We start from the raw sequence: 461,373 nt of genomic DNA on the forward strand, positions 1-461,373 counted from the left end.
ACCAACTAAATACCATTCTGTAAATTTGTAATCTACTTTTCCGGTATAAGGCGTTACACTAATTGTGATTAGTGTTTTAGAAACCTGCGGAACTCCGCCTGAAACACTTGACGCTATTTTGACATCAAATAAAGAGGCTACTTCTGTTTGAGCTCCAAGATCAATCGCTGCCTGGTTCAAATCTTTTGCAAGCACTGCAACCTCGGCTATATTTGTGGTTCTTTCCAGCGTAACTGCTTTCGAAAAATCACCTCCTTTTTTATCAATCAACAACGTATAACTTACTACTACAGGAGCAGAATAGGTTGCTTTAGACCATGTAAATTTGGCCACTTCCTGTGAAGGTTTATCCACATCTAAAACAAATGCTTTTCCTGTTGCAGGTGCCGTAATTTCCGGCGTTACAACAGCTTCAACAATTTGTCTGTTCTCTACATCATCGGCATTACATGAAACAGCTAAAACACCAATAAATGCGATTAAAATTTTATATATATTTTTCATTTTAATGTTTTATAAAGTTAATACCCAGGATTTTGTTTCAATGTTGGATTGGCTTGGATATTTCTTGCAGGAATTGGCATTAAATCTCTGAAAGATGCAGTTGCTGCTCCCGCCATAATTCCGCCTTTCCATTGCCAGATTTTAGATCCTCCGCTAAACTTACCAAAACGAATTAAATCAGTTCTTCTGTGACATTCCCAAAACAATTCTCTTCCTCTTTCATCTAAGATAAAATCAAGTGTTAACTGTGGAAGTGTAATTGCCGGTGCACCCGCTCTGCCTCTAATTTGGTTTACGTATCCTAAAGCTGTATTAAGATTACCGCTGGTAGCTCCTCTAAGAGTAGCCTCAGCATACATTAAATAAGCATCTGTTAATCTGAACATTGGAAAATCAATATCCGGAATATCATTTCTTTGTGCTGCAGAACCATCAGCATTTTTATTGATGTATTTTGTTACTGCATAACCATCCGTAAAGGTCGATACATTATTAATGTCTAATGATTGTCCATTTGTATAGAATGTTCCTCTTTTATCCCCTGTTGCAGTTGCATCAGGAAAAAGAGCTACAAACTCTTTACGAGTTCTAATCCCTTGCCATCCACCATCCATTCCTCTGGATGCCGCATCCATGCTACCTCCAATAGAAGCGTGCATGATAAAACTCATTCCTCCACCAGTTGCTCTAATGGCATTACCATCACTAACAATTGGGAAAATAACTTCAGACTGAGCGCCATTTCTGTTATTATCTGCAGAGAATAAGTATCTGTACGGAACATTTGCGAAAGTATAACCTGAACTCGTAATAATTTCATTACACAATGTTGCAGCTTCATTGTTCTTGTCTACACCAATGTATACTTTAGCGTTCAAATAAACTTGCGCCAATAAAAATTTGGCAGCCGTTTTATCCACTCTTCCATATTCATTTGCTTTTGAAGCTACTAAGCTATTGTCTAAGTCCTTCAATTCAGATTCAACAAAAGCAAAAACTTCCGCTCTTGTTTTTTGCTCCGGGTAAAAGAATCCAACAGGGTCTTTTTCTGTTGTAATTGGCACATTCCCGAACAAATCCATTAAGTTGTAATAAGAGAAAGCTCTTAAGAAACGAGCCTCAGCTCTAAAGTTAGCGATATCAGCTTTCAGCTTGGCATCAACATTTCTTGACGCTAATTTCTCTTCTGTTGTTTGTCTTAAAAACTCATTCGCAACACTGATGTGGTAAAACGCTCTGGAGAAAGTCCCTTCCAAAAACTCATTTGCAGGAGACCATGTTTGCGCATTCAAAGTTGGTAAAGTACCATCAGCCCAGGCAATAATCGCTTCATCTGTGGTAAATTCCTGTGTCACAAAAAGTAATCTTAAGTAACTGCTAAAGTCACCACCAAGTCCAGCGATATCAGGGTTTTTTCCAGGTATAGCCGCATCACCATCACCATCATTACCTCCAACATACAAACCTGCATATAATTTAGCTAAAACTTGTTTGTACGATGCCGGATCTTTAAAAAAGGTTTCTGATAAAAATTCATCATCATCCTTTGGCGTCACGTTTAAGTCGTCCGTACACGAAGTAAGCGTCATACTTAATCCTAAAACGAATAGGAAAAAATAAGATATATATTTAAATGATATTTTCATTTTGTTTGTTTTTAAATTTTTGATTTTCAGTCTACTATTAGAAATTCGCATTTACACCAAACAAGAATGTTCTTGCTCTTGGATAAACGTTATTATCAATTCCGTTGAATTTCTCAGGATCTAAACCATTGTATTTTGTTAGAATGAAAACATTCTGAACTCCAGCTGTAAATCTTAAAGAAGCACCTTTAATGATCGTTTTATCAAAAGTATATCCAAGTGTAACGTTGTCTAATTTGATAAAAGAAGCATCTTTCACAAAATAGTCAGACAAGTAACGTGATGTACCATTGTCTTCAAAAGTGAAACCAGTATTGTAGTAATCTGAACTTACGTTAGACAAATCTGTTTGTCTTCTTAATCCTGCATCAGAATACCCTAAATTAGAACTTACGTTATCAAAAATCTTATTACCTACACTTGCTCTCCAGTTCATTGTAAAGTCAAACTTTTTGTAGTTTAAGGTAGAAAACAATCCAAAAGTATAATCAGGTGCAGCTTTTCCAGCTCTGTAACGGTCAGCCGTATCAATTTTTCCGTCTCCGTTACTGTCTACATAAGCCCCGGCAATTGGTCTTTTGTTTGCATCGTATAATTGCTCGTATACAAAAAATGAGTTTGGTGCATAACCTACTGAGTTAATCAGGATTTTATTTCCGTTACCTCCGGCGATATTATCTCCCGTTAAATACCCCTGAAAACCAGGAACTGTAATTCCTAATTCCGAAATATTCTGATCAATATAAGTCGTGTTAAAAGCTACATTCCAAGTCAGATTATCGCTTTTAATAATATCAGAAGCAATACTAAATTCAACCCCTTTTGTTCTTACACTTCCAATATTAAAGAAACCTTGATTTCTAATATTAGCACCATCAGGAACTGCTATATCCGCTAACAAATCAGATGATTTTTTATCAAAATAGTTGATAGATCCTGTAATTCTGTCATTGAAGAATCCGTAATCGATACCAATGTTAGATTCTGCCAATTCTTCCCATTTGATATTTTCGTTATATCCTTCTGGTCTTGCAGTTGGATAAATGGTATTACCAAAAATGTATTGTGAGTTAATTGTTCCTAAAGTTACCCTTTGTAAATAATCGTACTGAGCAGAGATATCCTGTTGTCCTGTCGTTCCGTACCCCACTCTTAATTTCAAACTGGAAACCGTTGAATTCCCTTTTAAGAAAGCTTCTTCAGCAACATTCCATGCAAAAGCACCTCCTGCGAAATTTCCCCATCTGTTGTCTTTAGAAAAACGGGAAGTTCCGTCTCTTCTGTAATTTAAAGTCAGTAAATATCTGCTGTCGTACCCTAAATTCAAACGTCCGAAGAACGATTGTAAGTTCACATCCGGATCTGTAGCTACGTCCTCATTAGGATTTGGCTGTCTTGTTTCTCCAGATGAATATTTTTCTTTTTGAAACAATTGGTAGTTATAACCTGCCGTTGCATCAATTTTAATTTTTCCTAAATCTTTAGTATAATTAAAATAAGCATTTAAGTTTTTATTTTGAAGTGCATCCGTATATCTCGAATAGTTTCCAAGATTTACATAACCCGGATCGCTGAATGCTTTTGGCTGAAATCCTAAAATACTTTGTGTACTTACTTCAGTAAATCCGCTGCTGTCAAATCTGTCGATACCTGCTTCAGCAACAACTCTTAAATCTTCAAAAAAGTGAAGTTTATAATCTACTCTAACATTCCCCCATTTTCTGGTTGAAGTTGCTCTTCTGTTATCCTGATTTAATCTTGCTACAGGATTTCTTGCTGGTAATAACGGTAAATTTCCGTTTGGCTCCAACCATTCAAAGTATCCTCCATAACGAGAACCTGTCTTATAAACCGGTTGCGTAGGATCAAATCCGATAGCGCTTCCGATAACTCCACCCTCATCCTGAAATTGATTTTTACCGAAAGCTAAATTTCCGCTAATATCGATTTTTAAATGATTGTCAAACAATACCGGATTTAACGATATCGATGTCGTAGTTCTTTCAAAAGAAGTGTTTCTTAAGATTCCAGGATTATCAATATTACCAACAGATAAACGTACTGGCAATTTATCAAATAAAGAACCGCTTACAGAAATATTATTGTTGGTTGTCAAGGCTGTATGAAAAATTTCATCCTGCCAGTTTGTATTTGCATTCCCTAGTAAAGCCTGTTGTGCAGGAGTACCTTTGGTTTTTACTAATTCTCTGTATTGATCAGCACTCATTACATCCACTGTATTGGCTACTGTATTGATCCCAACCTGAGAACTGAAGTTCACTTTAACCCCACCTTTTGATCCTTTTTTAGTTGTAATTACGATTACACCATTTGCAGCTCTTGATCCGTAGATTGCAGCAGCAGATGCATCTTTAAGTACTGTAAAAGATTCAATATCATTAGGGTCAATGGTAGATAAAATACTGGTAGAACCGCTTGGTACCGCATTGCTTAACGGAAGTCCGTCTAAAACAATTAATGGCTCGTTTGAAGCATTTAAAGAAGATCCTCCACGAATTCTGATATCTGCTTTAGCTCCCGGGGCACCACCTCCTGTAACATTCACACCTGAGATACGACCGCTAATTAAACTCTCCGGTGTCACGTTAATTCCTTTGTTGAAGTCTTTTGCAGCGATTTGAGATACAGAACCTGTCGCATCCTTTTTCTTAACCGTACCGTAACCTACTTGCACGACAACTTCTTTAAGCTGATTGGTATCTTCTTCCAAAGAAACGTTTAGTGTTTTTTGACCATTATAAGCTACAGTTGACGTTTTATATCCAATAAATGAAACCAAAATTTTGTCCCCATTTTTTACATTAGATAACTGAAATTTACCGTCAAAATCTGTTGATGCTCCACCGGGAGCACCCTGTACATTTACATTTACTCCCGGGATTGGCTGTCCCGTTGCCAAATCGACAACTGTTCCGGTTAAAGTGCTTTGAGCTAGCACAGTAAACGGCAACAAGAGGAATAAAAATAACAACTTTTTGTAAATTGTTTTCATACTTTTTGTTTAAATTTAGTTTGAGTTTTTGATTGTTAGTTAAGTTTTTAATTTTACTTCGAATTTCAAAATTAGGAATTAATTAACATGACCAACCGGTTGGCTTTTTTATTGGTTTACGAAAACGTGGTAGTGTTGAAAACTTTCTTTTTTTTGTAATCTTTTAAGTCAAAAATTGTCGATTTTAGAAATAAAAGATACCTTTATTAACAATTAGATTTTTTTCAAATAACAACTATGAAACGTAAAATAACCCTAAAGCAGATCGCAAAGGAACTTGACGTCTCTATTTCAACGGTCTCAAAATCATTAAGAGACAGTCAGGAAATAGGAGAAGAAACGCGCGCAAAAGTGCAGGCATTTGCAAAGTTTTACAACTACAAGCCCAACAATATTGCCCTTAGTTTAAAAAATCGAAAAACCAAAAGTATTGGTATTATCATTCCGGAAATTGTACATCATTTTTTCTCTACTGTGATCAACGGAATTGAACAGGTTGCTAATGAAAATGGCTACAGCGTTGTGATCTGTTTGTCTGACGATTCGTTTGATAAAGAAGTCTTAAATATGGAAATGTTAGCCAACGGAAGTATCGATGGTTTTATCATGTCACTCTCTAAAGAAACACAATACAAAGGTGATTTTCACCACATTACTGAGGTTATCAATCAGGGAATGCCGGTGGTCATGTTCGACCGTGTCACCAATGATATTTTATGCGACAAAGTCATTATTGATGACAAAGCAGCTGCTTATGAAGCCGTTCAGAGTCTGATTGACAACGGCCGCAAAAAAATCGCTCTGGTCACTACCGTAGATTATGTAAGTGTGGGAAAACTCAGAACCGACGGTTACGAAAAAGCACTTCTCGATAATGGATTGCCTTTTAATGAAGATTTAATCATAAAAATCGAAGATGTAGACACTTGCGAAATCACCATCAGTCAGTTATTGCATGACCGTGCATTTGATGCTGTTTTCGCCGTAAATGAGCTTTTTGCGGTAACCATTATCAAAACCGCAAGCAAAATGGGCCTCAAAGTTCCCGAAGATATCGCTGTAATTGCCTTTACTGACGGAATTATTTCTAAATACTCTACTCCAAGCATCACAACCGTAAGCCAGAGTGGTGAAAAAATGGGGAATAAAGCCGCTAAAATGCTGATCGAAAGACTCGAAGCGGAACATGAGGACGATGAAGAAGAGAACGAAAATTACACTACAGAAGTTATTGAAACCCATCTGATAAAAAGAGAATCTACTGACTAAAAACCTAAAAATCAAGATTTTCTAAAGTCACAAACAACATTTATGACTTTTTTGTTAGCGTATTTAAAAAAATAATTAATACTTTTACGCCTGCTCAAAGCTTTTACTTTTACTTCGAAAATAATAAGTAAGTTTTGATAAGCAAAGCGCTTATCGTCTAATTAATTCTTTAATTACGATAATGGAAAAGCGTAAATTAAGTTTCTGGGAAATTTGGAACATGAGTTTCGGTTTCTTGGGAATACAGTTTGGTTTTGCACTGCAAAATGCAAATACTTCAAGAATTTTTGAAACTCTGGGTGCCAAAATTGACGAAATTCCAATTTTATGGATTGCGGCTCCGGTTTCAGGATTAATTATCCAACCCGTAATTGGTTATTTTAGCGATAGAACCTGGACTCGTCTGGGCCGACGCCGCCCCTATTTTCTAATTGGAGCCATCTTGTCGTCTGTTGCCTTATTCATCATGCCCAACTCTCCAACTTTATGGATCGCTGCCGGTACTCTATGGATTATGGACGCTTCGATAAATGTTTCAATGGAGCCTTTCCGCGCTTTTGTTGGAGACAATTTACCTGAAAAGCAGCGTACTTTAGGTTTTGCCATGCAAAGTTTCTTTATCGGAACCGGTGCGGTTGTAGGTTCGGTTTTACCCTATCTTTTTACTAATGTTTTTGACGTAAGTAATACGGCTCCGGAAGGAATTATACCGGACTCTGTTAAATGGTCCTTTTATATTGGCGGAATTGTTTTCCTGCTTTCTGTTTTATGGACTGTTTTTAAAACAACAGAATACACTCCTGAGGAACTTCATGCTTTTGAACTTCAAAGCAAAAAAGACAAGGAAGATCTTATCCTCAATCCGGAAACAGAATCTCAAGGTAACATCAAAAGACAATTCTTTTTAGGATTACTATTGGCGGTAGTTGGAGCTCTGGTTTCCTTTTTAATTTTCGAGAACAGTCTGGCTAAAGAACTATACATTCTGTTTATCGGATTGGTTTTCATGGGTGTTCTATTCATGATTGCTTCACAATTAAGAACTTCTAAAGTTCACAATGGTTTTACGATCATCATGACCGATCTATTGAACATGCCTGTCACGATGAAAAAACTGGCCTGGGTGCAGTTCTTCTCCTGGTTTGCCTTATTCTCAATGTGGATTTATACGACACAAGCGGTTACACAACATATTTTTGGTACTACAGACACTACTTCTAAAATTTACAATGATGCCGCCGACTGGGTTTCAGTTTTGTTCACAGTTTACAACGGAGTGGCTGCAGCAGTTGCTTTTTTATTGCCGGTTATTGCAAAAAAAGTAGGCGTTAGAGCAACACATTTATTGGCCTTATGTGCCGGAGGTGTTGGTTTAATCTCCATTTATTTTATTGGCGACAAACAAATGCTGATCCTACCAATGTTAGGAGTGGGTATCGCGTGGGCAAGTATACTTTCAATGCCTTATGCCATGCTATCCGGAGCTTTACCGGCAGCAAAAATGGGATACTATATGGGAGTTTTCAACTTCTTTGTAGTCATACCACAAATTGTAGCTGCCACAATCTTAGGATTTGTCATTAAACAATTCTTTCACAACGAACCTATCTACGCCTTAATTATTGGAGGTGTATCTATGATATTTGCCGGATTACTTACCCTTAGAGTAAATAGCAGAACTAAAATTGAAATTCATGAATAATAAAAAAGCATTCATCTTCGATCTTGATGGAGTGATCGTTGATACCGCTAAATACCACTTTTTAGCCTGGCAAAAAATTGCAAAGGCCTTAAATATAAATTTTACACACGAACACAACGAATTACTTAAAGGAGTAAGCCGCGTGCGTTCATTAGACATAATCCTCGAATTAGGAAACGTTCCCGCTTCTCAGGAAGACAAAGACAAATGGCTCATTCAAAAAAACGAAGACTACTTGTCTTATTTGGTTGACATGAATGAAAGCGAAATTCTTCCCGGAGTTTTTAAAATTCTTCAATTTTTAAAAGAACAAAATCAGGGAATTGCATTGGGTTCTGCCAGTAAAAATGCACGCCCGATTCTGGAGAAAACCGGAATACTTTCGTACTTCGATGTTATTGTTGACGGAAACGACGTTACCAATGCCAAACCGGACCCTGAAGTTTTCCTAAAAGCAGCTCAATTGTTACAGATTAGCCCTGAAAACTCTTTTGTTTTTGAAGATTCAGTTGCCGGAGTTCAGGCCGCCAATATTGGAAAAATGACCAGTATCGGAATCGGTTCCAAAACAATTCTACACGAAGCACACTATGTCTTTGAGGATTTTACCTCAATGGATATTCAATTCATCAAATCATTAATCGCAAAATAAATCAATCAATCGCAAAAATGAATCAAGATTACATTAAACCAGACAATTGGTCCATCATCGAAGAAGGCTTTGACGCTGAAAGAGTAAAATCATCAGAAAGTCTTTTTAGCATCGGAAATGGTGCTATGGGACAACGTGCCAATTTTGAAGAAACCTATTCGGGTGAGACTTTTCAGGGAAGCTACATCGCGGGAATCTATTATCCGGACAAAACAAAAGTAGGCTGGTGGAAAAACGGATACCCTAAATACTTCGCCAAAGTATTAAACGCTCCAAACTGGATTGGAATTGACATTCAAATCAACGAAGAAAACCTGGATTTGCACCATTGTACTGCTGTGAAAAATTTTCGCAGAGAATTGAATATGAAAGAAGGCTGGTACAATCGTTCTTTTGAAGCTACTTTAAAAAACGGAACCGAAATTGCCGTAAACATTCGTCGTTTTCTTTCTTTAGATCTGGATGAAACCGGAATCATTAAGTACGAAATCACTCCTTTGAACAAGGATGCCAAAATTGTTTACAAACCTTATATTGATGCAGGAGTTACCAATGAAGATGCCAACTGGGACGAAAAATTCTGGGAACCTCTTGAAGTTAAAAAAGCAGCAAATGAAGCTTTTGTAACAGCGCAGACTTTTAAAACGCATTTTAAAGTAACCACTTTTATGCACAATACGATTTTTGCAAACGGAGAAAATGTAAACATTTCGCCTTCAACAATCGATTCAACTGCAGATAAAATTCAGTTTACTTACGGTACCATTATCGCAAAAGGGCAAACCTCATCGATCCAAAAAATTGGTGGATATACGGTTTCTTTAAATCATGAGAATACTTTAACTGCAGCCGAAAAATGCATTAAAACTGCCGTTACTCTTGGTTATGACACTTTACTTCAGAATCAAATCAATGCCTGGAGTAAAATCTGGGAAATGTCAGACATTACCATTGACGGAGACGTAAAAGCACAACAAGGAATCCGTTTTAATATTTTTCAGTTAAATCAGACTTACTTAGGGAAAGACAGCCGTTTGAATATCGGACCTAAAGGTTTCACCGGAGAAAAATATGGCGGATCTACCTATTGGGACACTGAGGCTTATTGCATTCCGTTTTACATGGCCACTAAAGATCAGCAGGTTGCGCGCAATTTACTGACCTACCGTTTCAATCAATTGGACAAGGCAATTGAAAACGCCAAAGACAATTTAGGCTTTAAAAACGGTGCCGCTTTGTATCCAATGGTAACCATGAACGGTGAAGAATGCCACAACGAATGGGAAATCACACACGAGGAAATCCACAGAAACGGAGCTATCGCTTTTGCGATTTACAACTACCACCGTTTTACCGGAGACTACTCTTATATTCCCGAAAAAGGTTTAGAAGTACTCATCGGGATTGCACGTTTCTGGCACCAAAGGGCTTCTTTCTCTAAAGCCAAAAATCAATATGTGATTCTGGGCGTTACAGGTCCGAATGAATACGAAAACAATATCAACAATAATTTCTATACCAATTATACTGCAAAATGGTGTATTAATTATGCCGAAGAACAAATTAACAAAGTGGCTGCCGAATATCCTGCAGATCATCAGCGAATTATGGAAAAAGTAGCTCTTTCTCCTGCTGAAATTCTGGAATGGAAAAAAGTTGCCGATAACATGTATTTCCCAACTTCGGAAGAATTAGGCATCTACCTGCAGCAAGACGGGTTCTTAGACAAAGAATTGATTCCTGTAAAAGACTTAGACCGTTCTCAGCGTCCTATCAATCAAAAGTGGTCCTGGGATCGTGTATTGCGTTCCCCTTACATCAAACAAGCCGATGTTTTACAATGTTTCTATTTCTTTGAAGATCATTTTTCTAAAGAAGAATTAAAACGTAATTTTGAGTTTTACGAATCCTTTACGGTTCACGAAAGCTCGCTGTCGCCTTGTGTTCACTCTATTCAGGCTGCTGTTTTAGATAAAATGGATATGGCTTATACTTTCTATTTAAGAACCTCCCGTTTGGATCTCGATGATTATAACAAAGAAGTTGAAGAAGGCTGTCATATTACCTCAATGGCCGGAACGTGGATGAGTATCGTAGAAGGTTTTGGAGGAATGCGTGTGAAAAACGATCAGCTTCATTTTTCTCCAAAAATCCCAAAAGAATGGAACGGTTATTCTTTTAAAATTAATTTCAGAAATCAAATTTTAAAGGTAGCTGTAAATCATAACGAAACAACTTTTACGGTAGACAGTGATCAGGATTTAACCCTTGTAGTGAATGGAAATCCGGTAACCGCAGAAAAATTGTTTCAAACCAATTAATACAACACACTTAAAAACTTAACAACATGAAAAACTTATTTTTCGCAAGTTTAATCCTGTTTGCTTTCAGCTCCATAGCAAAAGCACAACAATTAAAATCACCCGAAGGAAAGTTCGTAATGGAGTTTTCGCTTCAAAACGACGGAACTCCGGTTTACAATCTGAAATACAAAAATAAAGACGTTGTAAAAACCAGTAAATTAGGTCTTGAACTTAAAGATGATAAAAAATCTTTACTGAATGACTTTACAGTTGTTGACAGCAAAACAAGCACTTTTGACGAAAACTGGAAGCCGGTTTGGGGAGAAGTAGATCAGATCAGAAACCATTACAATGAACTGGCTGTAACTTTAAACCAAAAAGGAACGGATCGTCAAATTGTAATTCGTTTCCGTTTATTTGATGACGGATTAGGATTCCGATATGAATTCCCAACACAAAAAAATCTTACCTATTTTGTAATCAAAGAAGAGAGAACACAATTTGCAATGGCGGGTGACCACACTGCATTCTGGATTCCGGGAGATTACGACACTCAGGAATACGATTATACCAAATCGAAATTATCTGAAATCAGAGGTTTGTCTCAAAAAGCATATACTGCCAACGTATCTCAGAAATCTTTTTCTCCAACAGGAGTTCAAACTTCTTTGATGCTAAAAACGGCTGATGGAATTTACATCAACTTACACGAAGCAGCTTTGATCAACTATTCTTGTATGCACCTGAATCTAGATGATAAAAACATGATTTTTGAGTCTTGGTTAACTCCGGATGCAAAAGGTGATAAAGGATACATGCAGGCCCCAAGTCATTCGCCTTGGAGAACCATTATGGTAAGTGATGATGCGAGAGAGATCTTGGCTTCAAAAATGACTTTAAACTTAAACGATCCGTCAAAAATTGATGATACTTCGTGGATTAAACCTGTAAAATATATTGGGGTTTGGTGGGAAATGATCACAGGAAAAAGTTCTTGGTCGTACACCAACGACTTTCCAACCGTACAATTGGGTGTTTCTGATTTCTCCAAAGCAAAACCAAACGGAACACACGGAGCGAATAATGCTAATGTAAAAAAATACATTGATTTTGCTGCTGCAAATGGTTTTGACGCTGTTTTGGTTGAAGGATGGAACGAAGGCTGGGAAGACTGGTTTGGACACTCTAAAGATTATGTATTTGATTTCGTAACGCCTTACCCGGATTTTGACGTGAAAGGTTTACATGCCTATGCAAAATCTAAAGGTGTAAAAATTATCATGCACCATGAAACGTCAGGTTCAGTTCGTAACTACGAGCGCCATATCGACAAAGCGTATCAGTTCATGAAAGACAACGGATATGATGCCGTGAAAAGCGGTTATGTTGGAGACATTTTACCTCGTGGTGAAAATCATTACGATCAGTGGATTGTAAACCACTATCAATACGCTATCGAAAAAGCAGCCGATTATAAAATTATGGTGAACGCTCACGAAGCAGTTCGTCCAACCGGAATTTGCAGAACGTATCCGAACTTAATTGGAAACGAAGCGGCAAGAGGAACAGAATACCAGGCTTTTGGAGGTTCTAAACCAAACCACGTAACGGTTTTACCATTCACACGTTTGATTGGAGGTCCAATGGATTACACTCCGGGAATCTTTGAAATGGATATCAGCAAAATGAATCCGGACAACAAATCACACGTAAACAGTACATTGGCAAACCAACTGGCATTATACGTTACGATGTACAGCCCGTTGCAAATGGCGGCTGATACTCCTGAAAACTACAACCGTTTTCCGGATGCTTTTCAATTCATTAAAGATGTTGCTGTAGACTGGTCTGAAAGTAAATACATCGAGGCTGAGCCAGGCGATTTTATCACGGTTGCCCGTAAAGCAAAAGGAACCAACAACTGGTTCGTTGGAAACGTAAACGGAGAAACTGCCCGTACCTCAAACATTGATTTCAGTTTCCTTGAAAAAGGCAAAAAATACACGGCTACCATCTACGCTGATGCAAAAGATGCCCATTACAAAACAAACCCACAAGCTTACACCATCAAAAAAATAGCGGTGACCAATAAATCAAAATTATCTCAGTTGTCTGCTCCCGGCGGCGGTTATGCGATCAGCATTATCGAAACGAAGTAATTTTTAAAGACAAGTGATTTCCCCCAGAATTACTTGTCTTTTTTTTAATCAACATCTTTTTGTTACATCGAGCTAGTTGTCTCATCTCGACTCCGCTCGATGTGACATCGAGCTAGCTGTCACATCGAGCGAATTGTCACATCGAGCGAAGTCGAGATGTGGCCAAAGTTCTCGACTCCGCTCGAACTGACACCGAAAATCACTCGAACTGACATTGAAAATTGTTCGACTAACACTGAGAATAACTACCTATTACCATGAAAAACAAAAAAACATCACTTATCTATAAATTAGTTCTAATAATTTTGCTGTTTTCCGCTTCCGCGAAAGCGCAAATCCAAAAAACCGAGCCCCCATTTTGGTATGCCGGCATGAAAAATCCGGAATTGCAGATTATGTTCTACGGAAAAGACATTTCACAATACGAGGCTTCTGTTTCAAACAATGTGGTGATTAAAAGTGTTGAAAAAACAGAAAATCCAAACTACCTTTTTGTTACCATCGACACTAAAGATGTAAAAGCTTCTGACTTGGTTTTCTCCTTCAAAAACAAAAACAAAGTCGCTTTTACTCAAAAATATACGCTCAAAGAAAGAAGAGCCAACTCGGCAGACCGAAAAAGCTATGACGCATCAGATGTAATGTACCTCATCATGCCGGATCGTTTTGCCAACGGAAATCCGAAGAACGACAGTAATACCGCTTTAACCGAAAAAGGGAACCGTCAGGATCCAAGTGGCCGTCACGGTGGAGACATCGAAGGAATCATTAAAAATCTGGATTATATTTCATCTCTTGGTGCAACCACTATTTGGAATACGCCCCTTTGTGAAGACAACGACAAACAGCACTCGTACCATACTTATGCACAATCAGACGTGTACAAAATAGATCCGCGTTACGGAACGAATGAAGATTATGTTCGTCTGTCTGCAGAAATGCATAAAAAAAACATGAAACTGGTTATGGATTATGTGACCAATCACTGGGGAATTACCCATTGGATGATGAAAGATATTCCGACCAAAACATGGTTCAATCAATTTGAAACTTTTACACAAACGCACCACCGTCGTGAAGTGATTACAGATATTCACGCTTCAAAAATAGATCAGGAAGTTTGTATTGACGGCTGGTTTGTCCCTTCAATGCCGGACTTGAACTTAAGAAATCCTCTTGTTGCCAAATACCTGACTCAAAATGCGATCTGGTGGGTTGAATATGCCAATCTTGACGGATTCAGAGTTGACACTTACAATTACTCTGATCAAACGGCTATGGCCAATTGGGCAAAAGCAGTTACGAACGAATATCCTAATTTCAATATCGTTGGAGAAATATGGATGCACAATCAGGCGAATTTAGCCTATTGGCAAAAAGACAGTAAAATTGGTGCGATCGAAAATTACAATTCCAATCTGCCTAGTGTGATGGATTTTACACTTCAAAGCCAGATTAGTTCAGCTTTCAACGAAAATGAACCAAGTTGGGATAACGGATTGATTAAATTCTACAACAATTTTGCAATGGATTATTTGTATCCCAACACCAATAATATTTTAGTTTTTGCCGAAAATCATGACACTGACCGTATCAATCATAATTTTAAATATGATTTAGCAAAATATAAACTAACAATGACTTTATTGGCTACAATACGTGGAATTCCACAATTGTATTACGGTTCAGAAATTGGAATGGGCGGTGACAAAAGCAAAGGAGATGCCGACATTCGTCAGGATTTCCCTGGCGGATGGGCCGGTGATAAAAACAATGCTTTCACCAAAGAAGGCAGAACAGCTGAGCAGGCTGCTTACTTTGATTTTACCTCTAAACTATTCAACTGGAGAAAATCAAACGAAGCTGTTCATTTCGGAAAGATGACACATTACATTCCGGAAAACAACACTTATGTTTATTTCAGATATACGGATGCTAAAACTGTAATGGTTGTTTTCAATAACAATACAAAAGAGCAAGTTGTAAAAACAAATCGTTTTAAAGAAAACATCAAAAATTTTAAAACAGGTAAAGATGTGATCACCGGAAAAACATTCGATTTAACATCTGAAATTACTTTGGAGCCAAAATCCGCTTTGGTTTTAGAATTGGAATAGAATTTTATTAGTCACGAATTCACAAATTATTTTTTGACAATCTTTGAGAAACAAAATTCGTGAATTCGTGGCTATTTAATTTTTAATAAATTCCTTGTCCACCTTGCCTAAAACTTTGCGCCCTTTGCGGTTAGAAAAAACACTGCATTTACCGCAAAGATTCACAAAGTTTTTTAGCCACAGATTAAAGGATTATCACAGATTTTTTAAAATCATTCTAATCCTTTAATCTGTGGCTATTATTTTTCCTTTGCACCTTTGTACCTTTGCACCTCTGAACCTTCACGAAATGTACAAAATGCTAAAAATAGCTCATAGAGGTGCAAAAGCATACGAACCTGAAAATACGTTACAAGCTTTTCAGAAAGCCTTAGACCTAAATTCAGACGGAATTGAACTCGACGTTCACTTGAGCGCTGACGGGCACTTAATCGTAATTCACGATGAAACGATAGACAGAACAACTAACGGAAAAGGTTTCGTAAATACTTTTTCTATAGCTGCTTTAAAATTGTTTCTTATTGAGGAGAAATATCAAATCCCTACTTTAAACGAGGTTTTTGATTTGGTTGACAAAAAATGTCTGATCAATATCGAATTAAAAGGTTTAGCAACTCCTGCTAAAGTTGTCGCGTTAATTGAACACTATATCTCAGAAAAAAACTGGAATTACAATCATTTTATAGTTTCAGGTTTCGATTGGAATATGCTACAGGAAACATCCGATTTAAATCCAAAAATTCCAATTGGTGTTTTAACAGAAGAAAACATTGATACTGCTCTGGCTTTCGCCAAAACTATAAAAGCAAAAGCAATTCATCCTGATTTTCAATTATTAAACACAAATAATGTAAAAGAGATTCAGAAAAAAGGATTCTTAGTTTTACCCTGGACGGTAAACGAGGAGGATGACATTCAAAAAATAAAAAGTTATGCTGTAGATGGAATAATCTCTGATTGTCCGGACAAAATATAAATTTAAAATTTTAGCCACAGATTAGAAGATTTACATAGATTTTAAAATTCTTTTAATTCTTATAATCTGTAGCAAATAAAAAAATATGACTCAAAATTTCGACATAATTATCGTTGGCGGAGGTGCAGCAGGTTTTTTTACAGCGATTAATATTGCAGAGAAAAATCCTAAACTAAAAATTGCCATTTTAGAACGAGGAAAAGAAGTACTTTCTAAAGTTCGTGTTTCAGGTGGAGGAAGATGTAACGTAACGCATGCCTGCTTTGAACCCAATGAATTGGTTAAATTTTATCCGCGTGGCGAAAAAGAACTTCGCGGTCCTTTTCATCAGTTTTGTTCGGGAGATACCATCGAATGGTTCGAAAAACATGGGGTTGAGTTAAAAATCGAAGAAGATGGCAGAATGTTTCCCGTTTCCAATTCCTCCCAAACCATTATCGATTGTTTCTTAAGAGCAACCGAAAAACTAGGCATAAAGGTACTCACAGGGCAAAGCGTACAATCGATTTTTAAAAAAGAAGATTGTTGGAAAATTGATACTCAAAATGAAAATTTCGCTGCCGAAAAATTAGTAATGGCCACCGGAAGCAATCCTAAAATCTGGGAAATGCTGCAAACACAAGGACATGCAATTGTAAGTCCGGTTCCCTCCTTATTTACTTTCAACATCAAAGATCCCCGAATAAAAGAATTATCTGGTGTTGCAGCACAAGTCACTGTAACCGTAAAAGATACCAAACTCGAGTCGACGGGACCTTTGTTAATCACACATTGGGGAATGAGCGGTCCCGCAGTTCTGAAACTGTCTGCCTGGGGTGCCAGAATCCTGCACGACAAAAACTATCAGTTTACCATTTTTGTCAATTGGCTGAATGATGTTGATAGCGAAGATGCTGAAAAAATCTTAAAAGACTTAAAACAGGAGCATGCCAAAAAAGCCGTCTCTAAAAAATCTCCTTTCGATTTTCCAAATCGTTTGTGGGAAAGTTTAGTTTTAGCTTCGGAAATTCAGGCAGAAACCAAATGGGCTGATTTATCCAAAATTCAATTGCAAAATCTGGCTGTTCAGCTTACCAAAGCAAAATTTCAGGTCAACGGAAAAAGCACTTTTAAAGAAGAATTTGTAACTGCCGGAGGGATTGATTTAAAAGAAATCAACTTTAAAACCATGGAAAGCAAATTGCATGAAAATCTCTATTTTGCTGGCGAAATTGTCAATATTGATGCCATTACTGGCGGATTTAATTTTCAAAATGCCTGGACAAGCGGATTTATTTTGGCGAGCTCAATTTAATTAGGGAACAGTCTCGGTTTTCAGTCACAGTTAATCCGAGACTGAAAACTGCGATTTATCAATTAACAAGACTTTACATCTTCACTAAGATTTCATTAAGACTATTCTAATAATTTTACGTTCAGCTAAATACCATTAGATGAAAGTAAAATTACTTACCACCATTTCTTTTTTCACTTATCAGCTTTCTATTTCACAATCAGAAAAATTACTTCACGGAAAAGTTATCTGCAATTATACCCCACTTAACAAAGTCGAAGTCATAAACAAAACAGCCAAAACAAGCACAACAACTAATAATTTAGGAGAGTTTTCTATTCTCGTTAAAAGTAAGGATAGCTTATTGTTTTTTTCAAAAGATTATTTTTTCACCAGACTAAAAATAACGCAGGAAAACATCGATCAGAACAACATCATAGTTAATATGGTTATAAAACCGGAAGAATTAAATGAGGTCGTGATTACCAATATAAAATTTGATCGGGTAAAAACCTCTCAGCAAAATATAGACGATATAAAATTAGCAAAAGATGCAGGATCTTTAGAAAAATATACCGGTGTTTACAACGGAACTATTACCAATGGTATCAATTTTGTACGCATTGGAAAAGGTTTATCTAATTTGTTCAGTAACAAAGAAGATGAGCCTGCGAAAAATAAAATCTCGAAAACTGATTTCAAAAAACTCGTAGCAGCATCAATTCCAGATGATTTTTTCATCAAAAATTTAAACTTAAAACCAGAAGAGAAAGAGCTGTTTATTGAATTTTGTGATGCTGATCCCAGATCTAAAAGTCTTTTAGAAAACAGCAACATTCTAATTACAATGGATTTTATGTATGCCAAAAATGAAGAATTTAAAACCCTGAAAACGAATATCAAGAACTAGATCAGATTACTTAGTTTTAGTTTTACTACAATCATTTAGTGCAAACAAATCTTTTAACTAAACCTGAAACTATACACTATCAATTCAACCACCAGATACTGGCATTTAAAACTGCGGCAAATGCTACCCAAATCATATACGGAATCAATAAATATCCGGAAATTTTATTGATTTTAACGAATTTCAAATAAGTTTCATAAATCATCAACCATAAAAGTACAATTTCAATTAGGGCTAGCATTGGGTTCTTTAATTCGAAGAACAAGTAAGACCAGATCGCGTTTAACGTCAGCTGAATTATGAAGAATCCTAAAGCCATTTTCACCGTCTCTTTCTGCTCTTTTATTTTATCCCAAACCAGTCCCGCTGCAACCGCCATAAAAATATAAAGCAGTGTCCAAACCGGCATAAAAATCCAATTAGGTGGATTAAAAGGAGGTTTTATAAGAGTAGGATACCATGTTTCAACACTTGGTCTTGTCACTATACTTGCAGAATATCCTACCATTAAACAAATAACTAATGCAATTGCAATTTTGACTGCCTTGTTCATTTTACTATGATTTTTTTCCAAAAATAATCAAAAAGAAGGCGTAAATCCTATAACTCCCCTTTAGTTTGTTATTAGTTGGCACTTGACTTACATTTTCCAACAGAACTTATATGACGCAATATTTTAAAAACTATCTTTGCCAAAATTTTATAGTTCATGTTTACAGCAGCTGATTTTATTCCTAATACCTATACTTCATCCATCGAAAACGGAAATTTTGAATGGAGCGCACCCAGCAACATCGCGTTAGTAAAATACTGGGGAAAAAAAGACAATCAGATTCCGGCAAATCCTTCAGTAAGTTTTACCCTTAAAAATTGTAAAACGATTACTAAACTTGCTTATACGAAAAGAGAAACTTCTCCCGCAAGTAATTTCTCCTTTGATTTACTTTTTGAAGGGAAACCAAAAGAAGACTTCAAACCAAAAATTCAAAAGTTTCTGGAACGAATTGAAATCTATTTACCTTTTCTGAAAAAGTATCATTTTACTATCGATACTCAAAATACTTTTCCACACAGTTCAGGAATTGCTTCGTCGGCTTCCGGAATGGCAGCTTTAGCAATGAACTTTATGAGTTTAGAGAAAGTATTAAATCCTGAAATGACAGAAGACTATTTTTACCAAAAAGCTTCTTTTTTAGCCCGTTTGGGATCCGGAAGTGCCTGCAGAAGTGTAAAAGGAAATCTGGTAGCCTGGGGAAATCAGGCAAATATTAAAGGAAGTTCGGATTTGTATGGCGTTGAATTCCCTTATACCGTTCACGAAAATTTCAACAACTATCAGGATACCATTTTACTGGTTGATAAAGGTGAAAAACAAGTTTCCAGTACTGTTGGACATGATTTAATGCACAATCATCCCTATGCTGAAAGACGTTTTGCTCAGGCACATGAAAATCTGGATCAGTTAATTACCATTTTTGAAAGCGGTAATCTGAACGAATTTATAAAAGTAGTTGAAAGTGAAGCATTGACATTACATGCCATGATGATGACTTCTATGCCCTACTATATTTTAATGAAACCGAACACCTTGCAAATCATTAATGCCATCTGGAAGTTCCGAAATGAGACTCAGATTCCGGTTTGCTTTACACTTGATGCCGGAGCAAATGTTCATGTTCTCTATCCCGAAAACGTTAGCGATAAAGTGCTACAATTTATTCAGGACGAATTAGTTGTATTTTGTCAGAATGGTCAGTACATTTGCGACGAAATTGGAGATGGTGCAATTGCATTGTAATTTTGCGTATCTTTAATTAAAATTTTGATTATGGACATTCAATTAGAAAAACTTGAGTTAATAAAACTATTAGCAGAGACAGAAGATCCATCTATCTTGAAATCAATTCGAAAAATCTTTAAGAAGGAGCAGAAAGACTGGTGGGATGATTTGACAGAAGAACAAAAAGCAAACGTAGCTCAAAGTGAATTAGAGTTTGAACGAGGTGAATTCATTAGTTTTGAAGATGTTATGAAAAAATACAGATAGTGAATCTTAAAGTAAATTTTTCAAAAACTGCTGAACGAAATTTAGATGATATTTTAAAATTCATCGAAGCCAGATGGTCGGAAAAATCGAAAAAGTTGTTTATTATTAAATTTGAAAAAGCAATTTCGATAGTAAGTATGAATCCTGAGATTTCCCCAAAATCATCCGTAAATAAAAAATATCGAAAATGTGTTATAACCAAACAATCGAGTTTATTATATAGTTATAGCGCTAATGAGATTAGGGTTCACACTATTTTCGACACCAGACAAGACCCAAATAAAATAAAAAAAGACATACAATAAACATGAAAGGACCCTTATTTTACTCAAAAATATTACTCTTTGGAGAATACGGAATCATCCGCGACTCTAAAGGACTTTCTATTCCTTATAATTTTTACAACGGTGCTTTGAAAAAAACCGAAGAACCTTCGGCAGAAGCAATGGCATCCAACGCAAGCTTAAAACGTTTTGCAGCTTATCTTGAAACTTTACAAACAGAACAGCCGGATTTGGTTGCTTTTGATTTGACGGCTTTAAAGAATGATGTAGAAACCGGAATGTATTTCGATTCCAGTATTCCACAAGGATACGGAGTGGGAAGCAGTGGTGCACTTGTTGCCGCAATTTATGATAAATATGCTACTCATAAGATCACCGTTTTAGAAAATCTGACTCGCGAAAAACTATTACAATTAAAGAATATTTTCGCTCAAATGGAAAGTTTCTTCCACGGAAAGAGCTCTGGTTTAGATCCTTTAAACAGTTATTTAAGCATTCCTATTTTAATCAATTCGAAAGATAACATTGAAGCAACCGGAATTCCAACTCAGAGTTTTGATGGAAAAGGGGCTGTATTTTTGTTAGATTCAGGAATTGTAGGCGAAACTGCTCCGATGGTTAACATTTTCATGGAAAGCCTGAAAGACAAAGGCTTCCGTACTATGCTTAAAAATCAGTTTGTAAAATATACCGATGCTTGTGTAGAAAACTTTTTACATGGTGACATGAAATCGTTGTTTACTAATACTAAAAAGCTGTCAAAAGTCGTTTTAAACAACTTCAAACCAATGATTCCGGAACAATTTCATGGGATCTGGCAAAACGGAATTGACACGAATGACTACTATCTGAAACTTTGCGGTTCAGGAGGTGGCGGTTATATTCTGGGCTTTACCGAGGATTTGGAACGTGCCAAAGCATCTTTAAAAGGTTATAAATTAGAAGTCGTTTATCAATTCTAAATCCTGTCTTTTAAAACTCGCTTTCTTTAAATAGACCTTAAAAGTTTAAACTTATGAATAGTGTTTTAAAGATTATCAAAGCGATTTTTTCAGGAGGAATTCTATTTTTAGCACCTTTAATTTTATTAGCGGTACTTTTAGAAAAAAGATTTAGTATTGTTCAAAAAATCACTGTTCACTACACGAAAGTAAAGTTTTTAGCATTGGTTATTGAAGAGGTTGCTGTCATTGTCTTTATCTGCTCTGCAACCGGATCACAACTTTTCCTTTTCGACTCCTGATGCTTCAAATTCACTGGGAGTCTATCTTTGTTTTGCAGAAGGAGAACCTAAAAACAAGTCTAGAATTAAAACCTGAAACCAAACTCAAAAAATGTTAAGCAGACAGCACAAACTTTTAGTAATGAAAATTGTTAGTTTGTTCTCCGTGGTGAGAGGCTATAACATCCCGATTATTGTTTTGGCTCAATACTTATCCTCTATTTTTATACTGGCACCGGAAAAAAGAGCACTGGATATTTTGCTGGATTTCAATTTATTTTTAATCGTTTTTGCTTCCGCAATCACTATTGCTTCAGGTTATATTATCAATAATTTCTACGACAGCCAAAAAGATTTAATCAACAGACCTAACAAATCAATGTTAGACAGATTAGTCAGTCAAAAAACAAAATTATCCGTTTATTTTACACTCAACTTCATTGCAGCCTTAATGGCGCTAATTGTTTCCTGGCGTGCTTTTCTATTCTTTTCGGTATACATTTTCCTCATTTGGTTCTACTCTCATAAAATAAAAAAATACCCTATTGTTGGCAATCTTTGTGCGGCATTCCTGGCAGTAGTTCCATTCTTTGCTATTCTGTTATATTTCTACAATAAAATTTCATTTGAAGAAATCGAGAATCACATGAGTCATTTCATGGTTATTTCATCTCATGCGGTTTTCTTGTTTTTATTGTTGCTCATTCGAGAAATGATAAAAGATCTGGAGAATCTTAAAGGTGATTTAGCTAACAATTACAGGACAATCCCAATACTTTACAACGAAACAGTTTCCAAACAAATCATTACAGTTTTAACGATCCTGACAGTGGTTCCGGTTTATATTTTAATCAACATTTACGATGTGGGTTATATGGACATTTACTTTTATGTCTGTTTTGGCATATTGCTGTTTTTCCTGATTTATTTATGGAAATCAAACTCTAAGGAACAATTTTTACTATTACACAATATCTTAAAATTCCTGATTGTTTCGGGAGTATTTTGCATTGTATTAATTAATCCAGCTGTCTTATGGCATGGAAAAAATTTATTACTAAAATCTTAACGGTTTAACAACTCATTTTTGCCCTTTGTTTTGCTTTCACAGTGCAAAATCTCCATAGTGTAACTTTCAAAACGCTTAAAAAAAGACAATTGTAACACTCTTATAACTCTAAAAAACAACAGCTATCAATCTAAGAACAATGAACTTAGGATTATTTAGCAAGAATAAACTATCTTTGCACAAATTACAGAATTTATGAACAATAAGGAAGGCAATAATAAAAGAGGCGGTTCGAGACCAAATAGCTCAAGACCAAACTCTAACAAGCCAAAACCTCCTATGGCAAAACGTGCTCAAGGGCCGAAAAAGGTGAAACCTGCTGTGAAGGCTGCCGAAGAAGAAAAGGCGCAGAAAATTAAAAAACAGAATCAGGCTCCAAAAAGACAAAAAGCTTCAGACGAAATTCGTTTAAACAAATACATCTCAAATTCAGGTGTTTGTTCTCGTCGTGATGCCGATATATACATTCAGTCCGGAAATGTTAAAGTAAATGGAGTTCCGGTAACTGAAATGGGTTATTTAGTAAAATTAAATGATGTTGTAAATTTCGATGGCGTTACTTTGACTCCTGAAAAGAAAGAATACATCTTATTAAACAAACCTAAAAACTTTACCACTGCTCTTGACGAAGGTCAGGAATATCGTAATGTTTTAGAGTTAGTTCGCGGTTCTACAACGGCAAAAATTGCTCCGATTGGAAGAATGGACAAAAACACAACCGGTTTATTGCTGTTTACTAACGACACGGACATGATTCGTAAATTTACTTTACCAAATCAAAAATCATCTAAAATTTATCAGGTTTCTTTAGATAAAAACTTGAAATTTGAAGATTTAGAAAAAATAAGTAAAGGCTTAGTTCTTGACGGACACCGTGTTTTCGTGGAAGAAATCAGTTATATTGAAAAAGAAGCAAAAAGTGAAGTAGGTCTTAAATTACGTTCTTCGAATGTAAAAGTAGTACGTGCTATTTTCGAAAACTTTGACTATGATGTATTACGTATTGACCGTGTATCGTTTGCAGGTTTAACTAAAAAGAATTTACCGAGAGGTAACTGGCGTTTTTTAACTGACCAAGAAGTTATCAACTTGAAAAACGTATAAGAAACTACTCAAATTGATTTAAATATAAATCCTGTTTTACGCTGTAAGACGGGATTTTTTTATTTAGAAGCTGAAAAAGTTATGACCGAATAAAGTAAAAATAGATCTTCCTATAGATTGGTTTTTTTCTTCTACTGTTTCGTAACAGGAAAAACCGAGGATAATTTTGATTCCGGGAGGAATACTGTTTAAAATATCTCTTTTTTGATCTTCTAAAAGCAATTTTAAACTCTCTAATATTTGGATATTATTCTTAAGATAAGAGACGACTAATAAAGCAGAAAAGTTTAGAATCTCTCGGGCTGTTTCACTTTTGATTCCAACTTCATTAGAAATCATTTCAGAAATCCTGCCTTTTTTATTGGTAAATATTTCTTTCAGCAAACTATTCCCTTCTAATCGATAACAATCATCAACTGATAAAATACGTCCTGATGTAAAATCGACTTCCTGATAGAAAGTGGAATCATCCTGCATCATTGAAGTAATTCCTTTGTAAAAATCCGACTCCTCCGCCCTGTTATACAACCCCATTAAAACCGTACCTATCGAAACATCAATTCCTTTAATTAAAAGTGCATCATTTTCAAAATAAAACTTGTTCAACTTTGAAACAACATTAGAAGAAATAAAACGTCTAAGTTCAATTTGTAGGTTAGGAGTCATATTTAACTTGTTTGAAATTATTTAAATCCGTTAAAAATAATCGACGAAGTGAGGCTTTTTATCGTTTATCAGGATAAAAATATAAAATATTCTAACATTTCCAAAAAATAAGTTAAATGGTGAATTATTGCTTAAACAGTTGTTAAACATAAAAATCCCGAACCTCCAGCAAACATAACCCATTCGTTATCAAAACAAAGAAAAATCCTCTCAAAAAAAAATCACATTTTTTTGATAAAAAATTAAAAAATAAGAAAAAGCTTAAGGATAAATACGCGATTTAAAACAGTAATAAGCGATTTTGCCAGACAATGCTAATAAAAATACCCAGGAAAATAATGCAGCATAAAAAATTTACAAAACTCGAAGCCAAAAAACCTAAAACGGATCCTGTTGCCGCTTTCAGTGCTCTTTGATGATTAGTCGAATCATAAATCAACTCTCCAACGAAAGCCCCTACAAAAGGCCCAATAATAACCCCAAAAGGAATAGGAGCAATAATACCAACAATTAAACCAATGTTAGTTCCCCACACGCCATACGAACTCCCTCCAAATTTTTTAGTCCCTTTTGCCGGAATGATATAATCAAGAATCGTAATTACAATCGTTAGCAAAAATGTAATGCCTAAAACCCAATAATTGTTTTCAACTGCTTTGGTCAGGTACAGCAGTAACAACCCCACCCAGCAAGATGACAATCCGGGTAATACAGGCAGAAAACTGCCAAAAATCCCAACAATCATGCATATAAATCCAAGCAACAACAATAGTAAATCCATGTCAATTTTTTTGTAAATTTGATCTACAAACTTTCTAAAGGAACAAATTAATGCGTCAATTTTTGCAATTTATCTCCTGTAGTTTTCTGATCCTTGTCATCAATAGCAATTTGTATGCCCAAACTAAAAAACTCTCAATAGACGACAGACTTCTGCAAGACAGCATTTATAAAAGTAATAAGAAAAAAGTGCTCAACTTTTCGATGAAAGATTTTAACACTTTATTCTTCGAATATTTTAATCGAAAAAATGATCCAAATATTGTATTAAGCAAAACAGAGTACTACAATTACACCGTTCGTATTGCTGCTTTCTCTGACCGACTAGCTTCTTTATATCCTGAAGAAAAAGAAGTTGCCGCAAAAAACAAAGCAAAATGGCTGTCGGAAAATTATGAAGATTATTTGCAATTCAAAGCTTCTCAAAAAAAATAATTGTATTTTTATATTCTAATTTATTTATTCAATCCAACATCAAAGTCTTGAAGAAGTTTTTCCTTTTATTCGTAATTCTATTTTTTCATTCTTGTCAATATTTTGAGAAGAAGGTTCCGTCTGAAAAAGAATTACTTCAAAAAGAACTAAAATCGATTAACTGGAAAGAAGTTGATGAATTTCCATCTGTTGCCAATTGCGAAAAAATTACCGATAAAAAGCAACGTCAACAATGCTTTTTTGAGGTAATGGCACAACTTATTCAGGAAAAACTGGATATTGACACCCTTTCCATACTCTATCCCGAACTTGACACCATCGAAGTGAAAGTGACCGTTTTTCCAAACTCAACAATGAAATTTGAACCTCAATTCCCTAAAGATTCTGTTGCCTACGACACTATTAAAATCGATAGTATTCTACATGCCCGCCTGGTTAATTTCCCTAAAGTAAATCCGGCACTTAAACGTGGAATTCCGGTAAAAACACAATTTATCTTACCTGTTATTCTCAAGGCAAAAGAAAAAAAATAGTTGTTTTCTCGTTTATATAAGAGAGATTCTATTTCGTAAACTTTCTTCCCTTCCATTCATAAGAGCCAAACAAGCTGTATAAAGCCACAGCCGAACTAAAAAAAGGATACAACAAACTACTTAAGAACAAACTTTTTATTTTGTCTTTCACTAAAAAACGATTCGTAGCATAGAGTAAAATACAATCGATTGCGAATTTTGAAAAAGCCAACAAAACAAAGAAATAATAAGGCAAAATCCAAAAAACAACACTACAAAACCCTACTACAAAACTCAAATTTCCTAAAAAAACAATAAGCCCTAATAGCTTTCCAAAACTGCTTTGATACGAACTTGTTTTGGCTGCCCAACGAACCCTTTGATAAAATAAGGTCTTCCAGTCCTCCGTTGGTTTTGTGCTTACAATTGCGTCTGCCGCTTTTAAATAGTGAACTTCATCAGGAAATATACCAACCGCTTTTTGCAGTAAAAACACATCATCTCCACTGGCAATTTTGCTATTCCCTTCAAATCCATTTAAATCTTCAAACAGCGATTTAGTGTACGCAAAATTGGCTCCGTTGCACATAAAAGCGCTTTGAAGTCCAAAACTTCCAATAGTAGCACCTTGCAGACTCGTTAAATCCAATTGCTGAAAATGATGCAAAAAAGAGTTCTCACATTCGTACGTTACCGCTCCTGCCAGCATCGAAACCTTATTTTGCTGAATGTAATTATCGAAGGTCAACAACCAATTCTCAGGCACCAGACAATCGGCATCTGTAGTAACAACCCAATCTGTTTTCACCAATTGCATAGCAGTAGAGATAGCATCTTTTTTGGGAGAATTCGAAATTCGGACATTGTCAATTTGCGAAATTTGAAATGTGAAATGTGAGATTTGAAATTTCTCCTTAGAATTATCATCTACCAAAATAACTTCAAACAAATCATTAGGGTAATTCAGTTTTGAAAAACTTTCTAAAAGGTTAGGTAAGTTCTCTTCTTCATCCCGAAACGGAACTATAATCGTAAAGCTTGTTTGAGGTTTCAAATCTATATTTTGGTACTTTTTTACTTTAAAAAAACCATAAATAAGCAAACCAATGGTAATCAAATAAATGCCTAATATGGCAGACAAACCCCAAATCATTCTGCTGTTTTGGTCTTAAAATTTAGTACATAATAAGCTCCTATAACAACCGGTAAAACCACATTAAGAAACCACATCAAAGTGCTGATAAAAACTACAATCCACTCGTTTACCCCTAAAATTCCAAAGAAATAAATTGCAACACTTCCTTTTACCGCAAAATCCAGAAACTGAAAAGTAGGCAGTGACGAAGCCAAAAAGTAAACTACAGCAATAGTAGCAATTAGTGTAAAATAAGGCAAATCAACATCAAAAGCCAAGAACAAAAAGTAATACTGATGTGAAAAGACCAAATACCGCAAAATTCCTAAAACAATATTCTTACGGTGAACTGATTTTGGGATTTCATTAATCTTATGTATCAATTTCTCGATTGAATATCCCTTAATTTTTATTTTCTTTAGGGAAAACAAAACAACAAAAAGCAACACAAAACCCCCAAATAAAACGGCAACTGTTTGCGTTGTAATAATCTCATATTTGGCATTGAAATACAATAACCCAAAAATCCCGAAAATCACCGTTAAGATCATCTGGATTCCGTTGCAGATCAGGTTTAAGAAAATTACTTTCTTTGCCTCTGATTTCGGATAATACAAGGCTTTTCCGGCGTACTCTCCCACTCCGTTTGGCGTAAAAATTCCGGCTGTTAAAGCTGCCAGCACTTGTTTTGTGGCTTCTCCCAAAGAAATTTCATGAATTACCTTAGCCAGATTTTGCCATTTCAGGATTTCGAAATAACGGTTCAAAACACTTAAAAGCAATATGAACCCAATTCCTAATACGGACTGATTTTTACGAAACAGCACGATGAATTTTTGCCAGTCCAATTGATCATTATGCGCCAACTGATCATAAATAAAGTAAAATGCACCTCCTACAATCAAAAGTTTGATTAGAAGAACAAGGAATTGCTTAGCTTTGTGAGGAATTGAAATCATGTCGCAAAAGTAATCAATTTGAAAATGTGGCAATTTGAAAATTGGAAAATGAAATGTTAGAATCAGGAAATAAAAAGCGAAATTTAATTAGCTCGCTGGTAAATCATCATTTTTGCATAGAAAACGTAACAAAAAGTTCAATATTAGAGGTTTTAAAAGCATCCAGTACCAAGGTTGTAGAATTTGATGAAAAATTCGATTGGTCATTTTTATCTGATGAAAGTTCAAGCAAAACCACAAAACCATTTATGTTATTTGACCAAATTAATGAATGGAGTTATCTAATATGGAATGTTTGGGATTTTGAAGAAACAAAGCAAATGACATTATTTCTTTCGAAAGAGCTTAATACAAAAGTTTATTATTTTTTCGTTGATCCCTGGATTGCCACTTGCAGATGGGTTTTAGCAGATAACGGAACTCTTTTGACATCCTATTATGAAAGTCATGGTACAATTTTAAATAACGAAGACAATTCTGAAACCGAAAATATATTAAAACAAGAAGATGATTTCGAAGATAAGTTTTGGAATTTATACAACAGTATCTGTCAATCAATAGAAATACTGAATAAAGAACAAAATGTAATATTAACAAAAGGGCATCTAAGCTGATAAACTTTGAACGTGAAACATCAAACCTGAAACAAAAAAACTTGACAAAAGAACGCATCATATTAGGTATTGACCCCGGAACGACAATTATGGGTTTCGGATTAATTAAAGTCACCAATAAAAAAATGGAATTTCTGCAGCTTAACGAACTGCAATTATCCAAATACGACAATCATTACCAAAAATTAAAAATCATATTTGAGCGTACCATCGAACTAATAGAAACACACCATCCGGACGAAATTGCGATTGAAGCTCCTTTCTTTGGCAAAAACGTTCAATCGATGCTGAAATTGGGGCGTGCACAGGGTGTCGCAATGGCAGCGGGACTCTCGAGAGGGATTCCTATCACTGAGTACGAACCTAAAAAGATTAAAATGGCGATTACCGGAAACGGAAATGCCAGTAAAGAACAGGTCGCAAAAATGCTCCAGCAGCTTCTTGGGCTAAAAGAATTACCCAAAAACCTCGACTCAACAGATGGTCTTGCGGCTGCCGTTTGTCATCATTTTAATTCCGGTAAAGTTATTGCCGGTAAAAGTTATTCGGGTTGGGATGCTTTTGTGAAACAAAATGAAGAACGAGTTAAAAAATAAGTGATCAGTGATCAACTTTTTAGTGTTCAGTTTTTTAAACAATAAATAATACCGGATGACATTTCAAGATTTATTAGCTTATAAAAAATCTTTTTCTTTAGCAATGAAAATATTTGAAATTTCAAAATCATTTCCAAAAGAAGAGATATACTCATTGACCGATCAAATTAGACGCTCTTCACGAAGTGTTCCTGTAACTATTGCTGAGGCATATCGAAAGAGGATTTATCCTAAGCACTTTTACAGCAAGTTAACTGACTCTGATGGAGAAAATTCAGAAACACAAGTTTGGTTGGAATTTGCTTTTGCCTGTAAATATATTTCTAGCGATCTATACAAAGAACTCCTCTCTGAGAGTACTGAAATAGGAAAACTAATTAACTATATGCTTCTAAATCCTGAAAAATTTGGAGTTAAAAAAGAGTAAGCAGTATTCATCTGCTTAATACTCATCTTTTAAAGTTAAAAACCTGAACACTGAAAATCTGAACACTGAATACTATAAATGAGCGGCATCTACATCCATATCCCTTTTTGCAAGCAGGCTTGTCACTATTGCGACTTTCATTTTTCGACTTCAATGAAAAAGAAAGACGAGATGGTTTTGGCTTTAGCCAAAGAAATTATCCTTCGAAAAAATGAATTGAACCTTACTGACTCCGCTCGAAGCGACAATCAAATAGAGACCATTTATTTTGGCGGCGGGACCCCGTCCGTTTTGAGTAATGATGAGATCAACTTTTTAATCGAGACCGTTTACAAGAATTACAATGTTGCAGAAAATCCGGAGATCACGCTCGAAGCCAATCCCGACGATTTATCTCCCGAGCGTATTCTGGAATTATCAAAAAGCCCTATAAACCGTTTAAGCATTGGAATTCAGTCTTTTTATGAAGACGATTTAAAGATGATGAACCGCGCTCATAATTCGGTGGAAGCCAAAAAATGTTTAGAAGAAGCAACAAAATATTTCGATAATATTTCGCTCGATCTGATTTACGGAATTCCGGGAATGACTGACGAAATGTGGAAACAAAATATTGAAACCGCTTTAAGCTTCGGGATTCCTCATATTTCAAGTTATGCTTTGACAGTGGAACCCAAAACGGCTTTAAAAAAACTAATTGACACCGGTAAAATTGCAGAACCACAAGACGAAGCAGCTTCCAATCATTTTATGATTCTGGTTGATATACTTCAGAAAAATGGTTTTATTCACTACGAATTATCCAATTTTGGAAAGGAAGGTTACTTCTCCAAAAACAATTCGGCATATTGGCTTGGCAAAAAATACATTGGAATCGGACCTTCGGCTCATAGTTTTGACGGCCACAAAAGAGGGTGGAATATTGCAAATAACGCTTTGTATCTAAAAGCAATTCAGCATGATGAGCTTCCTATTGAAACGGAAATTCTAACTGTTTCAGATCGTTATAATGAATATATTATGACAGGGCTACGAACCATTTGGGGCGTTTCTCTGGAAAGAATTGAAAACGAATTCGGATCGGAATATTTGAATTATTTACTAAAACAATCTCAAAAATTCTTAACAGATGATTTACTTTCAATTGAAAACAATATTCTTAGGCCAACTTTAAAAGGAAAATTTTTAACGGATGGAATAGCTTCAGATTTATTTTATTTAAATTTGGAAGAATAAAAATTGAACGCTGATAAAACGGATGCAAGCAACGCTGATAAAAATCCGCAAAAATCCGCGTTAGAATATCTGTAAAATCCGTGTTCCATTATGCTAGCACTTATTGAAGGCAAATATCAAATCGACTTATCAAAACCCATTGATATTTCAATTCCGTTAACCAATACTGATGAAAACCCGATTGCCTGGTACATCGAAAAACCAGTCATTGAACCGGTCGTTTTTGGTGACTGGATTGGAAAGGTGTCTAAAGGGAAATCATCTACTAATTTCAATAATATTTTCTTCAACCCTCATGGCCATGGAACGCATACAGAGTGTTTGGGACATATTACGAATGATTTTTTCAGTATCAATCAGTGCTTAAAGCAATTTTTCTTTACTGCCCAACTGATTACAGTCGAACCCGAAAAAATGGGTGATGATTTGGTAATTACAAAAGAACACATTTCGACTTCGCTCAATGGGACAAATACCTCGACTTCGCCCACCAGAACAATTGAAGCTTTAATTATTAGAACGCTTCCAAATCAGATTTCAAAAAAATCAACAAAATATTCCAATACCAATCCGCCCTATTTATCAGAAGAAGCGGCAATTTTCATCCGTGAAAGCGAAATTCAGCATTTATTGATTGACTTACCAAGTGTTGACAGAGAACATGATGAGGGAAAATTACTGGCACACAAGGCGTTTTGGAATGTAAAAGACACCCACAATCTAAATTCCGACGCACGATTAAACGCAACTATTACCGAAATGATTTTTGTTTCGGATGAAATCGAAGATGGAGCCTATATACTAAATCTCCAGATTGCTTCGTTTGAAAATGATGCGAGTCCAAGCAAACCAATATTATTTAAGATTTCAAATCTTACAACGTAAAGGCTTAAATATAAAATCGATCCTCTAAAATGATAACAGTTTCAACAGATAAGAGCAAACTTGATGTTCCGTTTATTCGAAATTTCCTGAAAGACATTTACTGGGCCGCCGGAAGAACTATCGAAGAGGTGCAAACAACGATAGATGCTTCAGTTTGTTTTGGCATTTACCTTAATGACAAACAAATCGGTTTTGCAAGAGTCATTACAGATTATGTTGTTTTTGGCTATGTAATGGATGTTTTTATTACTGAAGAACAACGTGGCAAAGGATATTCGTCTGTTTTGATAGAACACATGATGAACGACCCACAGCTCAAAAACATTCAGATTTGGAGATTAGCCACCACTGACGCTCACTTTTTATACGAGAAATTTGGCTTTACAGCCTTACAGCATCCCGAAAAAATGATGGAAAAGAAAATATCATGAAAACAATACTCAAACTTGAAGAACTGGGAATGTTTATTCTCGGAATCTATTTGTTTAGCCTTTTAAACTATCAATGGTGGTGGTTTTTAGTCTTCATTCTGGCCCCTGATTTTTCTATGATTGGTTATGCATTTAATTCCAAAATTGGTGCTTTATCCTACAACCTGTTCCACCATAAAGGAATTGCAATAATAATTTATATCTTAGGTTGTTATTTAAAAATAGAATACATTCAACTTATCGGAATCATTCTGTTCTCCCATGCTGCAATGGATCGTTTTTTCGGTTATGGTATGAAATATCAAAAAGGTTTTAAGTATACACATTTAGGTGAAATTGGTAAATAAAAAATAATATGAATCTGGAAACGTACTACGAATATTGTCTTTCAAAAAAAGGAGTTAGCGAGCACTTCCCTTTTGACGAGGACACTTTGGTTTTTAAAGTTGGCGGAAAAATGTTCGCATTATCCTCCTTATCACAATGGGAAAAAAACGAACCCTCGGTTAACTTAAAATGTGATCCCGAACGTGCTCAGGAACTAAGAGCCGAATATGAAGAAATCAAACCCGGATTTCATATGAGCAAAGTGCACTGGAATACTATCGCTCTCAACGGAAGTTTACCAACCGCTTTCCTTAAAGAATTAATCGATCATTCGTATGAATTGGTTTTCAAAAGTTTGACAAAGAAAATTCAGAATGAAATTATCGAATTAGAAAATTAGGCATTACATTTGCAGCATAAGACCAAAAAACTAGCAACTCAGTTACCATGTAACTTAGCAACTTATCAATCATGAAAGAACAATTTAAAAAATTTCTGAACGAAGAACAAGACCCTAAAGCGATTGAAAAAATCACTTCGAAGCTCAATGATTTATTGATGAAAAACGAAGAAATCGGGTATATTGCGGTTCAAAAAAAACCTGCAATAACTGTTTTTCCGGATAGCATAATCTTAACCAACAAACGTATTATTATCTGCAAACCTAAAAACTTAGGTTTATCAATGGATTTTACAGATTATACCTGGGATGATATTGCGAGCACTTTTGTAAAAGAAAATATTTTAGGTTCTGAATTTTCATTTGGCACCAAAACTGATCTGACGATCTCAATCGATTATATTCCGAAAACTCAGGCCAGAAAAATTTATACTTATGCTAAAGAGCAATTGGATTTGTTAAAAAATCCTGCTGCTTCTGAGACTCCAATAACTGAGGCAACACCAATCGTTGAAGATAATTTTGAAGACGACGTAGAAGAAGTTGAAACAGAAGAGGTGACCAGTTTTGCCGAAATTTTGCCTGCTGCCGCTACTCCTTATGAAACTTTTGAACCTATTCAACCCGCTCCAACTTCTACAGGAGAACGTAAATTAAGCGACTTATCCAAAGAAGAACTTTTTGATAAACTGCAGAATTATAAAAAACTACTTGACAATGGTTTAATCATGCAAGGGGAATATGATACCTATAAAAAAGAGATTTTAAGCTATATGTAATTTAGTCTTAAAGTCTAAAGTCATAAAGTCTTAATGCTTTTGTGTGTATAATACAAAAAAGCCGGAATAGAAATTCTATTCCGGCTTTTTTACTTTATGACTTTCGACCTGCGACTTTACGACTTACAAAGTAGCTTTCTGCTTCTCCACAAAACTATTCGATTGCAGCTCCAGTAACTCTTTTGCATTTTTACGCTGTAAATCAAAAAGACCTCTGTCTCCCGCAATATCAGCATACACCTTATCATGCATTTGGGCACTGGTTTTCACTAATAGTTCACGCTGGTATTTATTTTGTTCCAAAGTCGCTTTCATAGCTGTTTCGGCCTCTTCCTGTTTAAAATCAAACTCCCCTTTTGGAGCTAATAATTTTGCTATAATTGGAGAAGTTTCAATTGCCAAAAACAACAGCATGATAAAAAATGAAGGAAGCCAAGGCAACTTATTCAAGGCATTAATGCGCGCCATTAATCCGTCAAAACCTTCAATGATTGGCTGTGTCTGTGTGACTTTTTTATCTAAGTCAGCCTGTAATTGTTTTCCCGTTTTTTCTTTCTCGGCAATTTTTGCTTCGTTAGTAGTCTTTAAAGTTGCAAGCTCTTTTAAAGCTGCATCATGTTTATCACGTTTTTCTTTATAAACCGGTCCTTTCCCCAGTTTCTTCGTTCCCGAAGTCCCTTCAGCTTCTGTAATATAAGTAGAGTATAAAGCATTTACTTCTTTTTCTTTTGTCAGAATATCATTTTTCAAAGCGGCAATCTCAGCCTTGTTTTTATCTAAATCTGATTTGAAATAATTGCCTACCTGTTTTTTGTTTGCCAATTCCATCTCATTTTTTTCCTTCAATAAAACGGTATTGATTTCTTTCTCGAAAATTTTAATTTCCAGAGGTTTCGAAATTACAATTGCTATAATAATGGCCAATATAATTCTGGGAGTCGCCTGAATAAATTCATCCATAAAACGATCTCTTTTTTTAATCGTCGAAACAATAAATCGATCCAGATTAAAGATGAGCAAGCCCCAGACAAATCCAAAGGCTAAAGCCGGATAAAGAGAGTCAAAAACGGTAAAAAGCGCATAAGCACTGGCCAGAAAAGCCATAACGGCAGTAAAAAAAACGGTGGCGCCAATACCAACATATTTGGTTTGTTCGCCATTTGAACAGCCTTCGAGCAGATCCCGATCGGCTCCGGAGCAAAGGATAAAAAATTGTTTTAACATGATTGATGATTTTTGATTGATGATTATTTCGTCCGTTCGCCCTTTGGGCTCAATTGACAGGGCAAATTTAGCGCCAAAAAATTAAATTCTAAGTTAAATAGTTCATTTCTTTTAAGTTGGGTTCTTAAAAAACATTTCTCATTTAAATGTTATTTCAACATTAATCTATTTTTAATGTAAACGAAGAATCATAACACTATGTTAATTTTTTTCAAGTCCTTTAATAACATTCAGGTTCTAGTTTCGCAGCAAATCAAACTAAAACACAAATGAAAAAAATTTATTTAGTAATTACACTTCTGTTTTTAGCCTTGTCAGGTTATGCTCAAAAGGCTATAATCTCAGGAAAAGTGCTGGATACAGATGACAAACTTCCTTTACCGGGAGCAATGATTCAAATTGTAGGTGAGAACAAATACACTGTTACAGATTACAATGGTCATTTTGAATTGCTTAGCATAAATGCAGGAACTTACCAGCTACAAGTAAAATATATTGGATACACGGCTCTCACAAAAGAAATTACAGTGGAACAGGGTAAAAACAACGTAATTGATTTTGCACTTAAAACTTCGGGAACTGAATTGAACGAAGTTGTGGTGGGAGATATCTTAAAAGGTCAGGCAAAAGCCCTGAACCAACAAAAAAACAACAAAAACATTGGAAACGTAATCTCTTCTGACCAAATGGGACGTTTTCCGGATGCCAACGTTGGGGATGCCTTAAAACGTGTTCCGGGAATCACGATGCAAAACGATCAGGGTGAAGCCCGTAATATTATTATCCGTGGACTTGCTCCGTCATTGAACTCTGTTACCTTAAATGGAGATCGAATTCCATCAGCAGAAGGAGATAATAGAAATGTACAAATGGATTTGATTCCATCTGATATGATTTCGACAATTGAAGTCAACAAAACCTTAACTTCCGATATGGATGCAGATGCTATTGGAGGTTCTGTAAACCTGATCACAAGAGCTACACCAAATGGAGAGAGAATTTCTGCAACACTGGCCGGAGGTTATCTGCCAATTCGCGAACACGCCTCTTATACAGCCGGATTGGTTTATGGAAATCGTTTTCTCGACAATAAACTGGGGGCCGTGTTCAGCGGATCTTATAACAATGTGAATTACGGATCTGATAATATTGAGAACGAATGGGTAAAAGATAAATTCGGAAATGAATACTTACAGGCATCTGAGATTAGAAAATACGATGTACAGCGTATTCGTCGCAGTGGATCTGTGGCATTAGATTACAAATTTGATGAAAATAACACCATTTTTGCCAATGCCATTTACAACTGGAGAGACGATAGAGAAAATCGTTTCAGAACTACTTACGATGATATTCAGCCCATTTATAATGGTGGACAAATTACAGCTTTTAAAGGCCGTGTAAAACGTCAAACCAAAGGCGGATCTGACAATAATCGTAATAAAAACAGCCGTTTAGAAGACCAACGTGTTCAGAATTATTCGATTCGTGGAGAACATTTAATCCACTCTAAACTAGATTTGGACTGGTCGGCTAACTATGCAAAAGCCAGAGAATACCGTCCGGAAGAACGTTATATCGAATACCGTCAAAAAGGTTTGGACTTAACTCAGAATCTATCTGATATCGAATTTCCGTTAATCGCAACCACCGGAGAGTCTCTGGACAAATTCAAGTTCCAAACGGCTACCGAAAATACAAATGAAACCAGCGAAAGTGAATTTGGAGCAAAAATTAATATCCGTTTCCCATTTACTATTATACCATCTCAAAAAGGTAGATTAAGAACCGGACTCCGACTTCGATTGAAAGAAAAAGAAAGAAACAACAATTTCTTTGCCTACACACCAATCAATACTGATATGGCCTTGCTGTCGCAGATTCCTAACAGTCTCTATGACGGTCAAAACTTTAATCCGGGAAGTAAATATGTTCCGGGTAGTTTTGCTTCGGCTAACTTTTTAGGAAGTTTAGATTTAAACAACGCGGCGTTATTCAACAAAAAAGCAGATCCATCAGAATTCTTAGCCGTAAATTTTAATGCTAAAGAAAACATTTATGCCGCTTATGTAAGATGGGATCAGGATTTTAACGATAAACTCTCTATGGTTTTAGGTTTTCGAGTAGAAAACACTCATATTGATTATACCGGAAACCGTGTTTTGGATGAAGAAAAATTAGAAAGTCAAATCAACACGACCAACTCTTACACTAATTTATTGCCAAGTATTTCATTCCAATACAACGCGACCAAAGATTTAGTTTTAAGAGCTGCCGCTACAACAGCTTTGGCCAGACCGGACTACTATGCTCTGGCTCCGTATGTAAACAATATTGCTGCCGAAAAAGAAATTACAGCCGGAAATCCAGATCTTGACGCCACTTACTCGTACAATTATGATTTCATGGCCGAAAACTATTTCAAATCTGTCGGATTAATTTCTGGAGGTGTTTTCTATAAAAAACTGGAAAATTTCATTTACAATTATAGCGACAACCAGTACACCGCTGCAAAATTTGCTGCTGATTTCCCAAACCAGGCAAATCCAATTCCGGCAGGTGAAAACTGGTCATTTTTACAATCAAGAAACGGAGATACTGTTGATGTTTATGGCTTTGAAGTTGCTTTTCAGCGTCAGTTGGATTTCCTTCCTGGGAAATTCCTTAAAGGATTTGGTATTTATCTGAACTACACCTACACCAAATCTAAAGCAAAAGGAATCGCTGATGAAGATGGAAACGAAAGAAACAATATTAGCCTTCCGGGAACCACACCGCATATGTTTAACGGCTCATTATCGTGGGAAAACAAACGTTTTTCTGCCAGAGTTTCAACCAATTTCACTTCAGATTATTTAGATGAATTGGGTTCAGAATCTTATAAAGACAGTTATTACGACAAACAATTTTTCTTAGACGCAAACGCTTCATTCAAAATTACATCAAAGCTTCGTCTTTTTGCTGAAGCCAACAACTTGACCAATCAGCCTTTGCGCTACTATCAGGGAGTTAAGACACATACCAAACAAGCAGAGTACTATCAGGCCCGATACAATTTCGGCTTGAAACTTGACTTATAATAATTTACACCTAAAATCCTTACATTAGACAGAACCTAACAGTTCTGTCTAATGGTATTAAAAATCGAATCAATAATGAAAAATAAAACGATACTCGCCTTTATACTTTTAAGCACTTTATTCATCGCTTGTAAAGAAGACAAACTGGCACCCGTAGCTGCAAATGCTGTAAAACCAACCGTTGTTACTGAAGCCTTGCCTCACGATACAGATGATCCTGCGATCTGGATTCACCCAACTGATTCTTCGAAAAGCATTATTATAGGAACAGATAAAGATACAGACGGTGCTTTGTACGCTTTTGATTTAAAGGGAAAAATCATTGCAAAATCTGAAGTGCTAAAACGCCCGAACAATGTTGATATCGCTTATGGCTTAATCGTAGATGGAAAAAAAGTTGATGTTGCTGTTACTACAGAACGTGAATCAAACAAAATAAGAATCTTTAGTTTACCTGATTTAAAAGCAATTGACAATGGTGGAATCGCTGTTTTCGAGGGTGAAGAATTACGTGATCCAATGGGAATTGCTTTGTATACCCGAAAAACTGATGGCAAAATCTTTGCTATTGTAGGCAGAAAATCTGGACCATCGGGAAGCTATTTATGGCAATACGAACTTTCAGGAAATGGAAAATTTGCTACAGCAAAAGTCGTTCGAAAGTTTGGTGCCTACAGCGGGAAGAAAGAAATCGAAGCTATTGCAGTAGATAATGAATTAGGAACTATCCTCTATTGCGACGAACAATTCGGAATCAGAAAATACAAAGCCGATCCTGCCTTAAACGACAACAAAGAACTCGCGATTTTTGGAAAAACTGGTTTTAAAGGAGATAACGAAGGAATCGCGATTTACAAGAAAACAGATTCTACCGGATACATTCTGGTTTCCAACCAGCAAGCAAACACTTTTATGGTGTACCCGAGAGAAGGAGCAAATGGCAATCCGAATAGCTACCCGCTTTTAGCAGAAATTCCAACATCGACTATTGAATGTGATGGTGCCGATGTTACCAGCATCAATCTAGGCGGAAGCTTTAAAAATGGCCTTTTCGTAGCGATGAGCAACGGGATGACTTTTCACTACTATGCCTGGGATTTGATCCAGAAACGTATTGATGAAGGAAGGAAATAGCTTTTTGCTTCATGTTTCATGTTTCATGTTTCATGTTTTTGCTAAACCATAAAACCCGGAATTTTATAAGTCTTGTCACATTTCACAACTTACATTTCACAAACTTAAAGAAACAAAAAAGCTGTTCATAACGAACAGCTTTTTTTAGTTTGAATTAGTAATCTTCCTTATTCTATGATCGGTGCGCCAGCCAAAATTTCGGCATTAGCAAATTCTTCAAATTTCGCGAAATTAGCTTTAAATTTCTGAGCCAATTCAACTGCTTTTTTGTCGTACAACTCAGGATCTTCCCAAGTATTTCTAGGATCTAAAATTTCATTTGGAACATTTGGACAGGTTTCAGGTTGTGCAATTCCAAATACTTTATGATTTTTAAAGTTTACGTTATCCAATTCTCCGTTTAAGGCAGCGGTAATCATGGCACGAGTGTATTTCAACTTCATACGGCTTCCTGTTCCGTAAGGACCACCTGTCCAACCTGTATTGATCAACCAAACTGTTACGTTAGCTTCTTCCATTTTTTTAGTTAGCATTTCTGCGTAACGTGTTGGGTGTAACGGCATGAATGGTGCTCCAAAACAAGCTGAGAAATTAGGCTGAGGCTCTGTAACCCCTGCTTCTGTTCCGGCAACTTTAGCTGTATATCCTGAGATAAAATAGTAAGCAGCCTGTCCAGGAGTCAGTTTTGAGATTGGAGGCAAAATTCCGAAAGAATCTGCCGTTAAGAAAAATATATTCTTAGGATTATGTCCAATAGAACCTGGCTGAATATTGTCGATATGAGTAATTGGGTAACTTACACGTGTATTTTGAGTGATGGAAACATCATCATAATCTACCTCGTTTGTTCCCGGTTTGAAAACCACATTTTCTAAAAGCGCTCCTTTTTTGATCGCTCTAAAAATGTCCGGTTCATTTTCTTCTGTAAGGTTAATTACTTTTGCATAACATCCCCCTTCAAAGTTGAAAACTGTATTTTCTGCAGTCCAGCCGTGTTCATCGTCTCCGATTAACTTACGTTGCGGATCTGCTGATAAAGTAGTTTTTCCTGTTCCTGATAATCCGAAGAAAATTGCAGTATCTCCTTTTTCACCAACATTCGCACTACAGTGCATTGGTAAAGTATTTTTGAAAACCGGTAAGATGAAGTTTAATGCAGAGAAAATCCCTTTTTTCATTTCTCCTGTATACCCTGTTCCTCCAATAAGTGCGATCTTTTTAGTAAAATCTAAAATAGCAAAATTAGACTGACGCGTTCCGTCTACAGCAGGATCTGCCATAAAACCCGGAGCACAAACTACAGTCCATTCCGGAGTAAAATTAGTCAATTCTGACTCTTCCGGTCTTAAAAACATATTGTAACAAAACAAATTAGACCATGCTGTTTCAGTAACAACACGAACATTTAATCTGTAATTAGCATCAGAACAAACATAAGAATCGCGAACAAAAACTTCTTTATTTGATAAATACTGTGTTACCTTATTGTATAATCTTTCAAAAGCATCCGGTTCAAAAGAAATGTTAACATTTCCCCACCAAACCTGATCTCCGGTAATACTATCTTTTACAATATAACGATCCTGAGGAGAACGTCCTGTAAATTCGCCTGTATTAATTGCCAATGCTCCCGTGGAGTTCTCAACACCTTGACCTGATTGCAAAGTGATCGCATGTAATTCATCTGCAGATAGTTGATATCGAACCTTTGCATTTTCAATTCCTAATTCTTTCAGCGAAATCGATTGCGTGAAAACTGTGTGACTGTCCATAAATTTTTAGTTGTGTGTGATGTTTAAGAGAATGCAAAATTATATAATTTATTATTAAACCTTTAAAAAAATTTAAATTTCACTTTTATTTATGCTAATTAGTTAAAATTTAAACTCCTAAAATGAATAAAACAAAAAATAAATGCCTCTAATTCATTTTTCTATAACCCTCTAAATGAATTTGTTATATTATTTATGCATTAAAGCAAAAAACAATAGAAACTCACATAAACAAGATTATATGTTATTTATGAGACAAAATTAAAGATTAATTTTTAGATAGAATTTTTTATTCGGTATTTTATGATTTTCTCCTCAAAATCGTAACAAATAATAACGCCCAGGCAATAATTAATAAAAAACCACCTACTGGAGTTGCGAATACGATAATTTTAAAATCAAAAACCGTGAGGCTTTTAGTGGCTAACATATAGATAGATCCGCTAAAAAGCAATACCCCGGCAACAACCAAATTGTAGATTGTTTTCACCATTTTCTCGGCGATATCTTTTCGGGTCGAAAGAAAAAGTAAAAATAAGGCATGATACATTTGGTAACGAACACCAACTTCAAAAGTGTTTAATTCTTCTATAGACAAGTATTTCTTCAGTAAATGTGCACCAAAAGCGCCTAAAATGATCGCTAACATTCCCATAAAAGCACCTGCCAAAACAATTCTTCTTTTCATATTTTCTATAACTTTCGATTTTCATACAAAAATACTTCAATAGTCCTTAAAAAGCATTTTAGTTTTGAAAAATATTTATCATTAAAAATAATTTCCATTTTTTTGGCATTAAAAAAAAATATCCAATATTTTTCCGAAATTAAAATTGTTATATATTTAACATTTTAATATATTTGTGTTATAAATATAAAATATGAGAAGCATTTTAATCATTGGAGCCGGCAGATCTGCATCGTCCTTAATTCGTTATTTATTGGCAAAATCAGAAAGCGAAAACCTACACCTCGTTGTAGCAGATCTTTCTTTGGCCTTAGCCGAAAAGAAAACACAGAAACACCCTAATGCCACTCCAATTGCTTTAAATATTTTTGATACTGAAGAAAGAAAAGCGGCCATCGAAAAAGCCTCTATAGTAATCTCGATGCTGCCAGCTCATTTACATATCGAAATCGCAAAAGATTGTCTTGAATTTAAAAAACACCTGGTTACCGCTTCTTATATTAGTGACGCCATGCAGGCACTTGACGAGGAGGCAAAGAAAAACAATCTGGTTTTCATGAATGAAATTGGTCTCGATCCCGGGATCGATCACATGAGCGCCATGAAAGTCATTGATGAAATCAGAGCCAAAGGTGGAAAAATGCTGCTTTTTGAATCGTTCTGCGGCGGCTTAGTTGCTCCCGAATCCGACAATAATTTATGGAATTACAAATTTACCTGGGCTCCACGAAATGTAGTTCTGGCCGGACAGGGCGGTGCCGCAAAATTCATTCAGGAAGGCACTTATAAATACATACCCTACAGCGCTTTATTTCGACGCACCGAATTTCTGGAAGTCGAAGGCTACGGGAAATTTGAAGCTTATTCCAATCGCGATTCTCTTAAATATAAATCGGTTTACGGCCTAGACAATGTCCTGACTCTGTACCGCGGAACCATTAGAAGAGTTGGTTTTTCGAAAGCATGGAATATGTTTGTACAATTGGGCATGACAGACGATAGTTATATCATGGAAGATTCTGAGAACATGAGTTACCGTCAATTCGTGAATTCCTTTTTACCGTATCACCCAACCGATTCGGCAGAAATCAAAACCCGTCTGATTCTAAAAATTGATCAGGACGATATTATGTGGGACAAACTTTTAGAGCTGGATCTTTTTAATCCAAACAAAAAAGTAAACCTGCCTAATGCCACTCCGGCACAGATATTAGAGAAAATATTATCCGACAGCTGGTCTTTAGAACCAGATGATAAAGATATGATTGTCATGTACCATAAATTTGGTTACGAGCTTAATGGGGAGAAAAAACAAATTGACTCCAAAATGGTTTGCATTGGCGACGACCAAACTTATACCGCCATGGCAAAAACTGTGGGGTTACCGGTTGCAATGGCAACGCTGTTAATTTTAAATGGAAAAATCACAACTCCGGGTGTACAGCTTCCGATAAAAAAAGAAGTATACCTGCCTATTTTAAACGAGTTAGAAGAATACGGGGTTATTTTTAACGAACAAAAAATGCCCTATTTTGGATATAATCCGGATTTGTTCTAAGATCTGGATTGTTTGTTTTTTAGAATTTTTTTTTTAGTTTTTTATTTTATCCGCTTCTGGAAACCAGAAGCGGATTTTTTTTTCTACTTAGGCACAAAGAAGCAAAGGTGCAAAAAGTCAAAGTTTTTTTTTAGAACAAACAGCTTTGTAACCCAATGACTCTAACCCTTTGCATCTTTGAACCTCTGTACCTTTGAACCTTTAAAAAACCTATTTCTCGGACTGTATCGTGATTGGCAGACGATATTGCACCCTAACTGCTTTACCTTGTTGAGTTGCTGCTGTCCATTTTGGTGAAAGCTTCAAGACTCTGGTCACCTCATTCCCTATTCCGTAGCCAACATCTTTAATTGTTTTAATATCCGAAAGACTACCATCTTTTTCAATAGTGAATTCCATATATGTTTTTCCTTCGATTTTATTCTTCCCAACTGCCGCCGGCATTTTGAAATTCTTCCCTATAAACTTATAAAATGCTGTCATGCCCCCTGGATATTCAGGTAATTTCTCGACATCTTCCAAAACATAAAGGTCTTTCTCTTTGATATCGCCTTTGATTGGCGGTTTTTGAGCCATTGTTTTAGTACTAAAAACAAACAATAACAAGGCATAAATTGCACCTACAGTAAATACGTTAAACACAATTTTAATCGGAGATTCTTTTTTGGTCATCATAAGTAAACGTTTTTTAGTTATTAAATAATTGATGTTGCTCGCCAAAGCAACCGTATTTTTATTAGAAGCAAAATCAAGCAATAAATATTGATAGCTTTTAACCTCACCAAATCGAACATTTACAGCCTCATCAGCCAGAAATTCATGATTCAGTTTAATCGCTTTTTTATACAGAAAAAGCAATGGATTAAACCAAAAAACAATCTGCAGCAGCTCAATAAAAAGAACATCCAAAGTATGCCTTTGTCTTAAATGCGCATTCTCGTGTGCTATTAATTCTGATGGAATCTTACCGTTTTCGAATTCTGCCTTATTAATAAAAATAGACTCCCAAAAAGAGTATGGCAAGCCCGGTTCCTGAACCAGTACCATTTTTTGTCCATTTACAAACTGTATCTCATTGCTTTGCATCTTCTTAAAAAATGAAATAAGATTCCATACAAAGCGAGCCATCAAAATAAAAAACACAGTACCATAAAGCACTACGATCAAAACCAACAGAAAGTCATTGGCCGAGATTGTATTAAGCCGTTCAGTACTTCTCTCGAGTACCAATTCATTCAATTGAACCAACCCAATTCTATCTGTAACAAAAGATCCAATTGAGATAATTTGCAGTGGAATTACAAAGCTAAAAACCAAACTCACCAGCAAATACGCACGATTAAAACGAAACATTTTTTCGTTTTCCAATACCATTTTATACACTGCATAAAAAATCAAAAGCAGCATTCCTGATTTTAAAAGATAGCTTATCATTTTTTCTTTTTTTGAATCTGTGAATCAATTATTTTTCTGAGTTCTTCTAATTCCGATGTTGACAAATCGGTTTCCGTTGTAAAAAACGAAGCAAATTGAGAAGCCGAATTATTAAAAAAATTACTAATTAACCCGTTGACATGTTTAGAGAAATAAGCTGTTTTTTTCACTAACGGATAGTATTCTCTTGAATTTCCGAATTCATTATAAGCTACGAATTTTTTATCGATCATTCGTTTCAAAAGCGTTGCAACAGTTGTTGTTGCCGGTTTTGGCTCCGGATACGCTTCAAGCAAATCTTTCATAAAAGCCTTTTCAAGCTTCCAGAGATGCTCCATTAATTGTTCTTCTGAGTTTGATAATTGCATTTTTTTCTTTTTAAGGTTCTGAGTTGCTAAGATTCTAAGTTGCTGAGTTTTTTTTTGCCACAGATTAAAATGATTTTAATGATTCCCACTGCATGCCACACTAATTCTATACTCTTTCTTCTTTATTCTATTCTCTTTACTCTATTCTCTTGATTCTATTCTCTTGATTCTCCACCATCCGTTCCGAAACCAATTCACCGTTATCGTATTTTTTAACTTCGACTAATTTCCCTTTATCCGAATAAAACTTCCAATCACCGAAATAAAACCAGTGCGTTTCTACCGAATTGACTTCGATTTTTGTTTTTCCCTTCGATTGTACTTTTCCGTTTTCGTAATAATACTTTACAAGGCAGATTCCATTTTTATATTTCTCTGTTTTATAAATTTTTCCATTGATATATGATTTCCACTTTTTTATTGGCTGATCGTGTTTGTAATATTCAAACGATTTATAAACTGTACTGTCCTGCTTGTAATTGTCAATCCAGGTACCTTCCCTTTTCTTATCCACAATCTGATTGATTGGTTTACTTTTGCATCCAAAAAGCATTACTCCACAAAATAACAAGATTACCAGTTGCTTCATTTGACTATTTTAACTCTACAATTATAGATGTTACTCTACAAATGTAGAGTTATTTTTTTAATATGCAAGGGTTTTTTTTGAAAGGTGCTGAGATTCTAAGATACTAAGGTTCTGAGGATTTACTTTTTGGAGGTTCAAAGTGGCAAAGGCACATAGCCACAGAGAGACAAAATTTGAATTGCCTCCAGCTTTAGCTGGAGCTTTGAACCTTTACCACCTCTCTTATGCGTTAGGAATAGAGGCGGTATCTCCCCATTTAGCCGAAAACCCATCCGCCACGGCGGAAACACCCATAAAAAAATCCGCTCATTTCTGAACGGATTTTGCATCTTAAGATTTATTTTTTTACATCTTAGCGAACCAAAAAACAGCGAGCTTAGCGTAAATCGTTGCGTTCTTTGCGGTTAAATTACTTCGAAAGCTCTACAAAATATTTGTAAAACAACGGAATAGTTTCGATTCCTTTTAAGTAATTAAAGATTCCGAAATGCTCGTTTGGCGAGTGAATGGCATCACTGTCTAAACCGAAGCCCATTAAAATAGTTTTACTTTTTAGTTCTTTTTCAAACAAAGCCACAATCGGAATACTACCTCCTGAACGAACCGGAATTGCAGGCACTCCAAAAGTTTCTGTATAGGCTTTGTTGGCCGCCTGGTATCCAATACTGTCAATTGGCGTTACATAACCCTGACCTCCGTGGTGCGGCGTTACTTTTACCGTAACTCCGGCCGGAGCAATGTTTGTAAAATGCTTCGTGAAAAGTTCTGTGATTTCTTCCCAGTCCTGACCCGGAACCAAACGCATCGAGATTTTAGCAAAAGCCTTACTCGCGATAACCGTTTTAGCACCTTCACCGGTATATCCGCCCCAGATTCCGTTTACATCTAAAGTTGGACGAATAGAGTTGCGCTCGTTCGTTACATATCCTTTTTCACCGTAAACATCGTTTAAATTTAAGGCTTTTTTATATTTTTCTAAGCTAAAAGGCGCTTTTGCCATTTCGGCTCTTTCTTCAAGAGATAATTCCTGTACTTTATCGTAGAACCCAGGAATCGTAATATGATTGTCTTCGTCGTGAAGCGCAGCAATCATTTTAGCCAAAATATTAATTGGATTCGCTACAGCTCCACCATATAGACCGGAATGTAAATCACGGTTTGGTCCTGTAACTTCAACCTCAACATAACTCAAACCTCTTAAACCTGTCGTGATCGATGGCTGTTGGTTCGAAATCATTCCCGTATCAGAAATTAAGATCACGTCGTTTTTCAGTTTTTCCTGATTGCGTTCTACAAACCACGCTAAACTTGCTGAACCTACTTCTTCTTCCCCTTCGATCATGAATTTTACGTTACAAGGCAATACATTGTTCTGAACCATGTATTCCAACGCTTTTACGTGCATGTACATCTGACCTTTGTCGTCACAGGCACCACGAGCGAAGATCGCACCCTCAGGATGAATCTCTGTTGTTTTGATTACAGGCTCAAAAGGTGGCGAAGTCCATAATTCTAATGGATCTGGTGGTTGAACATCATAATGTCCGTAAACCAAAACCGTTGGTAAATTTGGGTCGATTATTTTCTCTCCATAAATAATTGGGTACCCCGGAGTGTCACAAGTTTCGACAAAATCGCAGCCTGCTTTCGATAAACTTTCTTTTACTGCTTCGGCAGTATCAATAACATCTTGGGAGTATGCAGTGTCGGCACTTACCGACGGAATCTTTAATAATTCGATCAATTCATTGATAAACCGATCTTTATGTTGTTGAACGTAGGACTTAATATTTTCCATTTAAATTATTTTTATAGAAATCCAAAAGTACAAAAAAGAGAATTAATATTTTTTTCGAAATTTTTCATTTTTTTTCTTTGAATATTCGAAAGTATGTCTATCTTTGCACCCACAATAGCCGCGGATATGGTGAAATTGGTAGACATGCCAGACTTAGGATCTGGTGCCGCAAGGCGTGTAGGTTCGAGTCCTATTATCCGCACCGAAAAAAAGCTTCTGAGAAATCAGAAGCTTTTTTGTTTTAGTAAATATCTTCCTTCTAAAAGCGATCAGGTGCAAAAATACCTATCAATAACAAAGTAATTTCTATCTGAAAACCTTACGACTTTACTTTATCAAAATAAATATCAAGCTTCCTATTTTAATATACAAACCGATATAAAACACACAAACACATCATTATCTTTGTTTTAACATTTTTTAATTAGAAAAAAACTTACTTTTACATGTGTTTATCAACCTTGACTTTAAGCCTTTTTTTTATGAATAAAAATCCAAACCGAATAAGATTATTCCTGAGAATAATCGGCACATTATCAATAATGATCTTTTTTGTTTCAAAAGCACTTGAAATAAACAACAAATTCACTGACTACCTATTGATTTTAAGCGTACTATGCTTTTCAATAATTATACTATACGCCTTAATAAAGTATTTAAAAAACAATTACTTTGTTAAATAAATCAGATCATAATACTCTCTATGTCATTCTAAATTTACGCCCCAAATTAATCTCAATGACAAAGAATCTTGGAGCAGGAAAGAATTCTTAAATACTCTCAAAAATGCGAAAGTCTCTACATTATGAGATTTCCGCATTTTTTTTAGTTTATCTCTTCATAAAAAATGAAGACACTTAAAGCATAACTTTCTTTTCACTCCACATCCAAATAAGGATCTAAAATCTCCGCCAATTTATTCAGCCAATAAAAATTATCATCGATATAAGGTAATTCAGATTCCATGGTTTCGCACCCTCGCATGGAAGAAACCGAAAGCGCATAATTTACCTGTCGTAACATTCTTGCCATATCTTTAGGCTCGATAAAATCCTTAAAAAAATCCTTTAGTCTAGTTTCAACATCATTTGAAATATTTATTGTAGCCATAATCTTATTTTTTTTCAAATATAATACATTTAAACACATATATGTATTTAAAAAAAGAAATAAATCTTGTGATTTTTGAAATATGAGCATTTCAGAAGAAACTTTTATTACAAATCTCGGCTTTCACATCAGACAACTTCGTGAAAAAAAAGGTTTATCCCAGCAAGAATTAGCTGATTATTGTAACATACCTCAAAACCAGATTGGCAGAGTAGAAAGAGCTGAAATCAATACCACAGTAAAAACTCTTATAAAAATTGCCAATGCTTTAGATGTCGAACCTAAAGAATTACTTGATTTTCCTTTAAAATAGAGATCATTCGACTAAAGCCTTTTTCTTCAAATCATAAAAAAAACCTCCAGCTAAAGCAGGAGGCTATTTGTATCATTTATTTATTTTCACGTACAGTTTGTCATTTCGACGTAAGGAGAAATCACACTAGAGACTCCGTTCCAATTGTCGTCAATCTTTGTCGAATTACGAGTGCGATTCCTCCTCCGTCGGAATGACAAGATGATGTAGAAACTTTGCGCAAAAAAAACTCACATTTCACAATTCACAACTCAAAACCCTCAGCCTATCCAGATTTTACTTTTCACCAAAGTCATCGTTTGTCTTAAATGCTGATTGCAGGCAATGAGGAAGATCAAAACCAAAAGACTATAGCCCATAATGGTATAAATCTCCATATCGGCCAGTAAAGTAGCTTGTTTGGTAACGGTTCCGAAGATCTTTTTCATGGCTAAAACATTGGCATTGTCTGCCGAATATCCTTTGGCGATAAAACTTTGTGTTGTTGCGGCAATCGTTTGCTGCGCTTCGGGGTTATCACCTGTTACAAACTGACTTAGTTTTAAAAAGTGTTTTTTGTTTAAAAATACGGTCGCATTCTGCATCACGCAAAAGCCAATGGTACTTCCCCAAAAACGTCCCGAAACCCCTACAATTCCAGATGAAGCCGCCATTTTTGAAGGAACCGAAGAAGTCGTAAACAAGATTAACGGAACAAATAAAAATCCCACTCCAATGCCTTGTAAAACATACGGAATGATAATATCCGACAACGCCACATCGGGTACAAAAAGAAACGTAAACCAAAAATGAAACAACGCAATAAGCGAAAAGCCAATGATAAAAATGATTTTGGTCGAAACGGATCTCATCAGAAAAAAAGCCGCCAAAACAAGTCCGATTACATTTCCTAGTCCGTTAATGTATTGCACGCCTGCTACACGCGACGGATCCCAATTCCAAATTGAATACATCGCCGAATGGCACAGACTCAGCGTTGCCCTGCTGATGTAAAAAAGAAAAAACAGCAAAAATCCGATGCGCAGATTGGCATATTTAAAGACTTCAAAATTAAAAGTGGGTCTTTTTACCAAAAGCTCCTTAAAGATAAACAGCCCTCCCGAAATCAGTGCAACGATAAGCGTTAGCACCATCTGAGAAGAATCGAACCAATATTTTTTCTCGGCATAGACAAAAAAGTAAGCACCGCAAAGAATTGCAGTTAAAACCAAAAAATAACTCATCCAGTCGATTTGATACAACGGAATTTTCTTTGTGATTCGGTGCCCACGAAAAGTAACCAAGATTAAAAAAACGTTCAAAACCTGTAATCCGCCCGAGACATACAGCATGTATTTCCAGTCGTAATGGTCCAGAAACCAAACCGCAATATTCATTATAAAAGGTGTCGACAACAACAACGCTCCATAATAAAACGAAAAACCTATGATGATGGCACTTTTAGAATTGAACTGTTCGATCAACAATTGCCTGATCGTAATTACCGGAAGCGCCATCAGGATTCCTTCGGCAATTCTCATAATTAAAAAAAGCGAAAAATTGGTAATATAAGCCGAAGAAACAATCGTAATTCCAATCAAGGAATACACTGCCATGAGGTAATTTTTAGCAGGGAAAAAGCTCGAAAACCTCGCTTCGATTAAAATGGTCGCGAGCAGCGTTCCATAAGTAACACACATAGCAAACTGCAGGTCTTCGGGTTCAATATCGAGAAAACTTGCCGCATAGGTCACATTTGACGTATAAACTCCCAATAAAATCATAGAATGCAGAAGACAGACAAACAAAATAATAATGATTGCCCACTTTGGAACCCAGGATTTAAAAATACTTTTATCTTCCATTTTAGTGTGCTGCAATCACAGTAATATTCATTCCCGCTCTTAAAAAATCGATTTGTTTGTCGTTATCCTTTAACTGAATTCGAACCGGAATTCTTTGTTCGATTTTCACGAAGTTTCCGGTTGCATTATCCGGAGGAAGCAATGAAAATCTTGCTCCACTCGCAGGCGATAATGACGCAATTGTTCCTATAAATGTTTTATCACTTACCGCATCGGCTTTGATTTCGACATTCTGCCCAACGGTTAAATACTGCAATTGCGTTTCTTTAAAATTGGCCGTAATCCATTTTTCCTTACTTACAATCGAAAGCAGGGACTGGCCTTCTTTTACCAATTGTCCGGGCTGCAAAGTTCGTTTCCCGATCCAACCATCGTAAGGCGCTGTAATTATGGTATACGAAAGAAATAAAGCCGCATTATCTGCCGTGGCTTGTCTCGAAGCGATATTGGTTTGCGTGGTTGGCACATTTGCTTCAGCCACCGAAGTACTTAAAGCCGAAGCATGAATTCTGTTTTTCATCTCCTGAAAATGCGCTTGTGCCGACTCGTAATCTGCCTTCACTTTTTCTAATTGCTGAGAAGTTGCCGCTTCTTCACTTACCAAAGCTTTGTACCTTTCGTACTCTAATTTGGTTTTCCAAAGATTCGATTTTGCAGCCTCTAATTGCGCTTCATTAATAGCTGTCGCACTTGCCGTGTTAACCGCATTTTTCTCGGCAACCAGGCTGTTTTGCCTTGCGCTCTGAACATCGGCAAGAGCCACATTCAATTTCGATTGATATTCTCTGTTATCAATAACAACCAAAGTATCTCCCTTGTGCACAAACTGATTTTCATTAAAACGAACTTCCTGCACATAACCCGTAATTCTCGACATAATTGGTGTCACATATTGCTCGACCTGAGCGTCATTAGTTTCCTCATGATTCCTGTTGAAAACATAAAACCAAATTCCCAAAACAATACCGCTTACCACCAATACACTTGCGATAATTGTTATTAACACATGAAACGTTCTGTTTCTTCTAGTCTCATTTTTAATCTTAACCATATTTTCGTCTATTCTCTATATTCTATTTTCTATTTTCCAACATCTAACATTTAACATCTAACCCTACGGAAGCATTCCCGCCGTACGCAGCAGTTCGTAATGTTTTAAAATCGCATCCAGTCGTGTGGCAACTTTATTGTATTTTGCCTGAAGCAAAGCATTATCAGCATCGACCATTTCGGTTATTAAAACCAATTGATTCATATATTTCAATTTTACAATACGGTAATTTTCATCGGCCAAATCCAAAGCTTTATCCACTACAACAAACTTTTCAAGGATCTCCTGATACTGTGTATGCTCTCTAAAAAGTTTGTCCTGAATTTCGTCTTTCAGAATCTCAGATTGCATTTCCTGCCATTTGATTTTGGTATTTGCCTGATCCATTTTGGTCTTGTTTTTATACAAAGAAGAAAGATCGAAAGCAGCTTCAACACCTACTTGCCCCAGTGTGTACAAATATGGATTAGGCGGAAAGAATTTGTAGTTCGGATAATAAAAACCATAGTTCCCAAAAAAATGAACCGTTGGCAGATAATTTCCTTTAACCAGTTTCAATTCTGTTTTGCTAATATTCAGTTCCTGACTGGCAATTCGCATCTCCTCATTATTCAAAGCCTTATTCAGATAAAAATCATACGGATCTAAACCGTTCATTTCATCCAAATTGGCCGCCGTATCGATTGCTATTTCTTCGTTTTCCGGAAGTTGAATTAGAGTTTTCAGATCGTGAAGCGCAATTTTTATGTTTTTGGAATTTGTAAGCGCATTTAATTCACGATCCGAAAGCTGTAATTCGGCCCTGATAACTTCATTTTTAGTCACTGCCCCATGTTTTCGGAGCGACTGTACTTCTTTCAATCGGCTTTTCTCTTCTTTGATGTTTTCTTCAAAAATCTTTTGCAGCTCCATCATCTTATAAATCGCCAGATAATTTGCCACAACTTCGAGTTCGACATCATTTTCGACCTTTTCTGTTTTTATCTTAGCAATTTCACTCTCCTGATTGGCAATTTTGATGGCGTTATTTATTTTATTTCCGGCGTAGATTGGCATTTTAAAAGTCGAACTCACCTCATAGAGTTCCGGAATCGCCTTTGTAACTTCTTTTCCGTTTAAAAACCCGTTTCCTTTGAATTCGGTAATATTAGTAATTCTGGAATACATACCGCTTAGTTGTACATCAGGCAATCGGAGTTCTTTTCTTTCTTTAATGTTTTGCTCTGAGAGCGTAATCTCAAGTTGAGATCTGAGGATTTTTTTGTTGTTTTCTTTGGCCAGCTTCAAAGCTTCTTTCAGCGAAACCGAATGAACTTCCTGCGCTTTTATGCCGTTAAATGCTAATACAAGTAAAAATAAGAGCAGGATTTTAGGAAAACAATCGTTCGTAGAATTTGTTGTTTTAAGGAACATGAATACATAAATAATTTAAGCTGCAAAGTTCCTTCATTTTTCTCATTGACTGATAATTCTAAAAAGTCAAAAACATATTCATTTCGGACAAATGTTAAAATCGGATTTTTCGAAAACGTTATATTAAAACACTGGAAAACAATTTATTACAAAATAGATTTGGATTGTGATTTTTCACGCAGATTTTAAAGGATTTAAGCTGATGAAGCTGATTTTTATTTTTTCCCTCTTGCAGATTCCGCAGATTGAGCAGATTATTAAAGAGTTAAAAAAACTGGGGAATCTGCGAGAGAAAATTTTTAGCGTGAAATAATGGAATCTGTCAAATCAGCCTAAATCTGGATAAATCAGCGTGAAACAAAATTTTTACTTTTGCTCCAAAATCTCTTCACCGTTTAAGTAATCGGAAGGTCTTTGTCCTAAAATCTTAAAAAAAGTATTACTAAAAGTTGGAACACTATTATATCCAACTTCTTCGGCTACCTCTTTCACCGAAAGCTTTCTTTCTAATAACAACTCGATTGCTTTTAAAATTCTTCGAATAGTATAATATTGAATAAAGGACATTCCAAGATCTTTTTGAAACAAGCGATACAAAGAGCGTTCGCTATATCCGAATTCATGTGCAACATCAGCAAATAAAATCGTTTCTCCCAGATTATTCTCGATATGACGTAAAATCTTTCCAAGTCGTTTGTCTTTTGGCTGCGGTAATCCCAAAGGCAAATTCGTAGTACATATTTGGGGCAGAATCGCTTTTATAGCTTTGGCGATGGTAAAGTTTGGAGTTCCTTTCTCAAGATCGCCATTCCATCGATTCGTAAAAAGCATCATTTGAAGCAGTAAATTATTCACCGGATAAATTCCCTCGTTCTTATAAAACTCATTTTCGTCTTTTTCAACCGGAAAATACAGGTTTCGCATCGTAACATTTTCCGATTTCGGTTCAATGCTGTGCTCCACTCCACTCGGAATCCATATAAAATGACGTGCCGGTAAAAAATAGGTTTTAGTTTCGGTCGTTACAAAAACAACATCACCTTCGGCATACAACAACTGTGCTTTGTCGTGTTTATGTGTAGGCACAAACAACTCCCCCATCAAATCGTGGTGACAGTAAATGCTTTTTTTATCGGCATCTACTTTTTTGATGTAATACTTATCTAATTTCTGACCTGAATATTCCATTGGAGTTTATACAATGTTTTTGCAACTTTAAATATAAGAAATTTAAATTCCAATTGTTTGAAATACCAAATTCCAAAGCTGAACCATTAAGACTTAACCGCAAAGTCCTCAAAGAAAAAAACGCAAAGTTCGCAAAGCTAAATTAAAACTTTGCGAACCTTGCGTAAATCTTAGCGCTCTTTGCGGTTAAATACAAAAAACAAAAAAGCCTTTCCGTTAAGAAAGGCTTTTTCCAATATTGCGGTCTGGACGGGACTCGAACCCGCGACCCCATGCGTGACAGGCATGTATTCTAACCAACTGAACTACCAAACCGTGCGTTATTGCGAGTGCAAAAATACAACAGAATTTCGTTTCTGCAAGCATTTTTTACGAATAAATTTCAATTAATTTTTAATCAATTAGATTCCAATATTTTAAAATTTGACCATAAAATCAAAAAAGAAGAATTTACTTTCTTTTTAACCTCAAAGACTACGAACCTCAAAGTACAAAGTCTGCAAAACTTATAAAAAACTTTGCAAACTTCGCGTAAATCTTAGCACACCTTACGACTAAACCAAACAAATAAAACCAAAAAATCCACAAAGCTTATAAAAAACTTTGCGGACTTTGCGTAAACCTTAGCGAACCTTGCGGTTAAACCAAACAAGTAAAAACAAAAAAGCCCACAAAGCTTATAAAAAACTTTGCGGACTTTGCGTAAACCTTAGCGAACCTTGCGGTTAAAATCAGAATAGCCTTAAATCAAAAAAGCCATCCACAAAAGTGGAAAGCTTTTCATTGGTCTAACTACTAAACCAGCTACGAGTTACAAAGTCGTAGCAAAACAACACAACTAATCTTAGATACCGTATTTGGGCAAAAAAGCCTTTCCGTTAAGAAAGGCTTTTCCCAATATTGCGGTCTGGACGGGACTCGAACCCGCGACCCCATGCGTGACAGGCATGTATTCTAACCAACTGAACTACCAAACCTCTGCGTTATTGCGGTTGCAAAGATAGTACAGAATTTCGTTTCTGCAAGTGTTTTTGTAAAAAAAATTAAATAAATTTTAAATTATTTAGCCAAAGTTTTGTTTTTCAACTAAATATGTCGTCAATATTTTTTCAAAATTGTCGCCTACATTTACCGGAACGTACTTAATATGGTTCTTTGCACAAGTTAAAGCCAGATTTTTAAAATAGCCTTCTACCCTTTTTTCATATTCCGCTTTTACATTATCCGCAAAAATCGATACTTCTTCACCTGATTCCAGGTCAATAAATTTGCGCGGCGTGTTATCAAAGTCAAATTTCAATTCGGTTTGATCGTCAACTACGTGAAACAGTACTACTTTATGTTTGTTGTGTTTCAGATGCTGTAAGGCGTTAAAAAGCTTCTCATCCTCTTCGGCCTGAAACATATCTGTAAAAAGAATAATCATCGAACGACGATGCATTTTCTCTGCAATCTGATGCAAATACGTAATTGTATCTGTACTTTTTTTGCTTTTTGGCTGTTCCAGTAACTGTTCTAATTTATTGAGCAGCATTCTGTGATGGCGATCACTTCCTTTCTCGGGAGCATAATATTCATAACTGTCCGAGAACACGCTCAAACCAACAGCATCACGTTGTTTTTTAAGGATATTCATCAATACAGCAGACGCCAGAACAGAAAACCCAATTTTCTTTTCGTAAAAGGGCTGATTTGATTTTAGTTCAGGATAATGCATAGACGATGAATTATCGACAATAATATGACACCTCAAATTAGTCTCTTCCTCAAAACGTTTGGTGTACAAACGATCTGTTTTGGCAAACAGCTTCCAGTCGATATGTTTGGTGCTTTCTCCGGCATTATACACTTTATGCTCCGCAAATTCGGCCGAAAACCCATGAAACGGACTTTTGTGCATCCCCGAAATAAACCCTTCTACCACCTGATTCGCCAACATTTCGAGATGTTGAAAACTGGAGACTTTTTCTATTTCCGATTCAATTTTCATTCGGTTTCTTTTTTAATATTTTGTGCGCGGTACAAACCGTCGGTTGCCTGCATTAATTTTCTTTTCAGAATGGGACTAAAATTAGGATTCTCTTTTAAAAATCGCTGTACCTCATCAAAAGCATATTTCGACGAATATTTCCCAATGGTATTGTTCAGCCAGTCTTTTGGAAAGAAGATATCTCCCGTTCTCTGAATTTCATCAACCAAATCTAGTGAAAATCTAATATACCTCTGAGCACTTTCCTGACGTAATGGATGATTTATATTTGCCAAACCGACAGAAACCCATGCTTCTTTTTCTCTGTTGGCATCGTCTTTTAAAGATTGCACAAAAGCATCGCGCCCCCCTTCGTCTTTAGATAATGAAGGAAGCAGAAATTCAAATCGTTTTTGCTTGTCGGGATTACTAATTGAAGTTTTGGTTTTATTCAAAATCTCATCTGCTTTTTCATGCTTAAAAATTGCCAGATTCATGGCCATGTTCGTATAATCGTCTTCGTTTAATTTCAAACCTGAAATTACCGTTTCTTTACTCCAAATCGCATATAGTTTTACCTTTCCTGAATCTGAATAAGCAATCGAACTGAACAAATTAAACAATGTTTTCTTGATATTGCTAGGCAAATTGGTCTTCAAACGATCGAAAACTACTTCTTCAAGCTGTTTTTGTGCTCTATTTTGCTGTTTTTGCGTGAGATATTTCCAAAAAACAGCACTGGTTTGATTAGTAATTATTTTCAGCACCAATTCGTTTTGCTCCTGCTGAATTCCTTTCACAAAACAATCAAAAGCTTTTGTTGGAGCAATATTTCCCGTTAAGGTATTTTCATAAATATTAATGTAAGTCGAAGCCCTTGCCACCTCATCCTTTAAACTCAAAACAGACTCTAAATTATTTCCGTCAAGCGGAAAAACACCATATCCAAAACCATTATAATTGTAAATAACAGCTATTGGTTTTTCAAGTCCAATTGCTTCTTTCAGCGACAGACTTTTGTCTTTTATAGTAGCACTGATCACTTTTACGTTGTTGGGATAAACCAAACCAATATCAAAAATCTGAGGCCATACATTAGTCGAACGATCTTCTGCCTGCTGTGTAATTTCAAAGCTCGAAATTCGGTTTTGAGCATCGTAGGCAATCTTATCCGTAAAAATGGCTCTTCCAGATTTATTTACCCAGACTTCGCTCCATTTTTTCATATCCAAAGGTGTTTCGGCATCCAGAATTTCTACCAGATTGTTCCAGTCAGCATTGTCGTTGGCGTACTTTTTAATATACTTTTCGATTCCTTTCTGAAAAGCTGTTTTTCCCATTGAAGCTTCTAACTGACGCATCATAATAGGTGCTTTGTTGTAAATAATGGCTCCGTAAAGTGATCCTGCATTTTTAAGATTGGCAAGATTTTGCTTGATTGGATGCGTACCCAACGAACGATCCTCGCCATATGCATTAGGATAGTGTGCCGTTAAAAATTGTAAATTATGATTGACTTTAGGAAAAATCGGATTCATTATTTTGTCGGCCATGAAATTGGCAAAAACCTCTTTCATCCAGACATCGTCAAACCATTTCATGGTAACCAAATCTCCAAACCACATGTGTGAAGTTTCATGTGCAATCAATTTGGCACGATCGAGTTTCTCGCTATCTGTAGCACTATTATCCAGAAACAAAGTTGATTCTTTATATTGTATCGCTCCAACATGCTCCATTCCGCCATACTGAAAAACAGGAATCGAAGCAAAATCTAACTTCTGAAACGGAAATTTATAATGCGTATATTTTTCTAAAAAATCTAAGGATTGCTGGTGCAGTTTAAAGATAGTATCAGTGCTGCTTTTTAGTTTTTCTGCATTGTTTTCGCGGTACAACATGGTCATTTCTAAACCTGGTTTCTCCGTGATGCTTTTAAACTTTCCTGCTACAAAAGAGAACAAATAAGTACTCATTTTATCGGATTCTCCAAAGGTGTAACTTGTAAAATCATCTTTTTCAAACTTCTCCTCTACATATGCCCCAGCCAGAACCGACCAGTCTTTTGGAACCGTTAGCTTCAATTTATAAGTTGCTTTAATATCCGGCTGATCCAAACACGGGAATAAAGTGCTGGCACGATCGGGAACCAGTAAAGTATACAAGAAATCATCGTTTCGGTTTAAAGACAAGTCACCTGCAATAAAAGAAATTGCAATCGTATTTTTTCCTTTTACCAAACCTTCTGCAGGAATTATAATATGCCCTTTTTGATGCACAATTGGGATATTTTTCCCGTTTGCTGTAACTGATTTAATATTTTGAGTCTTCTCTTTAAAATCGAGATACAAAGACTCGCTACCGTCAGCAATAACAAGATCCAACACCAATTCCGCATTAATGGATTGCGCTTTTTTCTCCGGAATTTCAAAAGACAAGCCATAAGTGAGTTTAGAAATCTGCTTTTTTCGAAAATGTGCTAACTGTTCTGAAACACCGTCCTCTAAAGTTAATTTTTCTTTTTGTTTCGACTGGGAAAAACCAATTGTAGTAAACACAAAAAAGCAGAGTAAGCTATAGGAAATTTTCATTTTTAAAGGAATATAAGATTCGTTAAAAATAAAAAAAGTTTGCCACTAATCTCACGAATTAGCATGAATTAAAATTCTTTTGCCACAGATTACATAGATTAAAATGATTTTCCAATCTGTGAGAATCATTCTAATCTGTGGCAACCTTTTATAAACACTATTAAAATAAATAATTCGTGCTAATTCGTGAAATTACTTCGCCAGTTCGCTATCGCTCGGGTCGTGGCAAAAAACCAAATAAAAAAGGTCCGACTTTCGTCGAACCTTCTTTATATAAATTATAATCTTTCGATTACAACAAAGCGTCTAAACTATCTGCGTAGGTTTGTTTAGGAGCAACTCCTACTTGTTTTCCTACTACTTCACCGTTATGAAAAACCAAAACAGTTGGTATATTACGAACACCGTATTTTGCAGCAAATTCCTGGTTAGCATCTACATCTACTTTACCTACTACAACTTTACCTGCGTATTCGTCGCTTAATTGGTCAATGATTGGACCAACCATTCTACAAGGACCGCACCATGCTGCCCAAAAATCTACCATTACCGGTTTATCTGACTTCAAAACTACTTCATCAAAAGTAGCATCTGTAATTGCTAATGCCATAATTTTTTGTCTTTTAAAATTATTGTCTGAATTGTTTCGTTTCAAACTAGACCACAAATTTAAAAATTAAATACAAATGAAACACCATAACCAAATTAGTTTTCATTATAAATGTATTGTCATTAATTATATTCATTCAAAAAACAAAAATTATAAGTTTTAACCTACTCAAGTCTGAATTGTATCTTTTTAAAGAAACCTCCATATTTTACCTTATCTTTAAGGATTCAGAAAATTCTTCCCGATGAAAGCCGCTTTACTCCACATCAAAAACTTTTTTCAATCGCTTCATTTAAAAAAATATGTCAGACGTTTTGGCTTTTTCATATTAGGAATCATTGCTTTACTCCTTCTTACTTGTGGTGGATTATCGATTTATTTCAATCAAAATAAAGCCGAAATCATTACCAAGATCAACACTAAAATCAATGAAAACATCAACGGGAAATTTCATATTGGAGATTTTCATTATAAGTTTCTGACTGGTTTTCCCAACTTTACCCTGGCTTTAAAAGAAGTTGAAGTCAAAGACAATCAATGGGCCACGCACCAACACACTTTACTGAAAGCACAGGAAATAGAAGTACGCCTGAACGTTTGGAGTTTAATTCAAAACGAAATCAATATTCACAAAATCCTCATCAACGACGCGGCTATCTATGTGTATAAAGCGCCGAACGGTTATTCGAATGCCAATATTTTTAAACCAAAAAAGAAAAAAGCACCGGAAGAAAAATCAGATACCGAAACTACAATTGACCAGATTGAACTAAACGGAGTTCACTTTACTTTAAACAATTTGCTTGGTCATAAATTGTTTGATTTTGATGTTGATCGCTTACAATCGAAAGTAGAGCATGACGGCGACAACTGGCAAACCGATGTTTATCTAAACACCCAAATTAAAAGTCTTGCCTTTAATACGGTACACGGAAGTTTTGCAAAACAAAAAGAACTCAAAGGCACTTTTGCAGTAGCTTATTCCGCTCCAAAAGAAAGAATTGACGTGGTGACTAAGGACCTAAAAATTGGAACAGACTCTTTTGACATCATCGCTTTTTTTAATCTGGCTAAAGGAAATGCACTTTTCGGAATCAATATCAGTACGTCTATTTTATGGCAAAATGCGTCGAATTTATTATCGGCAAACATCAGTTCTAAGCTTAACCGATTTAATCTGAAAAAAGAGATTGAGGTAAATTGCGACATCAAAGGCGATTTTAATGCCGAAGGTGATCCTAGAATTGTCGTTCAGGCGATCGCCAAAAATAACGAACTTTCTATACCGGATGGATTGATTAAAGACTGCAACTTTAAAGGCATTTTTACCAATAATTTCAAACCAACGGCCGGTTATAACGATGCCAATTCGGCTATTATTTTAACGAAATTTACAGGCGAATACGAAAACATTCCGCTTACCATTCCGCAATTGTCGATCAATAATCTCGAGAAACCACTTGCCACCGGAAATCTAAGTTCTGATTTCGACATTGAAAGACTCAACCAAATAAGCAACGACAAGTGGATTCAGTTTACAAGCGGTCATGCCAAAGCCAACCTGGCGTTTCAGTTTGACATTGTTGATCTGTACATTAACAAACCGCGTTTTATTGGTAAAATAGATGTTGACGACGCCTCGTTTCATTATATTCCGAAGAATGTTCGAGCTGTAAAAACCAACATTCATCTTGACTTTACCGAGAAAGCTTTACTCATCAAACAAATTGCTTACAAACACAATAAGAATACGATTTTCATCGAAGGGGAAATTGACAATTTCCTGAACCTCTATTATGATGCTCCCGAAAAAATGATTGTAAACTGGAAAATCTATTGCCCGAATATCGATCTCAAACAATTTCTGGGCGTTCTGGCCAGTTCACAAAAAGTAAAAGGCCCGGCCAAGACTGCCAAAAGACCCACAATTTCGAATCATCTGAGAAGTGTAATCGACAAATGCTCAGTGGTGATCGATATCAAAGCCGACAAAATCAATTACAACAAACTCGTTGCCACCAATACCACAGCCCGAATTCAGATGCTGGACTCGAAACTGGTCATCAAAAACGGTTCGCTGCAAACGTCCGGAGGCACTATTACTTTTGACAGTGAAGTGGTGCCAAACGGAAAAAACTATGCTTTCAGTTCGAATGCTCAGGTAAACAGGGTCGAAATTGCAAGCTTTTTAAAATCGTTTAACAATTTCGGGATTCAGTCTTTTAGCCCCAACAACATCAAAGGAAAACTAACGAGTACAGCCAGCGTAAACGGTTTTATCAATAGCCGTGGCGAATTAATTAGCAACTCGATACGCGGAAAACTGGGGTTTAAAGTCAATCAGGGCGCTTTGGTTAACTTTGAGCCTATTGTAAAAATCGGCAAGTTTGCCTTTCCGTTTCGCGATGTCGAGAACATCACCTTTAGCGATTTGTCCGGTCAGCTCAATATGCGTGGAGAGCAGATCGACATTAACAATCTCACTATAAGTTCCAACGTGTTAAACATCGATGTCAACGGAATTTACTCTTTTGGCCGAGGCACCAATCTCGCCCTCACCATTCCCCTTCGAAACTCTAAAAACGATGCCAAACTCGCCACCCAAGCCGAACGCGATGCCGTCCGTGAACGCGGGATCGTCCTGCATCTACTTGCTGTTGACGATAACGGAAAAATGAAAATTAAATGGGGAAAGAGGGATAAGTAATTTTTTATCTATCCTTTCAATACAATCTTGTCATTCCGAGGAACGAGGAATCACACACGTAACTCGCCAAAGATTTTCCACTTTGAGCGAAGTCGAAAAATCGTTTGCAACTTTGGAATTTGGAATTTAAAAATATTGGAATTTCAATTTCAAGGAGCCATTTCCTGCTGTACACTTTATCTTTTGTGGCGAACCCCACCACAAAAGGATGCCGTTCTCATCAGGGCTAGGGGTTTTGGTTTCATGAGAAAATTTAATATGAGAGATTAAAATAAAAAGGTCTCATAATTTCAAAAAGTTACTATGTTAAACTATATTTACATCTCTAAAATTAATTATAATATCACATTGACACATATTGAGCTGTTTGCAGGATGCGGAGGAATGAGTCTAGGATTAGATTCCGCTGGATTCGAGTTGTTTTTTGCTAATGAATTATCTCCTATGGCGGGAGAAACTTTTGCATATAATATTTTAAATGAAAACTTACAATCTCTTTCACAAAAGAAAGAAAGCGCCATTAAATCACTTTGGATTAAAAGTAATTATCCAAAAAACGATTTAGAGAATAGATTGCGCGAGAATCCCTTTTCTACTTCAAATGGAAATTTCTCTGATCTACAAGAAGATATCAACCTAAAAGAAAAACTACTGATAGGAAATATTGATCATTTATTAGATTTTCTTAATGAAAATCCAGCAATCATACAAGAACTAAAAGAAGAAAACATTGATCTAATTTCTGGTGGCCCTCCTTGCCAAAGCTTTAGTCTAGCAGGAAGAAGGGAAAAAGATAATCACAAAAACCAACTACCTCTTTCTTTTGCAAAATTTGCGGGACTAGTACAACCTAAAACAGTTTTGTTAGAAAATGTTAAAGGAATAACATCCCCTTTTACCGAAGGAGAGGATGAAAACAAGCAAAAATATTACGCTTGGTTGGAAGTTTCAAAAGCATTTGTTTTAGAAGGTTTTGTCCCTATTTGTATGATGTTGAATTCAAAATATTTTGGGGTTCCTCAAAATAGACCAAGATTTATTTTACAAGCATATAGAAAAGACATATTTGATAATTTAAAGCAATTGCATTTAAATAATGAAATTCTTTTAATTTCTGAGAGATTCTATAACTTAGTTATTGCTAACAATAATAATCTAGAAAAGATTTCGATAAAAGATTTTAAATATTATGATATCGAAAACAATCCAGAATTATTCAATGGAATAATTTTACCCAAAATATCTCATTTAAATGATGACTTTATTACTACTTATGATGCCATTGAAGATATAAAGAATGCATCCATTAAATATGAATTAAACAAAACCAACGGTCAATATCCTAATTTAATCAACAGCATATTTTCTTTTGATTTAGATAATTCAAATAAAATTAGAAATCATGAAGAAAGAAATCACAACTTTTTGGTCAAATCGAGATTTCGATTCTATCAAGTAGTAGATCAATTTCAAAATGGATTAAAAAAAGATGCCATCGATTTATTAACTGGTAAAACCATTTCAAAAAATCAACTAGAAAAATTAAACGTTGAATTTTCTAAACATAAATTATTGTTTATTGAAAATAATATAGAGGTTTATAAAGCCCCTAAAGATATCGAAACAATAGAAGCTTTAATTAAATCTATACCAACACGTAAGCACTCACAAAGAGCTTTAAGAAAATTTGAGCCCGCCCCTGCACAATTAACTATTCCGGATGACTTATGTCATTATGATCCCGACGAACCTCGTACTCTAACTGTTCGTGAAATGGCTAGATTTCAATCTTTTCCAGACTGGTATGAATTTAGATCTAAAGTAACAACAGGTGGTAAAATGAGAAAATTTGAAGTCCCACAATATACTCAAGTGGGAAATGCGGTACCACCCCTCTTAGCACTTGCGTTAGGTGAATTAATTAAAATACAAATACAATCTTTACAATAAATAAAGAATATTTAATAAATTGCTTTGATTCTAAAAACAATACAATAATGATCGTAGATGATTTCAAAAACCACTGTATAAATAATAAGTGTGATATTGTTGTTCAAAAGTGTCTTATAGAAGATACTTCTTATTTTTTTAATGAAATAGCAATAGGTGAAGAATTTAATTTCAAAAAGGACATTGCTAATATACTTAATGTACATATACGTGATATCGTCATTGTAGGATCTGGAAAACTAGGATTTAGCTTAAAACCTGATAACTCTAATACTGGGCTATATTTATTTAAAGAATTTGATCACAATTTTAATTATTCAAAAAAAGGAAAAAAATCTGATCTTGATGTAGCAATTATTTCTTCTCACTTATTTGATTCAGAAATAAAAAATCTATATGATCACACTAATCATTATGACACAGATAATTTATGGGCAGACAGAAATAGCTTCGCCAAATATGTTTTAAAAGGAAAATTAGCCATAAGATTTCTGCCAATTGAGTTTCCATTAACAAAAGGAGTTTTACAAGTTCAGGAAAAATACAAAATGAATTATGGCCGAGAAGTAAATCTAGAGATCTATAAGTCTTGGCATTTTTTCGAAACATACCATCAAGAAAACATCAAAAAGATACAAGTTAACCTAATTAGCTAAATACCACAAACATGAAATTAAAAGCAAGTATAACGTCAAACAGCATGAAACTGATTGATGTGTTTAATAAAATAACTTCTGGAGCACTAATAACAGGTCCCGATTTTCAAAGAAAATTAGTTTGGAAAAAACAACATAAATATGCTTTTATCAAAACCATTTTATTAAACTTTCCTTTTCCAGAGGTTTACATTGCTAGTTCTGAAGTAGATGTCGTAACCCTACAAGCTAAAGAAATTGTTGTAGATGGACAACAAAGATTAACTACAATTGTAGATTATATAAAAGGCTCTGGAGACTTTGCTAACCAGAATCAAGTAACTCCTTTTGATGAATTAAGCATAGATGATAAAAAAGATTTTCTAAATTATTCTGTAACCGTAAAAGACTTAAAGGACATCGGTATAGATAATATTAAAGAGGTATTTAAAAGAATAAATAGTACTGATTATTCGCTAAACTCAAATGAAATTCTTAATGCACAATTTGGCGACGGTGAATTTTCAATATTTTGCAAGCAGATTGTTTATAAAGATTTTGAACCTTCAGAAGAAATTACAGATGTTATTTTAGATAGTAATACCAAAACAAAACTTAATTCTTTTTTCGAGGATAAAAAAATATTTAGCGATAATGATGTAAGAAGAATGTTTGACATACAATATATAATGTTACTAACATCAACAATTTTAGAAGGCAAATACTTTGGAAGAAGCACTAGGATTAATCATTACTTAGAAAAATATAATGGAAGTTTTGATGTTCATCAATCCATTTTAGACAAAGTAATTAAATCTATTAATTTAATTGACAGCCTTAAACTTTCATCAAGTAGTTATTGGTTTAACAAAGCAAATCTATTTACTCTAATAATTGAATTTAGTAAAGTAGATGAAAATCTTATAGATTTGGATATTTTAGAATCAAAACTATTAGAATTAGAAAAAAAAGTTGATGTATATTTTACTGATGAAGACATAAGCATGATCTCTGACGAGGAAAGAAAGTATTTCGAATTCGCAAGACAAGGAAGCCATGAATTGGCTGCAAGAGAACATCGCGCAAAAGTAATAAGAGATTTAATAACAGAATCTACAGCTAAAGCCGAAGGCGAAGCTAAAGCCGAAATTGAAATTGAAATTGAAATTGAAAATAAAAATCTGGAAATGTTAGTCAATCATAATATTGACTTTTCTATTCTTATTCCAACAGAAACAGGCCTAAAAAAAAGTATAATGGATGCTGTATCTGGAGTTAGAGAATTTTTAAAAACAAATGACCTTCATAATTATGAAACTCAAGAATCTGGGCCAGATCACAAAAAAAAACTAGAAGGTTATTTTATTACTGATACAGATAAAATTAAAACTGAAATCTCATTATACCGGTCAAATGGAAGGGGGGATTTTAGAATATGGTTCAGTGACTTAAAATCTTTTGTAAGCGAAAAAGAGGAATTAGCTTTATTAAACATCGAAAAAACTATCTATATATTAAACGTATCAAGGTATAATTATGAAGACAATCCTAATTTAATTACGAAAGCATAATAATAAATTTAATATTTTAACTACGGATTATGGCGCTCCTTACTCCTTAACAACGTTCCAAACTAATGAGTGCTACACACAGCACCAACACAAATGACAAAGTTCGTTTGACAAAAGCTTTATAGTCTTTAGTATAACGTTATCACAGAAATAATAAAACTGTATTTGGAAGACCTGATTTTATCTTCAAGAAAATCAAATTAGTCATATTTGTTGATGGAGAATTTTTTCATGGTAAAAACTGGGATATTGACAGAAATCGTATCAAAACAAATAGCGAATTCTGGATCAAAAAAATTGAACGGAATATTCAGAGAGATGTTGAAGTCAATATGCATTTAGAAGCCCAAAACTGGAAGGTTTTGCGTTTTTTGGAGTAATGATATCAAAAAGAATTTAGATACTTGCATTCTTGAAATTCAAAGCGCGATTACAGAAAGGCAAGTTTGATAATTGGTGCGGGGCTTCGACTTCGCTCAGTCTAACAACATTGTGTGATTTCTCATTCTTCGAAATGACAAACCAAGCGGAACAAAAGGAACCAAAATAAAAAAGCCACTTTCACAGTGGCTTTTCAAGTTTATTCAACATCCAGATACGGATTTAAGATTTCGGCTAATTGATTGAGCCAGTAAAAACCATTCTGGAGATTGGTTTTCTCGGATTGTAGGGATTCGTGTTCCTGCATCACGCTTAAGGCAAGTGCATAGTTTACCTGGCGAATAGTTTTAGCCATTGTTGCAGGATCAATTGAATTACTGAAAAAATCAGTTAACCTTAATTCGGTTTCTTTGGAAAGGGTGTTTGTACTCATAATCTTTGTGTTTAGGGAATATAAAACCCGAATGGGTTAGGTGTCCTACGCCACAAAGAGCGTTGCAGTTGTTTCCAATACCGCCACCGTACCACGCGGGCAAAAGTTTTTCTGAGTTCATGATCTTTGTGTTTAGGACTGCGAAGATATGAAAACCAAAAAAGTTATGGAGGATTTTCTTAGTTTTTAACTTAATGACTGGGGCTTCGACTTCGCTCAGCCTGACACTGGGTGTGACACTCTACATGTCGCTCAGCCTGACATTTCTAAATTTAATAGCCACAGATTGCACAGATTTTTGTAATCATTTTAATCTTATAATCTGTGGCATTTTTTCTAAATTGAGAGTGAGGGCTTCGACTTCGCTCAGCCTGACGCTTGGTGTGACACTCTGCATGCTGCTCAGCTTGACGCTCAACTTGATATTCGGTATTACAAACTAGGCGGAGTTTCTGGTGTGATTCCTCGTGCCTCGGAATGACAAACTGAGCGTAAAAAAAGCATAATTTATTTCTTAATGTTTTATTAACCTACTTGTGTTTTTGTCTAAAAAAAGATAGCTTTGAGAGACAATCATTAAATACAAACCAATTATGAAAATTCAGATCAATACCGACAAGAACATCGAAGGACACGAAAGATTAGAAGCTTATTTCTCTGGTGAATTAGAAAAAGGCTTGAAGCGTTTTGAAGATAAAATTACCCGCGTTGAAGTTCATTTTGGAGACGAAAACGGGGAGAAATTTAGCCTGCACGACAAAAAATGTGTGATTGAAGTTCGTACTGCAAAATTACAACCAGTAACCGTTACAGACCATGCCGATACGCTTGAAAAAGCTTTTATTGGTGCATTGGCGAAGGCAAAAAAATCTTTAACTACTACTTTCGAAAAAATGAAAGCGTATTAATTTATATCCCATCCATAAAAAGGACCTTATCTCTAATCCGGATAAGGTCCTTTTTTATTTTAACAACGTCGTCATTTCTTCCCAATGCAGTATTTTTACTTTCTGATCTAATCGTTCTGCACTTTTTACCATTGCTTTGGCGATATCTTCGGCCTCTATTCCTTTGTATTTGCTTAGGCTCCCCATAAATATTGGGTTGATCCATTTGAATATTCCAATGAATACTTTTTCCATTGGTCGGCTTTCTTTTCGGTCTCCTAAAATCATCGAAGGACGAAAGATATAAGTATGCTCTAAATTCAGACTGATGATACCCTGCTCGGTTTCTCCTTTTAATTTGGTATAAAATATCGACGATTTCGCATTTGCACCAAGTGCCGAAACCAGAAAAACAGCTTTTGCACCGTTTTCTTTCGCCAGTTTTGCTGCCAGAATCGGGTAATCATGATCTATTTGATAATATAACTTTTTGTCCGGTGTTTTCTTCTGTGTGGTACCAAGAGCTATAAAAACTTCATCAACCTGAATGCCTTCTATTACTTTGGATAAGGTGTTAAAATCACCTATCAGCATTTTTAGTTTTGAATGCTGGATGTTTAAATCTCTCCTTACTACAATTATTACTTGCTCATAATTAGCGTTGTTCAACAAATTTTCGAGAATATAGGAGCCTACTAATCCGCTTGCTCCATACACAATTGCTTTTTTCATAAATAAGGCGATTTGTTTCCTCGAAGTTAATTTTTTTTGCTACAGATTTCACAGATTAGAATGATTACTTTTTTTCCCGCAGATTTCTTTGTTTTTTTTTGATTTAAAGCTCCAACGGAGCAATATATCTATAGACTAATTTTAGTATGCGTTGTTACAATCCAGCTCCAGCGGAGCGACATATAATTTTAGCCCAATTTGGTAGGTCACCCCGATGGGGTTCTGTTGATGTGCATTTTTAATTTCCTATAAATTTATTGCTCCTCCGGAGCTCTAAATATATTATTCTTGATTTTTTTTATAAATATATTCGCCCTGATGGATCCTAAAATAAATTACATCCAAAAACCTTAATTAAGATAATAATAACGCTTTTTGATATTGTAAGAAGTAATTTTGCAATCCCAAAAGAGAAACTTGGTTGTCAAAATAGAACAAATTTCTTAATTGAGATTATCCATTACAAATTATTAAAAATTACCCTCATGAAAAAGCAACTACTCGTATTATTAATCGCAGTATTTATAAGCTTTGGCGTAAATGCGCAAGTAAAATCATCTGAAACAAATGTGCTGGTTTTGATCTATTCTCAAAACGGCGGAACTTATAAAATGGCCAAATCTATTGCCGAAGGAATTCAGGAATATCCCAATGCAAAAGCAATCATAAAACGTATTCCTTCGATCAATCCAAAAGAAAAATTGAATGCTGATGTAGAAAAATTACCGATTGCAACTATCGAAGAGCTCGCAAATTATGACGGAATCGCATTTGGAAGTCCTGTTCATTTTGCAAATATTAGTGCCGATATGAGTTCCTTCTTCAGCCAGAGTATTCCGCTTTGGACTTCAAGAACTCTGGAAGGAAAACCGGCTACTGTGTTTATGTCGGCAGGATCTGGAGCCGGAAAAGAAGCTGCGATTTTATCGTTCTGGAATATTCTTGCTTCTCACGGAATGGTAATCGTTCCAACGGGAATCATGGGAACGGCCACTTTGGACAAAACAGTTCCACAAGGAAATACTCCGTTTGGAGCTACTTCATTGGCAGGATCTGTCGGAACACGTCCGTCACAAAGCGAATTGAATTTAGCCAAAGAACAAGGAAAAGCGTTGGCAAGAGTGGCTTCGGGATTGAAAAATACCGAAACGATTAAAGCTGCAAAAACGACTTCGATTGAGGCTAAAAGCGATATCAACAAAACCTTAAAAGACAATAACATTACGCTTCCTGAAGCGCCTAAACCGGTTGGAAATTATGTTCCGTTTACGATTTCTGATCATAAAGTGTACATTAATCAGGTGGCTTTAAAAGACGGAAAGATTCTAAATCCCGGAAAAGTTGGCGCAACAGTTACCGATGATCAGGCCAAAGAAGCAACGTATCAAACGATGTTAAATGTAATTGCAGTTTTGAAAGAGGCTTGCGGAGGAGATTTGAACAAAGTAAAACAATGCGTACAGTTAACAGGGTATTTCAATACTACACCGGAATATACGCAACATGCGGCACTTATGAATTCGGCTTCAAATTTAACGGCTTTGGTTTTTGGAGAAAAAGGAAAACACGCCAGAGCAACCATCGGAGCGGCTTCGTTACCGATAAATTCGGCTGTCGAAATTCAGGCGATTTTTGAAATTGAATAAAGGAAAATTTTACCGCAAAGTTCGCAAAGAATTACGCAAAGACCACAAAGTTTCGTGAATTACGCTTTGCTTTGAAATCGCAAAGGGATTGTGTTTAAAAAAACTTAGCTTAATGACATCGCTCATAAGGACTACCCATATTTTATAATACAACCTAGTTTTTCGTGTGAGGGATAGAGCTAAGCTACCGAAGTAGCAGCGAAAGCCCGACAGCAATATAAAAAGGGGCGACTAAGCGATTGCAATAGTCAGCCCCTTTTTATATTGGTGGCACGCCCAAATTATTATTTATACAATTCTCGACTTCCTTATGATTTTGGTAATGGCGCACCCACTGCAATATCGCAACGATGTCCTGGTTTTCCGTGTGCGGGATTTTTTCCATCGGCTACAGTTGCTGTTTCTGTACTTAACAAAGCCGGAACAGCATTGTCTGTCGCCGGAGGTGTTACGGTAAAGGTTTGCGAAGTAGTTCCGCTTTGTGCTGTATTGGCGGCAACAGGTTGTTTGGCAGCAGCCGGAGAATTTAAAGGTGCTCCCACCGGAATATCGCAGCGGTGTCCGGGTTGTCCGTGGGCAGGATTCATGCCTTTAGCCACTTTTGTTGGCGTAACAGTTGTTGTGGTCACTACATTTTGCTGACCCGGTTTGACCTGAACGGTTTGTGCAGGCTGTGTCGTTGTGGTTTGTCCTTGTGTAGGAGCCGAATTTAAAGGCGCCCCAACAGCAATATCGCAACGATGTCCAGGTTGTCCGTGTGCAGGATTCATTCCGCCATTCGCACTCAAAACTGTATTTGGATTTGCTGCAGTAGGAGCCTGAACAACAGGGGCTGCTTTTGTCGTATCTTTTGCCAATCCCAGTTTTACCAATTCAGAATTTGGTGTGTTTTCCTGAGGTTCTAATTCCTTTTTGCAGGAAGTTAAAAAGATAGAGGAAAGTACTAATGAGGTGATGAGTATTTTTGGATTCATGATGTATCGATTTTAAAGCTATCAAATATACTAAATCCTATTATACCATATAAGTGATGTAAGATAATTTAAGTTTTACTTGGCTATTTGGGTTTGCAAAGACGCAGAATCACAAAGTTAATGTTTCATGCAGGTTTTAAAATAAGAACATGGCGGAGTTACTTGCAAAGATTTGCTTCACCTGTTCGCTATCGCTCGGGTCTCCTTCGTCGAAATGACAAACGGTATGTTTAATCATCAAAAAAACTATCCCATTGTGCCTTTGCATCTTTGAACCTTTGTACCTCAGAACCCCTCAGTACCTTTTGAGCCTTTCAAAAAATATTTGCTACCTTTAAATCCAAAACAAACCACTTATGAAAAAACCAATCTTACTTTTATTATTTGTTACCTTTTTTGCAAACGCACAGACTTCTGAAAAAGACAAAGTCAACCAAACTATCGATGCCTGGCACAAAGCAGCCGGCGAAGTAAAATTTGATGCTTATTTTGATTTAATGGCCGAAGATGCTATTTTCATCGGAACTGATGCCACCGAAAACTGGATCAAAAAAGATTTTAAAGTTTGGGCCAAACCCTATTTTGACAAAGGAACTGCCTGGAATTTCACAGCTTTAGAACGTCACATCTTTTTTGACAAAACCGGAAAAATTGCTTGGTTTGACGAACTGTTAAATACACAAATGAAAATTTGCCGCGGATCGGGGGTTTTGATTAAAATAGGGAAAGAATGGAAAATTCAACATTATGTGTTATCTATGACGGTTCCTAATGAGGAAGTAAATGCAGCGATCAAAATTAAGGCTCCTATCGAAGACGTTTTGATTGCAAAGCTTCAAAAAAAATAAACATTTTTGGACTTTCTTTTTACAATCCTAACTTTTTGCGCCCTTTACAGTACCCTTTGCCAATTTTATTATAATACAATTGGCAATTTTGTCTCTTTTTTAGAAGTGCAAAATAAAATACCCTCAAAAAAACAGGGTGTATTTTATAAAATCCACTAAAATAAAAATCACACCTCTGTTTTCACACCCCTAAAAACCATAATATTCATTTTTTCATAACTTTAACCCTAAAAAAATAGGGACACACAAAGTATTTGAAAAATGAAAATAGAAAAACGCTGGATCATTTCCTTTATTATCATCAGTATTGTTTGCGTTACTGGTGCTTTTTGGCCAACTATCACCGAAAATAGTTACGTATTATCTGAATTTGGCACAACCGATCATATCGTTCCTGCCGATGTCGCCTGGATGTTAACGTCCTGCTGTCTGGTTTTAATCATGACTCCGGGACTGTCTTTTTTTTACGGCGGAATGGTTGGCAAGAAAAATGTAATTTCGACCATGTTGCAGAGCTTTATCTGTTTAGGGGTTGTCACGCTTTTATGGGTTGTAGTGGCCTTTAGTCTGGCTTTTGGCGATCCTGTAGGTCTAAATTTAGGAGGTCACTTTTATAGTTTCTTTGGTGATCCAACCACTTTTGCTTTTATGGATTATGTGGGAGTTCTGCCTCACAAACAATTGGCCAGCACGATTCCGTTTATGCTTTTTGCATTGTTTCAAATGAAATTTGCGATTATTGCTCCGGCCATTATTACTGGTTCTTTTGCAGAGCGCGTTCGTTTTATATCGTATTTACTTTTTATCAGTTTGTTTACTCTGTTTATTTATGCACCATTGTGCCATTCTGTTTGGTATCCAACAGGTATTTTAGGCAGTTATTTTGGCGTAAAAGATTTCGCCGGAGGAACGGTTGTACACATGAGTTCAGGATTTGCAGCTTTGGCGGGAGTACTGGTTTTGGGAAAAAGAAAAAACAATCAGCACATTCCAACCAATATTCCGTTTGTACTATTAGGAACCGGAATGTTATGGTTTGGATGGTTTGGCTTCAATGCCGGCTCGGCTCTTGCAGCCAATGGAACCGCCGCAATGGCTTTTGCTACAACTACAACCTCATCGGCGGCAGCCATGTTAACCTGGGTTTTCTTTGACCGAATGAACGGCCGAAAAGTTTCTGCTCTTGGTGCTTGTATTGGAGCTGTGGTAGGCTTGGTTGCCATTACTCCGGCTGCAGGTTATGTATCGGTTCCTGAAAGTATGTTTTTTGGATTTATAACGGCTTTGGTTTCCAACTCAGTTGTAAATTGTCACTTATCAAAAAAATTCGATGATACTCTTGACGTTTTTGCCTGTCACGGGGTAGGCGGAATTATGGGAATGATTCTAACTGCTATTTTTGCTCATGGTGAAGATGCGAGTTTGTTACACGGAGGCTGGAATGTATTTGCACATCACATGATGGCATTGGTATTGGTTTCTATTTTTACTTTTTTCGGAGCGTACTTTTTATTTAAGGTAACCAATTTCATTATTCCGTTGCGTGTTTCTGAGGAGAACGAACATATCGGATTGGATTTATCCCAACACGATGAAACACTTGACCCTAAATTAAAAGCTATTACTGAAGTCCATTACGGTTAATTCTTTTGCCACAGATTTTATGGATTAAAATGATTTTTCAATCTGTGCTAATCCATAAAATCTGCGGCTAAAAAAAGGTTGCCACGAATTCCACTAATTTACACTAATTTTTTCCGACCAAACCGCTTAAATTAATTCGTGAATTCGTGGCGAAAAAAAATATCCTTGATGAAAATTCGTAGCGGAAAACTTTTAAAGCTAATTGTGCTATTTTCATTCGTTTATATTCCTTAATTTTGCTGAAAATTTTTGTAAAAGTGGGAAGTAAAAATAAACTAAAAAGATTCAGAGAAAACGAAACATTTCAAAACGTTTTTCAACCAACCAGAGAAGAAGTTGTAGGCGATTTAATGCCTTTGAAAGGAAAATGGAATTCTGATTTCTTTAAAAATGATAATCCATTAGTTTTAGAATTGGGATGTGGAAAAGGAGAATATTCTGTTGGATTAGCGGAAAGATATCCGAACAAAAATTTTATCGGAATTGATATTAAAGGAGCCCGTTTCTGGAGAGGTGCCAAAACTGCTGTTGAAAACGGATTACACAACGTTGCATTTGTTCGAACTCAAATCGAACTAATCAATCATATTTTTGCCGACAATGAAGTGGATGAAATCTGGATTACTTTTCCGGATCCGCAAATCAAATACAAGAGAACCAAACACCGTATGACCAATTCGGAGTTCTTGAAATTGTATAAAAGAATCCTTAAAAAAGACGGTGTCGTAAACTTAAAAACCGACAGTGAATTCATGCACGGTTACACTTTGGGATTACTTCACGGTGAAGGTCACGAGGTTTTATACGCCAATCATAATGTATATAAAAATGAAGGAAGCCCTGAAGAAGTTACGGCATTCCAGACTTTTTATGAAAAACAATATTTAGAGATTAACAAGGCAATTACGTATATTCGTTTTAAAATTAAAGACTAATTTAATTTTAAAAACTTTTTTTCATAACCCATCAATCAACTGAATGGCATTACTTACCCCATTACTTTCAGGTTTTCTTGCCGCTTTCATTGGGATTATTCCACCAGGTTTAATCAACATGACGGCAGCCAAAGTAAATTTGAAAGAGGGGAAAAAAAATGCTTTATGGTTTGTTGCAGGAGCTGTCTTAGTGATCTTTTTTCAGGTTTCTTTAGCCGTTTTTTTTGCACGCGTCATCGACAATCGTCCGGATGTAGTGACATTGTTACGCGAAGTAGGATTTGTTATTTTCTCTGTTTTAACTGTTTATTTTTTGTTTATAGCCAAAGAACCTAAAGCCAAAAAATCAAAAATAAAAAAGACCAGTAAAAAAAGTCGTTTCTTTCTGGGAATGCTGCTTTCCGGACTTAACTTCTTCCCTATTCCGTATTATGTGGTTGTAAGTGTTACTTTGGCCTCTTACCACCTTTTTGCATTTGAAAACAACATTATTTTTACTTTTGTATTCGGATCTGTTTTAGGCTCATTTGCCGCTTTATACAGCTACATTGGTTTCTTTGGAAGAATCGAGAAGAAAACAGACTATCTGATGAAAAACATGAATACCATTATTGGAAGCATCACAGGATTAATTGCCGTACTCACGCTTTTTAATATTTTGACTTACTATTTCAGCTAATACAATAATAGTCACAGATTACCCGGATTAAAATGATTACTTTTATCATGATGAAAATACTATAATTTTCAGGCAGATTTACGAGTAAAGTGAACAAAAAAATCCCTTTAATCATTTTCATCTGTGGCAAAAACTAATCTATGGCAGAAGATAATTTTTTTGAAAGAGTTTATGCAATCGCAAGACAAATTCCGTACGGAAAAGTAACTTCTTATGGCGCAATTGCCAAAGCTTTAGGAACAGCCCGCTCTGCCCGAATGGTAGGCTGGGCCATGAACGCCTGTCACAACATGGATGATGTTCCCGCGCATCGTGTGGTAAACAGAAAAGGACTTCTCACCGGAAAACACCATTTTGACGGAACCAATTTAATGCAACAGTTACTCGAAAGCGAAGGCATTAAAGTCATAGACAATCAGATTGTAGATTTTGAAAAACACTTCTGGCAGCCTGAAATCGAGCTTTAAAGTTTTTTATTTAACCGCAAGGTACGCAAGGAAGGCGCAAGGGTCGCATAATTTAAAACCTTACACTTTTCTCTTTATCCTGTCTTTTAAAGTTCGACAGTAGTTTTATTTCGATTGTTATTTTACTTTTTGACGCTTTAATCAAATCAGGCAAATTACAAAGCTGGTTTTATCCTCATCGGTTTGGTAACTCAAATACCCTCCGTGCGCTTCGATGATATTTTTAGAAAGCGTTAGTCCAATTCCGGCACCATCTTTTCTCGTGGTGAAAAACGGCAGAAAAACTTTATCTCTGATCTCGGTATCAATTCCTTTTCCGTTATCCGAAATGATAATAAAAAAGCGATTGTTTTCAGTATACGATGACAAGAACATCTTCTTTTCGCTCTTTTCTTTCAAAGCATAAATACTATTGGTAATCAAATTGATAATTACCTGTTCTATCTGACTTTTATCAATTAAAATCGATCTTGAACTATTAATTTCGTTTACCAGTTCTATATTTTCCGTCTTTAAAATTGGACTCATTACCCGAAGACAGTCTTCAAAAAGAACCTTTATAGGAGTCATTTTTTTAGTCGGAGTCGGCAGCATGGCTAGTTTTCGATAATTCTCTACAAAAACCTGCAAATGATCGCTTCGATTGATAATGGTCGAAATACTACTTTTAATATCCTCAAAATCATCCTCTTCTAATTCGTCCTGATCAACTATTTGCAGTAAATTTTGCGAAAGTGCACGGATTGGCGTTAGCGAATTCATTAACTCGTGCGAGATAATTTTCATCAGATTGATCCAGGCTTCCTTTTCTTTTTTCTCGATAACACGCTGAATACTGTCCAACAGAATAATAAAATATTCTTTTTCATACATTTTCGTATGCGAAGTCTGAAGCACAAAAGTCTGTAAGTCCTGATCTTCGATCTTGATCGAAATAGCCGTTTTCAATTCTGTAAAATTGGTCTTTTCGATTTCCTCACAAAGAGAGGGCAAATAGTTTTTAAGATACTTCCACTGGCTTACTTTTGGTACTTTGAATAAGTTTGAAAAGCAATCGTTCATTAAAAAGAGATTCCAGTCCTCACCTTCTTTCTCCAGAATTAAAGTAGCAGTGTCGATATTATTTAAAATGGACTGATAGATGCGCTCTTTTGACGTCTGTTCCTGTCGTTGAACTTTTAACTTATCATAAAGCAAGAACAAGTTTCTGAAATTCTCCTTTTTGCTTTCTTCCGGAAAATTATTCGAAAAATCATCCTGCAGAATCGATAAAAGCATTTTATCGTAAAACAAGGTTTGCCCTTTAACAAAAAAATACATTTCAGACAACAATAGAAAAACGACAAAACCAACCAGAATTGCATTGTAATACAGTTCTTTGTAAATCAAAAAGACACAAAAGAAAAAGGGAATCATCACCAACAGAATCCTTGCAAACAAAGCATTATAAAATTTCCAGTTCTTCATTGTTTTATTTTTTATTCCGACAGATTCAAAAGTTTAATATTCAACAAGAATCTTTCAAAGTCGTTCGAAACTATTTTTAAGTTTAGATGTTTCTCAGATCATATTTTTCAATTCTTCTGTACAAAGCGGCTCTTGAAAGCCCAAGTTCTTCGGCTGTTTTGCTGATATTTCCATTATTCTTAAACAATGTTTTCTCGATGGCACTTTTTTCCATTTCAGACAGTGGATTTTCGTCGTTTTCCTGAAGTTCTTCGAAATCCAAAATATCCAGATTGGTTACCGAAATAGTATGATTATCGGCCAAAATTAAGGCACGCTCAATCTTATTCTCTAATTCCCGAATATTTCCTTTCCAGGGATATTTTTCTAAATAGGGTCCGACATTATCATCAAAACACCAATTTTCCTGATTGTATTTTTCAGCAATTTTATCCAAAATAAAATTAGCCATCGGGATAATATCGTCTTTTCGCTCACGCAAAGAAGGTAAATGAATCTCCATGGTGTTGATTCGGTACAGTAAATCTTCCCTAAACATTTTATTTTTTACTTCTGCTTTTATATCAGCATTGGTAGCCGCAATGATCCTTACATTCAGCGGTCTTGCTTTGCTTTCGCCCAAACGGGTTACGGTTTTGGTTTGCAAAACATGTAACAGTTTGGATTGCAGATGTAACGGAATATTCCCTATCTCATCCAGAAAAATTGTACCGCCCGAAGCCGCTTCAAATCTTCCCGCAGTATCTGTTTTAGCATCTGTAAAAGCCCCCTTGGCATATCCAAAAAGTTCACTTTCAAACAAGTTATCACTCAGTGACCCCAGATCGACATGCACAAAAGGCTGCTCTTTTCGTTCTGAATTCAAATGGATGAACTCGGCAAAAACATACTTTCCTGTTCCATTTTCACCTAAGATTAAAACATTAGCAGCTGTTTTGGCAACTCTCTCGGCAATACCGTATGCCTGCTTAATTTTAGGAGAAGTTCCTGTAAAATAACTTTTGGTTGATTTTTCTACTACTTCTTTTTTACTATTCTTTCGGCTCTCTACTACAGCCTTATCAATGATTTCCAGCAGCTTTTCATTGTTCCAGGGTTTCAAAACATAATCAAAAGCCCCAATTTTAATTCCTTCAACCGCAGTGTCAATTTTACCAAAAGCAGTCATTAAAATCACAACAGTCTTTGGCGAAAGTGTTTTAATTTCCTTCAGCCAATGGATTCCTTCGCGCCCATCTTCAAAACCAATTCGATAGTTCATGTCCAACAAAACCACATTTATTTCATTCTCGTTTAAAATGGAGATGATTTTTTTGGGACTGTTGGTCGTAAAAATGGTTTCAAAATGTTTTTTGAGAATCATTTTTGCCGAAAAAAGAATTTCTTCCTGATCGTCGACGATTAAAATATGGGCTTGTTTCTTTCGCATGCTGTCTTTTTTTGTCCGATTCTGAACGGTCAACTGTTCATTTCCGAACACTTCTTTTTTAGATGGTTTTTAAAGCTTCTTTAAAATCAATACTTTACAGGTTATACTTTTTATGGCACAGTATTTACCTATTGGTAATCAGTAAATTATTAAAGAAATGGACAAGATAATTCCTCGTAAAAATAGAAAATTTAGATATCTCACAATAGCAATTGGAGTTTTTTTAGTTTTGGCAACAATTGTATTTTTCTCGTTTAATACCAAAAGAAGTTTAAATGTAAAAGCCGATGAACTTAGCGTTCAAAAAGTAGAAAAAGCTTTCTTTGAAGATTTTGTTGTTTTTCAGGCCAAAGTAGAACCTCTTAACGTAATGCTCGTAAATGTTACCGAAGGCGGATCTGTTAAAGAGATTTTTGTTGAAAACGGCGCAATGGTTACCAAAGGTCAGCCCTTAGCACGTTTGTTCAATCCGAACACAGAACTAAATTACCTGACTCAGGAAACCGCTATTATCGAGCAAATCAATAATTTAAACACCGGAAAACTGAACATCAGAAATCAGGAGCTGAACTTAACCAAGGATCTGGTTTTAATAGAACACGATTACAATGACGCCAAAAGGTTGTACGACATGAACGCGAAATTATTTGAAAAAGATGTGATTTCGAGAAATGATTGGAATAATTTTAAAGAAAGCCTTCGTTTTCAGGACGAGCGTAAAAGAACGATCCAACAAAGTATTCAAAAAGAAAAACAAACCAATCAGGTTCAAATTTCTCAAATCAACCGTTCGATTCAGACTATGGAAAAAAGTCTGGATATTTTAAGAAACAATAAAAAGAACTTCTTAATTACAGCACCGGAATCGGGGAGATTAACTTCTTTTCAACCTGTTTTGGGAAAAACGTTTCAGGCAGGTGAAAGTATCGGAAAAATAGATTCTAAGCAAGGTTACAAATTAGCAGCCGATGTAGATGAATTTTATTTGGAAAAAGTACGCGAAGGATTGAAAGGTCAGGTAGAATTTCAAGGAAAAAATCTGGAAGTTTTAGTTACAAAAGTAATTCCGGAGGTAAAAAGCGGACACTTTAGAGTGGAGTTGGCTTTTATATCCAAAGAAAATATCACTTTACAAGACGGTCTTAGTTTTGGTGTAAAACTGATTCTGTCCGAAAAGAACAAGACTCTGGTGGTTTCAAAAGGAAGTTTCAATCAGGAGGCAGCAGGAAAATGGATTTTTGTAGTAAAAGGAAATAAAGCAGAAAGAAGAAATATAAAACTAGGAAGAGAAAACCCATCGTATTATGAAGTTCTCGAAGGCTTAAAAGAAGGTGAATCGGTTATCACTTCATCATATACCGATTATAAAGACATTGAAGAATTATCTATTAGTTCTCAGTAGTAGTTTCCAGTCGCAGTTTGTAGTCACAGTCACAGTATACAGTCGCAGTTTACATTTTACATCTTACAATTAACAATTCACAAAGTTTCAATCATCAATCATCAATCAAAAAATAGAATTAGCAACCACTAAAATTTCAAAACTTATGATAACAATTCAAAACCTAACCAAAGTTTTCAGAACGGAAGAAGTAGAAACAGCAGCTTTAAGCGGGATTTCTTTAGAGATTAAAAAAGGTGATTTTTTAACCATTATGGGACCTTCAGGCTGTGGAAAATCAACTTTACTTAATATCATAGGTCTTCTGGACAGCGCTTCAGGCGGGAGTTACAAGTTATTAGATCAGGAAATGATTGGTTTAAAAGAGAAAGGAAGAGCAAATGTCCGAAAAGAAAACATTGGCTTTATTTTCCAAAATTTTAACCTGATCGACGAACTTTCGGTTTACGACAATATCGAATTGCCTTTGATCTACAACAATGTAAAAGCAACTGAGAGAAAACAAAAAATCGAAGCTATTGCCGAGAAACTGAATATCTCTCACCGCCTTAAACATTTTCCGCAACAACTTTCAGGGGGACAACAGCAAAGAGTTGCCGTTGCAAGAGCTTTGGTAAACGATCCTAAAATTATTCTGGCCGATGAGCCAACCGGAAATTTAGATAGCAAAAACGGTAATGAGGTAATGGAACTCTTAACCGATTTACACGCTAAAGGAGCTACTATTTTAATGGTTACCCACTCTGATTATGATGCTTCGTTTTCGCAAAGAACGATCCATATGAAAGATGGTGTGGTATTCTCTGAAAAATTCAATCAACGAAATGTTGATGTTTTTATGGACGCTAAATAAAAGTAAAATGATCAAATTCATCGTAAGTGCAATCATAATCCTGATGGGGTTTGTTTGCAAAATACTATCCGGCCTATAATGCCTTACAGATTATAAAACCTGTAAAACTATTTCAAAACCAACTGTAACAACTATAAAAAATAAAACATGATTTTTAACTGGTTTAAGATATTTATATATCATTTGAAACAAAACAAACTGTTTTCGTTTTTAAATATCCTGGGATTAAGCATTGGAATCGCAGGAGTAATTTTCGCCATTCTATATTGGAATAACGAAAATGCCTATGACCAATGGAATCCCGAAAAAGAGAACGTCTATCAGGTTTTTAATAAAATTGGAGCAACGGGAGACATTTGGGCCTCGAGCAGTATTCCTTTCGGAAGAACCTGCAAAGCCACCATTCCGGAAATCGAATCGATCTGTTTTTTTAATTCCTGGTATGGCAATGATATGATCAAATATCAGGGACAAAAATTTTTCCATAAAAAGATTACCGTTTCGGACAATGGTTTTTTTGACATGTTTCCGTTGCCTATCATAAAGGGAGCAAAAACCAATATCCTGAAAGAAAAAAATAGTGTGGCAATATCAGAGGAAACAGCAAAGTTACTTTTTAAAAATGCAGATCCTATTGGTAAATCCATCACTTATTATGACACAAATTATACCGTAAAATCGGTCTACAAAACCATAAGCCCTTCCGCTTTTGAACCTAACTATGTTTTTAGCGGAATTGCACGTGAAGGCGACGAGCAAAGTTGGGGTAACTTTAATTATGGCCTAATGATTAAAGTTAAAAAAGGAACTGATATTGCAACTGTTTTAAAGAAAATGCAAAATGTAGATTACGTTAACCGAACTTTGAAAGATGCAAAAGCGAGCGGACAAACTCCGGAACAATATTTAAAAGAAAACGGACAGACAACTGTAATATTAGATAAATTAAGCGATACCCGTCTTCACGGTACAAAATCATCGCAAGGGGCAAATCTTCCGGAAGGAAAAGGAAATTTGCAATTGCTTTATATTATGGTGGGGCTTTCTATTTTGATTTTGATTCTTTCACTGGTAAACTACATCAATTTAGCAACAGCTTCGGCAATAAAACGTGCTAAGGAAGTTGGCGTTCGTAAAATTGTAGGAGCTACTAAAAAGCAAATTGTTCTTCAATTTATTTTCGAGACAGCTATAATAGTAGTTTTGGCAATTCTTTTTGCCCTTGCAATTGTAGAGCTTTCACTACCCTACTACAATACTTTCCTGAAAAAATCTTTAACTATGAATGGCAGCGAATTTTACCTGCAGCTTATTTTTATGTTCGGATTAGTAATCGTTCTTGCGGGTATTTTTCCTGCCATTTATATCTCGAATTTTGAGACTCTAAAAGTACTTAAAGGAAACTTCTCCAGAAGTAAAAGCGGTATCTGGATTCGAAATTCGATGCTTATTTTTCAGTTTGGTATTGCCGCTTTTTTCATCATAGGTGCTTTAATCGTGAATTCTCAGGTGAGTTATATGATGAACAAAGATCTTGGTTTTAGCGGAGATCAGGTCATTAAAATTCCTTTTAATTATCAGGAACGTGACAAAAAATTACTCAAATACCAAACCACCAGACAGGAACTTTTAAAAATGTCCGGCGTTGTAGACGTATCCACCTTTGCGGGTTCTTTTGGAAATAGCACTAACTCCAGCTCAGGATTTACACACAACAGTATTTTTGTACAACCCCGAAATGTCGAAATGGATTTTGGTTTTCTGGATATGATGAAAATAAAAATTGTTCAGGGAAGAGACTTATCTCCAAAATTTGCTTCAGACACCATCGACAACTGGCTGGTAAACGAAACTCTTGTCAAAACATTAGACCTTAAAAAACCCCTTAATACTGTAGTAACATCAGGCTGGGGAAATGAAAAAGGCAACATGAAATTTAAAATCGTGGGTGTTGTAAAAGACTTTCATATCACAGGTTTACAGGACAAAGTACCTCCAATGGTTTTTATCAATCTTAGAACTCTAAAGTGGAATAATTTTGACAATATCTATGTAAAAGTTTCTCCAGATAATCTGGCCGGAACCTTAGCAAAACTAGACAAATACTGGACGAAAAGCATCAATCAGGATTATCCTTTTGAATATGAATTCGTCAATAAAGGTTTTGCCCGAACCTATCAGGAACAGGTAAAACAGAAAAATCTCTTTTTCATTTTAAATCTTGTAGTGATCATCATCGCCATTTTCGGATTATTTGCTTTGGCTTCTTTCTCGATGGAGCGAAGACTAAAAGAAATTGCCATTAGAAAAACATTGGGCGCTGAAACTGACGCTTTATTAAAAGAATTATCCAAGCAGTATGTTGGTTTCTGTTTACTTGGATTTGTGATTGGTATTATTCCGGCATACCTTTTGCTACAAAAATGGCTGGAAAACTTTGCCTTCCGAATTGGAGTCTCGGTAATTCCATTCAGTATCGCTCTGGCTTCCCTATTGGCTTTAACGCTTGTCATCGTTTTAGCAAAAGCTTATCAGGTAACTAAGATTGATATCTTAAAATACCTAAAATACGAATAATACCGATTGTATATTCAATATAGTCCAATTGCATTGTACTATTTTCATATTACATCGGCATTATTCCAGAAAACATTGAACTAAAATGTAAGTAAATTTGATATAAACTTGTAGACCATTTTTTTTAAAACCCGCCAAATCATATTGATCTGGCGGGTTTCTTTTTTTATTTCGAAACAACTGAATCGGAATATAATAACTTATCCAGCTGTTTATCTCTGTCGTAAACATCGGGATAAAAACCAATTTCTCCGTCATCCGTTACCCAGGCCGTAAAATATCCAATATAAATTGGAATTTTGGTTTTCAGCATACAAGTGGTTTCTTTTTCACCGCTCATCGCTTTATCGATTTTATCTACCGGCCAGTCGGGATTGTCTTTCAAAATAGCCAAAGCCAATGGTTTTGCCTCTTTAACATTGATACAGCCATGGCTGAAAATACGTTTTTCGAAATCAAACAAACTTTTTGCAGGAGTATCGTGCAGGTAGATGTCATTTGGATTTGGAAACATGAATTTAACTAATCCTAAAGAGTTTTTAGGTCCCGGTTTTTGTCTTACATTCCCTCCGTTCCATTCCATATTATGATCGGCCAGATAATTTTTATCTTCTGCCATTTTCAGTTTCAGCTCATTTTTGATGATGCTCTGCGGAACATACCAATACGGACTAAATACAATTCGATCCATATTACCGCTAAAAATTACGGTCTCGGTCATTCGGGTTCCCACAAAAACATCCGAAACGAGTTCATATTTACCGTTTTTCACATAAATCAGCCTGAAGGACGGAATATTAACCATTATGTACTCGCTGGCCTTTGCTAATGAGGCGGGTATCCATCGGCAGCGCTCCATATTCAGCATGATCGTTTTGATACGATTACCAATGGGTTCATTCATCTGATTGATATGATCACGGGTTAAGGTATAATTCAGTTTAAGTCCGTACCTTTTTTTATACTTCAAAACTCCGGCCATCATCTCCTCGTCATACACATCTCTTTTAGAATCTTGTGCCAGATCTCCCACCACAAACAATCGCTGTCTGATTTGTTTGATGGCAACACCACTATCAAAAGGCTTCAGGTCTTTATAATTTATGCTGTCAATATCAATTTTTGTCCATTGATTATTTTTCTCAATGTTTCTGTATCTTTTCAATACCGATTTAAGTTTGTAGTACTGTCCAAACAAAAGGTCCTCGTCTTTATTCAATCGACCGGGGTCAACCATAAGAGAATCTAATATTTTAGAGTAAGAAATACTTTTTGCAGGCAGAAACCATCCTATTTTCTTTAATGTTGCCGGATCAACTCCTGAATAAACGTTGCTTGCATAAAACACATACATATTAGACAACAACAATTCTGTATCAATTTGCGGAAGATCATTCGTTACGTTTTCGTTAAAAACATCATCTACCAGATTCATATAAGGCATCGTAGCTTTAATTCCCTGCTCATTTAACAAGCGTACCTTATGATACAACAGTGCTCCAAATTCGCTCACACTTTTATCATCGTACCAGATCATTTTATATTCCTTTTTCTTATACAGGTCTAAAACGTCATTCTGATATTTTTTCAGATTAGGATATTTTTTATAAAACTGACTGATTGCTGCCGCATCAACAGCGGTTTTAAAAAGATACCTATTCGATGCAGAAACATTATCAAACTCTTTGAATTTGTGGCTTGCATCGCTCTCTTTAGCGGAAGATCCGAAAGAAAACAGCAAAAAACTAACGGTAATAATTACAGAAGAAGAAGTAAAATTTCGCATATTTTTCAGATTTAAATTTTAAGATTAAATTCTATTCAGAAAATACCGGAAACCTATAATTGTCCCCCAAAGACAAGTTCTCGTATATTTTTCAGAATATTTGGAAATCGCAAATTTAGGGTACTCAAATATAGCTAAGATTATTGATATTTTAACGATCTTATTCTTAAATTTTATCTGTTTACCTGTTATGTTTTCCCCGTTTTTTTATTTCTAAATAAAACACAATCTCTCGTTTTTCAGATTACGGAATCAAAAACTTAGGTGTAAGAATCATTTTGAGCAATCTCAATATCAATAAATACAATTTAAAAAGGGTTTGAATCCGAACATAATCTGTTATCTTTGCAGTCTGAAATCAGTTTAAATTAACACAATACTTTAAATCGATTTCGATCAATCGAAAATAGTCCATTAAAATGAAATTAGACAGAAAAGAAATTCTTAAAGCTCTAGAAACAATTACTATAGCGGGAGAAGGAAAAAATATGGTTGAAAGCGGCGCTGTTGCCAATGTCATTACTTTTGGTGATGAAGTTGTGGTAGACCTGGTGTTGCATACGCCAGCAATGCACATTAAAAAAAGAGCAGAAGATGATATCAAAAAAACAATCCATGAATTGGTATCTCCAGAAGCAAAAATTAAAGTAAATATTAAAGTAGAAACTCCGGAGAAAAACGAAATTAAAGGTCGTGCTATCCCTGGAATCAAAAATATTATTGCAGTTGCTTCCGGTAAGGGAGGAGTTGGAAAATCGACTGTTACCGCAAATCTTGCTGTAACACTTGCCAAAATGGGCTTTTCAGTTGGTGTTCTTGATGCCGATATCTACGGACCATCGATGCCAATTATGTTTGACGTTGAAAACGAAAAACCGGTTTCGATTACTGTTGACGGAAAATCAAAAATGAAACCTATCGAAAGCTATGAAATCAAAATACTTTCTATCGGTTTCTTTACAGCACCAAGTCAGGCTGTGATCTGGAGAGGTCCAATGGCTGCAAAAGCACTGAATCAAATGATTTTTGATGCCGATTGGGGAGAATTAGATTTTATGTTAATCGATTTACCTCCGGGAACGGGAGATATTCATCTTTCGATCATGCAATCACTTCCAATTACAGGAGCTGTAGTAGTAAGCACTCCTCAGGCTGTGGCTTTAGCCGATGCTAAAAAAGGAGTAGCGATGTTCCTGCAGGACAACATTAATGTACCTGTTTTGGGAATCATAGAAAATATGGCTTATTTTACACCCGAAGAATTACCTGACAATAAATATTATATCTTTGGACAAGAAGGAGCAAAAAATCTTGCCGAAGACTTAAACGTTCCTTTTTTAGGAGAAGTTCCAATTGTACAATCTATTCGTGAAGCTGGTGATTATGGTCGTCCGGCTGCTTTACAAACTGCTTCGGTAATCGAAACCGTTTTTGAAGGAATTACACGAAATGTTGTACAGGAAACTGTAAACAGAAACGATAGTTTACCTGCGACTGAAGCCATAAAAATTACAACTATGGCGGGATGTTCAGCGGTTAAAAAAAATTAATATAATAAGATAATGAGAAAATTAGATAATTAGATAATGTACACAATTGTCTAATTATCTAATTGACCAATTTTCTAATTGATAAAATTATGACAACAGAAGAATTAACAAGCAACGTATTATTAGCTCTTGATGAAATCAGACCTTTTTTAAATTCTGATGGAGGAGACATTACGCTTATTTCTATAGAAGATGACAAACATGTTAAAGTTCGTCTTGAAGGAGCATGTATCAGCTGTAGTGTAAATCAAATGACGCTAAAAGCGGGAGTTGAGACCACTATAAAAAAATATGCCCCACAAATAGAAACGGTGGTTAATATAATGTAATAAAAACGCGATTTTTCTCAGCAATTCGATTTCGTCGATTTAACAAGAATATTAGCGCTTTATATCGTTTAATTTATAATTTCGCAAAAAAACAGTGCTAAATAAATGGGTTGTTGCATTTTTAGCAAAATATAATACAAATATTTAAGAGTTTTAGTTAAGGAATTGTCACTTATTTAATTAAATTTGTCACATAACCCTTAAATCTTAAATTTTATGAAGAAGTTTTACGCTCTGTTTTTATTATTATTTTGTGTTTCTGTAAATTATGCGCAACAAACCACTCAAACGTTAGTTGTTGACAAAGCCTGGCTAAATGATTCTGAAGAATGGTCGGATTTTAAATACACAGGTCAGATTGTATTTTCGACTAATGCCAACGAAGAAGAAGGAAGCCTAAGAATTGGAAACTATGATTTTCTGTTCGACATTTGTGGAGGAAAAGCAAAGTTTGCCAACAAAGCAACTTATAGTGTTGCACAATTCTCTCACCCTAGAAAAGTATCTGTTACCACAGACAAACAGGGAGTAATGAATTCAACTTATGAAGGAACTTTGGTTTTTCAATCTGATAAAGATTATTATTCTGTAATTGCTATAGTAACGATATTAGAGAAAAACGGAAATACTCTTGGAGTAAAAATGCACCTTAAAGAAGGCAGCAAAAAAGAATACGCATTTAGTATCAAAAACAGTTAATATAATTTAAGGATTTTTTCACGTTATAAAATCCGAACCAGTAAAATTCCACTAATTAAAATGGATGTATTAATAAAGATTAAAGATCGAGAAGGAGTTATACACGAATTACAGGCTCCGACTGATATGGCAATGAACATAATGGAGTTATGCAAAGCATACGAACTTCCTGTTGAAGGAACTTGCGGAGGAATGGCGATGTGTGCCTCTTGCCAGTGTTACGTTCTAAATGATGTTGCATTACCGGAAATGGGAGATGAAGAAGAAGCTATGCTTTCGGAAGCGTTTTATGTTAAATCTAATAGCCGTTTAGGTTGTCAGATCCCTATTACTGAAGAATTAGAAGGCCTGGAATTAGAACTGGCCCCGGAATATTAAATACAAAAAAGCGAGAATTTTACTTCTCGCTTTTTTTATGGCTGTTACTTTAATAAATCCGACAGATTTTAAAAACCTGTCAGGTTTGCTTATACAATTATTCTGTAATTTCTCCCGGATTAAATGGCTCAAAATTCCTTTCAGAAAATGCTTCTGTCAGGATTCCTGACGAACACAGCCAGGTTATCGTTTCTTCAAGTGTAGTTCCTGCCTTATAGATCATTTCACTATGTCTTGGCAATACAAAGTATTCGTTTTTTAAAAGAACAATCTCATCGCCGTCGTACGTATCCCCTATTCTTACTGAACTCAAAACTTCTTCTTTCGTAAGCACATCTTTTCCATCATCCCAGAACCAATATTCCGTTATGCGATTTCTCCACTCGTCGAGCGTCAGCATTATGGTTTCGGGAAGATAAATCCGTACGTAGGTCCCTCCAAGTATTCCACTTCCGAATTCTGAAACATACGCTTTGTAATCTTCGTCGAAAAGAATGTTTAAGGTTTTCTCACAAGCCAGAATATCTTCTTCATCCGCTACAAACAAATCTGTTTTATGGGTATTGTAATTGGCTATTATTTTATAATTATCGAAATTCATATCATTGATTTTTACAACAGCTAATTTATGATTTTTAAATTTATGCATCAAAAAAACCGTAACTGCATTGCTGCAATTACGGTTTTCTCTTTATAACAATTTTATTTAATCTCTGTTTATACCAAACCTGCCGCGATTAAATACTCAGCGATTTGAATCGTATTGGTTGCAGCTCCTTTTCTAAGGTTATCAGCAACAATCCACAGGTTTAAAGTGTTTGGCTGGCTTTCGTCACGACGAATTCTACCTACAAAAACATCATTTTTACCTTCTGCAAACAATGGCATTGGGTAAGTAAAGGTATCTAAGTTATCCTGAACTACTACTCCATCTGTATGGTGTAAAATTTCACGTACTTCATTTACATCAAAATCATTCGTAAACTCAACGTTCACAGCCTCACTGTGTCCGCCAACAACCGGTACACGAACTGCAGTAGCTGTTACTCTGATCGTATTATCGCCCAGAATTTTTTGAGTTTCACGAACTAATTTCATTTCTTCTTTAGTGTATCCGTTTTCCTCAAAACTGTCGCAATGTGGAATGGCATTTCTGTGAATTGGATACTTATAAGCCAATTCGCCCTGAACTCCGGCGTACTCATTTTCTAACTGTCTTACCGCTTTCACACCCGTTCCGGTGATCGATTGATACGTAGAAACGATAATTCTCTTAATATTGTATTTTCTGTGCAATGGAGCCAAAGTCAACACCATTTGGATAGTGGAACAGTTTGGATTTGCGATAATTTTATCTTCTTTGGTTAAAGTCGAAGCGTTGATTTCAGGAACCACTAATTTCTTAGTCGGGTCCATTCTCCATGCTGATGAATTGTCAATAACAGTTGTACCGGCTGCAGCAAATTTTGGAGCCCATTCCAGCGAAGTTTCACCTCCTGCCGAAAAAACAGCAATATCAGCCTTCATATCCACTGCTGTCTGCAGTCCTACCACTTTGTATTTTGTTCCTTTATATTCAATTTCTTTTCCTACTGATTTCTCAGAAGCTACCGGAATTAACTCTGTAACAGGAAAATTTCTTTCTGCTAAAACTTTAAGCATTACTTCGCCAACCATACCAGTGGCACCTACGACTGCTATTCTCATTTTTATATGTTTAGTATGAATTAATTTATTTTGTTATGCAAAAGTATACATAATAAAAGTCAAAACAACGTCATTCACAAAAAATAACAAAATGTTACAAAACAAACAAAAAGCAAAAAAACCGCCCCTATTAAGGAACGGTTTAGTTAGACTTAGTGTAGCGGAATTATTTTTTAAGCAAATCTCTAATTTGCGTAAGCAGCTCTTCTTGAGTTGGTCCGGCAGGTGCTGCCTCGACTACTGTTTCTTTTTTCTTCGCTTTATCTGCAGCTCTTAGCACCACAAATACAAAAAATGATATAATTACAAAGTTAATGATTGCCTGAACCAAATTTCCATAGGTAATTACTGCGGCTCCAGCGGCTTTAGCAGCGGCCAAATTTGGATAACTATTACCATCGAGCGTAACAAATTTTTGAGTAAAATCAATTCCTCCCGTAAGTAAACCAACAACTGGCATAATAATATCGTCTACAGCAGAACCCACTATTTTTCCAAATGCACCACCAATAACAACTGCTGTTGCTAAACTCAACACATCACCTTTCAGCAAAGAAGCTTTAAAATCTGCAAAAAATCCCATAATCGATTATTTTAGTTTATACTTAATTGATTTTCGAAAATACGTAATTTTATTGACAATTTGTTAAAATTATCTAAAAAACACTCTTTTCACCCGTTGTGATATGCTGGTCATAATTTCATACGGTATTGTTTTTAAAGCAGTTGCCATTTCAATAACCGTTGGACTTTCTCCAAAAACAATTACTGAGTCACCTTCTTTACAATCGATATCGGTGACATCAACCATGAGCATATCCATACAAACACTTCCTAAAATAAATGCTTTTTGATCCTTAATCACCACATACCCTACTTTATTTCCCCACAAGCGCGAAATTCCATCTGCATATCCAATAGGTATGGTGGCAACTCTGGTTTGTTTATCTGCCATAAAACGACGTCCGTAACCAACACTGTCTCCCGCCGGAATTGTTCGTACCTGAGAGATAATTGATTTCAGAGTACCTACATTTTCCAGATATTTTTGCTCAGCAGGATCGTTCGAAACTCCATATAAACCAATTCCTAAACGTACCATATTGTATTGCGCGTCGGGAAAATTACTTATTCCGGAAGTATTCAGTATATGACGAATCGGATTAATATCCAAAGCCGTAATCAATTTTAAGGACAATTTTTCAAACAGACGAATCTGGGATCTCACAAAATCAAAATGCTTCACTTCATCACTTGTTGCCAAATGCGACAGCACACTTTTTACTTTTACGGTCGAATTTCCTCTGAGAGTTTCAATCAGTTCCTCCAATGTATTTTCTTCAAAGCCCAAACGATGCATTCCCGTATCCAACTTTATATGAATTGGAAAATCTTTGAGGTTCTTTTCTCTTGCAATTTTCAAAAATGCTTTTAATCCTTTGATACTATAAATTTCGGGTTCTAAATGATACTGTATAATCGAAGGAAAGCTGGTCGATTCCGGATTCAGCACCATAATTGGTAGTTTTATTCCACCATTTTTAAGAGAGATTCCTTCATCGGCAAAAGCCACCCCCAAATAATCTACTTTGTGATGTTCGAGCAGTTTCGCGATTTCAAGTCCACCGTTTCCATAACCAAATGCTTTCACCATCACCATTAGCTTAACGTTAGTCGCTAATTTCGATTTATAGTAATTCAGATTATGGCTAATCGAATTCAGATTGATCTCCAGAATCGTTTCATGCGTTTTTTCTTCGAGTAATGACACAATTTCTTCAAACTGAAACGATCTCGCTCCTTTGATTAAAATGGCTTCATTTTCGAAATTCAGACTCTCTATTTGCGTAATAAATTCAGCTGTATTTGGAAAAGTAATACAGTTTGAGAATTTAGCGGCAAAGGAAGAAATCGTTTCTCCTATCCCGATGACACGGTTTATTTTATTATCGGAAATTAACTGTGCTACTTTGGTGTACAATTCTTCATTTGAAAATCCGCTTTGAAAAATATCCGACAGAATAACTGTTTTTGATGCGTTCTTTTTCTGCTGGCTTTCTAAAAAATCCAATGCTATTTTTAGTGACTGAAAGTCTGAACTGTAACTATCGTCAATAATACTGCAATTGTTGATTCCATTTTTTACCTCCAGACGCATTTGCACGGGGTATAAATTTTGAAATCGATTCTGAATGGTTTCGGCATCGTACTTCATGTAAAGCAAAACCAAGAGACAGGAAATCGCATTTTCTATGGAAGCGGAATCACTGAATGGGATTTCCAAATCAAAAATTTCATTTTTATAACGGGCCTGAATACTGGTCGTTTCATCCTCATTAATATGTTTCACGACAAAAACATCTGCCGATTCATCAGTGAAACTCCAAGAGAAAAGTACTCGTTCCGGTAAAAAATAGTCCAGACTTAACTTTGCAAGACATTCGTCTACAAGCTTGTTGTTCTGATAAATAATGACTGTTGAATTTTTAAAAAGCAATAACTTTTCGTCTATTTTCTCTTCCAGATTTTTAAACCCTTCATCATGTGCCGAACCGATACTGGTTAAAACTCCAATATTAGGTTTAATGATTCTTTCAAGTTTCACCATCTCATTAACCGTAGATATTCCAGCTTCGAAAATTCCCAGATTATGTTTTTCATTAATAGCAATTACAGATAACGGAACGCCAACCTGAGAGTTATAACTTTTAGGGCTTCGGATAATATTATAGTCCGGACTCAACAAGAAATTAAGCCATTCCTTTACTATCGTTTTACCATTACTTCCGGTCAATCCGATAATAGGGAAATGAAACAAATCCCTGTAATAACCTGCAAATTCCTGTAAAGCCTGTAGTGTATTTTTGACCACCAAAAAACTGGCTTTTCCTTTTACATCTTCAGGAATATGCTGTACTACAAAATTCTGAACTCCTTTTTCTATCAATTCTGCAATATACAAATGAGCATCATTATTAATCCCCGAAAGGGCAATAAACAAAGTTTTGGAACCGTTTTGTAGAGAACGGCTGTCGATCGAAATATGGTCAACAAAAACATCAGAATCTGAACCTGTCCATTCGGCATTGAGAACCGGGATAAGGCTTTTTACATTTATGCTCATTAAGATTTTCTTTTTGTCAAATTTAAAAAAAGGTTTACCATGAATTTCACAAATTTTCACTAATTCTTTGTGGCACTTTTTGCCACAGATTACTAAAAAGTTTGCCGCGAATTGCACGAATTTTAACTCTTGCTAATTCACACGATTCGTAGCAAAAAAACAATATTTGTTTATATTTGCTTAACACCACTAAATACAACGTTTTGAAAAGAATCCTGCCTATATTCTCCTATATCTTTCATCCGATTTTTATATCGATGTACGCCACCTTATTTTATCTTTTCTTCAAACACGATCTCTTTAGTACTCAGGAAAAATATTATGTGCTGCTTCAAATTCTCATCATCACCATTTTAGTACCCATATTGTTTTATCTTTTACTACGTTCGACGGGGCGTGTGAATTCTATTATGATTCACGAAACTTCACAACGCAAAATCCCTCTGATTTTACAGTGTTTTTTGTATATTTTACTGGTAAAACGAAGCATCATCATTAGCCGTTATCCTGAATTGCATTTCTTTTTTCTGGGCGCTTTGTTCAGTACCATTCTGGCTCTGATTTGCTCGCTGTTCAAAATAAAAGCAAGCTTACACATGATGGCCCTTAGCGGATTCACCATTTTTGTGATTGGGCTGAACACACATCTTCAATTGCAAAATCCTTATTGGAGTGCTTTCCTGATTTTAATGACGGGAATTGTCGCTTCATCACGCTTAGAAATGGAAGCCCATTCTCCTAATGAGTTAGTAATCGGAACTTTTATTGGAATTTTACCGCAGTTATTGTTTCTGAATTTGTGGCTATAAAATATAGAAAATCAATCCTGCATTCAGCGTTCTTACATTAATGTTTTGTCCTGAAACCGTTGTTACATTCTTAAACAAAGGATTTAGTCCATAATTAAGGTAAAGATTCCAGGTGTTATAACCAACGGCCATGTATACACTGTACTGAAGTCTGTTTATATCAGGATTGTTCGAAATTTTATGAGACTCTTCTCCGGTGTCTAAAAGAGACTTATTAGAAAAAACATAGCTTAGCTTAAATCCTCCATAAATTCTCCAGAATCTATAACTTTCGTAGGTCGAATTTCTCCAACGAAATTCTATCGGAAGATCAACCATATACTGTTTGTATCGGTTTGATTTGATATCATTGTAATCGGTTACTTCATAAGTCAACTTACCATCTGCATCTTTAGCAATCGTCAGGTTCTGGTTGTAATTTTGATAACTCAAACCCAAACCAGTTGCAATGGCAACCGTTCTGCTTTTATTGATTGGCATATCACGCAGAAAACCGGCAGAAAGTCCGACAGAGAATTTATTTTGTTTAAGTCCTTGTGGAACCTGAGTCAGAAGATTATAGGTAACCGAAAAATAAAACTGATCTTCCCGATACAATGAATCTATTTTAACAACAGGCTTCACTTCCGGTTTGACCTCCGGCTTTACTTCCTGGGCAAAAGAATTAAAAAACGATACTAAAAACAAACAGCTAAATAGTAGTCGCATATCGTATTTTGGTTTTAAAGAGTTTTTCAAGTAAACGTTTTTTAGGGTAGTTTTATTTCAATTACAAATATAATATAATGCCAGTTCAGGATACCATTTGAATGTAATTATTCGCTTTTCGATCCAAAAAAAATGCCTTTTCTAAACTTTTTTCAATGAATCGTTAACAGAATCTAAAAAATAAATCTATTTTTCTTCTATCTTTTATACCTTTGTGTGTCATGAAAAGAAAACAACTCATATTAAGTGTTTCTTTGGTTCTGATGATATTGTTCTCAATATTCTTTCAGTCCATACACAGTTATGAGCATATTGTAAAGCAGCTTTCAGAAAAACAATGCCACCACGACTATAATGATCCAAGTGGCGAAATAACGCATCAGCACCATAATTATGACTTATGTTATGTTTGTCATTTTGCTTTTGGCAGTTATATTGTTCCGGAAGAAATTGCGCTTCAGTTTCACGATTTCGATAACGAAATTCCGTACTTCTTTACTCTTTCAGAAAGATTATTTTCGTTTTTAGAGAGTGCCTATTTACTAAGGGGGCCTCCGCAAGCTATAGTTGCCTAAATTTCGTAATACACGAAATAAATTTAAACTCTTTTTAATCTAATTCTAAAAAATTGGTGAATTTCCCCATCCTGAAACTTTCAGGTTCGGCAGGTTGTACCGTTGATTTTAGTTTCAGATTGCAAGACAAATTCAATTAACTATAGCATCATTTTCAAATGAAAAAACTAATATTGGCCCTTATTTTAGGGTTTACGGGCATTCTTTCTGCTCAAAATTCGGTATCGGGAACTGTTATCGATCTTCAAAACAAACCCTTAGCCGGCGTATCTGTTTATGCAGCTGAACTACACAAAGGAACAACAACAGATGAAAACGGAAAATACGATTTTAAGAATCTTCCAAACGGTAGTTTCCGACTCTCTTTTACACTTATCGGTTATACTACGCAAAGCAAGACCATTTCTAAACTATTAAAAGAAAACACTCTAGACATTACACTTACGGAATCTGTTTTTGAAATGGATGAAGTTGTGGTTTCAACTCCCTTCAACAAATTGCAATCGCAAAACGTAATGAAAGTAGAACATGAAAGCATTAAAACATTACAACAAAAAGGAACTTCAACTTTAATCGAAGGTCTGGCAACTATTCCGGGAGTTTCTCAAATTTCTACGGGAACTTCTATTGGAAAACCGGTTATTAGAGGTTTAAGCGGAAATCGTGTTTTAGTATACTCGCAAGGAGTTCGTATCGAAAATCAACAATTTGGAGACGAACATGGTCTGGGACTTAATGATGCCGGAATAGAAAGTGTCGAAGTAATCAAAGGGCCTGCTTCTTTATTATACGGATCTGATGCTTTAGGTGGTGTTTTGTATTTTAATCCTGAAAAATTTGCCGACGCAAATACCTTCAAGGCTAATTTTAGTCAAAAATACTTCACCAATACACAGGGAAGTAATTCTTCTATTGGCTTAAAAACTTCAACAGACAACTGGAAATTCTTAGCCAGAGGAAGCTTCAATACTCATTCTGATTATAAAATTGCCGACGGTGATCGTGTGACCAATACCCGCTATAATGAAACCGATTTTAAAACCGGAGTTGGATACAGCAACTCTAGTTTCTCAAGTGTTTTACGTTACAATTACAACAAGCTCGACATTGGTATTCCCGAAGAAGGAATCGCAGAGCAGTCATCAAGCAAAAACACATTGTTCCCAAGACAAGGAATCTTCAACCATTTATTGAGTTTGAACAATGTGATCTTTTTTCAAAACTCTAAACTGGATGTTGATTTAGGCTACATTGCGAATGACAGAAGTGAATTTGAAGACAGTAATGTTGCTGCACTTCATATGAAACTGAATACTTTTAATTACAATGCCAAATATCATTTTCCAAAATTCGGTAAAATTGAAACGATTGTTGGTGTTCAGGGAATGCATCAGACTAATAAAAATTCCGGGGAAGAATATTTAATTCCGAATGCAACTACAAATGACTTTGGTGCTTTTGGAACTGCAAATTACGAATGGAATAATAATGTTTTACAAGCCGGATTACGTTTTGACAATCGAAAAGTAACTTCTGAAGCCCACGGTACCGAAGGTGAAGAAGGTTATTTTCTGCCTTTAGACCGTTCCTTTGATAGTTTTAATGCTTCTTTGGGATATAAAACCAAACTTGCAGAACCTCTAACACTGAGACTGAATGTAGCAACAGGTTTCAGAGCGCCAAACTTAGCCGAGCTTACGTCAAACGGGGTTCACGAAGGAACGAACCGTTATGAAGTTGGAAATTCTAATTTAAAAAACGAGCAAAACGTTCAAACCGATTTAAACTTAGAATATAAAAACACACACTTTGAGTTTTTCATCAACGGATTTTACAATCATGTGAACAACTACATTTACACTTCACCAACAGGCGAAGTACGTGATAACAACGATGTTTTTGCTTATGTTCAGAATAACGCCAAATTATACGGAGGTGAAGCAGGTTTACACTTTCACCCTCATCCGCTGGACTGGCTGCATTTTGAAACCAGTTTTGAAACGGTAACCGGTAAAAAACAAAACAATGATTACCTGCCTTTAATTCCTGCTAATAACTGGAATAATACTTTACGAACTGAATTCAAAATCAAAAATTGGTTTGAAGAAGGCTATGCTTCTCTAAATGTTTCTTCTACTTTTAGCCAAAATAATGTAAGTGGTTTTGAAACTGCTTCAAAAGGATATACTTTAGTGAATTTAGGTTTTGGTGGAACAGTAAAACTAGGCAAACATGCTTTTGATGTTAACCTAAACGGAAACAATTTATTGGATAAAAAATATATTGCTCACCTGTCAAGATTAAAAACGGACGGTATACCAAACATAGGACGAAATATTGTCCTTGGAGTTAACTTCAATCTGTAACATTTTTAAACCATATACGACATATAGCTAAGATTAGTTAATACCTGACTAAGCAAGCTTGTACGCCTTATATGGTTTAACTTTTTATCATTATTATTTCACAACAAAAATGCTATTTTTGCTACAATCGTTAAACAAAAATTATGAAAAAAACATTTCTTCTAATGGCAATCACAACTGCAGGAATTTCGTTCGGGCAAGGCAAAATTCAGTATCCCCAAACTAAAAAAGGCGAAACGGTTGATGTGTATTTTGACACTAAAGTAAACGACCCGTATCGTTGGCTTGAAGACGATAAGTCGGCTGAAACTGGAGCCTGGGTAAAGGCTCAAAATGAGGTAACTTATGGTTATTTAGACAAAATTCCATTCCGCAATGAACTTAAAAAGCGCATGGAAAAACTATGGAACTATGAAAAAATCAGTGCTCCGTTTGTAGAAGGAAAATTCACTTACTATTCTAAAAACAACGGACTTCAGAATCAATCTGTAGTTTATAGAAAAGGAAAAGACGGTAAAGAAGAGGTTTTTCTAGATCCGAATACTTTTTCTAAAGACGGTACCACTTCTCTTGGAGGATTAAACTTCTCGAAAGACGGATCAAAAGCAGCTTATGCTATTTCTGAAGGAGGAAGTGACTGGAGAAAAGTAATCATTATTGATGCTATCACTAAAAAAGTATTGGAAGACACCATCGTTGATGTAAAATTCAGCGGGGTTTCATGGCATGGAAATACCGGTTTTTATTACTCCAGTTATGATAAGCCAAAAGGAAGTGAACTATCTGCAAAAACCGATCAGCATAAATTGTATTTCCACAAACTGGGAACTTCTCAAAAAGAAGACAAAGTTATCTACGGAGCTGATCAAAAACGCAGATATATTGGCGGATATGTTACAGAAGACGACAAATATCTGGTAATTTCTGCAGCCAATTCTACTTACGGAAATGAGTTGTTCATCAAAGATTTAACGAAACCTAATAGTCCGATTGTAACGATTGTAGACAATTTCAACAGCAGCAATCAGATTATCGAGAATGAAGGAACTAAATTATTTATCGATACAGACTTAAATGCACCAAACTCACGTGTAGTTACTGTTGATATCAGCAATCCAAAACCGGAAAACTGGAAAGATTTTATCAAAGAAACTAAGGACATCCTATCCCCTACAACCGGTGGTGGATTCTTCTTTGCCAATTATACCAAAGATGCAGTTTCATTTATACAACAATACGATTACAATGGAAAACTAATCCGTGAAATCAAACTCCCTGCAGTAGGTAGTGCCGGTGGATTTGGGGCCAAAAAAGAGGATAAAACATTATACTACAGCTTTACCAATTACACGACTCCCGGAACGATCTATTCATTTGAACCAAAATCAGGTAAATCTGAAATCTATCAAAAACCAAAAGTTGATTTTAAAAGCGAAGATTACGAATCAAAACAAGTGTTCTATACTTCAAAAGACGGAACAAAAATCCCGATGATCATCACTTACAAAAAAGGATTAAAATTAGACGGTAAAAACCCAACTATTCTTTATGGATACGGCGGATTCAACGTTAGCTTAACTCCTAGTTTCAGTATTGCAAATGCCGTTTGGTTAGAAAACGGAGGAGTTTATGCTGTTGCCAATTTAAGAGGTGGTGGTGAATACGGTAAAAAATGGCACGATGCCGGAACTAAATTGCAAAAACAAAATGTATTTGACGATTTTATTGCGGCTGGCGAATATTTAATTGCACAAAAATATACTTCTTCAGACTTCCTTGCTATTCGCGGAGGTTCTAACGGAGGTTTATTAGTGGGTGCGACTATGACACAGCGTCCTGATTTAATGAAAGTTGCTTTACCAGCTGTTGGTGTAATGGACATGTTACGTTACCATACTTTTACTGCCGGTGCAGGTTGGGCTTATGATTACGGAACAGCACAGGATAACAAAGAAATGTTTGAATATCTAAAAGGATACTCACCGGTACAAAACGTAAAAAAAGACGTTAAGTACCCTGCAACTATGGTAACTACCGGTGATCATGATGACCGTGTGGTTCCTGCGCACAGTTTTAAATTTGCTGCTGAGCTGCAAGAGAAACAAACAGGTGAAAATCCGGTATTAATTCGTATTGATGTAAAAGCAGGTCACGGTGCAGGAAAATCTGTTGCCGCAACCATTCAGGAAAATGTAGATGTTCAGGCGTTTACACTTTACAATATGGGAATTAAAGCTTTACCAAAAAAGTAAACCTTTAAGCTAAATTTTTTAGCCACGAATTCACGAATTATTTTTGTGAGTTCGTGGCTTTATTTTTTTCCACAGATTAAAAAGATTAATATGGTTTTTAATCTGTGAGAATCATATTAATCTGTGGCTAACTTTTATAAATCTGCATGAAAAATAATTCGTGAATTCGTGGCTTTATTTTTTTGCCACAGATTAAAAAGATTAATATGATTTTTAATCTGTGAGAATCATATTAATCTGTGAGAATCATATTAATCTGTGGCTAACTTTTATAAATCTGCATGAAAAATAATTCGTGAATTCGTGGCTTTTTTTTTGCCACAGATTAAAAAGATTAATATGATTTTTAATCTGTGAGAATCATATTAATCTGTGGCTAACTTTTATAAATCTGCATGAAAAATAATTCGTGAATTCGTGGCAAACTTTCTAAATTTGAAAAACTAAAAAACTAGAAAAATGAAAATTGTAAAATGGGGAATCATAGGCTGCGGCAATGTAACGGAAGTTAAAAGCGGTCCTGCTTTTCAGAAAGCTTCAAATTCAGCTTTAGTTGCTGTTATGCGCAGGGATGCAGCTCTTGCCGAAGACTACGCCAAACGTCATAATGTTCCGAAATGGTACTCCAACGCCATCGATTTAATTAATGATCCTGAAGTTGATGCCGTTTATATCGCTACGCCTCCATCTTCTCATAAAGAATATACCATTTTATGTGCCAAGGCCGGGAAACCTGTCTACGTAGAGAAACCAATGGCTTTAAATTTTGAAGAATGCAACGAAATGATCAGCGTTTGTAAAGAACACAATGTGCCTTTATTTGTAGCTTATTACAGAAGAAGCCTTCCAAGATTCCTGAAGATAAAAGAACTTATAGAACAAGGTAAAATAGGAACTATCAGACATGTAAATTGTGTTTTATATCATCCGTTTGAGAAGCGCTACGACGACGAAATCAATTTACCATGGACGGTTTTACCACATATTTCCGGTGGTGGAATATTTGTCGATTTGGCTTGTCATACCTTAGATTTTCTTGATTTTGTATTTGGTCCGATTAAATCAGTCCGCGGGCATGCGAGTTCACAGCTCAAAGCTTATCCGGCCGAAGATTCGGTTTCGATGTCATTTTTATTCGAAAACGGAATCCACGGAACCGGTTTATGGAATTTTGCCAGTTTTGAGCGTTACGACAATACTGATATTGTAGGCGATAAAGGTAAAATTTCGTTCTCTACATTCGGTAATGACCCAATTCATATTCAATATACAAATGGTGAAAAAGAAAGTATTACGATCGAAAATCCGCTTCACATTCAATTACCACTTGTTGAAACTGTTGTTGCTGAAATTTTAGGCAAAGACGGTTTCTCACCATCAAAAGGAACCTCTGCTGCCAGAACAACCTGGGTGATTGATGAAGTATTGAAGGAGTTTAGAAACTCTAGATAAAGAGCAAGCCCATTTTGTTTCACGCAGATTTTGCAGATTTTGCAGATTTTTCTCTTTAAAGTTTGCCTTAAATACGAGAGCTTATGCACTCAGAAAAACTTTTACCCGTGTGGTATGGTGGCGGTATTGGAAACAACTGCAGCGCTCTTGCAGCGTAGGACACCTAAACTACACGGGTTTATTATTTCTAAACACAATCTTGTCATTTTTGACACAAAAAACAAAAACTACACAAGTTAAAAAATAAGGAAATTCGCCTTAACTTTTCTGATTTTCGTATGTTTGCAGTCCTAAACATCGAGAATATGAACACAACAAAACTTTTTGCCCGTATGGTATGCTGGCGGTATTGGAAACAACTGCAACGCGTTCTCGAAGGCGTAGGACAGCTAACCCATGCGGGTTTTTTATTTCCTAAATTTCGAGATTATGAGTACAAACACCTTCAACAAAGAAACCGAATTGAGGTTAGCTGATTTTTTCAGCAATTCGATCGATCCTGAAACAATGGCCAAAACCATTCGTCAGGTAAACTATGCACTTGCCTTAAGCGTAATGCAGGAACACGAATCCCTACAATCCGAGAAGACCAACCTCCAAAATGGATTTTACTGGCTCAATCAATTAGCCGAAATTTTAAATCCTTATCTGGATGTGAATGATTAAAAAATTGCAAAGCCACTATAGAAAGTGGCTTTTTTTTGTTTTTATCCCTTACTCTTATGTTTCGTTTTTAATTTCGCCCTAAGGAGAAATCACATTAAAAGCTCGCCAAAGATTAATGCTTTTTTAGCACGCAGATTTTGCAGATTTTTTCCTGTTACCATTAATTGAACCACAATCTTGTCATTTCGACTAAAAAGAGACTCGAGCGATAGCGAACAGGCGAAGCAAATCACATTAGCAGATCGACAAAGATTGGCGACTTTCAACGCGTAGTTTCTTTCGGAATTGTTTGTGCGATTTCTCCTTTCAGTCGAAATGACAGGGCACAAAAAAAGAGGATATTCGAAATGAATATCCTCTTTTTCTAAAAACTAAAACTATATAAAATTATAAGCTGTATTTAAGACCTAAAGTCAATCCTAAACCTGAAATTCCAACATAAGAACTTAATTCGTTCATTGGTTTAGTAGAATCGTACCCTGATGGATTATACTCCTTATTATTAGAGTTTCCGTCTAAACGATCTACATATTTAGTATGAGTTGCAGAATATGAAGCAGCTCTGAAAGCAGTTGTTTCATTTAATTTATCTACACCATTTTCAGTATATATTGTAGTTTCTTTAGTCTTTCCGTGTACTGTAAAGTTACGGTATTCCAATTCTGCGAAAGCAGAAATATGTTTCCCTAATTTATAAGAGGTACCTAAAGATGCCATAAATCCGATTGTTGGATTTGGTTTAACTACATCTTTTGAGAAAGCATTTGTTGAAGCAACTTGATTAGCTCCTACAAACGTCGTATACTGTCTATCCGTTTTAATATCCAATGTACCATGAACAGGAACAATAACTCCTACTTTAGTGTATGGTTCAAAACCATGAGCTTCTCCTAAAAACATCACGATTGCTGGTGCTAAATCAAAAGCTTTAATTTCTCCATTCGCTGTAAAACTTACATAAGTAGCTGCCGGACTAGTAGCTGGATTATATGAAATAAGTCTGTTAGTCGTTTGTGACATGGTTTTTTCATTACTTACATAGTAGTTAGCTGACATCTCAACTCCTAAACGTGCTGAGAATCTATAACCTGCAGTAATTCCACTTCTGAAACCTTGTCCAAAAGACCCAGTAACACTTTCTCTAGATGCCAATTTATTATTTGCTAAAGTACCTGCATAAACATCTCTGTTTGGCAATTGACCTCCAACGACAGGAAATTCTGTAGAAGCAGTTTGGTTGAAGTAAGATGCACCCAATTTAAAATACCAGCTTTCCGGTTTATCTGCTTTTTCTGTTTGCGCCATTGTGGCCATAGAGCAAACTAATAACCCTAATAAAAATAGGTTCTTTTTCATAATTTTGATTTAATTAATTTTTACAAACATAGATTATTTTAACATAATCTTCTGGTTTGCGTTGTTAGACTTGGAACGAAATCGTTGTAATTTTGAGCAATATTACTAAAAAACTATTATGCATGCATAATTTTAACGTAAAAAAAATACATTCTTTTAAATTTTAACTGTTAAAATCTAATTTAACTTAAAATTCACCTGCATTTTTTCCAATTCTATCAATAGCTCTGTTGAGATTTTTATTTTTAACCTGCGGCTTGGCATCGTTAATTTGTTTACAACCTTAATTTCCTCAACTTCATTTACTTCCTGAATCTTTGTTTCTTCTATTCCATCATCTTCCCTGTCGTTCTCTTCTTCAAAAGTAGATTCTTCAAAATCTTTTGGCGTTTCTACCTCAACCAATCTCTTTACTTTTTCCAATTCCATGATCTCAAAAGTCACTGAATTGTCTCCTTTATTCTCGCTAAACAAATGGCTTAACCTATGAATAAAATCTGTCTGAAGGTCTTTTATGTTTAACAGCAAAATCAGCTTTTTGGCAAAAGCTTCCAAGATATCCTGCAATTGCCTGATTTCAACAAATTGCATTCTTGGATCCGATTTCTTACCGGTGTCATGATTTACCCAACCGTCTTTTATTAATATTTTGATGAATGCAAAATTATTCTGAATTAAGAAATGGCGGAATTTTAAATACTCTTCCCCAAAAATCTTGAACTCATAACTTTCATCATACCCCTCTAAGTTAAATACAGCCCAGCCCTTTCCGTTTTTAGCCACACGGTGCTGAACATTGTTTATGATTCCGGCAAAATTCAGATTTTTACCAACAAACTCGTTCATACTTTTCAAGGATTCCAATTTGTTATTGCAGAAGTATTTCATCTCAAATCTGAAATCGTCCAACGGATGTCCTGAAATATAGATTCCAACTACTTCTTTTTCCTTTGCCAGTTTTTCCATGGTACTCCAGTCTTCACAAGGAGGTACGACAGGTTCAGCAATCTGTACTTCGCTGGTTTCTCCGAACAAACTTACCTGTGAGGAGTTTTCATTTTCCTGAAACTTCGATCCGTAACGCATCGCTTTTTCGTAGAATGTAATTCCATCTCCCTCATCGTGGAAATATTGTGCCCTGGTTGTTCCTTCAAAAGAATCAAACCCCCCTGCTAATGCTAAATTTTCAATCGCTTTTTTGTTAGCGGCACGCAAATCAATTCGCTTGGCCAAGTCAAAAATCGATTTATATCTTCCGTCTTTTCTATTTTCTACAATTGTCTCTACGGCTCCGGAACCTACCCCTTTGATTGCTCCCATTCCAAAACGAACGGCATAATCATCATTAACAGTAAATTTATAGTACGATTCATTTACGTCCGGCCCCAAAACCTGTAAGCCCATACGTTTACATTCTTCCATAAAGAAGGAAACCTGTTTGATATCGTTCATATTATTCGAAAGTACCGCAGCCATATACTCTGCCGGATAATGTGCTTTCAAATAAGCCGTTTGGTAAGCAATCCAGGCATAACAAGTCGAGTGTGATTTGTTGAAGGCGTAACTCGCAAAGGCTTCCCAGTCTTTCCAGATTTTCTCCAAAACTTTTGCATCATGGCCTTTTTGCGCTGCTTGTTCCACAAACTTCGGCTTCATTTTATCCAGTACGTCTTTTTGTTTCTTACCCATCGCTTTACGCAAAACGTCGGCCTCACCCTTTGTAAATCCTGCCAAAGACTGAGACAAAAGCATTACCTGCTCCTGATAAACTGTAATTCCGTAGGTTTCTGATAAATATTCGGCACAGGCATCCAAATCGTATTTGATTTCCTCGTCACCATTTTTTCTTCGAACGAAAGACGGAATATACTCCAAAGGTCCCGGACGATACAATGCGTTCATGGCAATTAAATCCCCAAAAACCGTTGGCTTTAGATCTTTCATGTATTTCTGCATCCCAGGCGACTCGTATTGGAAGATTCCAACCGTTTCACCTCTTTGGAAAAGCGCATACGTTTCTTCGTCATCAATCGGAAAAGTATCAGGATCCAGATCAATGTTCGTTCTGTATTTTACCAGTTTTACGGTATCTTTTATCAGTGTAAGGGTCTTCAGACCCAAGAAGTCCATTTTCAGCAATCCGGCACTTTCTGCAACCGAGTTATCAAACTGAGTTACATATAAATCCGAATCTTTTGCGGTGGTAACAGGAACATAATTCGTAATATCCGAAGGTGTAATGATTACCCCACAGGCGTGAATACCGGTATTACGCATCGATCCTTCAAGGATTTTTGCCTGCTGAATGGTTTCTCCCGCCAAATCATCTTCATTGGCAATAGCGATTAACTCTTTTACATTATCAAATTCGTCCGAACGAAGTGCTTTTTTGACCTCGTCTTCACTCTCAGAAATAAAACGTGCCAAATTCCATTTTGAGGGCATCATTCCCGGAATCAGTTTTGCAATTCTATCGGCTTCAAATAATGGCAAATCCAATACACGCGCCGTATCACGAATTGCCGATTTGGTTGCCATTTTACCATACGTGATAATCTGTGCCACCTGTTTTTGACCGTATTTGTTGATTACATAATCCATTACACGTCCACGCCCCTCGTCATCAAAGTCGATATCAATATCGGGCATCGATACACGGTCAGGATTTAGGAAACGCTCAAAAAGTAAATCGTATTTAATGGGGTCAATGTTCGTAATTCCGAGACAATACGCAACGGCTGAACCAGCTGCAGATCCACGGCCGGGACCTACCGATACGTCCATTTTTCTGGCCTCGGCAATGAAATCCTGTACGATCAAAAAGTAACCCGGATATCCTGAATTTGAAATCGTTAATAATTCAAAATCCAAACGTTCCTGAATCGATTCGGTTATTACGCCATATCTTCTTTCGGCTCCTCGCATTGTAAGGTCTCGCAAGTAAGCATTTTCACCACGAACACCATTATCCTTTTCATCTTCCGGATCAACAAATTCTTCTGGAATATCAAATTTAGGAAGCAATACATCACGATAAAGCGAATATCCTTCAACCTTATCAATAATTTCCTGAATATTGATAATGGCTTCCGGCAAATCGGCAAAGAGTTTTTTCATCTCCTCTTGCGACTTGAAATAATATTCCTGATTTGGAAGTCCGTAGCGGTAACCTCGCCCACGACCAATTGGTGTTGCCTGCTTTTCACCGTCTTTTACACACAATAGAATGTCGTGCGCATTGGCGTCTTCTTTATTTAAATAATAAGTATTGTTAGTAGCGATTAACTTTACATCGTGTTTTTTAGAAAACTCAATCAGCGTTTTGTTGACACGATTCTCATCTTCCTGATTGTGGCGCATTACTTCCAGATAGAAATCTTCACCAAATTGTTCTTTCCACCAAATCAAAGCTTCTTCAGCTTGATTTTCACCAATGTTCAGAATTTTACTCGGAATTTCTCCGTATAAATTCCCGGACAAAACCATGATATCACCTTTATATTGCTCTACAATGGCACGGTCAATTCTCGGAACATAATAAAAACCTTCCGTATAGGCAATCGAAGCCATTTTGGCCAAATTGTGATAACCTGCTTTATTTTTAGCCAGTAAAACAACTTGGTAACCATTATCTTTTTTGCTTTTGTCTAAGTGATTTTCACAGATATTAAATTCACAGCCTACAATTGGTTTTACTTCGGTTTCAGTCGGTTCTTCTCCAGCTTCAACCAAAGCTTTATTTTTTCCTGAAGCTGCTTTATTATGATTCATAACGGCGCTCACAAAATGGAAAGCCCCCATCATGTTTCCGGTATCCGTCATAGCCACGGACGGCATTCCGTTTTTGGCTGCAGCCGAAACAATATTTCCAATTCCGATAGTAGATTGAAGTACCGAAAACTGTGTATGATTGTGCAAATGCGCATATTTTGCCGCTTTAAAATCTTCTCTGTCTGAATGCGAAATGGTAGGTTCTTGTCCAACAGACTCTAAAGCCTTTAACTGCTCTCTAATCTTGTCAGAAGCAGCCTTTAAATTGATGTGTTTTAATCCGATTAATGGAAACTCCTGTGGATTTCTACTTTGGAATTCCTTAAAATAATCCTTTGGAACATCCAGTTCTTCTTTAGTAAAAACCTCTCTTCTGATTAACTCCAGAAAACAACGCGTAGTTGCCTCAACGTCGGCAGTTGCGTTGTGGGCTTCTGCAAAAGGTTTATTAAAAAGATATTCGTGTAATTCTGTTAACGTTGGCAATTTGAATCTTCCTCCACGTCCACCCGGAAGCTTTAACAACGAAGCGGTAACTTCTGTACAAGTATCCAAAACCGGCATCGAACTCATAGGAGAATCGACTCCCATTCTATGGAATTCAGCCCCCATAATATTGACGTCGAAACCTAAGTTCTGACCAACAATAAATTTGGTTTTACTTAAAGCGATATTGAATTTCTCCAAAACCTCGGCCAGCGTGATTCCATCAGCATCGGCCAATTCTGTCGAAATTCCGTGAATACGCTCGGCATCGTACGGAATATTAAATCCGTCAGGCTTAACCAGATAATCCTGATGCTCTATGAGCTGCCCCATTTCGTCATGGAGCTGCCATGCGATCTGAATACAGCGAGGCCAGTTATCAGAATCGGTTATCGGAGCATCCCATCGTTTTGGTAATCCGGTGGTTTCAGTATCGAATATTAAGTACATAGGTATAAAAAGACAAATTTAAAATTCCAAATTCTACGTTCCGCATCACATAAACAACTGATTATATGAATCATAAGAAAAGTTGAGATACAAAATTGAGGAAGTTCAAATTTAGTCTTTTTTTTAGAGAAAGAATGCAGGTTTTTATCAACACCGCTCAATATTTTTTATTCTTTACCATTCACAAAAACCATCAGTGAAATTGCCAAATACGGAATGTCCTTTAAAATAAAAAAATCGGTTACAGGAAATCCTTCCACCATTTTAAAAACACCCGGAGTGGTCGCCAGAAAACTCAATGTTGTCACAAATATAACCGCTGATGCAAAGCCTGCATAAAAACCAATTCTTCTTAAAAACAAAGAAGCCAGTAAACCAATCCCCGTTAACACTTCAAAAATCCCAATAAGATTTGAAACCTGCTGAACCGACATTACTTTATACATCCAGCCCATAGCAAAATGATTTTCGACCAATTCTTTTATTGCTCCGGCTTCCACTGCTGTAAACTTAAAAAGTCCTACCCAAAGCAAAATAATTACAGTTCCCAAAACTCCCAGTTTGTACGCAAATTCATTTAAATTCATAACATTATTTTTAAAATTAGATTGTTCAAAATTAGCACTAGCTTTTAAAAGCAAATGTCAGATACCCGTCATTATCCGTCAATTTCTCCACAAGCAATCCTCTACTTCTTCATTTAATTTCATTCTAAAAAAGAAAAAAATACGCTTCTTGGATGTCGTATTATTTCCAGTAAAAAAACACAGATACATATTCCTCCTCAAAGCGTCAAAGTACGCTTAAAAAGTGTTTTTATCTGAGATCCCAAAAACTTAAAAAGGAATTCAAAATCAATAAAAATCGCCTTTTTTGTTGATTTTGTTACATTTTTCAACCCTAAAACCTATATTTTATGGTGATTTCAAGGCAAATCCATCAACTGCTAAAATTCAAAGCTACTCTCTGGAAATTAACTTCGGAAAGAAAAACAATACTTATCCGTGATTCTTTTTGCGACCAAAAACAGATTTTTCAAAAGCCAATCGCAATTCGTATTTTTAGTTTGGGTATCGTATATAATGAAATATTGAAATTGACCACTTTTTAGCTTTTTTTAATTTTGCTTTCCTATTATATATAAGCAGAAATTGCTGTGGTTATAGAAATTACAATTAAAAAAACAAAACAATGAGTAAGACATTATTTGACAAAGTATGGGATTCACATGTAGTGCGTAAAATTGAAGATGGACCAGATGTGTTTTTTATTGACCGCCATTTTATTCACGAAGTTACAAGTCCCGTTGCTTTTCTAGGATTAAAAGCCAGAGGCGTTTCCGTTTTATATCCGGAGCGTACTTTTGCAACTGCAGACCACAATACTCCAACTATTAACCAACACCTGCCAGTACAAGATGCTCTGTCTGCCAATCAGCTGAAAGCACTTGAAGACAATGCCAATGAATATGGTATTTCACACTGGGGACTAGGACACATTAAAAATGGAATTGTACACGTAGTAGGTCCTGAAAACGGAATTACTTTGCCAGGTGCTACTATTGTTTGCGGGGATTCACACACCTCTACTCATGGCGCTTTTGGAGCGATTGCTTTTGGTATCGGAACTTCTGAGGTTGAGATGGTTCTTTCTACGCAATGTATCATGCAGCCAAAACCAAAGAAAATGCGTATCAACGTAAACGGTCAGTTAAGCAAGGGAGTTGGGCCAAAAGATGTTGCGCTTTATATTATCGCTCAGTTAACGACTTCAGGCGGAACCGGTTATTTTGTTGAATATGCCGGAGATGTTTTCGAAAATATGACCATGGAAGGCCGTATGACGGTTTGTAACCTAAGTATTGAAATGGGTGCCCGTGGTGGGATGATCGCTCCGGATCAGACTACTTTTGATTTCCTTGAAGGAAGATTATTCACTCCAAAAGGAGAAGCATGGGACAAAGCGGTTGCCTACTGGAAAACCCTAAAAACGGATCCTGATGCTGTTTTTGATGCCGAACTGAACATCAATGCTTCCGATATCGAACCAATGATTACTTATGGTACTAACCCGGGAATGGGAATTGGTATCTCAAAACATATCCCAAATGCAAAAGAAGTTGAAGGTGGTGAGGAAACTTACAAAAAATCTTTGGCTTACATGGGCTTTAAAGAAGACGATGTAATGATTGGAAAGCCAATTGACTATGTTTTCCTAGGAAGCTGTACCAATGGGCGTATTGAAGACTTCAGAGCTTTTGCCGAGATTGTTAAAGGAAGAAAAAAAGCTGACAATGTAACGGCTTGGCTAGTTCCTGGCTCTCACGTTGTTGAAGCTCAAATTAAAGAAGAAGGTATTTTAGACATTCTTACGGATGCCGGTTTTGTATTACGTCAGCCTGGTTGCTCTGCATGTCTGGCTATGAACGACGATAAAGTTCCTGCCGGAAAATATGCAGTAAGCACCTCCAACAGAAATTTTGAAGGTCGTCAGGGCCCAGGCTCAAGAACATTATTAGCAAGTCCGATTATGGCTGCTGCAGCTGCTGTTACCGGAAAATTAACAGACCCAAGAGAATTATTTTAATTCTTGCTGTAAGCTTTAAGCAATAGGCTTTAAGCTTTAATCAGATTATAAAAAAAGGCTTCCTGAAGCAAATAAAAAAACAATCGCTGTGCAAAAAGCTTAAAGCATACAGCTTATAGCCTAAAGCAGAAAAACAGCCTAAAGCAGAAAAAAATGGCATACGATAAATTCAACATACTTACCAGCAGTGCGGTGCCACTGCCAATTGAAAACGTAGACACCGATCAAATCATTCCGGCTCGTTTCCTAAAAGCTACAAAACGTGAAGGTTTTGGAGACAATTTGTTTAGAGACTGGAGATACAACGGAGACGATACTCCAAAAACTGATTTCGTTTTAAACGATTCAACTTATAGCGGAAAAATTCTGGTGGGAGGAAAAAACTTCGGTTCAGGATCTTCAAGAGAGCACGCTGCCTGGGCAGTTTACGATTACGGTTTCAGAGCTGTCGTTTCAAGCTTCTTTGCAGATATCTTCAAAGGAAACTGCTTAAATATTGGAGTTCTTCCGGTTCAGGTAAGCCCTGAATTTGCCGAAACCATTTTCAAAGCTATCGAGGCTGATCCTAAAACAGAACTGGAAATCAATTTACCGAATCAAACGATTACCTTATTGTCGACAGGCCAGCAGGAATCATTTGCCATTAACGGATACAAAAAGAACAACATGATTAATGGCTTTGATGACATTGATTATTTACAAAACATTAAAGAAGACATTGTTGCTTTTGCTGACAAACTTCCTTATTAAAAAATCAGGTTCAGTCCTATGAGACCCGGCAGGTTTTTTTTAAAATCTGTCGGGTCTTATAACTTAAACAAAACCAGACAACACAACAACAATCTATTTGTATAAAGGAATTTGGAAAATCAATATGGAAAAAAGAAAAATTGAAATAATGGATACGACACTCCGTGATGGCGAACAAACCTCGGGAGTATCATTTTCTGCTGCAGAAAAACTGACCATTGCACAATTACTGTTGGAGGAATTAAATATTGACCGAATCGAAATTGCCTCTGCACGTGTAAGCGAAGGAGAATTTCAGGCCGTAAAAGGCATCACTACCTGGGCAACCGAAAAAGAATACATCAATCGTATTGAAGTTCTTGCCTTTGTTGACGGTGGCGTTTCGATAGAATGGATGAAAAAAGCTGGTGCAAGAGTTCAAAATTTATTGACCAAAGGCTCCCTAAATCATCTTACTCATCAATTAAAAAAAACACCTGAACAGCACTTTTCTGAAATCGCACACATCGTCAGTTTAGCCCGGGCGAATGATATTGAAACCAATGTTTACCTGGAAGACTGGAGTAACGGAATGCGAAATTCTCCTGACTATGTTTTTCAATTTCTGGATTTTCTATCCACACAGCCTGTTAAACGAATTTTGCTTCCGGATACTTTGGGTGTGCTAATACCGTCCCTAACTTTTGAGTTTATTTCAAAAATCAGAGCCCGATATCCTAAAATTCATTTTGATTTCCATGCTCATAACGACTACGACCTAAGCGTTGCCAATGTTATGGAAGCCATAAAAGCCGGTATCAACGGACTTCATGTAACCGTAAACGGAATGGGTGAACGTGCAGGAAATGCGCCCTTAGAAAGCACAGTGGCCGTGATAAACGATTACCTGCCTGAAGTGAGCATCAACATTAAGGAAACTTCTTTGTATACCGTAAGTAAACTGGTAGAAACTTTTACTGGCTACAGAATCCCTGCCAACAAACCGATTGTGGGAGACAATGTTTTCACGCAAACTGCCGGAATTCATGCCGACGGAGACAATAAAAACAATCTGTATTTTAATGATTTACTTCCGGAACGCTTTGGAAGAAAACGAAAATATGCTTTAGGAAAAACGTCAGGAAAAGCTAATATCGAAAAGAATCTTCAGGAATTAGGCTTAAAATTGAATCAGGAAGATTTGAAATTGGTCACACAAAGAATCATCGAACTGGGAGACAAAAAAGAGACGGTAACCAAAGAAGATCTCCCGTACATTATTTCTGATGTTCTCGACAGCCATACTTACGAAGAAAGAATAAAAATTGAATCCTATATATTAGTTCACTCAAAAGGAATGCGTCCATCAACTACTTTATGCTTAAAATTCGGCGATGAAATTATCGAAGAAAATGCTCAGGGTGATGGTCAGTTTGACGCTTTTATGAATGCATTATCCAAAATTTATAAAAACAAAAAACTAACACTTCCCAAATTAATTGACTATGCCGTAAGAATCCCTCCCGGAAGCAGCTCTGATGCTTTGTGTGAAACCATCATCACCTGGGTCAACAACGGAAAAGAATTTAAAACGAGAGGATTAGATTCTGACCAGACCGTTGCGGCAATTATAGCCACTCAAAAAATGCTTAATATAGTTACTTGATAAAAGGTGCTAAGTTGCTAAGATTCTAGGGTACTGAGAAAAAACCAGAATTCAAGCAACTAAAAACCTAAGAACAAACAACAACGTCAAGTTACTAAATGTGCTAATTAGAAAAAATCTTAGAACCTTAGCAACTCAGAATCTTAGAACCTTAAATAACACACATAGAATGAAATTAAACATAGCCCTTTTAGCAGGAGACGGAATTGGTCCTGAGGTAATAAACGAAGCGGTAAAAGTATCTGATGCTATTGCAAAAAAATTCAATCACGAAATAATATGGACACCAGCCTTAACCGGAGCATGTGCAATTGACGCCGTTGGAGTTCCTTATCCTGATGAAACTCACGAAATATGCATGAAAGCCGATGCAGTTTTATTTGGCGCAATCGGTCATCCAAAATATGATAATGATCCAAGTGCACCAGTACGTCCGGAACAGGGTTTATTGCTCATGCGCAAAAAATTAGGATTGTTTGCGAATGTACGTCCGACCTTCACTTTTCCATCCTTAATTGATAATTCTCCTTTAAAAAGAGAAAGAATCGAAGGTACTGATCTGGTTTTTTTAAGAGAATTGACAGGAGGGATTTACTTTGGGGAAAAAGGAAGAAAAGATAATGGCGACACAGCATTTGACAATTGTGTTTATACCAGAGCTGAAGTACAACGTCTGGCAAAAAAAGGCTTTGAACTGGCAATGACCCGCAGCAAAAAATTATGCTGTGTTGACAAGGCGAACGTTCTGGAAACTTCGCGTTTATGGAGAGAAACAGTACAGGCAATGGAAAAAGACTACCCGGAAGTTACCGTATCTTACGAGTTTGTAGATGCCGTTGCCATGCGATTGGTTCAATGGCCTAATTCTTATGACGTTCTGATTACCGAGAATTTATTTGGAGATATTTTAACTGATGAAGCTTCTGTAATCTCGGGCTCTATGGGATTAATGCCTTCTGCTTCTGTTGGAGAACACACTTCTCTTTACGAACCAATTCATGGATCTTACCCCCAAGCTACAGGATTGAATATCGCAAATCCGCTGGCTACTATTTTATCAGCTGCCATGATGTTTGAAGATGCTTTTGGATTAAAAGACGAAGCCGAAGCCATTAGAGCAGTTGTAAATCAATCCTTAGAACAGGGAATTGTTACCGAAGACCTGGCTCCAAAAGGTACTAAAGCTTATAAAACCAGTGAAGTTGGAGACTGGCTTGTAGCTAACTTATTTTAGTTTCAGGTTTCAAGTTTATTTTGTTTCATGTTCCAACAACCTGAAACTTGAAACCTGAAACAAAAAAAAGGGATCAACGCAAGTTGATCCCTTTTATATATTTAGAAAAAAATATTAATATCCTCCTCTGTTACCACCACGGTCATTTCCACCACGGTTGTTTCCGTAACCTCCGCGAGAATCACCTCCACGGTTGTTATTGAAGCTTCTTCTTTCACCTTCAGGTTTTGGTTCAGATTTATTAACAACAATTGTACGACCTTGAACAGTAGCTCCGTTCAATTCATCAATTGCTTTTTGAGCCTCGCTGTCGTTTGGCATCTCAACGAAACCAAATCCTTTGCTTCTTCCAGTAAATTTATCAGTAATAATTTTAACTGAATCTACTGCTCCGTAAGCCTCGAAAGACTCTCTTAAATCTGCTTCCTCAATACTGAATGGAAGGCTTCCAACAAAAATGTTCATATGTACTTATTTATAATAATGTAGCAAATGTAACTTTATTTTTCTGTAATCTACTATATATTAGTTTATTTATGTTTTTATTTTGATTTAAAAAAACAGATATCAATAAAACCAAACCATCGCAAATTAAAACTCTAATTTTCAAATGTTGCCGAAATTGGAATTTTGTAAAAAACACCTTCGGTAAAACTAATTTTTGGCTTTTCAGTATCTTTTTTATCCTCGTTCAGAGCGTTAAACTTAAAGGTTCCTGAAATTGTTTTATTCTCGGCATTAAACTCAGTAATCACGATTAACCCATCCCCCCTATCCGTACCGGTAGAGAAACTGTAGGATTGCGACGGCTGCGTATTAGAGTAATTTGCAGTCGTGATATTGTCACGTCCAAGAGCATAAGTCTGCACTCCTGTATTTGGAACTTTTAAAACTACTTTCTCAAATCCCAAATCACCCTCAATAACAATACCGCCACTCACAGAATTATAGGCATTATAGGTTGTAGCACGCCAAAACACGTTTTCTTTTAAACTTTGGAAGGCCGGATTATTAAATTTTATATCTTCAGAACAAGCAGAAACAATAAAAAGTAGTAATACTAAAGAAATTATTTTTTTCATATCACAGTAAATTTGAGGCAAAAATAACCTCAATTAAGACAATTATTTAAAAAATGAAGTTAAAAAGGACATAAATGCCTCAGAAATACACCTGAAATGCATTTAATATGATTTCGAACGTATAATTCATAAAAAAATTATATCTTTGCGCCCTTAATTAACAGGGGTCGAGTACCTCAAAATTTAATCATACGATTATGTCAGTAAAAATTAGATTACAAAGACACGGTAAAAAAGGAAAACCTTTTTACTGGGTTGTAGCTGCAGATGCACGCTCAAAAAGAGATGGTAAATACTTAGAGAAAATCGGTACTTACAATCCAAACACAAACCCGGCAACTATCGACTTAAACCTTGATAGTGCAGTTAAATGGTTACACAATGGTGCTCAACCAACTGATACTGCTAGAGCAATTCTTTCTTACAAAGGTGCTTTATTGAAACACCACCTTGATGGAGGTATCCGTAAAGGAGCTTTAACTCAAGAGCAAGCTGACGCTAAATTAGCTGCTTGGTTAGAAGCTAAAGCTGGAAAAGTTGATGCTAAAAAAGATGGTTTATCAAAAGCGCAAGCTGATGTTAAAGCTAAAGCTTTAAAAGCAGAACAAGAAGTTAATGCTAAACGTTTAGCTGCTGCTGCTCAAGCTGAAGCTGACGCAATTGCTGCTGCTACTGCTGCTGAGGCTACAGAAGAAGTTGCTGAAGTTGAAGCTTCAACTGAAGAAACTGCTACTGAAGAGAATAACGAAACAACTGAAGCATAATTTTAGCTGGCGAGAATGCGTAAAGAAGAATGTTTTTATTTAGGTAAAATCGCTAAAAAATTTAGTTTCAAAGGTGAAGTTCTGGCTTATTTAGACACGGACGAACCTGAGTTATACGAAAATCTGGAATCAGTGTTTGTTGAATGCAACAAACACTTGGTTCCTTTTTTTATTGAAACAAGTTCTTTGCACAAAAACGACTTTCTTAGAATTCGTTTTGAAGATGTAAACACAGAAGAAGATGCTGATGCCCTTGTTGGTAATGCGATTTATCTTCCTTTAACTATGTTGCCAAAACTTTCCGGCAACAAATTTTATTTCCACGAAGTAATCGGTTTTGAAATCGAAGACCAACGTTTAGGTATTTTTGGAAAAATAGCTGCCGTAAACGATACGACGGCGCAACCTCTTTTTGAAGTTTTGAATGGCGAAGTCGAAATGTTAATTCCGATGATCGATCAATTCCTTGTAAAAATAGACCGTGAAAACAAAAAGGTTATCATGAATCTTCCTGAAGGTTTAGTGGAGATGTATCTCTAAAATGAGAATTTCCAATTTTTTAAATCCCAAACTCCAATCTAAAATACTAAAGTACTAAATATAAAATTTTAGCACATCGATATTTTTTTGAAAGAAAAAACTTATTTGTTTTAATTTTTATTCTATTTTTATAGTTCTGTTTTTTGTTATTTAATAACTAGTAACTCATGTCAAAACCATATAATCTAGAAGAAAGAACACTTCTCTTTGCAAAAGAATGCCGCATATACATTAGAAATCTACCGAAAACTCTTTCCAACATTGAAGATGGAAAGCAACTTATAAGATCATCCGGATCAGTTGGCGCTAATTATATTGAAGCAAATGAAAAGCTAGGAGACAAAGATTTTTTATTTCGCCTTAAAATCGCCAGAAAAGAAGCGAAAGAATCTAAATTCTGGTTACAATTACTGAATGATTTAAATCCAGATCAAAATATCTCATCTCAATCTCTATTATACGAAATAGAAGAATTAAGAAAGATTTTATCTGTAATAATTACCAAAACTTCAAAATAACAAATTGATATTTTAATCTTATTTTTGCTCCCTAAAATATTAATTCATTCCATTTTGCAATTGGAATTTGGAATTTCCTACTATGGGAATTTCTTCTTCTATTCTTTGGAGTTCAAATCATTCAAATTTATTTATGTTTCAATTCAAACAATTTTCAGTTCTACAAGACAAAACCGCTATGAAAGTTGGCACTGATGGTGTTTTACTGGGTGCTTGGGCACCTATAAATCACAATCCATTTAGTGTTTTAGACATTGGCGCCGGAACCGGGATTATTGCTTTAATGCTGGCACAAAGAACAAATGCAGAGCAAATTGACGCGCTTGAAATTGACGAAGATGCTTATGAAGAAGCAGTAGAGAATTTTGAAAACTCGCCTTGGGGAGACCGTTTATTTTGTTTCCATGCAGGTTTGGATGAATTTATAGAAGAACCGGAAGACGAATATGATCTGATTGTTTCGAATCCACCCTTTTATGCTGAAGATTATAAAAGCGAAAACGAACAACGTGATTTAGCGCGCTTTCAGGACGCAATGCCTTTTGAAGAATTAGTTGAAGCAGCTGATTTACTTTTATCTGAAAATGGAATACTTGCCATAATTCTTCCTTTTAAAGAAGAAGAAAAATTTATTGCCTTAGCCAAAGAATCCGAATTATACCCTGTCAAAATTACACGTGTAAAAGGCACTCCTACAGCTGTTGTAAAGCGTAGTCTTTTGGCTTTTAGCCGTAACGAAACTCCACAACCTGAAGTCGATGAATTAACAATAGAAATTGACCGACACGTTTATACTCCTCAGTATATCGATCTTACTAAAGATTTTTATTTAAAATTTTAAACCTGCTCAAAAAGACTTTTAAACTGATATAAAATTCTCTCGATTAGACGTAAATCTTCGGTCACAATCTCGGCACTTCCTTTCATTTCCTGCTGAAAAACGATTTGCTTTTTATAGGACGTTTCCAATCCGTTGGGAAGCGCTACATCCAACAATAAATTTCCATCTTTATCCGGAACTAAAGAAATATTTTGAATCTTTCCTCTTAACACTCCAAATTCTCTGTCGGGAAAATTCGCTAATCTGATGTTCACTATCTGACCTACTTTTATTTTCCCTGAATTCAATGCCGGTGCTTTTACCTTACCTACAAAACCATTTTTGGTATCCGGAATAATCGAGAAGACGTTATCCCCAGTATTGATCGTTTGATTCTCTGTCCAAACCTGCAAAAAAGTAACCACCCCACTCACCGATGATTTTAAAGCATAGGCCAGCTCCCAGTCTTTTATTACTTTTTTAAGCTGATAAAAAGACTGCGCCATATTTCTTCCTAGAGTAACTTCTTCTTTAGTCCCACTGATTTGTGAGTTCTGGCTTAATTTAGTATTAGTAATCAAAGCCGACTTTAACTGAGAAATGGAAGACAAAAGGGTTTTATAATTTTTTTGCGCCTGGAGATATCCCAGTTTTTTAGCCTCCATTTCCTGTGCAGAAATGATTCCTTTATTGAATAAGGTTTCAAATCTCGCCATTTCATTTTTCTGAAGCTGCAATTCACTTTCATTAATCACTTTTTGCTGCTGCAAAATTTCCAATCTGTCTTTAATCTGAACTTTTTCAGAAACCTGTGCCCGGTTTTCTACTTCAAAAGGCTGCAAATTCTTATTCAGTTGTTCTGCCTGATAGTCTTTTTGAAAAACGGCAAAAGCACTTTCAATCTCTCCTAACTGAGTATTTTTCAACAGTTCGAAAGGAAAGGCTTTCCTGGAATCATTGATATTATATTCGTCAACGATTTTTTTCAACAAAAAAACATCTTTATAATTAGCGGTATTTTCAATAACAGCAAGTGTGCTGTTTTTTGAAACAATCGATTTGTCTTTTACTAAAATTGCCTCAATACGACCCGATGATTTCGAAACGATCTTCTCTGGGGGAATATTGGTAGTAATTACAATTTGAGTAGCAACAACGTCAGGATATTTGATAAACCAGGACACGAAAAAAAGCATCGTAATAATAACGAATATCAAAACGGTTCCCCAACGAATCATCCAATGTGGTACCTTAGTGAGAATGTCCTGAACTTCTTCACTTCTTAGTTCAAATGTAGTATCTTCTGCCATGTTTTAATTTCCTAATTGTAATTGATTCTTAACCAATTCAAAATAATTTCCTTTTTGCTCTACCAAAACAGAATGACTGCCAATTTCGATAATTTTTCCTTTATCTAAAACCACAATTTGATCCGCATTCATCACAGTACTTAAGCGATGGGCAATAACCACAACTGTTTTATCTTTGAAGAAAATATCCAGTTTTTGCATTATTTCTTTTTCATTATTCGCATCCAATGCCGATGTAGCTTCATCAAAAAACAAAACTTCCGGGTTTTTATATACTGCTCTTGCTATTAACAAACGTTGCTTTTGTCCGCTACTCATCCCAAGTCCTTCGGCGCCAATTTTTGTATTGTATCCTAACGGTAAACCTGAAATGTATTCTTTTATGTTGGCTACATCAGCAGCATAGACCAAACGTTCTTTATCTACTTTATCGACACCAATTGCAATATTGTTCGCAATAGTATCACTAAAAATAAACCCTTCCTGCATAACAGCTCCGATATTGGATCTCCATGCTTTTTGCGAAATATTTTTCAATTGCGCATTTCCGATGGTTATCTCCCCTTTTTCAGGTTCATAGAATTTTAATAGGAGCTTCATTAAAGTTGTTTTACCGCTTCCGCTGACTCCAACTATTGCTGTTACCTTATTGGCCGGGATTTTCAGTGTCAGATCTTCCAGAACAGGAATATCAGAACCTAAATAGCGATAGGAAAGGTTATTAATATCAATATCTGAATCAAAAGGAACATCACTCGTCTGATAGACTTCTTGCTGCGTTTCGTCTTCTTTCTCATGAATTTCAGATAATCTGGCCAATGATATCTTCGCATCCTGAAGCTCCCTGACGAATTCTATAAGCTGCGTAATTGGCCCGTTTAAACTCCCTACTATCGAACTAATTGCCAGCATCATCCCCAGTGTAATAGAACCATCGATTACTAGTTTTGCCGATAGGAATATAATAAAGATATTTTTTAATTCATTGATTACAGAAGAACCTATAGTTTGTGTTTGCTCTAAAACCAGCCCCTTTATTGAAACTCTAAAAAGCCTTGCCTGTATGTACTCCCATCCCCAGCGTTTTTGTTTTTCGGCGTTGTGAAGCTTTATTTCCTGCATTCCGTTGATAAGCTCCATCACTTTGTTTTGCTCACTGGAAACCTCTGCAAAACGCTTGTAATCGAGTACTTCTCTTCGTTTTAAGAACAAAGTAATCCACCCAAAATAAAGCAAACTGCCCGCAAAAAACACTAGAAAGATCTTCAGATTAAAGTAAGCTAAGACACCTCCCATCACAAACATATTGATCACAGAAAATAAGACATTCAAAGATGATGTTGTCAAAATTCGTTCAATTCTGCGATGGTCATTAATACGCTGCATGATGTCACCAGTCATTCGTACATCGAAAAACGAAATGGGCAGATTCATTAGTTTAATAAAGAAATCCGAAATAAGAGAAATGTTGATTCGGGTAGAAAGATGTAACAAAATCCAGCTTCTGATAAGTTCCAAACCTGTCCTTCCGGCAAAAAGGAACAATTGAGCAAAAAGAATCAGGTAAATAAAATGAATGTTCTGATTTTGAATTCCGACATCGACAATACTTTGGGTTAAAAACGGGAAAATAAGCTGCAATAAACTACTGGCCAATAATCCTATACTTAATTGTATTAGAAACGACCTGTAACGAAGCACGTATTGTACCAACAATCCAAATCCGAGTCCGTGATTGTCTTCTTTATCAAAATCAGATTGAAAGAATTTAGGAGTCGCTTCAATCAATAATGCTATTCCTTCCTGAGTAGATTCATCCGCATTGTTTCCGATCCAGAATTTAATAAAATCTTCTTTGTTGTATTCGATCAAGCCAAAAGCAGGATCCGAAATATAGTAGGTATTTCTTTTAATTTTGTACAGTACTACGTAATGATTTTTGTTCCAATGCAAAACACAAGGAAGCGGTGCTTCTTCTAATCGTTCGAGATTTAATTTTACCCCTAAAGTTCTAAAGCCAATTTTCTCGGCCGCATCACTCAAAAAAAGCAAATTACTTCCTTCACGAGTTGTTTCACTGATGTCTCTCAACTCCTGAATGTTAATCGTTTTGCCGTAATGTTTCGCTATTATTTTTAAACACGTCGGCCCACAATCTTTATAATCGGCCTGTTTATAATTGGTGAATTTTTTCAATTTAATTTAGGGTTAATCATTTATGCACAAACAATCTTACCATTATCTGCCTTACAAAAATATAATATTTATCCGCCAAAAAATCGCAATTATTTGTTTTTCCTTCTGATTTATAGTTAAAAAACAACAATGATCCTAAAAAAAGGATTTTAAAAGAATTTTTCGTATCGGGTTTGAGGCTACCAGACCATTTAAAAATCCTATCTCTATCCTTTACCGCCCTAACAATCAATCCATATAAATGATTCATTAAGTTCATTACGAAGCGACGGATTAATCCAAAAAAAAACAGAGAAGAAACAAATCTTCTCTGTTAGAGTATTTAAAAACATATCTATTAGAAATACAATTTCTTTAGGACATGGCACTGGTTAACCCTAACCAATTAAAATCAACTCAGTGACCAATTTCCTAAGAATCCCTACACCAATCATCAATGTGGGGAAATTTGCTCAATGTTCCACGATCGAGCGCCTACAAATTAAAAAAAACATGACTAAATTCTAAAAAAGGCTATTTCGTACTTCTATTAAAACGCTAAAAAATTAATATCAAAAACGACCAAAGTCATTTTACCTTGTCTTATATACTTCAATTTCGAAACATTCTGTAAATGCGAAGATTTATTTAGCCTCCTTCTTACATTAAATGCTCCTCATTGGAGTAAGACTACAAACAATCCTCAAGCACTGCCGGTATTGTACCATTCGAACAAATCGAATCACACGTTACAAGAGTAGACGAACCTCTACCCGGACAAACGCAACATCTTTTAGGCGGATTAATTGGCTGTCCTCCTACCATGCTTTTTTGCTCGAACGCACTTAGCTCTTGAGCACCTTCTAAGTTTAAAATAATTTTTAACATAACTAAAGGCTTTTGTTTTTTGGACTCATACTTCAATCATTTTAAGACAGTTGAAGCTTCTGTCTGTTGTAACTACTTTCAGATATTATGCTGTTTTTTCTAAAACAACCTCTTCTTTCTCTTCGATATAATCGTTTAAAAAGTATTTTAACTCTCCTAATTCATATTCTGCCGGAAAAATTTTATCATTTACAATCTTAACGGGTGTGTAATTAAAATCGTTTTTAGAACACCATTCATATTGCTTGTTTATTTCCTGCGTTATCATCATACTTACAGAATCAACAGTCCATTTTTTCAACCATTTCTTAAGGCTCATATTCTTAATATGCCAGTCTGAAATAGCCTCAACTGTTTTTCCCGGTGTAGATCTGTTTATTGTTAAAAGTCTTTCAACTACCACTTTATATGGATTTTCGGCATTCTCAGGATTTACATTAAACAACACGTTCAAGTGTATCTTATCCGGAAATCTCAATACTAAATCAAACGCCTCCTGAAATGTTTTATGACAATGTCCACAACTAGGGCTAATGATTACTGATAACTTAACGGCCGCATTTCTATTTCCAAAATGCAATCCTCTTAGATCATCAAGTCCGTTTATATGAGGCACTTTTTTAGATAAGAAGTTCAATAAAGAGTAATTTCTTTTAAACTTTTTCATCTCTTTAAGCGAACTTTCGGTACCTAAGATATTTTTTATAATTGTTTTCAAAACTGCCCAAATAGGAACAAGAAGTGCCAATGAGAACAAGAATGGAAAAATTTCAGCAAAACTAAAACTCAACGTAAACAAATCTGACGCAAACCATATAGCACTTTGCACAAAAATCAAAGAAGACACCACTAAGCACATTACACACCATCTTTGAATTTCAAATTTTTGAATCCAAATAGAAGACACAATAACCGGTATCGCTAATAAGCTTAAAAAACCTATGAAAATCGAAGACTCCAGTGGTTTTACCAAAATTGCAATCAAACTGGCTCCAAAAAACATTAGTGGCAAGTCCGGAAAGCTAATCCACTTACTTTCATTACCTTCTTTATTATTGATTACAGAGCTACAGGAAGAGTTAGAACTAAAATTGCAAAGTTTTGAAATGATACTATTCTTAAATCCCAGTTTTTCCTGAACAATGAAAACACTTACAATGAATCCTAAAATTGATGTTGTTAAAAAAACCAGGCTAAATAAATTGTATGTATTGTAAAAAAATGACAATCCAACTACCAACAAAAGCGGCAAACCATATTTCAACCAGCTGAATTCAACTTTTATTCTCTCTCTTGCTATAACATTGTTTGGTTCAATTGCAACTATAACTCCATTCCAGTCTAATAAAAACTTTTCATAAGCCATTTTCTGACTTCCTTTTTTCATCGTATTGATTCGAACAAAATTCTTTGCCTTTTCCACTAATATTAACTCCTCTTTGAAATAAGCCAAAAAATTTGAAGGCAAATCTACTATTTGCTCTTTCGGAACTCTTATCGCAGCATTCTCTACAGACAGTAAATCCAGAGAATCTGTTATCGCAAACAAACTAGGATAATTTGGATGAGAAAGGAACAAATCTTTAAACTCATTTTTAATCTCCGAGTACTTGTTTATTTGTAGAAATTTTTGGACAAGCTTTAACATCTTTTCGAGTCTTTAAAATCATAATTACACTGCAAAGATTGTTGTTTTTGTTGAGAAAAAAACGCTAGTAGTACACATTTTATTAATTATACTACATACAATTTATAAATTATATCAGTCTGAATAAAACAGCAACTAATTCATTATCAGCATTTTAATCTTAAAATGATTTGTCAAAAACCCCAAAAACCCCATTCTCGATTAAGCGTTTTCCTTTTTGCATAGTTTTGATATATCAATAATCCTAATACAAACAAACATGACAAATCGAGCACAAAAATTCGAAGATTTTCAATCTGAAAAACTGTCAAAAAAAGAACAAAAAACGGTTCAGGGAGGAGACGAATCTAATATTCCAGGTGACCCAAGTAGAGGGAATGGAAAAGGGTCTAATTAATCATTTAAAAAAATCAAATCATGAAAAATAAAAAATTAAACTTCGAAAATTTCAAAAGCAATACACTTTCAAAAAAAGAACAAAAAACGGTTCGTGGAGGTGACGATCCTACTACTCCTATCGAGACAATTACCGGTGATCCAAGTAGAGGAAATGGAAAAGGATCTAATTAATCATTTAAAAAAAATCAAATCATGAAAAATAAAAAATTAAACTTCGAAAATTTCAAAAGCAATACACTTTCAAAAAAAGAACAAAAAACGGTTCGTGGAGGTGACGATTCTAATACTCCCATCGATACAATTACCGGTGATCCAAGTAGAGGAAATGGAAAGGGATCTAATTAATCATTAAAGATCTACTAAAAATGGAAAATAAAAAATTAAATTTCGAAGATTTTACAAGCAATACACTTTCAAAAAAAGAACAAAAAACGGTTCGTGGAGGTGACAACGATAGTAATAGAGGAAATGGCAACGGATCTACACAACTAATAAACCTATAACAATGAAAACTAAAAAAATAAAATTCGAAGATTTTGGAAACGAAAAATTATCAAGAAAAGAGCAACAAACAATTTTCGGAGGTGACGGTGACCCTTCCAGAGGGAATGGTAAAGGAAGCACTGACGAAATTCCTTAATAAAAATCTAAAAAACTTTTTAAATATTATTCGCAAACTGAGCTGGAGACACTCCAGTTCTTTTGCGAAATGATTTAGCAAAAGACACTGCATTTTTGAAACCTACACTTTCTGCTATCGCCTGAGTTGAATATTTACGATACATATGGTTCGTGATCATTTCATTAATAACATAATTAATTTTCAACTCATTCGAATATTCACCAAAAGACTTACCGAATCGTTTGTTTACCACATAAGACAAATAGGTTGTATTTGTTTTTATCTTCTTAGCCACATAAGGCAAGGTAAAATCGGCATGCAAAAATTCCTGTTTACTTTCTAAAGCCAGCAATTTTTCTACTATTTTATTCTCTTTTGCCTCATCAATACTTAAATTGACATTCTCTTTCTTAAGTTGTAACTCCTCAGACTCCAGAACAGCAATCTCTGGTTCAGGGTCGTTTTTCTTCTCTAAATTAGCTTTAAACTCTTCTATTAAAGCATTCATTTTTTTATGTGCTTTATTTTTATCCCGTATGTTTTTTATCAGCAAGAATACGATACCTATAAATATAACAACATAAAATACTTTCAGCGCTTTATTCAGAAAAACGTCGTATTTATACTTCTCCTGAATGGTAACCATCTCACTGGTCAAATCCCCTACTCCAAGTTTATAATTTACTTCCAGAATCTCATCATTTAATTTTGATTCTGACTTTTCGTAATTATCAAGGTAAATTTTTGAATGTTTATAAGCCAGTTCTGGTTCTTTTAGTATGTTATAAATCTTTGCCTGATAATAATTTGACTTCAGATGATCTACCTGATTGGTTTTAGTTAGCTCGCCAATAGAATCTGATTTTTTAAAAAACACTAATGCCTTATCATACTTTTTGGTATTATAATACAAGTCTCCTAAATTATAATTAGTAGTACATAAGATTTCCTGCATATTATTTTGATTGGCCAGAAAGATGATGTCGTAATACGTTTTTTCGGCATTTTTATATTCTTTCAGCTCACCATAAATATTCCCTAAACTTAATTTCGCTACAATCTTATTGTCCGGAAAATTTTGAGAATAGCTAATGGTTTTTTGGTAAAAATACTCCGCAGAATCAAGCAAAACCTTCTTTTTAGGATCTTTCATATAAAAGCTTTCATATGATCCTGCCAGACTAAGATTGATGTTACTCTTATTATTAAGATACTGCTGCTTGGTATAAACGCTCTGGTTTTTATCCACAAAATCATTGAGGCTCCGCAAATCCTTAATCGCTAATCGATAATTACCTACAGCAACATTTATAGCCGCGATATTACTCTTAAACTTAACAATTTGAATAATATCCCCAATCTTTATAGAGAGTTTTATTCCTTGTTGGTAATTTTCGATCGCATCACTGTAATTCTCTCTTTTCCATTCTGATAATCCGGCATAATTATACAAATAAGACCGAAGTTGAGTTTTTTCTTTATCATCCGGCATTTTGTCTAAGTAATTTAAGGCTAACTGGTATTTTTCCTTAGATTTTACTGCATTTCCTTTTAACTGAATCAAATAAGACAATGCAGCATTTGCAAAAGCCAGATGTTTATTGTTATTAGATCTTGCCAGCTGATTAGCATATACGATCGAACTGTCAACATTAGCATTTGCCGTTAGTCGAATTTTGTCTTGTAATATTAAGTACTCTTGTTCCGTAAAATCCTTTTTCTCCTGAGAAACAGCGACATTTACAACAAAAAAGAGTATAAAAGAGATGATCAGCCTCATTCAATTCGTTTTTTGAATCTCAAAAATAGCTTATAAATTCACAATAAACTAAAATTAATTCGTGTTTATACTATTTTCCTTCTTTGCTATTTATAAAAATATAACAATTTAACCGTATTTTGTTATATTTTTATTGCGTAGATTTGTATTATAAAACTATCAAAAATGAAACCAGACCTATTTCAAGCACCAGATTACTATAACTTAGATGACTTATTGACAGACGAACACAAACTAGTTCGAGAATCGGCGCGAGCCTGGGTCAAGAGAGAAGTTTCCCCAATTATAGAAGAATATGCTCAAAAAGCAGCATTCCCTACACAAATTATAAAAGGACTCGGCGAAATCGGTGGTTTCGGACCGTATATTCCGGTAGAATACGGAGGTGCAGGTCTGGATCAGATTTCTTACGGTTTAATCATGCAGGAGATAGAACGCGGAGATTCCGGTGTTCGATCGACTTCATCCGTTCAGTCTTCCCTGGTAATGTATCCGATCTGGAAATATGGAAACGAAGAACAGCGAATGAAATATTTACCAAAACTGGCTACAGGAGAATTCATGGGATGCTTTGGTTTGACTGAACCTGATCACGGTTCTGACCCCGGAAGCATGATCACTAATTTTAAAGATATGGGAGATCATTATCTTTTAAATGGTGCCAAAATGTGGATTTCTAACGCTCCTTTTGCCGATATCGCAATCGTTTGGGCAAAAAATGAGGAAGGGAGAATTCACGGCCTGATCGTTGAACGTGGAATGGAAGGCTTTACAACTCCTGAGACACATAACAAATGGTCCTTGCGTGCTTCTTCAACCGGAGAATTAATCTTCGATAATGTTAAAGTTCCTAAAGAAAACTTATTACCTAACAAATCTGGTCTTGGTGCACCTCTTGGATGCTTAGATTCTGCACGATACGGAATTGCCTGGGGAGCTATTGGAGCTGCAATGGATTGCTACGATACTGCTTTGCGTTATGCTAAAGAAAGAATTCAATTTGGGAAGCCTATTGGAGGAACACAATTGCAACAGAAAAAATTAGCCGAAATGATTACTGAAATCACAAAAGCACAGTTATTAACCTGGCGTCTGGGTGTTTTACGCAACGAAGGAAAAGCGACAACCTCACAAATTTCGATGGCGAAACGCAACAATGTCGATATGGCCATACATATCGCACGTGAAGCCAGACAAATGCTGGGCGGAATGGGTATTACAGGAGAATATTCGATCATGCGCCATATGATGAATCTCGAAAGCGTTATTACTTATGAAGGAACTCACGACATTCATTTACTAATAACGGGTATGGATGTAACTGGAATTCCAGCATTTAAATAATGAATAATTATTAAAATATATACAAAACCAATACAAAAAGCTTCTTCTTAACGGGAAGCTTTTTATATTTGCATAAAAAATTCGAAAATGAATATTGAAACTATAAACAATAGCATTCAACCCCAAAAAGATCAACTTCTACAACATTCATTATACAATAAAATCCAAAATATCGATGACTTACATCGTTTTTTAGAAACTCATGTTTTCGCTGTTTGGGATTTTATGTCCTTATTAAAAGCATTACAATCTAAGCTTACCTGTACTTCTACTCCTTGGTTCGCGACAAAAAATCCTGAAACAAGATACTTAATAAATGAAATCGTTCTGGCAGAAGAAACCGATTTAAGTATTGATGGAAAAAGACAAAGTCACTATGAAATGTATATTGAAGCTATGGAAGATTGTGGTGCCGATACAAGCGGAATCAACAACTTTTTAGCCGAAGTAAACTCCTTGCATAATATTTTTGTTGCCATAAAACAAAGTTCCCTACATCCTGATACAAAAGCTTTCTTAGATTTTACTTTTAGAGTAATTGAAGAAGGAAAGCCTCATCAAATTGCTGCAGCATTTACTTTTGGAAGAGAAGATTTGATTCCGAGTATGTTTACCGCAATCCTGAAAAACTTCCAAAAAAATCTTCCTGAAACGGATCTAAGTAAACTTTTATACTATTTTGAAAGACATATCGAATTGGATGCCGATGAACACGGACCAATGGCGATGCAAATGATCACTGATTTGTGTGAAGATGATGCTCAGAAATGGAAAGAAGTGGAAGAAATTTCGATTTTAGCATTAGAAAAACGTATCGGACTTTGGAATGCTATTGAAGAAGAAATTCTGATGAAGACTGAAATGGTCTAAAAACCGAAACAAGTTATTTAACGTAACTATTTGTTTAAAATGAACCGAAACTTAATTTGTCCAAATTATGAAACCGCATTTCAAACAAATAGTTCTTGTTATCCTCTCTATATTCCTGCTAAGCTGTAGTTCTGACGAAAACACTTCGGAAATATCTACTTTTCCAATTACACCTCTTTTGGGTTCTATAAAATATTTGGCTTTAGGAGACAGCTACACCATCGGACAAAGCGTATGCGAAACGTGCGGATTTCCTGAACAGTTAAAATCGAGTTTAACGGCAATTTATCCGCTAGCCAGCTTTTCTTTAAAAATTATTGCGACCACCGGATGGACTACCACTAATTTAATTTCGGCAATAAACACCCAAAATCCGGATCCTAACTATGATTTAGTCACACTTCTTATCGGGGTTAACAATCAGTATCAGGGAAAAAGCTTTTCGATCTATGAGAAAGAGTTTCCGGAGCTCGTAAACAAAGCAATTGTTTTAGCAAAAGGGAATAAAAAAAGGGTAATTGTGATCTCGATTCCGGATTATGCTTATACTCCTTTTGGCAAAATACAAATGGAGGGAGAAGGTGAAAGAATTTCAGGCGAAATCAATCAATACAATTCCTTTGCTGAAAGCTACTGCAAACTCAATAATGTTGTTTTTGTTTCGATAACCGATATTTCCCGTAAAGGTCTTGATAATCCTGATTTGGTGGCCGCAGATGGCTTACATCCTTCTGCCAAAGCTTATACTTTATTTACAGAACGCATTTTACCGCTGGTAAAAGTAGCTTTACAGAACTAATATTTAAAAATCTTAATTGGAAAAATATCCTTAATTTTATCAAAAGTTATTCTTCACAAATCAAAAATGATCTCATACAATTGACTTTTGAAGAAGCAGCAACAATTGACTGCAGTCCATAATCTTTTAAACAATGCAGATTTCACCATCAGTAGAATTATCACCTTACATTAAACATTATCTTTTTTTAGACACCAAAGAAGTATCCCAACAAAAGCTTCGTCTGTTTTCGGATGGTAATACCGGTATTGTGTTTTCTTTAAAAGGCAATCTTACCTCTGATCTAAACCATCAAGAAATTCAGAACTTCTTACCGGATTCTTTTTTGTATGGACAACTTACGGGATTTAAAGACATTTATTCCAACCAGGAAATCACTCTTATAATTGTTGTTTTTCAGCCTAACGGTATTCATCAATTGTTGGGCATTCCGGCTTATGAATTTCTCGACTCTATTGTTTCTATTGATACTATTTTTAACAGAGAGGGTTTAATTCTTCAGGAGCAGCTATGCGAAAATTACACGATCTCAGAGAAAGTTGAACTTCTCAATCATTTTTTCGGCACTTATATTTCCGACAAAACAGCTTCTTACCAACTAATTATTGAAAGTTCGCTTCGTTTTATTACCACACATAAAGGGAGTTTTAATGTAAACCAACTGGCTAAATTTACAGGCTATACGGAACGTCATCTGGAAAGAAAGTTCAAAGAGTGCATCGGATTAAATCCGAAGAAATTTGGAAATATTATCAAACTGCATTATTTCTTAAAACTACTAAAAGAGAAGTCTGTCGATATAAATCTCACAAACATTAGCTACAATGCCGGTTTTTCGGATCAGTCTCATCTGATAAAGGAATTCAAAAAACACACCGGAATCACTCCAAAAGAATACTTAAACAATACCGGGAAATTAACCAATAATCTCATCAAAACGGCTCCGCCTATTCTGCTTTAGAATGTCGGTTTTGTACAATTTTCAGAATAGTACCGATGCTACCTTTGTCTCTAATCAATAGTAAGCATTATGAAAAATTTAAAAATAGCCACTGCTCAGTTCGAGAACAAAAGTGGCGACAAAAGCTATAACTTATCCGTAATTGAAAAACTTTCACAACAGGCAGCAAGTCAGGGATGTGATGTTATCTCCTTTCACGAGTGTTCTGTAACAGGTTATACTTTTGCCCGACATCTGTCAAAAGAACAAATGCTGAACCTGGCAGAATTAATTCCAAGTGGAGAAAGTATTCTGAAATTAACTGAAATTGCGCGAAACCATAATATCGTGATTCTGGCTGGGCTTTTTGAGAAAGACGAAGACGATAACTTATTCAAAGCTTATGTGTGCATAGACCAAAATGGTTTGGTTGCCAAATACCGAAAATTGCATCCGTTTATCAATCCACACCTTACTCCGGGAGACCAATACTGTATCTTTGAGATTAAAGGATGGAAATGCGGTATTCTAATTTGTTACGACAACAATATTATTGAGAATGTTCGAGCTACCACTCTTTTAGGTGCCCAGATTATTTTTATGCCTCACGTTACGATGTGTACTCCTTCTACCCGACCGGGTGCCGGATTTGTTGCTCCGCAGCTGTGGGAAAACCGTGAGTCTGATCCTACTTCTCTCCGACTGGAATTTGAAGGAATGAAGGGCAGAGACTGGCTCATGAAATGGCTTCCTGCAAGAGCCTATGACAATGCTATTTATGCTGTATTCTCGAACCCAATTGGAATGGACGATGATCAACTGAAAAATGGCTGTTCGATGATTATTGATCCTTTTGGGGATATTCTTTCTGAATGCAGCTCTTTTGAAGACTCTTTTGTAACTGCACTATTAACTCCTGAAAAATGCATTCAGGCTGGCGGAAACCGTTACATAAAAGCAAGAAGACCAGAATTGTATCGCGATATTATTGGTCAGGAGCATCAATCCGAACAAAATGTGGTGTGGCTGAATACTTCTGAAAAAAGTTAAAACTGATGTTTCATGGGACTTTACGCTTCTTAAAGATTTACCTTTGAGGAATTCATTAATCTACAGTATACCGCCCAATAATGGAATTTTTTAAAACTACAAACGAGGATATCGATGCCGTTTTTGATCTTTACAATGCCGCTACCTCTTATCAAAAAACGGTCAATAATAAAAGCTGGAGAGGCTTTGAGAGAACACTTATAGAAACAGAAATTGCCGAAAATCGCCATTTCATCATCAAAGAAGGAAATGAAGTAGCCTGTACATTTGTGCTTACTTTTAACGATTTGATTATCTGGAAAGAAGCCAGCACCGATCCTGCCATCTACCTTCATCGTATTGCTACGAACCCAAAATTCAGAGGACAGTCGTATGTTAAAAAAATCATCGAATGGGCAAAAATATATGCTCACGAGAATAACAAATCATACATCAGGCTTGATACGCATAGCGGTAACGAAAGGATAAATAAGTATTACACCAGTTGTGGCTTTAACTATAAAGGAATCAGCACCATCGAATGGACAAGTGAATTACCGGAACATTATAAGGAAGGTTCTTTTAGTTTGTTTGAGATTAAGCTGTAACACACAATATAGATAGACTTATATTCAAATTTAATTTATTTTTTAGTCTTCCAGATAAAACCATCTAAAATGTAATGTGTAAATTGGGGTACACTCAAAAGAGGTACTAATAAAAATTGCCATCCTGAGAAATCGAAGCTGGTATTTACTGCAATATTTTCATTCCAGACAAAAAACTCCCAAAGAAACTCTTCTGAAAAAGCAATTACTACTAATATCCCTATGTAAATTAAAACGCCATTGTATCTCCTTAAATAAGTCAGAACACCTATTTCTTTTCCCCCCTTTCCATCAATTTCTTTAAAGTAAACCAGAGCCATATAAGGAATTCCGTGTGAAACTACATTTAGCAGCGTAAAAATAAGGTCGTCATTGAAGTAAACAATCCCAAAATACCATGAAAGTGCAGTTCCAAAAATAATGCTGTTTTTAGGAATATTAAAAAACTTATTTTTTACCGAAACAATAACAGTACGAATAACATAGACGAGTAGAATGGCAATATAAAACCAAAACAAAGTTTCTAAAATGGCTTTATTTTCAAAACGAAAGAATTCATTTTCAACAAACCAATTGAATTTTCTTTCGGGTGAAAAAAACCAAAATAGCATTGGGTAAATCGTAGCAGCATAAATTGCCAGATTATCAATCCAGACGGAGGTCTTTGTTTTGACTTCATTACGAGCATATAATCGCATAAACCCATATTGCTGTCGAATAAAATGAAAAACAGCTATATAGGCCAAAAAAGACCAAAAAATTAAACTCCCAAAAGAAAATAAAACCATTCCTGTAACGAAGCAAATAACAGGTAAAAGAATCAATCTCTTCTTGTCTTTCAGAAATTCTTCTTTTACAAAATAGGTTTTAAATAAAGTTGCATAAACATGTGCCACGTCAATAAATACAATTAGAAAAAGCCAGGTATAAAACGAATAATTATTTTCAATTGAAGTGATATAATCCTGAAAAACCAAAATAATGGCCAGCACAAAAAATGACGGTCCAATGATTAACAATGAGTCTGTTTTTGCTTTATGAATCCAGGGCTGTTCCATCTAAAAGTTTATTTACGGCATTAATTCCTTGGTGAAAAGCTTCTTCAAAAATTGAAATCCCCGACAAATCAGAGTGAGCAAAATAGATTAAATTTTCAATATTCTGTGAAGCTTTCTTTTTGGCATCTCCGAAAATAAAATTAGGTACCGGAGAGATCATGCCATGTCCTAACAAGAAAATTTCCATTTCTTCAGTATCATTTTCAATATCCGGATGGGCAATTTTCAAGTCATTAAAAACGACCTGTTTCCAATATTCTTTGTCTTTTTTGTAGATTTCTTTACGTGTTTTCTTTAGATCTGCAGATGAGAAACTGTAATAATACGTAATCACTTTTTTGTCCTGAATCTGATTTAGTGTTTGGTGCTGTGCATAAACGTAACCGAGACCTTTTGCTTCATAAATTACATTATCCCACGAAAGAGGAAAACTTAAATTATCTGTCAGATTGTTCACCACTAAAGTCGCCAAAAGCCAAGGTGTGTAATGAAACTGTTTTGTAAATTGTTTCCTGTCTTTAATGAGGTATTGATTTACAAATTGCGGCGTTGCCATGATAACGCTATCCGCTATTATTTCTATCGAAGACTTATTAACATCATCAAATGCCTGAACAATAACCTTGTTTTTTTCGATTTTCACCTCATAAACCAAATGATTTTTGAGCGTTTTTTGCGCTGTGTATTTTTTAAGATGATGTGCTAATCTGGCATTTCCTTCCGGCCAGGTTAAAACGCTATCGGATTTTTCTGCAGCTGCATCTTGTTTTCGTCCTGCAAAATAATGAATTCCTGCCCAAGCCGATACAAAAGTAATTCCTAAACCAAAATCATCTTTACAGCAATAATCAATATAATTAAACAGGGGTTTTGATTTAAAATTATTCTTCTCAAACCATTGTTGCATAGTAATTTTATCTAATGCTCTTGTTTCTTGATCTTTAGAAGAAAGATGTATTGGAATATCAAATAAGTATTTTTGATCTTCTCCTTTTGCACTTCTAAAAACATCCATTTCTCTGAAAAATCGTTGAAACTCTTTATGTTCTTCTTCTGAATTTCCTTCCTTTGGAACAACTCCTTCCTGCCAATTGTTTTTATAAAACAACCTTTCATCCGGTGCAAAAGTCAGTTGCAATTCATCAAAAACCGGAAGCCCTTTTTTATCATAACTCAAAATAATCTTTTCTTCTTCAAGAAAACCAAGAAGCTCTTTATCTTCAAAATTTGGAAGAGGCAAATAATGTGCTCCCAGAGGGTACTTAGAATATTTATTTTGACCATTTGAAGAGTTTCCTCCTAAATGATCTGCCATTTCAATCAATAAAAAATCAGGAACTCCCCTTTTATGAAACTGTCGTGCAGCACTCAAACCTGATATTCCGCCACCAATAATTAAATAAGGTATTTTTATTTGTTCTTTCGGTTTCGGAAAATCTTTTATCCACAAGCGATGTCCTAAAAGATGATTTGTTCCTGATAACCGAATCATCAGGACTGCTATTTTATCAGAACAAAATTGTATAAAAGGAATTAAGAGCAAAGATGCTGTGATTCCTTTTACGAAATTTCGCCTTCCTTTATTGCAATTTTCCCCATTCTTCATCAAAATAGCGTACTAAAATCTGGTTATCCAAACGATTAATTTCTATTTCATTTGAAATCATATCATTGGTAAAATAATTAAATCTGTCAAACTGATAATTGTAGAATTTCAATCCGGGACTTTTTCTATTCACTTCGTTAAAACCGGATCCAAAACCATTGATTGCAATTGTATATCCCCATTCTCCAAACGAAGGAACATAGGCATGATAAGCATCAACCTGAGGAAAAACCTGCATTACTGTTTTATTGATACACCAGAATGACTTAGGCGCAAAATAGGGTGAGGTCGTCTGAATGACAACTGCCGCATTAGGTTTTAAAATTCCTTTTATAGTTTGATAAAAATTGAGAGAATATAACTTTCCTAAGCTATAATTTGACGGATCGGGGAAATCTATAATCGCAACGTCAAACTTCTCCTGACAACTTTTTGCCCAGATATAAGCATCCGTATTTATAACTGTAACTTTCGGATTGTTTAATGAATTTTGATTGAACTTCGTCAATACTTTATTAGTTTTAAAAAGTCTGGTCATCCCTTCGTCCAGATCGACTAAAGTTACTTTTTGAACCTCTTTGTATTTCAGGATTTCCCGAACTGCCAATCCATCACCTCCTCCTAAAACCAGAACATTTTTTACCGCTTTTGCCATTGACATTGCCGGATGAACTAAGGCTTCATGATATCGGTATTCATCTACAGAACTAAACTGAAGATTGTTGTTTAAATATAACCTGTAATCACTTTTATTGTGCGTTAAAACAATACGCTGATACGGAGTTGTGTTGGTATAAATTATATTCTCACCATATAGTTTCCCTTCTGAATAAGACAGGATTACATCGGAAAAGATAAAAACCGTAAGCAGAACACCGAATGAAAAAATAGCCTTTACTTTTAAGAAATAAGGCTTTTTTAGTTCTTTGGTAAGCAAAAAACACAACACAATGGCTATGCTTACATTGATCATTCCAAAGAAAAGTGAGGTTCCCATTATTCCTAGTTTTGGAACTAAAACCAAAGGAAAAAGTATCGAAGCCAGCAGGGCCCCAATATAATCAAATGTAAATACATTAGAGACCAAGTCCTTAAATTCAACTTTGTCTTTTAAAATATTCATTAAAAGCGGAATTTCTAATCCGACCAAAAAACCTGTTACAAAAACAAACAGGTACAATATGAATTGAAAGGATTCAACACTTTCGAACAATAGAAATAAAACTACCGAACTCAGGCCGCCAATCAAACCCACCAAAATCTCGATTTCAACAAATGTATTGAGCAGGTTTTTGTGGAAAAACTTTGAAAAAAAGGAGCCAATACCCATCGAAAACAGGTAAACTCCAATAATAAATGAAAATTGTTTTACGGAATCGCCTAATAAATAACTTGCTAACGTTCCTGCAACTAGCTCATAGATTAGCCCGCAGGTTGCAATAATAAATACGGCAAACAGCAAAAGAAATTCAAACCTAAGAAACTTTTTACCCATGAATCGCTGCACTAATGATCATCGAAATCCCGATGATGAATGCGGCCAAAACAATCGCAACGGCAACATTATTTTTCTCCCCTACCTCTTTCCAGGTGTTTTCCGGCGTAAGTTTTTCGATAATTAGATAAGCTGCCAATAAAATGATTATTCCTAAAAAAGAAAAAATAACTGAATTAACTACTGGTTGAACATGTATTAAATCCATAGTAAAATATTATTTGTGATAAAAACGGTTATAAGAAGTCCGGCTTCCCGTTGACTTGTAATTTTCTGTGGTTTCGCAATCGCAAATTCGGTTTCCCGCAATTGCAAAATAAAGATAAACTCCAAAGCAAAAAAATCCTATTGCTAATGAAGCGGCATTATTATAGATAAAATCCGAAATTTTTTTCATGACTATTTATTCATCGTAACGAGAATAAGAACTATCAGCCCATCTCTCTTTTTCAAAATTATACGTAAAAAACCATATTATTAAGTAAATGACAATCATAGCAATAACTACCATCCAGACATTTCTGTTTGATGGTTCGTTCCAAACTACATTTACACGCATTTCACTATTATTGACATCTTCCGGTGCTTTCATTGGGGTTATCAAGAGATGATATCTTCCTGCTTTAACACCACAAATATTGAACTTCTCCATATTGTCACCTTCTGTCCATGATTCTCCATCAGAATAACCGTGATAAAATTCTATGTCTTTATTGGCATAAATTTCATCATTGGTCATTTCATTTACTAAAGCGACATTAAGATTTGCCCAAGAATTATCAACATCTGTAGCAACTGTAATACTCAGCGGTGCCGAACCGCCATTTAGAATAAAAGCATCACTTGTAATTTCTTTATTATCAAATTCAGCAAATTTTATGGATTTGGAAAACACCTTTTGTTTAAATTGATCCTTATAGATAAACCAATTGGTTGCTATCAGCAATGCAGCAATACAACAAAAAATAATTGCTGTATTATTAAGATTAAACCGAGATGGCTGAATCATGTTTACACCAAACTTATAAGGCAGTACAACATTCTTAAAAGCCTTTTTTATTTCTTCCTTTTTAATGTATTCTCCATAAAAAGCCGTTTCAACTCCATTCATTCTTTCCACAGAAATCATGTAAGGTGGTCTTATATACTCCACTAAATGAATATTCTTATTCTGAGGCAATTCGAAATCGAAAAACCCCTGAGCGTTTATAATTGCAGCATCTGAATATTCAAAAATATTATAGTCTTTGTTATTGTGCTCCAGAATTAAAGGGTGCTTTTTTACCTCAAAAACCTCTTCCATTTCAGTTAGTAAAATCCAATGTCCGTTAGAAACTGAAAGGTAAATACACTCGTTTTCGTGGTTCTCCAATATAAATTCTGTCCATCTGTAATCAGGATGAACTTTTTTTACCAGGATCCCAGTGACTTTATACTCACTTCCTTTTAAAAATCCAATATCACCAATCGCCAATGGGAAATCATTGAGTGTGGTTTTATACTTAGATCTCCTGCGAAACATCCCTTCACTATCACGAGTATACAAACTCTGACAATTGGGACATACAAAATTCACAACCTCAAAACCAACTCTTAATTCAGTTTCTGTATTACAATCGTAACAAGCAATTTTCATATCCTATCGGTTGATTTCAAAATCTTTAATAATTTTTCCTTCAAAATAGCTAATATAATCAGCCATAACATCTCTAACTTTCTTTGAGTTATCCTGCAGATAATTACACAAATAAACATCCAGTGTTAACTGATTGTATTCGGGCCAAGTGTGTATACAGATATGAGATTCTTTTAAGCAGAATGAAATGGTGAAACTATTGTTGTCAAAATTATGCACAATTACACCTACCTTCTCCAGAGCATACTTTTCTAAAATCATATTGGTCACATCAACAAAGCCCTGACTATTGGTTAGCTTCTGAGTTTCATCGACATGTAAAGTAACCAGTTTATGCAATCCTGGTGAGTAAGGAGGTAAATCCATTCTAGTTTTTTAGGGAACAAAAAAGGCCAAATATATAATAATTTCTTTAATAAAATAATCTAAAAAACACTCCGATATATCCTTTCTAAGGAGAAAGCCGCAACTTCATTTTTATATGAAATTGCGGCTTTCTTAATTTTGCAGAAAGGAAGGGATTCGAACCCTCGATACAGTTACCCATATACTAGCTTTCCAGGCTAGCTCCTTCAACCACTCGGACACCTCGATTCTAACTCTAAAGCTTCTTTCGCAATAAAATTAGTTTGATTTGTTTTTAAGCTTGCTTTCTAATTGCTTTAATTCTTCAAGATCTTGTTTATCTGCTTCCTCAGCTTCCAACTGTCTACGATGTTTATTGAATGTTTCATAAATTGCATCTACTTTTTCCTCCATTTGCAAATGCGTTATTTTCCCTTTATGATTTAAAACTTCTTTATCATTAAATTCTATAATTCGATCAACATTTGTTTTCCAAAAGCCCATTGTAATATCTTGTCTGTTTTTTGCTCTCAATTCAGCAGTTTCAAGAAATACCACTACAAAACGATTCAGTGTGTCTATCTCATCAACAGTAAGATAATTTTTTGCAATGTAGATATCCTGTTTACGCACAATACTTCCTTTCCAGTTCGTAAGTGCCATATTTGGAGCATCAGCATTGGCACGCGAAACAATTATTTCGGCAGCTGTTTTTCCTGTAATAGCGTAAAGCAATTTATTTTGAGTGTCGGCAAAAAACATTTGAGTCGCCTTGTCTGTAGTATCATAATCACTACTCAATGTAAATAAATCTCGAACTTTTTGATAAAATCTCTTTTCAGAAGTCCGAATATCCCTAATTCGCTCGAGTAATTCATCAAAATAATCCGTCCTTCCGTTTGGGTTTTTAAGGCGTTCATCATCTATGACAAAACCCTTAATCATGTATTCCTGAAGGTTTTGGTTTGCCCATTGTCTAAACTGCGTTCCTCTTTTGCTTCGTACCCTAAAACCAATAGCCAAAATCATGGCCAAAGAATAAAAGATAACATTGTATTGCTTACCATCAGAGGCAGTTGTCAAGTAATCCTTGACAACTGATTTTTTCTCTAACTCCTTCTCTTTTAAGATATTTACAACATGTAAACTTATATTTTGCTTGGAGGTGTCAAAAAGTTCTGCCAATTGAGTTTGATTCATCCAAACATCTCCATCTTTTACAAGAAGAACTACATTAGATTTTCCGTCAACAGTATTGTAAAAAATTAATTGCTGCTTTTCCATTTAAAAAAGGTGTTTTTATATTCAACGGCGCACAAAAGAAACCAAAGTTTTTTTTAATCCTCAGCTATTTTGATGTTGATTTGATAATTGGAGAAAGTTAATAAAAAACCCCGAAACAAAAGTTTCGGGGTTTGGTATTCTTTACGTTAAAAATTTGCAGAAAGGAAGGGATTCGAACCCTCGATACAGTTACCCATATACTAGCTTTCCAGGCTAGCTCCTTCAACCACTCGGACACCTTTCTAAATTGGTCTGCAAATAACATAAAAAAAAATGACTTAGAAAAACAAAATCGGATATTAGTTTACATACTTTTTCTAAATTCTTCCATAAACAGTTTTACAGCCTTTTTTTGATAGCCTCCAAGGGTCAGCATAAACGATTCTCTTTTTGTGGGAACTCCCGTAATCTGAATGGCTTTCAGGTCGTCCCAGCCTTTTAGGGCTTTCTCTGCCACTATGGTGGCCCAGTCACTGTCCTGCACCATTTGCAGTAAGGCATGAATCGAGTTTAATTCGATGGAAATCTTGGGTCTCATTTTGTTTTTAGCAAATAGTTCTTCCACAAATTCTCTCGAATTCGACCCTTTTCCCGGCAAAACGAGCGGAATTTCCTCTATTTTCTTGAAAGCGATTTTATCTAAAGCTGCCAAAGAATGTGTTTTTGAAACCACCAATACCATTTGCGAAGTAAACAAAGGAACTTTCTCAACGGGAATATTTATTTCATGTGACGAAATCACCAAAACCAGGTCCAATTCGTTGGTTAATAATTTTTGTTCTAAAGCTTCTGTCGTGCCGTATTCGACGACAATTTTCAGGTTAGGGTACTGTTTTGCAAACGTATTGATAACGGGCAGAATTAAAAGTCCGAAGATATAGGTTACACCAATTCGCAGTTCACCGCCAATCATTTCGTTTAAATCTTCAATAGCCTGTTTTCCGTTTTCTACATTTTCGATAACTCTTTTGGCGTGAATCAGGAAAACAGCGCCGGCTTCGGTAAGCTGTACTTTTTTACCGATCCTTTTAAACAAAGGCATTTCGAGTTCTTCTTCGAGTTTTTTTATTTGCTGTGATAGGCCCGATTGTGTTACAAAACACAACTCGGCCGCTTTAGTAAAATGAAGTACCTCAGCGGTTTTTATAAAATATTCCAATTGATAAATTTCCATACTGATAAGTTTTAATACTTATTATAAGTAAAATTATTAATTTTTCTAATGAAATCATAATTCCGAACTTTGTAAAAAAATATCAGGCATCATGTTTAAAGCGTTAAAATCAAAAAACTTCAAGTTGTTCTTTTACGGACAATCTGTTTCTGTAATTGGAACCTGGCTTCAAAAAACAGCTGTAAGCTGGATGATTTACAGCGTGACAGGTTCGGTTTTCTTACTGGGATTAGCGACATTTTTAAGCATGATCCCATCCTTATTCCTGGCTCCTCTGGCCGGAAGTATTATTGGCCGTTACGACAGACACCGTGCTATGATTCTATTGCAATCTTTGGCGATGCTTCAGGCCGGAGCTTTGGCACTGTTAATTTATCTGAAAATATACAACATCAACTTTATTCTGGCCTTAAGTTTAATTCAGGGAATCATCAATTCTTTTGACATGACTTGCCGACAAACGATGATGATAGATATTGTTGACAATAAAGAGGACTTACCCAATGCAGTGGCCTTAAACTCTACGCTGAATAATTTCGCCCGAATTGCCGGACCTGCCTTAGCCGGAATTATTCTGCACAATTATGGTGAGGACATTTGTTTTATTGGAAACTTCTTAAGCTACATTCCGGTTCTGATTTCTTTATTGATGATGAAAATCACACCGCATATTAAAGCCACTGAAAAAATGAAAATGGTTGATGACTTTCTTGAAGGTCTGGATTATATAAAAAAAGAAAGTGAAATGGCCAAAATGCTTCTGATGTTAATGTGCAGCAGCCTGTTTGTGATTTCGTTCAATACTTTAATGCCAGTTTTTGCCAAGGATATTTTTACCGGAAATGCACAGACTTTCAGTTGGTTTGAAAGTGCTGCCGGAATTGGTTCGATACTGTCTGCTATTTATCTGGCTAATCTTAAAAAAGCAGACAATATGGGCAAAATAATGATCGCTGCGAGCTTATTATTAGGTTTTAGCATTATCGTACTGGCCTATTCCAATAGTCTGACTGTGGCACTTATTTGCATGGCTCTGAGCGGTCTGGGAATGATGGCACAAACCTCGTCTATAAACATTTACGTTCAGACACAAAGTCCTGTGCACCTGCGTTCGAGAAGTATTAGTTACTATCTGATGGCATATCAGGGAATGATTCCTGTGGGAAGTTTAATTATCGGATATGTTTCGCACATTATCGGAACCCGAGAGACTGTGGCAATTCAAGGTATTATTTGCATTCTTTCTGTAATTGTTTATGTGTATTACAAAAAACAAAGCCCTGAAGAAGAGTTTGGAACTTGTGAGGTTCGTTACAAAAATTGATAAGCTCCAAATTTAGAAATTCCAAATTCCAAAATGAAGATATAATCAGCAAACGATTGGAATTTGGAATTTTATTTTATAGCGAAATCTCCCCGCGTAAAGCTGTTTCGAAAATTGCCTTAAATTCAGTTTGAGGAATATTTTGTCCCAGCAGGTACATTAATTTTGTAATGGCTGCTTCCGTAGTAATGTCCTTTCCGGAGATAACTCCAAGAGATTTTAAAGCGGTACTGGTTTCATATTGCCCCATATTGACGCTTCCACCTGAACATTGGGTCACGTTAACAATGTGTAATCCGGACTGAATTGCTTTCTCAATCAAATCCAAAAACCAGTCTTCTGTTGGTGCATTACCCGAACCGTAGGTTTCCAAAACGATTCCCTTTAGATCTTTAATCGCTAAAATTGAAGCTAAAACCACTTCACTCATTCCAGGGAACATTTTGATGATCGCAACATGATTGTCCATTTCTTTATGAACGATTAGTTTCGCGTCTGTCTTTACTGGAAGAAATAAATGCGTGTTCAACTTTAAATGAACTCCTGACTCTACTAATTCCGGATAGTTTGGTGCTGTAAATGCTCTGAAATGCTCTGCATTTACTTTTGAAGTTCGGTTACCGCGGTACAGTTTATATTCAAAATACAAACAAACCTCAGTGATTACCGGTTTTCCGTTTTCCTGAAGTGAAGCAATCTGAATGGCTGTAATCAGGTTTTCTTTAGCATCGGTACGCAAGTCTCCTATCGGAAGCTGGGAACCTGTAAATACTACCGGTTTTGCCAAATTCTCTAACATAAAACTCAATGCCGAAGCAGAATACGACATGGTATCCGATCCGTGCAACACCACAAACCCGTCGTAAGCAATATAATTTTCTTCGATAATAGTGGCAATTTTCGTCCACTCTTGAGGATTCATATTCGAGGAATCAATCGGCTCTTCAAACGAAACCGTTTCAATATCGCAGTCTAATTGCTTGATTTCAGGTATCTTTTGTAATAATTTACCAAAGTTGAACGCTTTGAGCGCGCCTGTCTCAAAATCTTTACTCATACCGATAGTTCCACCGGTATAGATTAGTAGTATTTTTGGTTTAGATGACATCCTGATATTTTAATTTATTAACAACCGGATTAGCGTACATGGCCAAAAATCCTTGTCTTGTTACTGGGTTATCACTTCCGATACGCATTTCTAAACGACGCTCGAACAACGATTTTTCGCTTTCTTTGTACAGATGTGCAAACTTATTGGTCTCGTTTAAAATATCGTAAGCAATAAAATTAGTTGGCCATAATTGATAATTTTTCAAAACCGAATCGTCAATAACCTGAGCCAAAGCCTGTACTTGTTTGTTGACATTGTCATTTTCAGCTACAATCTGATCGATTTCTGTATCTAAAACATCTCCAACCGAAATGTGTATTCTTTTTTTAGTTCCCATGATACCACTCAGGATATTCATGAAATCTTCGTTTTTGTCTTTAACATAAACCTCATTATTGGCTTCTGCCATTAACTGTGGCATCTTCAGAACATCTGTTGGATCGTATTCGTATGAAATGGACACGGGAACAATTTTTAATTTCTTAAAATAATCCATTAGATTAGGCTCATCAGATCCCATTCCGATCATTTTTAAAACTCCCGGATTGGTTTCATCGTTTCCGTCTTTGGTACGGCCTTCTCTCTGTGCAATCCAAACCGAACGATTCTCACGAAGCAATAATTGCCCTGTATATTCTGATAATAATTTAGAACTCTGCAGCATTTCTCTTGGCGATAAACCTCTTAGAACCAAAAAGTTTCGGTTTAATTTTGCCAAAGTACTCAGGAATGCTTTTTTTACCAGATTGTCTCCAATGGCAGATGCCGTCATGACTAATCCGTGCTCAAAAAGACAAACGTTCAATAAAGTAGTATCTAATAATATATCTCTGTGATTGGAGATGAATAAGTAAGAGGTGTTTTTTTCCAGTTTCTCAAATCCTGAAGTAGTAAGACCTTCGGAACTTTTCTCTAAAACTTTTTGTATGGTGTTATAAATAAAGTTGCATTGAAAATCACGAATAGAATGTGTCTTTTTTAGCTGCTCTTTCCAAACCTCATCTGCTACTTCCGGAAAAGTAAAGTTCATCATGGTTTTCATCATCGGATGATTGACTACATCATGAAGTGCTTCATTTATTTCAGAATCATAAAACGGTCGAATGGCATCAAATCTCTGCATTATTTATATTGGTATTAAGTGGGCAAAAGAACAAAAAAAAAATTAAACTATTGTAAGGTACGGGTTAAATCCCAAAAACGTCTTTAGAATTCTGAGTGGTTCGCTCTGCAATTTCTTCCTCAGAGACGTCGTATATATCCGCTAATTTGGCGATAACATTTACCAGATAACTGCTTTCATTTCGCTTTCCGCGATACGGAATTGGCGCTAAATAAGGAGAATCGGTTTCCAGAACGATATGTTTCAAATCGATCTGATTTAGAAACTGATCGATTTTTCCGTTCTTGAAAGTTACCACTCCACCAATTCCCAGCTTCATATTGTAAGACAGCGCCTGAAGTGCCTGCTCGTATGTACCTGAAAAGCAATGAAAAATTCCAAATAAATCAGCTGATTTTTCCTCTTCCAGTACTTCAAAGATTTCGTCAAAAGCCTCACGACAATGAATTACAATAGGCAATTTGTATTGTTTTGCCAGTTGAATTTGTCTTTTAAAAGCAATTTGCTGCTCTTTTAGATGTGTTTTATCCCAATACAAATCGATTCCGATTTCCCCCACAGCGTAGAACTTTCGTTTGGCCAGTTCCGTTTCTACATGCTTTAACTCTTCTTCGTAATTGTCTTTCACATAGGTAGGATGCAACCCCATCATCAAGTATACATAATCCGGATAATTTTGCTCCAGATCGTACATCGACTGTGTGGCAGCGGCATCAATTGCAGGAATAAAAAAACGGGTTACTCCGGCATTTATAGCTCTCTGCATCATCTCGTCGCGGTCCTGATCAAATTCTTCAGAATATAAATGTGTATGTGTATCGGTAATTATGGCCTTCAAATTCAATTGTTATAATTTTTAATGGCCCAAAATTACGATAATATTAAAAACTTTCCCAATTTGAATGAAATGAGGAAAAATGGCACGCGGATTTTTACGGATTCACTTCGTGAAAACGCGGATAAAAACGGATTTTTTTCTAAAAATAAACCCGACAGGTTTTAAAAACCTGTCGGGTTTGAATCAGTACAAAATAATTTGTTATTTCCCTGTTTTAACAAACAGTAAAGCGCGATCCAGAACTTCGTCTTTACCTTTTTGAGCGCCCAAAATAGTTGGGATCACTTTAATATCCGGAACAATCCCAATACGCTGTGTTTCTTTTTTATTTGGATAAAAAACCCCCATTGAAGTAAAAGAAGAATCAAATCCGTTGATAATATTAAATTCATAATTTGGTCCATCGGAGCCCGATGTCTGAGTACCTACAACGGTAACATTTGGTGCTGTCTGCAGGCTCATTACGGTTTGCTCTCCAAAACTATGAGTTCCTGAACCTACCAAAACAATTACTTTACCTTTATAATAATCCGGATTACTTTTACCACATTCTTCCATATCATTCCTAAAATAATAACGACCAGGATAACTTAAGTCCTGTTGAAGCAATGTCAAAATGGGTCTTCGTTCCGGATTTAGATATTCGCTGACTAAAAAATCGGTATAGGCTGGTCTGCTTCTGGCTTCAAAAATAATCGCTTGTGTCCTTTTTAATTCCTCCATCATCGTTGCAACTTCCTCTTTTGACACTTTACTCATTCTTACATAGCCAATATTATCTGCCAGAATTTCCCATTTTGCAGTTTTTTTGGGAGGCGATCTTTTAATTTTTTCGTTTGGGTAGCGATGTATTTTCTTTACTGATGCTGTATTATCTCTAATGAATTCAATTTCTAAATCATCTGTATTTCCTGTAAACATAATAAAACCTCCCACTTGAGTTGCTGCGGCTTTATTAGATCCCTGAGTATACTTTGAAAGCTCTGCTAATTGTTGTTCCACTGTCCTCCCATCAACTTTCGTTATAATATCGCCAATTCTTAAGTCGTCTATTTTGGCTAAAGAATCATTTGCTACAGCGACAATTACAGCTTTATCATCTATAAATTTAGGAGTAAAAGCAGTATATTTCTCTCCACCCAAATATTTAACCATATCCGGACTAATAGTACCGGCATGGGTGTCATTAAGTTTTATCGATATTTCACGCATTGCCAGTAAAAATTCTTTTTCGGAAGCCGGAGCTTCGATATGAGGAAGAATTTCCGTAAGCGCTTCATCCCAATTCTGATCCATTACATATTTATACGGAAAAAAGTATTCTGTGTAATTCCAAAAACGAAATAGTGCCAAAAGACGTAAATTTTTATCTGTCCATTTAAAGTCAGCATAGACTGGTTCATTAACAAACTGCAAACGAACATTTTTACCCTCTTGATTTACAAAATGATTTACACCCTGAAATCTATTCTCTGTAATAAATTTCAATTTTTGAGAAAGGCTTTTGGTGAACAGTTTGCCTTTTTGCGTCCATTCTAAATTTAAATTTTTATAAAAATAGTCTGTTTTTGAATCAGGAGCCGCCGGTGTATTCGCAGATACTTCTCCCAGACTTTCAATCCATTTTTCGATTGTGGCAGAAAATTCTTCTTTGGTCTGTGCTTTTTCAATTTTAGGCAAAACTTCAAAAAGTTTTTCATCCCAGTTTATTTTCCCACTGGCCACTGCAGGATGATAATATTTTAAGAATCCCCAAACTTTGCAGGTCGCAGCAAGTTTTTCAGTTTCTGTGATTTTAGCATAGCCAAAGATCGTTTGAGTGCATACAATAAGAAAAACTAAAGTAATTTTGTTCATGTAAATAATCCGGTTAGGTTGAAATTGTTTTTTGGTAAATTTTTCTGAAAAAAAATAGCCGAATGTAAGACTAAAAATCCGGATTCGTTTACGGCTTTACATAAAAACCCTTTTTATATAAACAAACCCGATAGGTTTTAAAAACCTGTCGGGTTTGAAAGTATAATAATTTTACCCTTTTAAATAAACAATCAATCTAACTCGTCCAGCAACTCCTGAACATCGTCATAGTTTTCATAATCCTGAGAAATGGTCTGCAGAATTTCTCTGCAGGCATTGTAATCTTTCTGTTTTAATTTGGACAGTGCCAGACTCCATTTGGCTTTTTCTTTGTAAGCTGAAGTACCTGATTTTAGTTCATTAAAAACTGCTTCTGCTTCTTTATAATCACTTTCTTCCAGTAAAGAAACCCCGTAAAAATATTGTATTTCAGGTGTTTTATTCTCTTTTAAAATTTCCTCAAAAAACGGAATTGCCAGTTCATAATTCTTTTCGTTGAATGCTTTTTCTGCTTGTTTTAAAGTTTCGTCTGCATCCCCACGTTCGACGAAAGAAGCGGTTTCTGGATGATTAAAATCCTCAAAATCAGGATTCTGATTGTAATCAAAAAAGAACAGTCCGAATAAAATAACAATTGATGCCGCTGCTGCGAAATACCAAGGTCGCATTTGGACCAATTTAGGCTTGTTGGCATTAAAATGTTTCTCTGAAATCTCCGTCAGATTTGCCGTAAAGGCTTCTCTCTCTCTTTCGTGTTCAAATTTACTTTTGAGCTGTAACTGCACTTCTTTGAAAGTTTCAAACGCTGAAGCCAGTTCATGATCCTCAGACAATTGTTTCTCAAAACTATTTTTTTCCTCAACAGTCATTTCTCCCTGAAGATATTGATCGAATAATATGTAACGTTCTTCGTTCATGACTAATTATTTTTTAACGATTTAAAATTCCCGGCTTCCTGAATCCATTGTGTCAATTGCCCTACGCACAACGATTTTTTCTTACGAACATACCCATAAGTCACGTTGAGTTTCGCTGCAACTTCTTCCATCGTTTTGGTGGTGAAACTTAGTTTTAACAACTCCTGACATTTGTCTCCTAATTTTTGAAACATGGCATCAAAGAGCTGCTGTCTTTCATCAAATTCTTCGGTTTGACCAATTAGTTCAAGAGCAGATTCATTCATAGATACTGCATCCTCATTAATTGTTACCCCTTTATTGGCCGTTTTTTTAAGTTCGTTAAGCCATTTCCTTTTACACAATAAAAAAAAGTAAGCGTCAAAAGGACAAGTCAGTTGTAGTGTTTTCGCTTTGGCCTGATTAAAAAGTAAAATCATGACTTCCTGAACCACATCCTGAGCATGTTCTTTATCTCCCGAATTGTTCATGACAAACATGACCACCTTGGGAACGAATTTTTTGTAAATGCTTTGAATGACTGCGGAATTATTTGCAGCAATGCCATCAATATACATTTGATCGGGATGAATTTTATTCTTAACCATAAAGAATCATTTTGTAGCTAATTTAAAAAACAATTGGAAATAAATTTCATGTCATAAGGTAACAATTAACAAATCAAGTTGATGTAATAGCAAAGAACTCCTAAAATAGTCTTAGAGAAGAATCTAAAAACCATCAAAAAATCAGAAAAATGGAAACCTATCAATTTGTAAACCAAAAGAGTTTGGATCAATTTCATCAGATGATTTCTGCCAAAACACGAAATGGATTTGTGGTTGTGGAGCATAATGAAAAGCTCCCGTATGTGGTTTTATCCAAAAAACCAAAAGCAATCAATCATCCGTTGCACCTCTTTCTGACCTGTATCACATTCGGACTCTGGATTACAGTATGGATCTATTTTTCAATAACGCTTTCACGAAAGACAAGCATTCTTGTTGCTGTAGATGAAGACGGCAATTTATTTGAAGACAGGTGTCTTTCAGAATAAACTCAGAAAAAACAAAAACAGGGGTAACAATATCAAACCCAAATTGATATAGCAATATAATTAACAACCGAAATCTGAAAACCACCTGATCATCAGGACAGATTTATAAAAAACTAGAAATCATGAACACACATTTTAAAAAAATCGGACTTTTATTTTTACTGGCAATGAGTTTTGTAAGCTGCGACAATAGCGACAGCGATGATGCTCTTATTTTGCCACCCTCGGCTTCTGCTTTCAAAAGCATAAGTGAACAAGGGGTGAAGAAAAACACACAGAACTTTACCATCACCGCCGGAACAGGTGTGGTAACTTTAACTTCGGCTAAAGGAGTAAAATTAAGTATCAACGGGGATTGTCTTACCAAAAATGGAGTTGCGGTAACGGGGGCAGTTGCAATTGAGTACATCGAACTTTTTGACAAAGGGAACATGTTGGTTACCAACAAACCTACTATGGGGGTTATGCCTGACGGAAAGAAAAACTTATTGATTTCCGGTGGAGAATTTTTCATCAGAGCTACTCAGGGCGGTGTTGAACTTAAAAGTTCCTGTTCAATGAATTTAATTGTACCTGCGGCTTTAACAGATGGTGTCGACAATGCCATGACTTTATGGGTCGGTAAGATTGATGAGAAAGGGGAACTGGCATGGGAACAGCCTAAACCAAATGCTGACGGAACCGGTGGTAAAGGCGGCGTTCAGGGCGAAGGAACCAATTACTTTGTGACTTTTGGTAATTTCGGATGGACAAACGTTGACCGTTTTTACAGTGACCCAAGACCGAAAACTACTCTTTTGGTTGATGCTCCTGACGGTTACGACAATAATAATAGCGCAGTTTATTTGTCTTATGATGGTGAAGGCACTAATGCGCTTGCAAAATTAGATACTTATACTCCTGCCGGATTGTTTAGCGAGCACTACGGACAAATTCCAATTGGCTTAAAATGTCATGTGATTTTTGTAACCGAAGACAATGGCCAATGGCGATATGCAATTAAAGCGGTAACTGTTGCTGCAAACGATGTGTACACCTTTACACTGGGGGAAACAACAGTGGGAACTGAAGCACAATTAGTAGCCGCAATCAATGCTATTCAGTAAGTTACAAAATACTTTTTAAGAAAAAGTGATGATTTGCTCATCACTTTTTTTTACATTTAATCCAGTTTTCAAATCAATTCTGATGCTTTTCAGAAGCTAATCCTGCTGTCCGCTGTATCTTTTGTCCCGAACCCCGTGACAAAAGGATGCCGCTCCCATCAGGGCTAAAAACCTCTAGTTATGAAACCACTATCGTCTATTTTATTGATGCTATTTTCTATTCTTGCAATGGGACAAACGAAGGTAAAAGACACCATAACCCGAAGGGCCAATATTGTTTTCATTCAGAACGGAAATGCGGTTACTTATAAACCCGAAACGCCTCCTTTAATTCCCATTGCCGGTGCTCCAAAACCCAGTTATTCTTATTTGTGGGAACTCGGTGACGGACATTACAGCAAGGAAGCCGAACCAAAACATGTCTACAAAAACAAAGGAACCTACACTACCAGACTTGCCGTAACCAACAATTACGACAATGGAAAACCTCCGGCAACACGCCCAAAAAAAGTAGCCGTAAATGACCTTACGGATACCAATTATAAAGACATTGCTTCTATAGCCGATCAAAACGGATTTGCGATTTTAAAAAACTGTGACCCGATTCCGGAACAGGAAATGGTAGTCGTAGTGAGTTATCAGAATATGGAGAATTATGTCTCCAGCGGAAAACTGTATTTATTTTATAACGAGAAGCAATTTAAGAATAATAATTTCGAACTGGTTGATTACAGAACCTACGCCAGCGAGCGTGAAGTAAAGGAAAAAACCGTTGCTTCTGTAGACGATCTGGACGATTCTAAAAACTATGTTGCTTCGGCTGAAAACACTTTTAAAGCCAAAAAATACAGGAATACAACCAGCGAAGAAGACCTGGATGCTTCCTTACTCGACGCCCATAAAACCTATCATAATGTTTCAGTTTTAGAGTTTGACGATGCCAATCCTAATGAAACCCGAAATGTTTTTTATACTTTTAAAACGACTCCTGAAATGATCAAAGATACTAGTGCAACGGTTACCATGCGCGGTATTTTTGTTCCGAACCGAAGTTATAAAAACCATAAAATCAAGAATCTGGAAATGGAAATCGTAACGTCTCACGATCCTAACAAAATGGGATCCAACGGGCGTTTTATGAATTACAGACTGGTTCGTTTTAAAAGAGTAAATTTTAAAACACGTTTTCAAAACAACGGTGAAGGCCCTGCCCGAATGATTAGACTTGAAACTGATATTCCGGATATGTTCGACAAAAAAACCTTCCAGATTGAAGATATGTACCCCAAATGTCCCATCTGTCCAAAAAATGAAGTTCCAACGACAAGCTGTCTGGATACCATTATCAAAAAGAATCAAATCTTTTTTACCTTCAAAAACATTTACTTACCCGGAAGCGAACAGAAAAATGTACACGAAAAAGACAGTACAAAGGGTTTTGTCAAGTATTCGATGAAGTTTGGTGAGGATTTTCACAAAGTAAAAACCCGAAGCCGAACTGCTATTATTTTTGATAAAAACGAACCCATCATTACCAACTACGCCACAACCCGATTCCTTCCCGGAATTTCAATTGGAGCAAAAGCCGGTTATAATTTGTATCCTGATCTGGAAAAATCAACGAGTTATTTTGTGGGTGCCACTATTTCGCCTTTTAAATCGTATCGTTTTTACTGGCAGGCAGAATGGATTAATGCCCTGAACAAATACGAAAGCGGCCTAACAGTGATCGATCAGACTGTGGCAGGTGCCAATGGCGTAAAGCAATTGCAACGTACCACCACAACAACCGAAAACAAAAATGTAAACTGGGAAATCCCGGTCCTGATTCGCTATAACCTGAACAATTATATAGGAGTCGGAGCTGGAATTCAGGCCAATTTTGATATCTCATCAGAACAAAATCAAATCCAAAAAATTGAAAACTTTGAAGGTGGAACAGATCAGTTTTTAATCAGTACCCGAACGCAGTCCAATTCGGTAAAAAACGGTTTTGGGAATTTAAAAACGGGAGTTTTGTTGGATTTAACAGCCGGATTTGCCAGAATCGGACCCAGTTTTGGAGCGCGCTATGTCATTAATTTTGAGCAGAATTTCAACTATTTTCAGTTTTATGGAATTTGGAGGTTTTAAATGTTTTTTGTTCGTCACTGAATGTCACCCTGAGCGAAGTCGAAGGCTTCCTGACAATAAAGGTCTTCGACTTCGCTCAGACGGACACTCGTAGTATTACATCTATTATATGAACTTATATCGCTTATATGTTTCAATCTTCCTTTTTTTCAATCTGAATGTTTTAGGACAGAATCAGGAAGATCAAATATATACCGCAATTGACTCTTTTATTGCTCACCCTTCCCCCAAAGCGCTACAAGATCTCACTAATACAGAAGCTGTTTTCTGGAAAAATCCGAAGCCAAAAACCAAAGGAGAATTACTGGCGATTGTAGTTTTAAACTGCAATAAAGCGTATTATGAAAATCAATTTGGGAAAGCCGAAAAGGCCATTGCGAGTTATGAAAAAGCCTGGCAAATTTATCAAAAAAACAAACTTTCAGATTACGATATTATCGAATACTGCCTGAAACCCTTAGGCAATTTATATACCGTTTTGGGCGACTACGACAGTGCGGAAAATACCATAAAGCAGTATTTCTTTATTGTTAACACTGCTCCAAATTATCCGGATGCCCAAAAGCAAAAATTTGCTGCAATCCTGAATTTATCCAATGTCTATCAAAGCTCAGGTAAATTCAATCTGGCCACTGATTTATTGGAACAAATCCTGAAAACGGAGAAACTGTCTAATGCTCAGAAAGGAATCGCACTAAATAATCTTGGCAACAATTACCTGCTGAGTTCCACTGGAAATTTAATGCGTCCTGAGACGTATCAAAAAATTGAAAACACTTTTAAGTCGTCTGTAAATTATCTGAAAAACGAGAAAAACCAATCTGAGACTCTGTCTAATTCTTACCGGAATCTGGCGATGCTAAATCGGCAAAAACATCAATTTGAAGCATCCAATTCTTATTTAACGAAAGCAGAAAAACTTCTACTGGAAACACCTCATATACAAGCCCGAAAAATAGGAAAGCTGTACTATGAAAAAGCCTCATTACTTTTTGATGAAGGAAAATATGCTGAAAGCACCGAACAGCTTAAAGCCGTTTTTAAACTTTTAATCGCAAATTATGCGCCTCAGAATGTTCTTCCAAATCAAAATCAATTGTATGCCGAAACGGTTTTAATTGATGCACTTGATTTACAGGCTCAGCTTTTCCTGAGTCAAAATCAGCTTAAAAAAGCATTGGAATCTTACGAACTTTCGCTTCATATCGAAGAAGTATTGATGAACATTACTCTTTACGAAAACTCCAGGATAATCAGTCAGATTCGTTCCCGAAATCGTACCGAAAAATGTCTTTTGATTTATGATCGTTTGTTTCAAAAGGAAAACAAAACAGAATATCTGGAGAGCGCTTTTCAATTGGCCGAAAAAACAAAATCAGGGGTTTTAAAAAGTTATCAATCGAATATCAAAAAGGCAACTACAGAAGAGAAATCACTTTTAGTGCAGCTTCAAAATTTAAACAATGTTATTGTAAAAGAACAGCAAAAGGGCAGTCTGGCTAATATTGCAAACATCAACCAAGCAATCAAAAAACAGAACGAAGTTATCCTCTCCCTAAAGCAAATTCGATCTAAAAACCCGGATTTACTTCCTGAAATCAGTGACCTAAAGACCTTGTTTTCGAAATTGGAAAAAGACAAAGCGATTATGGTGTACTACTTTATGGGAGCTGAAAATTTGTATTATTTCACCTTACAGAACAACCGAATCAGTCTCCATCGCCTCGATACGGCACCTACAGCCATGCTGAGTATTATAACATTTATAAACTATTTTAATACCTCAGCCACTATTACAAACGATATTTCGGGATACAACTACTATGGCAAAAAAATATACGATTTATTGCAAATGCCACGAAATACTATTTACCAAAACCTCATCATTGTTCCCGATGGCATTTTAAACTTCTTGCCTTTTGAGGCTTTGATTACAAAGGACTCAAAAACCACCAATTTTGCCAAGATGCATTATTTACTGAATGATTTCAGGATTGCTTATGCTACTTCAGCAAACTTGTATCTCAACCCTAACCCGGTTTCAAATTCAGAAAATACTATTTTGGGTGTTTTTCCGGTTTTTGAAAATACTTCTTTTGAATTGCGTTATTCTAAAAAGGAACTAGAGGCTATCAGAAGTAATTTTAAGGGGAAATATCTGGAAAATTCAGAAGCAACATTTTCTAATTTTAAGAATGATGCGAACCATTATTCGATTTTACACTTGAGCACTCACGCTTCTTCGGGTGATATTGAAACTCCTGCAAGCATTAAATTTTACGATCAGGAAATTTTATATTCTGAATTATACAATCTGAATGTCAATCCTGATTTAGTAGTTTTGAGTGCCTGCGAAACCGGAATCGGTAAATTGTACAAAGGCGAAGGTGCCATGAGTGTGGCCAGAGGATTTCAATTTGCAGGAGCTCAGAATTTATTGTTTTCGTTATGGAAAGTCAATGATTATACGACCTCTGTTTTTATGACCGATTTTTATGAAAACATCAAAAAAGGGCAATCCTATGCGGAGGCCAATACAAATGCAAAACGTGCTTTTTTACAGGACAAGTCCATTTCGAATACTAAAAAATCTCCGTATTACTGGAGTTCTTTTGTATACTATGGTGCTATCCAAACAGAGAAACAATCGACAAATTATATTTTTTTTATCATTAGTTTATTGGGGGTAATTGGTTTATTTTTGGTTTTCAATCATAATCGAAAATGGAAAATCTTCACGAGGTTCTCAAAAAAGAGAAATACAGAAAAATAAAATTCAAGGTTACCAAAACGCAGCATTTATTGATTAAGGCAAAAATCAACAATGTTTCGGGAAATTTTATTTTAGATACCGGTGCCTCTAATTCCTGTGTAGGATTTGAAAGTATTGAACATTTTGAACTGACTGCAAAAAAGTCTAAAACCAAAGCTTCGGGTGCCGGAGGAACGGGTATGTTAACCCAAATTTCAAAGCACAATCGCCTACAGCTTGGAAGTTGGAAAAACCACGATTTTAGTCTGGTTATTTTTGATCTCTCCCATGTCAATGAGGCTCTGGAGTCTTACAAAGCAAAACCTGTTCATGGTATTATTGGTGCAGATATTCTGCTTGAAGGCAAAGCAATTATCGATTATTACAACCATTATTTGTATTTAAAATAATCGATTACAAATTTAAATACTGAAATTTTTAGTCCGTTTTTTTGTATATATTTGTTTGCCTATTTTAACAAACCGATACGTATGAAAAAAACTCTACTTTTTTTTATTTTACTGTTTTCTAATTATTTTTATGCTCAGGTCAGTGACATTGAGCATTGTTACGGGGATACCTCTTTTAATTTAACTACTCAAAAAGCACTTTTAATTGGTAATTTAAACCCTGCCGAAACAACGGTTAGTTATCATTTAAGCCTTGCAGATGCAGACAATAATTTAAATGCAATTGCAAATCCTTCCAATTATAGTAGTACACAAAGTTCTAAAACTATTTATGCCAGAATAGATCATCTAGGTACTATAACGACCAACTTTTTTAATCTAAAAATATACGAACAGATTCAATTTTTCCCTCTCATAACTCCAATTCGCTGTAAAGGACAAAATGATGCTGTTGTAACAATAGCCCCATCAGGAGGTAAAGCTCCTTATGCTTACAGTCTGGATGGAGGTCCTTTTACTATTAATTACGGTAATCCGATAGGAACTTTTACTAATTTGTCTCCTGGTACTCATACTATTAGCGTAAAAGACGCTCTGAACTGTTCAATGATTCAGGCTTTTCAAATAGTTGAACCTACCACTTTGACAGCTGACGCAAAAGTTGAATATGTAAATTGTATTCCAAGAATAGTCATTTCAGGAAGTGGGGGTAATTCTAATTATGAATATTCACATTTTGGAGTTACGTATACACAAAATAATACTGTTATCAATCCAAGTCCCGGAAATCAAACCGTGTATGTTCGGGATGGTAATGGCTGTGTCGCTTCGAAAACAATAGTGGTAGAATCTTTAAAACCATTGTCATGGATGGTTAACAACAGGACAGGCATTACCTGTCAGGGAGGAAACGACGGTACTTTTCAAGTTACCGGGACAGGAGGAAAAGCTCCTTATCTATATTCTATTGGAAATGAGTTTACCACAGTGGATGTTTTCAAAAATTTAAGCGTTGGAGACTATACGGTAAAAATACAGGATGCAACCGGATGTACTATCTCTTTTAGTTTAAATATGCCTCTTATTAATACTGCTGTAACTATAAGTCCAATTATAACAAATGACAGTAATGCTACGAATGCGGGAAAAATAGAACTGATGGTTTCTGGTGGAGCTACCCCATATAACTATTCCCTTAAAGACAGCAACGGAACCCTGATTCCTTCTAAAACAACTAATCCATTTACAGGTTTAGCGGCCGGATCGTATGAAGCTATTGTAACAGACAGTCGGGGATGTACTTTTTCACAAAAAGGAATTAATATTCTTAATGAACCAACACCGCTTACGACGACAGCAGCAGTAACTCCTATTACGTGTATCATTACTACCGGAACGATTACGATTACTCCAAATGGTGGAACTTTACCTTATCAATACTCAATAGACAACGGAAATACGTATAGCAGTTCTAATGTATTTTCTAATTTAAGTGCCGGAACTTACAATGTAAAAGTTCTTGATGCACAAAACGTGACAGCTACTGCAACTGCTACTATCGATCCGATAAAAATACCTTTAATAACAGCAACAATATATAAAAGAATACTTTGTCATGGAGATTTTAATGGTTCTATATTAGTAGGGACCAATAACGGAAAATCTCCTATTCTTTTTTCAATAAATGGAGGGGTTTATACTTCTAATAACCTTTTTGAAAATTTAACAGCAGGGAATTATGTTTTATCTGCAAAAGATTCAAACGGTTGTATTGTTTCGACAACAGTAGTATTAGAAGATCCTACTCCGATAACTGCCGAAATTACCTATTATTACAGAACTGTAACCGTTAATGCAAGTGGTGGTTATGGAAAATATCAATACGCCCTTGATGGAGGTAGTTATCAGGATTCGAGAATTTTTGGAATGGTAACTTATGGTAATCACACTATTTCTATAAAAGACCCTAATAAATGTACGGTAAGTATTCCTATAACAGTAGTAGAGCCTACCCCGCTTGTTTCGTCTTATGTAGTCGACAAAGGTACCGTTACGATTACTACCAATGGGGGTATCACACCTTATAGTTATAGACTTCAAAAGTCGACCGGATCTCCATTAACGACAACTCAGTCCAATGTATTTACAAACCTGATCAATGGTTCTTACGACATAATAGTATCAGACGCACAAGGCGGTCAGGTGCTGTTCTCTAATATCATTATTTCTGAATCGGCTCCATTTACTGCAGTAGCTACTTCAACTCCAATCACCTGTACGGATTTAAAAAGTACAATAACGGTAACGTCAACCGGAGGCTCCGCTCCTTATCAATATTCTATGTCGAATCCGGAGAATTTTGTAAATTCAAATGTCTTTTCTAATTTAAATGCCGGGAGTTATCTGGTAACAGTACGGGATTCAAATAATTTTCGAACTACTGCTTCGATTACAATTTCAAGCGCAAAACCAGTATTGGCTTCAGCACAGATTATCTCAGCAATAAGTTGTAATGGTTCCAGTGAAGGTGTAGTAAAAGTAAATGTAACTCAGGGACAGGCACCCTATACCTACGCCCTTGATAATGATCCATTACAAACTGATGATACTTTTAGGAATGTTAGTCCGGGAACTCACACCCTACGTGTTTTAGATAAAAATGGCTGTCAGGCTACTGTATCTGTCACATTATCAGAACCTACTTTAATACAAGCAACACTTGCTGTTAATGGTAACTCGATTACTGCATTCGCAACAGGTGGAACACCGCCTTACAGGTACTCTTTAGAAAGTAATCATGTAGTTGTGGCAGATCTTCAGAACTCTAATACTTTTAATAATCTTCCTGCAGGAATTTATACGGTTCGAACTATAGATGCAAACGGATGTTATTTTCAATCAGATTATTTAGAAATTTCTCCGGCTCCTGTTCTTTCCGCTTCAGCTGAAATAACTCCTATGGACTGTAATAATTCTAACGGAACAATTATTGTTACTGCAACCGGCGGAACGCCACCTTATGAATATTCGATAGACAACGGAAATAATTATACTTCCTCAAATGTTTTTAATAATCTTATTGCAGGAAGTTATCTAATAAAAGTTAAAGATTCACAAGCTGCTACAGCTGCCATAACTGCTGTTATAAGTCCTGCAAACCCTTTAACTGCCGTAGCAACTATTACCAAAACAATAGATTGTATTAGTAATGGTACTATAAACGTTGTCGCTTCAGGAGGCAACGGATCTTATCAATATTCGATAGACAATGGAGTTACCTATACTTCCAATCCTGTTTTTACTAATTTAATTGCAGGGACTTACTCTGTTCTGGTAAAAGATGCTTTAAATTGTACTGCACTTGTAAATGCTATAACGCTGGAACAGCCTGTTCTTTTAACAGCGACAGTCACTCATACCCCCATTACAAATTGCTCTTCTCCTGTAAGTGATGTAATCATTAATGGCGTTGGCGGTACAGTTCCGTATCAGTATTCCCTAAACGGTCTTCCTTTTCAATCTAGTTCTTTCTATACGGGTATAAATCCCGGAAATTATATTCTGGAAGTCAGAGATGCAAACGGATGCAGCTTCAGTACAGTATTCACTATAGTACCACCGGTTTCTTTCGTGGCAACCGTAGCCATTAATCAGGCTCAAAATTGTAACGATTTTGATATCGCAACCATTACAGCAATCGGAGGACAACCGCCTTACACCTATTCTTTTAATGAATCTAATACATTTTCAGCAGCGAATACCTTCACTTTAGCTCCCGGAACATATACCTTAAAGGCCAAAGACAGTAATGGCTGTATCGCAGCAGTAAACGCTACGATAGCCCCCCGTACTATCCCTGAAAGTACATTAATTATTACAAATGCAACAACCGCAGCCAGTAATGACGGAGCTCTAATCGTAAATGCGATCAGAGGAACAGCTCCTTATACTTACACCCTTTTGAACAGCAATAATACAATCATAGTTCCGGCGCAAAGCGCAAATACCTTTAATAATCTGGCTCCCGGAACCTATAGTGTGATTGTTAAAGATGCTAAAGGCTGTTCTTCAACACAAACACAACTAACTATTCTGGCTCCTAGTCCACTTTCAGCTGTAGCTACTGTTATTCAGCCAGATTGTAATAATCCAATGGGAACAATAACCGTAACGGCATCGGGAGGCATCTTCCCTTATCAATATTCAATGGATAATGGTGTAACTTATAACCATTCCAATACTTTTACAGTTTCTCCGGGCAGCTATAGCATAAAAGTGCGTGATGCTAATAATGCCCTATATACTTTTGTAACAACAGTTGTAGCTCCAAATCCAGTACATCTTACTGCTGTAGTTACTTCCTCAGTATCCTGCGTTTCAAACGGAGCAATCATGGCAAATGCTATAGGAGGGCAAGCTCCCTATACTTATTCCATAAATGGAAGTCCTTACCAGACCAGTAATAATTTTGTGAATTTAAATGCCGGTGTTTACACCATAACTGTAAGAGATACTAATAATTGTACCGTAACAACCACTTTAATGTTGCAAGCACCAATTCCTATAGCGGTTTCAGCAACTGTCTACAATAAAAGTATAACGGTTACAGCAACCGGTGGCACTGCTCCGTATCAATATTCATTAGATTTAAATACTTTTCAGTCAAGCAATACTTTTACAGTTTTCAACTACGGGATATATCAGGTAGCTGCAAGAGATGTTATGGGATGTATTGCATTAATCCATGTTACCATAGATCCTCCTGCGCCTTTAATAGAAGGCAAAAATACAATAACTGTCGATTTTAAATCAGGTCAGACTCTAGGAGATCTTGTTATCGAAGGTCAGAACATAAAATGGTACAGCACTAAAGGCCTTTCAACTGGTAAAACGAGTAAAACTTCTGAAACTCCTTTGCCATTGACCACTGTTTTAGTTGACGGAGTTACGTATTATGCCTCTCAAACCATAGACGGAGTCGAAAGTACAGAACGTCTTGCGGTTACGGCAAAAGTAAACGGATCGCTTTCAACACCTGATTTTGCGCTACCGGATTTCAGATTTTATCCAAACCCTGTTCAACACAACTTATCGATACAGAACAGTTCGGCTATTGATGAGATTGAATTAATCTCGGTTTCCGGAAAGACTATTTTAACGAAGAGAATAAACCATACACAATCTGAAATTGATTTATCCAATGTGGCTACAGGATTTTATTTCCTAAAAGTAAAAGCTGAAGGACAGATCAAAACTGTTAAAATAGTGAAGAAATAAAGCCCTAAAAGTTTAATACTTTTATAAAACAAAAGGAGACTGTCTGATTTTAGACCGTCTCCTTTTTTAATTGAGTTAATTGTATGACTAAGAATTCGCTCCTGGATTTGGAATAATACATCCTGCCCAATTGAAGGCTCCGTTAGCAATATTGTTGTACGTTACATAAAAGAAACCGCTGCGTCCCCATCCAGATCCCCAGGAATTTTGTACTTTAAAAAGTCCTGTAGCATCATCATATCCTACGATACAAACACAGTGCCCCCCTTGTCTGCTGCCGTAAAGACTGGACCAAACATGGTTGTTATTACGGATATCATAAAAACTCTGATTGACATCAAAACACACTGCAACGGCATAATTTTGATTCAGATAATACTTGATATCAGCTGTACTTCTTGGATTCACATTAAACCATCCTCCCGTTTTTCTGGCGGCAGCCCATGTTTTTTGCTGCGCTGAAGGCTGAGTATTACATCCTCCGGCAATGTAAGGCATTTGAGCCTCTGAACATTCTCCCTGATTTTTGATCAAATTCATGGCATCATTCGGGTAAGAACCTGCTCCGCAATTCCCCAGTTTTATCTGATTGTAAATATAGGCTGCACTTCTTGAAGCCCCGCTCCAATTGCTTTGATGTACTGAATTATTAAGATATCTGGCGATACTGTGTGCTGCATAACCCACTCCCCAGCCAACGCAGGAACCTTCGCTTCCCTGATCTCCAACCGGTGGAGTCGGTAAGTTTTTTGCGGCCGCAACTTTAGCAGTCAAAGACATTTTTTGGGTGCTTGTCACTAAATCTGGTCGTAACTCAGCAATTCTCGCACGATAATCAACGGGAGTTAAAAATTCAATACTTTTTAAATAGGCGTCCGGCATCTGGGCAAGTCCGTATCTTCCTTTGTCTAAAAGATCGACATTACCGTCCATTAATTTGTCCTGAGCAACGGCATCAGCCTGGTCATTTCCTTTTTCACAAGAGTACAAGGCAAGCAATGCCAGCAGTACAAGTGCCAGTTTTTTAATCGAAAATTTGGTAAATAGTTTTTTCATAATTCTTTTGGGTTTTGTTGTTAATTTTTAATTTGTTAAATTATTTAACGAATTTATTATTAATTTTAGCAGAACATTAACACTAAAAAGATCACAACAATAACTTATCTTACACACAAATCTATAATCAGGATTTAATTAACAGGAATTGTATTTAATTATCGTCAAAACGAACGTCAATTATTAAAAAATTCGCCTATGGAAATCATAATAGAAAAATTAATAAAGGGCATACAATCACATCCAATCATACAAAACAGTACCCTCTCCGGTGTTACAGATTGGAAAAGAGCGCACTACATTATCCTTTCGGAAATAATCTCTGATGTTTTAGAGAAATCGGAATTTATGCAGGGCTCCAAAAGAAATGAGCTTGGATGTTCGATCTCGAGCATGACCTTGCAAAGGATTTTCACCAATGACTCTTCTAAAACCAAAAACTCTGATTTGCGGTTTTTAAAGAGTCTGGACAAACTGGCTATCTTTATTGGCTATCCTTCTTTAAACCATTTTCTGAATGATGAAGCGACAGACGCTGTAAAAACTTTAGAGTTTGAAAATAAAATGGAATCGGGTGTCTTTTTTGAAAAACTGATTAGCGATTATTGTCAGGAAGAGTTCAATTCTTTACAAAAATTACCTGTCGTTAGTATGGATGGATTATGCGATTTTGTATTCAAAGAAGGACCTTTCGCAAAAAGAATTAAGGATCTTTTTGAAAATTATTCGACTTTAAAATATCATTTAAACTGTGAAGATAACCGATCTAATTTTGAGCTTTATGATTTTAAGATTTCAAGTATCGAAGAAAATATCGCTATTCTTACGGTGAAGGAGTTTTGGAATCTGGAGTGGAAAAACGAAAATGACGTTACTACGATTGTCCTGAATAAGGTGAACAGACAGACTTATTTCATCAAAAAAAGGAACGATGTCTGGAAAATATGGGACAACTACAACCCTGATTATAACGAGATCTCAACAAAAATACACTCGGCTATAGAAAGCCAACACATCAAAAAAGTTCTTATTTAACAAAATGCATAATTTTAAGCTGTTAAAAGTATTTATTTTTAACACATAGAAACCAATTCTATATGGATCACACCCAACAACTTATCTAAATTTAAACCATAAAAAAATCCCAAACTCCTTTCGGAATTTGGGATTTTATTTTTACCAGTTCCTCCCGAAGTGTCGGGATTGGAATTTGGAATTTCTTTATTAAGATTTTAAATCTTAATGAGTATGTTTAGGATTAAAACCATCTTCGCTTAATTCTGTTGGCGTATAATCCGCGAACATTTCAGCTTCGTAGTTGATTTTTTCTCCTTTAGAGAATTTATGAATAATTTTCTCCATGATATTATAGATAACCGGAACCACAATTAAGGTAAGGAATAAAGACGAAATTAATCCTCCGATAATTACCCATGCCAAACCGTTTTTCCACTCAGCTCCTGCTCCAGATGCTAATGCAATTGGGAACATACCGAATACCATCGCAATAGTTGTCATCAAAATTGGACGCAAACGAGCGTGGTTGGCCTGGATTAATGCGGTACGAATAGATTCCCCTGCCGCTCTTCTCTGGTTCGTATAATCGACCAACATGATCGCATTCTTACACACCAGACCGATCAACATGATGATCCCCAGAATCGTAAAGATGTTCAATGAGTTGTTGGTCAAAGCCAAGGCTAACATCGCACCAATAAACGAAAGCGGGATAGCAAATAATACTACGAACGGGTGAACAAAACTGTCATAAAGTCCAACCATTACGAGGTAAACCAAGATAATAGCGGCCAATAAAGCGATTCCTAAAGTACCAAATCCTTCTGATTGATTCTCCTGGTCACCACCCCAGATGTAGTTTACACCGGCTGGTTTTTTCAGTTTGTCTAATTTCACTTGCCATTGCTGAACAATTGTTCCTGATGGCACCCCAACGTTTTGTCCTTTTACCGTTACCGAAGCCGATTTATCTCTTCGCTCTAACTGGCTAGGTCCTGAACCTTCTGTAATATCTGCAAATTGAGACAATTTAATTTGTTGACCTGCTGCATTAATAAAAATCAGGTTGCTAACGTCAGTAATACTTTTTCTGTCGAATGCATTGTATCTGATGTTGATATCGTATTCGTATTCACCAGCTCTGTATTTACCGTCTGTATTTCCACTAAAAGCAGTCTGCATGGTTAAACCAACAGTTTGAAGTGTTAGCCCTAATGCGGCCATTTTATCACGATCTACCTTAACGTTGATCTCCGGGTTTCCGTCCTCAACCGTTAATTTAATCTCTGTTGTTCCCGGAATCGTGCGTAATTCTGCTTCTGCCAATTTAGCAAATGCCATAGCACTTTCTGTTGACGGACCTGTTACGATCAATCCTAATGTAGCATCTTCGGCTGTTCCTAAGATACCTACCGGAACGGTTTTTACTTTAGCACCAACTAATACTTTTTCTAACTTTCGTTTGATTTTTGCTGCGTAAACGTTAGCATCATCCGTACGATCTTTTTGTTCGATCATTTTTACGTCGATCTCCGCTTTGTAAGCCGTTGCCTGTGATGCACCAAAACCCTCACTGGTTTGTCCTACTGTTGTAATCTGACTGTGAACATATTCTTGTGCTTTCAAATAAGCTTCCGCTTTCTGGGTCATGAAGTTGGTTTGCTCTAATGAAGCGTCTTTCGGCATTTCGATTTGAACTAAAAACTCCCCACTATCAGAAGAAGCAAAGAACTCTCCTCCAATGAAACCTCCTGCCATTAAACCAATTGTTGAAGCAAAGAACAATACAATTACTACTGCAAATGTTTTAATATAATGATCCAGACACCAGGTTAATAAATGAGAAACCCAGTCCGTAAAACGTGTTAAATAACTTTCGAAACCAAGAATAATTCTTCCAAATAAATTCTTTCCTTCAATATGCTCTAATTTACCATAACGAGAAGATAACCAAGGAATGATGGTAAAAGAAGCTAAAAGCGACAACATCGTTGAAATAATTACCGTCACACAAAATTGTGTAATAATATTAGAAACTAATCCGGAGCTCATCGCAATTGGAAGGAATACCACCACAATTACCAAAGTAATCGAAGTTACAGTTCCACCAATTTCTGCTGTTCCGTCATACGAAGCACGAATTCGGCTTTTACCCATTTCCATGTGTCTGTAGATGTTCTCCAGTACCACAATCGCATCATCCACCAGAATACCAACTACAAGAGATAATCCTAATAAACTCATTAAGTTCAGGGTGTATCCCATTAAATAAATACCGATAAAAGTAGCAATCAAAGAGGCCGGAATCGACACCATTACAATCAGTGAGTTTCTGATACTATGAAGGAAGAACAACATTACGAAAGCTACCAGAACTACCGCAATTAATAAATCGTGTACTACAGAGTCTGCCGCCTCTAAAGTAAAAACGGTACTATCCTTTGCTACTTCCAGTTTTAACTGGTTTGCTTTATAATCTTTTTCAAGAGTCGCAATTGTCTTTAATAAATGCTCACTTACCGCAACCGCATTCGCATCTGATTGCTTTACAATTTGCAAAACGATCGCACTTTTCTGATCTACACGTGATATTTTTTCAGCGATCTTTTGAGTATCCTGAACATCCGCAATATCTTTCAAACGAACCTGGATTCCGTTTTGAGAAGAAACTACCAGATTTCTTAATTCTTCAACACTTTTATATTTACCTGCTAAACGAATTAATATTTTCTGATCACGAGTCTGGATATTCCCTGTTGGGAAATCCAGATTCGAAGTCAAAATGTTTTGTTGTACCTGTGGAACAGATAATCCGTACCCCTGCATTTTTAAGGCATCAAGGTTTACCTGAATTTCACGCTCTGAACCACCAATAATATTTACCTGAGCCACACCTTGCACACGGGATAAGATAGGAGCAATTTTTTTATCAATTAAGTCATAAAATTCTGCCTCGTCCATTTTTCCGTTGGCACCAAGCGTCATGATTGGTAAATCACTTAGCGAGAATTTGGTTAGTGCCGGTGTTTTTACGTCTTCCGGTAAATCACTAATAATCGCGTTTATTTTTCGCTGTGCATCATTCAGAGAGAAATCGACTTTTGCTTCAGATGTTAGAGTAATCGAAACGATAGATAAACTCTCATACGATTTCGAATCAATTTTCTTAACATTCTCTAAAGATGCGATCGCATCTTCAATTTTCTTGGTTACTGTGTTTTCTACCTCACTTGGAGAAGCTCCCGGATAAATGGTAGAAATGGTAATAACGTTTTGTTCAAATTTCGGGATCAGCTCATAACCTAACTGGCTGTAGCTGAACAGTCCACCTAATGTTAGAATTGTAAAGAGTACAATTACCAACGACGGACGTGTGATGGATATTTCGGCTAATTTCATATATTTTGCTTTATGCTATAGGCTGTAAGCTATAGGCTTTAGGCTCTTGTTAAATGGCTTAAAGCGTATTGCTTAAGGCTTAAAGCCAATAATTATTTAATAATTTCTACTGTGTTACCGTCTTGCAGGTTGATTTGACCCGTTACAATTACAGTTTCTCCATCAGTTAATCCGTTGATGATTTCTACTTTATCACCCAAAATTCTTCCGGCAGTTACTTTTCTTAATTTTGCAATACCTTTTTCTACTACGAAAATTTGGTTACTGCTCACACTTCCTACGAATGCATTTCTAGGTACAACCATAAGGTTTTGTTTTTGTTGTTTCGATGCAAAGTTTGCCGTTCCGTACATACCTGCTTTCAGGTCGTTGTTTACGTTATTTGTAATTTCGATTTCAACCGGGAAGTTCAAAGATTCATCCGCTTTTGCAGCAATGAAAGTAATTTTTCCAGAGAAGTTTTTATCCGGATAGACACTTGCTGTTACGTTAATATGATCTCCTGTTTTTAAACTCGCTACCTGATTTTCGTTTACGGTAACTACTAATTTTAATTTAGAAACGTTAACAATATCAAACAATGCTGTTGCAGGCATTCCGGTTAAGATAGATCCCGGCTCGATATATTTTTTATTGATAAAACCGCTAATTGGAGCTTTTACTCTGGTATCACCAACATTGATTTTTGCTTGTGTCAAATGAGACTGTGCATTGGTTAAAGCTAATTTTGCCTGGTCTACTTGCTGCTTAGTTACTCCTCCGGTTTTATAAGCATTCTCATATCTCATGTAATCTGATTTTGCATTTTGATAAGCCGCTTCTGCAGTCTGAGCATCAACATTGATAACGTCTCCTCTCATCGTCAATAACGTTTGACCAACTCTTACATAGTCTCCTTCTTTAGCCAGAACACTGATTACTTTACCTGATTTCTCAGCAGAAAATGTCAATTGCTGGGTTGGTTGAAAGTTTCCGTTTGCTACGAAATCAAGTGAAACTTCTTCTGTTTTAACCGGAGATACTTTTACGGAAACTGCAGCATTTTTCTCTGCTACGATATCTGTCTTTTCCTTGTTCTCTTTCTTATTTTTATTTAAGATATATCCAATCACGCCCAGAGATGCGATTATGATTACGATTGTTATAATAGTTTTCTTCATTGTACTTCTAGTTATTTAATAAGAGTTTTAAGTTCGCCTTTTGATTTGATTAATGCTACTTCAGCTATTTTATAATTTAAAATGGCTCTGGTATAATTATTTTGTGCTTCAAGAGAGGCATTTTCTGCATCTAACAAGTCTGTTAAAGAGGCCAATCCCTGAAGGTAATTGTTTTTTGTATTGCTTAAGATTTCTGTCGCTAAGCGCATATTTTCTTTTTGATTGGTGATCGTCACAAGGTTGTTATCGATTTGTGCCATCGCATTTTTATAGTCCAGATCAAGCGAAAGTTTGGTATCCTTGATATCTTCCTCAAGTGATCTTAGCTCAACATCGGCCTGTCTTACTTTTGCACGAGTTCCGAATCCGGTAAAGATTGGTACATGTAAGTTTAAAGCAATTGCAGAGAAATCAGACCAATAAACTCCCTGAGAAGGTTTTGCAAACCAAGGCATTTGAGGCCCCTGTCCGATGTAGTTATAACCGGCAGTCAGAGAAAGCGTTGGGTAATATCCTGCTTCAACGGCTTTTTTATTGAATACTAAAAGTTCTTGTTGTTTTTTCAAAAGCAGGTACTCTGTTCTGTTTGCCGTATTTGGCTGTTCCGTTAAGGTAGCAGGTACCACTTCAAATTCTTCTTTTGGCATATCAATTTGAGTTTCTATTGGCATTCCCATGTAAAACTTCAAAGCATTTTCCTCCAGAGTAATCTGATTCTTAATTTGTTGACGTTCTGTATCAATGTTTGACATTTTCACGATGATACGATCTAAATCAATCTTTTTAGCCAGACCATTGTCAAACTGTCCTTTTACGATATCACGAACTTTAGTCGTGTTAACATAATTACTGTCTAACAAAGTCAGTCTTTCTTTTTGTACATAAACAGAGTAGTAGTTATTGGCAACTCTTTCAATTACTTGCTCTTCTGTCAACTGATTGTTAATCTGATAGAACTCACGGGTAGATCTTGCCGCTCTTAATCCGGTAAAAACGGACTGATCAAAAATGGCCTGTGTTAAAGAAACCCCGGCAGTCGAAACCCATTTTTGACCAAATGCTGCCTGAATCGTAGTTCCCGGTGCACCAAATCCTGCACCATCAATTACAGTAGTCTGAATGATCGGATTGTGTGTTAAATTTCCATTTGCCGAAATTTGAGGCAAAGCTCTTGAGCGTATTTCCTGTATTTTGTATTCACTGTTTTCAACCTGAAGTTTCGCCTTTTTAGCATCGGCTTTATTTTGAAGCGCATAAGTAAGCGCGTCTTTTAAGGTTAAACGTGTGACTTGTGCACTGGCTGACAGGCCTATTGTACACAAAAAAATGAGAACTATTCGTTTCATATGCTGTTAGATATTTGTTTGTGTTGATGATTTAAAAAATCATACTATTATTGATTGATGATTATACTCTGATTTTCTTAAGTTGCTTTTCCAATTCCACTATTCCTTTTTCTGTCGCCATAGCTCTGGTGTGATATTCCAGTGCTTCCAGTTCTATTTTTTGTGCTTCACTTTCCGAAACGGTAGTCTCGTTGATGTGAAAAATTAGTGTATAATAAAATTTCACATAAACGTCTACATTCAGGTCTTCACGATAAAGCCCCTCACTAATTCCTTTTTCAATATTCTTTCTGAACCAATGGCTGCACAAATCAATCTCCTGGCACAATATATTTTGATAAATATCCGGATAATGTTTTTTTAGCTGATAAATGGGCGAAGTATCGATGTTGTTTTTAAACATGTCTCTGAACATTTCTCTGATTTCAAAATTTTCATGAATAGAATTGTAATTTTTCGCTACAATAGTGTCAATTATTTCATGTACCTGTTTATGAACCAATGAGGTACTTTCCTCAATCAGGACTTCTTTATTACAGAAATATTTGTAGATCGTTTTTTTCGAAATACACATTTCTCCTGCTATGTCGTCCATTGTGACACTTTTAAATCCAAGTTTTAAAAACAGCTCACTTGCTTTTGCTATGATTTTCTCTTTCATTTTAATTTTCAAATTGCATTACAAATATACTGAGGAAACTAAACTCACGAAAATAGTTTCCGTAATATTTGTAATAATTTTACATTAATTTACTTCATTCTGTAAGATTTATATGCTAAACTCTAAATTTGCAATAAGCTTAATGTCTTTTCCTAAAGCCAATCCTCCATTATGACTGAACGAATTATAATCTAAACCAAAATCCTGACGCTTAATGTCTCCTTTGATTTCAAAAGCAACTTTCTTCTCACCATTGTACGTATTAACCCCTATAAACTCGGCATCAAGTTCCACTACTTTGGTAACATCTTTAATCGTTAAGTCACCTTTGAAAAAATTAATATTGTTGTTTACTTTTTGAAACGAAGTCGATTTGAAACTAATAATCGGATGTTCGTTTACATCAAACAAATCCTGAAGTTGTAAATAAGTATCAATTTGCTGAAAATTATCAATCTTGTTGTTAATGTCAAGCGAAAACTCAACCGATGCATCTTCTACTTCATTGTCTTCAATATTCACATAACCACCAAATTTATTTGTAGTTCCTCCCATGTAAGCAATAATCGAATGTCTCATTTTAATCAAAACATCTGATTGGCTAGAATCTAAGGTCCATGTTGTTTTCATAAATTACTGTTTTTACTGAGGTTATACATTTCTCAATTCTACAAGGAAACTATTTGAGTGTTTCAAGTTTCCTGTTCGACGGTGCAAATATAGACAGGAAACTCTGAATACCAAAAAAGTTTCCGAGTTTTTTTGAAAATAATTTTAACATCTTACAAATTAGGGAATCTAAAGCCTATTTTAAATGCTGATTAATCATTTCAATTTTAAAAAAAGAATAATTTAATTAATGAATTGTATCTTTGGACCTCGCAAATCAGAATTTCATTTTATGCACGATATTAGTCAGTACCAGGATTTTTTTATTCATTATTTAAAAAACCAAAGCATACAAAAAGAACCCAAAAATCTTTACGCACCTATTGAATACATTCTGGGCCTCGGTGGAAAACGAATTCGTCCCGTACTTACTTTGATGGCTGCAGAAGTTTTTAATACTCCTTATACAACAGCACTTCCGGCTGCAATGGCCGTGGAAGTTTTTCATAATTTCTCGCTTGTACATGACGATATTATGGATGATGCGCCTTTGAGAAGAGGACAGGAAACTGTTCATGAAAAATGGGACCTCAACACCGGAATTTTGTCCGGTGATGCAATGCTTATTCTGGCGTATCAGTATTTTGAGCAATACGAACCAATTGTTTTCAGGAACTTAGCAAAACTATTCAGCAAAACGGCTCTTGAAGTTTGTGAAGGGCAACAATGGGATGTTGACTTTGAACAAAGAAATGATGTTACGATTCCGGAATACCTAAAAATGATCGAATATAAAACGGCTGTTCTGGTTGCTGCTGCCATGAAAATGGGAGCCATCGTAGCCAAAACATCTGAAAAAGAAGGTGATTTAATTTATGATTTCGGATTGAATTTAGGGCTTGCTTTCCAGCTTCAGGATGATTATCTGGACGCTTTTGGAGATCCGGAAACTTTCGGAAAACAAGTGGGCGGAGACATTATTGAAAACAAAAAAACGTATTTATACCTCAAAGCAAGAGAATTTTCTTCTCCTGAAAAAGCTTCAGAATTAGAGCAATTATTCAGTTTACAATTAGAAGACAATACTGCTAAAATAGCTACTGCAAAAAACATTTTTAATGAATCCGGTGCTTCAAAAGCAACGCAGGATGCCATTGAAATGTATACTTTTAAAGCTTTTGAAACGCTGGATAAAATGGATCTTAACGCTGAAAAGAAAAACATACTGCGTACTTTCGGGGAAAACTTAATGGGAAGAAAGGTCTAGGCTTCGACTTCGCTCAGCCTGACAGTCGACTTCGCTTAGCATGACATTTGACTTCGCTCAGCGTGACAGTCGAATCTCGGCTTGATAATAGACTTCGCTCAGCCGGACACAATAATTTAAATGATAACGTTGTGTCCGGCTGAGCGAAGTCGAAGCCCCCTTTTAACTAAAAAAGTACATCCGGATCAACCAAGTCCGATAATTTTTGTTTTAAATCTTCTTCCAAAATGGTTAAACCATACTGGTACGAAGCATTCATCCATCCGAAACCTTCTTCGGGGATAAAGTCAAATTCGGTTCCGACGTTTCCATATTCTGCAAAGATTTTATGCGAGCTGATCGATAAATCAAACTTTTCCGGAATGGTTCCGTTATAATCCACTGCATTTCTGGTAATCAGCCAAAGCCAGCGGTACACCATTTCCTGTGCTTCTTCATTAAAATTATAATTCAGCAAACCTTCCCATAAAAGCATTTGATGCGGTGCCCATCCAAACGGATAATCCCATTGACGTACAGGTGCGTTTTCGTCTATAGCTGCAATGGATTCTTTGGTACTTCCGGCAATTCCGCCTTTCATTTTAAAATTTGGAAGGGTCTTCTTTACCAGAATATCAGCTTGTTCGGGTGTGCTTATTTTGGCCCAAAGCGGGTAAAAAGTAGTTGCAGCCTCAAAAAAATGCTGCTCCTCATTCACAAAATTATAATCCAGATAACATCCATATTCTGAATTCCAGCACAATTGATTGATTTTTTCTTTTCGCGAAGCTGCTTTCGTAAGCCAATATTCGGTTGAAAAAGACTGGTCTTCAAAATATTGAAATTCGTTTTTAAAATACTTCCTAATCAAAAACGCAATATCCGTTTCGTATTTGTAAAGCAGACTATTGATCGCAACGGTATTTAAATTGGCACAAATTCCAACCAGTCTGTTGGTCGTGTCATGACCGCTTTCGCGCATGCTTCGGTCGTGAATAAAATACTTATCCAATTCGACATCGACCACTTCCCTTTCCAGATATTTTTTTTCGAATTCGCGGGTAGACAAATTGTATTTCGGTGCATATTGCTCCAGAATATCATCAAAATGCCCCTCTTCCACTTCAAACGGAAGTCCGATTCCTTCAGCTTTATACCGATTCAATCCGTTAGCGGTTAGTCTTTTACCTTCCTCCATCCAAACTGTCAGATATTCTTTAATGGCCGTTTTTAAATGTCTTTCAATCCAGAAAATATCCGGATTCGATTTTTCTAAGACATCTCTGATCAAGGACGTATAAAGCGGAGGCTGCGTACGGGTTAAATAATAACTCCGGTTGGCATTTAGTATTTTTCCGTAATGATCAATCTGGTATTTAAAATTCTCTGCAATTCCCAGAGCCAGCTCTATTTTATCATCTATCAAAAGTCCTTTAGCAATAAAATAACTGTCCCAGCCGTACATTTCATTGAACCTTCCGCCGGGAACTACAAAAGGAACTCCCGAAATTTCATTGTTTTTAATTTGAAGTGCCAAAGCCAGTATACCCGGTTTTTGATTGAGCGACAATACATACTCTGGTGAAATATGTTTCGGCATTTGTACCACTTTTAACTTTGGAGTTACAGCTTCCAGTTTTTTGAAATAATCAAAAACGATTTCATCTCCAAAAGGCACGTACAAATACGAAATAGCGTTTTCTATTTTATTGTCTTCCAGTATTTTTTTCACCCCATTGGCATCGATTGTACGTGTTAGGCCTTTCCAGTACAGGTTTTTTATTTTTCCGGAGATTCTTTTTACAGGATCTTCTACAATTTGATCGAGACTGATTTCGGCAAATTCCGTATTTTCTTTTTTAGCCAAAGCCAGTTCCTGCAATAAGTTTGAAAGCTGATAGGTTCCTTCAATAAGGATTGAATTTCCCTCTTCACCGTTCAGTAAAAATCGCTTCGGACCATGATCATCGATCGTTATTTTTTTATCGCCGTCAGTATCTTCCTGAGTCAATAGTTTTTCGATAGTTTGGGATATATGTAGTTTAAATTTCATCTTTTGCAGTTATTTTTTTAAGAATAAAAAAAGACACTAATAATAAAGACATTGGAATTAATGTAAAATAAAATGCCTTTTCCGGTCCTTCATTTTTGAACAGCCAGCCTGTTATTCTGGAGCCTAATGTTCCGCCAAGAGCCGAGAAAATCACAATTAATCCTGTCATTGAACTTTGCAGATTTTTAGGCAGCGCACTCAATACTATCGAGTTTAACAACGGATAAATTGGCGCAATAAACAATCCGATTAAAGGAAATGCGAAACCAATTAAAGGTATATCTGCCAAAGTATTGATACTTTTCACTTCTAATCCGACGGTTTTTGGAAGTACGAAAACCACAATCAGCATGGCTGAAAGAATACAGAAACTCAACACCCAGATCCAGCCCACTTTTTTAGTTACAATTCCGGCAATCATCCTTCCGGCTGCCAATGAAATGGCCAAAATACTAGCCATCATAATGCTTATATTCTCCGGTAAATGCAGCACTTTGGTATTGAACGTAGGCAGCCACGAAAGGATTCCCTGTTCAATCATTACGAACAAAAAGACACTAATCACAAAAATAACCGTTAGTAATTTTGCCATTAAACGGAACATTTGCATGAAATCATCTCTGAGATCTGCTCCCGCGGCGACTTCGGTTTCTTCAAATTTCACAAAGAACAAAAACAGAAACGACAGCAACGACAATCCGGCCAGAAACCAATACACATTTAGCCACGAATTGGGATCTTCTTCCTTATTAAAAACCGGAAACAGAAAATAAGCCAGTGCGATTCCAACCATAAAAAAACCTTCAATACTGCTCATCAAAGCATTGTGTTCCTTCTTGGTTTCGGTCACGGTACCTATTAAGGAATAAACCGAAACTTTAATCAAGGCAAACGAAACTCCAACGGTTGCAAAGAGAATTTTAGCATTGTCGAATGAATTCCCAAAATACATGGAAATACAAGCCAGAGTAACTAAACCCAAACCAATCAGCATTGATTTTCGATATCCGATTCTGGGCAAAAAAGAGGCTATAAAAAAGGAAACAATCGCAATAGGCATGTCCTTAAACGCTTCTAAAATACTCGCCTGAACTTCATCTACTCCATAATTTTTCTGCGATTTCAAAATCACAATGCCTACGCTATTCAGTAGAATAGCGAAGACAAAATAATTGAGGTAAAGTGAAATTTTGATTCCTATGTTTTTCATGTACTTATTGGTTTGTCTTTTAATAGTTGAAATGTTTCAGGTTTCAGGTTTCAGGTTTCAGGTTTCGAACACACTCTACATCTCACATCTCACATTTCACCTCCCACATCTCTTAAAAATTAATCGCTACTGAGAATCTAAAGGCGCGTCCTAAAATTGGTCTTGCCATAAAAACATCGCTTGCTGCAGAAGTAGTCTGTCTTGGGTCACCTTCAGTTAAACCAATTTCATTGAACAAGTTTGAAGCATCAACCGCAAAACGAAGATTATGATAGGTATAATTTAATCCTGCCCCTACTTCTTTATAAGCCGGCAAAACTTGTTTATTGTCCTGATTCGTGAATTTTTTATCATAATAAGAGAACTGCACATACGCTGTAAAATCTTTTGTAATATCAACTTCCGGTCTTAAGTTACAGAAAAACTTAGGGATTCTTCTGGCTGTGTTTCCGTTAAAATTAAAAGTAGATCCGTCAGCATTGGAACCCGTAAAATTATCATACTCCGGTTTTTGAACGGTGAAAGTAAAGTTCATTTTTACCATTTTGTATCTGGCATTGGTTTCTACTTCAAGACCAATATTGTTTACATCGGCAAATTTATTCTCAGAAGATCCATCCGATAAAATATCCGTAAAAGCAACATTTTTCAAATTCATATGAAACAGGTTGGCATTTACATTGAAGAAAGAATTAGAATATTTATACCCCAACTCAAACTGATTTACTTCGGTGTTTTCCAGTTTGCTCAAATCGGCTGCATTATCATAAAAAGACTCTTCGATAGGCGATCTGAAACCGTGGCTGTAACGCACATACGAAGCCATGTTGTCATTGAACTTATAGTTTCCGGCAGCGGTATACGACCATTCACTCACATCATATCTCCAATACGTATACGGATTTCCTTTTACCGTTGTTACCTTATCATCCGCCGTATTATTGTTTAAAACTCCCAAATTCTCAGCAAAAAAACGAGCATTATCTCGGTACCCTGAATATTTGTCTTTATTATATCGTAAGCCCGCATTGAAAGTCAGCTTGTCTGTAGCTTTAATTTCGGCATCGACATAAACATCATTCAAAACCCCTTTGGTTTGCGCGTCTCTTTCTAACCAAGTAATTCTCTCCACCCCATTCCAGGTATGATTTACACCTGATGTATTGTCTTTTACATTTAACAATCTCGGATTGTCTGAAACTCCCACTAAATACGAATTCCAATTCCAGTATTGATTCGATTTCCAATTGGAATAATAGTAGCCCGCGGTCAGTTTTACAGGATCTAAATCAAACGCAAAAGAGAAATTATTCGCAAAATTATTCATCTTTTTCTCGATGTGCCAAAGATCTGCTCTCATAATTAAGGCATTCGGATCAAGTGTTGCTCCATTATCTACATAAGAATAGGTCAGATTACTGGCCGTGGTATTCTGAACCCCTGTTGCATAAGCATCTTGTGTCCATGGACCGCCATTTGGAAAAATAGCATTGTAATTCAAATTGATATTGGTTTGTTTGAATGCATTCTTGAACGTCACTTTCTCCGATATCTTCTTTTTGAATTCAGCACCAATCGAGTTGATGATCGGATGAGAACCGTCTTCTAAATCTGCTGTAAAAGTTCCGCCTCCGTATTGAGGCACATTTAAACGGCTAAAATTTACTGACGTCAAGGTTCCGTAATTTGGATTAAAACCCGGAATTCCTTCTATTTTACCATTGTTACTTTTTAATGGAATCGGTAAATAGAACGTATTTCTGTCATCCAGATGTTTGAAGTTAATTCTCAAATAATCGTTATCATCAAATTTATAAGTAATGTTTCCTTTGATCTGCCCTCCTTTATTAGCAGTAAAACCGGTATTTCTTACTCCATTATCGGCTCTGTAAAAACCTCCAATATTAAAGAACAATTTATCCTGAATTAAAGCGCCTGATAAATTAAGGTCGGTTCGGAACATTCCATAATCTGAAGTCGAGAATTTAGCTCTTCCCTGAAAGTCATTCTGACCTGTTTTAGAAATAAAATTGATGATTCCTCCCGGCGCATTATTAGCAAAAATAGATGCCGAACCTCCACGAACTGCCTCCATTTTACTGACCGTTTCGTCTAGTCTGTAAAAAGTATCGGCATTTGCAAACTGCAAAGCCCCATCTTCAAAAACAGGCAATCCGTCTTCCTGGATCTGCACATACTCATAGGCTCCCGCAGACGGAATTCCTCTCGCAAAAAGGTTATTTCCAATTTCTCCTCCCGAGGCTTCTACCACAAATCCGGGAATCGTTTGCAATAAAGCAGCCGTACTTGCCGGCGCTCTGTCTTCGATAGCCTTAGCTCCCATGGTGGTAATAGCCACACTGGATTCTAATTTAGACCTCGGACTTGAAGATCCCGTTACCACAACTTCTTTCAGGCTTTGCGATTCTCCTTCCAGAAGTAAATTAACCTCTAGAGATTCTCCTTCTTTTACAGTGATTTGTTTTCCAAAGGTTTTGTAACCAACATTGGTCGCTACAATGGTATAATCTCCGGCGGAAACATTCGAAAATACAAACTTTCCGTTTTCATCTGTAATCGTATTTTTATCTGTTCCTTTAAGAGAAACATTGGCTCCCGGAATAGTTTGGCCGCTATCATCAAGTACCTTCCCGGAAACGGTATTTTTATCCTGGGCAAACAGATGGTTTGGAACAGAGATTAAGCACAATATCAAAAATAATATGCCTAAATAAGAATGTTGCTGTTTCATGATTTTTTGGTTTAGTTAGTTAATCTTTCATTTATGAAATGTAAACTTACTCAAGGAATTAACTCTAATTTAAGAATTCTAAATCGAAAACGTTTTCGAAATCCCCTAAAACGTTTTCGGAAGTTAATTTTTTATCAATACACTTTATTTTTTAGTACTTTTATTTCATGAATGACACCAAATTAATAGATATAGCATCGGCATTGGGAATTTCGGTTACCACGGTTTCAAAGGCATTAAAAGGCTATACCGACATTAGTAAGTCTACACGTGCCCGTGTGATCGAGATGGCCGAAACCATGAATTACATGCCCAATTCGGTTGCGGTAAATCTGAGAACTAACGAAACTAAAACAATTGGCGTAATCATTCCGGCTACCGTGCATCATTTCTTCTCCAGTGTCTTAAATGGTATTCTCGAAGAAGCCGAAAAAAGAGGCTATCTTGTCATTATATTACAATCCAACGAAAAATACGAACTGGAGAAAAAACAGCTGGCCTTATTAATTCAGAAACGTGTTGACGGGGTTTTAATGTCGCTCTCTAATGAAACAGATGACTTTACTCATATTAATGAAGCGATCCGCAAAAACACGCCCGTTGTATTGTTTGATAAAATTGCCAAAAGAGTCGATTGTTCCAAAGTCGTGATCAATGATGCCAAAGCGGCATTCGACGCTGTTTCTTACCTCATTAATAAAGGATTCAAAAAGATCGCACATTTCAGGGGTTCGTACGTTCCTCAAAACTCCATCGACAGATTCTTAGGATACAAAAGAGCTTTGGAAGCACACGGAATTGAATACGATTCAAAACTGGTTTACGTGTGCGATAACAATACCGATTTTGAAGACGGTTACGAAAATGCCCAGAAAATAATGACGGAACACCCGGACATAGACGCGATTTTTGCCATCACCGATCTGGTCGCCATCGGAATTATCAAATACTTTAATGAGGCGGGAATCAAAACACCGGAACAGGTAGCGGTTTTTGGCTTTAGCAACTGGTTTATGAGCACTGTTATATCGCCTAAATTAACAACAATTGACCAGCCAGGCTTTGAAATGGGGCATCAGGCGGTTTCGCTTTTAATAGATGAAATTGCCGACCTGAAAGAACATCGTCCGGTGACGCATCAAATTATTGAACTTCCTACGAGAATCATTGAAAGAGAATCGACTGTTAAATGATTTTTTAGTTTTAACTTTGCGTCAATTCTTAAAAAGCATCAATGTTTCCAATCCCTGCAAATACCGATATTTTATTGGCTGATGCCGAAAGCGAAAATCTATATTTAAGTTTGATTGAGCAAATTAATAAAGATTTTAATTTGGCCAACGAAGGAATAGATTTTCCAATGAGTATTTCTCCCGACGAACTAAAGATTCAGCTTCACGAGAAAATCTACAGAATGATTCAGTACAAATTTGCGGAGTACCTCAATCTGCTTTACATCATTGATGTACCTGAAAATGAAATCAAAAAACTCGACGGTTCTGATTTGGTGATCTTAGCCGAGCAGGTTTCTTTTTTGATTTTAAAAAGAGAATGGCAGAAGGTTTGGTTTCGAAATTATTATAAGTAAGGCGCTAAGATTCTAAGGTACTGAGATACTAAGGCTTTACTTTGCGATTTCTATTTTTAGAATTTCGTGGTTTTCTTTTCCATAAGTTATTCTAACTGGTAAATCATCTCTAAAAACTCCATTATTTGCTTTACTGAAATCATTAAATCCTCCTAATAATGCATCATTATATTTAAACTGAACAGAGTCGACCACAAAGCTTTCCCAAGTAATAGTTGCCATTTTCTTAACTTGCTTTTCCCTTTTAAAATCAGTAATAATACCCTCTACCACAAACACATTTGGAGAATTCAAAAGGTTCTGAATTCTTTTTTCCGTTGTATCAGTTGTATATAATTTCAAATAGAAAAACATGATTACTGATAAACTAAAAACGGCACCAACTGACCATAATAGTATCAACTTTTCATAATCATTATTTTTGCTTTTGAACTTTTTAATCAAAATCCAAAGAATAAGAGAAACAATTGCAACCCAAAAAAAGACATCAAAGGATCTTGTGTTAGATGGCAAGTCCGAAATAGACCAATATGTATAATAATTCATAAAAAAACTTAGAAACTTAGCATCTCAGAACCTTAGCCCCTCTAAAAGTAAACTCTCACAAAAGGCATAAACCCTGATCCGTAGAGACTGGTATTTTTATCATACAAAACATCATAACGTGCTCCAATAGTAACACTTCCGGTTCGGTAACCCGCACCGAGATATAAGGCGGTATTCCAATAATCATCAGAATAACTTGGTCGATAGGCCGTTGATTTATAGTCCGTATTTATACGAACCTGTTCCAATTCTGCTGACAACTGAATTTCAGGAATCGGATTCACGAGTCCAACCACACTTCCGCCATAAACAAAAGAGCTGTAATAGTTTTTAGAGGACAAATAACCAAACTGCAATCCAACACCAACCGCCACAATTTCGTTTAGGTTATAAATGGCACTTGGTGAAACCGAAATGTCCGTATATCCGGAACCAATTCCTAAACCAAGACCACCTCCAAATTGAACTTTCTCCCAAAAATGATTGCTGTTGTCTATGACATATTTTTGTTGTGCAAAAGCAGAACTCGAAAATGAGACGGCCAAAATCACAAAAAAAGTTTTGAAAACGATTGAAATTTGATTTTTATCCATAGTTGGGTCTATTTTTAACAAATTTTTACGTAAAAGTACGTAAAAAAAAGATTTAAATAAATGTGATTGTTGTACTTTTGCGATTCTATTTAACAAAAAGTATATTCACTCATATTATGGATAGGTTTTCATTTTTAAATGCAGCGCATACAGAGTTTTTCGCACAATTATATGATCAGTATTTAGTAAACCCAGATAGCGTTGAGCCAAGCTGGAGAAGTTTTTTTCAAGGTTTCGATTTTGGACAAACGACTTATAATGACGAAAATCCGGTTCAACGAATCGTTGAATACGTAACAAACGACAACGTAGATTGTAGTTTAGTTTCTGATAAATTACAAAAAGAATTCAATGTCCTAAAATTAATCGATGCTTACCGTACTCGCGGGCACTTGTTTACCAAAACAAACCCTGTTCGTGATCGCAGAACATCGTCTCCAACTTTAGACATTGAAAATTTCGGATTAACAACTGCTGATCTTTCAACAGTTTTTGATGCTGCTCAGGCAATCGGAGTAGCTCCTTCTACACTACAGGATATTGTTACACGTCTTCAGACTATTTACTGCCAGCACATTGGTATCGAATACATGTACATCAGAAATCCCGGCGTTGTAAAATGGATCCAGGACAAACTGGCTGTAAACGTAAACCAGCCAAACTTCTCTTCTGACGAAAAGAAAACAATCTTAAATAAATTAAACCAGGCCGTATCTTTCGAGAACTTCCTGCATACTAAATATGTAGGTCAAAAACGATTCTCATTAGAAGGTGGAGAATCTATCATCCCGGCTTTGGACGCTTTGATCGAGCAGGCTGCCGAAAAAGGAGTAGAACAATTCGTAATGGGAATGGCTCACCGTGGTCGTTTGAACGTTTTGGCTAACATCTTCGGAAAATCAACTCAGGATATTTTTGGTGAGTTTGACGGTAAAGATTACGATCAGGAATATTTTGACGGTGACGTAAAATACCACTTAGGTCTTACTGCCGACAAAAAAACAAGAACAGGAAAAAACATCAATATCAATTTAGCACCAAACCCTTCACACTTAGAAACGGTTGGAGCTGTAATTGAAGGAATCACAAGAGCAAAACAAGACAAATACTACCCGAACGATTTCTCTAAAGTATTACCTATTGCCGTTCACGGAGATGCTGCAATCGCAGGTCAGGGAATCTTGTACGAAATCATTCAAATGTCATTGCTTGACGGATACAAAACAGGCGGTACTATTCATATCGTAATCAACAATCAGGTTGGTTTTACCACTAACTATTTAGATGCACGTTCGTCTACTTACTGTACAGATGTTGCCAAAGTAACGCTTTCACCGGTATTACACGTAAATGCTGACGATGCTGAGGCTGTGGTACATGCTGTATCTTTTGCCTTAGATTACAGAATGCAGTTTGGACGTGACGTATTTATCGATTTATTAGGATACAGAAAGTACGGTCATAACGAAGGTGATGAGCCTCGTTTTACACAACCTGTTCTATATAAAATCATCGCAAAACATAAAAATCCAAGAGATATTTATGCAGAGAAATTATTGTCTGACGGCATAATCGATGCATCTTATGTAAATGCTTTAGAAAAAGAATACAAATCTGCTTTAGAGGAAAACTTAGAAGCTTCCCGTAAAAAAGATTTGACTATTATAACTCCGTTCATGCAAAACGAATGGAATGGATTTGTTCAGGTAACAGATACACAAATGTTAGAAAAAACAGATACTACTTTTGAAAAGAAGGAACTGGATTCTATCATCAATACAATCTCAACGTTACCGGCAGACAAGAAATTCATCAACAAGATCACTAAAATTGTTACCGACAGAAAAGTAGGATACGACAACAACACTCTTGATTGGGGAACTGCAGAAGCATTAGCTTACGGTTCACTTTTAACAGAAGGATTTGACGTTCGTATTTCCGGTCAGGATGTAGAGCGTGGTACATTCTCTCACCGTCATGCGGTAGTTAAAGTGGAAGATTCTGAAGAAGAAGTAATTTTACTGGACACTATAGCGAACAAAAAAGGAAAATTCGGTGTTTTCAACTCGCTTTTATCTGAATATGGTGTTCTTGGTTTTGATTATGGATATGCATTAGCGAATCCAAATGCTTTAACGATCTGGGAAGCACAGTTTGGAGATTTCTCTAACGGAGCCCAAATCATGATTGACCAGTATATTTCTTGTGGAGAAGACAAATGGAACAACCAAAACGGTATTGTTTTATTATTGCCTCACGGATATGAAGGTCAGGGAGCGGAACACTCTTCTGCAAGAATGGAACGTTACTTACAACTTTGTGCGAGACACAATATGTATGTTGCCGATTGTACAACACCGGCTAACTTCTTCCACTTGATCAGAAGACAAATGAAAACAAAATTCCGTAAACCATTGGTAGTTTTCTCTCCAAAAAGTTTATTACGTGATCCAAGATGCGTATCTACTGTTGAGGAATTAGCAAACGGAAGCTTCCAGGAAACAATCGACGATACTACAGTAAACAAAAAAGACGTAAAATCTTTAGTATTCTGTACCGGTAAATTCTACTACGACATTGTAGCTGAAAGAGAAAACAACGGAAGAAATGATGTTGCAGTGGTTCGTATCGAGCAATTATTCCCTTTCCCTGTAGAGCAAATCAAAGAAATCATCGCACAATATCCAAATGCTGACGATTACGTTTGGGCACAGGAAGAGCCTAAAAACATGGGAGCTTACAGCTTCATGTTGATGAACTTTGACCTTGTGAAATGGAGATTAGCTTCATTAAAAGCTTACTCTGCTCCGGCATCAGGAAGTTACACACGTTCAAAACGTCGTCATGCTGATGCTATCAGAATGGTATTCGATAAAAATTTATTCAGATAAAAAACAATGTTTCAAGTTTAAAGTTTCGGGCCCCTACAAAACCTGAAACTTTAAACAAAATAAACTTTAAACAAAGAAATAAGATGATTTTAGAAATGAAAGTCCCTTCACCAGGGGAATCTATAAAAGAAGTTGAAATCGCAACTTGGTTAGTAAAAGACGGCGATTATGTAGAAAAAGATCAGGCTATTGCTGAAGTTGATTCAGACAAAGCTACTCTTGAACTTCCTGCTGAAATGAGCGGAGTTATTACGCTTAAAGCGGAAGAAGGTGATACAGTAGCAGTAGGTGCTGTAGTTTGTTTAATCGATACTGACGCAACTAAACCATCAGGATCTGCTCCGGCTGCTGAAGCTCCAAAGGCAGAAGCACCAAAAGCGGAAGTAAAAACTGAAGCACCAAAAGCTGCTCCGGTTCAGGCTCCGGCAGCAACAAGTTACGCAGCAGGAACTCCATCTCCGGCAGCAAGAAAAATATTAGACGAGAAAAACATTGCTCCGGCTTCAGTTTCAGGAACTGGTAAAGGTGGAAGAATCACTAAAGATGACGCTGTAAATGCAGTACCTTCAATGGGAACTCCAACGGGAGGAAGCCGTGGAACTGAGCGTACAAAATTATCTATGTTGCGTCGTAAAGTAGCAGAGAGATTAGTTTCGGCTAAAAACGAAACAGCTATGCTTACTACTTTCAACGAAGTAAACATGACACCAATCAACCAAATTCGTAACGAATACAAAGATGCTTTCAAAGCAAAACATGGTGGTTTAGGTTTAGGATTCATGTCATTCTTTACAAAAGCAGTTACAAGAGCTTTAGAATTATACCCTGATGTTAACTCAATGATGGATGGTGACTACAAAATTGCTTACGATTTTGCTGACATCTCAATCGCAGTTTCAGGACCAAAAGGATTAATGGTACCAGTAGTTCGTAACGCTGAATTATTAACTTTCCGCGGAATCGAGGCTGAAATCAAAAGATTAGCACTTAGAGCACGTGACGGTCAAATTACCGTTGACGACATGACAGGAGGAACTTTCACTATTACTAATGGTGGAGTTTTCGGAAGTATGTTGAGTACTCCAATTATCAACCCTCCTCAGTCAGGGATCTTAGGAATGCACAACATCATCGAGCGTCCAATTGCTGTAAACGGTAAAGTGGAAATTCACCCAATGATGTACGTTGCACTTTCTTACGATCACAGAATCATTGACGGACGTGAGTCAGTTGGTTTCTTAGTAGCTGTAAAAGAAGCTTTAGAGAATCCATTAGAGTTATTGATGAATGGAGATGCTAAACGCGCTTTAGAATTGTAATTGTAATACTTTTCAACAATCATACAAAACCTGCTTCTTAACTGAAGCAGGTTTTTTTTCTTAATATTAACTTAAAATCGACTTAAGATGTTAAAAAATTAAACAATAAAAAATTTTACCCTTTAAAAATTGTTTTATTTAGAATAAATAAGAATAGTTTGTTTGATTTATATTCTGCACTTAAATTTGCACTATTAAAATCAATTCTAAATAATAATGAAAACCAAATACACCACAACAATTTTGGCTTTTCTCTTTGTACTGCTTGCAACTCCAACCATGTGGGCACAGCAAAGAGCAAGCATAAAAGGGCAAATTAGCCTCACTAACAATCAGGCCGCAGATAATGTGACCATTATCTTAAAAGGGACCAAAATAGGAACCAATACGGACAGCAGAGGTTTTTACGAAATTAAAAACATCAAACCGGGAAACTATGTGATTAAAGTTTCTGCGGTTGGGCATTCTTCAAAAGAAAAAAGTATTTCTCTTAATGGCGGAGACGAAATAATTGAAGATTTCACGATCAGTTCCAATTCTGAACAACTGGACGAAATTGTAATCAACGGTCACGGAAAAAAGAATCCATTAGCCCGCAAAGAAAACCAACAAGTATCAAGATTACCTCTTAAAAATCTTGAAAACCCACAAGTTTATTCTACTATTACAGGCGAGTTGTTAAAAGAACAAGTCGTAACCAATATCGACGACGCTCTTAAAAACGCACCGGGATTAACCACACTGTGGGCTTCTACAGGACGTGGAAATGATGGTGCAGGCTACTTTTCCCTAAGAGGTTTTGCTGTTCAGCCGACTATGATTAACGGATTACCGGGATTAACAAACGGAAGCCTTGATCCTGCCAATATCGACAGAATAGAAGTAATCAAAGGACCATCAGGAACCTTGTTTGGAAGCAGCCTTATTTCCTACGGAGGATTAATCAATATTACAACCAAAAGACCTTACGATCATTTCGGAGGAGAAATAAACTACACTACAGCTAGTTACGGATTAAACAGAGTTACTGCCGACGTCAACACCCCATTAGACGACGAGCACAAAGTAAACCTGCGCATTAATTCTGCTTATCACAATGAAAATAGTTTTCAGGATGCAGGATTTAAAAAATCATTCTTTTTTGCCCCTTCTCTGTCTTACGAAGTAAACGATAAACTTTCGTTCTTTGTTAATACTGAATTCATGAACAATAAAGCGACCAATCCAACCATGTTGTTTTTAGACAGAGGGACACCTTTAAGAGTTCACAATATGAAAGAACTAGGTTATGATAACAAACGTTCTTATACCAGCAACCAGCTTGCTATAGAAACGCCTTCTTACAATCTGCAAGGACAGATGGTTTACAAGTTTACTAACGAATGGACTTCTCAAACTGTTATTTCAAGAGGATCATCAAGATCAGAAGGCTACTATTCTTACTTATACGAAGGAACTAAAGGTTATCCAAAAGTCACTGAAGGTATTGTATTAGGACGTTTTATAAACTACCAGAATTCTACGACACTAACCACCGATATTCAACAGAATTTTATTGGTGATTTTAAAATTGGTAAGTTGAGAAACAGAATTGTTGCCGGTTTCGACTACTTCAACAACGCTACAACAGACAACGGAACAGGATATATTGCCAATGGAAGCATCTATATTGGTAACGCAAGTTTACAAACCGTAAACGAAAATGTTTTCAAAATTACCGACCCTACAAAATACATTACAACCGGTGATAACGGAAATTTATCAAAAGCCGGAACTGACGATCTTTTGGCAAAGGCAAAGACAAACAACAACAAAACAAAACAGGAAGTGTACAGTGTTTATGTTTCTGACGTAATCAACTTTACCCCTGCATTGTCTGCAATGGCAAGTGTACGTATAGACCGTTTTATGAACGCAGACAACGGAGGATACAATCAAACTGCTTTTTCTCCTAAATTCGGATTAGTGTATCAGCCAATTTTGGATAAAGTTTCTGTTTTCGCCAATTATATGGATGGATTCTCAAACGTCGCCCCGGGTGAAGACCTAAATGCCGGCATAAGAACTCCAAGAATTTACAACCCGGAACATGCCAATCAATTTGAAGTTGGTACCAAACTGAACCTTTTCAAAGACAAACTTTACGCCACTTTCAGTTACTATGACATCAAAGTTACCGATCAGGTTTACAGCATCAGAACAGATGCTACAAACTCTACTTCTTACCAAAATGGAGGTCAGAGAAACAAAGGTTTCGAAGCTGAAATCGTTTCTAACCCTGTTCCCGGTTTAAATATTGTATTTGGATACAGCTATAATGATGCAGTACTTACAGCTGGTGATTCTGAATTTGTAAACTTCAGACCGGAAAGCGCAGGAGCAAGAAATTTAGCGAATCTTTGGGCCAGCTACAAATTTTTGGAAGGACCGTTACAAGGATTCGGATTAGGTTTTGGAGGAAATTATGTAGGTGATAACAAAATCATGAACAGAAAAACAACCGGAGCATTTACGATTCCTGAATATACTGTATTAAACTCTTCTATTTTCTATGCTGCAGAGAAATTCACTTTAACCTTAAAAATGGATAACATTGCAAATGCAGATACTTATGATGGATGGTCTACGATTCATCCCAGAAACATGAGAAGTGTAGCAGCAAGTTTCGCTTATAAATTCTAATAAAAATCAAAAAAACACCTTTCTTTACAGGAAAGGTGTTTTTTAAATTTCATCAATCATGATCACAATTGCAAGTCTTATTGTTTTTTTAGCTTTTTACACGCTGTACTACACCTCGAAAAGAGCCACATTATCGTATGATTTAGGCTTTGAAAAATGGATGAAAAGCAATCCTAAATCAACCAGGTTTTTAGGCCTGGGGCTTCTTTTACTGGCTTATGCGCTCTGGCTGTTCACACAATCTTTGTGCTGCGGCACCCTAATGTTCTTTATTCAGCTCATGACCATTGGGAGTTTGATCATCATTTTGGCTCCTCTAAAAAAAATAAGCCGCTTTACTATTCTCGGTTTTTTTATACTTGCAGCTCTACTGGAATTTTATTACTACTAATTCATTTCTAATTAAAATATGCCGGCCAATCCAAAATATTTAACCCAATCCAAATGGCAAAGATTTGCCAAAATTACAGCTGCCATATTAGGCGGCTACTTTGTTTCAGTCACCTTTCATTTGGCTTTAGCAGCCTGGTTCAGCCGTGCCGATATATTGATGACCATGGCTTTTAGCGGATTCATCCTCTGGGTAGCCCTGATGGTCGTTGCCTTTCTGGCTAAAAACGGATGGAAAATATGGGGAATCTACATCCTTATTACTTTAGTTTTCTCTCTTTTAATATACCTGGGTCAAACCTACAATCCAATAGCAAAATAATCCATGAACAATCGTAATTACAACATCTATTTTCATACCCATACCGTTAGCGGAATTGTGATCAGCGTAGTGCTTTTTGTGATTTTCTTCGCGGGCTCCTTTTCTTTCTTCAGAGATGAAATCATCAATTGGGAAAGAAATGAATCCTCAGCTATAAGTAGAGAAATTCAACTGGACTATACGTCGGCCCTAAAGAAACTTGACAAAGAATACGTACTACACGGGAGAAATCTGACCTTTTCTAAACCAAATATCGAACGAAGAGTTGCCGTTTATATGGAAGGTACAAAAGATACTTTGGCGCCTAAAGAACAAAAAGAAGGATCCTTTTTTTATCTCGATACCAAAACCTTCAAAACCTTTACCTACGAACAATCTTATTCGCTGGGAGAATTTTTATACCGTCTGCATTTCCTGGCACAGATTCCCTATCCTGTTGGGTATTATCTATCGGGTTTCACAGCATTGTTCTTTTTATTTGCCATCGTAACCGGGCTTTTACTGCATTGGAAAAAAATCGTCTCTAACTTCTATATCTTCCGTCCAAAAGAAAAACTAAAAACCTTATGGACAGATGCGCATACCGCCTTAGGAATGATTGGTCTGCCTTTTCAATTTGTATATGCTGTAACCGGAACCTTTTTCATGATTAAACTCTTAATTGTGGCTCCGGCAGTAATGGCTTTATACAAAGGCGATCAGGACAAATTATACAAAGAACTGGAATATACCGATCCTGAGTACAAATTCGATAATAAGAAATTAGCAGCCCCATTTAATATTGATCAGCTTGTTGCGAAAACAAAAAGCAGCTGGAAAGATTTTGAAATTACCCGAGTTTTCATTCAGAATTACGGAGATGCTAACATGCACGTTTTGGTTGAAGGTGAAATGTTAAGCCACAAAAAATTCACCGGAATTGGGAAGATCGTGTATCGAATTGCGGACGGAAAAGAAATTGCCAGAAAAAATCCGATTACTCAAACAAGCTATTTAGATGTCGTAAAAAATGTGCTATACCGCATACATTTTGGCGATTACGGAGGTTACGCTCTCAAAATTGTAAGTTTCGTTTTAGGTATAATTACCTGTTTTGTCATCATTTCGGGCGTTATGATTTGGTTAGTCGCCAGGCAAAAAAACAACTTACCCGAAAAGAAAAAACGCTTTAATGCCGGAGTCGTTCGTATTTATTTGGCCATATGCCTGAGCATGTACCCTATCACGGCCTTTGCTTTTATTGCTGCCAAAATATTCCACCCTCTTACTCAGGATCAGTTATATATGGTTTACTTTATAGGATGGCTTATTCTTACCGTATTTTTCATCCTTAAAAAGAATGATGCTTTTACCAACAAATACTGCTTAATTTCAGGAAGTATGCTAGGTTTTTTAATCCCAATTACAAACGGAATTGTCTCCGGAAATTGGTTTTGGACCTCTTTCATGCAGAACAGAATTCAGGTCTTTTTTGTGGATGTTTTTTGGATATTCCTGGCTTCCATAACCCTTTATGTTGCCTATTCATTAAAACCTAAAAACGAAGCCGTTTCTAAAAAATAAATAAAATTACTTGCTCCCCATTGATTTTGCGTATAATTTTGCGTTTTACGATAAAATGGGATTCAAAACACAAATACGATTTCTACACAAATGGCTCGGATTAATTTCCGGGCTTATTGTTTTTATTATCAGTATTACCGGTTGTATTTTTTGTTTCCATGATGAAATAAAAGACATCACCCGTAAAGAATGGCGAATCGTTGAACCTCAGAACAAACCTTTTGTTCTACCCTCCGTATTGAAGGAAAAAGCCAAAGAGATTCTTCCAAATTACAAATCGAGTATGGTTTCATATTACGGAAAAAACCGTTCCGCAATTGTTTACACCTATGCTGATAGCGAAAACCGATACCTCTACTTCAATCCCTACACAGGAAAACACCTGAAAATCGAAGATCCCGATACCGACTTTTTCATTATTGTCGAACGCATTCATTTGTATTTACTCTTACCGGATTATATAGGAAAACATATCATTGGAAGCGCAACCATCATCTTCATTCTATTAGTAATTTCAGGACTCATCCAATGGTGGCCCAAACGAAAAAGCGATCTCAAACGAAGCTTTACTGTAAAATGGTCCGCTAAATGGAGACGTGTCAATTACGACTGGCACAATACTTCCGGATTTTACATTTCGATAATTGCCGTAATTATAGCCATAACCGGTTTAACTTTTACCTACGAATGGGTAGGTGACGGAATCTATAGTACGTTCAATTTCGGGGGAGACAAAACGCTGGAAATAAAAGTACCTGTGATCGATACCACTAAATTCAATAACAACTCCGTTACTGCCGTCGATCGCGCTTTTACAACAACCGCAAAACTTCAACCCGATGCCGAAATGTATTTTGTTACCTTTCCACAGCAAAAAGGTAGCATAATCGACACAGGGGCTTATCCGCATGCTTTACGATACGACCATCAAAGCAACTATTATTTTCATCCGAACACCGGAAAACTGCTCCAAAGCGAACCGTTCCAAAAGAAAACTCTAGGCCTACAGGTTGTCGAAATGAATTATGGCATACATACTGGACAAATCTTAAACCTGCCCGGCAAAATTATTGCCTTTATCGTAAGCTTAATTGCGGCCGCACTTCCTTTAACCGGTTTTATCATCTGGTACGGAAGAAATAAAAAAAGTAAAAAAAGCAGAGCATAAAAAAAACTCTCCTCAATTTTATTGACTTATTCATCCACAAGTTTTTTTTAAACTCCCGCAGATTTAGCAGATTTAGATTGTTTTGCAGAATACCAAACAAAAAAACCAGCACAATCAGCTAACCCGAGCGAAAGCGAATTGGCGAAGCAATCTGCGTAAAAAAAGGATCAAGAACAAAAGTCGGGAAGAAAAAGGCTGAAAGCCTGAAAAGCAACAACATCGTGCGCAGCACTATGAATTAGACTAAGGTGTAGAATTACCCTGAAAGGGCAAAAGCAAAATTATACCTTACAATTTTCAATAAAGACCAAACCGCTCTTTTATAAAATATAATTCAAAATAGAATAAAATCAACTTTTTGCGTGTAAGCTTCTGCCCTTTCAGGGCGTAACCGATATTTGCTATCATTACTCATAGTGCTGCGCACCATTCTATTGCTTAAGCTCTTTCAGAGCAATACTCCCAACTTTTGCACCTGATCCGAAAAAACTAAAATACCGAAATACAAAGGCATAAAAAAACCGTCTCGTTAAAAAACGAGACGGTTTTTTTATATCTCAGAAATCTTCTAATTTCTATTGGCTAAAGCATTTTTCTGTAAATTCTTAACAGATGTTACTTTGCTGTTTTCATACGCCACTTCGCAAAGATTTTTATCATTGAAGAAAATCCATTTTCCTGTTTTTACTCCTTCAGTGTATTCTCCAACAGCCATCTTATTTCCTTTTGTATCATAAGATACCCAAACACCATCTAACTTACCGTCTTTGAAGAAACCCTCTTGTTGAACACTACCATTTTCATAGTAATACGTAGCTTTTACTCTATTTCCAACAGCTTCCAATTCCGGTTTTATCTCTTGTGCAACTAAAATTCCAGAGAACAATATTGCAACTAAAATTACACACTTTTTCATATCTTTAGGTATTAATGTTATCAAATCTTTATCAAATATAATCAATTGTTTACATTAAAAAAACTTTTACTTAACAATTTGGTAACATTGAGTAAAAACTTAACATTGGAAATTTCCCAAAAACAAAAAAACCAAAGCTTAAGCCTTGGTTTTACTGCTATTTCCTAAAAAAATATAAAACTTTTATAAACTTGTAATTTGAAACGTAAGTTACTTTAATAACGCATCTAATTGCGTCTGAAGCTCTGGAGATGAAGGTCTTTCTGCATCACTGCTTACTACTTTACCACTTGGATCCACAATAATAAATCTTGGAATTCCGGTAACACCATAGCTTGTTACAAACTCAGATTCCCAGTCTTTATCCGCAAACAATTGAATCCCTCCAAGCTTCTTATCCGTCACAAACTTCTTCCATTTTTCATTATCCTTCGCTTTATCCACAGACACACTCACGAACTCAATATTTTTTCCATGATACTTTTCTTCCAATTTTTGTAAATACGGAATCTCAGCTCTGCACGGTGCGCACCAGGTAGCCCAAAGATCAATATAAACATACTTCCCTTTTAAATCAGAAAGCTTTGTCTTTCCTCCTTTATGATTTTCATAATTAAAATCAGGAGATAAGGTTCCCGTCATTTTTTTGGCTTTTGCAGCACTCTCATAATCATCTTTAGCATAGCGGTTAAAACTTTCAAATTTCTTTTTCAAAGCCGTCGTAAACTCAGCATCAAAATTACCTTTCTCTAAACTTGCCAGATCCGTTTTCAGCTTTGCTTCCAATAGTGATGCAAATTCTGTTGCTTCCTTAACAAAAGCTTCCTTTTGAAACTTCTCATCATTTAAGGCCTGCTGAGCCAGAAAATTACTTTCGTCAACCCCTTTACCTTTGTACACAATCGTTTCATCAAACTCCTTAGCATCCATTGTCAGGTTAACATCCGAATTCGGTTTTAAATACAAGTTAGAACCTTCCGTTCCATCTGAAAACATATAAAACCCTTTAGGAGCATCAAAAGAAGCCACAAAAATTCCCTTTTTATTAATTGGAATCACCTGTTTGAAATTATCCTTTCCTTTTATCACTAATGTATCACTGTTTCTATTCGTAATCTTAGCGGTAAATTTAATTGGGCTCTTGACCTGACCGATCACACCCAAGGTGCTGCAAATCAACAAACCGGTTATTAAAAATTTGTTCATATCAATTAGAGTTTAGATTTTGTAATCCAAATCTAGCGAAATTAGCCTCTCGAAATTTAAGAATTAACAAAATATTTCAAATTTCTAAGCATCAAGTGATCACTTTACTATATTAATTTGAATTTTGTGTTTACTTTTGCAGTCTAAAATTTTGATCATGTATAGAAGTCATAATTGTGGCGAATTAAACGCCTCAAATATTAACACGGAAGTTACACTAGCGGGTTGGGTTCAAAAATCACGCGATAAAGGATTTATGAATTGGGTTGATTTACGTGACCGTTATGGAATTACACAACTTATTTTTGACGAAAGCCGTACGGATAAAGCGGTTTTTGAACTTGCCAAAACATTGGGAAGAGAATTTGTAATTCAGGTAAAAGGAACCGTGATTGAGCGTGAAGCCAAGAACAAAAATATTCCAACCGGTGAAATCGAAATTTTAGTATCGGAGCTAACCATTCTGAATGCCGCTTTAACACCTCCTTTCACAATCGAAGATGAAACGGATGGTGGTGAAGATATCCGAATGAAATACCGTTACTTAGACATCAGAAGAAATCCTGTAAAAAACAGTTTATTGTTCCGTCATAAAGTAGCTATGGAAGTTCGTAAATATTTATCGGACTTAGATTTCTGCGAAGTAGAAACTCCATACCTTATCAAATCGACTCCGGAAGGAGCGAGAGATTTCGTTGTACCAAGCCGTATGAACGAAGGACAATTTTATGCCTTGCCACAATCACCACAAACCTTCAAACAATTATTGATGGTGGGTGGAATGGATAAATATTTTCAGATCGTAAAATGTTTCCGTGACGAAGATTTACGTGCTGACCGTCAGCCTGAGTTTACACAAATTGACTGCGAAATGGCCTTTGTGGAACAGGAAGACATCTTAAATATCTTTGAAGGCCTGACCAGACATTTATTAAAAGAAATCAAAGGCATTGAAGTAGACAAATTCCCAAGAATTACCTACGACTATGCTATGAAAACATATGGAAATGACAAACCAGACATTCGTTTCGGAATGGAATTTGGTGAATTAAACGAATTTGCGCAACACAAAGAATTTCCGGTATTCAACGCTGCAGAATTAGTAGTAGGTATTGCCGTTCCGGGAGCAGGAAACTATACCCGTAAAGAAATCGATGCCTTAATTGACTGGGTAAAACGCCCTCAGGTTGGAGCATCAGGAATGGTGTATGCCAAATGCAACGACGACGGAACTTACAAATCTTCTGTAGATAAATTTTACGATCAGGATGATTTAGGCCAATGGGCAAAAATCACAGGAGCAAAACCGGGAGACATGATTTTTGTTCTTTCGGGACCTGCCAATAAAACCCGTGCACAGCTTTCGGCACTTCGTATGGAACTTGCAACCCGTTTAGGCTTGCGTAATCCTGAAGTATTTGCACCATTATGGGTAATTGATTTTCCACTATTGGAATTAGACGAAGAATCAGGGCGTTATCACGCAATGCACCACCCGTTTACCTCTCCAAAACCGGAAGACATGCAATTGCTGGAAACTGAACCAGGGAAAGTTCGCGCAAACGCTTACGATATGGTGTTAAACGGAAATGAAATTGGCGGAGGTTCGATTCGTATTCACGATAAAGCAACACAGCAATTAATGTTCAAATATTTAGGCTTTACCGAAGAAGAAGCAAAAGCACAGTTTGGTTTCTTAATGGACGCCTTCCAATTTGGAGCACCGCCACACGGAGGTTTAGCTTTTGGATTAGACCGTTTAGTAGCCATCTTAGGAGGTCAGGAAACCATCAGAGACTTCATTGCATTCCCAAAAAACAATTCGGGACGCGATGTGATGATCGATGCTCCTGCCGCAATCGATGAAGCTCAATTGAAAGAACTTGCTATAAAATTGGATTTGAAATAATTTCTTATTCTTTTTCTAGAAAACAAAAAACGACAACTAAAAGTTTCAGTTGTCGTTTTTTTATGCAGTTTGTCGTCATTTTACCCTTTTTTCGTGTTAATAAAATCTTAAAACAGGAAAGAAATCCCTAGTAAACACAGGCTTTTTCCCACAAAAACAAGTCTTAAAAAATCAAACTCCGCTTAATATACGAAATTTTTGTAAAATATAAGCTACTTTTTTAACATTTAATTATAATAATTAATGATTCTCAAATAAAGTATACACATACCAAATTTGATGCAATATAAATAGCGAAAAGACTGTTAATCAATAATTTTTACAAAAATTTAACAGGTATATGTCTTTTGTATGAATTTATATGTTACATTTGCTTTATTATAAATTATTATTACAATTACAATGCGTACAGGTACAGTAAAATTTTTCAATGAGTCTAAAGGTTATGGATTCATTACAGACGAAGAAACAGGAAAAGACATCTTCGTTCACGCTTCAGGAATTAACGCGGAAGAATTACGCGAAGGAGACCGTGTAAGCTACGAAGAAGAAGAAGGAAGAAAAGGGAAAGTTGCTGCTAAAGTAGCAGTAATCTAAGAAAAATATAGCAATTTATTTTTTTTGCCTCTGAATGGTTTTCAAAACGTCCCGAAGTATCGGGGCGTTTTTTTTTGCTCAAATCTTAAAAAAATACTAAAATCCTTGGATCTTATTTATAATCAATAAAAATTAGCGGTTAACGCGGTTTCAGGGTACACTTAAATCATTTTTTAGCTTGTGATTTACAGAGTTGAAAGTTATCTTTGTGGCTTATTCTTTAAGTAAAAAAGCTAAGTTTATGCAATCTGATCAATACAGTTACATTCCTATTTTAATGCAGTTCATTTTGGCTGTGGGTTTTGTCGCAGGAACCATCGTTATTTCCGGAAAATTAGGTCCAAAAAGAAGTTCTGAAGTAAAAGATAAAAACTTCGAATGTGGTATCGAATCTGTTGGAAACGCACGTATTCCTTTTTCTGTAAAATATTTCCTTGTAGCCATTTTATTTGTACTGTTTGACGTAGAGGTAATTTTCCTTTACCCATGGGCAGTAAACTTTAAAGAATTAGGCGTAGAAGGAATGCTTAAGATGATTGTTTTCATGTCGCTTCTTTTAGTGGGTTTCTTTTATATCATCAAAAAGAAAGCCTTAGACTGGGAATAAAGAAATTTTAGATTTTAGATTTCTGATTTTAGATCTAAGCATCTGAAATTAAAATTTAAAATTTAATCTTAAACTAAATTTAATACTGATTTAAAAAAATTGATTTTACTTTTTAAGGTTTCAATAATCTAAAATCTAAAATCAGAAATCTAAAATAAAAAATGAGCGATTCAAATGTAAATATGGTTGCGCCGCCGGAGGGAGTTACTGGTGAAGGTTTCTTCGCTACAAAACTGAATGATGTTGTAGGTTTGGCAAGAGCCAATTCATTATGGCCACTACCTTTTGCAACCTCATGCTGTGGTATCGAATTCATGGCAACAATGGCTTCACATTACGATTTAGCACGATTTGGTTCTGAGCGTGTGAGTTTCTCTCCTCGTCAGGCAGATATGCTTTTGGTAATGGGAACTATTTCAAAAAAAATGGCGCCTATTTTAAGACAGGTTTACGAACAAATGTCTGAACCTCGCTGGGTAATTGCTGTTGGAGCATGTGCTTCATCAGGCGGAATCTTCGATACTTATTCTGTTTTACAAGGAATTGACAAAGTAATTCCGGTTGACGTTTACGTACCGGGATGTCCTCCAAGACCGGAACAAATTGTTGACGGAGTAATGAAACTTCAGGAATTAGTAAAAAGCGAATCTGTAAGACGCAGAAGCTCTCCTGAATACCAAGAATTACTAGCTTCATATAATATTACTTAAGATGGCTTTAGAAAATACCCTGATCCAAGATAAACTTACAGAAACATTTGACACAAGTGTTTTTAACTTTCAACAGGAAAGAGATATTTTTTCATTGGAAACTACCGCTGATAAAATCACAGCCCTGATTCTTTTTTTAAAAAACGATTCCGATTTACGCTTTCACTTTCTAACTGATTTATGCGGTGTTCATTATCCGGACAACGAAACGGATCGTCAGTATGCTATTGTTTATCATTTGCACAACTGGTACGAAAACAAACGTATTCGAATCAAAGTATATTTAAACGGTGAAAAACCGGAGATCAAAACTATTTCAAATATTTTCTTGAGTTCGAACTGGATGGAAAGAGAAACATACGATTTCTTCGGAGTCAATTTTATTGGACACCCGCAATTGAAACGTATTTTGAATATGGACGAAATGGTGTCTTTCCCAATGCGAAAAGAATTCCCAATGGAAGACAGCGGAAGAACTGATAAAGACGACAGATTCTTTGGAAGAACAACAACAAATTGCTAAAAATAAATAATTCAACATTATAAAATGTCAGAACTATTATTATCACCAGAGCATCGATATGCTAAAATAATTAAGGACAAACTAAACGAAGACGGAAGTGAACTTTCGGTACTGAATTTAGGTCCTACGCACCCGGCGACTCACGGTATTTTTCAAAATATCCTGTTGATGGATGGTGAAAGAATTCTTGAGGCTGAACCAACAATCGGTTACATCCACAGAGCTTTCGAAAAAATCGCCGAAAATCGCCCTTTTTACCAGATTACCCCTCTTACTGACCGAATGAACTATTGCTCCTCTCCTATTAACAATATGGGATGGTGGATGACTATAGAAAAACTATTGGGAATTGAAGTTCCAAAAAGAGCTCAGTACCTTAGAGTAATTGTAATGGAGCTGGCTCGTATTACAGATCACTTAATCTGTAACTCGATTCTGGGTGTAGATACTGGTGCTTATACTGGTTTCTTGTACGTTTTTCAATTCAGAGAAAAAGTTTATGAGATTTACGAAGAAATTTGTGGAGCTCGTTTAACAACAAATATGGGAAGAATTGGTGGTTTCGAGAGAGACTGGTCGCCTGAAGCTTTCCGCAAACTAGACGTTTTTTTAGAAGAATTCCCTGTTGCCTGGCAAGAGTTTGTAAACTTATTTGAAAGAAACAGAATTTTCCTTGACAGAACCGTAAACGTTGGTGCTATCTCAGCAGAGCAGGCAATGGCTTACGGATTTACAGGTCCAAACTTACGTGCAGCGGGAGTTGATTATGACGTTCGTGTAGCACAACCTTACTCCTCTTACGAAGATTTTGATTTTGTTGTCCCGGTTGGAAAATCAGGAGATACTTACGATCGTTTCTGTGTTCGTAATGCTGAAGTTTGGGAGAGTTTAAGCATTATTCGTCAGGCTTTGGCTAAAATGCCGGCAGGAAACGAATACCATGCAGAAGTTCCGGATTACTACCTTCCTCCAAAAGAAGACGTTTACACTTCGATGGAATCTTTAATTTATCACTTTAAGATTGTAATGGGAGAAGTTCCTGTACCGGTTGCAGAAATTTACCACCCGGTTGAAGGAGGAAATGGAGAAGTAGGATTCTATTTGGTTACAGACGGAAGCCGAACGCCATACAGATTACATTTCAGAAGACCTTGTTTCATTTATTACCAGGCTTATCCGGATATGATTAAAGGAGCTTTACTTTCGGATGCAATTGTTATTCTATCCAGTTTAAATGTAATTGCAGGAGAATTAGACGCGTAAAGATATTGTAGATTTTAGATTGCAGATTGAAAAATCTAAAATCAGAAATCTAAAATTAGAAAAGATTGCAGAATATGGGTTATGGACAAAGATTTAAAAAATCTGAAATCCAAAATCTAAAATCTAAAATAAAAATGGAACGAAAACATTACAAACAAGAAATAAACATGACTGAAGCGTTGATGTCCCGCATCAATGAGTTGATCAGTCATTATCCTGAGGACAGAAGAAAATCAGCTTTGTTACCTGTTTTGCATGAAGTGCAGGACGCTCATGACAACTGGTTAAGCATTGAGTTACAGGATAAAGTTGCCGAAATTTTGCACATCAAACCAATTGAGGTTTACGAAGTGGTTACTTTTTATACCATGTACAACCAAAAACCAATTGGAAAATACATGTTCGAATTTTGCCAGACTTCTTGTTGTTGTTTAAATGGTGCTGAGAATTTAATGGATTATACTTCTGAGAAATTAGGCATCAAAATGGGAGAAACCACTCCGGACGGAATGTTTACCATTGCCGGTGTAGAATGTTTAGGCGCTTGCGGATACGCTCCGATGATGCAGTTGGGAGATTTCTACAAAGAAAAATTGACAGAAGAAAAAATCGATCAGTTAATTGCTGATTGCAGAGAGGATAAAATAATATTACACGATAAATAAGATGTCACAGAAAATATTATTAGATAAAATCAACATTCCGGGTATCAAAACCTACGAAGTATACCGCCAAAATGGTGGATATGCCTCTGTAGAAAAAGCTTTGAAAACACTTACACCGGATGAAGTTACCGAAGAAGTAAAAAAATCAGGACTACGTGGTCGTGGTGGTGCAGGTTTCCCTGCCGGAATGAAATGGAGTTTTATTGATAAAAAATCAGGAAAACCAAGACACTTAGTATGCAATGCCGACGAGTCTGAACCGGGAACTTTCAAAGATCGTTATTTGATGGAATTTATTCCTCACTTATTGATCGAAGGAATGATTACCTCAAGTTATGCCTTAGGCGCTAACCTGTCTTATATCTACATTCGTGGAGAATATATGTGGGTTTTCAAAATATTAGAAAGAGCAATCGCCGAAGCTAAAGCTGCCGGTTGGTTAGGAAAAAATATATTAGGTACAGGTTACGATTTAGAGTTACACGTTCACTGTGGAGCCGGAGCTTATATTTGCGGAGAAGAAACTGCACTTATCGAATCTCTGGAAGGTAAAAGAGGAAATCCTCGTATTAAACCACCTTTCCCGGCGGTTTCAGGACTTTGGGCCAATCCAACAGTGGTAAACAACGTAGAAACTATCGCTACTGTGCCATGGATCGTAAACAATTCCGGTGACGATTATGCGAAAATCGGTATTGGACGTTCAACGGGAACTAAATTGATTTCGGCTTCAGGACACATTAAAAACCCAGGAGTTTATGAAATTGAATTGGGTTTAAGTGTTGACGAATTCATGAATTCTGATGAGTACTTAGGAGGAATGTCTTCCAGCAGACCTTTAAAAGCGTTTGTTCCGGGAGGATCTTCGGTGCCTATTTTACCTGCCGAATTAATTTTTAAAACAGCAAACGGTGAAGACCGTTTAATGACTTACGAATCTTTAAGTGATGGTGGTTTTGCTACCGGATCGATGTTAGGTTCAGGAGGATTTATTGTGTACAACGACACCGCTTGTGTGGTTCGTAATACCTGGAATTTTGCCCGTTTTTACCACCATGAATCTTGCGGACAATGTACACCTTGTCGTGAAGGAACAGGATGGTTGGAGAAAATATTATGGAGAATCGAGAACGGCCAGGGCCGTGAAGAGGATATCGAATTATTGTGGAGCATCCAGAGTAAAATCGAAGGAAATACGATTTGTCCGCTAGGTGACGCAGCCTCATGGCCGGTAGCCGCAGCAATTCGCCACTTTAGAGATGAATTTGAATATCACGTTCGTTTCCCGGAGAAAATTAAAAATAGAGATCACTTTGTTGCTGAACCTTTCTCACAAGTGAAGCATTTAGTAGGCAAACAAACAGTTTAAAAATATAGTTTAAAGTTTTAAGTTTTTTTAGTTTCAAGTGAAAGCCTGAAACCTGAAACCTGAAACTAAAAAAACAAAAGTAAGAGATGAAAGTAACCATAGACGGTCAAAGTATAGACGTAGAGCCAGGAACAACAATCCTGCAGGCTGCACGTATGATTGGTGGAGATTTAGTTCCGCCAGCCATGTGTTATTACTCAAAATTAAAAGGCAGCGGTGGAAAATGTCGTTGTTGTTTAGTTGAAGTTTCGAAAGGTAGTGAAGCTGACCCAAGACCAATGCCAAAATTAATGGCATCTTGCGTAACAGGATGTATGGACGGAATGGAAGTGAACAGTAAATCTTCTGATCGTGTAACAGAAGCCCGTAAATCGGTAACGGAATTTTTATTGATCAACCACCCGCTGGATTGCCCTATTTGTGATCAGGCTGGAGAATGTGATCTTCAGAACTTAAGTTTTGAGCACGGAAATCCAAAATCACGTTTTATTGAAGAAAAAAGAACGTTCGAACCGGAAGATATCGGTCCGAATATTCAACTGCATATGAACCGTTGTATCTTATGTCAAAGATGTGTACAAGTTGCCGATCAATTGACAGACAACAGAGTTCACGGGGTATTAGATCGTGGAGATCACGCTAATATTTCAACCGGAATTTCTAAAGCAATCGACAATGAATTCTCAGGAAACATGATCGACGTTTGTCCGGTTGGAGCTTTAACCGATAAGACTTTCCGTTTCAAATCGAGAGTATGGTTCAACAAACCTTTTAATGCTCACAGAGAATGTACCACTCCTGGATGTTGTGGTAAAACAACTGTATGGATGTTTGGAGGAGAAATTCAACGTGTTACCGGTCGTAAAGATGAGTACCATGAAGTAGAAGAATTCATTTGCAACAGCTGTCGTTTTGACCATAAAAATGTGAGTGACTGGGTAATTGAAGGACCAAGAGAATTTGAAAAAGATTCTGTAATCAACCAAAACAACTACACTCAAAAATTAGAGAAAGTTGAAATCGATACAGAGAAAAATATCCTTTTAGGTAGAGATATCGATCGTAAAAAAATTAGTATGGCTGCAATTCCATTAACTACTAATGATAAAAAATCTTAAGAAATGGAAAGTGCATTTATTATAGAAAAAAGTGTCGTTATTGTTGTCGTTTTTGCGATTACTATGATTATGGCGATGTATTCTACCTGGGCTGAGCGTAAAGTTGCTGCTTTTTTACAGGACCGTGTAGGACCAAACCGTGCCGGATGGGGAGGATTATTACAACCTCTTGCTGATGGTATGAAATTATTCTCGAAAGAGGAGTTTTTCCCAAATACACCAAATAAATTTTTATTCATCGTAGGACCCGGAATCGCAATGAGTACGGCTTTAATGACCAGTGCTGTTATTCCTTGGGGAGACAAATTACATGTTTTTGGCCGTGATGTTTATTTACAGGCCACTGATATCAATATTGCGTTATTATATATTTTTGGTGTTCTTTCTGTTGGAGTTTATGGTATCATGATTGGTGGATGGGCTTCTAACAATAAATTCTCTTTGATGGGAGCTGTTCGTGCAGCTTCACAAATGGTTTCTTATGAAGTTGCCATGGGATTATCGATGATTGCTTTGTTGATGATGACCGGAACTTTAAGCTTAAAAGAAATTTCCTTACAACAACAAGGAATGAACTGGAATGTTTTTTACCAGCCGTTATCTTTTCTAATCTTCTTAATTTGTTCTTTCGCTGAAACCAACAGAACTCCTTTTGATTTGGCAGAATGTGAAAACGAATTAATTGGAGGTTACCATACGGAATATTCCTCCATGAAAATGGGATTCTATTTATTTGCTGAATATGCAAGTATGTTCATCTCAGCTACTATTATCTCGGTATTATTCTTTGGTGGATACAATTATCCCGGAATGCAATGGATGGTTGATAATGTAGGGGTAAACGCAGGAAATATTTTAGGTATCGTAGTATTGTTTGCTAAAATATGTTTCTTCATCTTTTTCTATATGTGGGTACGTTGGACGATTCCAAGATTCAGATACGACCAATTAATGAATTTAGGCTGGAGAATTTTAATACCGCTTTCCATTATTAACATTATGATTACGGGTGCTGTAATATTAAGACACGATATCGCAGCAGCTTTAGGATTCTAAGAACCGTAATGCCCTAGCCCTGATAGCAGCGGCATCCTTTTGTGGTGGGGTTCACCACAAAAGATACAGCGGATAGCAGGATTAGCTTAAAAACAAAAATAAAACAGATTTAATTTGTATCATACAAATAGTGAATCGTAAATCATACATTAAAAAATGTCAATAGAAACTATATCATTATCGGGTAGAAAAAAGGTGGTCTCTAATAAGGAGATGACTTTTATGGAACGATTGTATCTTGTGGCGATTGTAAAAGGATTGTTTATCACACTTAAACACTTATTCAGAAAAAAAGTGACGATTCACTACCCTGAACAAGTGCGTGAAATGAGTCCGGTTTATCGTGGTCAGCACCAATTGAAACGTGATGAACAAGGTCGTGAAAACTGTACTGCCTGCGGATTATGTGCTTTATCATGCCCAGCAGAAGCGATCACAATGAAAGCTGCTGAACGTAAAGCAGATGAAAAACATTTGTACAGAGAAGAAAAATATGCTTCAATCTACGAAATCAATATGTTACGTTGCATTTTCTGTGGTTTATGTGAAGAAGCCTGCCCAAAAGACGCCATTTACCTGACGACTTCAAAAGTTTTGGTACCTTCAAGCTATGAAAGAGAAGATTTCATTTTTGGAAAAGACAGATTAGTGATGCCTCTTGACGTGGCTATCAAAAATGCTCAACTTAATAATGCTAACTAAATGATACATATTCCCGATTTTGCACACGCAACAACTGTACAAATTATATTTTGTTTCTTAGCGTTTATTACGGTGATTACCGCTTTCCTGACTATTTTTAGCAGAAACCCAATTCATAGTGCTATTTACTTAGTGATTTGTTTTTTCTCTATTGCCGGTCATTATTTACTATTAAACTCTCAATTTTTGGCTATCGTACACATCATAGTCTACTCGGGAGCGATTATGATTCTGTTCCTGTTTACGATCATGTTGATGAACCTGAACGAACAAAAAGAAGTGCACCGTCCCAGAATTACTCGTTTAGGGGCCATTGTCTCTTTTTGTTTGATTTGCATAGTATTAATCGCAATTTTTATCAACTCTAAACCAATTGTTGGCGAATACGACTCAACGGGTGAAGATTTCCAATCAATCAAAGTATTGGGTAAAATTTTGCTGAACGAATATATGGTTCCGTTTGAATTTGCTTCGATCTTACTTTTAGTAGCCATGATTGGAACTGTATTATTGTCTAAAAAAGAAAAATTAAATAAATAATGGGTAATATATTAAATCAAATAGGTATTGAAAACTACATCTTTTTGAGTGTTGTACTTTTCTGTATTGGTATTTTTGGTGTATTGTACAGACGAAACGCTATTATCGTTTTCATGTCTATCGAAATCATGTTGAATGCTGTTAACCTTTTATTTGTTGCTTTTTCAACTTACCATCAGGATGCGCAGGGACAAGTCTTTGTGTTCTTTTCGATGGCAGTTGCTGCAGCAGAAGTTGCAGTTGGATTGGCTATTTTAGTTTCGATCTTTAGAAATTTAGGTTCGATTAGTATCGATAATTTAAAAAATTTAAAAGGATAAATAAAAATGGATACCAATTTAGCTTTACTTTTAGTTTTATCTCCTTTTTTAGGATTTTTAATCAATGTTTTCTTTGGCAAGAGCTTAGGAAAAACCGTTTCAGGAATCATCGGAACTGCTGCTGTAGTGGTTTCTTTTGCTGTTACACTTTTCTTTTTCAATCAGGTGAGCCAAACCAAACAAGCTCTTCAGGTTACTTTATTTGACTGGATTCAAATTAGTAATTTAAAGATCAATCTTGGATTTTTACTAGATCAGTTGTCTTTACTTTGGTTGCTTTTCGTAACCGGTATCGGATCATTGATTCACTTATACTCTATCAGCTACATGCACGATGATGAGAATATGCACAAGTTTTTTGCTTATTTAAATCTGTTCGTATTCTTCATGATTACTCTTGTAATGGGAAGTAACCTGTTAGTTTTATTCATCGGTTGGGAAGGTGTTGGACTTTGTTCGTACTTATTAATTGGATTCTGGCACAAAAACCAGGATTACAATGATGCTGCGAAAAAAGCTTTCATCATGAACAGAATTGGAGATTTAGGTTTATTAATCGGAATGTTCATACTAGGTTCAATGTTCTCTACTTTAGATTATGCTACTTTAAAAACGGCAATCGCGGGAGCATCGAACTTAAATATCCCATTGCTTTCATTAGCGGCTTTATGTTTGTTTATTGGAGCTTGTGGTAAATCAGCACAAATTCCATTATACACCTGGTTACCTGATGCGATGGCAGGACCAACTCCGGTATCTGCATTAATTCACGCTGCGACAATGGTAACCGCCGGTATCTTCATGATTACCCGTTTGAACTTTGTATTTGATTTAGCTCCGGATGTTCAATCTGTTATTGCTGTTATTGGAGCTGTAACTTCATTAGTTGCCGCAACAATCGGTTTGGTTCAGACCGACATCAAAAAAGTATTGGCCTACTCTACCGTTTCTCAATTAGGTTTAATGTTTTTAGCCTTAGGATTTGGTGCTTATGAAGTAGCTGTTTTTCACGTAATCACACACGCTTTCTTCAAAGCTTGTTTATTCTTAGGATCAGGATCAGTAATTCATGGTTTACATGGAGAACAAGATATGCGTAAAATGGGTGGTTTGCGTAAAGCGATGCCTATCACTTTCTGGACGATGTTAATTTCATCATTAGCCATTTCAGGAGTTCCATTTTTCTCCGGTTTCTTTTCTAAAGACGAAATTTTATTGACGGCTTTCCACCATAGCATCCCGCTTTATGTGGTAGGATCTGTTGCTTCGATCATGACAGCCTTTTATATGTTCAGATTGATGTTCCTTACTTTCTTTAAAGATTTCAGAGGAACCGAAGAGCAAAAACACCACTTACACGAAAGTGACGGATTGATTACTTTTCCATTAGTGATTTTAGCTATTCTGGCTACTTTTGGAGGATTGATCAGTTTACCTGGAAACAGCTGGTTAAATGGTTACCTAGCCCCTCTTTTCACTAAAGTAGCAGGCGAAGAACATCATTTAGGCACAACAGAATACACTTTAATGGGTGTTGCTGTTTTGGGTGGATTGTTAGGTATTTTAATTGCTTATGTGAAATACTTCAAACAAGATAATGTTCCGGAAGCGGATGAAAACATTAGCGGTTTGACCAAAGTATTGTACAACAAATATTATGTAGACGAAGCTTACGATGCTATTTTCGTTCGCTCTATCAACGGATTATCAAGATTTTTCAGAGACTATATCGAAACGGGTCTGTCTGCCCTGGTTTTTGGATTAGGAAAAGTAGCCAACGAATTGGCTTTTCAAGGTAAAAAATTACAAAACGGAAGTATCGGATTATATCTTTTTGCATTTGTTTTAGGGCTTTGTGCCATTGTTTCCTATATATTTTTAGCTAAATAATTTTACAACTATGAACGTTTCTCTTATATTAATTATTCTTCTAATTGGTGCATTTGCCACTTATTTTGTTGGTGACAAACTAGCATCAAAAGTAGCTTTGTTCTTTAGTTTGGCGGCTTTAGGTTGTTCAATTGTTTTATTAAATCATTTTTCAGCTGGTGAGAATATCAGCCTGATCAATACCTGGATTACTCAGCCTAAAATTTCATTTGCTCTTAACGCAGATGGTTTAGGTATGGCGATGCTTTTGCTGACAGTAGCTTTAACGCCAATTATTATATTCTCTTCTTTTGGTAACGAATACAAAAATGCCAAAGGTTTTTATGCTCTAATTTTATTTATGGCTTTTGCTATGACAGGAACGTTCCTGGCAGCAGACGGTCTTTTATACTATATTTTCTGGGAGTTAGCGCTTATTCCAATTTACTTTATTGCCCTTATCTGGGGTAATGGTGATGCCGAAGAACGCAGAAAAGCAGTAGTTAAATTCTTTATCTACACACTTGCAGGTTCCTTATTCATGTTAGTTGCTTTTATCTACTTGTATCAAAAAGCCGGAAGCTTCTTAATCGAAGATTTGTACAAATTAAATTTATCAGCTTGCGAGCAATTATGGATATTCTTAGCATTCTTCCTAGCTTATGCTATTAAAATTCCTATTATTCCTTTCCATACCTGGCAGGCAAATGTATACCAAAAAGCACCAACTGTTGGAACGATGCTTTTATCCGGTATCATGTTAAAAATGGGATTGTACAGTGTTATTCGTTGGCAATTACCCCTTGCACCATTGGCTGCAAAAGAATACATGAACATCTTTATCGCTCTTGGAATTGCTGGTGTGATCTACGGATCAATTGTAGCTTTAAGACAAAAAGATCTGAAGAAATTGTTAGCTTACTCGTCTTTGGCGCACGTTGGTTTAATTGCTGCGGGAACTTACACCCTAACTATTGATGGTTTACGCGGAGCTGTATTGCAAATGATTGCTCACGGTTTTGTGGTAGTAGGTTTATTTTATGCTGCCGAAATTATCTTCAGAAGATACGAAACCAGAGAAATTTCACAATTAGGCGGTATTCGTACACAATCTCCAAAATTCACTTCAATGTTTTTAATTTTGGTATTGGCTTCTGTTGCTTTACCAAGTACTTTTAACTTTGTTGGAGAATTTACTGTTTTGTATAGTCTTTCTCAAATTAATATCTGGTTTGCTGTTTTAGGTGGAACTACTATTATTTTAGGAGCTTATTATATGCTTAAAATGTTTCAAAATGTAATGTTGGGAGAAACCAATTCGAAAACTTTTGCTGACGTTTCTGTTAATGAAGGAATTTCATTAGTAGCGATTATTGCAGTGTTGATTTTCTTCGGATTCTATCCAAAACCAATTACAGATTTGATTACACCAAGTTTAGAAACGATTCTGAACGTTATCAATAAAAATTAAAAAATATTTTAAATAAAAATAAATTAGGGCGTCATTAGTTTTAGATTTCCTAAATCAAAAAAACAAAAATGAATACATTAATAGCTATAACAGGATTGGGTATTTTTTGCCTATTGTTTGAAATTCTTAATTTAAGAAAGGCCATCGTTCCTATTACCATCATTGGTTTACTAGGTGTTTTGGCGCTTAACTTTTACGAATTCGGATCAACAGCAAGTTACTATAACAATATGATTACAGTGAGTAAGTTCTCTGTCACATTTTCATCGTTGTTTATTGTGTTGACCATTTTCCTGGTAGCATTAAGTCATAATTTTTACGAAAATCATCCAACCAAAATCTCCGATTTCGTTGCGATCAAAGTATTTTTATTAGCCGGGGGAGTGGCTATGGTTTCTTTCGGAAACTTAGCAATGTTCTTCTTAGGAATTGAAATTCTGTCTATTGCCCTTTACGTTTTGGCTGCGAGCGATCGTTTGAATCTAAAAAGTAATGAGGCGGGTATGAAATATTTCTTAATGGGATCTTTTGCATCAGGAATCATTTTGTTCGGAATTTGTTTGATCTACGGAGCAATGGGAACTTTTGATGTAGCTGAAATCCACGAAGTCTCTTTATCTGCCGAATTGCCAATCTGGTTCCCAATTGGAATGATTTTGATGATTATTGGTATGTTGTTCAAAGTAGCAGCGGTTCCTTTTCATTTCTGGGCTCCGGATGTTTACGAAGGTTCTCCTGCATTAACTACTGCTTTAATGAGTACCTTGGCAAAAGTTGTAGCGATCGCTACTCTTTATAAATTGGTTTCTGCATTGAATTTCATTCCATCACTAGACAATCAGGATCTTTTAGGAACTTTTGAAACTATTGTTGTAATCGTTTCAATCGCTTCTATGACTGTTGGAAATATAATGGCATTACGTCAGGTAAATGTAAAACGTATGCTGGCATTCTCAGGAATCTCGCATGCCGGTTTTATGTTAATGACTTTATTAACGATAGCAACCTCAGCAGGTGTTTTATTGTACTACACAGCTGCTTATGCATTGGCCGGAATCGCAGCATTCAGTGTTGTTTTATACGTATGTAAAAATCAGGATAACGAAGATATCACAAACTTTCACGGTTTAGGAAAAACAAATCCTCTATTGGCAGCAATCCTTACAGGTTCGTTGTTGTCTATGGCGGGTATTCCTATTTTCTCTGGTTTCTTTGCTAAATTATTCTTGTTCAACCAAACCATTCAGGCAGGATATATTGCTCTGGTAATTGTAGCGGTTATCAATTCAATTATTAGTGTTGGATACTATTTCAAACTAATCTTAGCGATGTACTCTAAAGAACCGAATCAGGAGCGTACCGGAAAACCTTTCCTTATTTATGCCGTTGCTGTTATTTCAATTGCCTTGAACATTGCTTTAGGTTTATTCCCTTCTTTAGTTTTAGATCTTTTAAAATAAGAATTTCAATATCAAAATACGAGCCGTCAATACTTAATTGACGGCTTTTTTATTTAGAAGAATAATGCTTCAAAACAAATGCTCCGAATTGTTAAAAATTCTATAGGAATCAAGGCACATCAAAAAATATCGATTATATTTGATAAGTTTTTAAAACCAATTACATTATGAACTTTAATTCAAAAAATCCATTTTTAAGCAACAAGCGTTTTTCCTCTAATGCTGTTTCAAAAGCTGAAGAAGTACATCAGGCACAAATTATCGACTACAATCAGGAAATGACTTTGTCCGGTACAATCAACAAAACGGCCATCTTGTTTTTAATTCTATGCGGATCTGCTATGGTAACGTGGTGGATGGCATTTAATGGTATGAATGTGATGCTGCCTGCTATTGGTGGTGCCATCGTTGGACTAATTTTAGTTATAATTTCAGCCTTCAAACCTCAGGCTTCTCCTTATTTAGCTCCTGGTTATGCTTTATTTGAGGGACTATTTATTGGGGGAATTTCAGCCATCTTTGAAGCCAAATATCCCGGAATTGTAATTAACGCCGTTGGAGCAACTCTGGTTACTTTTTTAGTATGCCTTGGTTTATATAAATTCAGAATTGTAAAGGTAACAGAGCAATTTAAGTCGGTAGTTGTTGCGGCAACACTAGCAATTGCTACCTATTATTTAATTTCATGGTTAGTTTCTTTATTCACAAGCTGGACTCCGGTTCACTATGGAAATTCAATGATGAGTATCGGAATTAGTGTTTTTGTAATTATTATTGCTGCGTTAAACTTATTCTTAGACTTTGATCAGATCGAAAAAGGAGTACAGCAAAGAATGCCAAAATTCATGGAATGGTATGGTGCAATGGGACTAATTATCACACTAGTTTGGTTGTACATTGAATTCTTACGACTATTATCAAAATTATCAAGCAAAGATTAATTCTTTCTTTTTCTCATAACCAAAGCCTTTTGAAATATTCAAAAGGCTTTTTTTTGCTCTTACCCCTTCAGGATAATGCCAACTCCAAGTTAAACTATACTGCTGTTTTTAAGCTTTCAGCCTGCTTTAAAACTTCATCTAATCAATACTGCGGAAGTTGACAGACACTCTTTCTCTAGTACTTCCTTTTTTCATCTCAAAAACGATTAATACGGATTGTATATTCAATATAGTCCAATTGCATTGTGCTATTTTCATATTACATTGGAATAAAATAGAAGTAAAATCGATGTAATTTTCAAACTCAAAAGGTATCAACAGATATAGAAAAGACGACTTTTAAATCACAAAACACGACTTTTTTATCGCTATAACATAAATTACTCAAAATGTTATAAATCTAATATTTTGGTTTTATTGCATTTGTTTTCTTCTCTCCATTATGCTCTCAAATGCAATAAAAATGCTACTTCACAAAACCTATCGTGTTTATGTAATAAATTACAATTAATGCAATTTATTACATTATCTATATTCAAAAGCGTAATTTTTTATCGTTTTTGCTTTTTTATAACAAATATTTTACACATATCGAAAAATAATATATTTTTGTGTAATCGATTACAAATTTGTTTATTGAATCAATACCCAAAAAATCACAAGAAACTTTATTAACCAAAAAACCACAATTATGAAAAAAAACCTACTTATTCTCCTGCTTTTACTGCTTACAGTTCCCTTATGGGCACAACAAGTCCAAATTACCGAATCCTCGGGTTGGCTTGAATCGGCATTTGTTAAATGGCAACCTGTAAGCAATGCACAAACCTATAATGTGTATTACTCCGGTAATGGAGTCACCGATAAAAAAATTGACGACCAATTGATCAGAAGTTACGGAAGTTATTTTCGTGCAGACATTCCGGGTCTAAAAGCAGGATCTTATGCCGTTAAGATCAAACCAGTCATTTCGGGTGCCGAAGGTACTGGTTCAACAACAGGTTCGTTAACCGTTGCTGCCCAAGATCGTAATGGATTTGCTTTTGAGGGCGGACGCGTTCCGGGAGGATACAAAGCTGACGGAACTCCGAAAGACAATGCAGTTATTTTATACATCACGCAAAATACCAAAAACACTATTTCGATGAATATCACCGGAGCCAGTGCAAACCCTTGCGTTGGTTTACAAAACATATTGTATGCCATCAAAAAAGGAAAAGATACACGTCCGTTTATCATTCGTTTAATTGGAAATATTACGGACATGTCTGTGATGGAAGGCGGAGATGTTGTTATTGAAAATGCCAACAATGCAGCCAGTTATCTTACGATCGAAGGGATAGGAAATGATGCTGTTGCCAATGGCTGGGGCGTACGTTTGAAATCGGCATCGAACATAGAGGTTAGTAATCTTGGTTTTATGAACTGTAACAGCACCGCGGGTGACAATGTTGGCATGCAGCAAGACAATGATCACGTTTGGGTACACAACTGCGATTTATTTTATGGAAATGCAGGAAGCGATGCTGATCAAATAAAGGGAGACGGAGCTTTAGACAATAAAACATCAACTTACATCACCCTGTCTTACAATCACTTTTGGGACAACGGAAAAGCAAGTCTTTTAGGTTTGAGCGAAGGCACTACAAGCGGTTTGTACATCACCTATCACCACAATTGGTTTGATCACTCTGATTCGCGTCATCCTCGTGTGCGCTATTATTCCGCACATATTTACAACAATTATTTTGATGGTGTTGCCAAATACGGTTCGGGTTCTACCTTGGGTTCTTCCTTATTTGTGGAGGGAAACTACTTCCGAAACAGTAAACATCCCATGTTAACTTCTTTGCAGGGAACTGATATCTGGGACGAAACCAATCAGGTAAACAATGCCGGAACTATGGGAACCTTTTCAGGTGAAGCCGGAGGATCAATTAAAGCTTTCAACAATACTTTTGACGCTTCAAACGGAACTAATAGCATGCGTTTTGTAGCCTACAATGATCCTAATCCGTTATACAATATTTCAGGAAAAATTAGCTCCACAACCGACTTCGATGCTTATGTTGCCACAACAAGGGGAGAAACAGTAAGCAGCGCTGTTAAATCTAAATCCGGAGCCAATACTTATAATAATTTTGATACCGATGCTACGCTTTACGTAAAAAATTTAACCATCGAACAACCGGCGACTGCTAAAACAAAAGTAACTCAATACGCCGGACGTGTTTCGGGAGGTGATTTAAAATGGACATTTGACAATAGTATCGATGATACTTCTTCAACAGTAATCACGGCACTTAAATCGACACTTACCAATTACACAGGGACTTTGGTTGCTGTACAAGGGGAAGGCAATCCGCCTACAAGTTCTCAAACCCTAACTTCAACTTCCAATAACAATCAAACTGTAACCAGCGGTACTGCTATTGGAACAATTGTTTTCACCTGGGGAGGCGACGCAACAGATGCAACGGTTACAGGTTTGCCGACATCAGGAATTAGTTTTGTAAAAAATGCCACCGCCAAAACAATCACCATTACCGGAACTCCAACGGCTAATATTTCCTACTCTATCGCAACTACCGGAACAGGAACTCCGGCAACGGGTACAGGAACTATTACGGTAACCACAGCCGGCACGCAAACACTGACATCCACAAACAATAACAGTCAAACGGTTGCCAGCGGAAACGCAATTGCAACGATTGTTTTCACCTGGGGAGGAAATGCGACAGATGCTACAGTTACCGGTTTGCCAGCTTCAGGAATTAGTTTTGTAAAAAATACCAGCGCCAAAACAATCACCATTACCGGAACTCCGACGGCTACTGTTTCATACTCTATCGCAACTACCGGAACAGGAACTCCGGCAACGGGTTCAGGAACTATTACCGTTACTACCGGAACACCTGCCGGAGATGAGATTCATAACTTTACAACATCCGGAAAAACAAGTTCATTTTACACCATTACCGGAAATATGAATTCAACTAACGGATCAATAACCTATGCGGGATTAACTCTTACAGCACGTCTCAAAATAGAATCAAGTACTACCATTACCTATACTACTGCGAGTCCTTCTACTCTGACATTGGTTTTCGACTCTAACTTTACCGGAACGATCAAAGTAAACAATGTCTCGTACACTGCATCGGCCGGAATTGTGACGGCTTCAATTCCTACGGGTTCCAATACCATTACAAAAGGTTCTGTTGCCAATTTATTCTACATCAGCACGGATTACAATAGCGGAAGTACATTAAGAACGGCACAAACATCATCAGAAATCACATCAGAATCAAAAACTTCAAAAGTGATTTTATATCCAAATCCGGTTGCTGATGTTTTATACTTCTCCGAATCAGTGCAAAGTATCGAAAAAGTTCAGGTGTACAATATGTCAGGAACTTTAGTAAAAAGTGTTGGCAAAAATGTAGAAAGCATTGATGTAAGTAATTTAATTTCGGGTACCTACTTGGTAAAAGTTTATACTAATGAAGGCTCGTTCAATCAAACTGTTCTAAAAAAATAAAGCGCTCAATAGTTTAAAATTCAAAAAGGCTTCCAAATTTGGAAGCCTTTTATATTTTCAAAATCTTAAATAATATACTTTTAATTTACCAATTGGCCTGCGGAAGAGTCTCTACAATTGTATCCGGATTATCTCTTGCAAATAACATTTGTCGTTTCAATTTAAATTCTCCTATTTGATGTTCACTTGGCATACTATCATGCAATGTATTCGTAACTTCATGATCATATTTGCCTGAAATAAGATCATATTCACTCGTAAGCCACGAACCTGCACCTGAATGAAAAGTACCAATACTAATAAGAACTAATTTATCATCTATATACTTATATACAGCTTCTCTATTACCAGCTGGTCCCATTCCCTCAAGCAAAATATGCAATTTCTTTTCAGAATCTATAGAAATATCTCCAAGTCTAAAATAATCTGGATATTCCGGACCTACTGCTTCCCATGAAAGGTCTTGTAATTTATATCCTCCGCTTTCTTGCTGCAAAAGCACCAAAGTTGGACGTGAGTCTGCGCTATCATTAGTATTCTGCAAAACAATTACAACATCTTTTAGGTTGTCATCATTTAAAAATCCTTCCGCTTGCATTTTTATTTCGCAAGGTTCTAAAACAAAATCCTGGATACTTTTTCCTCTTTTTGGAAACTGAAGTTCTTTTAAAGTTACTATAGATTCATCACTTTCATACCCGTCCTCTTCTCCTTCAAAAGTGTTTTGATTCAACGTATCTTTAATCGCTACTGCCGTTTTTTCATCTGATTTTTTACTACAACTTATCATAAAAGCTGTCAAAAACAATAAAAGTATTTTTCGATCCATTTAATACCAATTTTCAATCAAAAATAAACAAAGCTCTATAAATTGGACCTAAAAAAACCGCTTATTTGGAACAAATGAAATAAGCGGTTTCTAATTGAATTTATTAAATATTACAAATCAAATTTAATTCCTTGTGCCAAAGGCAGACTCGTTGTATAATTGATTGTATTGGTCTGACGACGCATGTAAATTTTCCAGGCATCAGATCCTGACTCACGACCGCCTCCGGTTTCTTTTTCTCCACCAAAAGCACCTCCAATTTCAGCACCGGAAGTTCCGATATTTACATTCGCAATTCCGCAATCAGAACCCACTACTGATAAAAATCTTTCTGCTTCACGCAAATTATTTGTCATAATTGCTGATGATAATCCCTGAGCAACTCCATTTTGAAAATCGATAGCGTTATCCACTTCTCCCGAATATTTAATCAAATATAACACCGGAGCAAATGTTTCGTGCTGTACAATTTCAAATGAATTTTGAGCCTCCGCAATTGCAGGTTTTACATAACAGCCGCTTTCGTAACCTTCACCTGAAAGCACTCCGCCTTCCACGAGGATTTTTCCTCCTTCGGCAACCACTTTGTTTAAAGCTTTAGCATACTGCTCCACCGCATGTGTATCAATAAGTGGCCCCACATGATTGTTTTCATCCAATGGGTTTCCAATTCTTAGTTGTTTATAAGCCGCAACCAAAGCATCTTTTACTTTATCATAAATACTTTCGTGAATAATTAGTCGGCGTGTTGAAGTACAACGCTGTCCTGCTGTACCCACAGCTCCGAAAACAGCACCAATAACGGTCATTTTAATATCGGCATCCGGAGTTACAATAATAGCATTGTTTCCTCCTAACTCTAACAATGATTTCCCTAAACGTCCGGCAACTGCCTGTGCTACAATTTTCCCCATTCGGGTTGAACCTGTAGCCGAAACTAACGGGATTCTGGTATCGGCTGTCATTAATTCTCCTATTTTATAATCGCCGTTAATCAAACAAGAAATCCCTTCCGGTAAATTATTCTCTTTGATCACCTGAGCGATAATGTTCTGACAGGCAATTCCGCAAAGAGGTGTTTTTTCAGAAGGTTTCCAAACACAAACATCTCCGGAAATCCATGCCAAAGCTGTATTCCACGACCAAACCGCTACCGGAAAGTTAAACGCCGAAATGATTCCCACAACTCCTAACGAATGGTATTGTTCGTACATACGGTGTCCCGGTCTTTCTGAATGCATCGTTAATCCGTGAAGCTGACGCGATAAACCCACTGCAAAATCACAAATGTCAATCATTTCTTGTACTTCACCGTAACCTTCTTGCAATGATTTACCCATTTCGTAGGAAACCAACTTACCAAGCGCTTCTTTATTGTCACGAAGCTTTTGTCCAAACTGACGCACAATTTCTCCACGTTGTGGTGCAGGAATTAAACGAAAACTTTTAAAAGCTTCTGTAGCTGCCTGCATAACTTTTTCATAATCCTCAGGCGTCGACATTTTTACTGATGCTATTAATTTTCCATCAACCGGTGAAAAGCTGTTTAAAATTTCTCCTGAAGAAAAATTCTCCAGCCCCGTTGATGTTCCTTCGTTTATTGATTTGATGCCCAATTTTTCCAGAGCCTCATTCATTCCAAACTGTGATGCTATTGTTGTCATTGTAACTTTTTTTGTTAAAATTGTTATATTTTTATGTAAAGATATTATTTCGGACCGAAAATAGACCAAACTAATTTGTTAAAATCAGGTAAATTTAGCTTTAATTAAAATGAATTACAGCTTTCTATCATGATTTATTCGTCTTAATTGATGAAATTTGTGGCACTAAAATTACTCTAATATGTCTATTCTTAACCGGTTTTTAATCTGTTTCCTTTTAATTTCAGTTCAGGCCTTTTCTCAAAAAGAACAAAAATCTTCCTTTCAGGTGGTTCCATTAGGCATAAAAGGAGGAATAGATGAGAAGAATCTTTCTGCTTATTTAGTTGCCCCTACTCACACCAATGATTTTATCTGTTTAGATGCCGGAACTGTGAATGCCGGAATTGAAAAAGCAATTGAAAACAAGGTTTTTAAAGTTTCAACCAGTGAAGTTTTACGAAAATACATTAAAGGTTATTTTATATCGCATGCACATTTAGATCATGTTTCAGGTTTAATAATCAACTCTCCCGCAGATTCTTCCAAGACGGTTTATGCCACTGAAAAATGTATGGAAATGATGGAAAACCATTATTTCAACGATCAGACCTGGGCCAATTTTGGAGATAAAGGCCCCGGAACTCCATTAAAAAAATACCATTTTCAGACTTTAAATATCGGAGAAGAAATTCCAGTTACCAATACAACGATGACGGCAAAAGCATTTCCGTTGAGTCATGTGAATCCGTTTGAAAGCACTGCTTTCCTGATTAAAAATGCTGAATCGTATGTACTTTATCTGGGGGATACCGGACCGGATGCAGTAGAGAAAAGCGATAAATTAAAGTCGCTCTGGACTGCAGTTGCACCTTTGGTTAAAAGCAAACAATTAAAAGGTATTTTTATTGAGGTTTCCTTCCCAAATGAACAACCGGATCAATTTTTATTCGGACATCTTACTCCAAATTATCTCATGAAAGAGCTTCATGTTTTAGAAGAATTAGCAGGAAAAGGTACTTTGAATGGTTTCCCTATTATTGTTACACATCTAAAGCCACCTGTTAAGAATATTGCAAAACTAAAAGAGCAGCTGCAAAAACAAAATGACTTAAAGATTAAAATTATTTATCCTGAACAAGGAAAAAGATTTGAATTGTAAATTATTTTGTAGGTATTTTTTTATAAATTTACTGAACTAATTTTTTAATAATGAAAATTGTTTGGTCAACAAAAGCTAAATATACTTTTTATACAACACGTAATTATTTAATTCAATATAGAAATACTGAAATCGCACAAAAATTTGTGAATGAAGTTTTACGAAGTACTAATTTAATTTCGAAAAATCCCCATTTAGGAAAGTTTAGGTATGATTTAGAATGTAATGAAATATTTATTACAAAAGATATATCACTCTATTATGTAATTAACGAGGACTTCATTCATTTAATTCGGTTTTATGATAACCGTCAAAGACCGGCAACAATTTTAGACCTTTTTTAAATTATTCCATTACTCTTTAATTCAAGTAACATGTCTTCATGTGTCATAAAATTACCCTCTTCAAACTCTCGTTTGGCTTGTTCAATATCAGCCTTGAGCTCTAATCTGAAATTTTCTTCGGGAGAAAGTATTTTTGCTATAGACAATACTTCATCCGGAGTGAAAGTCTGAGATTTTAGTTTTCGATAGAAAGTCGGACTTGGAATACCAACTTTCTCGATAATATAATTTTTTTTATATGGAGATGTATCAATTAAATTTTCAATACTATTTACAATATTCATGTATGTAATTATTTCTTGTATCATTTTTGATATGTTTTTTACATCGTTTATAATACAAATATACACCAAATATGAATGTAAATTATTTATTTGCCATAAAAACAAAACCCGACAGGTTTTGAAAACCTGTCGGGTTGAATAAGTATACTTTTATTTCTTCGCCACAAATCTGGGATCCGATTCCATTACAGTTCCACAGTTATCGCAGGTTCTCAACTCTAACGAATTATAAAAATATTCGAAATGCGGCAGAAAGTCTTTTTCAATATTATGCAATTCAAAAAGCACTTCATACAATTTATGATTGCAATGATCACAGTGCCAAAGCAATCCGTCAGTATACCCTAATCCTGCACGTTTGCGTTCGATTACCAATCCTATTGAGCCTTCGGAACGAACAGGTGAATGAGGAACTTTAGCAGGATGAAGATACATATCACCTGCATGTAAATCCATTTCCTTTCGTTTTCCATCTTCCTGAATAATCACTTTTATGCTGCCTTCCAGCTGATAAAAAAGCTCTTCGGTTTCGTTATAATGATAATCTTTTCGAGCATTCGGACCTGCAACAATCATCACGATATAATCACCGGAATCAACATAAAGATTTTTATTCCCAACGGGAGGTTTTAGTAAATGACGGTTCTCATCGATCCACTTTGTTAGATTGAAAGGTTTTGCTATTGCCATTTTTAAAGGTAGTAAGTTTCTAAGTAGCTAAGTTAAGGAAAAGTTTTCAGTCTCAGTGCCCGTTTTTAGTCACAGTCTCAGTTTACAGTGATCAACTAAGACTGGGATCAAAAACTGAGACTGTAAACTAAAACTTACTTCACTTCTTTGATTAAATATATATAAACCGGAAAATGATCACTAAATCCAACTTCTGTCAAACTATGCCGTAACGGATACCCTTTATACGATCCTGAACTCTGAACCAGAAAAGTTTTATTGAAAATTCCCGCTTTCCAAAAATTAAAAGTCAAAAAATCAGATTGTATAAGTGACTTTGTAATGATGATCTGATCAAAAATATCCCAGGAATCTCTAAATGCAATTGTACCTAAACCTTTATCGAGCATTGCCGCAAAGGGATTAAAAAGCCCGAATTCCTCCACTTCTGATTTTTTTGTCTTTGCACCCAAAACAGTTTTTACACTTTTATTAAAGGGCCCATCATTCAAATCGCCCATTGTAATCACTTTAGCATGGGGGTTTATTTGCTGTAGCGAATCAATAATTCTTCTGTTTAAACTTCCGGCAGCTTCCCGAAAAATACTGCTTGCTTTCTCCCCTCCCGATCTGGACGGCCAATGATTGACGATAATATGAATTTCCTCTCCTTCTAAAAATCCTGAAATTAAAAGCTGATCTCTGGTAAAAACCCGATTCTTATTATCGGTTTTAATTTCGATATCATCTTCCGGTTGCTGAATCTCCTCTTCTTTATCTGCGCTTTTTTTTAGATAAATACGCAGCGGAATATTGGAATATGACGTGGGTCTAAAGTATTTTCTCTGATATAAAAGTGCAACATCTATTCCTCGTTTATCCGGCGAATCAAAATGAACGATTCCATAGTCAAAAGGGAGTAAATTTGGTTGTTTCACCAGATCTTCGAGAACCGTGCGATTTTCAATCTCGGCACCACCAATGAGTACCGGAGCATTTGAGTTATCCGGCCTTCCAATTTCAGACAAAACTTTGGACAGGTTTTTTAATTTCTGTTCGTATTTTTCCATCGTCCAATGCTGAGTCCCATTAGGTGTCCATTCGTCATCGTTGGTATTGACATCATCATTAATATCGAAGAGATTCTCAAAGTTATAAAATGCGATAGTATGGATAGCATATTTTTTTGGCTGTGCCTGCAGAATTGTAAAAGATAAAAAAACGATACTACTGAATTGAAAAGAAATTACTCTCATAAACTTAACTCTTTAAAAGGTTCAATTTAAACAATTAAACCGTATTGTAAGAATTTTCTAATAATTTTGTTTTTAAAAATATTTATATTTGTTTTATCTTTACGAATGAATTAGCAGAAAAACATGAAAGCGAGCACCCGTCAATACCACAGAAACTACTTTTCTATTTATAAACTCGTATTTCTTATTTTTGCTTTACAATCCATCCACTGTCAATCACAACAAAACATGATAACACCACCTTATTTACAAAAAGGAGATACTGTAGCCATTTTAGCAACAGCAAGAAAAAATATAGACGATAATCTGAAACCTACTATAGATTTATTACACAGCTGGGGACTTGAGGCTGTAGTTGGAAGTACTATTGGTTTGGATTTTAATCAACTGGCCGGTACCGATGAACAACGTGCTGCCGATTTTCAAAAACAGTTAGACAATCCAAATATCAAAGCAATATGGTGTGTTCGCGGTGGCTATGGAACGGTAAGGATGATCGATTTACTTGATTTTAGCAAATTCAAACAACACCCAAAATGGATTGTTGGTTTCAGTGACGTTACTGTTCTGCACAATCATTTGAATACGATGGGCTATCAGTCCATTCACGGGATCATGCCTGTAACGGTTCCAAGAGCTACTCCCGCTGCGGTCAGTTCAATGAAATCTGCCTTGTTTGGTGAACCTATTTCCTATAGTATTGCTCCGGATAAAATGAACCGCTTTGGAAAAGCAACCGGGGAGTTAGTGGGGGGAAATCTATCTATTTTATACAGTTTATTAGGTTCTCCTTCGGCAATTGACTGTAAGGATAAAATTTTGTTCCTTGAAGATCTGGACGAATATCTGTATCATATCGATCGTATGATGATGAATTTAAGACGCAATGGATGTATCGAAAACCTAAAAGGAATTGTTGTTGGAGGTATGACCAAAATGAAGGATAACGAAGTTCCATGGGGGAAAAATGCGGTAGAAATTGTAGATGATGTGACCAAAAAGTACAATATTCCCGTAATTTTTAATTTCCCAGCCGGACACATTCAGGACAACAGGGCCTTAATTATGGGAAGTACTGTTACTATTGATGTAAATGCATCCGGAAGTTCTCTTACCTTTAAAAAATAATAGCTTCTGAGATTTTTCTCTAAAGAATTTTAAATACCACATTTCGTAATCTCGCAAAAACGCGAAGTCGTAAAGTTATATTCCTTTCTTTGCAACTTCGCGTCTTTGCATGCAAATTGCTCATTACTGCATAAAAAAATCACAACTCGCAATTCATAATTAAAAGATGGCAGAACACAACGAACTTGGAAAAAAAGGTGAAGATCTCGCTGTGGAATATCTCGAGCGAAATGGCTATAAAATTCTCGATCGAAACTGGACTTTTCAAAAGGCCGAAATTGATATTATCGCAGAAAAAGAATCTATTTTGGCCATCATTGAAGTCAAAACAAGATCAAGTTTAAGCTTTGGTTTACCACAGGATTTTGTGAAACCTAAAAAGATTCAACTGCTGGTAAAAGCCGTAAATGCCTATATAAACGATAGGAAAATGGATATTGAAGTCCGTTTTGACATCATTGCGATACACAAAAACAAGGAATCATTTGCAATTGAACACATTACAGACGCTTTTTTCCATTTTTAACATAATTTTACCTTGTTATATTTGTAACAAATTGTTCTTTTATTTATATTCGCGAAGTTTTATAACACAAAATTAACTACAACAAACCAATTAAGTTACAAAAAAAAAGAAAAAAACTATGAAAACCGTTTCTTCAATCGTCGAAAATTACATTAAAACAAAACCCTTTTTATTAAATGCGTTATCGCTTGGAATCATCAACCTTACTTCTCTTTCGCGGAACATTATGACCGAATTAGAAAGTGAATTTGGTAAGGAAGTAAAACAAGGCGCTGTTGTAATGTCATTAAAACGACTCACAGAAGAACTGGATTTTAAACTGAATCATAAAATCAATAAAGTAATCAAGAATATTGGCGAAATCACCGTTCGATCTGAATTGACGGACTATACTTTTGCCGCTTCCGAAACTGTTCTGAACAAACAGGCTGATTTAATTTCTGACATTAATGCTTTATCTGATATCTTTTACACCTCATCACGTGGGGTAAACGAAACTAATATTGTAGTAAGCAGCAGCGTAAATCACTTGGTTGAAAAACACTTTATGCGCGAGAAACTTATTCAGAAATTAGACAACCTGGCCTCCATAACTGTAAAATTGCCAAAAGAAAACATCGTGGTTCCCGGAATTTACTATTTCATTTTCCAACGTTTGGCATGGGAAGGAATTATCATCAATGAGGTAATTTCGACTTCAAACGAATTTACCATTTTAGTTGGAGAAGATCAGGTTGACGTTGCTTTTAAAGTGATTAAGGACCTAAAAAACTAAATCTAAAAATAAAACCCGACAGGTTTTTGAAACTTGTCGGGTTTAAAATATTATACCTTTTAAAATTGTTATTCTCCCAACATCTCCATTAATTCCAACGCTCGTTTGGTCGATTTTACATTGTCAAAAGTCAATAAAAGACGTAAACCGTTAGGCGTTTGTTTTTCTTTCATTTGGCAAAGATTACTGTGAGTCTGTACAAATTTGATCACCTTATGAAAACGCTTTGATTGGTAATAATCAGATTGTTGATCTGAGACGAAATAACCAATCATTTTACCTTTCTTCATCACTAACTTCTCAATACCTACACTTGTTGCAATCCATTTGATGCGAATACTATTCATCAAAGCATTGGCACGCGGCGGCATCGGACCAAAACGGTCAATTAATTTATTTTGAAATACCACAAGTTCCTGTTCGTTTTTCACACCACCCAACTCGTTGTATAAACTCAAACGTTCGGTGACATTGTTGATGTATTCATCAGAAAACAATAGCTCAAAATCAGTATCGATTTGCAGATCTTTTACATATTCCTTGGTTTCGATATCGTTCTCTTCCGGATATAATTCCTTGAATTCATTCTCCTTCAATTCTTCGATGGCCTCATTCATGATTTTTTGGTAAGTATCAAATCCAATTTCATTAATGAAACCACTTTGTTCTCCACCCAGTAAATCTCCTGCACCACGAATTTCAAGATCTTTCATCGCAATGTTAAAACCGCTACCTAATTCGCTAAATTGCTCCAAAGCCTGAATACGTTTTCTGGCATCTTCGGTCATGGAAGAATAAGGCGGACAGATGAAATAACAAAATGCTTTTTTATTGCTTCGACCTACTCTTCCTCGCATTTGATGCAAATCAGACAGTCCAAAATTATTGGCATTGTTGATGAAAATCGTGTTGGCATTTGGCACGTCCAGACCACTTTCGATAATTGTTGTGGCTACCAGAACATCGAAATCGCCGTTCATAAAGCCCAGCATCAATTCTTCGAGTTTCGCACCCTCCATTTGTCCGTGACCGATTCCGACTCTGGCATTTGGGACCAAACGCTGAATCATACCGGCAACTTCTTTTATATTTTCGATTCGGTTATTGATGAAGAAAACCTGCCCGTTACGCTGAATTTCATACGAAATGGCATCACGGATTATTTCTTCATTAAACCCAACAACATTGGTTTCTATAGGATATCGGTTTGGCGGAGGAGTCGTAATAACAGACAAATCCCTCGCTGCCATTAATGAAAACTGAAGCGTTCTCGGGATTGGCGTTGCCGTTAATGTTAAGGTATCGACATTCGCAGCAATGGTCTTAAGTTTATCTTTTACGTTTACTCCAAACTTTTGTTCCTCGTCGACAATCAATAAACCAAGGTCTTTAAAAACTACATTTTTGTTGACTAATTGGTGTGTTCCAATCACAATATCCAGTTTCCCTTCTGCTAAATCTTTTAAAGTTTGCGCTTTCTGTTTGGCGGTTCTAAAGCGATTCATATAACCAATGGTAACCGGCATGTCTTTCAAACGTTCTGAAAACGTACGGTAATGCTGGTAAGCCAAAATGGTGGTCGGAACCAAAACAGCTACCTGTTTACTATTGTCTACTGCCTTAAACGCTGCACGAATCGCTACCTCTGTTTTTCCAAAACCTACATCACCACAAACTAAACGATCCATCGGACGATCGCTTTCCATATCCGCTTTGACTTCCTGAGTCGATTTAGTTTGGTCAGGCGTGTCTTCGTATATAAATGAACTTTCTAATTCATTCTGCAAATAACTGTCCGGTGCAAACTGAAAACCTTTTTCCAGACGTCGTTTTGCATACAACTGAATTAAATTGAAGGCAATATGTTTAACCCGCGCTTTGGTTTTTTGTTTTAAAACTTTCCAGGCGTTTGATCCCAGTTTATAGATTTTTGGAGGAGTTCCGTCCTTTCCGTTGTATTTGGAGATTTTATGAAGCGAGTGAATACTCACATACACAATATCATTATCGGCATAAACCAATTTTATAGCTTCCTGCGTTTTACCTTCAACCTGAATTTTCTGCAGGCCGCCAAATTTTCCAATTCCGTGATCGATATGCGTTACATAATCACCAACCGAAAGCGCGGTTAATTCCTTAAGCGTAATATTCTGCTTTTTCGAATAACCGTTTTTGATATTAAATTTATGATAACGCTCAAAAATCTGGTGATCGGTATAAGCTGTAATCTGACTTTCTTCATCAATAAATCCTTGATACAAAGGCAATACAACGGTATGATATTGTTTTCGAATGTTCTCGGAATTAGCTTCGTCTAAAGTTTCGAAAATATCATGAAAACGCTTGGCCTGAGTTTCATTCGAACAGAACAGATAATTTTTATATCCGTTAAAGTGATTGTCGCTCAGGTTATTCAGCAGCAAATCAAATTGTTTATTGAAGGATGGCTGCGGATGAATATGAAAATCGAATGTTTTGGTGGTTTTAAAAACAGGTTTTGAAGCCAATTCGACTATTGAAAAATCTAAAGCGCGTTTGATAAATGAGCTCTGATTTAAGAATAGTTTCTCAGGTTCAGCCCTTTTTATTTCTTTTGAAAGTTTCTCGAAAGCTTCTTCGGCTCTTACGAATTGTTTGTCTAACTGAGTGAAAAGCCCTTCTGTATTTTGAATAAACAAGACGGTTCTCTCGGCAATATAGTCTAAGAAACTCTCTCTGTTTTCCTGAAAAAGTTTGTTCTCGACATTCGGGATTATCGTGATCTTTTTATGGGTTTCTACTGATAATTGTGTTTCTACATCAAAACTTCTGATACTGTCTACTTCGTTACCAAAAAACTCTATTCGGTACGGATGATCGTTGGAAAACGAGAATACATCAACAATTCCGCCTCGAACAGAAAACTCTCCCGGTTCAGTGATAAAATCGACTCTTTTAAATTCATATTCAAACAACACTTCGTTGATAAAATCTATCGAAATTTTATCGTTCAAAGCGACTTTCAAAGTGTTTTTATCAAGTTCCCTGCGTGTCACTACTTTTTCGAAAAGTGCTTCGGGATAAGTAACAATTACGGCAGGTTTTTTACGGGAATTGATTCGGTTTAAAACCTCAGCACGAAGCAAAACATTAGCATTGTCTGTTTCATCAATTTGATACGGACGGCGAAATGACGCGGGATAAAACAACACATCTTGTTCTCCGATCATTTGTTCGAGATCGTTCAAATAATAAGCTGCTTCTTCTTTATTATCTAAAATAACTAAAAAAGGTAATTCTGATTTTTTGAAAACAGCACGCAAAACAAATGAAACTGCCGATCCTAACAATCCGTTAAGATGCATTTTTATTTGTTTCTGTTCCAGTAATTGTGTGGCAATCTGCTGATTTTTTGGCAGATTATCATACAGGGTATATAAGGCGTTTTTACTCAACTTTTGGTGTGTTTGGATCTATATTTTTCCCCGGAATCGGAGCTGTGGTCTCGTTTGGAATGGCACGAGCGGTATCTAACATTCTTAAGAAATCTTCCTCACCTTCTTCTTTCGGAATTTTACTTTTTACAATAACAACATCCATCTGTCTTTCTAATGAAACCAATTCTTTGTTGATTTCACCAATTAAAAATGTCACTTTCTCTGAAGGAATTTGATTCAGATGAATGAATAAATCCATCATTCTGACTTTTGTAATCAAAATAGAAATTCGGCTTCTGATCTGTGGAATATTGAATTCTGCAGGAATATTATTGTTTAAAGCCATTACTTTTTTTGAAATCGCAGTTGATTTCTTTTGAAAGGCTCCAATTGTTTTTCTGGGTTTATCTCTGAGTTCATTCAAAAAGTCACGCCACTCACTCCACGAATTCACTTTTTGCTCCGAGATTTCGTTGATTGGCTCATCGATAAAAGACCAACTTTTATTGATTTTATTAAAAATGACTTCGTTTTTTTTGGCTTCCTTTTCGTTTTCAGCGCGACGTTTTTCATCTTCATTCTGACATGAATTCAATACAAAAACAAAAAGCAAAAAAAGAGATATCTTATATTTCATTTGGTAAAACATTAAGCTACAAAGTTACAAAGTAATTTTACAATTACGAATTCTGATTTTCGGTACAAATTACATTATTTAGCTGCCATTAGACCGAAACAAATTTAGGAATTCTACTTTGTAAGACTTATGGAAAAATCCTGAATTCCTGATCGAAAATACTTATAATTTACGACTTGAGTTCCACATTCAACAACGAATAATCTAAAAAAGAATCTTTATCATTGTTAAATTTACAATTTGTTCTCCTTAAAAGCGAAAACATTTGCGAAAACGTTATATTTGTCTTTCAAAAAAACTATTCAAAAAAATGAATCCAAAAATATTAATCATTGGTGCCTGCGGTCAAATTGGGACGGAACTGACTCAAAAACTGCGCAAACTATACGGAACAGACAATGTAATTGCTTCTGATATTAGAAAATTAAATACTGACGTTGTAAATTCCGGTCCGTTTGAAGTAGTCAATGCTTTAGATTTCAACCAAATCGAGCATCTTGTTGAAGTGCATCAAATTACTGATATATATCTGATGGCTGCACTTTTATCGGCTACAGCCGAGAAAAACCCTGCATTTGCCTGGGATCTGAATATGAATTCATTATTTCATGTTTTAAATTTAGCAAAAGCCAAAAAGATAAAAAAGATATTCTGGCCTTCCAGTATTGCAGTTTTCGGACCTACTACACCTAAGGAAAACACTCCTCAATATACCGTAATGGAGCCTTCTACGGTGTACGGAATTAGTAAACAAGCGGGAGAAAGATGGTGCGAATACTACCATAATATTTACGGAGTTGATGTTCGAAGCATCCGTTATCCGGGCTTAATCAGCTGGTCGACGCCTCCTGGTGGCGGAACTACAGATTACGCTGTTGATATTTTTTACAAGGCTATTGCCGATAAAAAATACGAGTGCTTTTTATCTTCGGAAACAAAAATGCCAATGATGTATATGGATGATGCAATTGATGCAACTATTAATATCATGAAAGCTCCGGCAGAAAAAATCAAAATACATTCATCCTACAATTTAGCTGCAATGAGTTTTACTCCTACTGAAATTGCCGCAGAAATTAAGAAACATATTCCTGAATTCGAAATAACTTACAACCCTGATTTCCGCCAAAAAATTGCGGACAGCTGGCCGGCTAGTATCGACGATTCTCAGGCAAGAGAAGACTGGGACTGGAAACATACTTTTGATCTTGAAACCATGACAAAAGACATGTTAGAGCATTTAGGATAAGATCTGCTTACAAAATATAAAAACGCACAAATTGTGCGTTTTTTTTATGCTTCTCATTTGCTCACCGATATTACTCATTAAACAGATGAATAAAGATTTTTCTATTCTTCTCCATCTGGTTACTTTTTGAGAAAATAATCTATTAATAAAAAAGTATCTTTTTAAAATTTATTTCTAAAATTAAACAATACTTTTTCATTCTCCTTCTTTCTCCGGGATCTCTGTTTGCCTTTCGATCAATAAAACGGTCTTTTCTATTCTTTTCAGAAGTTTAAATATGGTAATGAAAGATACCGGATCTGCAGTCAGATTATCTGAAATTAGAATCTTCCCCGCTTTTCTTTTGTCTTCAACGTCAACCAGCCTATCTACACTAATCTTATATAAAGCGGCTATTTTCTTTAAGTTTTTATACGTTGGATAAAAGATATCGCTTTCCCATTTTCCATAAATCGTTTGTGAAACTTTCAAAATAGTCGAAATCTCCTTTTGCGACATTCTTTTTTCTCCTCTTAATTTTTGCAGCTTTGTACCAAAAGTCATTTTATTATTTTTGAAGCGAATATACTACAAATATATCTTTTGTTGCTGGTTTAATTGTTTAAAATTAGAAGAAAATTCTTAGTTTCATCTTTTATGGATTTTATGGCTTAAAAACTATTGATCCCTCCTCTTCATCACGCGTCAAACCATAATAAAAACTCTAACTGTAAAAAAGCAAAAAAGCCAAAGCTAGCAGAAAACTAACTTTGGCTTTTTTTATATTTTAAGTGACTATTACTTCACCTCATAAACATTATTTGCTGCTTTTACATCGGCCATTAATCCGCTTGGATCAATCGTGATTTTCTTAATGGCAGTTTTGTTTTTGTCTATTGTAAAACTATAGTTAGATTGTGCCCATGCCCAGTCGTCTAAAACGGTTCTTTTTACATTCGGGTTTGGATTTGGCTTGATGAAGTTCATCATTCGTAACGGAATGTAGAAACTTTCAGAAGTACCATCTGTGTATTCCACTGTTAAATCAATCGGCATTGGCATTCTTCCGATTCTTTCTAAAGTGATATTGGTTTTTCCTGCGTTATCCGCTACTTCTTTGATACCATAATCAATTGTATTGGTAGTTCCTGTCCAATCGATTAAATACCAATCTAATTCTGCTCCTGAAACTCTCTCTGCTGATCTTTTAATATCATTTGGAGTAGGGTGTTTGAATTTGAAATCATTGTAATATCTTTTCAAAGTAGCATCTACATTGTCTTTTCCAATTACATACTCTAATTGCGACAAGAAAAGGCTTCCTTTTACATAAGAAGAAATACTGTAAGGTCTGTTTTCATCATAACGATCTCCATGAGTCGTTTGTGGCTGCTCTTTTCCGGAATTAACCAGGCTGTAATAAGCAGCATAATTTCCTTTAAACGGATTCACTTCTTTTTTATCACCTTTCAATTCATTCAAAGCACTGTCTTCAATGTAAGTAGTAAAACCTTCATCCATCCAAGGGTGTTTTGATTCGTTTGAAGCCAAAATATGCTGAAACCAGGAATGTCCTAATTCATGAGTTGCTGTTCCTAAAATTCCTTCAAGAGTTCCGTTTCCAAGCATCAGGGTACACATTGCATACTCCATTCCGCCATCTCCACCCTGAATAAAAGAGTATTGTTTGTACGGATATGCTCCCACTCTATGGTTGTAATAATCCATTACTTTCACCATTAAAGGTTCTAATTGTTTCCAATTTGCAGTTGTTTTTGGATTGTTTTTGTAGAAGAAGTGCAAATCAACATCATTTGGTCCTTTTACAATATCATGTGTGTATTCTTTATCTGCTGCCCAGGTAAAATCATGAACGTTTGGTGCAATAAAATGCCAGGTCAACGTTTTTGTTTTCTTTGGATAAGTAACGGTTATACCTGCATCTTCATAACCGTGACCTATTTGATTCTTATCTTGTAAATATCCTGAACCTCCGATAGTATACTCTTTATCGATTGTAATTTTCACATCAAAGTTCCCCCACACGCCATGAAATTCTCTGGCGATGTATGGATCTGCATGCCAGCCTTCGAAATCAAATTCGGCTAATTTTGGGTACCATTGTGACATTGACAATTCTACTCCTTCAGAATTATTACGTCCAGTACGACGAACCTGAACCGGAACTTGTCCGTCAAAATCTAAAGTAAAGGTTGTTTTAGAATTTGGTAAAATTGGTTTCGCCAAAGTCACTTCTAAAATAGTTCCGGAAACTCTCGTTTGTGCCGAAACTCCATCTTGTTTAAAATCTGAAATTTTTAAATATCCAATTTCATTTGGTTTTAAAGTTTCAATTCGGCTTTGTTTGGTTTCTTTACCATCTGCGCCTTTTACTTTATTTACCATTCTTCCATCAGGATCTTTTATAGAATGCAGACGAGCATCCATTTCACTTCCCGGCTGAAATGCATTTAAAAATAAATGGTAATACACTTTCTTTAAAGTATCAGGAGAGTTGTTTGTGTACACTAACTCTTGTTTTCCTTTGTACTGATAGTTTTTTACATCCATGGAGACTTCCATTTTGTAATCGACATGTTGTTGCCAATAAGGAGCGCTTTGTGCAAATGCTGAGTTTAAACTCAAACTCAAAAAAGATAGTAGTAAAATTTTTCGCATGGTTATTTCAATCAAAATGGAAGAGCGCGAACTCTTCCATTACATTAGTATTCTGTTTTTGTTTATTTTTTAGACATTTTTTCGGCCATCAATAAAGCATTGTAAGCGTTAACCATTTTAGCTGTTCTTGAAGATTCTGTCGAAGAAACCGCTACCGGTTTTGCTTCAGGATTATGGTTTTCACCCAAAACAACCATTGATGGAAGCGCCACTCCTGAGTCCATTAAAATTTGTTTTACCTGAGCTGCTTTTAATTTTGGATAGTACGAACGTATCAGTGCTGCAACTCCTGCCGCATTTGGAGCAGCCATCGAAGTTCCCTGCAAGTATTTGTACTTATTGTTAGGTACTGTTGCATAAATTTCTTCACCCGGAGCAAAAACATCTACGTTTATTTTTCCAAAGTTCGAAAATCCTGCTACAACAGTTTCTCCATACTCTTTATTAAGTGCCCCGATCGTGATTACGTTATCAGCAAACTCTTTAACGTTATCTTCTGAGTCGTTTGGATAATTGATGTTTTTGGTCTCATCAATATTGTATCCGTCATTTCCGGCTGCATGCACTATTAGAACATCTTTTTTTGCTGCATATTTTATTGCATCATACACCCATTTTTTATGAGGAGAGAAACTTTTTCCGAAACTTCCGTTGATCACTTTTGCTCCGTTGTCTACGGCATAGCGAATCCCTAAAGCAATATCTTTATCGTATTCATCACCATCCGGAACAGCTCTTACAGTTAGTATTTCTACATTATTGCTAACTCCGTCTCCTCCTAAATTATTCCCGCGAACCTGTGCAATAATTCCGGCTACGTGTGTTCCGTGAAGCGCTTCCTCTTTATCAGGACCAAAAACAATATTATTTCCGTAACGTGTGTTTTTAATATCCTCCGGATTATCTCCTACTATTTTTCTTCCGTCGAATTCTTTATTTAAGTTGTAATTCAACTGACCGTAAACCTGCTTACTATACTCTTTTAACTCAGAGTCAGGGTCAAAAGTTGGCCCTGCATTCGTTAAAATTTGAGTCATGATCTCTTTACTCTGGGCAACTTTTGGATCTGTAGAGGTTATAGTATTTAGATCCTCAATTTTATAAGTGGTTTTATTAAGTTCTTTTTGTATTGTTTTATGAACTTCTAACAAAAAGTCAGATTGTTGCTTGTCTCTTAAAGCGTCTTCGTATTTTTTAGTATACTGCGCCAAAGCCTCTTTATATTCAGGAGATCCGTCATCACCTTTTTTAACGACACGCGTTAATTCAAGATTTTCATGAACAGCATTTCCTAAGAAATTCCATCCGTGAACATCATCAATAAATCCGTTTTTATCATCGTCGATTCCGTTACCCGGAATTTCTTTAGAATTGGTCCAGATCATCCCTTTCAGATCTTCATGTTCGATATCGACACCTGAATCTACAATTCCCACGATCACCTTCTTTCCGGTTTTTCCTTGCAATAATTCAGCATAAGCTCTATCGACACTCATTCCTGGGATCGAATCTTTGATTAAATCAAGATGACTCCATCTTTTTAATTCATTTTCGCTAACAGGAGCTTTCTTAACAACGGCTAAAGGAGCTTTGATAAAATCTTTTCTTGCCGATTCCTGCGCTTGCATAGTGGTGGTGCAACCTGCTAAAACGATTAATGCAAAAGCAGATAATTTGAGATGTTTCATATGACTCATATATCTAATATGTATTCTAAAGTTAAATTATGGGTCTAAATTATGATTTTTTGTTACATAAAGCTAACGATTAACACTGTGTTATGATTTTTTGTTTGTGTTTTAAGAAAGTGTAAAATATAATTAAGATTCTTAACTTCAAATATTTACACAAATCCTTACATTCAAAAAATAGTTGCTAACTATTTTTTATTTTAATGAATAAAAAAATATGGTTTACGTCTTTCCGTAAGGAAAATTCGTCTAAAACCCTTATCCTTGCGTCAGAAACCTCAAAAACATACTTTTATGAAAATAAAACTACTTTTTTTGCTTCTGTAAAATGTATCTCCCAGATATACCAAACTATCAGTAATATACTGAAGTACAATTCTTAGCCGGTTTTAAAACAGCAATAAAAAAGGGTATACTTTTTTGTTGTTATTACTATTACTAATCAAGCTTAAGGCTAACTCAATAAAGCATATTCTAACCAAAAAACACACTATTAAATAACCAAATTTTTATCGTATGAGAAAAATTTTACTTTTATTTTTAATACTTTCTTGTTTTCAAATTAAGGCTCAATGTATCCAATCTATAGCTGCCGGATACAACCATAATATTATAATAAAGCCGGACGGCACCATGTGGGCATGGGGCAATAATGGTAATGGTCAATTGGGAGATGGTACCACAACTCAAAAAAACGCTCCTGTAAAAATAGGGACGTCAAATGACTGGAAAACGGTAAGCGCCGGATGGGGACATACCGTTGCAATGAAAGCAGACGGAACTTTATGGGCTTGGGGTTACGGTTCATTAGGACAAATAGGAAATGGTCCGGGCACTGTTACCGGTTATAATGCTGTCCAACAAATCGGATCTGCAAAAGATTGGCAAAGTATATCTGCAGGAGGAAATTACACCATGGCAATAAAAACCAACGGTACTTTATGGGCTTGGGGATATAATTCTACAGGACAATTAGGCGATGGTACTACTGTTAATAAAAATACTCCAATACAAATAGGAACCGATACTGACTGGCAAACTGTAGCAGCAGGTGGAGAACACACCATTGCCTTAAAAAAAGACGGTTCTTTATGGGCATGGGGTGAAAATTCTAAGGGAGCTTTAGGAGATGGTACGTTAATTAGTAAAACCATTCCAACGAAAGTAGGAACTGCTAATGACTGGAAAACAATTTCTTCAGGATACAGTCATTCAATCGCTCTAAAAACTAATGGAACTTTATGGGCTTGGGGTGAAAATATAAATGGCGGAGTTGGAGATGGAACCTCTCTAAATAAAAATTTACCAACACAAATTGGGACATCTACAAATTGGAAGAGCATTTCTGCCGGATGGAACGCTAGTTATGCGATCCAAACCGATAATTCATTATGGGCTTGGGGTGAGAACTTATTCGGAAAACTGGGTAATGGTACAACTGTAGGAAGTAACACTCCTATACAAGTAGGAACAACTACCAAATGGTCTTTAATTTTAGCAGGCAACTACCACACTGTTGCTGTTGATAAAGGCGGAGATATATCGACTTGGGGCAGAAACCAAAGTGGACCATTAGGTGACAACACAACCATCGATAAAAAAGTACCAACAAAAATAGATTGCCCATCATCTTTAACAATCACAACATCCTTTACTGCTATAACCTGCACCGGTTATGCTAATGGTTCAGCCTCAGTAACAGCTGTTTCTGGCGGTACGATGCCGTATTCATATCTTTGGTCTAATGGATATACAACTTCAACCATTACAGGATTACATCCGGGAAATTACACCTGCACAGTAAGCGATGCTACATCGTCAGTATCCAAAACCATCACGATTACAGAACCAATTCCTATTGCTGTTAATGCAACTGCGACATCTGTTTGTAATGCTAAAAATGACGGAATTATAACCGCTATGGCAACTGGCGGAACGCAACCTTATCAGTATGCCATGTATCCTGCCATGAATTTCCAGTCTTCAAATATATTCTCTAATTTATCGGCAGGCACATACTCGATTATTGCAAAAGATGCCAAAGGATGTACAACCAATCCATATACAATAACCATAAACTCATCCGCCACAGCTGCTCCAACTGCAAATGCACAGTCTTTTAAAAGTGGAGCTACTATTGCCAGTTTACAGGCTACGGGATCTAATCTTAAATGGTATAGCAGTGCTATTATACAGAGCAACTTAAATTTATCTACTTCTTTACAAACAGGTAAATACTACGTTTCTCAAACTGTTAATGGATGTGAAAGTACCAGAACTGTTGTTGATGTCACCGTTATTCCTGCTTTGATAGACGGGCAAGTACCAACAAATGGTTTAATTGCTTATTTCCCTTTTAATGGAAATGCGAATGATCTTAGCGGAAACGGATCAAATGGAACTGTTACAGGCGCTACACTAACATCAGACAGATTTGGAAATAGCAATACAGCTTATAGTTTTGATGGTACAAACAGTTATATCGATGCTGTTCTGCCAAATATTCCTAAAAACAATTCTTCGAGAACAATTTCAGGATGGTTTAAAACAAATGATGCTTTTTCTGATCCGAATAAATATCAAGTCTCCATTTTTAACTATGGGACTTTAGCAAAATTACAAAGATTGTCTCTTTCTGTTTATAGTAAAGGGTACCTTGAAGCAATAACTGGTTCTGATTTTTCTAATGATGATTTTTATGTAAACAACTTTAATTATTCTAACAACGATTGGTATTTTTTCACTGTTACCTATGATGGAACTCAGCTTTCGATATATGTAAACGGCAAATTTGTGGATCAGAAAGCGGTAAATTTAAATACTGTCGGCACTCTTTTTAGAATTGGACAAAGAATTTCCGGAGATAACACAAAAGAAGGCTTTAAAGGAACAATCGATGATATTGCTATTTGGGATCGTGTACTTACTCCCGAAGAAATTTCAGCTTTATATACGCCTGAAAATGCAGAAAATTACACTTTAATTCCTGACCCTAATTTTGAACAAAAATTAATTGATAGCGGGATTGATAACGGGGCTATCGACGGTAAAGTTTTAACTTCTAAAATCAGTAATGTAAAAATCTTAAATGTTACCAATCGTAATATTTCAGATTTAACAGGAATTGAAAATTTTGTATCATTAACTGATTTGTATTGCGGTCAAAATTCATTATCAGCATTGAATGTGAGCAAGAATAAAGCTTTGACCACTTTAGATTGTAACAACAATAAAATAACTTCCTTAGACGTAAGCAATAATACAGCCTTACTTAATTTAAGCTGCTACGCAAACCGATTAACCTCTTTAGATGTTAAGGTAAATACAGCACTGCTAAAATTAGATTCAGGTTCAAACCAATATACTTCTTTGGATGTGAGCACCAATACTGCTTTAACATTTCTGGGCTGTAATACCAGTCAATTAACTTCTATAGACGTGAGCAGAAACACTGCTTTGACTCTTCTGGATTGTCGTGAAAACAAAATAACCAACCTGGATGTTTCCAAACTCACTACTCTAACAGAGTTATATTGTCAGTCTAATCAATTAAAAGATTTGAACATAAGCAAAAATAAATCCCTGGAATTTTTAAATGCCTCAAAAAATCAAATAACCACTTTGGATCTAAGCATAAATACAGCCTTAGTGGGTTTATATGCTCACACTAATCAATTAACAAGTCTAAATTTGAAAAATGGAAATAATATTAACTTTCAATTGCCATTTCTAAATATTACAAACAATCCAAATTTAAGCTGTATTCAAGTTGACGACAAAGCCTATTCTGATACAAACTGGGCAGCAAAAAAAGATACAATTGCAAGTTATAACACTAACTGTATCTCCGGTTTTGCTCAGATTCCAGATCAAAATTTTGAGCAAAAATTAATTGATTTAGGAATTGATACCGACGGCTTAAACGGAAAAATCTCTGTTGCAAACATAAGCACCATTACGTCTTTAGATCTTTCAAACAGTACTATTAAAGATCTGTCAGGCATCGAGAATTTTACAGCACTAACATTTTTAGATTGCAGTAATAATCAATTGAGGGCATTAGATGTAAGCAGGAATCTTGCTTTAGAAACACTAAATGCTTCAACAAACCAAATCACTACATTGGACTTTTCCAAAAACAGTAAACTTAAAATCGTATATGTAGCAAATAATCCATTACTATCATTAAATCTTCAAAATGGTAATAATAGAAATTTTGTTTTAGCATCTCCAACAGATAAAAAAACAGCCTCTTTATATACCAGCTTTTTAGGACTTAAAACTCTTGGTTGCATACAAGTTGATGATGCCACTTATTCCAATGCTAACTGGTCCCGAATCAAGGAGCCCAACACAATTTATTCTAATAGCTGTAAAAATTTAGGAATAGAAGATTCTGTTTTTGATAAAATAACAATGTATCCAAACCCAACAACCGGTGAAGTGAATATTAATAATATAGCTTTAGAAAAAGCAACAGTTTATAACTCATTAGGACAATTGGTAAAAACATTTACTTTAAAGTCAAGTGATACAAACAATACAATAAACTTATCCGATTTACCAAAAGGAGTTTATTACGTATATTTAATCCATCAGGATGCCGCTTCTGCGAAAAAAGTTATCCTTAAATAATACCATTTCTTTAAGCTAAAAAATCCCATTCGCCGCGGCGAATGGGATTTTTTTATTATTCAAAAGTTCAGTCCTTTCATTACGTCTTCCCGTAAGGAATATTCAATTTTATTACTTACTCTTGCGCGATCTAATTTTAAACTCGTTCTATGAAAACAAAACTACTCTTGTTACTATTTCTATTAAATTTTTCTTTATACGCCCAGACCACTAAAATTCCGGACTTAAACTTTGAAAAATTCTTAATAAACGAAAAATATGACTCCGGAGTTCCGGATGGTCAGGTTTTAACTGCAAATATCTCGTCAATAAAGACATTAAACCTCACAGGATTAAACATTAATGATCTAACCGGAATTGGTGATTTTAAAGCATTAACACAGCTCATTTGCTCTTTTAATAACTTAACATCAATTGATGTCTCGGGCAACACTTCCCTAATTACCCTGAATTGTTTTTCAAACAAATTAACAAGTTTAAATATTAGTAAAAATACCGCTCTGACCAATTTAAATTGTGCGACCAATCTAATAACCAGTCTGGATTTAACTGCTAATTTAGCTTTGAGTACTTTAAATTGTTATGACAACAAATTAAAAAACCTGAATATCGCTAAAAACTTATCGCTGAAAGAAATTAACTGCAGCGCTAACGATTTTACAAACGGATTAGTTCTATCCAACAACACGGCATTGACTTTTATAAACTGTAATTTCAGTAACTTAACCACTCTTGACGTTTCTGCCAATCTGTATTTACAAAGTTTAAATTGCCAGGGTAATAGCTTAAAAACATTAGATGTTTCTAAAAATACCAATCTTACGTTTTTAGATTGCTCTTCAAACAACCTAACTACTATCAACTTAAAAAATGGCAATAATACTCGTTTAACCACTACTTCAACTTTTAAAAGAAACCCCAACTTAACCTGTATTCAAGTAGACAATGCCTCTTATTCTAATACTAATTGGGCAAATCTTAAAGATGCAACTCCAAATTATGCCGTTTCATGCGATGATCAAAAATATACTCTAATTCCTGATGCAGATTTTGAGAGACAGTTAATTTATCTTGGTTATGACAAAGATGGCGTAAACGGAAAAGTTCTTACAAGTGCAATCTCGAATGTAAAAACATTAAAGATTACATATACTGCTATCAATATCAAAGACATCACAGGAATACAAGATTTTACAGCTCTAGAAAGCCTGGCTTATGGTGGTAATACATTTAAATTGAGTTCTATAGATCTTTCGAAAAACGTAAACTTAAAAACACTTGATCTTACTTCTAATAGTTTAACAACTCTGGACTTGTCTAAAAATGTCAATCTGGAGAATTTAACTCTTGGCAGCAATCAACTAACAAAATTAGATCTTTCAGATAATACTAAGCTAAAGACCCTGGTATTAAACAATAACTTACTTGAATCTTTAACTATAACAAACAATAAGGATTTAACACTACTTAATTGTTATAACAATAAATTCACAACCGGGATCGATCTGTCTCAAAACACTTTGTTAACCTCTCTGGACTTAGGTTTCAATAAAATCACAAGTTCAAATTTTGACAACAACACTTTATTAAAAACTCTAAGGTTGAGTGGAAATAAACTAACATCTTTAAATCTTTCTAAAAACACTGCATTAGAAAGCTTAGATTGTTATAATAATGTTTTGACGAATTTAGATCTTAGTGCAAACGTAAATTTAAAGACTGTTGTCTGTCGTGACAACCAATTAACGAATATAAATATTACCAAAAACACCTTATTGCAAACACTTGAATGTGGCAGTAATAAACTAAAGGAATTAAACACGTCTGAAAACAAAGAGCTAACCTATTTAAGCTGTCTTTCTAATAGCTTACAAAACTATAATCCTTCTAAAAACTTAAAACTAACAGTTTTAGATTTAGGGTACAATAGATTAAATAATCTTGATGTATCTCAGAATACCTTATTAAAAAATCTAAGATGTGATGTTAATAGTCTTAACGCTATTGATGTTTCAAAAAACTTAAACTTAGAAGCTTTAAGTGTTAGCAATAATAGTATTGAAAGCATTGACCTGACAGCAAATTTAAATTTACAAAGTTTTTATATTGAAAGAAACAAACTTACAAGTCTTGATCTTTCAAAAAACAAATTACTGACTTCAGTAAATGTTACTAATAACTTGCTTTATGATTTAAACCTGAAAAATGGTAATAATAAAAATTTCACACAATACACAAAGTTTAACAACAACCTTTCTTTATCTTGTATTGTGGTTGACGACGTGACGTATGCAAATCAAAACTGGGCGACATATAAAGATTCCTGGGCAAATTTTTCTACAGATTGCAGAGCTTACACTACTATTCCGGATGCTAATTTTGAAAACAAATTAATTGCTCTTAAAATTGATACTGATGGGGTAAACGGAAAAGTATTAACACAAAGTATTGCAAGCGTAAAATCTTTAGATGTTTCTGGCAGTTCAATCGCCAACTTGACAGGAATCCAGGATTTTGCAGCTTTAGAGACTTTAAATTGTAAAAACAACCAATTAACATATTTAGATTTTACTAAAAATCCAAACCTAACCTCTTTAGATTGTTCAAACAATAAGCTTGTAAGTTTAGATTTAAACAACGAAAAAAATACTTTACTAAACAAAAGCACTTCGTTGTTTAACAATAATCCGGATTTAAAATGTATTCAGGTGGATGACGAAAGTTATTCAAATACAAATTGGGCAAACTTAAAAGACGCAACCGCTTCATACAATAAATTTTGTAACTCATTTACAGCAATTCCGGATGCTAATTTTGAAGGAAAATTAATTGCTTTGGGAATAGATACTGACGGGAAAAATGGCAAAGTATTAAGTTCAAGCATTACCTCTGTAACCACTCTTAATGTTTCAAACAGCAATATATCAAACTTAAAAGGAATTGAAGGTTTTACGGCTTTAAAAGAATTAAATATTTCTTCAAATTTATTAGTCGAAATAAATCTGACAAAAAATCTTAAACTGACTACTTTAAATTGTAACTCAAATAAAATTTTAAGTTTAAATCTTTCGGCAAATACAGAACTTACGCAAATACAATCGTCTTCAAACAATTTGTACAGCCTGAATCTGAAAAATGGTAAAAACACCAATTTAACCAACATGACTTTGGGCAATTTCACCAACAACCCTTCATTGACATGCATTGAGGTTGATGATATAAATTATTCGGCTACAAATTGGGCAAACGCAAAAGATGCTAATGCAAACTACTCTGTAACCTGTACTTCGGTTGCTTTTACCATTATTCCGGATGCTAATTTTGAGAAAAAATTAATAGCCCTTAAAATTGATACTGATGGGGTAAATGGAGCCGTACTTACTTCAAGTATTAACACACTTAAAGATCTTAATGTAAGCGATTCAAATGGCAGCCCTGTAAATCCTATTCAGGATTTAACCGGAATTCAGGATTTTGTTGCCTTGGAACAATTAAATTTCTCTTATAATTATATTTCAAAAGTAGATCTTTCAAAAAACACTGCATTAAAAACACTGTATTGTAATAAGAACCGCTTAACAGAATTAGATCTTTCTAAGAATACCTCTTTAAGGTTAATCTATTGCTTTGAAAATCAATTAACCTCTTTAGACTTTTCAAACAATACTGCTATTACAGAGATAATTTGTGGAAACAATGCACTACGCAATTTGAATGTTACAAAAAATGCTTCTTTGAATTTATTAAATTGTGATCATAACCAATTAACGACTCTTGATCTTTCAGGAAATAAAAATTTATCTTATCTGCAATGTCAGGTAAATAACCTTACAAGCTTAGACTTTTCAAACAACTTGTATTTAGTGCAATTAACTTGTAACAACAATCAGCTGAAAAAACTGGATATGTCTAAACAGGTCTCATTACAGCATTTCATTTGTAATTCTAATCAGTTAACAGAATTAGATTTAACCAAAAACAAGGATTTATATGCCTTTAATTGTCAATCAAATCAGTTGTCTTCAATTGACATTTCAACTAATTCAAAAGTTGGTTTTCTAAATGTTTCTGATAATAAACTAACTTATCTAAACATTAAAAATGGTAATAATACTAAATTGAACACTACTGGATACAGTATTCTTGATTTTAGAAAAAATCCTGATTTAACTTGTATCCAGGTTGATGATGTTACCTACTCTAACACAAACTGGTCTACACTAAAAGATGATACAGCAACTTACAACACTAGTTGTGGTGCTATCCTGACATTACCAATTGATAATTTTACTGTTGAATCTAAAAGTGAATCCTGCTTAAATGAAAATAATGGTGAAATAAACATTACTGCAAAATCTACTCAAAACTATACGGCTGTAATAAATAGTAAAAACTATGATTTTACCAATAATAGTCTAAAAGTTTCAGGTTTAGCTCCGGGAACTTATACCGTATCCATTACGGTTGCGGGCCGCACATTCGAACAAAATTTTACGATTACAATTGCAAAAGCAACAACCGTTTCAGGAAAATCTGTTGTAACTGATAAAAAAGTTAATGTTGAAATCATTGAAGGAACAGCTCCGTTTACTGTATTTGTTAACGGAACAGAACAGTTTCAAACCAATGATGCTTCTTTTTCTGTAGATGTTACTAAAAATGCTTTAGTAGAAGTAGTAACTGCAAAAGCTTGTGAAGGTGCTTTTGCTAAAAATGTTTCTGTTTCTGATTTCGAATCACAAATTTTATCTGCTTATCCAAACCCTACTTCGGGAAGTTTTGAGATAGAAATTCCAGGTGCTAAAAATGAAGTTCAAGTAGAATTATACAATTTTTCCGGTCAATTAATTTCAACCAAAACACTTGTTATCGAGAGTGGAAAAATAAAATTAAATCTTGAAAATCAACCTTCAGGAATCTATGCTATAAAAGTTTATTTAGATACTCCAGAATACATTAAAATTATAAAAAAATAAAAATGAAAAATCTTATATACCTCACAATCATTGGTCTTTTATTTGCGGCTTGCGGTGGCAGTGACGATTCAGGATCATCCGAAGCTATTAATGTAGCGCCAACAGTACCTGCATTAAAAGTTCCGGCTGATAATAAATTATGTGTAGACAATACTGTTTCTTTTCAGTGGGATCTTTCTACCGATGCTAATAAAGATGCTATTACCTATCAAATTCAGGTAGCAAAAGAGAATACGTTTGCTCAAATTGTAAAATCATCTGAAGTGACTACTAATAACACTTCAATAGCACTGGAAAAAAACACGGCCTACTTCTGGAGAGTAAAAGCGACAGACAGTAAAGGACTGGCAAGTACTTATTCCGCTACTTTTAAACTCTATACCAGTGGTGAAACAGTAGTAAATCATATGCCATTTTCTCCTGAATTGGTATCACCGGTTTTAAACGCTACACTAAACGCAACAACTGTTTCCTTAAAATGGAATGCAACTGATGTTGACACTGCAGATGCACTGACTTATGACGTTTATTTTGGAACAACAAATCCACCAACAGAAAAAGTAAGTGAAAATAAATCTGAAAAAACAATTGATGTTACAACGGTAGCGACCAAAGAATACTTCTGGAAAGTTGTTGTAAAAGACAACAAAGGAGGAGAAACTGTTGGTCAAATCTGGAAATTTAAGACCAATTAAGAAGCTTAATAATTACAATTAGTTAAACCAAAAAATCCTGTTTTCGATATACTGAAAACAGGATTTTTTATGCCTCCTATGATCCGCTCCGAATTACAACTATGTCCATTACGTCTTCCCGTAAGGAAATACCGATCTAATTTTGTAGACTTGCGCGATACTATCATAAATCAAGTCTATGAAAACAAAACTACTCTTGTTGCTGTTACTGGCAAGTTTTTCTATTTATGCGCAAACCAACTTAGTCGCAAATGGTGGATTCGAAAAGTGGACAAGCAAAACAACATTGTCCGATTGGACAACTCAAAACAATGTTAGTCAAAATACTGCAGATTATTGGGAAGGATTTAACAGCGCAATGTTATCTTTTACAAATAGTACCTTGACTCCGAAAATTACAACACAAGTTTCTTTAACTGCAGGAGTTACGTATGTAGTTAAATTCAAATATAAATACTTAAGCAGTAATTATAACACTTCTCACCCAATTGTATTAAACATTAACAAAAATGGAAGTTCGACACTCCTTTCTAGCAGTTATTTTGCCACAAACAACAACTGGACAGCCGTTGAAACTACTTTCACGCCAGATCAAAATTTACCTTACGATTTGAGTATTTCTTTAAATACTCTTGATAATATCGGGTTTAATGCCACTATAGATCATGTACAGATCTATGCTAAAGGAACCGAGCAATATACTCTTATTCCAGATTTGAGTTTTGAAAAAAACTTGATTGCTCTTGGTCACGACTCTGGCCCAACAGACGGAAAAGTGCTAACAGCTAATATTTCTACATTAACTTCTTTAAACATTACGGCTAATAGTAATGGGGTTGGTTTAGTTAAAGATTTGATGGGAATCCAAGATTTCACAGCATTAACATTACTAAATTGTCAAGGCCAACAATTAACAACTTTAGATCTGACTAAAAATACTGCTTTAGTTACTTTAAATTGCCAAAACAACTTGCTGACAAACTTGAATATTTCTAAAAACTCCTCTTTAACTACTATTATTTGCAATAATAATAACCTAACAAATCTAGATGTTTCTGAAAAATTAGCCTTGACCAATTTACAATGTACATCTAATAAATTAACAAGTCTGAATATTTCAAAAAATACTGCCTTAATCACGCTACTTTGCGACAAGAACTCACTAACAAGTCTTGATGTTGCAAAAAACACTGCTTTAGTCACTTTAGATTGTTCAGCGAATTTACTAACAAGTCTGGATGCTTCAAAAAACATAGCTTTGACATCTTTATATTGTAAAGACAACTCCCTAACAAGTGTAAATGTAAAAAATGGAAATAATAAAGCTTTTTACTGGAATTCTATTTATCATTTAAGTTTTTATGGAAATAAAGATTTGAAATGTATCACTGTAGACGACATAGTCTATTCAAATAAAAATTGGACGGGAAACAAAGAATCTGGCGCTACTTATGCCTTAGCTTGTGATGGGCGGTACACCGCTATTCCTGATCCAATATTTCATCTAGAACTAATAAATCTCGGACTAGATTCAGGTAATTTTTCTGGAAAAGTACTAACAGCAAACATTTCTTCCCTGAAAACTCTTGATATATCTTCTAAAGATATCACTGATCTTACAGGAATTGAGGATTTTACTGAATTAACTTCCTTAGATTGTGGTAAGAATAAGTTGTCTTCAATAGATATTTCAAAAAATATTGCTTTAACGACATTAAATTGTTCATATAATTATACTATAGATTTACTTGATGTTTCTAAAAATATTAATTTAAAAATCCTAAGTTGCGAGGGCCTAAAAATAAGAGATTTAAACCTAAAAAATAATTTAAAACTCACTCAACTAAATTGTCGTTATAATGCTTTGACTAATTTAGAAATTCATCCTGATCTTACTTATCTTAATTGTTCTAATAATCGATTACCGCAGATAGATGTTTCGAAGAATACTAATTTGACTTACTTTGATTGCTCCAATAATAAGTTAGCGATTCTTGATGTTTCAAATAATGGTTCTCTAACTACTTTTTATTGCAACTCTAACAATCTATTTAGCCTGAATGTAAAAAATGGTAATAACCTTAGATTGAGTAAACGTAACTTTATCGACAATCCAAAGCTGACATGTATCAAAGTTGACGCTTATAGCACTTCGAGTTGGGAATCTAGCAAAGATCCAAAAGCTTTTTACAGCCCAGACTGCAATGGAAATACTCCTTATACTCTTATACCTGATCCCGCTTTTGAGCAAAAATTGATAGATATGGGAATTGATACTGATGGTAAAAATGGAAGAGTAATTACAACCAATATATCTTCACTGAAATCATTAGATGTGTCTTCCAGCAATATTACAAATTTAACAGGAATTGAAGACTTTACATCTTTAACTTACTTAGATTGCGGTTCAAATAAAATCTCCAATATTAATTTAACGCAAAATACTGTTTTAACTACTTTGTTTTGTCCCAAAAATGATCTGGAAGGTTTGAGTCTTTACAAAAATACATTCTTGACTTATTTAGATTGTAACACAAATCGATTAAAAGGACTCAATGTATATTACCTTCCAGCCCTTACTTATTTAAATGTAAGTAATAATTCTCTTTCTAACGATGTTCAAGATCTAAATCTGTTTTTTAATACTGCCTTAACAAATTTAAATTGTTCCTATAATAAATTGACGACTTTAGACATAACTAGAAATATAGCTTTAACCACTTTTAACTGTAGTAACAATCTACTGAGAACTTTAAATTCGAATAAAAACTCGGCCTTGGTGACTTTTATTTGCAATAATAATAAACTAGAAACTTTAGAGGTGACTCAAAACTTGGCCTTAGCGACTTTTATTTGTACTAATAATAAACTACGAATTTTAGATGTAACTAAAAATGTTATGTTAAACAAATTTGATTGTCAATATAATGATTTGCGGTCTTTGAATTTGAAAAATAGGAATAACAAAAATTTTGATCTGACTTATTCTAATTTTACAAACAATTCCCTACTTACTTGTATTAACGTAGATGATGAAAATTATTCAAATGCAAATTGGTCGAATAAAAAAGACGCCAAAGCAGTTTATTCTTCAAATTGTAACTCTTTAGGTCTCGAAGAGTCTGTTTTTAATAAAGCTGTTATACACCCAAACCCAACTAAAGGCGAAGTAAACATTCAAAATGCAAGTTTAGAAAAAGCAAATGTTTATAACAGCTTAGGCCAGCTTGTAAAATCATTTACGTTAAATTTAAGTACTACCCATAATACGATCGATTTATCCGGTCTGTCAAAAGGCGTTTATTATGTGTACTTAATCAATGGGGATGCTGCCTCAGCCAAAAAAGTAATTGTCGAGTAATTATAATTTGTTGAATTAAATTTGTTAATAAAAAGTCCCACTTTCGACATCATGAAAATGGGACTTTTTTGCATTTATAGCTTTAATTTTAAAGAATTTCTTCGCAGGTAAATACTTCTTTTAAGCGAACACCTTTTTCGGTCTGTTCTACTGTTATAATTTGGTTATGTGCATCATGCTCTAAAAACAAATAATAATTGTGGTCTGCAGCCGCGTTCAAAAATTTAGATTTCTCCGGCATTGTCAATAAAGGTCGTGTATCATAACCCATTACATAGGGTAACGGAATATGCCCGGCAGTGGCTAACAAATCGGCACAGAAAACAATCGTTTTATCCTGATATTGGATATGTGGAATCATTTGCTTTTCGGTATGGCCATCCACATAATAAATTCCAAAATTCATTTCTTCAGAAAAACCGAAATCACTTTCGGGACGCTTTATAAAATTCAGCTGTCCGCTTTCCTGCATAGGCAGAATATTCTCTGAAAGAAAAGAAGCCTTTTCGCGTGCATTGGGTTTTGTTGCCCATTCCCAATGATTTTCATTCGTCCAAAACTTTGCATTTTTAAAAGCAGGCTCGTAAAAAGTCCGGTCTGAATTCCATTGCACACTTCCTCCACAATGGTCAAAATGCAAATGCGTCATAAAAATGTCTGTAATATCGTCTCTCTGAAAACCATATTTTGCCAACGATTTGTCTATCGAATGCGATCCCCACAGCGAATAATAGCCAAAAAACTTCTCCGATTGTTTGTCTCCCATTCCGGTATCAATCAAAATCAGACGATTTCCATCTTCAATAAGCAGGCAGCGTGCAGCAATATCAATTAAGTTATTAGCATCGGCAGGATTGGTTTTGTTCCAGATGGTTTTAGGAACTACGCCAAACATAGCTCCTCCATCTAACTTAAAATTTCCGGATTCTATAGGGTAAAGTTTCATGAGAATAGATTTTTAATAGGAAAACAAAACTAGGAAATACTATTTCATTTTTACAACAAACCATCATAAAGTCTTCAAAAAACAATAATAAAGTCTCATTCTTTTATCAATATAACATATATCTATTTTAACATTTGTTATAATAATGTGAACCGTTATGGAAAAAGGTTTTTAAGTCGTATCTTTGCCGATAATTTCATTTCAACATTGAAAGACAGCACTTTAAAATCGTAATCTTCGGATTACTATTTTTAAGAGCAAAATTGAGGTGAAAGCAAAAATAAACACGATAAACAATGATAAAAGTTTCTGATACTGCCAAAAATAAAATCATCGATTTGATGAGAGAAGATGGTTTTGATGCTGCTAGCGACTACGTAAGAGTAGGCGTAAAAAGCGGTGGATGCTCTGGTTTGTCTTATGATTTAAAATTCGACAAAACCAAAGGCGACGACGATAAAATATTTGTAGACAACGACATAACAATTGCAGTTGAAAAAAAATCATTTCTATATCTGGCCGGAACAATTCTTGAATTTTCAGGTGGATTAAACGGAAAAGGTTTTGTATTCAATAATCCGAATGCAAGCAGAACTTGTGGTTGCGGAGAATCTTTTTCACTATAAAATAATTAAACGATTGCAAAATTTAAAGATTTAAAAATTACAGAAGTGATAGTATTTAAATCCTTCAATTTTTGAATCTTTCAATAAAGAAACAATGAGCAAATACACAGAAGACGATTTAAAAATCGAACTCGAAACTAAAGAATACGAATACGGGTTTTATACTGATATTGAATCGGAGACATTTCCTATTGGCTTAAACGAAGACATCGTAAGAGCTATTTCCCTTAAAAAAGAAGAACCTCAGTGGATGACCGACTGGCGCATTGAAGCTTTTCGTGCCTGGAAAGAAATGATTGAACCGGAATGGGCAAATGTACATTATGAAAAACCCGATTTCCAAGCCATTTCATACTATTCTGCTCCAAAACAAGTAGATCCAAACAAAACTTTGGACGATGTAGATCCTGAACTTTTAGAAATGTACAAAAAGTTAGGTATCTCTGTCGATGAACAAAAAATGATGAACAATGTCGCTATGGATATTGTAGTCGATTCTGTTTCTGTAGCTACGACTTTCAAAAAAACTCTTGCTGAAAAAGGAATTATTTTTTGTCCAATTTCAGAAGCTATAAAAGAACACCCTGAATTAGTTAAAAAATACTTAGGAACTGTTGTACCTCAAAAAGACAACTTCTATGCTGCCTTAAACTCAGCTGTTTTCTCTGACGGAAGTTTTTGCTATATCCCAAAAGGCGTTCGTTGCCCAATGGAACTTTCCACTTATTTCAGAATCAATCAGGCAGGAACTGGCCAGTTCGAGAGAACACTAGTTATTGCTGATGAAGGAAGTTACGTTTCATACCTTGAAGGCTGTACCGCTCCAAGCCGTGACGAAAATCAATTGCACGCTGCTGTAGTTGAACTAATCGCTTTAGACGACGCTGAAATTAAATATTCTACCGTTCAAAACTGGTTCCCTGGAAACAAAGAAGGAAAAGGTGGTGTTTATAACTTCGTTACCAAAAGAGGTTTATGCGAAACAAATGCTAAAATTTCATGGACACAGGTTGAAACTGGTTCTGCTGTAACCTGGAAATATCCTTCTTGTGTACTTAAAGGAGACAATTCGGTTGGAGAATTTTATTCAATTGCCGTTACCAATAATTACCAACAAGCTGATACCGGAACTAAAATGATCCATTTAGGAAAAAATACTAAATCGACTATTATTTCTAAAGGTATCTCAGCCGGTAAATCACAAAACAGCTACCGCGGACTAGTTCAAATTAGCCCAAGAGCTGAAAATGCCAGAAACTTTTCACAATGTGATTCTCTTTTAATGGGGAACAATTGTGGTGCACATACTTTCCCATATATTGAAAGTAAAAATCCATCAGCCAAAATAGAGCACGAAGCAACAACAAGTAAAATTGGAGAAGATCAGGTTTTTTACTGCAACCAGAGAGGTATCCCTACTGAAAAAGCAATCGCCCTAATTGTAAACGGTTTCAGTAAAGATGTATTGAACAAATTACCAATGGAATTTGCAGTTGAAGCTCAAAAATTATTAGAAATTTCTTTAGAAGGATCTGTTGGTTAATTGCGAGATGGAAGATAAAAAAGTAATCATTTTAGGTTCCTCCAGAAAAAACGGAAATACAACCAGAATCGCGGATGAAATTTCTAAAGAAACCGGAATAGAAGTAATTAATCTGAGTGATTATAATATTTCCTATTATGATTACGAAAGTAAAAACAGAGAAGATGATTTTTTTCCTTTAATAAAAGGTATCATCGAGAAGTATGACACTTTAATTTTTGCAACGCCTATATATTGGTATAACATGAGTGGAATCATGAAGGTATTCTTTGACCGCTTTTCGGATTTAATCCGAATTGAAAAAGAAACCGGAAGAAAACTCAGAGGGAAGAAAATTGGTGTGATCTCCAATTCACACGATAATGAAATTGAAGAGAGTTTTTACATTCCGTTCAAAAAATCAGCCGATTATCTAGGCATGGAATATTTAGGACACGCGCATTTTAATGCTAACATCCTAAACGAAACAACAAAAATAGAATTGACATTTATATAAAATAAAAAGACAATGTTATCAATAAAAAACCTTCACGCCTCAATTGGTGATAAAGAAATCCTTAAAGGAATTAATATAGAAGTAAAAGCTGGCGAAGTACACGCTATCATGGGACCAAACGGTTCAGGAAAAAGTACACTTTCGGCTGTAATTGCCGGAAACGAAAACTATGAAGTTACTGACGGAGAAGTTTTCCTTGACGGAGAAGATCTTGCTGATCTTGCTCCTGAAGAAAGAGCACACAAAGGAGTTTTCCTTTCTTTTCAATATCCTGTAGAAATTCCGGGAGTTAGCGTAACTAACTTCATGAAAACTGCCATCAATGAAACCCGTAAAGCTAACGGTCAGGAAGAAATGCCTGCAAACGAAATGCTGAAAGTGATTCGTGAGAAATCTGAATTGTTAGAAATCGACCGTAAATTTCTGTCACGTTCTCTTAACGAAGGATTTTCCGGAGGAGAGAAAAAAAGAAATGAGATTTTTCAAATGGCAATGTTAGAGCCAAAATTAGCCATCCTTGACGAAACAGATTCGGGTCTTGATATCGATGCCCTTAGAATTGTTGCCAATGGTGTTAACAAATTGAAAAGCGAGAAAAACGCTATCATCGTAATCACGCACTACCAACGTTTATTAGACTATATTGTTCCGGATTTCGTTCACGTTCTTTACAACGGAAGAATCGTAAAATCTGGAGGAAAAGAACTAGCCTACGAATTGGAAGAAAAAGGATACGACTGGATTAAAGCGGAGAATTAAATTTTTGTTTCAGGTTTCATGTTTTTTTAGTTTCAAGTTGATTTATGTTTTGTAAGTTTAAACTTAAATTATTTAAACAGAAATTATGGCGACAATATCTCGATTTGAAGATTTAGAAATTTGGAAAGAAGCTCGACGATTAGCGAAAGAAATTCATCTTATTGCAATTCACACTGAGTTAAGATCAGATCTCAGATTTAAAAATCAAATAAAAGCTTCTTCTGGCTCAGTAATGGATAACATTGCTGAGGGTTTCGAAAGGGATGGAAACTTAGAATTTAGACAATTCTTATCCATCGCAAAAGGTTCAGCCGGAGAAACAAGATCACAATTATACAGAATTTTTGATTTTGAATACGTTTCGGAACAAAAATTTGAGGCTTTAAAAACAGATTATGAAAATTTAAGCGGTAAAATAAAAAACTTTATCTCTTATCTAAATAAAAAAGATTTCAAAGGAAATAAGTTTCAGTAGATTAAACGTGAAACTTTAAACCTGAAACAAAAGGATTCAAAGGAATTAAGTTCCGGCAAACAAGCTGAAACTTGAAACCTGAAACTCCGAAGGAAACAAAAGAAAAATGGATTTAAAAGAAAAATTAGTATCGTCTTTTATGGCTTTTGAAGAGCGTGTCGATGTACATTCAGATTTGCATGACATTCGCACCAAAGCACTAAAAAACTTTGAAAATAAAGGTTTCCCAACCAAAAAGGAAGAAGCTTGGAAATACACATCGTTAAACGCCATCTTAAAAAATGACTTTACGGTTTTTCCTAAGCAGGAAAGTGCAATCGAATTTAATCAGGTAAAGAAATATTTTTTACATGAAATCGACACTTATAAATTAGTGTTCATCGATAGTATTTTTAGCTCGCATTTGTCTTCAACTACACATGACGGAATCGATGTTTGTTTAATGTCTTCGGCATTGACCAAACCAAAATATAAAATGATCATTGATACCTACTTCAATCAGATTGCAAGTAAAGACGATAGTTTGACTTCGTTGAATACTGCCTTTGCAAGTGAAGGGGCCTTCATCAATATCCCAAAAAAGAAAGTTGCCGACAAACCTATTGAAATTATGTATTTCTCTACAGGTAATGAAGCTGCATTAATGGTTCAGCCTAGAAATCTGATTATTGTTGGTGAAAACTCACATGTTCAGATTATCGAGCGTCACCAAAGTTTGAACGAGAATCCCGTTCTGACCAATTCGGTTACAGAGATTTTCGCTCAAAAACGTGCCATTGTTGATTATTATAAAATTCAAAACGACAATAGCGAAGCGAATTTAGTAGACAACACTTACGTTTCTCAACAACAGGAAAGTCATGCTTATGTTCATACCTTTTCATTTGGAGGAAACCTAACCCGTAACAACTTAAACTTTTATCATTTTGGTGAAAGACTGACAAGTACACTTAACGGAATCTCGATCCTAAACGACAAACAGCACGTTGATCATTATACTTTAGTGAATCACGCAACGCCAAATTGCGAAAGTTTCCAGGATTATAAAGGAATTTTCTCTGATCGTTCAACAGGAGTTTTCAACGGAAAAGTTTTAGTAGAGAAAGAAGCTCAAAAAACAAATGCTTTTCAAAAAAGCAACAACATTTTATTGAGTGACAAAGCTACGATCAACGCCAAGCCGCAATTGGAAATTTTTGCCGATGACGTAAAATGTTCTCACGGTTGTACAGTTGGACAATTAGACGAAACAGCAATGTTCTACATGCAGTCACGCGGAATCCCGAAAAAAGAAGCAAAAGCATTATTGATGTACGCCTTCTCAAATGCCGTAATTGAAAGCATTAAAATACCGGAATTAAAACAACGAATTACTAAAATCATCGCTACAAAATTAGGCGTTAATTTAGGATTTGATTTGTAAAATGATTTAACCGCAAGGTTCCAAAGAGTTACGCAAAGTTCGCAGGGTTTAGTTTTAAACTTTGCGAACTTTGCGCTTTTTACTTGGCATCTTTGCGGTTAAATTTATTTTTTTATTGAAGAAATGATCTCCTTCAAAAATTCATTAAAATCAAAATAATGATCTCCTTCATTCACTCCCATCCTAACAATTACCATATCCAGAGACGGAATAATCGCTACCATTTGTCCCTGATAGCCATTACAATAAAACATATCACGAGGCGCATCGGGAAACTTCCCTCCGGCATTTAACCAAAACTGAGCTCCATAACCTCCATTTGAAGTATTCGTTGGAGTTGCGGTATACTTTACCCAGCTCTCCTCTAAGACCTGCTCTCCGTTCCAGTTTCCCTTATGCAAATACAGCAGTCCGAATTTTGACCAGTCTCTCGCTGTTGCCCACGCATAAGAAGATCCTACAAAAATTCCCGACATATCCTGCTCTACAATCATCGAGTTCATCCCAATTTTATCAATCAAGGCACTGTACCAGAAATCAAGATACTCCTGTTGTGTCTTAAACTGACCTCTTAAAATTCGGCACAATAGATTAGTGGTTCCCGAAGAGTAATACCAATGTGTATTAGGTTTAAATTTAGCGGGTTTATCCATTTGCACTTTCCCCATATCTTCTGCCTGAAAAAGCATTTCTGTCGCATCACAAATTTTAGTATAATCTTCCTCCCATTCTAAACCAGAGTTCATATGAAGCAAATCATTAACGGTAATATTTTTACGATCATCATTTCGCCATTCCGCAATCGGAGCAGGTTTATAAATGTCAATTTTCCGTTGTTTCGCCAAAACGCCAAAAGCCGAACTGGTGATACTTTTAGTCATCGACCATCCTAAAATTTTACTGTCTTTATTAAAACCGGTATCGTATTTTTCAGCAATTAATTTGTCTTTATACACCACTACCACGGCACGCGAACGTTTATTCTTTTGGCCTTTTACATCAAACGAACCGTCAACAGCCTTTTTCAGTTTGGCATAGTCAATATTTGAAAAAGTGGTATCCTTTGGTTCTTTATTCCCATAAGGAAAAGAAAGATTGTTAACCAATTTTGTTCTTTTTGGAAGCAGGTACGGCTTCGAAATATCATAATCATTGTCAATCAAAGTAGCGCCCAGTCCTTCTCTGTAAATTGCTTTTCTTTCTTTCAATCCATAAACTGTAGAAACAGCAAACTTACCGGCATCATCAATAGTATTCTCCGCTAAATCAATCATGTGGATATCATTATCCGTTTTTTCGATTAATTCCTTGGAACGATTGTCAATAAAATGACCTGATGCAACACTCTTAGCCGAGAAGCCTGAAATCAAATCCAGTTTAGGATAAGTAGTAAACCCGAAATACAAAAAGGCAAGAACTAAAACAAGTACAAGTAATTTAAGAATTCTTTTCATATGACTAATGCTATTTTTAATGCAATATAAATAATTTACCATCAAGATTATACAACTTATTCCAGAAATAAAATTCATGAAATATAAAAAAATGACTCAATTTTTAAAGAATCTACAAGCAACCGTTCAATTGATAGCATCATAAAAGGAAATTATAGTTTTAATGGATAAACCCATTTTGTTTTAGTACTTTTGTAGGTAGAATTTTTCTAAATAAGACATGTTAGACATCCAAAAAATAAGAGCTGATTTTCCGATACTTTCAGAAAAAGTGAACGGAAAACCTTTAGTATATTTCGACAACGGCGCAACTTCACAAAAACCACAAGTTGTGATTGATGCGATCGCAAAGTATTATCAGGAAATAAATGCCAACATTCATCGTGGTGTTCATACTTTAAGCCAATTGGCGACTGATGCTTACGAAATTTCAAGAGTAAAAATCCAACATCATATCAATGCGAAATTCTCGCACGAAGTACTTTTTACTTCCGGAACAACTCACGGAATTAACTTAGTAACCAATGGTTTTGCTTCTATTTTAAAACCCGGAGATGAAGTTATTGTTTCTTCATTAGAGCATCACAGTAACATCGTACCTTGGCAAATGTTATGCGAGAAAACAGGAGCAACTCTTAAAGTTATTCCAATGAATGAAGAAGGTGAACTAATAATAGAAGCTTATGATGCCTTATTGTCAGAAAAGACAAAAGTGGTAACGGTAAACCATATCTCGAACGCATTGGGAATTATCAATCCGATCAAATACATGATCGAAAAGGCTCATGCTGTTGGCGCTGCTGTTTTGATCGATGGTGCACAGGCCGTTCCACATTTAAAACCTGATGTTCAGGATTTAGATTGTGATTTTTATGCTTTTTCAGGGCATAAAATGTGCGGACCAACGGGAACCGGAATTCTTTATGGAAAAGAAGAATGGCTCAATAAATTACCTCCCTATCAAGGTGGCGGTGAAATGATCAAAGAAGTTACTTTTGAGAAAACGACTTATGCCGATTTACCTCATAAATTTGAAGCAGGAACTCCTAATATTGCGGGTGGAATTGTTCTAGGAACGGCTGTTGATTATTTGAACCATATTGGTTTTCATAACATTCATCAGCACGAAACACATTTATTACAGCACGCAACCAAACGTTTATTAGAAATCGAAGGATTGAAAATTTACGGAACCGGAAAAAATAAAGCTTCCGTGATTTCGTTTAATATTGATGGAATTCATCCGTACGATATTGGTTCCATTATCGACAAACTGGGAATCGCAGTGAGAACCGGACATCATTGTGCACAGCCAATCATGAATTTTTTCTGCATTCCGGGAACGATCCGTGCTTCATTTTCTTTTTACAATACCAAAGAAGAAATTGACATAATGGTTGAGGCCATTAAAAAAGCGAAAGCTATGTTAAGCTAAAAAAATCTTTTATGAGGATATTATCTTTGTTGCTCTTAACCTTTTTTATTGGAACAAGCTGTTCCAGCCAAAAAAAAGCCGACATGAAAGCTACCGAAATTGAATACTCTGCAGTTTCCCGAGGCACTTACAAAGTAATAGTGGTACAGAATAAAACAGTTTCAGTAACCAATGGCCGCAATGCTCAGCCGGTAGAGAGCAAAATAGATGATTTCAAATGGAAGCAGATTGTAGCTGAATTTTCAAAAATCAATCTCAAAACTATTCCGGACTTAAAAGGCCCAACACAAAAACGCTTTCATGATGGAGCTGCTCTGGGAAATTTAAAAGTCACTCAGAATCAGAAAATATATGAAACTCAGGGTTTCGATGATGGATACCCTCCAAAAGAGATAGAAAATTTGGTAAATTTGCTACTGGATTTTACGAAAAAATAATTATGACGATAAAAGAAATACAAAACGAAATAATCGACGAATTTTCAATGTTTGATGATTGGATGCAACGTTACGAGTACATCATCGAATTAGGAAAAAGTCTTCCGTTAATCAAAGAAGAATATAAAACCGACGACAATTTAATCAAAGGATGTCAGTCTAAAGTTTGGCTGCAAGGGGAACAAAAAGAAGACAGCATTGTCTTTACTGCCGATAGTGATGCCATCCTGACTAAAGGTATTATCGCGATTTTAATTCGTACATTCTCCAATCAAAAAGCATCCGATATTTTAAGTGCCGATGTTGATTTTATTGACGAAATTGGTCTAAAAGAACATTTATCTGCAACACGTGCGAATGGTTTGGTATCGATGATTAAAAACATCAAAATGTACGCATTGGCTTTTGATGCAAAAAATAAAAATTAAATCATTAAGACATTAAGTTTCGTAAAGGCTTATACTTAATATCTTAATGGTAAAACAAAAAAATTTACGTTGAAAAACAAAAAATAAAATGGAACAAGAAATAGACACAAACGAATTAGGAGAATCTATCGTAAAGGTTTTAAAAGGCATTTACGATCCGGAAATTCCTGTAGACATATACGAGCTGGGATTGATTTACGATGTAATGGTCAACACCGATTACGAAGTAAAAATCTTAATGACTTTAACTTCTCCAAACTGCCCTGTCGCAGAAAGTTTGCCAAGAGAAGTAGAAGAAAAAGTAAAAACAATTGAAAACATAAAAGATGTTGATGTTGAAATTACTTTCGATCCGCCATGGAGCAAAGACTTAATGAGCGAAGAAGCAAAATTAGAATTAGGAATGCTTTAATATTTGTTTCAAGTTTCAAGTTTCACGTTACTCAACTTGAAACTTGAAACCTGAAACCAAAATTTTCTTATGGAAGAAATCATCAATAAAGTTGCCAATAGTGCCTTGGAGGTTTTTGATCTTGAAGATTATTACCCAAAAGGAGCACGTGTGCAAATCGATATATCACAATGGCTTTTAGAAGGTTTTTTATTAAAGGAAAAAGACTTTAGAGAGCATTTAAAAAATCACGACTGGTCGCAATATCAAGATCAATATGTGGCTATAAATTGCAGTACAGATGCAATTGTACCTGCCTGGTCTTCTATTCTGGTTGCAATCCATTTGGCTCCATATGCTAAAAAAGTGGTAAACGGGACTATAGAAGATCTTGAATCAAGCTTATACGAAGAAATATTAAGCAAACTGGATTACACGCCCTACAAAGGCAAACCTGTTATCGTAAAAGGCTGTTCCCGTAAACCTGTACCTACCCGTGCCTACATTTTAGCAGCAACCTATTTGCAACCTTTTGCAAGAAGTATCATGTATGGCGAGGCTTGTTCGGCGGTACCCTTATACAAAGAACCAAAGAAATAACACCCCTTACCAACTGCATCCCATAAGGCTTTTTAACGATTATTTAGTATATTTGTTCTTACACATTTAAACCAGATATCATGAAAAAGCTAGCGTTATTACTTCTTATTTTAGCAAACTTTACTTTTGTTCATGCGCAAAATTCAGAAAAGGAACTGATCCAGAATACTGAAAAAGCAGTAAAAAAAATAAATGATACTATAGAAGATGAAGGATGGAAGGCAAAAGGTACTGTGTCTCTTTTACTGAATCAATCGAGCTTTAACAATTGGGTTGCCGGGGGCGAAGACAGCTTCTCCGGAACTTTAGGAATCAATTATGACTTTAACTATAAAAAAGACGATCTCACCTGGGACAACAAGATTCTGGCTTCGTATGGTCTTTTGCAAACTAAAAATGCCGATTTCGAAAAAAAGACTGATGACCGTTTAGAATTTAATTCAATTGCAGGAAAGAAAGCTTTTGGAGATTGGTATTATTCTTTCTTTTTAAATTTCAGAACCCAATTTACAACCGGTTATCTTTATGGGAAGGATGTAAACGGGAAGGAAATCCGAACTGAAAACACCAAGTTTATGTCTCCGGGGTATCTAACTACAGGACCTGGTATTTACTGGTCTAAAACGGAGAATCTAAAAATAAACTTTGCTCCTCTAACTTCAAAATTTACTTTTGTAGACCGCGCTTATACTTCGGGAATTGATCAGGCAACCGGGCTTCCTTATGTAGACGGAGCCTATTTTGGAGTAGATGCTAATAAAAGTATGTTATACGAACTCGGGTTTTATGCTTCAGTTTATTACAAACTGGCTATTATGACCAACGTAACTGCCGAGAATACCCTGAATTTGTATTCTAACTATTTAAGAGATCCGCAAAATGTAGATATCAACTATTCGTTGAATGTTATCATGAAAGTTAACAAATTTCTATCAGCAAACTTATCCTTCCAGGCCATCTATGACGATAATGCTTTCAGTGGATTCCAAACCAGACAAGTGTTTGGCGTAGGAATAAATTTCGGCTTCTAATAAAAACCAAAACGGCTTTTGATTACTCAAAAGCCGTTTTTTTATTCTTCTTCTTTTTCGATTGCATCTTTATAATCCGGATACAAAAACTTATTATACGGAAATCTGGTGATATGAATCTGGCGGACTGCCTCGTAAACCATTTCTCTGAATTCTTCAAAATTCTGTTTTTGTGTTGCCGAGATAAACAGTGTTTTATCTTCTCCAACATTACTCATCCAGGTCTGTTTCCATTCCTCAAGAGTATAATGTCTTCTTGTTCTCTCCGTAATTAAATCATCTTCATCAATCGTCAAATGTTTGTAGGCATCAATTTTATTAAAAACCATAATAGTTGGTTTGTCATTACTCTTAATCTCTAACAAAGTTTGATTTACCGATTCGATATGGTCTTCAAAATCAGGGTGTGAAATATCTACAACATGCAATAATAAATCGGCTTCACGCACCTCATCGAGTGTACTTTTAAACGAATCTACTAGTTGCGTTGGCAATTTTCTAATAAAACCTACGGTATCTGATAATAAGAACGGTAAGTTTTTAATCACTACTTTTCGAACAGTGGTATCTAAAGTTGCGAATAGTTTATTTTCAACAAAAACATCACTTTTACCAATCGCATTCATAAGGGTCGATTTTCCAACATTGGTATATCCTACCAATGCCACACGAACCATCGCACCGCGATTACTGCGCTGAATGCTCATTTGTTTGTCGATGGTCTTAATTTTATCCTTTAATAACGAAATTCGGTCACGCACGATACGTCTGTCCGTTTCGATCTCGGTTTCTCCCGGACCACGCATACCAATACCCCCTTTTTGACGCTCAAGGTGTGTCCATAAACCTGAAAGTCTGGGAAGTAAATATTGACATTGTGCCAACTCAACCTGTGTTCTTGCATAAGAGGTCTCTGCTCTTTGTGCAAAAATATCCAGAATTAAATTCGTTCGGTCTAAAATTTTACAATCAATAATTCTGGAAATATTCTTTTGTTGTGATGGTGATAATTCGTCATCAAAAATCAACGTCGATATATTGTTTTCTTTTACAAAAAGATTGATTTCATCTATTTTTCCTGTCCCTACAAAAGTCTTCGGATTTGGACGTTCCATTTTTTGCGAAAAGCGCTTAATCACTTCACCTCCAGCGGTAAAAGTCAAAAACTCTAATTCATCCAGATATTCGTTAAGTTTTTCTTCACTTTGATTTTGAGTTATAATACCTACAATGGCTGTTCTCTCAAAATTTATAACTTCTTTTTCTAACATAGCTTTGAATAAGGTGCAAATTTAATGATTTGTAAGGTACTAACACTTATAGAACTTCTTTTTTAAACTGTATTTGAAAAATTACCTTATTCTTTAAAAAATCCAAATCCCAAATTCCAATTGTTAATCGAAGTTTGGGATTTGGGATTTGATTTTTCAGTTTTAAAATTTACGTTACTCGTAAATAAAAGTCTTTTCTGTTTTTACAATTCCATTCTCCTCTATCTGAGAACAAGAGATTGGAAAGTTCAACTTGTTGTATTTGTATTTTCTACTCACTCCGACCAAGACAGTAGAGGAAGGGCTAAAAACAATTTCGTTATTAGGGGAGATGGATTCAAAGCTAAATTCTTCCTCATGATAGGAGATCATAGGTACAATCACTTTATAATTGTCTCCAAATAAGCTTTTAACAATTAAAACATCAACAGAGTTTTTATCATCAAAAATAAAACTTTTCGAAATTTTATCTCCTACCAAACCTTTATGCTTTATGACATTATCGTTGAAGTAAACATATTCAATTTTACCAATGATGGCTTTATTTCTGTCTCGGGAAGTACGTCGCACAATAGCACCATTTTCAACAATATACTCGATATCATCAACTAAGTTCTGGTGATTAGTGCTCTTTTTCGTAATTACCTTCACTCTGGCTCCTTCGTAGGTAAAAGTTACTACCTTGGTAATATAATCGTTACCTTCCTGGTATTTTTTAACAAACTTCGTGATGTTATTGTCAGCATCATACGTATAATTCACAACTTCTTTCCAGTCACTTCCTACCTTATCTTTAACCGTCATATCCAATAGTCCTTTGGTATTGTAAAAGAAATGCTGAATGACATCTGAAGTAGTAATGGTTTGTATTTTTCCGTCTTTAAAAACAACTGTTTTGTTTACAATTTCACCATCTTTAGAATTCTGGTAATTTGTTTTTACAATATTAATTTGTTTCAGTCTCACAGGTTTAGCATCCTGATTCTGACTATGTACTAAACACGGGAAAACCATCATGATGATGGCAAGAAAATAGATTTTCATAGTGGTATTTGTATTGATTTGGGGTGACCAAAATACAAAATTCTATTAAAATCTAACCGTTTAAATCTCAAAAACAATACCGTATTAAATTATCGTCTAAAAATCAACACCTTAACTGAATCTCTATTAAAAACAGCCTTATTTTTCAGCAAAAATTCTAACATCATCAACCATAAAAGCGCCATTCAAAGTTTTATCCTTACCCGAACCTAGGTATTTAAATGCAATATTAATACTCCCTGAATAGGAAGATAAATCAATTGCTCCGGAACTGATAAAAACCCGGGACGGTGTTGACAATGACGGAAATTTTGCTGTTAGTTTTGTCCATTTTGCTTTGGTTACACTAGAACCATCGAAATTAGTTGAAACATAGACTTCAAGCACATTTGATGGCGAATCAATCTTTAAGTCGTGCTGTGCGCTTCTAAAGGATAATACTGCATTTTTATAACCGCTCAAATTGATTTTTGGAGTAACCATCCAGGCAACATTTTCGGCTGCGGTTGTACTTGTAGTATTAAACTCTGCATAACCGTTTCCGGCATACAGCATACTCTCCCATAATTTTGAAGCTTTCTCAACAATGTTACTCCAACCCGGCAAAGTGAAATTCACATTATTTTTCACGGATTGAAAATCTTCCACAAAAATCGGAATATCTCTTTTTCCGTTCATTTCCAGATCTTTTTCTGATCTGCTCATTAGTTGATAATCTGATCCGTATTTGGTCAAAACTCCTCTCACTTTTCCGCTCCCTTCCGGTACCAATTTATTAGCAAAACCAGCATAACTGCTTGTTCTGAAAATAATCTGATTGCCACTTTTATCCTGAAGGTTCCAATTTGTCGAACCTCCTACATTGTTAGACTCTTCAAAATAATGACGACCGATCGCTTCCTCCGCAAACTGGACTCCACTTAACTCCACCAGCGTATTAAGCTTATCATCATTTAGTGCTTCTTCTACAGAAATTACTTGCACCAGCTTACTTTCATTCATTATTGTACAAGACCCGTTAAGTACAGTTTTATAATCGGTCTGCGAAATTCTGCCAATCGTTGGATCTCCCGAATTGCTTACAGACAAACTTCCGATACGCAAACCACCAAAATATAAATCTGTAAACTGATTCTTTAATTTGATATACACTTTATTCCCTACCCGAAAATCGATATAGGTGTTGGTAACATCAACCGCAATACTAAATCCTATTGCCGGTGTTTCATCCGTTGCAATAGTTTGCAGGAAAAGTATTTTAAAGAAATTTCCTCCCTCATCGCTTGACACCACATAGGCCTCAATAGTATCATCGTAACCATATTGTTTCGGAACGGGCCCTGAAAAATCTTTGACTTTCTGAACCTTTTGATTAATAACTAAATTGGGGTGTGTACATTCCAATTTTGGAATTTCAATTTCATTATTGCAGCTATAAATCATCGGCAACAAGAATACATAACCGAAAACTAATAATCTTTTTTTCATTTCAAATTGGTTTTAAAATTTTACAAACTCATTGTCAGGTTCACAAAATAAGTTCTTCCATATCCATAATAATATTTAGAACCAAATGAGGGTGTTCCGCTGGAAACATCCTGATTAAGGGCTCTGAAATTGGCATTTCGGGCTTGCTCAAAACCTCCTGTTTTGTACACCGCATTCAAAACATTATTAACACTCCAGAAAAGCCCGATATATTTGTGAGCGATACGCCAGGACTTTCCTCCTGTAATATTTAATAATGAAACCGGATTAAATTTTTCCTGTTTCAGTAAAGCAGCCGTCCGTTCTTCCGTCGCTTCCGGAAAGAGGTGACCATTCACCGCGTTTACATAAAACCGATTGGTCCGTGCAATTGGCGAAACGTCAATATAAGCTTCGGACAAATAATTAATATTCGCTCCCAGCCACCAAAATTTAGGATCTCTGTATTCTAATCCAATCGAATAAGCTTGTTGGGGCATGCCCGCTTGTTTGTAGTTTTTAAGATAGGATTTTCCAAAATCAAAAATGGTCTGGGTACCGCCTTCCGACACATTTGCATCGTTAGTTATAGATACATTAGGATTACTGCTATAGACATAATTACCGTATGCCGCAGATGAAGTCACTTTTAAAGTTGATGAAATTTGCCATTCAAGACTAAACTCCATACCAATATTTTTCTTGTCCAGATGTGTTAAAGTCTGACTAACAAATGCATCCGTATTGTTGTAAGCTGCGCCCTGATCAAAAATTCCTTCAGCAAAGAAAAAGGACGTTCGGGTCGTATTTTTAATCAATGAATAATAAATTGTAGAACGAATTTTAAAATTTGGAGAACGAAAAACATAGTTTCCTTCGGCACTACTTATACTTTCATTTTCAATTCCGTCGACTATTGAATTATTCAATCTGGAATTTAAAAACGTGTTTCGTAAGGATGGTGCTCTGCTAAGATGCATTCCGTTAAAAAACAGCCATTGTTTTCCTGAAATTTTATAGGTCAGACCTACTTTAAAACCAAAATTTTCAAAATTCACCTTGTTACTTTTTCCAAGTGATGATGTTGGATAAATCCCATTTTGATACAATCCTTCTCTCTGGTAATTGGAAACAGAATAAGACTGTCCTAAATAAAAATCTGTTTTATTATAACTGAATTTAAACTGTGTGAAAGCATCAATTGTAGTTGCAAAAAGATTATAATTGTAACCATAAATATCTCCTTCTTTTACCTCACGATTTGGATTTTTTAAATCGGACTGCGACTGATTGCCTTGGTAAAATGTATCAATGTCTTCAAAATATTGCCCTCCCAACAAATCTAAAAGATATTGAAACTGATGTGACTTTAAATTTCTAAAAGTAATTCCTCCGTCAAAAGCAATATTCTCTGTTAATTGTATATTCAGATTTGAATTTGCAGCTAGGGTTTTATCAGCTGTCCGGTCTTCGTATAAAACATAATGGCTTTGTGCAGGCTCAAATCCGTTAATTATTCCATCCGAATTTAAAATTGATTTCTGATTGGCACGATATAATTCATCCCAATTGATTTGGCTGTCTTCGAGAAAATTTGCTTTTGCCTTTTCGGCACTTATAAAATCGGGAGTGAAATCTCCCGAAAACTCCCCTTTGTCTTTTTCGTAGATTGAGGTGTAATAACTGGGCAATTTTTGATAATACACCGGATCAGGACTGGGGGCGTTTTGATAATCAATAGTACTGTTTCCTACCTGACCGAATTGATACATTAAACTGGAATTCAGATTTGTTTTCTCATTTATTTTGTAATAATGATTTAGCATCAATACCGGTTCTTCTACTCTTTTTACTCGCGCATTTCTCTTTTTCCCGTTTTGAAATCCCCAATAAGAATTGTATTTCTCATTGGTTAATTGGGCAACTTCATCTGTATTTGCCGAATTTTTCCCTCTTGAATTTGGCGTATAAAACCCTGTAAAGTTCAATGAATGGTTGTCATTCAGTTTCTTTTCTACACTAATAAAAAAAGATTCTGCTTTGAAATTTGTTCCGTCAAAATAACCTTCATCCGACCAGCGTTTTCCTGCTGAAAGTACATAAGCCCAACCGGAAGCATTCATTCCGGAAGCATAAGTAGCAATAGCCCGCCAATTGTAGGCTGTATTGCTCCCGGAAAAAGAAATCTGGCTACTTTTTCTGTACAATGAAGCACGTGTATTTATTTGCTGGGTTCCTAAAACTCCTCCAAAAGTATAACTTGAAGCGGCTGCTCCGACTGAAAATTCCTGATTTCGCAATACATTGTTCAAACCTCCCCAATTACCCCATTGCGGTCTTCCGTCGTAAATTTTATTCATGACCATACCGTTAAGCATCATCGTCCCATTTTCGCTGTCCAGACCCCGAACTCTAAATCGGGCCTGTCCCCAATTGAAAGCTGAAGCTTGCATAAAAGCATCTCTTGAAGATTGCAAAAGACCTGAAGTCATTTCGGAAGAACTATTATCATCCAAAAAATCGCTGTCTAATAAGGTGATGAGTGCTGCCGGTGTCTCCTCTGAAAAATTATCTTCTAACGGTAAAATCCCCAGTTCAACCTTTTGCCCCGGGTTCGATTGTATTTTTAAAAGAAGATCTTTATAGCCCTGACTGTGTATCCATAATAATTGTTCTCCCTTTATAGCAGAGTGTAATTCAAACTTTCCCTTTGCATCAGTTAATTGTGTTATGGAAGAATTTTGAATGTTTACCACAATATTTTCCAATGGATTTAGAGTCTTTGAGTCAACTATAGTTCCTGAAAAAGTGGTTTGTTCTTGTGCAAACAAAAGACTAATAGGCAATAAAACAAATAGTAACGTTCCTTTTTTTATCATGAAAACCCCAATTTACTTTTATAATTTTAGTTTTAGGATTGAATGTTTTTAAAAACAAAAACATCCAATCTCTTACATCAAAAGATAAAATTGGTTTTTGGAAGAGATAAAAAATAATAAGCTAATACTCCTTATTTAGTTTCAGGATTCAAATATAAACAAAAAACAATAAGAAAGTATTTTCTTGTTAAATAAAATTTAACTTCAAAACAATCTCTCGCTTTTTTTTAGCGTACAAACTAAGAGTCTATCCTGATTTTGGAAACCATAAAAGCAATCAGAACTCCGAAAATTCCAATAAAAGCGAATGAAAACTGAAGTCCAAAAGTTTCAGCGATATGTCCGATAACCGGTGGTCCCATTAAGAACCCCAAAAAACTTACACTCGAAACAATAGTTAAAGCTTCTCCGGGTGGAACGGTCGGGTTTTTCCCTGCCATACTATAAACGGTAGGAACTATAGTGGCAACTCCTAAACCAACTGCCATAAAAGCAATGGTACAAGGTATAAGATAAGGAAGAAAAACGGCTGTAAAAAGTCCGGCAGAAATCATAACACCACTAATTTGCATCACACGTTCACGTCCAAATTTATTGATCAGACCGTCTCCCAGAAAACGTCCGCTTGCCATCATAATCATGAAGGAAGTATATCCTAAAATCACCAACGGACCAGGTGCTTTTACGATATCTTTAAAGTATACTCCACTCCAGTCGAACATTACACCTTCGCTTGCCATACTGCAAAATCCAATCACTCCAAGCCAGATTAAAGCGCTGTCCGGTTTTACAAATAACTTCTTTTTCTCGTTCTTAACTTTGATTTTTTCTTTGGCTTTAATTAAAAACTTAAAGTTAAAAGCAATCATTATTAATACGATTCCCGCCACGATCAGGAAGTGATGAAGAGGACTTAGTTTTAAAGCCAGCATTCCCAACCCTACTAAAGCCCCGGTAAATCCGGCAAAACTCCACATGCCATGAAAAGACGACATGATTGTTTTCCTAAAAAGAACTTCGGTATAAACGCCTTGTGTATTGACCGCGATATTGGCCAGATTTCCAAACAATCCAAACAGAAATAATCCTAATGACAATTGTAAGGCGGTAGTAGCCAAACCTAAATTGGCCAGACATAAAACATACATGATTAAGGAAAGAATCAAAATTCGATGACTGCCAAATTTTGTAACCATCTTACCTGAGAATGGCATAATTAGTAATTGTCCCATTGGCAAAGCAAAAAGAATAGAACCAAGGTCTCCTTCGGTTAAATGCAATGCTGTTTTAATGTCCGGAATCCTGCTTGCCCAGGTCGCAAAACTTAAACCCATTCCAAAATAAAACATCCCAACAGCCAAACGAATTCGGTTCAGATAGGAGATTTTAGCTTCTCTGTAAGCTTTCTTAATTTTTCCTTTGGTTTGGAATAATGCTAATGGATTGAAGTCGATCAAAATAATTCGTTTTGGATTTAACACTATAAAAGTACTAAAAAGCTGCTTTATGGCCTATAAAACCTGACTGTTACTCAATTTACAACGTTGTATGTTTATAATTTTTTTGAGGGACAAAGGTTCTGAAAAGCAAAGGCGCAAAGTTTTTTGTCGTTAACTACTTCTAATTGTTTTATTTTATAGACTATGATACTTCTTTTCAGATTTCAAGAATTAAAAAATCTGTGACAATCTGTTTTATCCGTCAAATCTGTGTGCAGCTTCACTACAAATTAATTACTTTTTGCTGCGTATGACTTGCGATTGCTGCTTCGATAATCTGCATTACTTTTACTCCGTCCTGTGCAGTAACCGGTTCTTTTTCATTCTTTACGATAGCCTCATAAACACCATCAAAGAAAGAAAAATAATTACCCTGAAGCGTTGGAATTTTTTCCCTGATTACTTCTCCCTCAATTTCGGTGTGTAAAAAGCCTTGTAAAACCTCTGATTCTGTACCCCAGGATTCTAAATTTGGTTTCTTACCTAATTTTAAATCATCTTCCTGAACATCTCCACGAGGTTTTAAAAATGATCCTTTTTTACCGTGAATCACATAAGCAGGATTAGCTTCTCTCACAAAAAAACCGGCTTTTAAACGGACTCTGAAATTTTCATAAATCAACAATAGATCGATCCAGTCGTCCACCAAAGTATCCGCTCTGGTAAAACGAATGTCTCCAAAAACTGCATTTGGAGAACCAAACAAACAAACGGCCTGATCAATTAAATGCGGACCTAAATCTTTCAGGATTCCGGCACCATCATTTACAGTTTCTTTATGTGCTTTAGGACTTAATAACGGATTGTATCGGTCAAAATGAAATTCAGCTTCGATCAAATCTCCTAAAACCCCATCACCAATTACTTTTTGAACCGTTTTAAAATCACTGTCCCATCTTCTGTTTTGAAAAACGGCTAATTTCAGTCCTTTTTCTTTTGCAATTGCAGCCAGTTCCTGAGCTTCGGCTACTGTTGTGGTAAACGCTTTTTCAACTACAGCATGTTTTCCGCTCAAAAGTACTTGTTTCGCATATTCATAATGCGTTCCCACGGGTGTGTTTACAATCACCAAATCGACATCATCCGCCAACAAGTCTTCGATCGAGGCATAACTTTTTACAGCCGGATAATCCTGCTGAATGAGTTTTTTGCTTCTTTCCCAGGAGCCCAATAATTCAAACCCTGGGTGTATATTTAAAAATGGAGCATGAAACACCTTCCCTGACATTCCATATGATAATAGTGCTGTTTTTATTTTTTGCATTTCATGTTTAGTTTTTTGCCACAGATTATTATGATTAAAAAGGTTTTTATTTCTGCCACGACCCGAGCAATAGCGAACGGACGAAGTAATTCACGAATTATGTTAAGTTTTTAAACACAACGATTTGTATAGATTCGTGAATTTGTGGCGGAAAAAAAACATTAAATTTTCGCTCTTTCGTATTGTTTTGGCCACTGAATATCGTCGTTTAATTCTTTAGCAAAATCTAAAGGTAAATTCGGATTTCTGAGCGATTCTCTGGCAAACAAGATCACATCGGCCTGACCACTCTCCAAAATTTCTTCTGCTTGCTTAGCTTCTGTAATTAAACCGACAGCCCCTGTTAAAATAGAAGCTTCTTTTTTTATTTTGGCTGCGAAAGGAACCTGATAATTGGGCTGTAAAGGAATCTGCTGATGCGACACTAATCCGCCTGACGAGGTATCAATTAAATCAACACCTTTTTCTTTTAAGAGTATTGAAAGTTGTACGGATTCCTCCGGATTCCATCCTCCTTCTGCCCAATCTGTAGCTGAAATTCGAACCAATAAAGGCAAATCAGACGGCCATTCGGATTGTACAGCTTCAACAATTTCTAAAGTCAGACGGATTCTGTTTTCGAAACTTCCACCATATTCGTCATTTCTGACATTTGTTAAAGGTGATAAAAACTGGTGCAGCAGATATCCGTGCGCTCCATGAATTTCCATGACCTGAAAACCGGCTTTAACGGCTCTTTTTGTTGCTGCTTTAAAATCTGAAATTACTTTTTGAATTCCATTTTTATCTAAAGCTTCAGGAAGAAAAGGTTCATCATCATGATACGGGATCGCACTTGCCGAAACAGTCTGCCACCCACCTTGTCCAATATCTAATTTTTTATTGCCCTCCCATGGAATCGAAACACTTGCTTTTCGTCCGGCATGTGCCAATTGAATTCCGGGTACAGCATTTTGAGAAAGAATAAATTCGTTAATTGTTTTTAATTTTTCAATATGTTCGTCTTTCCACAAACCTAAATCAGAAGGAGAAATTCTTGCCTCAGGAGAAACTGCGGTAGCTTCCTGGATGATTAAACCCACTCCGCCACTGGCACGACTGCCCAGATGAACCAAGTGCCAATCGTTTGCAAATCCGTCTATTGCCGAATACTGGCACATAGGCGAAATAACAATTCTGTTTTTTAAAGTAATCTTTTTTATGGTTAAGGGAGCAAATAATAATGAGGTCATATTGTAACTTTTAATTGTTTTAAACCGCCTGTTGGCTATGACGGTACTCTAAAAAGTAAAGTTACGGTATCTGCTTAAAAGTAAAAATTCAAATGTTTATTAATTAACAAACATTTAAAACAAGTTTCGGTTGTTCCAAAGAGTATAATATTCCAGATGCAACAATTCAAAACGATTTTCAGATTCCAGGATCGTTCCTTTTTTCATAACCAGTTGTTTTAACAACAAGATTTTTCAGCGTGTTTATTGGATCAAAACCGAAGTACATTCTTCTTTTATTTTTAAATATGTCCTCACTAATATGAATATCTAAATCTTGGTTCAATAATAGATTTAATTAAATAGACAACTGCAAACATCACAATGAGTACTATTTTAACTGTTTTTGTTTTCAAATCACACTCTAATAATTTTTAATCATTCTGATAAAGAGAAAAGTTATTTTACTCACTATAAAAAACTTTCTTTCATTTATTTCCGAAGATCTCGTTTGTCTTTAATTGGTATAAGAAAAGACTGGAAATTGAAAAAACAATGGTCGTTATAATTGATCCTTCAAACCCAAAATCACCTCCACTTAAAAAATAAGGCCTTTCAGGATAATATTGTAAAACGCTCGTTACCTTTAAACCACTTATATTACTCCCTAACAAACAACCAATCGAGAAATTCCAAAAAGCATGGATAAAGCCACATAAAAAAATTGAGTTACTCTTTAAGTATATCAAACTAAAAAAAACTCCCGCCACCACAATATTAATCAAACCTATAATATTGATATTAGGATTAAATAAATGAAAGAAACTAAAAAACACCGAAACTAATACTATATTCTTAATTGAAATTTCTTTTATCAGAATCTTATACGGAATATATCTGAATAGAATCTCCTCTAATAATGCCGAAAGAAATATTAAGATAAAATAGCCAATAATTTCAATATCCCAATTTACCGTACTTTCTACTTTAATCCATTTAAATATAATCAGAAAAAAATATACTATAAATGATATCAAGCATGTAAATACAACTAACCAATAATTAGTTTTTTTACTAAAAAAATTACTTTTAAAATTTTGATACCATTTTTGTTTTCGAAACAGGTATACAATGTAAATTAATTGTGGGCAAAATGTAGCAATCCACATTTTATAACTAAAACTATTTATTCTAAAATCTTCAAAAGCAATAAATATAAAAGGTATCGATATAAAAGATATAATTAAAAAAGCACGAATATAGAAGTTTATTATTTTTTTCATATTTAATAAAAATAGCATTATCCTTTTTGTAATGTTACTAAAAGGATAATGCTTTTGCTACAATTCTAATAATTTAAACTAAATTTCATAATGATGACCACCTCCTACTGGATGTGCAGCAATACTATCAGCAGCTCTTTCTAATAAATATCCTGTAAATCCAAGCACGAATCCGATAAGTGAACCTCCCTCAATATGATTCATTTCCTCTGTGGTTAATTGTGTTAAATTTTCCATTTTTTTAAGTTTTAAATTTTTATTCAAAAAGTTCTTTAGCTGCTTTATAGCCTTTTTTGACATCATCCTGCGAATACATTAATTCATATGCAACTTCAGCCAAAAGCCACCAATAACCCCCATCAACTTCTTGTACTTCCTGAGCACTAAGCTCCACTAAATTCAAATTTTCTAAATTCATAATTTTAAATTTAAACCGTTCATTAATCTTTTCAATAAAATCATTTTCTCGAGAATTGATTCATAAGAACAAACTTACAATACTTCCATCTAATAACATTGGACGGAACTCTTAACCTCCGAAAATTTCTTTCCTTTCTTCGTCTTTAATTATACTGAGCGAATAATGCACTATTAGCTCAAAGGAAGTTTCATAGTAAAAGCTCTCTCTTTTTTTACAATATTTTAATGGCGCATCAAATCCTTTAATTATTTCCAATTCATTGTAAAGCTGGCTTCTGCTTAAAAGCATTTTTTTTGCAAAAGCAACCGGCGAGCCTGTTTTCTCCTCACAGATTAACTGATGAATCCTTTTCATTCGCTCTATTTTCTCTATAAAACTCATCGGCTGCAATAAAATTAAGTGAAACATGAAATCATTAAACACCAGTTCTTTCTTCTTCATAAGAAAGCAACGGCATCAAAAAGTAGGAAAATTACAAAGTATTTTTACAACAAATTGCCTCAATAAGCCATAAAACTATCATGATAAGACTTATTTTACACCCAAGTATCTTTTTATCACAAGGCAAGAGAAAAAACATTATCTCTTTCATTTTTATGAAGAAGACTTTAGTTCTGTTTCAGAAAAATAAGAATGAAGTATTAACAAACATTTAAAACCTTATGTATTATATTGCACTATCAAATTAAAATAGAAACGTTACTTTTGTGCGTTAAATACGAACTAAAAATACAAAATGGATATAGTTATCAAACTCTCTCAATTTCTATTGAGTTTATCTTTACTTATTATTCTTCACGAATTAGGGCATTTTATTCCCGCAAAATTGTTTAAAACAAGAGTCGAAAAATTCTACTTATTTTTTGATGTTAAATATTCCCTTTTAAAAAAGAAAATTGGCGAAACTGAATACGGAATCGGATGGTTGCCATTAGGAGGTTATGTAAAAATCTCCGGAATGATTGACGAAAGTATGGACAAGGACCAAATGGCTCTTCCTCCACAACCTTGGGAATTTCGTTCGAAACCGGCATGGCAGCGCCTAATTATTATGTTGGGTGGTGTTACGGTAAACTTTATTCTGGCCTTTATTATTTACATTGGAATGGCATTTGCTTACGGTGATATTTATGTAGCCAATGCGGATCTGAAAGATGGTGTTTTAGTTGAAAACCCTGTAATGCTAAAAGCAGGTTTCAAAACCGGAGATAAATTCCTGGCTGTTGACGGACAAAAAATCGAAAATTTCGATAATGATATCAACATGAAAATTATCATGGCCAAAGAAATCTTAATCGAAAGAAATGGACAGCAACAAACGGTAAAAATGCCAACTGACTTTGTAGATCAATTGTCGAAACAGGAAAAAGCACATCTTGTAGACATGAGAATCCCTTTTGCAGTGGCAAGTGTTACGGAAGAATCCGGAAATACAGCTTTAAAACCAAAAGATTTAATTGTTAGCCTTAACGGTCAGGACGCAAGATACTATGATCAGGTAAAAACAATTTTAGAAAGCAACAAAGGCAAAACTATTCCTGCTGTTGTTTTACGTGATTTAAAGAAAGTACCAATTACAGTTAAAATTTCTACAGCCGGAAAACTTGGTGTTGGCGTTGGAGGTTTAAATATCGAATCCTTAGAAAAATTAGGATACTATAAGGTAAGCAAAAAAAGCTACACTTTCTTAGAATCAATTCCAGTTGGACTTACAAAAGGTAAAGATCAGTTGGTAGGTTATGGAAAACAACTTAAAATGATTTTCAATCCTGAGACGAAAGCTTACAAACAAGTGGGTGGTTTTGCAGCTATTTTCAACATTTTTCCAAGCAGCTGGAGCTGGGAAACCTTCTGGTCGATCACTGCTTTATTATCAATTATGCTTGGAGTAATGAATTTATTGCCAATTCCTGCTCTTGATGGCGGTCATGTAATGTTTTTATTATACGAAATAATTAGTGGCAGAAAACCGAGTGATAAATTCCTAGAAAACGCCCAAATAGTTGGTTTCGTTTTACTTATAGCACTGCTTTTATTTGCTAATGGGAACGACATTTATAAGGCAATTGTGAAATAGAAAAAAAAATCAATAAAAAGTGCTAAAATATTTTTGAGAAACTAAAAAACGTCTTATATTTGCACTCGCTAAAAAGAACAGCAACTTCCTCCTTAGCTCAGTTGGTTAGAGCATCTGACTGTTAATCAGAGGGTCCTTGGTTCGAGCCCAAGAGGGGGAGCAACTTTTTAGCAAACATATTTACCTTTAAGGTGATTCCTCCTTAGCTCAGTTGGTTAGAGCATCTGACTGTTAATCAGAGGGTCCTTGGTTCGAGCCCAAGAGGGGGAGCTTACTAAAAACCACTTACAAACGTAAGTGGTTTTTTTATTCTCTTATTTCATACAATACTAGGATCACAATCTAAAACTTTCGCTTTTGATAAGACACACCCTCCCCATCCTCACAATAACCCTTAAGACTCAAAAGAAACATCGCCCAGTTGTAATTGCACCATTGATAGAATTCCGTTAGCTCACGCCAGCCAAAATGCCTCAAAACAACCGCCGTTACTCCATCCTTCTCCGTTAGATCAAACGAAATACCCGTTCCAATCCACTCCGGATCTGATTCCACACATTCCCACACTATTCTTTTATCACGAAACAATCCAACCACCTTCATTTTTGTCACATCCTCATCTCCGAAACCAAACTCATTAACAAAACCTACTTCCGGCTTAACAACTAATTCCTCCGTCCAGACAGCAGCCAAACCTTCCTGCGTCGTCAACACCTTATAAACTTCCGCAATAGGCGCTTTAATATAATTGATATGCTCTATTTTTTCCATTTTCATAACTAGATTACTATTCACATACTCAAAGTTAACAAGTTTTACATTACTTCAACACAAGCCGTTATCTCAAAATTCCAAGAACTTTAATTCACCACTTCACCAAAGAACACACTCCTTCACAACATCAATAGGCCGTAAACCCACACAAACACAACCAAAAAACCCGCGGCTTCAACCGCGGGCAATATTCAAATCAAAGATCAAATTCAAAATTTATAAAGCACAAAAAAAGCCCCTTCTAAACAGAAGAGGCTTTAAGTACCCGGAGCCGGAGTCGAACCGGCACGGTTTCCCACAGGTGTTTGAGACCAGCGCGTCTACCAATTCCGCCATCCGGGCTTAGCAGACGAAAAAACAATCAAGATTTGATTATTTCAACGCAATAGAATAAGTTCATTATGATGTCATAACTGTGCTTATTCCTTTAACACGGTGCAAATGTAAAAAATAAAATTAAAAATTCTAATAAAAATACTTAATTTTTTCCTTTCAGTGTCCAATAAATTTTCTAAATTTGCACCTCGTTAAAACGAAGCACACACAACTAACTACAAAACAACAAATTAAATGTCGCACCTAGAACCAGAAGCTAAAATTTTTGCTTGTTCACAAAGTGTCTATCTTGCAGAAAAAATTGCAGAACAGTACGGAATTCCGTTAGGAAAAGTAACGATGTCGAAGTATAGTGATGGAGAATTCCAACCATCGTACGAAGAATCAATAAGAGGATTACGTGTTTTTATCGTGTGTTCAACTTTCCCATCTGCTGATAATTTGATGGAATTGTTACTTATGATTGATGCAGCAAAACGTGCATCAGCAAGACACATTACAGCTGTCATGCCTTATTTTGGTTGGGCAAGACAAGACAGAAAAGACAAACCAAGAGTTCCGATTGGAGCAAAATTAGTAGCTAATTTATTAGATGCTGCCGGAGCGACAAGAGTAATGACAATGGATTTGCACGCAGATCAAATTCAGGGGTTTTTCGAAAAACCGGTAGATCATTTATTTGCATCTACAATCTTTTTACCATACGTAGAAAGTTTAAAGTTAGACAATCTAACCATTGCATCTCCGGATATGGGAGGTTCAAAAAGAGCATATGCTTACTCTAAGTTTCTAGAATCAGATGTAGTAATCTGTTACAAACAAAGAAAAGCTGCCAACGTTATCGACACTATGGAACTAATTGGTGAAGTAAAAGGCCGTAACGTAATATTAGTAGACGACATGATCGATACAGGTGGAACATTAGCTAAAGCCGCAGATTTAATGATCGAAAAAGGAGCATTAAGCGTTAGAGCCATTTGTACACACGCCATTTTATCAGGTGAAGCCTACGAAAAAATTGAAAACTCTAAATTAAGCGAATTAATCGTTACCGATTCTATTCCTTTAAAAAGAGAATCAAAGAAAATAAGAGTCGTGAGTTGTGCACCTCTTTTTGCTGAAGTTATGCACATGGTGCACCACAACAATTCCATCAGTGGAAAATTTATAATGTAAATTTTGGCCGTAAGCTTTAAGCAATAAGCCGTAAGCACTCCAATAGTTACTTTATAAAAAGCTTAAAGCCTACAGCTTAAAGCTTATAGCAACATAGAATATTTATTAATAACTATATTTTTTTTACAATGAAATCGATTACAATTAAAGGATCAGAAAGAGAAAGCGTGGGCAAAGTGTCAACTAAAGCCTTACGTAATGCTGGAGCGGTTCCTTGCGTGTTATACGGAGGAAATCAAGCAGTACACTTCTCAGCAGACGCTGCAGCGTTCAAAAACTTGGTTTACACTCCAAACGCACACACAGTTGTGATTGAGCTTGGAAAAGGAAAATCATTTACAGCAGTTTTACAAGACATTCAGGTTCACCCTGTTTCTGACAAAATTTTACACATTGACTTCTTCCAATTATTTGATGATAAAGAAATCACAATGGAAGTTCCTGTGAAAATCGTTGGTACATCTAAAGGTGTTCTTGCAGGTGGTGTTTTACGTTTAAACCAACGTAAATTAAAAGTTAAAGCTTTACCTAAAAATCTTCCTGATTTTGTTGAAGCTGACATTACTCCACTTGAAATGGGTAACAAATTATATGTTACTAAAGTTGGAAAACCAGAGTACAAAGTTATGCACCCGGACAACACAGTAGTTTGTCAGGTAAGAATCTCTCGTGCTGCTATGAAAGCTGCTCAAGAGGCTGCAAAAGCTGCAAAAGCTCCTGCAAAAGGAAAGAAAAAATAATTTTTTTCAATTCAAAATACAAAGCATCAATCGAAAGGTTGGTGCTTTTTTTTTGAGGTTCTGAGATGCTGAGATACTAAGGTTCTAAGATTTTTTACTACAGGACGGTTTCGACTCCGCTCAGTCCGACATTTTTGACAAATATTAAGTGTGTCTGGCTGAGCGAAGTCGAAGCCCTTTAAAGCCAATTCTCTAATTATCTGTTTTTTTCTTAGAAGCAGAAAATCCCGTTTTCATAAAACGCGACACTCCTGCCATCCGCTATATCTTTTTATCCGCAAAAAAAAGCGGCTAAAAAGGATACCGCTTCTGTCAGGGCTAGCCAGAAGTTTCGTTTTTCATCAGACAAGAGGCGTAAAGGTTCAGAGGTACAAAGGCGCAAAGGTTTTCAAACAATCTTGTCAGTATGATAAAAATGATAAAAAATAATCTGCGCAAATCCATTCAAATCCGCGTCATCAGCGTGCCATTCTTTGCCGTTAAAAGCAAATTATCTAATTAACAAATTGGCACATTCTCTAATTAACCCTATTTTTGTACCATGATAAAATGGATAACAAAACTGTTTTCATCAACCCAAAAAGAAGAGAACACTGATTATATGAAAAAATATTTAATCGTTGGATTAGGCAATATTGGTGCCGAATACGTAAATACACGACACAACATAGGTTTTAAAGTACTTGATTTTTTAGCTAAAAAAGAAAGTCTTTCATTCAAAACCGTAAAACTGGGCGCTTTGGCCGAATATAAATTTAAAGGAAGAACTTTTTTTCTGCTCAAACCAAATACCTACATGAACCTGAGCGGTAAAGCCGTAAAGTACTGGATGGACAAAGAAAACATTCCATTAGAGAATATCCTGGTAATTACAGACGATCTCAACCTCTCTTTTGGAACTATCCGAATCAAACCAAAAGGCAGCGACGGAGGACATAACGGACTTAAAAACATCAATTTAGTTTTAAATACCCAACAATATACCCGCTTTAGATTTGGGATCAGCGATCAATTCAAAAAAGGGCAACAGGTAGACTACGTTTTGGGAGATTGGGATGAAGAAGAAAAAGTAAAATTGCCCGAACGTTTAGAAGTCGCTTCAGAGATCATTAAATCTTTTGGTACCGCCGGCCTAGAAAACACGATGACTACTTTCAACGGAAAATAAAGAATTACAGTACGTTAGCATTCCGAAAAACGAATTATCAATTAATTAAATGGAATAATAACGAAATAGTATTTCCAATTCCAAAGTTAAATGTCTAAATTTGGAATAAATAATTATAAATCATAAAATCATAATATCATGGCTTTTGAATTACCTCAATTACCTTATGCATATGATGCATTAGAACCACATATTGATGCCCGTACAATGGAAATTCACCATTCAAAACATCATAATGCTTACACAACAAATCTTAATGCAGCAATCGCCGGAACAGATTTAGAAGGTAAAACTATCGAAAACATCTTAATCAATCTAGATAAATCAAATGCAGCAGTTCGTAACAATGGTGGAGGTTTTTACAACCACAATTTATTCTGGACTGTAATGTCTCCAAATGGCGGTGGATTACCAACAGGTGATTTACTTGCTGCTATCGAAGCTTCTTTTGGAACTTTTGAAGAATTTAAAGCAAAATTTGCTAAAGCCGGTGCTACACAATTTGGTTCAGGATGGGCTTGGTTATGCGTACAAAAAGGTGGAAAATTAGACGTTTGCGGAACTCCAAATCAAGACAATCCATTAATGCCGGAAGTAGGTTGTGATGGAACTCCAATCTTAGGAATGGATGTTTGGGAGCACGCTTACTACCTAAACTACCAAAACAGAAGACCTGATTATATTGAAGCTTTCTTCAACGTAATCAACTGGACTGAAGTTGCAAGAAGATTTGCTTTAGAGAAATAAGAAAATAGAGTAAAGATTATAGAAAAAAGACGAATGGCCTAACGGTTATTCGTCTTTTTTTATGGTTTAATTTTCCGTTGAACACTTCAATTTACATAATACTGGATATAACCAGCATATAGATCAGCAGTGCCATAAAAAATAATATCAAATTAATATTACGTAATTCTTCCTCTTTCTTCATTTGTAAAGCTATGGTTTCAGCAAACATATAGGCAAACCATACTATCGGAGCAAATATACTAAGCAACAGAAATTCAAACTCACTTCTATTACTCAAATCAGGAAGCGACAATAGCACGAGTGGCCCTCCGGCAATAATAGCCAAAATTACAATCCGGACAAGTAAATGCCTGACTCCTCTTTTTGCTTTTAGAATTACACCCCTTGAATTTCCATTATCTGCCTCAAAAGACTCCTTAAGTTCCTGATTCATTTTTTTTCGAGTTAACCTATTCTTCCCTATTCTTTACACAAGAAGCATTGCACTTCTAATTGAGTCCTAATATACCGCAAGAAAGGGTAATAAAAAAATTACAAAAAAGAGAAATGTGTGAAAATTAACCCATCGTATTGTTTGACTTAATTCAGAGTCATATTACTATTTAGAATCCAACTTTCTTGTCGTTAAAAGCCAATTCTTCTTAATACAGAAGAAAATAGAACAAAGATTATAAATAAAAAAAAGACGAGTACCATTTGGCAGTCGTCTTTTTTGTCGTTATATTTCGTCTTTACTCTATTCTCTTTGTTCTATGCTCTATTCTCTAAAAAAAGAAAATAAAAAAGGCGGAATCACTTCCACCTTTTTTGCCCCAAATCTACCATAAACTTAACCTACTAATGTTATGGTTCTGTAAAGGTATGGCAGCTATTCGAATGAAAAAAACTTTCTAGACGAATGGCAAATATATCCGATAAAGTGAATGTAATATCTTACTTTAGAAATACTTGAGTTTATTCCAATAAAAAAGGTGGAATTACTTCCACCCTTTTTGCCCCAAATCTACCATAAACTTAACCTACTAATGTTATGGTATTTCAAAAGTATTGCAGCTTTCCAATTTCACCAAACAAATAAGACGAACGGCAAAAAAAATCGATGAACTGCACAATTTAACCTTTTGTTAGTATTTTATTAATACGCTCTCGCGTCTTTTCCTTCGTAAAAATTCATGAAAGCTCTGTTAACCACACGGTTCCCTCCCGGAGTTGGATAATCCCCTGTAAAGTACCAATCTCCTAAATTTTTCGGACAAGCAATATGCAAATCTTCTACTTTTTGGAAAATAATTTTTACTTCGGCATTAATTTCAGGAGAGCTTAACATTTCGGCTATTTTATCTGAAATTTCTTCAGGAGTAAACTGATCGTAAATTGCCGTAACGTAGTTTACAACATCCGTGTCTACATAATTCTCCTGAGCTTTACACTTCGTATAAACCTCGTCAACAATATGATACAAATTTCTTTCTTTCAACAAAGCCAGAGCCGCTCTAAAAGCTACAAGGCCTTCCAGTTTCGCCATATCGATTCCATAACAGTCAGGATAACGAATTTGTGGTGCCGATGAAACGATTACGATACGTTTAGGTTTCAAACGATCCATCATCTTTATGATACTCATCTTTAAAGTAGTACCACGAACAATACTATCATCAATAATAACCAGATTGTCCGTTGGCTTAATTACTCCATACGTAACATCATACACATGAGCAACTAAATCATCACGACTACTGTCTTCTGTAATAAAGGTTCTTAGCTTAGCATCTTTAATCGCCACTTTCTCTGTACGAATCTTTACAGCTAATAATTCCTGTAACGTTTCTGCATTAAGTGTGTTTCTGTTGGCTAAAATATAATTGTTTTTTCTTTGATTTAAAAAATCCTGAGCTGCTTCAACTAAACCATAAAAGGAGGTTTCAGCTGTATTTGGAATATAAGAAAACACCGTATTATCGGTATCACTGTCAATTGATTCCAAAACAGCAGGTAAAATTAATTTTCCTAAATTTTTACGTTCCTGATAAATTTCAGCGTCACTTCCTCTTGAGAAATAGATTCTTTCGAATGAACATGCTTTTTTAACAGTTGGCTCTAAGATTTGATTCATAGAAACTTTTCCGTTTTTCTTAATGATCAAAGCATTTCCCGGTTCGATTTCCTGTACACTTTCAAAAGGCACATTAAATACGGTTTGAATAACCGGTCTTTCAGAAGCCACAACTACCACTTCATCATCCTGATAATAATATGCCGGACGAATTCCTGCAGGATCTCTAAAAACAAAAGCATCACCATGACCCAATAATCCGGCCATTGCATATCCTCCGTCTAAGTTTTTAGCAGAACGGGCTAAAATTTTTGCAATATCCAATCGGTCTGCAATTACCGGAGAAGCCTCTCTCTTAGAATACCCTTCGAGTTTGCAATCCTGATAAAGCTGCATTACTTCTTTGTCTAAGAAGTGTCCGATTTTCTCCATTACAGTAACCGTATCAGCCATTTCTTTCGGATGCTGACCCAGTTCTACTAAATTTTCGAAAAGCTCCTTAACATTGGTCATGTTAAAGTTCCCTGCCAAAATTAAATTACGGTGCATCCAGTTGCTTTGACGCAGGAATGGATGTACACTTTCAATGCTATTCTTTCCGAAAGTTCCGTAGCGAACATGCCCCAGAAACAACTCTCCTATATAAGGTATGTTTGCTTTTTGTTTGGCAACATCGTCTGCATATTCCGGATGAGAACTCATCTCTTCATTAATACGCTCATTGATTTGCTTGAAAACATCCTGAATGGGCTGTGAATGATTGGAACGAACTCTGCTGATATAACGTTCACCGGGAGCCACATCTAATTTAATGCTAGCAAAACCGGCTCCATCTTGTCCACGGTTGTGCTGCTTTTCCATCATCAGGTACATTTTCTGTATCCCGTAAAAAGCGGTTCCGTATTTTTCTTTGTAATATTCAAGCGGTTTAAGAAGTCTAACCAAAGCTATACCACATTCGTGTTTTAAAGCGTCGCTCATTGTGTTGTGTATTTTGTGTTGTTGTAAGTTGTGTGTATAAACGTAATAAAAAAGCCCCGTTATTATTCGAGGCTTTTGGGCATTATATTTCTATGTCAAACTGAGTTAACGACTTAAACTGCTGTAATCGAATCGCTACTTCAGCTTTGCTTAAGCTCTCCATCCTTTCTGTTCCAAATTTCTCTACACAGAATGATGCTAAATTTGAACCGTAGATTATTGCATTTTTCATATTGCCAAATGAAATGTTTTCACTTTGCGCAATGAATCCTGAGAAACCACCTGCGAAAGTGTCTCCCGCTCCTGTTGGATCAAAAACATCTTCTAATGGTAATGCCGGAGCAAAGAATACTTCTCTGTTGTGGAATAAAAGCGCACCGTGCTCTCCTTTTTTGATCACCACATATTTTGGTCCCAATTCCTGGATTTTAGCTGCTGCTTTTACTAAAGAATATTCTCCCGAAAGCTGTCTTGCCTCTTCATCGTTAATCGTGATTACGTCAACACGTTTGATAACGTCTAACAATTCAGGTAAAGCACAGTCCATCCAGAAGTTCATAGTATCTAAAACTACTAATTTTGGTTTTTTCTCTAACTGATCCAAAACACTGCTTTGTACTAATGGATGTAAGTTTCCTAACATCACCACATCGGCATCTTTATAGTTTTGAGGAACTTTTGGTTGGAAATCAGCCAAAACATTAAGTTCTGTTACTAAAGTATCTCTGGAATTAAGATCGTTGTGGTACAAACCGCTCCAGAAAAATGTTTTACCGCCTTTTACAATTTCGATACCTGAGATATCAATATTTTTTGAAGTCAATAAATCCAAATGTTCTTGAGGGAAATCGTCTCCAACTACAGAAACAATAGCCGATTGCAGGTTGAAAAAAGATGCTGATAAACCAATGTAAGTCGCAGCACCACCTAATATTTTATCTGTTTTTCCGAAAGGAGTTTCAATCGCGTCGAAAGCAACCGTTCCAACAATCAATAATTTATTCATTTTATGAATTTCGAATTAGGGTGCAAAGATACTTCATAAGTTACAATATTGCAACGGTTTAGGTTCTCAAAATTTTCATAAATAAACAAGAGTGTTTTTCGACACAAAACAATTGTAAATGAAATACTTACACCATAATATTTTAGGAAGTCAAAATATGTTTTACAGATTTAAAATACAAGATTTATTTTTACGAAATACTTTTGAAGCTTTTACTGATTTACAACACTAAGACCAGTTTTATACCTGATATTTTTTATCAAAATAATTTTTCAAAACCCCAACCTGAATCAAAACCATAAAAGGAACCACTAAAATCGCATATAAAACATTTTTAGATAAATGTATTCCTGAAAACAGCATCGAAATCTTATCCGTATATGATTTTCCAATTTCCAGGTTATTGTTGGTTCCGCCAAAGAATACTGCGTAAACCATCAAAGCAATCAAAGCTAAGCCGATCATAAACCAGGTCGATTTAGAAATCAGAGGTTTATACACTTTGGCTCCACTCTTTTCAGTTACCTGAATCTGAGCCATTACTTTTGAGGTAAAATCAATTGAAGGCGAATCTAAAGTGGTTTCGCTCATCATTTTATCAATAAGATTTTCTATGTTTTTATCGCTCTCTTTCATCGCATTACACTATTTCTGGTTCTAATTGCTTTTTCAATATCACAGCTAATTTTTGTCGGCTTCTAAATAATTTCACTTTAACATTATTGGCTGTAATTCCCATAACTTTTCCAATTTCTTCTAAACTCTGATCTTCGAAATAAAATAAAGTCAATAAAAAATTCTCTTCTGCCGGCAGCAAATTCAAACAGTTCTGAATCGTTTGCTTTCGTTCTTTATCTTCTAAAGCACTCAAAGCATTGTCCATGGTCTTAATTAAATGTGCCGAAAATTCATCTATCGAAATATTCAGATCTTCTTTTTTATTTTTCTTCAAACGATCCAGACACGTATTATAAGCTACTTTGTAAACCCAGGTCGAAAATTTCGAATCTCCTTTAAATTTACTCAACGAATTATAAATTTTAATAAAAGTGTCTTGCGAAACTTCTTCAGCCTCTTCTCTGTTTTTAACCATTTGAAGCGCCAGAGTAAAGATCATATTTTTATAGCGATCTACCAGCACGGCAAACGCATTGGTCTCGCCTCGCAAAATTCTATCGATATAATGTTGATCCGGTATTGTACTCATATTATATAGGACGACAGTTTATTATTGCAGGTTACAAGAATTTTAAAATAAATTCCAAATCTCAAAATCCAGGTTTCAGGTTTCAGGTTTCAAGTTCTAAAATCTGATTATTGAATACATTAGCGCTTTGTCAAAGTTTCGATATTCAAAATTAACTCATAATCAGCATGTTTTGGAATTTGGAATTTGTTTTTTGATTTTTTTTCACCTAAAGTTGTAACCTAAATTTTAAAGCTGTCGTCCTATGGAGTATCAATCAATTAAACAATAAAAAATATGGGACCAGAAATTTTAGTACCAATAAGCCTGTTTCTAATGATCTTCGGGATTATTTATCTTATTTATTCCACCAGAAACAGAGAGCGCTTAGCGCTTATAGAAAAAGGCGTTGATGCCAGTATCTTTTTAAAAGGAAGCGGAAAAGGCGTTCCAACCTGGAAGGTGCTTGTTTTAAACCTTGCCTTCTTATTAATAGGAAGCGGAGTTGGGATTTTCGTTGCTTTACTGATTACAACCTACACTTCACTGGAAGATTCAGCAGTATACCCTTCTATTATTTTTATTATGGCAGGAGTTGGTTTACTTGCCGGATTCAGCAAAGCAAAAGACTTAGACAAAGAGTAAAAACAGTCCGTAATACTTTTAACAACAAAAAAACGCGTCGAAAGAATTGTTTTCGACGCGTTTTTTTATGACTTTGAACCTATGGTTTCGTAATAAACGTCTACAGAAAGTTTTTTCTGCATCGATGCCATAACAGCCAACTCATCACAGCGTTCGTTCTGCGGATGATTGTTATGTCCTTTAATCCATTTAAAATCGACCTGATGTTTGCGGTAAATAATCAGGAAGCGTTTCCACAAATCCGGGTTTTTCTTACCGGCATAGTTTTTTTTCTCCCAACCAAAGACCCATTTCTTTACCACAGAATCGATGACATATTTAGAATCTGAAACCACCAGAACCTTCATATTGGGCTTTTTTAGCTTTTCAAGCCCCACAATTACAGCCAAAAGCTCCATTCGGTTATTAGTAGTAAGGCGAAACCCTTCATAGAATTCTTTCTTATGCGGAGTTCCAACCAATTCCATCACCACTCCGTACCCCCCGTTTCCGGGATTCCCTTTTGCAGCACCATCTGTATATATATGTACTTCGTGACTCATTTTTTTTTTGACTTCTTAGATATTTAGATTGTTAGATTTCTTAGACTGTTAGAATTCTAGATTGTTGGATTGTTAGACTATTCGATTTTTAGACTTCCTTGATTTAGCAAAACCTAAAAAACATTAAGCATAAAAAAAAGAAATCTAAGAAACCTAAGCTTCTAATAATCTCGAAATAATTTCCGGAAAGTACTTTTGTTCGAGTTCATGAATCTTTTCAGCCACAGTTTCCGGGGTATCTTCTTCGGTTAAGGCCACACTTTTCTGAAAAATGATGCCGCCTTCGTCATAATTTTCATTTACAAAATGAATAGAGATTCCGGTTTCTTTTTCTTTATTATCCACTACAGCCCTGTGTATGTGCATTCCATACATTCCTTTACCCCCGTAGTTAGGTAAAAGCGCAGGATGAATGTTTATTATTTGATCGGGATATTGCTCTATTATGTTCTCCGGAAATTTCAACAGGAAACCTGCAAGAACTATCAGATCCGGACCTATTTCTTGTATTTTTTGTAATACATTTCGCTCCAAAAGTTCGTTTTTAGAGAAGATTTCGACTGGAATTTGATGATTTTTTGCTCTTTCTATAACTTTTGCCGAAGCGTTATTTGTAAAAACCGAAACGACCTTCGCAATTTTGGTTCTCTCAAAATACTTTATAATGTTTTCAGCATTAGTCCCTGATCCTGAGGCAAAAACAATAATTTTTTTCATAATCCAATTTATTTTTAGACTGCAAAAAACGGAATAAAAATCGAAAATAAATAGTCTTAAAAAGTCTTTCTTGAAATTAATTTTATAAATTAGTGTTACATTTATAAACTAAATAGTTGTTTTAAAATAAAGTTTTTTATTTTTGCCAACAAATTAAATTCTAAAATTAAAGATTATGTCAGACATTGCATCAAGAGTAAAAGCGATTATCGTAGACAAATTAGGTGTTGACGAAAACGAAGTTGTAACAGAAGCAAGCTTCACTAATGATTTAGGAGCTGACTCATTAGACACTGTTGAGCTTATTATGGAATTCGAAAAAGAATTTGATATTCAAATTCCAGACGATCAAGCAGAAAACATTGCTACTGTTGGTCAAGCTATTTCTTATATCGAAGAAGCTAAAAAATAATAATACCGCACCCGATTTCTAAAAATCCCCATTTTTTGAAATTCCAAACTCCAGTTATTGGTATTTGTTTTTTAAAATTTGAAATTTTTAAGGATCGGGTGTTATTATTTTTTCTCAAAATTAAATTTCGATTGATTTTCAATCAAAAAGATATATTTATATTGTAATGCCCATGGCTCTTAAGTAAACAGTACAGTTAAGAAAGCGTGGGTTTTATTTGTTTAAAGTACAAAATACATATTTATGGCATTAAGGCGAGTTGTTGTAACAGGATTAGGTGCACTTACTCCTATCGGGAATAATATCCAGGAATATTGGAATGCACTTGTGAATGGAGTTAGCGGAGCCGCTCCTATCACATATTATGATACAGAGAAGCATAAAACGAAATTTGCCTGTGAAGTAAAAAACTTCAATATTGAAGATTTTATGGATCGTAAAGAATCTCGTAGATTAGATAAATTCGCTCAATATGCAGTTGCTGCAAGCGATGAAGCTATTAAAGATGCCGGACTTACTAATGATAATATAGACAAAACAAGAGTTGGTGTTATCTGGGGAGCAGGAATTGGTGGTCTGGAAACTTTCCAGGAAGAAGTAATTTATTATGCTAAAGGAGACGGAACACCAAAATTCAATCCGTTTTTTATTCCTAAAATGATTGCCGATATAGCACCTGCACACATTTCGATGCGTAACGGTTATATGGGACCAAATTATACTACTGTTTCTGCATGTGCCTCTTCTGCAAATGCTTTAATTGATGCTTTCAACTACATTCGTTTAGGAATGTGTGATGTTATTGTATCCGGTGGTTCAGAAGCTGCCATTACCATTGCAGGTATGGGAGGTTTTAACTCTATGCACGCTTTATCAACAAGAAACGAAAGCCCTGAAACAGCTTCAAGACCTTTTGACGGAACCAGAGACGGTTTTGTATTAGGAGAAGGAGCCGGAGCATTAGTTCTTGAAGATTACGAACATGCAAAAGCAAGAGGAGCAAAAATTTACTGTGAAATTGGCGGTGGCGGTATGTCATCTGATGCTTACCACTTAACAGCACCACATCCGGAAGGAATTGGGGTTATTGCAGTAATGAAAAATACTTTAAGAGATGCCGGAATGAATCCTGAAGATGTTGATCACATCAACACACACGGAACTTCTACTCCTCTTGGAGACGTTGCGGAATTAAAAGCAATTAGTGCTGTTTTTGGAGATCATGCAAAAACAATCAATATTAACTCTACAAAATCAATGACAGGTCACTTACTGGGTGCTGCCGGAGCTATTGAAGCAATTGCTTCTATTCTGGCTATGCAACACGGAATTGTACCTCCAACGATTAATCATACTGTAGTGGATGAGAACATTGATCCTTCATTGAATCTTACCTTAAACAAACCTCAAAAAAGAGAGGTAAATGTTGCTATGAGTAACACTTTTGGTTTTGGTGGACACAATGCTTGCGTATTGTTTAAAAAATTAGTGGACTAATTTCTGCATATGAATATTATCAAAAAAATATTTTCTAAATCCCGTTCTCAAGAAGACGGGATTTTTTTTGACACTATTCAGAAAATACTTGGATTTCAGCCTGTTTCTATCGATTTTTATAAGAAAGCATTTACACATCGCTCTTCCAATAAATTAGACGAATCAGGACATCCGATTAATTACGAACGTTTGGAGTTTTTAGGAGACGCAATGTTAAGTGCCGTTATCGCCGCACATTTGTTTAATAAAGCTCCCAAAGGCGACGAAGGTTACCTTACCAAAATGCGCTCGAAAATTGTGAGTCGCGAACATTTGAATGAATTGGGTAAAGACCTCAATCTCGTTCGATTTGTAGAAAGCAAAGTTCCTATTCAGCATTTTGGAGAAAATATTCATGGTAATATTTTTGAATCTCTTATTGGAGCTATTTATCTGGATAAAGGATATTCGTTTTGCGAAAAATTTATTCAAAAAAGAGTGATCACTCCTTATGTCGATATAGCACGACTTGAAGGAAAAGTAATTAGCTATAAAAGTTTGGTTATCGAATGGTGTCAGAAAGAAAAAAGAATCTTTCATTACGACATTTTTGAAGATAACGGCATTGATGGCCAACGTTTGTTTGGCGTAAAATTAAGCATAGACGATAAAGTCATTGCAAGAGCAAGAGCAACCTCAAAAAAGAAAGCAGAAGAAAAAGCCTCACAAAGGGCATATTTTGCATTTCAGGAAAAAATAGACAAGAAATAGCTACAAAACACTTGTAACTATCTTAAAGCTATAACGTTTTCGTTTATAATTTAACAAAAACATACACTTCTTAACTATTGATGCTCCGTTAGAAATAGTATATTTACACTTTATTTTTCATGACATGGCTATTCATAGATTGGATTTAGACGAATTTGACGAAATTGATTATTATTTAATGGCAATTCACACTTCATTAGAAGATTACAGATTGGCCTATTTTATCAATAAAAACCTTCCGATAAACTTAAGTAAGAGCAAAAACGAGATCCATGCTCAGACTAAAGAAGGCGAGGCAAATTTTTCGAGATTTTATTATTATGACTCCGAAAAAGCAGTTTCATGGAATCTGATTCAGAATAAAAATGAGATCATTTCAGTGAGTAAAAATGATTCTCAAGATTTGTTTTCCAATGAAACAAGTGAGGTTTCAACAACAATTCATTTACTTCCTGAATTCAAAAAAGTAGATTTTTTCCTGAAAATAGACAATAGCGAAGAGGCTCTTGACTTTTCAGAAATTCAACAGCAATTAAACAAAATAGAAAGTATTGCAGCAATTTATGCTGTAGATACTGACAAGATAAAATCAAAAAACAATCTAATTTTTTAAAAAAAATGCTAAAAACAAACAAAAAAACCAAAATTGTTGCTACACTTGGGCCTGCATGTAGTACGAGGGAGATTATCAAGGATATGATCGAGGCAGGGGTTAATGTGTTTAGAATCAATTTTTCGCATGCTGATTACGACGGAGTAAAAGATAAAATTAATATTATTAGAGGTCTTAATGAAGAGTTTGGTTACACTACTGCAATCTTAGGTGATTTACAGGGACCAAAACTTAGAGTTGGGGTAATGGAGGAAGGAACAGTAGTAAATGACGGTGATGTTATTACTTTTACAACTGCTGAAGATATCATAGGAAACGCTCAGAAAGTATTCATGAAATATCAAAATTTCCCAAATGATGTTAATCCGGGAGAACGTATTTTATTGGATGACGGTAAATTAATCTTCGAAATTCTTACCACAGACAAAAAAACAGAAGTTACCGCTAAAGTAATTCAGGGAGGAGAATTAAAATCTAAAAAAGGAGTTAATCTTCCAAACACTAAAATTTCTTTACCGGCTTTAACAGAAAAAGATATTGCTGATGCGATTTTCGCGATCGAACAAAAAGTAGACTGGATTGCGCTTTCCTTTGTAAAAACACCTCGTGATTTACAAGATCTTCAAGAATTAATCGCAAAACATTCAGAACATAAAATTCCAATTGTAGCTAAAATTGAAATGCCGGAAGCTCTTGAGAACATGGATAAAATTGTAGCATATTGTGATGCCTTAATGGTTGCTCGTGGAGATTTAGGAGTTGAACTTCCTGCTCACGAAGTACCATTGGTACAAAAAGATCTGATCCGCAGAGCAAAAACGGCAAGAATTCCGGTTATCGTTGCAACACAAATGATGGAAACAATGATTACCAGTTTAACGCCTACAAGAGCTGAAGTTAACGACGTTGCTAACTCGGTAATGGATGGAGCTGATGCAGTAATGCTGTCAGGTGAAACGGCTACAGGAAACTATCCGGTACAGGTTATTCAAAAAATGACACAAATTTGCGAGGCAGTTGAAGACTCTCCGCTTATTCAGGTTCCGCAAAACACACCGCAAATTAAAACAAAACGTTTTGTTACTAAAACAGTTTGTCATCAGGCAGCTTTATTGGCTAATGAAATCAAAGCAAAAGCAATTTGTACTTTGACGAACAGCGGTTATACTGCTTTCCAAATTTCAGCCTGGAGACCATCTGCACATATTTTAGTATTTACTTCAAACAGAAGAATCCTGACACAATTGAATTTATTATGGGGAGTAAGATCTTACTTCTATGACAAAGACGAAAGTACAGATGATACCGTAACTGATGTTAACGAAATTGCAAGAGAAAAAGGATATGTTGTAAAAGGAGATTATTTAATCAATCTTGCAGCAATGCCAATTAAAGAAAAAGGAATGGTAAACACCATGAGAGTTTCTGAAATAGAATAGTTTACTTCTTAAAGTTTACATGGAAAGCCATTCGATTATCGAGTGGCTTTTTTTTTATTCCTGCATTTTAATACCAATTGTATATTGATAATAGTCCTGTTGCATTGTACTATTTTCATATTACATCAGCATTTATATCAGAAAACATTGGGCTAAAATATAAGTAAAATTGATTATACTCTCCTCTTTTCATCAAAAGCAAGGACCTCGCATTATGCCATTTAAATAAAATCATTTATCTTTGATAGAGAAGCAATTAACTAAATTACAACAACTTACAACAAACACCACTATTTTCATTTAACACAACTTTACCTATACTCCGGATTTAATCAATATTTTAATAATATCAAATTAAACTAATTTAATCATTAATTTAAATACCAAAAGATGAATATTAAAAGAAAGAATCTTCGTATAATCCCACTGTTTTTATTGGGTTTACTGTACAGCTGCTCTCCAACTGTACGAGTTACCACCGATTACGATCGTGACACCAATTTCAGCGAGTATAAAACTTTTGCTGTTTACGACTTAAAAGAACAGGAAGGTCAGATTAGTCAATTAAATGTTGATCGTGTTACAAAAGCCATCCGCAGCGAAATGCTGAGTAAAGGTTTTACAGAAACTACAGCTAGCCCGGATCTAAAAATCAATGCCATATCAATCTTAAAAAACAAAACTGAAGTATCGGCGAACACTGACTTCTATGGCTATGGAGGCATGTATCGTCCGTATGGATATTGGGGTAGAGGTGCCATGATGGGAGGCGCCAATACCTTCGTCAACACCTATGATTATGTCGATGGCTCACTAATCATCGATATTGTATCAACGAAAACAAAAAAACTGATCTGGCAAGGAATAGGTAATGCAAAAATAGACAGCCAACCTAACAATCCGGAGGAATTTATTGCGTCCTCTGTCAAAAAAATCCTGGCAGGATTTCCTCCCGGACTAGCAAAAAAATAAAATTATCTACTTCTAAATCTAAAATCTGTACAGATGCTAATACGGCAAAAAAACCTCAAGACTTAGCAACTAGTAAGAGGTTACCTAGCAGATTCTCTATCAACATCAAACCCTACCGGTTGAAAAACTGGTAGGGTTTGATGCTGTTTGTATTTTGCGTATTTTGTAAGTTTATATAGCTTAACAAAAACATTTTATAAAAATTAACGGTTACAGGTTAGTTTTATTAGTTAAAATTTAATTGTTTTGTAACAAATTAGAAACACGAGAGACTAATTTATCAAAATCTTAAACATAAATTATGAATACATTTTCATTCAAATCAGTACTGGCAGCTTCTGTATTTTTTGTTGGGGCAACTGGATGTTTTGCACAGGACATTTTAGTGAATTCACTAAAACTGAATGCAAGCGAAAAAAGTAAAGAAAACTTTAAATTCACTGAAGTTATTAATCTTGGAACTACCTCAGTAAAAGCTCAGGGTTCATCAGGAACTTGCTGGAGTTATTCGACCAACTCTTTCTTAGAATCAGAAATGATTCGTTTAGGAAAACAACCGGTTGAATTGTCTCAGATTTTTTCGGCAAGAAACGTTTATGTTGAAAAAGGAATCAATTACGTACGTATGCACGGAGCGGTTAGCTTAGGCGACGGTGGTGCATTACACGATGTAATTAATATGTACAAAAAATACGGAACTGTTCCGAGAGAAGTTTACACAGGATTAAACTACGGAACCGACAAAAATAAATTTGGCGAAATGGCCGCTCTTATCGAAGGAGTTTTGGCTGCTGTAGTGAAAAATCCAAATGGAGAATTAACTCCAAACTGGCAAAAAGCATACGCTGCTGTTATCGACTCTTATTTAGGAAAAACACCGGATAACTTTACTTACAAAGGAAAAAACTATACTCCGCAATCTTTTGCTAAAGAAGTAGTAGGAATTAATCCTGATGAGTATATCGAAATGTCATCTTTCACAACTTCTCCGTACTACCAAAAAACAACTATGATGGTACCGGACAACTGGTCATTTGATCAGGTTTACAACGTAAAAGTAAACGACATGACAGATGTTATCGACAATGCTTTGAAAAAAGGATACACTGTAGCATGGGCAACTGACGTAAGTGAGAAAAGCTTTAGCTGGAAAAATGGTGTAGCTTATGTGGCGACTAAAAAATTCGACGATATGACGGCTGAAGAAAAAGCAGACATGTTTAACGGACCAAAAGCCGAGCCGGAAATCACACCGGAAATGCGTCAAACAGCATTTGACAACTACACTACAACAGATGATCACGGAATGCACATCATTGGTTTAGCCAAAGATCAAACCGGAAAAGAATATTACATCGTTAAAAATTCATGGGGAGAAACAAACGACTACAAAGGTTTCTTGTTTGTAACTAAAAACTTCGTGAAATACAAAACAACTGCCTTAATGGTAAACAAAGGAGGAATTCCTTCTGATCTTGCTAAGAAATTAGGGGTTTAATTACCTTAGAGTTTTAAAAAATAAAGAAGCGCTGCAATGAAAATTGTGGCGCTTTTTTATTTTAACCGCAAAGAGCGCAAAGGTTTACGCAAGGAATGCAGAAACCTTTTATCGGTAACCAATAATAAAAATCCGCACTTATCCGTGCTTTCGTGAAACGAATCCGTACAATCTGTGTGCTGTTTTTTTAACCGCAAAGACCGCAAAGGTTTACGCAAGGAACGCAGAAACCTTTTATCGGTAACCAATAATAAAAATCCGTGCTGATCCGTGCTTTCGTGAAACGAATCCGTACAATCCGTGGGCTATTTTTTAACCGCAAAGACCGCAAAGGCTTACGCAAGGAACGCAGAAAACTTTTATCGGTAACCAATAATAAAAATCCGCGCTGATCCGTGCTTTTGTGAAACGAATCCGTACAATCCGTGGGCTATCTTTTTAACCACAAAAGGCGCAAAGGTTTACGCAAGGAACGTTAAGCGCTATTTTTTTGTCTAAATCAGGTATAAGTACTTGGATGAGTTGTTTTTAGTATCCATAAATTCGTCTTGCTTAAGCAATTAAGAGGCACCTCCGAAAAGCCTGAAAAGAGTAGGATAAACAAATCAACTATTAAAACATGTCAACATCACAAGTAATTACAGTACCTATTACAGAGCAACAACATCTGCTATTTTTATTTCTTCCGTTAAAAAAAGGCCTTTTGGCAGAGGCACTAAAAGCTTCTCAGCTAATTAGAGAAGCTGCAGCTCCTGCAACAGCTCCAAACGGAGATCTCCGCAAAACAACTGGCGTTCATTATTTTACAATTTATGCACAAGAAGACGGAAAACCTACTCCGGGAATTCCGGTTCCGGGATTTCAATCTTTTCCGGGAAAAGACGTAATGGTGGTAATGTCAATCTACGACGGACAATTTGATGCTTATATCAATGCTTTTTTTGAAATTGACGCCGTTGTAAATGGTTTAAATGGTCTGTTGCATTTAATAGATGAAACAGGAATTCCCGGCGTAGACCCAGACGGACCGACCTCAGCAAAACATATCATAAAAAAGAAAGGAGTTAAAAAAAATGCAGCAGCATTCTTTTGTTTCCTAATGCGTTATAATTTTGGAGATCCTGTTTTTTCTGCCGGCGATAAAAACGGAAAATATACTTTTGGCACCAATTTCCCGGGTCTTACAGTCGCCAAGATTATTGATAAATATCCAAAAGCCAATGAAATATGGCCACCGGCTCCAAGTGATGTCACTTACAGTTTCCCAAAAGCCCAAAAACCGGATTGCAAATAATCCCTAATCTTATTGCGATAAAAGATGAGCAATTCAAATCAGGCTGAGATGAATGATGTGCAGGGATTAATACTCAAAGGGTATAATTTTCCCCATATCAGGTACATTATTCTAAGCATAAAAGACATTAATGGAGCAAAAAAATTCTGTGCCGGTCTTGCTTCACAAAATAGTACCACAGGTTTGCATATTACCACTGCTGAACCTTGGGAAAACATGATTAAACCCGATTATTGTCTGAATATCGGGTTTACGTATTGGGGTTTGGAAAAACTCATAGGAACAGTCAATTGCGACGAAATAAATGATGATTCAAGTGCCGAAGTCTTTGCTTCGTTTAAAAAAGGAGCTATAGCTGACGCAACCGAAATGGGAGACACAAACGAAAGTGCTCCGGCTAACTGGTGGAAAAACGGAGGCTGGATACCAAAACAAAAACCGAAACCGGACGGCAGTGATCTTCATATTCAATTAACGCTTTTTACTTTAACACCCAAAAACAGAGAAAAATATTATACCGATTTGTTGCAAATGATTCCCAAAGCAGCATCGGGAGGAGCATCAGTAATTCCGGTTTACTATCAGGATTCAGATCCTATAACGGTCGATGGCAATTCAGATTATGTCCATTTTGGTTATCGGGACAGTTTATCTCAGCCGCGTATTGATGATATTGTATGGAACAAACCCAAACTAAAAAAATTAATGGGAATAAGCAGTATCGACGACAGACCAAAAGTTCCTCTGGATCGTTTTGTAATAAGTTCGGATGCCGATGATTATAATGCACACCCCCTTTTGGTAAACGGTTCCTTTGCGGCATTTAGATTATTGTATCAGGATGAAGCGAAGTTCAACAAATTCATCCATTCAGACCCTAAAACGTCACCAGAACTAATGGCTGCCAAAATGTGCGGACGCTGGCGCGATGGTACTCCTCTTGTAGTCTCTCCTGACAAAGAAGATAAAACTCTGGGAGAACCAAGTTCTAAAAATTTCAATTTTACGAACTTCAATTATTTAGCACCAAGTCCAAACCAGCATGGCGATCAAAGCAGTGACGAAAATGGGTTAAAGTGTCCTTATGCAGCACATATACGAAGAGCAAACCCACGGGACGATTTTAATGTAACCGGAAACAACAACAATGCCGAAACCCACAGAATTGTAAGACGCGCTTCGCCTTATGGTCCCGTATACGATCCTAATGAAAAAGCCGGTATACAAAGAGGACTCGTTGGACTGTTTATCGGAGCGGTTCTCGATTTTCAATTTCGCTTCGTTACGAAACTCTGGTTAGAAATGGGTGGTTTCAGAAATCCCGATGATTCTCCAAATTACAGCGGTGTTGATCCACTATTTGGTCCACAAGTTTCGGATACCAATCCCTATGATTCCATTTTTGCTTTCAATAAAAACGGCACCTATAACGAAGTTCCAGGTCTGACCCGTTTCATTCGTACTGATGGAAGTTTGTATTTGTTTTTACCGGGAATTACTGGTTTAAAATATATTGCAGAAGGAAAAATTCCGCCGGCATCATAGATTGAGAATTCTTTTTGATCTTGCTGAGAAATTAGGGGTTTAATTACCTTAGAGTTTTGTAAGGATAAAAGCGTTGTAATTTTCATTATAGCATTTTTGTAGCCTCAAAAAGTATCATAACTAATATATCCTCATATTTTCAGAAAGAAAAACATTAGATGTTGATGATTCTTTAATCACAAATGAAAAATGATAATTAAAGTTCTTACCTCATGTTTTTTTAATATAAACAAATATCTTTTATAACAAAATTAATAAGATATTTACTTTAATTTAAAAAATTTGGACAATTATGGAATATAAAATTAAAAAGCAACAAGTACACAGGCTTCCTGTTTATTTAGCAAATTCATTCCTTACAAGAAGTGATGCTGAAAACTTTCTTGAGGAAATTAATAATGAAGACCCAGATATCGTTTATTCAATTGTATATGGTAAAAGTTATCCTTGGAACGGAACATTTGCAGAATTTCCAGAACCTATTAAAAAATAAAAAAAATGATAGAAACAGTTATTGATTTTGATTTAACAGAAAATTACGATGAGAATATTTTTGACAACTTTATGTCAACTGTTGAAAGATTAAATTTAAGTGGAGAAACTTCTATTGAAGAATCAAAAAAATTAGAGAATCTAGTTCTTAAACTTGAAAGAAATGTTCAGGATTTGACAGATCTAAGTACAGAGTTTAATTCTCTTATTTTAAATAATGTTAAACGAATATTGTCAGACTATAATAAAATTTTAATACATAGTCAATCAAATGAAATGTTAGGTTTAGCTTTTAATACTTTTCAAACGCTCAACAATAGTATTTACCATTATCAACATGACAATGCCTTTAACAAGTTAGTAGATGTAACTAATCGATTATCGATTAGCAATAATTTAAACGGAAATTTATCTTCTTTAGAAAATATAAAAAAAACGGCTTTTATAGGGCTCACAAGCTTAGAATATGAATATTCTTACGTTAACAATCTCTTCGATAATATACTTTATGAATCAAGTGAGATTTTAATAAATTTTAAAACTAAAGAAAACGAAACTCATAAGCCTTTAGAATTTATTTATCAATTTATTGAAATATTAAATAAAATAGAAGGAGTTAGAGTTGAAATAGAAGAAATAAAAAAGGGATCACTTGTTGTTACTTTAAGAGCATATTTCAATTCTAAAAAAGCTAAAGATGATGCATGTGAATTATTAGAAGGTGCAAAGAAGTTTGCGTCAGGGAAATTAGAAAAAGAATATGAGGAGAAAGAAAAAATAAAGGAAGAAAAACTGAAAATAAATGTTGAGAAAAAAATATTACAACAAGAATTAGATCAAAGTGTAAACTTAGACTCACTCTATTTAAAGGCATTAAATATTAAACAATCCGAGGAAGATTTAAAAAGAAAACAATTAGAAAATATAAAGCTAGGTTTAGAGGTTTTAAAGGATAGTCGTGATTTATTTACTGAATTAATTGGTGAAGGGTTTGTCTCTCAATCTGATTTTGATATGTTTATAAATCAAATACCTTTTCTTCAGAAAATTGATGGAAAGCTAACGGTTGGTGAGAATGCTTTAATAGATAAAAAAGATCAAAATTAAAATATTGTAGTCTTAATGCAATAAATAGAAAGAATAATACAATTCCTCTTTTAGGCATTTGAAAAGTTTTGTTGATTTTTGTTCAAACTAAAAAAGAGGCTTAAAAGCCTCTTTTTTTTAAGAAAATATCTTTAAAAGACCTACTTCCCTTTCATAAACTTCTCTAAATACTCCTCTTTATCCTTTTCAGCCTAAATCAAACGATCGTAAAGTTCTACAACTTTATCAATCGAACTTTGATTGCCATTTCATTTTCAAAAAGAACCTGTAACAAATTATTTTTTTATTCCAATTTGTTACAAAAGCTGTAACAATTTTAAAAAAATTTCAATTTTGTTTCAAAAACTGTAACAAAATATTTTTAATTTATTTTTTGTTACAAAAACTTTGAAATACAAACAGACACATTAAAACAAAAAAAGAGAGATCTCGTTTGAGATCTCTCTTTTATATAAATGATATGTTTTAAAAAGAATTACTTCTCTTTCAATAATTTTTCTAAATATTCTACTTTCTCTTTCTCAGCCAAAACCAAACGTTCGTAAAGCTCCACCACTTTATCAAGAGGATTGAATGAGCATTGATGATTTTGACTGAAAGCCCCTTGGCTATTGCTAAAATCAGTATCATTAAAGGTGTTGAAATAATTAATCATATTTTCTTCAGAGAAATTTTTAATAGCTTCTGCTGTTACACCAAGTGCTTTTGCTACTTCTATCAGTTTTTCTTCATCAATTGTTTCACTGTTTTCCATAGCAGAGATAGCTTGTTGGTTTGTGCCTAACGCTTGTGCCAATGCTTCCTGCTTCATGTCTCTAAGTTCACGAATACGGCTAATTTTTCGCCCTATATGATTTGGTTTCGTTAATGTGCTCATAATTCAAAGATAATAATTAAGTATGATAACACGCATCGTAAAAAACAGATTTACTGCCGTGTAATACCGTTAAAAATGATTCGGTACAGTACAATCTATTCTTTAATTGCGCCTACCAAACAAAAGTACGTTTTTTCGTATAATTAATGACCGTAAACTAAACGCCATGTCAAAAGAAAGTCAAAGCCCTAAAGATCAAAATAACGTAGTAACTGCTGTAGCTCAATTTGTATCGACACTCTGGATGGAAGGAGAATTTAGAGATCAGCCCGCTTATTTAACCGAGATTTTCGAAGAGATCCTTAAAACCGAAATTGGAGACGATCTCGATCTGCGAACCAAAATGATCAGCTGTATTAAAACCAGTAAAATGCTGGCAAAAGCCTTAGATCCTTTTACCGATCAGGAAATCGAAAAAGCCAGTATCGAAATGTTGAATACAAATTAGCACTAAAAAAAGGAACACGGATTACGCAGATTCGCTTTACGAAAACGCTGATAAAAACGGATTTCTAAAGGACATATAAAAAGAACTTATAACATTAAGAATAAAGATTATCTTCAGACAAATAATATAAAAAAATCTGTGTACATCTGCATTTTCGTGAAACGAATCCGTACAATCCGTGGGCTATTTTTTAACCGCAAAGAGCGCAAAGGTTTACGCAAGGAGTGCAGAAACCTTTTACTGATCAGGAAACAGAAAAAACCTGTCTTAAAATCAGGAATATTTAGAAGGATTAAGCAGTCCAAAAGAGCGTTTTAACGTTTTTAAAAGGTCGTTGGTAGATTAAATAAAATATACCAAAGAACTATAAGTACCTTTAAGTAAAGTTCTGATATTTTCAACAAACTAATTTAAACATCATGAAAACGTATGCAACACTTTTACTCATTATGGTGCCTGTTTTTTCGTTTAACTCATTTGGTCAGCATTCAGCTCCCACTCCGGCAGCAATCGAAAACGCAACTTTACTATTGGACGGCACCCCTAAAGACGGACTTGTTATTGTGGGCTATTATGTCGAAGAAACCGTTAATATGGCTTTTGGAAAAAGAATTACCCAATACGAAGTCCCAAAAATAAGTATGATCGATACCTACAATCTGGGTCCGAACAACACCCGAACAGTAACTCCCATTTATGGAAAAGCAAAAGTAAAAATAGCGGAAGAAAACTTGCAGCCTAAAACTGTTTCTAAAACGATTACCAATGTCATTAACCCCGTTAAAGTCGCGGTAATTGCTCCCACTAAACCTCAGAAATACATCAATGTAGATGTGGTAACAACCTACGAAAAAGTAATCGACAAAGGTTACAAAACACCGGAAATGCTTGCAAAAGTGGCTGACAGAGCTTATTTTGAAGGTGATTTGGTTACGGCTGCTAAATATTATGGCCAGCTTATTGAAATGAATGCTGATCTGGAGGCCATGTATTATTACCGCTATGCACAATCCTTAAAAGAAATTAATCAGATCGAGAAAGCCAATGAAATAATGAAACTGTTCGAAATTAAAAATTCGGCTAGTAAAGTGGCCCGAAAATAATATAACTGTAAAGTTGAGACTTCTACTTATTTGCTGTTGCTTTAAAATCACAGAAGTTCACTAACAGAAATAAAGGTTCTAAACCTCACAGCTCCCATGATGTGAAACAGGAAAATTGCAAGAATTGGCAATAAAACACAGTTGGTTGGCCTTGGTATGAAGTGCATTGGCCAGTTCAATCTGATCGGCGTTTGCAATTTTTACTTTTGGGTAGAGGTGAACGACAACAAAGCGCCCACTTCCATCAGGAGAAACTTCAAGGGTTGCTTCTGCATGATCTGAATATTCCAGAACTTCTATTCCGTTTTGAGAACATACATACAGATAGGACATCATGTGACAGGAAACGAGACTGCTCAGCAATAAATCTTCGGGATTATACAATTCAGGATCTCCTTTAAAAGCTTTGGCAGCCGAAACATTTAAAACTGGTTTCCCTTCTATGGTAATCTGATGACTTTTGCTGTAAAATCTTTTTGTTGCGTCTTCTCCTTTTTCTTTAAAAGTCCATTTTACGGCTGCCTTGAATAAATGTTTCATCACGATTGCATTTTTGTTCTTGCGAAGTTAAGATTTTATATGGTTTACGAATTAGTCTTATCTGAATGTGACGTTCTTTACAAACTCATCCCAAACAAAAAATGGCCGGAATTTCTTCCGGCCATACTTACTCAATTACAAACTTGAGTTTACTATTATTTTGTTGGATGTGGAGCTATTAAATTAACTGTAACAGAACCTCCGCCATCTAAAGTAGTTCCTTTTTTGAAAGCTCCTGTAGCAGGATCAACTTCGTAAATTGAGGCTACAGCATCAACAGGACTAATTGCGGTGTAATACTTTCCTTTGTATACCAATGGTGAACGCACCATTGAAACCGGGCTTAAAGGTGTATTAATCAACGAAACTGTTTTGTTTTTCAAATCAATTCTAACCAACTGCCCTACGTTTTTTAAACGGTCTCTTACTGAAGTCATTAACTCTTCGTATTGAACGGTACCAATTGCAATTCCGTTACCTACATAATTAATTCCCATCAAACAGGCTTGTTTTCCTAATGGTGTTGTCACATCAATAAAATAATCTTTATCAAAATCTGCTGCACCTTTTTTAATACGTACCACTCCTGATTTTCCGCCTACACCTGTCCAGAATTTACCGGCACTCGCTACAAAGTAATGGTTTCCTTCTTCGTCTTTGTCTAATGAATTTAAGTAGTCATAACCCACTCCACCTTCAGTTGCAGTACTTTTGATTACTTTTAAGTTATTCATTGCAGGATAATCATAAACTAAAGCTCTTACGCCATCAACAGTATATGATTTTGATTCGTTATCATAAAAATAACCTCCAAGAATAAGCTTTCCATTGTCTACGAATGCTCTTCCGACAGAAAACTGAACTCCTTTTTTAGCAGCGTCGTATGGTACGGCCAATGTTCCTTTCGCTTCGATCGTGAAATCACTTAGTTTGATTCTGGCCCAGCCCACAGTACCATTATTGATATCCAGTCCTCCAAGAACCAACATGGTATTATCGTCTACAATATTCAGCGATTGAAAGTAATTCGGAACCACTCCGTCTGTAAGTATAGCCCCTTTTTCTTTTAAGCTTCCGTCTTTACCCATTTCGTATTGGATGAATTTTTTCTGCGGAAGGTTCATCAAATAAACATACTGTTTGTGCCAGATATAACGAGATCCGTTAGCCTCAATACCTTTACCTTTAAAAGTTAAAGATCCTTCTGCTAATGAAGGTACCGATGCGATATATTGCAAATCCTGAGTCCAGCTGGCAATTGTAAAATGCTGTGCCGTTTCGGCTTCTACTTCATCTGACTTTGAACTGCAAGAACTTACAACTGCAGCAAACACAGTAACAGCAGAAACCATAAATGTTGTTTTCCTTAAGAACGATTTCATTTTCATTGATTTTAAATTTAATTGGTTATTGTAAAAAATATCTTAGTTTCAAACTGAAAAACCTTCCCGGCTTTTGCAGTAAGTAATTGTCATAAACTTGCTTGTCTAAAATATTACGGCAGGCGAAATTGGCACTGTAACGTCCGTTTCCAAAAGTGTAACCAAAACCGGCATCCTGAACGAACTGGGTTGGAATGTACATTTTCTCGCGTGCTTCTCCCAGACTTGGCCAGCCTAAGTAATACTGATGAACATAATGTGTGCTAACAAAAAATGAAATTTTCGGTTTCATTTGAAACATCTCATCCAGGAATAATCTCGCCTCTGCATTTGCCATTACATAAGGCGTATTTCGTAATCGGTCTCTATAAACATGATTTGGAGCACCGTTTCCTTCAAAACGCTGCATGTTTCTGATATCCTGATAGGTAAAATTAAATGATGTTTCAAGCCATTGCTTTCGGGCATAATTGGCTTCAACCTCAACCCCAAGCGTACGTATTTTTCCTAAATTTTCGTAGCGGGCGGTTCCCATCAGATCTCCCTCTGTTAACCAAATCAGATTTTTGGTGTCTCTGAAAAAAACATTAAGACCAAAATTTACATTCTGAACCGTATTACGGATTGTTTTCTGAAGGGATGCATTCACATTGAAACTTCTTTCAGGCTGTAAATCCGGTGCATTTACAATCGTATTACCATTGCCCAGAAGCTCTATGGCTTCAGGTAACCGGGCAGTATTTTCAGCAGAAAATTTTATGGTATAGTCTTTTGGTAATAACCATTTAGAGGTGTATCCAAAAGCCCATGCATTGTCTTTTGTATTCTGATAAAAAGTTTCCTTAGAACTCCCGCCATTGTAATCAAATACAACAGCATTGGCTTCATAAGCAAAATACTTTGTAAAGAAAATATTCTTCCAACGATCCTCAAATGAAGAAATCTCATACGATAAACCTGCGATATGTTTGTTCAGATCCTGAGGTTGTCGAAGCGGAATTGTCCAATCAGCTTCGGCAATAGCGTCACTGCCTTTTCTTCTGGTTCCGGTAAACACATAATTTAAGTTAACCTCCTGATTTTCTTTTAGGTGATATACAAAATTAATTCTGGCTAACTGTGTACGATCCTGAAACGAATAAATGGACTTACCTGATCTGATTCCGCCCAATTCTCCATCTACTGTTCCGATAGGTTTTCCTGTCCAGTTGTATTTATAAGAACTGGTATCTGTAGTTGTACCTCTTAACTTGTTTATAGAAGCATACAGATCTACATCTAAATTTGAAAACAAAAAGCCTTTCTTAGAATAGCGCAGAGAAGGCATAACAAACTTCTCATTATAGCGCACGTCTCCATACACATAAGCCATTGTTCTTCCGGTCTGTATTCCTCTGTCCTGATCTGCTAAAGTAAAACCTAACAGCAAGGCATCTGCCCATTTGACATTGGTAAACCCAATATCAGCTCTCATGGTGTATGATTTATAATCGTCATTAAATCTTCTGAATCTTGGATAACCGGGAATAGGTCTTCCATTTTCTCCCGCAACTTCTACCGTTGGCCCCCAAACGGGATAATTATTATCAGAATAATTAAAAAAAGAATTGGTTTGCAACGTAAAACCGGATTCATTTCTCCATTTTCCGGAAACTGCTGTACGATAGGTATTAAATGACCCTACGGTTTGCGACACATCGATATAATTTTTAAGACGGCTGCGTGTTACAAGGTTTACAGAACCTCCAAGTGCATCGGCACCAAAGGACACCGGAGTAACTCCTTTATAGATTTCGATTCTTTCGAGTGTATTGATGGAAAAATTGTTGATGCTGAAGGATGATCCGAAGTTTTCCATCGGAATTCCATCTACAAAGAACTTTACTGCTTTACCGGATAATCCATTAATCGAATAATTGGTTTCAGAGCCCATTCCACCGGATTCCTGTACGCGAATACCGGATACTCCATCCATTAAACGATTTAAATCGACATCGCGTTCGGCTAATTTTTTTGTACTGATAACAGAAACGGCAAACGGCTGTTCTTTGATTTTGGTTTCAATCGTTTTGCCAAACAAATCAACAGAATTTAACACAACCGAATTCGATTTTAACGCTATAACAATTTCTTCTTTTTGATTCTGTCCGACAACAACAGCCATTTCCCGGATTTGATAACCCGTCATCGATACCACTAACTGATACTTTCCTGATGCAATATTTTGAAAAACAAATTTCCCTGAGCTATTACTTTTCACTACTACAGCAGTATTTTGCAATTGAATTTCGGCACCGGCAACAGGCTGATTGTTATCGTCAAGTATATAACCTGTAAAACTGGCATTCCCATTATTCTGAGCATAAACTGCAGTACATATGATCATTAAAATAACCGTTAAAAAAAATCTTTTAAATTGCATCACTGATAATTTGTTCCCAAAACCAATAACTTCTCTTTTTCAGATATATCGGTTTTTTTTCTCTATTCTTCTTATTTCTATTTTCTTATAACTTAAAACGTTCCGACAATCTGGAGCTAAATACTCTTGGTAAACCTTCGGCGATTTCATCTCTGGTTGCTGTTATTACCTCATAGTCAGCATCTGTCATGGCGAGATACGTTTGTCCTTTTTGCAGTTTTACCTTGTCCTGATACACCGTTGTACAACCTGAAGTTCCGGTGCCAATATTAAATTCCTGTACTTTTGCCGAATCGCTAATAACCGAAACGGCTCCGCAAAACTTAACATCGCTTGCCTCACCCAAAAAATCCATTGAAATGTTGCACTGGCTGCCCGGCTCAACCAAAAAAGATAAACTGCCAATATTTATTTTCTTAATCTCCTGACCGTTTAAATTGTTCACTAAAATCTGCGAAGCAAATGTTGATGAATTGTAGTAATGTAAACTGACAATCCCAAATAACACACAGGCCGCAGTTGTTAGGGCAGCATAAAGAAATCTGTTCTGAGATTTTGGTTTTGCAAGAATCGTTCTGGAAGCAATATTGCTCCAGATCTCTTCTTTTAACCCGGCTTGTTGCGGAGAGGTAATAACTTCACGTTCTAAATCTATAACACTTAACCATTGCTCCACTGTTACCCTTTCGGCAGCATTGCATTCCTTTCGCGCATATTTTTCTAATAAATCGGATGTAATAAACACAGTCTTGGTTTTGTTATATAATGATGTAGTTGCACAAGTCCTCGCTAACCCTACATAGGGGAGTAAAAAAAATGACCAAACTGCGAAAAACTTTTAAATGGTCGCGAATATGCCTAAGCGCTCTTGTGATATTTCCTTCAACGGCTTTCTCTGTAATAACAAGAGAGGCGGCAATAGAGCGATTGTCCATCCCGTCTTCTCTGCTCATCAAATATACCTGCCTGCAACGTTCCGGAAGTGTGCTGATGGCCAACTGTAATTCCCGAAGCAAATCTTTATGCAAAATGTGCTCTTCTGTATTGTTGGAAACTTTATTCATTTCGGCAAAATGAGTACTTTCGTGCTTCTTTTTAGTAACCTGCTTTCGATGATATTCTACTATTTTGAGTTTTGCAGCACCGTATAAATATGCTCTGACGGAAGTTTCGATTTGTAGCTGTTCCCGTCTTTCCCAGATACTGATGAAAATTTGCTGTACGATTTCCTTTGCTGCTTCTTCGTCGCCGACATGATGTCTGCAAAAACAAAACAGTTCATTCCAATACAAATCATAAATCTCCGGGAAATTTTTGGCGTTAATGTTTAGATATTGCTTTTCCATAGAAATAAAAATATGACGCAAAACTATCTTATTTAGACTAAATAAAATTAAGAATTTTTAAAATTTGTGCTGTATTTTTAAATCTGCTTGTGTAATATTCTGGTAATTTGCCTTTTAAAAAAGCAAAAAAAATCACGATATAGTCTCTATTTTACTGGGATTAAACCAATATTTGCCTTAGAGCCGTAAGGAAATACCGCAATGTTTTCTTTGTTATAAATTCTATTTCCTTTCACCAGGTCCTATCAGAATCATCTTTCTTTTTCAGGAATATTTTTTCATTTCTCTGATGCATCCTTGGTTCAAAAATTGATCAATTGACAACGCCAACTCGTTTCGCTTCGGAAGCAATTTAGCAGCAAAAAACGGTCCTGAAAGCATTTACAACAAGTAAGAATTATCTTCTTATTTTATTGTGTAAAAGTGACGCTTTGCTATGTAAAATGATATTTTATTTAAAAAAACTTGTGAAAAAGGTTAAAAAATGACCGCTTTAATAATGATTTTAGCATTAAAAAACCATTACTTTTGTAGCAGAAGTCTCAATCAAAGCAGTTAATGTAACTTTTACAGACGGTTACATTTATTAAGTGTATACACAACGTTTAAAAAATTGAGAAACGAAATTAACAGGATTATATATTTACCACTAAAAATTTGAATATGCTTAACAGTTATAGCTCTGCAGATAAAGTTTTATTAGCAGTAGATTGTATTATTTTTGGGTTTGATCGCGAAGGTTTGAAAATTCTCTTAATCAAAAGAGGATTCGAGCCTGAAAAAGGAAAATGGTCTTTGATGGGAGGTTTATTAAAGCAAGACGAAGTACTCGACAATGCTGCGATAAGAGTTTTAAAAATGTATACGGGATTAAACGATGTGTATATGGAACAACTTTATGCCTACAGCGAAATTGATCGTGACCCCTTAGAAAGAACCATTTCAGTTTCGTACTATGCTTTGATTAATATTGAAGATCACAATGCCGAACTTATTGAAAATTATCATGCGCAATGGTTTAGTGTTGCCGATGCTCCGAGTTTAATTTTTGATCATAACGAAATGGTGCAGCAAGCGATCAGAATATTACGTTATAAAACTTCGATTAAGCCAATTGGTTTTGAATTACTTCCTGAGAAATTCACCATGCGCCAATTATTGGAGTTGTACGAAGCTATTTTGAGCAAAGAACTGGACAAAAGAAACTTTATCACTAAGATTAATACGATGGGAATCCTGAACAAACTGGACGAAAAAGACATGCAGTCTTCCCGAAAAGGATCGTATCTCTACACTTTCAATAAAGAAAAATACGAGGAAAAACTACGCAACAATTTTGTTTTAAACTTGTAAAATAATCAGTCCGTAATTTCTTAAATCCGGAAGCGCAAACGGAATAATTATAATGAGTTTCGAATCAAAAGAGATGATTTATTTTCTATCTGCTGCTTGTGTCCGTGAAGCACCATATCGGCTAAAATTTCTCCCATCATTTCAAAATCGGTCGAAATGGTGGCAATGCCGTTAGCCACAATCTTTTTCAAAGGAGTTTCGTTATAAGAAATAATTCCGAAATCCGTTCCAAGTTTAAGGCTTTGCGATTGGGCATTTTCAATAACGCGAACCAAATCACGATCGTTTGGTATAATGTACAAATCACCTGCATTGATTTCTCCGTTTGTAAATTCTGTGATGATATCAAACTTAAAATCGTACTTTGTACAAAAAGCAATAAAACCGGTTTTCATTCCCAACGGTTCTCTAAATCCCGGAAAAATCAAAATAAGTTTTTTGTACTTATCCATTCGTGATTTCCCTTTAACTAAACCTTCAAAAATATCTTTTTCGTGATTTTGATAAACTGCCGGATACAATTTCAAATCCGGATTGGTCTGATCCAATATGATAACCTCCCCTACTGGTAGGTTTTTTATCGCCTCTGCCACATCGGTTAAATTGGTAGGCATGATGATGTACTTGGTGTAATTTCCGTTACTGTCAGTAATCAGTTTTTGAAATACCTGAACATTAAAGTGATGAAAGAAAATATCAACCTGAACGTTCTTTCCAATATTCTGTATAAACGAATTATAGATGTCTTCTTTGAAACTGTTTAACTCATCAAAAAGTAAAAAAATCTTTTGTTTGATATTGATTTCAACGCTTTTAACATAATACCCTTTACCCGGAATGGCATAAATAATACCTCTTTTTTTAAGCTCGTCATATCCCAACAATACCGTATCACGTGACAGCGAAAATGCCAGGCAAACTTTATTGACAGACGGAAGCCGATCGCCTTTTACCAATTTTTCTTCCTCAATTGCTTTCTCTACGGAGAGAATAATCTGTCTGTATTTTGGCAAACCAATATTACTTTGGATAGAAATTATATTCATACAAAATGGATTTTGGTGCAATATACAAAAAACTGGTAGGTACTGGTATGTAAAAACAGATATTGTTTCTATTTTTGGTTTTCATTTTTGGCAAAAAAAATATGAATATAAAACAAATATCGCACCTTCCGAATACATCTGCCATGGAATCATTTGGTTTATTGCCCGATAACGAAGAAATTCTTTCTTGTGAATTGTGCAACAAAAACGGAATGAAAGCAAAAATTATCAATTATGGTGCAACACTGACCTCTTTGTTAATTCCGGTTGCAACAGGTGGGGTTGTTGATGTTGTTTTAGGTTTCGATACTTTAGAATCTTATCTGGCTTCTTATCATTTACCAAGCGCTCCTTACTTTGGCGCTACCGTTGGGCGTTATGCCGGACGAATCGACAAGGGTCTTTTTGCCTTAAACGACCAGACATTTCAATTGAATACCAACAACAATGGCAATGCTTTACATGGCGGGAATATTGGCTTTGGACAAAAAACATGGAACATTACCCATATTACTTCGGGTGATAATCCGTCGATAACTTTAAGCCTTTTGAGCCAGAATTTAGAGGAAAATTATCCGGGAGCTTTACAGGTTGATTTGACTTATACTTTAACGGAAGAAAACGAATTAAAGCTGGAATACAAAGCGACCTCAACTGAAGATACGATCGTGAATCTTACGCATCACACTTATTTTAATCTTGACGGACATGATCGGAATTTGTTAAACCAAACACTCTTTATTGATTCTGACAAAATGTTGGAAACGGATACTGAGAATATTCCAACCGGGAATTTCATTGCTCTTTCTAATCATGATTTTGATTTCAGAACGGCTAAAAAATGCCCGGAATCTATTGACAATTCATTTGTAATTGAGCCTGGAAAAACGGTTTCCGCCACTTTATCCAGTGCTGAAAACAATTTGCAGATGAAGGTTATTACGGATCAGCCCAGCGTACATATATATGTAGGCGGAAATTGTTTTGGATCTGTAAAAGGAAAAGAAAACGCTAATTATCATACATTTAGTGGAATATGTTTTGAAGCACAAAATTTTCCGGATGCCCCAAACCACAAACATTTTCCGAATTCGGTTTTACGAAAAGGGGAAACCTATCATCAAAAAACCCTTTACCGATTTGAAACCATAACCTAATATTTGCTAAAAAAACAACCAAAACGAAAAGCTATTTCTTTCAACCACTACCTAATGAATGATATTTTAATACAAAACACAACCGCTTTTTTTGAGAAGTCTTTTGGATCGGCTCCGCAAAAAGTGGTACTCTCTCCCGGAAGGATCAATATTATAGGAGAACATATTGATTACAACGACGGCTATGTTTTACCGGCGGCTATTGACAAGATTATCTGTTTTGCTTTTGAAAAAAACAATACCAACAGCTCCAAAATAGTGGCCATCGATTTGAACGAAGCCTTTGAAATTGATTTAACTGCAGAAATTCTTTTAAGCGAAGAGGTCTGGACCAATTATATTCGTGGCGTAATCAAACAATTACAGGACAACGGTTTTGTGTTTGAAGGTTTCAACTGTGTCTTTAGCAGCAACATTCCGGTAGGTTCCGGTTTATCCTCTTCTGCTGCTTTAGAATGTGGAATGATTTTCGGAATTGCATCGCTTTTCGATTTAAAAATCAAAAAAGCCGACATCGCTTTGTTAGGGCAAAAGGCAGAACACTGGGTAGGAATCAATTGTGGCATTATGGATCAGTTTTCAAGTGTTCACGGTCTTGAAAACAAGGTCATAAAACTGGATTGCAACACTCTGGATTTTGAATATCACAATGCCGATTTCAAAGATTACACCCTGGTTTTGTTTGACAGTAATGTAAAACATTCTCTTTTTACCTCTGAATACAACACCAGAAGACAGGAGTGCGAACAGGGGCTGGCGATTATAAAACATCATTTTCCTCAAATAAAAAGTTTTAGAGATTGTACCGAAGAACAGCTTTTGACGCTGCAGAATCAAATGTCAGCAACTATTTTTAAAAGAGCACATTTTGTAGTAAAAGAAATTGATCGTGTTGAAAAAGCTTGTGAAGCGTTAGATCAGGGAAATATTACACTTTTAGGACAGTTACTTTTCGAAGCCCATTATGGTTTATCGCAAGAATACGAAGTTAGCTGTAAAGAGCTGGATATGCTTGTAAATACGGCAAAAACAGACGATTTTATTATTGGATCACGCCTCATGGGGGGTGGTTTCGGGGGGTGTACCATAAATTTTATAAAAAAAGGGCATGAAAATGAGGTGAAAAATAAGTTTTCAAATCTTTATTTAAATACATTTGGGATTGAATTAAAATTTTATGATGTAACAATCTCTAATGGAACAAGACTACTTCTTTAACATCACAAAAACTATAAATGAAAAACTTTGACATCAACGAAGATCCGCACAGACGTTTCAATCCATTACTAAACGAATGGATTCTGGTATCACCTCATCGAGCCAAACGTCCGTGGCAAGGGCAAAACGAGACTCTTGCAACTGAAACCCTTCCAAAGCACGACCCAAACTGTTATCTCTGTCCGGGTAACGTTCGCGCCAATGGAGAACACAATCCGACCTACAAAGACAGCTTTGTCTTTGAAAATGATTTCGCCGCAATGAAGCAGGACGAAATTATATTTGAAGAAGACATCAAGCACACTTTTTTTAAAACCAAACCCGAACAAGGAATTTCAAGAGTAGTCTGTTTTTCACCAAGACATGATCTTACTTTACCGGAGATGGAAATTGAAGGAATTGAGAGCATTGTAAAAGTTTGGCAAAAAGAATACGCTGAACTGGGAAGCATCAAATACATCAATCACGTTCAGATTTTTGAAAACAAAGGAAGTATTATGGGCTGCAGTAATCCGCATCCGCATGGTCAGATCTGGGCGCAGTCGTCGCTTCCAACTCAGGTTGAAAGAACACAACAAAATCTGAAATCTTATTTTGATAAAAACAACCGAACGCTTCTTCAGGATTATGTTCAGGCAGAATTAAAAACGGGTGATCGTGTAGTAATCGAAAACGATGATTTTATTGCTTTAGTTCCGTTTTGGGCAACCTGGCCTTATGAAACGATGATTGTAAGCAAAAGAGTTGTAAATAAAATTACTGATTTTACGGAAGAAGAAACCAATTCCTTTGCCGTAATTTTAAAACAACTCACCATCAAATACGATAATTTATTCAGTACTTCTTTTCCGTATTCATCAGGAATCCATCAATCACCTACAGATGGTTTAGAACATCCGGAATGGCATTTCCATATGCATTTTTATCCGCCTTTGTTGCGATCAGCCACAGTAAAGAAATTTATGGTGGGTTACGAAATGTTAGGTGAATCTCAGAGAGACATTACCCCTGAAAGATGTGCCGAAGTTTTAAGACAGCAATCAGACATTCATTACAAACAAAAATAAAATAAAACTTTAGCCTATTTTGCCCCACAAATTGTTACAGCTTTGAACAACATACTTAAAAAAACAGGTACGTCTTAGCTCTTTTTTACCCTTTAATACAGAATCACATTAATAAATCAAATCAAAAACGAATAATCGACCCAAATCAAAAAAAATAAAAAAACAATATTTAAACCACCTCAGACAAATATTGTTTTTTACCCTCTACTAATCAAACAATCACTATCTAATTATTAAAATAGTACTATCAATGAACCAGAACCTTGCTTTCGCAGATTATGCGGTTTTTATTATTTACTTCATCGTAGTTTCGGCCTACGGTTATACGGTTTACCGAAAACGTAAACAAGACGAACAGGACGCTAAAGCTTACTTTTTGGCCGAAGGAAACCTGACCTGGTGGGCTATTGGAGCTTCTTTAATTGCTTCAAATATCTCGGCAGAACAATTTATCGGAATGAGCGGTGAAGGTTTCTTTTTAGGAATTGCCGTTGCGGCTTACGAGTGGATTGCAGCCATAAGTCTTATTGTGGTCGCCGTTTGGTTTATTCCCGTATACCTAAAGAATAAAATCTATACGATGCCACAATTCTTAAAAACACGCTATAATGATTCTACTGCTTTAATCATGGCCGTTTTCTGGTTGTTCTTGTACGTTTTTGTAAACTTAACTTCTATTTTATATTTAGGAGCTGTAGCCATTAACGGTATGGCCGGCGGAGAATATCTGCATATTATCATGATCGGACTGGCATTGTTTGCCCTATTCATCTCTCTTGGAGGTATGAAAGTTGTCGCATATACGGATGTCATTCAGGTGGCCGTTTTAATCATTGGAGGTTTAGTTACCTCGTATATTGCTCTTACGACTGTAGGACAATATTTTGGAGTTGGACAAAATGCAATCGAAGGATTCAAAGTTTTAATGAGAGAAGCACCGGAACATTTTAAAATGATTATTCCAAGGCCAACTGCGACATCTTCTCAGCTTGACATCAACAAATACCTTACTTTCCCTGGTCTGATGTCATATCTTGCCGGTATCTGGATCATCAACCTGAATTACTGGGGATGCAACCAATACATTACGCAAAGAGCCTTAGGTGCCGATTTGCAAACTGCACGCACCGGTATTTTGTTTGCCGGTATGCTCAAATTGTTAATGCCTTTAATTGTAATGTTACCGGGTATTGCTGCCTATGTTTTATATCAAAACGGACATTTACCACAATTAGTCGGAGGAAAAGACGGAGCTTATTCTGCTGTACTGACTTTCCTTCCAACCGGATTAAAGGGACTTTCAGTAGCGGCACTAACCGCAGCAATTGTAGCTTCGTTAGCCGGAAAAGTAAACAGTATCTCGACAATCTACACTTTGGATATTCACAAAAAATACATTCAAAAAGAAGCTGGTGAAAAACAGCAGGTAAACATAGGAAGAATTGCCGTTTTTGGAGCGATGCTTTTAGCAGTATTATTTACCTGGAATGATATTTTAGGAATTGGAGGTGTTGGCGGATTTACCTATATCCAAAAATACACGGGCTTTATCAGTCCGGGAGTTTTTGCCATGTTTGTTTTAGGAATGTTCTGGAAACGAACTACGGGAGCTGCAGCTGTAGTAGGTGTAATTTTAGGTTTTGTATTATCCGTACTATTCAACGAATATGCTCCTGCCTTATTTGGAAATGAGACTTTATTGTATACTGCTTATCCAAACGGAAAAGGAGCTTTTGAAATCCCTTTTCATATTTGTATGGGATTATCATTCATCTTTACCACTTTGGTGATGGTTTTAATCAGTTTTGCAGGTCCTAAAGTGAATCCTAAAGCATTCGAAATCGATGCCGAAATGTTTAAAGTAAAACCACAAACGACTGTTTTAATCGTCATTACATTATTGATTATTGCAGCCCTGTACATTAAATTTTGGTAGTTTTATTGTATTCTTTTTTGAAAAATAAAACCGTACCGGGAAAATCACATTTTTTAAATATTATGTTATTAATTTAGAAAAAACCTGCTTTTTTTAACCATTGTTAATCAGGCTTTTACGCGCCAAATTTTATTAAACCCGACAAGTTTTAGAGCTTGTCGGGTTTTTAATTATTGTAGGTCACCGCCTTATTTTACACTATTTCCCACAAAATCTTCATCACCAAATTCTTTGCCTTTTTTCAAAATAAAAAAACCCAAATCGCTAAAATTCAAATATTTTACTTACAATATTGAGTATTTGTACAAAGTAATTTCTTACTATATTTGATTTGCGTATGGTTAATCTTTAAACTTTAGGTACCAAATTTAAAGAGGCAAAACGATACGTTTTTTCAAACAATCACAATTAACGGAATGTATAACGTATTAAATGTTTTTACTATGATAAAAAATTATAAACTTTTATTCTTCTCTTTTCTTGTCTGTTTTATTCCAACTCTGGCTAAAGCCCAGTTAGGCAGCTCCTGTGGAATTCCAGCTTGGTACTCCGTCACACAATATTCCAGTAACTCTTATGTTCGTTACAATAATATAGTGTACAAAAACAATTCCTGGTCTCAGGGAGCCGGCAGCACACCTGGATCAAGCAGTGTCTGGTCTGCAGTAGGAAGCTGTGACGAGCAATTAATTATCAATAATCCATCTCTGGCTTATACTGCCTGCAATACCGTTTCTGATTGGAACAGTACAACTCCCAACTATAATGTAAACAACATTATACGATACAACAATGGTGTCTATAAAGCCAAGTACTGGGTCGCCGGAACAGAAATTCCTGATCAGTCTTCTGCTTACACTTTTCTTGGTGTGTGTATCAAGCCCATAGCCATTTCTCCTGCCTACGCCGATGGACAAATTATTATAAAAAGCACATTATCGGCTATCAATCTTACTGCATCACTCAATCTGTACGGTTTTTCGGCAACACAAAATAAGGTTGAAATAAAAAAGACAACAGAGTCTTCTTATACAACTTACAATATGAGTTTATCCGGCAACACGATATCGTATAACTGGACCCCGACCGCTTATGGAGATTACAACATTCGATATACCACTGTAAATTCGATTGGAATAAGCACCGTAGTCAATACAACTATTAAAATTGCGATTACTGCTCCTGCTGTGATAACGATTACCGGTCCGCCAAATGCCACTTCCTATACTCAACTTAATTTTTCGCCTATAAGCATTACTTTTACTATTCAGCCTTCGTCCGGAAGTTCCATTAGCAGCATACTGTTTAAGGATCTCACTGCCGGAACTAATGCTAATGTGAGTACCAATCCACAAAATTCTTATACCTTTAATTGGACTCCTCAGAATTATGGAAACAATTCACTGCAAATAGCAGTCACAGACAACAATGGAACCATAGCAACAACCGGTTTACAACTTACTATTGTGAATCCTGCCACACAAAATATTTCCTTTGCTTCACTTCCAAATCAAATAAAAGCGGTTAACGGAATACCTAAAACATTCGTATTCGATAAGGCTATCACTTCATTAAAAAGAAGAAACACTACTGTATTTGATTATACTATTACCGGAAATACTTTAAAGATTATCCCTAAAAAAGCAGGCAGATCCGGACTTCAGATAACCACTTCAGATGGTACCATATATTATCTTGGTTTAAGAATAGACAATGCCAATGGAAGCGTATTAAAATATCCTGATTATGTTTCTGTAGGATCTGTATCTGAAGACACTACCGACGATGTCAATTTTTACAACAACAATATCGACGACAGCAATCTGCTCAAGAATAACCGAATGGATGTAAGATACATCTATATCAATGGAGGGCCAATCGCAGGATGGAATACCTGGCAACCTGACAGAGCTATAAAATTTGCACGGAATTCTTTAAAAATGGGGCTTATTCCTTTCTTTGTTTTTTATAACATTCCCGACGGAAGCGAATCTTACGAACTGGATCTGGCACACGTAAAAGATGCTTCCTATATGACGGCTTATTTCAATAATCTCAACCTTTTTCTGAATCAGGTTAAAGCTGAACTGGGAGATGAGTTTTTTGGAGTGGTATTAGAACCTGATTTTCTGGGCTATATGCAGCAGTTTAACGAACCTATAACGACTACAACAGCCGTAAATGCAACAAGTATTGCCCAAAATGCAGGTACATTAAAAACCCTCGTAGAAAGAATCAATTTTGAGCTCAACAAGAAAAGAACAGACGAAAACCTGAATATGGAATTTGGATGGCAGCTTAATCTTTGGGCAAAAGCTGGTGTAGCCGGTCCAAAAGGAATTATCAGAGAAACGGATACCGGAACTTTTACTACCCAGCTTAACAAAATTAAACAAACCGCTGCAGATATTTTTCAGTACACCAATAGTATGGGAATTATGTCTAATAATGCAGACTTTATTTCTATAGACAAATATGGTCTTGATGCCATGGGCGCCGGAAGTACCGGAAACCCTGCAGATCCCTTCTCTTATACCTGGTTCTGGAATAATGACCACTGGATGAATTACCTGAATTTTGTTCAAAAACTTTACGAAGCCTCTGGCAAACATGTTGTCCTCTGGCAAATCCCGGTAGGACATATCAATGGTTCAGAAACCGTAAATGAACGAACAGCAGGTCCTTTTCAAATTTTAAATAATACCAGCCAGCACTACGAAGATTCTGCTTCTACTTTTTTCTTTGGAGATACCGTAAATTTCTCAAATGACGCGACTCGTTATAACTATTTCAGTCAGAATAAACATGCCGACCCTAAACTTCTGGTTAATCCCACTACAAAAAAAGTGACTTTTGGAAATCACTTTGCAGAAGTAAAAAATAGCGGAACCAAACTTGTCTTAATGGGAGCAGGCGTAGGAGCCAGTACGGATGGAATTGGAAACCCGGGAACTACGCTGACTGATGATCATTTTTGGATTCAAAAATTACAGGATTATTATATCAATCAAACTTCCGGCGCTAGCACGTCCAGTGCTGCTGCTCTAAATGATGATCTAACTTTTAATTCCTCTCTGATTATCTACCCTAATCCCGTTAAGGAAGAGCTAAGTATCGACACAAAAGAAAAAGTTGAAGTCGTATATGTTTTTGATATGAATGGTGAAAATGTTATCACCCTGAAAAATAAAACTAAAATCAATCTCTCCGAACTTAAAAACGGCTGGTATATAGTAGCTGTAAAACTTGAAAATGGTAAAAAGATTTCTAACAAAATATTAAAAAATTAAACAGGATCTTAAACCTAAAATTATTTTTTAGATAATAAAGGAGGCGTTTACTAACGCCTCTTTTTTTGTTTTGGTGTATCTGTTACCTTTTCAAAGTTTTTGTAACAAAACAGGAAATAAAAATATTTTGTTACAGCTTTTGAAACAAAATTGAAATTTTATAAAAATTGTTACAGCTTTTGAAACAAATTGGAATAAAAAAATAATTTGTTACAACCTCCTTGCGTAAACCTTTGCTCTCTTAGCGGTAAAAACCATTTTTAACTTTAGCGTATAGATGATTTTATTTTAACAGGAAAAATATTTGTACAAACATTTTAATTACTTTTAACACACTAATTAACCAAAAACAAAACAAAAAATGAAAAAATTAATCTTTGCTTTATTTATTATTTCCGGAGCAGCTTTTGCACAGGACATGGAAGTAGTAAAAGGAAACTTTGATTTCTTAAAAGATCAGAAAGAAATCAATACCGAATTTGATTATAGTAATTTTACTATGATGAAAGAAAAAAAACCGGAAGCACAGTATGTCCAGGAGCATAAAGCCGAATTAGATCAAAAGGCAAAAGGCAACGGAAACATCTGGGAAAAAAAATGGATTAGTGCAAAAGACCAAATCTGGACGCCTAAATTTTTAGAAATTGCCAATATTGTTTTAACTAAAGAAAAAAAGGATTTGAACTTTCAGGAAAATTTAAAAACTCCTTATACTTTAATCGTGACTGCAGTATGGATCTATCCGGGTTGGGATGCCGGAATTATGAAGCAGCCCGCAAAAGTAACGACCAACTTAAAATTTGTTGAAACTGCTAATAAATCAAATGTCCTTTTAGAAATTACAAGCGAAGAAGCTCCGGGTGATCAATGGGGCAGTAATTTCAGTAACGAAACCAGAATTGGTGAAGGTTTCGCCAAAACAGCAAAATCAATGTCTAAACTGATAGTAAAAAAAGCATATAAATAAAACGATAAGAGGAGAGCTGTCATAAAACAGCTCTCCTCTTTATTTCCCTATATTGATTTTAAAAAACGATAAAACCTAAAATATGCCCCTCCTCCGGAATCTATAAATATTTTGCTCCGATGGAGCAGACAATAATAATTTTCTAACTAAAAAACCATTCCCTTTTTTATCCCGGAGGGATAACATATTTATAGAAATAAAAGGTTCGTTTATAGATAAGAGCCCTGTAAGGGCGAAATATGACGCTGCAATAGAAACAATCATCTAAACAAAAAGCCCTGATTATTCAGGGCTTTGTTCTTTTTGCATATTTAATAAATAGGCCATATTCTTTATCACGTGATCGTGTTTTTTTACAAACGGATTTTCTTCGTTCCAGACATATCCTGCCAATACCGAACAGATCTTTTCTTTCACATCCGGATTTTCCGGCTGATGAAAAAACAAAGTCTGAAGATTCCCAGTGTACCATTCCTGTACATACGTGGTAAAAACAGCTATCCCCCTTTTCATATATCCGGTGAATTCTGTTTCCCAATCTACTTCGATTCCCTGAGATTCTTTAAGGTACAATTTGGCCGCCAGCATTCCGGATTCGGTTGCAAACGCCACTCCAGATGAAAATACCGGATCTAAAAATTCAGAACTGTTTCCAGTCAGGGCAAAACCATCACCGTACATTCTTTTTACCGCTCTTGAATAATTCTCCAATTTTACCGGCTCAAACAAAAATTCTGTTCCTTTAAATCTTTTGATATAATAATCTGATTTCTGAATCGCATTTCTTAAAGCCTCGGCATTGTCTTTATTTTCTGAAAGCGAATTAATAAAATCGGTTGGGCCTACAACCCCCAGACTCGTATTTCCGTTGGAGAAAGGAATTACCCATAACCAAACTTCGGTTTCCAGAATATCAAAAGAGATTTGAGTTCCCTCTTCACCTTCTTCTCTGTTAATATCTTTTACATGTGTAAATATCGAAGAATGCGGATCTAATTTTGATGGGGTGTCCAAGTCTAAAAGTCTTGGTAAAACACGGCCGTATCCACTGGAATCAATAATGAATTTAGCGTGTATTTCTTTTAGGTTTCCATCCTTATCTTTTACAATTGTTTTAGAGTTTTTACCCTCAAAAGAAACCTCCAGAACCTCTGTTTCAAATTCCAGATCAATTCCTTTTCTAATCACTTCCTGCGCCATGGTGTTGTCAAAATCAGCACGCGGTACCTGCCAGGTCCAGTCCCAGCCTTCACCAAATTTTTTGCTGAAATCAAAAACACAAATTTCTTCTCCTCTGATAAAACGAGCACCAAGTTTTTTCTCAAAATTCATCGCATCCAAACTCTCAAAAAGCTCAGCCTCAGCAAAATGATCCATTACTCGAGGGATCAGACTTTCCCCTACTACAAGTCTTGGAAACTTTGTTTTTTCAACTACTTTTATCTTAATGTTGTTTTTGTGAAGATACGATGCCGAGACACATCCTGATGGTCCTGCGCCAATGACTAAAACATCAACAAACTCCTTTATCATATTAATATTATTATCAATTATTAACCTACATTTGCCATCATCAAAATAACTACATTTATTTTGATAAATAAAATTAAATTAGCACAACCAAAAACGATTTAATGAACACAATTAATGAATATTTAAGTTTAGCAGAATTCGAGTCTATTATTTTTGGAAATAATAAAGTTGTCATCAGCGATATTGTTTTAAACAGAGTGAATGAAAGCTTCAATTTCCTAAAAGAATTTTCAGGAAACAAAGTAATATATGGTGTCAACACTGGTTTCGGACCAATGGCCCAATATAGAATTAAAGAATCTGATCAAATACAATTACAATACAATTTAATCCGAAGCCACTCTTCGGGAACGGGAAAACCTTTAAGCCCTGTTTGTGCGAAAGCAGCAATTTTGGCTCGTTTAAACACTTTATCATTAGGTAATTCAGGGGTTCATCCTTCTGTAATTCATTTGATGGCAGAGCTGATCAACAAAGACATTACTCCTCTTATTTTTGAGCATGGCGGTGTAGGTGCCAGCGGAGATTTAGTACAATTATCACACTTAGCTTTGGTTTTAATTGGCGAAGGCGAAGTTTTTTATAAAGGAGACCGAAGACCAACTTCTGAAGTTTTCGAAATTGAAGGTTTAAAACCTATTCAGGTAGAAATCAGAGAAGGTCTGGCTTTAATCAACGGAACTTCGGTAATGACCGGAATTGGAGTTGTAAATGTACATCTTGCCAAAAAATTATTAGACTGGTCTTTAAAATGTTCCTGCGCAATCAACGAATTGGTTCAGGCATACGACGATCATTTCTCTGAAGAATTAAACCAAACCAAACGTCATAAAGGACAACAGGAAGTAGCCTCAAGAATGAGACAAAATCTTTCAGACAGTACCTTGATCCGTAAAAGAGAAGATCACTTATATTCCGGAGAAAACACCGAAGAAATCTTCAAAGAAAAAGTTCAGGAGTACTATTCTTTACGTTGTGTTCCTCAAATTTTAGGACCGGTTTTAGAAACTATAAACAATGTCGCTTCAATTCTTGAAGACGAATTTAACTCGGCAAACGACAATCCTATTATAGATGTAAAAAACAAACACGTTTATCACGGAGGAAATTTCCACGGCGATTATATCTCGCTTGAAATGGATAAACTAAAAATTGTTATTACCAAACTAACCATGCTGGCAGAACGTCAGCTGAATTATTTATTGAATTCAAAAATCAACGAAATCCTTCCTCCGTTTGTTAACTTAGGAACTTTAGGATTCAATTTCGGAATGCAGGGGGTTCAGTTTACCGCTACCTCAACCACTGCCGAAAGCCAGATGTTGTCTAACCCGATGTACGTTCACAGCATCCCGAACAACAACGACAATCAGGACATTGTAAGTATGGGAACCAATGCTGCCGTTATTACTTCAAAAGTAATCGAAAACTCATTTGAAGTTTTAGGTATCGAAATGATCACCATCGTTCAGGCTATTGATTATTTAGGACAAAAAGATAAAATTTCATCCGTTACCAAAAAATGGTACGACGATATCCGAAACATTATTCCTGAATTTAAAGAAGATCAGGTGATGTATCCTTTTGTTCAGAAAGTAAAAGATTACCTGATTCACAGTTAATACTTATTTTTACATTATTAATATTGAACCTTTAAAATCATGAAAAAGACACTTATTATTTTATTTGCATTCACTATTCAATTTGTTAATAGTCAGGAATTGGCGTTAGTTAAAAAAGATTCAAAAATTGGATATCTTTCCAAAGACGGAAATTTTAAAATTGAACCTCAGTACAAATCCGCAAGAAGCTTTTCTGAAGGATTGGCAGCTGTGGAAAATAATGGAAAATGGGGGTTTATAGATGCTAAAGGAGCCTGGATAATTCCGGCAGATTTTAAAAATGTTAAAGATTTCAACAGCGGAATTGCAGTTGTACAAAAAGACAAAGACTGGGTTTATATCAATACAAAAGGAGAAGTTCAGAACGCTCCTGTGTCAGACAAACTTTTTGATTTCGAAAATGGCGTAGCGTTCATTCGACAAAATGGCAAAGTAGGATTAATCAATTCGAAAATGACCGTTGTTTTAGAACCAAAATACGATCAGATCAAATCATTTGAAAACGGTTTTGCCAGAGTTGAAAACAATAAAAAATGGGGAATTATTAATACTTCCGGTAAAGAAATGATCGAGCCTGCGTATGAAGAAATAGGCAATTATTTCAAGAACACAAGCTGGGCAAGAAAAGATAAAACCTTTGGAATCGTTAGTTCAGGAAGTTTTATTCCTGTTGACGGAGCTGAAAAAATCTGGGATTTTGACACGCAGGATCTTACATACGCCAAGAAAAACGGCAAAATTGGATTCATTGACTTAAAAGGAAATTGGGTAATTACTCCAATTTATGACAAGGTGAAAGCGTTTTCAAAAAGTTTAGCTCCGGTTTGCGTAGGTTCAAAATGGGGGTATATCAATCCGAAAGCTGAATTTGTAATTGAACCCACCTACAGCGATGCCGAAGTTTTTAGTGCTGATGGACTGGCTCCTGTAAAAGAAAAAAACTGGGGATTCATCAATCAAACCGGAAAATTAGTTATTCCAACCCAATACAATATTACAGCAAATGGTTTTGTTATTGCGCTGTTCGTAAAACAAGACAAAGGCTTTATCGATGGTCTGGCCCGAGTAAAAAATGAAGGAAAATGGGGATTCTTAAAACCAGACGGAACTGTATTAGGCAACCAATGGTTTGAAAATGCTGAACTGTTTTCACAATCAAAAGAAAGAATCAGCACAGCAGAAATCGCTGCAGAGAAACCAAAAGCAGAAGCCAAAACGACTGAAAAGTCAGAGACAAAAACTACCAAAAAACCGGTAGCCAAAAAGAAGAAATAAAACCTATTAACCAAATAAGTTCTGCATATGAAATTGCTAATCAAAAAGTGATTTTATACCGAACAAATAAAAATAAATTCTGAATATGAAATGTGTATTAGTAACTGGCGGTTCACGAGGAATTGGAAGTGCTATTTGTAAAAAATTAGCCGTTGATGCAAATTATCATATCCTGATTAACTATCACTCGAATAAAACAGCTGCTGAAGTAACACTTCAGGAAATACAAAAACTAGGAGCAACGGGAGAAATCTTAGGTTTTGATGTTTCCAATTTTGAAGACGTACAAAAAACGCTAACACAATGGCAGGAAGCTAATCCGGAAGCAATTGTAGAAGCAATTGTAAACAATGCCGGAATTACAAAAGACGGTCTTTTTATGTGGATGAGTCCCGAAGACTGGAACGGTGTAGTAAACACGAGTTTAAACGGATTTTTTAATGTTACGCAGTTTTTTATTCAAAAAATGCTACGCAATAAATACGGCCGAATTGTTAATATGGTTTCCGTTTCAGGAGTAAAAGGAACAGCCGGACAAACGAATTATTCGGCAGCAAAAGGCGCAATTGTTGCAGCCACCAAAGCACTGGCTCAGGAAGTTGCCAAACGAAATATTACTGTAAATGCTGTTGCACCCGGTTTTATTAAAACGGACATGACCAGTGAACTGGACGAAAAAGAATTATTAAAGCTGATTCCGGTAAACCGTTTTGGAGAAGCTGAGGAAGTTGCAGATTTGGTAAGCTTTTTGATTTCAAAAAAATCAAGTTACATTACAGGAGAGATTATCAATATAAATGGAGGAATATATTCTTAATAATCCTATGTTTGTGAGATTGTTTTAAGTTTTTTAAACATCAAAAATTGCTCACAAAGACGCAGAGCCCCGAAGTTTTATTAAAAAAACTTCAAAAAAAATACACTTTAAGGATAGAAAATACTTTGAAATACCACCATGAATAAAAGAGTTGTAATTACTGGAATGGGAATTTATTCTTGTATCGGAACTTCTTTAGATGAAGTAAAGGAATCTTTATACCAGGGAAAATCAGGTATTCAGTTTGATTCTGAAAGAAAAGAATTTGGTTTCCAATCGGCCCTGACGGGAATGGTTCCGAAGGCTGATTTAAAAAATTTATTGACCCGCAGACAGCGAATGAGCATTGGTGAAGAGACCGAGTATGCTTATATGGCTACGATCGAAGCATTGAAAAATGCGAATATAGATGATGCCTTTTTTGAAGAACGCGAAGTGGGAATTATGTACGGAAACGACAGTGTATCAAAAGCTGTTATTGAAGCTACTGATATTGTCAGAGATAAAAAAGACACGGCTTTAATAGGTTCAGGTGCTATTTTTAAATCGATGAATTCAACGGTAACCATGAATTTATCAACGATTTTTAAACTTCGCGGTATCAATCTTACTGTAAGTGCAGCCTGTGCCAGCGGATCACACTCTATAGGACTCGCTTATTTTTTAATCAAGAGCGGATTTCAGGATGTTATCATCTGCGGAGGCGCACAGGAAATCAATAAATATGCGATGAGCAGTTTTGATGGTTTGGGTGTTTTTTCGGCCAGAGAAAACGAACCGGAAAAAGCTTCCCGTCCGTTCGACAAAGACCGTGACGGATTAATTCCGAGTGGTGGCGGTGCAACGTTAATTCTGGAGAGCTACGAATCGGCTATTGCCAGAGGCGCAACCATCATTGCCGAAGTTGCAGGTTACGGATTCTCTTCAAACGGCGGACATATCTCGACGCCTAATGTTGAAGGGCCGTCTATAGCCATGCAACGAGCGCTTGACGATGCACAGCTAAAAGCAACGGATGTTGATTATATAAATGCTCATGCAACCTCAACCCCTGTTGGAGACGGAAATGAAGCCAAAGCCATTTTTGAAGTTTTCGGAGAGAGAAATCCATATGTAAGTTCTACCAAATCGATGACAGGTCACGAATGCTGGATGGCAGGAGCAAGCGAAGTAATCTACTCTATCCTAATGATGCAGCACGATTTCATTGCTCCAAACATCAATTTAGAAAATCCTGACGAAGATGCTGCTAAATTAAATTTGGTCAAAACTACTTTAAACAAAAAATTTGACATATTTTTGTCCAATTCCTTCGGATTCGGAGGAACCAACTCTGCGTTGGTGGTTAAAAAGTTTAAATTGAACGATGAATAAAGAAGAGATTATAGCAAGAATTAATGGTTTTTTGGTTGATGAATTTGAAGTAGACAATGATGATATCGAACCGGATGCTAATTTAAAAAACACACTTGGATTAGATAGTTTAGATTATGTAGATTTAGTAGTCTCGATCGAATCTAACTTTGGTGTAAAACTGGTAGAAGCTGATTTTGTTGGAATTGCTACTTTTCAGAATTTTTATGACCTTATTGAAACCAAACTAAAAGCTAAAGCTGTTTAATGAGTCAATGGGATGGCAAATCAAAAGGAACAGTTTTAGGCTATAGAATATTCGTTTTTTTAATACAAAAAGCGGGTATTAAGGCTGCTTATGTCCTGCTTTATTTTGTTGCTTCATATTACTTTTTGTTTTTAAAAAAAAGCAACAAAGCCATTTTCTATTACTTTAAAGAAAGGCTTCAATATTCCTGGTTCAAATCTAAAAAAATGGTCTTCAAAAGTTACTATACTTTTGGACAGACGATCATTGATAAAATTTCCATTTCGGCAGGAATGCGAAACAGATTCACTTATGAATTTGACGGAATTGAGGTACTGAAAAAACTCCTGGCTGAGAAAAAAGGAGGTGTTTTAATTAGTGCTCATGTTGGAAATTTCGAAATTGCCGAACATTTCCTGGGTGATATTGATCTTAATTTTCAAATCAATCTGGTTACTACCGATTTGGAACATTCTGCTATAAAAAACTATCTGGAGAGCGTTACCCAAAAACCTACCGTAAAATTTATCATCATTAAAGACGATTTGTCTCATATTTTTGAGATCAATGCTGCTTTGACCAATAACGAATTGGTTTGTTTTACTGGCGATCGTTACTTTGAAGGCACCAAATCTCTTTCGGAAAATATATTAGGTAAGGAAGCTAATTTCCCTGCAGGTCCGTTTTTAATTGCTTCACGATTAAAAGTTCCTGTTGTTTTTGTTTACGTAATGAAAGAACCTAACTTACATTATCATTTGTACGCCAGAGAAGCTGCCTCGAAACATCGTGACGAAAAAGGATTGCTGAAAGAATATGTACAAAGCGTTGAAACTATTCTGCAAAAATATCCGTTGCAATGGTTCAATTATTTTGATTTCTGGAACAAAGCTCATTAAAAATCAGCCCGCGGATTACACAGATTAAACTGGTTTACACTAATTTATTTTCTTGGGGCTCTTGTAAAAGTTATTCTATAAAAGTAAAAATGAAGATTTACAAAAACCGTATCACTGTTTAAATCCGAACACAAGACACTACATATAAACTACTTACATTTAGGAATCACTTTCTTTTTGACATTCTACGAAAAGAAAAAACTGTGAAAACCAGTTTAATCCGCAAAATCTGTGGCCCAAAAACAATTCATTTAAACAAGAAAATTCGTTTAAATAAATTTGCCTATTTTTGTTCGCAACCAAAAGCAAATAAACCTCAATGAAAAATGTTCTTGTTATTTATTATACGCAGTCTGGACAACTGGGAACAATTGCACGAAATATTGCTAAACCCTTCCTGAATTCAGAGGAGATAAATGTAACTTTTCACGAAATACAACTACAGAAATCTTTTCCTTTTCCATGGAATAAAGACGCTTTTTTCGACGCTTTTCCCGAATCATTTCTGCAAATTCCAACCGAACTAAAACCGGTTCCGGAAGAAATTCTAAACACCAAATACGATCTGGTATTGTTTCACTACCAGGTTTGGTATTTGTCCCCTTCTATTCCGATTAACTCTTTTCTGAAAAGTGCCGAAGCCAAAAAAATATTAAACAACACACCTGTTATCACCATAAGCGGCTCTCGTAATATGTGGATTATGGCGCAGGAAAAAATCAAAGTTTTACTAAAAGAAGCCAATGCTCAGCTTGTTGGAAATGTGGCTTTAGTAGATCGTGTTGGAAATTTAATCAGTGTAATTACGATTGTAGAATGGATGTTTTCGGGCGTAAAGAAAAAATATCTTGGTATTTTTCCACTGCCGGGAGTATCAGAAAAAGACATTCAGGAGTCAGATAAATTTGGAGAAACAATACTTTCTGAATTTAAGCAAAATCAATTACAGAACTTACAGCCCAAATTAGTTGCCATTGATGCCGTTAAAATCAGCCCTTATTTGGTCACCGTTGATAAAACGGCAAATAAAATTTTTAATAAGTGGTCGAATCTGATTTATAAAAATCAAAAAAACAGAAAAACACTTCTTAAAGTATTTAATGTTTATTTATTCCTTGCAATATGGTTAATCTCGCCAATAGTGTATATATTGCACCTTATTACCTACCCCTTTAAGTTAAATACCATAAAAAGAGAAACTCAATATTATCAAGGAGTTTAGAAGACGAAATTAGATTATGTTTGAAGTATATATTACCAAAGCCGCAAAGTATTTGCCAAATGAAGCCATTTCTAATGATGAGATGGAAAGTTATTTAGGCCTCATTAATGATGCTGCCTCTAAAGCAAGACGTATTATTTTGCGCAATAATAAAATCACAACTCGTTATTACGCAATAGATAAGTCCGGGAAAAGCACGCATAACAACGCCGAGTTAACCCGAAATGCAATTCTGCAATTGTTTGATGAAAACTTTACAGCACTGGATCTTGAAGTACTTTCCTGCGGAACCTCAACACCTGATATCTTTCTTCCTTCACATGCTGCGATGGTACACGGTTTATTGAAAAACAAATCTGTAGAACTAAATTCTTCAACAGGAGTTTGCTGTGCAGGTATGAATTCTTTAAAATTTGGTTTCCTTTCTGTAAAATCCGGAAACTCTAAAAATGCCATTTGTACAGGATCTGAAAAGGTCTCTACCTGGCTCAATGCCCAAATGTACAACCACGAAGCGGCTAATTTGAAAAATCTGGAAGAACAGCCCATCATTGCCTTCAAAAAAGATTTTTTACGCTGGATGTTATCTGATGGTGCAGGAGCGTTTTTATTAGAAAACCAACCAAAAGGAGCGATCTCTTTAAAAATTGAGTGGATGGAAGCCTTTTCGTATGCTTACGAATTAGAAACCTGTATGTATGCCGGTGGTGATAAATTAGAAAATGGTGAGATCAAAGCCTGGAGCGATTATGCACCGGAACAATGGTTAAACGAATCGGTTTTTGCCATCAAACAAGATGTGAAATTACTGGACGAATTTATTCTTTCCAAAGGAGCAGAAAGTATGAAAGAGGCTATGGATAAAAACAATATCACATCAGATCATGTCGATTATTTTATCCCTCACGTTTCTTCTAACTTTTTTGTGGAAGGACTAAAAAAAGGACTGAATGAAAAAGGAATCGGTATGGCCGATGAAAAATGGTTCATGAATCTTTCAAGAGTTGGGAATGTCGGTTCTGCCTCTATTTACTTAGCTTTGGAAGAATTAATGAATTCAGGAAATTTGAAAAAAGGAGAACGTATTCTATTATCTGTCCCTGAAAGCGGAAGATTCTCTTTTGCGTATGCTTATTTAACTGTTTGCTAATGGAAACTGCTTTACTTTTAGAAAAAAATGCTGTCGAAAATTTATTGCCACAAAAGTTTCCTTTTGTTATGGTTGATAAAATGTATTCGTTTACCGAGACCTCATTGGTTGCGGGATTAAAAATTGAAAACGATAATATTTTTTCTGACAACGATACCTTTTTAGAAGCCGGTTTAATCGAGCATATGGCGCAATCTGTGGCTTTGCACACGGGCTATCAATTTTTCCTGAAAAACGAAACAGCCCCAACAGGCTACATTGGATCGATCAAAGAAATTGAAATAAAAAAGTTACCCAAAGTCAACGACACAATTCAATCGACCATAACTATTTTACAGGAGTTTGCCGGAATTACTCTGGTAGACATCGTAACGTATCTGAATAATGAAGAAATTGCGAACGGACAAATGAAGACCGTTTTAGCCAAATAATATAAATTAGGAATGAAAACCGGAGTCGACATACAAAACTACCTACCCCACAGAGCACCATTGCTTATGGTGGATTTAATTTTGGATATAAATTCCAGTTTTGTAGAAACTACATTTTTGATCCGTGAAGACAATATTTTTGTTGACAACAACATTTTTATTGAAGCCGGGCTCATCGAAAATACCGCACAAACCTGTTCCTCCATTGTAGGTAAAAAATATTTTTTTGACGATGACGGAACAGAAAATGAAAACGTAAATGTAATTGGTTTCATCAGTGCTATAAAGAATCTGAAAGTACATGCGTTGCCAAAAGTTAATGACACTATTATTACCAAAGCAAATTTAGTTTCAAAATTTGCGGGTGACGATTATACTTTATGCACCATGAGCTGCGAAAGTTTAGTTGATGACAAACTACTTTTAGAATGCGAAATTAATCTGTTCATTCAACAAACGATTTCGGCTATTTCATAACTTCTCCCGAAAATAAAAAGGCCATGGAAAAAGAAAAAGTACCACAAGACAACGGCAATTTAACCAAAAATAATCTCAAAGAACTGCTTTACGCCACCGATGAAAATGGTGACTATACCACAACTTTAAGTACCGGTTGGGAACCTAAAACCATCGCACTATCCAATTCGATTGATGACATAAACGAACGAATTGCAGAAGCAAAGCAACAGGTAGAAATAGGTGAAGTAAGTCCGATTTGTTATTATATGGAGCTTAATAAAATGGATCTTACCATTCTTTCCAGTTATGTTGGAATGTGGAAATGGCGTGTAAAAAGACATTTTAAACCCTCTGTTTTTGCCAAATTGAGCAACACTACTTTACAGAAATATGCCGATGCTTTTGAAATTTCAATAGCTGAATTAAAAAATATTAAAACCGCGTAATGCAAACTAATTTTACACATCATCAATCTGCCCATTGCGAAAATGGAGTAGCTTCGAATTTGTTAAAAAACAACGGACTGAATATCAGCGAACCAATGGTTTTTGGTATTGGCTCCGGACTTTTCTTCGTATACCTGCCATTTATAAAAGTCAATCACGCTCCGGCCATTAGTTACAGAACTTTGCCCGGACAGATTTTTAACAAACTGGCGAGTCGTTTAAACTTAAAAATAAAAAGACAAAAATTTTCCTCTGTAATAAATGCCAACAAGGCCTTAGATGAAAATTTAAAAAATAATATTCCAACCGGATTACAAGTTGGCGTGTACCATTTAAGTTATTTCCCTGATGAATACCGCTTTCATTTTAACGCACACAATTTAGTGGTTTACGGAAAAACCGAAACCGATTATCTGGTGAGTGATCCTGTAATGGAAACCGTTACCACCCTGACACATGACGAACTCGACAAGGTGCGTTTTGCCAAAGGAGCTTTTGCACCAAGAGGACAAATGTACTATCCGATTCAAATTCCGAAGGATGTTGATTTAAAAAGTGCCATTATAAAAGGAATCAAAAATACCTGCCGCGATATGTTGGCACCAATGCCTATCGTGGGTGTCCGCGGAATCAAATTTGTTTCCAAACAAATCCGAAAATGGCCTGTAAAACACGGTACTAAAAAAGCCAATCATTATTTAGCACAAATGGTTCGTATGCAGGAAGAAATAGGTACAGGAGGCGGAGGTTTCCGATTTATTTATGCCGCTTTTTTACAGGAAGCTTCAGTTATTCTAAACAATGAAGAATTAAAATCCCTTTCAAAAGAGATGACACAAATCGGAGATTCATGGCGTGATTTTGCCGTTGAAGCCTCAAGAATTTACAAAAACAGAAGCGCCAAAGAAGATGCCTACAATACAATTGCCGATGAACTTCTGGACATTGCCAATCGTGAAGAAATCTTTTTCAAAAAACTAAAAAAAGCTATTAGCTAAGAATATTTTGCAATCCATAATAAAAATAGAATCCCTTTCGAAAAAGTACAAAAATGCAGATCTGTATTCTTTGAACGACGTTTCGCTGGAGATTAATCAAGGTCAGATTTTTGGGTTATTGGGACCAAATGGTGCCGGAAAGACCACTTTAATCTCCATGCTTTGCGGGTTGATCAAACCAACTTCAGGGCATTTCACTATTGATAGTCTGAATTATACCCATCATTCCTCCAAAATCAAAAAAATAATTGGCGTTGTCCCTCAGGAATATGCATTGTATCCTACATTGACAGCCCGGGAAAATTTACATTATTTCGGAAGCATGTACGGACTAAAAGGTAATTACCTAAAAGACAAGGTCATTGAAACCTTAGATCTTTTAGGATTATTAAAATTTGCCGACAAGCGTATTGAGACTTTCTCAGGTGGTATGAAACGCAGAGTCAATTTGATTGCCGGAATTTTACACAATCCCAAAGTTTTGTTTTTAGACGAACCAACTGTTGGCGTTGACGTACAATCGAAAAATGCCATCATAGACTATTTAAAATTCTTAAATCAAAACGGAACCACCATTATATATACATCACACCATTTAGCAGAAGCTGAAGACTTCTGTACTCATATTGCCATTTTAGATCGCGGCAGAATTTATGCACAAGGTACACCTTCGAGCCTAATTGCTTCTACTGAAGAAGCCCGCAATCTTGAAGAAGTTTTTATTTCATTAACCGGTAAAGACTTTAGAGATGGTATATAAAATTTGGATGTCGGTCGTAAAAGAATTCCTCCTGCTCAAACGAGATCTGGGCGGTTTGATCATTTTATTCATCATGCCTTTGGTTTTGGTGATTACAGTAACCTTGATTCAGGACAGTACTTTCAAAACCGTTAGCGATAACAAAATTCAAATTTTACTGGTCGATAACGACAAAGGTTCAGTGTCTAAAACCGTTTTTGACAATCTGGAGAAAAGTCAGCTTTTTAGTGTGGTCACACAAATTGATCATAAACCCATCACGGAAGAAATTGCCAGGGAAGCCGTTTACAAAGGAAAGTTTCAGCTGGCCATTGTAATTCCGGAAAAACTAAGTGTTGATCTGCAAACCAAAATTGATCAGAATGTCGAAAACATTGTGAGCAAAATGGGGCTAACAGAAACAGATACTTCGGCTCAAGCCAAAAAACCGATAGTAATTAAAGAAAAGGAAGTTAAATTGTATTTTGATCCTGCGGTTCAAATGAGCTTCAAGAATGCTGTGATGAGTTCGATCGATAAGATGATTTCTCAAATCGAAACAAAATCCATTTATACCACTTTTCAAAATCAGCTGGGAGAAGGAAATGCCGAATTTGAACAAAAAAGTTTCATCACTTTTAAAGAAATTATTCCTAAAATAAACAACAAAGAAGTGCGTCCCAACTCGGTACAGCATAATGTTCCAGCCTGGACCCTTTTTGCTATATTCTTTATTGTAATTCCATTGTCTATCAATATTGTAAAAGAAAAATCACAGGGAACGTTTGTTCGTTTATTGACCAATCCGGTTTCTAATATTGTGGTTATAATCGGTAAAACCATCACCTATTCTGTCATTTGTATGATACAGTTTTACATGATGGTCGCTGTGGCAATCTTTTTATTTCCGCATATTGGTTTACCTCCTTTGAATGTTGAAGGCCATTTATTTTTAATGAGTGTTGTAGCCTTATTTTCAGGTTTCGCTGCCATTGGTTTCGGAATTTTATTGGGAACGGTCGCAAGCACGCAGGAACAATCGGCTCCTTTTGGTGCGACAAGTGTTATTATCCTGGCGGCGATTGGCGGAATCTGGGTTCCCGTTTTTGCAATGCCAGGCATCATGCAGCTTATTGCCAAATCATCACCCATGAACTGGGGATTAGAAGCTTTCTATGATGTTTTACTCCGCAACGTATCTTTCCTTGAAATCATTCCAAAAATAAGTTTGTTATTTTTGTTCTTCATTATCACAACATCCATTGCATTATTCTATGACAAAAAGAAAAGAACAGTTTAACGAAGCAACCGAACTAACCGTTTCACATGAAATCAGAATTCGTTTTAACGAAACTGATCCGCTTGGAATCGTGTGGCACGGCAATTATATCACCTATTTTGAAGACGGACGTGAAGCTTTTGGTCGCCAACACGGACTTACCTATTTGGATATTGCCAAAACAGGCTACACAACTCCTATCGTAAAATCGAAATGCGAACACAAATTGTCTTTGCGTTATGGCGATGTGGTAACCATAGAAACTACGGTAATTGACACACCCGCCGCCAAAATGATCTATCGTTTCAGAATACTGGACGATAAAGGTGAAGTGGCTTGTACCGGAGAAACCGTTCAGGTTTTTTTAGATCAGGAAGGAAATCTAATGCTGACTAATCCTCCTTTTTATGAAGAATGGAAACGAAAAGTGGGGCTGTTGAAGTAAAACACGAATGGTACGAATTTTCACAAATTTAAGAATAAAACAAGCAGTGCAAATCTGCCTAATCTGCTAAATCTGCGTGCTATAAAAATCACGCTGAAATAAAATCATAAAATGTTAAAGGAAATATACATCACACAAACCAACTGCATCACACCATTAGGTTTTGATGTCGAATCAAACGTTGAAGCAATTCTTCGAGGGAATTCCGGCATTCAGCTTCAAAATGATATTTCTTTAATGCCCCATTCATTTTATGCTTCAATCATCGATGATGAAAAACTCAACAGTGCCTTTGCAAAAATAAGTACAGAAACAAAATATTCCCGTTTAGAGAAAATGATGATTTTGGCTTTAGAACCTATTATCAAAAACTCGGGAGTTGAACTAAATTCCAAAGCAGCCTTTATCCTTTCGACAACCAAAGGCAATGTAACGGCTTTAAAAAATGATTCTGCTGACAGTTTTAATAATGCACATTTAGACGTTCTGGCAAAAAATGTTGCCGCTTTTTTCGGATTTCAAACACAACCTATTGTGGTATCGAATGCCTGTGTATCCGGAGTTTTAGCCATTTCTGTTGCCAAAAGAATGATTCAGTCAGGTCTTTATGACCATGCTTTTGTCGTGGCGGGTGACGAAGTTTCAGAATTTGTTTTGTCCGGTTTTAATGCATTTCAGGCTATGAGCGATTTGCCATGCAAACCGTATTCTAAAAACAGAACCGGTGTAAGCTTGGGGGAGGCGACGGCCGCAGTGTTAGTTACCGCCGAAACTACAAATGCCAAAATAAAAGTGATCGGAGACAGTTCGATAAACGATGCCAATCATATTTCGGGTCCTTCAAGAACCGGTGAAGGTTTGTTCAGAAGTATTCAAAATGCTTTGAAAGAAGCCCAAATAGAAGTTAACAAAATCGATTATATTTCAGCACACGGAACCGCAACGCCTTTCAACGACGAAATGGAAGCCATCGCTTTAAACCGTTTAGGTCTGCAAAATGTCCCAATCAATAGTCTGAAAGGATTTTACGGTCATACCTTGGGCGCTTCGGGATTGTTAGAAACTGTAATCGCTATTGAATCTGCCAATCAAAATATGCTTTTTGAATCAAAAGGTTTTGACGAGATGGGCGTGAGCGAACCAATAAATGTTATTGAGAAAAATGAAGAAAAGACAATTGATTTTTTCCTGAAAACAGCTTCCGGATTCGGAGGTTGTAATACGGCGGTTGTTTTTGAGAAAGTAAAATAAATTTGAACTATTCGGAAATTCCGAACAGTTCAAAAGTAAAGTCCAACTAACAAGGAAATCTTGAGAGTTCAAAATCCAACTTGTAAGTAAAATTTACAAGTTCAATATTTAAAATTCATAGAAAATCGAAAAAAAATGATCGTCATTTATATGTAAATTCTAAAAATGATAAATTTCAAATTAAAATATATTGATGAGATAGTTCCTATTGGTCAAGAACCAAATCAACGTTTAAGTTGGTTTTGGCTAACAGATGGAGAGTTATGGCTTGATTTCGAAAATGATATAATTTACGAGTATTCTGATGAAGCAATTTATTATTTTGGAAATAAATCAACATCATATAATGAGTATTATTTAGTCAGATTCATTGAGGATTTTACAAACCTTTTTGGAAAAATAAATGAAAGCATTCCTGAAAAATTTTACTCTTTAACTGAAGATTTAGAAAAGTTTAAAACTGAATCAGAAAATTGGTTTAGTATTCATGATACAGATGAAAATGAGAATACTGATTTTTATTTTGATGAATATTATAAATTACTTTCGTGGATTAATGAGAGAACATTAGATTCAGCACACTTAATTGGTGGTCCGAATTTGTTTTTCTTCAGAAAAAATGATCAAATAAAAATTATTTGGGAAGCTGAATATACTTTAGAAAATGGTATAAGTTTATGGACAGTGAAAGATGGCTTCTGCGAAATGAACTACCATGATTTTGTGAATGAAATTAAATTGTTCGGAGAAGATTTTTTTAATAAAATGGACAACCAAATTGAATTAGCATTATCTAAAGATTTTAAAAACATACATATTGATAAAAAAAGGTTAGTTGAAGAACATCAAGAAAGAAAAGAAGATTTTTGGAATGCATTCAAAATGCTAAAACAAGAACCAGTTAATAAAACAAATTGGACAGATATTGAACAAACATATAATAGCATAGTAGAAGAAATAAGATAATATATTCCCTAAAAACACCTTCCGGATTTGGAGGTTGTAATGTAGCGGTGATATTTGAAAAGGTAAAAAATGATTAACCGCGAATTGCACTAATTTTCACAGATTAATTAGTGTAATTTAACCCCAAAATCAATTCGTGCTAATTTGTGCAATTAGTGTTAAATTAAAATAATGAATCCAAACAAAACCAACATACAATCCTATTGCACCATTGAAAACAACGAAATTGTTTTGAACGGAACTTCGATATTCAAAATTGAACTGACCAATTTTAGTGATTTCTCTAAACAGGCCTATCGCAATTTTGATATTCAATACCCGAAGTTTTTCAAAATGGATGCTTTGAGTAAACTTGCTTTTTTAGGAGCCGAATTACTTTTGAGTCCGATAACTTCTGATGAAAAAGAGAACAATATTGCCTTGGTTCTGGCCAACAAATCCTCGAGTTTAGATACCGATGTTAAGTATCAGGGATCTATTTCCGACAAAGAAAACTACTTTCCGAGCCCTGCGGTTTTTGTTTATACCCTGCCAAATATTTGTCTGGGCGAAATAAGTATCCGCCATCAGCTGAAAAGTGAAAATTCTTTCTTTATATTTGATGCCTTTAACACTGAATTTATGTCTAATTATTCTGCTATTCTTCTGAATACAAATAAAGCCGATAGGGTTCTTTGTGGCTGGGTAGAATTTTTTAATGACGATTACAAGGCGTTCCTTTGCACGATTAGCAAGGAAGAAAGCACAAAATATACCAACGAAACTATCAATACATTATACAATAAATAATCATGGAAGCATTAAAAGAAGAATTAAAAAACAAAATCATTACTACTTTAAACCTTGAAGATATCGCGATCGAAGATATTGCAGATAACGATCCTTTGTTTGGAGATGGTTTAGGTTTAGACTCCATTGATGCGCTTGAATTGATCGTGATTCTGGATAAAGATTACGGAATTAAACTGGTAGACCCAAAAGAAGGAAAAACCATTTTTCAATCCATCGAAACTATGGCGGCGTACATTAGCGCTAACAGAACGAAATAGATTTTTAGATTGTTGGATTATTAGACTTTTAGATTTCTTAAATGAAAATATTCAAAAATCTAATTCAAAATAGTTTTTAAGACTTTTATGAACCAAAAAGAATAGTCCAACAATCCAACAATCCAATAATCCAATAATCTAAAATGGCAAAAGGTGTTGCAATAACCGGAATGGGAATTATCTCCTCGATTGGAAATTCAGTCGAAGAAAATTACATTTCGTTAATCGAAAATAAAGTTGCGGTAACGCGTATCGAAAACATTGAAACGATTCACGCTGCTATAAATAAGGTAGGGGAGATTAAAAAAACTAATGATGAATTGGTTCAGGAATTAGAACTTACTCCCGATAATAACTTTTCGAGAACTGCGATGATTGGCACTTTTGCAGCGAAACAGGCTGTTAAAAATGCCGGAATCACGGCAATAAACGAATTCAGAACCGGGCTAATTTCGGCGACAAGTGTGGGTGGAATGGATATGACCGAAAAACATTATTACGATTATTTCAAACATCCTGAACTTATCAAATACATTACTTGTCATGATGCCGGAGATGTAGCCGAAAAAATTGCAGAAGAGTTAGGTTTAAAAGGGATTGTAACCACCATAAGTACAGCTTGTTCATCGGCAGCAAACGCAATTATGCTGGGGGCAAGACTTATAAAATCCGGAAAACTGGACCGCGTAATTGTAGGCGGAACCGACGCTCTGGCAAAATTTACGATCAACGGATTTAAAACCCTCATGATTTTATCTGACGAATACAACAAACCTTTCGACAACAACCGAAAAGGACTAAATCTGGGTGAAGCAGCTGCTTTTCTGGTTTTAGAATCTGATGAAGTCGTTCAGAAACAAAACAAAAAAGTGCTGGCCCGTGTGTCAGGTTATGGCAATGCCAATGATGCTTTTCACCAAACGGCTTCTTCAGAAAATGGAGACGGTGCTTACCTGGCGATGAAAAAAGCGTTTGACGTTTCGGGTTTAAAACCAAGTGAAATTGACTATATCAACGTTCACGGAACAGCCACTCCCAACAATGATTTGTCTGAAGGAAGAGCTATACTTCGAATTTACGGTGATGAAAAAGTACCCGATTTTAGTTCGACGAAACCTTATACAGGACATACTTTGGCAGCTGCGGCGGCCATTGAAGCTGTTTACAGCGTTCTGGCGATTCAGAATAATGTGGTTTACCCCAATCTGAATTTTGAAACACCAATGGAAGAGTTTGACTTAAAACCGCAAACAACTTTAAAGAATAAAAAAATTGAACACGTTTTATCAAACTCTTTTGGGTTTGGAGGAAACTGTTCCACTCTTATCTTTTCAAAATGCAATTAAAAAAAACATATATAAATGGAATAGGTTGTATTTCGACTCAAAAAACATTTGATACTGTTTTTTTAGAAGAAGCCACACACAACCTCGACGAGAATGTGCTTAAAATCGTTCCGCCGGTTTACAAGGATTATATTTCTCCTGCTGCCATAAGAAGAATGGCAAAAGGTGTAAAAAACGGAATCGTGGCCTCGGCAATTGCCATGAAAGATGCACAACTCGAAAATGTGGATGCCATTATTACCGGAACAGGATTAGGATGTATTGAAGATTCTGAAAAATTCCTGACCAACATCCTCGATAATAATGAGCAATTCTTAACACCAACTTCATTCATTCAATCGACTCATAATACAGTTGGCGCTCAAATTGCGTTGTTGCAAAAATGCAACGGTTACAATTTTACCTATGTCAACGGAGCTGTCTCTTTTGAATCGGCTCTTTTGGATGCTAAAATGCAAATTGAGGAAGAAGAAGTACAGTCTGTTCTTGTGGGTGGTGTGGATGAAAATGGCGATTATACTACTGCGCTTTTTAAATTGTCAGGACGTATCAAACCAGACGGTCAGCAACCCTACAACCTTTTAGAGGCTACTACAAGCGGTGCCGTTTATGGAGAAGGTGCCAGTTTTTTTGTTCTGGAAAATGAACGAAAAGAGACTACTTATGCTGAAGTACTGGACATTGCCATAGTAAATACCCTGGAAGAGAATGAAATTGAAGCAGCAATCAGATCGTTTTTGAAATCCAATCAATTAGAAATTTCAGATGTTGATGCCTTGATTTTAGGATTTGACGGTAATGCAGATTTTGAAAATTATTATAAAAATCTAACCCAAAAGGACTTCGCTCAAACTCCGCAATTGTATTACAAACATTTGAGTGGTGAATACGATACAGCTTCGGCTTTTGCTTTATGGATGGCGTCTAAAATTTTAAAAACTCAGGAAATCCCTGAAATTATAAAAGTAAATTCAGTCGAAAGACCGGCTTATAATACGATTTTATTGTACAATCAGCTCAACGGAAAAAACCATAGTTTTACGTTACTTTCAAAATGATAACGCATAAAAACATTTCGTTATTCTTTCTCTTTGTATTGCTGCTACTGCTTCTTCTGAATCTCTATACAGCAATTAACGGAGCATGGTTTATCGCAATTGTTTTAATTTGGTTAAGCATAAATGCTGTGGGCTCTGCTGTAATTTCTTCTAATTATCACGTAAAAGCTTACTGCAATAATTCCTCAGAAACCCAAAAGAAAATTGCTATTACTTTTGATGACGGACCCTCTATTTTTACTCCGGAAGTTTTGACACTTTTAAAGAAATATGAGGTCAAAGCTACTTTTTTCTGCATCGGAAAAAACATCGAAACTCATCCTGAAATCGTACAACAAATTATAGCAGAAGGACATTTGGTTGGCAATCATTCGTACAGCCATTCTCCTTTTTTTGATTTTTATAATGCTAAAAAAATCACGACTGAAATTCAGAAAACAGACGCTCTTTTAGAAAAATACACCTCCAAAAAAATAAACTTCTTCCGCCCGCCCTACGGAGTTACAACACCCTCCATCCGAAGAGCTTTAAAACGTACCAGCCACAAAGTGATAGGATGGAATATTCGCTCTCTGGACGGTGGCACAACCAACCAAAGTTTAATTTTCAACCGAATCATAAAACGTATTTCTCCGGGAGGAATTGTACTTTTGCACGACACAGGAGCACACTCTGTTTTGGTACTGGAACAGTTTTTGCAATTTTTGCAGCAAAACAATTATAAAGTAATTTCAACCGAAGAACTTTTGAATCTTAATGCTTATGAAAACTGAACGCGGATGAAGCAGATTCGCTTACGCGAAGACGTGGATAAAACCGGATTTTAATAATTTAATCTGTGAAAATCCTTTAATCTGTGGCAAAATAATAAAGCTCAATTCGTAATAAATATGAAAACTAAAATAGCACTCTTAATTTTATTCATCTCAGGCAATTTGTTCGCTCAGGAACAAAAAATGTCTGATGCCGAAATTAATGCTTTCAAGCAGGATGTAAATGTAGTTTCCAAAAAAATCAAAACCCTCAGTACCGATTTTGTTCAGTACAAACACTTGGACTTTTTATCGAAAGATATTGAAACTTCGGGAAAAATGATTTTTAAAGAACCTTCTTTATTACAATGGCAATACAAGAAACCATACAATTACAGTATTGTTTTTAAAAACGGAAAAATCCTGATTAACGACGAAGGGAAGAAAAGTGCCGTTGATATTGGCAACAGCAAAATCTTTGGCAGAATCAACAAATTGATTGTCGGAAGTGTAAGCGGTAATATGTTTGACGACAAGGAGTTTGTCATTTCTTATTTCAAATCAAAAGGACAGAATATAGCGAAGTTTGCTCCTAAAGATGCTACTTTAAAAAAATACATCAAACAAATTGAACTGACTTTCGACAAAGAAGAAGCAACCGTAATTCAGGTAAAACTATTAGAATCCTCTGAGGATTATACCCGAATTGTACTTAAAAATAAAGTGATCAATGCAAAAATCGACGATTCAGTTTTTAATAATTAATTGCTTCCTTGCAATTGTTCTGGTTTCTTGCGGTGCTGTCACAAAAAACTATACTCCTAAAAAATTAGACCGAACGTCTTATCAGGTCCCTTATTTCGCAGATTCAAAAACCGATTACGTTTATAAAACCAACATCACAGTTTACGGTCATGAAATGTCTGGAATTTTCATCGCCAAAAAAATCAATGACACTACACATCGTATTGTTTTTACAACAGAATTTGGCAACAAATTAATGGATTTTGAAATTTCTGAAACAGACTTTAAAATCAATTCTATTGTATCCGAATTAGACCGAAAAATCCTTATCAGTACGTTACGAGAAGATTTCCGCTTGCTACTGAAAAAAGATTATATCTTTCAACAACAATTCGAAAATGAATCAGCGGACATCTATAAATCACAGGATGGAAAACGTGACAACTATCTTTTTATCTCCAAAAAGGACCAAAAGTTAGAGAAGGTCGTTCAGTCTTCTAAAACAAAAGAAAAATTTACACTGACATTTAGTTCAGAAAACAATATTTTTGCTGAGAAAATTTTGATTAATCATCAAAATATTAAACTGAAAATTGAATTAAATTATTTGAAATCAGAGTAAAAATTTAAACTAAACCTAAACTTAAATCAAACCAAAAATGAAAAAAATAACCGTAATTGCCTTTGTTTTATGTATTGGAATTATAACGTCAAATGCCCAGGTAAAGGTTAGTCCGGGATTACGCGGAGGTTTAAATATATCGGATTTAAGTAATATGCCGGAAAATAGCAGTTCTAAATCTGATTTTTATGTGGGTGCATTAATGGCTATAAAATTCAATAAATATTTTACGTTGCAGCCTGAGTTGAATTATTCCAGACAGGGTTCTGAGATTCGTTTGTCTTATTTGGATTTTGACAACAATACTTCCCGTCGCAGAAGCCAGAAAGCCGAAATTAACTATCTTACACTTGGAGCTGTGGCTAAATTTAATTTTAAAGGAAAAGGTTTCCATGTATTAGCCGGACCCTCTATAGATTTTAGAACCAATGATAATTTTGACAAATTTGGAGAGAACCCTGTTGATGTTGACTTTGCTATTGTTGGCGGAGTTGGGTATACCCTTCCAAACGGATTAACTTTTGAAGCCCGATTAAAACAAGGATTAGTTGATATTTATGGCTACGACGGATATGATTATGATAATGAAAACAGACGCTATTATGATGACATTACTTTAAATCAGGTTTTCCAAATAGGTATTAGTTACACTTTCAAAGTAAAATAAATTAAATCATGAACAAAAGAAATTTAATAATTATCGTATTGGCCTTGTTTGCCCTAACAAGTTTACAGGCACAGGTTACCTTTAAACCCGGTTTGAGAGCAGGAGCTTCTTTTTCTACATTCTCCAATACACGTTCCGACTATAAAACTGATTTTTATATAGGTGGTTTTGGTGAAATCAAATTAACCAAAATTTACACTTTACAACCCGAAATCACGTATAGCCAGCAAGGAGCGAGTAACGTTAAAACTTTTATCAGTTATAATAACGGTAACGATGTTGTGAGTTTGAAAGATTTAGAAATTGATTATCTTTCCATTGCTGTAGTCAATAAATTTACTTTAAAAAATGGCTTTCAGTTTCAGGCTGGTCCAACTTTAGATTTTAGATTACGAGACAACTTACTTTATGAAAAATCAGATATTGATCTGGCTTTTATAATGGGTATTGGTTATAGATTACCTTCCGGATTGACTTTTGAGGCCCGTTTCAAAAAAGGAATTGTGGATGTTCTTGATAGTGATTATTACGGCAGCAACGGTAACAATAATGATTATTGGTTTAGAGATTATAATACAAATGTTAGTTTTCAAATAGGTGTTTCTTATCCTTTTGGCAAATAAAAAAATATGGTTTTAAAAGATTTTTACAAAGTTCTTTCCGAAGAAAAAACAGGAGATTCTAAATACACAATTTCGATTCTGATCAATGAAAAACACGACGTTTTCAAAGGTCATTTTCCGGGCAATCCAATTATGCCGGGAGTTTGCATGATTCAGATTATAAAAGAACTTACGGAGTCTATCACCAAAAGTACTTTGATCATGCAGACACTTTCCAATGTGAAGTTTATGGCGCTGATTAATCCGGAAGTAAATCCGGAATTACGCTTAGAACTTGATATTGTTACAACAGAAGAAGATTTGGTTAAGGTGAAAAACACCACTTATTTTAACGACACCGTTGCGCTGAAACTGAGCAATGTGTACAAAAAAATATAACTATGAAATTAGTATTGTCATTGTTTTTATGGGTTCATTTTGTGAGTACTCCGGATTTATCCAGCATTAGAAAAATGTATGCCGACGTCACAAAATCAGAAGCAAACGCTAAAGAATTTTCAGAAAAACTTTCCGGTATTTCTGCCGACGATGATAAAATTCTGGTAGCCTATAAAGCGGCTTCTATTTTATTGGATTCAAAGTTTAAAAACCGTTTAAAAGATAAAATGGATCGTTTTAAAGAAGGCGCAAAATTATTGGAAGCCACTATAAAAAATGATCCCAATAATATCGAAATGAGAATGATTCGCCTGAGTATTCAGGAGAACGTTCCCGGAATTACAGGCTATAGAAAAAACATTAAAGAAGACAAAAAATTCCTCACCGATCATTACGCAGAGCAAAGTGCTGCTTTAAAAGAATATCTAAAAAACTTTGTTTTACAATCAAAGAGTTTCTCTGAGAAAGAGAAACAATTTGTGAAGTAGATAAAGGAAAAAAAACTCATGATACCTACTTTACCACAGCAGGAATTACTAAACGCTACAAATTTTTGTGTGATTGTTCCAACGTACAATAATCACAAAACGTTGAAAAGAGTGTTGGATTCTGTTTTAGATTTCACTTCAAATGTCATTATTGTTAATGACGGTTCGACCGATGAAACTTCTGAAATTCTGAAACACTATTCGCAATACACTCAGATTCATCATCCTAAAAATCTGGGAAAAGGAAGAGCTTTACGAAATGGTTTCAGAAAAGCAATCGAGTTAGATTTTGAGTACGCGATTACAATTGATTCGGACGGACAGCATTTTGCTGCCGATATTCCGAATTTTATTGCTGAAATTCAAAACCAACCTAATTCTTTATTGATTGGGAGCCGAAATATGACTCAGGAAAATGTACCCAAGAAAAGCAGTTTCGGAAATAAGTTTTCTAATTTCTGGTTTAAATTTGAAACCGGAATTCAACTCGACGATACTCAATCCGGTTACCGACTGTATCCCTTGAAACTCATTCCGAAACAATTTTACACGAATAAATTTGAATTCGAAATTGAAGTAATCGTTCGCTCTGCCTGGAAAGGTATTGTGGTTAAAAATATTCCTGTTCAAATTTTGTACGATCCTGCTGAACGTGTTTCTCATTTTCGTCCCTTTAAAGACTTTACCCGCATCAGCATATTAAATACCGTTTTGGTCATTTGGGCATTGCTGTACATCAAACCCAGAGACTTTTTTAGAAAAGCAAAAAAAAAAGGTTTTAAAAAATTCTTTTTAGAAGACATTTTAGAAAGTAGTGATTCCAATTTCAAAAAATCGGCGGCAATTGCTTTGGGAATTTTTATCGGAATTTCTCCTTTTTGGGGTTTCCAGACCATTCTGCTTTTAACTTTTGCAACCTTATTTAAGCTTAACAAAGTGATTGCTTTTTTAGCTTCAAATGTGAGTTTTCCGCCTTTCATTCCTTTTGTTATTTACGGATCTTTAAAAATGGGAAGTTACTTTGTTTCAAACGATGTTATGCTAACTGCAAATGGTTCGGTTACACTTGATGATATTCAAAAAAATGCAACACAATATATCGTGGGAAGTCTTATTTTAGCATCCGTTTTAGCGCTCTCAGCAGGTCTGATAAGTTATTTACTTTTAACCGCTTTTAGCGCTAAGAACAAAACAAAGATTACATAACGTCTTGCCACAGATTGAAAGGATTAGCTGGATTTTTTTAGCCACGAATTGGCAACAGCATTTAAAATCAATTTAATCCTTTCAATCTGTGGCAAAAAAACTGTAAGCAAAAACAATAATAAATAAACATGCATCAATACTTCTACGCCATTCATATGTTTGTAAACCGAAGAAAATCTTTATCGGTTGTTCTGGCTATTTTGATCCTTTTTGTTTTTGGATTTTTTGCCTCTCAAATTAAATTTGAAGAGGATATCACCAAACTGATTCCCACAAATGATAAAACAGATGTCACGGCAAAAGTGCTCAAACAGCTTAATTTTGCTGATAAAACTACCGTTATTTTCAAACTCGATAAAAACGGTACCGAAGACGATCTAAAAGAAATGGCAACTGCTTTTTCAGACAGTGTCACTCAATCCTGCAAGCCCTACGTAAGCGGTATTCAGGGAAAAATTGACGAAGAAAGTATTCAGGAAACCATTGATTTCGTCTACCACAATCTGCCTCTTTTTCTGGAAAATAAAGATTATGAAGTCCTGCAAAGTAAACTTCAAAAAGACAGCATCGCGGCAACAGTTCAGGGAAATTATAAATCAATTATCGCTCCATCAGGATTTATCACAAAAGATTTTATTTTACAGGATCCGTTGGGAATCTCCTTTATCGCTTTAAAAAAATTACAGCAATTAAATATTGGTGACGATTTTACGCTTGACAATGGTTTTGTTATGACCAAAGACAAAAAGAAATTACTTCTTTTTATTACCTCAAATCTTCCTTCAAGCGAAACCGAACAGAATACCATTTTTGCATCAAAACTGAAATCCATTCAGGACAATCTGAATCAGAAATTCAAAACCAAAACCTCGATTCACTATTTTGGCTCTGCCCTGATTGCAGTCGCAAATGCCAATCAAATCAAAAGTGATATCATCCTGACCACATCAATCGCGATGTTTACACTGATGCTCATTTTGATTTTGTTTTATAGAAAAGTATTGATTCCGGTAATTATTTTTCTTCCTACTGTTTTTGGCGCTTTGTTTGCCATCGCCTTTTTATATTTTGCAAAAGAACAAATTTCTGCTATTTCATTAGGAATTGGTTCTATTTTACTGGGAATCACCATTGATTATTCCCTCCATATTCTCACACACTACAAGCACAACAGCGATATAAAAACCTTGTACAAAGACATTACTATGCCGGTCATCATGAGCAGTTCAACAACGGCTGTTGCCTTTTTGTGCCTGCTTTTTGTAAAATCGGATGCCTTAAATGACTTGGGGATTTTCGCTGCCGTTATCGTAATGGCTTCGGCATTTTTCTCTCTTTTAATTATTCCGCATCTCTACAAACCGAAAGAAAATAACGTAGAACACAAGAAAAATGTGATTGATAAACTGGCTCATTTTTCCTTTCACAACAACAAATTTCTGATTGGTTTTTGTGTTTTAACAGTCATTATTTCCTGCTTTACTTATAAGAATGTGGGATTCAACAACGATTTGTCGCAACTGAATTTTATTCCGACAGAAATAAAAGCGGCTGAAAAAGATCTGGAAGAAAGTACAAGCCTCACCTCCAAAACCATTTATGTAGCATCCTATGGAAATAGTATGGAAGAGGTTTTACGAAATAACTCTGCCCTGTTCTCCGATTTATCAAAAGAAAAACAAAACGGCAAAATATTGAATTTTAGTTCTGTTGGCGGTATTATGCTTTCGCAAAAGGAGCAACAGCAAAAAATCAATCGTTGGAATTCGTTTTGGGACACCAACAAAAAACAGCTTTTACAAACACAACTAATTACCGAAGGTTCCAAACTCGGATTTAAACCTACCACTTATACCGCTTTTTTTGAGCATTTGAATTTCAATTTCAAACCCATTTCCCCACAGGAATATTTGAAAATACAGGCTTTACAGCTGAAAGAATTTGTAACCGAAAAGAACGGATTCTTCACCATTTCTACTCTCGTAAAAGTGAGTCCTCAACAAAGAGATTCTTTCGTAAAAGTAACTGAGACTAAACAAAATCTGATTGCAATTGATCGCCAGCAGATGAATGAAACGTTTTTCAGTACTTTAAAAACCGATTTCAACACACTGGTAAATTATTCGTTTATAGCGGTGATTCTGATTTTATTTTTCTTTTTCCGAAGACTGGAATTGGTTATTGTAAGCTGTATTCCAATTGCTTTAACGGGAATTGTTACGGCTGGGATTATGGGTGTTTTTGGACTTCAGATGAATATATTCAGCTTGATTGTCTGTACCCTGATTTTTGGTCACGGCGTCGATTTCAGTATTTTCATGACCAGCGCCCTTCAAAAAGAATATACGACCGGGAAAAACGAAATTGCTATTTATCGAACCTCTATCATTCTTGCAGTAATCACAACAATTTTAGGAATCGGTGCAATGATTTTTGCTAAACATCCGGCGTTGAGATCTATTTCATCCGTGTCTTTAATCGGAGTTTTTGCAGCACTTATTATTACGTTTATATTCTACCCTATTCTTTTTAAAATATTCATTTCAAACCGTTCGAAAAAAGGAAATCCTCCGTTTGTCTTACGCACTTTTATACACGGTGTCATCTCTTTTTTCTATTACGGTATGGGCGGAATTTTGATGTCGCTTTTCAGCATCACTATTATGCCACTGTTGCCGATTAAGGAGAAAACAAAAATGAAAGCCTTCCGATACGTGATCTCAAAATTCATGAAATCGGTATTGTATTCCAATCCGTTTATTCATAAAAAAGTCGTGAATAAATTTGGAGAAACCTTCGAAAAACCCGCCATTATTATTGCCAACCATTCTTCGTTCATTGATATTTTGGCAATGGGAATGCTGAGTCCTAAAATTATATTTTTAGTAAGTGACTGGGTGTACAACTCTCCTATTTTTGGCGGTACCGTCAGAAAATCAGGTTTTTATCCGGTTTCGGAGGGAATTGAAGGCGGAGTAGAACATTTACGCCAAAAAGTAAACGAAGGGTATTCGTTAATGATTTTCCCCGAAGGAACACGTTCTGAAAGCAATCAGGTTAAACGTTTTCATAAAGGAGCCTTTTATCTGGCTGAAGAATTTAATCTGGATATTATTCCTGTGGTCATTCACGGAGCTTCAGAAGCGATTCCAAAAGGCGATTTTGTCATTCATCACAGCCATCTTACGATTTCAATTCTGGAACGAATTTCTCCGGACAACACTTCTTTCGGAAAAAATTATGCCGAGAGAACCAAACAAATGAGTGCTTTTTTCAAAAAAGAGTACCACAAAATTCGTCAACAATTAGAAGGTCCAGACTATTTCAAAAAAATGATTTTACACAGTTTCGATTATAAAGAAATCGAAATCATCAATAACGTCAAGAGCGATTTAAAAGAGCATCTGGAAGTCTATTATCGTTTAAACAAACAGCTTTCCGCGAAAGACAGAATACTCCATTTATCCAATGATTATGGACAATTAGATGTGTTACTAACCTTGCAGGAGCCTCAGCGAAAAATAACTTCGTTTAATTTTGACGAAGAAAAACGAGCGATTTCAAAAACCAATTATTTCCTCAAAAAAAGAAAAATCTCTTATTTAGATACGCTTGAACCGGCTTTGCAAAATCAATATGATGTTCTTTTGATTTCCGATAAGAATCAGGCGAATGATCTTGAAAAAATCGTTACTCTAACTTCTACAGTAATCTTGCTCAATCCTTCTGATTTAAAAAACACTTTGATTACATTTGATTTTGAATGTATTTTTGAAGATAACAGTATAATTGTATTAAAGAAAAAAGGAGCATGAAAGAACATTACGATGTTGTAATTGTTGGCAGTGGATTGGGTGGATTAGTCTCTTCGATTATTCTCGCCAAGGAAGGTTATAGCGTCTGCGTGCTCGAAAAAAACAATCAGTATGGTGGAAATCTCCAGACATTTGTACGTGATAAAACCATTTTTGATACCGGAATTCATTACATCGGAGGTTTAGGAGAAGGACAAAACCTGTTCAAATATTTCAACTATTTGGGCATTATGGAGCATCTTAACCTCAAAAAAATGGACGATAACGGTTTTGACATCATCTCTTTTGAAGACGATCAAAACGAATATCCTCATGCACAGGGTTACGCTAATTTTACTTCCCAATTGGAACATTTTTTTCCGGAAGAAAAAACTGGTATTGAGGAATACTGCAAAAGAATAAAAACAATTTGCGAATCTTTTCCGCTCTACAATTTAGAATGGGAAGGTAAATACGATAATGAAATCTTAGGCTTAAATGCCAAACAGACGATCGATGAATGTACCCAAAATGAAAAACTGAAAGCAGTTCTTGCCGGTTCTAATTTTTTGTATGCCGGAATTGCCGACAAAACACCTTTTTATGTTCATGCACTTTCTGTAAATTCCTATATTCAAAGTTCGTGGCGCTGCATCAATGGCGGAAGTCAGATTACCAAGCAGCTTTTAAAACAGCTCAAAAAATACGGTGGTGAATTTTACAAATACAAAGAAGTTACCCATTTTAATGTTGAAAATAAAAAAGTAACTTCGGTAAACATGAAGGATGGGACCAATGTTTCCGGTTCCTATTTTATCTCTAACATCGAGCCAAAAACAACTTTGAAAATGACCGGCGAAGAACACTTCCGAAAATCATTTTACAGTAGAGTTCAAAGTCTTGAAGGTGTAATTTCGGCGTTTAGTCTGTACATCGTTTTTAAACCGAAAACTTTCAAATACATTAATCATAACCATTATCATTTTAAGAAAAGCAGCGAAGTCTGGACCGCTCATAACTATGATGATGATTCCTGGCCAAAAGGCTTTATGGCCTCAATGAATGCCTCCAAAAAGCAGGAAGAATGGGCAGAAGGGATGACTTTTATTACCTACATGAAATACGATGATGTAATCCCGTGGGCAACTACTTTTAATACTACGGTTGAAGAAAATGACCGTGGGGAGAGTTACGAAGAATTTAAAGCCAAAAAAGCGGCAAAGTTTTTAGAAGAAATCGAACTGAAATTTCCGGGGATCAAAAACTGCATTCAATCCGTTCATACCTCGACGCCGCTCTCCTATCGCGATTATATTGGCGGGCACAATGGCAATATGTACGGATATGTTAAGGATTCAAATAATCCGATGAAAACGCTGATTCCCTCAAAAACCAAACTGGATAATTTGTATCTTACGGGCCAAAGTATCAACATGCATGGTGTTCTCGGAGTAACTATTGGAGCCGTGGTAACCTGTTCTGAAATTGTTGGTAAAGAATATTTGGTAAACAAAATCAATCAGGCATCTGAATAAAAAGCTATGAAAAACCGAATTATATTCTTTTTATCTATCGGTTTTTTAACGATGCTCGCCTCTTGCGGAACATCAAAATCAATGCGGCATCAGCCTGAGATTGCCAAATACAATGCGACAAAACCTGTTGTCACTAAACTTTCCGACAGTATTTTTATTTCCGGAAAAAATTCGCTTTTAAAAAACAAGCAAGGCCTTTGGGAATTGTATGCCGAAGGCGATCCGTTAGAAATCGGACTCAACACGGGGGCTTTATCAGATTCGCTTTTAAAAAAACAAGAACGTATTTTCTTCTCTAAAATACAGGATATCGTTCCGTCAAAATTTCAGCAGAAACTCCTTCGTCATTTCCTGAAATGGTACAATCGAAAACTGTATTTGAATGTTCCGGAAGAATATCAAACCGAGATTTTCGGAGTTTCACAATATACCTCACCTGATTTTAATAACATTGCACCACAATACCATCGCAGTTTGTACCTGCATGCTGCACACGACATTGGTCACGCCTTGCAGGATTTAGCTTTAGTAGGCTGTTCGTCTTTTGCTGCATGGGGAGAAAAATCCGAAGACGGAAATTTAATCCTCGGACGTAACTTTGATTTTTATGTGAACGATGCTTTCGCCGAAAACAAAATCGTAGCGTTTATCAATCCGAAAGAAGGTCACAAATTTATGATGATTACCTGGCCCGGAATGATTGGTGCGGTTTCCGGAATGAATGAAAAAGGCCTAACGGTTACCATTAATGCCGGAAAATCTGAAATTCCGTTAATTGCCAAAACACCCATTTCAATTCTTACGCGCGAAATATTACAGCACGCCAAAAACATAAACGAAGCAATTGCGATTGCCAAAAAAAGAGCCGTTTTTGTATCCGAATCAATTATGGTGGGAAGTGCCGAGGATAACAAAGCCGTTCTGATTGAAGTCACACCTCAAAAAATGGACGTTTACGAGACTCCGAACGGCAATCAATTATTTTGTTCGAATCATTTTCAGGGAGAAGATTTAAAAAACGAAAAACGTAACCAGTTTCAAATGGCCAACAGTCATTCTAAATATCGTATGGAAAAGATGAAGGAACTTTTTTCTGAAAATCCGAAAATCGACCCTGAAATTGCCTCTAAAATTCTTCGAAACAAAGAGGGTTTAAATAATATAAATCTGGGATATGGTAATGAAAAAGCACTTAACCAGCTGATGGCTCATCACGGTGTTATCTTTAAACCTGCTACAAAACAGGTTTGGGTGTCTACAAATCCGTATCAATTAGGCGAATTTGTGTGTTATAATCTGGATAGTATTTTTAAAGAAAGAAAAACGGATCGCATTGTTTCCCTACAGCAAGTAAATTTAGACATTCCAAAAGATCCTTTTTTAGAAACAATAGCCTATAAAAATTACCAAAAATTTAGAGTCGAAGACCACAAATTCGATTTGTATCTGAAAAACAAAGAAACTATAAGTCCTGAATTCATACCGAATTACCAATCGTTAAACCCTAACTATTGGGTTGTGTATTACAAAGCAGGGTTGTACTTTTATCAAAAAAAAGAGTACCGTCTTTCTCAATCCAATTTTGAAAAAGCACTAACAAAAGAAATCACAACTGTTCCTGACAAAACAGTCATTGAAAAATATTTAAAAAAAATCAAAAGAAAATTACAATGATTCCATTAATAGAAAAAAATTCTCTAGAAGAAATTAAAATTTTTCAAGAGCAGAAGTTAGCGGAACTATTACACTATATCAGTCAAAATTCTCCTTTTTACAAACGTCTTTTCGCCGGACAAAATATTGACCTTTCGAAGATTAAAACCCTTGAAGATTTACAGCATTTACCCGTAACAACAAAAGAAGATTTACAAGAGTACAACGATGATTTTTTATGTGTTCCGCAACATCAGATTATTGATTATGCATCTACTTCCGGAACTTTGGGCGATCCTGTTACTTTTGGTTTAACCGATTCTGATCTGGATCGTCTGGCTTATAACGAAGCCATTTCGTTTGCCTGCGCCGGAATTGCCGAAGGTGATGTGGTACAACTGATGACGACAATTGACAGAAAGTTTATGGCCGGTCTGGCTTATTTTCTGGGATTGCGAAAATTAAAAGTGGGCGTAATCCGCGTTGGTGCCGGAATTCCGGAATTGCAATGGGATTCGATTTTAAAATACAAACCGTCTTACCTGATTACCGTTCCTTCCTTTTTACTGAAATTAATCGAATACGCCGAAGCACACGGAATTGATTACAACAACTCCAGCATAAAAGGCGCCATTTGTATTGGAGAACCTTTGCGAAATCAGGATTTTTCAATGAATACCCTGTCAAACAAAATCACTGAAAAGTGGAATATTAAGTTGTTCTCCACTTATGCCTCAACCGAAATGAGCACTGCTTTTACCGAATGCGAACACGGTGTTGGCGGTCATCATCATCCGGAATTGATCATTGTTGAAGTTTTAGATGAAAATAATATACCTGTAAAAGAAGGTGAAATTGGCGAATTGACTTTTACTACTTTAGGTATTGAAGCTATGCCTTTATTGCGTTTTAAAACCGGAGATATTGTTCAATTACACAATGCTCCCTGCGCCTGCGGGAGAAATACCTTGCGTGTTGGTCCGGTTGTTGGCCGCAAAAAACAAATGATCAAATACAAAGGCACAACACTTTATCCGCCTGCGATGAATGATGTTCTGAGCGGATTTGACAATATCGAAAACCATATTATCGAGATCTCTACCAACGATTTGGGAACCGATGAGATCCTGATAAAAATAGCCGTGAAAAATCAAACTCCTGAATTCTTGCAGGAGATCAAAGATCATTTCAGAGCCAAATTAAGAGTAACCCCAAAAATTGAATTCGCTCCAAAAGAAGCGTTGAATCCTTTAGTTTTTAACCCTATGAGCCGAAAACCTATTCGTTTTTTTGATTACAGAGTTACTGTTTAAAGTTGCTAAGATACTGAGATTCTAAGGTTCTAAGTTTTTCTTTTACTATTAAATAAGAATGAAAACTCAGAACCTTAGCATCTTAGAGACTTAGAATCTTTTAAATTGAACTAAATGTTGTAATTTTGCAAAAAATATTGAAGATGGTCAAGATTGGCAACATAGAATTACCCGAATTTCCTTTATTACTCGCACCGATGGAAGATGTGAGCGATCCACCGTTTCGCAGATTGTGCAAAACGCATGGTGCTGACTTAATGTATTCTGAATTTATTTCGTCGGAAGGATTAATTCGTGATGCTATCAAAAGTCGAATGAAACTGGATATTTTTGATTACGAACGTCCTGTTGGAATCCAGATTTTTGGTGGTGATGAAGAAGCAATGGCACTTTCGTCTAAAATTGTTTCTGCCGTAAAACCGGATTTGGTGGATATTAACTTTGGATGTCCGGTAAAAAAAGTGGTTTGCAAAGGTGCCGGAGCAGGAGTTTTGAAAGATGTCGATCTGATGGTACGTTTAACCAAAGCGGTGATCAGAAGTACCGATTTACCTGTAACGGTAAAAACACGTTTGGGCTGGGATGACAGCTCTATTAATATTGATGAAGTAGCCGAAAGGCTTCAGGATATTGGCGTTCAGGCCTTGACAATTCATGCCAGAACCCGTGCACAAATGTATAAAGGTCATTCTGACTGGTCGCACATTGCACGTGTAAAAAACAACCCGAGAATCACCATGCCTATTTTTGGAAATGGCGATATCGACAGTCCTGAAAAAGCATTAAAATATAAAAATGAATACGGTATCGACGGAATCATGATTGGTCGCGCTGCGATTGGTTATCCGTGGATTTTTAACGAAATCAAGCACTATTTTAATACCGGTGAGCATTTGCCTTCTCCTACCGTAATTGATCGTGTTGAAGCCGCCAGAAATCATTTGCAGTGGTCTATGGATTGGAAAGGCGAACGCTTGGGAATTGTTGAAATGCGTCGTCATTACACCAATTATTTCAAAGGAATTCACTCTTTTAAAGAATACAAACAAAAACTGGTTACTACTGATGAACCTGAAAATCTTTTCGCAGTTATGAAAGAAATTGAACAGGTTTATGCCGGGTATGAGTTTGTTTAAAATATAAAAAAGAGGAAGTTTCATTTACATGACTTCCTCTTTTTGCATAAAATCATTTAATTCTCAAACTCGAGAAATGCATCATTTTCATAATAAAAAATGAATGCATCAAACAATTGATTTATGGATGGATTTTCTAATTCTTCTATTGCATTTTCTACCACATCTTCAATACTTGCAGCATCCAAAGTTTCTATCCAACCCATTTTTTTTACTTGTTCTGGCAAATATTCATCTGAGTCTGGTGCAAAATCACGACTATCAAGTGAAAAAATTCCTAAGGTATCTAAATTCCATTGTCCTGAATTTGGTGGAAGATAAAACCAGTTTAAATTCTCTTCCGGATGTGATAATACGTCTCTAATACTTATTAATTCCATACTATTTTCACTTAAAATTAAACCTGAACACGTTTCCATTTTCCTTTTTTATAAAAGAAAATCCCTGCTAAAGTAATCGCAGTTTCAGCAACCGGAATGGCAATGAAAACACCTTTTGGTCCCATATTAAAATGTTTTGCCAGCACAAATGCCAACGGAATCTGAAACAGCCAAAATCCAAAGAAATTAATTCCTGTTGGTGTCCAAGTGTCTCCTGCTCCATTAAACGTGTTGATCAAAACCATCCCGATTCCGTAAAAAATAAATCCGATACTCATAATCTGTAACGCTTCAACAGCAATGGTTTTTACCATTTCGTCATTGGTGAAAAATGAGATGATATATTCTCCAAAACACAAGGTAATGATCATAATTGTTGCCATAAAGATGACATTGTATTTTGCTGTAGTATAAACAGATTTCTCCGCGCGCTCAATTTGTTTGGCTCCTAAATTTTGCCCCACCAAAGTCGCAGCGGCATTACTCAATCCCCAGGCCGGAAGAATAAAAAACATCATTATTCTAAGAGCCGTCTGATAACCTGCCGATCCGTGATCTCCTCCCGTTGTTGCCACCAGCTGTGCCAGAAAAATCCAACTGCAGGAAGCGATCACAAATTGTAATACGCCCGGTGCAGCAATTTTTACTAAAGCATTTATCTGTTTAAAATCCGGTAAGAGGTACGACATTTTAATTTTCAAAACTCCATTTCCGTAGAACAAATGATAAATTTGATACAGGACACCAATACTTCTTCCGGTAGTTGTGGCGATCGCAGCACCAAGTAAACCAAGTGCAGGAATTTCGGCAAAACCGTTAATTAGTATCGGGCATAAAATAATATTACAAATATTGGCAATCCAAAGACTTTTCATGGCGATTGCAGCATTTCCGGCACCACGGAAGATTCCATTAATCAGGAATAAAAGCGTAATACTTAAACTCGAACCAATCATAATCTGGGTATATCTAAAACCATGTTCAGCCGCGTCTGCAGATGCTCCCATTAAAAGGAGAATATCTTTGGCATAGATAATTCCAAAAATGCTTAAAAAAATACTTAACACAAATGCAATAACAATGGCCTGCATTCCTGCTTTTGCAGCAGCGACAGGATCTTTTTCTCCAATACGCCTTGCTACGACTGCAGTTGCAGCCATACTTAACCCGATGTCAATAGAATATATAATGGTTAAAACCGATTCGGTTAATCCGACCGTCTGGATTGCAAAACTGCTATGCTCCAAATGCCCGACAAAATACAAATCGACGAGAGCAAAAACAGATTCCATCATCATTTCCAAAACCATCGGAATGGCTAAGAGAATGACTGCTTTTTTAATGCTTCCTGCGGTATAATCAAAAGACTCATCTCCCTGGAGAGCCTGTTTTAAAGTCGTGTAAATTTTAGAAAATAGATTTTTCTGTATGGTAGTTTCTGTCATAATAAATTAAGATAAATGATAAAATTTGTCCAGATGCAACGATCTGAACTCAAAAAACAAACGTAAGTATCCTAATTATTCTAAAAATAAAATAGGACTAAGCAGAAACTATCATATGCTGTAGATTTTTAAGACGGTAAATATAGGTAATATTTTTCTGGTAGAAATACTAATCAAGAAGCTTTTTACTCACACGGCTGCTGGCAATTAAAGAAGCAACAAAACCAAGTGATACAATGGTTGCCATCACGATGAGTACATTTTCTAAAGTAAAAACGACCGGATAGGCCAAAGTGGGTGTCAGCATAATCAAATTGTATTCTTGTTGAAGCAATACTAAAATGATTCCCAGAACAAGACCAATTATACCTCCAAAAACACTTAACAAAGTTCCCTGAAGAAGGAATATTTTGCGTAAACTGGTGATTTCTGTTCCCAGGTTAAAAAGCGTTTTCAGATTGTGCTTCTTCTCTAAAATCATCATAATTAAAGCACCCACTAAATTAAAAAGAGCCACAATAATTACCAGTGTAAAGATCAGGTACACTACAATGTTTTCGGTATTGAGCATCTTATACAAAGATTCGTTAAGTTGTGCTCTGTTTTTTATGGTGATTTTATTTTTGAATAATTTTTCCAGCTGAGATCTGATCTCAGTTTCATTGGCGTTTTCTTTCAGATTGAATTCTATTCCGGAAATCTGGTTTGTTTTATACATCAGTAATTCCTGCGTCAGACCCAAATCAGCAAAAACATATTTTGAATCTAAATCTTCACTGATGGAGTAAATTGCAACTGGTAAAACATCTGTTTTATTGAATGCTTCTTCCGGATTTTCGATCGCTCCTTTTCCTGGTTTGGGTGCAAATATTTGCAAAGGATTTTCGAAATCAAGAATTCCTAACGAAAAATCACGAGCAATTCCATAACCAATAACCACCTGATAAGTATCCGGTTTTAGCCATTCTCCGTTAAAAAGTTTTTTCCTGATATCGTTAACAACAATATAGTTTTTGTCAACGCCTTTTAAGTAGGTTACCAGCTGTTTGTCTTTAAACAAAAACAAAACCCGTTCTTCGATAATCTTACTGTAGGAAGCAATTCCTTCAATGTTTTTAAGCTGAGTTTCCTGATCCGGCGTTACAAAAAACGATTTTCCGTAAGTGCTGCTTATTTTCAGATCAGGATCTATTTCGTTGGTGAACGAAAGACTGAAAACCTTTAGTCCGCTAAAAACGGACAAAACCACAAACAAAGCCATCGTTCCAACAATAATTCCCATGCTGGCAATACGATTGATGATATTGATAGCATTGTTTTTACTTCTGCTAAAAATATAACGTTTGGCTATGTAAAGGGGGAAATTCAATTTATGATTTTCTTCTTTTTTCTAAAAGATCACGGTTTTCAATTGGGTTTTCTCTGTTAGATAACGCATTATCAATCTTTTCGATATAATCTAAAGAGTCATCAATAAAAAACACCAGGTTAGGTACACGACGCAATTGCAAACGCACACGTTGTGACAAATCGTGTTTGATTAAAGTTGTATTTGACTTTATTCCTTCTAAAGTTTCTTGGGCTTTATCCTGAGGAAAGATGCTTAAATAAACTGTCGCCACAGATAAATCTGAAGTAACACTAACTTTGGATACTGAAATTACTAAATTAGTGATTCCGTTTTTTCGCACTTCACCTTGCAAAATATCAACCAAATCTTTTTGGATGACACCGCCTATTTTTTTCTGTCTGTTTGTTTCCATACTGCAAAAATACTATTTTTAAATTTCAATCGGTGCAATTTCAAATGAACAATAGGATGATTTTTGTATTCTCGTTCAATTTCTTTCAAAAATTGGTCTCCTTCTAAAGAAAATTTAGCCAATCCTCTACTTGTTTCAATATTTTGAGAAGTTGTAAAACATGATAAAGGTCATTTGTTTTATGTGAATTATTTCACAATTTTAATGGAGATAATACAACACTTCCTATTATGAAAAAGAGAGAACCTATCAGTCATATTATGACTAAAAGCGTCATTACTGCAAGTGAAAATGACGACCTTAAAAAAATCGTTGAACTTATAAAACAACACACTATCCGGCATATTCCAATCGTTAGAGGCAAAGAAGTAATTGGTATCATAAGCCGCACGGATATTAATCGCCTAACTTTTGGTGCTTTGTTCGAAGGACAGGAGGAGGCAGACGAAGCTATTTTAGAAATGCTCAGTATTTCTCAAATCATGACTTCAAAGCCAAAAACCGTTTCATCAGATACCAGTATTCGGGATTTAGCTCAAATTTTAGTTACGGAGGAATTTCACGCACTTCCCGTTGTCGACAATGGCAAACTTACCGGAATTGTAACGACAACAGATGTTATGAAATATTTACTTGAACAATACGATTAACTTTAAATAAAAAACCTTTTCACCAGTCTATTTCCGGTGAAAAGGTTTTTATTTAAGTTCTGAATCAACTTTATTATAACACGGTTTTGGAAACTTTTTAAAAGTTAAACTTAAAACTGCAGTTGACTACTATTATCTGTTTTGCAACCATCCTTCCGGATTGTTATTGGATGTATTTTGAAGAATCAAAAACTTAATGATTGTTTTTCCGGTGTCACCACTGGTTCTCACTTTTCCTATGCTTTGTTTTACATTTACTTTATCACCTTTCTCCACAAAAACCTGACTAAGATTTTGATAAACTGTAAAATAATCTCCATGCTGAATCATAACAGCTCTGTTGATTGGAGACAAAACAATTACGCTCGATACTACACCTTCAAATACGGCACGGGCACTTGCTCCTTGTTCTGTTGTAATCTCAACTCCTGAATTATGCACCGTTAATGACGGATAAAGAGGGTGAGGTTGATCACCATATCCTAATGAAATAAATCCTTTTTCTACCGGCCATGGTAATTTTCCTCTGTTGGCTTTAAAGTCGGCAGCTAAAATTTTTCCTTCCGGAGTCAATGCAATTTTAGAAGAAGAAACCGGAGTTTTAGATGCTGTCGAACCAGGATTTTCTTTTGCTCTTTCCAGGGCAGCTTTTCTGTTGGCTTCTGCAATGGCTTCACGAATCAAACGATCAATTTGTCTGTCGATTCTTTTGGCCTCCTGCTGTTTACTTCTCGTATCAGCAATAATTTTGTTCTTGTCTTTTTTAATCGAATTAACTAGTTTTTGCTGCTCTTTCTTTTCCGTTTCTAAACTTTGTTTTTCTTTTTCATTTTCAGCAATAATCTTCTTCTTCACAATACGCTGACCATTTAATCTGGCATTATAGTCTTCCAGCTCCGCGGTTTTAGATTGAATTTCTAATCCCTGGTTTTTTCTGAAATTGGTATATTGTTTCAAATATTGCGCTCTTTTGTAGGCTTGCAAAAAGCTCTCTGAAGATAAAATAAACATGGCTCTGCTTTGCTCAGATCGGCTTTTATATGATTTCAGAATCATTTTTGAATAATCTGCCTTTAATACTTCCAGCTCTTTTTTAAGTTTATTAACCTTAACCTGATTAATATACATATCATTACTCAAAAGTTTTTCCTGTTTTGCAGTAGTATTAATCAGCTTTTCTTTCAGCTTGATTTTATTGGACTGAATTAAATAAACATTTACTGCCGATTTTTCTTTTTTCTTTACCGATTGCAGCATCTTTTCATTATCTCTAATTTCCTGTTGAATCTGAGCTTTACGCTGTTCCAGTTTTTCTTGTTGCGAATCTTGTGCCCACATAAAAGTAGTGGCACATATAAAAATTAGGCTTAGGAGAAATTTTGGCATGTTTATATTTTCTTTTTGCAAATTTACTTAATTATAACTTTCTTATAACCACTTGGCACACTGTAAGGAAAAGAAAGTTCTTCGTTAAACGAAATCGTATTGTAATTTAAACTAATATTTGTTTTTCCTTTTGGCTGAATTGCACTGATTTCAATACTTGTTGGAAGTATTCCCTGATTGAAAACTTTACTGTCGGCATAGGAAATCTGCAGGAATCTGTTTTCTGATGGCTGTGAGATCTCTTCTTTTTGCAACAGGTATTTTTCAGGATCCAAATAGAATGATTTTTTCAAATTAGAATCTTTTTCATCTTCTAAACGAAAAAGATTATCTACTATAGTTTGGGCATATTTTCCTTTTCTCAAATCATCTAAAGCTTCACCAACCAACAGGTTCTGAACTTTACTGTAATCCAGTTCTGTTCCCAGCCATTTACTTAGACTTGTAAAATCGCCTTCGTAATAGGTCCCGTTTATTTTTTCGTAGTAGCTTACTGCTGTTGGCGTAATCAAAGCTTTTGCCATAGTAATACCCAGGAAACGAACACTTACTAAAATTTGTTTGTCTTTTTCAATTTTAATCTCAGCCGTAACATTTTGACTTTGTTTATCGTCAACATATCTCGCACCGGCTTTTACATACAGCGTTGAAAAATCTAACTTATTGTTGTAGTGATTCTCTATTACTTTTTTTTCTTCTTTTGGAGTAATTTCTTTTACTTCGCTGGTATTGTTCTGCACTGCAACCGCCTTTGATTTACAAGAAATCATAAAAACGGACAATACCGCTATCGCTATATATTTTTTCATTTACCGCCTTTTTTAATTTTGAATCTGGATAAATCAAAATCTGTTTAATTGTTTATAGTGTTGTTTCAGGTTGTCGAAAACTAAAAATCAAGATCTTAGCATGTAAGTACATCCCCCTCTTTCCTCTATTTTCTCTTTTTCAATAATTCATTTGCCTTCAAAAAGTATTCCTCTTTTTTCTTTGCATCTCCCAATCCATTGTAAGCCTCTCCTATTTGAATATTAAAATTTGCCTCTAGTGTTTTGTCCTCTACCACATAATCGAGTCCTATTTCTAAAACGGTTTTTGCGTTTTTAAATTGCTTTAACTGATTGTTTCCTAAACCGGCATAATAATAGAACTGCGGCTGACTTGGATAAACCTCTATCATGCTCATCGCTCTTTTTGTCATTGGCTCAAATTGTTTCGTCTGAGCATACGCTTCAAGCAAAAGCAAATTGGTTTCACGGTCTGTTTCTGAATTGGCTTTTAAATCTTTTTCATAATATTTAATCGCATTTTCAAACTGACCTTTACTGTGATAGAATTTTCCAATCTCTTTAGCCACATCCACATTAGGATCGTTATCAAAATACGAAATGGCTTTCTCTAAATCTGGAGCATACTGTGGATTTTTGTTCGTATAGATCAAAAACTCATTTAAGGTACGATGTTTTATTTTGGAATCAATTTTTGAACTTCCCAAAATTACATTCATTGCCTTAATCGCTTTATCAGCCTGATTGCCGTCCAGATACACTTTAAACAAACTTACCTGCGCCCATTCTGAAGTTGGAATTTCCTTTGCCAGTTGTTTCGCAACATTTAGCGCCTTATCTGTTTCTTCTGATTTTGAATATAAAAAAATCAGATTTACATAATTTGATTCTTCTTTTGGATGCTGCTTTATCTGCTCAATCAAATTATCAATTTCTGCATTTTGATATTTCCCCTGAGATAAGATTTGCAATCTATAGCGATCACGATCTTCTGATTTCCCATACTTCTCATTCATTTCATTGATCGCCACCAACGCTTTGTCAAACTGATTGGTGATCATATACAGCGAAATCAAATCATCTTTGTACTCTTCATCGAAAACCATTATTTTCTGAATGGTTTCAATCGCCAAAGGATAATTTTTGGTTTCATAACTTACGTCATAAATTCCCAACCAATACCATTTGTTTTTAGGATCAAGCTGAGTTGCTTTTTCAAACGAATCCTGTGCACTTCGATAATCTTTTAAGGACAGATAATTTTTCCCTAGTTCAAAATAAGCTACCGCATCATTGGGTTTTAGTTTGATACACTTTTGTAATGAAGTGACAGCCTTATCATAATTTTCAATTCCTTTTTGTTTCAACGATTCATAAAAAGCATCCTGATACTCATCGGTTGCCATAGCAATATCTTCCGGCTCTGTTTGAGCCATAACCGAAATGGGATTGCCAAGCAAAACGAAAAATAAAATTGCGATAACTCCTTTTTGTATCATTTTTTTAAATTTATTTTTAAACAAAAACGAATCTATTCCAACTGATAATCTATTCTAAAACTGAATAATCTCCAATGCTTACACTGCTAAACTTACCATCATAAACCACATGATTTCCAATCATTGCATTGTCAAGCTGTGCATTTTTTATTTGAGAATAAGTTTGTATTAAACTGTTGCTAATTGTACTATCTGTAACGTGACAACCTTTACCAATGGATACATTTGGACCAACTGTTGTGTTTTTCAACACTACATTTTCGCCAATATAACACGGTGGAATGATAGTTGAGTTTTCCAATTTCACGTCGTAATCTACTAAGTGCTCCCCATCATTGTGTAAAAACCCTAACATTCTTGAATTTGTTTCAACGGTAACATCTTTATTTCCGCAATCCATCCATTCATCCACACTTCCGGTTTTAAACACTTTACCGTTTGCCATCATGGCTTTGATACCGTCGTTAATTTGATATTCTCCACCATTTTGAATGTTATTATCCAAAACTCCCTGAAGTTCCTTTTTCAAATCACCTACTTCTTTAAAATAATAGATTCCAATCACCGCTAAGTCACTAACAAATTCTTTTGGTTTTTCTACTAATTCTATAATTTCATTATTGGCGTTTAACTTTACTACACCAAATGCTTCCGGCTGATCTACTTGTTTTACCCAAATAACGGCATCCGCAGCAGGATCTAATTCAAAATCGGCTCTGATTAAAGTATCTGCGTAAGCAATTACTGCCGGACCTGATAAAGATTCTTTGGCACACATAATCGCGTGACCTGTTCCTAAAGGTAAATCCTGACGGTAGATGGAAGCTTTAGCTCCTAAACTTCCAGCCAATTCTTCTAAACTTGCTACAAGATCGTCTCCAAAAAAAGCCGCGTCTCCTAAAATAAAAGCAACCTCTTCAATAGGTTCTTTTAAAATTTTGGCAATGTCTTCCACCAATCGGTGCACGATCGATTTACCTGCAACTGGAATTAATGGTTTTGGAACTGTTAAAGTATGTGGTCTAAGTCTTGATCCACGACCCGCCATTGGAACGATTATCTTCATTTTTTTATTGAAAGATTAAAAAATTGAAAAATTAAAAAAATAGCAAATCTTTTAATTTTTCAATTTTTAAATTATTAAATTTTTATTTTACTCCTGTACTGCCAAATCCGCCTTCTCCTCTTGACGTTTCAGAAAGTTCTTCAACTTCAATCCACTCTGCTCTTTCATGTTTTGCAATGATAAGTTGTGCGATTCGCTCTCCGTTTTCGATTACGAATTCTTCATTGGATAAATTTACTAAAATTACGCCTATTTCACCTCTATAATCTGCATCAACAGTTCCTGGAGAGTTTAAAACGGTTACTCCTTTTTTCGCCGCCAGTCCGCTTCTTGGTCGTACTTGTGCCTCATAACCAATGGGTAACTCTATAAAAAGTCCGGTTTTTACAATGGTTCTTTCTAAAGGTTTTAACGTAATAGCTTCTGTTAAATTGGCACGCAAATCCATTCCTGCCGAAGCTATCGTTTCGTAGTTCGGTAAAGCGTGCTGTGATTTATTGATAATTTGTATTTTCATTTTTATTATAAAAGATTAAAAAGTACCCTTACTTTTTATTCATCATTCCTTTGATTGTTTGTTTTTCGTTATGATACACAAAATAGACAAAGCCCAAAAACAACGGGATTCCAACGAAATAGTTTTCTCTAAATCCATAAAAAGAAATAGCCGAAAATACGATTGAAATTCCTAAGTAAGCTCCAATTTTGTTCATATCATAAGGGATTGGATAGTATCTGTTTCCTAAAATATACGAAATCAACATCATACTTCCGTACGCTGAAATAGTCGCAATTGCAGAACCGTAGTAACTGTACTTTGGAATTAAAACATAGTTTAAAATCAAAGTCACGATGGCTCCTACAATCGAGATATATGCTCCAATTTGTGTTTTGTCTGTCAGTTTATACCAAACCGATAAGTTGTTGTAAATCCCTAAAAAGAAGTTTGCCAAAATGATCAACGGTACCACTTTCATAGCCTCCCAATACGATTTATTATCTAGTAATAAATATTTTAAAACGTCTGCAAATACAATGACACCTAATAAAATCAATGATCCTAAAATCACGAAGTATTTTGTAATCACGGCATAGGTCTGAGGTGCATTTTCGTTTTTCGCATGACTGAAAAAGAAGGGTTCGATTCCTAATCTGAATGCCGTTGCAAATAAAACCATGAACAGTCCAAGTTTGTAACAGGCGGAATACGCTCCAACTTCAGATTTTGCAAGATTCTCAGGTAATAGATAACCCAATAAAATTTTATCAAAATGTTCGTTAACCGCAAATGCAAGTCCCGCCACTAAAATAGGTAAACCATATTTCATCATTTTTTTCCATAGTACCGGATCAAATTTTCGTCCAAGTGAAAGATAATTTGGTGAAAGCACGATGAACGTCGCTAAACTCGCCAATAAATTTGCAATAAAAATATAAGCAATCTGAAAGTTTTCGACATACAAATTATCCCAAACAGAATTAGGGTTTGATGCTGCCAGTTTAGGAAGGTACATCAGAAAAAATATGTTCAGTAACAGATTGATTATAACATTACCTATTTTAATCGCCGCATAAACCATAGGCCGCTGATTGGCTCTTAACTTAGAAAAAGGAATTAAAACCAAGGCATCTAAAACCAGGATCCATACAGTGTACGTGATGTACTGTACATCTACTTCGGCCAGAGTTGCCAATGTATTTCTAAAAATTAAGGCTGCAAATAAGAAAATTATGGACGACCAGAATATTGAAATTGTAGAAGTAGCTATTACATTTTTCTTATCGTCTTCGGCACTGTAAAACCTAAAAAATGCCGTTTCCATTCCGTAGGAAAGTACTACATTAAAGAAAACCATCCAGGACAAAACAATCGAAACTTCACCGTATTCTGCAGTTGGTAAAATACCTGTGTACAATCTGACTAACAGAAAACTCAGCATTCGCGGCAAAACCGTCGCTAGTCCGTAAATAGCCGTTTGTTTGAATAGATTTTTATATAATCCCAAAATATATGTGTGTAATAAAATTTATAAAACAAAAATAACCAATTCTTTGGTTTATTATTGATTTTGCGCTTCAATAAAAGAACTTGCCGGAATTTTAGTGAGTTAATTTTTTTTCGTCCAAAATTTTAACAAAATGAAAACCTCTTGGCGCGTACCCCTGATTGTAATAGAAACGATGCGCGGCAAAATTTCCGGTAAAAGCATCCAAAACGATACTGCTGCAATCTAAATCCAGGGCTTTCTGTTCGATATAATCCGTCAGTAATTTGCCTATTCCTTTTGATCTAACGTCCGGATTTACGACAAAATTGTCTATTTCAAGATATTTACCTGTCCATAGTTTGGTAGCCGACCAGCAACCGGTAATTCCTAAACAAACGCCTTCTTCAAAAACTCCGATCTGGATGTAGTTATGTGGAACCATTTCTGAAAGATATGCTGTGTACTTTTCTACTGAAAGATTTGGATAAAGAAATCGCATGGTTTCAATTTGTTCCAGCATTTCTTCGACTGTAGTGAGTTCTTGTATTTGTAGTTTCATTGTTTAAAAAAATAGATTTCAAAAATACTCAATTTTTTCCATTGCTCCTCACAAAATTGAACCGCAACTTCACCTGTAAAATGTATAAAAAAGTTCTAAAATTATATAAATTTCTAAAACCGGTTCTATCTTAACTTTGTAACAAAGGGAATGAGAAAAGCTAGAATACAACCCTTAAAAAAAGCAAAGCATGAGGACAAATAAAGCTAGTTTGTTCCTATAAAAGACAAAGCAACGGGATTGATTCTGCTGAAATGTAACCCTCAAAAAAACAGAGCATTGGGATTAATAAAGCTAGTTTGTTCCCAGAAAAGACAAAGCACTTGGTGATTTATAAAATGGTATTGATTCTCTTTTTTGACTAAATTGAGAATCACCATTTTATAAGCTTCATTTCAAAAAACAACAACCCTATATATAAAAAAGGAGCCGACATTGATATGCCGGCTCTTTTGCTTTTTCTTATACTGAAATTTTCTTATCCATTTAAAGCTTCCGCTCCACCAACGATTTCTAAGATCTCGTTAGTAATAGCAGCCTGACGTGCTTTGTTGTAAGTTAATTTCAACTGGTTTCTTAATTCAGTTGCGTTGTCAGTTGCTTTGTGCATTGCTGTCATACGTGCTCCGTGTTCTGAAGCAAATGAATCGCGGATTCCTTTATATAATTGTGTTTTCAATGATTTAGGAATCAAAGTCAACACGATTTCTTCTTTTGAAGGTTCAAAAATGTAATCTCCTGTAGAAACTGCAGCATCAGATTTAATTGGAGCTAACGGTAAAAACTGTTCTGTCTGAACAATTTGAGTCGCAGCATTTTTAAACTGATTGTAGATCAATTCGATTCTGTCGTACTCTCCAGTAAGGAATTTCTCTGTTAAGTTATCAGCAATTCCGGCAACATTTTCAAAAGTTAAATGATCAAAAATTGCATTATGATGACCGTGTACTTTATGCGTTTTGCTTAAAACATCATTTCCTTTTTTACCAATAGCAAAAACGTCAACTTGTTTTCCTGCGTAAAATTCGGTACGATTCTTAACCTCTTTAATTACGTTAGAATTGAATGCACCACATAAACCTCTGTTTGAAGTTATGGCTACAAGCAATACTTTTTTTACTTCACGTTGAGTAGTGTAATCACCTCCAACTTCACCATCAAGTGTAGCGGAAAGATTTTGCAACAACTCCGTTAATTTCTCGGCATAAGGGCGCATCGCAGTGATTGCATCTTGTGCTTTCTTAAGCTTTGCAGCAGAAACCATTTTCATAGCCGATGTAATCTGCATCGTCGATGAAACGGAAGTAATTCTATTACGGATTTCCTTTAAATTTGCCATTAATTTTATGTTTATTGTTTGTTGTTTTTAGTTTATTGTTGGGACAAACCACAAACAATAAACTAAAAACTATAAACTAAATATTAGTTATATTTTGCTGAAATTTCTTTTGCTGCTTTTTCGATAACATCAGTAATGTTGTCATCTAACTTACCAGCTTTTAACGCGTTAAGCGTATCTTTATGTTTGCTGTTTAAGTAAGCTAAGAAATCAGCTTCAAATTCTTTTACTTTATTTACAGGTACGTTTCTTAATAAGTTTTTAGAACCTGCATAAATAATAGCTACTTGATTTTCAACAGGATAAGGATCGTTTAAACCTTGTTTCAAGATTTCAACGTTTCTTTTTCCTTTTTCAATTACGTTTAAAGTAACTGAATCTAAGTCAGAACCAAATTTAGCGAAAGCTTCTAATTCACGGAATTGAGCTTGATCTAATTTTAAAGTTCCTGAAACTTTTTTCATTGATTTAATCTGAGCATTACCTCCAACACGAGATACAGAGATACCTACGTTGATCGCAGGACGAACTCCAGAGTTGAACAAATCTCCATCAAGGAAAATCTGACCATCTGTAATCGAAATTACGTTTGTTGGGATATATGCAGAAACGTCACCAGCCTGAGTTTCGATAATTGGTAATGCAGTTAATGAACCACCACCTTTTACGATAGACTTGATAGAATCTGGTAAATCGTTCATGTTTTTAGCAATTCCATCATCAGCAATTACTTTACAAGCACGCTCTAATAAACGAGAGTGTAAGTAGAAAACGTCTCCAGGGTAAGCCTCACGTCCCGGTGGTCTTCTTAATAAAAGAGAAACCTCACGGTAAGCAACAGCTTGTTTAGATAAATCGTCATAAACAATTAAAGCCGGACGACCTGAATCTCTAAAATATTCTCCAATTGCAGCACCTGCGAAAGGAGCATAAACTTGCATTGGAGCCGGATCAGAAGCATTAGCTGCAACAATAACTGTATAAGCCATTGCACCTTTTTCTTCTAACATTTTAGCAATTCCTGCTACAGTTGAAGCTTTTTGCCCAATTGCAACATATATACAGAATACAGGTTTTCCTGCATCGTAAAATTCTTTTTGATTTAAGATTGTATCGATACAAACAGTTGATTTACCTGTTTGACGGTCACCAATTACAAGCTCACGTTGTCCACGACCAACCGGGATCATAGCATCAACTGCTTTTACTCCAGTTTGTAATGGCTCCGTTACCGGCTGACGGAAGATAACACCAGGTGCTTTTCTTTCTAAAGGCATTTCGTATAAGTCTCCACCAATTGGTCCTTTTCCATCAATTGGAAAACCAAGAGTGTTTACTACACGTCCTACCATTTGCTCACCTACTTTAAGAGAAGCAATACGTTGCGTTCTTTTTGCTGTTGATCCTTCTTTGATTCCAGTTGATGGTCCTAAAAGTACCACACCAACGTTGTCTTCTTCAAGGTTCAATACAATAGCTTCAAGTCCGTTGTCAAATTCAACTAACTCACCATATTGTACATTCGATAGCCCGTAAATACGAGCAATACCGTCTCCAACTTGAAGTACTGTTCCTACTTCCTCTAGCGTAGCACCAGATTCAAAACCTTCTACTTGCTTTCTTAATATTGCTGAAATTTCAGCAGGTTTGATTTCCGCCATCTTAATTTATAATTTAGACACTTTTATGTGTAATAAAACTAATTACTTAACTCTCTTTTTAATACCTGCAATCTGTTTGCAACAGAAGCATTGTATTGTTGATCACCTATTCTTAAAATAAACCCTCCAATGATAGATGGGTCTACTGTATTTTCAATTGTTATTTTTTTATCTGATAAAGTCGCCACTTTTGCCAAAACTTTAGCTTCTAAAGCGGCATCCATTGGGATTGCTGTTGTAACTTTTGCTACTTCAACACCATTACCTTCGTCAAATATTTTTTTGTATTCTAAAGCAATAGCTTCCAGAATTTCAAATCTTTTGTTTTCAAATAATAAATGAAATAACCCTTTAGTTACACCATTTACATCTGCGAAAACTTCTAAAAGAGCACTTTCTTTAACTTCAACTTTTGTCGTTGGGTTTTGAATAAAGGCACTTAATTCTTCATTACTTTCAATTGCCGTTGCAATTGACTTCATATCGTTATTGACAGCTTCGGCAACACCTTTAGAGTTTGCTAAGTCCAGAATTGCTTTTGCATAACGAATTGCTGCTCTTGTACTTGCCATAATCTTAGTTTAGCTTTACGTCACCTAACATTTTCTCTACTAATTTAGTTTGAGATTCTTTGTTAGATAATTCTTCTTTCAATAATTTTTCAGCGATGCTTAATGATAAAGTTGAAACTTGTGATTTCAATTCAGCCATAGCAGCATTCTTTTCACTTTCGATAGCAGCTTTAGCTTGCTCGATCATTTTTTGACCCGCTTCTTGTGCTTCGTTTTTAGAATCAGCAATCATTTTCTCTTTCATTTCACGAGCTTCTTTTAGCATCGCGTCACGCTCTGCACGAGCTTCATTCAAAATTCTTTGATTGTCAGCTTGTAAGTTTTCCATTTCTCTCTTTGCATTTTCTGCAGAAAGTAATGCATCTTTAATACCTTCTTCTCTTGCTGTAATAGATTCCATAATTGGTTTCCAGGCAAACTTTACTAAAAGTAAAATCAAAACCAACAAGATTAGCGCTTGCCAAAAGAATAAACCGAATGAAAAATCGTTAATTAACTTATCCATTTTATAACTATATTAAATATTTAATTTCTTTTTTTAAAAGTAACAACACCTTTAACCAACCGTTAAAGATGTTGTTAGTTCTTTCTTTATTATTTTCCTAAGATTAAAGCAGCAAACGCTAAACCTTCTAATAAAGCCGCGATAATAATCATCGCAGTTTGAATTTTACCAGCAGCTTCTGGTTGACGAGCAATCGCGTCCATAGCAGATCCACCGATTTTACCTAAACCTAAACCTGCACCGATTACTACTAAACCTGCACCTACTAAAGTTGGAATTGTTCCCATAAGTATTTATATATATAAAATTAAACTTCTAAATTAAATAATAACATTGTCTTCGTGTCCATGCCCATGATCATGGTCGTGATCTGCAACAGCCATACCTATAAATAATGACGATAACATTGTGAAAATGAACGCTTGCAAAAATGCAACTAAAACTTCAATTACCGAAATAAATAATGTTAGTCCTAAAGAGATTGGCAAATCTGCTGCTAAATTTTTACCTACGAAAATCATCGCGATCAAACTCATAATTACTACGTGACCTGCAGTAATATTTGCATACAAACGAATTAATAATGCAAATGGTTTTGTTAATGTTCCCAAAACTTCGATTGGAGCTAAAATAATTTTCATCGGAACTGGTACTCCTGGCATCCAGAAAATGTGTCCCCAATAATCTTTGTTAGCACTAAACTGAGTAATGATAAAAGTAAACGCAGCTAAACAAACTGTGATTGCAATATTTCCTGTAACGTTAATTCCAAGTGGAGTCATACCTAATAAGTTTAACAACCACACAAAGAAAAACACCGTTAAAAGGTAACCCATAAATTTTCTGTATTTTTTCTCTCCAATATTTGGAACGGCGATCTCATCTCTGATGAAAATAATAAGCGGTTCTAATACTCTTCCGAAACCAGTTGGGATTGGTCCTTTTTTATAGGACTTCGCTAATCCGGTAAACATTAAAAATAATAATACCGAAACAAAAAGCATTGACACTACATTTTTTGTAATCGAAAAATCTAATGGTTTTTCGTTTTCAGGATGTCCGTGGTCATTAAAAGTAATAGTTCCCGCAGCATCTGTTTTGTAAATTTTACCGTGAACTAATTTGTAGAAGTTTCCGTCAACTTCAGCAACTGCTTCACCGTGGTGTAATTTTGAAGAAGAGAAAATTTTCAAACCTCCGTCAATAAGAATTACAGGTAATGGAAAACCGTAATGTTTATTTTCTTTTTCATCTGAGAAGAAAACAAAATCATGAGAATCTTGTAAGTGATGATCAATAAAAGCGTCCACTTTTGCTTTTGGGTCAAGAGCTGCATGCTCCTCTTCTGACGGCGCGTTATGTGAAATTACTTTTTCTTCATGAGCGGCTTCAGCATGTACATGCGTTGAGTCATTCTCTGAATTTGCAAAACTCATTACTGGAGAACAAGCTACTAAAGCTGCAAGAATAAATTTGAGCGGTTTGTTTGAAATCACCATATCTGTTAAAAATCTTATTTTTTACGTTTCTAAAATTTGGTGCAAAGGTACATTTTTTATTAATATTCAAAAGGATATGAAAAATTATTTTTGAACCTTCTTTTGCATAATCCCCATTTTAATGCTTTTCATTTAATAATCGGACAGTTAAAAGCGTCTGAAATAACAAAAACAAAATAAATGTTATAAAAAAATTGATTTTTTCAACCATCACCTCGCCACTTTTGTTTTCCAAAATCGGCCTTAAAATTAAATAGGCTAATAACATTTGGCTGGCGGTCCCGAAAAGGAAAGCCATTCCAACAATTTCAAAATTCTTCTTTTTTACTACTAATAATATAAGGTATAAAAATGCCGACAGTGTGAAAAAAATCAAATACAAAAAGGCTGTACTATAATAAAAGTTTTGGGTATTAATTTCTAAAACTGAAAAAAGTGCTTTGTGCAATAAGTAAGCCGCCAAAGCAAAAAAGAATAAATATAGAATGGGTTTGTAATTTTTTAAAAGCATTTGATTTTTTTTTGCAAAGATGCAATATTTATTTCAAGCTGTTTAAAAGATGATTTACTTTGTTTTATTGATTTCGTTAACCTGACGAATTACATTGTACAAAGCCAATCCAACTCCAATCATGACAAAGATGGTGTTGTAATTTAATTTTGGACTGGGATGATTTTCATCCAGCCAGGTACCAAAATAGGAAAATAAAAAAATAATGATCCCCATTTGAACGGGAATATTAATGAGCGGAAGCCACTTGTTCCTTTTGTTTTTGTTCGGTTCCTTTTCCATCTTTTAGGGTTACATCTTTAGTATGAGTTAACATGGTACAGGTAGCGGTAAAATTTGCGCCTGGTTCAATAGACAGTTTTCCTATGGCAACTTCTCCATGAATCTGTGCCGATGCTTTTATATTAAGGACTTCTAAAACTTTAATTTTTCCTTGAAATACTCCTTCAATATCGGCATTATTACAAACTATTTCACCTTTAACAACGCCGGAAGCTCCAATAACCAATTTACCTTGTGAAGTAAAATTTCCTATCAATTCTCCATCCAGTCTAAAATCGTCTTTAGCAACGATGTCTCCTACAATAGAGGTTCCTTCAACTATTCGATTCGTTTTTCCTAAAAGTTCTGTTCCGTTTTTTTTTACTTTATCAAACATGATTATGGTGTTTTGGGGGCTAAGTAGGTATCGAGATTTTTCTTAATTTGAACCAATTTATAATTATCACTCGATATGATAATTGCGGGATTCGGTATCTTGTACTTTTTATCGTCTCTAAAAACTCCTGAAATATCTCTGGCGTATGCCTCTGATTTTAAACCGTGAATCACCACAAAACTTTCGGTTCTATTGTATTTATCAAAAGAGGTTGTCAATCTCTCATAATTTTCAACTAATAAAAAGACTCTGATCGCTTCTTCAATCTTTTGACGAGTTTTAGTGTCATTATTAGCAACTACATATACAATTTTCCAGTTTTTACTGTCAACAGAAGTAAAATCAAGTTTTTCTAAAGCCGGTATTTGCTTTTCTAAAATCTCACGAGCATTTTTTCCTTCATCACTGTTTGGATAATTATCGGCAACTGATTCTAAGCCTTTTTTGTATGCCGTTAAACCATTTACTTTTCCTAAAGTATTGGCTTTTAACAATTCATACTTTGAAACAATTTCATCACCTGAATATTGATTGATCAGATTGTCAATATTATCTAAGACGGTATCAAACTGTTCCTCCTGAAACAATTTATACCATTTTTGGTACTCTTTATCCGGTGATGCTAAATCGGCCGCATTGGTATTGTTTAAAATTTGAGCATATCGTGAAGTCGGATAATTGTTTGTAATATCTGATTTTATCCTTTCGGCGCGTGCAGGATTTGTAATTTGATATATTTTGTACAAATTATACATCGCCGGTAAAATCAATTTTTCCTCCGGCTTATTTTTTAGTAATTGTTCCAGTTTGTCACTCGCCAGATTGTATTCCTTAAACTTTTCTTTGTAGATAAGCCCTAATTGATAGTACGCAAAATTACGTTCTACACCAATACTATCAATTGCAACTTGTGTTTGAGGGAGCTGTTTTTCGTAGAAATCTGTAGTATATTTTTCAATAACTATAGTGTCTTTAAGTGCATTTGCAGCGTTATTATTTAACGTATCATTTAATGCGGCATTATTGGCTGATTTCACAGCGGCCAATCTCCAGTTGCCTTCTAAAACCCGATTACCCCATAATTTCTTAAACTGTAATTTTCCGTAAGCAACTGTGGTAGGATTGTAAAAATAAAAAGTACTGGTACTGGTACTTGCCGTTTCATTTCCTGACGGCGGATTAAATGCTCCTATTCCGGGATTAGCCGCTCCAACTGACTGAGGGTTAACCGCTGTTGGTCCTCCATTAGCATTTGTGTTACGATCGATATTGGCCAGTTTTTCCTTTTCTTTTTCTTCTAAGATTCGTTTCTCCTCGTCTTTTTCTTTGAGAACAGCTATATAATCATTAAAATAACTTTTTCTGTCAGTCGGAGACAAACCGTATACTTTTATGATGCTATCGTTACGTTTTGCAATTGCTTCGTACTTGATAACGTTGTCCAGATTTTTTCTGTTTTTTTCAATAAAAGCAAACTCTCTGGATTTAGGATCTAATTTTACTAACGTACTGTCATAATATTTGGCAGCGATAGTGTAGTTGGTATTCTTAAAATACATGTCGCCAATATTTCTATAAGTCGACGCTATTAAATAAGGGTCTTTTGACTTTCTTCCCAATGACTTGTTGTAGAAAACCAAAGCATCCTGCTGTTCGTCATTTTTGTCAAAGAAGACTCCCATTTCATAAAATAAAACATCCAGATAAGGTCTGTTTTCACGATCTGCCACTAACTTATTGTACATTTCTAAAAACAAATCCTGATCTCCATTTTTATAATCAAACATTTGCGCCTTTTTTGCGTAGGCATGCATCATGTATTTTCGATCCGCTTTTCTGTTCATGTCAATTACACCGTCATAGTAATAAAAGGCGCTGTCTCTTATTCCGGCTTCCTGATACATCTGACCTAAGATAAAACGGTAACGTGCGCGGTCCTCATTTATTCTGGTAAACTCCTCGGCGATTTTAAGTTTGGCAACTGCACTGTCCTTTTTTTCCAAATTCAAATAAGCTTCTGCCAATAAAGCATTCGCATCTGAAAATGTCTGCTTGTTCAGATCTGTATTTTTTAAGAGCAAATTGATATTTTTTACCGCAATAGCATCATTACCTAAACGCATATTGGTTTTCTCGCGCCAGATTTTCGCTGTATAAATATTACTGCTGTTTGGGTATTTGTACAAAATATAATTAAATGCCTCCAAAGCCGGAATAAACCTCTGATCGTAGTATCTGGCTTTTCCAAGCATCAGATAAGCCTCGTCGATTTGCGAATTTCGCTCTCTTCCTCCAATATTCATGGAGTGCTTCTGAATCGCTTTTGTGGCCTTGGTCTCCGCCTTTTCAAAATCAGCATTTTTGGGTTTATCTCCTTGTGAAAAGTTCTCATCAAACTGCATCTTTTCGATCGGAAGCATTTTCCAGAAGTTATCCTGATTATTCGCATGAACAGCCTTTAATCCTTTGTCAAGACCAATTCCGCCATTGTACAGAATGTTATATTTTGTACTTAGCGCATGGGAATTTCTCGCCAAAAAATTATTTTTCTTGGTAGAACAGGCTATCAAAAAGAATAAAAAAACAATAAAAAAACTATATTTAAGAGTATTCTTTTTCAATAGAAAAGAGTTTATATCAATTAACTTCTAAAAAGGATTTTTAGTATATTGACTTGTAAAAATACGCTTCTTTTTGAAATATAGAAACTTATACTGCAAAAAACAATTCCAGTTCTTGTAAGGTTTCTTTTGAAGTTTGAATGTCCTTCACAATTTCTCCTTTATTTAAGGCTACTATTCGGTCACAAACCTCTACGGTATGCTGCAAATCATGACTGGAAACCAGCACGGTAACATTTGGATTATCTGCCAGATCTTTAATAATCTTTTTTAATCGGCTTACCGTTGTCGGATCCAGATTTGCAAAAGGTTCGTCTAAAATAACGACTTCCGGATTTCCGATAAGTGTAGCAATTATACCTACTTTCTTCTGATTCCCCTTAGATAAATCTCTTAAATATTTTTTGTTGTTCAGGATTTCTCCGTTAAAAAACTCTTCATGCTGCTGTAATAAAGCATCAATATCAGCTTTGTTCTGGTGGCGTAAATCCCCAATAAAATAAAAATATTCCTCAGGAGTTAAATACCCAATCAAAAAACTTTCATCGAGAAAAGATCCTGTGAAAGATTTCCAGTTCTCGTTTGCATTCACCTGAATATCGTTGTTTATTATATTTCCCGTTGAAGGCTGAATCAAATCAAGTAACAAGCTGAAAAAAGTGGTTTTTCCCGCCCCGTTATTTCCTACTAGTCCAAAGCTCTGCCCTTTTGGAATTTCAAGATTGTTTATGTTTAAAACTGTTGTACCGTTGTATTTTTTTGAAAGTTGGTTTACTTGTATCATTTTTGAAAGTTTAATTGTTGATTTAATTAATAGTTAATTTATTGATTTACAACTACATGATATCAATTTTATAATTGACACATTTTCTAATTAACTAATTAGTTTTTTTGCTTATAAGCGCTTATGGTGCTGTACTTCTCTATTTTATATCTTTTTTCGATCAGTGAAAATACTTTTTCTTTAAAAGCAAAACCTAAAACTCCTGCCCCAGCTACAAGTGCTAATCCTATGGTTTTGTTTCCTAAATACAATCCGATTCCGTAAAGTCCTAAAGGCACTAATATCTTTGGTAATGTCAGCAGCATTGCATTAACATTAAACGCTTTTTTATCTCCAAAGGCACCTCCCGCCGAACTCAAATCAATTGGCGTTTTTGTAAAAGCACCGCCCAAAAGTACCAGATGCGAATTGACTCCTATATTGTAAATTGCTCCAACAACAACCGTTAAATAAATTTGCCATCCAAAGAAAAGATAAAAAGACGCCAGTATTGTAGAGATGAAAGTAGCAATAACAATCAGCCACCATTTTGACGTTATGTAACCGCGATACGGAATATTCTGGGTCATCATTAATTGGTAATACGAACTATCCCAGCTCGGTACAAATTGTCCGAAGACGAATAAGAACCCACCTGAAACAAATATTCCTGCAAAAATGGTCATCACCTCGGGCTGTTGTTTGTTTCCGAAAAAGATAAGTCCGTAAAACAAAAAGATAAAACTCATTACCAGAGTCGTTTTTGATCTTTTGTTTCTCTTAATCAATTTGATATCGTTTTTAAGAAAGGTTCCTAATGTTCCGAATTGATTCAGCCAAGAAAGATTTTCAGTAGTAGCGATGTCTTCTTTTTGTGAAAGTCCTGCATCTAAAAACAAATTATTCTTGAAATATTTGAAAGTAAACAGATAGAGCCCTATCAGAATCAAAGCAGGAATCAAAAACAATCCTTTTGTCGCATAAAAACCCTGGAAAATTGGGGTTGTAAAACTGGTAATATCAAAGAGTTTATAATACTGTGCAGCTCCTAAAGCGATAATTGCTCCAACAAAAACAACAAACAACTTGTCGATATTACTTAGAATAATATTCAAAAAATTGTTGATATAAATTAAGGAGAATGCTGCTAAAAACCAGAAGATAACTCCCAAAAGATCATAACCTTCTAAAACTAACACTATTGAAAAAGGAATAAAAAACAGTGCATGAACCCAATTGAAAAAAGACAATGCTGTTTTGCCTAATGAAAAATGAACAATGGTCGGTTTTTTGAAGGGTAGAATTAATAATGGTTTAATATTCAAAACCGGAATTGCCTGCATCAATAAACGAATCACCAGATCGAAAAGAAAATAGTAAATCAAAAATTGGTTGATTGTCACCAGAGGCTCCAGTTTCATTTTTTTTAAAATATAGAATGCCCCTATTCCGGCTCCGACAAAAAGCAAGGAAAAATAGACCATTAAAAAACCTAATAAAACTTTCATCACGACGCTTGTGCCGAATGATGCAGATCTAACAAAGGCTTTCCATTCCAGATAAATAAACTTTTTAATCATGGTTATTTGTTTTGAGTTTTCTAGTATGTGATCAAATGTAAGAAAACGTTACAAAAAAAGTTAAAAATAATCGTTTAGTGCCTGTCAATTAACTGTCGTTTGCTACTTTTGCATAAAAAATACAATCATGCCTTCATTCTTAAAACTAATAATTAAAGAGGTAAAACGCGAAACTGCCGATGCTGTTTCTGTACTTTTTAATGTTCCTGAAGAACTAAAATCGGACTATAAATTTATAGCCGGACAATACATAAATTTAAAACTAACTCTTGATAACCAAGAGATTCGTCGTGCTTATTCTATTTGTTCTGCACCGGAAAGCAACGAATTACGCATTGCTGTAAAAGCAGTAAAAAATGGTTTATTTTCTCAATTTGCCAATACGAGACTTAAGGCTGGAGATGTTCTTGAAGTAGGTCATCCGGAAGGGAAATTTACTTTTGAACCAGATGCTGAAAGACAAAAAAACTATGCGGCTTTTGTGGCCGGAAGCGGAATTACTCCGGTACTTTCTATTATTAAATCGGTTTTAAAAAGTGAGCCAAAAAGTTCATTTGTATTGGTTTATGGAAACAAAACTCCTGAAGATACAATTTTTTACCAGGAATTACATGATTTACAATTACAGTATGTAGGTCGTTTTTTCATCCATTATGTTTTTAGTCAGGCTAAGGCTGAAAATGCTTTGTTTGGAAGAATTGATAAATCGGCAGTAAATTTTGTTTTGAACAACAAACACAAAGAATTACAATTTGACAAATTTTTCTTGTGTGGTCCTGAAGAAATGATCGATACGGTTTCGGGAATTTTAAAGGAAAAGAATGTAAAAGAATCTGCAATTAAATTTGAACTTTTTACTTCTTCTACTCAGGAAAATAAAATCAATACTTCATTAGAAGGACATACAAAAATTACGGTTTTGGTTGATGATGACGAAGTTTCATTCGAAATGTCTCAAAAACAAACCATCCTTGATGCCGCTTTAAAACAAGGAATCGACGCTCCATACTCTTGTCAGGGTGGAATTTGCAGCAGCTGTCTGGCTCGTGTAACTTCCGGAAGTGCTGAAATGACTAAAAACTCGATTTTAACGGATAGCGAAATCGCTGATGGTTTAATTTTAACCTGCCAGGCACATCCTACTTCAGAGTCTATTTATGTAGATTATGATGATGTTTAATCGTTAAAATTTCAAAATATTCAAATTCCAAATCCCAAACTTACAATTGGGATTTGGAATTTTTTTTGTTTTATAATTATTAGCAACCTTTGTAAAATTTGAATTTGGAACTTAAAAATTATGCTATGAAATCTGTACAAGAAATTTTTAAAAATAAAGAATATCTTCTGGATGAACCTGAAGTTGAAAAACTTGTAGAATATTGTGAAGAACTTCAGGATGAACTTATAGAATTTAAATTTCAGAAGACAAACAACAAAGAACTCGCCATGCTGGATATGCTTAAAGAAGTTATAAAAGGCTGTGATGCTGTCGAAAAAGAACAAATGGAACACGAACGATTTGGTTATGAAGCACCAAATTATCAAGCCACGATTTCGAATCTAAAAAGTTATATTTATAGCAGATGCCGGGATGAGAAAATTTGGCTCTAATTGCAATTATAATAAAAGCATTTTTTCGATAAAATATTGCTGAATTTTTATTATATTAGAGGTAAAATTATAGCAATCACAATCTCATGTGTTCTTCTCTAGATTTGTAGCGCTAAATCAAATTTGTCAACAGTTTAAATCTTAAATATTATGACAATACATCACTTACTTCGTTTATCCTTTATAGCAATTTTTGTAATAACAGCTCTTTTTTGTATCTACTTTATCATTAAGAAACAACAAAATAAAAAAGGTCCCAAGTTACTTACCAAAGAAAAATATAGTGCCACAATGATTGGTAAAATGACTGAAATAAATGTTTCTGAGAAGAATACTTTTAATATCTGGCCCTACATAAGCAAATTAAAAGCTGCTAAAATACTATCGAACAAAATTAAAGAGTCACAATTGGTGCACAAAATCTACAGAAATTCAACGGAAGATTTTGAGCACATTTTATTGTCTACAGAAAAAGAAAATCATTTTGTTGTAATCGTTGCTAATAAAAACAAAAAGAAAACAGTTGGATACTTTCTCTATGATTTAAACGGATTATATGCTTAACTGAATCTTCGTGACGATGTCTTTGGGTGAAATCGATCTCATAGCGTCTTCGTAACCTTCAACGATTTTGTTTCCATAAACAGATGTTGGTAATTTTGGATATTGATTTCTGTCTGAAACCAAAGCATTTTCCATTGTTTGTCCGAATGGTAAAAATCCAGCATACGGATGTGTAGCACCCCAAAGTGTAATGACTTTTACTCCCAGCATTGCTGCAATATGAGCATTTCCGGAATCCATAGAAAGCATAACGTCTAAATTACTAATGAGCTGTAGTTCCTGTTGAAATTTAATTTTTCCAGCCACATTAACTACATTTTCAAAGGATTGTGAAAACGAATCCAGGATTTCAATTTCTTTCTTTCCTCCACCAAAAAGTAAAATGATATACGTTTTATTCTCCGCCAATTTTGCAATTACTTCCTGCATTAAATCTTGTGGATATACTTTAGAATTGTATTGTGCGAAAGGTGCAATCCCAATTAATTTTTGGTTTTGATCGCCAATGATTTCTAAAATATCTGAGCTTAATTTTGCTTTTTTCGGGAATTCAGGATTTGATAGGTCTAAAGGAAAACCAAGTTTTTCAAATACTTTTGCATGCCTTTCAAACATGGTTGGCAATTGTGCAAAAATTTTATTCTCGGCACGAGTTAATTCTTTTTTACCTTCTCGTCCTTTATCCACTGTGGCTCTTTTTTTTCCGCTTAAAGCAAAAAGAAGGCTTACAATTTTGGATCTCAGAACATTATGAAGGTCTGCAAAAGCATCGATTTTGAGTTTTTTTACATCACTGTATAATCTAAGTAGCCCTGCAAATCCTTTGTGACGTTGCTTTTCATCAAAAGCAAAAAACTCAAGATTTGGGATTCCTTCAAAAAATGGCTTAAAAAACGGTCGTGAAATTACGGTGATTTTAACCGTTGGATACTGCTTTACAAAAGCTCGTAAAACAGGAACCGTCATGGCGACATCTCCCATTGCGGATAGTCTCATGACGGCTATATGCTTTATTGTATTGGACAACTCTGCCAAATTATTTTTTGTTTTGATATAAAACAGGATTCAATTCATCGTCATTGTACATTTTCATTTGTTTGTACACTTTCATGAATTTATCTCCATTTTCAATGTCAGTCAATAAATCATCGATTGCAGTTGATAAATCGCTTCTTTGTTCTAAAAGTACATTTAATTTCTCCTGACATTTATCTCTGTGCTCCTGTGAAGCTTCAACACGCGTTGCCTCCTCATGCATGTGATAAATTTTTAAAGCTAAAATAGACAATCGGTCAAAAGCCCAAGCCGGACTTTCAGAATTGATTTTTGCCCCGTCTTTTACTTTTACTTCACTGTATTTTTGTAAAAAGTAGCTGTCGATATATTCCACCATATCTGTACGCTCCTGGTTTGAAGCATCGATTCTTCTTTTTAGAGTCAAAGCCGCTACCGGATCAATTTGCGGATCACGAATGATATCCTCAAAATGCCATTGAACAGTGTCAATCCAGTTTTTCAAATACAATAAATGTTCAAATTTATCCTTTGGGTAAGGATTGTTTATAGGTTGATCAACATTATCAAATTGATGATAATCTTTAATGCTTTGTTCGAAAACAGAATATGCTAATTTTGAAAACATGTCTTTATTTATTAGAGTCACAAAGATACTTTTTATACTTTTATGGTGTGAAGAAAACGATTAATTTTTCGTTATTGCACTACAATCTATCCATAATTCTAAAAATTCAGTATGAAAATTCATTATATCTCCAAAAATAATAGCGTATTAAATCACTTTTTAGGCCAAATCAGAAATGTTAATGTTCAGAACGACAGCATGCGTTTCCGAAGAAATATTGAACGAATTGGCGAAATTATGGCTTATGAACTGAGCAAGGATCTGGCTTATAAAAATGTTGAAATTCAAACTCCGCTTGGCATTAAAAATACAACTGAAATAGAGAGTGATTTAGTCTTATGTTCCATTTTAAGAGCCGGTTTACCGTTGCATAATGGTTTTCTAAATTACTTTGACCATGCCGAGAATAGTTTTGTTTCGGCTTGCCGATACCATCCAAATAACGATGCCGAATTCGAAATTCGGGTTGAATACCAGGCTGTTTCAAACATAAACGACAAAACTGTTTTACTTCTTGATCCAATGTTGGCAACGGGTCAGTCTATCGTTGCTGTTCACGAAAAACTAATTCAAAATGCAACTCCAAAAGAGATTCATATAGTTGTAGTTATTGCTGCACCGGAAGGTGTTGCTTTTCTGGAAGAAAATCTTCCGGAAAACTGTCATTTATGGGTCGCTTCTTTAGATGAAAAACTAAATGAAAAAAATTACATCGTTCCAGGTCTTGGCGATGCCGGAGATCTTGCTTACGGAAGTAAATTATAATTGAGAGAAAAATGTAAATAAACTACACAAAATCAACACATAAAAAACAATTTCATTATTGAGCTTTTGTTGCATATACTCTACATGACTTGCTGCCATAATAGTCAAGGGCGCAACACTAAAAAAGAGTAAATCGTTACTTTTATCCGGCGATAGAATATAAACAAAGGCTGCAATAAAGAAACAAGCTACTACTTTTTTGTATGAAGAATGCACTATTTGTGGTCGATTTGACAATGTAGTCAGCATCGAAACTACAAAAAATAAGGCTACGGCCACATAGATTGAAAGTGCTCCATTTTCATAATTGCTCTTGAAATAATCAATGTTAAAATCGATTACAGCACGTTTCTGAAAAAAATCTGTGATGTCGATATGGAAAATTAAAGAGACCAATAAAAAGATTATGGACACTGCTACAAGTGCTATAAAAGGTAAAATCCAATTTCTATAATCTCTGGAAACATGGAAAACTATCGAGATAAAAACTAAAATCAGGAAAAGAATACACCAAAATTGAAATAAAGAGGCTATTAAAATCCAAAATGATGCATCAAATATTTTTTCCTTAGAAGCTTTCAACGACTGCAGAGAAATCAATCTTCGAAGTGCCAATAGTATGAAAAAGTTACCATATATTACATTGGCATTGTTAAATATTGTGGGGAAAAACAAAAGAAACAATAAGTAAAAAAATATCGCGTAACCATTGTCTTTACTGAGTCCGTTCTTTTTTACGATAAAATTTATCAGGAAAAATGAGGCCAAAATAAAGCACAGTAAGCTCACTTTTTGGAATGCCAAAAAATAAGATGTTATCCAGGAAGGTTCCTGAATTTGAAACAGAAAAAAGAAAACCAGTATTAAAATTACGACCAATGAATAATTTAATGGTGTAGATTTTTTAAAAACACTTGTTATCATAAGGATATTTTATACTTTTGTGATTGTAAATATAATACTTGTTTAAAAAGGAAAACCAACAAGTTGAAAAAAGATTCTGCGAGCAGACTTCTGGTTTCAATGCGTTACACAACAATAAATAACATATAATTTTATAAAATTATGACAGCTTTTTTTGAAGGAATACAGTACTTATTCGTTAACATTTTATTCGCACCACTTGATTTTTTACGTCGTTTGGAACTTGTTACATGGTTTGGTGCTAATACTATCAACTGGATTTTCATGATCATCTGTTCATGCGCAATCGTTTATTGGATTAAACAATTACGCATTTTTGATGATGCCGGAACAGAAAACCAAGATACTACGGCTCACTCTTTTTTAAAGTAAGTCGAAGCCGATATCTTTTCTAAAATACATCTTATCAAAGCTTAGTTTATCTATGTTTTGGTAAGATTTTTTTATGGCCTGTTGGAAATCGTCTCCATAAGAAGTTACCGTTAATACACGTCCTCCATTACTCACGATACTATCGTTTTCTAATTTTGTACCTGCATGAAAAACAATAGAATCTTCAATATTTTCTAAACCGGTAATTACTTTTCCTTTTTCAAATTCTTCAGGATATCCACCGGAAACCACCATAATGGTAGTTGCACTTCTTGGATCAACTTTTAATTCGAATGTATCTAATTTTTGATTGGCTACCGAAAGAAACAATTCTACTAAATCAGATTCTAATCTCGGTACTACAACTTCAGTCTCAGGATCTCCCATTCTTACGTTGTACTCAATTACTATTGGTTCATTTTTTACATTGATCAAACCAATAAATACGAATCCTTTATATTCAATTCCATCCTTTTGAAATCCTTCGATAGTTGGTTTTACAATACGTGTTTCAATTTTTTCCATCAAAACAGCGTCAACATAAGGAACCGGAGAAACAGCTCCCATCCCACCTGTATTTAAACCTGTATCGCCTTCACCAATACGTTTGTAATCTTTTGCTGTTGGAAGGATTTTATAGCTTTTCCCATCAGTCAAAACAAAACAGCTTAATTCAATTCCGTCCAAAAATTCTTCGATTACCACTTTTGAACTCGCTGCTCCGAATTTTTCGTGAACCAACATGTTTCTCAATTCTGTTTTAGCTTCTTCTAAATCCTGAATAATCAAAACTCCTTTTCCTGCAGCCAAACCATCGGCTTTTAAAACGTATGGAGGTTGTAATGTTTCCAAAAAAGCACATCCGTTCTCTACCGTTTCAGCCGTAAAACTATCGTAAGCGGCAGTTGGAATATTATGTTTCATTAAAAACTCTTTGGCAAACTCTTTACTTCCTTCTAACTGAGCTCCTAATTTTGATGGCCCAATAACCGGAATATGTTGTAAGCTCTCGTCGTTTTTAAAATAATCGTAAATCCCTTTAACCAAAGGATCTTCCGGGCCTACGACTACCATTTTTACATTCTCCTGAATTACAAATGCTTTGATTGCATCAAAATCTGTTGGAGACATTGCAACATTTGTAGCAATTGCCGACGTTCCAGCATTTCCAGGTGCAACAAAAAGTTTTTCGCAAAGCGGACTCTGAGTCATTTTCCAGGCAAAAGCATGTTCTCTTCCGCCCGATCCCAATAGTAAAATTGTCATGGTGTAGTTGTATTTAGTTGTGGTGCAAAAATAATTGCTTTTACACGTAAAAAATAATTAAATCTTAAAAAGTTGTTGTTTGTTCTCTGTTAGTAATTTGATAATATTATTTTTGACGAAAATTAGCTCCTCAAATGATTTCTCTTTTCGATATTTCGCTTCAATTAAATGGTTTTCCAATTAAGAAAGCCAAAACACAATTGGATGAAATCAGAAATTTATCGGAAGAACAGTATGCACATTTTCTTCAAAACAGAAAAGAAGAAATCGTAGCTTTTCATTTGGAAAACAATTCTTTCTATCAGGAATTGGCTGGAGATAATACAAAATTGGAATGGGAAAATTTACCCATCTTAAACAAACAAAATTTACAAAAACCACTAAAAGAAAGGCTTTCAAAAGGCTACACCTTAAAAAATGTGTACCTCAACAAAACTTCAGGATCTAGTGGAACTCCTTTTGTTTTTGCCAAAGATAGGCATTGCCATGCCCTGACCTGGACTTCGATTTTTATGCGTTTTGGCTGGTACAATATCAATTTTAATCGCTCGTATCAGGCTCGATTCTATGGTATTCCGATGAATTTTGCCGGATATCATAAAGAACGAATTAAAGATTTTTTGACGCATCGTTTCCGATTTCCGGTTTTCGATTTATCTGATGGCGTTCTCGAAAAATTTCTGCAAAAATTCAAAACTAAAAAATTCGATTATATCAACGGTTACACGAGTTCGATTGTTTTATTTGCTAAGTATTTAGAGCAAAAAAATCTTATCTTAAAAGAAGTTTGTCCCTCTTTAAAAGCTTGTTTTGTTACTTCGGAAATGCTTTTTGAATCCGACAAAAAACTCTTAGAAAAGCAATTTAATATTCCGATTATTAATGAATACGGCGCTTCAGAACTCGATTTGATTGCTTTTGAAAACTTAAAAGGTGAATGGCAGGTCAATTCCGAAACACTTTTTGTGGAAATTCTGGATGAAAACAATCAGGTTCTTCCTTATGGGAAAGAAGGCCGAATTGTGATTACATCTCTGTTCAATAAGGCACATCCCTTTATCAGATATGATATTGGTGATATCGGAATTTTGGATGAAAAAAGTACTCCGCAGAAACCCATTCTAAAAAAACTTGTTGGAAGGACCAATGATATTGCTGTCTTACCAAGCGGCAAAAAAGCACCGGGTTTAACCTTTTATTATGTTACTAAAAGTATTATTGAAGACGATGGAAACGTTAAAGAATTTACCATCAAACAAACACAATTAAATACTTTTGAAATTGAATATGTTAGTGATATTGAATTAAATATAACTCAAATTCAAAAAATTGAAAAGGCAATTACGGTATATTTAGAACCGAATTTAACTTTCAGCTTTACCCGAAAAACAGTTTTAGACAGAAGTAAAAGTGGAAAGTTAAAACAATTTAAATCTTACCTTTAATATAAATAAAATCCTACATTTGTTTTTTTAATGAAAACTTATGGAAGATCAATCTTTACTTTCTGAAGAAACTATTTCTAACAAAATATATTATATCCGCAATCAAAAAGTAATGCTTGATCGTGATTTGGCTTTACTTTATGGAATTGAAACCAAGGTTCTAAAACAAGCTGTTAAAAGAAACTTATTGAGATTTCCCGAAGATTTCATGTTTGAATTATCACAAAGTGAATTTAATAACTTGAGGTCACAAATTGTGACCTCAAGTTGGGGAGGAACCCGAATATTACCTTTTGCATTTACTGAACATGGAATCTTAATGTTATCAAGCGTTCTAAAAAGCGACAAAGCCATTCAAACCAATATTCAGATCATGCGCATTTTCACCAAAGTGAGACAAATGCTTCTGGATACAACTGAAATTAAAGTGGATATTCTTCAGATTCAAAAGAAGTTAGAAAATCATGATAAAAATATCGAATTGGTTTTTTCTTATTTAGATGAACTAACCGAGAAAAAAGAAAACGGAAATGAAAGAGTCAAAATTGGTTATAAAAAATAAACAAATTCATAGTCCAATATTTAAGAAATTATTTCATTTTGATTAAATTCCAATTTAAACTTTACTTTTGCCAAAAGAATGTTTTTAGAAAGAATCAAATAGTCCCATGAAAATCACCCTAATCGCAGGTGCAAGACCTAATTTTATAAAAATAGCTCCCCTTATTAATGCTATAAAAGACAAGCAAAATGAAGGCTTTGATGTTTCCTTTCGTTTGGTTCACACGGGACAGCATTACGATAAAAACTTAAGTGATACCTTTTTTGAAGAATTAAATATTCCAAAACCAAATGTAAATCTGGAAGTAAAAAGCGGTTCTCAGGCCGAACAAACGGCTGCAATTATGATTGCTTTCGAAAAAGAACTTATTCAAAACCCTTGTGATTTAGTTTTGGTTGTTGGCGACGTAAACTCGACGATGGCTTGTTCGATAGTGGCTAAAAAATGTCATACAAAAGTAGCACACGTTGAAGCGGGAATTCGTTCCGGAGATTTAACAATGCCGGAAGAAATCAACAGAATGCTGACAGACAGCATTACGGATTACTTTTTTACGACCTCCACATCCGCTTCAGAAAATTTATTAAAACTAGGATCAAATCCTGAAAATGTGCATTTCGTAGGAAATGTTATGATCGATACTTTATATCAGAACATCAATAGAATTTCGGCTCCGGATTTTTGGGAAGAACATCAGCTTAGTGAAAAAAACTACATTGTTCTAACCTTACATCGTCCTGGAAATGTAGACGAACTTTCTTCTCTTATTGCTTTACTACATGGAATTGATGATTTAGCTCAAGACAAAAAAATATTGTTTCCAATTCATCCCAGAACACAGGCTATCTTAAGCGAAAGCTCAACTCAGTTTAAAAATATCCTCTTTGTTGCTCCACAAAGCTACCTGAATTTCATGTATTTAATACAAAACAGCTTTGCCGTTATCACTGATAGCGGTGGTATTTCTGAGGAAACGACCGTAATGGGAATTCCTTGTTTTACCATGCGAAATAACACTGAGCGTCCTGAAACGGAAACTATTGGTTCAAATACTATTGTTGGAACGTCATTAGAAAATTTACAAAAAGTATACGGTTCATTTTTAAAAAATGGTCCCAAGAAAAGTGGTGTCCCGGATTTATGGGATGGAAAAGCATCGGAACGAATTGTTTCAATTTTACTGGCTAAAAAATAATGAAGGATATTCTAATCATATCAAACTATTATCCACCCGAAAAAGGTGCTGCGGCCAATAGAATAGAACAACTGGCTTTAAAATTGAATCAAAATGGTTATGAAGTTTCGGTAATTTCTCCGCTTCCAAATTATCCAAAAGGCGAATTATTTCCGGAATACAAAGGCCGGTTTTCTGTTACCGAAAAAATCCAGAATATTACCTTAAAACGTCTCTGGATCTATCCGAGTAATAGTTCGAATATCTTTAAACGAATTGTCTCGACACTATCATTTTCAAGTACTTTGTTTTTTTATTTATTATTTTCCAAAACACCTAAAAAAATAATTGTACAATCACCGCCACTATTACTTTCGTTTGTTTCAGTTTTTGTACTTTGGATTAAGGGTAAAAAAATCCTTTTGAATGTTTCAGATCTTTGGCCAACTGCCGCTATCGAATTGCAGGTATTAAAGAAAAACAGTATTTCACACCAAATTTTGCTTTTTATTGAACGTTTTATTTACCAAAAAGCAACGCATATTTTTGGGCAATCTAATGAAATCATTACCCATATTCATTCCATCTTTCCCGAAAAAAATTGTTTTCTATATCGTAATTATCCGGATCATTTTGTGGAAGGTTTCCTCGAAGAAAAAAACAATTCCAGCGAACCTATTAAACTATTCTATGCCGGACTATTAGGCGTTGCGCAAGGAGTTTTTGAACTTATTCAGCAATTGAATTTAGAAAATGGCAACATCGAACTGCATATTTTTGGTGATGGTGCCGAGAAAACTCAGATTGTGAATTACCTCAACCAAAATCCAACTAAAAAAATTGTTTCTCACGGAATGTTAGAACGAAATGTTTTGCATGAAACTTTGAAAAATTTAGATATTGCCCTTGTTCCGCTCAAGACAAGGATTTACGGCTCTGTTCCGTCCAAAATATTTGAATATAGTGCTTTAGGATTTCCAATACTTTACTATGGAGGAGGCGAAGGAGAAAATATTGTAGAAGAGAATAACCTTGGTTGGGTAGTTCCCGTTGAAGATTTCCAACAATTAAATACAACTTTAGGAACAATATCGACATTAGGTAAAGTAGAAATACAGAAGATGAAAAAGACTATTTTGCTTCACGCCAAAAGTCATTTTAATCTGGACCAGCAAATGAAGGAACTCATCGAAAAGAATGCTTTTTAAGTAACTTAATAAAAAACGGGCAATTATTCTGGAAATAATTGCCCGTTTAAATTTTCTTATTTGATATAGTTCGAAAAATCTTTGTGTTCTTCTTTTGAAAGCTCTTCTTTTGAAAGTGATCTGAAATAGTCATATGTAATTTTCATTCCTTCAGAGCGGCTTACTTTTGCTTCCCAACCCAACAACTCTTTCGCTTTTGTGGTGTCTGGCTGGCGTTGTAACGGATCATTTATAGGTAATGGATGGTAGACTACCTTTTGATTGGTTCCTGTTAATTTAATGATCTCTTCTGCAAAATCCTTAATCGTAATCTCATCCGGATTTCCAATATTTACCGGATATACATAATCTGAATGTAATAGTCTGAAAATACCTTCGACCTGATCGTCTACATAACAGAAAGATCGCGTTTGCATTCCGTCTCCAAAAATGGTTAAATCTTCCCCGCGTAATGCCTGTCCGATAAAGGCCGGAATTACGCGCCCGTCGTTCAGACGCATTCTTGGACCATAAGTATTAAAAATACGCACGATTCTGGTTTCTACCCCATGAAAAGTATGATAAGCCATGGTAATCGATTCCTGAAAGCGTTTGGCTTCATCATAAACCCCGCGTGGACCAATAGTGTTTACGTTTCCGTAGTACTCTTCGGTTTGCGGATGAACCAGAGGATCTCCGTAAACTTCGGATGTTGATGCAATTAAAATTCTCGCTTTTTTCACACGGGCTAATCCCAATAAATTATGTGTTCCCAGAGATCCTACTTTTAAGGTCTGAATCGGAATTTTTAAATAATCTATAGGACTTGCGGGTGAAGCAAAATGTAAAATATAATCTAAATCACCTGGAATGTGCACAAACTTGGTGATATCGTGATGATAAAATTCGAAATGTTCTAATTTGAATAAATGCTCTATGTTTTTAAGATCTCCGGTAATCAAATTATCCATTCCGATAACATAGTATCCCTCTTTGATAAAACGATCACACAAATGCGATCCCAGAAATCCGGCTGCTCCTGTAATAAGTATTCTTTTCATAGTAATTATTTATACCTCGCAAATGTAACTGATTTGAAAATTATAAAAACTATTCTATAAAAAAACTGCCTAAAAAATAATTAGGCAGCTCTTTAGAATATCACAAATAAAAACATTTAAAAGCAATTACTTCTTGTCTAGCTTTGCTTCAAGTATTTCAATCCTTTTATTTTGTTCTATAATGTAAAGTGTTAATTCTTCTATTTTCTGCAAAAGTGCGCTGCTCATTTCTCCCACCTGCAGTCCTTTTTCTTTTATTTCCTGAGCGGAAGGGACACTTGGTAAGTGATTATTCTCTTTTGTGAATTTTTCTACCTCAGCTAAAGTTGGCATCACATAATCAGATTTTAAATCCGATTTACCTGTGTAGTACTTTTGAAAAACATAATCTGCAGGCACCCGTAAATCCACCCTCACCTCTTCAGCATGGATTTTACCTTTTACCGTAAGTTTTTCATCGGGATTGATTGAACCTATACCTACATTACCATCAATCCTAATTTTAATTCTCTCTAAACCATCAGTGAAAAAATTAATTCCAAAGTAACCGGAATGTGAAACTATTGGCTCATTCGCAACATTTTTTGAAATAGACATTCCATAATGAGCTATTGTCCCATTTCCACTTGCAAAGTTATCTGCTGTGCTAAAACCAATTTTTTGATTAGCCCCTACACTCGAAATATCACCATTTATCTGGAGTTTTGCATTTGGGTTTGTGGTTCCAATTCCGACATTTCCGTTAGTATCAATTCTCATTCGTTCAGTACCTGAAGTAAAAAAATTCATTCCAAAATAACCTGAAGAAGACAACATTGGTATGTTTAATGCATCTTTTACATAAGACATTCCATAGTGAGCTACAGTACCTATTCCACTTGTAAAATTATCTATTGTGTTAAAACCAATTTTTTGATTTGCTCCGGTAACTGAAATATCACCCCCATTTACATGAAGTGCTGTACTTGGTGATAATGTACCTATTCCAACATTTCCACTAGATTCGATCTTATTTTGACTATAACCAAACGTTGTTACTAAAATAGCCGCTGGTAAAAACAAATATTTCATATTTTTAAATGTTTAAAGATTTGAAAAATTATGCAATTATAGGAATTATTCTACGCTTTAAAAACTTTAAACTAAAATCCTTTTTTTAATTTCTTCTCAACAAACGCTTCCATTTCATTTTCAAAACGTTCCTTCGAAAACTTCATTGCATGCTCCCGAATTACTGTAGAACTAAATTTCATCTTTTCAAAATCAATCACTGCTTGTTTAATACTTTCTGATGATTGCTCCTGAAAAAAAACTCCTGTCTTATTTTCAACAACTGTTTCTAAAGTGCCGCCTTTTGCTAAAGCGATAACCGGAGTACCACAGGCCTGTGCTTCGACTGGAATAATCCCAAAATCTTCTTCAGCGGCAAAAACAAATGCTTTTGCTTTTTGCATGTAGTTTTTTAAACTATTGGCTTCTACAAATCCAACAAATTCAATATTATTTTTAGCAATTGTCTGAAGTTTTTGAAACTCCGGTCCGTCTCCGGCAACAATTAATTTTAAATGTGGTAATTCATTAAAAGCTTCTACGATTAATTGCGTTTTTTTATAAGAAACTAAGCGTGAAGCTGTAAAATAATAATTATCCTTCTGTTCTTCTAAACTAAAAAATTCAACATCGACGGGAGGATAAATAACCGTTGCTTCACGATTATAAATTTTCTTTATTCTTTCTGCTATATAGTTAGAATTGGCAATAAAATAATCGACATTTTCAGAGTTTGAGACATCCCATTTTCTTATTTTCTGCAAAACATACTTTGCATAAAATCCTTTTAAACCCTTATCTAAGCCTGAATCTTTTAAATACTGATCCTGCAAATCCCAGGCATATCGCATAGGCGAATGACAATAACAAATATGAAGCTGATCTTTTCGGGTACTTACCCCTTTGGCTACAGCTGATGAAGAACTAATTATTAAGTCATAATCACTTAAGTCAAATTGTTCAATCGCTGTTGGAAATAACTGTAAAAATTTACGATGGTTTTTCTTTACCGTTGGAAGTCTTTGAATAAAGCTAGTCCTTGCTTTTTTCCCATTTAGAATAAACTTTCGGTCTTTATCATTTAAAAAATCAATCAGTGCAAAGTGATCAAAATCATCCCAGATTGAATTTATGGAATGTATTACTTTTTCAGCACCTCCGTTTACATAATACCAATCGCTAATTAATGCTTTTTTCAAATCTCTCATCTAGTTATTTTTCAAATCGTCGAGTATGGAAATATAATTTTGTGACGCTTTTTCCCAGCTAAATTTCTGAGATGCCTCAAACGACTTTTTGCAAAGATCGTTATAACTTTGTGAACGAATTAAATCTTCGATTTTTTGTGCTAATTCTGCCGGGACATCTGGATTAAAAAATGTGGCAATTCCATCGTATAGTTCTCTATATACGGGAATATCCGACAAGATGCATGGGGTAGAAAGACTCATTGCTTCAAGCGCCGAAAGCCCAAATCCTTCATAAAAAGAAGCATTTATAAGTGCTTTTGCTCCTCTTATCTGTTTTTCTAGCTCAGAATCTGAAACTTCATTTAAGAATTCAACACTTGAATCATATTCTAAAATATCTTTTCTAAAGACATTATTAAAAGAACCTCCAATAATTTTCAACTTATAATGATTGAAATCCAATAGCTTAAAAGCTTCTAAAATTACTTTAATATTTTTTCTTGGATCTAAAGAACTTACCGCTATAAAATAATCTGCATTTTGATTTTTTTCATCATTAAAATCAAAAAAACTGGCCAAATAAATCACTTCTATTTTTGATTGTTCAATAATGGGGTAAAATTTTAAAATTTGTTTTTTTGAAAAATGACTAACTGTAATAATTTTTAGGGCTCTTCTTAAATTAAAATGAAACAAAAGGTTATAAACAAGAGCAAACTTCCAATTAAACCAATTTTTATTCTCTTTTACCGCCATATCATGAATGACGATTAAATTTTTTTTAAATAGAATTGGAGCTGTATTACAAAAATTAATCAATAAGGAAACTTTGTTCCTAAATAAGAAAAAAGGTAATTCTACTTGTTCCCATAAATAACCCGAAAAAAAACCTGTCTTTACACAATTAAATGACTCTGCCGCAGGATTCAAGAAAGTTTTATTAGGGCAAACAAAAAGAATATCCTCTTTATAATGTTGCTGTAAATGTTTGCTTATTTCTGTAGCCACCCTTTGAACTCCTGTTCCTCTTTGAGTTAAAAAACGGCCATTGATTACAATTTTATTCTTCATCCTGAATTGTATTTTCGATTGGGAACACAAAAAGAAAACAGAACCAAATAAACAAATAAATTCCAAGTTGTCTGCTTAAAAGATTTTCAAATAAACTTTGGAATGAAAAAATCAATATGAAAAAAAAGGAATATGCATTTTTGTTTTTAATAAAATTCCAGAAATGAACACCAAAAATTCCTAAAAATAAAATTAGTCCCAATAAACCGTAACAAACAAAAAACCAAAGGTATTGATTATGGGTGTTGTACTGATAATTGTATTTTCCAATCCACCAATACGGACCACTTGATATTTCTTTTGAATTATAACATTCAATTAATTTTTTATCCACTTTCTCACTGCTAAAAGTTCCGATAAAATAATTAAACTCTTGTTCATCAATAATATTTTTTGCACAGGTCCATATTGCAATTCGAGGTTCTCCTTTTTCTATTGCAAGTCTTTGTATAGCATATTTATTCGTCAAAACGGTAACAACTAAAATGCATAAGAATCCTGCAAAATAAGCTATCTTCCTTTCTTTTAAAAAAATAAAAAGACAAATTAGTACCGAAACCCCCATTGCAAGTCTTGCAGCAATAATGAACAAAGTAAAAATCATCAGGCCGATAAATAAATAGAGTATTCCTTTTTTTACTGTGGCTCTATCCAATAAAAACTTAACACAAAATATTGATAATAAACAATTTAAAGAAAAATAAGGTCTTTCTATTAAGAACTTATTCTCGACCAAAGCGGTAAAGTTTTCAAAACTTTTAGACGCTGAAAAAAAATGATACTGTAATACAATACAATTAATATAAAGTGTGTGTATCAATTGCAGAATTAAAAAGGAAAAAATAAAAAACTTTATCTCCTTTTCACTTATCCTTTTTACTAAAAACAATAATGGAATAAAAATAAAACCAAGTGACCGGATAATTAATTTTGACGAAAAATCATAATTCAAAAAGAAGGACAACAAGTACAATATATAGATTGATCCGAATAATAAGCTTAATAATTTAACCGCAAAATTATCTTTAAAATCTTTCGCCCCTGAAATATTCAATAGTAGCAAAAACAAAATAAATGGTGTCGCTAAAGAGATTTTAAAGACAAAAGCAAATGCTATAAAAAAGAAGCAGACTAACTCTATTTTATTTTTCTTAAAGACCTCCTGAATCATATGGCTTTTTTTACAAAGGATTAATTTATTGTTGCTGTCTGCTGGTTTAATTTATTTCGATGAATCGCAAAAGGTATCGCAAGAAAAACCCAAATAAAGAGCATTATAAACGACGGAAATGCATTAAAAGAGATTATAATACTGAATATACCAGCAACTATGGCATCTTCTTTTAAATAATAAGCTTTTGTTAAAATAAGAAATAAGAACAGCATAAACAATATTGCGGCAATTACACCATATTCAGACAAAACTTCCAAATATACATTGTTTGGTATAGCTCTTTCATTCTTTCGCTGTGCAAAATGATCAAAATAATCATTTCTATGCACAACAATCTTTTTATAATTGTTGTAATAATCATAATGAAGTCCATAATTAGCCGGCCCTACTCCGAAAAAAGGATTTTCTATTCCTGAATAAAAAGCAACATTTCCCGTAATAACCCTATCTACTTTTGAAAAATTATTCTGAGTAAGTGTTCTTGTTGAATCAAATAGTTTTTCATAAACATACTTTTGATAAAGATCGGTCTGAATAAACAGTAAAACTCCTATAACTGCAACTGGAATCACTTTAAGAAGTATATTTAGACTTAAAAGTCTTTTTCTATAAAAATAGAATATAAAAATGAATACTGAAATTATCGAAATGGTAGACATTGATACTATAACACTAAAGAGTAAAAACCACCCATGGGCTCTTTTTTCTAAATAAAAAGAAACTGATGCTGATAATAATAGAAATAATCCAAAATAATTACCCTCTTTAAAAGTACTACATCTTATAAAACCCTCCAATATTTGTGGATCGTCCATACCCGGAAGTGTAAAATAGGGTATATTAAGTTTTGATGATAAAAATAAATACCATCCAAAAATGGCTGAGATCATTGCTCCTAAAACCCATTTTTCTAAAATTCTAATATCTTTGATGAATAGTCGAAATGATATGTAATAAGCTGCTAAACACAAGTAAAAATAACAAAGCCTGATAAAACTATCCCCAACTCTGTTGATCCTAAAAGGAATTAACTTTGGGGGATAGGAATAGTTCCAGAAAATATTTACAAAAAAGGATAATGTCACCAGAATTCCTAATAACAGAATAACGAGATTATTATTAAAAAACCAAATTGTATCTTTTGAGATAATCGTTTTATTGACATAAAATAGAATTAAAACGACAAGTGCTATTTCAGATATTTTAAGTGGGAAAAAGATATTCAAAGTTAGTGCCTGAGTAAAAGGCAGAAACACTAAAAAGACTTTTTTAATATCTATTTTCATTTTATTACGATAATTTTTTGCTTTTACTAAAAAGCAATTTTAAAATTTTTGGAATTACCTTAAAGTTTCTTTGCCAAATTCGATTACCAATAGTCAAGGTCAAAATCGATAAATAAACAATTATAAGATTTTTTCGATTATACTTTTTAGCATAAATAATCCGGCTATCCAATGAAATCAGATCTATAAATTCAGATTTACGATTATTAAATTTTGATTTTGTACTATTTCCCTGTTTATGATAAACCCCAAAAACCGGCAGTATTTTTACACCGCCTCCTTTTTTCTTTGCTCTTGAAGCCCAATCTATTTCTTCATAAAACAAAAAATAATCTTCCGATAATAATCCAATTGATTCAAGATCATTACACTTTATTAGCATAGAGGCTCCAACAGGATAACTTACATTTTGAACTATTTTATCAAAGTTTAAAATGGCTTCATCAATCAAAACTCCTTCTCCAAGATGTGTTGTCAGACCAGTTCCGGAGTGGTAAAGACCTCCCAGTGATTGAACTTTGGATGGATTATCATATTCCAATAAAGCAGTCCCATATATATTTATTTTACCAGATATATCTTGTTTCTCAATTTCAGAAATAATATCGGTCAGTACATTTTTCTCTATTACTGTATCGTTGTTCAAAAGCCAAACATAGGAATCCATTTTTTTTTGGTCTAAAATATATTTTAGTGCCAAATTATTTCCTGCTGCAAAACCTTTATTTCGCTCTGCTTTTACCAAAAGTATCTTTTCCTGCTTCGTTTCTGATACTAAATCTTTTTCATCAATACTTAGAAAGGATAATGGCTTTTTTTCTAAAGGATGAGTGTGATTTTTAAAGAATTCGTGCTTAGGAATATGAGTTCCCTGAGCCCATAATTTTAGCTCTTCAAAATATTGTGATTTTTCGCTATTATCAATAACAATTACCTGATAATTAGTATACTTTAGCTTTAAAATACTTTCTAAGCACTCAATAGAATCTGCAGAACTATTGTAATTTAAAAGAACAATATATACTTTCTTATTCATTAACAATATTATTTCTTTTATTTTCGAATTACCTTAATCAAATACTGTGTACTTAAAAAAGGTTCAAAAACACCAAAAGTTAGCTTGTTTAAAGTTGATTTCATTGAAGAAATATGCTTTAAATTTGATTCTATTTTCTGAACTTCTAACTCTGGAAATAGATTGATTAGGTTTAACATGTCTTTTTTACAAAAAAAACGAACATGTGTTTTATCAAAAATTCCCTCATTTGTGTATTCAAAAGTTCCTTTAACAAAGATTTTATAAAAAACTTCATAATTTCTAATGTTCGGTAAACTGATATAAAAATTTCCTCCCTTTTTTAAATGTGGAATTAATTTTTGAATTGTTCTTTGTGGTTCTATTAAATGTTCAAGAACATCTGCCAATATTATGCTATCAAAAAAGTCAGATTCAAACAAAAAATCACCATTTTCAACATTTCCAATAATAAAAGAATCAAATTTTTCTTTGTTGTGTGCAACATCTACTATATCAAATCCTATTATCTTTTTTGCAATGCCTTTGTTTTTTAATTCTAATAATGTCACACCGCTTCCTGCTCCAATTTCTAAAATTGTTAAATCCTTATCCATGCCAATAAAAGAAATAATATCTTTTCTGATTATTGAAAAATATTCCTTTTCTTTCTCTAAATAAGACTCTTGCATATTTATTTATTGATTTGAAATGTTCTTAAACTAATTTTATATTTTTTAAAACAAAGTAATATTATTAGAGTTGTGATTAAACCTTCTATAAAAAAAACGGAAATCAAACTTCCTTTTAATTTAAAAAACAAAGTCAACAAATAACCAGAAATCAACATCATTACAGAGCCGAAAGATAAAATTTTAGATAATACCTTTTGCTCATTTTTGTAAATTAAATATTGATAAAATGGAATATTTAGAGCCGTTATAATTGGCACTATTAAAAAACCTGAATAAAACCCCAGAAGATTGTTGATATCATCATTTATAACATAGTAATTCATACTAATTGTTCCGCCAATTAGTATCACTAAAACTCCTAAAACTAATAGCAATGTGTTGATACAGTTTATTTTTTTTAAAAATAAAATTCCTTCTTTCTTATTTTGACTATACCGCTCACAAAATTTAGGAAAACTAACATTAAAAAAGACAGATAAATAACTTCGAAAAACACTTAATATCATGTCTCCAATTTTATAAATTCCGGCATAATAATCCCCTAATAAATATTGAATTATTAAAATTGGACTTTGTACATATATCGCTATTGAAAAATTAGAAACGAGTATAGCGTATTCATTTTTGAATTGCTTTTTAATTAAATCGCCTTTAACATCTAAAAGAGACAGCTTATAAGATTTCCATATTTTTATAAAATAGAATAAATAAATAAACGTATTCGCTGCTCCTAATAGGAACAAAACAAAATAATAATCTTCTTTTTCACGAATTAAAATGTATACAAGTAATACATAAATTGCCTTTGAAAAGAAAATAAGTCTATTGATAATACCGAATTTCTCAAGTCCCTGATAAACCCATGTGATATTAAAAAATTGAGCAGATAAAAGTGTTAATGCTAATAAATATAGCTTTTGATTTATAGTATTAAAAATCAAACTAACGACTATTATTAAAAAAAGGAGTATGAAAAAAAAGATTAGTTTGATAGCAAAAGAAGTATTTAAATAGCTTTGAATTTTACTAAAATTATCTTTATTAATGCTAATTTCTTTAACCCCCAGAATATTAGATCCAAAATCAATAAATAATCCCAACAAAGTAAAAACGGATAATGCTACGCCTATTTTACCCCAATGCTCAATACCGCATACTGAAATAACTTTTGGAGCTACCAATAATGGTGCAATGAGGTTTATTAACTGACCTGAACCATACGTTAGATAATCTATAATTGTATTCTTTTTCATTCACTCTTAAATTAAATATATAAATACAACTAAATAACGTCCAAAAGACCTATTCTTTCTTTTGTCCCATCATCGCCAATTTATCCATAAATAATTCATTACCCGTCATAAATGGATCATAGTTATCATTTAGAGTGCTTAACTTATAACCAAAATAATTAGGATCCCATGTTACAAATTCATTTGGTGTAAAGTAAAGAATATAGCCTTCTAAATCCCCATCAATTATTTCATCCTTATATTTTACACTAATATTTTTGATTGTTACATAGGATTGTGTTGGATTAAATCCTAAATCAACTCTAATGTTTTTTATTTTAATATTCTTTGGAAAATCTAACTCTATTTTCTGCATATCTTTGGATGCATAAATTGCTTGTGAAACAGAGTTTTCTTCACTCCATTCTTTTCCATCAAGTAAGTAAAAAACCTGCAATTTGTCATTCTTTTCAAAAACACCTTCTATAACTACTGAAAAATTATCCTTTGATGATGTTTGTTCTTCTTTTACGGCATCATTCTTACATGAATTCAAAGTAAAAAATAATATAAGAGCTCCTAATAGTAATTTTGCATTCATTTTTTTTTGTTTTAATTTGAATTCAATTATTATGATTGGGTTAATTTCTGCTTTGCTAATTGTTTGTTATAAAAGGTCTTAAAAAAGTTTATTAATCCAAATAGAATAATAAATAAAACTGGTAGTATAAATTTTAACTTTCCGAAGATGGATTTTGTGTTTTTTATATTTAGGGTTGAGTTAATGTCTTTAATTGTTTTATCAAAACTTATTAATTCCAGTCTATTTCTGCCCTGATCATTAATCAATTCCTTTTTCGTCTTTATAATATCATTTAATTGCGTATTCTCGTTGTAATATACTAATTTGTCGTTTTTAGCCGTATTTTTTACTGTACCTGAAAACCCATTTAAAACATCATTTATCTGAGCAATAATAGTATCATTTTGAGCAATTTTCAGTTCAATATTTTTGAATTCTATTTTTTGAATTGAATTATAGTATTCCGAATTATTCAAATATTTTAATATCGGTTCTACAAATTCTTTTTCATCAATTAATTCATTAGAAATAAATGAAATCGAATGAAAAGTATAGTTTTTACTGGTAACGTTATCCAATAAGATTTTGTTAATGTCACCATCTTCGGCCATTAACTTTATAAGTTCAAAATTTTGTTCTTTATTTTCTACAAATCTAAAAACGTCAGATATAGGTTTAATTTCAATTTTTGAAATTACTCTCGGATTCGAAATTCCAACAATATTTTTTAAGAAAACAGTATCTCCGGAAGCAATCTTTGAATCAATTAAATCAATCTTTGCATATAAATAATCGACACTCCCAAAATTTGGTGCAACTATAATTTTATTATCATACGATTCTCTATTGGCATCCAAATACCAACCCGTCAAAAAACCTAACAAAATGAGTACTGCTACCAAAATCCAATTTCGAACAAAAAACTGAATACCCCTAAAAATAGAAGTATTGATCCTCTGAAAAAAATGGTTGATTTTTTTTGAAATCTGCAACAAATCAATTTCCTGATCTTCTTGATTTTGGGGTACTCTTGTACTCATTTATAAGTTCTATTTTACGTTGAAAATCTGTTCTAAAATTTTAATGGTAATCAAATACGTTGGTTTTACACCTGTTGTACCTAATCCACCTGAAGCTAATGTGCTACCCGTTTCCAATGGATTATCTGATGCATAATAAGCATAGCGAACTTTAATATCGTGTGGTACACTTTTTCTGATTTTAGAGGCAGACTGAATCGCTTTCTGATAATAAGAACCTTCCATTTCAAGACCGATTACACCCCAGGTAGACTCGTGGAAGAATTTCAACAAATCTCTGTTCTGCAATGATGTTCCTAAAACGGTAACCATAGCTCCTTCAAAAACGGCAATATCATTTCCTTCAAACATGGCTCCTGTTAATTCATTTTCAAAGAAATAATTATCAGCAGTTCCTTCATTTATGTGTGCAGTAGGAATCATAATATCTCCTTTTCCACCTTCCAGAATTCCGGCTTTACCCATTATCGAAACCGATTTTACGTTCAATAAAGTATCTTTTTTATACGGTTTCAAAAGTTCATCAATCGTTTCATAAGCCTGTTCTCCAAATGCATAATCCATTACAATAATAACTGGTTTTTCTTCTTCCAGTTTTGCTTTTGGAAAGGCTGTTTTTCCCCAGTCAATTTTAGCCGTATCAAAAATCTGAACATCGATATTCGTTCCGGAGCTATCCGGTAGCGAAATCATTCCGTTTTTTAACGCCAGCTCTTCTACATGGCTTCTAATTTCTTTAGCACCTGATTTACTTAATTCTTCATAAATATAGAAATCTGACTTCTCCTTAAATTTTGTTTTCAACAACGGTGTTGCAAAAATTGAATTCATGACACTGTGCATATTTGCACTAATCACATGAATTGGACGTTTTAACAGATTGTTTGCCTTAAGAACTTCCTTGATGTTAGTTGCCCATATTTCACCGTGAATATGGTGCCCTAAACGCTCTCTTAAAACCGGACTAAAGGTGATTGTACGTTTATTGTTGTCAATAACTTCTTCAATCGCCAGTTTTCCTAACCAGTAAATAACGTGAAGGAAACGATCAGGAGCATTCTCTGATCCAAAAGCGTCATAAATATCTAAAACTTCTTCAAAAGTTCTTGCCAGAATATTAGCAACATGTGAAATTGCTTTTTCTTTTTCTATTTGAGAAAGCTTCTTCGTCTGCAATACGGCTTGTTCTAATTTCAGCCAATCGCGGGAAACCTCTCCTCCATCATCTAATAAAACTCTGTTTTTAATTTTATGTGATTCGATGAAAATAAAAGTCAAATGCGTCAGAATATCATAAATATCGGATCGCCCGCGGGTGATTTCAACATTCATTTGCTCCTCATCAATTCGGTAACAGTTTCTTCTTCTTTTTGGAGGAACAATAGGTTGAAAATGTGATTTAGAATATCCTTCGTCTGAAGTTAAATTAATGAAACGACATTGCTCGATTCCTATCGGAAGACGTTCTATTACGTATAAAAGACCATTAAGTTCTACTTTTTCTTCCCCTATATTTCCGTATATCTCCGGACGTAATGCTAGTAATGACTCACGTAAACTATCTCCTGAAACTCCCATTGGTTTATAAAAACCACGGTTGAATAAGTGACGCATTGTAATGTACATTTTTTCTATAGCAGCAGATGATTCCTGTGCTCTTGATCTTGATATATGTTTGGTTTCTTTCATGCTATTCTATTTTAAAATCTTCTTCTTCAGAAGATGCAATTTGTATTTTTCAATCAACGAAAGTAGTAATTTAAAACTATAGTTTCATAAAACCCTAGTGTTACTAAACTGTTGTTTCATTATAATCTTACTTTAAATTATCAGCAATATCTCTATTATTTGATAATCTAGGGATTTTGTTCTGACCTCCTAATTTTCCTTGCGATTTCATGTATTCCTGAAATCCGTTTTTTGAAACTTTGCTTACCACAACTTTACGCAAAACATTTCCGGTTATCAAATCATCGTAGTAAATATTTTGTTTTCGCATCGAATTATCAATTGCTTCTGCAAAAACGTCCATGTTTTCGGGTTCTGTTTCAAATTCAATCAGCCATTCATGATACGGTAATCCATTTGAAGGGTTTATTTGCGGGGCAACTGTAAACTCATTAATTACGACTTTGGTTCCTTGCGTGGCTTCTTTCATCGCATTTTCGACCTCGTTTGCAATCACATGTTCTCCAAAAGCTGAAATAAAGTGTTTGATTCGGCCCGAAACAATAACTTTGTGAGGAAATAAAGAAGTAAACTGTACTGTATCTCCAATATTATAACGCCAGAGCCCAGCATTTGTTGAAATAATCAAAGCATAGTTAACACCTGTCTCTACTTCTCCAATGGTCAGACTTTTTGGATTTGGTTCAAAAAATTCATCTGCTTTGATAAATTCGTAAAAAATTCCTGAGTTCAGCAACAGCAGCATCCCTTTTTCTTTTTGAGAATCCTGATACGCGAAAAAGCCTTCCGAAGCGGGAAACAGTTCAATACTGTCTACCTTTCTGCCCATCAGATTTTCAAACTTGGCACGATACGGCTCATAATTTACTCCTCCGTAAATAAACAATTGAAAGTTTTTAAACAAATCCGTGATTTTCTTACCGCCGCTTTTTTCCTGTAAACGCTCAAAATACATCTGAACCCATGACGGAATTCCCGAAATAATGGTCATATCCTGTTCAATCGTTTCCTCAACAATGGCGTCAATCTTAGTTTCCCAATCTTCAATACAATTGGTTTCCCAGGATGGCATTCGGTTTTTTTGAAGATATTTTGGTACAAAATGCGCTCCTATCCCAGATAATCGACCAAATTTAATTCCGTATTTTTCAATTAAAATGGGACTTCCCTGAAGGAAAATCATTTTTCCATCAACAAAATCAGCATTTCCGGTTTCATAAATATAATGTAGAATCGCATTTCTGGATGCTTCAATATGAAAAGGCATCGACTCTTTGGTAAGCGGAATGTATTTGGCTCCGGAAGTTGTACCGGAAGTTTTAGCAAAATAAAGCGGTTTTCCTTTCCAAAGAATGTTTTTTTCCCCCATCCTCACCTTATCGATGTAGGGCTTTAAATCTTCATAATCCCGAACAGGCACACGTTTTCTAAAATCATGAACTGTTTTTATTTTATCAAAATGATGATCTTTTCCAAACTGAGTTTCTTTGGCACTGTGTATTAAACTCTTAAATACAGCTTGTTGCGTTTCGACCGGTTTATTGGCCCAGGCCTTGGTTTGATAATATATGGTGCTGGCAAATAATTTTGCTGCTACTGACTTAATAGACATTGTTTGAGGTATTAATTCTTGTCACTTTTCTTTTTATTTCGGGATTTTTCACCCGACTCCTTCTCCATTTTGGCCACTTCTTCTCTTAATTTAATTTCTTCTTCCGAAGCTTTCATATCCACCTCCGAAGGCTCATCTGTTTCTGCTAAAATAGAATCTTTATTGAATTTTGCATATTCCAATTCTCCTCTTAAAACCTTCTGAATCCCGTTTATATAGGCCTCATTTTTCTTTAAAGCAGTTTCCAGTGAATCTGATTTTATAGCCAATTCTGTCGCGTTCTTTTTTAATTCAGAGGAAGAATACCCCGGAATAAACTCGCGCAAAGGGGTAAAAGCAATGATGAAAGTAGTAATTAAAATCAAAAAAATTCCACCCAAAGTAAACGTCACAAAAACGTTCATTAAATTAAGTTTGAACGAAAAAATTTCTTCAAAAGTATCCTCATTCAAAATCACCAATCGGTTCTTAATGAATAAACTTTTCCTGAAATTGAACTTTTTCCTGGTCATTTATGGTTATTTATTACGAGCAAATATAACAATTAATCGTCTTGTTGCTGCGGGACAAAAATGAACGAATACACTTATTTTACTATTTTATAAAATATTTAACGCTGTCACAAACAAATATTTTAATCTAAAAAGACTCCTTGTTCGTATATTTCTATATACCTTTGCTTAAAATTTAGAAAACAATTTGCTTCGGCATTAAATATACAATCATGGGAAGATTAGGTCTTACAGAAATCCTCGTAATAGTAGGTATTGTGATATTACTTTTTGGAGGTAAAAAAATTCCGGAATTAATGAAAGGTTTAGGAAGCGGAATTAAAGAATTCAAAAATGCCGCTAAGGATGATCAATCTGCTCCTGCTGCTAAAAAAGAAGAGGAAGAAACAAAATAATAACTTTCGAGTTGTTAGAAATCCCAAATTACAATTATATAAGATTGTAATTTGGGATTTTTTTATTTCCTGTTTTAAAACTATCCATGACTAATACCAAACTGGTAAAATTAGCCACAGATTCGAAAAATTTCCACAGATTTCTTTAGTAATTGCGTATAAAATCTGTGTGAATCTGTAAAATCAGTGGCAAAAAAATACTCTCGGTACGCATTCTGGAAGTCGTATTCTCTTTTATAATATCATTGTCAGTTGAATTCTCTTTCTATCTTCATCAACCTCAGTAACCTTAACGTCAACATGCTGATGTAGTTTTACTACTTCGTTTACATCGCTGACAAATCCTGCTTTTAGCTGAGAAATGTGAACCAGGCCACTTTCTTTAATCCCAATATCAACAAAACAACCAAAGTTGGTAATGTTATTTACAATTCCAGGTAAAATCATTCCGGTTTTCAAATCTTTGATAGATTTTACATTGGCATCAAACTCAAAAACCTTAGCCGACTTTCTCGGGTCTAATCCAGGCTTTTCAAGCTCTTTTATGATATCTTTTAAAGTTAATAATCCAATTTGAGGAGTAATATAATTTTCGGCCTTAATAAGGGCTGTTTTCTCTTTATTAGCAATTAATTCATTTACCGAAAGTTTTAAATCTTTCGCCATTTTCTCCACAACCGGATACGCCTCAGGGTGCACTGCCGAATTGTCCAGCGGATTTTTAGCATTTGTAATTCTAATAAATGCAGCTCCCTGCTGATAAGCCTTATCTCCTAAACGAGGCACTTTTTTAAGTTGTTTTCTGTCCTCAAAAGGGCCGTTTTCAGAACGGTACTGAACAATATTTTCAGCCAGCTTCTCTCCTATTCCACTAACATAACTCAATAAATGTTTACTCGCTGTATTAATATTGATTCCAACCGAGTTCACGCAACGAATTACCGTATTGTCTAATTCTTCTTTTAATTTCGTCTGATCCACATCATGTTGATATTGACCTACTCCAATTGCTTTTGGATCAATTTTTACCAATTCGGCCAGCGGATCTGAAAGTCGTCTTCCAATAGAAACCGATCCACGAACCGTAACATCATAATTTGGAAATTCCTCCCTCGCAATTTTTGATGCCGAATATACCGACGCTCCTGCCTCAGAAACAATAAAAACCTGTAACGGTTTGTCGAACGCGATTTTTTTGATGAAAAACTCCGTTTCACGCGAAGCGGTTCCGTTTCCAATAGAAATAGCGTCAATCTGATACGCATTTACCATAGAACGAATTTTTTTGATCGCCATAGTTTCCTCGTTTTGAGGCGCGTGAGGATAAATGGTTTCATTATACAACAGATCTCCTTTTTCATCTAAGCAAACTACTTTACAACCGCTTCTAAATCCCGGATCGATTGCCAAAATACGCTTTTCTCCCAAAGGCGGTGCCAATAACAGCTGTCCTAAATTGTTTGCAAAAACCTGGATTGAATTAGCATCCGCTTTTGCTTTTGCCTCCTGCAAAGTTTCATTTCCAATAGCAGGATTTAGCAATCGCTTATAACTGTCTTCAATCGCTAACTGCAAATGGGCTGTTGTACTGTTTTGTTTTTTAATAATGATCTCATCAATAATGTCATAGGCTTCGTCCAGATCAACATCCACTTTCATTTTTACGAATCCCTCATTTTCAGCACGAAGCATTGCTAATAAACGATGTGAAGGCGCTTTTGTCAACGGTTCTTCCCACTCAAAATACTGACTGAACTTTTGAGCTCCTTCTTCCTCACTCTTCTTTTTTACAACTTTAGTTGCTATCACTGCTTTTCGTTGATACAATCTTCGCAATTGTTTACGAACATAAATATTTTCGTTTATCCATTCCGCGATAATATCTCGTGCGCCCTGCATGGCAGCTTCTTCATTAATCACATTTTCGTTCAGGTATTGTGTTGAAATAAAATCAACATCAACATCATTCTCCGACATAATGATTTTTGCCAATGGTTCTAAACCAAATTCACGCGCAACATCAGCTTTTGTTTTCTTTTTCTTTTTAAAAGGCAAATAAAAATCTTCTATTTCCTGTAAATCAAAACTTTGCTCTATTTTCTGTTTCAGTTCCGGTGTAAGTGATTTTTGTTCTTCAATAGATTTCAAAACCGCTTCTTTGCGTTTTACAATCGTTTCATATTCCTTTTGAAGTTTTGCAATCTGCTCAATTTGAACTTCGTCCAGATTTCCGGTTGTATCTTTTCGGTAACGGGAAATAAACGGAACAGTACAATCTTCTTCTAGTAATTTTACCGTGTTTTGAATGTTAATTGCTGCTGTTGGGACAGACTTGGCAATGAATTGAATATTAGTCATACTTTATAATGAAATAATTTCTGGATTAGAAAATGAGATAATCTGTCTGTCAAAATTGACATTAGATTAATCAATCACCCCGCTAAAATAATATCTTTGTTTTTAATTTTAAGCCGATGGAAATTTTATTAACGTATTTTTTAGTTGTAAATATCACTGTTTTTATTCTCGCAGGATATGATAAATATCAAGCCCGGAAAAACAAACAAAGAATTCCTGAAAACACCTTATTTTTTCTGGAAGCCATTGGTGGCACAGTTGGATTGTTCTTAGCAATGTTATTCTTTAGACATAAAACGAGCAAATCTTCTTTTATTATAAAATTCTCGTTTATTCTTTTCATTCAGATTGTATTGATTTATCTAAAAATGAAAGTTAAATTTTAAACAATTACATTGTTAATAACTACATAAATACCTTTTTATCAATTACTTAAAAATAAAATTTTAGTTATTTAAACAACAAACCGGATGAATTTTTAAAATCCGCCCGGCTTATGTATTTAGTATTGGTGCGAAGCACCGAATTTTTTTTGACTTTTTACTGGCAAGCAATTTTATTCACTCTGTTTTGATGTCTTCCGCCTTCAAATTCAGTTGTTAAAAAGGTTTCAACAATTTCAACTGCTTGAGCAATAGAGGTAAAACGAGCCGGAATACTTACAATATTAGCATCGTTGTGTAAACGTGTTAAATAAGCAATTTCTTTAGTCCAGCATAAACCAGCTCTTACTTTTGGATGTTTGTTAGCCGTCATTGCAATTCCGTTTCCGCTACCGCAGATTACAATTCCAAAATCAGCTTTACCTTCAGATACATCACTTGCAACCGGGTGGCCAAAATCAGGATAATCAACAGAAGCCTCTGTATCAGTCCCATAATTGGTTACTTCATATCCTTTTGCCTGCAGCATTGCAACAATTGCTTTTTTATAATCCGGTCCTGCGTGGTCATTTCCTATCGAAATTTTCATTTTTTTATACTATTAAGTTGTGTGGTACAAATTTACTCAATTAATAAATGTTTGCCACGAAATACATCAATTTTCACGAATTTCTTTTTTCTGCTCACTTATAAACATTACATAAATCATCTCAATTATAATGGATGTACATTCGTAAAACCAGCCGTCAAAAAACAAAATTTATAACTATCATACTATCAGATTCTTAACAGTTATCAACATTATTAACAACTCTGTAACTGTCTCATTACCAATAAAGAATAATCATAATATTTGTTAAAATTTTGAAGTGTTGATAGTGATTCGTAATTCGTTGATATTCAATTAACTTTAAGTTAACATTATTTGTTAATAAGTTAGAATAGAAAATAAGAAGTTTTTTTTGGTCGTGTCGAAAAAAAACCTAATCCAAAACGCAAATGAAATAACCTAATAAAGTTTCAGGAATTTTTGGAAAAGTTATCAATACCAAAAATGCCATTTTCAACAAATATCAACATATGAACTTATCTACAAATTGAATTCATTTTTGGTTGTCAACCGTTGTTAATTAAAATACAAAAACTCTTAGAAATTAATCCTTTAACAAAATATAAGTATGTTGATAACTCAAGATAACTAAGAGAAACTTCATTTCAATGCTTTTAAAAATAAATTTATTCGACATATTAACAAGCTATAATAACAACCAAATTTTTTTAAATTTTTAAAATTCTTTTTTGTTGTATTTAATATATGTTGACAACTTTGAAAACTGAAAAAGAAAAAAATTAAATTTTATTTGAATTCAAAGCTAATTTGAATTTGTTTTTGATTGTTGTTTCAAACGATTTTCAGAGGATTGTTCAGATTGTCCAGAATTTGCTGAACTTCTTCGAAATCGTTCGGATGAACTTTGAGTTTGATTCCACCCAGCGCAGTGCTGTACAAGGGAACGACAGACAGTGTCATTTCGTTTTCAAAAAAATAAGGAATCCCTTCCTGTTCTAATAAGTGTTTCAGAACCACGGTTTCGTGTAAATAATTGAATACAGCAATGGTTTTAAAGCTTTCCATATCAGGTCTTTTTGTAAAGATACTCAAATGAATAGTACCAAAATTTGTTCTTGGTACTAATTTGAATAGACGAATTGCAACGACTTCCAGAAAGTTATATTTTTAATAATTTATTTGTTAAAATATATAATCTGATATCTTATTTGTAATTTTAAACTTTTAAGAAAAGATATATGAGTAAGAAAATTAGAAAGCCGATAAAAAAAGAGAAAGATTTCTCTAGTAAAATAGTAAAAATTTTATCGCAAAGCCCTAATAAAGGATTCAACTACAAACAAATAGCAGCAAAACTTGAACTTGACGATACTAAAAGCAGAAATCAAATTATAAAAGATTTAAAAATTCTGGCTGCTTCAAAGAAAATTATTGAATCAGAACCGGGTAAATATTTAGTAAAAGCCGAAAGTCAGGATTATTACGAAGGCACAATTGATATGACCAGTAGGAAAACGGCATATTTTATTTGTGATGAGTTTAGCGAAGATGTATTTATTCCAACCAATAATTTAAACAGAGCTTTAGACAAAGACAAAGTAAAAGTTTATGTTTACAACCGAAGAAAAGGTAAAAGACCTGAAGGTGAAGTAATTAGCGTAATCGAAAGAAACAAAACGGAGTTTGTTGGAGTAATTGATATTCAGGCCAATTTTGCCTTTGTATCTACCGCAAACCCTAAGATGTATACGGATATTTTTATTCCAAAAGATAAACTGGGAGAAGCAGAAAATGGTGACGTTGTTTTAGTTGGTATTGAAGATTGGCCTAAAAGAGCCGATAGTCCGTTTGGATCTGTATTAAGAGTTTTAGGAAAACCCGGAGAACACAATACGGAGATTCATGCGATTTTGGCCGAATACGGTTTACCGGCAGATTTTCCGGTAGAAGTAGAAGTTTATGCTCAAAAAATTGATACCTCAATTCAGGAAGCTGAGATTGCAAAACGTCGTGATATGCGTGATACACTTACGTTTACGATAGATCCGAAAGATGCTAAAGATTTTGATGATGCCTTATCTTTCAAAAAGTTAGAGAATGGAAATTATGAAATTGGAATTCATATTGCCGACGTTTCCTATTACCTGGAAGAAGGAACAATCTTAGATGATGAGGCCTATCAACGTGCCACTTCGGTTTATTTGGTCGATAGGGTAGTACCAATGCTTCCGGAAGTATTGTCTAATTTTGCCTGTTCATTACGTCCAAATGAAGAGAAATATACTTTCTCAGCTATTTTTGAAGTTTCTCCAACTGCACAGGTTATTAACCAATGGTTTGGAAGAACTGTGATTTATTCTGATCAGCGATTTGCATACGAAGAAGCACAGTATATAATTGAAACAAAAGACAATACAATTCCTGTTGATATCTCAATTACCGGAGAATCGTATACGGTTTCTGATGAAATTACGGAAGCCACTTTAAAATTAGATGAGTTAGCAAAGATTTTAAGAAGAAAAAGAATGGCCAATGGTGCTATTTCTTTTGATAAAGTCGAAGTAAAATTCAACCTGGATGAAGAAGGAGAACCGGAAGGAGTGTATTTCAAAATTTCAAAAGATGCCAATCATCTGATCGAAGAATTTATGCTTTTGGCCAACAGAAAAGTAGCAGAATACATTGGTAAACAAAAGAAAACATTCGTTTACAGAATCCATGATGAACCTAACGAAGACAAATTAATTGCGATGCAAACCTTAATTGCTAAATTTGGTTATAAAATAGATTTTAGAAACAAAGGAGATATTTCGAAATCACTGAATGCTTTGATGGAAGAAGTAAATGGTAAAAAAGAGCAGAATTTAATTGATACTCTGGCGATCAGAAGTATGAGTAAAGCGAAATATTCGACAGAGAATATTGGTCACTATGGTTTAGCTTTTGATTATTACAGCCATTTTACATCACCAATTCGTCGTTATCCGGACGTTATGGTACACCGCTTGCTGCAGTATTATTTAGACAATGGAGCTTCTGTAGATGAAGAAGCCTACGAAACAAAATGTTTACATTGTTCGAATATGGAAAGTTTAGCCACTAATGCTGAGCGTGACAGTATCAAATACATGCAGGTGAAATACATGCAGGATCACCAGGACGAGGAATTTCTTGGTGTTATTTCTGGTGTTACGGAATGGGGAATTTATGTGGAGATTGTTTCCAACAAATGCGAAGGAATGGTAAGAATCAGAGAGATAAAAGATGATTATTATACTTTCGATGAAAAACAATATGCATTAGTTGGAGCCACTTCAAACAGCATTTTACAATTAGGAGACGAAATTTATGTAAAAGTTAAAAATGCTGATTTAGTTAAAAAACAGTTGGATTTTCATTTTTTAAGAAGAGCAGAATAGAAGTTTAATTTAAAAGAATAGAAGTATGAAAAAGTTAATTATAGTAGCTGCAATTTTATTGGTTCAGATGTCTTTTGGTCAGGTTACTAAAGAGTTAGGTGATTTTGATTCGGTTAAAGTATTTGATAAGTTAAGTGTAAAATTAGTTCAGTCTTCAGAAAATAAGATTGTAATTAAGGGAGCAAGAGAATCAGAAGTCGAAGTTGTTAACAAGAAAGGTTTATTAAAATTAAGAATGCCTTTTCCTAAGTTATTATCAGGAAATGATTTGGATATTACCGTATATTACAAACGTTTAGAGCTTATAGATGTTAATGAAGGAGCTAGTGTTAGTAGTAAAGATGTTATAAAAGCAACGGTATTTAAAGTAAGTGCACAAGAAGGCGGAACGATTAATGTTGAATTAAATGTTGATAAACTTAATGTAAGCTCCGTTTCCGGTGGTTCAATTACTTTAAGTGGTAAAGCCGATAATCAGGATGCAGGTCTTGGAGCCGGTGGTTATTTGTTGGCAAGTAAATTAAAGACCTCACAAACGAAAGTAAGCGTTTCTGCGGGAGGAAAAGCAGATGTGAATGCTTCAACCCTTGTTGATGCAAAAGTGAGCGCAGGAGGCTCTATTTACATTTATGGAAAACCGAAGCAAATAAATCAAAAAACGGTTTTTGGAGGTAAAATTGAAGAAGTAAAATAAGAAATTGTATTTGAATGATAAATGATATTTTGGCTGGACTGCCATGGGGACTTTTTTTAAGTTTTATGGTAGGTCCGGTATTTTTTATACTATTGGAAACCAGTATTACGAAAGGATTCAGAGCTGCATTAGTTTTTGATCTTGGTGTAGTATTAGGTGATATTTTCTTTATTGCAATTGCCTACTTGGGAAGTTACAGACTGATTCAGAGTTTAAAAGACAAACCTGCTCTTTTTATTTTTGGCGGAATTATTATGCTGGCGTACGGTATAATTTCTTTCGTAAGACTAAAGAAAGAAGCAAAAATAAACGACGAAGAAATCGATCGTGATATTATTAAAAGAAACTATGGTAGTTTATTTGTAAAAGGCTTTTTATTGAACGTTATTAACATTGGTGTTCTTGGTTTTTGGTTAGCCGTTATTATTTCTGTTGGTCCAAAATTAGAAATGCAAAATTCGAGAATGTTTACTTTTTTTACTTCGGTTATCATTACCTATTTAGTAGTTGATTGCCTTAAAATATTATTAGCCAAACAATTAAAATCAAAAATGACACCTACGAATATCCTAAAAATTAAAAAAGGTATTAGTATTGTATTGATGGTTTTTGGTGTTGTTTTAATGATTCAGGGTTGGTTTCCGAAAGAGAAAGAAATGGTTAAAAACGCTTTCGAAAAGATTGAAAAGTAAGTTGTTAATAACTCCAAATTATAAAATTAAACCTCTGTATATCAGAGGTTTTTTTATGTTTATAATGTTTTTTTTCGTTCTGAGGAACGAAGAACGACAAGATTGTGTAATTGTACTAAATATAAACCGGACAGGTTTTTAAAACCTGTCCGGTTTGTTATTGTTGACAATGTTATTTTGCGTAAACTTTGTCATTTCGAGGAACGAGAAAGCTTAGTAAGAAGCTCGACAAAGATTGACAATTGTTACGAATATTTACTTCGTTGCTAAACCGGACAGGTTTCAAAAACCTGTCCGGTTTGCTATTGTTAACAACGTTATTTTGCGTAAATTTTGTCATTTCGAGGAACGAGAAATCTTAGTAAGAAGCTCGACAAAGATTGGATAATTGTTGCATAGTTAATTGCTAAGATTTCTCCTTACGTTGAAATGACAAGATTGATGGAAAATTTAGACATAAAAAAAGAGATAGATTTCTGTATCTCTTTTTGAGATATTGTTCGGATTCGAATATAAATCTTTATCTAATTTTTTCTAAAAATTACCATAAAAAAAAGACACATTTCTGTATCTCTTTTTGAGGTATTGTTCGGATTCGAATATAAATCTTTATCTAATTTTTTCTAAAAATTACCATAAAAAAAAGACACATTTCTGTATCTCTTTTTGAGGTATTGTCCGGATTCGAACATAAATCTTTATCTAATTTTTTCTAAAAATTAAACATAAAAAAAACCTCTAAATTTCTTTAGAGGTTTTAGAGGCATCGTCCGGATTCGAACCGGAGTAGGAGCTTTTGCAGAGCCCAGCCTAGCCGCTCGGCCACGACGCCATTACTTGAACGGATGGCAAAAGTAACTAAAATCTTTAAATTTCAAAAGTTTCAAAGTAACTATTTTAAAAAATTAGCATTTTTAAAGAAAAAATTATTTTCTCGTTTCCGTCATTTTTATAGTAACTGTTTCAACATCACCACCAATAGGAGGATTTATCTTAGAAACCCAAACAGTAGTTTTTTCTATCATTTCAATCTCCGAAAGTACACGAATATTGATTCTTTTGGCTACATGCTCTAATAAATGAGAGCGAATTGCCATTTCTTCGGTTACAATTTTGTTCAAATGAACGTAATCAACAGTATCTAACAAATGATCTGTTTGTGCAGATTTTTGTAAATTAGTTTTGATTTTTAGATCAACCGTGTAATCAGATCCAATTTTTCCTTCTTCAATTAAACATCCATGGTAGGAAAAAGTACGGATGTTTTTTAATTTTATAACTCCCATTTTCTTATTGTTTAAAGTTTAAAGTTTCAGGTTCAACGACACTTAAATGACTTTAAACCTGAAACCTGAAACCTTTTTTTTATCTTTGCTAAAATTACTATAAAATAATGGCATCAGAAGAGAAATCACTCAATTTTATTGAACAAATCATAGAGGAAGATCTAAAATCAGGTCTTTCTAAAACTAAACTTCATTTTCGTTTTCCACCAGAACCAAATGGATATTTGCACATTGGGCATGCAAGTTCTATTGCATTAAATTTTGGTTTGGGAATTGATTATCAGTCACCTGTAAATTTACGTTTTGACGATACAAATCCCGAAAAAGAAGAACAGGAGTTTGTTGATGCTATAAAAAAAGATGTAGAATGGCTGGGATATACCTGGTCAGAAGAACGTTATGCTTCAGATTATTTTCAGCAATTATACGATTGGGCAGTTCTGTTAATTAAGAAAGATAAAGCTTATGTAGACAGTCAGTCTTCAGAAGAAATGGCGATTCAAAAAGGAACTCCGTCAACGATAGGAACTGATAGTCCGTACAGAAATCGTTCAGTTGAAGAGAATTTAGACCTGTTTGAAAGAATGAAAAATGGTGAATTTGAGGCTGGTACTCATATTCTTCGTGCCAAAATAGACATGAAATCAACCAATATGTTGATGCGTGATCCTATCATGTACAGAATTTTACACAAACATCATCATAGAACAGGGGATAACTGGAAAATCTACCCAATGTACGATTGGGCACATGGACAAAGTGATTATTTGGAAGGCATTTCACACTCATTTTGTACACTGGAATTTTTGCCTCACCGTGAATTATACGATTGGTTTTTAGACCAAATTTTTGAAGATAATAAACTACGTCCGAAGCAGAGAGAATTTGCCAGACGTAATCTTTCGCATACAGTTGTAAGTAAAAGAAAATTACAGCAACTAGTTAAGGAAAAGCATGTTAACGGTTGGGATGATCCTAGAATGTCAACCATTTCGGGACTAAGAAGAAGAGGTTATACTGCTGCATCTTTGCGTAATTTTGCTAATACAATTGGTATTGCAAAACGTGATAACCTGATCAGTGTATCGGTTTTAGAATTCTGTATCCGTGAAGATTTGAACAAAATTGCACCACGTGTAATGGCCGTTTTAGATCCGGTAAAATTGGTAATAACAAATTATCCTGAAGGAAAAGAGGAGTGGTTGGAAGCCGAAAATAATCAGGAAGATGAAAATGCAGGTTTCAGAAAAGTACCTTTTTCACGTGAATTATATATCGAAAGAGAAGACTTTTTAGAAGAAGCCCCTGCTAAATTTTTCCGTCTTACTTTAGGAAAAGAAGTACGTTTAAAAAATGCTTATATCATTAAAGGAGAAAGTGTTATAAAAGATTCAGAAGGTAATATTACAGAGATTCATGTAAGTTATGACACTGATTCTTTAAGCGGAAGCGGGACAGAAGCAAGTCAGAGAAAAGTATCCGGGACCTTACATTGGGTTTCCATTCAGCATGCAGTTGAAGCAGAAGTTCGTATGTACGATCGTTTGTTTACAGATGAAGCTCCGGACAGTTATAAAGAGAAAAATTTCTTAGATTTTGTGAACCCAAATTCGTTAGAAATAATTACAGGATTTGTTGAACCAAGTTTGGCTACAGCTCAAAATGAAGATAAATTTCAGTTTCAACGTTTGGGTTATTTTACAGTGGATAAAGATTCAACTCCTTCAAAATTAGTATTTAACAAAACGGTTGGACTAAAAGATGCCTGGGAAGAGAAGGGTAAAAAAGAAGAAAATAGTATCAACAATTCTTTGAAGGATATCAATAAATATTTCAAAGTGGAGACAAAAGCAGAACGTATTGCTATTGAAAGTGCAATAGGGGAGAGCATTAAAAATGTTTCTAGTTTTTCGTTGTTGCAAAATTCTTTAAAGAAGAATATTAACAATAACAAAGGATCATTGTTGTTTGCTCAGTTTATCCTAAAATATTCAAGTTTAAAATCTCCTGATTTTGAAGAAGACGATATTAAAAAATTGTACACGATGTCTCTTCGCAGTGAATCTACTTATGTGAGATCTAAAGCACTTTTAAATTTAAGAGATTTAGAAAATGAAAGTTTAAGAAAGCAATTTGAAGAAGATATTTTGAAGTTACATTCAAATCCTCCAAAAAATGCTTCGGAGAGAGAAATTGAAATTCTTTCTGAAATGATTCAAAAATAATATAATTATAATCTATTAAAAAGCGCTTTTTATAAGCGTTTTTTTTATTATTTATATTTTCTATTAATACTTAAAAAAATATAGAGGTTTTAGATTGAAAATAGCCTTCATAAGTTGATTTTAAGCTATAAAAAAACTTCTTTCGACTCATTTATCATCTTTATAAAAATAGTTAAAAATTTAGCTTTATTTTAATTTTAGCTTTTATTTTAGTCAGATTTGCTGCTTTTGAACATTAGATTATGGAAAAAGTTATGAATTCGACTGGTTTTGCAAATTTTCCAAAGAATTTATTCAATCTTATCACTTTTGAAGCAAAATGAAAAGTGAAAACTATATTAATTAATTTTATCTATTAAGTTTTATTATAATTAAGTTTATAGTTATTATTTATAAAAATTATTTAATATATTAATTTTATAGTTTTTATAGATTAAAAATGACTTTCATAAATTAAATTTAAGACAGAAAAAATAATCAGTGGAGTTATTTATCATCTTTTAAAAAATGATTTAAAAATAAAGCTAATATTAATTTTAGCTATTTTTAGGGTAGAATTTTTAGACGAAGAACCCATTATTGCTCATAAAATTCGTAGTTATCTAATTTTTGTAAAACGGAAGATAAATTTGGTTCAAAAGAGAGATTTAAATGGGAATTTTAACCAATTAGCTTATGATTTATTTTAATTATAAAATTTTAATTTTGTTATGTTTTTATCTATTATTTATAAAAACTATTTTATTTTTAAAATTTATAGATGTTTTAGATTAAAAATGGCTTTAATAGAGTGGTTTTAAAATAATTTTTTATTTCTTCCATATCATAACTCATTTATTGAATAATCGTTGATTTACGGCCTTTATTTTAGTTTTTGATGTTATTTTTCTCAGTTTAACGGGTTATTAACACACAATTGTTTATAAAGTTCGTATTTTTATGCAAATGTCAAATTGAAAATGTTTTTCGATAATTTAAAACGAAAGCTGAGAATCGAAAAGTGAGTTGGGGTAAAGTTTAAAAATGATTCATTTTTACTTTAGTTTTAATTCTGAAAATGAATTCTTGCCAATCGTTTTATATTCTAATTTTCATTGTGATCTCATTTTGATAATATTTTAGGAGATAAGTATTTTTTCAAAATAGTTTCATAATGTTAAAAATCATAGAATTATTCATACTGATAGTTTCAAATTTTGATTTTCAATTTTTGACTGTAAACAATTTTAAATTTATTTAGTTATGAAAAATATTATTATTACACTGTCGTTTTTATTTGCAAATCTTGCAATTGGTCAAACACACCAAATTACAAAACACAATGGAGAACAATTGGATGTTAATTTCATCAAACAGGAAAATGATTTAATTTATTATTCATTAGATGGGAGTAGAGAAGAACAGAAAATTAGTAAGTACGCAGTTTCACAATTGACCAATAAAGAAACAAAAGAAACTAAAAAAATAACCGATAAAGTTCTGGTTGATTCTAAATCAGATTACAAATTGGTTACCGTTTTGCCTCAGGAGAAAACAGCCGGTTTGAAACAGGTGGCTAATTTTTCAGGAGTGTCAACAAAGACAAAAGGGGAGTCGCCACTTGCAAATCAGAAACAGACTGCTATGAGAATAAAAGCAAAATCGGCTTCAAATGGATATCCATTTGTGAGTATTGTTGAAAAAGCAGATGGAAAGTATGAAGCGGTAGCTTATGCGTATTAAATTTTGTGTTAACTTTTATTAAATAACATCAAGTCAATATTTTATAGTTTAAAAAAAGAGTACCTTTATTAATCACTTAAATTAAATATTATGTCAAAGAATCTAAATACTGTAGCAGCAATTATAGGTGCTGCGGCCGCTGGTGCAGCGATTGGAATTTTATTTGCTCCTGATAAAGGATCTAAAACTCGTGCTAAACTGAAAGAAGGTTTAGATGATGCGGCGCATAATTTAAAAGATTCACTTTCAGCAAGTTCTGAAGTACTGCGTGAAAAGTTTACACATGCAAAAGAAAATTTAGACGGAACTTATGGAGAGCTGCTTTCAAATATGAGTTATAAAACAGAAGAAGTAATTAGTTTCTTAGAAGCTAAACTGGCTGATTTAAAAGCACAAAACGCTAAACTTCAGAAATAATAATCCGGAAGCACAAAGCTTAGAATGATTTGTTGGATTGTTTCGGTTATTTTATTCTTAGAATAACCAAATGACAATTTTTAAATCATAAGTTTTGTGCTTCTTTTTTTAACCAAAACTACAACTATGGCTTTTGAAGAATTAAAAGAGAATACTGAAAATATTCAGGATCAGGCTAAAATTTATCTCGACAGTCATTTGGCCTACTATAAACTTTGGGGTTTTAAGGTCGCAATGAAATCGACCACTCTGATTTTTAAGTTTACTTTGATATTATTGTGTGTTGGAATGGTATTACTTTTTGGATCTGTAGCAGCAGCATTCGCTTTTAGTAATTTGTTTGGAAGTTACACTTTAGGATTCCTGACAGTAGGAGGGATCTATCTTTTGGCAACAATACTACTTTTCTTTGTAAAAGATAAGTTTGTAGAAGGACCAATTTTAGAGAAATTTTCAGAAATATTTTTTAATGATTAATTATGGAGACAAAAAAATATTCATCATACGCTGAAATCGAGAGAGATTTGGAAATTCTGAAATTAGAGAAAGATATTAATTACCAAAAATTAGTATTAAGTTTTCAAAAAACTAAAGAGTCTATAACACCACAAAATGTAATTAACGGAGTATTTTCTTCTTATAAAGAGTATTTCTTTAACTCATATCCACAAATTTTACAATCCATTTTACCCTATATTATCAATTGGTTTATAAAGAAAAAAAGAGGCAAATAAGCCTCTTTTTCTTTTTTAAATTATTTTATTTCCGGTTGAATGTCATCTTCATAACCGGATTGTTGTGGTTCGATTGGTTTTATTTTTTCAATTTTCTTGTTCGTTTTTTTCATCATTTCACCAACCTGGTTAGAAGCTGTAAACGAAGCAACCATATTGTTGAGCATATCACTTCCGGCTTGTGGAGAATTTGGTAACAAGATTAGGTTCGAATTGGCATCAGCACCAATTGCCTGTAACGTATCATAATGTTGTGTAACTACAATTAAGGCAGAAGCTTCCTGAGAATTGATACCAACATTGTTTAAAACTTCAACACTTTCTACAAGACCTCTGGCAATTTCACGACGCTGATCTGCAATACCTTGACCTTGTAAACGTTTGCTTTCGGCTTCGGCTTTTGCTTTTGCAACGATTCTGATTCTGGAACTTTCGGCTTCAAATTCAGCAGCAGTTTTTTCTCTGTCAGCAGCATTAATTCTGTTCATGGCATTTTTTACCTGAATGTCAGGATCAATATCAGTCACCAAAGTATTGATGATATCATAACCATAAGTGGTCATCGCTTCATTCAATTCTCTTTTTACTGCAATCGCAATATCATCTTTTCTTTCAAAAACGTCATCCAGTTTTAGTTTTGGAACTTCGGCACGTACCACATCAAATACATAAGCTGTAATCTGATCGTGTGGATATTCTAATTTATAAAAAGCATCGTATACTTTTTCCTGAATAACTTTAAATTGTACCGAAACTTTCATTTTTATGAAAACGTTGTCTCTGGTTTTGGTTTCAATAATAACATCTAACTGTTGTATTTTAAGATTAACACGTCCGGCCAATCGGTCAACCAAAGGAATTTTTAATTGCAATCCTGAATTTCTTACGCTTAAAAATTTCCCAAATCTTTCTATAATTACTGACGATTGTTGTTTGACGGTAAAGAAGGAGGACATTAGTATAAAAAATGCCAGGACTAAAATGATAATAAATGCTGTGTTCATGGTGATAATGATTTAGTTTTTGATGTTGTAAATTACGAATATTCTTCCAATTTAAAATTTTAAAACATTAAAAAAACGCTAAGAACATTTGTTTGATGTTACCTAGCGTTTCTATTTTTAAATGGAATTCTTATTATAAAGTTGAAATTGCTTTTTGAATTCTTGAAATAGTTTCTTCTTTTCCTATGATTTCAACAATGTCAAATAGGTGAGGGCCTTTTAGTGCTCCAACCAAACTAAGCCTGAAGGGCTGCATGACTTTCCCTATACCAATTTCATTTTTAGTCAGCCAGTCTTTTACAATGGTTTCAATATTGGCAGAAGTAAAATCTTCAATATTTTCCAGAACCGAAATTAATTCTTGCATTAAAGCAGGTGTTTCTTCCTTCCAGTTTTTACTTGCTTTTTCATCATAAGACGTTGGTGCCTGGAAAAAGAAATCCGTTAAATCCCAAAATTCTGAAACAAAATTAGCTCTTTCCTTAATCAGTGAAACAATTCTTGTAAGCTTTGCAATGTCTTCCTGAGCGGAGACGAAGGAAGAGAAGCCTTTTTCTTCTAAAATAGGAGAGAAGCTTTTTGCTAAATCGGCATCATTTTGTTGGATAAGATGCTGATGGTTGAACCATTTATTTTTCTCAGGATCAAATTTTGCTCCCGCTTTATGTACTCTGTTCAAATCAAAAGAGGCTACTAATTCTTCTAAAGAGAATATTTCTTTGTCCGTTCCATCATTCCATCCTAACAAAGCCAGGAAGTTTACAACCGCTTCCGGGAAAAATCCTTTTTCTCTGTATCCGGATGAAATGCCTTCTTCCGTTTTCCATTCCAATGGAAACACAGGAAATCCTAATTTGTCACCGTCTCTTTTAGATAATTTTCCATTTCCAATTGGTTTTAAAATTAAAGGTAAATGTGCAAATTCAGGGGCATCCCAGCCAAAAGCTCTGTATAATAAAACGTGAAGAGGCATAGAAGGAAGCCATTCTTCACCACGAATTACATGTGAAGTTTCCATCAAATGATCATCTACAATATTGGCTAAGTGATACGTTGGCATTCCGTCACTTTTGAATAATACTTTATCATCCAATAAATTGGTTTCAAATTTTACATCACCACGAATAATATCTTTTAAATGTAAAGTTTCGTCAACCGGAGTTTTAAAACGAATGACATAATGTTCTCCATTGGCAATTCTTGACGCAGCTTCATCGGTAGAAATTACCAAAGAAGTATCCAACTTTTCACGGTTGTGATGATTGTATATAAACGTTTTTCCTTCAGCTTCGTGTTGCTTTCTGTGTGCATCCAATGCTTCCGGAGTATCAAATGCATAATATGCCCAGCCAGACTGAATCAACTGATCGGCATATTTTTGGTATATTTCTTTACGATCACTCTGTCTGTAGGGACCAAATTTTTCATTTTTTCCAACTGTTTCTTCAGGAGCAATTCCTAACCACTCCAGCGCTTCCATAATATAAGCTTCAGCACCTGGAACAAAACGAGTCTGATCTGTATCTTCAATTCTCAGATAAAAAACACCGTTATGTTTTTTTGCAAATAAATAATTAAATAGGGCAGTACGAACACCGCCAATATGTAATGGTCCAGTTGGACTTGGTGCAAAACGCACACGAACTTGCTTTGACATTTGTTTAAATTTTGATGCAAAGATACGGTTTATGATTTTAGATTTTAGAATGTCGATTTCAGATTTTTGCCTCCTAAAAGCTTAGCGTCTTAGTAACTTAGAATCTTAAAAGGTATTATTAAAATTACTACTTTTATAGGTTATAAATAAAAGAGATTCATTTTGAAAACAACATCTGCCATATATCAAAAATTAGAAGCGTTTATAAAAAAATATTATACGAATGAATTGATAAAAGGAGGACTTCTTTTTATTGGTTTTGGATTATTGTATTTTCTTTTTACACTTTTTATAGAGTATTTTCTATGGTTGAAACCATTTGGAAGAACCGTATTGTTTTGGTTATTTGTTGGAGTAGAAGTTTTTCTTTTGTTTCGATTTATTTTATTTCCCATTTTTAAGTTATTTAAACTCCAAAAGGGAATAGATTACAATCAGGCTTCGGCTATTATTGGGAACCATTTTACGGAAGTAAGTGATAAGTTGACTAACTTTTTGCAATTATCGGCTTCAGGAAATACAGCCGAAAGTTCAGAATTAATGCTGGCTTCAATAGAACAAAAAGCCAATTCATTACAACCGATTCCGTTCGGTAATGCTATTAATTTTAACAACAACAAAAAGTATTTGCCATTAGCAATCGTTCCGGTTTTGCTTTTTGCCGTGTTTTATATTTCAGGAAACAGTACTATTATTTCGCAAAGTTTAAATAGAGTAGTGCACTTTAATGCCACGTTTTTACCTCCGGCACCTTTTAAATTTGTTGTTCTAAATCAGAATTTACAAACCGAACAAAACAAAGATTTTGTTATCAAGATGGAATCTGTTGGTAAGATCGTTCCCGAAAATGTGATGATTCATATTGGGAATGAAAGTTATTTTATGGAATCTTCTCAACCGGGAAAGTTTGAATTCAAAGTAGAAAAACCAGTTGAAAATGTTTCTTTCTCTTTTGAAGGTAATACAGTTTCATCAGAAGAATACGAATTGAAAGTGATCACAGTTCCATCAATTGCGAACTTCGAGATGGTACTTAATTTCCCATCTTACTTAAAAAAGAAAGTAGAAATTATTCAGGGAACAGGTAATGCAATTCTACCTGAAGGAACTTTGGTAACCTGGAAAATGAAAACACAATCTACTCAGGAGATCGTTTGGAAGGGCGAAAATTCAATTTTTAAGTTTAATAGAGACCAAAATGAGTTTAAATTGGCTAAAAGTATCAGTCAAAATACAGAATATCAAATTCTTACCTCGAATAATAAGGTTAAAAACTATGAAAAATTGGATTATCAGCTCTCAGTGATCAAAGATCAGCACCCATCAATCCATGTTGCACCAGCTCCGGATAGTTTGAAGTTAGATAAAAATTATGTTCTGGGCAGGTTAGGCGATGATTATGGTTTGTCTAAATTACAGGTTGTGTATTATGAAAGAAACAAACCCAACACTGCCAAGCGTGGAACAATACCTGTGAAGTCAGGAGTATTTGATCAGTTCGTTTTTAACTTTCCAAGTAATCTGGCAGTGCAGGAGGGAGTATCTTATGAATACTATTTTGAAGTTTTTGATAACGATGCACCACATGGTTTCAAAAGTACAAAGTCTTCTGTGTTTTCTGATCGTGTGGCTACCACTGATGAAATTCATGATCTGGAATTGCAACAGCAGAATGAGAATATTAATAGTTTGGAGAAGTCTTTAAAGAATCAAACGAAACAGTTTTCTGAGATGGACAAGATTCAGAAAGCGGGTAAAGAGAAAGAGAATTTAGAGTTTAAAGATCAGCAAAAAGTAAATGATTTTATCAAGCGTCAGAAACAACAAGACGAATTGATGAAACAGTTTACAGAGAAGATGAATAAAAATCTGGACAAGTTTCAATCGGATAAGAAAGATAAAACAGCTGAAGATTTGCAAAAGAGATTGGACAATGCTGAAAAGGATTTGGAAAAAAACCAGAAGTTAATGGAGGAATTGAAGAATCTAAATGACAAGTTGAATAGCGAAGATCTGTTTGATAAGATGGAAAAATTCAAACAGATTAGTAAAAACCAATCCCGTAATTTAGAACAATTGGTTGAATTGACAAAGCGTTTTTATGTATCCAAGAAAGCAGAACAAGTTGCTGAAAAGTTAAACAAGCTAGCTGAGAAACAAGAGCAGCTTTCAAATAAAGACAAAGAAAATACACAGGACAAACAAGAAGATATTAATAAAGAGTTTGATAAAATTCAGGAAGATTTAAAGAATCTGAAAGAAGAAAACAAAACATTAAAAGCTCCACTTGACATTCCGAATGATGCTTCAAAGGAAAAAGAGGTGAAGAATGATTTGCAGAAAGCTTCAGAAGAATTGAGTAAAAAGAATTCCGCATCAGCCAAACCTAAGCAAAAGAGTGCTGCTAAAAAAATGAAAAGTATGGCAGAACAAATGGATGCCGGTATGGAAGGTGGAGAACAGGAACAAATGGAAGAAGATGTTGCTATGCTTCGTCAGATTCTGGATAATCTTTTAGCCTATTCTTTGTCGCAGGAAGATGTAATGAAACAATTTAGAACAATGAAATTGGGTTCGTCAGCGTATACGAAGAACATTAAAATTCAACAAAATTTGAAACAACAGTTCAGATATGTGGATGACAGTTTGTTTGCTTTATCACTTCGTAACCCTAAAGTCGCCGAAGATGTAACCAAAGAAATTGGAAATGTACAGTACAATATTGATAAAGCTATTGAAAGTTTAAGCGATGTTCAGGTTCCAAAAGGAGTATCGCATCAGCAGTATGCAGTTTCCTCTGCAAATAAGTTGGCAGATTTTCTGAGTGATTTATTAAATAATATGCAGATGTCTATGTCGAAGCCGGGATCTGGAAAACCAAAACCGGGTGATGGACAAGGAATGCAATTACCGGATATTATCCAAAAACAAAAAGGTTTAGGAGATAAGATGAAAGAAGGGATGAAGTCGGGTAGTAAACCGGGAGATAAACCTGGGGATAAATCAGGAGAAAAACCGGGGGATAAACCGGGGGATAAACCGGGGGATAAACCGGGCGAAGGAAAAAATGGTGAAGGCAAAGAAAGTAATGGTAAGGATGGTAAAGGTAAAAACGGTGATGGTAAAACGGGTCAGGGAAATAAGAATGGAGGACAAAGTAATGGGCAGATGAAGGACAATGATGGAGAAGGAGATGCTGAAGCAATCATGGAAATTTACAAAGAGCAAGTAAAATTACGTGAAGCCTTGCAAAAAGAACTTGCTAAAAAAGGATTAGATTCTCAAGGTAAATCTGTAATCGATCAGATGAAAGCTTCTGAAAAACAAATTTTGAATAAAGGTTTTAAGAATGAGAACTTGCAGCGTATTCTTAATATTCAACAAGAATTACTAAAATTAAACAACGCAGTTCAACAACAAGGCCAAGATACGAAGCGTCAATCTGAAACTAATAAGACTGAATTTCCTAACAGAACAAATGCATTGCCGAGTTCATTACTGGAATATTTAAACAGTGTGGAGATATTAAACAGACAATCACTACCTTTGCGCTCGAATTTTAATCAAAAAGTTCAAGAATATTTTAATACAAAATGATCAATTTTAATTACGAAACCGAATTTACTTTAGACAACGAACAAGCTTTTTCTGATTGGTTAAGTGCTGTTATCGTTTCTGAAAACAAAAACGAAGGAGAGATAAATTACATTTTTTGTGATGATGAGTATCTTCATAAGATTAATGTAGAGTATCTAAATCATGATACGTTAACAGATATAATCAGTTTTGATTATACAGTTGGGAACGAACTTAACGGGGATATTTTTGTTTCTGTTGAAAGAGTAGAAGATAATGCTAAAGATTTTAATGTTTCTTTTACTGAAGAATTGAAGAGAGTTTTAGCGCACGGCATATTACATTACTGTGGATATAAAGATAAAAGTGATGCTGAAGCGGAGTTAATGCGATCTAAAGAAGATGAAAAGATTGCTATGTTTCACGTGGAACAGTAGATAAATTACCTTTTTTAAATTTAGTTTTACGTGTTCCACGTGAAACATTAAAGAGTAGAAGAAGGTTATTATATTAAAGTGTTTCACGTGGAACATAAAAATAGACAGTTTATTCTGTGTATGAAAAAATTAAATGTTCCACGTGGAACGATTGATTTTTGGTAAAGAAGGGCTTTAGATTGTTTCACGTGAAACAATAGTCTTTGGAAATTATAGAGGTTCGGTTTAGAAAAAGGTTTAAGAATTGAATGGAGTTTTTAATTTGTATTTTGAACCAGGAAGCTTTAGCCTGAAATTTGAAACTTGAAAAAGAAAAACCACGTTCCACGTGGAACAAAAGAAAAGAAAATTAATTCTGAGAACCGCCTTAAACGGTTTGAAGAGAATAATAAAACAAAATGTTTTTAGAAGAATACGATGTTATTGTAGTTGGTGCTGGTCATGCAGGATCTGAGGCCGCGGCAGCGGCAGCAAATTTGGGATCCAAAACTTTATTGGTTACAATGAGTTTGCAGAACATCGCACAGATGTCTTGTAATCCTGCGATGGGAGGAATTGCAAAAGGACAGATCGTGCGTGAGATTGATGCGTTGGGCGGATACTCAGGAATTGTTTCTGACCGAACGGCTATTCAATTTAAGATGTTGAATAAATCGAAAGGACCGGCAATGTGGTCGCCAAGAGTTCAAAGTGATCGAATGCGTTTTGCTGAAGAATGGAGAATGATGTTGGAGGGAACTCCAAATTTGGATTTCTACCAAGAGATGGTCAAAGGTTTGATTATTGAGGATGGTAAAATAAAGGGAATCAAAACTTCGTTGGGAGTGGAGATTAGATCGAAGTCTGTTGTTTTGACGAACGGAACTTTTTTGAACGGTTTAATTCATATCGGAGAAAAACAGTTTGGTGGAGGGCGAGCAGGTGAAAGTGCAGCAACGGGAATTACTGAAGATTTAGTTCGCGCAGGATTTGAAGCGGGAAGAATGAAAACTGGAACGCCACCACGAGTGGATGGACGTTCTTTGGATTATTCTAAAATGAACGAAGAGAAAGGTGATGCAAAGCCGGATAAGTTTTCTTATTCTGATTTGACTTCACCGTTAACGCATCAGCGTTCTTGTTACATGACGTATACGTCATTGGATGTTCATGATATTTTGAGAGATGGTTTTGATCGTTCGCCAATGTTTAACGGAAGGATCAAAAGTCTTGGTCCAAGATACTGTCCTTCGATAGAAGATAAAATTAATCGTTTTGCAGATAAAGAGCGTCATCAATTATTTGTGGAACCGGAAGGGTGGAATACTTGCGAAGTGTATGTGAATGGATTTTCAACTTCACTTCCGGAGGATATTCAATTTAAAGCATTGCGTTCTGTAGCCGGTTTTGAGAATGTGAAATTTTTTCGTCCTGGTTATGCAATCGAGTATGACTATTTCCCACCGACACAATTGAAACATACTTTGGAAACAAAGTTAGTAGAAGGATTATATTTCGCCGGACAGATTAACGGAACAACCGGATATGAAGAAGCGGCTTCTCAAGGTTTGATGGCGGGAATAAATGCACATTTGAAAGTACATGAAAAAGCGCCGTTGATTTTGAAACGTGATGAAGCTTATATCGGAGTATTGATTGATGACTTGATTACGAAAGGAACAGAAGAACCTTATCGCATGTTTACTTCTAGAGCAGAGTATAGAACTTTGTTGCGTCAGGATAATGCCGATTTTAGATTGACGCCAATGTCACACGAAATTGGTCTTGCTTCTGAAAAGCGTTTGCGTCGAATGGAAAAGAAATTAAATGAATCTGAAAAGATGGTTGCCTTTTTTAGAGAGACCAGTGTTTCTGTTACAGAAACAAATCCTATTTTGGAAGCTAAAGAAACTGCTCCGATTACACAGGGAGATAAAATGTTTAAAGTTTTTTCTCGTCCGCAAATTGATTTAGAGGATATGCTTAAGTTTGAAAAAGTGAAAGCGTATGTGGAAGAAAATAATCTGGATCAGGAAATTTTAGAGCAAGCAGAAATTCAGGTGAAGTATTCCGGTTATATCGAAAAGGAAAGAAATAATGCGGATAAACTAACTCGTTTGGAAGAAGTGAAAATACCGGAGAATTTCGATTACGATAAAATTAAATCAATGTCGATTGAAGCGAAACAAAAGTTAAGCAAGATTCGTCCTGTAACTATTTCTCAGGCTTCGAGAATAAGCGGTGTGTCACCAAGTGATATTTCTGTTTTATTGATTTACATGGGAAGATAAAAAATTAGAGACGTGCCAATAGGTGCGTCTTTATTTGTTTTGATTTTCTTTGTTTTGATTTTCTTTGTTTCAAGTTTCAAGTTTCAGGTTTGGGGTTTGAACTTTATTAAGTTGGATTGTTTGAAGAGAAGGTATCTGAAATAAAAAAATGTTCCACGTGAAACTACTTTGAGAAGACTTGCTAAATTTGAAGAAAATCGTAAAACTATTTAAAAAAATCTGTGAGATGCGTAGTAAAGCATTTCAAATTAATTAATACTTGTTGCATTAGTATATGTGATGTAACAACCGCGTTGCCAAATTCTATTAAAAACCTATAATTAAAAATGAACGTTTTAAACAAAAAACATTTTCTTACTGTAAAAGACCATTCTGTATCTCAAGAAATTTTTGATCTATATTACGATGAAACTTTGGATATGCTGATTACTTCTCCACAACCCGCTTTAGAAAATCTTGGAAAATATTACGAAAGCGAAGATTATATTTCTCATACCGACAATAAAAGATCTTTGTTCGAAAAAGCGTATCACTTTGTAAAAAGTATTGCTTTAAAAAATAAGCTGAATTTGATTAATGGGGAGCAATCTCAAAAAGGTAGAATTTTAGATATTGGTGCCGGAACCGGAGATTTTTTGTTGACAGCAAAAAATGATGGTTGGGAAACTGTTGGAGTGGAACCAAGCGAGAGAGCAAAAAATATTGCGATAGAAAAAGGAATTTCTTTTGTAAATGGAATTGATGCTCTTGAAAATAATTCTTTTGATGTAATTACCATGTGGCACGTTTTAGAACATGTGCCAAATTTAGAATTGCAAATTCAGGAATTAAAACGTTTATTGAAACCAACTGGAACTTTAATTGTTGCGGTTCCAAATTTCAAATCGTTTGATGCAAAATATTACAATGAATTTTGGGCAGCTTACGATGTGCCAATTCACTTTTGGCATTTCTCAAAAAAAGCCATTCAGTCTCTTTTTGGAAAAGTAGATATGAAATTAGAAAAAGTGCTTCCGATGAAATTCGATTCATTTTATGTTAGTCTTTTATCTGAAAAATACAAAACGGGAAAAATGAATTTCATTAAGGCCTTTTTTATTGGTTTGCGATCCAATTTAAAAGCATCGGGAACAAAAGAGTATTCATCGCACATTTATGTCTTAAAAAACAGCTAAAACGCAAAATAAGCGCATTTAAGGCGCTTTCTTAGGGAATGCGAGGGTTTGTGCTGTCTTTTTTAAGAAATCGCTTTAAATAAAAGCTATTAAAGCCACTTTTAATAGTGATCTTTTATGGTAAAATCCCAGTCCATAAATAAAATTAATGCAGTAAAAATGGAGCATTTTTCTGGAAATTTTGTTGTTTCTTTTTAGAAATTCGAGGTTTTAGAAAAGTGCTTCATTTTTTTGCTAAGTTTTGTTTTGTGAATGCAAAAATTGAAAAATAATTTTTTTTGACTGGATTAATTTTATGGTTTTGCGATCAGATGAAGCGCAACGGTAAAAAAGAACAATTCTTAACGGATTTACGCTTTAAATTACCCTAAAACTTAAAATAAGCTTGTTTAAGGAGTCTTCTAATGAAAGGCGAGTATTTGTGTTGTTATTTTTGAGAAAACGTCTTAAAAAAAGGCTGTGAAAGTCATTTTTAATAATGATATTTTATGGTAAAAATCTCCTCAATAAATAAAAGTAATATCATAAAATTATAGCATTTTTTAAACTTTAGTTTGATGCTATTTATTTTTTTATATTTTTGTCTTCATTCAATACAATAAAAAAAAATAGAGATTTAAAAAAATGAAAAAAGCATTAGTAATTATCGCACTTTCAATTTTCGCTGTTTCATGTAGTGACAAAACTGCGGAAGTTAAGGAAGTAAAAACAGCTTACGTAGATACTTCAGTTTTAATGAAAGAATACACTGAAGCAAAAGACCTTGAAGCTAAATACAAAGCTCAGGCAGAAGAAAAAGGAAGACAACTACAAGCTGAGATTACACGTTTTAAACAAGACGCTGCTAATTTTCAAAGTCAGGCACAAGCAAACGGTCAGGCGTGGGCACAACAAAGAGGTGCTGAATTACAAAAAAGAGAACAACAATTGGGTTATGCACAACAAGCTTTGTCTCAACAATTACAACAGGAAAGCGGTGTTGAAATGGATTCTTTGGTAAGTGGAGTGAAGAAATTCATCAAAGAATACGGTAAGAAAAACGGTTATTCTTATATCTATGGTACTGGAGATGCTGCTTCAATTTTGTATGCTGAAGAGAAATTCGATATCACAAAAGATATCGTTAAAGCTCTGAATGACAAATATAAAGCGACTCCAAAAACAGAAGAAAAACCAGCTGTAAAAGAGGAAGCTAAAAAATAATACCAGACTAACTAACTAAATTTAAAAACCTAAATCTGTCAAGATTTAGGTTTTTTCTTTTATAAAAATACGATACTTTTAGCTCTCAATTTACGCCTAATGCAAAACGTTTCAGAAGCAGCAGCTTATACTTTACAATTCATCAATCAAACGCAAAAATCTATTTTCCTGACCGGTAAAGCTGGGACCGGGAAGACTACACTTTTGCGTGAAATTATTGCCACTACGCATAAAAACACTGTGGTTGTGGCTCCAACCGGAATTGCGGCGCTGAATGCCGGAGGTGTTACAATTCACTCGATGTTTCAGTTACCATTTTCAGCCTTTATTCCATCATACGAAGAGGCTTCCCAGTTTACTGAAACAGTGAAGTTTGAGAATAAGGAAACTTTACGTCGACACTTTAAAATGAATAATGTGAAGCGTAACGTAATCCGGAATATGGAGCTTTTGATTATCGATGAAGTCAGTATGTTACGCGCTGATCTGTTGGATGCAATTGATTTTATGATGCAGACGGTACGTAAAAATACCCGTGCTTTTGGAGGTGTTCAGGTACTTTTTATTGGCGATTTGTTACAGCTTCCGCCAGTTATCAGAGATGAAGAATGGCGAACTTTACGCAATTATTACAAAGGAAAATTCTTTTTTCATTCGCATGTAATTCAGCAATATCCGCCGTTATATATTGAATTATCAAAGATTTACAGACAAAGTGATGATACTTTTATTTCGGTTTTGAATAATCTTCGTAACAATCAGATTACGCCTCAGGATATTCAGGTTTTAAATGAATATGTGAAACCTGATTTTGACTTAAAAAATAATCCCGGATATATTACACTTACCACGCATAATGCCAAGGCCGATTCGATTAACGAGCAGGCAATTGGCGATTTAGCCGGAAATGAATTCGCTTATCAGCCGTTTATTGTGGGGGATTTTCCGGAGAAAATTTTTCCGGTTGAGGAAAATTTGAAACTTAAAGTGGGTGCTCAGGTTATGTTTGTCAAAAATGATTTGTCTTTTGAAAAGCGTTATTTCAACGGAAAAATGGGCGTTGTAAAGTCACTTTCGGCCGAAGAAATATTCATACATTTTCCTGAGGAGGATAAAACCATTGAAGTTGAAAAATACGAATGGAAAAATATCCGATACAAAGTAAACGATCTCACCAAAGAAGTTGAAGAAGAAGTTTTGGGCACATTTGCACATTATCCACTTAAGCTGGCATGGGCAATTACGGTGCATAAAAGTCAGGGTTTAACTTTTGAGAAAGCTGCGCTTGATGTATCGCAAGTTTTTTTACCCGGACAAGCCTATGTAGCATTATCGCGTTTAACGTCCTTAAATGGGCTTATTTTGTTGTCTCCGCTGCAAATGAATGGTATTTCGAACGATCAGGATGTGATGGATTATGCTTTGAACAAAGCAACAGAAGAAGTTTTAAAACATTCTTTGCATTTTGAAACTAAAAATTTTATTCATAACTATTTGATTAACAGTTTTAATTGGGCTGATTTGGCTCAGGAGTGGCGCAATCACCGTTTTAGTTATAACGAAAATGCAGTTGCTTCTGAAAAATCAAAACATTCTGCGTGGGCACATAAGCGTTTAGAAATAATAGATTCGTTAGCAGATCCTGCACAAAAATTCGTTAATCAGCTTAACAAAATTTTCAATAAAGAAACTGTCGATCTCTTTTTTGTACAGGAAAGGGTAGTGGCAGCTTATGATTATTTTTTTAAACCAATGGACAAACTGGTTACGGATCTTTTGAATAAAATGGCCGAAATTCAGAAATTTAAAAAAGTAAAAGAGTTCTACGAAGAGCTCGCTTTTTTGGATGATTTGCAAACAAAAGCTGTTTTGCGCTTAATGAAGGCCAAATTACTCATCGAAATTGTCGTGGCAGGTGAAACCATCTGTAAAGAGAAATTGTCGTCTACAGCGATTAAAAACTACAAATTTGACAAGGTTGCAAAGATCCGGGAGGAATTTAATATGTCGAACACTGATATTTTTAAATCTGAAGAACCTACAGTTCGTTATACGGCACGTAAATTAGATAAAAGCACACCAAAGGCCGAAAAGAAAACAACCATCGAAGAAACCCATGATTTATGGATGGAGAAAAATTCGATTCAGGATATTGCCCGAATTCGTAAACTTACAGTGCAAACAGTTGAAATGCATTTGGTTAAACTAATTCAGGCTAAAAAAGTCGAGATATCAGATGTTTTACCGTATGATAAAATCCTGGCCTTGCGTGAAGCTTTCGAGTTTTATAGTGAAGAATCTTTAAGTCCGCTAAAAGAAAAGTATGGTGATGAGTTTACGTGGGATGAGTTGAAGATGTTTAAAGCAAGCATTAACTGATTGTTAGATTGTGGAATTTGAAGGTTCTGATGAAATGTTGGAATCTACTATAAAAACATTATGTAAAATAGGAATTATGAAAAAGTTACTGTACGTTCTCTTCATTGGCATTATGGCTCAAAATACATCAGGTCAGGACTTGAGACCCGAATATCAGAAGTTTGTTAAAAAATTTATTGATAATGTAAAAAATGATAGGAAAGAGGCTGTAGCCGAGGCTATTAAATACCCTTTAAGAAGAGATAATCCAATTCCGTCTATCAAGAATAAAGCAGAGCTTGTAAAAAGATATGCTGAAATTTTTGATGCTAAACTGAAAGCCGAAATTTCACAATCGGATGCGGCAAAAAATTGGTCAGAAGTGGGCTGGCGTGGCATAATGCTAAATCAGGGTACTTTGTGGATGGATACTGACGGAAAAGTTTTCTCTATTATTTATCAGTCAAAAGTGGAGAATGATCTCAAAAACAAATTGATAGCTTCTGAAAAAAGTAAACTTCACCAGTCAATTGCTAAGTTTAAAGAGCCACAAATTATCATAGAAACATCTAAATTCAGAGTTCGAATTGATGACTTAGGAAATGATAATTACAGATATGCTTCATGGTCGATAAAACAATCGATGAGCGAAAAACCGGATTTAATCATTACCAACGGAAAATGGTTTCACGATGGAACAGGAGGTAATAACCATTACGATTTTAAAAAAGGAAATTACTTGTACCAGTGTTATATTACGGTTTTAGGTACAAAAGATTCAGCACCAGCTAATTTAACCATTTATCAAAACGGAAAAGAAATCCTTAATCAGGATGCTAAAATTGTTCCACGTTAAACATAATCCTATTCGAAAGAATGGGATTTTTTGTTTTATTACCCAATTTCAATTCGATTACAACTATCATAAATTTGCTATATTTGATTATAATTGTCGGATTAATAATTAATTAAAAATATTTGAGATGAAAAGAAGCAATTTATTTTTAGTAGTATTATTTTTTTGCAGCGGTTTTATGGTTGCCCAAGATTCAGACATCGATTATCATAAACTGGTTAAAAAGTTCATTGAAAATGTCAAAAATGATAAGAAAGAAGCTATTGCTGATGCGGTGGTTTATCCGTTAGAGCGAGTATATCCTATACCCGATATTGCGAATAAAGCAGATTTTATAAAACGATATTCTGAAATTTTTGATGTTACGTTAAAAAACGAAATTTTAAAATCGACGCCGGCAAATGGCTGGAATGATATGGGTTTACGCGGAATTATGCTAATTCACGGTAAGATTTGGCTTGATACCGAAGGCCGTTTAACGGCGGTGAATTATCAATCGAAAGCCGAAATAGAACTTAAAAACAAACTAATTGCGTCGCAAAAGAAAAACCTGGATTCTAGTATTGCTTTTTTTCAGGACCCAATTTGTATTCTGGAGACTTCTAAATTTAAAATTAGGATCGATCATTTAGGTTTTAATAACTATCGATATGCTTCATGGTCCATTCAAAAGGAAATGACGGAAAAGCCTGATTTAGTGATTAATGGCGGAGTTTTAGTCGTTGAAGGTATTGGCGGTAATCACCAGTATGAATTTAAAAAGGATGGAAATGTTTATGAATGTGCCATTATCGTTTTGGGCGAAAAGAATTCTCCTCCGGCAAGACTGAAAATATATAAAGGGAAGAAAGTAATTCTTTCGCAGGATGCAGAAATAATAGCGAACTAAAAAAAAGCCCATTCAGAGGAACGGGCTTTTTTTTAGTTTTATAAAGGCTGTATGAGAATCCAGGCATCCGGATTTTCTCCTTTTTGTATTTCTTTTTGTGCTTTTTCGGCTTCAGCCATTGTGGCATAGCTACCGTAAAGAACCGGGAATAATCCGTGTTTATTTTCGCCCAGCATTCTGGCTTCGTAACCATCTTTTACTAATTGATTATAAGCTTTTCTGGCATTTTTTTCACTTCTGTATGCACCGGCCATAATGTGGTAAGGCATTGTTTTTTCAGAAGCTGTTTCTACATTTGTTGTATCGACTGAGAGTGTTACAGCAGGCATAGGATTTTGGATAAAGAAAGTTGCTTCCTGAATCTTGTTTTCTACTTTTTTCTGTACACTGCTTTCTACAACAAGTGTTTTGGCGGCGATTTGATTTTGATATAAAGGATATCCGATACTTCCCGTTATTCCAAGTCCTAAGACTAGTATTGCAGCATATTTCAAAAGTGGATTTGTTGTTCTTCCTTCTTCATTTTCGTATAGTGAAATTGCATCTCCTTCCGAAATTTCCTCGATTTTTCGCTCGGAATTCTCTTTTTTAACGAGCGGAGAAACAAATGGACTTAGTCCAAAAGAACTTGTTAGGAAATTGGTCTGATCATTAGGGGTGAATACCATTTTCTGATCAGCATTATATCGAATTTCACCAATATTTTTAAGTGTTACAACACCATTTTCTTCTAGTGTTTTTTTCCAGCTCACGACTTCAAAAGCAATGGCGCTAACTGCAAAACCATAAGAAGTTTTTTCAGCCTGTGCGATATGATTTGCTAACAATCCATCATTATTTTTTAGATAACCGTTGAAAGAGATCATTTTTGTCGGTGGAAAGAAAGAATTTGTGCTTTCATTCAGCTTTGCCGATTGAATTTCTGTTAAAAATGCTCCAAACCCTGGAACCGTTACACACTGATAACGATACAGTAACTGTGCTATGTAATTTTCGATTTTCATAGTAACAAAGTTACAACTACAGAATACTTATCAAAATGTTATTCACAATTTTTATTAACAATTGCTTTATTTTTATAGACAATTCTTTTTCAAATAGTTAATAGGTGGTTTTTAAGGCGTGTATGTTTTGAAACCATATTTATATTAAAATTTAACAGGATTAGACTTTCTTTTTGTGATATTTGTGCTTCAAATTTTAAGTTTTAGTTTTTCTTATTTTACATAATATTTTACACGGATGCCAGATCAGGATTTATTCTATTTATTAGCCTTATTAAAAGTCGATGGAGTTGGAGATATAATGGCTAAAAAGCTGCTTAATTATTTTGGCAGTGCAGAAGCTGTTTTTAAAAGTAAGGGGAGTCAAATTACTGCTATTGATGGTGTTGGATCGGTTTTATTACGGAGTTTTAAGGATAAATCGGTTTTCGAAAAAGCGAATCAGGAAATGGAATTTTTGAAATCTAGTGGGGTTAAAGTGTCTTTTTTTAAAGAGGATGACTATCCGGAACATTTAAAACATTGTATTGATTCTCCTGTTCTGATTTTTAGCTCTGGAAACATAAATTTAGGAAATAAACGGATAATCAGTATTGTGGGAACGCGCCAGATTACTTCTTATGGAACAGAGTTTTGCCGAAATTTAATTGAAGAACTTGCGCCACTCGATCCGGTAATCGTTAGCGGTTTTGCCTATGGTGTGGATATTGTAGCACATCAGCGGGCGATGGATTTTAACCTGCAAACTATTGGAGTTCTGGCACATGGTCTCAATCAGATTTATCCAAAATCGCATAAGAAGTTTATTGTTCCAATGGAAGAAAATGGTGGTTTTATAACTGAGTTTTGGAGTACATCAAATCCCGATAAAGAAAATTTTGTACGTAGAAATCGTATTGTAGCGGGTATGACAGAGGCAACTATTGTAATAGAATCTGCTGAAAAGGGTGGTTCGTTGATTACCGCAAATCTTTCCAATGATTACAATCGCGATGTTTTTGCTGTTCCCGGACGTGTGACAGATAAATACAGTCAGGGGTGTAATAATCTAATTAAAACACAACGTGCCAATGTGTTAACGAGTGCAGCTGATTTGGTATATATGCTGAATTGGAATGTGGAAACAAAGGCAAAACCGGTTCAAAAACAGCTCTTTATTCAGTTGGAAACAGAGGAGCAAAAGGTGTATGATTTTCTGCTAAAAAACGGTAAAGAATTGCTTGATATTATTGCGCTGCAGTGTGATTTTCCTATTTATAAAATTTCGGGAATTCTCTTAAACATGGAACTTAAAGGAGTCATTCGGCCATTACCCGGAAAGTTGTTTGAGGCCGTTTAATTTGAATTAAACCTGACGGGTTTTTAAAACCCGTCGGTTTAGATGTTTATTTACTAAATCCAAGAACTTCTCTTACTTTGGCTAAAACACCATCAGCAATTACGGAAGCTTTTGATGCTCCTTTTTTCAGTAAAGCATCTACTTCTTCAAGGTTGTTCATGTAGTACGTATATCGTTCTCTTTCGGTTTTAAACTTTTCTATAATCAGTTCAAACAAAGCCTGTTTGGCGTGACCGTATCCATAGTTTCCTCCTAAATAGTTGGCTCTCATTTCGGCGATTTGCGCTTCGGTTGCCAGCAAGGAATAAATGGCAAAAGCATTACAAGTGTCCGGGTTTTTAGGTTCTTCCAGTGGCGTACTATCGGTTTCAATACTCATTACCTGCTTGCGAATTGTTTTATCGTCACGGAAAATATTGATCAGATTGTTAGCTGATTTACTCATTTTTCCACCGTTTGTTCCGGGAATCAGTTTGCCGTCTTCCTGAATTTTAGCTTCCGGAATTACAAAGGTTTCTCCCATTTGGTGGTTGAAACGCGAAGCGACATCACGAGTGATTTCTAAATGCTGCAATTGATCTTTACCAACGGGAACAAATTCAGCATCATACAATAAAATATCGGCGGCCATTAACATCGGATACGTAAAAAGTCCGGCGTTAACGTCGTCTAAACGATCGGCTTTATCTTTAAACGAATGTGCCAAAGTCAAACGTTGAAAAGGAAAAAAGCAACTCAAATACCAGGTTAATTCTGTCGTTTGTACCACATCAGATTGTCTGTAAAAGGTTACTTTATCAGGATTTAGACCACAGGCTAGCCAGGCGGCGGCAGTGCTGTAGGTGTTTTCTCTAAGAGTTTTACCGTCTTTAATTTGTGTAATCGAATGTAAATCAGCAATAAATAAAAAAGATTCATTTGCCGGATTGTTTGATAATTCGATTGCAGGAATAATTGCTCCCAATAAATTGCCTAAGTGTGGCGTTCCAGTACTCTGAACACCGGTAAGTATTTTTGCCATTCTCGTTTTTTCTTATTACTAAATGCAAAGTTCGTTTTTTTAGAGCAAAATGTGTAATTTTTTTTAGTTACTAATTATTTTAACCACAGAGAACACAAAGTTTTTCACAGAGTTTGCAAAGGATTTAACTTTATTGAACGTTAAATTTTTTGAAGTTCACAAAGGGAATGGGGATGTACTAATCGTTAATAACCCTTCGTATACCATTTTTTAGAAGAATTTCATTGAAGTTTATAAGTCAGCCTAGTTTGTATTTTCCAAGTTTTAAGTATGTTAAAGTTTGGGCTAAATGAATTGTGGTTAATGATTCTACACTTTTTATTTCGACTACAAGTTTGTTTTCTACCAATAGATCAACACGATAACCACAATCTAGTTTTACTTCTTCAAAAATTAGAGGCATCGCTTTTTCTTTTTCTACAGAAAGACCACGTTGTTTAATTCTATAAAATAAACATTCTTTATATGCATTTTCAAGTAAACCGGGACCGAGTGCTTTGTGAACCTGAATTGCTAGTCCGATTACAATTGTAGATATTTCATTCTCTGTCATAATGTTAAATTTAATAATTTTTTTCTTATAATTAATTAAATTTTAACCATAGAGAGACAGAAAGTTTTTCGCAGAGAAAAGGAAGTTAGATCTACAAAAAATGGACTTAAAACCTGTTAACTTAGAAAAAGCTTTTCTATTTAAAAAACTCTGTAAACTCTGTGAAAAACTTTGTGTTCTCTGTGGTAAAAAACACGAGCATAAATTCTTTTTGTAGAATTCATTTCTGATTTATTACATTTGAAACCATGAAAGGATTAAAAGTTGTTTTTTGGGTTTTATGGCGTGTATGGTTTTATATTTTAATGGCCATTCCGATATTGATTATGCTGCCGTTTTTGCTAGTTTCTATAGCATCAGAGAAGGGTTACCCCTATTTTTTTAAAATGGCCCGCATTTGGGCTAAATTTATCCTTTTCGGGATGGGTTTTTATTATAAAGTCGAGCGTGAAGAGAAGCTGGTTCGAAATAAGAGCTATATGATCGTGGCCAATCATACTTCGATGACCGATATTATGCTAATGCTGGCTCTGGTTAAAAATCCGTTTGTTTTTGTTGGAAAGAAAGAGCTTTCAAAGATTCCTTTGTTTGGATTTTTCTATAAAAGAACCTGTATTTTGGTTGATAGAAGTTCTTCGAAAAGTAAAAATGAGGTTTTTAAAAGAGCGCAAAACAGGTTGAATCAAGGGCTTAGTATTTGTATTTTTCCTGAAGGCGGAGTTCCTGACGACGAATCTATTTTACTGGATGAGTTTAAGGACGGTGCTTTTCGTTTGGCAATCGAGCATCAGATTCCGATCGTTCCCATTGTTTTTGCAGATAACAAGGAAAGGTTTTCATATACTTTTTTCAGTGGAAGTCCCGGAAAAATGCGTGCAAAGGTACTTCCTTTTGTTTCTACAGACGGATTGACGGCTGACTATCGAAAAGAACTGCGAGATCAGGTAAGACAAATGATTTATAAAGATTTACTGAAGTTTAAAAATAAAGAATAGTAACTCATTTTAAGGATAAAACCCGGCAAAATTTTCAAAATTGCCGGGTTTTCTTTTGAATTAAAATTACTCCATTTTATATTCAATAATGATTATCTATGAATTATTTTTTCGGAAATAAAACGCAATACTTTTCTCAATCTCAATTTGGTTTTTTTACGGTTTTTGTTGTACAACACTTCTATTCTCTCTTTCATGGTTAAAATATTTTAGGTTGATACTAAAGAGTTTAACAAAACTCAAGTTAATGATATACTATGATAGAGCGTAAAAAATGAAAAAGGTTGCGTGAAAAGGTGAAAAAAAAGAATAAAAACCCGTTAGAACCAAAAAACTAACGGATTTTTATTGAACAAACCAACCAAATTTAAAGAAAAACCTTTGATCAGATACTTTTGGCTAAGTACCAGTCAAATCTTTTGTCTCTTACTAAGATGACTCGGTTGCGGAATGGTTGCGTCATTAAATGCATATTTTTTTAAATAAAAAACCCGATCATTTTTTGGAAACGATCGGGTTGTGTGTAAAGTATTGATTGTAATACTTTTAATGATTTTAAGCGTCTGCTAATTCTTTGATATGTGCTTTGATTTTAATCTCAAGTTCGTCCGCTAATTCCGGATTATCTTTGATCAAAGCTTTAACAGCATCACGACCTTGTCCTAATTTGGTGTCGCCATAACTAAACCAGGAACCTGCTTTTTTAACGATTTCAAATTCAACAGCAAGATCAAGAATTTCACCTGTTTTAGAAACTCCTTCTCCGTACATGATATCAAATTCGGCAGTTTTGAAAGGCGGAGCAACTTTGTTTTTTACAATTTTAACTTTGGTTCTGTTTCCAATTACATTTTCACCGTCTTTAATTTGCGAAGAACGACGAATATCTAAACGTACCGAAGCGTAGAATTTTAGAGCATTACCTCCCGTTGTGGTCTCAGGATTACCAAACATAACACCAATTTTTTCTCTCAACTGGTTGATGAAGAAAACGGTACAGTTTGTTTTACTGATGGTTCCGGTAAGCTTTCTCAATGCTTGTGACATTAAACGTGCATGAAGACCCATTTTAGAATCTCCCATTTCACCTTCGATTTCACTTTTTGGAGTCAATGCAGCAACAGAGTCAATTACCACAATATCAATTGCTCCTGAGCGAATTAAATTTTCGGCAATTTCCAGCGCTTGTTCTCCATTATCCGGTTGCGAGATGATTAAGTTTTCGATATCGACACCCAATTTTTCGGCATAATTTCTGTCGAAAGCATGTTCAGCATCTATAAAAGCAGCTATTCCGCCGGCTTTTTGAGCTTCGGCTATTGCATGCAAGGTTAGAGTGGTCTTACCAGATGATTCTGGACCGTATATTTCAATAATTCTTCCTTTTGGATATCCATTTACTCCAAGGGCTAAATCAACGCCAAGTGAGCCAGAAGAAATCGTTTCTACCTCCACAATGGCTCTGTCGCCCATTTTCATTACGGTTCCTTTTCCGTAGGTTTTGTCAAGTTTATCAAGCGTTAGTTGTAACGCTTTTAATTTGGCTTCTTTGTCTGAACTCATCTTTTCTTAAATGTCTAAATTGTTATTTTTTTCTTTCAAATAAATGTAAAGAAGATACTAACTTCTTGATCTTTATTAGTGCGGCTTATATTTTGTAAAAATAGTTCTTTTTTCGAAGTTTGATTGTTCCAAATTGTCACAATTTGTACTACAAGAATAAAGCCTTTAATTCTGTGGCATCGGAAGGATTTAGTTTCCCGGCTAACACTAAACTAAGCTGTTTACGACGCAAAGCGGCATCAAAACGTTGTATTTCAAGTTCAGTTTCAGGCAATATAGCAGGTACTTCTACAGGTCTGCCGGTATCGTCTACGGCTACAAAAGTGTAGATGGCTTCGTTGGCTTTGGTTCTGTTACCAGATTCGCGGTCTTCTACCCAAACATCAATGAAAACTTCCATCGAACTTTTGAAAGATCTTGAAACTTTTGCTTCAACCGTTACAACACTTCCTAACGAAATGGCTCTGTTAAAAGCCACGTGATTTACAGAGGCCGTAACTACAATTCGGCGGGAATGTCTGCGGGCTGCAATACTTGCGGCACGATCCATTCGGGCTAATAATTCGCCACCAAAAAGGTTGTTTAAAGGATTTGTTTCACTTGGTAAAACTAAATCGGTTAAGATTGTAAGGGACTCTGATGGGTGTTTTGCATTCATTTTTTTACTGTAAATTTTATTTTTTGCCACAACTTTATTTTTTGATTTCAATTCAGTTTTGTTTTACGAATGTTGAATCTGTGACGATTTAATTTAATTTTTTATTGACTTTGAAGCGGTACGATTATGTCAGATTAGTTCAGCCAGTAAACCGCCATTACTGCCGGAATAAAATAGATAACTATGGTTCTTGCACCGTCGTAATCTTTGGCTAATCGCTGTCCGAAAAGCATCATTAGCAATGTGATACATGAAAATATAGCTCCGTATAAACCAAATTCCCGGCCACTGTCGGTGAGCAATTGTATCGCTCCGACAACACATAAAATTCCGGAGATTAATTCCATAATTAAAAGATGAAGCAGGGCAAGTGGTACTTGGTTTTTAAGTCTTGTTTTGGCAAAATGTCCTTTAAGCCACTCGACGTTGTCTTTCCAGTAAAATATTTTTTCGTATCCGGACTGTAAGAAGGTTAAAGCTAAAAATGCTAATAGTAAAATGGAGGCAACATTATTCATTTGATAACTATTTTTTGTGGATTAAACGAGTCAGTTTTATAGATAAGTCGGTTAGAATTATTTTTGCATTTCCGTTTCTTTCGATATGATACATCGCATCCGAAAGTTCTTTGAAAATTTCGTGAATATTGTTCCCGTTGACAAAAGGGGCAAAATTTTCGAGTTTGAATTTATCTACTTTTGGTTCGATGTACACAAGAGTAGGAGCCTGATAGTTAAGCAGCAAGGCTTGTCGAAACATTTCCATGCAAAACTGGATGAATTTTTTCTGACTTTCACGTCCCAGACCGGCAATTTCTTCACTCCAGGAAATTAAATCCTGAATAGCAGCCGCATTTCCTTTCGCTCTAAACGCAGCACGAACCCAATTGACAAACCACTGTTCGAAAGGTAACTCCGAATCATCTTCTTTTAAAAGATGTAAGGCTTTACTAAAATTTCCCTGTGCCTGATGTGCGATTTTAAAAGCTAATTTTTCGTCGATATTTTCTTTAGAAACTAAAGCTTCTGCAATTACTTTTTCGGGAAGCCCGTTAAAATGAATAACCTGACAACGGGATCGGATGGTTTGAATAATATCTTCTTCGTTTTCAGAAATAAGAATGAAAATAGTCTTGTCTGAAGGTTCTTCGAGTAATTTCAAAAGTTTGTTGGAGGCGGCAATATTCATTTTATCGGCCATCCAGATAATCATAATTTTGTAACCGCCTTCGTATGATTTTAATGAAAATGATTTCAAAACTTCCTGTGCATCTTCAACTCGAATTTCTCCTTGTTTGTTTTGAACACCAAGTACTTTGTACCAGTCAAACAAACCTCCATAAGGCATTTCCTGTATAAAAGAGCGCCAGTCCTGAATAAAATCTAAACTTTTGGGTTTTGTTTTGACATCCTCAGTGGTCACTGTCGGATAAATAAAATGCAAGTCGGGATGAGAGAGATTTTGAAATTTCAAATTGCAGGAATCATTTCCGTTTGAGTTTTCGTCTCCTGTGTTGTTGCACAAAATATATTGTGCGTAGGCAATTGCTGTAGATAATGTGCCACTTCCTTCCGGCCCAATGAATAGTTGTGCATGCGGAATTCGTCCGGAAGCTGCACTTTTTATCAAGTGACTTTTGATGTAATCCTGACCTAAAATTTGAGAAAATTGCATGAAGCAAAGATAGAAGAAAATGATGTAGTCAAAAATTTTAGCTCAAAAGTTTATCCAGACAGAGACATTTCTAATAATCATGAAGATTTCGGGCTGTTTTTTTGATGTTTGTTAACCAACTTTTGTTAATAAACATAGCAAGATGTGGAGATATTAAGACTTTTTTGTTAATAGTTTTTTGCTGTATAACGATTAACGAAAGCTTTTTTTGATTAATACTGTAGCGTATTGTTTTGTTTTTATAGCCAATATCTTACCCTTTAAGATCGAGTCAATTTTAACTAAAACCTCGTTAAAACGCACATTTTCTCGACATAACGCTGGTTTTTAAGCTTTTTTTAAGCTTTTTTTTTGAAAAAAGAAATTAATAAAGTTGCAGTTTAAGTTAATTTCTATATTTTTGTTTTTATGAACAACCAATTATAAACTAAGAATCTATGAAAGGGAAAATTATTTTATTAAGTGCACTTTTTTTTATGACGACTGGTGCCATTTCGGCTCAGGCGAAAAATGCTCCAAGAAGTATAATCAGTACAACTGCGATTATTCGCAAATACCATGATCAAAAAGAATTGAGTGGTATGCAAAAAGGAGAACTTTTAGAATTGTACATCGAGCGTATTAAAGTTTTAGTAAAAACTCTTCCTTACATTGCTTTGGTAACAAAACCGGGAGTTACAATGGCCGACTTAGGTATTCCGGACGACAACGAACACAAAAAAGTGTTAGATGGACAGGCTGTTGGTACAACAACATTTTTAGATACAACAGTAGAATTTCAAAGAAAGATGATGCCGTATTCTGATAAAGGAAACTTAATCGCTGCAATTTTATTCTACGAAAGCACATTGAAATCTTTACACGAGTTCAACGAATTGAACGAAATGTAATATTTATAATTTTTAAAACTTTTTTTGGCAATGTTTATATAGATGATTAAATTTATATAGATGTTTTTAGAAAAGAAATAAAAAACAACTCTCTCGAAAAGTTCTGAGTATTATCAGAAAATTCGAGACGAGTTTTTTCATTTACGCATACCCAAATTTATTATTAACTGTAATACCCCCTTATCATGAAAAAAATTACTCAAATGATCTGCGTTCTTTTGACAGTTACGAGTATGAGTGCTCAACAAGAGAAAGGAATTATGGGCTACAACAATTGGTTGAACAACTGGACCGAATTTAAGCCTAACAAAGTAGAGTATGGAGAAGCAAACCAAATTTTAGCAGGAAATATTTCTGTTAATACTAAATTGCTGAAAAAGAATATTTATGTACTGCAAGGTAATGTTTATGTTACGAACAATGCAGTTTTAACTATTGAACCAGGAACTTTAATCATTGGTGATTTTGAAACAAAAGGAACTCTTGTTGTAACAAAAGGTGCCCAAATTATGGCCGATGGTTTAGAGACTGACCCAATCGTATTTACTTCAAACCGTAGCCAGAAAAAAGCTGGAGACTGGGGTGGAATCGTAATTCTTGGCGATGCACCAATTAATAAATTTGGAAATGTTGGTTCTTACAACTTAGATCTTGATCCTAGTTTAACGACTTACGGTGGTGATAATGCTGCTGCTAATTCAGGAATTTTAAGATTTGTAAGAGTTGAATTTGCAGGTAAAAAAGTAAAAGGTGTGGATACTTTCAACGGTATAACTTTTGCCGGTGTTGGGTCTAAAACAGTACTTGACAACGTTATGGTAAGCTACTCTGGTGGTGACTCATTTGCCTTTTTTGGAGGTGATGTAAACGCTACTAAATTTGTATCTTATAAATCAATCAATGACGATTACAAATTTACTCAGGGTGTACAATGTCGTTTGTACAATTCATTAGCAGTAAGATCTTCTTATTTATCAAGTAATAAAGACGGTTCTCGTTGTATGGAAGTAAAATCTTTCGAAAAGAAAAGTGAAACAGATTTTACTAAAAAACAAACTTTAGTTGTTGCAACTAATATCACTATGCTTAATGACAGCGAAAACATCAAAGCTGATATTCAGTCAGGATTAGTAAAAGAAGCTGTTTTTGTAGCTGAAAATGCTTCTCTTGAAATGAAGCGTAGTGTAATTTCCGGATTTAATCCAGCTGTTTTATTAGACAGTAAAACAGAAATTAATGATGCTAATCTTAAGAAAATCAAATTTGAAGAAATGTACTTTAACCTATGTAACGGAAATATCTTTACAGAGTACAACTCAAACAATGAAGATTTAGAAAGCTGGTACGGAAATAGTGTATTTTTCAATGTGTATTCTCAAAGTAACAACAGAGAGACTTTCATTGATATTTTCAATCCTAAGAAACCAGATTTCAGATTGCAATTAGGAAAAATTACAGCGTCTAGCAGCAACAGATAATAGATTTCGATTTTTATTTCAGCGTAAATTTTATTAATAAAGTCCCCAGACACAATTTATGTATTCGTCTTAATACCGGACAAATAAAGATCAAGACATAATGGCACCATCTAGAAAAAAATATTTTATATATATAATATTTTTGGTTTTCCCTATTTCGCTTAGTTTATATGCTCAAAATACCACAGTAGAACGACCTACTTCTACTGAAGTAATAAGCGAAATAAGAGGCTGTGAGAACCAAAAGATAAAAAATGCTGATCAAGTATGTATCGGCGAATTAGATAATTCTAATCAGTTATTAGCAGGGCTATCCATCCCCAAGGATAGCCTTTCTATGGCAGCTGAAGGGAAACATCAGAATTCAGAGTGCAAAGAAAATTCGTTTTTAACCGGTTCTTTTTCAGTTCTTGCAAAGGATATTATCGAGAACTATAAGTACGATTTTTCTGAAACATTTATTGATATCCTCTTTTTTGAAGACATAGATTTAGCAAGAACACGCACTATATGATTCAAAAAATTACCCCAAATTTTACCAAAATAGTGCTTTTGTTTTCTTTAGTTGTTTTAACTAAATTAAATTCATATGCCCAAACGCCAGTAATAGGACCACAGCAGCTTCCCTTTGAGAGAATCTGCGCTGGTTTTATTGTCAATGGCGTGGTGTTTAATGAATATTTTGCAACTTTCAGCTACGTGGATTTTCCCGCTGGGACAACTTTTGCCGTAGAACTTTCTGATGAGACCGGAAGTTTTACAAACCCAACTGCTACTACAACACTTGCGGTTACAGATGATACTGCTTTAAAACAACAGACAATTAAATTTGCGGTTCCTACTAATCTAAAAGGATCAGATGCATACAGCTTACGCGTTAAGAGCTTAAATACTACACCTGTAGTAAATAGCCCAAGATTTAAGAACGCCGTTGGTAATACAACCTTTTCTGTGTATTACAGTACTTATGTAAGTTCGTTTTATATTAACGAAAAACAGCCAACAGCATCTTTTTGTGCTGGCGGAAATCTTACACTCTCCGTTTATAATCCTACACCTTCTGATCAGGCTTCGTCACCTGCTAATTACTCCAATCTAAAATACAAATGGTACAAAGATGGTGCTGTAATTGCCGGACAAAGTTCTAAAGATTTGATTGTAAATGCTGCCGGAAAATATTATGCCGAAATTGACTATGGTTTATGTTCTGATGTAAATTTTAGCTCTAATCGTGTTGATGTAACCACATCGGGATCGGGAGGATCGGCAGTTACCATTAGCTCTAGTTTAGGAAACCCATTTTGTGCATCCGGATCAGGAACTGTTTTAACAGCTACTTCCGGAAACACTTATGTATGGAAGAAAGACGGAGCGATAATTTCTGGTGCTACTACCCGTAGTATTAATGCAAATGCATCGGGAGTTTATACCGTACAGGTTGATTTTGGAGGATGTAGTGCTACAGGAACTATCGATCTGAAAAGTAATAGCTTTAATGCAAGTATAGACGCGCCGGAAACCACTTCAATAAACGAGGGGGAGACTCTGAATGTTTCAGTTACAACAGATGCTTCAAATCCTACTTTTGAATGGTTTTTAAATGGAAACGCAATTGCAAGTGCAACATCAAGTTCTTATGTTGTATCTATTCCTGGTAATTATAAAGTTAAAATTTCTCAGGCATCGGGCTGTATTTCTTCTCAGGAGTTTAGTTTTAAAGTTACGGGACCAATGGCGTCGACGACAGTGATTCCTAATGTTGTAAGTCTCCAGAATCCTTATTGGAATATTCCGGATGTTTATAAAACAGTCCAGACGAAAATAATAATCATGAGCTCTAATGGTGAAATTATGTATGACGGTTTAGGTAGTGATTATAATCCTGAAACCAATACGTTTATAAAAGATTTTAAAAATGTTAATCCGGTATATTACTATGTCATTAAATCCGACAATGGTGAAAAAAAAGGATCAATAACTGTAATAAGGTAATATGAAGAAAATTTTACTATTCATCACGCTATTTTACGGTTTTTCAAATACACTCTATTCTCAGGACAAAAATGAGGATGGAGTTGTTTCGTTTTCGTTGCCTATTAGAAATTCTTTAAAGTTTAATCGATATTTAATTAACCCGGCTTTTAGTTTTGTTCGTGAAACAAATGCTTATGCCAGTTTTTATAATAAAAGACAATGGGTACAGTTTGAGAATGCACCAAACACCTATTTAGCCAATTATTCAGGCCGTTTCAGAGAAAATGAAGCTTTTGCTTTTGGTCTGTTTCAGCAAAATTATGGTTTAATGACGGTCTTTGGAGGAATCGGAAACTTTGCGCATAACATCGTTTTAGAACAGGACAGTAATTTGACTTTTGGTTTGAACGTTGGGGTTTACCAAAGCAGTTTGAATAAAGGAAAAATTATATCAAATGATCCAAATATTTTAATGGGTGATTATCCATCAAATACGTTGCTTACAGTTAATCCGGGAGTTAATTACGGAACAGAGTTCCTTGACTTTGGACTAGCGGTAAACAATCTGATCCTTTATAATTTCGGTGGCGGAATTGTAAAAGAAGATCCTGAAAGAGCGATTCAGTTGCATGCCATGTATACAGGATACATTGACAGTTTTGGTTTTTTTGACAGAAGTAAATTTTCAGGAATTGTAAAAACAGAAGTTAAAAAAGGTAAGACAGTAATTTCCGGACTTGCAATGATTGCAATTCCAAAAGGAGTTTGGGCTCAAGCAGGATACAATACATTATATGGGATTTCTGCCGGTCTTGGGTTTAATATCTCTCCAAGTATCGCATTTGAATACAACTATGAAAAAGGAATGGGAAATTTTACCAATATGGGAGGTTCTCATGAATTTACAATTGCTTATAAATTTAAGAATAAAAACTATTACTATGGTGATGATGAAGAAGGTTCTTTAATAGATCCGGCTAAACCAAAACCGGTAATGGCTAAACCGTCATCAGCGACAACTGCTGAGAGAACTGATGGTGCAGAAAAAGCGAGACTGGCTGCCGATGCTAAGGCTAAAGCCGATGCGGAAGCGCTAAAAGTGAGACTTGCAGCAGCCGAAAAAGTGAAGGCTGATGCCGCAGCAGCAGCAAAAGCAAAATTAGAAGCAGACAATAAAGCCAAAGCTGATGCCGAGGCACTTAAGATAAAAATAGCCGCTGACGCAAAAGCAAAAGCCGATGCTGCAGCAGCGACGAGAGCGCAAACTGCAACGGCAAACAGAGCTGTTGCTGCAGAACAAAAAACACAGGCGCAGTTGGCTGCAGATAAGGTAAGAGCCGATGCTGAAGCCCGTAGGATAAAATTAGCTGCTGATAATAAAGCGAGAGTAGATGCAGCGGCAGCGGCAAGAGCGAATGCTGCTAATGCAAATAAGCCTGCTGCGACGCCACAAAAAACACAAGCACAACTGGCTGCTGATAAAGCCAAAGCTGATGCCGAAGCAATGAAATTGAAATTAGCTGCAGATGCTAAAGCAAAGGCCGATGCTGAAGCTGCTAAAGCAAAAACTGCGGCAGAGAATAAACCGGCAACAGCGCCACAAAAAACTCCGGCTCAATTAGCTGCTGACAAAGCAAAAGCTGATGCGGAAGCCGCTGCAAAAGCAAAATTAGCTGCCGATGCTAAAGCAAAAGCTGACGCGGAAGCTCTGAAAATAAAACTAGCAGCAGATGCAAAAGCGAAAGCTGATGCTGCAGAAGCAAAACGTAAGGCAGATGCAAAAGCGAAAGCAGAAGCTGCAGACTTACAATCAATTTTAGCTGCGGATGCAAAAGCGAAAGCAGATTCAGATGCGCTTCAGGCGAGACTGGCTGCTGAAGCTAAAGCCGCCGCTGCTGCTGCTGCAAAAACAAAGGCAAGTATAGATGCTGCCAATAAAGCAAAATTAGCTGCTGATGCGAAAGCTAAAGCCGCTGAAGAAGCTGCCTTAAAAGAAAAACAAGCTGTTGAAGCTAAAGCCAAAGCAGATGAAGAAGCAAGACAAGCCAGAATCGCTGCGGATGCTAAAGCGAAAGCCGATGCAGAAGCTCTTAAAGCGAAGTTGGCTGCGGATGCTAAAGCGAAGGCCGATGCAGAAGCACTTCAAGCGAAGTTGGCTGCGGATGCTAAAGCGAAAGCAGATGCGGAAGCTCTTCAGGCAAAATTAGCTGCTGATGCTAAAGCCAAAGCCGATGCAGAAGCACTTCAAGCGAAGTTGGCTGCGGATGCTAAAGCGAAAGCCGATGCGGAAGCTCTTCAGGCAAAATTAGCTGCGGATGCTAAAGCCAAAGCGGATGCCCAGGCTCTTCAGGCGAAGTTGGCTGCTGATGCGAAAGCGAAAGCCGATGCAGAAGCACTTCAAGCGAAGTTGGCTGCTGATGCTAAAGCCAAAGCCGATGCAGAAGCACTTCAAGCTAAGTTGGCTGCTGATGCTAAAGCCAAAGCAGATGCTGAAGCACTTCAGGCGAAATTAGCTGCCGACGCTAAAGCGAAAGCTGATGCAGAAGCCCTTCAGGCGAAGTTAGCTGCCGACGCTAAAGCGAAAGCAGATGCTGAAGCTCTTCAGGCGAAATTAGCTGCTGATGCTAAAGCAAAAGCTGATATGGAAGCTTTACAAGCTAAATTACTTGCGGATGCGAAGGTAAAAGCGGATGCTGAAGCAACTGCGAAAGCGAAAGCAGATGCAGAAGCAAAACAATTACAGGAAGCGGAAGAAGCTCGTTTGGCAAAATTAGCTGCTGATGCAAAAGCAAAAGCAGATGCTGAAGCACTTCAGGCTAAGTTAGCTGCTGATACCAAAGCGAAAGCAGATGCGAAAGCCAAAGCCGATGCAGAAGCTCTCCAAGCGAAGTTAGCAGCAGACGCTAAAGCCAAAGCCGATGCAGAAACCCTTCAAGCGAAGTTAGCTGCTGATGCTAAAGCGAAAGCCGATGCAGAAGCTCTTCAAGCGAAGTTAGCTGCTGATGCTAAAGCAAAAGCAGATGCCCAGGCTCTTCAAGCGAAGTTAGCTGCTGATGCTAAAGCCAAAGCCGATGCCCAAGCTCTTCAAGCGAAGTTGGCTGCTGATGCTAAAGCTAAAGCAGATGCAGAAGCCCTTCAAGCGAAGTTAGCTGCTGATGCTAAAGCGAAAGCAGATGCCCAAGCTCTTCAAGCGAAGTTGGCTGCCGATGCTAAAGCTAAAGCAGATGCGGAAGCACTTCAGGCTAAGTTAGCTGCTGATGCTAAAGCCAAAGCAGATGCAGAAGCCCTTCAAGCGAAGTTAGCTGCCGATGCTAAAGCGAAAGCTGATATGGAAGCTGCACAAGCGAAGTTATTGGCGGATCAAAAAGCGAAGGCCGATGCTGAAGCAACAGAAAGATTAAAAGCTGAGGAAGAAACAAGACAGTTGCAATTAGCAGAAGAAGCTCGTTTGGCAAAATTAGCTGCCGATGCTAAAGCTAAAGCCGATGCGGAAGCTCTTCAGGCTAAACTTGCTGCCGATGCACTTGCAAAAGCTGCTTCAGCTCCAAAAGATGATACAGCGAAAGCAATAGATAACTTATCTCAGTCTATCGAGAGCGCAAGTAAAATGCAGAAAGATTTATTGTCACAGTTTAATACAACAGTGGCAAGTAAACAAAAAGACTTGAACGACTTAAGAGAAGAGAATGATTTAAGTGAAAAAGGAATTTATAAAGAACCAAAACCTTTCAAAAGTGTGGCGGCTGAGAACAGTCAGCTAGAAGCTTTAAAATCTCAACTTGCTGAAGTAAATAAAGCACAGAAAGATGAAATTGCGAAGTTGACTAATTTATACAATGAAAGGCTTAAAAAGTTTCCTAATAAAAACGATGCTTTGAATAAGGCTTATCTGGAAAAGATAAACGAGTTAAAAGCAGCACAATTGAAAATGGAACAGGATAGTGCAACGTTACTTTCTAATTTAGAACGTATCAAGGCTGAGACTGAAATTGAGAAAAAACGTCGAATCAAACGTGCAGCATATGAGAATGATCAGGGCCGATATGCACAGGATGTTGCCGCTCTTAAGCGTATTAGAGAAACAACAAAATTAAGCAGTACGCCTCTAACAGCAAGTGATTTTGATTTCGGTGAAGACCAATCAAATATGCAGATTATCAAGAATATTAAGAATGCTGATGGTGGATATTATTTAATTATTGCAGTTCACAGCAGTGTTGAAAAACGCGATCAGTTCCTCGCTAAAGCAGTTGCAGCAGGACGTACAGATGTTAATTTCTTCTACAATGTAACGACAAGTAAGTATTACATCTATTATGAGAAATTTGACGGACTGTCAGAAGCTACAAAAGCGCTGGAAGCAAAAGGGACTAAGCCATACAATGGAAAAATGGCAATTGTGAAAGTGGAGAATTAATATAATTATTGAGAATAAAGCCCCGTCCTTTTTATTTTTGAGAAGGACATCTATTATAAATGTTTCAGAATGCTTTGATTTATTTTTTAACGCCCCTTAAAAAATAAAAGAGAAGGCAAAAACAAAATGAAGATTATGAAAAAACCTACTAACCTAAGATTGATTTTATTAGCTTTGATTTTTTTTCAAAGTTACGTTGTAATTTCTCAGAATCTTAAGTCATTTACTCCGAGATTTGACAAGAGGCTAAAAGGAGACATGTTGCTTATTGGTAATAATATTCTAAATAGAAATACCAATAACAGGGATCCGGAAGATGCCTATAATGGTTCCGGATACAATTCTGATTTCAGTATGGAATATATTGATATCGATAATGACAACAGTACTTTCAGTTCGAGTAGTGCGACTTTAACTGTACCAAAACCGGCTTGTTATAAAATTGTTTATGCAGGTTTGTATTGGGGAGCGATCCTACAGCAAAATGATCGTACAGGCATTGAAAAAGTAAAGCTTAAACTACCAACAGGTGGTTATAATGATATTACAGGTCAGATCGTGTATGATGCTAATGCAGCCCCAATTGGTGGTGACAATAACAAAGCATATGCATGTTATGCAGATATTACTTCTTTAGTGACCGGACAGGCTAATGCACAAGGTTTGTATACCGTTGCAAATGTTAAGTCTAGTGAGGGTTCTAATGGAGGAACAGGTTTATCAGCAGGTTGGTCTATTTTTATCGTTTATGAAGACCCAACTTTGCCAGCCAAATATATTACATCATTTGACGGTTTTAGCGGAATTGGAGGGGCAACTACTTTAGATATTCCTGTTTCAGGGTTCAAGACCATTCCTAAAGGTCCGGTTCGTGTAAAATTCGCTTTTGCTGCTTTAGAGGGGGATCAGCCAATTGCAGGGGATTATCTGCAAATTAACGGAATTCCAATTAGTGCTACAAATGCTGCAAATACAGCTATCAGAGCTTCAAATAACTTCTTTAATAGTAGTGTAACTTACGTTGATCCGGCTACAGATAAAACAGAAGATTTCTTAAATCGAAACCCTGCCAGTACTAACACCTTAGGGTATGATGCGGGTATTTTAAATATTAATAACCCCGGTACCCTTTTGAAACCGGGAGGTATTGTTATTGATAATAATGAGACTTCGGCAAATATTAGATTAGGAAGTACTCAGGACGTTTACTTTTATTATTTTAATGCATTTGCGGTAGATATTATTGAGCCTCATATTGTACTGACGAAAATTGTTAAAAATTCGGCAGGAACGGATATTGGAGGCCAGAATGTAGTATTGGGGCAACAATTAAATTATGAAATTGGTATTAGAAACTCAGGTAATGATGATGCTAAATCTTTAACCATTAGAGATCAGCTGCCAATTAATATTATATTTAATTACCCTGCAGATTTAAACCCGTTGCCAACTGGAGTAACGGTGCAAAGTTATGATCCTGCAACCAGAAGCATTGTTTTTAAAGTAGACGAATCTATTGTTAAAGCCAATACTCTAACAGAAAAAGTGATCAGCTTTAAAGTTAAAGTTGTTCCGGATTGTAATTCCTTGAGTGAAGCATGTTCTAATAGTATCGATAACTCTGCATATGCCACTTACAAAGGAACTTTAAATCCTGATTTCCAAATTTCAGATGATCCGAGTGTCAATACCAATACAGGATGTATATTAACTCCAAAAGCGACTAACTTTTTAGTAGGTGTTGATGGTTGTAAGTATACAGCAAACGTTACTTTATGTAAAGACACTGTAGATTTAGTTGCAGCAAACGGATATACAAGTTATACCTGGTATAGTGACGAAGCCCGTACAAAACAAATCGGAACAGGACAGACACTTACTGTTAAAGATCCGGGAACTTATTATGTATACAATTTGGCTGCGGCACCTTGTAGATCAATTTATCAGGCTATTACAGTAACCAGATTTGGTGCTACAAATACAAACCCTGTAATTCCTTATGCAAAAGCTCCGTATAAAGGAGAGGTCTTAATTTGTCCAAATAATGGAAAAGAGTTACCTAATCTTTTCTTATGTGGTGCAAATGATTCGAGACTAATTGAAACGCATATCTCAGATGGTTCTACTCTTGTTTGGGAAAAACTAGATGAAGCAAGTTGTACAGCGCCAAGTAGTCCAAATTGTGCTAACGAAGGAACTTCTTGTTCGTGGACTCAGGTTGCAACGGGACCAAATTATTTGGCTAAAATTGCCGGACAATATCGATTAACATTAAACTATGCCGGTGGTTGTTTTAACCGTTTTTATTTTAATGTTTTCACCAATTCATTAAGTCCTACAGAGAAACATACGGACATTATTTGTGGTAAACCAGGTACGATTACAGTAGGAGGTGTTCCTGCCGGATATGAGTACAGTATTAATGGTACAACTTATCAGGCTAGTAATGTATTTAATGTTACGACTGCGGGCTTCTATACAGTATATATAAGACTGGCAGGTGTAACAGGTAACACGTGTATTTTTACAGTTCCGAATATTCAAATCAGACAAAGGAATTTTAACGTAGTACAAGAGGTAACACAGCCATTGTGTTATGGTGAAAAAGGTAAAATTAAAGTAGCTGTAAACGATGCTAATGCACAATATTATTATAAACTTTATAATAATGGAACTTTATTATCGAATGTTGGACCGGTGCCGGATTCTGAATATACTTTTGATAATTTAAATACAGACCAGAATTATGTCGTAGAAGTTACAACAGATGATGGTTGTAAAGATACTAAGTACATATATGTTGGTAAGGTTTGGAATGAGTATAAAGCGACAGTTGCTTTAGTAGAACCTCTTACTGCATGTAGTGATGGAAAAATCAGAATCACAACAGAAGGAGGTAATTCACCTTACAACTATTTTATAAACAGCGATACTGTTTTTCAAACCAGTAATGAGTTTGTGGTAACAGCTCCGGGACTTTATACCATTAAAATTGTAGATAAAAACAACTGTACCATAGTAAGAACAATTACAGTTCCTGATAATGCAAAACCTGCTTATACTATTGATCATACCAATAGTAATTGTTATGATGGAAGCTCTAAGATAGAAGTAAAACTTACTGCCGGAGCAAACGGGTACACAATGGGGTATAGTATTAATGGTGGTGTAACTTTTCAATCTAATCCTGTTTTTTCTAATTTACAGCCGGGAACTTATGACGTAGTTGTAAGATACGGTATAGGAACGCCAATCAAGTATTGTACAGATCCTGTACAAAAGATAACAATTACAGGACCAACTTCTGCTATTTCGGCTTCTGCCGGAGTTGCGGCTTTGGCCGGATGTACACTACCTGACGGTAGCGGTGCAAACCAGGGAGGAAAACTGCGTATCAATAACGTTCAGGGTGGAACTCCTGCTTATCAATTTAGTTTTGATGGTGGTCTTACATGGCAGGCATCAAATGAAAAAGACGTGTTGCCGGGTAATTTTATTCTACAGGTTAAAGACGCTTTAGGCTGTATATTCGAAATTCCTTATCAGGTTACTTTAGATCCTAAACCTGCCGATCCAACGATCACAGTGGCTGATCCTGTTTTTGGCTGTAATGGTATGGCATCAACTACGGTTACGGTTACAAATCCGTCAAACAATTATACGTACGAGTATTATATTAACGGAACGCCTAACACGCCAATTACAAATAATGTCTTTACAAATGTTCCTTCAGGAACACATACTATAAAAGTTAAATACAAAGTTACTACGGTACCTACTTACAGTAACTTATTAACAGAGGATTTTGGCAGAGGACCAGATACAACGACTCCGGGTATTCACCCTAATTATTGTTGGGAAAAGCAAGATGCTGTAGAAGATTGCGGTATTGGAGGTTATATGCCAATTTTGCTTAATGATGGGGAATATGTTGTGACTCAGGCTCTGTTGCCACAGCACGTAGCAGGTTTTAACTGGAATTTGCCTAAAGATAATACAGCGGTTATTAACAATACACCACAAATAAAAGACGGAAGATTTTTAGCCGTTAATGTTGGAGGTGTGGTACCAATAGGTGGTGTTTTGTATAAAAAAACCATCAATGACGTTATTCCAAATCAGGACATACAGGTATCACTTTATATGCTTAACTTATTAAGTAAAAATAATAATTTACCTTCTCCAAGATTAACCATACAACTTCAGAAAAACGGAGTTCTTATACCAGGAGCATCAAAGGATACACAAAGTATTCCTAGAGATGAGAAATGGCATAATACAACTGATCTTGGAAGCGGCCAGGTATTAACTTTAAATCCTGGAAATAATACTTCTCTTGATTTTGTTATCTTATCATACAGCCAGGTTATTTCTGGTAATGATTTAGCGGTTGATGATATTTGGGTACGTCAGATTCCGGAGGTTTGTGGAGCCGAGAAAGATTTCCCAATTGTTATTGGAACAGATAAAGCCTTTAAAGCTTCAATCGTAGGTCATAAAGATGTAACCTGTAATGGTGCTAATAATGGAGAAATTACCTTATCTGCACAAAATTTTGATGCCACTTATGGTTTTGATTACTCTTTAGATAATGGTGCAACATGGGTAAATTCTAAAACTTCACCGGTTACAGTTAAAAACTTGACGAGTAAAACGTATAATATTTTAATTCGTTATGACAATAAAGCCGGAACTTGTAGTTTCCCATTCGATCAGCCAGTAGGTACTCCTGCTGCATTAACAATTACGGCAAGTGTTACAAAAACAGCTACTTGTACTACAGGAGCAACTATTACAGCAGTTGCAGGAGGTGGAACACCAGCATATCAATATGAATTAAGAGCAGCAAATGGTATTACGGTAATAACTGCATTCCAGAATTCTGGCGTATTTGCAAATGTTCCTACCGGTACCTATACAGTTGTAACACGTGATGCATATACATGTTCTTCAAGCGCATCTGCACAGGTTAATGTTGTTGCACCAACAATGCCAACAGCATCTTTAGCTGCTACTAGTGATTATTGCGTTACCGGGACTAAAGGAGCAACTCTTGTTGTTACGGCTACAGGTACAGGAGCTCTAACGTATAGTTTAAATGGTGCACCTGCACAAACCAGCAATACATTTACAAATGTTGGAGCAGGAACACATACGATTACAGTTACTGACAGTAATAATTGTCCGGTTACCATAAACGGAATTGTAATTGCTCCTGAGTTAAAAGCAGCAGCCTCTATTACAAAAACATTGGATTGTACAACTCCAAATGCAACAATTAAAGTTGACATTACAGATGGAGTTGCAGCCTATACTTATAAAGTTAAAAAAGACGCAGGTGCTTACGGTGCCAGTGTAAATGTTACAGGTAATACGTTTAATTATCCTGCACCAACAGCCGGACTTTATACTTTTGAAATTACAGATTCTAAAGGATGTAAAGCCTATATAGATGCTACAATAAGTCCTATTACAAATCCAACAGTTACTGCTAATCCAACACAAATTACTTGTAATGGTCTTAAAAATGGTAGTGTACAGTTAGTTGGAGCAGGAGGTTCAGGCGGATATGAGTACAATTTTAATAATTTAGGTTGGTCAACAACTTCATTATATTCCGGTTTAGATCCAAATATTAGCTATTCTTATCAAGTAAGAGACAGTAAAGGATGTACTTCTGCTGTTGGAAATATTACCTTAACGCAGCCAACTGCCGTGTCTGGAACTATTGGAGCTACTATTATTAAATGTGGTACACCAAGTACTGTACCAGCGGTAGTTACTGTTACTGGTTCTGGAGGAACGGGTGCTTATACTTACAGTTTCAACGGAACGGCAAACTTTACAACAACGAATACTTACTCAACAACAGCTGCCGGAACAGTTACGGCATATGTTAGAGATGCAAATAACTGTCAGTTTGGACCATTGTCAATTACAATTGGCGCTTTAGAACCAATTACAGATATCACTATTGTTGATAGTGGATATGATTGTTCTACAGTTCCGGCTGGTGGACGTGTAACTTTGACAGCGGTAAAAACTGGAAGTACAGCAAATGTTACCTATCAGATTATTTCTGGTCCTGCCGGATTTAACCCTGCGACAAATACAACCGGAAACTTTACATCACTGACTCCGGGAGATTATATCTTCCAGGCAACTGATACGGCTACTAATTGTTCATTCACAAAAGGACATACTATTAAAGCAACGTCAGATATTGTTACAGGTGGTTCAGTACTTACAAATATTCAGTGTTTTGGTTCTACCGGAACTATTGAATTTACAGTAAACGGTGTTAAGGCAAACGGATATGATTATGTTATTAAGAACGCTGCCAATACAATCATTCAGCAAGCAACTGGTGTAAGTGCGGCTACAACTACTGTTGCAGTTCCTACTGCTCAGCCTGTAGGGGCATATACTATTACTGCAACAGACAGATTAACAAAATGTCAGTCTTCTTATACAGTAACTTTAACGCAGTCAGCTGCAGCTGTTGATGTGACTGCTGTAGCCACTACAGTAAATTGTAACAAATTTACAGCTGAGATTACAGCAACCGGAGCAGGAGGGACACCAAATTATACTTATGCAGTAGCAAGACAAAGTGCTCCGGTTCCTACGGTTTATGCTTCAAATAATGTTCTAACAGTTGATACGGTTAACGGAACGGTATTAAACTGGGTTGTTTATATCAAAGATGCGAACGGTTGTTTGGATAACGTTCCTGTAAAAATTGATGTTGACGCTAAACCGGTTATTACCAGTGTGGTGGTTGACAATCAATGTCAGACAGGATCCGTTTCAAGTTTTACAATTACAGCTACTGCTACAGGATTAGTGCCTTTAACATATAGTATTGATGGAACTAATTTCCAGACTAGCAATACTTTTACAGTAAGTGCAGGATCTTATACCGTAACGGTAAAAGATAAAAATGGTTGTACAACAGCTGCTGCAGTTCCTGTAGTAGTTTATCCTAAAGTTGGTGCCTTAGCAGAGGTTACTAAAGAATTAGATTGTAGTGCAACTCCAAATGCAACGATTAAAGTTGATATTAGCGGAGGAAAAACTCCATATACATATACTGTAGCGAAAGGTTCAGGAACTCCTGGCGGAGTTATTAATGTTACCGGAACATCGTTTACAATTTCTGTTGCTTCTGCTAATGCTGATAAATATACATTTGCAATTACAGATGCAAACGGATGTACTACTGCAACATCTGCTACCGTAGCTCCTATTGCACCTCCTACAGTAACTGCTGTAAAAGTTGATGCTTCATGTAACGGTTCTGCAACAGGTACTGTTCAATTAACAGGTGCTAATGGTTCAGGTGGATATACCTATAGTAAAGACAATGTTACTTTTGCAGCGGCTTCATTATTTGAAAATCTGTTAGCAGGTAACTACACTTTCTATGTAAAAGACAGTAAAGGATGTACAGGAAGTGTTAATGTTACAATAGGTGAACCTATAAAATTAACAGCAAGTGCTACTGCTACTAACTTTACTTGTAGTGTTACTAATACAAAACAATCTGCTACTGTAACCATTACAGCAGCAGACGGTACAGCTCCTTATACGTACAGTTTTAACGGAAGTGGATATACTGCTGCAAATACGTTAACAGTAAACGATAACGGATCAGATCAAATCATTAGCTATTCTGTTAAAGATGCTAAAGGATGTACCACTGCGGTTCAGCAAATTACCATTAAGAAATTGGATCCTCCTGTTATTGTTTCAATATCAGGTAGTGCAATTCTATGCTCGCCATCTACAAGTACTACCAGTACTGTAACTGTTACAACATCAAATGGAGTAGGAGCTTTAGCTTATGTTATCACAGCACCGGCTTCTGCAACTTCAAACGTAACAGGTGCTACGACGGGAGTATTTACAGGATTAGTGGCAGACACTTATACTTTTAAAGTAACAGATGCAAACGGATGTTTTGCTATTCAATCTTATACAGTACTTCCATTAACTCCAATTGCAGTTGCTGAATCAAAATTAAGCGATGTTTTATGTAAAGGAGGAAATACCGGTTCTGCAAAATTCAGTATTTCCGGATTTAGTGCTACAGGAAATTATGCAGTAGTAATAACATCTACTCCTGCAGGATTGCCATATACAAATGTAACAACAGGAGATGTGATTACCTTAAACGGATTAGTTGCGGGTACTTACAACCTTGAAGTAACAGATAATACAACAAATTGTAAGGCAAACAAATCAATAACGATTACAGAGCCAGTAAATCCATTAGGAGGAACGCTTACAATTGTAAATGCTAATTGTAATGTTCCAAATGCACAGGTAACAGTTAATGCTACTGGTGGAACGCCAACATATTCTTATGCATTTGTACACAATAATGTGGCTCCTGTATCGACAGATTATAAATCAAGTAACACAGCTAATCTTGATCCTGCTATCTCAGATTGGGATGTTTGGGTAAAAGATGCAAATGGTTGTGTGATTAAATTAGACGCAGCAATTATTAAAGATGCAGTTCCGGATGTTACGGCTTCGGTTACTAACCAATGTACCTCTACAGGAACTTCATTTAGTATCAAAGCTGTAGGAACAGGAGGTATTGCTCCTTTAACCTACTCTATTAGCAGTGGTGTTGCACCATCTCCTGCAGATACTTTTACAGTAACGTCACCGGGTACTTATGTGATTACGGTAAAAGATGCAAATAACTGTACAGATACGGTTACAGTGACAGTAAATTCTGTTTTAACAGCCAGTGCAGTTTTAGTGAAAGACATTACTTGTGCTGCTCCTGTTAATGCAACAATTACAGTTAATGCCGGAGGAGGTTTAGCGCCTTACACTTATTTAGTTTCTACGGATGGTGTGACTTTTGGAACATCTCCTGATTTGATTGGAAATACATTTACAACAAATACTGCCGGAGATTATTATTTCCAGGTAACAGATGCTAGTGGATGTACAAAAATAACCAACAAAGTTGTAGTGACATCACCACAAACAGTAACAGGAACTGCTGCAAAAGTTGATCCTACCTGTAACGGTTATACAGATGGTTCTGTAACATTGACAGCTACAGCCGGAGTTTCTCCATTTACGTACAGTATTGATGGAGGTACTACTTTTGTAACTACAAAAGTTTTTGGAGGATTAGCTTCCGGAACGTATACTTATGTAGTAAAAGATGCTAAAGGATGTACTTCAGTACCTGCAACAATTACTTTGGTTAATCCAGCTCCAATTGTTGTTAACATCGTACGTAATGCTATTTTATGTAATTTAAATACGCCTGGTAGTTTTGATGTTAATGTAACATCAGGAGGAACAGCTCCGTATGTATATACATTATACGATAATGCTTTTACACAAATTGCAACCTACACAGAAACATCTACAGTAAATCCAACACCTGTTTATAAATTTGCAGGATTGAATTTTGGAGATTATTATATTACTGTTGTTGATGCAAATGGTTGTGAATACAGAAGTGGTAAATTGAGAATTGAAACACCTCCTTACTTAAAGATGAGTGCTGTTGCAGATTCAAATAATTGTGCTACAGGTGTGAATGTTACCGTAACTACTTCAGGTGGTACGCCGGATTATAAATACTCTATTTTTGGACAACCTTTAACAGAAAGCCCTGCACAAACGAGTCCAACTTATACCTTTTTAGGTTTAAAACATGGAACGACTTACTTTTTACAAGTAAAAGATATTAATGATTGTATTTCTATTTTAGAATTTACAACGCCTCCACCACCATCAAGTATAAAAGTTACAGGAACAACTGTAACAGATGTTACTTGTAATGGAACTTCAACAGGAATATTGACGTTTACTGTTAGGGATTTTGATCCATCAATTACTACAGTAAATTATGAAGTATTAAATGCTTTAACCTTGTTACCGGTTTCACCGGCAATTAATAGCACATTAACTGGTCCATTAGGCGGCCCGGTTTCTGGAACTATTTCAACATTGAAAGCAGGAAATTATGTTCTGAGAGTTACTGAGGCAGGAGGAACACTTTGTTCTACTACATTTAGTTTTACAGTATCACAACCGGTTCAACCGCTTAAAACAACAATTACAAAAAATGTGAATGCTACTTGTAATGTTGGTGCACAAGTTACACTAACCACTATTGGTGGTACGGGACCTTATGAGTACGCAGCGGGTGCTCCTGGATTTACGCCAACAACTTTTGGAACTAGTAATGTTTTGGTTTTAGATTATACTACAAGACAAAATTGGGATATTGTTGTACGAGATGCAAAAGGATGTATAGATAGAGTTAATACAACAATAGGCTTGGATCCTAGTCCGGTTATTGCATTATCAGTTGTAAATAAATGTGTGGCTGAAGGAGCCTATGTGGTTAGAGTTTCTCTTACTACAGCAGGAATTTCGCCTTACGAAATTAGTGTAAACGGTGGCGTATATGAACCTGTTACTATTACAACAGTTGTACCATATGACGTAACGGGTCTTAATTCAGGATTAAATACAATTAAAATTAAAGACGCAAACGGATGTGTTGATACTAAATCAATTACGATTGATAAACCACTAGGTGTAACACCAGTGATAACAGCATTGCCGACTTGTGCGAACAATGACGGAGTTATAACATTAACACCAATTGGTGGTGCAGGACCGTTTACTTATAGTATTGCGCCTCCTGTTGGAACTGTTGTTGGGAATGTTATTTCGGGAGTTCCTGCCGGAACTTACACGATAACAATTACAGATACAAATACACTATGTACTGCAACAGCTCCGGTTGAGCTTTCTGCACCAACACCAGTAGATTTTGATGCTGTAGTAACGAATGCTACTTGTAATGGCTCACGTAACGGAACTATTACCGTAAACTTAGCTGCCGGAAGCGATAACCCGGTTTATACTTATTCTATTTTGCCTGTTCCGGTAGGAATGGTACAAACAGATAATGTATTCTCAAATCTTCCTGCGGACACTTATACAATTACAGTGTTTTCAGGCAGAGGATGTTCAGCATCTAAACCGTTTACAGTAGGTCAGCCACTAACATTAGCGGCTACTGCAGCGGTTACAGATTACGCTTGTAATACAAGTAATGTTGCGCAGCCAGCTGTCGTAACTGTAAATGTTACAGCAGGTACAGGAACAGCACCTTACAAATACAATTTTGATGGTTCTGCTAACTATTTTGACGCTAATACCTTAACAGTATTAGACAATGGTGCAGTACAGACTATTCACTATTATGTAAAAGATGCTAACGGATGTTTATTTGATGATACAGTAACAGTTAATCCATACCAAAAAATTACAGATTTAACTTTTACGGGTGCTGCAATTACTTGTAATGCTCCTGCAACAAGTATTACAGTTACTGTAGCGGGTGGATATGCGATTACAAAATATGAAATCGTTTCACCAACTGCAAACGCAGTTGATAACGGAACGGTGAATGTTTTCAATGGTTTATTGCCAGGTACTTATGTTTTCAAAGTGACAGATGCTAATGGATGTTCATTCCAGAAATCATTAACAATTAAACCAGTAACCAATATTACCGTTTCTGGTCAATTAATAAAAGATGTAAGTTGTAACGAAGTAGCAGCAACACCTAATGGTTCTGTTGAGTTCACTGTAGGTAACTTTGCAGCAAATTATACGTATTCTATTAACGGAGTTGCGGTTGCGGGAACACATACCAATCCTAAAGTTACACTTACTAATTTAGCAGTAGGTAATTATAA

At 35.3% G+C, this 461,373-nt stretch carries 391 protein-coding genes and 9 tRNA genes (2 of these 400 only partly in view); 231 read left to right on the forward strand and 169 right to left on the reverse strand.

Annotated elements, in window-relative coordinates; translation table 11 throughout:
* The 3 genes in view from BHE19_RS03475 to BHE19_RS03485 are tightly spaced (at most 37 nt apart) and all read right to left on the reverse strand, a layout consistent with a single transcriptional unit that may run on beyond the window.
* Positions 1–504, reverse strand: partial view of a SusE domain-containing protein gene (locus tag BHE19_RS03475; RefSeq protein ID WP_070905976.1) — the 5' end (the start) only. 594 nt of this gene lie to the left of the window's left edge; only the first 504 of its 1,098 coding nucleotides appear in the window; the start codon lies at positions 502–504; the stop codon falls past the left edge of the window.
* 17 nt (positions 505–521) lie between these two features.
* Positions 522–2,150, reverse strand: a complete 1,629-nt coding sequence (locus BHE19_RS03480; RefSeq protein ID WP_070906562.1) for a RagB/SusD family nutrient uptake outer membrane protein — start codon at positions 2,148–2,150, stop codon at positions 522–524.
* A gap of 37 nt (positions 2,151–2,187) precedes the next feature.
* Positions 2,188–5,163, reverse strand: a complete 2,976-nt coding sequence (locus BHE19_RS03485) for a SusC/RagA family TonB-linked outer membrane protein (RefSeq protein WP_070905978.1) — start codon at positions 5,161–5,163, stop codon at positions 2,188–2,190.
* 237 nt (positions 5,164–5,400) lie between these two features.
* On the opposite strand from BHE19_RS03485, the gene BHE19_RS03490 reads away from it, so the two are divergent.
* From BHE19_RS03490 to BHE19_RS03530, 9 genes are all read left to right on the forward strand, one after another.
* Entirely contained in the window at positions 5,401–6,432 is a 1,032-nt protein-coding gene (locus BHE19_RS03490; protein ID WP_017494772.1) for a LacI family DNA-binding transcriptional regulator, read from the forward strand.
* 181 nt (positions 6,433–6,613) lie between these two features.
* Positions 6,614–8,134, forward strand: a complete 1,521-nt coding sequence (locus BHE19_RS03495; protein WP_070905980.1) for an MFS transporter — start codon at positions 6,614–6,616, stop codon at positions 8,132–8,134.
* Positions 8,127–8,786 (forward strand): beta-phosphoglucomutase, encoded by a 660-nt coding sequence (gene pgmB / locus BHE19_RS03500; RefSeq protein ID WP_070905982.1) that lies wholly within the window; start codon positions 8,127–8,129, stop codon positions 8,784–8,786. The genes BHE19_RS03495 and pgmB overlap by 8 nt, the downstream gene beginning before the upstream one ends.
* Positions 8,787–8,803: 17 nt before the next feature.
* Positions 8,804–11,107 carry a glycoside hydrolase family 65 protein gene (locus BHE19_RS03505; RefSeq protein WP_070905985.1) on the forward strand — a complete coding sequence of 768 codons (2,304 nt, stop codon included), beginning with the start codon at positions 8,804–8,806 and terminating at the stop codon, positions 11,105–11,107.
* A 26-nt stretch (positions 11,108–11,133) separates the two neighbouring features.
* Entirely contained in the window at positions 11,134–13,248 is a 2,115-nt protein-coding gene (locus BHE19_RS03510) for a glycoside hydrolase family 97 protein (RefSeq protein ID WP_070905987.1), read from the forward strand.
* Between the two features lie 257 nt (positions 13,249–13,505).
* Entirely contained in the window at positions 13,506–15,365 is a 1,860-nt protein-coding gene (locus BHE19_RS03515; protein ID WP_070905989.1) for a glycoside hydrolase family 13 protein, read from the forward strand.
* A 298-nt stretch (positions 15,366–15,663) separates the two neighbouring features.
* Complete coding sequence (locus BHE19_RS03520; RefSeq protein ID WP_083342484.1) at positions 15,664–16,341, forward strand: glycerophosphodiester phosphodiesterase; 678 nt, start codon at positions 15,664–15,666, stop codon at positions 16,339–16,341.
* An 85-nt stretch (positions 16,342–16,426) separates the two neighbouring features.
* Positions 16,427–17,635 (forward strand): BaiN/RdsA family NAD(P)/FAD-dependent oxidoreductase, encoded by a 1,209-nt coding sequence (locus BHE19_RS03525; protein ID WP_070905993.1) that lies wholly within the window; start codon positions 16,427–16,429, stop codon positions 17,633–17,635.
* 139 nt (positions 17,636–17,774) lie between these two features.
* Positions 17,775–18,524: a hypothetical protein gene (locus tag BHE19_RS03530; RefSeq protein WP_070905994.1), complete on the forward strand. Its 750-nt coding sequence runs from the start codon at positions 17,775–17,777 to the stop codon at positions 18,522–18,524.
* A gap of 79 nt (positions 18,525–18,603) precedes the next feature.
* On the opposite strand, the gene BHE19_RS03535 is transcribed toward BHE19_RS03530, so the two are convergent.
* Positions 18,604–19,077: a TspO/MBR family protein gene (locus tag BHE19_RS03535; protein ID WP_070905995.1), complete on the reverse strand. Its 474-nt coding sequence runs from the start codon at positions 19,075–19,077 to the stop codon at positions 18,604–18,606.
* A gap of 156 nt (positions 19,078–19,233) precedes the next feature.
* Here BHE19_RS03535 and BHE19_RS03540 point away from each other — a divergent pair, with 156 nt between their 5' ends.
* From BHE19_RS03540 to BHE19_RS03570, 7 genes are all read left to right on the forward strand, one after another.
* The gene (locus BHE19_RS03540; protein WP_070905996.1) at positions 19,234–20,322 is read left to right on the forward strand and encodes a diphosphomevalonate/mevalonate 3,5-bisphosphate decarboxylase family protein; all 1,089 of its coding nucleotides are present in this window, start codon (positions 19,234–19,236) and stop codon (positions 20,320–20,322) included.
* Positions 20,323–20,352: 30 nt separating this feature from the next.
* A complete protein-coding gene (locus tag BHE19_RS03545) occupies positions 20,353–20,571 on the forward strand; it encodes a hypothetical protein (protein ID WP_070905998.1) in 219 nt (72 codons plus the stop codon).
* Positions 20,571–20,876, forward strand: coding sequence for a type II toxin-antitoxin system RelE/ParE family toxin (locus BHE19_RS23060; protein WP_070906000.1), 306 nt, complete (start codon positions 20,571–20,573; stop codon positions 20,874–20,876). The genes BHE19_RS03545 and BHE19_RS23060 overlap by 1 nt, the downstream gene beginning before the upstream one ends.
* Positions 20,877–20,878: 2 nt before the next feature.
* Positions 20,879–21,817 (forward strand): mevalonate kinase family protein, encoded by a 939-nt coding sequence (locus tag BHE19_RS03555; RefSeq protein WP_070906003.1) that lies wholly within the window; start codon positions 20,879–20,881, stop codon positions 21,815–21,817.
* Between the two features lie 53 nt (positions 21,818–21,870).
* Positions 21,871–22,098, forward strand: coding sequence for a hypothetical protein (locus BHE19_RS03560; protein ID WP_070906005.1), 228 nt, complete (start codon positions 21,871–21,873; stop codon positions 22,096–22,098).
* 91 nt (positions 22,099–22,189) lie between these two features.
* Positions 22,190–23,146 carry a geranylgeranylglycerol-phosphate geranylgeranyltransferase gene (locus BHE19_RS03565; RefSeq protein ID WP_070906006.1) on the forward strand — a complete coding sequence of 319 codons (957 nt, stop codon included), beginning with the start codon at positions 22,190–22,192 and terminating at the stop codon, positions 23,144–23,146.
* A gap of 195 nt (positions 23,147–23,341) precedes the next feature.
* Complete coding sequence (locus BHE19_RS03570; protein ID WP_017494756.1) at positions 23,342–24,250, forward strand: pseudouridine synthase; 909 nt, start codon at positions 23,342–23,344, stop codon at positions 24,248–24,250.
* A gap of 63 nt (positions 24,251–24,313) precedes the next feature.
* On the opposite strand, the gene BHE19_RS03575 is transcribed toward BHE19_RS03570, so the two are convergent.
* Both BHE19_RS03575 and BHE19_RS03580 read right to left on the reverse strand, forming a co-directional pair.
* Positions 24,314–24,916: a DUF937 domain-containing protein gene (locus BHE19_RS03575; RefSeq protein WP_017494755.1), complete on the reverse strand. Its 603-nt coding sequence runs from the start codon at positions 24,914–24,916 to the stop codon at positions 24,314–24,316.
* A gap of 280 nt (positions 24,917–25,196) precedes the next feature.
* Positions 25,197–25,697 (reverse strand): DUF456 domain-containing protein, encoded by a 501-nt coding sequence (locus BHE19_RS03580; RefSeq protein WP_070906009.1) that lies wholly within the window; start codon positions 25,695–25,697, stop codon positions 25,197–25,199.
* Positions 25,698–25,747: 50 nt separating this feature from the next.
* Between BHE19_RS03580 and BHE19_RS03585 the strand changes: the two genes are divergently transcribed.
* Positions 25,748–26,131: a hypothetical protein gene (locus BHE19_RS03585; RefSeq protein WP_070906010.1), complete on the forward strand. Its 384-nt coding sequence runs from the start codon at positions 25,748–25,750 to the stop codon at positions 26,129–26,131.
* A 47-nt stretch (positions 26,132–26,178) separates the two neighbouring features.
* A complete protein-coding gene (locus BHE19_RS03590) occupies positions 26,179–26,664 on the forward strand; it encodes a hypothetical protein (protein WP_070906012.1) in 486 nt (161 codons plus the stop codon).
* A gap of 28 nt (positions 26,665–26,692) precedes the next feature.
* On the opposite strand, the gene BHE19_RS03595 is transcribed toward BHE19_RS03590, so the two are convergent.
* Together BHE19_RS03595 and BHE19_RS03600 are read right to left on the reverse strand one after the other, a co-directional pair.
* Complete coding sequence (locus tag BHE19_RS03595; protein WP_070906014.1) at positions 26,693–27,796, reverse strand: glycosyltransferase family 2 protein; 1,104 nt, start codon at positions 27,794–27,796, stop codon at positions 26,693–26,695.
* On the reverse strand, positions 27,793–28,737 hold the full coding sequence (locus BHE19_RS03600) for a lysylphosphatidylglycerol synthase transmembrane domain-containing protein (protein WP_017494750.1): 945 nt from the start codon (positions 28,735–28,737) through the stop codon (positions 27,793–27,795). The genes BHE19_RS03595 and BHE19_RS03600 overlap by 4 nt, the downstream gene beginning before the upstream one ends.
* Positions 28,738–28,790: 53 nt before the next feature.
* Here BHE19_RS03600 and BHE19_RS03605 point away from each other — a divergent pair, with 53 nt between their 5' ends.
* The 9 genes from BHE19_RS03605 to BHE19_RS03645 all read left to right on the forward strand — a co-directional run bounded on the left by BHE19_RS03605 (position 28,791) and on the right by BHE19_RS03645 (position 34,432).
* Entirely contained in the window at positions 28,791–29,351 is a 561-nt protein-coding gene (locus BHE19_RS03605; protein WP_070906015.1) for a hypothetical protein, read from the forward strand.
* A 41-nt stretch (positions 29,352–29,392) separates the two neighbouring features.
* Positions 29,393–29,947: a crossover junction endodeoxyribonuclease RuvC gene (gene ruvC, locus BHE19_RS03610; protein WP_083342461.1), complete on the forward strand. Its 555-nt coding sequence runs from the start codon at positions 29,393–29,395 to the stop codon at positions 29,945–29,947.
* 55 nt (positions 29,948–30,002) lie between these two features.
* Positions 30,003–30,374: a four helix bundle protein gene (locus BHE19_RS03615; protein ID WP_070906016.1), complete on the forward strand. Its 372-nt coding sequence runs from the start codon at positions 30,003–30,005 to the stop codon at positions 30,372–30,374.
* Between the two features lie 78 nt (positions 30,375–30,452).
* The gene (hemW, locus tag BHE19_RS03620; protein ID WP_070906017.1) at positions 30,453–31,610 is read left to right on the forward strand and encodes a radical SAM family heme chaperone HemW; all 1,158 of its coding nucleotides are present in this window, start codon (positions 30,453–30,455) and stop codon (positions 31,608–31,610) included.
* Between the two features lie 90 nt (positions 31,611–31,700).
* Positions 31,701–32,495 (forward strand): cyclase family protein, encoded by a 795-nt coding sequence (locus BHE19_RS03625; protein ID WP_070906018.1) that lies wholly within the window; start codon positions 31,701–31,703, stop codon positions 32,493–32,495.
* Positions 32,496–32,524: 29 nt separating this feature from the next.
* Complete coding sequence (locus tag BHE19_RS03630) at positions 32,525–32,926, forward strand: GNAT family N-acetyltransferase (RefSeq protein WP_070906019.1); 402 nt, start codon at positions 32,525–32,527, stop codon at positions 32,924–32,926.
* Positions 32,923–33,273 (forward strand): DUF4260 domain-containing protein, encoded by a 351-nt coding sequence (locus BHE19_RS03635; protein WP_070906020.1) that lies wholly within the window; start codon positions 32,923–32,925, stop codon positions 33,271–33,273. Before BHE19_RS03630 ends, BHE19_RS03635 begins: the two co-directional genes overlap by 4 nt.
* A gap of 8 nt (positions 33,274–33,281) precedes the next feature.
* A complete protein-coding gene (locus BHE19_RS03640; RefSeq protein ID WP_017494743.1) occupies positions 33,282–33,653 on the forward strand; it encodes an MmcQ/YjbR family DNA-binding protein in 372 nt (123 codons plus the stop codon).
* 71 nt (positions 33,654–33,724) lie between these two features.
* Positions 33,725–34,432 (forward strand): PH domain-containing protein, encoded by a 708-nt coding sequence (locus BHE19_RS03645; RefSeq protein WP_070906021.1) that lies wholly within the window; start codon positions 33,725–33,727, stop codon positions 34,430–34,432.
* Between the two features lie 123 nt (positions 34,433–34,555).
* Here BHE19_RS03645 and BHE19_RS03650 read toward each other — a convergent pair whose 3' ends face one another.
* Positions 34,556–35,656: a DUF4407 domain-containing protein gene (locus BHE19_RS03650; RefSeq protein WP_070906022.1), complete on the reverse strand. Its 1,101-nt coding sequence runs from the start codon at positions 35,654–35,656 to the stop codon at positions 34,556–34,558.
* A gap of 269 nt (positions 35,657–35,925) precedes the next feature.
* On the opposite strand from BHE19_RS03650, the gene BHE19_RS03655 reads away from it, so the two are divergent.
* Both BHE19_RS03655 and BHE19_RS03660 read left to right on the forward strand, forming a co-directional pair.
* Complete coding sequence (locus BHE19_RS03655) at positions 35,926–38,736, forward strand: TonB-dependent receptor (RefSeq protein WP_070906023.1); 2,811 nt, start codon at positions 35,926–35,928, stop codon at positions 38,734–38,736.
* A 75-nt stretch (positions 38,737–38,811) separates the two neighbouring features.
* Positions 38,812–39,870, forward strand: a complete 1,059-nt coding sequence (locus BHE19_RS03660; protein ID WP_070906564.1) for a phytase — start codon at positions 38,812–38,814, stop codon at positions 39,868–39,870.
* 167 nt (positions 39,871–40,037) lie between these two features.
* On the opposite strand, the gene pckA is transcribed toward BHE19_RS03660, so the two are convergent.
* Together pckA and BHE19_RS03670 are read right to left on the reverse strand one after the other, a co-directional pair.
* Entirely contained in the window at positions 40,038–41,642 is a 1,605-nt protein-coding gene (gene pckA, locus BHE19_RS03665; RefSeq protein WP_017494739.1) for a phosphoenolpyruvate carboxykinase (ATP), read from the reverse strand.
* Between the two features lie 301 nt (positions 41,643–41,943).
* Complete coding sequence (locus BHE19_RS03670) at positions 41,944–42,330, reverse strand: DUF423 domain-containing protein (RefSeq protein ID WP_070906024.1); 387 nt, start codon at positions 42,328–42,330, stop codon at positions 41,944–41,946.
* A 193-nt stretch (positions 42,331–42,523) separates the two neighbouring features.
* Here BHE19_RS03670 and BHE19_RS03675 point away from each other — a divergent pair, with 193 nt between their 5' ends.
* Entirely contained in the window at positions 42,524–43,888 is a 1,365-nt protein-coding gene (locus BHE19_RS03675; RefSeq protein WP_070906025.1) for a saccharopine dehydrogenase family protein, read from the forward strand.
* A 210-nt stretch (positions 43,889–44,098) separates the two neighbouring features.
* On the opposite strand, the gene BHE19_RS03680 is transcribed toward BHE19_RS03675, so the two are convergent.
* The 4 genes from BHE19_RS03680 to BHE19_RS03700 all read right to left on the reverse strand — a co-directional run bounded on the left by BHE19_RS03680 (position 44,099) and on the right by BHE19_RS03700 (position 48,077).
* Complete coding sequence (locus tag BHE19_RS03680) at positions 44,099–45,322, reverse strand: M56 family metallopeptidase (protein ID WP_070906026.1); 1,224 nt, start codon at positions 45,320–45,322, stop codon at positions 44,099–44,101.
* Complete coding sequence (locus tag BHE19_RS03685) at positions 45,319–45,690, reverse strand: BlaI/MecI/CopY family transcriptional regulator (RefSeq protein WP_017494735.1); 372 nt, start codon at positions 45,688–45,690, stop codon at positions 45,319–45,321. Before BHE19_RS03685 ends, BHE19_RS03680 begins: the two co-directional genes overlap by 4 nt.
* A 136-nt stretch (positions 45,691–45,826) precedes the next feature.
* On the reverse strand, positions 45,827–46,279 hold the full coding sequence (locus BHE19_RS03690; RefSeq protein ID WP_233431353.1) for a toxin-antitoxin system YwqK family antitoxin: 453 nt from the start codon (positions 46,277–46,279) through the stop codon (positions 45,827–45,829).
* Between the two features lie 409 nt (positions 46,280–46,688).
* Positions 46,689–48,077, reverse strand: a complete 1,389-nt coding sequence (locus tag BHE19_RS03700; RefSeq protein WP_017494733.1) for a dipeptidase — start codon at positions 48,075–48,077, stop codon at positions 46,689–46,691.
* Positions 48,078–48,197: 120 nt separating this feature from the next.
* Here BHE19_RS03700 and BHE19_RS03705 point away from each other — a divergent pair.
* Positions 48,198–48,279 (forward strand) — tRNA-Leu (locus tag BHE19_RS03705).
* 674 nt (positions 48,280–48,953) lie between these two features.
* On the opposite strand, the gene BHE19_RS03710 is transcribed toward BHE19_RS03705, so the two are convergent.
* Positions 48,954–49,187 carry a hypothetical protein gene (locus BHE19_RS03710; RefSeq protein WP_026109791.1) on the reverse strand — a complete coding sequence of 78 codons (234 nt, stop codon included), beginning with the start codon at positions 49,185–49,187 and terminating at the stop codon, positions 48,954–48,956.
* 82 nt (positions 49,188–49,269) lie between these two features.
* On the opposite strand from BHE19_RS03710, the gene BHE19_RS03715 reads away from it, so the two are divergent.
* Positions 49,270–49,500 carry a helix-turn-helix domain-containing protein gene (locus BHE19_RS03715; RefSeq protein ID WP_017494716.1) on the forward strand — a complete coding sequence of 77 codons (231 nt, stop codon included), beginning with the start codon at positions 49,270–49,272 and terminating at the stop codon, positions 49,498–49,500.
* A 260-nt stretch (positions 49,501–49,760) separates the two neighbouring features.
* On the opposite strand, the gene BHE19_RS03720 is transcribed toward BHE19_RS03715, so the two are convergent.
* The 9 genes from BHE19_RS03720 to trxA all read right to left on the reverse strand — a co-directional run bounded on the left by BHE19_RS03720 (position 49,761) and on the right by trxA (position 60,166).
* Positions 49,761–51,344: an MFS transporter gene (locus BHE19_RS03720; RefSeq protein ID WP_070906029.1), complete on the reverse strand. Its 1,584-nt coding sequence runs from the start codon at positions 51,342–51,344 to the stop codon at positions 49,761–49,763.
* 1 nt (position 51,345) lies between these two features.
* Positions 51,346–52,395 (reverse strand): HlyD family secretion protein, encoded by a 1,050-nt coding sequence (locus BHE19_RS03725; protein ID WP_070906030.1) that lies wholly within the window; start codon positions 52,393–52,395, stop codon positions 51,346–51,348.
* Between the two features lie 63 nt (positions 52,396–52,458).
* Positions 52,459–53,808 (reverse strand): TolC family protein, encoded by a 1,350-nt coding sequence (locus BHE19_RS03730; RefSeq protein ID WP_070906031.1) that lies wholly within the window; start codon positions 53,806–53,808, stop codon positions 52,459–52,461.
* A 366-nt stretch (positions 53,809–54,174) separates the two neighbouring features.
* A complete protein-coding gene (locus tag BHE19_RS03735) occupies positions 54,175–54,996 on the reverse strand; it encodes a helix-turn-helix transcriptional regulator (RefSeq protein ID WP_017494712.1) in 822 nt (273 codons plus the stop codon).
* Positions 54,997–55,237: 241 nt separating this feature from the next.
* Positions 55,238–55,311 (reverse strand) — tRNA-Asp (locus BHE19_RS03740).
* A 588-nt stretch (positions 55,312–55,899) separates the two neighbouring features.
* A tRNA-Asp gene (locus tag BHE19_RS03750) sits at positions 55,900–55,973 on the reverse strand.
* A gap of 86 nt (positions 55,974–56,059) precedes the next feature.
* Positions 56,060–56,986: a DUF58 domain-containing protein gene (locus BHE19_RS03755; RefSeq protein ID WP_070906033.1), complete on the reverse strand. Its 927-nt coding sequence runs from the start codon at positions 56,984–56,986 to the stop codon at positions 56,060–56,062.
* A complete protein-coding gene (locus tag BHE19_RS03760; protein WP_070906034.1) occupies positions 56,983–59,556 on the reverse strand; it encodes a M1 family aminopeptidase in 2,574 nt (857 codons plus the stop codon). Before BHE19_RS03760 ends, BHE19_RS03755 begins: the two co-directional genes overlap by 4 nt.
* 292 nt (positions 59,557–59,848) lie before the next feature.
* Entirely contained in the window at positions 59,849–60,166 is a 318-nt protein-coding gene (trxA, locus tag BHE19_RS03765; protein WP_012023423.1) for a thioredoxin, read from the reverse strand.
* 244 nt (positions 60,167–60,410) lie between these two features.
* Between trxA and BHE19_RS03770 the strand changes: the two genes are divergently transcribed.
* The 5 genes from BHE19_RS03770 to BHE19_RS22940 all read left to right on the forward strand — a co-directional run bounded on the left by BHE19_RS03770 (position 60,411) and on the right by BHE19_RS22940 (position 67,409).
* Positions 60,411–62,873: an AsmA family protein gene (locus BHE19_RS03770; RefSeq protein WP_070906035.1), complete on the forward strand. Its 2,463-nt coding sequence runs from the start codon at positions 60,411–60,413 to the stop codon at positions 62,871–62,873.
* A gap of 303 nt (positions 62,874–63,176) precedes the next feature.
* Positions 63,177–64,823 carry a DNA cytosine methyltransferase gene (locus BHE19_RS03775; RefSeq protein WP_083342462.1) on the forward strand — a complete coding sequence of 549 codons (1,647 nt, stop codon included), beginning with the start codon at positions 63,177–63,179 and terminating at the stop codon, positions 64,821–64,823.
* Positions 64,824–64,870: 47 nt separating this feature from the next.
* Positions 64,871–65,479, forward strand: a complete 609-nt coding sequence (locus BHE19_RS03780; protein ID WP_070906036.1) for a hypothetical protein — start codon at positions 64,871–64,873, stop codon at positions 65,477–65,479.
* Between the two features lie 11 nt (positions 65,480–65,490).
* Positions 65,491–67,029, forward strand: a complete 1,539-nt coding sequence (locus BHE19_RS03785) for a DUF262 domain-containing protein (RefSeq protein WP_070906037.1) — start codon at positions 65,491–65,493, stop codon at positions 67,027–67,029.
* A 182-nt stretch (positions 67,030–67,211) separates the two neighbouring features.
* On the forward strand, positions 67,212–67,409 hold the full coding sequence (locus BHE19_RS22940; protein WP_233431362.1) for a very short patch repair endonuclease: 198 nt from the start codon (positions 67,212–67,214) through the stop codon (positions 67,407–67,409).
* Between the two features lie 200 nt (positions 67,410–67,609).
* Here BHE19_RS22940 and BHE19_RS03790 read toward each other — a convergent pair whose 3' ends face one another.
* Positions 67,610–67,843 (reverse strand): hypothetical protein, encoded by a 234-nt coding sequence (locus tag BHE19_RS03790; protein ID WP_070906038.1) that lies wholly within the window; start codon positions 67,841–67,843, stop codon positions 67,610–67,612.
* A 593-nt stretch (positions 67,844–68,436) separates the two neighbouring features.
* On the opposite strand from BHE19_RS03790, the gene BHE19_RS03795 reads away from it, so the two are divergent.
* Positions 68,437–68,751, forward strand: coding sequence for an HPF/RaiA family ribosome-associated protein (locus tag BHE19_RS03795; protein ID WP_070906039.1), 315 nt, complete (start codon positions 68,437–68,439; stop codon positions 68,749–68,751).
* Positions 68,752–68,805: 54 nt separating this feature from the next.
* On the opposite strand, the gene BHE19_RS03800 is transcribed toward BHE19_RS03795, so the two are convergent.
* A complete protein-coding gene (locus BHE19_RS03800) occupies positions 68,806–69,462 on the reverse strand; it encodes an oxidoreductase (RefSeq protein ID WP_070906040.1) in 657 nt (218 codons plus the stop codon).
* 485 nt (positions 69,463–69,947) lie between these two features.
* Here BHE19_RS03800 and wrbA point away from each other — a divergent pair, with 485 nt between their 5' ends.
* Positions 69,948–71,108 (forward strand): NAD(P)H:quinone oxidoreductase, encoded by a 1,161-nt coding sequence (gene wrbA / locus BHE19_RS03805; protein WP_070906041.1) that lies wholly within the window; start codon positions 69,948–69,950, stop codon positions 71,106–71,108.
* Between the two features lie 308 nt (positions 71,109–71,416).
* On the opposite strand, the gene BHE19_RS03810 is transcribed toward wrbA, so the two are convergent.
* Complete coding sequence (locus BHE19_RS03810; protein ID WP_070906042.1) at positions 71,417–72,082, reverse strand: hypothetical protein; 666 nt, start codon at positions 72,080–72,082, stop codon at positions 71,417–71,419.
* Between the two features lie 356 nt (positions 72,083–72,438).
* Between BHE19_RS03810 and BHE19_RS03815 the strand changes: the two genes are divergently transcribed.
* The 5 genes from BHE19_RS03815 to BHE19_RS03835 all read left to right on the forward strand — a co-directional run bounded on the left by BHE19_RS03815 (position 72,439) and on the right by BHE19_RS03835 (position 76,655).
* Positions 72,439–72,930: a nuclear transport factor 2 family protein gene (locus BHE19_RS03815; RefSeq protein ID WP_070906043.1), complete on the forward strand. Its 492-nt coding sequence runs from the start codon at positions 72,439–72,441 to the stop codon at positions 72,928–72,930.
* Between the two features lie 261 nt (positions 72,931–73,191).
* Complete coding sequence (locus tag BHE19_RS03820) at positions 73,192–74,574, forward strand: ammonium transporter (RefSeq protein WP_070906044.1); 1,383 nt, start codon at positions 73,192–73,194, stop codon at positions 74,572–74,574.
* 257 nt (positions 74,575–74,831) lie between these two features.
* Positions 74,832–75,509 (forward strand): tRNA (guanosine(46)-N7)-methyltransferase TrmB, encoded by a 678-nt coding sequence (trmB, locus tag BHE19_RS03825; RefSeq protein ID WP_026109789.1) that lies wholly within the window; start codon positions 74,832–74,834, stop codon positions 75,507–75,509.
* A gap of 43 nt (positions 75,510–75,552) precedes the next feature.
* Entirely contained in the window at positions 75,553–76,188 is a 636-nt protein-coding gene (locus BHE19_RS03830) for a LysE family transporter (protein WP_070906045.1), read from the forward strand.
* Between the two features lie 140 nt (positions 76,189–76,328).
* On the forward strand, positions 76,329–76,655 hold the full coding sequence (locus BHE19_RS03835) for an MGMT family protein (protein ID WP_070906046.1): 327 nt from the start codon (positions 76,329–76,331) through the stop codon (positions 76,653–76,655).
* A 141-nt stretch (positions 76,656–76,796) separates the two neighbouring features.
* On the opposite strand, the gene BHE19_RS03840 is transcribed toward BHE19_RS03835, so the two are convergent.
* Positions 76,797–78,122: a sensor histidine kinase gene (locus tag BHE19_RS03840; RefSeq protein ID WP_070906047.1), complete on the reverse strand. Its 1,326-nt coding sequence runs from the start codon at positions 78,120–78,122 to the stop codon at positions 76,797–76,799.
* Between the two features lie 82 nt (positions 78,123–78,204).
* A complete protein-coding gene (locus tag BHE19_RS03845) occupies positions 78,205–79,551 on the reverse strand; it encodes a sigma-54-dependent transcriptional regulator (RefSeq protein WP_070906566.1) in 1,347 nt (448 codons plus the stop codon).
* 157 nt (positions 79,552–79,708) lie between these two features.
* Here BHE19_RS03845 and BHE19_RS03850 point away from each other — a divergent pair, with 157 nt between their 5' ends.
* From BHE19_RS03850 to BHE19_RS03860, 3 genes are all read left to right on the forward strand, one after another.
* Positions 79,709–80,953, forward strand: a complete 1,245-nt coding sequence (locus tag BHE19_RS03850) for an efflux RND transporter periplasmic adaptor subunit (RefSeq protein WP_070906048.1) — start codon at positions 79,709–79,711, stop codon at positions 80,951–80,953.
* A 145-nt stretch (positions 80,954–81,098) separates the two neighbouring features.
* On the forward strand, positions 81,099–81,806 hold the full coding sequence (locus BHE19_RS03855; RefSeq protein ID WP_017494695.1) for an ABC transporter ATP-binding protein: 708 nt from the start codon (positions 81,099–81,101) through the stop codon (positions 81,804–81,806).
* A 147-nt stretch (positions 81,807–81,953) separates the two neighbouring features.
* Positions 81,954–84,383 (forward strand): ABC transporter permease, encoded by a 2,430-nt coding sequence (locus BHE19_RS03860; protein ID WP_070906049.1) that lies wholly within the window; start codon positions 81,954–81,956, stop codon positions 84,381–84,383.
* Between the two features lie 166 nt (positions 84,384–84,549).
* Here BHE19_RS03860 and BHE19_RS03865 read toward each other — a convergent pair whose 3' ends face one another.
* Positions 84,550–86,169: a L,D-transpeptidase family protein gene (locus BHE19_RS03865; protein WP_070906050.1), complete on the reverse strand. Its 1,620-nt coding sequence runs from the start codon at positions 86,167–86,169 to the stop codon at positions 84,550–84,552.
* 419 nt (positions 86,170–86,588) lie between these two features.
* Here BHE19_RS03865 and BHE19_RS03870 point away from each other — a divergent pair, with 419 nt between their 5' ends.
* The 4 genes from BHE19_RS03870 (at position 86,589) to BHE19_RS03885 (ending at position 89,125) form a co-directional block, all read left to right on the forward strand.
* Positions 86,589–87,719, forward strand: a complete 1,131-nt coding sequence (locus BHE19_RS03870) for an Mrp/NBP35 family ATP-binding protein (RefSeq protein WP_070906051.1) — start codon at positions 86,589–86,591, stop codon at positions 87,717–87,719.
* 89 nt (positions 87,720–87,808) lie between these two features.
* A complete protein-coding gene (locus tag BHE19_RS03875) occupies positions 87,809–88,048 on the forward strand; it encodes a NifU family protein (RefSeq protein WP_017494691.1) in 240 nt (79 codons plus the stop codon).
* Positions 88,049–88,264: 216 nt separating this feature from the next.
* Entirely contained in the window at positions 88,265–88,747 is a 483-nt protein-coding gene (locus BHE19_RS03880) for a hypothetical protein (protein WP_017494690.1), read from the forward strand.
* Between the two features lie 60 nt (positions 88,748–88,807).
* Positions 88,808–89,125, forward strand: coding sequence for a 2Fe-2S iron-sulfur cluster-binding family protein (locus BHE19_RS03885; RefSeq protein WP_012023404.1), 318 nt, complete (start codon positions 88,808–88,810; stop codon positions 89,123–89,125).
* A 97-nt stretch (positions 89,126–89,222) separates the two neighbouring features.
* Here the strand turns inward: BHE19_RS03885 and BHE19_RS03890 are convergent, their stop codons facing one another.
* The 4 genes from BHE19_RS03890 to BHE19_RS03905 form a co-directional block, all read right to left on the reverse strand.
* Positions 89,223–89,726 (reverse strand): SMI1/KNR4 family protein, encoded by a 504-nt coding sequence (locus BHE19_RS03890; RefSeq protein ID WP_070906567.1) that lies wholly within the window; start codon positions 89,724–89,726, stop codon positions 89,223–89,225.
* Positions 89,727–89,842: 116 nt separating this feature from the next.
* Positions 89,843–90,832 carry an aspartate-semialdehyde dehydrogenase gene (locus tag BHE19_RS03895; protein ID WP_017494688.1) on the reverse strand — a complete coding sequence of 330 codons (990 nt, stop codon included), beginning with the start codon at positions 90,830–90,832 and terminating at the stop codon, positions 89,843–89,845.
* A 166-nt stretch (positions 90,833–90,998) separates the two neighbouring features.
* A complete protein-coding gene (mscL, locus tag BHE19_RS03900; RefSeq protein ID WP_017494687.1) occupies positions 90,999–91,415 on the reverse strand; it encodes a large conductance mechanosensitive channel protein MscL in 417 nt (138 codons plus the stop codon).
* A gap of 69 nt (positions 91,416–91,484) precedes the next feature.
* Complete coding sequence (locus tag BHE19_RS03905) at positions 91,485–93,956, reverse strand: bifunctional UDP-N-acetylmuramoyl-tripeptide:D-alanyl-D-alanine ligase/alanine racemase (protein ID WP_070906568.1); 2,472 nt, start codon at positions 93,954–93,956, stop codon at positions 91,485–91,487.
* 203 nt (positions 93,957–94,159) lie between these two features.
* On the opposite strand from BHE19_RS03905, the gene BHE19_RS03910 reads away from it, so the two are divergent.
* Complete coding sequence (locus tag BHE19_RS03910; protein WP_070906052.1) at positions 94,160–94,765, forward strand: hypothetical protein; 606 nt, start codon at positions 94,160–94,162, stop codon at positions 94,763–94,765.
* On the opposite strand, the gene BHE19_RS03915 is transcribed toward BHE19_RS03910, so the two are convergent.
* Positions 94,760–95,473 carry a porin family protein gene (locus tag BHE19_RS03915; RefSeq protein ID WP_070906569.1) on the reverse strand — a complete coding sequence of 238 codons (714 nt, stop codon included), beginning with the start codon at positions 95,471–95,473 and terminating at the stop codon, positions 94,760–94,762. The two genes, BHE19_RS03910 and BHE19_RS03915, sit on opposite strands and share 6 nt — an antisense overlap.
* 221 nt (positions 95,474–95,694) lie before the next feature.
* On the opposite strand from BHE19_RS03915, the gene BHE19_RS03920 reads away from it, so the two are divergent.
* From BHE19_RS03920 to BHE19_RS03940, 5 genes are all read left to right on the forward strand, one after another.
* Positions 95,695–96,048, forward strand: a complete 354-nt coding sequence (locus BHE19_RS03920; RefSeq protein ID WP_070906053.1) for a hypothetical protein — start codon at positions 95,695–95,697, stop codon at positions 96,046–96,048.
* A 158-nt stretch (positions 96,049–96,206) separates the two neighbouring features.
* A complete protein-coding gene (locus tag BHE19_RS03925; RefSeq protein ID WP_070906054.1) occupies positions 96,207–98,414 on the forward strand; it encodes a TonB-dependent receptor in 2,208 nt (735 codons plus the stop codon).
* Between the two features lie 143 nt (positions 98,415–98,557).
* Positions 98,558–100,666, forward strand: coding sequence for a prolyl oligopeptidase family serine peptidase (locus BHE19_RS03930; RefSeq protein WP_070906055.1), 2,109 nt, complete (start codon positions 98,558–98,560; stop codon positions 100,664–100,666).
* Positions 100,667–101,125: 459 nt separating this feature from the next.
* Entirely contained in the window at positions 101,126–102,118 is a 993-nt protein-coding gene (locus BHE19_RS03935; protein WP_070906056.1) for a Gfo/Idh/MocA family protein, read from the forward strand.
* A gap of 429 nt (positions 102,119–102,547) precedes the next feature.
* Positions 102,548–102,784, forward strand: coding sequence for a hypothetical protein (locus BHE19_RS03940; RefSeq protein ID WP_070906057.1), 237 nt, complete (start codon positions 102,548–102,550; stop codon positions 102,782–102,784).
* Between the two features lie 387 nt (positions 102,785–103,171).
* Here the strand turns inward: BHE19_RS03940 and BHE19_RS03945 are convergent, their stop codons facing one another.
* The 3 genes from BHE19_RS03945 to BHE19_RS03955 all read right to left on the reverse strand — a co-directional run bounded on the left by BHE19_RS03945 (position 103,172) and on the right by BHE19_RS03955 (position 109,434).
* Positions 103,172–104,140 (reverse strand): outer membrane beta-barrel protein, encoded by a 969-nt coding sequence (locus BHE19_RS03945; RefSeq protein ID WP_026109781.1) that lies wholly within the window; start codon positions 104,138–104,140, stop codon positions 103,172–103,174.
* Positions 104,141–104,317: 177 nt separating this feature from the next.
* Entirely contained in the window at positions 104,318–108,847 is a 4,530-nt protein-coding gene (gene dnaE / locus BHE19_RS03950; protein WP_070906058.1) for a DNA polymerase III subunit alpha, read from the reverse strand.
* A 167-nt stretch (positions 108,848–109,014) separates the two neighbouring features.
* Positions 109,015–109,434, reverse strand: a complete 420-nt coding sequence (locus tag BHE19_RS03955) for a DUF417 family protein (RefSeq protein ID WP_017494677.1) — start codon at positions 109,432–109,434, stop codon at positions 109,015–109,017.
* Between the two features lie 604 nt (positions 109,435–110,038).
* On the opposite strand from BHE19_RS03955, the gene leuC reads away from it, so the two are divergent.
* The 4 genes from leuC to leuB all read left to right on the forward strand — a co-directional run bounded on the left by leuC (position 110,039) and on the right by leuB (position 115,062).
* On the forward strand, positions 110,039–111,433 hold the full coding sequence (gene leuC, locus BHE19_RS03965; RefSeq protein ID WP_070906060.1) for a 3-isopropylmalate dehydratase large subunit: 1,395 nt from the start codon (positions 110,039–110,041) through the stop codon (positions 111,431–111,433).
* 153 nt (positions 111,434–111,586) lie between these two features.
* Positions 111,587–112,183, forward strand: a complete 597-nt coding sequence (gene leuD, locus BHE19_RS03970) for a 3-isopropylmalate dehydratase small subunit (protein ID WP_017494674.1) — start codon at positions 111,587–111,589, stop codon at positions 112,181–112,183.
* 124 nt (positions 112,184–112,307) lie between these two features.
* Positions 112,308–113,828, forward strand: coding sequence for an alpha-isopropylmalate synthase regulatory domain-containing protein (locus BHE19_RS03975; protein ID WP_070906061.1), 1,521 nt, complete (start codon positions 112,308–112,310; stop codon positions 113,826–113,828).
* 169 nt (positions 113,829–113,997) lie between these two features.
* Positions 113,998–115,062, forward strand: coding sequence for a 3-isopropylmalate dehydrogenase (gene leuB / locus BHE19_RS03980; protein WP_070906062.1), 1,065 nt, complete (start codon positions 113,998–114,000; stop codon positions 115,060–115,062).
* A 114-nt stretch (positions 115,063–115,176) separates the two neighbouring features.
* Here leuB and BHE19_RS03985 read toward each other — a convergent pair whose 3' ends face one another.
* Both BHE19_RS03985 and BHE19_RS03990 read right to left on the reverse strand, forming a co-directional pair.
* Entirely contained in the window at positions 115,177–115,527 is a 351-nt protein-coding gene (locus BHE19_RS03985; protein WP_017494671.1) for an RNA recognition motif domain-containing protein, read from the reverse strand.
* Positions 115,528–115,661: 134 nt separating this feature from the next.
* Positions 115,662–116,144, reverse strand: coding sequence for a DUF6252 family protein (locus tag BHE19_RS03990; protein WP_070906063.1), 483 nt, complete (start codon positions 116,142–116,144; stop codon positions 115,662–115,664).
* Between the two features lie 197 nt (positions 116,145–116,341).
* Between BHE19_RS03990 and BHE19_RS03995 the strand changes: the two genes are divergently transcribed.
* The 4 genes from BHE19_RS03995 (at position 116,342) to BHE19_RS04010 (ending at position 118,807) form a co-directional block, all read left to right on the forward strand.
* Positions 116,342–116,908, forward strand: a complete 567-nt coding sequence (locus BHE19_RS03995) for a 30S ribosomal protein S16 (RefSeq protein WP_017494669.1) — start codon at positions 116,342–116,344, stop codon at positions 116,906–116,908.
* Positions 116,909–116,923: 15 nt separating this feature from the next.
* Positions 116,924–117,448, forward strand: coding sequence for a ribosome maturation factor RimM (gene rimM, locus BHE19_RS04000; protein WP_070906064.1), 525 nt, complete (start codon positions 116,924–116,926; stop codon positions 117,446–117,448).
* A gap of 167 nt (positions 117,449–117,615) precedes the next feature.
* On the forward strand, positions 117,616–117,966 hold the full coding sequence (locus BHE19_RS04005) for a four helix bundle protein (protein WP_070906065.1): 351 nt from the start codon (positions 117,616–117,618) through the stop codon (positions 117,964–117,966).
* A 133-nt stretch (positions 117,967–118,099) separates the two neighbouring features.
* Positions 118,100–118,807, forward strand: a complete 708-nt coding sequence (locus BHE19_RS04010; RefSeq protein ID WP_070906570.1) for a tRNA1(Val) (adenine(37)-N6)-methyltransferase — start codon at positions 118,100–118,102, stop codon at positions 118,805–118,807.
* Here BHE19_RS04010 and BHE19_RS04015 read toward each other — a convergent pair.
* The 4 genes from BHE19_RS04015 to BHE19_RS04035 form a co-directional block, all read right to left on the reverse strand.
* Positions 118,804–120,096: an HlyD family secretion protein gene (locus BHE19_RS04015; RefSeq protein WP_070906066.1), complete on the reverse strand. Its 1,293-nt coding sequence runs from the start codon at positions 120,094–120,096 to the stop codon at positions 118,804–118,806. The genes BHE19_RS04010 and BHE19_RS04015 overlap by 4 nt on opposite strands.
* A 3-nt stretch (positions 120,097–120,099) precedes the next feature.
* Positions 120,100–122,292, reverse strand: a complete 2,193-nt coding sequence (locus BHE19_RS04020; protein ID WP_070906067.1) for a peptidase domain-containing ABC transporter — start codon at positions 122,290–122,292, stop codon at positions 120,100–120,102.
* A 669-nt stretch (positions 122,293–122,961) separates the two neighbouring features.
* Positions 122,962–123,159, reverse strand: a complete 198-nt coding sequence (locus BHE19_RS04030) for a hypothetical protein (RefSeq protein ID WP_070906069.1) — start codon at positions 123,157–123,159, stop codon at positions 122,962–122,964.
* An 85-nt stretch (positions 123,160–123,244) separates the two neighbouring features.
* On the reverse strand, positions 123,245–124,807 hold the full coding sequence (locus tag BHE19_RS04035; protein ID WP_070906070.1) for a vitamin K epoxide reductase family protein: 1,563 nt from the start codon (positions 124,805–124,807) through the stop codon (positions 123,245–123,247).
* A 259-nt stretch (positions 124,808–125,066) separates the two neighbouring features.
* Between BHE19_RS04035 and BHE19_RS22555 the strand changes: the two genes are divergently transcribed.
* Genes BHE19_RS22555 through BHE19_RS22565 form a run of 5 tightly spaced genes read left to right on the forward strand, consistent with a single transcriptional unit; the run spans position 125,067 to position 125,846 of the window.
* Positions 125,067–125,204 carry an rSAM-modified peptide gene (locus BHE19_RS22555; protein WP_089059924.1) on the forward strand — a complete coding sequence of 46 codons (138 nt, stop codon included), beginning with the start codon at positions 125,067–125,069 and terminating at the stop codon, positions 125,202–125,204.
* Positions 125,205–125,224: 20 nt separating this feature from the next.
* Positions 125,225–125,377, forward strand: coding sequence for a TIGR04149 family rSAM-modified RiPP (locus tag BHE19_RS22230; RefSeq protein WP_017494661.1), 153 nt, complete (start codon positions 125,225–125,227; stop codon positions 125,375–125,377).
* Positions 125,378–125,398: 21 nt separating this feature from the next.
* On the forward strand, positions 125,399–125,551 hold the full coding sequence (locus BHE19_RS22235; protein ID WP_017494660.1) for a TIGR04149 family rSAM-modified RiPP: 153 nt from the start codon (positions 125,399–125,401) through the stop codon (positions 125,549–125,551).
* A gap of 20 nt (positions 125,552–125,571) precedes the next feature.
* A complete protein-coding gene (locus BHE19_RS22560; protein WP_089059925.1) occupies positions 125,572–125,709 on the forward strand; it encodes a TIGR04149 family rSAM-modified RiPP in 138 nt (45 codons plus the stop codon).
* Positions 125,710–125,711: 2 nt separating this feature from the next.
* Positions 125,712–125,846 (forward strand): hypothetical protein, encoded by a 135-nt coding sequence (locus BHE19_RS22565; protein WP_017494658.1) that lies wholly within the window; start codon positions 125,712–125,714, stop codon positions 125,844–125,846.
* Between the two features lie 19 nt (positions 125,847–125,865).
* Here the strand turns inward: BHE19_RS22565 and BHE19_RS23065 are convergent, their stop codons facing one another.
* Positions 125,866–126,123, reverse strand: coding sequence for a helix-turn-helix domain-containing protein (locus tag BHE19_RS23065; protein ID WP_369769999.1), 258 nt, complete (start codon positions 126,121–126,123; stop codon positions 125,866–125,868).
* Positions 126,124–127,773: 1,650 nt separating this feature from the next.
* Between BHE19_RS23065 and BHE19_RS04045 the strand changes: the two genes are divergently transcribed.
* The 6 genes from BHE19_RS04045 to BHE19_RS04070 all read left to right on the forward strand — a co-directional run bounded on the left by BHE19_RS04045 (position 127,774) and on the right by BHE19_RS04070 (position 133,198).
* A complete protein-coding gene (locus BHE19_RS04045; protein WP_070906071.1) occupies positions 127,774–128,952 on the forward strand; it encodes an acyl-CoA dehydrogenase family protein in 1,179 nt (392 codons plus the stop codon).
* An 87-nt stretch (positions 128,953–129,039) separates the two neighbouring features.
* Complete coding sequence (locus BHE19_RS04050; protein ID WP_070906072.1) at positions 129,040–129,822, forward strand: DUF3050 domain-containing protein; 783 nt, start codon at positions 129,040–129,042, stop codon at positions 129,820–129,822.
* 67 nt (positions 129,823–129,889) lie between these two features.
* Positions 129,890–130,621 carry an SGNH/GDSL hydrolase family protein gene (locus BHE19_RS04055; RefSeq protein ID WP_070906073.1) on the forward strand — a complete coding sequence of 244 codons (732 nt, stop codon included), beginning with the start codon at positions 129,890–129,892 and terminating at the stop codon, positions 130,619–130,621.
* A 133-nt stretch (positions 130,622–130,754) separates the two neighbouring features.
* Complete coding sequence (locus tag BHE19_RS04060; protein WP_070906074.1) at positions 130,755–131,582, forward strand: helix-turn-helix domain-containing protein; 828 nt, start codon at positions 130,755–130,757, stop codon at positions 131,580–131,582.
* Positions 131,583–131,651: 69 nt separating this feature from the next.
* A complete protein-coding gene (locus BHE19_RS04065; RefSeq protein WP_070906075.1) occupies positions 131,652–132,611 on the forward strand; it encodes a nitrilase family protein in 960 nt (319 codons plus the stop codon).
* A gap of 80 nt (positions 132,612–132,691) precedes the next feature.
* Positions 132,692–133,198, forward strand: coding sequence for a GNAT family N-acetyltransferase (locus tag BHE19_RS04070; protein ID WP_070906076.1), 507 nt, complete (start codon positions 132,692–132,694; stop codon positions 133,196–133,198).
* A 35-nt stretch (positions 133,199–133,233) separates the two neighbouring features.
* On the opposite strand, the gene BHE19_RS04075 is transcribed toward BHE19_RS04070, so the two are convergent.
* The 10 genes from BHE19_RS04075 to BHE19_RS04125 form a co-directional block, all read right to left on the reverse strand.
* A complete protein-coding gene (locus BHE19_RS04075; protein ID WP_070906077.1) occupies positions 133,234–134,256 on the reverse strand; it encodes a hypothetical protein in 1,023 nt (340 codons plus the stop codon).
* The gene (locus BHE19_RS04080; RefSeq protein ID WP_070906571.1) at positions 134,234–135,748 is read right to left on the reverse strand and encodes a flavin monoamine oxidase family protein; all 1,515 of its coding nucleotides are present in this window, start codon (positions 135,746–135,748) and stop codon (positions 134,234–134,236) included. Before BHE19_RS04080 ends, BHE19_RS04075 begins: the two co-directional genes overlap by 23 nt.
* Before the next feature lie 88 nt (positions 135,749–135,836).
* Positions 135,837–137,357 carry a polyamine aminopropyltransferase gene (locus tag BHE19_RS04085; RefSeq protein ID WP_070906078.1) on the reverse strand — a complete coding sequence of 507 codons (1,521 nt, stop codon included), beginning with the start codon at positions 137,355–137,357 and terminating at the stop codon, positions 135,837–135,839.
* Positions 137,350–137,565: a DUF350 domain-containing protein gene (locus BHE19_RS04090; protein WP_070906079.1), complete on the reverse strand. Its 216-nt coding sequence runs from the start codon at positions 137,563–137,565 to the stop codon at positions 137,350–137,352. Before BHE19_RS04090 ends, BHE19_RS04085 begins: the two co-directional genes overlap by 8 nt.
* A 195-nt stretch (positions 137,566–137,760) precedes the next feature.
* Positions 137,761–138,993 (reverse strand): DUF4178 domain-containing protein, encoded by a 1,233-nt coding sequence (locus BHE19_RS04100; RefSeq protein ID WP_070906081.1) that lies wholly within the window; start codon positions 138,991–138,993, stop codon positions 137,761–137,763.
* Positions 138,994–138,996: 3 nt separating this feature from the next.
* Positions 138,997–139,359 carry an S-adenosylmethionine decarboxylase family protein gene (locus BHE19_RS04105; protein ID WP_070906082.1) on the reverse strand — a complete coding sequence of 121 codons (363 nt, stop codon included), beginning with the start codon at positions 139,357–139,359 and terminating at the stop codon, positions 138,997–138,999.
* 141 nt (positions 139,360–139,500) lie between these two features.
* A tRNA-Ser gene (locus BHE19_RS04110) sits at positions 139,501–139,590 on the reverse strand.
* A 27-nt stretch (positions 139,591–139,617) separates the two neighbouring features.
* Complete coding sequence (locus BHE19_RS04115; RefSeq protein ID WP_070906083.1) at positions 139,618–140,622, reverse strand: virulence RhuM family protein; 1,005 nt, start codon at positions 140,620–140,622, stop codon at positions 139,618–139,620.
* 157 nt (positions 140,623–140,779) lie between these two features.
* Positions 140,780–140,866, reverse strand: a tRNA-Ser gene (locus tag BHE19_RS04120).
* A gap of 60 nt (positions 140,867–140,926) precedes the next feature.
* Positions 140,927–141,796 (reverse strand): LysR substrate-binding domain-containing protein, encoded by an 870-nt coding sequence (locus BHE19_RS04125; protein ID WP_070906084.1) that lies wholly within the window; start codon positions 141,794–141,796, stop codon positions 140,927–140,929.
* Between the two features lie 91 nt (positions 141,797–141,887).
* Between BHE19_RS04125 and BHE19_RS04130 the strand changes: the two genes are divergently transcribed.
* Positions 141,888–143,120, forward strand: a complete 1,233-nt coding sequence (locus BHE19_RS04130) for an MFS transporter (RefSeq protein ID WP_070906085.1) — start codon at positions 141,888–141,890, stop codon at positions 143,118–143,120.
* Positions 143,121–143,196: 76 nt separating this feature from the next.
* Here the strand turns inward: BHE19_RS04130 and BHE19_RS04135 are convergent, their stop codons facing one another.
* The 6 genes from BHE19_RS04135 to BHE19_RS04160 all read right to left on the reverse strand — a co-directional run bounded on the left by BHE19_RS04135 (position 143,197) and on the right by BHE19_RS04160 (position 149,553).
* Entirely contained in the window at positions 143,197–144,228 is a 1,032-nt protein-coding gene (locus BHE19_RS04135) for an asparaginase (protein WP_017494647.1), read from the reverse strand.
* A complete protein-coding gene (locus BHE19_RS04140; RefSeq protein ID WP_070906086.1) occupies positions 144,218–145,354 on the reverse strand; it encodes a 1-acyl-sn-glycerol-3-phosphate acyltransferase in 1,137 nt (378 codons plus the stop codon). The genes BHE19_RS04135 and BHE19_RS04140 overlap by 11 nt, the downstream gene beginning before the upstream one ends.
* A gap of 64 nt (positions 145,355–145,418) precedes the next feature.
* A complete protein-coding gene (locus tag BHE19_RS04145) occupies positions 145,419–146,192 on the reverse strand; it encodes a TatD family hydrolase (RefSeq protein ID WP_394332168.1) in 774 nt (257 codons plus the stop codon).
* A 201-nt stretch (positions 146,193–146,393) separates the two neighbouring features.
* Positions 146,394–148,049 carry a S41 family peptidase gene (locus BHE19_RS04150; RefSeq protein ID WP_070906088.1) on the reverse strand — a complete coding sequence of 552 codons (1,656 nt, stop codon included), beginning with the start codon at positions 148,047–148,049 and terminating at the stop codon, positions 146,394–146,396.
* A gap of 191 nt (positions 148,050–148,240) precedes the next feature.
* A complete protein-coding gene (locus tag BHE19_RS04155; protein WP_070906089.1) occupies positions 148,241–148,966 on the reverse strand; it encodes a tetratricopeptide repeat protein in 726 nt (241 codons plus the stop codon).
* A gap of 2 nt (positions 148,967–148,968) precedes the next feature.
* Positions 148,969–149,553, reverse strand: a complete 585-nt coding sequence (locus tag BHE19_RS04160; protein WP_017494642.1) for an RNA polymerase sigma factor — start codon at positions 149,551–149,553, stop codon at positions 148,969–148,971.
* A 149-nt stretch (positions 149,554–149,702) separates the two neighbouring features.
* Between BHE19_RS04160 and BHE19_RS04165 the strand changes: the two genes are divergently transcribed.
* From BHE19_RS04165 to BHE19_RS04190, 6 genes are all read left to right on the forward strand, one after another.
* The gene (locus tag BHE19_RS04165) at positions 149,703–150,002 is read left to right on the forward strand and encodes a hypothetical protein (protein ID WP_070906090.1); all 300 of its coding nucleotides are present in this window, start codon (positions 149,703–149,705) and stop codon (positions 150,000–150,002) included.
* 122 nt (positions 150,003–150,124) lie between these two features.
* Positions 150,125–151,108 (forward strand): hypothetical protein, encoded by a 984-nt coding sequence (locus BHE19_RS04170; protein ID WP_070906091.1) that lies wholly within the window; start codon positions 150,125–150,127, stop codon positions 151,106–151,108.
* A gap of 180 nt (positions 151,109–151,288) precedes the next feature.
* Complete coding sequence (locus BHE19_RS04175) at positions 151,289–153,241, forward strand: PKD domain-containing protein (protein ID WP_070906092.1); 1,953 nt, start codon at positions 151,289–151,291, stop codon at positions 153,239–153,241.
* Between the two features lie 109 nt (positions 153,242–153,350).
* Positions 153,351–156,014: a CHAT domain-containing protein gene (locus BHE19_RS04180; protein WP_070906093.1), complete on the forward strand. Its 2,664-nt coding sequence runs from the start codon at positions 153,351–153,353 to the stop codon at positions 156,012–156,014.
* Positions 155,966–156,403 carry a retropepsin-like aspartic protease gene (locus BHE19_RS04185; protein WP_070906094.1) on the forward strand — a complete coding sequence of 146 codons (438 nt, stop codon included), beginning with the start codon at positions 155,966–155,968 and terminating at the stop codon, positions 156,401–156,403. Before BHE19_RS04180 ends, BHE19_RS04185 begins: the two co-directional genes overlap by 49 nt.
* A gap of 81 nt (positions 156,404–156,484) precedes the next feature.
* Entirely contained in the window at positions 156,485–161,680 is a 5,196-nt protein-coding gene (locus tag BHE19_RS04190) for a T9SS type A sorting domain-containing protein (protein ID WP_070906095.1), read from the forward strand.
* Between the two features lie 87 nt (positions 161,681–161,767).
* Here BHE19_RS04190 and BHE19_RS04195 read toward each other — a convergent pair whose 3' ends face one another.
* On the reverse strand, positions 161,768–162,736 hold the full coding sequence (locus BHE19_RS04195; RefSeq protein WP_070906096.1) for a C1 family peptidase: 969 nt from the start codon (positions 162,734–162,736) through the stop codon (positions 161,768–161,770).
* Positions 162,737–162,934: 198 nt separating this feature from the next.
* On the opposite strand from BHE19_RS04195, the gene BHE19_RS04200 reads away from it, so the two are divergent.
* The gene (locus BHE19_RS04200; RefSeq protein ID WP_070906097.1) at positions 162,935–163,771 is read left to right on the forward strand and encodes a hypothetical protein; all 837 of its coding nucleotides are present in this window, start codon (positions 162,935–162,937) and stop codon (positions 163,769–163,771) included.
* A gap of 204 nt (positions 163,772–163,975) precedes the next feature.
* Here BHE19_RS04200 and BHE19_RS04205 read toward each other — a convergent pair whose 3' ends face one another.
* The 5 genes from BHE19_RS04205 to BHE19_RS04225 form a co-directional block, all read right to left on the reverse strand.
* Entirely contained in the window at positions 163,976–167,152 is a 3,177-nt protein-coding gene (locus BHE19_RS04205; RefSeq protein WP_017494633.1) for an efflux RND transporter permease subunit, read from the reverse strand.
* 92 nt (positions 167,153–167,244) lie between these two features.
* A complete protein-coding gene (locus BHE19_RS04210) occupies positions 167,245–168,312 on the reverse strand; it encodes an efflux RND transporter periplasmic adaptor subunit (protein WP_017494632.1) in 1,068 nt (355 codons plus the stop codon).
* Positions 168,313–168,323: 11 nt separating this feature from the next.
* Positions 168,324–169,658 (reverse strand): TolC family protein, encoded by a 1,335-nt coding sequence (locus BHE19_RS04215; RefSeq protein WP_070906098.1) that lies wholly within the window; start codon positions 169,656–169,658, stop codon positions 168,324–168,326.
* A gap of 61 nt (positions 169,659–169,719) precedes the next feature.
* Positions 169,720–170,319 carry a TetR/AcrR family transcriptional regulator gene (locus BHE19_RS04220; protein WP_017494630.1) on the reverse strand — a complete coding sequence of 200 codons (600 nt, stop codon included), beginning with the start codon at positions 170,317–170,319 and terminating at the stop codon, positions 169,720–169,722.
* 108 nt (positions 170,320–170,427) lie between these two features.
* Positions 170,428–170,949 (reverse strand): YceI family protein, encoded by a 522-nt coding sequence (locus BHE19_RS04225; protein WP_017494629.1) that lies wholly within the window; start codon positions 170,947–170,949, stop codon positions 170,428–170,430.
* 271 nt (positions 170,950–171,220) lie between these two features.
* On the opposite strand from BHE19_RS04225, the gene BHE19_RS04230 reads away from it, so the two are divergent.
* On the forward strand, positions 171,221–172,195 hold the full coding sequence (locus BHE19_RS04230) for a polyprenyl synthetase family protein (RefSeq protein WP_026109778.1): 975 nt from the start codon (positions 171,221–171,223) through the stop codon (positions 172,193–172,195).
* Positions 172,196–172,361: 166 nt separating this feature from the next.
* Here the strand turns inward: BHE19_RS04230 and BHE19_RS04235 are convergent, their stop codons facing one another.
* The 3 genes from BHE19_RS04235 to BHE19_RS04245 all read right to left on the reverse strand — a co-directional run bounded on the left by BHE19_RS04235 (position 172,362) and on the right by BHE19_RS04245 (position 178,189).
* Positions 172,362–174,227, reverse strand: coding sequence for a trehalase family glycosidase (locus BHE19_RS04235; RefSeq protein ID WP_070906099.1), 1,866 nt, complete (start codon positions 174,225–174,227; stop codon positions 172,362–172,364).
* Positions 174,217–175,437 (reverse strand): MFS transporter, encoded by a 1,221-nt coding sequence (locus BHE19_RS04240; protein WP_070906100.1) that lies wholly within the window; start codon positions 175,435–175,437, stop codon positions 174,217–174,219. Before BHE19_RS04240 ends, BHE19_RS04235 begins: the two co-directional genes overlap by 11 nt.
* 112 nt (positions 175,438–175,549) lie before the next feature.
* Complete coding sequence (locus tag BHE19_RS04245) at positions 175,550–178,189, reverse strand: TonB-dependent receptor (RefSeq protein WP_070906101.1); 2,640 nt, start codon at positions 178,187–178,189, stop codon at positions 175,550–175,552.
* A gap of 167 nt (positions 178,190–178,356) precedes the next feature.
* On the opposite strand from BHE19_RS04245, the gene BHE19_RS04250 reads away from it, so the two are divergent.
* Together BHE19_RS04250 and BHE19_RS04255 are read left to right on the forward strand one after the other, a co-directional pair.
* The gene (locus BHE19_RS04250) at positions 178,357–179,382 is read left to right on the forward strand and encodes a LacI family DNA-binding transcriptional regulator (RefSeq protein ID WP_070906102.1); all 1,026 of its coding nucleotides are present in this window, start codon (positions 178,357–178,359) and stop codon (positions 179,380–179,382) included.
* A gap of 41 nt (positions 179,383–179,423) precedes the next feature.
* On the forward strand, positions 179,424–179,777 hold the full coding sequence (locus tag BHE19_RS04255) for a hypothetical protein (RefSeq protein ID WP_070906103.1): 354 nt from the start codon (positions 179,424–179,426) through the stop codon (positions 179,775–179,777).
* 36 nt (positions 179,778–179,813) lie between these two features.
* Here BHE19_RS04255 and BHE19_RS04260 read toward each other — a convergent pair whose 3' ends face one another.
* Both BHE19_RS04260 and BHE19_RS04265 read right to left on the reverse strand, forming a co-directional pair.
* The gene (locus BHE19_RS04260) at positions 179,814–180,323 is read right to left on the reverse strand and encodes a hypothetical protein (RefSeq protein ID WP_070906104.1); all 510 of its coding nucleotides are present in this window, start codon (positions 180,321–180,323) and stop codon (positions 179,814–179,816) included.
* A 41-nt stretch (positions 180,324–180,364) separates the two neighbouring features.
* On the reverse strand, positions 180,365–180,916 hold the full coding sequence (locus BHE19_RS04265) for a hypothetical protein (protein WP_070906105.1): 552 nt from the start codon (positions 180,914–180,916) through the stop codon (positions 180,365–180,367).
* 116 nt (positions 180,917–181,032) lie between these two features.
* On the opposite strand from BHE19_RS04265, the gene BHE19_RS04270 reads away from it, so the two are divergent.
* The 7 genes from BHE19_RS04270 to BHE19_RS04300 all read left to right on the forward strand — a co-directional run bounded on the left by BHE19_RS04270 (position 181,033) and on the right by BHE19_RS04300 (position 191,251).
* The gene (locus BHE19_RS04270) at positions 181,033–183,807 is read left to right on the forward strand and encodes a 2-oxoglutarate dehydrogenase E1 component (protein WP_070906106.1); all 2,775 of its coding nucleotides are present in this window, start codon (positions 181,033–181,035) and stop codon (positions 183,805–183,807) included.
* Between the two features lie 83 nt (positions 183,808–183,890).
* On the forward strand, positions 183,891–185,126 hold the full coding sequence (gene odhB, locus BHE19_RS04275; RefSeq protein ID WP_070906107.1) for a 2-oxoglutarate dehydrogenase complex dihydrolipoyllysine-residue succinyltransferase: 1,236 nt from the start codon (positions 183,891–183,893) through the stop codon (positions 185,124–185,126).
* 216 nt (positions 185,127–185,342) lie between these two features.
* Positions 185,343–187,808, forward strand: a complete 2,466-nt coding sequence (locus BHE19_RS04280; RefSeq protein ID WP_070906108.1) for a TonB-dependent receptor — start codon at positions 185,343–185,345, stop codon at positions 187,806–187,808.
* 58 nt (positions 187,809–187,866) lie between these two features.
* A complete protein-coding gene (locus BHE19_RS04285) occupies positions 187,867–188,199 on the forward strand; it encodes a hypothetical protein (RefSeq protein ID WP_017494616.1) in 333 nt (110 codons plus the stop codon).
* An 18-nt stretch (positions 188,200–188,217) separates the two neighbouring features.
* Positions 188,218–188,520, forward strand: coding sequence for a hypothetical protein (locus tag BHE19_RS04290; RefSeq protein ID WP_070906109.1), 303 nt, complete (start codon positions 188,218–188,220; stop codon positions 188,518–188,520).
* 3 nt (positions 188,521–188,523) lie between these two features.
* Entirely contained in the window at positions 188,524–190,083 is a 1,560-nt protein-coding gene (locus tag BHE19_RS04295) for a PepSY-associated TM helix domain-containing protein (protein WP_070906110.1), read from the forward strand.
* Between the two features lie 10 nt (positions 190,084–190,093).
* The gene (locus BHE19_RS04300) at positions 190,094–191,251 is read left to right on the forward strand and encodes a PepSY-associated TM helix domain-containing protein (RefSeq protein ID WP_233430715.1); all 1,158 of its coding nucleotides are present in this window, start codon (positions 190,094–190,096) and stop codon (positions 191,249–191,251) included.
* Positions 191,252–191,819: 568 nt separating this feature from the next.
* On the opposite strand, the gene BHE19_RS04305 is transcribed toward BHE19_RS04300, so the two are convergent.
* Positions 191,820–192,167 carry a toxin-antitoxin system YwqK family antitoxin gene (locus BHE19_RS04305; protein WP_017494612.1) on the reverse strand — a complete coding sequence of 116 codons (348 nt, stop codon included), beginning with the start codon at positions 192,165–192,167 and terminating at the stop codon, positions 191,820–191,822.
* Positions 192,168–192,377: 210 nt separating this feature from the next.
* A complete protein-coding gene (locus tag BHE19_RS04310; protein ID WP_070906112.1) occupies positions 192,378–193,373 on the reverse strand; it encodes a TlpA family protein disulfide reductase in 996 nt (331 codons plus the stop codon).
* Positions 193,374–193,530: 157 nt separating this feature from the next.
* On the opposite strand from BHE19_RS04310, the gene aspS reads away from it, so the two are divergent.
* The 18 genes from aspS to BHE19_RS04400 all read left to right on the forward strand — a co-directional run bounded on the left by aspS (position 193,531) and on the right by BHE19_RS04400 (position 214,034).
* The gene (gene aspS / locus BHE19_RS04315; protein ID WP_017494610.1) at positions 193,531–195,282 is read left to right on the forward strand and encodes an aspartate--tRNA ligase; all 1,752 of its coding nucleotides are present in this window, start codon (positions 193,531–193,533) and stop codon (positions 195,280–195,282) included.
* Positions 195,283–195,684: 402 nt separating this feature from the next.
* Positions 195,685–195,879, forward strand: coding sequence for a cold-shock protein (locus BHE19_RS04320; RefSeq protein WP_007137066.1), 195 nt, complete (start codon positions 195,685–195,687; stop codon positions 195,877–195,879).
* A 241-nt stretch (positions 195,880–196,120) separates the two neighbouring features.
* A complete protein-coding gene (locus tag BHE19_RS04325) occupies positions 196,121–196,486 on the forward strand; it encodes an NADH-quinone oxidoreductase subunit A (protein WP_026109777.1) in 366 nt (121 codons plus the stop codon).
* A 161-nt stretch (positions 196,487–196,647) separates the two neighbouring features.
* Positions 196,648–197,196: an NADH-quinone oxidoreductase subunit B gene (locus BHE19_RS04330; protein ID WP_017494608.1), complete on the forward strand. Its 549-nt coding sequence runs from the start codon at positions 196,648–196,650 to the stop codon at positions 197,194–197,196.
* A gap of 1 nt (position 197,197) precedes the next feature.
* A complete protein-coding gene (locus tag BHE19_RS04335) occupies positions 197,198–197,719 on the forward strand; it encodes an NADH-quinone oxidoreductase subunit C (protein ID WP_017494607.1) in 522 nt (173 codons plus the stop codon).
* Positions 197,720–197,743: 24 nt separating this feature from the next.
* Positions 197,744–198,982: an NADH-quinone oxidoreductase subunit D gene (locus BHE19_RS04340; protein WP_070906113.1), complete on the forward strand. Its 1,239-nt coding sequence runs from the start codon at positions 197,744–197,746 to the stop codon at positions 198,980–198,982.
* Between the two features lie 134 nt (positions 198,983–199,116).
* On the forward strand, positions 199,117–199,647 hold the full coding sequence (locus tag BHE19_RS04345; RefSeq protein ID WP_070906572.1) for a complex I 24 kDa subunit family protein: 531 nt from the start codon (positions 199,117–199,119) through the stop codon (positions 199,645–199,647).
* A gap of 1 nt (position 199,648) precedes the next feature.
* Positions 199,649–201,016: an NADH-quinone oxidoreductase subunit NuoF gene (nuoF, locus tag BHE19_RS04350; RefSeq protein ID WP_017494604.1), complete on the forward strand. Its 1,368-nt coding sequence runs from the start codon at positions 199,649–199,651 to the stop codon at positions 201,014–201,016.
* An 86-nt stretch (positions 201,017–201,102) separates the two neighbouring features.
* On the forward strand, positions 201,103–202,134 hold the full coding sequence (locus BHE19_RS04355) for a 2Fe-2S iron-sulfur cluster-binding protein (protein ID WP_017494603.1): 1,032 nt from the start codon (positions 201,103–201,105) through the stop codon (positions 202,132–202,134).
* 3 nt (positions 202,135–202,137) lie between these two features.
* A complete protein-coding gene (gene nuoH / locus BHE19_RS04360) occupies positions 202,138–203,190 on the forward strand; it encodes an NADH-quinone oxidoreductase subunit NuoH (protein WP_070906114.1) in 1,053 nt (350 codons plus the stop codon).
* A gap of 156 nt (positions 203,191–203,346) precedes the next feature.
* Positions 203,347–203,892: a NuoI/complex I 23 kDa subunit family protein gene (locus BHE19_RS04365; protein WP_026109775.1), complete on the forward strand. Its 546-nt coding sequence runs from the start codon at positions 203,347–203,349 to the stop codon at positions 203,890–203,892.
* On the forward strand, positions 203,893–204,432 hold the full coding sequence (locus BHE19_RS04370) for an NADH-quinone oxidoreductase subunit J family protein (protein WP_017494600.1): 540 nt from the start codon (positions 203,893–203,895) through the stop codon (positions 204,430–204,432).
* Positions 204,432–204,752 carry an NADH-quinone oxidoreductase subunit NuoK gene (nuoK, locus tag BHE19_RS04375; RefSeq protein WP_017494599.1) on the forward strand — a complete coding sequence of 107 codons (321 nt, stop codon included), beginning with the start codon at positions 204,432–204,434 and terminating at the stop codon, positions 204,750–204,752. The genes BHE19_RS04370 and nuoK overlap by 1 nt, the downstream gene beginning before the upstream one ends.
* Before the next feature lie 6 nt (positions 204,753–204,758).
* Positions 204,759–206,642, forward strand: coding sequence for an NADH-quinone oxidoreductase subunit L (nuoL, locus tag BHE19_RS04380; RefSeq protein WP_070906115.1), 1,884 nt, complete (start codon positions 204,759–204,761; stop codon positions 206,640–206,642).
* Positions 206,643–206,652: 10 nt separating this feature from the next.
* Positions 206,653–208,092, forward strand: coding sequence for a complex I subunit 4 family protein (locus BHE19_RS04385; protein WP_017494597.1), 1,440 nt, complete (start codon positions 206,653–206,655; stop codon positions 208,090–208,092).
* A 68-nt stretch (positions 208,093–208,160) separates the two neighbouring features.
* Positions 208,161–209,552: an NADH-quinone oxidoreductase subunit N gene (locus BHE19_RS04390; RefSeq protein ID WP_070906116.1), complete on the forward strand. Its 1,392-nt coding sequence runs from the start codon at positions 208,161–208,163 to the stop codon at positions 209,550–209,552.
* Between the two features lie 167 nt (positions 209,553–209,719).
* Positions 209,720–210,493 (forward strand): Bax inhibitor-1/YccA family protein, encoded by a 774-nt coding sequence (locus BHE19_RS04395; protein WP_070906117.1) that lies wholly within the window; start codon positions 209,720–209,722, stop codon positions 210,491–210,493.
* Positions 210,494–211,184: 691 nt separating this feature from the next.
* Positions 211,185–214,034 carry a pectate lyase family protein gene (locus BHE19_RS04400; RefSeq protein WP_070906118.1) on the forward strand — a complete coding sequence of 950 codons (2,850 nt, stop codon included), beginning with the start codon at positions 211,185–211,187 and terminating at the stop codon, positions 214,032–214,034.
* A gap of 85 nt (positions 214,035–214,119) precedes the next feature.
* Here the strand turns inward: BHE19_RS04400 and BHE19_RS04405 are convergent, their stop codons facing one another.
* The gene (locus BHE19_RS04405; RefSeq protein WP_070906119.1) at positions 214,120–214,863 is read right to left on the reverse strand and encodes a hypothetical protein; all 744 of its coding nucleotides are present in this window, start codon (positions 214,861–214,863) and stop codon (positions 214,120–214,122) included.
* 110 nt (positions 214,864–214,973) lie between these two features.
* Complete coding sequence (gene amaB, locus BHE19_RS04410) at positions 214,974–216,527, reverse strand: L-piperidine-6-carboxylate dehydrogenase (RefSeq protein WP_017494592.1); 1,554 nt, start codon at positions 216,525–216,527, stop codon at positions 214,974–214,976.
* Positions 216,528–216,708: 181 nt separating this feature from the next.
* On the opposite strand from amaB, the gene BHE19_RS04415 reads away from it, so the two are divergent.
* Complete coding sequence (locus BHE19_RS04415; protein WP_070906120.1) at positions 216,709–217,668, forward strand: MBL fold metallo-hydrolase; 960 nt, start codon at positions 216,709–216,711, stop codon at positions 217,666–217,668.
* Between the two features lie 340 nt (positions 217,669–218,008).
* Here BHE19_RS04415 and BHE19_RS04425 read toward each other — a convergent pair whose 3' ends face one another.
* The 3 genes from BHE19_RS04425 to BHE19_RS04435 form a co-directional block, all read right to left on the reverse strand.
* Positions 218,009–218,320: a hypothetical protein gene (locus BHE19_RS04425; protein ID WP_070906122.1), complete on the reverse strand. Its 312-nt coding sequence runs from the start codon at positions 218,318–218,320 to the stop codon at positions 218,009–218,011.
* A gap of 126 nt (positions 218,321–218,446) precedes the next feature.
* Positions 218,447–218,986 carry a 3-hydroxyanthranilate 3,4-dioxygenase gene (locus tag BHE19_RS04430; RefSeq protein WP_070906123.1) on the reverse strand — a complete coding sequence of 180 codons (540 nt, stop codon included), beginning with the start codon at positions 218,984–218,986 and terminating at the stop codon, positions 218,447–218,449.
* A 134-nt stretch (positions 218,987–219,120) separates the two neighbouring features.
* Positions 219,121–220,221 (reverse strand): endonuclease/exonuclease/phosphatase family protein, encoded by a 1,101-nt coding sequence (locus BHE19_RS04435; RefSeq protein ID WP_070906124.1) that lies wholly within the window; start codon positions 220,219–220,221, stop codon positions 219,121–219,123.
* A 228-nt stretch (positions 220,222–220,449) separates the two neighbouring features.
* Between BHE19_RS04435 and BHE19_RS04440 the strand changes: the two genes are divergently transcribed.
* From BHE19_RS04440 to BHE19_RS04450, 3 genes are all read left to right on the forward strand, one after another.
* Positions 220,450–221,349, forward strand: a complete 900-nt coding sequence (locus BHE19_RS04440; RefSeq protein ID WP_070906125.1) for a S66 peptidase family protein — start codon at positions 220,450–220,452, stop codon at positions 221,347–221,349.
* Between the two features lie 166 nt (positions 221,350–221,515).
* Entirely contained in the window at positions 221,516–221,875 is a 360-nt protein-coding gene (locus BHE19_RS04445) for a YraN family protein (RefSeq protein ID WP_070906126.1), read from the forward strand.
* A 118-nt stretch (positions 221,876–221,993) separates the two neighbouring features.
* Complete coding sequence (locus BHE19_RS04450; protein ID WP_008466087.1) at positions 221,994–222,650, forward strand: hypothetical protein; 657 nt, start codon at positions 221,994–221,996, stop codon at positions 222,648–222,650.
* Positions 222,651–222,718: 68 nt separating this feature from the next.
* Here BHE19_RS04450 and mfd read toward each other — a convergent pair whose 3' ends face one another.
* Positions 222,719–226,084, reverse strand: a complete 3,366-nt coding sequence (gene mfd, locus BHE19_RS04455) for a transcription-repair coupling factor (protein ID WP_070906127.1) — start codon at positions 226,082–226,084, stop codon at positions 222,719–222,721.
* Entirely contained in the window at positions 226,077–226,703 is a 627-nt protein-coding gene (locus BHE19_RS04460) for a hypothetical protein (protein ID WP_017494582.1), read from the reverse strand. The genes mfd and BHE19_RS04460 overlap by 8 nt, the downstream gene beginning before the upstream one ends.
* Positions 226,704–227,013: 310 nt before the next feature.
* Between BHE19_RS04460 and BHE19_RS04465 the strand changes: the two genes are divergently transcribed.
* Positions 227,014–227,952 carry an L-threonine 3-dehydrogenase gene (locus BHE19_RS04465; RefSeq protein WP_017494581.1) on the forward strand — a complete coding sequence of 313 codons (939 nt, stop codon included), beginning with the start codon at positions 227,014–227,016 and terminating at the stop codon, positions 227,950–227,952.
* Positions 227,953–228,147: 195 nt separating this feature from the next.
* Here BHE19_RS04465 and BHE19_RS04470 read toward each other — a convergent pair whose 3' ends face one another.
* The 3 genes from BHE19_RS04470 to BHE19_RS04480 all read right to left on the reverse strand — a co-directional run bounded on the left by BHE19_RS04470 (position 228,148) and on the right by BHE19_RS04480 (position 232,307).
* Complete coding sequence (locus BHE19_RS04470) at positions 228,148–228,495, reverse strand: helix-turn-helix domain-containing protein (RefSeq protein WP_070906128.1); 348 nt, start codon at positions 228,493–228,495, stop codon at positions 228,148–228,150.
* Between the two features lie 234 nt (positions 228,496–228,729).
* Entirely contained in the window at positions 228,730–230,610 is a 1,881-nt protein-coding gene (locus BHE19_RS04475; protein WP_070906129.1) for a M1 family metallopeptidase, read from the reverse strand.
* A gap of 62 nt (positions 230,611–230,672) precedes the next feature.
* Positions 230,673–232,307, reverse strand: a complete 1,635-nt coding sequence (locus BHE19_RS04480) for a S8 family peptidase (RefSeq protein WP_070906130.1) — start codon at positions 232,305–232,307, stop codon at positions 230,673–230,675.
* A 510-nt stretch (positions 232,308–232,817) separates the two neighbouring features.
* On the opposite strand from BHE19_RS04480, the gene BHE19_RS04485 reads away from it, so the two are divergent.
* The 4 genes from BHE19_RS04485 (at position 232,818) to BHE19_RS04500 (ending at position 245,968) form a co-directional block, all read left to right on the forward strand.
* Positions 232,818–236,936: an RCC1 domain-containing protein gene (locus tag BHE19_RS04485; RefSeq protein ID WP_070906131.1), complete on the forward strand. Its 4,119-nt coding sequence runs from the start codon at positions 232,818–232,820 to the stop codon at positions 236,934–236,936.
* A 149-nt stretch (positions 236,937–237,085) separates the two neighbouring features.
* Positions 237,086–241,912, forward strand: coding sequence for a T9SS type A sorting domain-containing protein (locus BHE19_RS04490; RefSeq protein ID WP_070906132.1), 4,827 nt, complete (start codon positions 237,086–237,088; stop codon positions 241,910–241,912).
* Positions 241,913–241,914: 2 nt separating this feature from the next.
* The gene (locus BHE19_RS04495) at positions 241,915–242,607 is read left to right on the forward strand and encodes a glycoside hydrolase family 78 protein (protein WP_070906133.1); all 693 of its coding nucleotides are present in this window, start codon (positions 241,915–241,917) and stop codon (positions 242,605–242,607) included.
* A gap of 178 nt (positions 242,608–242,785) precedes the next feature.
* Entirely contained in the window at positions 242,786–245,968 is a 3,183-nt protein-coding gene (locus BHE19_RS04500) for a T9SS type A sorting domain-containing protein (protein ID WP_070906134.1), read from the forward strand.
* 88 nt (positions 245,969–246,056) lie between these two features.
* On the opposite strand, the gene BHE19_RS04505 is transcribed toward BHE19_RS04500, so the two are convergent.
* Positions 246,057–246,914: an MBL fold metallo-hydrolase gene (locus BHE19_RS04505; protein WP_070906135.1), complete on the reverse strand. Its 858-nt coding sequence runs from the start codon at positions 246,912–246,914 to the stop codon at positions 246,057–246,059.
* Positions 246,915–247,210: 296 nt separating this feature from the next.
* On the opposite strand from BHE19_RS04505, the gene BHE19_RS04510 reads away from it, so the two are divergent.
* The 6 genes from BHE19_RS04510 to sufD all read left to right on the forward strand — a co-directional run bounded on the left by BHE19_RS04510 (position 247,211) and on the right by sufD (position 252,236).
* Positions 247,211–247,540 (forward strand): HesB/IscA family protein, encoded by a 330-nt coding sequence (locus BHE19_RS04510; RefSeq protein ID WP_017494570.1) that lies wholly within the window; start codon positions 247,211–247,213, stop codon positions 247,538–247,540.
* Between the two features lie 94 nt (positions 247,541–247,634).
* The gene (gene sufB, locus BHE19_RS04515) at positions 247,635–249,083 is read left to right on the forward strand and encodes a Fe-S cluster assembly protein SufB (RefSeq protein ID WP_017494569.1); all 1,449 of its coding nucleotides are present in this window, start codon (positions 247,635–247,637) and stop codon (positions 249,081–249,083) included.
* Between the two features lie 7 nt (positions 249,084–249,090).
* Complete coding sequence (locus tag BHE19_RS04520) at positions 249,091–249,579, forward strand: flavodoxin family protein (RefSeq protein WP_070906136.1); 489 nt, start codon at positions 249,091–249,093, stop codon at positions 249,577–249,579.
* 12 nt (positions 249,580–249,591) lie between these two features.
* Entirely contained in the window at positions 249,592–250,338 is a 747-nt protein-coding gene (gene sufC / locus BHE19_RS04525; protein ID WP_017494567.1) for a Fe-S cluster assembly ATPase SufC, read from the forward strand.
* Positions 250,339–250,423: 85 nt separating this feature from the next.
* Complete coding sequence (locus tag BHE19_RS04530) at positions 250,424–250,813, forward strand: four helix bundle protein (RefSeq protein WP_070906137.1); 390 nt, start codon at positions 250,424–250,426, stop codon at positions 250,811–250,813.
* A 106-nt stretch (positions 250,814–250,919) separates the two neighbouring features.
* On the forward strand, positions 250,920–252,236 hold the full coding sequence (gene sufD / locus BHE19_RS04535) for a Fe-S cluster assembly protein SufD (RefSeq protein WP_070906138.1): 1,317 nt from the start codon (positions 250,920–250,922) through the stop codon (positions 252,234–252,236).
* Between the two features lie 104 nt (positions 252,237–252,340).
* On the opposite strand, the gene BHE19_RS04540 is transcribed toward sufD, so the two are convergent.
* Positions 252,341–253,690, reverse strand: coding sequence for a serine hydrolase domain-containing protein (locus BHE19_RS04540; RefSeq protein WP_070906139.1), 1,350 nt, complete (start codon positions 253,688–253,690; stop codon positions 252,341–252,343).
* Positions 253,691–253,910: 220 nt separating this feature from the next.
* Between BHE19_RS04540 and BHE19_RS04545 the strand changes: the two genes are divergently transcribed.
* The 6 genes from BHE19_RS04545 (at position 253,911) to BHE19_RS04570 (ending at position 258,012) form a co-directional block, all read left to right on the forward strand.
* A complete protein-coding gene (locus BHE19_RS04545; RefSeq protein ID WP_017494563.1) occupies positions 253,911–255,125 on the forward strand; it encodes an aminotransferase class V-fold PLP-dependent enzyme in 1,215 nt (404 codons plus the stop codon).
* An 11-nt stretch (positions 255,126–255,136) separates the two neighbouring features.
* On the forward strand, positions 255,137–255,562 hold the full coding sequence (locus BHE19_RS04550; RefSeq protein WP_070906140.1) for a hypothetical protein: 426 nt from the start codon (positions 255,137–255,139) through the stop codon (positions 255,560–255,562).
* 2 nt (positions 255,563–255,564) lie between these two features.
* Positions 255,565–255,990: a SufE family protein gene (locus BHE19_RS04555; protein ID WP_070906141.1), complete on the forward strand. Its 426-nt coding sequence runs from the start codon at positions 255,565–255,567 to the stop codon at positions 255,988–255,990.
* Positions 255,991–256,078: 88 nt separating this feature from the next.
* Complete coding sequence (locus BHE19_RS04560; protein ID WP_017494560.1) at positions 256,079–256,402, forward strand: SUF system Fe-S cluster assembly protein; 324 nt, start codon at positions 256,079–256,081, stop codon at positions 256,400–256,402.
* A gap of 69 nt (positions 256,403–256,471) precedes the next feature.
* Positions 256,472–256,981 (forward strand): DUF2480 family protein, encoded by a 510-nt coding sequence (locus BHE19_RS04565; RefSeq protein ID WP_070906142.1) that lies wholly within the window; start codon positions 256,472–256,474, stop codon positions 256,979–256,981.
* A gap of 80 nt (positions 256,982–257,061) precedes the next feature.
* Complete coding sequence (locus BHE19_RS04570; RefSeq protein WP_070906143.1) at positions 257,062–258,012, forward strand: DUF3078 domain-containing protein; 951 nt, start codon at positions 257,062–257,064, stop codon at positions 258,010–258,012.
* Positions 258,013–258,053: 41 nt separating this feature from the next.
* Here BHE19_RS04570 and hflX read toward each other — a convergent pair whose 3' ends face one another.
* From hflX to BHE19_RS04615, 11 genes are all read right to left on the reverse strand, one after another.
* The gene (gene hflX / locus BHE19_RS04575; RefSeq protein ID WP_017494557.1) at positions 258,054–259,283 is read right to left on the reverse strand and encodes a GTPase HflX; all 1,230 of its coding nucleotides are present in this window, start codon (positions 259,281–259,283) and stop codon (positions 258,054–258,056) included.
* A gap of 174 nt (positions 259,284–259,457) precedes the next feature.
* Entirely contained in the window at positions 259,458–260,327 is an 870-nt protein-coding gene (locus BHE19_RS04580; RefSeq protein WP_017494556.1) for a hypothetical protein, read from the reverse strand.
* A 138-nt stretch (positions 260,328–260,465) separates the two neighbouring features.
* Positions 260,466–261,815, reverse strand: coding sequence for a DUF5689 domain-containing protein (locus BHE19_RS04585; RefSeq protein WP_070906144.1), 1,350 nt, complete (start codon positions 261,813–261,815; stop codon positions 260,466–260,468).
* Positions 261,816–261,835: 20 nt separating this feature from the next.
* Positions 261,836–264,673 (reverse strand): carboxypeptidase-like regulatory domain-containing protein, encoded by a 2,838-nt coding sequence (locus BHE19_RS04590; RefSeq protein ID WP_070906145.1) that lies wholly within the window; start codon positions 264,671–264,673, stop codon positions 261,836–261,838.
* Between the two features lie 239 nt (positions 264,674–264,912).
* Complete coding sequence (locus BHE19_RS04595) at positions 264,913–266,130, reverse strand: MFS transporter (RefSeq protein WP_083342485.1); 1,218 nt, start codon at positions 266,128–266,130, stop codon at positions 264,913–264,915.
* Positions 266,131–266,395: 265 nt separating this feature from the next.
* On the reverse strand, positions 266,396–267,436 hold the full coding sequence (locus BHE19_RS04600; protein WP_070906146.1) for a Gfo/Idh/MocA family oxidoreductase: 1,041 nt from the start codon (positions 267,434–267,436) through the stop codon (positions 266,396–266,398).
* 161 nt (positions 267,437–267,597) lie between these two features.
* On the reverse strand, positions 267,598–268,668 hold the full coding sequence (locus tag BHE19_RS04605) for an NADH:flavin oxidoreductase/NADH oxidase (protein ID WP_070906147.1): 1,071 nt from the start codon (positions 268,666–268,668) through the stop codon (positions 267,598–267,600).
* A gap of 467 nt (positions 268,669–269,135) precedes the next feature.
* Positions 269,136–269,930 (reverse strand): CPBP family intramembrane glutamic endopeptidase, encoded by a 795-nt coding sequence (locus BHE19_RS04610; protein ID WP_165607901.1) that lies wholly within the window; start codon positions 269,928–269,930, stop codon positions 269,136–269,138.
* 78 nt (positions 269,931–270,008) lie between these two features.
* Positions 270,009–270,134 carry a hypothetical protein gene (locus BHE19_RS23020; RefSeq protein WP_262487638.1) on the reverse strand — a complete coding sequence of 42 codons (126 nt, stop codon included), beginning with the start codon at positions 270,132–270,134 and terminating at the stop codon, positions 270,009–270,011.
* A 52-nt stretch (positions 270,135–270,186) separates the two neighbouring features.
* Positions 270,187–270,348 (reverse strand): hypothetical protein, encoded by a 162-nt coding sequence (locus tag BHE19_RS22880; RefSeq protein WP_017494546.1) that lies wholly within the window; start codon positions 270,346–270,348, stop codon positions 270,187–270,189.
* Positions 270,349–270,459: 111 nt separating this feature from the next.
* Complete coding sequence (locus BHE19_RS04615) at positions 270,460–270,792, reverse strand: hypothetical protein (RefSeq protein ID WP_233431354.1); 333 nt, start codon at positions 270,790–270,792, stop codon at positions 270,460–270,462.
* 295 nt (positions 270,793–271,087) lie between these two features.
* On the opposite strand from BHE19_RS04615, the gene rseP reads away from it, so the two are divergent.
* From rseP to BHE19_RS04630, 3 genes are all read left to right on the forward strand, one after another.
* Positions 271,088–272,428, forward strand: coding sequence for an RIP metalloprotease RseP (gene rseP, locus BHE19_RS04620; RefSeq protein WP_070906149.1), 1,341 nt, complete (start codon positions 271,088–271,090; stop codon positions 272,426–272,428).
* An 86-nt stretch (positions 272,429–272,514) separates the two neighbouring features.
* Positions 272,515–272,588, forward strand: a tRNA-Asn gene (locus BHE19_RS04625).
* Positions 272,589–272,624: 36 nt separating this feature from the next.
* Positions 272,625–272,698, forward strand: a tRNA-Asn gene (locus BHE19_RS04630).
* Between the two features lie 72 nt (positions 272,699–272,770).
* Here the strand turns inward: BHE19_RS04630 and BHE19_RS04635 are convergent.
* On the reverse strand, positions 272,771–273,205 hold the full coding sequence (locus BHE19_RS04635) for an SRPBCC family protein (protein WP_317040042.1): 435 nt from the start codon (positions 273,203–273,205) through the stop codon (positions 272,771–272,773).
* A gap of 259 nt (positions 273,206–273,464) precedes the next feature.
* Positions 273,465–273,544 (reverse strand) — tRNA-Leu (locus BHE19_RS04640).
* Between the two features lie 228 nt (positions 273,545–273,772).
* On the opposite strand from BHE19_RS04640, the gene BHE19_RS04645 reads away from it, so the two are divergent.
* The 4 genes from BHE19_RS04645 to BHE19_RS04660 all read left to right on the forward strand — a co-directional run bounded on the left by BHE19_RS04645 (position 273,773) and on the right by BHE19_RS04660 (position 277,369).
* Positions 273,773–274,714, forward strand: coding sequence for a ribose-phosphate pyrophosphokinase (locus tag BHE19_RS04645; RefSeq protein ID WP_017494542.1), 942 nt, complete (start codon positions 273,773–273,775; stop codon positions 274,712–274,714).
* Positions 274,715–274,842: 128 nt separating this feature from the next.
* Positions 274,843–275,454, forward strand: coding sequence for a 50S ribosomal protein L25/general stress protein Ctc (locus BHE19_RS04650; RefSeq protein WP_017494541.1), 612 nt, complete (start codon positions 274,843–274,845; stop codon positions 275,452–275,454).
* Positions 275,455–275,995: 541 nt separating this feature from the next.
* Complete coding sequence (gene pth / locus BHE19_RS04655; protein ID WP_070906150.1) at positions 275,996–276,622, forward strand: aminoacyl-tRNA hydrolase; 627 nt, start codon at positions 275,996–275,998, stop codon at positions 276,620–276,622.
* Between the two features lie 138 nt (positions 276,623–276,760).
* Complete coding sequence (locus BHE19_RS04660; protein ID WP_017494539.1) at positions 276,761–277,369, forward strand: superoxide dismutase; 609 nt, start codon at positions 276,761–276,763, stop codon at positions 277,367–277,369.
* A 91-nt stretch (positions 277,370–277,460) separates the two neighbouring features.
* On the opposite strand, the gene BHE19_RS04665 is transcribed toward BHE19_RS04660, so the two are convergent.
* The 5 genes from BHE19_RS04665 to BHE19_RS04685 all read right to left on the reverse strand — a co-directional run bounded on the left by BHE19_RS04665 (position 277,461) and on the right by BHE19_RS04685 (position 282,619).
* Entirely contained in the window at positions 277,461–277,805 is a 345-nt protein-coding gene (locus BHE19_RS04665) for a hypothetical protein (protein WP_070906151.1), read from the reverse strand.
* 702 nt (positions 277,806–278,507) lie between these two features.
* Positions 278,508–280,406, reverse strand: a complete 1,899-nt coding sequence (locus tag BHE19_RS04670) for an amidophosphoribosyltransferase (protein ID WP_070906152.1) — start codon at positions 280,404–280,406, stop codon at positions 278,508–278,510.
* An 82-nt stretch (positions 280,407–280,488) separates the two neighbouring features.
* Positions 280,489–281,412, reverse strand: a complete 924-nt coding sequence (locus BHE19_RS04675; RefSeq protein WP_017494535.1) for a PfkB family carbohydrate kinase — start codon at positions 281,410–281,412, stop codon at positions 280,489–280,491.
* Between the two features lie 240 nt (positions 281,413–281,652).
* On the reverse strand, positions 281,653–282,048 hold the full coding sequence (locus BHE19_RS04680) for a hypothetical protein (RefSeq protein WP_070906153.1): 396 nt from the start codon (positions 282,046–282,048) through the stop codon (positions 281,653–281,655).
* A gap of 4 nt (positions 282,049–282,052) precedes the next feature.
* Positions 282,053–282,619: an RNA polymerase sigma factor gene (locus BHE19_RS04685; protein WP_070906154.1), complete on the reverse strand. Its 567-nt coding sequence runs from the start codon at positions 282,617–282,619 to the stop codon at positions 282,053–282,055.
* A 276-nt stretch (positions 282,620–282,895) separates the two neighbouring features.
* Between BHE19_RS04685 and BHE19_RS04690 the strand changes: the two genes are divergently transcribed.
* Positions 282,896–283,243: a DUF6249 domain-containing protein gene (locus BHE19_RS04690; protein WP_026109770.1), complete on the forward strand. Its 348-nt coding sequence runs from the start codon at positions 282,896–282,898 to the stop codon at positions 283,241–283,243.
* A 65-nt stretch (positions 283,244–283,308) separates the two neighbouring features.
* On the opposite strand, the gene rnhA is transcribed toward BHE19_RS04690, so the two are convergent.
* Both rnhA and purN read right to left on the reverse strand, forming a co-directional pair.
* Positions 283,309–283,785, reverse strand: a complete 477-nt coding sequence (rnhA, locus tag BHE19_RS04695) for a ribonuclease HI (RefSeq protein ID WP_070906155.1) — start codon at positions 283,783–283,785, stop codon at positions 283,309–283,311.
* A 153-nt stretch (positions 283,786–283,938) separates the two neighbouring features.
* The gene (gene purN / locus BHE19_RS04700) at positions 283,939–284,502 is read right to left on the reverse strand and encodes a phosphoribosylglycinamide formyltransferase (protein WP_070906156.1); all 564 of its coding nucleotides are present in this window, start codon (positions 284,500–284,502) and stop codon (positions 283,939–283,941) included.
* 175 nt (positions 284,503–284,677) lie between these two features.
* Between purN and BHE19_RS04705 the strand changes: the two genes are divergently transcribed.
* The 11 genes from BHE19_RS04705 (at position 284,678) to BHE19_RS04755 (ending at position 296,121) form a co-directional block, all read left to right on the forward strand.
* Positions 284,678–284,914, forward strand: coding sequence for an acyl carrier protein (locus BHE19_RS04705; RefSeq protein ID WP_007137004.1), 237 nt, complete (start codon positions 284,678–284,680; stop codon positions 284,912–284,914).
* 243 nt (positions 284,915–285,157) lie between these two features.
* Positions 285,158–286,411 (forward strand): beta-ketoacyl-ACP synthase II, encoded by a 1,254-nt coding sequence (gene fabF, locus BHE19_RS04710; RefSeq protein WP_017496946.1) that lies wholly within the window; start codon positions 285,158–285,160, stop codon positions 286,409–286,411.
* A gap of 9 nt (positions 286,412–286,420) precedes the next feature.
* Positions 286,421–287,161, forward strand: coding sequence for a ribonuclease III (gene rnc, locus BHE19_RS04715; RefSeq protein WP_017496945.1), 741 nt, complete (start codon positions 286,421–286,423; stop codon positions 287,159–287,161).
* Between the two features lie 124 nt (positions 287,162–287,285).
* Entirely contained in the window at positions 287,286–287,774 is a 489-nt protein-coding gene (locus BHE19_RS04720) for an IPExxxVDY family protein (protein ID WP_017496944.1), read from the forward strand.
* A 5-nt stretch (positions 287,775–287,779) separates the two neighbouring features.
* Positions 287,780–289,213 carry a pyruvate kinase gene (gene pyk, locus BHE19_RS04725; protein WP_070906157.1) on the forward strand — a complete coding sequence of 478 codons (1,434 nt, stop codon included), beginning with the start codon at positions 287,780–287,782 and terminating at the stop codon, positions 289,211–289,213.
* 390 nt (positions 289,214–289,603) lie between these two features.
* Positions 289,604–290,185: a DUF4136 domain-containing protein gene (locus BHE19_RS04730; RefSeq protein WP_017496942.1), complete on the forward strand. Its 582-nt coding sequence runs from the start codon at positions 289,604–289,606 to the stop codon at positions 290,183–290,185.
* Between the two features lie 301 nt (positions 290,186–290,486).
* Entirely contained in the window at positions 290,487–291,683 is a 1,197-nt protein-coding gene (locus BHE19_RS04735) for a C1 family peptidase (RefSeq protein WP_017496941.1), read from the forward strand.
* A 619-nt stretch (positions 291,684–292,302) separates the two neighbouring features.
* Entirely contained in the window at positions 292,303–292,977 is a 675-nt protein-coding gene (locus tag BHE19_RS04740; protein ID WP_070906158.1) for a hypothetical protein, read from the forward strand.
* Between the two features lie 24 nt (positions 292,978–293,001).
* Positions 293,002–294,522 (forward strand): Dyp-type peroxidase, encoded by a 1,521-nt coding sequence (locus BHE19_RS04745; RefSeq protein WP_070906159.1) that lies wholly within the window; start codon positions 293,002–293,004, stop codon positions 294,520–294,522.
* Between the two features lie 292 nt (positions 294,523–294,814).
* Positions 294,815–295,015, forward strand: a complete 201-nt coding sequence (locus BHE19_RS04750) for a hypothetical protein (RefSeq protein WP_070906160.1) — start codon at positions 294,815–294,817, stop codon at positions 295,013–295,015.
* 5 nt (positions 295,016–295,020) lie between these two features.
* On the forward strand, positions 295,021–296,121 hold the full coding sequence (locus BHE19_RS04755; protein WP_070906161.1) for a hypothetical protein: 1,101 nt from the start codon (positions 295,021–295,023) through the stop codon (positions 296,119–296,121).
* Positions 296,122–296,596: 475 nt separating this feature from the next.
* On the opposite strand, the gene BHE19_RS04760 is transcribed toward BHE19_RS04755, so the two are convergent.
* A complete protein-coding gene (locus BHE19_RS04760) occupies positions 296,597–296,998 on the reverse strand; it encodes a helix-turn-helix domain-containing protein (protein WP_070906162.1) in 402 nt (133 codons plus the stop codon).
* Positions 296,999–297,164: 166 nt separating this feature from the next.
* On the opposite strand from BHE19_RS04760, the gene BHE19_RS04765 reads away from it, so the two are divergent.
* Positions 297,165–297,446 (forward strand): hypothetical protein, encoded by a 282-nt coding sequence (locus BHE19_RS04765; protein WP_070906163.1) that lies wholly within the window; start codon positions 297,165–297,167, stop codon positions 297,444–297,446.
* Between the two features lie 419 nt (positions 297,447–297,865).
* Complete coding sequence (locus tag BHE19_RS04770) at positions 297,866–298,549, forward strand: tetratricopeptide repeat protein (protein WP_017496936.1); 684 nt, start codon at positions 297,866–297,868, stop codon at positions 298,547–298,549.
* Between the two features lie 78 nt (positions 298,550–298,627).
* Here the strand turns inward: BHE19_RS04770 and BHE19_RS04775 are convergent, their stop codons facing one another.
* The 5 genes from BHE19_RS04775 to BHE19_RS04795 form a co-directional block, all read right to left on the reverse strand.
* Positions 298,628–299,089: an OsmC family protein gene (locus tag BHE19_RS04775; protein WP_207544104.1), complete on the reverse strand. Its 462-nt coding sequence runs from the start codon at positions 299,087–299,089 to the stop codon at positions 298,628–298,630.
* Between the two features lie 155 nt (positions 299,090–299,244).
* Positions 299,245–300,471, reverse strand: coding sequence for a DUF4374 domain-containing protein (locus BHE19_RS04780; RefSeq protein ID WP_233431356.1), 1,227 nt, complete (start codon positions 300,469–300,471; stop codon positions 299,245–299,247).
* 25 nt (positions 300,472–300,496) lie between these two features.
* The gene (locus BHE19_RS04785; protein WP_165607902.1) at positions 300,497–302,857 is read right to left on the reverse strand and encodes a TonB-dependent receptor; all 2,361 of its coding nucleotides are present in this window, start codon (positions 302,855–302,857) and stop codon (positions 300,497–300,499) included.
* A 121-nt stretch (positions 302,858–302,978) separates the two neighbouring features.
* A complete protein-coding gene (locus tag BHE19_RS04790) occupies positions 302,979–303,638 on the reverse strand; it encodes a hypothetical protein (protein WP_017496931.1) in 660 nt (219 codons plus the stop codon).
* A gap of 13 nt (positions 303,639–303,651) precedes the next feature.
* On the reverse strand, positions 303,652–304,239 hold the full coding sequence (locus BHE19_RS04795; RefSeq protein ID WP_070906167.1) for an RNA polymerase sigma-70 factor: 588 nt from the start codon (positions 304,237–304,239) through the stop codon (positions 303,652–303,654).
* Between the two features lie 663 nt (positions 304,240–304,902).
* On the opposite strand from BHE19_RS04795, the gene BHE19_RS04800 reads away from it, so the two are divergent.
* On the forward strand, positions 304,903–305,592 hold the full coding sequence (locus BHE19_RS04800) for an NUDIX hydrolase (RefSeq protein ID WP_017496929.1): 690 nt from the start codon (positions 304,903–304,905) through the stop codon (positions 305,590–305,592).
* 47 nt (positions 305,593–305,639) lie between these two features.
* On the opposite strand, the gene BHE19_RS04805 is transcribed toward BHE19_RS04800, so the two are convergent.
* Positions 305,640–306,638, reverse strand: a complete 999-nt coding sequence (locus BHE19_RS04805) for a GntR family transcriptional regulator (protein ID WP_017496928.1) — start codon at positions 306,636–306,638, stop codon at positions 305,640–305,642.
* Positions 306,639–306,739: 101 nt separating this feature from the next.
* Here BHE19_RS04805 and BHE19_RS04810 point away from each other — a divergent pair, with 101 nt between their 5' ends.
* The 6 genes from BHE19_RS04810 (at position 306,740) to BHE19_RS04835 (ending at position 316,273) form a co-directional block, all read left to right on the forward strand.
* The gene (locus BHE19_RS04810) at positions 306,740–307,795 is read left to right on the forward strand and encodes an aldose epimerase family protein (protein WP_070906168.1); all 1,056 of its coding nucleotides are present in this window, start codon (positions 306,740–306,742) and stop codon (positions 307,793–307,795) included.
* Positions 307,796–307,849: 54 nt separating this feature from the next.
* Positions 307,850–309,013, forward strand: coding sequence for a galactokinase (galK, locus tag BHE19_RS04815; protein WP_070906169.1), 1,164 nt, complete (start codon positions 307,850–307,852; stop codon positions 309,011–309,013).
* A gap of 17 nt (positions 309,014–309,030) precedes the next feature.
* Positions 309,031–310,080: a UDP-glucose--hexose-1-phosphate uridylyltransferase gene (locus BHE19_RS04820; RefSeq protein WP_070906170.1), complete on the forward strand. Its 1,050-nt coding sequence runs from the start codon at positions 309,031–309,033 to the stop codon at positions 310,078–310,080.
* Between the two features lie 250 nt (positions 310,081–310,330).
* The gene (locus tag BHE19_RS04825) at positions 310,331–312,016 is read left to right on the forward strand and encodes a sodium/sugar symporter (RefSeq protein ID WP_017496924.1); all 1,686 of its coding nucleotides are present in this window, start codon (positions 310,331–310,333) and stop codon (positions 312,014–312,016) included.
* A 443-nt stretch (positions 312,017–312,459) separates the two neighbouring features.
* Positions 312,460–315,306 carry a T9SS type A sorting domain-containing protein gene (locus tag BHE19_RS04830; RefSeq protein ID WP_165607903.1) on the forward strand — a complete coding sequence of 949 codons (2,847 nt, stop codon included), beginning with the start codon at positions 312,460–312,462 and terminating at the stop codon, positions 315,304–315,306.
* Between the two features lie 361 nt (positions 315,307–315,667).
* Entirely contained in the window at positions 315,668–316,273 is a 606-nt protein-coding gene (locus BHE19_RS04835) for a hypothetical protein (RefSeq protein WP_070906172.1), read from the forward strand.
* Positions 316,274–316,555: 282 nt separating this feature from the next.
* Here the strand turns inward: BHE19_RS04835 and BHE19_RS04840 are convergent, their stop codons facing one another.
* Positions 316,556–317,806 carry an NAD(P)/FAD-dependent oxidoreductase gene (locus BHE19_RS04840; protein ID WP_070906173.1) on the reverse strand — a complete coding sequence of 417 codons (1,251 nt, stop codon included), beginning with the start codon at positions 317,804–317,806 and terminating at the stop codon, positions 316,556–316,558.
* Positions 317,807–317,907: 101 nt separating this feature from the next.
* Between BHE19_RS04840 and BHE19_RS04845 the strand changes: the two genes are divergently transcribed.
* The 34 genes from BHE19_RS04845 to dusB all read left to right on the forward strand — a co-directional run bounded on the left by BHE19_RS04845 (position 317,908) and on the right by dusB (position 351,769).
* The gene (locus BHE19_RS04845) at positions 317,908–319,428 is read left to right on the forward strand and encodes an HAL/PAL/TAL family ammonia-lyase (protein WP_070906174.1); all 1,521 of its coding nucleotides are present in this window, start codon (positions 317,908–317,910) and stop codon (positions 319,426–319,428) included.
* Positions 319,429–319,467: 39 nt separating this feature from the next.
* Positions 319,468–320,703 carry a WG repeat-containing protein gene (locus BHE19_RS04850; RefSeq protein ID WP_070906175.1) on the forward strand — a complete coding sequence of 412 codons (1,236 nt, stop codon included), beginning with the start codon at positions 319,468–319,470 and terminating at the stop codon, positions 320,701–320,703.
* A gap of 85 nt (positions 320,704–320,788) precedes the next feature.
* Positions 320,789–321,520, forward strand: coding sequence for a 3-oxoacyl-ACP reductase FabG (gene fabG / locus BHE19_RS04855; RefSeq protein ID WP_017496917.1), 732 nt, complete (start codon positions 320,789–320,791; stop codon positions 321,518–321,520).
* A 138-nt stretch (positions 321,521–321,658) separates the two neighbouring features.
* Positions 321,659–322,894: a beta-ketoacyl-[acyl-carrier-protein] synthase family protein gene (locus BHE19_RS04860; RefSeq protein WP_017496916.1), complete on the forward strand. Its 1,236-nt coding sequence runs from the start codon at positions 321,659–321,661 to the stop codon at positions 322,892–322,894.
* The gene (locus tag BHE19_RS04865; RefSeq protein WP_017496915.1) at positions 322,887–323,141 is read left to right on the forward strand and encodes an acyl carrier protein; all 255 of its coding nucleotides are present in this window, start codon (positions 322,887–322,889) and stop codon (positions 323,139–323,141) included. Before BHE19_RS04860 ends, BHE19_RS04865 begins: the two co-directional genes overlap by 8 nt.
* Positions 323,141–324,019 carry an LpxL/LpxP family acyltransferase gene (locus BHE19_RS04870; protein ID WP_070906176.1) on the forward strand — a complete coding sequence of 293 codons (879 nt, stop codon included), beginning with the start codon at positions 323,141–323,143 and terminating at the stop codon, positions 324,017–324,019. Before BHE19_RS04865 ends, BHE19_RS04870 begins: the two co-directional genes overlap by 1 nt.
* A gap of 319 nt (positions 324,020–324,338) precedes the next feature.
* Complete coding sequence (locus tag BHE19_RS04875; protein WP_070906177.1) at positions 324,339–325,241, forward strand: hypothetical protein; 903 nt, start codon at positions 324,339–324,341, stop codon at positions 325,239–325,241.
* A gap of 16 nt (positions 325,242–325,257) precedes the next feature.
* Positions 325,258–326,391: a beta-ketoacyl-ACP synthase III gene (locus tag BHE19_RS04880; protein ID WP_070906178.1), complete on the forward strand. Its 1,134-nt coding sequence runs from the start codon at positions 325,258–325,260 to the stop codon at positions 326,389–326,391.
* Positions 326,391–326,822: a hypothetical protein gene (locus BHE19_RS04885; protein WP_070906179.1), complete on the forward strand. Its 432-nt coding sequence runs from the start codon at positions 326,391–326,393 to the stop codon at positions 326,820–326,822. Before BHE19_RS04880 ends, BHE19_RS04885 begins: the two co-directional genes overlap by 1 nt.
* A gap of 12 nt (positions 326,823–326,834) precedes the next feature.
* On the forward strand, positions 326,835–327,299 hold the full coding sequence (locus BHE19_RS04890) for a hypothetical protein (RefSeq protein ID WP_017496910.1): 465 nt from the start codon (positions 326,835–326,837) through the stop codon (positions 327,297–327,299).
* Between the two features lie 23 nt (positions 327,300–327,322).
* Positions 327,323–327,727: a hypothetical protein gene (locus tag BHE19_RS04895; protein WP_070906180.1), complete on the forward strand. Its 405-nt coding sequence runs from the start codon at positions 327,323–327,325 to the stop codon at positions 327,725–327,727.
* Complete coding sequence (locus BHE19_RS04900; RefSeq protein WP_070906181.1) at positions 327,727–328,725, forward strand: BtrH N-terminal domain-containing protein; 999 nt, start codon at positions 327,727–327,729, stop codon at positions 328,723–328,725. The genes BHE19_RS04895 and BHE19_RS04900 overlap by 1 nt, the downstream gene beginning before the upstream one ends.
* Before the next feature lie 7 nt (positions 328,726–328,732).
* Positions 328,733–329,485, forward strand: a complete 753-nt coding sequence (locus BHE19_RS04905) for an ABC transporter ATP-binding protein (protein WP_017496907.1) — start codon at positions 328,733–328,735, stop codon at positions 329,483–329,485.
* Positions 329,475–330,764 carry an ABC transporter permease gene (locus BHE19_RS04910; protein WP_070906182.1) on the forward strand — a complete coding sequence of 430 codons (1,290 nt, stop codon included), beginning with the start codon at positions 329,475–329,477 and terminating at the stop codon, positions 330,762–330,764. The genes BHE19_RS04905 and BHE19_RS04910 overlap by 11 nt, the downstream gene beginning before the upstream one ends.
* Positions 330,739–331,188, forward strand: coding sequence for an acyl-CoA thioesterase (locus tag BHE19_RS04915; RefSeq protein ID WP_017496905.1), 450 nt, complete (start codon positions 330,739–330,741; stop codon positions 331,186–331,188). The genes BHE19_RS04910 and BHE19_RS04915 overlap by 26 nt, the downstream gene beginning before the upstream one ends.
* Positions 331,189–331,299: 111 nt before the next feature.
* Positions 331,300–332,439: a beta-ketoacyl-[acyl-carrier-protein] synthase family protein gene (locus tag BHE19_RS04920; RefSeq protein ID WP_070906183.1), complete on the forward strand. Its 1,140-nt coding sequence runs from the start codon at positions 331,300–331,302 to the stop codon at positions 332,437–332,439.
* Between the two features lie 165 nt (positions 332,440–332,604).
* Positions 332,605–333,405 carry a DUF5984 family protein gene (locus tag BHE19_RS04925; protein ID WP_070906184.1) on the forward strand — a complete coding sequence of 267 codons (801 nt, stop codon included), beginning with the start codon at positions 332,605–332,607 and terminating at the stop codon, positions 333,403–333,405.
* 171 nt (positions 333,406–333,576) lie between these two features.
* Positions 333,577–334,194, forward strand: coding sequence for a 3-oxoacyl-ACP synthase (locus BHE19_RS04930; protein WP_070906185.1), 618 nt, complete (start codon positions 333,577–333,579; stop codon positions 334,192–334,194).
* Between the two features lie 2 nt (positions 334,195–334,196).
* Positions 334,197–334,454 (forward strand): phosphopantetheine-binding protein, encoded by a 258-nt coding sequence (locus tag BHE19_RS04935; RefSeq protein ID WP_017496902.1) that lies wholly within the window; start codon positions 334,197–334,199, stop codon positions 334,452–334,454.
* A 143-nt stretch (positions 334,455–334,597) separates the two neighbouring features.
* On the forward strand, positions 334,598–335,800 hold the full coding sequence (locus BHE19_RS04940) for a beta-ketoacyl-[acyl-carrier-protein] synthase family protein (RefSeq protein ID WP_070906186.1): 1,203 nt from the start codon (positions 334,598–334,600) through the stop codon (positions 335,798–335,800).
* On the forward strand, positions 335,791–336,858 hold the full coding sequence (locus tag BHE19_RS04945) for a beta-ketoacyl synthase N-terminal-like domain-containing protein (protein ID WP_070906187.1): 1,068 nt from the start codon (positions 335,791–335,793) through the stop codon (positions 336,856–336,858). Before BHE19_RS04940 ends, BHE19_RS04945 begins: the two co-directional genes overlap by 10 nt.
* Positions 336,855–337,631: a polysaccharide deacetylase family protein gene (locus BHE19_RS04950; RefSeq protein ID WP_070906188.1), complete on the forward strand. Its 777-nt coding sequence runs from the start codon at positions 336,855–336,857 to the stop codon at positions 337,629–337,631. The genes BHE19_RS04945 and BHE19_RS04950 overlap by 4 nt, the downstream gene beginning before the upstream one ends.
* Before the next feature lie 117 nt (positions 337,632–337,748).
* Complete coding sequence (locus BHE19_RS04955) at positions 337,749–338,375, forward strand: outer membrane lipoprotein carrier protein LolA (protein ID WP_070906189.1); 627 nt, start codon at positions 337,749–337,751, stop codon at positions 338,373–338,375.
* Positions 338,341–338,976 (forward strand): hypothetical protein, encoded by a 636-nt coding sequence (locus BHE19_RS04960; protein ID WP_070906190.1) that lies wholly within the window; start codon positions 338,341–338,343, stop codon positions 338,974–338,976. Before BHE19_RS04955 ends, BHE19_RS04960 begins: the two co-directional genes overlap by 35 nt.
* Positions 338,977–339,013: 37 nt before the next feature.
* Entirely contained in the window at positions 339,014–339,643 is a 630-nt protein-coding gene (locus tag BHE19_RS04965) for a porin family protein (RefSeq protein WP_070906191.1), read from the forward strand.
* A gap of 8 nt (positions 339,644–339,651) precedes the next feature.
* The gene (locus tag BHE19_RS04970) at positions 339,652–340,266 is read left to right on the forward strand and encodes an outer membrane beta-barrel protein (protein ID WP_017496895.1); all 615 of its coding nucleotides are present in this window, start codon (positions 339,652–339,654) and stop codon (positions 340,264–340,266) included.
* 6 nt (positions 340,267–340,272) lie between these two features.
* Positions 340,273–340,644: a 3-hydroxyacyl-ACP dehydratase gene (locus tag BHE19_RS04975; RefSeq protein ID WP_017496894.1), complete on the forward strand. Its 372-nt coding sequence runs from the start codon at positions 340,273–340,275 to the stop codon at positions 340,642–340,644.
* Between the two features lie 2 nt (positions 340,645–340,646).
* The gene (locus tag BHE19_RS04980) at positions 340,647–341,132 is read left to right on the forward strand and encodes a hypothetical protein (protein WP_070906192.1); all 486 of its coding nucleotides are present in this window, start codon (positions 340,647–340,649) and stop codon (positions 341,130–341,132) included.
* Positions 341,133–341,150: 18 nt separating this feature from the next.
* Complete coding sequence (locus BHE19_RS04985) at positions 341,151–342,338, forward strand: DUF2062 domain-containing protein (RefSeq protein WP_070906193.1); 1,188 nt, start codon at positions 341,151–341,153, stop codon at positions 342,336–342,338.
* A 128-nt stretch (positions 342,339–342,466) separates the two neighbouring features.
* Positions 342,467–346,153, forward strand: a complete 3,687-nt coding sequence (locus BHE19_RS04990) for a 1-acyl-sn-glycerol-3-phosphate acyltransferase (RefSeq protein WP_070906194.1) — start codon at positions 342,467–342,469, stop codon at positions 346,151–346,153.
* Entirely contained in the window at positions 346,150–347,667 is a 1,518-nt protein-coding gene (locus BHE19_RS04995) for a phytoene desaturase family protein (RefSeq protein WP_070906195.1), read from the forward strand. The genes BHE19_RS04990 and BHE19_RS04995 overlap by 4 nt, the downstream gene beginning before the upstream one ends.
* Before the next feature lie 6 nt (positions 347,668–347,673).
* Positions 347,674–349,341 (forward strand): C45 family autoproteolytic acyltransferase/hydolase, encoded by a 1,668-nt coding sequence (locus BHE19_RS05000; RefSeq protein ID WP_070906196.1) that lies wholly within the window; start codon positions 347,674–347,676, stop codon positions 349,339–349,341.
* Positions 349,338–350,633 carry a phenylacetate--CoA ligase family protein gene (locus tag BHE19_RS05005; protein WP_070906197.1) on the forward strand — a complete coding sequence of 432 codons (1,296 nt, stop codon included), beginning with the start codon at positions 349,338–349,340 and terminating at the stop codon, positions 350,631–350,633. Before BHE19_RS05000 ends, BHE19_RS05005 begins: the two co-directional genes overlap by 4 nt.
* Before the next feature lie 143 nt (positions 350,634–350,776).
* Complete coding sequence (gene dusB / locus BHE19_RS05010; protein WP_017496887.1) at positions 350,777–351,769, forward strand: tRNA dihydrouridine synthase DusB; 993 nt, start codon at positions 350,777–350,779, stop codon at positions 351,767–351,769.
* Positions 351,770–351,825: 56 nt separating this feature from the next.
* On the opposite strand, the gene BHE19_RS05015 is transcribed toward dusB, so the two are convergent.
* From BHE19_RS05015 to rbfA, 4 genes are all read right to left on the reverse strand, one after another.
* Positions 351,826–352,188, reverse strand: a complete 363-nt coding sequence (locus BHE19_RS05015) for a DUF7716 domain-containing protein (RefSeq protein ID WP_207544105.1) — start codon at positions 352,186–352,188, stop codon at positions 351,826–351,828.
* Positions 352,167–353,594: an MATE family efflux transporter gene (locus BHE19_RS05020; RefSeq protein ID WP_070906198.1), complete on the reverse strand. Its 1,428-nt coding sequence runs from the start codon at positions 353,592–353,594 to the stop codon at positions 352,167–352,169. Before BHE19_RS05020 ends, BHE19_RS05015 begins: the two co-directional genes overlap by 22 nt.
* A gap of 169 nt (positions 353,595–353,763) precedes the next feature.
* On the reverse strand, positions 353,764–354,963 hold the full coding sequence (locus BHE19_RS05025) for an ABC transporter permease (RefSeq protein ID WP_070906199.1): 1,200 nt from the start codon (positions 354,961–354,963) through the stop codon (positions 353,764–353,766).
* A gap of 1 nt (position 354,964) precedes the next feature.
* Positions 354,965–355,357, reverse strand: coding sequence for a 30S ribosome-binding factor RbfA (rbfA, locus tag BHE19_RS05030; RefSeq protein ID WP_070906200.1), 393 nt, complete (start codon positions 355,355–355,357; stop codon positions 354,965–354,967).
* A 230-nt stretch (positions 355,358–355,587) separates the two neighbouring features.
* On the opposite strand from rbfA, the gene BHE19_RS05035 reads away from it, so the two are divergent.
* Positions 355,588–356,007 carry a CBS domain-containing protein gene (locus tag BHE19_RS05035; protein WP_070906201.1) on the forward strand — a complete coding sequence of 140 codons (420 nt, stop codon included), beginning with the start codon at positions 355,588–355,590 and terminating at the stop codon, positions 356,005–356,007.
* A gap of 132 nt (positions 356,008–356,139) precedes the next feature.
* Here BHE19_RS05035 and BHE19_RS05040 read toward each other — a convergent pair whose 3' ends face one another.
* From BHE19_RS05040 to BHE19_RS05130, 18 genes are all read right to left on the reverse strand, one after another.
* Positions 356,140–357,393, reverse strand: coding sequence for a murein hydrolase activator EnvC family protein (locus tag BHE19_RS05040; protein WP_026110032.1), 1,254 nt, complete (start codon positions 357,391–357,393; stop codon positions 356,140–356,142).
* A gap of 23 nt (positions 357,394–357,416) precedes the next feature.
* Positions 357,417–358,202: a DUF4292 domain-containing protein gene (locus BHE19_RS05045; protein ID WP_017496879.1), complete on the reverse strand. Its 786-nt coding sequence runs from the start codon at positions 358,200–358,202 to the stop codon at positions 357,417–357,419.
* A 125-nt stretch (positions 358,203–358,327) separates the two neighbouring features.
* Entirely contained in the window at positions 358,328–359,680 is a 1,353-nt protein-coding gene (locus BHE19_RS05050; protein WP_070906202.1) for a tetratricopeptide repeat protein, read from the reverse strand.
* A gap of 49 nt (positions 359,681–359,729) precedes the next feature.
* On the reverse strand, positions 359,730–360,746 hold the full coding sequence (locus BHE19_RS05055) for a sugar phosphate nucleotidyltransferase (RefSeq protein WP_017496877.1): 1,017 nt from the start codon (positions 360,744–360,746) through the stop codon (positions 359,730–359,732).
* An 82-nt stretch (positions 360,747–360,828) separates the two neighbouring features.
* Positions 360,829–361,263, reverse strand: a complete 435-nt coding sequence (dut, locus tag BHE19_RS05060) for a dUTP diphosphatase (RefSeq protein WP_017496876.1) — start codon at positions 361,261–361,263, stop codon at positions 360,829–360,831.
* Between the two features lie 28 nt (positions 361,264–361,291).
* Positions 361,292–362,752, reverse strand: a complete 1,461-nt coding sequence (locus BHE19_RS05065) for a lipopolysaccharide biosynthesis protein (protein ID WP_070906203.1) — start codon at positions 362,750–362,752, stop codon at positions 361,292–361,294.
* A gap of 94 nt (positions 362,753–362,846) precedes the next feature.
* Positions 362,847–363,293 (reverse strand): GNAT family N-acetyltransferase, encoded by a 447-nt coding sequence (locus BHE19_RS05070; protein ID WP_070906204.1) that lies wholly within the window; start codon positions 363,291–363,293, stop codon positions 362,847–362,849.
* Between the two features lie 478 nt (positions 363,294–363,771).
* Positions 363,772–364,632 (reverse strand): ATP synthase F1 subunit gamma, encoded by an 861-nt coding sequence (gene atpG / locus BHE19_RS05075; protein ID WP_017496873.1) that lies wholly within the window; start codon positions 364,630–364,632, stop codon positions 363,772–363,774.
* Between the two features lie 83 nt (positions 364,633–364,715).
* The gene (gene atpA, locus BHE19_RS05080; protein ID WP_017496872.1) at positions 364,716–366,293 is read right to left on the reverse strand and encodes a F0F1 ATP synthase subunit alpha; all 1,578 of its coding nucleotides are present in this window, start codon (positions 366,291–366,293) and stop codon (positions 364,716–364,718) included.
* A gap of 38 nt (positions 366,294–366,331) precedes the next feature.
* On the reverse strand, positions 366,332–366,865 hold the full coding sequence (gene atpH / locus BHE19_RS05085; RefSeq protein ID WP_017496871.1) for an ATP synthase F1 subunit delta: 534 nt from the start codon (positions 366,863–366,865) through the stop codon (positions 366,332–366,334).
* 4 nt (positions 366,866–366,869) lie between these two features.
* On the reverse strand, positions 366,870–367,370 hold the full coding sequence (locus BHE19_RS05090; RefSeq protein WP_017496870.1) for a F0F1 ATP synthase subunit B: 501 nt from the start codon (positions 367,368–367,370) through the stop codon (positions 366,870–366,872).
* A gap of 89 nt (positions 367,371–367,459) precedes the next feature.
* Positions 367,460–367,657 (reverse strand): ATP synthase F0 subunit C, encoded by a 198-nt coding sequence (atpE, locus tag BHE19_RS05095; protein ID WP_008465835.1) that lies wholly within the window; start codon positions 367,655–367,657, stop codon positions 367,460–367,462.
* Positions 367,658–367,690: 33 nt separating this feature from the next.
* On the reverse strand, positions 367,691–368,869 hold the full coding sequence (atpB, locus tag BHE19_RS05100; protein ID WP_070906205.1) for a F0F1 ATP synthase subunit A: 1,179 nt from the start codon (positions 368,867–368,869) through the stop codon (positions 367,691–367,693).
* Positions 368,870–369,434: 565 nt separating this feature from the next.
* Entirely contained in the window at positions 369,435–369,662 is a 228-nt protein-coding gene (locus tag BHE19_RS05110) for an AtpZ/AtpI family protein (RefSeq protein WP_070906207.1), read from the reverse strand.
* Entirely contained in the window at positions 369,610–370,038 is a 429-nt protein-coding gene (locus tag BHE19_RS05115) for a bactofilin family protein (RefSeq protein WP_070906208.1), read from the reverse strand. Before BHE19_RS05115 ends, BHE19_RS05110 begins: the two co-directional genes overlap by 53 nt.
* Positions 370,039–370,040: 2 nt before the next feature.
* Complete coding sequence (porW, locus tag BHE19_RS05120) at positions 370,041–372,659, reverse strand: type IX secretion system periplasmic lipoprotein PorW/SprE (protein WP_070906209.1); 2,619 nt, start codon at positions 372,657–372,659, stop codon at positions 370,041–370,043.
* 88 nt (positions 372,660–372,747) lie between these two features.
* Complete coding sequence (locus BHE19_RS05125) at positions 372,748–373,443, reverse strand: ABC transporter ATP-binding protein (protein ID WP_017496864.1); 696 nt, start codon at positions 373,441–373,443, stop codon at positions 372,748–372,750.
* Positions 373,444–373,541: 98 nt separating this feature from the next.
* On the reverse strand, positions 373,542–375,002 hold the full coding sequence (locus BHE19_RS05130) for a DUF5687 family protein (protein WP_070906210.1): 1,461 nt from the start codon (positions 375,000–375,002) through the stop codon (positions 373,542–373,544).
* Positions 375,003–375,129: 127 nt separating this feature from the next.
* On the opposite strand from BHE19_RS05130, the gene BHE19_RS05135 reads away from it, so the two are divergent.
* The 3 genes from BHE19_RS05135 to BHE19_RS05145 all read left to right on the forward strand — a co-directional run bounded on the left by BHE19_RS05135 (position 375,130) and on the right by BHE19_RS05145 (position 377,180).
* The gene (locus tag BHE19_RS05135; RefSeq protein ID WP_070906211.1) at positions 375,130–376,182 is read left to right on the forward strand and encodes a ferredoxin--NADP reductase; all 1,053 of its coding nucleotides are present in this window, start codon (positions 375,130–375,132) and stop codon (positions 376,180–376,182) included.
* A gap of 125 nt (positions 376,183–376,307) precedes the next feature.
* Positions 376,308–376,616, forward strand: coding sequence for a hypothetical protein (locus BHE19_RS05140; protein ID WP_070906212.1), 309 nt, complete (start codon positions 376,308–376,310; stop codon positions 376,614–376,616).
* Positions 376,617–376,766: 150 nt separating this feature from the next.
* Positions 376,767–377,180 carry a hypothetical protein gene (locus BHE19_RS05145; RefSeq protein WP_070906213.1) on the forward strand — a complete coding sequence of 138 codons (414 nt, stop codon included), beginning with the start codon at positions 376,767–376,769 and terminating at the stop codon, positions 377,178–377,180.
* Here BHE19_RS05145 and BHE19_RS05150 read toward each other — a convergent pair.
* A complete protein-coding gene (locus tag BHE19_RS05150) occupies positions 377,169–378,176 on the reverse strand; it encodes a glycosyltransferase family 9 protein (RefSeq protein WP_070906214.1) in 1,008 nt (335 codons plus the stop codon). The two genes, BHE19_RS05145 and BHE19_RS05150, sit on opposite strands and share 12 nt — an antisense overlap.
* 40 nt (positions 378,177–378,216) lie before the next feature.
* Positions 378,217–378,822, reverse strand: coding sequence for a DUF4254 domain-containing protein (locus BHE19_RS05155; RefSeq protein ID WP_070906215.1), 606 nt, complete (start codon positions 378,820–378,822; stop codon positions 378,217–378,219).
* A 111-nt stretch (positions 378,823–378,933) separates the two neighbouring features.
* On the opposite strand from BHE19_RS05155, the gene upp reads away from it, so the two are divergent.
* Positions 378,934–379,587 (forward strand): uracil phosphoribosyltransferase, encoded by a 654-nt coding sequence (gene upp / locus BHE19_RS05160; RefSeq protein ID WP_017496857.1) that lies wholly within the window; start codon positions 378,934–378,936, stop codon positions 379,585–379,587.
* Here upp and BHE19_RS05165 read toward each other — a convergent pair.
* Positions 379,582–380,511 carry a DUF6427 family protein gene (locus BHE19_RS05165; RefSeq protein ID WP_070906216.1) on the reverse strand — a complete coding sequence of 310 codons (930 nt, stop codon included), beginning with the start codon at positions 380,509–380,511 and terminating at the stop codon, positions 379,582–379,584. The genes upp and BHE19_RS05165 overlap by 6 nt on opposite strands.
* 141 nt (positions 380,512–380,652) lie before the next feature.
* On the opposite strand from BHE19_RS05165, the gene BHE19_RS05170 reads away from it, so the two are divergent.
* Positions 380,653–380,883, forward strand: a complete 231-nt coding sequence (locus BHE19_RS05170; protein WP_017496855.1) for a DUF6341 family protein — start codon at positions 380,653–380,655, stop codon at positions 380,881–380,883.
* On the opposite strand, the gene purD is transcribed toward BHE19_RS05170, so the two are convergent.
* Positions 380,875–382,149 carry a phosphoribosylamine--glycine ligase gene (purD, locus tag BHE19_RS05175; protein ID WP_017496854.1) on the reverse strand — a complete coding sequence of 425 codons (1,275 nt, stop codon included), beginning with the start codon at positions 382,147–382,149 and terminating at the stop codon, positions 380,875–380,877. The two genes, BHE19_RS05170 and purD, sit on opposite strands and share 9 nt — an antisense overlap.
* Positions 382,150–382,283: 134 nt before the next feature.
* Between purD and BHE19_RS05180 the strand changes: the two genes are divergently transcribed.
* From BHE19_RS05180 to BHE19_RS05195, 4 genes are all read left to right on the forward strand, one after another.
* Positions 382,284–383,594: a phenylacetate--CoA ligase family protein gene (locus BHE19_RS05180; RefSeq protein ID WP_070906217.1), complete on the forward strand. Its 1,311-nt coding sequence runs from the start codon at positions 382,284–382,286 to the stop codon at positions 383,592–383,594.
* A gap of 40 nt (positions 383,595–383,634) precedes the next feature.
* Complete coding sequence (locus tag BHE19_RS05185; RefSeq protein ID WP_070906218.1) at positions 383,635–384,156, forward strand: ORF6N domain-containing protein; 522 nt, start codon at positions 383,635–383,637, stop codon at positions 384,154–384,156.
* Positions 384,157–384,262: 106 nt separating this feature from the next.
* A complete protein-coding gene (gene wecB, locus BHE19_RS05190; RefSeq protein ID WP_070906219.1) occupies positions 384,263–385,351 on the forward strand; it encodes a non-hydrolyzing UDP-N-acetylglucosamine 2-epimerase in 1,089 nt (362 codons plus the stop codon).
* Complete coding sequence (locus tag BHE19_RS05195; protein WP_070906220.1) at positions 385,351–386,538, forward strand: glycosyltransferase family 4 protein; 1,188 nt, start codon at positions 385,351–385,353, stop codon at positions 386,536–386,538. Before wecB ends, BHE19_RS05195 begins: the two co-directional genes overlap by 1 nt.
* Before the next feature lie 56 nt (positions 386,539–386,594).
* On the opposite strand, the gene BHE19_RS05200 is transcribed toward BHE19_RS05195, so the two are convergent.
* The 14 genes from BHE19_RS05200 to BHE19_RS05265 form a co-directional block, all read right to left on the reverse strand.
* Positions 386,595–387,578 (reverse strand): UDP-glucuronic acid decarboxylase family protein, encoded by a 984-nt coding sequence (locus BHE19_RS05200; RefSeq protein ID WP_042564890.1) that lies wholly within the window; start codon positions 387,576–387,578, stop codon positions 386,595–386,597.
* 126 nt (positions 387,579–387,704) lie between these two features.
* Complete coding sequence (locus BHE19_RS05205; RefSeq protein ID WP_070906221.1) at positions 387,705–388,649, reverse strand: hypothetical protein; 945 nt, start codon at positions 388,647–388,649, stop codon at positions 387,705–387,707.
* A gap of 71 nt (positions 388,650–388,720) precedes the next feature.
* Positions 388,721–389,836: a glycosyltransferase gene (locus BHE19_RS05210; protein ID WP_207544106.1), complete on the reverse strand. Its 1,116-nt coding sequence runs from the start codon at positions 389,834–389,836 to the stop codon at positions 388,721–388,723.
* On the reverse strand, positions 389,837–390,889 hold the full coding sequence (locus BHE19_RS05215; RefSeq protein WP_070906222.1) for a glycosyltransferase family 4 protein: 1,053 nt from the start codon (positions 390,887–390,889) through the stop codon (positions 389,837–389,839).
* Entirely contained in the window at positions 390,879–391,493 is a 615-nt protein-coding gene (locus BHE19_RS22720) for an O-antigen ligase family protein (RefSeq protein WP_157495853.1), read from the reverse strand. Before BHE19_RS22720 ends, BHE19_RS05215 begins: the two co-directional genes overlap by 11 nt.
* Positions 391,494–392,080: 587 nt before the next feature.
* Entirely contained in the window at positions 392,081–393,349 is a 1,269-nt protein-coding gene (locus BHE19_RS05225; protein WP_070906223.1) for an O-antigen ligase family protein, read from the reverse strand.
* A gap of 4 nt (positions 393,350–393,353) precedes the next feature.
* Positions 393,354–394,385 carry a glycosyltransferase family protein gene (locus BHE19_RS05230; protein WP_070906224.1) on the reverse strand — a complete coding sequence of 344 codons (1,032 nt, stop codon included), beginning with the start codon at positions 394,383–394,385 and terminating at the stop codon, positions 393,354–393,356.
* Between the two features lie 17 nt (positions 394,386–394,402).
* Positions 394,403–395,056 carry a class I SAM-dependent methyltransferase gene (locus BHE19_RS05235; RefSeq protein ID WP_083342466.1) on the reverse strand — a complete coding sequence of 218 codons (654 nt, stop codon included), beginning with the start codon at positions 395,054–395,056 and terminating at the stop codon, positions 394,403–394,405.
* A gap of 2 nt (positions 395,057–395,058) precedes the next feature.
* Positions 395,059–396,312, reverse strand: a complete 1,254-nt coding sequence (locus tag BHE19_RS05240; RefSeq protein WP_070906226.1) for an oligosaccharide flippase family protein — start codon at positions 396,310–396,312, stop codon at positions 395,059–395,061.
* A gap of 49 nt (positions 396,313–396,361) precedes the next feature.
* Positions 396,362–396,892: a hypothetical protein gene (locus BHE19_RS05245; RefSeq protein WP_070906227.1), complete on the reverse strand. Its 531-nt coding sequence runs from the start codon at positions 396,890–396,892 to the stop codon at positions 396,362–396,364.
* Positions 396,893–396,921: 29 nt separating this feature from the next.
* On the reverse strand, positions 396,922–397,914 hold the full coding sequence (locus BHE19_RS05250) for a hypothetical protein (protein ID WP_070906228.1): 993 nt from the start codon (positions 397,912–397,914) through the stop codon (positions 396,922–396,924).
* Positions 397,915–397,923: 9 nt separating this feature from the next.
* Complete coding sequence (locus BHE19_RS05255; RefSeq protein WP_070906229.1) at positions 397,924–399,603, reverse strand: DUF6909 family protein; 1,680 nt, start codon at positions 399,601–399,603, stop codon at positions 397,924–397,926.
* A gap of 127 nt (positions 399,604–399,730) precedes the next feature.
* Entirely contained in the window at positions 399,731–401,215 is a 1,485-nt protein-coding gene (locus BHE19_RS05260) for a GH3 auxin-responsive promoter family protein (protein WP_070906230.1), read from the reverse strand.
* A gap of 11 nt (positions 401,216–401,226) precedes the next feature.
* Entirely contained in the window at positions 401,227–401,727 is a 501-nt protein-coding gene (locus tag BHE19_RS05265) for a hypothetical protein (protein WP_017498755.1), read from the reverse strand.
* 212 nt (positions 401,728–401,939) lie between these two features.
* On the opposite strand from BHE19_RS05265, the gene BHE19_RS05270 reads away from it, so the two are divergent.
* The gene (locus tag BHE19_RS05270; RefSeq protein WP_017498756.1) at positions 401,940–402,122 is read left to right on the forward strand and encodes a Sec-independent protein translocase subunit TatA/TatB; all 183 of its coding nucleotides are present in this window, start codon (positions 401,940–401,942) and stop codon (positions 402,120–402,122) included.
* 234 nt (positions 402,123–402,356) lie between these two features.
* On the opposite strand, the gene BHE19_RS05275 is transcribed toward BHE19_RS05270, so the two are convergent.
* Positions 402,357–404,480: a Tex family protein gene (locus tag BHE19_RS05275; protein WP_070906231.1), complete on the reverse strand. Its 2,124-nt coding sequence runs from the start codon at positions 404,478–404,480 to the stop codon at positions 402,357–402,359.
* A 116-nt stretch (positions 404,481–404,596) separates the two neighbouring features.
* Here BHE19_RS05275 and BHE19_RS05280 point away from each other — a divergent pair, with 116 nt between their 5' ends.
* Positions 404,597–404,866: a DUF1294 domain-containing protein gene (locus BHE19_RS05280; protein ID WP_070906232.1), complete on the forward strand. Its 270-nt coding sequence runs from the start codon at positions 404,597–404,599 to the stop codon at positions 404,864–404,866.
* 154 nt (positions 404,867–405,020) lie between these two features.
* Here BHE19_RS05280 and rpiB read toward each other — a convergent pair whose 3' ends face one another.
* Positions 405,021–405,452, reverse strand: coding sequence for a ribose 5-phosphate isomerase B (gene rpiB, locus BHE19_RS05285; protein ID WP_070906233.1), 432 nt, complete (start codon positions 405,450–405,452; stop codon positions 405,021–405,023).
* 813 nt (positions 405,453–406,265) lie between these two features.
* Complete coding sequence (locus BHE19_RS05290) at positions 406,266–406,499, reverse strand: putative signal transducing protein (RefSeq protein ID WP_017498760.1); 234 nt, start codon at positions 406,497–406,499, stop codon at positions 406,266–406,268.
* A 173-nt stretch (positions 406,500–406,672) separates the two neighbouring features.
* On the opposite strand from BHE19_RS05290, the gene rnr reads away from it, so the two are divergent.
* The 3 genes from rnr to BHE19_RS05305 are packed head-to-tail and all read left to right on the forward strand — an operon-like array spanning position 406,673 to position 410,239.
* A complete protein-coding gene (gene rnr, locus BHE19_RS05295; protein ID WP_070906234.1) occupies positions 406,673–408,853 on the forward strand; it encodes a ribonuclease R in 2,181 nt (726 codons plus the stop codon).
* Between the two features lie 25 nt (positions 408,854–408,878).
* Positions 408,879–409,547, forward strand: coding sequence for a head GIN domain-containing protein (locus BHE19_RS05300; protein ID WP_017498762.1), 669 nt, complete (start codon positions 408,879–408,881; stop codon positions 409,545–409,547).
* 14 nt (positions 409,548–409,561) lie between these two features.
* On the forward strand, positions 409,562–410,239 hold the full coding sequence (locus BHE19_RS05305) for a LysE family translocator (protein WP_070906235.1): 678 nt from the start codon (positions 409,562–409,564) through the stop codon (positions 410,237–410,239).
* Between the two features lie 761 nt (positions 410,240–411,000).
* Here BHE19_RS05305 and BHE19_RS22725 read toward each other — a convergent pair.
* Together BHE19_RS22725 and folB are read right to left on the reverse strand one after the other, a co-directional pair.
* Positions 411,001–411,071: transfer RNA gene (locus BHE19_RS22725), tRNA-Cys, on the reverse strand.
* 94 nt (positions 411,072–411,165) lie between these two features.
* Positions 411,166–411,525: a dihydroneopterin aldolase gene (folB, locus tag BHE19_RS05310; protein WP_017498764.1), complete on the reverse strand. Its 360-nt coding sequence runs from the start codon at positions 411,523–411,525 to the stop codon at positions 411,166–411,168.
* A 107-nt stretch (positions 411,526–411,632) separates the two neighbouring features.
* On the opposite strand from folB, the gene BHE19_RS05315 reads away from it, so the two are divergent.
* The 5 genes from BHE19_RS05315 (at position 411,633) to BHE19_RS05335 (ending at position 416,623) form a co-directional block, all read left to right on the forward strand.
* Positions 411,633–413,750 carry a glutamine--tRNA ligase/YqeY domain fusion protein gene (locus tag BHE19_RS05315; protein ID WP_070906236.1) on the forward strand — a complete coding sequence of 706 codons (2,118 nt, stop codon included), beginning with the start codon at positions 411,633–411,635 and terminating at the stop codon, positions 413,748–413,750.
* 1,242 nt (positions 413,751–414,992) lie between these two features.
* Positions 414,993–415,472 carry a hypothetical protein gene (locus BHE19_RS05320; protein ID WP_070906237.1) on the forward strand — a complete coding sequence of 160 codons (480 nt, stop codon included), beginning with the start codon at positions 414,993–414,995 and terminating at the stop codon, positions 415,470–415,472.
* A 90-nt stretch (positions 415,473–415,562) separates the two neighbouring features.
* A complete protein-coding gene (locus BHE19_RS05325; protein ID WP_017495752.1) occupies positions 415,563–415,889 on the forward strand; it encodes a YtxH domain-containing protein in 327 nt (108 codons plus the stop codon).
* Positions 415,890–416,015: 126 nt separating this feature from the next.
* Complete coding sequence (locus tag BHE19_RS05330) at positions 416,016–416,366, forward strand: hypothetical protein (RefSeq protein WP_017495753.1); 351 nt, start codon at positions 416,016–416,018, stop codon at positions 416,364–416,366.
* 2 nt (positions 416,367–416,368) lie between these two features.
* Complete coding sequence (locus tag BHE19_RS05335; RefSeq protein WP_017495754.1) at positions 416,369–416,623, forward strand: DUF6327 family protein; 255 nt, start codon at positions 416,369–416,371, stop codon at positions 416,621–416,623.
* Between the two features lie 20 nt (positions 416,624–416,643).
* Here the strand turns inward: BHE19_RS05335 and BHE19_RS05340 are convergent, their stop codons facing one another.
* Both BHE19_RS05340 and gltX read right to left on the reverse strand, forming a co-directional pair.
* A complete protein-coding gene (locus BHE19_RS05340; protein WP_017495755.1) occupies positions 416,644–417,627 on the reverse strand; it encodes an SPFH domain-containing protein in 984 nt (327 codons plus the stop codon).
* A gap of 133 nt (positions 417,628–417,760) precedes the next feature.
* The gene (gene gltX, locus BHE19_RS05345) at positions 417,761–419,284 is read right to left on the reverse strand and encodes a glutamate--tRNA ligase (protein ID WP_070906238.1); all 1,524 of its coding nucleotides are present in this window, start codon (positions 419,282–419,284) and stop codon (positions 417,761–417,763) included.
* A gap of 162 nt (positions 419,285–419,446) precedes the next feature.
* Here gltX and BHE19_RS05350 point away from each other — a divergent pair, with 162 nt between their 5' ends.
* The 8 genes from BHE19_RS05350 (at position 419,447) to BHE19_RS05385 (ending at position 432,048) form a co-directional block, all read left to right on the forward strand.
* On the forward strand, positions 419,447–422,881 hold the full coding sequence (locus tag BHE19_RS05350; RefSeq protein ID WP_070906239.1) for a hypothetical protein: 3,435 nt from the start codon (positions 419,447–419,449) through the stop codon (positions 422,879–422,881).
* Positions 422,878–423,297 (forward strand): rRNA maturation RNase YbeY, encoded by a 420-nt coding sequence (ybeY, locus tag BHE19_RS05355; RefSeq protein ID WP_017495758.1) that lies wholly within the window; start codon positions 422,878–422,880, stop codon positions 423,295–423,297. The genes BHE19_RS05350 and ybeY overlap by 4 nt, the downstream gene beginning before the upstream one ends.
* Before the next feature lie 398 nt (positions 423,298–423,695).
* On the forward strand, positions 423,696–425,567 hold the full coding sequence (gene mnmG / locus BHE19_RS05360) for a tRNA uridine-5-carboxymethylaminomethyl(34) synthesis enzyme MnmG (RefSeq protein ID WP_070906240.1): 1,872 nt from the start codon (positions 423,696–423,698) through the stop codon (positions 425,565–425,567).
* Between the two features lie 326 nt (positions 425,568–425,893).
* Positions 425,894–426,742, forward strand: a complete 849-nt coding sequence (locus BHE19_RS05365; protein ID WP_070906241.1) for a class I SAM-dependent methyltransferase — start codon at positions 425,894–425,896, stop codon at positions 426,740–426,742.
* Between the two features lie 624 nt (positions 426,743–427,366).
* Positions 427,367–427,945: an OmpH family outer membrane protein gene (locus BHE19_RS05370; protein ID WP_017495761.1), complete on the forward strand. Its 579-nt coding sequence runs from the start codon at positions 427,367–427,369 to the stop codon at positions 427,943–427,945.
* 99 nt (positions 427,946–428,044) lie between these two features.
* Positions 428,045–430,324: a helix-turn-helix domain-containing protein gene (locus BHE19_RS05375; protein ID WP_070906242.1), complete on the forward strand. Its 2,280-nt coding sequence runs from the start codon at positions 428,045–428,047 to the stop codon at positions 430,322–430,324.
* A gap of 76 nt (positions 430,325–430,400) precedes the next feature.
* A complete protein-coding gene (locus BHE19_RS05380) occupies positions 430,401–431,159 on the forward strand; it encodes a hypothetical protein (RefSeq protein ID WP_233431357.1) in 759 nt (252 codons plus the stop codon).
* Between the two features lie 127 nt (positions 431,160–431,286).
* Entirely contained in the window at positions 431,287–432,048 is a 762-nt protein-coding gene (locus tag BHE19_RS05385) for a hypothetical protein (RefSeq protein WP_070906243.1), read from the forward strand.
* Between the two features lie 38 nt (positions 432,049–432,086).
* On the opposite strand, the gene BHE19_RS05390 is transcribed toward BHE19_RS05385, so the two are convergent.
* A complete protein-coding gene (locus BHE19_RS05390; protein ID WP_070906244.1) occupies positions 432,087–433,052 on the reverse strand; it encodes an HU domain-containing protein in 966 nt (321 codons plus the stop codon).
* A gap of 238 nt (positions 433,053–433,290) precedes the next feature.
* On the opposite strand from BHE19_RS05390, the gene dprA reads away from it, so the two are divergent.
* A complete protein-coding gene (gene dprA, locus BHE19_RS05395; protein ID WP_070906245.1) occupies positions 433,291–434,391 on the forward strand; it encodes a DNA-processing protein DprA in 1,101 nt (366 codons plus the stop codon).
* 46 nt (positions 434,392–434,437) lie between these two features.
* On the opposite strand, the gene trpS is transcribed toward dprA, so the two are convergent.
* Both trpS and BHE19_RS05405 read right to left on the reverse strand, forming a co-directional pair.
* A complete protein-coding gene (trpS, locus tag BHE19_RS05400; protein WP_070906246.1) occupies positions 434,438–435,412 on the reverse strand; it encodes a tryptophan--tRNA ligase in 975 nt (324 codons plus the stop codon).
* Positions 435,413–435,650: 238 nt separating this feature from the next.
* Positions 435,651–435,965: a GxxExxY protein gene (locus BHE19_RS05405; RefSeq protein WP_070906247.1), complete on the reverse strand. Its 315-nt coding sequence runs from the start codon at positions 435,963–435,965 to the stop codon at positions 435,651–435,653.
* A 248-nt stretch (positions 435,966–436,213) separates the two neighbouring features.
* On the opposite strand from BHE19_RS05405, the gene BHE19_RS05410 reads away from it, so the two are divergent.
* A complete protein-coding gene (locus BHE19_RS05410) occupies positions 436,214–436,960 on the forward strand; it encodes a lysophospholipid acyltransferase family protein (protein WP_070906248.1) in 747 nt (248 codons plus the stop codon).
* Positions 436,961–437,515: 555 nt separating this feature from the next.
* On the opposite strand, the gene recA is transcribed toward BHE19_RS05410, so the two are convergent.
* The 4 genes from recA to BHE19_RS05430 form a co-directional block, all read right to left on the reverse strand.
* On the reverse strand, positions 437,516–438,523 hold the full coding sequence (gene recA / locus BHE19_RS05415) for a recombinase RecA (protein WP_017495770.1): 1,008 nt from the start codon (positions 438,521–438,523) through the stop codon (positions 437,516–437,518).
* A 148-nt stretch (positions 438,524–438,671) separates the two neighbouring features.
* Positions 438,672–439,181 carry an acyl-CoA thioesterase gene (locus BHE19_RS05420; protein WP_026109914.1) on the reverse strand — a complete coding sequence of 170 codons (510 nt, stop codon included), beginning with the start codon at positions 439,179–439,181 and terminating at the stop codon, positions 438,672–438,674.
* Between the two features lie 134 nt (positions 439,182–439,315).
* On the reverse strand, positions 439,316–439,699 hold the full coding sequence (locus BHE19_RS05425) for a DoxX family protein (RefSeq protein ID WP_070906249.1): 384 nt from the start codon (positions 439,697–439,699) through the stop codon (positions 439,316–439,318).
* Positions 439,700–439,706: 7 nt separating this feature from the next.
* Positions 439,707–440,855 (reverse strand): DNA polymerase III subunit, encoded by a 1,149-nt coding sequence (locus BHE19_RS05430; protein WP_070906250.1) that lies wholly within the window; start codon positions 440,853–440,855, stop codon positions 439,707–439,709.
* A gap of 437 nt (positions 440,856–441,292) precedes the next feature.
* Between BHE19_RS05430 and BHE19_RS05435 the strand changes: the two genes are divergently transcribed.
* From BHE19_RS05435 to BHE19_RS05460, 6 genes are all read left to right on the forward strand, one after another.
* A complete protein-coding gene (locus tag BHE19_RS05435; RefSeq protein ID WP_017495775.1) occupies positions 441,293–441,745 on the forward strand; it encodes a hypothetical protein in 453 nt (150 codons plus the stop codon).
* 185 nt (positions 441,746–441,930) lie between these two features.
* On the forward strand, positions 441,931–443,223 hold the full coding sequence (locus BHE19_RS05440) for a hypothetical protein (protein ID WP_017495776.1): 1,293 nt from the start codon (positions 441,931–441,933) through the stop codon (positions 443,221–443,223).
* 100 nt (positions 443,224–443,323) lie between these two features.
* Positions 443,324–443,737 (forward strand): hypothetical protein, encoded by a 414-nt coding sequence (locus BHE19_RS05445; RefSeq protein WP_070906251.1) that lies wholly within the window; start codon positions 443,324–443,326, stop codon positions 443,735–443,737.
* Positions 443,734–445,215, forward strand: a complete 1,482-nt coding sequence (sprC, locus tag BHE19_RS05450; RefSeq protein ID WP_070906252.1) for a gliding motility protein SprC — start codon at positions 443,734–443,736, stop codon at positions 445,213–445,215. Before BHE19_RS05445 ends, sprC begins: the two co-directional genes overlap by 4 nt.
* A 1-nt stretch (position 445,216) precedes the next feature.
* A complete protein-coding gene (locus BHE19_RS05455; protein WP_070906253.1) occupies positions 445,217–449,614 on the forward strand; it encodes a PorP/SprF family type IX secretion system membrane protein in 4,398 nt (1,465 codons plus the stop codon).
* 135 nt (positions 449,615–449,749) lie between these two features.
* A protein-coding gene (locus tag BHE19_RS05460; RefSeq protein WP_070906254.1) for a T9SS type B sorting domain-containing protein crosses the window boundary here: on the forward strand, positions 449,750–461,373 show its 5' portion. It continues 5,857 nt past the right edge of the window; only the first 11,624 of its 17,481 coding nucleotides appear in the window; the start codon lies at positions 449,750–449,752; its stop codon lies beyond the right edge, outside the window.

The sequence above is a fragment of the Flavobacterium tructae genome (genome assembly GCF_001853485.1).
Taxonomy (GTDB): domain Bacteria; phylum Bacteroidota; class Bacteroidia; order Flavobacteriales; family Flavobacteriaceae; genus Flavobacterium; species Flavobacterium tructae.

What these genes read in the sequence shown, in the direction of transcription:
- BHE19_RS03480 (WP_070906562.1), bottom strand. Translation starts at nt 2,150, where the DNA reads ATGAAAATATCATTTAAATATATATCTTATTTTTTCCTATTCGTTTTA.
- atpH (WP_017496871.1), bottom strand. Translation starts at nt 366,865, where the DNA reads ATGGCAAGTACAAGAGCAGCAATTCGTTATGCAAAAGCAATTCTGGAC.
- BHE19_RS04485 (WP_070906131.1), top strand. Translation starts at nt 232,818, where the DNA reads ATGAGAAAAATTTTACTTTTATTTTTAATACTTTCTTGTTTTCAAATT.
- BHE19_RS04985 (WP_070906193.1), top strand. Translation starts at nt 341,151, where the DNA reads ATGATACCTACTTTACCACAGCAGGAATTACTAAACGCTACAAATTTT.
- BHE19_RS04290 (WP_070906109.1), top strand. Translation starts at nt 188,218, where the DNA reads ATGCCGGCCAATCCAAAATATTTAACCCAATCCAAATGGCAAAGATTT.
- BHE19_RS05015 (WP_207544105.1), bottom strand. Translation starts at nt 352,188, where the DNA reads ATGGAAACGTGTTCAGGTTTAATTTTAAGTGAAAATAGTATGGAATTA.
- BHE19_RS03725 (WP_070906030.1), bottom strand. Translation starts at nt 52,395, where the DNA reads ATGGTTAAGATTAAAAATGAGACTAGAAGAAACAGAACGTTTCATGTG.
- BHE19_RS03650 (WP_070906022.1), bottom strand. Translation starts at nt 35,656, where the DNA reads ATGTTAAAACAATTTTTTATCCTTTGCTCCGGAGCCGATCGGGATCTG.
- BHE19_RS05125 (WP_017496864.1), bottom strand. Translation starts at nt 373,443, where the DNA reads ATGATACAAGTAAACCAACTTTCAAAAAAATACAACGGTACAACAGTT.
- BHE19_RS04460 (WP_017494582.1), bottom strand. Translation starts at nt 226,703, where the DNA reads ATGAAATATAAGATATCTCTTTTTTTGCTTTTTGTTTTTGTATTGAAT.
- BHE19_RS04885 (WP_070906179.1), top strand. Translation starts at nt 326,391, where the DNA reads ATGGAAACTGCTTTACTTTTAGAAAAAAATGCTGTCGAAAATTTATTG.
- atpB (WP_070906205.1), bottom strand. Translation starts at nt 368,869, where the DNA reads ATGGTGATTTCAAACAAACCGCTCAAATTTATTCTTGCAGCTTTAGTA.
- BHE19_RS04910 (WP_070906182.1), top strand. Translation starts at nt 329,475, where the DNA reads ATGGTATATAAAATTTGGATGTCGGTCGTAAAAGAATTCCTCCTGCTC.
- BHE19_RS04980 (WP_070906192.1), top strand. Translation starts at nt 340,647, where the DNA reads ATGAAATTAGTATTGTCATTGTTTTTATGGGTTCATTTTGTGAGTACT.
- BHE19_RS04500 (WP_070906134.1), top strand. Translation starts at nt 242,786, where the DNA reads ATGAAAACAAAACTACTCTTGTTGCTGTTACTGGCAAGTTTTTCTATT.
- BHE19_RS03560 (WP_070906005.1), top strand. Translation starts at nt 21,871, where the DNA reads ATGAATAGTGTTTTAAAGATTATCAAAGCGATTTTTTCAGGAGGAATT.
- rnr (WP_070906234.1), top strand. Translation starts at nt 406,673, where the DNA reads ATGAGTAAGAAAATTAGAAAGCCGATAAAAAAAGAGAAAGATTTCTCT.
- BHE19_RS04090 (WP_070906079.1), bottom strand. Translation starts at nt 137,565, where the DNA reads ATGGATTTAATACATGTTCAACCAGTAGTTAATTCAGTTATTTTTTCT.
- BHE19_RS05325 (WP_017495752.1), top strand. Translation starts at nt 415,563, where the DNA reads ATGTCAAAGAATCTAAATACTGTAGCAGCAATTATAGGTGCTGCGGCC.
- BHE19_RS04400 (WP_070906118.1), top strand. Translation starts at nt 211,185, where the DNA reads ATGAAAAAAAACCTACTTATTCTCCTGCTTTTACTGCTTACAGTTCCC.
- BHE19_RS04605 (WP_070906147.1), bottom strand. Translation starts at nt 268,668, where the DNA reads ATGACCTCATTATTATTTGCTCCCTTAACCATAAAAAAGATTACTTTA.
- BHE19_RS04080 (WP_070906571.1), bottom strand. Translation starts at nt 135,748, where the DNA reads ATGATTCGGTTATCAGGAACAAATCATCTTTTAGGACATCGCTTGTGG.
- recA (WP_017495770.1), bottom strand. Translation starts at nt 438,523, where the DNA reads ATGAGTTCAGACAAAGAAGCCAAATTAAAAGCGTTACAACTAACGCTT.
- BHE19_RS04395 (WP_070906117.1), top strand. Translation starts at nt 209,720, where the DNA reads ATGAACTTTAATTCAAAAAATCCATTTTTAAGCAACAAGCGTTTTTCC.
- BHE19_RS04685 (WP_070906154.1), bottom strand. Translation starts at nt 282,619, where the DNA reads ATGAGTACAATACCGGATCAACATTATATCGATAGAATTTTGCGAGGC.
- BHE19_RS03595 (WP_070906014.1), bottom strand. Translation starts at nt 27,796, where the DNA reads ATGATTTGGGGTTTGTCTGCCATATTAGGCATTTATTTGATTACCATT.
- BHE19_RS22230 (WP_017494661.1), top strand. Translation starts at nt 125,225, where the DNA reads ATGAAAAATAAAAAATTAAACTTCGAAAATTTCAAAAGCAATACACTT.
- BHE19_RS03635 (WP_070906020.1), top strand. Translation starts at nt 32,923, where the DNA reads ATGAAAACAATACTCAAACTTGAAGAACTGGGAATGTTTATTCTCGGA.
- BHE19_RS04130 (WP_070906085.1), top strand. Translation starts at nt 141,888, where the DNA reads ATGTTTAAAGCGTTAAAATCAAAAAACTTCAAGTTGTTCTTTTACGGA.
- BHE19_RS03700 (WP_017494733.1), bottom strand. Translation starts at nt 48,077, where the DNA reads ATGGAAAATATTAAGTCCTACGTTCAACAACATAAAGATCGGTTTATC.
- BHE19_RS04085 (WP_070906078.1), bottom strand. Translation starts at nt 137,357, where the DNA reads ATGGGTAAAAAGTTTCTTAGGTTTGAATTTCTTTTGCTGTTTGCCGTA.
- BHE19_RS05405 (WP_070906247.1), bottom strand. Translation starts at nt 435,965, where the DNA reads ATGACAGAGAATGAAATATCTACAATTGTAATCGGACTAGCAATTCAG.
- BHE19_RS05150 (WP_070906214.1), bottom strand. Translation starts at nt 378,176, where the DNA reads ATGAGACTATCCGCAATGGGAGATGTCGCCATGACGGTTCCTGTTTTA.
- BHE19_RS03615 (WP_070906016.1), top strand. Translation starts at nt 30,003, where the DNA reads ATGACATTTCAAGATTTATTAGCTTATAAAAAATCTTTTTCTTTAGCA.
- BHE19_RS05240 (WP_070906226.1), bottom strand. Translation starts at nt 396,312, where the DNA reads ATGAAAAAGAATACAATTATAGATTATCTAACGTATGGTTCAGGTCAG.
- BHE19_RS05020 (WP_070906198.1), bottom strand. Translation starts at nt 353,594, where the DNA reads ATGACAGAAACTACCATACAGAAAAATCTATTTTCTAAAATTTACACG.
- folB (WP_017498764.1), bottom strand. Translation starts at nt 411,525, where the DNA reads ATGGGAGTTATAAAATTAAAAAACATCCGTACTTTTTCCTACCATGGA.
- BHE19_RS04825 (WP_017496924.1), top strand. Translation starts at nt 310,331, where the DNA reads ATGAACCAGAACCTTGCTTTCGCAGATTATGCGGTTTTTATTATTTAC.
- BHE19_RS03920 (WP_070906053.1), top strand. Translation starts at nt 95,695, where the DNA reads ATGAAAAGAAAACAACTCATATTAAGTGTTTCTTTGGTTCTGATGATA.
- BHE19_RS03680 (WP_070906026.1), bottom strand. Translation starts at nt 45,322, where the DNA reads ATGATAAGCTATCTTTTAAAATCAGGAATGCTGCTTTTGATTTTTTAT.
- BHE19_RS22880 (WP_017494546.1), bottom strand. Translation starts at nt 270,348, where the DNA reads ATGAATTTAGAAAATTTGAATTTAGTGGAGCTTAGTGCTCAGGAAGTA.
- BHE19_RS04805 (WP_017496928.1), bottom strand. Translation starts at nt 306,638, where the DNA reads ATGAATATAATTTCTATCCAAAGTAATATTGGTTTGCCAAAATACAGA.
- BHE19_RS05035 (WP_070906201.1), top strand. Translation starts at nt 355,588, where the DNA reads ATGAAAAAGAGAGAACCTATCAGTCATATTATGACTAAAAGCGTCATT.
- BHE19_RS04150 (WP_070906088.1), bottom strand. Translation starts at nt 148,049, where the DNA reads ATGAACAAAATTACTTTAGTTTTTCTTATTGTATGCACTCAAACGATC.
- BHE19_RS04920 (WP_070906183.1), top strand. Translation starts at nt 331,300, where the DNA reads ATGTTAAAGGAAATATACATCACACAAACCAACTGCATCACACCATTA.
- BHE19_RS03880 (WP_017494690.1), top strand. Translation starts at nt 88,265, where the DNA reads ATGAAGAAGTTTTACGCTCTGTTTTTATTATTATTTTGTGTTTCTGTA.
- BHE19_RS04245 (WP_070906101.1), bottom strand. Translation starts at nt 178,189, where the DNA reads ATGAAACAGCAACATTCTTATTTAGGCATATTATTTTTGATATTGTGC.
- aspS (WP_017494610.1), top strand. Translation starts at nt 193,531, where the DNA reads ATGTATAGAAGTCATAATTGTGGCGAATTAAACGCCTCAAATATTAAC.
- BHE19_RS05315 (WP_070906236.1), top strand. Translation starts at nt 411,633, where the DNA reads ATGGCATCAGAAGAGAAATCACTCAATTTTATTGAACAAATCATAGAG.
- BHE19_RS04425 (WP_070906122.1), bottom strand. Translation starts at nt 218,320, where the DNA reads ATGATACAAGAAATAATTACATACATGAATATTGTAAATAGTATTGAA.
- leuC (WP_070906060.1), top strand. Translation starts at nt 110,039, where the DNA reads ATGAGTAAGACATTATTTGACAAAGTATGGGATTCACATGTAGTGCGT.
- BHE19_RS05370 (WP_017495761.1), top strand. Translation starts at nt 427,367, where the DNA reads ATGAAAAAAGCATTAGTAATTATCGCACTTTCAATTTTCGCTGTTTCA.
- BHE19_RS04785 (WP_165607902.1), bottom strand. Translation starts at nt 302,857, where the DNA reads ATGATCATATGTACTGCAGTTTATGCTCAGAATAATGGGAATGCCAGT.
- BHE19_RS03775 (WP_083342462.1), top strand. Translation starts at nt 63,177, where the DNA reads ATGTTAAACTATATTTACATCTCTAAAATTAATTATAATATCACATTG.
- BHE19_RS04015 (WP_070906066.1), bottom strand. Translation starts at nt 120,096, where the DNA reads ATGGCAGAAGATACTACATTTGAACTAAGAAGTGAAGAAGTTCAGGAC.
- dnaE (WP_070906058.1), bottom strand. Translation starts at nt 108,847, where the DNA reads ATGTACTTAATATTCGATACTGAAACCACCGGATTACCAAAACGATGG.
- BHE19_RS04100 (WP_070906081.1), bottom strand. Translation starts at nt 138,993, where the DNA reads ATGAAAATTGCTTGTTACGATTGTAATACAGAAACTGAATTAAGAGTT.
- BHE19_RS04140 (WP_070906086.1), bottom strand. Translation starts at nt 145,354, where the DNA reads ATGCAGAGATTTGATGCCATTCGACCGTTTTATGATTCTGAAATAAAT.
- BHE19_RS05245 (WP_070906227.1), bottom strand. Translation starts at nt 396,892, where the DNA reads ATGAATGCAAAATTACTATTAGGAGCTCTTATATTATTTTTTACTTTG.
- BHE19_RS03795 (WP_070906039.1), top strand. Translation starts at nt 68,437, where the DNA reads ATGAAAATTCAGATCAATACCGACAAGAACATCGAAGGACACGAAAGA.
- BHE19_RS03685 (WP_017494735.1), bottom strand. Translation starts at nt 45,690, where the DNA reads ATGCAATTATCAAACTCAGAAGAACAATTAATGGAGCATCTCTGGAAG.
- BHE19_RS04660 (WP_017494539.1), top strand. Translation starts at nt 276,761, where the DNA reads ATGGCTTTTGAATTACCTCAATTACCTTATGCATATGATGCATTAGAA.
- BHE19_RS04840 (WP_070906173.1), bottom strand. Translation starts at nt 317,806, where the DNA reads ATGATAAAGGAGTTTGTTGATGTTTTAGTCATTGGCGCAGGACCATCA.
- mscL (WP_017494687.1), bottom strand. Translation starts at nt 91,415, where the DNA reads ATGGGATTTTTTGCAGATTTTAAAGCTTCTTTGCTGAAAGGTGATGTG.
- BHE19_RS04445 (WP_070906126.1), top strand. Translation starts at nt 221,516, where the DNA reads ATGGCAGAACACAACGAACTTGGAAAAAAAGGTGAAGATCTCGCTGTG.
- BHE19_RS05275 (WP_070906231.1), bottom strand. Translation starts at nt 404,480, where the DNA reads ATGACTAATATTCAATTCATTGCCAAGTCTGTCCCAACAGCAGCAATT.
- BHE19_RS03525 (WP_070905993.1), top strand. Translation starts at nt 16,427, where the DNA reads ATGACTCAAAATTTCGACATAATTATCGTTGGCGGAGGTGCAGCAGGT.
- BHE19_RS05185 (WP_070906218.1), top strand. Translation starts at nt 383,635, where the DNA reads ATGGAAGATCAATCTTTACTTTCTGAAGAAACTATTTCTAACAAAATA.
- BHE19_RS05225 (WP_070906223.1), bottom strand. Translation starts at nt 393,349, where the DNA reads ATGAAAATAGATATTAAAAAAGTCTTTTTAGTGTTTCTGCCTTTTACT.
- BHE19_RS04570 (WP_070906143.1), top strand. Translation starts at nt 257,062, where the DNA reads ATGAAAAAGCTAGCGTTATTACTTCTTATTTTAGCAAACTTTACTTTT.
- BHE19_RS04775 (WP_207544104.1), bottom strand. Translation starts at nt 299,089, where the DNA reads ATGAAACATTTATTCAAGGCAGCCGTAAAATGGACTTTTAAAGAAAAA.
- BHE19_RS04365 (WP_026109775.1), top strand. Translation starts at nt 203,347, where the DNA reads ATGTCAATAGAAACTATATCATTATCGGGTAGAAAAAAGGTGGTCTCT.
- BHE19_RS05255 (WP_070906229.1), bottom strand. Translation starts at nt 399,603, where the DNA reads ATGAAAGAAACCAAACATATATCAAGATCAAGAGCACAGGAATCATCT.
- BHE19_RS04890 (WP_017496910.1), top strand. Translation starts at nt 326,835, where the DNA reads ATGAAAACCGGAGTCGACATACAAAACTACCTACCCCACAGAGCACCA.
- BHE19_RS22235 (WP_017494660.1), top strand. Translation starts at nt 125,399, where the DNA reads ATGAAAAATAAAAAATTAAACTTCGAAAATTTCAAAAGCAATACACTT.
- BHE19_RS05115 (WP_070906208.1), bottom strand. Translation starts at nt 370,038, where the DNA reads ATGTTTGATAAAGTAAAAAAAAACGGAACAGAACTTTTAGGAAAAACG.
- BHE19_RS03490 (WP_017494772.1), top strand. Translation starts at nt 5,401, where the DNA reads ATGAAACGTAAAATAACCCTAAAGCAGATCGCAAAGGAACTTGACGTC.
- BHE19_RS03565 (WP_070906006.1), top strand. Translation starts at nt 22,190, where the DNA reads ATGTTAAGCAGACAGCACAAACTTTTAGTAATGAAAATTGTTAGTTTG.
- dprA (WP_070906245.1), top strand. Translation starts at nt 433,291, where the DNA reads ATGCCAGATCAGGATTTATTCTATTTATTAGCCTTATTAAAAGTCGAT.
- BHE19_RS04200 (WP_070906097.1), top strand. Translation starts at nt 162,935, where the DNA reads ATGGAAATCATAATAGAAAAATTAATAAAGGGCATACAATCACATCCA.
- BHE19_RS03520 (WP_083342484.1), top strand. Translation starts at nt 15,664, where the DNA reads ATGCTAAAAATAGCTCATAGAGGTGCAAAAGCATACGAACCTGAAAAT.
- BHE19_RS05335 (WP_017495754.1), top strand. Translation starts at nt 416,369, where the DNA reads ATGGAGACAAAAAAATATTCATCATACGCTGAAATCGAGAGAGATTTG.
- BHE19_RS05135 (WP_070906211.1), top strand. Translation starts at nt 375,130, where the DNA reads ATGCCTTCATTCTTAAAACTAATAATTAAAGAGGTAAAACGCGAAACT.
- BHE19_RS04235 (WP_070906099.1), bottom strand. Translation starts at nt 174,227, where the DNA reads ATGAAATTTAAACTACATATATCCCAAACTATCGAAAAACTATTGACT.
- BHE19_RS03810 (WP_070906042.1), bottom strand. Translation starts at nt 72,082, where the DNA reads ATGAATCCAAAAATACTCATCACCTCATTAGTACTTTCCTCTATCTTT.
- BHE19_RS05435 (WP_017495775.1), top strand. Translation starts at nt 441,293, where the DNA reads ATGAAAGGGAAAATTATTTTATTAAGTGCACTTTTTTTTATGACGACT.
- BHE19_RS04310 (WP_070906112.1), bottom strand. Translation starts at nt 193,373, where the DNA reads ATGAACAAATTTTTAATAACCGGTTTGTTGATTTGCAGCACCTTGGGT.
- BHE19_RS03895 (WP_017494688.1), bottom strand. Translation starts at nt 90,832, where the DNA reads ATGAGAATAGCAGTCGTAGGTGCCACTGGTATGGTTGGCGAAGTAATG.
- BHE19_RS04730 (WP_017496942.1), top strand. Translation starts at nt 289,604, where the DNA reads ATGAATATTAAAAGAAAGAATCTTCGTATAATCCCACTGTTTTTATTG.
- BHE19_RS03530 (WP_070905994.1), top strand. Translation starts at nt 17,775, where the DNA reads ATGAAAGTAAAATTACTTACCACCATTTCTTTTTTCACTTATCAGCTT.
- BHE19_RS04865 (WP_017496915.1), top strand. Translation starts at nt 322,887, where the DNA reads ATGAATAAAGAAGAGATTATAGCAAGAATTAATGGTTTTTTGGTTGAT.
- BHE19_RS04590 (WP_070906145.1), bottom strand. Translation starts at nt 264,673, where the DNA reads ATGATAAAAAAAGGAACGTTACTATTTGTTTTATTGCCTATTAGTCTT.
- BHE19_RS04335 (WP_017494607.1), top strand. Translation starts at nt 197,198, where the DNA reads ATGGCTTTAGAAAATACCCTGATCCAAGATAAACTTACAGAAACATTT.
- BHE19_RS03535 (WP_070905995.1), bottom strand. Translation starts at nt 19,077, where the DNA reads ATGAACAAGGCAGTCAAAATTGCAATTGCATTAGTTATTTGTTTAATG.
- BHE19_RS03975 (WP_070906061.1), top strand. Translation starts at nt 112,308, where the DNA reads ATGGAAAAAAGAAAAATTGAAATAATGGATACGACACTCCGTGATGGC.
- BHE19_RS04325 (WP_026109777.1), top strand. Translation starts at nt 196,121, where the DNA reads ATGCAATCTGATCAATACAGTTACATTCCTATTTTAATGCAGTTCATT.
- BHE19_RS04170 (WP_070906091.1), top strand. Translation starts at nt 150,125, where the DNA reads ATGAACACACATTTTAAAAAAATCGGACTTTTATTTTTACTGGCAATG.
- BHE19_RS05155 (WP_070906215.1), bottom strand. Translation starts at nt 378,822, where the DNA reads ATGTTTTCAAAATTAGCATATTCTGTTTTCGAACAAAGCATTAAAGAT.
- BHE19_RS05430 (WP_070906250.1), bottom strand. Translation starts at nt 440,855, where the DNA reads ATGCAATTTTCTCAAATTTTAGGTCAGGATTACATCAAAAGTCACTTG.
- BHE19_RS03645 (WP_070906021.1), top strand. Translation starts at nt 33,725, where the DNA reads ATGAAAGAACAATTTAAAAAATTTCTGAACGAAGAACAAGACCCTAAA.
- BHE19_RS03985 (WP_017494671.1), bottom strand. Translation starts at nt 115,527, where the DNA reads ATGAACATTTTTGTTGGAAGCCTTCCATTCAGTATTGAGGAAGCAGAT.
- BHE19_RS05215 (WP_070906222.1), bottom strand. Translation starts at nt 390,889, where the DNA reads ATGAAGAATAAAATTGTAATCAATGGCCGTTTTTTAACTCAAAGAGGA.
- BHE19_RS04975 (WP_017496894.1), top strand. Translation starts at nt 340,273, where the DNA reads ATGGTTTTAAAAGATTTTTACAAAGTTCTTTCCGAAGAAAAAACAGGA.
- BHE19_RS04495 (WP_070906133.1), top strand. Translation starts at nt 241,915, where the DNA reads ATGAAAAATCTTATATACCTCACAATCATTGGTCTTTTATTTGCGGCT.
- hflX (WP_017494557.1), bottom strand. Translation starts at nt 259,283, where the DNA reads ATGTTAGAAAAAGAAGTTATAAATTTTGAGAGAACAGCCATTGTAGGT.
- BHE19_RS03715 (WP_017494716.1), top strand. Translation starts at nt 49,270, where the DNA reads ATGAGCATTTCAGAAGAAACTTTTATTACAAATCTCGGCTTTCACATC.
- BHE19_RS04585 (WP_070906144.1), bottom strand. Translation starts at nt 261,815, where the DNA reads ATGAAAAAAAGATTATTAGTTTTCGGTTATGTATTCTTGTTGCCGATG.
- trxA (WP_012023423.1), bottom strand. Translation starts at nt 60,166, where the DNA reads ATGGCATTAGCAATTACAGATGCTACTTTTGATGAAGTAGTTTTGAAG.
- galK (WP_070906169.1), top strand. Translation starts at nt 307,850, where the DNA reads ATGAATGATATTTTAATACAAAACACAACCGCTTTTTTTGAGAAGTCT.
- BHE19_RS04160 (WP_017494642.1), bottom strand. Translation starts at nt 149,553, where the DNA reads ATGGTTAAGAATAAAATTCATCCCGATCAAATGTATATTGATGGCATT.
- BHE19_RS04065 (WP_070906075.1), top strand. Translation starts at nt 131,652, where the DNA reads ATGAAAAATTTAAAAATAGCCACTGCTCAGTTCGAGAACAAAAGTGGC.
- BHE19_RS04195 (WP_070906096.1), bottom strand. Translation starts at nt 162,736, where the DNA reads ATGAAAAAACTATTTACCAAATTTTCGATTAAAAAACTGGCACTTGTA.
- rpiB (WP_070906233.1), bottom strand. Translation starts at nt 405,452, where the DNA reads ATGAAAATTTCGATAGGAAATGACCACGCAGGACCGGATTATAAAAAA.
- BHE19_RS03735 (WP_017494712.1), bottom strand. Translation starts at nt 54,996, where the DNA reads ATGGAATATTCAGGTCAGAAATTAGATAAGTATTACATCAAAAAAGTA.
- BHE19_RS03890 (WP_070906567.1), bottom strand. Translation starts at nt 89,726, where the DNA reads ATGAATTTCGATAATTATAAAATAATAGCCAATTACAATACCCATAAA.
- BHE19_RS03840 (WP_070906047.1), bottom strand. Translation starts at nt 78,122, where the DNA reads ATGAAGAACTGGAAATTTTATAATGCTTTGTTTGCAAGGATTCTGTTG.
- BHE19_RS04440 (WP_070906125.1), top strand. Translation starts at nt 220,450, where the DNA reads ATGATAACACCACCTTATTTACAAAAAGGAGATACTGTAGCCATTTTA.
- BHE19_RS05455 (WP_070906253.1), top strand. Translation starts at nt 445,217, where the DNA reads ATGAAGAAAATTTTACTATTCATCACGCTATTTTACGGTTTTTCAAAT.
- BHE19_RS05265 (WP_017498755.1), bottom strand. Translation starts at nt 401,727, where the DNA reads ATGACCAGGAAAAAGTTCAATTTCAGGAAAAGTTTATTCATTAAGAAC.
- BHE19_RS04320 (WP_007137066.1), top strand. Translation starts at nt 195,685, where the DNA reads ATGCGTACAGGTACAGTAAAATTTTTCAATGAGTCTAAAGGTTATGGA.
- BHE19_RS04505 (WP_070906135.1), bottom strand. Translation starts at nt 246,914, where the DNA reads ATGAAACTTTACCCTATAGAATCCGGAAATTTTAAGTTAGATGGAGGA.
- sprC (WP_070906252.1), top strand. Translation starts at nt 443,734, where the DNA reads ATGATTCAAAAAATTACCCCAAATTTTACCAAAATAGTGCTTTTGTTT.
- BHE19_RS04965 (WP_070906191.1), top strand. Translation starts at nt 339,014, where the DNA reads ATGAAAAAAATAACCGTAATTGCCTTTGTTTTATGTATTGGAATTATA.
- BHE19_RS04240 (WP_070906100.1), bottom strand. Translation starts at nt 175,437, where the DNA reads ATGAAAAACATAGGAATCAAAATTTCACTTTACCTCAATTATTTTGTC.
- BHE19_RS05210 (WP_207544106.1), bottom strand. Translation starts at nt 389,836, where the DNA reads ATGAGAGATTTGAAAAAAGCATTAATTAGCGATTGGTATTATGTAAAC.
- BHE19_RS05445 (WP_070906251.1), top strand. Translation starts at nt 443,324, where the DNA reads ATGGCACCATCTAGAAAAAAATATTTTATATATATAATATTTTTGGTT.
- BHE19_RS04945 (WP_070906187.1), top strand. Translation starts at nt 335,791, where the DNA reads ATGCAATTAAAAAAAACATATATAAATGGAATAGGTTGTATTTCGACT.
- BHE19_RS03955 (WP_017494677.1), bottom strand. Translation starts at nt 109,434, where the DNA reads ATGAATTTAAATGAATTTGCGTACAAACTGGGAGTTTTGGGAACTGTA.
- BHE19_RS04900 (WP_070906181.1), top strand. Translation starts at nt 327,727, where the DNA reads ATGCAAACTAATTTTACACATCATCAATCTGCCCATTGCGAAAATGGA.
- BHE19_RS03800 (WP_070906040.1), bottom strand. Translation starts at nt 69,462, where the DNA reads ATGAAAAAAGCAATTGTGTATGGAGCAAGCGGATTAGTAGGCTCCTAT.
- upp (WP_017496857.1), top strand. Translation starts at nt 378,934, where the DNA reads ATGAAAATTCATTATATCTCCAAAAATAATAGCGTATTAAATCACTTT.
- BHE19_RS04390 (WP_070906116.1), top strand. Translation starts at nt 208,161, where the DNA reads ATGAATACATTAATAGCTATAACAGGATTGGGTATTTTTTGCCTATTG.
- BHE19_RS04465 (WP_017494581.1), top strand. Translation starts at nt 227,014, where the DNA reads ATGAATCCAAAAATATTAATCATTGGTGCCTGCGGTCAAATTGGGACG.
- BHE19_RS04690 (WP_026109770.1), top strand. Translation starts at nt 282,896, where the DNA reads ATGGGACCAGAAATTTTAGTACCAATAAGCCTGTTTCTAATGATCTTC.
- BHE19_RS05410 (WP_070906248.1), top strand. Translation starts at nt 436,214, where the DNA reads ATGAAAGGATTAAAAGTTGTTTTTTGGGTTTTATGGCGTGTATGGTTT.
- BHE19_RS03580 (WP_070906009.1), bottom strand. Translation starts at nt 25,697, where the DNA reads ATGGATTTACTATTGTTGTTGCTTGGATTTATATGCATGATTGTTGGG.
- BHE19_RS04030 (WP_070906069.1), bottom strand. Translation starts at nt 123,159, where the DNA reads ATGTTAAAAATTATTTTAAACTTAGAAGGTGCTCAAGAGCTAAGTGCG.
- BHE19_RS04215 (WP_070906098.1), bottom strand. Translation starts at nt 169,658, where the DNA reads ATGAAACGAATAGTTCTCATTTTTTTGTGTACAATAGGCCTGTCAGCC.
- BHE19_RS04970 (WP_017496895.1), top strand. Translation starts at nt 339,652, where the DNA reads ATGAACAAAAGAAATTTAATAATTATCGTATTGGCCTTGTTTGCCCTA.
- BHE19_RS03600 (WP_017494750.1), bottom strand. Translation starts at nt 28,737, where the DNA reads ATGATTTCAATTCCTCACAAAGCTAAGCAATTCCTTGTTCTTCTAATC.
- BHE19_RS03690 (WP_233431353.1), bottom strand. Translation starts at nt 46,279, where the DNA reads ATGAAGCAACTGGTAATCTTGTTATTTTGTGGAGTAATGCTTTTTGGA.
- rseP (WP_070906149.1), top strand. Translation starts at nt 271,088, where the DNA reads ATGGATATAGTTATCAAACTCTCTCAATTTCTATTGAGTTTATCTTTA.
- BHE19_RS04780 (WP_233431356.1), bottom strand. Translation starts at nt 300,471, where the DNA reads ATGAAATCGTTCTTAAGGAAAACAACATTTATGGTTTCTGCTGTTACT.
- BHE19_RS22720 (WP_157495853.1), bottom strand. Translation starts at nt 391,493, where the DNA reads ATGATTTTTACTTTGTTCATTATTGCTGCAAGACTTGCAATGGGGGTT.
- BHE19_RS03870 (WP_070906051.1), top strand. Translation starts at nt 86,589, where the DNA reads ATGAAATTAGACAGAAAAGAAATTCTTAAAGCTCTAGAAACAATTACT.
- fabG (WP_017496917.1), top strand. Translation starts at nt 320,789, where the DNA reads ATGAAATGTGTATTAGTAACTGGCGGTTCACGAGGAATTGGAAGTGCT.
- BHE19_RS04005 (WP_070906065.1), top strand. Translation starts at nt 117,616, where the DNA reads ATGTCAAAACCATATAATCTAGAAGAAAGAACACTTCTCTTTGCAAAA.
- BHE19_RS04615 (WP_233431354.1), bottom strand. Translation starts at nt 270,792, where the DNA reads ATGAAGAAGAAAGAACTGGTGTTTAATGATTTCATGTTTCACTTAATT.
- ybeY (WP_017495758.1), top strand. Translation starts at nt 422,878, where the DNA reads ATGATCAATTTTAATTACGAAACCGAATTTACTTTAGACAACGAACAA.
- BHE19_RS05170 (WP_017496855.1), top strand. Translation starts at nt 380,653, where the DNA reads ATGACAGCTTTTTTTGAAGGAATACAGTACTTATTCGTTAACATTTTA.
- BHE19_RS04305 (WP_017494612.1), bottom strand. Translation starts at nt 192,167, where the DNA reads ATGAAAAAGTGTGTAATTTTAGTTGCAATATTGTTCTCTGGAATTTTA.
- BHE19_RS04580 (WP_017494556.1), bottom strand. Translation starts at nt 260,327, where the DNA reads ATGAAAATCTATTTTCTTGCCATCATCATGATGGTTTTCCCGTGTTTA.
- BHE19_RS03790 (WP_070906038.1), bottom strand. Translation starts at nt 67,843, where the DNA reads ATGAGTACAAACACCCTTTCCAAAGAAACCGAATTAAGGTTAACTGAT.
- BHE19_RS04720 (WP_017496944.1), top strand. Translation starts at nt 287,286, where the DNA reads ATGGCTATTCATAGATTGGATTTAGACGAATTTGACGAAATTGATTAT.
- BHE19_RS05045 (WP_017496879.1), bottom strand. Translation starts at nt 358,202, where the DNA reads ATGAAAAAATATATAGCGATAGCGGTATTGTCCGTTTTTATGATTTCT.
- BHE19_RS04635 (WP_317040042.1), bottom strand. Translation starts at nt 273,205, where the DNA reads ATGAAAATGGAAAAAATAGAGCATATCAATTATATTAAAGCGCCTATT.
- BHE19_RS05420 (WP_026109914.1), bottom strand. Translation starts at nt 439,181, where the DNA reads ATGAATGCAAAACACCCATCAGAGTCCCTTACAATCTTAACCGATTTA.
- BHE19_RS04645 (WP_017494542.1), top strand. Translation starts at nt 273,773, where the DNA reads ATGTCGCACCTAGAACCAGAAGCTAAAATTTTTGCTTGTTCACAAAGT.
- BHE19_RS04115 (WP_070906083.1), bottom strand. Translation starts at nt 140,622, where the DNA reads ATGGAAAAGCAGCAATTAATTTTTTACAATACTGTTGACGGAAAATCT.
- BHE19_RS04760 (WP_070906162.1), bottom strand. Translation starts at nt 296,998, where the DNA reads ATGAGCACATTAACGAAACCAAATCATATAGGGCGAAAAATTAGCCGT.
- dut (WP_017496876.1), bottom strand. Translation starts at nt 361,263, where the DNA reads ATGAAAATACAAATTATCAATAAATCACAGCACGCTTTACCGAACTAC.
- BHE19_RS05110 (WP_070906207.1), bottom strand. Translation starts at nt 369,662, where the DNA reads ATGGAAAAGGAACCGAACAAAAACAAAAGGAACAAGTGGCTTCCGCTC.
- BHE19_RS04155 (WP_070906089.1), bottom strand. Translation starts at nt 148,966, where the DNA reads ATGAACGAAGAACGTTACATATTATTCGATCAATATCTTCAGGGAGAA.
- BHE19_RS22555 (WP_089059924.1), top strand. Translation starts at nt 125,067, where the DNA reads ATGACAAATCGAGCACAAAAATTCGAAGATTTTCAATCTGAAAAACTG.
- BHE19_RS03905 (WP_070906568.1), bottom strand. Translation starts at nt 93,956, where the DNA reads ATGAGCATAAATGTAAAAAGCCTTATCCCGGTTCTCAATGCCGAATGG.
- BHE19_RS04545 (WP_017494563.1), top strand. Translation starts at nt 253,911, where the DNA reads ATGTTAGACATCCAAAAAATAAGAGCTGATTTTCCGATACTTTCAGAA.
- BHE19_RS04880 (WP_070906178.1), top strand. Translation starts at nt 325,258, where the DNA reads ATGTTTGAAGTATATATTACCAAAGCCGCAAAGTATTTGCCAAATGAA.
- BHE19_RS03885 (WP_012023404.1), top strand. Translation starts at nt 88,808, where the DNA reads ATGGATGTATTAATAAAGATTAAAGATCGAGAAGGAGTTATACACGAA.
- purD (WP_017496854.1), bottom strand. Translation starts at nt 382,149, where the DNA reads ATGACAATTTTACTATTGGGATCGGGCGGAAGAGAACATGCTTTTGCC.
- BHE19_RS04185 (WP_070906094.1), top strand. Translation starts at nt 155,966, where the DNA reads ATGGAAAATCTTCACGAGGTTCTCAAAAAAGAGAAATACAGAAAAATA.
- BHE19_RS04540 (WP_070906139.1), bottom strand. Translation starts at nt 253,690, where the DNA reads ATGAAAAGAATTCTTAAATTACTTGTACTTGTTTTAGTTCTTGCCTTT.
- mnmG (WP_070906240.1), top strand. Translation starts at nt 423,696, where the DNA reads ATGTTTTTAGAAGAATACGATGTTATTGTAGTTGGTGCTGGTCATGCA.
- BHE19_RS03915 (WP_070906569.1), bottom strand. Translation starts at nt 95,473, where the DNA reads ATGCGACTACTATTTAGCTGTTTGTTTTTAGTATCGTTTTTTAATTCT.
- BHE19_RS04990 (WP_070906194.1), top strand. Translation starts at nt 342,467, where the DNA reads ATGCATCAATACTTCTACGCCATTCATATGTTTGTAAACCGAAGAAAA.
- BHE19_RS04610 (WP_165607901.1), bottom strand. Translation starts at nt 269,930, where the DNA reads ATGAAAAAAATAATAAACTTCTATATTCGTGCTTTTTTAATTATATCT.
- BHE19_RS04230 (WP_026109778.1), top strand. Translation starts at nt 171,221, where the DNA reads ATGCACGATATTAGTCAGTACCAGGATTTTTTTATTCATTATTTAAAA.
- BHE19_RS03545 (WP_070905998.1), top strand. Translation starts at nt 20,353, where the DNA reads ATGGACATTCAATTAGAAAAACTTGAGTTAATAAAACTATTAGCAGAG.
- leuB (WP_070906062.1), top strand. Translation starts at nt 113,998, where the DNA reads ATGAAATTAAACATAGCCCTTTTAGCAGGAGACGGAATTGGTCCTGAG.
- BHE19_RS04850 (WP_070906175.1), top strand. Translation starts at nt 319,468, where the DNA reads ATGAAAAAGACACTTATTATTTTATTTGCATTCACTATTCAATTTGTT.
- BHE19_RS03785 (WP_070906037.1), top strand. Translation starts at nt 65,491, where the DNA reads ATGAAATTAAAAGCAAGTATAACGTCAAACAGCATGAAACTGATTGAT.
- BHE19_RS03780 (WP_070906036.1), top strand. Translation starts at nt 64,871, where the DNA reads ATGATCGTAGATGATTTCAAAAACCACTGTATAAATAATAAGTGTGAT.
- BHE19_RS04675 (WP_017494535.1), bottom strand. Translation starts at nt 281,412, where the DNA reads ATGAATAAATTATTGATTGTTGGAACGGTTGCTTTCGACGCGATTGAA.
- pckA (WP_017494739.1), bottom strand. Translation starts at nt 41,642, where the DNA reads ATGGACAGTCACACAGTTTTCACGCAATCGATTTCGCTGAAAGAATTA.
- BHE19_RS03770 (WP_070906035.1), top strand. Translation starts at nt 60,411, where the DNA reads ATGAAAGCCGCTTTACTCCACATCAAAAACTTTTTTCAATCGCTTCAT.
- BHE19_RS04560 (WP_017494560.1), top strand. Translation starts at nt 256,079, where the DNA reads ATGGAACAAGAAATAGACACAAACGAATTAGGAGAATCTATCGTAAAG.
- BHE19_RS05005 (WP_070906197.1), top strand. Translation starts at nt 349,338, where the DNA reads ATGATTCCATTAATAGAAAAAAATTCTCTAGAAGAAATTAAAATTTTT.
- BHE19_RS22565 (WP_017494658.1), top strand. Translation starts at nt 125,712, where the DNA reads ATGAAAACTAAAAAAATAAAATTCGAAGATTTTGGAAACGAAAAATTA.
- BHE19_RS03995 (WP_017494669.1), top strand. Translation starts at nt 116,342, where the DNA reads ATGTCAGTAAAAATTAGATTACAAAGACACGGTAAAAAAGGAAAACCT.
- BHE19_RS05090 (WP_017496870.1), bottom strand. Translation starts at nt 367,370, where the DNA reads ATGGATAAGTTAATTAACGATTTTTCATTCGGTTTATTCTTTTGGCAA.
- hemW (WP_070906017.1), top strand. Translation starts at nt 30,453, where the DNA reads ATGAGCGGCATCTACATCCATATCCCTTTTTGCAAGCAGGCTTGTCAC.
- BHE19_RS03990 (WP_070906063.1), bottom strand. Translation starts at nt 116,144, where the DNA reads ATGAAAAAAATAATTTCTTTAGTATTACTACTTTTTATTGTTTCTGCT.
- BHE19_RS03850 (WP_070906048.1), top strand. Translation starts at nt 79,709, where the DNA reads ATGGACAAGATAATTCCTCGTAAAAATAGAAAATTTAGATATCTCACA.
- BHE19_RS03570 (WP_017494756.1), top strand. Translation starts at nt 23,342, where the DNA reads ATGAACAATAAGGAAGGCAATAATAAAAGAGGCGGTTCGAGACCAAAT.
- nuoH (WP_070906114.1), top strand. Translation starts at nt 202,138, where the DNA reads ATGGAAAGTGCATTTATTATAGAAAAAAGTGTCGTTATTGTTGTCGTT.
- BHE19_RS03640 (WP_017494743.1), top strand. Translation starts at nt 33,282, where the DNA reads ATGAATCTGGAAACGTACTACGAATATTGTCTTTCAAAAAAAGGAGTT.
- amaB (WP_017494592.1), bottom strand. Translation starts at nt 216,527, where the DNA reads ATGACAACAATAGCATCACAGTTTGGAATGAATGAGGCTCTGGAAAAA.
- BHE19_RS04745 (WP_070906159.1), top strand. Translation starts at nt 293,002, where the DNA reads ATGAGCAATTCAAATCAGGCTGAGATGAATGATGTGCAGGGATTAATA.
- BHE19_RS04915 (WP_017496905.1), top strand. Translation starts at nt 330,739, where the DNA reads ATGACAAAAAGAAAAGAACAGTTTAACGAAGCAACCGAACTAACCGTT.
- rimM (WP_070906064.1), top strand. Translation starts at nt 116,924, where the DNA reads ATGCGTAAAGAAGAATGTTTTTATTTAGGTAAAATCGCTAAAAAATTT.
- rnc (WP_017496945.1), top strand. Translation starts at nt 286,421, where the DNA reads ATGAATATTATCAAAAAAATATTTTCTAAATCCCGTTCTCAAGAAGAC.
- BHE19_RS04035 (WP_070906070.1), bottom strand. Translation starts at nt 124,807, where the DNA reads ATGTTAAAGCTTGTCCAAAAATTTCTACAAATAAACAAGTACTCGGAG.
- nuoK (WP_017494599.1), top strand. Translation starts at nt 204,432, where the DNA reads ATGGGTAATATATTAAATCAAATAGGTATTGAAAACTACATCTTTTTG.
- pth (WP_070906150.1), top strand. Translation starts at nt 275,996, where the DNA reads ATGATAAAATGGATAACAAAACTGTTTTCATCAACCCAAAAAGAAGAG.
- BHE19_RS03875 (WP_017494691.1), top strand. Translation starts at nt 87,809, where the DNA reads ATGACAACAGAAGAATTAACAAGCAACGTATTATTAGCTCTTGATGAA.
- dusB (WP_017496887.1), top strand. Translation starts at nt 350,777, where the DNA reads ATGGTCAAGATTGGCAACATAGAATTACCCGAATTTCCTTTATTACTC.
- BHE19_RS04255 (WP_070906103.1), top strand. Translation starts at nt 179,424, where the DNA reads ATGTTTCCAATCCCTGCAAATACCGATATTTTATTGGCTGATGCCGAA.
- BHE19_RS04565 (WP_070906142.1), top strand. Translation starts at nt 256,472, where the DNA reads ATGGAAGAAATCATCAATAAAGTTGCCAATAGTGCCTTGGAGGTTTTT.
- BHE19_RS03675 (WP_070906025.1), top strand. Translation starts at nt 42,524, where the DNA reads ATGAGAAGCATTTTAATCATTGGAGCCGGCAGATCTGCATCGTCCTTA.
- BHE19_RS05270 (WP_017498756.1), top strand. Translation starts at nt 401,940, where the DNA reads ATGGGAAGATTAGGTCTTACAGAAATCCTCGTAATAGTAGGTATTGTG.
- BHE19_RS05040 (WP_026110032.1), bottom strand. Translation starts at nt 357,393, where the DNA reads ATGCCAAAATTTCTCCTAAGCCTAATTTTTATATGTGCCACTACTTTT.
- BHE19_RS04770 (WP_017496936.1), top strand. Translation starts at nt 297,866, where the DNA reads ATGAAAACGTATGCAACACTTTTACTCATTATGGTGCCTGTTTTTTCG.
- BHE19_RS03815 (WP_070906043.1), top strand. Translation starts at nt 72,439, where the DNA reads ATGAAAAAACCAATCTTACTTTTATTATTTGTTACCTTTTTTGCAAAC.
- purN (WP_070906156.1), bottom strand. Translation starts at nt 284,502, where the DNA reads ATGAAAAAAATTATTGTTTTTGCCTCAGGATCAGGGACTAATGCTGAA.
- BHE19_RS05000 (WP_070906196.1), top strand. Translation starts at nt 347,674, where the DNA reads ATGAAAAACCGAATTATATTCTTTTTATCTATCGGTTTTTTAACGATG.
- BHE19_RS05180 (WP_070906217.1), top strand. Translation starts at nt 382,284, where the DNA reads ATGATTTCTCTTTTCGATATTTCGCTTCAATTAAATGGTTTTCCAATT.
- BHE19_RS04295 (WP_070906110.1), top strand. Translation starts at nt 188,524, where the DNA reads ATGAACAATCGTAATTACAACATCTATTTTCATACCCATACCGTTAGC.
- BHE19_RS05205 (WP_070906221.1), bottom strand. Translation starts at nt 388,649, where the DNA reads ATGAAATATTTGTTTTTACCAGCGGCTATTTTAGTAACAACGTTTGGT.
- BHE19_RS03585 (WP_070906010.1), top strand. Translation starts at nt 25,748, where the DNA reads ATGCGTCAATTTTTGCAATTTATCTCCTGTAGTTTTCTGATCCTTGTC.
- BHE19_RS03935 (WP_070906056.1), top strand. Translation starts at nt 101,126, where the DNA reads ATGAAAATTGTAAAATGGGGAATCATAGGCTGCGGCAATGTAACGGAA.
- atpE (WP_008465835.1), bottom strand. Translation starts at nt 367,657, where the DNA reads ATGGGAACAATTCCAACTTTAGTAGGTGCAGGTTTAGTAGTAATCGGT.
- BHE19_RS04220 (WP_017494630.1), bottom strand. Translation starts at nt 170,319, where the DNA reads ATGAAAGAGAAAATCATAGCAAAAGCAAGTGAGCTGTTTTTAAAACTT.
- BHE19_RS05425 (WP_070906249.1), bottom strand. Translation starts at nt 439,699, where the DNA reads ATGAATAATGTTGCCTCCATTTTACTATTAGCATTTTTAGCTTTAACC.
- BHE19_RS05165 (WP_070906216.1), bottom strand. Translation starts at nt 380,511, where the DNA reads ATGATAACAAGTGTTTTTAAAAAATCTACACCATTAAATTATTCATTG.
- BHE19_RS04280 (WP_070906108.1), top strand. Translation starts at nt 185,343, where the DNA reads ATGAAAACCAAATACACCACAACAATTTTGGCTTTTCTCTTTGTACTG.
- BHE19_RS04135 (WP_017494647.1), bottom strand. Translation starts at nt 144,228, where the DNA reads ATGTCATCTAAACCAAAAATACTACTAATCTATACCGGTGGAACTATC.
- BHE19_RS04650 (WP_017494541.1), top strand. Translation starts at nt 274,843, where the DNA reads ATGAAATCGATTACAATTAAAGGATCAGAAAGAGAAAGCGTGGGCAAA.
- BHE19_RS03930 (WP_070906055.1), top strand. Translation starts at nt 98,558, where the DNA reads ATGAAAAAAACATTTCTTCTAATGGCAATCACAACTGCAGGAATTTCG.
- BHE19_RS03940 (WP_070906057.1), top strand. Translation starts at nt 102,548, where the DNA reads ATGAGTACAAACACCTTCAACAAAGAAACCGAATTGAGGTTAGCTGAT.
- nuoL (WP_070906115.1), top strand. Translation starts at nt 204,759, where the DNA reads ATGGATACCAATTTAGCTTTACTTTTAGTTTTATCTCCTTTTTTAGGA.
- BHE19_RS05140 (WP_070906212.1), top strand. Translation starts at nt 376,308, where the DNA reads ATGAAATCTGTACAAGAAATTTTTAAAAATAAAGAATATCTTCTGGAT.
- BHE19_RS04370 (WP_017494600.1), top strand. Translation starts at nt 203,893, where the DNA reads ATGATACATATTCCCGATTTTGCACACGCAACAACTGTACAAATTATA.
- BHE19_RS03495 (WP_070905980.1), top strand. Translation starts at nt 6,614, where the DNA reads ATGGAAAAGCGTAAATTAAGTTTCTGGGAAATTTGGAACATGAGTTTC.
- BHE19_RS04705 (WP_007137004.1), top strand. Translation starts at nt 284,678, where the DNA reads ATGTCAGACATTGCATCAAGAGTAAAAGCGATTATCGTAGACAAATTA.
- sufC (WP_017494567.1), top strand. Translation starts at nt 249,592, where the DNA reads ATGTTATCAATAAAAAACCTTCACGCCTCAATTGGTGATAAAGAAATC.
- BHE19_RS05390 (WP_070906244.1), bottom strand. Translation starts at nt 433,052, where the DNA reads ATGAAAATCGAAAATTACATAGCACAGTTACTGTATCGTTATCAGTGT.
- BHE19_RS03515 (WP_070905989.1), top strand. Translation starts at nt 13,506, where the DNA reads ATGAAAAACAAAAAAACATCACTTATCTATAAATTAGTTCTAATAATT.
- BHE19_RS04530 (WP_070906137.1), top strand. Translation starts at nt 250,424, where the DNA reads ATGGCGACAATATCTCGATTTGAAGATTTAGAAATTTGGAAAGAAGCT.
- pgmB (WP_070905982.1), top strand. Translation starts at nt 8,127, where the DNA reads ATGAATAATAAAAAAGCATTCATCTTCGATCTTGATGGAGTGATCGTT.
- BHE19_RS05130 (WP_070906210.1), bottom strand. Translation starts at nt 375,002, where the DNA reads ATGATTAAAAAGTTTATTTATCTGGAATGGAAAGCCTTTGTTAGATCT.
- BHE19_RS04430 (WP_070906123.1), bottom strand. Translation starts at nt 218,986, where the DNA reads ATGGCAATAGCAAAACCTTTCAATCTAACAAAGTGGATCGATGAGAAC.
- BHE19_RS04475 (WP_070906129.1), bottom strand. Translation starts at nt 230,610, where the DNA reads ATGCGAAAAATTTTACTACTATCTTTTTTGAGTTTGAGTTTAAACTCA.
- BHE19_RS04995 (WP_070906195.1), top strand. Translation starts at nt 346,150, where the DNA reads ATGAAAGAACATTACGATGTTGTAATTGTTGGCAGTGGATTGGGTGGA.
- BHE19_RS04250 (WP_070906102.1), top strand. Translation starts at nt 178,357, where the DNA reads ATGAATGACACCAAATTAATAGATATAGCATCGGCATTGGGAATTTCG.
- sufB (WP_017494569.1), top strand. Translation starts at nt 247,635, where the DNA reads ATGAGCAAATACACAGAAGACGATTTAAAAATCGAACTCGAAACTAAA.
- BHE19_RS04810 (WP_070906168.1), top strand. Translation starts at nt 306,740, where the DNA reads ATGAATATAAAACAAATATCGCACCTTCCGAATACATCTGCCATGGAA.
- sufD (WP_070906138.1), top strand. Translation starts at nt 250,920, where the DNA reads ATGGATTTAAAAGAAAAATTAGTATCGTCTTTTATGGCTTTTGAAGAG.
- BHE19_RS05250 (WP_070906228.1), bottom strand. Translation starts at nt 397,914, where the DNA reads ATGAGTACAAGAGTACCCCAAAATCAAGAAGATCAGGAAATTGATTTG.
- BHE19_RS04225 (WP_017494629.1), bottom strand. Translation starts at nt 170,949, where the DNA reads ATGAAAACAACATGGACCTTAGATTCTAGCCAATCAGATGTTTTGATT.
- BHE19_RS04555 (WP_070906141.1), top strand. Translation starts at nt 255,565, where the DNA reads ATGACGATAAAAGAAATACAAAACGAAATAATCGACGAATTTTCAATG.
- BHE19_RS03510 (WP_070905987.1), top strand. Translation starts at nt 11,134, where the DNA reads ATGAAAAACTTATTTTTCGCAAGTTTAATCCTGTTTGCTTTCAGCTCC.
- BHE19_RS05320 (WP_070906237.1), top strand. Translation starts at nt 414,993, where the DNA reads ATGAAAAATATTATTATTACACTGTCGTTTTTATTTGCAAATCTTGCA.
- BHE19_RS05440 (WP_017495776.1), top strand. Translation starts at nt 441,931, where the DNA reads ATGAAAAAAATTACTCAAATGATCTGCGTTCTTTTGACAGTTACGAGT.
- BHE19_RS03625 (WP_070906018.1), top strand. Translation starts at nt 31,701, where the DNA reads ATGCTAGCACTTATTGAAGGCAAATATCAAATCGACTTATCAAAACCC.
- BHE19_RS05145 (WP_070906213.1), top strand. Translation starts at nt 376,767, where the DNA reads ATGACAATACATCACTTACTTCGTTTATCCTTTATAGCAATTTTTGTA.
- leuD (WP_017494674.1), top strand. Translation starts at nt 111,587, where the DNA reads ATGGCATACGATAAATTCAACATACTTACCAGCAGTGCGGTGCCACTG.
- BHE19_RS03540 (WP_070905996.1), top strand. Translation starts at nt 19,234, where the DNA reads ATGTTTACAGCAGCTGATTTTATTCCTAATACCTATACTTCATCCATC.
- BHE19_RS04950 (WP_070906188.1), top strand. Translation starts at nt 336,855, where the DNA reads ATGATAACGCATAAAAACATTTCGTTATTCTTTCTCTTTGTATTGCTG.
- BHE19_RS04175 (WP_070906092.1), top strand. Translation starts at nt 151,289, where the DNA reads ATGAAACCACTATCGTCTATTTTATTGATGCTATTTTCTATTCTTGCA.
- BHE19_RS03820 (WP_070906044.1), top strand. Translation starts at nt 73,192, where the DNA reads ATGAAAATAGAAAAACGCTGGATCATTTCCTTTATTATCATCAGTATT.
- BHE19_RS03630 (WP_070906019.1), top strand. Translation starts at nt 32,525, where the DNA reads ATGATAACAGTTTCAACAGATAAGAGCAAACTTGATGTTCCGTTTATT.
- BHE19_RS04765 (WP_070906163.1), top strand. Translation starts at nt 297,165, where the DNA reads ATGTCAAAAGAAAGTCAAAGCCCTAAAGATCAAAATAACGTAGTAACT.
- BHE19_RS03660 (WP_070906564.1), top strand. Translation starts at nt 38,812, where the DNA reads ATGAAAAATAAAACGATACTCGCCTTTATACTTTTAAGCACTTTATTC.
- BHE19_RS04210 (WP_017494632.1), bottom strand. Translation starts at nt 168,312, where the DNA reads ATGAAGAAAACTATTATAACAATCGTAATCATAATCGCATCTCTGGGC.
- BHE19_RS04860 (WP_017496916.1), top strand. Translation starts at nt 321,659, where the DNA reads ATGAATAAAAGAGTTGTAATTACTGGAATGGGAATTTATTCTTGTATC.
- BHE19_RS04820 (WP_070906170.1), top strand. Translation starts at nt 309,031, where the DNA reads ATGAAAAACTTTGACATCAACGAAGATCCGCACAGACGTTTCAATCCA.
- rbfA (WP_070906200.1), bottom strand. Translation starts at nt 355,357, where the DNA reads ATGGAAACAAACAGACAGAAAAAAATAGGCGGTGTCATCCAAAAAGAT.
- BHE19_RS03505 (WP_070905985.1), top strand. Translation starts at nt 8,804, where the DNA reads ATGAATCAAGATTACATTAAACCAGACAATTGGTCCATCATCGAAGAA.
- BHE19_RS04925 (WP_070906184.1), top strand. Translation starts at nt 332,605, where the DNA reads ATGATAAATTTCAAATTAAAATATATTGATGAGATAGTTCCTATTGGT.
- BHE19_RS04955 (WP_070906189.1), top strand. Translation starts at nt 337,749, where the DNA reads ATGAAAACTAAAATAGCACTCTTAATTTTATTCATCTCAGGCAATTTG.
- BHE19_RS03865 (WP_070906050.1), bottom strand. Translation starts at nt 86,169, where the DNA reads ATGCGAAATTTTACTTCTTCTTCTGTAATTATTACCGTTAGTTTTTTG.
- BHE19_RS05385 (WP_070906243.1), top strand. Translation starts at nt 431,287, where the DNA reads ATGAAAAGAAGCAATTTATTTTTAGTAGTATTATTTTTTTGCAGCGGT.
- BHE19_RS03720 (WP_070906029.1), bottom strand. Translation starts at nt 51,344, where the DNA reads ATGGAAGATAAAAGTATTTTTAAATCCTGGGTTCCAAAGTGGGCAATC.
- BHE19_RS04270 (WP_070906106.1), top strand. Translation starts at nt 181,033, where the DNA reads ATGGATAGGTTTTCATTTTTAAATGCAGCGCATACAGAGTTTTTCGCA.
- BHE19_RS04800 (WP_017496929.1), top strand. Translation starts at nt 304,903, where the DNA reads ATGCTTAACAGTTATAGCTCTGCAGATAAAGTTTTATTAGCAGTAGAT.
- BHE19_RS04735 (WP_017496941.1), top strand. Translation starts at nt 290,487, where the DNA reads ATGAATACATTTTCATTCAAATCAGTACTGGCAGCTTCTGTATTTTTT.
- BHE19_RS03485 (WP_070905978.1), bottom strand. Translation starts at nt 5,163, where the DNA reads ATGAAAACAATTTACAAAAAGTTGTTATTTTTATTCCTCTTGTTGCCG.
- BHE19_RS04750 (WP_070906160.1), top strand. Translation starts at nt 294,815, where the DNA reads ATGGAATATAAAATTAAAAAGCAACAAGTACACAGGCTTCCTGTTTAT.
- BHE19_RS23020 (WP_262487638.1), bottom strand. Translation starts at nt 270,134, where the DNA reads ATGAATCATATTGAGGGAGGTTCACTTATCGGATTCGTGCTTGGATTT.
- BHE19_RS04875 (WP_070906177.1), top strand. Translation starts at nt 324,339, where the DNA reads ATGAAAAATGTTCTTGTTATTTATTATACGCAGTCTGGACAACTGGGA.
- BHE19_RS04345 (WP_070906572.1), top strand. Translation starts at nt 199,117, where the DNA reads ATGGAACGAAAACATTACAAACAAGAAATAAACATGACTGAAGCGTTG.
- BHE19_RS05340 (WP_017495755.1), bottom strand. Translation starts at nt 417,627, where the DNA reads ATGAACACAGCATTTATTATCATTTTAGTCCTGGCATTTTTTATACTA.
- BHE19_RS04510 (WP_017494570.1), top strand. Translation starts at nt 247,211, where the DNA reads ATGATAAAAGTTTCTGATACTGCCAAAAATAAAATCATCGATTTGATG.
- BHE19_RS04435 (WP_070906124.1), bottom strand. Translation starts at nt 220,221, where the DNA reads ATGAGAGTAATTTCTTTTCAATTCAGTAGTATCGTTTTTTTATCTTTT.
- fabF (WP_017496946.1), top strand. Translation starts at nt 285,158, where the DNA reads ATGGCATTAAGGCGAGTTGTTGTAACAGGATTAGGTGCACTTACTCCT.
- BHE19_RS04165 (WP_070906090.1), top strand. Translation starts at nt 149,703, where the DNA reads ATGGAAACCTATCAATTTGTAAACCAAAAGAGTTTGGATCAATTTCAT.
- BHE19_RS04075 (WP_070906077.1), bottom strand. Translation starts at nt 134,256, where the DNA reads ATGGAACAGCCCTGGATTCATAAAGCAAAAACAGACTCATTGTTAATC.
- BHE19_RS04105 (WP_070906082.1), bottom strand. Translation starts at nt 139,359, where the DNA reads ATGGATTTACCTCCTTACTCACCAGGATTGCATAAACTGGTTACTTTA.
- BHE19_RS04330 (WP_017494608.1), top strand. Translation starts at nt 196,648, where the DNA reads ATGAGCGATTCAAATGTAAATATGGTTGCGCCGCCGGAGGGAGTTACT.
- BHE19_RS04180 (WP_070906093.1), top strand. Translation starts at nt 153,351, where the DNA reads ATGAACTTATATCGCTTATATGTTTCAATCTTCCTTTTTTTCAATCTG.
- BHE19_RS04835 (WP_070906172.1), top strand. Translation starts at nt 315,668, where the DNA reads ATGAAAAAATTAATCTTTGCTTTATTTATTATTTCCGGAGCAGCTTTT.
- BHE19_RS03830 (WP_070906045.1), top strand. Translation starts at nt 75,553, where the DNA reads ATGGCATTACTTACCCCATTACTTTCAGGTTTTCTTGCCGCTTTCATT.
- odhB (WP_070906107.1), top strand. Translation starts at nt 183,891, where the DNA reads ATGATTTTAGAAATGAAAGTCCCTTCACCAGGGGAATCTATAAAAGAA.
- BHE19_RS04895 (WP_070906180.1), top strand. Translation starts at nt 327,323, where the DNA reads ATGGAAAAAGAAAAAGTACCACAAGACAACGGCAATTTAACCAAAAAT.
- BHE19_RS03575 (WP_017494755.1), bottom strand. Translation starts at nt 24,916, where the DNA reads ATGACTCCTAACCTACAAATTGAACTTAGACGTTTTATTTCTTCTAAT.
- BHE19_RS04385 (WP_017494597.1), top strand. Translation starts at nt 206,653, where the DNA reads ATGAACGTTTCTCTTATATTAATTATTCTTCTAATTGGTGCATTTGCC.
- BHE19_RS04845 (WP_070906174.1), top strand. Translation starts at nt 317,908, where the DNA reads ATGAACACAATTAATGAATATTTAAGTTTAGCAGAATTCGAGTCTATT.
- rnhA (WP_070906155.1), bottom strand. Translation starts at nt 283,785, where the DNA reads ATGAGTCACGAAGTACATATATATACAGATGGTGCTGCAAAAGGGAAT.
- BHE19_RS04550 (WP_070906140.1), top strand. Translation starts at nt 255,137, where the DNA reads ATGAGGATATTATCTTTGTTGCTCTTAACCTTTTTTATTGGAACAAGC.
- BHE19_RS04960 (WP_070906190.1), top strand. Translation starts at nt 338,341, where the DNA reads ATGCAAAAATCGACGATTCAGTTTTTAATAATTAATTGCTTCCTTGCA.
- BHE19_RS03860 (WP_070906049.1), top strand. Translation starts at nt 81,954, where the DNA reads ATGATTTTTAACTGGTTTAAGATATTTATATATCATTTGAAACAAAAC.
- nuoF (WP_017494604.1), top strand. Translation starts at nt 199,649, where the DNA reads ATGTCACAGAAAATATTATTAGATAAAATCAACATTCCGGGTATCAAA.
- BHE19_RS05055 (WP_017496877.1), bottom strand. Translation starts at nt 360,746, where the DNA reads ATGAAGATAATCGTTCCAATGGCGGGTCGTGGATCAAGACTTAGACCA.
- BHE19_RS04670 (WP_070906152.1), bottom strand. Translation starts at nt 280,406, where the DNA reads ATGAGCGACGCTTTAAAACACGAATGTGGTATAGCTTTGGTTAGACTT.
- BHE19_RS04795 (WP_070906167.1), bottom strand. Translation starts at nt 304,239, where the DNA reads ATGGAAAAGCAATATCTAAACATTAACGCCAAAAATTTCCCGGAGATT.
- BHE19_RS04190 (WP_070906095.1), top strand. Translation starts at nt 156,485, where the DNA reads ATGAAAAAAACTCTACTTTTTTTTATTTTACTGTTTTCTAATTATTTT.
- BHE19_RS05305 (WP_070906235.1), top strand. Translation starts at nt 409,562, where the DNA reads ATGATAAATGATATTTTGGCTGGACTGCCATGGGGACTTTTTTTAAGT.
- BHE19_RS04010 (WP_070906570.1), top strand. Translation starts at nt 118,100, where the DNA reads ATGTTTCAATTCAAACAATTTTCAGTTCTACAAGACAAAACCGCTATG.
- atpA (WP_017496872.1), bottom strand. Translation starts at nt 366,293, where the DNA reads ATGGCGGAAATCAAACCTGCTGAAATTTCAGCAATATTAAGAAAGCAA.
- BHE19_RS04355 (WP_017494603.1), top strand. Translation starts at nt 201,103, where the DNA reads ATGAAAGTAACCATAGACGGTCAAAGTATAGACGTAGAGCCAGGAACA.
- BHE19_RS04055 (WP_070906073.1), top strand. Translation starts at nt 129,890, where the DNA reads ATGAAACCGCATTTCAAACAAATAGTTCTTGTTATCCTCTCTATATTC.
- BHE19_RS03845 (WP_070906566.1), bottom strand. Translation starts at nt 79,551, where the DNA reads ATGCGAAAGAAACAAGCCCATATTTTAATCGTCGACGATCAGGAAGAA.
- BHE19_RS03945 (WP_026109781.1), bottom strand. Translation starts at nt 104,140, where the DNA reads ATGAAAAAGAACCTATTTTTATTAGGGTTATTAGTTTGCTCTATGGCC.
- BHE19_RS04405 (WP_070906119.1), bottom strand. Translation starts at nt 214,863, where the DNA reads ATGGATCGAAAAATACTTTTATTGTTTTTGACAGCTTTTATGATAAGT.
- BHE19_RS05195 (WP_070906220.1), top strand. Translation starts at nt 385,351, where the DNA reads ATGAAGGATATTCTAATCATATCAAACTATTATCCACCCGAAAAAGGT.
- BHE19_RS03605 (WP_070906015.1), top strand. Translation starts at nt 28,791, where the DNA reads ATGTTAGAATCAGGAAATAAAAAGCGAAATTTAATTAGCTCGCTGGTA.
- BHE19_RS03730 (WP_070906031.1), bottom strand. Translation starts at nt 53,808, where the DNA reads ATGTTCCTTAAAACAACAAATTCTACGAACGATTGTTTTCCTAAAATC.
- BHE19_RS04600 (WP_070906146.1), bottom strand. Translation starts at nt 267,436, where the DNA reads ATGCAAAAAATAAAAACAGCACTATTATCATATGGAATGTCAGGGAAG.
- BHE19_RS04260 (WP_070906104.1), bottom strand. Translation starts at nt 180,323, where the DNA reads ATGAATTATTATACATATTGGTCTATTTCGGACTTGCCATCTAACACA.
- BHE19_RS04070 (WP_070906076.1), top strand. Translation starts at nt 132,692, where the DNA reads ATGGAATTTTTTAAAACTACAAACGAGGATATCGATGCCGTTTTTGAT.
- BHE19_RS04415 (WP_070906120.1), top strand. Translation starts at nt 216,709, where the DNA reads ATGTCTATTCTTAACCGGTTTTTAATCTGTTTCCTTTTAATTTCAGTT.
- BHE19_RS04830 (WP_165607903.1), top strand. Translation starts at nt 312,460, where the DNA reads ATGATAAAAAATTATAAACTTTTATTCTTCTCTTTTCTTGTCTGTTTT.
- BHE19_RS04665 (WP_070906151.1), bottom strand. Translation starts at nt 277,805, where the DNA reads ATGAATCAGGAACTTAAGGAGTCTTTTGAGGCAGATAATGGAAATTCA.
- BHE19_RS04050 (WP_070906072.1), top strand. Translation starts at nt 129,040, where the DNA reads ATGAATATTGAAACTATAAACAATAGCATTCAACCCCAAAAAGATCAA.
- BHE19_RS04740 (WP_070906158.1), top strand. Translation starts at nt 292,303, where the DNA reads ATGTCAACATCACAAGTAATTACAGTACCTATTACAGAGCAACAACAT.
- BHE19_RS03925 (WP_070906054.1), top strand. Translation starts at nt 96,207, where the DNA reads ATGAAAAAACTAATATTGGCCCTTATTTTAGGGTTTACGGGCATTCTT.
- BHE19_RS04480 (WP_070906130.1), bottom strand. Translation starts at nt 232,307, where the DNA reads ATGAGTCATATGAAACATCTCAAATTATCTGCTTTTGCATTAATCGTT.
- BHE19_RS04930 (WP_070906185.1), top strand. Translation starts at nt 333,577, where the DNA reads ATGAATCCAAACAAAACCAACATACAATCCTATTGCACCATTGAAAAC.
- pyk (WP_070906157.1), top strand. Translation starts at nt 287,780, where the DNA reads ATGCTAAAAACAAACAAAAAAACCAAAATTGTTGCTACACTTGGGCCT.
- BHE19_RS05230 (WP_070906224.1), bottom strand. Translation starts at nt 394,385, where the DNA reads ATGAATAAGAAAGTATATATTGTTCTTTTAAATTACAATAGTTCTGCA.
- BHE19_RS04205 (WP_017494633.1), bottom strand. Translation starts at nt 167,152, where the DNA reads ATGAAATTAGCCGAAATATCCATCACACGTCCGTCGTTGGTAATTGTA.
- BHE19_RS03855 (WP_017494695.1), top strand. Translation starts at nt 81,099, where the DNA reads ATGATAACAATTCAAAACCTAACCAAAGTTTTCAGAACGGAAGAAGTA.
- BHE19_RS05330 (WP_017495753.1), top strand. Translation starts at nt 416,016, where the DNA reads ATGGCTTTTGAAGAATTAAAAGAGAATACTGAAAATATTCAGGATCAG.
- BHE19_RS04340 (WP_070906113.1), top strand. Translation starts at nt 197,744, where the DNA reads ATGTCAGAACTATTATTATCACCAGAGCATCGATATGCTAAAATAATT.
- BHE19_RS04520 (WP_070906136.1), top strand. Translation starts at nt 249,091, where the DNA reads ATGGAAGATAAAAAAGTAATCATTTTAGGTTCCTCCAGAAAAAACGGA.
- trpS (WP_070906246.1), bottom strand. Translation starts at nt 435,412, where the DNA reads ATGGCAAAAATACTTACCGGTGTTCAGAGTACTGGAACGCCACACTTA.
- gltX (WP_070906238.1), bottom strand. Translation starts at nt 419,284, where the DNA reads ATGTCAAAGCAAGTTCGTGTGCGTTTTGCACCAAGTCCAACTGGACCA.
- BHE19_RS04940 (WP_070906186.1), top strand. Translation starts at nt 334,598, where the DNA reads ATGGCAAAAGGTGTTGCAATAACCGGAATGGGAATTATCTCCTCGATT.
- BHE19_RS04470 (WP_070906128.1), bottom strand. Translation starts at nt 228,495, where the DNA reads ATGACTTTTGGTACAAAGCTGCAAAAATTAAGAGGAGAAAAAAGAATG.
- BHE19_RS03755 (WP_070906033.1), bottom strand. Translation starts at nt 56,986, where the DNA reads ATGAAAATTGAATCGGAAATAGAAAAAGTCTCCAGTTTTCAACATCTC.
- BHE19_RS05070 (WP_070906204.1), bottom strand. Translation starts at nt 363,293, where the DNA reads ATGAAACTACAAATACAAGAACTCACTACAGTCGAAGAAATGCTGGAA.
- wrbA (WP_070906041.1), top strand. Translation starts at nt 69,948, where the DNA reads ATGAAAAAGCAACTACTCGTATTATTAATCGCAGTATTTATAAGCTTT.
- BHE19_RS04450 (WP_008466087.1), top strand. Translation starts at nt 221,994, where the DNA reads ATGAAAACCGTTTCTTCAATCGTCGAAAATTACATTAAAACAAAACCC.
- BHE19_RS05260 (WP_070906230.1), bottom strand. Translation starts at nt 401,215, where the DNA reads ATGTCTATTAAGTCAGTAGCAGCAAAATTATTTGCCAGCACCATATAT.
- BHE19_RS05290 (WP_017498760.1), bottom strand. Translation starts at nt 406,499, where the DNA reads ATGGAAAGCTTTAAAACCATTGCTGTATTCAATTATTTACACGAAACC.
- BHE19_RS05375 (WP_070906242.1), top strand. Translation starts at nt 428,045, where the DNA reads ATGCAAAACGTTTCAGAAGCAGCAGCTTATACTTTACAATTCATCAAT.
- BHE19_RS03655 (WP_070906023.1), top strand. Translation starts at nt 35,926, where the DNA reads ATGAAAAAAATTTATTTAGTAATTACACTTCTGTTTTTAGCCTTGTCA.
- BHE19_RS05300 (WP_017498762.1), top strand. Translation starts at nt 408,879, where the DNA reads ATGAAAAAGTTAATTATAGTAGCTGCAATTTTATTGGTTCAGATGTCT.
- BHE19_RS05200 (WP_042564890.1), bottom strand. Translation starts at nt 387,578, where the DNA reads ATGAAAAGAATACTTATTACAGGAGCAGCCGGATTTCTGGGATCGCAT.
- BHE19_RS05380 (WP_233431357.1), top strand. Translation starts at nt 430,401, where the DNA reads ATGAAAAAGTTACTGTACGTTCTCTTCATTGGCATTATGGCTCAAAAT.
- BHE19_RS05365 (WP_070906241.1), top strand. Translation starts at nt 425,894, where the DNA reads ATGAACGTTTTAAACAAAAAACATTTTCTTACTGTAAAAGACCATTCT.
- wecB (WP_070906219.1), top strand. Translation starts at nt 384,263, where the DNA reads ATGAAAATCACCCTAATCGCAGGTGCAAGACCTAATTTTATAAAAATA.
- BHE19_RS05280 (WP_070906232.1), top strand. Translation starts at nt 404,597, where the DNA reads ATGGAAATTTTATTAACGTATTTTTTAGTTGTAAATATCACTGTTTTT.
- BHE19_RS03760 (WP_070906034.1), bottom strand. Translation starts at nt 59,556, where the DNA reads ATGAAAATTTCCTATAGCTTACTCTGCTTTTTTGTGTTTACTACAATT.
- BHE19_RS04935 (WP_017496902.1), top strand. Translation starts at nt 334,197, where the DNA reads ATGGAAGCATTAAAAGAAGAATTAAAAAACAAAATCATTACTACTTTA.
- BHE19_RS03710 (WP_026109791.1), bottom strand. Translation starts at nt 49,187, where the DNA reads ATGGCTACAATAAATATTTCAAATGATGTTGAAACTAGACTAAAGGAT.
- BHE19_RS04060 (WP_070906074.1), top strand. Translation starts at nt 130,755, where the DNA reads ATGCAGATTTCACCATCAGTAGAATTATCACCTTACATTAAACATTAT.
- BHE19_RS04285 (WP_017494616.1), top strand. Translation starts at nt 187,867, where the DNA reads ATGATCACAATTGCAAGTCTTATTGTTTTTTTAGCTTTTTACACGCTG.
- BHE19_RS04870 (WP_070906176.1), top strand. Translation starts at nt 323,141, where the DNA reads ATGAGTCAATGGGATGGCAAATCAAAAGGAACAGTTTTAGGCTATAGA.
- BHE19_RS04045 (WP_070906071.1), top strand. Translation starts at nt 127,774, where the DNA reads ATGAAACCAGACCTATTTCAAGCACCAGATTACTATAACTTAGATGAC.
- BHE19_RS04265 (WP_070906105.1), bottom strand. Translation starts at nt 180,916, where the DNA reads ATGGATAAAAATCAAATTTCAATCGTTTTCAAAACTTTTTTTGTGATT.
- BHE19_RS04490 (WP_070906132.1), top strand. Translation starts at nt 237,086, where the DNA reads ATGAAAACAAAACTACTCTTGTTACTATTTCTATTAAATTTTTCTTTA.
- BHE19_RS04755 (WP_070906161.1), top strand. Translation starts at nt 295,021, where the DNA reads ATGATAGAAACAGTTATTGATTTTGATTTAACAGAAAATTACGATGAG.
- BHE19_RS05235 (WP_083342466.1), bottom strand. Translation starts at nt 395,056, where the DNA reads ATGCAAGAGTCTTATTTAGAGAAAGAAAAGGAATATTTTTCAATAATC.
- BHE19_RS03555 (WP_070906003.1), top strand. Translation starts at nt 20,879, where the DNA reads ATGAAAGGACCCTTATTTTACTCAAAAATATTACTCTTTGGAGAATAC.
- BHE19_RS05050 (WP_070906202.1), bottom strand. Translation starts at nt 359,680, where the DNA reads ATGATACAAAAAGGAGTTATCGCAATTTTATTTTTCGTTTTGCTTGGC.
- atpG (WP_017496873.1), bottom strand. Translation starts at nt 364,632, where the DNA reads ATGGCAAATTTAAAGGAAATCCGTAATAGAATTACTTCCGTTTCATCG.
- BHE19_RS03835 (WP_070906046.1), top strand. Translation starts at nt 76,329, where the DNA reads ATGGCAGAAGATAATTTTTTTGAAAGAGTTTATGCAATCGCAAGACAA.
- BHE19_RS03670 (WP_070906024.1), bottom strand. Translation starts at nt 42,330, where the DNA reads ATGAAAAGAAGAATTGTTTTGGCAGGTGCTTTTATGGGAATGTTAGCG.
- BHE19_RS22560 (WP_089059925.1), top strand. Translation starts at nt 125,572, where the DNA reads ATGGAAAATAAAAAATTAAATTTCGAAGATTTTACAAGCAATACACTT.
- BHE19_RS04125 (WP_070906084.1), bottom strand. Translation starts at nt 141,796, where the DNA reads ATGGAAATTTATCAATTGGAATATTTTATAAAAACCGCTGAGGTACTT.
- BHE19_RS04680 (WP_070906153.1), bottom strand. Translation starts at nt 282,048, where the DNA reads ATGAAAGAGAGCGATAAAAACATAGAAAATCTTATTGATAAAATGATG.